General features: G+C 62.8%; 402 protein-coding genes, 15 pseudogenes and 2 riboswitches (1 of these 419 only partly in view). Of the genes and pseudogenes, 204 read left to right on the top strand and 213 right to left on the bottom strand.

Going from position 1 to position 458,662, the window contains the following annotated elements; genetic code table 11:
- The first annotated feature begins 16 nt into the window (after positions 1-16).
- From OZ911_RS16050 to OZ911_RS16040, 3 genes are read left to right on the top strand one after another with little or no spacing between them, the layout of a single operon-like run.
- The gene (locus OZ911_RS16050) at positions 17-1,366 is read left to right on the top strand and encodes an MFS transporter (RefSeq protein ID WP_023049346.1); all 1,350 of its coding nucleotides are present in this window, start codon (positions 17-19) and stop codon (positions 1,364-1,366) included.
- Positions 1,363-2,103 (top strand): SDR family NAD(P)-dependent oxidoreductase, encoded by a 741-nt coding sequence (locus OZ911_RS16045; protein ID WP_016487439.1) that lies wholly within the window; start codon positions 1,363-1,365, stop codon positions 2,101-2,103. The genes OZ911_RS16050 and OZ911_RS16045 overlap by 4 nt, the downstream gene beginning before the upstream one ends.
- Positions 2,100-2,930, top strand: a complete 831-nt coding sequence (locus OZ911_RS16040) for a sugar phosphate isomerase/epimerase family protein (protein ID WP_016487438.1) — start codon at positions 2,100-2,102, stop codon at positions 2,928-2,930. The genes OZ911_RS16045 and OZ911_RS16040 overlap by 4 nt, the downstream gene beginning before the upstream one ends.
- Here OZ911_RS16040 and OZ911_RS16035 read toward each other — a convergent pair.
- Together OZ911_RS16035 and OZ911_RS16030 are read right to left on the bottom strand one after the other, a co-directional pair.
- Positions 2,921-3,337 carry a RidA family protein gene (locus tag OZ911_RS16035; protein WP_012271993.1) on the bottom strand — a complete coding sequence of 139 codons (417 nt, stop codon included), beginning with the start codon at positions 3,335-3,337 and terminating at the stop codon, positions 2,921-2,923. The two genes, OZ911_RS16040 and OZ911_RS16035, sit on opposite strands and share 10 nt — an antisense overlap.
- Positions 3,337-4,656 carry a flavin-containing monooxygenase gene (locus OZ911_RS16030; protein WP_070086539.1) on the bottom strand — a complete coding sequence of 440 codons (1,320 nt, stop codon included), beginning with the start codon at positions 4,654-4,656 and terminating at the stop codon, positions 3,337-3,339. The genes OZ911_RS16035 and OZ911_RS16030 overlap by 1 nt, the downstream gene beginning before the upstream one ends.
- Positions 4,657-4,985: 329 nt before the next feature.
- On the opposite strand from OZ911_RS16030, the gene OZ911_RS16025 reads away from it, so the two are divergent.
- Both OZ911_RS16025 and argE read left to right on the top strand, forming a co-directional pair.
- A complete protein-coding gene (locus OZ911_RS16025; protein WP_016487436.1) occupies positions 4,986-5,663 on the top strand; it encodes a DUF1028 domain-containing protein in 678 nt (225 codons plus the stop codon).
- Positions 5,656-6,822 carry an acetylornithine deacetylase gene (gene argE, locus OZ911_RS16020; RefSeq protein ID WP_023048686.1) on the top strand — a complete coding sequence of 389 codons (1,167 nt, stop codon included), beginning with the start codon at positions 5,656-5,658 and terminating at the stop codon, positions 6,820-6,822. Before OZ911_RS16025 ends, argE begins: the two co-directional genes overlap by 8 nt.
- Positions 6,823-6,897: 75 nt before the next feature.
- Here the strand turns inward: argE and OZ911_RS16015 are convergent, their stop codons facing one another.
- Both OZ911_RS16015 and OZ911_RS16010 read right to left on the bottom strand, forming a co-directional pair.
- Entirely contained in the window at positions 6,898-8,166 is a 1,269-nt protein-coding gene (locus tag OZ911_RS16015; protein ID WP_060518258.1) for a carbohydrate porin, read from the bottom strand.
- A 108-nt stretch (positions 8,167-8,274) separates the two neighbouring features.
- Positions 8,275-10,692 (bottom strand): glucose/quinate/shikimate family membrane-bound PQQ-dependent dehydrogenase, encoded by a 2,418-nt coding sequence (locus tag OZ911_RS16010; protein WP_023048687.1) that lies wholly within the window; start codon positions 10,690-10,692, stop codon positions 8,275-8,277.
- Positions 10,693-10,976: 284 nt separating this feature from the next.
- Here OZ911_RS16010 and OZ911_RS16005 point away from each other — a divergent pair, with 284 nt between their 5' ends.
- Entirely contained in the window at positions 10,977-11,882 is a 906-nt protein-coding gene (locus tag OZ911_RS16005; RefSeq protein WP_016487432.1) for a LysR family transcriptional regulator, read from the top strand.
- A gap of 105 nt (positions 11,883-11,987) precedes the next feature.
- A complete protein-coding gene (locus OZ911_RS16000; protein ID WP_070086538.1) occupies positions 11,988-13,187 on the top strand; it encodes an MFS transporter in 1,200 nt (399 codons plus the stop codon).
- Between the two features lie 185 nt (positions 13,188-13,372).
- Here the strand turns inward: OZ911_RS16000 and OZ911_RS15995 are convergent, their stop codons facing one another.
- Positions 13,373-13,984 (bottom strand): LysE family translocator, encoded by a 612-nt coding sequence (locus tag OZ911_RS15995; RefSeq protein ID WP_023048309.1) that lies wholly within the window; start codon positions 13,982-13,984, stop codon positions 13,373-13,375.
- A 105-nt stretch (positions 13,985-14,089) separates the two neighbouring features.
- Here OZ911_RS15995 and OZ911_RS15990 point away from each other — a divergent pair, with 105 nt between their 5' ends.
- Entirely contained in the window at positions 14,090-15,064 is a 975-nt protein-coding gene (locus OZ911_RS15990) for a GlxA family transcriptional regulator (RefSeq protein WP_016487429.1), read from the top strand.
- Positions 15,065-15,079: 15 nt separating this feature from the next.
- Here OZ911_RS15990 and OZ911_RS15985 read toward each other — a convergent pair whose 3' ends face one another.
- The 8 genes and pseudogenes from OZ911_RS15985 to OZ911_RS29020 form a co-directional block, all read right to left on the bottom strand.
- The gene (locus OZ911_RS15985) at positions 15,080-15,931 is read right to left on the bottom strand and encodes a CAP domain-containing protein (RefSeq protein ID WP_060518254.1); all 852 of its coding nucleotides are present in this window, start codon (positions 15,929-15,931) and stop codon (positions 15,080-15,082) included.
- Between the two features lie 206 nt (positions 15,932-16,137).
- A complete protein-coding gene (locus OZ911_RS15980) occupies positions 16,138-16,749 on the bottom strand; it encodes a cell wall hydrolase (RefSeq protein WP_023048310.1) in 612 nt (203 codons plus the stop codon).
- A 34-nt stretch (positions 16,750-16,783) separates the two neighbouring features.
- Positions 16,784-17,701, bottom strand: a complete 918-nt coding sequence (locus tag OZ911_RS15975) for an AEC family transporter (RefSeq protein ID WP_016487426.1) — start codon at positions 17,699-17,701, stop codon at positions 16,784-16,786.
- Between the two features lie 223 nt (positions 17,702-17,924).
- The gene (locus OZ911_RS15970; RefSeq protein WP_070086537.1) at positions 17,925-18,788 is read right to left on the bottom strand and encodes a LysR family transcriptional regulator; all 864 of its coding nucleotides are present in this window, start codon (positions 18,786-18,788) and stop codon (positions 17,925-17,927) included.
- Between the two features lie 90 nt (positions 18,789-18,878).
- The gene (locus tag OZ911_RS15965) at positions 18,879-19,727 is read right to left on the bottom strand and encodes an ABC transporter permease (RefSeq protein WP_023048698.1); all 849 of its coding nucleotides are present in this window, start codon (positions 19,725-19,727) and stop codon (positions 18,879-18,881) included.
- A complete protein-coding gene (locus tag OZ911_RS15960) occupies positions 19,724-20,740 on the bottom strand; it encodes an ABC transporter substrate-binding protein (protein WP_023048697.1) in 1,017 nt (338 codons plus the stop codon). The genes OZ911_RS15965 and OZ911_RS15960 overlap by 4 nt, the downstream gene beginning before the upstream one ends.
- Positions 20,741-20,837: 97 nt before the next feature.
- A pseudogene (locus OZ911_RS29025) lies at positions 20,838-21,350 on the bottom strand (methyl-accepting chemotaxis protein); the annotation flags it as partial.
- A gap of 393 nt (positions 21,351-21,743) precedes the next feature.
- Positions 21,744-22,661, bottom strand: a pseudogene (locus tag OZ911_RS29020) (methyl-accepting chemotaxis protein); the annotation flags it as partial.
- A gap of 542 nt (positions 22,662-23,203) precedes the next feature.
- Between OZ911_RS29020 and OZ911_RS15950 the strand changes: the two are divergent.
- Positions 23,204-24,523 carry a Na+/H+ antiporter family protein gene (locus OZ911_RS15950; RefSeq protein WP_016487421.1) on the top strand — a complete coding sequence of 440 codons (1,320 nt, stop codon included), beginning with the start codon at positions 23,204-23,206 and terminating at the stop codon, positions 24,521-24,523.
- A gap of 10 nt (positions 24,524-24,533) precedes the next feature.
- Here the strand turns inward: OZ911_RS15950 and OZ911_RS15945 are convergent, their stop codons facing one another.
- From OZ911_RS15945 to OZ911_RS15935, 3 genes are all read right to left on the bottom strand, one after another.
- Positions 24,534-25,541: a FecR family protein gene (locus OZ911_RS15945; RefSeq protein ID WP_016487420.1), complete on the bottom strand. Its 1,008-nt coding sequence runs from the start codon at positions 25,539-25,541 to the stop codon at positions 24,534-24,536.
- 366 nt (positions 25,542-25,907) lie between these two features.
- Entirely contained in the window at positions 25,908-27,677 is a 1,770-nt protein-coding gene (locus OZ911_RS15940; protein WP_070086536.1) for an acyl-CoA dehydrogenase C-terminal domain-containing protein, read from the bottom strand.
- A gap of 168 nt (positions 27,678-27,845) precedes the next feature.
- Positions 27,846-29,468 carry an acyl-CoA synthetase gene (locus OZ911_RS15935; RefSeq protein WP_023046988.1) on the bottom strand — a complete coding sequence of 541 codons (1,623 nt, stop codon included), beginning with the start codon at positions 29,466-29,468 and terminating at the stop codon, positions 27,846-27,848.
- Between the two features lie 195 nt (positions 29,469-29,663).
- On the opposite strand from OZ911_RS15935, the gene OZ911_RS15930 reads away from it, so the two are divergent.
- From OZ911_RS15930 to OZ911_RS15905, 6 genes are all read left to right on the top strand, one after another.
- A complete protein-coding gene (locus OZ911_RS15930; RefSeq protein WP_023046989.1) occupies positions 29,664-31,070 on the top strand; it encodes a sensor histidine kinase in 1,407 nt (468 codons plus the stop codon).
- Between the two features lie 8 nt (positions 31,071-31,078).
- Positions 31,079-31,711: a response regulator transcription factor gene (locus tag OZ911_RS15925; RefSeq protein WP_070086535.1), complete on the top strand. Its 633-nt coding sequence runs from the start codon at positions 31,079-31,081 to the stop codon at positions 31,709-31,711.
- Positions 31,712-31,941: 230 nt separating this feature from the next.
- The gene (locus tag OZ911_RS15920) at positions 31,942-32,415 is read left to right on the top strand and encodes a MarR family winged helix-turn-helix transcriptional regulator (protein ID WP_016487415.1); all 474 of its coding nucleotides are present in this window, start codon (positions 31,942-31,944) and stop codon (positions 32,413-32,415) included.
- Positions 32,416-32,445: 30 nt separating this feature from the next.
- Complete coding sequence (locus OZ911_RS15915) at positions 32,446-33,639, top strand: HlyD family secretion protein (protein ID WP_016487414.1); 1,194 nt, start codon at positions 32,446-32,448, stop codon at positions 33,637-33,639.
- Positions 33,636-35,171, top strand: coding sequence for a DHA2 family efflux MFS transporter permease subunit (locus tag OZ911_RS15910; RefSeq protein WP_016487413.1), 1,536 nt, complete (start codon positions 33,636-33,638; stop codon positions 35,169-35,171). Before OZ911_RS15915 ends, OZ911_RS15910 begins: the two co-directional genes overlap by 4 nt.
- Before the next feature lie 371 nt (positions 35,172-35,542).
- Entirely contained in the window at positions 35,543-36,289 is a 747-nt protein-coding gene (locus OZ911_RS15905) for an SDR family oxidoreductase (protein ID WP_023046990.1), read from the top strand.
- Positions 36,290-36,298: 9 nt separating this feature from the next.
- Here the strand turns inward: OZ911_RS15905 and OZ911_RS15900 are convergent, their stop codons facing one another.
- From OZ911_RS15900 to OZ911_RS15880, 5 genes are all read right to left on the bottom strand, one after another.
- Positions 36,299-38,365: a hybrid sensor histidine kinase/response regulator gene (locus OZ911_RS15900; protein ID WP_023046991.1), complete on the bottom strand. Its 2,067-nt coding sequence runs from the start codon at positions 38,363-38,365 to the stop codon at positions 36,299-36,301.
- A 63-nt stretch (positions 38,366-38,428) separates the two neighbouring features.
- Entirely contained in the window at positions 38,429-40,480 is a 2,052-nt protein-coding gene (locus OZ911_RS15895) for a PAS domain-containing hybrid sensor histidine kinase/response regulator family protein (RefSeq protein WP_023046992.1), read from the bottom strand.
- Positions 40,481-40,536: 56 nt separating this feature from the next.
- Entirely contained in the window at positions 40,537-41,946 is a 1,410-nt protein-coding gene (gene mapR, locus OZ911_RS15890; RefSeq protein WP_016487409.1) for a GntR family transcriptional regulator MpaR, read from the bottom strand.
- Between the two features lie 50 nt (positions 41,947-41,996).
- Positions 41,997-43,400: a cytochrome c oxidase accessory protein CcoG gene (gene ccoG / locus OZ911_RS15885; protein WP_023046993.1), complete on the bottom strand. Its 1,404-nt coding sequence runs from the start codon at positions 43,398-43,400 to the stop codon at positions 41,997-41,999.
- A gap of 121 nt (positions 43,401-43,521) precedes the next feature.
- Positions 43,522-43,761, bottom strand: coding sequence for a DUF3203 family protein (locus OZ911_RS15880; RefSeq protein WP_023046994.1), 240 nt, complete (start codon positions 43,759-43,761; stop codon positions 43,522-43,524).
- Between the two features lie 189 nt (positions 43,762-43,950).
- On the opposite strand from OZ911_RS15880, the gene OZ911_RS15875 reads away from it, so the two are divergent.
- A complete protein-coding gene (locus tag OZ911_RS15875; protein ID WP_016487406.1) occupies positions 43,951-44,457 on the top strand; it encodes an MgtC/SapB family protein in 507 nt (168 codons plus the stop codon).
- A 545-nt stretch (positions 44,458-45,002) separates the two neighbouring features.
- On the opposite strand, the gene OZ911_RS15870 is transcribed toward OZ911_RS15875, so the two are convergent.
- The 3 genes from OZ911_RS15870 to OZ911_RS15860 form a co-directional block, all read right to left on the bottom strand.
- Positions 45,003-45,902, bottom strand: coding sequence for a hydroxymethylglutaryl-CoA lyase (locus tag OZ911_RS15870; RefSeq protein ID WP_023046995.1), 900 nt, complete (start codon positions 45,900-45,902; stop codon positions 45,003-45,005).
- A 19-nt stretch (positions 45,903-45,921) separates the two neighbouring features.
- Positions 45,922-46,320 carry a MerR family transcriptional regulator gene (locus OZ911_RS15865; RefSeq protein WP_016487404.1) on the bottom strand — a complete coding sequence of 133 codons (399 nt, stop codon included), beginning with the start codon at positions 46,318-46,320 and terminating at the stop codon, positions 45,922-45,924.
- A gap of 122 nt (positions 46,321-46,442) precedes the next feature.
- Positions 46,443-47,321 carry a helix-turn-helix domain-containing protein gene (locus OZ911_RS15860; RefSeq protein ID WP_016487403.1) on the bottom strand — a complete coding sequence of 293 codons (879 nt, stop codon included), beginning with the start codon at positions 47,319-47,321 and terminating at the stop codon, positions 46,443-46,445.
- A 172-nt stretch (positions 47,322-47,493) separates the two neighbouring features.
- Between OZ911_RS15860 and pobA the strand changes: the two genes are divergently transcribed.
- A complete protein-coding gene (pobA, locus tag OZ911_RS15855; RefSeq protein WP_016487402.1) occupies positions 47,494-48,681 on the top strand; it encodes a 4-hydroxybenzoate 3-monooxygenase in 1,188 nt (395 codons plus the stop codon).
- Positions 48,682-48,821: 140 nt separating this feature from the next.
- Here pobA and OZ911_RS15850 read toward each other — a convergent pair whose 3' ends face one another.
- A complete protein-coding gene (locus tag OZ911_RS15850; protein ID WP_024717558.1) occupies positions 48,822-49,472 on the bottom strand; it encodes an ankyrin repeat domain-containing protein in 651 nt (216 codons plus the stop codon).
- 116 nt (positions 49,473-49,588) lie between these two features.
- Here OZ911_RS15850 and ggt point away from each other — a divergent pair, with 116 nt between their 5' ends.
- On the top strand, positions 49,589-51,379 hold the full coding sequence (gene ggt, locus OZ911_RS15845) for a gamma-glutamyltransferase (protein WP_070086780.1): 1,791 nt from the start codon (positions 49,589-49,591) through the stop codon (positions 51,377-51,379).
- Positions 51,380-51,423: 44 nt separating this feature from the next.
- Complete coding sequence (locus tag OZ911_RS15840) at positions 51,424-52,305, top strand: LysR substrate-binding domain-containing protein (protein ID WP_016487399.1); 882 nt, start codon at positions 51,424-51,426, stop codon at positions 52,303-52,305.
- A gap of 87 nt (positions 52,306-52,392) precedes the next feature.
- Here the strand turns inward: OZ911_RS15840 and ctlX are convergent, their stop codons facing one another.
- Together ctlX and ocd are read right to left on the bottom strand one after the other, a co-directional pair.
- Complete coding sequence (gene ctlX / locus OZ911_RS15835; RefSeq protein WP_049870359.1) at positions 52,393-53,346, bottom strand: citrulline utilization hydrolase CtlX; 954 nt, start codon at positions 53,344-53,346, stop codon at positions 52,393-52,395.
- 25 nt (positions 53,347-53,371) lie between these two features.
- Complete coding sequence (gene ocd, locus OZ911_RS15830) at positions 53,372-54,424, bottom strand: ornithine cyclodeaminase (protein ID WP_016487397.1); 1,053 nt, start codon at positions 54,422-54,424, stop codon at positions 53,372-53,374.
- Positions 54,425-54,615: 191 nt separating this feature from the next.
- On the opposite strand from ocd, the gene OZ911_RS15825 reads away from it, so the two are divergent.
- Together OZ911_RS15825 and OZ911_RS15820 are read left to right on the top strand one after the other, a co-directional pair.
- Positions 54,616-55,038: an Lrp/AsnC family transcriptional regulator gene (locus tag OZ911_RS15825; RefSeq protein WP_016499380.1), complete on the top strand. Its 423-nt coding sequence runs from the start codon at positions 54,616-54,618 to the stop codon at positions 55,036-55,038.
- 343 nt (positions 55,039-55,381) lie between these two features.
- Positions 55,382-56,809, top strand: a complete 1,428-nt coding sequence (locus OZ911_RS15820; protein WP_024717557.1) for an amino acid permease — start codon at positions 55,382-55,384, stop codon at positions 56,807-56,809.
- 155 nt (positions 56,810-56,964) lie between these two features.
- On the opposite strand, the gene OZ911_RS15815 is transcribed toward OZ911_RS15820, so the two are convergent.
- From OZ911_RS15815 to OZ911_RS15800, 4 genes are all read right to left on the bottom strand, one after another.
- A complete protein-coding gene (locus OZ911_RS15815) occupies positions 56,965-57,564 on the bottom strand; it encodes an START domain-containing protein (protein WP_016487395.1) in 600 nt (199 codons plus the stop codon).
- A gap of 90 nt (positions 57,565-57,654) precedes the next feature.
- Positions 57,655-58,491: a bifunctional allantoicase/(S)-ureidoglycine aminohydrolase gene (locus OZ911_RS15810; RefSeq protein WP_023046996.1), complete on the bottom strand. Its 837-nt coding sequence runs from the start codon at positions 58,489-58,491 to the stop codon at positions 57,655-57,657.
- 106 nt (positions 58,492-58,597) lie between these two features.
- Positions 58,598-59,989, bottom strand: a complete 1,392-nt coding sequence (locus tag OZ911_RS15805) for an LLM class flavin-dependent oxidoreductase (RefSeq protein ID WP_070086779.1) — start codon at positions 59,987-59,989, stop codon at positions 58,598-58,600.
- A 16-nt stretch (positions 59,990-60,005) separates the two neighbouring features.
- Complete coding sequence (locus OZ911_RS15800) at positions 60,006-60,986, bottom strand: aliphatic sulfonate ABC transporter substrate-binding protein (protein WP_016487392.1); 981 nt, start codon at positions 60,984-60,986, stop codon at positions 60,006-60,008.
- A gap of 196 nt (positions 60,987-61,182) precedes the next feature.
- Between OZ911_RS15800 and OZ911_RS15795 the strand changes: the two genes are divergently transcribed.
- The gene (locus tag OZ911_RS15795) at positions 61,183-62,067 is read left to right on the top strand and encodes an NHL repeat-containing protein (RefSeq protein WP_023048347.1); all 885 of its coding nucleotides are present in this window, start codon (positions 61,183-61,185) and stop codon (positions 62,065-62,067) included.
- 7 nt (positions 62,068-62,074) lie between these two features.
- Here OZ911_RS15795 and OZ911_RS15790 read toward each other — a convergent pair whose 3' ends face one another.
- Entirely contained in the window at positions 62,075-62,959 is an 885-nt protein-coding gene (locus tag OZ911_RS15790) for a DMT family transporter (protein ID WP_016487390.1), read from the bottom strand.
- 170 nt (positions 62,960-63,129) lie between these two features.
- Between OZ911_RS15790 and OZ911_RS15785 the strand changes: the two genes are divergently transcribed.
- Positions 63,130-63,801 (top strand): TetR/AcrR family transcriptional regulator, encoded by a 672-nt coding sequence (locus tag OZ911_RS15785; protein WP_016487389.1) that lies wholly within the window; start codon positions 63,130-63,132, stop codon positions 63,799-63,801.
- Positions 63,802-63,808: 7 nt separating this feature from the next.
- On the opposite strand, the gene OZ911_RS15780 is transcribed toward OZ911_RS15785, so the two are convergent.
- A complete protein-coding gene (locus tag OZ911_RS15780) occupies positions 63,809-64,816 on the bottom strand; it encodes a GlxA family transcriptional regulator (protein ID WP_016487388.1) in 1,008 nt (335 codons plus the stop codon).
- A gap of 158 nt (positions 64,817-64,974) precedes the next feature.
- On the opposite strand from OZ911_RS15780, the gene OZ911_RS15775 reads away from it, so the two are divergent.
- From OZ911_RS15775 to OZ911_RS15765, 3 genes are all read left to right on the top strand, one after another.
- Positions 64,975-65,445 (top strand): hypothetical protein, encoded by a 471-nt coding sequence (locus tag OZ911_RS15775; RefSeq protein ID WP_016487387.1) that lies wholly within the window; start codon positions 64,975-64,977, stop codon positions 65,443-65,445.
- Between the two features lie 193 nt (positions 65,446-65,638).
- Positions 65,639-65,851, top strand: coding sequence for a PLDc N-terminal domain-containing protein (locus OZ911_RS15770; protein ID WP_016487386.1), 213 nt, complete (start codon positions 65,639-65,641; stop codon positions 65,849-65,851).
- A 100-nt stretch (positions 65,852-65,951) separates the two neighbouring features.
- The gene (locus OZ911_RS15765; protein ID WP_023048343.1) at positions 65,952-66,362 is read left to right on the top strand and encodes a RidA family protein; all 411 of its coding nucleotides are present in this window, start codon (positions 65,952-65,954) and stop codon (positions 66,360-66,362) included.
- A 31-nt stretch (positions 66,363-66,393) separates the two neighbouring features.
- Here the strand turns inward: OZ911_RS15765 and OZ911_RS15760 are convergent, their stop codons facing one another.
- The 3 genes from OZ911_RS15760 to OZ911_RS15750 form a co-directional block, all read right to left on the bottom strand.
- Positions 66,394-67,113, bottom strand: a complete 720-nt coding sequence (locus tag OZ911_RS15760; RefSeq protein WP_016487384.1) for a TorF family putative porin — start codon at positions 67,111-67,113, stop codon at positions 66,394-66,396.
- Between the two features lie 81 nt (positions 67,114-67,194).
- Positions 67,195-67,446, bottom strand: coding sequence for a hypothetical protein (locus OZ911_RS15755; RefSeq protein WP_016487383.1), 252 nt, complete (start codon positions 67,444-67,446; stop codon positions 67,195-67,197).
- A 215-nt stretch (positions 67,447-67,661) separates the two neighbouring features.
- On the bottom strand, positions 67,662-68,516 hold the full coding sequence (locus tag OZ911_RS15750; RefSeq protein ID WP_031312069.1) for a LysR family transcriptional regulator: 855 nt from the start codon (positions 68,514-68,516) through the stop codon (positions 67,662-67,664).
- A gap of 92 nt (positions 68,517-68,608) precedes the next feature.
- On the opposite strand from OZ911_RS15750, the gene OZ911_RS15745 reads away from it, so the two are divergent.
- A complete protein-coding gene (locus OZ911_RS15745) occupies positions 68,609-69,046 on the top strand; it encodes a multidrug/biocide efflux PACE transporter (protein WP_023048341.1) in 438 nt (145 codons plus the stop codon).
- 164 nt (positions 69,047-69,210) lie between these two features.
- On the opposite strand, the gene OZ911_RS15740 is transcribed toward OZ911_RS15745, so the two are convergent.
- From OZ911_RS15740 to OZ911_RS15725, 4 genes are all read right to left on the bottom strand, one after another.
- The gene (locus OZ911_RS15740; RefSeq protein WP_016487380.1) at positions 69,211-70,230 is read right to left on the bottom strand and encodes a branched-chain amino acid aminotransferase; all 1,020 of its coding nucleotides are present in this window, start codon (positions 70,228-70,230) and stop codon (positions 69,211-69,213) included.
- A 136-nt stretch (positions 70,231-70,366) separates the two neighbouring features.
- Complete coding sequence (locus OZ911_RS15735) at positions 70,367-71,944, bottom strand: ATP-binding cassette domain-containing protein (RefSeq protein ID WP_023048340.1); 1,578 nt, start codon at positions 71,942-71,944, stop codon at positions 70,367-70,369.
- A 226-nt stretch (positions 71,945-72,170) separates the two neighbouring features.
- Positions 72,171-72,530 carry a hypothetical protein gene (locus tag OZ911_RS15730; protein WP_023048339.1) on the bottom strand — a complete coding sequence of 120 codons (360 nt, stop codon included), beginning with the start codon at positions 72,528-72,530 and terminating at the stop codon, positions 72,171-72,173.
- Positions 72,527-72,904 (bottom strand): glyoxalase superfamily protein, encoded by a 378-nt coding sequence (locus OZ911_RS15725; RefSeq protein WP_016487377.1) that lies wholly within the window; start codon positions 72,902-72,904, stop codon positions 72,527-72,529. The genes OZ911_RS15730 and OZ911_RS15725 overlap by 4 nt, the downstream gene beginning before the upstream one ends.
- A gap of 101 nt (positions 72,905-73,005) precedes the next feature.
- Positions 73,006-73,222, top strand: a riboswitch (cobalamin riboswitch).
- A 100-nt stretch (positions 73,223-73,322) separates the two neighbouring features.
- Between OZ911_RS15725 and cobW the strand changes: the two genes are divergently transcribed.
- The 4 genes from cobW (at position 73,323) to OZ911_RS15705 (ending at position 79,850) form a co-directional block, all read left to right on the top strand.
- Positions 73,323-74,390: a cobalamin biosynthesis protein CobW gene (cobW, locus tag OZ911_RS15720; protein ID WP_016487376.1), complete on the top strand. Its 1,068-nt coding sequence runs from the start codon at positions 73,323-73,325 to the stop codon at positions 74,388-74,390.
- Positions 74,391-74,393: 3 nt separating this feature from the next.
- On the top strand, positions 74,394-78,155 hold the full coding sequence (gene cobN, locus OZ911_RS15715) for a cobaltochelatase subunit CobN (RefSeq protein WP_268968364.1): 3,762 nt from the start codon (positions 74,394-74,396) through the stop codon (positions 78,153-78,155).
- A gap of 1 nt (position 78,156) precedes the next feature.
- Positions 78,157-79,179, top strand: a complete 1,023-nt coding sequence (locus tag OZ911_RS15710) for a magnesium chelatase ATPase subunit I (RefSeq protein ID WP_070087064.1) — start codon at positions 78,157-78,159, stop codon at positions 79,177-79,179.
- Positions 79,180-79,280: 101 nt separating this feature from the next.
- Positions 79,281-79,850, top strand: coding sequence for a vWA domain-containing protein (locus tag OZ911_RS15705; RefSeq protein ID WP_070087065.1), 570 nt, complete (start codon positions 79,281-79,283; stop codon positions 79,848-79,850).
- 18 nt (positions 79,851-79,868) lie between these two features.
- Here OZ911_RS15705 and OZ911_RS15700 read toward each other — a convergent pair whose 3' ends face one another.
- The 8 genes and pseudogenes from OZ911_RS15700 to OZ911_RS15665 form a co-directional block, all read right to left on the bottom strand.
- The gene (locus tag OZ911_RS15700) at positions 79,869-80,309 is read right to left on the bottom strand and encodes a hypothetical protein (protein WP_139138870.1); all 441 of its coding nucleotides are present in this window, start codon (positions 80,307-80,309) and stop codon (positions 79,869-79,871) included.
- On the bottom strand, positions 80,245-80,580 hold the full coding sequence (locus OZ911_RS15695) for an RHS repeat-associated core domain-containing protein (protein ID WP_268968692.1): 336 nt from the start codon (positions 80,578-80,580) through the stop codon (positions 80,245-80,247). The genes OZ911_RS15700 and OZ911_RS15695 overlap by 65 nt, the downstream gene beginning before the upstream one ends.
- Positions 80,581-80,864: 284 nt before the next feature.
- Positions 80,865-81,845, bottom strand: a complete 981-nt coding sequence (locus OZ911_RS15690; protein WP_031312187.1) for an IS5 family transposase — start codon at positions 81,843-81,845, stop codon at positions 80,865-80,867.
- 85 nt (positions 81,846-81,930) lie between these two features.
- Entirely contained in the window at positions 81,931-82,503 is a 573-nt protein-coding gene (locus OZ911_RS15685; protein WP_139138876.1) for a hypothetical protein, read from the bottom strand.
- 238 nt (positions 82,504-82,741) lie between these two features.
- Positions 82,742-83,174, bottom strand: a pseudogene (locus OZ911_RS15680) (transposase); the annotation flags it as partial.
- Between the two features lie 165 nt (positions 83,175-83,339).
- Positions 83,340-84,075: pseudogene (locus tag OZ911_RS15675) on the bottom strand (TIGR03747 family integrating conjugative element membrane protein).
- Positions 84,072-85,732 (bottom strand): annotated as a pseudogene (traD, locus tag OZ911_RS15670) (type IV conjugative transfer system coupling protein TraD); the annotation flags it as partial. The pseudogenes traD and OZ911_RS15675, both read right to left, overlap by 4 nt.
- Before the next feature lie 329 nt (positions 85,733-86,061).
- Positions 86,062-86,328 (bottom strand): hypothetical protein, encoded by a 267-nt coding sequence (locus OZ911_RS15665; RefSeq protein WP_013972506.1) that lies wholly within the window; start codon positions 86,326-86,328, stop codon positions 86,062-86,064.
- Between the two features lie 341 nt (positions 86,329-86,669).
- On the opposite strand from OZ911_RS15665, the gene OZ911_RS15660 reads away from it, so the two are divergent.
- Complete coding sequence (locus tag OZ911_RS15660) at positions 86,670-87,995, top strand: sigma-54 dependent transcriptional regulator (protein ID WP_016487372.1); 1,326 nt, start codon at positions 86,670-86,672, stop codon at positions 87,993-87,995.
- A gap of 139 nt (positions 87,996-88,134) precedes the next feature.
- Here OZ911_RS15660 and OZ911_RS15655 read toward each other — a convergent pair whose 3' ends face one another.
- Both OZ911_RS15655 and OZ911_RS15650 read right to left on the bottom strand, forming a co-directional pair.
- Entirely contained in the window at positions 88,135-90,135 is a 2,001-nt protein-coding gene (locus OZ911_RS15655; protein ID WP_016487371.1) for a peptidase U32 family protein, read from the bottom strand.
- A 205-nt stretch (positions 90,136-90,340) separates the two neighbouring features.
- A complete protein-coding gene (locus OZ911_RS15650) occupies positions 90,341-90,721 on the bottom strand; it encodes a RidA family protein (RefSeq protein ID WP_016487370.1) in 381 nt (126 codons plus the stop codon).
- Positions 90,722-90,857: 136 nt separating this feature from the next.
- On the opposite strand from OZ911_RS15650, the gene OZ911_RS15645 reads away from it, so the two are divergent.
- Positions 90,858-91,550, top strand: coding sequence for a tRNA (adenine(22)-N(1))-methyltransferase (locus OZ911_RS15645; RefSeq protein ID WP_060518150.1), 693 nt, complete (start codon positions 90,858-90,860; stop codon positions 91,548-91,550).
- Position 91,551: 1 nt separating this feature from the next.
- On the opposite strand, the gene OZ911_RS15640 is transcribed toward OZ911_RS15645, so the two are convergent.
- Complete coding sequence (locus OZ911_RS15640) at positions 91,552-91,809, bottom strand: DUF2790 domain-containing protein (protein ID WP_023048679.1); 258 nt, start codon at positions 91,807-91,809, stop codon at positions 91,552-91,554.
- Positions 91,810-91,935: 126 nt separating this feature from the next.
- On the opposite strand from OZ911_RS15640, the gene OZ911_RS15635 reads away from it, so the two are divergent.
- Positions 91,936-92,868, top strand: a complete 933-nt coding sequence (locus OZ911_RS15635; RefSeq protein ID WP_023048678.1) for a LysR family transcriptional regulator — start codon at positions 91,936-91,938, stop codon at positions 92,866-92,868.
- A gap of 82 nt (positions 92,869-92,950) precedes the next feature.
- Here OZ911_RS15635 and OZ911_RS15630 read toward each other — a convergent pair whose 3' ends face one another.
- On the bottom strand, positions 92,951-94,102 hold the full coding sequence (locus OZ911_RS15630; RefSeq protein ID WP_016487366.1) for an acyl-CoA dehydrogenase family protein: 1,152 nt from the start codon (positions 94,100-94,102) through the stop codon (positions 92,951-92,953).
- Between the two features lie 16 nt (positions 94,103-94,118).
- Positions 94,119-95,189 carry an enoyl-CoA hydratase/isomerase family protein gene (locus OZ911_RS15625; protein WP_060518146.1) on the bottom strand — a complete coding sequence of 357 codons (1,071 nt, stop codon included), beginning with the start codon at positions 95,187-95,189 and terminating at the stop codon, positions 94,119-94,121.
- 255 nt (positions 95,190-95,444) lie between these two features.
- Between OZ911_RS15625 and mdcA the strand changes: the two genes are divergently transcribed.
- The 34 genes from mdcA (at position 95,445) to qhpG (ending at position 132,572) form a co-directional block, all read left to right on the top strand.
- Positions 95,445-97,106 (top strand): malonate decarboxylase subunit alpha, encoded by a 1,662-nt coding sequence (gene mdcA, locus OZ911_RS15620; protein ID WP_016487364.1) that lies wholly within the window; start codon positions 95,445-95,447, stop codon positions 97,104-97,106.
- Positions 97,106-98,005: a triphosphoribosyl-dephospho-CoA synthase gene (locus tag OZ911_RS15615; protein WP_060518145.1), complete on the top strand. Its 900-nt coding sequence runs from the start codon at positions 97,106-97,108 to the stop codon at positions 98,003-98,005. The genes mdcA and OZ911_RS15615 overlap by 1 nt, the downstream gene beginning before the upstream one ends.
- Before the next feature lies 1 nt (position 98,006).
- Positions 98,007-98,306, top strand: coding sequence for a malonate decarboxylase subunit delta (locus OZ911_RS15610; protein ID WP_016487362.1), 300 nt, complete (start codon positions 98,007-98,009; stop codon positions 98,304-98,306).
- Positions 98,299-99,147 (top strand): biotin-independent malonate decarboxylase subunit beta, encoded by an 849-nt coding sequence (locus tag OZ911_RS15605; protein WP_070086971.1) that lies wholly within the window; start codon positions 98,299-98,301, stop codon positions 99,145-99,147. The genes OZ911_RS15610 and OZ911_RS15605 overlap by 8 nt, the downstream gene beginning before the upstream one ends.
- Positions 99,144-99,935, top strand: a complete 792-nt coding sequence (mdcE, locus tag OZ911_RS15600) for a biotin-independent malonate decarboxylase subunit gamma (protein ID WP_023049510.1) — start codon at positions 99,144-99,146, stop codon at positions 99,933-99,935. Before OZ911_RS15605 ends, mdcE begins: the two co-directional genes overlap by 4 nt.
- A 1-nt stretch (position 99,936) precedes the next feature.
- Positions 99,937-100,551, top strand: coding sequence for a malonate decarboxylase holo-ACP synthase (locus OZ911_RS15595; protein ID WP_024717553.1), 615 nt, complete (start codon positions 99,937-99,939; stop codon positions 100,549-100,551).
- Positions 100,548-101,468 (top strand): malonate decarboxylase subunit epsilon, encoded by a 921-nt coding sequence (mdcH, locus tag OZ911_RS15590; protein WP_016487358.1) that lies wholly within the window; start codon positions 100,548-100,550, stop codon positions 101,466-101,468. Before OZ911_RS15595 ends, mdcH begins: the two co-directional genes overlap by 4 nt.
- 216 nt (positions 101,469-101,684) lie before the next feature.
- Entirely contained in the window at positions 101,685-102,107 is a 423-nt protein-coding gene (gene madL, locus OZ911_RS15585; RefSeq protein ID WP_016487357.1) for a malonate transporter subunit MadL, read from the top strand.
- Between the two features lie 2 nt (positions 102,108-102,109).
- The gene (gene madM / locus OZ911_RS15580; protein ID WP_016487356.1) at positions 102,110-102,874 is read left to right on the top strand and encodes a malonate transporter subunit MadM; all 765 of its coding nucleotides are present in this window, start codon (positions 102,110-102,112) and stop codon (positions 102,872-102,874) included.
- A gap of 283 nt (positions 102,875-103,157) precedes the next feature.
- The gene (mnxG, locus tag OZ911_RS15575) at positions 103,158-109,004 is read left to right on the top strand and encodes a manganese-oxidizing multicopper oxidase MnxG (protein ID WP_070087008.1); all 5,847 of its coding nucleotides are present in this window, start codon (positions 103,158-103,160) and stop codon (positions 109,002-109,004) included.
- Positions 109,005-109,022: 18 nt separating this feature from the next.
- Positions 109,023-110,999, top strand: coding sequence for a cytochrome D1 domain-containing protein (locus OZ911_RS15570; protein ID WP_070087009.1), 1,977 nt, complete (start codon positions 109,023-109,025; stop codon positions 110,997-110,999).
- Entirely contained in the window at positions 110,996-111,652 is a 657-nt protein-coding gene (locus OZ911_RS15565; RefSeq protein WP_016487353.1) for an SCO family protein, read from the top strand. Before OZ911_RS15570 ends, OZ911_RS15565 begins: the two co-directional genes overlap by 4 nt.
- Positions 111,649-112,311 carry an SCO family protein gene (locus OZ911_RS15560; protein ID WP_023049126.1) on the top strand — a complete coding sequence of 221 codons (663 nt, stop codon included), beginning with the start codon at positions 111,649-111,651 and terminating at the stop codon, positions 112,309-112,311. Before OZ911_RS15565 ends, OZ911_RS15560 begins: the two co-directional genes overlap by 4 nt.
- A gap of 222 nt (positions 112,312-112,533) precedes the next feature.
- The gene (locus tag OZ911_RS15555) at positions 112,534-114,060 is read left to right on the top strand and encodes an ABC transporter substrate-binding protein (RefSeq protein ID WP_268968362.1); all 1,527 of its coding nucleotides are present in this window, start codon (positions 112,534-112,536) and stop codon (positions 114,058-114,060) included.
- A 12-nt stretch (positions 114,061-114,072) separates the two neighbouring features.
- A complete protein-coding gene (locus OZ911_RS15550; protein WP_023048795.1) occupies positions 114,073-114,714 on the top strand; it encodes a SurA N-terminal domain-containing protein in 642 nt (213 codons plus the stop codon).
- Between the two features lie 249 nt (positions 114,715-114,963).
- The gene (locus OZ911_RS15545) at positions 114,964-115,497 is read left to right on the top strand and encodes a response regulator (protein WP_016487349.1); all 534 of its coding nucleotides are present in this window, start codon (positions 114,964-114,966) and stop codon (positions 115,495-115,497) included.
- A 61-nt stretch (positions 115,498-115,558) separates the two neighbouring features.
- Positions 115,559-117,232: a GspE/PulE family protein gene (locus tag OZ911_RS15540; protein WP_060517950.1), complete on the top strand. Its 1,674-nt coding sequence runs from the start codon at positions 115,559-115,561 to the stop codon at positions 117,230-117,232.
- A complete protein-coding gene (locus OZ911_RS15535) occupies positions 117,216-117,995 on the top strand; it encodes a hypothetical protein (RefSeq protein WP_070086652.1) in 780 nt (259 codons plus the stop codon). Before OZ911_RS15540 ends, OZ911_RS15535 begins: the two co-directional genes overlap by 17 nt.
- Position 117,996: 1 nt before the next feature.
- Positions 117,997-118,539 (top strand): PilN domain-containing protein, encoded by a 543-nt coding sequence (locus tag OZ911_RS15530; protein WP_060517948.1) that lies wholly within the window; start codon positions 117,997-117,999, stop codon positions 118,537-118,539.
- Positions 118,526-119,089, top strand: a complete 564-nt coding sequence (locus OZ911_RS15525) for a GspMb/PilO family protein (protein ID WP_016487346.1) — start codon at positions 118,526-118,528, stop codon at positions 119,087-119,089. Before OZ911_RS15530 ends, OZ911_RS15525 begins: the two co-directional genes overlap by 14 nt.
- Positions 119,089-119,613, top strand: a complete 525-nt coding sequence (locus OZ911_RS15520; protein WP_023049216.1) for a hypothetical protein — start codon at positions 119,089-119,091, stop codon at positions 119,611-119,613. The genes OZ911_RS15525 and OZ911_RS15520 overlap by 1 nt, the downstream gene beginning before the upstream one ends.
- Entirely contained in the window at positions 119,610-121,475 is a 1,866-nt protein-coding gene (locus OZ911_RS15515) for a secretin GspD/PilQ domain-containing protein (RefSeq protein ID WP_023049215.1), read from the top strand. Before OZ911_RS15520 ends, OZ911_RS15515 begins: the two co-directional genes overlap by 4 nt.
- Positions 121,472-121,951, top strand: a complete 480-nt coding sequence (locus OZ911_RS15510) for a type II secretion system protein (RefSeq protein ID WP_016487343.1) — start codon at positions 121,472-121,474, stop codon at positions 121,949-121,951. Before OZ911_RS15515 ends, OZ911_RS15510 begins: the two co-directional genes overlap by 4 nt.
- A gap of 5 nt (positions 121,952-121,956) precedes the next feature.
- A complete protein-coding gene (locus tag OZ911_RS15505; protein ID WP_023049214.1) occupies positions 121,957-122,331 on the top strand; it encodes a type II secretion system protein in 375 nt (124 codons plus the stop codon).
- Complete coding sequence (locus OZ911_RS15500; protein ID WP_023049213.1) at positions 122,306-122,833, top strand: type II secretion system protein; 528 nt, start codon at positions 122,306-122,308, stop codon at positions 122,831-122,833. Before OZ911_RS15505 ends, OZ911_RS15500 begins: the two co-directional genes overlap by 26 nt.
- Positions 122,830-123,231: a curli production assembly/transport protein CsgE gene (gene csgE / locus OZ911_RS15495; RefSeq protein WP_016487340.1), complete on the top strand. Its 402-nt coding sequence runs from the start codon at positions 122,830-122,832 to the stop codon at positions 123,229-123,231. The genes OZ911_RS15500 and csgE overlap by 4 nt, the downstream gene beginning before the upstream one ends.
- On the top strand, positions 123,228-123,641 hold the full coding sequence (locus OZ911_RS15490) for a curli assembly protein CsgF (protein ID WP_016487339.1): 414 nt from the start codon (positions 123,228-123,230) through the stop codon (positions 123,639-123,641). The genes csgE and OZ911_RS15490 overlap by 4 nt, the downstream gene beginning before the upstream one ends.
- Before the next feature lie 34 nt (positions 123,642-123,675).
- Positions 123,676-124,527, top strand: a complete 852-nt coding sequence (locus tag OZ911_RS15485) for a CsgG/HfaB family protein (protein ID WP_016487338.1) — start codon at positions 123,676-123,678, stop codon at positions 124,525-124,527.
- Between the two features lie 133 nt (positions 124,528-124,660).
- Positions 124,661-126,040 carry a hypothetical protein gene (locus OZ911_RS15480; RefSeq protein ID WP_023049212.1) on the top strand — a complete coding sequence of 460 codons (1,380 nt, stop codon included), beginning with the start codon at positions 124,661-124,663 and terminating at the stop codon, positions 126,038-126,040.
- 444 nt (positions 126,041-126,484) lie between these two features.
- The gene (locus OZ911_RS15475; protein ID WP_024717550.1) at positions 126,485-126,724 is read left to right on the top strand and encodes a hypothetical protein; all 240 of its coding nucleotides are present in this window, start codon (positions 126,485-126,487) and stop codon (positions 126,722-126,724) included.
- A 249-nt stretch (positions 126,725-126,973) separates the two neighbouring features.
- Positions 126,974-128,884: a sigma-54-dependent Fis family transcriptional regulator gene (locus OZ911_RS15470; protein WP_060517938.1), complete on the top strand. Its 1,911-nt coding sequence runs from the start codon at positions 126,974-126,976 to the stop codon at positions 128,882-128,884.
- Between the two features lie 2 nt (positions 128,885-128,886).
- The gene (locus OZ911_RS15465; protein ID WP_016487334.1) at positions 128,887-130,620 is read left to right on the top strand and encodes an ABC transporter ATP-binding protein; all 1,734 of its coding nucleotides are present in this window, start codon (positions 128,887-128,889) and stop codon (positions 130,618-130,620) included.
- Positions 130,610-131,287, top strand: a complete 678-nt coding sequence (gene qhpE, locus OZ911_RS15460; protein WP_023047185.1) for a subtilisin-like serine protease QhpE — start codon at positions 130,610-130,612, stop codon at positions 131,285-131,287. The genes OZ911_RS15465 and qhpE overlap by 11 nt, the downstream gene beginning before the upstream one ends.
- Positions 131,280-132,572: a flavin-dependent monooxygenase QhpG gene (qhpG, locus tag OZ911_RS15455; RefSeq protein ID WP_070086654.1), complete on the top strand. Its 1,293-nt coding sequence runs from the start codon at positions 131,280-131,282 to the stop codon at positions 132,570-132,572. Before qhpE ends, qhpG begins: the two co-directional genes overlap by 8 nt.
- Positions 132,573-132,609: 37 nt before the next feature.
- Here the strand turns inward: qhpG and OZ911_RS15450 are convergent, their stop codons facing one another.
- The gene (locus OZ911_RS15450; protein ID WP_023047182.1) at positions 132,610-133,923 is read right to left on the bottom strand and encodes an alginate export family protein; all 1,314 of its coding nucleotides are present in this window, start codon (positions 133,921-133,923) and stop codon (positions 132,610-132,612) included.
- Positions 133,924-134,060: 137 nt separating this feature from the next.
- Positions 134,061-135,554 (bottom strand): aldehyde dehydrogenase family protein, encoded by a 1,494-nt coding sequence (locus OZ911_RS15445; protein WP_070086655.1) that lies wholly within the window; start codon positions 135,552-135,554, stop codon positions 134,061-134,063.
- A 494-nt stretch (positions 135,555-136,048) separates the two neighbouring features.
- Between OZ911_RS15445 and peaA the strand changes: the two genes are divergently transcribed.
- From peaA to OZ911_RS15420, 5 genes are all read left to right on the top strand, one after another.
- Complete coding sequence (gene peaA, locus OZ911_RS15440; protein WP_023047181.1) at positions 136,049-137,614, top strand: quinohemoprotein amine dehydrogenase subunit alpha; 1,566 nt, start codon at positions 136,049-136,051, stop codon at positions 137,612-137,614.
- 48 nt (positions 137,615-137,662) lie between these two features.
- Positions 137,663-139,093, top strand: a complete 1,431-nt coding sequence (gene peaB / locus OZ911_RS15435) for a quinohemoprotein amine dehydrogenase maturation protein (RefSeq protein ID WP_016487328.1) — start codon at positions 137,663-137,665, stop codon at positions 139,091-139,093.
- Position 139,094: 1 nt separating this feature from the next.
- Complete coding sequence (gene qhpC / locus OZ911_RS15430) at positions 139,095-139,418, top strand: quinohemoprotein amine dehydrogenase subunit gamma (RefSeq protein ID WP_016487327.1); 324 nt, start codon at positions 139,095-139,097, stop codon at positions 139,416-139,418.
- 32 nt (positions 139,419-139,450) lie between these two features.
- Positions 139,451-140,572 (top strand): quinohemoprotein amine dehydrogenase subunit beta, encoded by a 1,122-nt coding sequence (peaD, locus tag OZ911_RS15425; RefSeq protein ID WP_023047180.1) that lies wholly within the window; start codon positions 139,451-139,453, stop codon positions 140,570-140,572.
- Between the two features lie 131 nt (positions 140,573-140,703).
- The gene (locus tag OZ911_RS15420) at positions 140,704-142,377 is read left to right on the top strand and encodes a fatty acid CoA ligase family protein (protein ID WP_070086656.1); all 1,674 of its coding nucleotides are present in this window, start codon (positions 140,704-140,706) and stop codon (positions 142,375-142,377) included.
- 129 nt (positions 142,378-142,506) lie between these two features.
- On the opposite strand, the gene mobA is transcribed toward OZ911_RS15420, so the two are convergent.
- The 3 genes from mobA to OZ911_RS15405 all read right to left on the bottom strand — a co-directional run bounded on the left by mobA (position 142,507) and on the right by OZ911_RS15405 (position 147,459).
- Positions 142,507-143,082, bottom strand: a complete 576-nt coding sequence (gene mobA, locus OZ911_RS15415; protein WP_023047179.1) for a molybdenum cofactor guanylyltransferase MobA — start codon at positions 143,080-143,082, stop codon at positions 142,507-142,509.
- Positions 143,083-143,143: 61 nt separating this feature from the next.
- The gene (locus OZ911_RS15410; protein WP_023047178.1) at positions 143,144-146,272 is read right to left on the bottom strand and encodes a multidrug efflux RND transporter permease subunit; all 3,129 of its coding nucleotides are present in this window, start codon (positions 146,270-146,272) and stop codon (positions 143,144-143,146) included.
- A gap of 11 nt (positions 146,273-146,283) precedes the next feature.
- Positions 146,284-147,459, bottom strand: a complete 1,176-nt coding sequence (locus OZ911_RS15405) for an efflux RND transporter periplasmic adaptor subunit (RefSeq protein ID WP_070086657.1) — start codon at positions 147,457-147,459, stop codon at positions 146,284-146,286.
- Positions 147,460-147,730: 271 nt separating this feature from the next.
- Between OZ911_RS15405 and OZ911_RS15400 the strand changes: the two genes are divergently transcribed.
- Together OZ911_RS15400 and OZ911_RS15395 are read left to right on the top strand one after the other, a co-directional pair.
- Positions 147,731-148,432 (top strand): response regulator, encoded by a 702-nt coding sequence (locus OZ911_RS15400; RefSeq protein WP_016487321.1) that lies wholly within the window; start codon positions 147,731-147,733, stop codon positions 148,430-148,432.
- A gap of 6 nt (positions 148,433-148,438) precedes the next feature.
- Positions 148,439-149,737 carry an ATP-binding protein gene (locus OZ911_RS15395; protein ID WP_023047176.1) on the top strand — a complete coding sequence of 433 codons (1,299 nt, stop codon included), beginning with the start codon at positions 148,439-148,441 and terminating at the stop codon, positions 149,735-149,737.
- A 115-nt stretch (positions 149,738-149,852) separates the two neighbouring features.
- Here OZ911_RS15395 and OZ911_RS15390 read toward each other — a convergent pair whose 3' ends face one another.
- Genes OZ911_RS15390 through nfrB form a run of 4 tightly spaced genes read right to left on the bottom strand, consistent with a single transcriptional unit; the run spans position 149,853 to position 157,007 of the window.
- A complete protein-coding gene (locus OZ911_RS15390; RefSeq protein WP_023047175.1) occupies positions 149,853-150,944 on the bottom strand; it encodes a GGDEF domain-containing protein in 1,092 nt (363 codons plus the stop codon).
- Between the two features lie 47 nt (positions 150,945-150,991).
- A complete protein-coding gene (locus OZ911_RS15385; RefSeq protein ID WP_268968360.1) occupies positions 150,992-151,831 on the bottom strand; it encodes a DUF4434 family protein in 840 nt (279 codons plus the stop codon).
- Complete coding sequence (locus OZ911_RS15380; RefSeq protein ID WP_070086552.1) at positions 151,831-154,836, bottom strand: phage receptor; 3,006 nt, start codon at positions 154,834-154,836, stop codon at positions 151,831-151,833. Before OZ911_RS15380 ends, OZ911_RS15385 begins: the two co-directional genes overlap by 1 nt.
- The gene (gene nfrB / locus OZ911_RS15375) at positions 154,833-157,007 is read right to left on the bottom strand and encodes a cyclic di-3',5'-guanylate-activated glycosyltransferase NfrB (protein ID WP_023049007.1); all 2,175 of its coding nucleotides are present in this window, start codon (positions 157,005-157,007) and stop codon (positions 154,833-154,835) included. The genes OZ911_RS15380 and nfrB overlap by 4 nt, the downstream gene beginning before the upstream one ends.
- Before the next feature lie 193 nt (positions 157,008-157,200).
- Here nfrB and OZ911_RS15370 point away from each other — a divergent pair, with 193 nt between their 5' ends.
- From OZ911_RS15370 to OZ911_RS15355, 4 genes are all read left to right on the top strand, one after another.
- Positions 157,201-157,632, top strand: a complete 432-nt coding sequence (locus OZ911_RS15370; RefSeq protein ID WP_016487315.1) for a PACE efflux transporter — start codon at positions 157,201-157,203, stop codon at positions 157,630-157,632.
- Positions 157,633-157,813: 181 nt separating this feature from the next.
- A complete protein-coding gene (ilvA, locus tag OZ911_RS15365; protein ID WP_023049006.1) occupies positions 157,814-159,373 on the top strand; it encodes a threonine ammonia-lyase, biosynthetic in 1,560 nt (519 codons plus the stop codon).
- Positions 159,374-159,656: 283 nt separating this feature from the next.
- On the top strand, positions 159,657-160,457 hold the full coding sequence (locus OZ911_RS15360) for a WaaZ-like lipopolysaccharide core biosynthesis protein (protein ID WP_023049005.1): 801 nt from the start codon (positions 159,657-159,659) through the stop codon (positions 160,455-160,457).
- A 69-nt stretch (positions 160,458-160,526) separates the two neighbouring features.
- Positions 160,527-161,027: a methylated-DNA--[protein]-cysteine S-methyltransferase gene (locus OZ911_RS15355; protein WP_016487312.1), complete on the top strand. Its 501-nt coding sequence runs from the start codon at positions 160,527-160,529 to the stop codon at positions 161,025-161,027.
- 3 nt (positions 161,028-161,030) lie between these two features.
- On the opposite strand, the gene OZ911_RS15350 is transcribed toward OZ911_RS15355, so the two are convergent.
- Both OZ911_RS15350 and OZ911_RS15345 read right to left on the bottom strand, forming a co-directional pair.
- Positions 161,031-161,273: a hypothetical protein gene (locus tag OZ911_RS15350; RefSeq protein WP_016487311.1), complete on the bottom strand. Its 243-nt coding sequence runs from the start codon at positions 161,271-161,273 to the stop codon at positions 161,031-161,033.
- The gene (locus OZ911_RS15345) at positions 161,270-162,013 is read right to left on the bottom strand and encodes a carbon-nitrogen hydrolase family protein (protein ID WP_023049004.1); all 744 of its coding nucleotides are present in this window, start codon (positions 162,011-162,013) and stop codon (positions 161,270-161,272) included. Before OZ911_RS15345 ends, OZ911_RS15350 begins: the two co-directional genes overlap by 4 nt.
- A 216-nt stretch (positions 162,014-162,229) precedes the next feature.
- Here OZ911_RS15345 and OZ911_RS15340 point away from each other — a divergent pair, with 216 nt between their 5' ends.
- The gene (locus OZ911_RS15340) at positions 162,230-162,955 is read left to right on the top strand and encodes a metallophosphoesterase (protein WP_024717549.1); all 726 of its coding nucleotides are present in this window, start codon (positions 162,230-162,232) and stop codon (positions 162,953-162,955) included.
- On the opposite strand, the gene OZ911_RS15335 is transcribed toward OZ911_RS15340, so the two are convergent.
- Positions 162,903-163,517 (bottom strand): LysE family translocator, encoded by a 615-nt coding sequence (locus OZ911_RS15335; RefSeq protein WP_023049002.1) that lies wholly within the window; start codon positions 163,515-163,517, stop codon positions 162,903-162,905. The two genes, OZ911_RS15340 and OZ911_RS15335, sit on opposite strands and share 53 nt — an antisense overlap.
- Before the next feature lie 114 nt (positions 163,518-163,631).
- On the bottom strand, positions 163,632-164,441 hold the full coding sequence (locus OZ911_RS15330) for a helix-turn-helix transcriptional regulator (protein WP_023049001.1): 810 nt from the start codon (positions 164,439-164,441) through the stop codon (positions 163,632-163,634).
- A gap of 131 nt (positions 164,442-164,572) precedes the next feature.
- Between OZ911_RS15330 and OZ911_RS15325 the strand changes: the two genes are divergently transcribed.
- Complete coding sequence (locus OZ911_RS15325) at positions 164,573-165,196, top strand: LysE family translocator (RefSeq protein WP_016487306.1); 624 nt, start codon at positions 164,573-164,575, stop codon at positions 165,194-165,196.
- Here the strand turns inward: OZ911_RS15325 and OZ911_RS15320 are convergent.
- The 12 genes from OZ911_RS15320 to OZ911_RS15265 form a co-directional block, all read right to left on the bottom strand.
- Positions 165,193-167,613 (bottom strand): autotransporter family protein, encoded by a 2,421-nt coding sequence (locus OZ911_RS15320; RefSeq protein WP_070086553.1) that lies wholly within the window; start codon positions 167,611-167,613, stop codon positions 165,193-165,195. The genes OZ911_RS15325 and OZ911_RS15320 overlap by 4 nt on opposite strands.
- 133 nt (positions 167,614-167,746) lie before the next feature.
- Complete coding sequence (locus tag OZ911_RS15315; protein WP_016487304.1) at positions 167,747-168,022, bottom strand: peptidylprolyl isomerase; 276 nt, start codon at positions 168,020-168,022, stop codon at positions 167,747-167,749.
- A gap of 99 nt (positions 168,023-168,121) precedes the next feature.
- Entirely contained in the window at positions 168,122-168,601 is a 480-nt protein-coding gene (gene eco / locus OZ911_RS15310) for a serine protease inhibitor ecotin (RefSeq protein ID WP_023049333.1), read from the bottom strand.
- A gap of 55 nt (positions 168,602-168,656) precedes the next feature.
- The gene (gene hbdH / locus OZ911_RS15305; RefSeq protein WP_023049332.1) at positions 168,657-169,427 is read right to left on the bottom strand and encodes a 3-hydroxybutyrate dehydrogenase; all 771 of its coding nucleotides are present in this window, start codon (positions 169,425-169,427) and stop codon (positions 168,657-168,659) included.
- A 38-nt stretch (positions 169,428-169,465) separates the two neighbouring features.
- Entirely contained in the window at positions 169,466-170,482 is a 1,017-nt protein-coding gene (locus OZ911_RS15300) for an ABC transporter permease (protein WP_023049331.1), read from the bottom strand.
- On the bottom strand, positions 170,482-171,540 hold the full coding sequence (locus OZ911_RS15295) for a microcin C ABC transporter permease YejB (protein WP_070086554.1): 1,059 nt from the start codon (positions 171,538-171,540) through the stop codon (positions 170,482-170,484). Before OZ911_RS15295 ends, OZ911_RS15300 begins: the two co-directional genes overlap by 1 nt.
- A complete protein-coding gene (locus OZ911_RS15290; protein WP_033732386.1) occupies positions 171,537-173,336 on the bottom strand; it encodes an extracellular solute-binding protein in 1,800 nt (599 codons plus the stop codon). Before OZ911_RS15290 ends, OZ911_RS15295 begins: the two co-directional genes overlap by 4 nt.
- 141 nt (positions 173,337-173,477) lie before the next feature.
- Positions 173,478-173,759, bottom strand: a complete 282-nt coding sequence (locus OZ911_RS15285; RefSeq protein ID WP_023048866.1) for a peptidylprolyl isomerase — start codon at positions 173,757-173,759, stop codon at positions 173,478-173,480.
- A 79-nt stretch (positions 173,760-173,838) separates the two neighbouring features.
- Complete coding sequence (locus tag OZ911_RS15280; protein ID WP_016487297.1) at positions 173,839-174,900, bottom strand: 3-deoxy-7-phosphoheptulonate synthase; 1,062 nt, start codon at positions 174,898-174,900, stop codon at positions 173,839-173,841.
- Positions 174,901-175,454: 554 nt separating this feature from the next.
- Entirely contained in the window at positions 175,455-176,006 is a 552-nt protein-coding gene (locus OZ911_RS15275) for a YbhB/YbcL family Raf kinase inhibitor-like protein (protein ID WP_023048864.1), read from the bottom strand.
- A gap of 47 nt (positions 176,007-176,053) precedes the next feature.
- Positions 176,054-176,362 carry a hypothetical protein gene (locus tag OZ911_RS15270; protein ID WP_016487294.1) on the bottom strand — a complete coding sequence of 103 codons (309 nt, stop codon included), beginning with the start codon at positions 176,360-176,362 and terminating at the stop codon, positions 176,054-176,056.
- 245 nt (positions 176,363-176,607) lie between these two features.
- Positions 176,608-177,900 carry an MFS transporter gene (locus tag OZ911_RS15265; RefSeq protein WP_016487293.1) on the bottom strand — a complete coding sequence of 431 codons (1,293 nt, stop codon included), beginning with the start codon at positions 177,898-177,900 and terminating at the stop codon, positions 176,608-176,610.
- A gap of 413 nt (positions 177,901-178,313) precedes the next feature.
- On the opposite strand from OZ911_RS15265, the gene OZ911_RS15260 reads away from it, so the two are divergent.
- A complete protein-coding gene (locus OZ911_RS15260) occupies positions 178,314-179,189 on the top strand; it encodes an AEC family transporter (protein ID WP_070086555.1) in 876 nt (291 codons plus the stop codon).
- A gap of 118 nt (positions 179,190-179,307) precedes the next feature.
- On the opposite strand, the gene OZ911_RS15255 is transcribed toward OZ911_RS15260, so the two are convergent.
- From OZ911_RS15255 to OZ911_RS15245, 3 genes are all read right to left on the bottom strand, one after another.
- Positions 179,308-180,441, bottom strand: a complete 1,134-nt coding sequence (locus tag OZ911_RS15255) for an HlyD family secretion protein (RefSeq protein ID WP_016487290.1) — start codon at positions 180,439-180,441, stop codon at positions 179,308-179,310.
- Positions 180,438-182,087 carry an MFS transporter gene (locus OZ911_RS15250; protein WP_023048862.1) on the bottom strand — a complete coding sequence of 550 codons (1,650 nt, stop codon included), beginning with the start codon at positions 182,085-182,087 and terminating at the stop codon, positions 180,438-180,440. The genes OZ911_RS15255 and OZ911_RS15250 overlap by 4 nt, the downstream gene beginning before the upstream one ends.
- A gap of 76 nt (positions 182,088-182,163) precedes the next feature.
- Positions 182,164-184,680 carry an excinuclease ABC subunit UvrA gene (locus OZ911_RS15245; protein WP_070086556.1) on the bottom strand — a complete coding sequence of 839 codons (2,517 nt, stop codon included), beginning with the start codon at positions 184,678-184,680 and terminating at the stop codon, positions 182,164-182,166.
- A gap of 203 nt (positions 184,681-184,883) precedes the next feature.
- Between OZ911_RS15245 and OZ911_RS15240 the strand changes: the two genes are divergently transcribed.
- The 4 genes from OZ911_RS15240 (at position 184,884) to OZ911_RS15225 (ending at position 189,743) form a co-directional block, all read left to right on the top strand.
- Entirely contained in the window at positions 184,884-186,059 is a 1,176-nt protein-coding gene (locus OZ911_RS15240) for a M20 aminoacylase family protein (RefSeq protein ID WP_016487287.1), read from the top strand.
- A gap of 80 nt (positions 186,060-186,139) precedes the next feature.
- Entirely contained in the window at positions 186,140-187,450 is a 1,311-nt protein-coding gene (locus tag OZ911_RS15235) for a citrate-proton symporter (protein ID WP_070086557.1), read from the top strand.
- The gene (locus OZ911_RS15230) at positions 187,447-188,901 is read left to right on the top strand and encodes an amidase (RefSeq protein WP_070086558.1); all 1,455 of its coding nucleotides are present in this window, start codon (positions 187,447-187,449) and stop codon (positions 188,899-188,901) included. Before OZ911_RS15235 ends, OZ911_RS15230 begins: the two co-directional genes overlap by 4 nt.
- A 68-nt stretch (positions 188,902-188,969) precedes the next feature.
- Positions 188,970-189,743, top strand: a complete 774-nt coding sequence (locus OZ911_RS15225) for an IclR family transcriptional regulator (RefSeq protein WP_016487284.1) — start codon at positions 188,970-188,972, stop codon at positions 189,741-189,743.
- 55 nt (positions 189,744-189,798) lie between these two features.
- Here the strand turns inward: OZ911_RS15225 and OZ911_RS15220 are convergent, their stop codons facing one another.
- Entirely contained in the window at positions 189,799-190,671 is an 873-nt protein-coding gene (locus OZ911_RS15220) for a helix-turn-helix domain-containing protein (protein WP_070086559.1), read from the bottom strand.
- A 177-nt stretch (positions 190,672-190,848) separates the two neighbouring features.
- Here OZ911_RS15220 and OZ911_RS15215 point away from each other — a divergent pair, with 177 nt between their 5' ends.
- The 4 genes from OZ911_RS15215 (at position 190,849) to OZ911_RS15200 (ending at position 195,180) form a co-directional block, all read left to right on the top strand.
- Positions 190,849-191,676: an SDR family NAD(P)-dependent oxidoreductase gene (locus OZ911_RS15215; RefSeq protein ID WP_016487282.1), complete on the top strand. Its 828-nt coding sequence runs from the start codon at positions 190,849-190,851 to the stop codon at positions 191,674-191,676.
- On the top strand, positions 191,673-193,391 hold the full coding sequence (locus tag OZ911_RS15210; RefSeq protein ID WP_016487281.1) for an FAD-dependent oxidoreductase: 1,719 nt from the start codon (positions 191,673-191,675) through the stop codon (positions 193,389-193,391). Before OZ911_RS15215 ends, OZ911_RS15210 begins: the two co-directional genes overlap by 4 nt.
- Positions 193,391-193,720: an NIPSNAP family protein gene (locus OZ911_RS15205; protein WP_023048281.1), complete on the top strand. Its 330-nt coding sequence runs from the start codon at positions 193,391-193,393 to the stop codon at positions 193,718-193,720. Before OZ911_RS15210 ends, OZ911_RS15205 begins: the two co-directional genes overlap by 1 nt.
- A gap of 74 nt (positions 193,721-193,794) precedes the next feature.
- Positions 193,795-195,180 carry an MFS transporter gene (locus OZ911_RS15200; RefSeq protein WP_016487279.1) on the top strand — a complete coding sequence of 462 codons (1,386 nt, stop codon included), beginning with the start codon at positions 193,795-193,797 and terminating at the stop codon, positions 195,178-195,180.
- Here the strand turns inward: OZ911_RS15200 and OZ911_RS15195 are convergent.
- Positions 195,113-196,024, bottom strand: coding sequence for a LysR family transcriptional regulator (locus OZ911_RS15195; protein ID WP_016487278.1), 912 nt, complete (start codon positions 196,022-196,024; stop codon positions 195,113-195,115). The two genes, OZ911_RS15200 and OZ911_RS15195, sit on opposite strands and share 68 nt — an antisense overlap.
- 283 nt (positions 196,025-196,307) lie before the next feature.
- Positions 196,308-196,964 (bottom strand): HAD family hydrolase, encoded by a 657-nt coding sequence (locus OZ911_RS15190; RefSeq protein WP_023048282.1) that lies wholly within the window; start codon positions 196,962-196,964, stop codon positions 196,308-196,310.
- A 92-nt stretch (positions 196,965-197,056) separates the two neighbouring features.
- Between OZ911_RS15190 and lexA the strand changes: the two genes are divergently transcribed.
- From lexA to OZ911_RS15170, 4 genes are read left to right on the top strand one after another with little or no spacing between them, the layout of a single operon-like run.
- Complete coding sequence (lexA, locus tag OZ911_RS15185) at positions 197,057-197,674, top strand: transcriptional repressor LexA (RefSeq protein ID WP_016487276.1); 618 nt, start codon at positions 197,057-197,059, stop codon at positions 197,672-197,674.
- The gene (imuA, locus tag OZ911_RS15180) at positions 197,674-198,294 is read left to right on the top strand and encodes a translesion DNA synthesis-associated protein ImuA (RefSeq protein WP_070086425.1); all 621 of its coding nucleotides are present in this window, start codon (positions 197,674-197,676) and stop codon (positions 198,292-198,294) included. Before lexA ends, imuA begins: the two co-directional genes overlap by 1 nt.
- Positions 198,295-198,300: 6 nt before the next feature.
- Positions 198,301-199,719, top strand: a complete 1,419-nt coding sequence (locus tag OZ911_RS15175) for a Y-family DNA polymerase (RefSeq protein WP_070086426.1) — start codon at positions 198,301-198,303, stop codon at positions 199,717-199,719.
- Entirely contained in the window at positions 199,716-202,796 is a 3,081-nt protein-coding gene (locus tag OZ911_RS15170) for an error-prone DNA polymerase (RefSeq protein WP_070086427.1), read from the top strand. Before OZ911_RS15175 ends, OZ911_RS15170 begins: the two co-directional genes overlap by 4 nt.
- Before the next feature lie 179 nt (positions 202,797-202,975).
- Here the strand turns inward: OZ911_RS15170 and OZ911_RS15165 are convergent, their stop codons facing one another.
- Together OZ911_RS15165 and OZ911_RS15160 are read right to left on the bottom strand one after the other, a co-directional pair.
- Positions 202,976-203,797, bottom strand: a complete 822-nt coding sequence (locus OZ911_RS15165) for an aldo/keto reductase (RefSeq protein WP_016487272.1) — start codon at positions 203,795-203,797, stop codon at positions 202,976-202,978.
- A complete protein-coding gene (locus OZ911_RS15160; RefSeq protein ID WP_016487271.1) occupies positions 203,785-204,690 on the bottom strand; it encodes a LysR family transcriptional regulator in 906 nt (301 codons plus the stop codon). Before OZ911_RS15160 ends, OZ911_RS15165 begins: the two co-directional genes overlap by 13 nt.
- A gap of 140 nt (positions 204,691-204,830) precedes the next feature.
- Between OZ911_RS15160 and OZ911_RS15155 the strand changes: the two genes are divergently transcribed.
- The 9 genes from OZ911_RS15155 to OZ911_RS15115 all read left to right on the top strand — a co-directional run bounded on the left by OZ911_RS15155 (position 204,831) and on the right by OZ911_RS15115 (position 213,316).
- On the top strand, positions 204,831-205,529 hold the full coding sequence (locus OZ911_RS15155; protein WP_016487270.1) for a CoA transferase subunit A: 699 nt from the start codon (positions 204,831-204,833) through the stop codon (positions 205,527-205,529).
- Positions 205,530-205,564: 35 nt separating this feature from the next.
- A complete protein-coding gene (locus tag OZ911_RS15150) occupies positions 205,565-206,221 on the top strand; it encodes a CoA transferase subunit B (RefSeq protein WP_016487269.1) in 657 nt (218 codons plus the stop codon).
- A gap of 174 nt (positions 206,222-206,395) precedes the next feature.
- Positions 206,396-207,814, top strand: a complete 1,419-nt coding sequence (locus OZ911_RS15145; RefSeq protein ID WP_016487268.1) for a short-chain fatty acid transporter — start codon at positions 206,396-206,398, stop codon at positions 207,812-207,814.
- A 171-nt stretch (positions 207,815-207,985) separates the two neighbouring features.
- Positions 207,986-208,528, top strand: coding sequence for a helix-turn-helix domain-containing protein (locus OZ911_RS15140; RefSeq protein WP_016487267.1), 543 nt, complete (start codon positions 207,986-207,988; stop codon positions 208,526-208,528).
- Positions 208,529-208,776: 248 nt separating this feature from the next.
- Positions 208,777-208,953: an EPS-associated small membrane protein EppA gene (gene eppA / locus OZ911_RS15135; protein ID WP_016487266.1), complete on the top strand. Its 177-nt coding sequence runs from the start codon at positions 208,777-208,779 to the stop codon at positions 208,951-208,953.
- A gap of 265 nt (positions 208,954-209,218) precedes the next feature.
- Positions 209,219-209,776 carry a polysaccharide biosynthesis/export family protein gene (locus OZ911_RS15130; protein WP_016487265.1) on the top strand — a complete coding sequence of 186 codons (558 nt, stop codon included), beginning with the start codon at positions 209,219-209,221 and terminating at the stop codon, positions 209,774-209,776.
- Between the two features lie 24 nt (positions 209,777-209,800).
- A complete protein-coding gene (locus OZ911_RS15125) occupies positions 209,801-210,916 on the top strand; it encodes a hypothetical protein (RefSeq protein ID WP_023048154.1) in 1,116 nt (371 codons plus the stop codon).
- Positions 210,917-210,935: 19 nt separating this feature from the next.
- On the top strand, positions 210,936-212,498 hold the full coding sequence (locus OZ911_RS15120) for a GumC family protein (protein ID WP_268968358.1): 1,563 nt from the start codon (positions 210,936-210,938) through the stop codon (positions 212,496-212,498).
- An 11-nt stretch (positions 212,499-212,509) separates the two neighbouring features.
- Entirely contained in the window at positions 212,510-213,316 is an 807-nt protein-coding gene (locus tag OZ911_RS15115) for a CpsD/CapB family tyrosine-protein kinase (protein ID WP_016487262.1), read from the top strand.
- 40 nt (positions 213,317-213,356) lie between these two features.
- Here the strand turns inward: OZ911_RS15115 and galE are convergent, their stop codons facing one another.
- The 3 genes from galE to OZ911_RS15100 form a co-directional block, all read right to left on the bottom strand.
- Complete coding sequence (galE, locus tag OZ911_RS15110; RefSeq protein WP_023048153.1) at positions 213,357-214,331, bottom strand: UDP-glucose 4-epimerase GalE; 975 nt, start codon at positions 214,329-214,331, stop codon at positions 213,357-213,359.
- Between the two features lie 105 nt (positions 214,332-214,436).
- Positions 214,437-217,037 carry a glycoside hydrolase 5 family protein gene (locus OZ911_RS15105; protein WP_060517864.1) on the bottom strand — a complete coding sequence of 867 codons (2,601 nt, stop codon included), beginning with the start codon at positions 217,035-217,037 and terminating at the stop codon, positions 214,437-214,439.
- Positions 217,038-217,042: 5 nt separating this feature from the next.
- On the bottom strand, positions 217,043-218,569 hold the full coding sequence (locus OZ911_RS15100) for an O-antigen ligase family protein (protein WP_016487259.1): 1,527 nt from the start codon (positions 218,567-218,569) through the stop codon (positions 217,043-217,045).
- A gap of 95 nt (positions 218,570-218,664) precedes the next feature.
- Between OZ911_RS15100 and OZ911_RS15095 the strand changes: the two genes are divergently transcribed.
- The 11 genes from OZ911_RS15095 to OZ911_RS15045 all read left to right on the top strand — a co-directional run bounded on the left by OZ911_RS15095 (position 218,665) and on the right by OZ911_RS15045 (position 230,717).
- The gene (locus OZ911_RS15095) at positions 218,665-220,041 is read left to right on the top strand and encodes an oligosaccharide flippase family protein (protein WP_016487258.1); all 1,377 of its coding nucleotides are present in this window, start codon (positions 218,665-218,667) and stop codon (positions 220,039-220,041) included.
- Between the two features lie 236 nt (positions 220,042-220,277).
- Complete coding sequence (locus OZ911_RS15090) at positions 220,278-221,744, top strand: FAD-dependent oxidoreductase (protein WP_023048152.1); 1,467 nt, start codon at positions 220,278-220,280, stop codon at positions 221,742-221,744.
- Positions 221,745-221,848: 104 nt separating this feature from the next.
- Positions 221,849-222,466 (top strand): acyltransferase, encoded by a 618-nt coding sequence (locus OZ911_RS15085; protein WP_016487256.1) that lies wholly within the window; start codon positions 221,849-221,851, stop codon positions 222,464-222,466.
- Complete coding sequence (locus tag OZ911_RS15080) at positions 222,459-223,415, top strand: glycosyltransferase family 2 protein (RefSeq protein ID WP_016487255.1); 957 nt, start codon at positions 222,459-222,461, stop codon at positions 223,413-223,415. Before OZ911_RS15085 ends, OZ911_RS15080 begins: the two co-directional genes overlap by 8 nt.
- Positions 223,416-223,423: 8 nt before the next feature.
- A complete protein-coding gene (locus OZ911_RS15075; protein ID WP_023048151.1) occupies positions 223,424-223,948 on the top strand; it encodes a serine O-acetyltransferase in 525 nt (174 codons plus the stop codon).
- Between the two features lie 5 nt (positions 223,949-223,953).
- On the top strand, positions 223,954-224,931 hold the full coding sequence (locus tag OZ911_RS15070) for a glycosyltransferase family 2 protein (protein ID WP_016487253.1): 978 nt from the start codon (positions 223,954-223,956) through the stop codon (positions 224,929-224,931).
- Positions 224,932-224,940: 9 nt separating this feature from the next.
- Entirely contained in the window at positions 224,941-225,945 is a 1,005-nt protein-coding gene (locus OZ911_RS15065; RefSeq protein WP_031312020.1) for a VirK/YbjX family protein, read from the top strand.
- 49 nt (positions 225,946-225,994) lie between these two features.
- A complete protein-coding gene (locus OZ911_RS15060) occupies positions 225,995-227,197 on the top strand; it encodes a glycosyltransferase (protein WP_023048149.1) in 1,203 nt (400 codons plus the stop codon).
- The gene (locus OZ911_RS15055) at positions 227,194-228,381 is read left to right on the top strand and encodes a glycosyltransferase family 2 protein (RefSeq protein WP_016487250.1); all 1,188 of its coding nucleotides are present in this window, start codon (positions 227,194-227,196) and stop codon (positions 228,379-228,381) included. The genes OZ911_RS15060 and OZ911_RS15055 overlap by 4 nt, the downstream gene beginning before the upstream one ends.
- A complete protein-coding gene (locus OZ911_RS15050) occupies positions 228,381-229,139 on the top strand; it encodes a WecB/TagA/CpsF family glycosyltransferase (RefSeq protein WP_023048148.1) in 759 nt (252 codons plus the stop codon). Before OZ911_RS15055 ends, OZ911_RS15050 begins: the two co-directional genes overlap by 1 nt.
- A 156-nt stretch (positions 229,140-229,295) precedes the next feature.
- Positions 229,296-230,717, top strand: a complete 1,422-nt coding sequence (locus tag OZ911_RS15045) for an undecaprenyl-phosphate glucose phosphotransferase (protein ID WP_016487248.1) — start codon at positions 229,296-229,298, stop codon at positions 230,715-230,717.
- Between the two features lie 120 nt (positions 230,718-230,837).
- On the opposite strand, the gene OZ911_RS15040 is transcribed toward OZ911_RS15045, so the two are convergent.
- Complete coding sequence (locus tag OZ911_RS15040; RefSeq protein WP_016487247.1) at positions 230,838-231,779, bottom strand: LysR substrate-binding domain-containing protein; 942 nt, start codon at positions 231,777-231,779, stop codon at positions 230,838-230,840.
- A 147-nt stretch (positions 231,780-231,926) separates the two neighbouring features.
- Between OZ911_RS15040 and OZ911_RS15035 the strand changes: the two genes are divergently transcribed.
- Entirely contained in the window at positions 231,927-233,303 is a 1,377-nt protein-coding gene (locus OZ911_RS15035) for an L-serine ammonia-lyase (protein ID WP_016487246.1), read from the top strand.
- A gap of 165 nt (positions 233,304-233,468) precedes the next feature.
- Here OZ911_RS15035 and OZ911_RS15030 read toward each other — a convergent pair whose 3' ends face one another.
- The 4 genes from OZ911_RS15030 to OZ911_RS15015 all read right to left on the bottom strand — a co-directional run bounded on the left by OZ911_RS15030 (position 233,469) and on the right by OZ911_RS15015 (position 238,113).
- On the bottom strand, positions 233,469-234,146 hold the full coding sequence (locus tag OZ911_RS15030) for a DUF3313 domain-containing protein (protein ID WP_016487245.1): 678 nt from the start codon (positions 234,144-234,146) through the stop codon (positions 233,469-233,471).
- Between the two features lie 144 nt (positions 234,147-234,290).
- Entirely contained in the window at positions 234,291-235,586 is a 1,296-nt protein-coding gene (locus OZ911_RS15025; protein WP_023048146.1) for an NAD(P)/FAD-dependent oxidoreductase, read from the bottom strand.
- A gap of 13 nt (positions 235,587-235,599) precedes the next feature.
- A complete protein-coding gene (locus tag OZ911_RS15020) occupies positions 235,600-236,688 on the bottom strand; it encodes a polyamine ABC transporter substrate-binding protein (RefSeq protein WP_268968355.1) in 1,089 nt (362 codons plus the stop codon).
- Positions 236,689-236,754: 66 nt separating this feature from the next.
- Positions 236,755-238,113 (bottom strand): glutamine synthetase family protein, encoded by a 1,359-nt coding sequence (locus OZ911_RS15015; RefSeq protein WP_023048145.1) that lies wholly within the window; start codon positions 238,111-238,113, stop codon positions 236,755-236,757.
- 183 nt (positions 238,114-238,296) lie between these two features.
- On the opposite strand from OZ911_RS15015, the gene OZ911_RS15010 reads away from it, so the two are divergent.
- Positions 238,297-239,196: a helix-turn-helix domain-containing protein gene (locus OZ911_RS15010; protein WP_016487241.1), complete on the top strand. Its 900-nt coding sequence runs from the start codon at positions 238,297-238,299 to the stop codon at positions 239,194-239,196.
- A 166-nt stretch (positions 239,197-239,362) separates the two neighbouring features.
- Positions 239,363-241,273 (top strand): ATP-binding protein, encoded by a 1,911-nt coding sequence (locus OZ911_RS15005; RefSeq protein ID WP_016487240.1) that lies wholly within the window; start codon positions 239,363-239,365, stop codon positions 241,271-241,273.
- An 84-nt stretch (positions 241,274-241,357) separates the two neighbouring features.
- Here OZ911_RS15005 and OZ911_RS15000 read toward each other — a convergent pair whose 3' ends face one another.
- On the bottom strand, positions 241,358-242,743 hold the full coding sequence (locus tag OZ911_RS15000) for an aldehyde dehydrogenase family protein (protein ID WP_060517858.1): 1,386 nt from the start codon (positions 242,741-242,743) through the stop codon (positions 241,358-241,360).
- Positions 242,744-242,849: 106 nt separating this feature from the next.
- Between OZ911_RS15000 and ptrR the strand changes: the two genes are divergently transcribed.
- The 3 genes from ptrR (at position 242,850) to OZ911_RS14985 (ending at position 245,077) form a co-directional block, all read left to right on the top strand.
- A complete protein-coding gene (gene ptrR / locus OZ911_RS14995) occupies positions 242,850-243,719 on the top strand; it encodes a putrescine utilization regulator PtrR (protein WP_016487238.1) in 870 nt (289 codons plus the stop codon).
- A gap of 134 nt (positions 243,720-243,853) precedes the next feature.
- Complete coding sequence (locus OZ911_RS14990; RefSeq protein ID WP_016487237.1) at positions 243,854-244,297, top strand: hypothetical protein; 444 nt, start codon at positions 243,854-243,856, stop codon at positions 244,295-244,297.
- Between the two features lie 258 nt (positions 244,298-244,555).
- Positions 244,556-245,077 carry an acyloxyacyl hydrolase gene (locus OZ911_RS14985; protein ID WP_016487236.1) on the top strand — a complete coding sequence of 174 codons (522 nt, stop codon included), beginning with the start codon at positions 244,556-244,558 and terminating at the stop codon, positions 245,075-245,077.
- Positions 245,078-245,107: 30 nt separating this feature from the next.
- Here the strand turns inward: OZ911_RS14985 and OZ911_RS14980 are convergent, their stop codons facing one another.
- Together OZ911_RS14980 and OZ911_RS14975 are read right to left on the bottom strand one after the other, a co-directional pair.
- Positions 245,108-247,243, bottom strand: coding sequence for a TonB-dependent siderophore receptor (locus OZ911_RS14980; RefSeq protein WP_070086428.1), 2,136 nt, complete (start codon positions 247,241-247,243; stop codon positions 245,108-245,110).
- Positions 247,244-247,427: 184 nt separating this feature from the next.
- A complete protein-coding gene (locus OZ911_RS14975) occupies positions 247,428-248,318 on the bottom strand; it encodes a universal stress protein (protein WP_016487234.1) in 891 nt (296 codons plus the stop codon).
- A 169-nt stretch (positions 248,319-248,487) separates the two neighbouring features.
- Between OZ911_RS14975 and hisN the strand changes: the two genes are divergently transcribed.
- Both hisN and OZ911_RS14965 read left to right on the top strand, forming a co-directional pair.
- Positions 248,488-249,279 (top strand): histidinol-phosphatase, encoded by a 792-nt coding sequence (hisN, locus tag OZ911_RS14970; protein ID WP_016487233.1) that lies wholly within the window; start codon positions 248,488-248,490, stop codon positions 249,277-249,279.
- A 103-nt stretch (positions 249,280-249,382) separates the two neighbouring features.
- Positions 249,383-250,114, top strand: coding sequence for a hypothetical protein (locus OZ911_RS14965; RefSeq protein WP_024717498.1), 732 nt, complete (start codon positions 249,383-249,385; stop codon positions 250,112-250,114).
- 99 nt (positions 250,115-250,213) lie between these two features.
- Here OZ911_RS14965 and OZ911_RS14960 read toward each other — a convergent pair whose 3' ends face one another.
- Positions 250,214-251,098, bottom strand: coding sequence for an alpha/beta hydrolase (locus OZ911_RS14960; RefSeq protein WP_016487231.1), 885 nt, complete (start codon positions 251,096-251,098; stop codon positions 250,214-250,216).
- Positions 251,099-251,478: 380 nt separating this feature from the next.
- Between OZ911_RS14960 and benR the strand changes: the two genes are divergently transcribed.
- The 14 genes and pseudogenes from benR (at position 251,479) to OZ911_RS14890 (ending at position 265,498) form a co-directional block, all read left to right on the top strand.
- On the top strand, positions 251,479-252,444 hold the full coding sequence (benR, locus tag OZ911_RS14955; protein ID WP_023048142.1) for a benABC operon transcriptional activator BenR: 966 nt from the start codon (positions 251,479-251,481) through the stop codon (positions 252,442-252,444).
- Between the two features lie 111 nt (positions 252,445-252,555).
- Positions 252,556-252,804, top strand: a pseudogene (locus OZ911_RS29125) (RHS repeat-associated core domain-containing protein); the annotation flags it as partial.
- A gap of 533 nt (positions 252,805-253,337) precedes the next feature.
- On the top strand, positions 253,338-254,696 hold the full coding sequence (gene benA, locus OZ911_RS14945; protein WP_031312019.1) for a benzoate 1,2-dioxygenase large subunit: 1,359 nt from the start codon (positions 253,338-253,340) through the stop codon (positions 254,694-254,696).
- Positions 254,693-255,178, top strand: coding sequence for a benzoate 1,2-dioxygenase small subunit (benB, locus tag OZ911_RS14940; protein WP_016487228.1), 486 nt, complete (start codon positions 254,693-254,695; stop codon positions 255,176-255,178). Before benA ends, benB begins: the two co-directional genes overlap by 4 nt.
- Before the next feature lie 72 nt (positions 255,179-255,250).
- Entirely contained in the window at positions 255,251-256,261 is a 1,011-nt protein-coding gene (benC, locus tag OZ911_RS14935; RefSeq protein WP_023048140.1) for a benzoate 1,2-dioxygenase electron transfer component BenC, read from the top strand.
- Between the two features lie 65 nt (positions 256,262-256,326).
- On the top strand, positions 256,327-257,088 hold the full coding sequence (locus OZ911_RS14930; protein WP_016487226.1) for a 1,6-dihydroxycyclohexa-2,4-diene-1-carboxylate dehydrogenase: 762 nt from the start codon (positions 256,327-256,329) through the stop codon (positions 257,086-257,088).
- Positions 257,089-257,145: 57 nt separating this feature from the next.
- Positions 257,146-258,474: an MFS transporter gene (locus OZ911_RS14925; RefSeq protein WP_016487225.1), complete on the top strand. Its 1,329-nt coding sequence runs from the start codon at positions 257,146-257,148 to the stop codon at positions 258,472-258,474.
- A 30-nt stretch (positions 258,475-258,504) separates the two neighbouring features.
- Positions 258,505-259,419: a catechol 1,2-dioxygenase gene (catA, locus tag OZ911_RS14920; protein WP_023048139.1), complete on the top strand. Its 915-nt coding sequence runs from the start codon at positions 258,505-258,507 to the stop codon at positions 259,417-259,419.
- A gap of 160 nt (positions 259,420-259,579) precedes the next feature.
- Positions 259,580-260,779, top strand: a complete 1,200-nt coding sequence (locus tag OZ911_RS14915; protein ID WP_016487223.1) for a benzoate/H(+) symporter BenE family transporter — start codon at positions 259,580-259,582, stop codon at positions 260,777-260,779.
- A 54-nt stretch (positions 260,780-260,833) separates the two neighbouring features.
- Entirely contained in the window at positions 260,834-262,084 is a 1,251-nt protein-coding gene (locus tag OZ911_RS14910) for an OprD family porin (RefSeq protein WP_070086429.1), read from the top strand.
- Between the two features lie 212 nt (positions 262,085-262,296).
- Complete coding sequence (locus OZ911_RS14905; protein WP_023047415.1) at positions 262,297-263,373, top strand: metal-dependent hydrolase; 1,077 nt, start codon at positions 262,297-262,299, stop codon at positions 263,371-263,373.
- A 3-nt stretch (positions 263,374-263,376) separates the two neighbouring features.
- Positions 263,377-264,069 carry a TraX family protein gene (locus OZ911_RS14900; RefSeq protein WP_023047414.1) on the top strand — a complete coding sequence of 231 codons (693 nt, stop codon included), beginning with the start codon at positions 263,377-263,379 and terminating at the stop codon, positions 264,067-264,069.
- A 135-nt stretch (positions 264,070-264,204) separates the two neighbouring features.
- A complete protein-coding gene (locus tag OZ911_RS14895; protein WP_023047413.1) occupies positions 264,205-265,116 on the top strand; it encodes a LysR family transcriptional regulator in 912 nt (303 codons plus the stop codon).
- Between the two features lie 169 nt (positions 265,117-265,285).
- Positions 265,286-265,498 carry a cold-shock protein gene (locus tag OZ911_RS14890; RefSeq protein ID WP_023047412.1) on the top strand — a complete coding sequence of 71 codons (213 nt, stop codon included), beginning with the start codon at positions 265,286-265,288 and terminating at the stop codon, positions 265,496-265,498.
- A 77-nt stretch (positions 265,499-265,575) separates the two neighbouring features.
- Here OZ911_RS14890 and OZ911_RS14885 read toward each other — a convergent pair whose 3' ends face one another.
- From OZ911_RS14885 to OZ911_RS14870, 4 genes are all read right to left on the bottom strand, one after another.
- On the bottom strand, positions 265,576-266,703 hold the full coding sequence (locus tag OZ911_RS14885) for an alkene reductase (protein ID WP_016487218.1): 1,128 nt from the start codon (positions 266,701-266,703) through the stop codon (positions 265,576-265,578).
- A gap of 133 nt (positions 266,704-266,836) precedes the next feature.
- Complete coding sequence (locus OZ911_RS14880) at positions 266,837-267,847, bottom strand: aldo/keto reductase (protein WP_023047411.1); 1,011 nt, start codon at positions 267,845-267,847, stop codon at positions 266,837-266,839.
- 72 nt (positions 267,848-267,919) lie between these two features.
- Positions 267,920-269,440: an FAD-dependent oxidoreductase gene (locus tag OZ911_RS14875; RefSeq protein WP_060517829.1), complete on the bottom strand. Its 1,521-nt coding sequence runs from the start codon at positions 269,438-269,440 to the stop codon at positions 267,920-267,922.
- Between the two features lie 189 nt (positions 269,441-269,629).
- Entirely contained in the window at positions 269,630-270,958 is a 1,329-nt protein-coding gene (locus OZ911_RS14870) for an MFS transporter (protein ID WP_016487216.1), read from the bottom strand.
- Between the two features lie 163 nt (positions 270,959-271,121).
- On the opposite strand from OZ911_RS14870, the gene OZ911_RS14865 reads away from it, so the two are divergent.
- Both OZ911_RS14865 and OZ911_RS14860 read left to right on the top strand, forming a co-directional pair.
- Positions 271,122-272,219 carry a sugar diacid recognition domain-containing protein gene (locus OZ911_RS14865; protein ID WP_016487215.1) on the top strand — a complete coding sequence of 366 codons (1,098 nt, stop codon included), beginning with the start codon at positions 271,122-271,124 and terminating at the stop codon, positions 272,217-272,219.
- 224 nt (positions 272,220-272,443) lie between these two features.
- Complete coding sequence (locus OZ911_RS14860) at positions 272,444-273,583, top strand: glycerate kinase (RefSeq protein ID WP_023047410.1); 1,140 nt, start codon at positions 272,444-272,446, stop codon at positions 273,581-273,583.
- Positions 273,584-273,624: 41 nt separating this feature from the next.
- Here OZ911_RS14860 and OZ911_RS14855 read toward each other — a convergent pair whose 3' ends face one another.
- The gene (locus tag OZ911_RS14855; protein WP_023047409.1) at positions 273,625-274,524 is read right to left on the bottom strand and encodes a LysR family transcriptional regulator; all 900 of its coding nucleotides are present in this window, start codon (positions 274,522-274,524) and stop codon (positions 273,625-273,627) included.
- Between the two features lie 126 nt (positions 274,525-274,650).
- On the opposite strand from OZ911_RS14855, the pseudogene OZ911_RS14850 reads away from it, so the two are divergent.
- Together OZ911_RS14850 and OZ911_RS14845 are read left to right on the top strand one after the other, a co-directional pair.
- Positions 274,651-275,220 (top strand): annotated as a pseudogene (locus OZ911_RS14850) (SDR family NAD(P)-dependent oxidoreductase); the annotation flags it as partial.
- 45 nt (positions 275,221-275,265) lie between these two features.
- On the top strand, positions 275,266-276,375 hold the full coding sequence (locus OZ911_RS14845) for an SMP-30/gluconolactonase/LRE family protein (protein ID WP_224372564.1): 1,110 nt from the start codon (positions 275,266-275,268) through the stop codon (positions 276,373-276,375).
- Here OZ911_RS14845 and OZ911_RS14840 read toward each other — a convergent pair.
- The 4 genes from OZ911_RS14840 to OZ911_RS14825 form a co-directional block, all read right to left on the bottom strand.
- Positions 276,365-277,372 carry a site-specific integrase gene (locus OZ911_RS14840; protein WP_102689420.1) on the bottom strand — a complete coding sequence of 336 codons (1,008 nt, stop codon included), beginning with the start codon at positions 277,370-277,372 and terminating at the stop codon, positions 276,365-276,367. The genes OZ911_RS14845 and OZ911_RS14840 overlap by 11 nt on opposite strands.
- 97 nt (positions 277,373-277,469) lie before the next feature.
- Positions 277,470-279,794: a putative bifunctional diguanylate cyclase/phosphodiesterase gene (locus OZ911_RS14835; RefSeq protein WP_070086954.1), complete on the bottom strand. Its 2,325-nt coding sequence runs from the start codon at positions 279,792-279,794 to the stop codon at positions 277,470-277,472.
- 81 nt (positions 279,795-279,875) lie between these two features.
- Complete coding sequence (locus OZ911_RS14830; RefSeq protein ID WP_016487209.1) at positions 279,876-280,859, bottom strand: SCO family protein; 984 nt, start codon at positions 280,857-280,859, stop codon at positions 279,876-279,878.
- Positions 280,860-280,914: 55 nt separating this feature from the next.
- A complete protein-coding gene (locus OZ911_RS14825) occupies positions 280,915-284,310 on the bottom strand; it encodes an Ig-like domain-containing protein (protein ID WP_070086953.1) in 3,396 nt (1,131 codons plus the stop codon).
- 250 nt (positions 284,311-284,560) lie between these two features.
- A riboswitch (TPP riboswitch) is annotated at positions 284,561-284,675 on the top strand.
- Between the two features lie 78 nt (positions 284,676-284,753).
- On the opposite strand from OZ911_RS14825, the gene OZ911_RS14820 reads away from it, so the two are divergent.
- From OZ911_RS14820 to codA, 5 genes are all read left to right on the top strand, one after another.
- Positions 284,754-285,401 (top strand): TenA family protein, encoded by a 648-nt coding sequence (locus OZ911_RS14820; RefSeq protein WP_016487207.1) that lies wholly within the window; start codon positions 284,754-284,756, stop codon positions 285,399-285,401.
- Entirely contained in the window at positions 285,398-286,063 is a 666-nt protein-coding gene (gene tenA, locus OZ911_RS14815) for a thiaminase II (RefSeq protein ID WP_033731393.1), read from the top strand. Before OZ911_RS14820 ends, tenA begins: the two co-directional genes overlap by 4 nt.
- Positions 286,064-286,423: 360 nt before the next feature.
- Entirely contained in the window at positions 286,424-287,689 is a 1,266-nt protein-coding gene (gene codB, locus OZ911_RS14810; RefSeq protein WP_023047406.1) for a cytosine permease, read from the top strand.
- On the top strand, positions 287,686-288,903 hold the full coding sequence (locus OZ911_RS14805; protein ID WP_023047405.1) for a PucR family transcriptional regulator: 1,218 nt from the start codon (positions 287,686-287,688) through the stop codon (positions 288,901-288,903). The genes codB and OZ911_RS14805 overlap by 4 nt, the downstream gene beginning before the upstream one ends.
- 4 nt (positions 288,904-288,907) lie before the next feature.
- On the top strand, positions 288,908-290,149 hold the full coding sequence (codA, locus tag OZ911_RS14800) for a cytosine deaminase (protein WP_023047404.1): 1,242 nt from the start codon (positions 288,908-288,910) through the stop codon (positions 290,147-290,149).
- A gap of 13 nt (positions 290,150-290,162) precedes the next feature.
- On the opposite strand, the gene OZ911_RS14795 is transcribed toward codA, so the two are convergent.
- From OZ911_RS14795 to OZ911_RS14780, 4 genes and pseudogenes are all read right to left on the bottom strand, one after another.
- Complete coding sequence (locus OZ911_RS14795) at positions 290,163-291,110, bottom strand: ornithine cyclodeaminase family protein (RefSeq protein WP_023047403.1); 948 nt, start codon at positions 291,108-291,110, stop codon at positions 290,163-290,165.
- Positions 291,107-292,108 carry a threonine/serine dehydratase gene (locus OZ911_RS14790; RefSeq protein ID WP_016487201.1) on the bottom strand — a complete coding sequence of 334 codons (1,002 nt, stop codon included), beginning with the start codon at positions 292,106-292,108 and terminating at the stop codon, positions 291,107-291,109. Before OZ911_RS14790 ends, OZ911_RS14795 begins: the two co-directional genes overlap by 4 nt.
- Before the next feature lie 104 nt (positions 292,109-292,212).
- On the bottom strand, positions 292,213-292,818 hold the full coding sequence (locus tag OZ911_RS14785; RefSeq protein ID WP_023047400.1) for a helix-turn-helix transcriptional regulator: 606 nt from the start codon (positions 292,816-292,818) through the stop codon (positions 292,213-292,215).
- Between the two features lie 449 nt (positions 292,819-293,267).
- Positions 293,268-293,798, bottom strand: a pseudogene (locus tag OZ911_RS14780) (alpha/beta hydrolase family protein); the annotation flags it as partial.
- Positions 293,799-293,823: 25 nt separating this feature from the next.
- Here OZ911_RS14780 and OZ911_RS14775 point away from each other — a divergent pair.
- The 5 genes from OZ911_RS14775 to OZ911_RS14755 all read left to right on the top strand — a co-directional run bounded on the left by OZ911_RS14775 (position 293,824) and on the right by OZ911_RS14755 (position 295,561).
- Positions 293,824-294,009 carry a hypothetical protein gene (locus tag OZ911_RS14775; RefSeq protein WP_016487198.1) on the top strand — a complete coding sequence of 62 codons (186 nt, stop codon included), beginning with the start codon at positions 293,824-293,826 and terminating at the stop codon, positions 294,007-294,009.
- 10 nt (positions 294,010-294,019) lie between these two features.
- Positions 294,020-294,379 (top strand): protocatechuate 3,4-dioxygenase subunit alpha, encoded by a 360-nt coding sequence (locus OZ911_RS14770; protein ID WP_023047397.1) that lies wholly within the window; start codon positions 294,020-294,022, stop codon positions 294,377-294,379.
- Positions 294,380-294,522: 143 nt separating this feature from the next.
- Entirely contained in the window at positions 294,523-294,840 is a 318-nt protein-coding gene (locus tag OZ911_RS14765; protein ID WP_023047396.1) for an alpha/beta fold hydrolase, read from the top strand.
- A 19-nt stretch (positions 294,841-294,859) separates the two neighbouring features.
- Positions 294,860-295,219 carry an alpha/beta fold hydrolase gene (locus OZ911_RS14760; protein ID WP_197708362.1) on the top strand — a complete coding sequence of 120 codons (360 nt, stop codon included), beginning with the start codon at positions 294,860-294,862 and terminating at the stop codon, positions 295,217-295,219.
- A 90-nt stretch (positions 295,220-295,309) separates the two neighbouring features.
- On the top strand, positions 295,310-295,561 hold the full coding sequence (locus OZ911_RS14755) for a hypothetical protein (protein WP_016487196.1): 252 nt from the start codon (positions 295,310-295,312) through the stop codon (positions 295,559-295,561).
- Between the two features lie 117 nt (positions 295,562-295,678).
- Here the strand turns inward: OZ911_RS14755 and OZ911_RS14750 are convergent.
- Positions 295,679-295,933, bottom strand: a pseudogene (locus tag OZ911_RS14750) (2Fe-2S iron-sulfur cluster-binding protein); the annotation flags it as partial.
- 269 nt (positions 295,934-296,202) lie between these two features.
- On the opposite strand from OZ911_RS14750, the gene OZ911_RS14745 reads away from it, so the two are divergent.
- Together OZ911_RS14745 and OZ911_RS14740 are read left to right on the top strand one after the other, a co-directional pair.
- A complete protein-coding gene (locus tag OZ911_RS14745) occupies positions 296,203-297,189 on the top strand; it encodes a DNA-binding protein (RefSeq protein ID WP_016487194.1) in 987 nt (328 codons plus the stop codon).
- A gap of 55 nt (positions 297,190-297,244) precedes the next feature.
- Positions 297,245-297,409 (top strand): DUF6021 family protein, encoded by a 165-nt coding sequence (locus tag OZ911_RS14740; RefSeq protein ID WP_016487193.1) that lies wholly within the window; start codon positions 297,245-297,247, stop codon positions 297,407-297,409.
- A 94-nt stretch (positions 297,410-297,503) separates the two neighbouring features.
- Here the strand turns inward: OZ911_RS14740 and OZ911_RS14735 are convergent, their stop codons facing one another.
- The 4 genes from OZ911_RS14735 to OZ911_RS14720 all read right to left on the bottom strand — a co-directional run bounded on the left by OZ911_RS14735 (position 297,504) and on the right by OZ911_RS14720 (position 299,668).
- The gene (locus OZ911_RS14735; protein ID WP_023047394.1) at positions 297,504-297,755 is read right to left on the bottom strand and encodes a hypothetical protein; all 252 of its coding nucleotides are present in this window, start codon (positions 297,753-297,755) and stop codon (positions 297,504-297,506) included.
- Positions 297,756-297,763: 8 nt separating this feature from the next.
- Entirely contained in the window at positions 297,764-298,264 is a 501-nt protein-coding gene (locus OZ911_RS14730; protein WP_023047393.1) for a DUF4142 domain-containing protein, read from the bottom strand.
- Positions 298,265-298,427: 163 nt separating this feature from the next.
- A complete protein-coding gene (locus OZ911_RS14725; RefSeq protein WP_023047392.1) occupies positions 298,428-298,937 on the bottom strand; it encodes a GNAT family N-acetyltransferase in 510 nt (169 codons plus the stop codon).
- 17 nt (positions 298,938-298,954) lie between these two features.
- Entirely contained in the window at positions 298,955-299,668 is a 714-nt protein-coding gene (locus tag OZ911_RS14720) for an MgtC/SapB family protein (RefSeq protein WP_023047391.1), read from the bottom strand.
- Between the two features lie 395 nt (positions 299,669-300,063).
- Between OZ911_RS14720 and OZ911_RS14715 the strand changes: the two genes are divergently transcribed.
- Entirely contained in the window at positions 300,064-300,531 is a 468-nt protein-coding gene (locus OZ911_RS14715) for a sterol desaturase family protein (protein WP_023047390.1), read from the top strand.
- A 117-nt stretch (positions 300,532-300,648) separates the two neighbouring features.
- Here the strand turns inward: OZ911_RS14715 and OZ911_RS14710 are convergent, their stop codons facing one another.
- Positions 300,649-301,542: a bile acid:sodium symporter family protein gene (locus OZ911_RS14710; protein ID WP_023047389.1), complete on the bottom strand. Its 894-nt coding sequence runs from the start codon at positions 301,540-301,542 to the stop codon at positions 300,649-300,651.
- 184 nt (positions 301,543-301,726) lie between these two features.
- Here OZ911_RS14710 and OZ911_RS14705 point away from each other — a divergent pair, with 184 nt between their 5' ends.
- The 9 genes from OZ911_RS14705 to OZ911_RS14665 all read left to right on the top strand — a co-directional run bounded on the left by OZ911_RS14705 (position 301,727) and on the right by OZ911_RS14665 (position 309,528).
- Positions 301,727-302,590 carry a Dyp-type peroxidase gene (locus OZ911_RS14705; RefSeq protein ID WP_023047388.1) on the top strand — a complete coding sequence of 288 codons (864 nt, stop codon included), beginning with the start codon at positions 301,727-301,729 and terminating at the stop codon, positions 302,588-302,590.
- 88 nt (positions 302,591-302,678) lie between these two features.
- A complete protein-coding gene (locus tag OZ911_RS14700; protein ID WP_070086405.1) occupies positions 302,679-303,590 on the top strand; it encodes an aldo/keto reductase in 912 nt (303 codons plus the stop codon).
- Between the two features lie 4 nt (positions 303,591-303,594).
- Positions 303,595-304,878, top strand: coding sequence for an NTP/NDP exchange transporter (locus tag OZ911_RS14695; RefSeq protein ID WP_070086404.1), 1,284 nt, complete (start codon positions 303,595-303,597; stop codon positions 304,876-304,878).
- Between the two features lie 147 nt (positions 304,879-305,025).
- Entirely contained in the window at positions 305,026-305,208 is a 183-nt protein-coding gene (locus OZ911_RS14690; protein ID WP_016487183.1) for a con-10 family general stress protein, read from the top strand.
- A 60-nt stretch (positions 305,209-305,268) separates the two neighbouring features.
- Entirely contained in the window at positions 305,269-305,466 is a 198-nt protein-coding gene (locus OZ911_RS14685; RefSeq protein ID WP_016487182.1) for a hypothetical protein, read from the top strand.
- 20 nt (positions 305,467-305,486) lie between these two features.
- Positions 305,487-306,818, top strand: a complete 1,332-nt coding sequence (locus tag OZ911_RS14680; RefSeq protein WP_070086403.1) for an iron-containing redox enzyme family protein — start codon at positions 305,487-305,489, stop codon at positions 306,816-306,818.
- Positions 306,818-307,771 carry a methyltransferase gene (locus OZ911_RS14675; RefSeq protein ID WP_060517798.1) on the top strand — a complete coding sequence of 318 codons (954 nt, stop codon included), beginning with the start codon at positions 306,818-306,820 and terminating at the stop codon, positions 307,769-307,771. The genes OZ911_RS14680 and OZ911_RS14675 overlap by 1 nt, the downstream gene beginning before the upstream one ends.
- Before the next feature lie 6 nt (positions 307,772-307,777).
- Positions 307,778-308,884 (top strand): carboxylate-amine ligase, encoded by a 1,107-nt coding sequence (locus OZ911_RS14670; protein WP_016487179.1) that lies wholly within the window; start codon positions 307,778-307,780, stop codon positions 308,882-308,884.
- A gap of 56 nt (positions 308,885-308,940) precedes the next feature.
- Positions 308,941-309,528: a phosphorylase family protein gene (locus OZ911_RS14665; RefSeq protein WP_016487178.1), complete on the top strand. Its 588-nt coding sequence runs from the start codon at positions 308,941-308,943 to the stop codon at positions 309,526-309,528.
- A 10-nt stretch (positions 309,529-309,538) separates the two neighbouring features.
- Here OZ911_RS14665 and OZ911_RS14660 read toward each other — a convergent pair whose 3' ends face one another.
- From OZ911_RS14660 to ligD, 5 genes are read right to left on the bottom strand one after another with little or no spacing between them, the layout of a single operon-like run.
- The gene (locus OZ911_RS14660) at positions 309,539-310,198 is read right to left on the bottom strand and encodes a glycosyltransferase family 2 protein (protein ID WP_016487177.1); all 660 of its coding nucleotides are present in this window, start codon (positions 310,196-310,198) and stop codon (positions 309,539-309,541) included.
- Positions 310,195-310,794 carry a class I SAM-dependent methyltransferase gene (locus tag OZ911_RS14655; RefSeq protein WP_016487176.1) on the bottom strand — a complete coding sequence of 200 codons (600 nt, stop codon included), beginning with the start codon at positions 310,792-310,794 and terminating at the stop codon, positions 310,195-310,197. The genes OZ911_RS14660 and OZ911_RS14655 overlap by 4 nt, the downstream gene beginning before the upstream one ends.
- Before the next feature lie 11 nt (positions 310,795-310,805).
- Positions 310,806-311,561 (bottom strand): PIG-L deacetylase family protein, encoded by a 756-nt coding sequence (locus OZ911_RS14650; protein WP_016487175.1) that lies wholly within the window; start codon positions 311,559-311,561, stop codon positions 310,806-310,808.
- Positions 311,558-312,601, bottom strand: coding sequence for an acyl-CoA dehydrogenase family protein (locus OZ911_RS14645; RefSeq protein WP_070086401.1), 1,044 nt, complete (start codon positions 312,599-312,601; stop codon positions 311,558-311,560). Before OZ911_RS14645 ends, OZ911_RS14650 begins: the two co-directional genes overlap by 4 nt.
- 40 nt (positions 312,602-312,641) lie before the next feature.
- Complete coding sequence (gene ligD / locus OZ911_RS14640; protein ID WP_070086400.1) at positions 312,642-315,143, bottom strand: DNA ligase D; 2,502 nt, start codon at positions 315,141-315,143, stop codon at positions 312,642-312,644.
- A gap of 127 nt (positions 315,144-315,270) precedes the next feature.
- Here ligD and OZ911_RS14635 point away from each other — a divergent pair, with 127 nt between their 5' ends.
- On the top strand, positions 315,271-315,735 hold the full coding sequence (locus OZ911_RS14635; protein WP_016487172.1) for a hypothetical protein: 465 nt from the start codon (positions 315,271-315,273) through the stop codon (positions 315,733-315,735).
- 225 nt (positions 315,736-315,960) lie between these two features.
- Here OZ911_RS14635 and OZ911_RS14630 read toward each other — a convergent pair whose 3' ends face one another.
- The 5 genes from OZ911_RS14630 to OZ911_RS14610 are packed head-to-tail and all read right to left on the bottom strand — an operon-like array spanning position 315,961 to position 320,257.
- Positions 315,961-316,377 carry a hypothetical protein gene (locus tag OZ911_RS14630; RefSeq protein WP_023048029.1) on the bottom strand — a complete coding sequence of 139 codons (417 nt, stop codon included), beginning with the start codon at positions 316,375-316,377 and terminating at the stop codon, positions 315,961-315,963.
- 28 nt (positions 316,378-316,405) lie between these two features.
- Positions 316,406-317,359, bottom strand: coding sequence for a lysylphosphatidylglycerol synthase domain-containing protein (locus OZ911_RS14625; protein WP_023048028.1), 954 nt, complete (start codon positions 317,357-317,359; stop codon positions 316,406-316,408).
- Entirely contained in the window at positions 317,359-318,561 is a 1,203-nt protein-coding gene (gene clsB / locus OZ911_RS14620; protein WP_016487169.1) for a cardiolipin synthase ClsB, read from the bottom strand. Before clsB ends, OZ911_RS14625 begins: the two co-directional genes overlap by 1 nt.
- Positions 318,558-319,343 carry an endonuclease/exonuclease/phosphatase family protein gene (locus tag OZ911_RS14615; RefSeq protein WP_016487168.1) on the bottom strand — a complete coding sequence of 262 codons (786 nt, stop codon included), beginning with the start codon at positions 319,341-319,343 and terminating at the stop codon, positions 318,558-318,560. Before OZ911_RS14615 ends, clsB begins: the two co-directional genes overlap by 4 nt.
- Positions 319,340-320,257 carry a DUF72 domain-containing protein gene (locus tag OZ911_RS14610; protein WP_016487167.1) on the bottom strand — a complete coding sequence of 306 codons (918 nt, stop codon included), beginning with the start codon at positions 320,255-320,257 and terminating at the stop codon, positions 319,340-319,342. Before OZ911_RS14610 ends, OZ911_RS14615 begins: the two co-directional genes overlap by 4 nt.
- Before the next feature lie 181 nt (positions 320,258-320,438).
- Here OZ911_RS14610 and OZ911_RS14605 point away from each other — a divergent pair, with 181 nt between their 5' ends.
- Complete coding sequence (locus tag OZ911_RS14605; RefSeq protein WP_016487166.1) at positions 320,439-320,990, top strand: ATP-dependent Clp protease proteolytic subunit; 552 nt, start codon at positions 320,439-320,441, stop codon at positions 320,988-320,990.
- 58 nt (positions 320,991-321,048) lie between these two features.
- Here OZ911_RS14605 and OZ911_RS14600 read toward each other — a convergent pair whose 3' ends face one another.
- Positions 321,049-321,447: an NUDIX hydrolase gene (locus tag OZ911_RS14600; RefSeq protein ID WP_016487165.1), complete on the bottom strand. Its 399-nt coding sequence runs from the start codon at positions 321,445-321,447 to the stop codon at positions 321,049-321,051.
- 263 nt (positions 321,448-321,710) lie between these two features.
- Here OZ911_RS14600 and OZ911_RS14595 point away from each other — a divergent pair, with 263 nt between their 5' ends.
- The 3 genes from OZ911_RS14595 to OZ911_RS14585 all read left to right on the top strand — a co-directional run bounded on the left by OZ911_RS14595 (position 321,711) and on the right by OZ911_RS14585 (position 323,600).
- Positions 321,711-321,920: a con-10 family general stress protein gene (locus OZ911_RS14595; RefSeq protein ID WP_016487164.1), complete on the top strand. Its 210-nt coding sequence runs from the start codon at positions 321,711-321,713 to the stop codon at positions 321,918-321,920.
- Between the two features lie 103 nt (positions 321,921-322,023).
- Positions 322,024-323,232 carry a zinc-dependent alcohol dehydrogenase gene (locus tag OZ911_RS14590; RefSeq protein ID WP_070086399.1) on the top strand — a complete coding sequence of 403 codons (1,209 nt, stop codon included), beginning with the start codon at positions 322,024-322,026 and terminating at the stop codon, positions 323,230-323,232.
- A gap of 98 nt (positions 323,233-323,330) precedes the next feature.
- The gene (locus OZ911_RS14585; protein ID WP_023048027.1) at positions 323,331-323,600 is read left to right on the top strand and encodes a DUF6555 family protein; all 270 of its coding nucleotides are present in this window, start codon (positions 323,331-323,333) and stop codon (positions 323,598-323,600) included.
- Positions 323,601-323,676: 76 nt separating this feature from the next.
- Here OZ911_RS14585 and OZ911_RS14580 read toward each other — a convergent pair whose 3' ends face one another.
- The 16 genes and pseudogenes from OZ911_RS14580 to paaF form a co-directional block, all read right to left on the bottom strand.
- The gene (locus OZ911_RS14580; RefSeq protein ID WP_016487161.1) at positions 323,677-323,847 is read right to left on the bottom strand and encodes a hypothetical protein; all 171 of its coding nucleotides are present in this window, start codon (positions 323,845-323,847) and stop codon (positions 323,677-323,679) included.
- 160 nt (positions 323,848-324,007) lie between these two features.
- Positions 324,008-326,062 carry a phenylacetic acid degradation bifunctional protein PaaZ gene (paaZ, locus tag OZ911_RS14575; RefSeq protein ID WP_060517778.1) on the bottom strand — a complete coding sequence of 685 codons (2,055 nt, stop codon included), beginning with the start codon at positions 326,060-326,062 and terminating at the stop codon, positions 324,008-324,010.
- 36 nt (positions 326,063-326,098) lie between these two features.
- Positions 326,099-327,331, bottom strand: coding sequence for an OprD family porin (locus tag OZ911_RS14570; protein WP_016487159.1), 1,233 nt, complete (start codon positions 327,329-327,331; stop codon positions 326,099-326,101).
- 39 nt (positions 327,332-327,370) lie between these two features.
- A pseudogene (locus OZ911_RS14565) lies at positions 327,371-328,939 on the bottom strand (cation acetate symporter); the annotation flags it as partial.
- A complete protein-coding gene (locus OZ911_RS14560; protein WP_016487157.1) occupies positions 328,930-329,238 on the bottom strand; it encodes a DUF485 domain-containing protein in 309 nt (102 codons plus the stop codon). The gene OZ911_RS14560 and the pseudogene OZ911_RS14565, both read right to left, overlap by 10 nt.
- 170 nt (positions 329,239-329,408) lie before the next feature.
- Complete coding sequence (gene paaE / locus OZ911_RS14555; protein ID WP_023048026.1) at positions 329,409-330,485, bottom strand: 1,2-phenylacetyl-CoA epoxidase subunit PaaE; 1,077 nt, start codon at positions 330,483-330,485, stop codon at positions 329,409-329,411.
- Positions 330,486-330,500: 15 nt separating this feature from the next.
- Entirely contained in the window at positions 330,501-331,034 is a 534-nt protein-coding gene (gene paaD, locus OZ911_RS14550; RefSeq protein WP_016487155.1) for a 1,2-phenylacetyl-CoA epoxidase subunit PaaD, read from the bottom strand.
- Positions 331,021-331,779 (bottom strand): 1,2-phenylacetyl-CoA epoxidase subunit PaaC, encoded by a 759-nt coding sequence (gene paaC / locus OZ911_RS14545; protein ID WP_060517774.1) that lies wholly within the window; start codon positions 331,777-331,779, stop codon positions 331,021-331,023. The genes paaD and paaC overlap by 14 nt, the downstream gene beginning before the upstream one ends.
- Positions 331,780-331,787: 8 nt before the next feature.
- Complete coding sequence (gene paaB / locus OZ911_RS14540) at positions 331,788-332,069, bottom strand: 1,2-phenylacetyl-CoA epoxidase subunit PaaB (protein ID WP_004374528.1); 282 nt, start codon at positions 332,067-332,069, stop codon at positions 331,788-331,790.
- Between the two features lie 25 nt (positions 332,070-332,094).
- Positions 332,095-333,084, bottom strand: coding sequence for a 1,2-phenylacetyl-CoA epoxidase subunit PaaA (gene paaA, locus OZ911_RS14535; protein WP_023048138.1), 990 nt, complete (start codon positions 333,082-333,084; stop codon positions 332,095-332,097).
- 214 nt (positions 333,085-333,298) lie between these two features.
- Entirely contained in the window at positions 333,299-334,618 is a 1,320-nt protein-coding gene (gene paaK, locus OZ911_RS14530) for a phenylacetate--CoA ligase PaaK (RefSeq protein ID WP_023048137.1), read from the bottom strand.
- Between the two features lie 121 nt (positions 334,619-334,739).
- A complete protein-coding gene (pcaF, locus tag OZ911_RS14525) occupies positions 334,740-335,960 on the bottom strand; it encodes a 3-oxoadipyl-CoA thiolase (RefSeq protein ID WP_023048136.1) in 1,221 nt (406 codons plus the stop codon).
- A complete protein-coding gene (paaI, locus tag OZ911_RS14520; protein ID WP_023048135.1) occupies positions 335,953-336,393 on the bottom strand; it encodes a hydroxyphenylacetyl-CoA thioesterase PaaI in 441 nt (146 codons plus the stop codon). The genes pcaF and paaI overlap by 8 nt, the downstream gene beginning before the upstream one ends.
- A complete protein-coding gene (paaH, locus tag OZ911_RS14515) occupies positions 336,386-337,903 on the bottom strand; it encodes a 3-hydroxyacyl-CoA dehydrogenase PaaH (RefSeq protein ID WP_023048134.1) in 1,518 nt (505 codons plus the stop codon). The genes paaI and paaH overlap by 8 nt, the downstream gene beginning before the upstream one ends.
- 2 nt (positions 337,904-337,905) lie before the next feature.
- Positions 337,906-338,697: a 2-(1,2-epoxy-1,2-dihydrophenyl)acetyl-CoA isomerase PaaG gene (gene paaG, locus OZ911_RS14510; RefSeq protein WP_016487148.1), complete on the bottom strand. Its 792-nt coding sequence runs from the start codon at positions 338,695-338,697 to the stop codon at positions 337,906-337,908.
- Positions 338,698-338,731: 34 nt separating this feature from the next.
- The gene (gene paaF / locus OZ911_RS14505; protein WP_016487147.1) at positions 338,732-339,505 is read right to left on the bottom strand and encodes a 2,3-dehydroadipyl-CoA hydratase PaaF; all 774 of its coding nucleotides are present in this window, start codon (positions 339,503-339,505) and stop codon (positions 338,732-338,734) included.
- Between the two features lie 352 nt (positions 339,506-339,857).
- On the opposite strand from paaF, the gene paaY reads away from it, so the two are divergent.
- Positions 339,858-340,457 (top strand): phenylacetic acid degradation protein PaaY, encoded by a 600-nt coding sequence (gene paaY / locus OZ911_RS14500; protein WP_016487145.1) that lies wholly within the window; start codon positions 339,858-339,860, stop codon positions 340,455-340,457.
- Positions 340,458-340,534: 77 nt separating this feature from the next.
- Complete coding sequence (paaX, locus tag OZ911_RS14495) at positions 340,535-341,458, top strand: phenylacetic acid degradation operon negative regulatory protein PaaX (RefSeq protein WP_175444007.1); 924 nt, start codon at positions 340,535-340,537, stop codon at positions 341,456-341,458.
- Between the two features lie 18 nt (positions 341,459-341,476).
- Here paaX and OZ911_RS14490 read toward each other — a convergent pair whose 3' ends face one another.
- Complete coding sequence (locus OZ911_RS14490) at positions 341,477-343,078, bottom strand: mechanosensitive ion channel family protein (RefSeq protein WP_016487143.1); 1,602 nt, start codon at positions 343,076-343,078, stop codon at positions 341,477-341,479.
- A gap of 287 nt (positions 343,079-343,365) precedes the next feature.
- On the opposite strand from OZ911_RS14490, the gene OZ911_RS14485 reads away from it, so the two are divergent.
- The 5 genes from OZ911_RS14485 to OZ911_RS14465 all read left to right on the top strand — a co-directional run bounded on the left by OZ911_RS14485 (position 343,366) and on the right by OZ911_RS14465 (position 348,872).
- The gene (locus tag OZ911_RS14485) at positions 343,366-343,710 is read left to right on the top strand and encodes a helix-turn-helix domain-containing protein (protein WP_016487142.1); all 345 of its coding nucleotides are present in this window, start codon (positions 343,366-343,368) and stop codon (positions 343,708-343,710) included.
- Positions 343,710-344,924: a type II toxin-antitoxin system HipA family toxin gene (locus OZ911_RS14480; RefSeq protein ID WP_023048131.1), complete on the top strand. Its 1,215-nt coding sequence runs from the start codon at positions 343,710-343,712 to the stop codon at positions 344,922-344,924. Before OZ911_RS14485 ends, OZ911_RS14480 begins: the two co-directional genes overlap by 1 nt.
- Before the next feature lie 77 nt (positions 344,925-345,001).
- Positions 345,002-345,523, top strand: a complete 522-nt coding sequence (locus OZ911_RS14475) for an RNA polymerase sigma factor (protein ID WP_031312017.1) — start codon at positions 345,002-345,004, stop codon at positions 345,521-345,523.
- Positions 345,520-346,368, top strand: coding sequence for a FecR family protein (locus tag OZ911_RS14470; RefSeq protein WP_033731860.1), 849 nt, complete (start codon positions 345,520-345,522; stop codon positions 346,366-346,368). Before OZ911_RS14475 ends, OZ911_RS14470 begins: the two co-directional genes overlap by 4 nt.
- Positions 346,369-346,481: 113 nt before the next feature.
- Positions 346,482-348,872: a TonB-dependent receptor gene (locus OZ911_RS14465; protein WP_070086407.1), complete on the top strand. Its 2,391-nt coding sequence runs from the start codon at positions 346,482-346,484 to the stop codon at positions 348,870-348,872.
- A 114-nt stretch (positions 348,873-348,986) separates the two neighbouring features.
- Here OZ911_RS14465 and rfaD read toward each other — a convergent pair whose 3' ends face one another.
- Positions 348,987-350,018: an ADP-glyceromanno-heptose 6-epimerase gene (gene rfaD / locus OZ911_RS14460; RefSeq protein ID WP_023048127.1), complete on the bottom strand. Its 1,032-nt coding sequence runs from the start codon at positions 350,016-350,018 to the stop codon at positions 348,987-348,989.
- A gap of 311 nt (positions 350,019-350,329) precedes the next feature.
- On the opposite strand from rfaD, the gene OZ911_RS14455 reads away from it, so the two are divergent.
- Positions 350,330-350,779 carry a GNAT family N-acetyltransferase gene (locus tag OZ911_RS14455; protein ID WP_016486885.1) on the top strand — a complete coding sequence of 150 codons (450 nt, stop codon included), beginning with the start codon at positions 350,330-350,332 and terminating at the stop codon, positions 350,777-350,779.
- 139 nt (positions 350,780-350,918) lie between these two features.
- On the opposite strand, the gene aceE is transcribed toward OZ911_RS14455, so the two are convergent.
- On the bottom strand, positions 350,919-353,588 hold the full coding sequence (gene aceE / locus OZ911_RS14450) for a pyruvate dehydrogenase (acetyl-transferring), homodimeric type (RefSeq protein WP_023048126.1): 2,670 nt from the start codon (positions 353,586-353,588) through the stop codon (positions 350,919-350,921).
- A gap of 126 nt (positions 353,589-353,714) precedes the next feature.
- Here aceE and OZ911_RS14445 point away from each other — a divergent pair, with 126 nt between their 5' ends.
- Positions 353,715-354,167, top strand: a complete 453-nt coding sequence (locus tag OZ911_RS14445) for a MarR family winged helix-turn-helix transcriptional regulator (RefSeq protein WP_023048125.1) — start codon at positions 353,715-353,717, stop codon at positions 354,165-354,167.
- Here the strand turns inward: OZ911_RS14445 and OZ911_RS14440 are convergent.
- Both OZ911_RS14440 and OZ911_RS14435 read right to left on the bottom strand, forming a co-directional pair.
- Positions 354,164-355,234: a transketolase-like TK C-terminal-containing protein gene (locus tag OZ911_RS14440; protein ID WP_023048124.1), complete on the bottom strand. Its 1,071-nt coding sequence runs from the start codon at positions 355,232-355,234 to the stop codon at positions 354,164-354,166. The genes OZ911_RS14445 and OZ911_RS14440 overlap by 4 nt on opposite strands.
- Positions 355,235-355,482: 248 nt before the next feature.
- Positions 355,483-355,785 carry a ribbon-helix-helix domain-containing protein gene (locus OZ911_RS14435; RefSeq protein ID WP_016486881.1) on the bottom strand — a complete coding sequence of 101 codons (303 nt, stop codon included), beginning with the start codon at positions 355,783-355,785 and terminating at the stop codon, positions 355,483-355,485.
- A 207-nt stretch (positions 355,786-355,992) separates the two neighbouring features.
- Here OZ911_RS14435 and OZ911_RS14430 point away from each other — a divergent pair, with 207 nt between their 5' ends.
- The 5 genes from OZ911_RS14430 to OZ911_RS14410 all read left to right on the top strand — a co-directional run bounded on the left by OZ911_RS14430 (position 355,993) and on the right by OZ911_RS14410 (position 359,748).
- Positions 355,993-356,385, top strand: coding sequence for a VOC family protein (locus OZ911_RS14430; RefSeq protein ID WP_016486880.1), 393 nt, complete (start codon positions 355,993-355,995; stop codon positions 356,383-356,385).
- Positions 356,386-356,505: 120 nt separating this feature from the next.
- Entirely contained in the window at positions 356,506-357,066 is a 561-nt protein-coding gene (locus OZ911_RS14425; RefSeq protein WP_016486879.1) for a tat pathway signal sequence, read from the top strand.
- Between the two features lie 10 nt (positions 357,067-357,076).
- Positions 357,077-358,645: a GMC family oxidoreductase gene (locus tag OZ911_RS14420; RefSeq protein ID WP_016486878.1), complete on the top strand. Its 1,569-nt coding sequence runs from the start codon at positions 357,077-357,079 to the stop codon at positions 358,643-358,645.
- Positions 358,642-359,436 (top strand): hydroxyacylglutathione hydrolase, encoded by a 795-nt coding sequence (gloB, locus tag OZ911_RS14415; protein WP_016486877.1) that lies wholly within the window; start codon positions 358,642-358,644, stop codon positions 359,434-359,436. The genes OZ911_RS14420 and gloB overlap by 4 nt, the downstream gene beginning before the upstream one ends.
- A gap of 21 nt (positions 359,437-359,457) precedes the next feature.
- Complete coding sequence (locus tag OZ911_RS14410; protein ID WP_080641040.1) at positions 359,458-359,748, top strand: c-type cytochrome; 291 nt, start codon at positions 359,458-359,460, stop codon at positions 359,746-359,748.
- A gap of 81 nt (positions 359,749-359,829) precedes the next feature.
- On the opposite strand, the gene aroQ is transcribed toward OZ911_RS14410, so the two are convergent.
- Complete coding sequence (gene aroQ / locus OZ911_RS14405) at positions 359,830-360,306, bottom strand: type II 3-dehydroquinate dehydratase (RefSeq protein ID WP_016486876.1); 477 nt, start codon at positions 360,304-360,306, stop codon at positions 359,830-359,832.
- Between the two features lie 15 nt (positions 360,307-360,321).
- A complete protein-coding gene (locus OZ911_RS14400) occupies positions 360,322-361,677 on the bottom strand; it encodes an MFS transporter (RefSeq protein ID WP_016486875.1) in 1,356 nt (451 codons plus the stop codon).
- A 140-nt stretch (positions 361,678-361,817) separates the two neighbouring features.
- Here OZ911_RS14400 and OZ911_RS14395 point away from each other — a divergent pair, with 140 nt between their 5' ends.
- Positions 361,818-362,705, top strand: a complete 888-nt coding sequence (locus tag OZ911_RS14395; RefSeq protein WP_016486874.1) for a LysR family transcriptional regulator — start codon at positions 361,818-361,820, stop codon at positions 362,703-362,705.
- A gap of 318 nt (positions 362,706-363,023) precedes the next feature.
- Here the strand turns inward: OZ911_RS14395 and OZ911_RS14390 are convergent, their stop codons facing one another.
- The gene (locus OZ911_RS14390) at positions 363,024-363,971 is read right to left on the bottom strand and encodes a LysR family transcriptional regulator (protein WP_024717886.1); all 948 of its coding nucleotides are present in this window, start codon (positions 363,969-363,971) and stop codon (positions 363,024-363,026) included.
- A 111-nt stretch (positions 363,972-364,082) separates the two neighbouring features.
- On the opposite strand from OZ911_RS14390, the gene araD1 reads away from it, so the two are divergent.
- The 3 genes from araD1 (at position 364,083) to OZ911_RS14375 (ending at position 368,052) form a co-directional block, all read left to right on the top strand.
- Positions 364,083-365,081: an AraD1 family protein gene (gene araD1, locus OZ911_RS14385; protein WP_023048122.1), complete on the top strand. Its 999-nt coding sequence runs from the start codon at positions 364,083-364,085 to the stop codon at positions 365,079-365,081.
- Between the two features lie 64 nt (positions 365,082-365,145).
- Positions 365,146-366,471 carry an MFS transporter gene (locus tag OZ911_RS14380; RefSeq protein WP_173857465.1) on the top strand — a complete coding sequence of 442 codons (1,326 nt, stop codon included), beginning with the start codon at positions 365,146-365,148 and terminating at the stop codon, positions 366,469-366,471.
- A 27-nt stretch (positions 366,472-366,498) separates the two neighbouring features.
- Complete coding sequence (locus OZ911_RS14375; protein ID WP_060517734.1) at positions 366,499-368,052, top strand: D-arabinonate dehydratase; 1,554 nt, start codon at positions 366,499-366,501, stop codon at positions 368,050-368,052.
- 941 nt (positions 368,053-368,993) lie between these two features.
- On the opposite strand, the gene OZ911_RS14365 is transcribed toward OZ911_RS14375, so the two are convergent.
- The gene (locus OZ911_RS14365; RefSeq protein ID WP_268968691.1) at positions 368,994-369,413 is read right to left on the bottom strand and encodes a PA0061/PA0062 family lipoprotein; all 420 of its coding nucleotides are present in this window, start codon (positions 369,411-369,413) and stop codon (positions 368,994-368,996) included.
- A 181-nt stretch (positions 369,414-369,594) separates the two neighbouring features.
- On the opposite strand from OZ911_RS14365, the gene OZ911_RS14360 reads away from it, so the two are divergent.
- Both OZ911_RS14360 and OZ911_RS14355 read left to right on the top strand, forming a co-directional pair.
- Complete coding sequence (locus OZ911_RS14360; RefSeq protein ID WP_023048117.1) at positions 369,595-369,765, top strand: hypothetical protein; 171 nt, start codon at positions 369,595-369,597, stop codon at positions 369,763-369,765.
- Positions 369,766-369,866: 101 nt separating this feature from the next.
- Complete coding sequence (locus tag OZ911_RS14355; protein ID WP_023048116.1) at positions 369,867-371,438, top strand: sensor domain-containing diguanylate cyclase; 1,572 nt, start codon at positions 369,867-369,869, stop codon at positions 371,436-371,438.
- Between the two features lie 24 nt (positions 371,439-371,462).
- Here the strand turns inward: OZ911_RS14355 and OZ911_RS14350 are convergent, their stop codons facing one another.
- The 30 genes from OZ911_RS14350 to OZ911_RS14205 form a co-directional block, all read right to left on the bottom strand.
- Positions 371,463-373,535, bottom strand: coding sequence for a hybrid sensor histidine kinase/response regulator (locus OZ911_RS14350; protein WP_023048115.1), 2,073 nt, complete (start codon positions 373,533-373,535; stop codon positions 371,463-371,465).
- A 181-nt stretch (positions 373,536-373,716) separates the two neighbouring features.
- The gene (locus OZ911_RS14345) at positions 373,717-374,904 is read right to left on the bottom strand and encodes an MFS transporter (protein WP_016486865.1); all 1,188 of its coding nucleotides are present in this window, start codon (positions 374,902-374,904) and stop codon (positions 373,717-373,719) included.
- 24 nt (positions 374,905-374,928) lie between these two features.
- A complete protein-coding gene (locus tag OZ911_RS14340) occupies positions 374,929-375,966 on the bottom strand; it encodes a 3-ketosteroid-9-alpha-monooxygenase, oxygenase component (protein ID WP_016486864.1) in 1,038 nt (345 codons plus the stop codon).
- Positions 375,967-376,088: 122 nt separating this feature from the next.
- Entirely contained in the window at positions 376,089-376,922 is an 834-nt protein-coding gene (locus OZ911_RS14335) for an SDR family NAD(P)-dependent oxidoreductase (RefSeq protein ID WP_268968683.1), read from the bottom strand.
- 23 nt (positions 376,923-376,945) lie between these two features.
- Positions 376,946-377,710 carry an SDR family oxidoreductase gene (locus OZ911_RS14330; protein WP_016486862.1) on the bottom strand — a complete coding sequence of 255 codons (765 nt, stop codon included), beginning with the start codon at positions 377,708-377,710 and terminating at the stop codon, positions 376,946-376,948.
- 132 nt (positions 377,711-377,842) lie between these two features.
- Positions 377,843-379,093, bottom strand: a complete 1,251-nt coding sequence (locus OZ911_RS14325; protein WP_016486861.1) for a helix-turn-helix transcriptional regulator — start codon at positions 379,091-379,093, stop codon at positions 377,843-377,845.
- 48 nt (positions 379,094-379,141) lie between these two features.
- Positions 379,142-381,532 (bottom strand): efflux RND transporter permease subunit, encoded by a 2,391-nt coding sequence (locus OZ911_RS14320; RefSeq protein ID WP_023049060.1) that lies wholly within the window; start codon positions 381,530-381,532, stop codon positions 379,142-379,144.
- Entirely contained in the window at positions 381,519-382,562 is a 1,044-nt protein-coding gene (locus OZ911_RS14315) for a WD40/YVTN/BNR-like repeat-containing protein (protein ID WP_016486859.1), read from the bottom strand. The genes OZ911_RS14320 and OZ911_RS14315 overlap by 14 nt, the downstream gene beginning before the upstream one ends.
- 142 nt (positions 382,563-382,704) lie before the next feature.
- Positions 382,705-383,913, bottom strand: coding sequence for an acetyl-CoA C-acyltransferase (locus tag OZ911_RS14310; protein WP_023049059.1), 1,209 nt, complete (start codon positions 383,911-383,913; stop codon positions 382,705-382,707).
- Between the two features lie 8 nt (positions 383,914-383,921).
- The gene (locus tag OZ911_RS14305) at positions 383,922-384,392 is read right to left on the bottom strand and encodes a MaoC family dehydratase (RefSeq protein WP_031312466.1); all 471 of its coding nucleotides are present in this window, start codon (positions 384,390-384,392) and stop codon (positions 383,922-383,924) included.
- Positions 384,393-384,401: 9 nt separating this feature from the next.
- On the bottom strand, positions 384,402-385,187 hold the full coding sequence (locus OZ911_RS14300; RefSeq protein WP_016486856.1) for an SDR family oxidoreductase: 786 nt from the start codon (positions 385,185-385,187) through the stop codon (positions 384,402-384,404).
- Between the two features lie 146 nt (positions 385,188-385,333).
- Positions 385,334-386,212: an SDR family oxidoreductase gene (locus tag OZ911_RS14295; RefSeq protein ID WP_016486855.1), complete on the bottom strand. Its 879-nt coding sequence runs from the start codon at positions 386,210-386,212 to the stop codon at positions 385,334-385,336.
- A gap of 33 nt (positions 386,213-386,245) precedes the next feature.
- Positions 386,246-387,397 carry an acetyl-CoA C-acetyltransferase gene (locus tag OZ911_RS14290; protein ID WP_023049055.1) on the bottom strand — a complete coding sequence of 384 codons (1,152 nt, stop codon included), beginning with the start codon at positions 387,395-387,397 and terminating at the stop codon, positions 386,246-386,248.
- A gap of 3 nt (positions 387,398-387,400) precedes the next feature.
- A complete protein-coding gene (locus tag OZ911_RS14285) occupies positions 387,401-388,459 on the bottom strand; it encodes an acyl-CoA dehydrogenase family protein (RefSeq protein WP_016486853.1) in 1,059 nt (352 codons plus the stop codon).
- A gap of 9 nt (positions 388,460-388,468) precedes the next feature.
- Positions 388,469-389,629, bottom strand: a complete 1,161-nt coding sequence (locus tag OZ911_RS14280) for an acyl-CoA dehydrogenase family protein (RefSeq protein WP_016486852.1) — start codon at positions 389,627-389,629, stop codon at positions 388,469-388,471.
- A 9-nt stretch (positions 389,630-389,638) separates the two neighbouring features.
- Complete coding sequence (locus tag OZ911_RS14275) at positions 389,639-390,391, bottom strand: enoyl-CoA hydratase family protein (protein WP_016486851.1); 753 nt, start codon at positions 390,389-390,391, stop codon at positions 389,639-389,641.
- Positions 390,388-391,494 carry an NAD(P)H-dependent flavin oxidoreductase gene (locus OZ911_RS14270; RefSeq protein ID WP_016486850.1) on the bottom strand — a complete coding sequence of 369 codons (1,107 nt, stop codon included), beginning with the start codon at positions 391,492-391,494 and terminating at the stop codon, positions 390,388-390,390. The genes OZ911_RS14275 and OZ911_RS14270 overlap by 4 nt, the downstream gene beginning before the upstream one ends.
- The gene (locus OZ911_RS14265) at positions 391,491-392,402 is read right to left on the bottom strand and encodes an enoyl-CoA hydratase (protein ID WP_024717888.1); all 912 of its coding nucleotides are present in this window, start codon (positions 392,400-392,402) and stop codon (positions 391,491-391,493) included. The genes OZ911_RS14270 and OZ911_RS14265 overlap by 4 nt, the downstream gene beginning before the upstream one ends.
- Positions 392,403-392,418: 16 nt before the next feature.
- Complete coding sequence (locus tag OZ911_RS14260; RefSeq protein WP_268968682.1) at positions 392,419-393,216, bottom strand: CoA-transferase subunit beta; 798 nt, start codon at positions 393,214-393,216, stop codon at positions 392,419-392,421.
- Positions 393,217-393,227: 11 nt separating this feature from the next.
- Positions 393,228-394,103, bottom strand: coding sequence for a CoA transferase subunit A (locus tag OZ911_RS14255; protein ID WP_023049054.1), 876 nt, complete (start codon positions 394,101-394,103; stop codon positions 393,228-393,230).
- Complete coding sequence (locus tag OZ911_RS14250; protein ID WP_060517742.1) at positions 394,100-395,005, bottom strand: VOC family protein; 906 nt, start codon at positions 395,003-395,005, stop codon at positions 394,100-394,102. Before OZ911_RS14250 ends, OZ911_RS14255 begins: the two co-directional genes overlap by 4 nt.
- Positions 395,006-395,208: 203 nt before the next feature.
- Positions 395,209-396,156 carry a bifunctional OB-fold nucleic acid binding domain-containing protein/MaoC family dehydratase gene (locus tag OZ911_RS14245; protein ID WP_031312465.1) on the bottom strand — a complete coding sequence of 316 codons (948 nt, stop codon included), beginning with the start codon at positions 396,154-396,156 and terminating at the stop codon, positions 395,209-395,211.
- A gap of 5 nt (positions 396,157-396,161) precedes the next feature.
- Positions 396,162-397,373 carry a thiolase family protein gene (locus tag OZ911_RS14240; RefSeq protein WP_024717891.1) on the bottom strand — a complete coding sequence of 404 codons (1,212 nt, stop codon included), beginning with the start codon at positions 397,371-397,373 and terminating at the stop codon, positions 396,162-396,164.
- 139 nt (positions 397,374-397,512) lie between these two features.
- Entirely contained in the window at positions 397,513-399,189 is a 1,677-nt protein-coding gene (locus OZ911_RS14235; RefSeq protein ID WP_016486843.1) for a DUF1302 domain-containing protein, read from the bottom strand.
- 71 nt (positions 399,190-399,260) lie between these two features.
- The gene (locus OZ911_RS14230; RefSeq protein WP_016486842.1) at positions 399,261-400,349 is read right to left on the bottom strand and encodes an MBL fold metallo-hydrolase; all 1,089 of its coding nucleotides are present in this window, start codon (positions 400,347-400,349) and stop codon (positions 399,261-399,263) included.
- The gene (locus OZ911_RS14225) at positions 400,342-402,207 is read right to left on the bottom strand and encodes a long-chain-acyl-CoA synthetase (protein ID WP_016486841.1); all 1,866 of its coding nucleotides are present in this window, start codon (positions 402,205-402,207) and stop codon (positions 400,342-400,344) included. Before OZ911_RS14225 ends, OZ911_RS14230 begins: the two co-directional genes overlap by 8 nt.
- 25 nt (positions 402,208-402,232) lie before the next feature.
- Complete coding sequence (locus tag OZ911_RS14220) at positions 402,233-403,306, bottom strand: alkene reductase (protein WP_016486840.1); 1,074 nt, start codon at positions 403,304-403,306, stop codon at positions 402,233-402,235.
- 9 nt (positions 403,307-403,315) lie between these two features.
- On the bottom strand, positions 403,316-403,945 hold the full coding sequence (locus tag OZ911_RS14215) for a nuclear transport factor 2 family protein (protein ID WP_016486839.1): 630 nt from the start codon (positions 403,943-403,945) through the stop codon (positions 403,316-403,318).
- A gap of 5 nt (positions 403,946-403,950) precedes the next feature.
- Positions 403,951-404,724 (bottom strand): SDR family NAD(P)-dependent oxidoreductase, encoded by a 774-nt coding sequence (locus OZ911_RS14210; protein ID WP_023049051.1) that lies wholly within the window; start codon positions 404,722-404,724, stop codon positions 403,951-403,953.
- Between the two features lie 14 nt (positions 404,725-404,738).
- Complete coding sequence (locus tag OZ911_RS14205; protein ID WP_016486837.1) at positions 404,739-405,473, bottom strand: SDR family NAD(P)-dependent oxidoreductase; 735 nt, start codon at positions 405,471-405,473, stop codon at positions 404,739-404,741.
- 227 nt (positions 405,474-405,700) lie between these two features.
- On the opposite strand from OZ911_RS14205, the gene OZ911_RS14200 reads away from it, so the two are divergent.
- The 3 genes from OZ911_RS14200 to OZ911_RS14190 all read left to right on the top strand — a co-directional run bounded on the left by OZ911_RS14200 (position 405,701) and on the right by OZ911_RS14190 (position 410,095).
- Complete coding sequence (locus OZ911_RS14200; protein ID WP_023049480.1) at positions 405,701-407,035, top strand: spinster family MFS transporter; 1,335 nt, start codon at positions 405,701-405,703, stop codon at positions 407,033-407,035.
- Positions 407,036-407,052: 17 nt separating this feature from the next.
- On the top strand, positions 407,053-407,883 hold the full coding sequence (locus OZ911_RS14195; protein ID WP_016486835.1) for an alpha/beta fold hydrolase: 831 nt from the start codon (positions 407,053-407,055) through the stop codon (positions 407,881-407,883).
- Positions 407,884-407,965: 82 nt separating this feature from the next.
- The gene (locus OZ911_RS14190; RefSeq protein ID WP_070086660.1) at positions 407,966-410,095 is read left to right on the top strand and encodes an oxidoreductase; all 2,130 of its coding nucleotides are present in this window, start codon (positions 407,966-407,968) and stop codon (positions 410,093-410,095) included.
- Between the two features lie 47 nt (positions 410,096-410,142).
- On the opposite strand, the gene OZ911_RS14185 is transcribed toward OZ911_RS14190, so the two are convergent.
- The 10 genes from OZ911_RS14185 to OZ911_RS14140 form a co-directional block, all read right to left on the bottom strand.
- Positions 410,143-411,525 carry a DUF1329 domain-containing protein gene (locus OZ911_RS14185; protein ID WP_031312508.1) on the bottom strand — a complete coding sequence of 461 codons (1,383 nt, stop codon included), beginning with the start codon at positions 411,523-411,525 and terminating at the stop codon, positions 410,143-410,145.
- Positions 411,526-411,614: 89 nt separating this feature from the next.
- Positions 411,615-413,303: a class I adenylate-forming enzyme family protein gene (locus OZ911_RS14180; protein ID WP_023049166.1), complete on the bottom strand. Its 1,689-nt coding sequence runs from the start codon at positions 413,301-413,303 to the stop codon at positions 411,615-411,617.
- Positions 413,304-413,307: 4 nt separating this feature from the next.
- The gene (locus OZ911_RS14175; RefSeq protein ID WP_016486831.1) at positions 413,308-414,462 is read right to left on the bottom strand and encodes an acyl-CoA dehydrogenase family protein; all 1,155 of its coding nucleotides are present in this window, start codon (positions 414,460-414,462) and stop codon (positions 413,308-413,310) included.
- A 13-nt stretch (positions 414,463-414,475) separates the two neighbouring features.
- Positions 414,476-415,663: an acyl-CoA dehydrogenase family protein gene (locus OZ911_RS14170; RefSeq protein ID WP_070086661.1), complete on the bottom strand. Its 1,188-nt coding sequence runs from the start codon at positions 415,661-415,663 to the stop codon at positions 414,476-414,478.
- Positions 415,664-415,717: 54 nt separating this feature from the next.
- The gene (locus OZ911_RS14165; protein WP_016486829.1) at positions 415,718-416,887 is read right to left on the bottom strand and encodes an acyl-CoA dehydrogenase family protein; all 1,170 of its coding nucleotides are present in this window, start codon (positions 416,885-416,887) and stop codon (positions 415,718-415,720) included.
- A 10-nt stretch (positions 416,888-416,897) separates the two neighbouring features.
- Positions 416,898-418,076 carry a lipid-transfer protein gene (locus tag OZ911_RS14160; RefSeq protein WP_016486828.1) on the bottom strand — a complete coding sequence of 393 codons (1,179 nt, stop codon included), beginning with the start codon at positions 418,074-418,076 and terminating at the stop codon, positions 416,898-416,900.
- A 19-nt stretch (positions 418,077-418,095) separates the two neighbouring features.
- Complete coding sequence (locus OZ911_RS14155) at positions 418,096-418,515, bottom strand: MaoC family dehydratase (protein WP_024717895.1); 420 nt, start codon at positions 418,513-418,515, stop codon at positions 418,096-418,098.
- Entirely contained in the window at positions 418,487-419,620 is a 1,134-nt protein-coding gene (locus OZ911_RS14150) for an acyl-CoA dehydrogenase family protein (protein WP_016486826.1), read from the bottom strand. The genes OZ911_RS14155 and OZ911_RS14150 overlap by 29 nt, the downstream gene beginning before the upstream one ends.
- Before the next feature lie 8 nt (positions 419,621-419,628).
- A complete protein-coding gene (locus OZ911_RS14145; RefSeq protein ID WP_016486825.1) occupies positions 419,629-420,606 on the bottom strand; it encodes a bifunctional MaoC family dehydratase N-terminal/OB-fold nucleic acid binding domain-containing protein in 978 nt (325 codons plus the stop codon).
- Between the two features lie 56 nt (positions 420,607-420,662).
- Positions 420,663-421,448 (bottom strand): SDR family oxidoreductase, encoded by a 786-nt coding sequence (locus tag OZ911_RS14140; protein ID WP_016486824.1) that lies wholly within the window; start codon positions 421,446-421,448, stop codon positions 420,663-420,665.
- Between the two features lie 149 nt (positions 421,449-421,597).
- Here OZ911_RS14140 and OZ911_RS14135 point away from each other — a divergent pair, with 149 nt between their 5' ends.
- Positions 421,598-422,383: an enoyl-CoA hydratase gene (locus tag OZ911_RS14135; RefSeq protein WP_016486823.1), complete on the top strand. Its 786-nt coding sequence runs from the start codon at positions 421,598-421,600 to the stop codon at positions 422,381-422,383.
- Positions 422,384-422,500: 117 nt separating this feature from the next.
- Here OZ911_RS14135 and OZ911_RS14130 read toward each other — a convergent pair whose 3' ends face one another.
- From OZ911_RS14130 to OZ911_RS14100, 7 genes are all read right to left on the bottom strand, one after another.
- Complete coding sequence (locus OZ911_RS14130) at positions 422,501-424,138, bottom strand: FadD3 family acyl-CoA ligase (protein ID WP_031312600.1); 1,638 nt, start codon at positions 424,136-424,138, stop codon at positions 422,501-422,503.
- 21 nt (positions 424,139-424,159) lie between these two features.
- Positions 424,160-425,188, bottom strand: a complete 1,029-nt coding sequence (locus OZ911_RS14125) for a ferredoxin--NADP reductase (protein ID WP_016486821.1) — start codon at positions 425,186-425,188, stop codon at positions 424,160-424,162.
- Positions 425,185-426,879 carry an FAD-binding protein gene (locus tag OZ911_RS14120; protein WP_016486820.1) on the bottom strand — a complete coding sequence of 565 codons (1,695 nt, stop codon included), beginning with the start codon at positions 426,877-426,879 and terminating at the stop codon, positions 425,185-425,187. The genes OZ911_RS14125 and OZ911_RS14120 overlap by 4 nt, the downstream gene beginning before the upstream one ends.
- 9 nt (positions 426,880-426,888) lie before the next feature.
- On the bottom strand, positions 426,889-428,598 hold the full coding sequence (locus tag OZ911_RS14115) for an FAD-dependent oxidoreductase (protein WP_016486819.1): 1,710 nt from the start codon (positions 428,596-428,598) through the stop codon (positions 426,889-426,891).
- A 90-nt stretch (positions 428,599-428,688) separates the two neighbouring features.
- Complete coding sequence (locus tag OZ911_RS14110; protein WP_016486818.1) at positions 428,689-429,876, bottom strand: acyl-CoA dehydrogenase family protein; 1,188 nt, start codon at positions 429,874-429,876, stop codon at positions 428,689-428,691.
- Positions 429,877-430,007: 131 nt separating this feature from the next.
- Positions 430,008-431,603 (bottom strand): amidase, encoded by a 1,596-nt coding sequence (locus tag OZ911_RS14105; RefSeq protein WP_070086825.1) that lies wholly within the window; start codon positions 431,601-431,603, stop codon positions 430,008-430,010.
- Between the two features lie 60 nt (positions 431,604-431,663).
- Positions 431,664-433,100 carry an aldehyde dehydrogenase family protein gene (locus tag OZ911_RS14100; protein WP_031312446.1) on the bottom strand — a complete coding sequence of 479 codons (1,437 nt, stop codon included), beginning with the start codon at positions 433,098-433,100 and terminating at the stop codon, positions 431,664-431,666.
- Positions 433,101-433,317: 217 nt separating this feature from the next.
- On the opposite strand from OZ911_RS14100, the gene OZ911_RS14095 reads away from it, so the two are divergent.
- From OZ911_RS14095 to OZ911_RS14060, 8 genes are all read left to right on the top strand, one after another.
- Positions 433,318-434,298 carry a flavin reductase gene (locus OZ911_RS14095; protein ID WP_016486815.1) on the top strand — a complete coding sequence of 327 codons (981 nt, stop codon included), beginning with the start codon at positions 433,318-433,320 and terminating at the stop codon, positions 434,296-434,298.
- A 42-nt stretch (positions 434,299-434,340) separates the two neighbouring features.
- Positions 434,341-435,114 (top strand): glucose 1-dehydrogenase, encoded by a 774-nt coding sequence (locus tag OZ911_RS14090; protein WP_016486814.1) that lies wholly within the window; start codon positions 434,341-434,343, stop codon positions 435,112-435,114.
- 68 nt (positions 435,115-435,182) lie between these two features.
- Positions 435,183-435,974 carry a fumarylacetoacetate hydrolase family protein gene (locus OZ911_RS14085; RefSeq protein WP_016486813.1) on the top strand — a complete coding sequence of 264 codons (792 nt, stop codon included), beginning with the start codon at positions 435,183-435,185 and terminating at the stop codon, positions 435,972-435,974.
- A 38-nt stretch (positions 435,975-436,012) separates the two neighbouring features.
- A complete protein-coding gene (locus OZ911_RS14080; RefSeq protein WP_016486812.1) occupies positions 436,013-436,942 on the top strand; it encodes an acetaldehyde dehydrogenase (acetylating) in 930 nt (309 codons plus the stop codon).
- Positions 436,943-436,952: 10 nt separating this feature from the next.
- Entirely contained in the window at positions 436,953-437,984 is a 1,032-nt protein-coding gene (gene dmpG, locus OZ911_RS14075; protein WP_016486811.1) for a 4-hydroxy-2-oxovalerate aldolase, read from the top strand.
- Positions 437,985-438,051: 67 nt separating this feature from the next.
- Positions 438,052-439,377: a spinster family MFS transporter gene (locus OZ911_RS14070; RefSeq protein WP_023049028.1), complete on the top strand. Its 1,326-nt coding sequence runs from the start codon at positions 438,052-438,054 to the stop codon at positions 439,375-439,377.
- Between the two features lie 130 nt (positions 439,378-439,507).
- On the top strand, positions 439,508-440,257 hold the full coding sequence (locus OZ911_RS14065) for an electron transfer flavoprotein subunit beta/FixA family protein (protein ID WP_016486809.1): 750 nt from the start codon (positions 439,508-439,510) through the stop codon (positions 440,255-440,257).
- Positions 440,258-441,199: an electron transfer flavoprotein subunit alpha/FixB family protein gene (locus tag OZ911_RS14060; protein WP_023049029.1), complete on the top strand. Its 942-nt coding sequence runs from the start codon at positions 440,258-440,260 to the stop codon at positions 441,197-441,199. It abuts the gene before it with no gap.
- Positions 441,200-441,234: 35 nt separating this feature from the next.
- On the opposite strand, the gene OZ911_RS14055 is transcribed toward OZ911_RS14060, so the two are convergent.
- The 4 genes from OZ911_RS14055 to OZ911_RS14040 all read right to left on the bottom strand — a co-directional run bounded on the left by OZ911_RS14055 (position 441,235) and on the right by OZ911_RS14040 (position 444,172).
- Positions 441,235-441,990, bottom strand: coding sequence for an amino acid ABC transporter ATP-binding protein (locus OZ911_RS14055; RefSeq protein ID WP_016486807.1), 756 nt, complete (start codon positions 441,988-441,990; stop codon positions 441,235-441,237).
- 11 nt (positions 441,991-442,001) lie between these two features.
- Positions 442,002-442,619 (bottom strand): amino acid ABC transporter permease, encoded by a 618-nt coding sequence (locus OZ911_RS14050; RefSeq protein ID WP_054833407.1) that lies wholly within the window; start codon positions 442,617-442,619, stop codon positions 442,002-442,004.
- Between the two features lie 51 nt (positions 442,620-442,670).
- Positions 442,671-443,318, bottom strand: coding sequence for an amino acid ABC transporter permease (locus OZ911_RS14045; protein WP_060519955.1), 648 nt, complete (start codon positions 443,316-443,318; stop codon positions 442,671-442,673).
- A 65-nt stretch (positions 443,319-443,383) separates the two neighbouring features.
- On the bottom strand, positions 443,384-444,172 hold the full coding sequence (locus tag OZ911_RS14040) for an ABC transporter substrate-binding protein (protein ID WP_031312448.1): 789 nt from the start codon (positions 444,170-444,172) through the stop codon (positions 443,384-443,386).
- A gap of 287 nt (positions 444,173-444,459) precedes the next feature.
- Between OZ911_RS14040 and OZ911_RS14035 the strand changes: the two genes are divergently transcribed.
- Positions 444,460-444,900 carry an Lrp/AsnC family transcriptional regulator gene (locus tag OZ911_RS14035; RefSeq protein ID WP_024717903.1) on the top strand — a complete coding sequence of 147 codons (441 nt, stop codon included), beginning with the start codon at positions 444,460-444,462 and terminating at the stop codon, positions 444,898-444,900.
- 51 nt (positions 444,901-444,951) lie between these two features.
- Here OZ911_RS14035 and OZ911_RS14030 read toward each other — a convergent pair whose 3' ends face one another.
- Entirely contained in the window at positions 444,952-447,999 is a 3,048-nt protein-coding gene (locus tag OZ911_RS14030) for an aminotransferase class III-fold pyridoxal phosphate-dependent enzyme (RefSeq protein WP_016486803.1), read from the bottom strand.
- Between the two features lie 142 nt (positions 448,000-448,141).
- Between OZ911_RS14030 and OZ911_RS14025 the strand changes: the two genes are divergently transcribed.
- Positions 448,142-448,582, top strand: coding sequence for an Lrp/AsnC family transcriptional regulator (locus OZ911_RS14025; RefSeq protein ID WP_016486802.1), 441 nt, complete (start codon positions 448,142-448,144; stop codon positions 448,580-448,582).
- Positions 448,583-449,533: 951 nt separating this feature from the next.
- On the opposite strand, the pseudogene OZ911_RS14020 reads toward OZ911_RS14025, so the two are convergent.
- From OZ911_RS14020 to OZ911_RS14000, 5 genes and pseudogenes are all read right to left on the bottom strand, one after another.
- Positions 449,534-449,764 (bottom strand): annotated as a pseudogene (locus OZ911_RS14020) (TraR/DksA C4-type zinc finger protein); the annotation flags it as partial.
- Positions 449,765-449,860: 96 nt separating this feature from the next.
- Complete coding sequence (locus OZ911_RS14015) at positions 449,861-450,478, bottom strand: dTMP kinase (RefSeq protein ID WP_016486799.1); 618 nt, start codon at positions 450,476-450,478, stop codon at positions 449,861-449,863.
- A 76-nt stretch (positions 450,479-450,554) separates the two neighbouring features.
- A pseudogene (locus OZ911_RS14010) lies at positions 450,555-450,677 on the bottom strand (P1 family peptidase); the annotation flags it as partial.
- 48 nt (positions 450,678-450,725) lie between these two features.
- A pseudogene (locus OZ911_RS14005) lies at positions 450,726-450,917 on the bottom strand (P1 family peptidase); the annotation flags it as partial.
- A gap of 12 nt (positions 450,918-450,929) precedes the next feature.
- A pseudogene (locus OZ911_RS14000) lies at positions 450,930-451,201 on the bottom strand (APC family permease); the annotation flags it as partial.
- On the opposite strand from OZ911_RS14000, the pseudogene OZ911_RS13995 reads away from it, so the two are divergent.
- Positions 451,202-451,339: pseudogene (locus tag OZ911_RS13995) on the top strand (helix-turn-helix transcriptional regulator); the annotation flags it as partial.
- Positions 451,340-451,439: 100 nt separating this feature from the next.
- Positions 451,440-453,980: an HWE histidine kinase domain-containing protein gene (locus OZ911_RS13990; protein ID WP_023049033.1), complete on the top strand. Its 2,541-nt coding sequence runs from the start codon at positions 451,440-451,442 to the stop codon at positions 453,978-453,980.
- A 125-nt stretch (positions 453,981-454,105) separates the two neighbouring features.
- Here OZ911_RS13990 and OZ911_RS13985 read toward each other — a convergent pair whose 3' ends face one another.
- Positions 454,106-455,749 (bottom strand): acetolactate synthase large subunit, encoded by a 1,644-nt coding sequence (locus OZ911_RS13985; protein WP_095117292.1) that lies wholly within the window; start codon positions 455,747-455,749, stop codon positions 454,106-454,108.
- 170 nt (positions 455,750-455,919) lie between these two features.
- On the opposite strand from OZ911_RS13985, the gene OZ911_RS13980 reads away from it, so the two are divergent.
- The gene (locus OZ911_RS13980) at positions 455,920-456,801 is read left to right on the top strand and encodes a LysR family transcriptional regulator (RefSeq protein ID WP_016486794.1); all 882 of its coding nucleotides are present in this window, start codon (positions 455,920-455,922) and stop codon (positions 456,799-456,801) included.
- A gap of 138 nt (positions 456,802-456,939) precedes the next feature.
- Here the strand turns inward: OZ911_RS13980 and OZ911_RS13975 are convergent, their stop codons facing one another.
- Complete coding sequence (locus OZ911_RS13975) at positions 456,940-457,590, bottom strand: alpha/beta hydrolase (protein WP_070086947.1); 651 nt, start codon at positions 457,588-457,590, stop codon at positions 456,940-456,942.
- Between the two features lie 37 nt (positions 457,591-457,627).
- A protein-coding gene (locus OZ911_RS13970) for an MFS transporter (protein ID WP_042914534.1) crosses the window boundary here: on the bottom strand, positions 457,628-458,662 show its 3' portion. It continues 90 nt past the right edge of the window; 1,035 of the gene's 1,125 nt are visible here — the last part of the coding sequence; its start codon lies off the right edge, out of view — the gene reads right to left on this strand; it ends in the stop codon at positions 457,628-457,630.

Below are 458,662 nucleotides of genomic sequence, written 5' to 3'. Positions count from 1 at the left end.
CAAGAGAGCAACCGTCATGAACACTGAACAGAACGCCAGCCTTGGGGTGTTTGACACCCCGGCACGCGCGCAGCAACGCACCCGCACCCGCTTCATGATTCTGGCGCTGATTTCGGGCGGCACCATGATCAACTACCTCGACCGCAGCGTGATGGGCATTGCCGCGCCCAGCATCAGTGCCGACCTGGGCCTGAACGCGGCAATGATGGGGGTGATCTTTTCTGCCTTCTCGTGGACCTACGCCGCCGCGCAGATCCCGGGTGGCATCCTCATCGACCGGCTGGGCACCAAGCTCACCTATTGGCTGGCGCTGACGCTGTGGTCGCTGTTCACCGGCCTGCAAGGGCTGGCGCAGGGCTTTATGTCGTTGCTGGGCATGCGCTTTCTGGTGGGCATGACCGAAGCACCGTGCTTCCCTACCAACAGCCGGGTGGTGGCTACCTGGTTCCCGCAGAGTGAGCGGGCCCGGGCGACGGGTATCTACACCTTTGCCGAATACACCGGGCTGGCGTTCCTGACGCCGCTGCTGTTCTGGGTGCTGCACGCCTATGGCTGGCGCTTTCTGCTGCTGGCCGTGGGCCTGGTGGGCATCCTCTATGGCCTGGTGTGGTGGCGCAAGTACCATGAACCACACGAGTCGACCACCGCCAACCAGGCCGAACTTGACTACATCGCCGCCGGTGGCGGGGTGGTCGATGGCGGGCAGAAAGCCACCTCGTTCCGCTGGTCGCAGATCCCGGCGCTGCTCAAGCACCGCAACATGCTGGGCATCTGCCTGGGGCAGTTCGCCTGCAACTCCACCAACGTGTTCTTCCTGACCTGGTTCCCCACCTATCTGGTGACCGAGCGGCACATGCCCTGGCTCAAGGTCGGCTGGGTGGCGGTGCTGCCGTTCATTGCCGCTTCGCTGGGCACACTGGTCGGCGGATGGCTGTCGGACGCCTTGCTACGCCGTGGCTACTCGCTGAACGTAGCGCGCAAGCTGCCAGTCATCGCCGGGTTGCTTACCGCCTCGGTGATCGTGCTGGCCAACTACGTCGAGGCCGACGCGCTGGTCATCACCATCCTGTGCATCGCCTATTTCGCCCAGGGCATGTCGGCGCTGGCCTGGATGATCGTGTCCGATATCGCCCCCAAAGGTTTGCTGGGCCTCAGTGGTGGGCTGTTCAACCTGTTTGCCAACGCGGCGGGCATTGTGACACCCCTGACCATCGGCATCATCGTTTCGCTGACCGGCTCGTTCGTGTGGGCCCTGGCGTTCGTGTCGTCGATCACCGTGCTGGGGGCGCTGTGCTACCTGTTCATGGTCAGCGACCTGCGTCGCTTGCCGGAAATTCCTTCTGAAGAAAATGGAGCTAAACAATGAGCCAGTACCTGCAAGGCCAGACCGCAATCGTGACCGGTGGCATGCGTGGCATCGGCCTGGCGATCGCACAGCGCCTGCATGCCGCCGGCGCGCAGGTGGTGATATGGGACCTCGCGGTCGATGGCTGGGACAGCGTCGAAAACGGCTTTGAGCCGGTGCTGCGCCAGCCGGTCGATGTGTCGTCGCTGGCCTCGGTGGAGGCGGCTTTCGCCGAGACGCTGGCACGCTTGGGGCAAGTGCAGATCCTGGTCAACAATGCCGGCATCAACGGCCCGGTGGTGGCGTCGTGGGAGTACCCGCCAGAGGCCTGGGACAAGGTCATCGCCATCGACCTGAACGGTGTGTTCTATTGCTGCCGCACCGCCATCCCGCACATGCGTGAGCGCGGTTACGGGCGCATCGTCAACATCGCCTCCATGGCCGGCAAGGATGGCGTGCAGTACATCTCGGCCTATTCGGCCGCCAAAGCCGGTGTCATCGCCTTCACCAAGGCAGCAGCCAAGGAACTGGCCCAGGACGGTGTACTGCTCAACTGCGTGGCACCGGCCATGGTCGAGACGCCGCTGATGGCCGAGATGACGGCGGAACACATCGCCGCGAGCAAGGCCAAGATCCCCATGGGGCGCTTCCTCAAGGCCGAGGAGATCGCCAACATGGTCAGCTGGATTGCCGGGCCCGAGTGCAGCTTTACCACCGGTTTTGTATTCGACCTCAGTGGTGGGAGGGCGACCTATTGACTGGCCTGGGCGTGGCGCACCTGACGGCGCTGGAGCTGGCGCCGGCGCGGCTGGTACGCGAGGCGCGCCACGCCGGATTCAGTGCGGTGGGGCTGCGCCTGCACCCGGTAATGGCGGGTGCGTTGGCCTACCCGGTTGCCGCCGGTAGCCAGGCAATGCGTGAGCTGCGGGCGGTGCTGGCAGGGGAAGGCGTACGTGTGAGGGACATCGAGTTCGTGTCGTTGACGGCGCAAACCCGGGTTGCCGATTACCAGGCGCTGTTGGCCGCCGGTGCCGAACTGGGCGCGTTGAGCCTGACAGTGTCCGGCGACGACGAGGATGTTGCGCGGCTGACCGGGAACTTTGCAGCGCTGTGTGAAATGGCGCGGGACCATGGCCTGCGTGTGGACCTTGAGTTCATGCGCTGGCGCCCGGTGGCGACCGTGCAGCAGGCTTGTGCGGTGGTGACGGGGGCGGGGCAGGCCAACAGTGGCGTGCTGGTGGATGCGTTGCACCTGTTCCGCTCCGGTGGCCAGGTGGCCGACATCGCCGCAGTCGACCCGCGTTTGCTGCGTGCGGTGCAACTGTGCGATGCACCGATGCTGGCGCCCGCAGAAGCGCTGATCATCCCCGAGGCGCGCGAAGGCCGTTTGCTGCCGGGCCAAGGGCAACTGCCGCTGGCAGCGTTGCTGGCGGCGTTGCCGGGGGACGTGGACATCAGTGTGGAGGTACCGTGCGCCGGCTTGCCCCCCGAGCATCGGCTGCAAGCGGCAGCACAGGTAACCCACGCCTGGCTGCACGGCAGGCGACAACTGTCACCCGCTGTGCAGGTTGCCGGTCACTCCTGATCCGGTACCACGGCAATCACGTCGATCTCCATCAGCCACTCGGCCTGGGCCAACCCGGCAACCACCAGCCCGGTGGAGATCGGGAATACGCCCTTCAGCCACTTGCCCACTTCCTTGTACACCGGCTCGCGGAAACGTGGGTCGGTGATATAGGTGGTGGTCTTGACGATGTGTGACAGGTCGGAGCCTGCTTCTTCAAGCAATTGCTTGACGTTCTTCATGGCTTGCTCGGTCTGTGCCTGAGGGTTACCCAGGCCCACCAGTTTGCCTTCGAAGTCGGTACCGACCTGACCGCGCACGTAGATGGTATTGCCGGCCCGCACGGCCTGGCACAGGTCGTTGTCCAGGGTCTGGTTGGGGTAAGTTTCCTTGGTGTTGAACATGCGGATGCGAGTATGGGTAGGCATCAGTGGGCTCCGAAGGTGCTGACGTTGCTGATCGTGTTGGCTTGCTGCTCATCCGCCTCGCGCTGTTCGCGGTCGCGGTAGGCCAGGTAGGTGCGTTGCGTGGCAATGTGGCCGGCGACGTGCTTGGCGTCGTGCCACACGCCCCAGATGAACGAAGAGCCACGGCGCGACAACCACGGCAGGCCCAGGAAGTACACACCAGGTTCGCGGCCCACGCCGCGCTGATGCTGGGGCTTGCCGTTGGCATCGAAGGTGTCCACCTGCAGCCAGCTGAAGTCCACGCCGTAACCAGTGGCCCAGATGATGCTGGTAACGCCGGCGTTGGCCAGGTCCAGTTCGCGCAGCGGGTTGCTCATGCAGGCTGGGTCGGCCAGGCGTGTGCGGGCTTCGGGTTCTTCAGGCAGATCCAGGCTGTTGCTTTCGATGTAGGCATCGGCGGCATCCAGCAGGGCCAGGTAGTTTTCATCGCCGCGGTTGATGTTCTCGACCAGGTTGTCCTGGAAGCGCGCCACGCCGTTTTCGAACGACTGGGTAAGGCCGACCAGGGTCATGCCTTGATGGGCGAGGGCGCGGAAGTCCACGGTGTGGCCGCCGCGGGCGCCGCTGACGGCGATGGTCACGTGCTCGCGACCGGGCTTGGCGATTTCTGCGTCCCACTCACCCAGCACACCCAGCCACCAGCAGAAATCGCGGTTGCGGTAGGCCCGTGGCGGGCGGTCGTGGGCACCGACCGACAGGTACACCTGGCGGCCTGCGCGCATCAGTTCTTCGGCAATCTGCACGCCGGAGGAGCCTGCACCGACCACCAGCACAGCGCCCTCAGGCAACTGCTCGGGGTTGAAGTAGGCGGCGGAGTGGATCTGGTGCAGGTTGCTGTCTTTCGGTGCGATGGCCGGGATCACCGGTTTCTGGAACGGACCCGTGGCGGCGACCACACGGTTGGCGCGAATCACCCCTTCATTGGTTTCGATGGTGAAGCCTGGGCGGTCGCTGTTGCGCACCACGCGCTTCACTTCGATGCCGGTGCGCACTGGCAAGTTGTACTTGCGTACGTACTGCTCGAAGTAGTCGGCCACCTGGTCCTTGCCTGCGAAAGCGTCGGCGTCGAGGTTGAATTCCAGGCCCGGGAAGCGGTCGTGCCAGACCGGGCCGTTGGCCACCAGCGAGTCCCAGCGGCCTGTACGCCAGGCCTCGGCGATGCGGTTGCGCTCCAGCACCAGGTGCGGCACGCCAAGCTTGTTCAGGTGTTCGCTCATGGCCACGCCGGCCTGACCGGCGCCGACGACGAGCGTATCGATTTCGAGGTTGTTCAGTGTCATGTCCGAGCCCTTGTTCAGGCGGTTTTTGTAAGGTCGGTTTGGAGGACCGCCGTTGCCTGGAGCCAGACTAGGGATGCTGCACGAATGGCGAAAATAGTATTTAGCTGGTGCTTGCCGATAAAACGGCGAAGGCCTTGGATTTTGTGGCGTGTAGTGTGTGTTGGCCCAGTGCATGTCCTGGTTTATGGGGGGTGCAGGAATCGAGCGCCGCGCGACCTCAGCCACAGCACAGTTTTTTCCTGCCTAACCCCTCGGAAAATGTTGGTTTCGTGGTCTAGAAGGTTGCGCCCAGAATGCCCTGCATCGCACAGGACAACAGGAGCTATACCATGACCTTCTCCATCATCGGCCGCTGCCAGGAAACCGGCCAGGTCGGCATCGCCATCAGTTCGTCGAGCATCGCTGTGGGCGCCCGTTGCCCCTGGGTACGTGCGGGTGTTGGCGCTGTTTCCACCCAGAACATCACCTTGCCGGCGCTGGGCCCGCAGATTCTCGATGCCCTGGAGCAGGGCCAGTTGCCGCCCGGCGCTGCGCTGGACCGGGTACTGAGCGCCAATGGCTGGAGCGAATACCGCCAGGTCACGGTGATCGACAGCCATGGTCAAGTGGCGCTGTTCACCGGGCGTGAGGCTTTGGGCACGCACCATGCCGTGGCCGGTGAGCAATGCGCGGCGGCGGGTAACCTGTTGTCCTCGACCCAGGTGATTGAAGCGATGGTAGTGGCCTTCGAGCAGGCCGGCGGGCACCTGGCCGACCGCTTGCTGGCTGCCATGCATGCGGCGATGGCCGCTGGTGGCGAAGCCGGCCCGGTGCACTCGGCGGCGTTGAAGGTGGCTGGCGAGCTCACCTGGCCATTGGTGGACCTGCGCGTGGACTGGGCCGATACCGACCCGATCGGTGTGCTCGATGGCCTGTGGCAAGCGTACCGCCCGCAGATGCAGGATTACGTTACCCGTGCGTTGAACCCGACAGCCGCACCCTCCTATGGGGTGCCTGGCGATGAGTGATTTTGCCAGCCGCGCGCTGTTGGCCCGGCTGGTCGGCTTTGCCACGGTCAGCCGCGACTCCAACCTTGAGCTGATCGGCTTTATCCGTGATTACCTGGCCGAGCTGGGGGTGGAAAGCGAACTGTTCCATAACCCCGAGGGCACCAAAGCCAACCTGTTTGCCACCATCGGCCCCCTGAATGCTGGCGGCGTGGTGCTGTCAGGGCACACCGATGTGGTGCCGGTTGACGGCCAGGCCTGGACCGTCGAGCCGTTTGTCCTGAGCGAACGTGGCGGGCGCCTGTATGGCCGCGGTACGGCCGACATGAAAGGCTTCATCGCCTCGGTGCTGGCAGCCGTGCCCGCGTTTCTTGCCCAGCCGTTGCACCTGCCGGTACACCTGGCATTTTCCTATGACGAGGAGGTGGGTTGCCTGGGGGTGCGCTCGATGCTGGCCGCGCTTGAGCAGCGCCCGCACAAGCCACGCCTGTGCCTGATTGGCGAGCCTACCGAGCTGAAGCCGGTGCTGGGGCACAAAGGCAAACTGGCGATGCGCTGCCAGGTGCAAGGTGCGGCCTGCCACTCGGCGTATGCCCCGTATGGGGTGAATGCCATCGAGTTTGCGGCGAAGCTGATCGGCAAGTTGGGTGACATCGGTGAGGCGCTGGCATTGCCCGCGCATCACGACGCGCGCTTCGACCCACCGTTCTCCACGGTGCAGACCGGGGTGATCAAAGGGGGCAGGGCGCTGAATATCGTGCCGGCAGAGTGTGAGTTCGATTTCGAAGTGCGCGCGCTACCGGGGTTCGAGGCGCAGGCAGTGGCTGACCAGTTGCAGACCTATGCAGAGGCCGAGCTGCTGCCGCGCATGCGCAAGGTCAATGCGGCCAGTGACATTCGCCTGCAAGCGTTGAGCGCGTATCCCGGGCTGGCGACCTCGGCTGATAGCGAAGCGGCACGGTTGGTGGCGTTGCTCAGTGGCTCGGAAGATTTCGGTACCGTGGCGTTTGGCACCGAGGGCGGGTTGTTCGACCAGGCGGGTATCCCCACCGTCGTGTGTGGCCCAGGCAGCATGGACCAAGGTCACAAACCGGACGAATTCGTCAGTGTCGAGCAGTTGCGCGGGTGTGATGCCATGCTGCTGAGGTTGGTGGATTACCTTCGGCAGGCTGCCGTCTGACAGGGTAAGAACGTATGCAGGAGCGGCCCATCGCGACGCAAGGCCGCTCCTGCAGGGATCGGTGTCTGCTTCAGGTTAGAAACTGGCCTTGACCTGCAGGCCAACCACCAACGCGTTGTCGATCTTCTTCCCCGAGAACGCCCCCGGCTCGATGATGTACTGCACATCCGGGCGCAAGTTCAGCCACGGCGTTGCCTGGTAGCCATAGCTCAGTTCGATCAACTGCTCGGCGCTGTCGATGTCGGGGAACTGCTGGCCCGCGTCAAAGGCGGCATCTTCCAGCACATCGCGGCTACGCGGGTTGGGCACGGCACGGCCGTAACCCAGCGCCACGGTATCCTTCGGGCGGCCTTCGAACGGCTTGTACAGCACCACGCCGGCGCCATACCACTTGGTGAACGGCGAGGCGGCCTTGCTGGATGCCGAGTACTGGCCGAAGGCGTGCAGGCTGCGGCCTGGCGAGCGTTGGTCGTTCCACACCGCCTGGTCGATCAACAGGTAGTGGCCGCCACGGCCGGCTACTTCGTCATCGCTGCCGATGCGTTTCACATCGGAGCTGTCGTAGTAGTAGCCCAGCTTGTATTCGCCGGGCAGTTCACCCTGCAGCTTGTACACCAGCTCCACCGGTACTACGGTGCCAGTGGTGTGCTTGGGGCCCAGATGCCAGGCCCGGCTCGAGTTGCCGTTGCTCTCAGGGTCGACGTTGAACGCCGCCACGCGCAGTTGCCAGGCCGGCGACAGGTCGTATTTCACCCGCACGCCCAGGTGTGCGTTGGGGTAGTTGGTCCAGCCACTGCCGCCGGACATGTTCAGCGGGTGGCCGCAAAAGCCGGCGTTCATGAAGTTGCACAGGATGCCGCTGTCCAGGCCGCCCAGGTCGTTACCCATGGCCATGTAGCCCAGCTTGACGTTGAGCGCCGGGGTGAACAGGGTGCGCTCGTAGCTCAGCTCGGTCAGGCGGGTGTACAGGCCACCGAAGTTTTCCTGGATCGGCAGGCGGTTGCCTACCAGGTCTTCCGAGGCACTGTTACCGCGGCGGTCGTTGATGGTCAGCTGGACCTTGCCACCGTTGTCCAGGCCGTACAGTTTCGACAGGTCGAACTGCACGCCCAGCTTCAGGTTCTGCGAATAGCGCGCCGAGCGGTGCAGGCCGCCGTGGGCGTTGTAGGCGGTTTCGCCACTGTAGTCGCCGGTGAACTTGACGCCGTCGTCTTCAAGCTGGTGACGCAGGCCACCCCAGTCACCGGTCAGGGTGCTGCGGGTCATCAGGTCGCCGTCGGCCAGGGCAGTGGTGCTCGCCAAGGCCAGCAGCAGGGTAGGGGTCATGCGAATTGCGGATGGCATTGCTGTGTCTCGGTTGTTATTCAGGGGCCATTCACAGATGAACCCGCTCCCGCGTGGCCAGTGCTGACCTCGTGGGAGCGGGTTCACCGCGAAGGGAGCGACGCGGGCTTACGGCAAGGCGTAAGAAATCACGTAGTCGCCGCGGTCAGTCGACTGGCGCGCACCGCCAGCAGTGATTACCACATACTGCTTGCCGGTTTTCGGCGAAACGTAGGTCATCGGGCCGCCCTGGCTGCCCACTGGCAGGCGAGCCTTCCAGATTTCGTTACCGTTGCTGCTGTCGTAGGCGCGCAGGTAGAAGTCCTGGGTGCCGGCGATGAACACCAGGCCGCCTTGGGTCGACAAGGTACCGCCCAAGGTTGGCAGGCCGATCTTGATCGGCAGGTGCATGCGGATACCGAGCGGGCCGGTGTCTTCAACGGTGCCAACCGGTACTTGCCAGGCCACCTGGCGGGTCTTCATGTCGATGGCGGTCAGGGTGCCGAACGGTGGTGCCTGGCACGGAATGCCGGCTACCGACAGGAAGCGGTTCTTGTTCACCGCATACGGGGTGCCCTTGAGCGGAACTGCGCCCATGCCGGTGTTCAGCGCTTCGCCACCGGACGCCGCACCGCCTTTGTTCTGCGACGGAATCATCTGGATCCACAGGCCCAGGCGCATGTCGTTGACGAAGATGAAGCCGTGTACCGGGTCGGTAGAAATGCTGCCCCAGTTCATGCCACCCAGCGAACCCGGGAAGCTCAGCGACAGGTCGGTGCCCGGTGCGGTGTACAGGCCGTCGTAGCGCATTTTCTTGAAGTCGATACGGCACAGCAGCTGGTCATACGGGGTGGCGCCCCACATGTCCGACTCGGTCAGGGTTTGCGCGCCGATCTGCGGCATGCCCACAGACTTCGGCTGGGTTGGGGAGTAAGGTTCGTTCGGGATGTTGCTTGGCTTGACCGGTACTTCGTCGACCTGGGTCAGCGGCTTGCCGGTGGCGCGATCAAGCACGTAGATCTGCCCGGCCTTGGTGCCGATCACCACCGCAGGTACCGACTGGCCGTCGTCCTTGGTGAAGTCGATCAGGCTTGGCTGCATCGGCAGGTCAAAGTCCCACAGGTCGTTGTGCACGGTCTGGAACACCCATTTCTGGTTGCCGGTGGTGGCGTCCAGGGCCAGCACCGAAGCGCCGTAGGTGTGGTCCAGCTTGCTGCGCTCTACACCGTAGATGTCGGTGGACGACGAACCCATTGGCAGGAACACGGTGTTCATCGCCGGGTCGTAGGACATCGGTGCCCAACTGTTCGGGGTGCTGCGCACGTAGGTGCTGTCGCCCTGCGGTGCCTGGCGGTCTTCCGGGTTGCCCGGGTCGAAGGCCCAGCGCATCTCACCGGTGATCACGTCGAAACCACGGATCACGCCGCCTGGCATGTCGGTCTGGACGTTGTCGGCAACACGGCCGCCGACCACCACGGTGGTACCGGCCATCAGCGGTGCGGAGGACAGTTGGTAATAGGAATCCGGCACATTGCCCAGGCCGGTCATCAGATTGACCTGGCCGTTGTTGCCGAAGCCCTGGCAGAACTCGCCGTTGTCGGCGTCGACGGCAATCAGGCGGCCATCGATGGTGTTGGTCAGCAGGCGACGCTGGCAGTTGGCACCGGCCGGCACGCTCCCGCCGGCGACCGGCGAGCTGTTCGGCTGGGTCGGCTGGGCAATGGCGGCAGTGGCGTCGAAGTAGGCCATGCCACGGCAACGCTGCCAGACCTTGGACTGGGCGTTGATTTCGTTCTTCCACAGCTCTTTGCCGGTGTCGGCATCAAGGGCGATCAAGTTGTTGTGCGGGGTGCAGATGAACACCTTGTTGCCGATCTGCAACGGGGTCAGCTGGTCTTCGGCACCGTTGCCATCGCTGATGGCCACGTCACCGGTGTGGTAGGTCCAGGCCACCTTCAGCTTGTTCACGTTGTCGCGGTTGATCTGATCCAGCGCGGCGAAGCGGCTGCCACCTTCGGTGTTGCCGTAGTGGGCCCAGTCCTTCTGCTCTTTGCCAGCTTCGACCGGGGTCATGCCCGGCCCTTTGCCGGTTGGGGCGACGCTTGGGTGGGCAACAAACATGTTGCCAACGGCAATCACCAGTGCCACGGCCATCACCCCGGCAATGCCGTAGGCACCACGGCCGGCACTGGCGCCGTTGGCACGGGCCAGCAGCGGGTAGACCAGTGCCACCACCATGCCGATCGCGGCAAACATGAACAGGCGCGAGAACAGTGGCCAGAACACCAGGCCAGTGTCGATCAGCGCCCAGATCGCGGTACCGATCAGGAACGCCGCGTACAGCCAGGCGCCGGTCTTCTTGCGGCAGGCGATAAGGACACCGGCGATGGCCATGGCCAGTCCGCCGATCAGGAAGTACAACGAACCGCCCAGGCCGGCCAGCTTGATGCCGCCAGCAGCCAGGAGGAGGCCGAGCAGGGCGATGATCACGCCCAGGCCGATCAGGATAATGTTTGTGGCGCCAGAAGCGCGCGGAGTTTCGTTCATGCCAGGGATCTCAGCAGGTGGAATGCGCGCAGTCTAAGCCCTTAGCTTGCTAATTAACAAGTTGGTACATAATTTAATGAGGCTGATTGTCGCAGGGCTGAACGTGCGATGATGTCGTTAAAAGTTTAGATCAGGTGACGAAAAAAGCATTAAACGGGTGGTTAAAGCTGGCTCTGCAATCTGCATTCATACTTTGGTCGAGTACAAAAGTGGCCAGCCATCATGCGTCTTGACCCGCTCGGCTGTTTGTAAGAACTTGCTGAGATTTGGAAAACAGGCAGCAAATGGACAAATTCCTGGCGATGAAGATGTTCGTGGCCACCGTTGATGCACAGGGCTTTTCTGCCGCTGCGCGCAGGCTTGGGCTGGCCACTTCGTCGGTAACGCGGCTGGTCGACGCCCTGGAAACGGCGCTGGGCGCCACGTTGCTCAACCGCTCGACTCGCCAGGTCAGCCTGACCGAAGCTGGCGCCCGCTACTATGAGCGTGCGCGGGGTATTTTCGAAGCCTTGGACGAGGCCGATGCCAGTGTTGCCGACCGTGGCGAGCAGCCTGTCGGCGTATTGCGCCTGTGCCTGCCGGTGGAGTTCGGCAGGCGGGTGATCGCGCCGCACCTGGGGGCGTTTCTGGCGCGACACCCTGCGCTTGAGCTGGACATCGATCTCAGCGACCGCCTGGATGACCTGCTGGACGGGCGTTACGACTTGTCGATTCGCCTGGGCGACCCCTCGCCCAACGACGAACTGGTCTGTCGCCAGCTCGGGCGCTTCGAGCGTTGGTTGGTGGCCAGCCCGGCTTACCTGGCCGGGCGCGACACCCTGCAGCACCCCCGGCAGCTGCTTGAGCATGCCTGCCTGCGCTTTCGTTACGGGCAAAAAGCGCGGCCCTGGCGCCTGGTGAGAGGTCAGGACAGCCTGGAACTGGACGTTACCGGGCCGTTGCGCAGCGCCAACGCCGACATGTTGCGCGAAACTGCACTGGCGGGCAGTGGCATCGCGCTGCTGGCCGACTGGCTGGTGCGCGAGGATGTGCTGGCCGGGCGCCTGCTGCGGCTGTTCCCTGACTGGCGAGCCAGCCCTGGCACGGCCAATGACAACATCAATGCCCTTTACTTGCCCAACCACCGTGGTTCGCGGCGGGTGAAAGCATTCATCGATTTTTGCGAAAGTTTGTCAGGTCAGCATAACTAGCGTTGCGCGGTGCGCAAAAGCGCGTTGCGCTACAACCGGATTCTCGGCACTGGCACGGCTGGTTAAGGTAGCCGGCATATTCCATCCCTTGTCCAGGAACCTCGCATGAATCCCTCCCTTGCCGCCGGGCAGCCCGCAACCACCGGCCTCAGCCGTGCGCTGGTAGTGCTGCTGGCGTTCTGCTGCGGCGCGATCGTCGCCAACATCTACTACGCCCAGCCCATCGTCGGTTTGATCGCTCCGGACCTGGGGCTGTCCACCGAGCATGCCAGCCTGATCGTTTCACTGACCCAGCTGGGTTATGCCTTGGGCCTGCTGTTGCTGGTCCCGCTGGCTGACCTGCTGGAAAACCGCCGCCTGATGGTCGCCACTGCTGTGCTGGCCTGTGTCAGCCTGCTGCTGGCGGGGACCAGCAGCAGCGGCCAGGGCCTGCTTTTTCTGGGCTATGCCTTGTTGATCGGCTTCAGTTCGGTGGCGGTGCAAATGCTCATTCCGCTGGCGGCGCACCTGGCGCCGGAGCAGCAGCGTGGTCGGGTAGTCGGTAACATCATGGGCGGGTTGCTGCTGGGTATCCTGCTGGCGCGGCCGTTGTCCAGCCTGGTGGCCGACCATTTCGGCTGGCGCGCGGTGTTCATTGGCGCAGCCGGGGTGATGCTGGCGATCATTTTGCTGCTGGCCCTGACCCTGCCGCAGCGGCGACCCGAGCACAAAGCCAGCTATGCCGGATTGATGCTGTCGTTGCTCACATTGTTGCGCCGCTATCCGCTGCTGCGTCAGCGCTCGTTGTACCAGGCACTGATGTTCGCGGCATTCAGCCTTTACTGGACCGCGGTGCCAATGGCGCTGGCGGGTGAGCATGGCCTTTCGCAGACCCAGATTGCCGTGTTCGCCCTCGTGGGCGCGGTGGGTGCCGTTGCCGCCCCCTTGGCTGGCCGCCTGGCAGACGCCGGGCATGCGCGGGCCGGCTCGCTGCTTGCGCTGCTGCTGGCGCCGGCGGCGTTGTTGCTCGGGTTGACGGTGCCGGGCTACAGCGTGATCGGCCTGGGCCTGACTGGCGTGCTGCTGGACTTTGCGGTGCAGATGAACATGGTCATCGGCCAGCGCGAAGTGTATGCACTGGACCCGGCGAGCCGCGGGCGGCTGAATGCGGTGTACATGACCAGCATCTTCGTGGGCGGGGCGCTGGGGTCGGCAGTGGCCAGTGCGCTGTTTTCCCAGTTTGGTTGGCAGGGCATCGCGCTGGTGGGGGCGGGATTGCCGGGTGTGGCATTGATCACCTTTCTGGCCAAGGCGCCCCGGGCATGAACGGTGTGCGGTCCTTGTGGGGGGCAGTCCACTTTGTGGGAGCGGGCTTGTCCCGCGAAGGGGGCCCCGCGGTGCATGGCACCGGCTTTGCCGGTGTTCGCGGGGCAAGCCCGCTCCCACAGCGCGCCTGCAAAGTCAATGAGTCATGTTCTGCTCTATGAAAGGGCAGCCGCCATTTTCAGGGGCTATCGAGCAAGCGGCAGCGCCACGCCAATCACGGCAAACAGGCTGCCGCAGCAGCGGTTGAAACCTTTACCCCCCTTGGCCAGCCACGGCCGGATGCGAAACGCCAGGCGCGCCAGCAGGTACTCGACCAGAAACTCGACGCTGGCAAAGGTCGCCGCCATCACCACGAACTGCAGCATCAGCCCGCGCTGCGGGTCGATGAACTGCGGCAGGAAGGCGCCATAGAACAGCAGCACCTTGGGGTTGGCCATGGCCGACAACAAGCCTTGGCGGAACAAACCTGCATTGCCAAGGCGTGCACTGCGGTCGGTCAACTCCAGGTGCAAACCAGGGCTACGCCACAGCTGGATACCCAGCCAGACCAGGTAGGCGCCGCCCACCCATTTGAGCACGCTCAACACGGCGGCCGACGTCTGCAGCAAGGCGCTCAGGCCAAACATGGCCAAGGCGATCAGCGCGCTGAAACCGAACACGCCGCCAACAATGGTAAACAACGTGCGGCGGGCACCATACAGGGCGCCATGGGTCAGGGCCAGCAGGCTGTTCGGTCCGGGTGTCAGTGACAGGCCGATGCTGGCCAGCAGGTAGATGAGCCAGGTGTCGAGTGCCATGGTGCTTGTAACCTTGGTGACTGGGAGGCTGGCAGTCTAAGGCGCACAGCCCCATCAGCAAGGGTATGATCTGGACATTGAATAGTCGTTTCTGGACGCAATGCCATGCTGCCTGATATCCGCCTGCTAATCCTGCCGTTACCGGATTTTGCCCTGCTGCCATTCGGTGGTTTTCTCGACAAATTGCGTTTCAGCGCCGACGACGAAGACTACAGCCAGCAGCGCTATTGCAGCTGGAGCGTGGCAGGGCTCACCCTCGACCCGGTGCCGTCGAGCAGCGGTGCGGTGGTGCAGGTCGAGGCGAGGGCCGACCAGCTCGATCTGGCCAGTTTCGACTATCTGGTGGTGTTCGGCGGGCGCAACGCCATGGCAACGGCTGCATTGGCGCCGCACTACCAAGCCTTGCTAAGGCAAGCCGGCAAAGCCGGGGTCAAGTTGGTGGGGGTCGACAATGGCGCCTTCCTGTTGGCTGCGTGCGGTTTGCTCAGGGGGCACAAGGTGGTCGTGCACTGGCGTCACGAAGCCGAGTTCCGAGCAGCGTTCCCACAGGTGCAGGTGCTGCGCGATCAACTGTATTGCATAGATGCAGGCCGTATCACCTGCGCTGGCGGCACGGCGGCCATTGACCTGGCAGTGGCACTGTTGTCACTGTCCTGTGGGCGAACCCGGGCGCTTAAAGGGCTGGCCGACATGCTGGTGGACGAAACCCGCGACAGCCGTCATGCCTTGCGCTCGCTGGAGCCGGGCGTGGGCCAGGGGCGCCAGGTACAGCGGGCACAAGCCCTGATGCGCCACCATTTGGGCAACCCACTGGCGGTGGAGCAACTGGCTGCTGAACTGGGTATCAGCCGGCGCCAGCTGGACCGGCAGTTCCAGGCCAGCCACGGCATGAGCGCCAAGGCCTGGTGGCTGGAAATGCGCCTGCAGCAGGCGCGCTGGCGCTTGCTCAACTCCAGCCACAGCCTGGCGCAGATTGCCGATGAGGTGGGGCTGGGCGATGCCAGTTACCTGGGTAAATGCGTCCGGCGGCGGTTTGGCTGCACGGCCGTGGCGTTGCGGACAGCCAATCATCCAGGCTGAAACCCGGCGCAGCATTCACTGCGGTGTGCCGAACAAGCCGGTCCAGTAGATCCCGGCATCGCTTTTCGGGTCCACGGCATAGGCGGCACCCAGCTCACGGAATTCCGGGTTCATCAGCGTGGCGCAATGCCCCGGGCTCTCCAGCCAGCCATCAACCACCTTGTGCGCGGTGTCACGCCCGGCTGCGATATTTTCCCCGACTTGCTGGTAAAGGTAGCCTGCCAGCTCGGCCCGGTCACCGGGCGTGCGGCCATCCTTGTCGATGTGGTCGAAGAAGTTCTGGTTGGCCATGGCCCGCGTGTGGTTGGCAGCCACCCCGGCCAGCACTGTGCTCCAGCTCAACGCGGGGGCTGCGGCGAACGGCTGGCCGCCGCATTGGCGCGGTACCTTGCGCGCCGCGTTGATTTCTTGCAATACCTTCTGCCCCTCGGCCTGCCAGTCGCCCAGGCGGCCACTGAGCAGCGGCCGGGCCAGCACGATGCGCCAGTCGCGGCCCTCCTGGCTGACGCCGATATCGACGAACTGCGGGTCGAGCACCACTTGGCAGAAGCTTTCTTCGATGGCACGCATGGCCGCACGTGCATCGCGTGGCCCCGACAGGCTGATGGCCTGGACATTGACCATGGGGTAGGCGGCGCGGGTCATGGCCTGCTGCAGGTCGCGGGTGCCCTCTGGCGACAACGCCAGGCGGGTGTCGCTGTTGAGCGGGGGCAGCTCCAGCGACGCCTCACCACCGCAGGGCTGGGCCTTGCTGCGGTAGACATTGATCGACTCGATCAGTTGCGCCTCTTCGCCGGTGACAGCCAGTGCCCCGGTCGACATGACCAAGCCCAGCGACAAGGCGGCAACGGATGACAGGACGCGCATGTGGATCTCCCTATGACTGGCAGCGTCGTGGTATGCGCTGCTCATCCTACACAAGCCTGGGGCTTTTGGCCCTAGCGGGTGTAAAGCAATGACGGCGCCGGCAATCGCTGCTGGCGGCATAAGAGGGAGTAGACCAATGGTCGTCGGAAAAGTGCGATGAGTTGCTAATCATTCGTATCGAGCTAGCGCGTTCGGCTGTGTACGCATCACCGGGCCAACGCCTGGTTCGGCCTGTAGAACAGGAAGTGCGAGGTCTGCGCAGTCTTGCGGTAAGCCTTGGCCCAGTCGGGGTGCACCGTGCGGTCGTGGAAGTACAGCGCACCGCCGGTAGGGTCTTTCAATTGCTGGTTGAGCGCCTTGCGTGCAATTTCTTTGGCCACAGCGTAGCGTTGCGCTTCCTCGACCTGGTCAGGGCGCCCGTCGCACCACCAGGAAAACTGGCAGGCCTTGGTTTCCACGCCCTGCTTGACCACGCCGCAGATGGTATCGGGGAAGCCATCATGGCCCAGGCGATTGATCACAACACTGGCCACGGCTGACATGTCTTGCGCATCGGCGCCCTTGGCTTCCCAGTAGATGGTGCGTGCCAGGCAGGTGAGGCTGTCGTCCAGCGGCGCCTGGCCGGCCGGGTCGACTGCCTGGGCTTCGCTTGAGGTCAGTTTTTCCGTTTTTTTCGGAGGTGGTGCATCGTTGGCCACCTTTTCTTCCAGCACTTCGGCCTTGCCTTCGGCCACTGCGGCCTTAGCCGTGTCGGCCGCATGCAAGGGGCCTGCGATCAGGGCCAAGGTCAAGCCAATCACTATCCAGGTAGCGCGCATGGCAGTGCTTCCGAAAGGGGGGCTGATTGCCAGTCTAGCCAAGCGTAAGCATTAATACCAAAGGCAGGGTGGCCGCGGCAGCTACGGTCTGCAGGGCAATGATCGTGGCCATAAGGGGGGCGTTGCCACCCATCTGCCTGGCCATTACATAGGAGGACGAGGCAGTGGGTAGGGCCTGGAACAGCACCGCCACCACCGCGGCCTGGCCACTCAGGCCCAGCACGCGGCACAGCCCCCAGGTGGTCAAGGGCATGACCAGGAATTTGAACGCCGACGCTGCCATCAGCGGGCGCACCTGCTGGCCCAGGCTGGCCCCACCCAGCGCTGCGCCCACACACAACAGCCCCATCGGTAGCGCCGCCTGGCCCAGCGCCTTGACGGTGGGTTCGATGCCTGGCGGCAAGCCCAGGCCCGTCACCCGCAGCAGCAGGCCGCTGGCACAGCCGACGATCAACGGGTTGGCGAAGATTGCCCGTAGCACCGTGGTCGGTGAACTGTGGCGGGCGCTGAAACGGGCGAACACCAGCACGCAGAGCAGGTTGACCAAGGGCACGATGGCGGCATTGGCCACCGCTGCAAGGGCGATGCCGGCGCTGCCGTAGAGGCCGGCGGCCAGGGTGGCACCGATGTAGTTGTTGAAGCGGATACCGCCCTGGAAGACCGAGGTAAAGTCAGCGCCATCGTGGTTGATCGCGCCTTGGTACATCACCAGCAGCACGGCGCCGGCCAAGGTCGAGAGCATCAGCACACCGACCATGCCCATCACCGGTACGCCGTCGAGGTTGGCGGTGGCCAGGCCGTGCAGGAACAGCGAAGGTAGCAGTACGTAGTAGCTCAGGCGCTCAGCGCCGGGCCAGAAGCTTTCGGCCAGAAAGCCGCGCAGGCGCAGGAAGGTACCCAGGGTAATCAGCAGGATGATGGGTAGCAGGGTGGTCAGCAGCAAGTGGAGCATGGTCGACATTCCGTGGTCGGGTACGGGCACAGACTACGGGTGCGAAATGGTTTGTAAAAACGTTGTTTTCTGCACTGACTGTTGAGAATAAATGCATGTTTCGCAGGGGGGCGCTTTGCGCCCCAATCGCGACGCAAGGCCGCTCCCACAGGGTTGAGTGCAGCACGGACCCTGTGGGAGCGGCCTTGCGTCGCGATTGGGCTGCAAAGCAGCCCCTGCATTCTCAAGCTTCAAGCGCAGTCTTCAACACCGCACTCAAATGCCGCCGTTGGCTTTTCTCATGTTCCAGCAACACCACACGCCGGGTCAGTTGCGGTTCGCCAAACGGCAGGCAGGTGGCTGGCGGCAAGCGGTTCAGGTCGTCGTCTGCCATGGGAATGATCGCCACACCCAGGCCCATGACGGCCATGCTGGCCAGGGCCTCCTGGCTGTCCAGTTCCATCTGCTCGCTCACCTGCAAATGCTGGCGACGCAGTTCCTGCTCGATCTGCCGCCCGGCCCAGGCACGCTTGTCGAAGCGCAGGAATGGTTGACTGGCGAGCAGCTCCGGTACGCTGTACCCGGCCAATTCGGGGCTGGCAATGGCCCAGAAGCGGTCCTCGAACAGTGGTGTGAAATCCAGGCTCTGTGGGTACGGGCTGACGGGCTCAGTGGTGATGGCCGCGTCCAGTTCACCGTCCTCCACCCGACGTGCCAGCTCCGCCGACATGCCCGAGGCCACGCTGATATGCAGCTGCGGGTAGTGGGCCTTGATCCACACCAGCGCCTTGGGCAGGCGCCGCGCCAGTACGGTGTGGATCGCGCCCAGGCGCAGGCGGCCGCGCGGGCTCGGGCCGCTGGCCAGGGCGTCGGCCAGTTCGTCGTAGGCAGCCAGAATGCTCTCGGCGCGGGCGACTGCCAGTTGGCCTGCTTCGGTCAGCACCACCTGCCTGCGGCTGCGGTCGAACAGGGGGACCTTTAACTCGTCTTCAAGGGTTTTGATGTGCAGGCTCACCGCCGAAGGGGTAAGGCTGAGCAAGTCGGCTGCGCGGGCAAAGGTGCCGTGGCGGGCGATGGTTACCAGGGTGCGCAGGGCTTTGAGAGACATGCGGAAGCGGTCCGGTTACAAGCTGACAAGGCAGTATTGTCAGGCCCGGCCCTGTCGCCGGCAAGCCAGGGCCGCGACAGGCAACCTTGTTCAGCGCGCAATACGCCCATACGCTTGGCTGATCCGGTCGATCACCATGGCCAAGGCGACGATCGCCAGGCCGGCCTCCACACCCTGGCCGACGTTCAGGGTCTGGATTCCCGCCAGCACATCCTCACCCAAACCGCGGGCACCGATCATCGATGCCACCACCACCATCGACAAGGCCATCATTACCGACTGGTTGAGCCCAGCCATGATGCTTGGCAGCGCCAGTGGCAGCGCAATGCGCCGTAACCGCTGCCAGCGGCTGGCCCCCAGGCCGTGCGCGGCCTGCAGCAGCGAAGGGTCGATCTGGCTCAGGCCCAGTTCGGTCAGCCGCACCAGTGGCGGCAGGGCGTAGATCAGCGTGGCGAACACGGCAGGGACCTTGCCCAGGCCGAACAGCATCAGCACCGGGATCAGGTAAACGAAGGCCGGCAGCGTCTGCATCACATCCAGCACGGGTAACAGTAGCCGCCTGGCCAGTGGCCGGGACGCGAGCAGTATGCCCAGCGGCACGCCCACCAGCACGCACAAACCGGTGCTCACCAGTACCAAGGCCAAGGTTTGCAGCAGCTTGTCCCACAGCCCGAGCATGCCAATCAGCGCCAGCAGCGCCACCAGTACCGCGCTGCGCAGCAGGCTGCGGCTGGCGTGCCAGGCAAGCAGGCCAACCAGCAGCAACAACAGCCACCAGGGCAGCAGGCGCAGCAGGTTCTCCAGGCCGACCAGCAGTTGCAGCAGCTGGTCTGAAACCGCGCGCAACTGATCGCCGTAATTGAGTACCAGCCAGTCGACCAGCCTGTTTACGCTTTCAGCGAAAGAAAACTGCAGCGCTTGGGGAAAGCCATTGCTCACAGGCTGCCCTCGACCTTGTCGGCGACGTCTGCGGGCAGCCAGGCTTTCCACACATCGCGATTGTCACGCAGGAAGGCGAGTGCGGCCTCGCGCGGTGGCGTGCGCTTTTCACTCATGACGGCCAGCGCCTTGTTGAGCCGATCGATCGGCAGGTCGACCTGCTCGAACACCGTCACCAGGTCCGGGTAGCCATCACGGAAGGCCTTGGATACGCCGATGGACAGTTTCGCCGGCAGTGAGCGGCTGCCCTTTGGGTTAGGGTTGCCGGCATCTGTCAGGGTGGCCCAGGCCTGGGCATCGAACGGTGGTTCTTGCAAGCGGATGAGTTTGTATCGCCCCATCAGCGGGGTCGGGTTCCAGTAGTAGAACAGCACCGGCTGGCCACGGCGGATGGCGGAGGCGATTTCGGCGTCCATCGCCGCACCGGAGCCACTGCGAAAGTTCGTGTACAGCTCATCCAGGCCATACGCCTTGAGTTTCTGGCTGTTGACCGTTTCCGATGTCCAGCCGCTGGGGCTGTTCAAAAAACGGCCCTTGTCGGGTGACTCGGGGTCACGAAATACCTGTGGGTAGTGCTTGAGGTCATCGACGCTGCGCAGTTCGGGCGCCAAAGGCTTCAGCTTTCGAACAGCGTCGCCCTCGATCACGTACGCGGGGACCCACCAGCCTTCTTCTGCATTTTTGACCGTGTTGCCCAGTGCGAAAACCTGGCCTTCCTGTTCCGCCTTGACCCACGCAGGGCTGCGCCCGGCCCACTCTTCGGCGATCACCTGGAGGTCGTTGCGGGCCAAGGCCACTTCCATGCTGACGGTGCTGCCGGGCAGGGTGTCGGTGGCGTAGCCATAGCCGCGCTCCGCAATCAGCCGCAGAATTTCGGTGGTGAGGGCGCCGCTTTCCCAGCTTATGGCACCAAAGTGGATGGGGGAGGGTTGCTCTGCCGATACAGCACTGTCGGTGCTGGCCAGGCCTACGGCCAGCAACAAGCCGGCCAGCAGCGTTGAAAACTTGTTCATCCAGACCTCGTCGTTTACCGCGCCTTGGGGGTGGGGGCAAGTGTAGACGACGAGGTGTTGGCGCAGGGCAGGGCTGCTTGGGGCGGCCCCGTTTACCTCAAACGCGGAACTGGTCCATCAGCGCCTGCTGCTGGTTGGCGAGGCTGTTCAAGGACTGGCTGACACGCGCCGACTCGTTGGCCTGCCCCGACAGCGATTCGGTGACATCGCGGATCGTTGCCACGTTGCTGTTGATCTCTTCGGCCACCGCGCTTTGCTCCTCGGCGGCCGAGGCTATTTGCAGGTTCATGTCGGTAATGACCGTCACCGCCTGGCCGATACGCTGCAACGCAGTCACGGCCTGGCCAACCTGTTCGACCCCGCCCTGGGCCTGACGGTGGCTGTTGTCCATGGCACCGACCACTTCGCGGGTGCCGTCCTGCAAGGCCTCGATCACCTGGCGGGTTTCTTCTACCGACTCCTGGGTGCGTCGGGCCAGGTTGCGTACTTCATCGGCAACCACGGCAAAGCCACGGCCGGCTTCACCCGCGCGGGCGGCCTCGATGGCGGCGTTCAGCGCCAGCAGGTTGGTCTGTTCGGCAATCGAGCGGATCACTTCCAGCACCGAACCGATCTTCTCGCTGTTCTGCGCCAGGCCTTCGACTTCGGCCATGGCGTTGCTCATGTCGGCGGCCAGGGCATCGATGCGTTGGGTGGTGCGGTCGATGACTGCCAGGCCTTCGCGGGTGGCCTGGTCGGCATCGCGGGCGGCCTGGGCGGCCTGGGAAGCGCTGCGTGCCACGTCCTGGGCGGTAGCGCTCATTTCGTGCGAGGCCGTGGCCACCTGGTCAACCTGGCGGTATTGCTGCTCCATGCCGGCGCTGGTTTGCGTGGCAATTGCCGAAGACTGGTCGGCGGTGCCACGGGCAGCCTGCACCGAGCGTTTGACCTCGGCGATGGTTGGCTGCAGCTTGTCTAGGAACCGGTTGAACCAGCCGGCCAGTTCGCCCAGTTCGTCCTGCTTCTGATAAGTCAGGCGGCGGGTCAGGTCGCCTTCGCCGCTGGCAATGTCCTTGAGCATTGCGGCTACGCCGAGGATCGGCCGGGTAACGCCGCGGGCCATCAACCACACCATCAGCAGGCCGGCAATGGCTGCCGCCAGCCCCAGGCCCAGCTCCAGCAGGGTACCGCTGGTGTTGAGCGCGTCCAGTTCCTGCTTCAGTTTTTCGGCAGGCCCGGTCAGTGCGTTTTCCGGCACATCCAGCAGCACGCCCCAGGGTTGCGCGTCGGGGATCGGCCGGAACGCGGCCATCACCTTCAGGCGCTGCTGGTCGTGCAGGATGGTCATCTTGCCATCGGCCAGCTTGCGTACCAGCTCGGCGCCCTTGGCCTTGTCTACCTGGTCGAAGCGCTGGGCCAGCTTGCTGGCATCGGCGCTATAGCCTGCCAGCAGGCCGACCGGGCTGAGGATACCGACCGTGGTGCGGCCCTCGTACAGGCTGCGGCTGGCCTCCTGGCTCAGGGCCTGCAGGCTGTTGAGGTTGATGTCGATGGACAGCGTGGCAAGGGTCTTGCCGTTGACCACCAGCGGGAAGACGATGCTGGTCATCAGCACTTGCTGGCCATTGATGTCATAGAAGTAGGGCTCTACCACGCACACCTTGCCAGTGGTACGCGGGCAGACCCACCAGGTGTTGGCGGGCTGGCCGCTGGGGCCGATCTCGGTGTTGGCCATGTCCTGTTCAGGCAGCGCCATGGCGGTCAGCTGGCCGGGGCGCGGCTGCGACCAGTACAGGGCAAAGCGCCCGGTTTCGTTGCTGCCAAGCTCCGCCTTGCCGGCGAACAGGCTGTCTTTGTTGTCCAGCGCGTTGGGCTCGAACACCAGCGACAGGCCGAGCAGGTCGGGGTTGGCCTGCAGGGCGGTGCGCACTTGGCGTGTCATGTCTTCGCGCAGGTCAAAGGCGTCAAGGTAGCGCTTTTCTGCCTGTTCGCGCAGGAACAGCACTTGGCGGGCGAACCCAGCGCCGTACTGGTAGGCGTCCATGAACTGACGACGGATGTTCAGCGCCTGCACCTCACCCTGTGACTCGATGCGCGATTGCGCCGCTTCGGTCAGCATCTGCATGCTGCTGGCCTTGACCAGGTCCGAGCTGTGGTCCATGCGATATAACGACAGGCCGACGAGCAAGGTGACGATGCCGGCCAGGCAGAGGCCGGCGAGCAGGGTGATCTTCCACTGAATGGAAAGTTGGCGCAAAGGCATGGGGCGGATCCCTTTTCCGGGCTCTAAGGGTTTTGACTTTGAGGCTGGGTCAGGCACCCCCAGCGCAACACGTTATCGGCCCCTAGCGTTTTTTCTTTATTCAAACATTCAATTTAAATCCTGCCCCGCTGCGTAATGTGCCGCAACATGGCGCTTTTGACATCTGCAGCCTACTGCTTCAGAGTGCGCGCTTTTTTCTGTCGTAATGAGGTAAGCCAACCATGAATGCAGTGATCGCCGCGGTCGGCATCATGCTGATACTCAGCCTGTCCCGCGTGCACGTGGTCATCGCCCTGATCATCGGTGCCCTGGTCGGTGGGCTGGTGGGCGGCCTGGGCATCGAGGGCACGTTAAAGGCGTTCAACGGTGGCTTGGGCGGTGGTGCCACGGTTGCCTTGTCCTACGCTCTGCTGGGCGCTTTTGCCGTGGCCATTGCCAAGTCGGGCCTGGCCCATGCCTTGGCTGACCGTGCACTGGCCATGATCGATCGCCAGGGGCACACCAATGGCGGCAAGGTCAAATGGCTGATGATCGGCCTGATGCTGGTGGTGGCGGTGTCGTCGCAGAACATCCTGCCCATCCACATTGCGTTCATTCCGCTGCTGGTGCCGCCGTTGTTGTATGTACTGACCCGCCTGCGCATCGACCGCCGGCTGATCGCCTGCGTGATCACCTTCGGCCTGATTACCCCGTACATGTTCTTGCCAGTGGGCTTCGGCAACATATTCCTCAATGAAATCCTGCTGGCCAACGTCGCGCGCGCCGGTGTCGACGTGAGCGGTGTCAACGTCACCCACGCCATGGCCATCCCCGCTGCTGGCATGCTGGTCGGCCTGCTCCTGGCGGTGTTTATCAGCTACCGCAAGAAGCGTGACTACGATCTGGCGCGCATTGAGCAGGTGGAGCAGGTGAGCGTGCAGTACAACCCGCTGACACTGCTGGTGGCCGGGCTGGCAATCGCCGCCGCGTTCATCGTCCAGTTGCTGCTGGACTCGATGATCATCGGCGCCATGGTCGGTTTTCTGATTTTCTCGCTGTCAGGCATCGTCAAATGGAAGGACACTGACGGCCTGTTTACCGAAGGCATGAAGATGATGGCCATGATCGGCTTCATCATGATTGCCGCCTCGGGTTTTGCTGACGTCATGAAGGCCACCGGTGAGGTGCAGAGCCTGGTGGAAACCTCCGCCCGGTGGATCGACCACAGCAAGGGCATCGGTGCCCTGATGATGTTGCTGGTCGGGCTGCTGGTGACCATGGGCATCGGCTCGTCGTTCTCCACGGTGCCAATCCTGGCCGCGATCTTTGTGCCGCTGTGCGTGCAACTGGGGTTCGACCCGCTGGCCACCGTGTGCATCGTCGGTACTGCTGGCGCTTTGGGGGACGCAGGCTCGCCGGCCTCTGACTCGACTTTGGGGCCGACCTCGGGCCTGAACGTAGATGGTCAGCACCACCATATCTGGGACACCGTGGTACCGACCTTCATCCACTACAACCTGCCATTGCTGGCGTTTGGGTGGTTGGCAGCGATGACGCTGTAAGGGGAGGGTGTCAGCCCTTGTTGGGCGGCGGTGAGATGCGGTTGAGCACGGTGCTGCCGTCCTTGCTGCGGGTCAGGTAAATCGGCAGCACCTTGGGCAGGTTGTTGACCAGGCGGGCGACCTCGCGGGTGTTGTAGATACCGCTGATGCGGATGCGGCCGGTGCTGGCATCGGCCAGCTGCAGCGGCGCGTCGAGGTAGCGGTTGATCACTGGCAGCGCTTGCTCCAGGCTCAGGTTGTCGAGCACCAGCTTGCCACTGCGCCAGGCAAGGCTGTTGCTGTAGTCATTGCTCTGCTCCAGCTGCGGCTCGAAATCGCCCTTGTGGTAGCTGGCCTGCATCCCCGGGCCCAGGCGGTAGCCACCGGCGTTGCCGTCGCTGGATACCAGTACCGAGCCTTCCACCAGGGTGACCTTGACCTGGTCCTGGTACTTCCACACGTTGAACTGGGTGCCAGTGACGCGGGTCTGGCCATTGCCGGCATGCACGATGAACGGGTGGTTGCTGTCGTGCTGCACCTTGAAGAACGCCTCGCCGCGCTTGAGCGTGACCTGGCGCTGGTCCTTGTAGTTGAGGTAGGTAAGCTCGGTGTGGAGGTTGAGCTGTACCGTGCTGCCGTCGCTCAACTCTATGGTCTGCATGCGGTCGCCGGCTTCGAAGTGCTGGTAGTGGTTGGGCAGCCAGCCTTGTTCCCAGCCCACCCAGCCGGCCAGCGGCAGCACGGCCAGGGCGATGGCGGCAGCAGATGCCAGCGGACGCCAATTGCGCGGGCGTGCGGGTAGACGGGTGGCCGGGTTGAAGTCGACGACGGTGGCGTTGCGTGGCAACAGGTCGGCGGTTTGCCAGATTTCCAGCATTGCCTGGTATTCCTCGGCATGCCGCGGGTCCGCCGCCAGCCAGCGGGCAAACGCCTCGCGCTCGCCCGCCGTGCAGTCTTCAGCGTGCAGGCGCATGCACCAGTGCGCGGCGGCGTCGGTGATGGCATCGTCAGGGCTGGTGTTGAGGCGGTCGTGGTTCATTGCGGCTCCGGATTTTGCATATTCTACCCTTGCTAGAGGGCTCCCGAGAACCAACGTAATGGCGAATGACTATCAGTTGTGACGGTTTTTCATCGGATTTGCAACGGTTTTTCAGCGTTTGAGAACCCTTCGCGTGCCGCCAGGGAGGCGGAAATCCATGGGGCTGCCTTGCAGCCCATCGCGACAAAAGGCCGCTCCCACAAGTAATCGCGCACCTCTTGTGGGGCAACTGTGTTGTACGAAATCACAAAGCTTGCGCGATCACTGTGGGAGCGGGCTTGCCCCGCGAACACGGGCGAAGCCCGTGCCATGCACCGCGTGGCCTGCTTCGCGGGCATGCCCGCTCCCACGGGTAATGCGCAGGCTTCAGAACTGCGCCGGCTCCAGCCCATAAAGGCTGCTGCTGCCCGCCCTGATACTGGCTTCCAGCCCCAGACCACGCGGCAGCACGCGCTGGAAGAAGAACGCCGCACACGCAAGCTTGGCACCATGAAACGCGTCATCCTCGTCACGTTTGGCCAAGGCCACCGCCGCCATCCGCGCCCACATATAGGCATACGCCGTCAGCCCGAACAGTTGCAGGTATTCAACCGCTACCGCGCTGACCAGGTTGGCATCATCGCCTGCTCGCGCCTGCAGCCAGGCGCTGGTGGCCTCCAGTCGCGCCAGGCTCGCTTGCAAAGCCTCGCGGTGCAGCGGTGCATCAACACTGAACGCACGTACTTCGGCGGCAAAGCTGGCCAGCGCCTGGCCACCGTCGCCCAGCACCTTGCGCCCCAGCAGGTCGAGTGCCTGGATACCGTTGGTGCCTTCATAGATTTGCGCAATGCGCACATCACGCACCCGTTGCTCCTGCCCCCATTCGCGGATGTAGCCATGGCCACCGTATACCTGCTGGCCGAGCACGCAGCTTTCCAGGCCGTTGTCGGTGAAGAAGGCCTTGGCCACTGGCGTCAACAGCGCCACCAGGCGCTGGGCGTGCTCACGTTCACCGGCGTCTTCGGCGTAACGCGCCAGGTCCAGTTGCTGGCCGACGTAGGCGGCAAACGCCCGGCCACCTTCGGTGAGGGTGCGCATGGTCAGCAGCATGCGCCGTACATCGCCATGGTGGATGATCGGGTCGGCAGCCTTGTCCTGCGCTTTAGGGCCGGTGGCGGCACGGCTTTGCAGGCGTTCGTTGGCATAACGGGCGGCGCTCTGGTAAGACGCTTCGGCGCAACCGAGGCCCTGGATGCCGATGGACAGGCGCTCGTAGTTCATCATGGTGAACATCGCCGCCAGGCCTTTGTGCGGTTCGCCCACCAGGTAACCCTTGGCATCGTCGAAGTTCATCACGCAGGTGGATGAAGCCTTGATGCCCATCTTGTGCTCGATCGAACCGCAGTGTGCGGCGTTGCGCGCGCCCAGGCTGCCATCGGCCTCGATCAGGTATTTCGGTACAAGGAACAGCGAGATGCCTTTGGCGCCGGCGGGCGCATCCGGCAACTTGGCCAGTACCAGGTGGATGATGTTCTCGGTCAGGTCCTGCTCGCCACCGGTGATGAAAATCTTGTTGCCGCTGATGCGATAGCTGCCGTCGGCCTGGGGTTCGGCCCGGCTGCGGATCAGCCCCAGGTCGGTGCCCGCGTGGGGCTCGGTCAGGCACATGGTGCCGGCCCAGCGGCCTTCGTAAAGTGGCGGCAGGTAAATGGCCTTGAGCGTCTCGCTGGCGTGGGCATCGATGGCCAGGCAGCTACCAGCGCTCAACGCCGAATACAGGCTGAAGCTGCAGTCGGCGGCATAGAGCATTTCTTCGAACAGCACCCCTAGCATTTTCGGCATGCCCATGCCGCCAAATGCCGGGTTGCCGCCCAGGCCGACCCAGCCGCCTTCGCGGTAGGTTTGCCAGGCTTGGCGAAAACCGTCTGGCGTGGTGACCTGGCCGGCGGCGAAGCGCACACCTTGCTCGTCGCCGTTACGGCTGAGCGGGGCGATCAGCTGGCCAGTGACTTTGGCGGCTTCTTCCAGGATCGCATCGGCGGTGTCGGCATCGATGCGCTCGGCCAGGGCGGGCAGGCGGGCCCACAGGGCCGGGGCGTTGAACACGTCATGCAGGACGAAGCGCATGTCGCGCAGCGGGGCGGAGTAAGTAGTCATCAGGGGCTCTTGAAGTGAAGACGATATCTGTGAAAATTGCGCCGTACCCGTGCAGGAGCAGCCTTGTGCTGCGAAAGGGCCGGCATGGCTGAAGGTAGTCTTCGCCGGTGAGGGCCTCTTCGCAGCACAAGGCTGCTCCTGCAGGGAAACGTCGAGGCCGTTACGGCTTCAGAGGGCTTTGGCCCGGTCGCGCAGTACGTACTTCTGGATCTTGCCGGTGGAGGTCTTGGGCAACTCGCCAAACACCACGGTCTTCGGCACCTTGAAACCGGCCAGGTGCTCGCGGCACCAGCCGGTGATGTCGGCTTCGCGGGTGTCCTCCCGGCCTGGCTTCAGGGCAATGAACGCGCACGGGGTTTCTCCCCACTTTTCATCCGGGCGCGCCACCACGGCGGCTTCAAGCACCGCCGGGTGTTTGTACAGGGCGTCCTCGACTTCAATGGTGGAGATGTTCTCGCCACCGGAAATGATGATGTCCTTGAGGCGGTCCTTGATCTCGACATAGCCGTCGGCATGCCACACGGCCAGGTCACCGGTGTGGAACCAGCCATCACGGAACGCTTCGGCGGTGGCTTCGGGGTTTTTCAGGTAACCCTTCATCACGGTGTTGCCGCGCATGAAGATCTCGCCAAGCGTATTGCCATCGCGTGCCACCGGCTCGAGTGTCTGCGGGTCGGCCACCATCAACCCGTCCAGGGTCGGGTAGCGCACGCCCTGACGTGACTTGATCCGCGCACGCTCTTCCAGCGCCAGTTCGTTCCACTCATCATGCCAGGCACACACGGTCACCGGGCCGTAGACTTCGGTCAGGCCGTAGGTGTGGGTGACGTGGATGCCCATCTCTTCCACGGCGCCAATGACCTTGGCCGGTGGCGCGGCGCCGGCGACCATGGCCTGTACCGGGTGCTCGATGGCGGCTTTGGCGGCCTCGGGCATGTTGACCAGGGCGTTGAGCACAATCGGGGCGCCGCACAGGTGGGTGACCCGGTGTTCGCGGATCAGGTTCAGGATCTTCTGCGGGTCGACCCGGCGCAGGAACACGTGGGTGCCGGCCAGGGCGGTGATGGTCCAGGGGTAGCACCAGCCGTTGCAGTGGAACATGGGCAAGGTCCACAGGTACACCGGGCGGTGGCCCATGGCCCAGGTCATCTGGTTGCCCAGCGCGTTCAGGTAGGCGCCGCGGTGGTGGTAGACCACGCCCTTGGGGTTGCCGGTGGTGCCGGAGGTGTAGTTGAGCGAAATGGCCTGCCACTCGTCATCCGGCCATTCCCAGGCGAATTGCGGGTCGCCTTCGGCGAGCAGGGCTTCATAGTCCAGCGCGCTGACCGCACGGCCTTCGCCGTACTCCGGGTCATCCACATCCACCACCAGGGGCGGGTGTTCGAGCAACGCCAGGGCGGCTTCGATCACCGCATGGAACTCGCGGTCGGTAATCAGCACCTTGGCTTCACCATGCTGCAGCATGAAGGCGATGGCCTCGGCGTCCAGGCGCACGTTCAGGGTGTTGAGCACGGCGCCGGTCATGGGCACACCGAAGTGCGCTTCGAGCATCGCCGGGGTGTTGGGCAGCATCACCGCCACCGTGTCGCCACGGCCTATGCCACGGCCCGCAAGGGCGCTGGCCAGGCGCCTGCAGCGTTGGTAGGTTTCTTGCCAGTTGCGGCGGATGGCACCGTGGATCACCGCGGGGTAATTGCCGTACACGGCAGCGGTGCGTTCGATGAAACTGAGCGGGGTGAGGGCGACATGGTTGACGGCAGCGGGCATCAGGCCCTGGGCATAGATCGACATGCGGTAATCCTGTAAGGGAGGCAGGCGCTGCTTGTGCGCTTGGCCCCCCGATGGCTGATTGTTAGCTCTGTTCAGGGTGCAGGGAGGCGGACGGTGGGCCGCTCCTTCTGTCGCAGTTTTACGCGAGTCGCTATGGTAATAGGAATATCGACTATAGCAATATAGTAAAACTACTATAACAACGAACCGCCTACCATGGACCAGACTGCTTACCCCTTGCTTGCCAAGGACCCACAACCCAGCCTTTTGCTGGCAGCCGACGCCAAGCCACTGGCACTCAATGCGGCGCTGCAAGCGTGGGTTGACGAAGGCCCGGCGCTGGCCAGTTGGCTGCCGGCCAACTGTGCCGCCCTGGTGCGTGCGTGCCTGCGCCAGCATCGGGCGATTGCCGACGTCGAGGTGCAAGTGGGGGCGCGCACCGTGCTGTGGTCATTCATTCCGGATGACCAGGGCCAGCAGGTGCTCGGGCGCTGTCGCGACGCCAGCGAAGAGCGCCAAGGCGCACGGGAAGCCAGCCGCGCCCGGCGCTTGTACCGGCTGATCATTGAAAACACCACCGACCTGATCTCCCGGCACAGCCCGGATGGCCGTTTTCTGGATGCCTCGCCGGCAGCGTTTCGCCTGCTCGGCCTGTGGCCCGAGCAATTGCGTGGCATCGCCGTGCATACCCTGTTGCACCCGCGTGAGCGCCGCCAGGTGCTGCGCCAGGCGGCCGCTGCCCTGGACCAGGATGGCTATCACACCATGACCTGCCGGGTGCGCCAGGCCTCTGGCGGCTATCGCTGGTTTGAAATTGCCAGCCGGGCCATCCGCGAAACCTACACCGGCTCGGTGGTGGAGGTGGTCAGTGTGTCCCGCGACATCACCTTGCGCATTGAAGCCCAGGAAAGCCTGGCGCACAGTGCACGGTTGGCCACCCTCGGCGAGCTGGCTTCAGGCATTGCCCACGAGATCAATCAGCCACTGGCTGCGGTGGTCAACTATGCCAACGCCAGTCAACGTTACCTGCAAGGCCTGGAGCGTGATCCACAGGCCCGCGAGCGGGTAGGGCAGGGCCTGCAGCGCATCCGCGAGCAGGCCACCCATGCCGCCGAAGTGATTCGCCGCCTGCGCGCCTTCCTGCGCAAAGGACCACGGCGGCTGCAGGCGGTGGACGTGGCAGAAGTGGCTGGGGAAGCCATGCGGCTGTGTGCGTGGGAAGCCGCGCGTGACCAGGTGCTGGTGGAACTGCGCATGAGCGCGCAAATGCCCTCGGTGTATGCCGACCAGGTGTTGCTGGAGCAAGTGCTGCTCAACCTGTTGCGCAATGCCATCGATGCCAACCGCGAACTGCACGGCGAACAGCCGTCACGTATCCTGCTCGGCGCAGTGCGCGACGGCGACGGTGTGCTGGTCGAAGTGTCGGACCAGGGCGCAGGTGTGGCGCCCGAGCGCCTGGATGACATCTTCACGCCGTTCACTACCAGCAAGGCTGACGGTTTGGGCCTGGGTTTGAGCATGAGCCGCAGCCTGATCGAAGGCTTTGGCGGCAGCCTGTGGGCGCGGGCGGGTGACAATGGCGGTCTGGTACTGTGCTGCCGGCTGGCAGTCAGCAGGGGATAAGGGGAGGCGTGGTGCAAGCGAAAGTGTATGTGGTCGATGACGACCAGGGGATGCGCGACTCGACCGTCTGGCTGTTGCAGTCGGTGGGCCTGCAAGCCCTGCCGTTCGCCAGTGGGCAAGCGTTTCTCGATGCCTGTGTCGACGATGGGCCCGCCTGTGTGCTGCTGGATGTGCGTATGCCGGGGCTGGGCGGGTTGGCGGTGCAGCAGGCGATGCGCGAGCGCGGCCTGGCGCTGCCGGTGATCTTCGTCAGCGGCCATGCCGATGTGCCGATTGTGGTGCGGGCATTCAAGGCCGGCGCCTGTGATTTCATCGAAAAGCCCTATAACGACCAGCTGCTGCTCGACAGCGTGCAAGCTGCGCTGGAGCACGCCGGGCGGGCGCGGCAGGGCGACCAGGCGCTGGCCATGGTGCAGGCGCGGATCGACGGCCTGACGCCACGTGAGCGTGACGTGTTCGTGCCGTTGGCCCAGGGCTTGAGCAACCGTGAAATTGCCGAGCGGCTGGGGGTTAGCGTGAAGACCGTGGAACTGTACCGCGGGCGGGTGATGAAGCGCTTGCAGGCGGCCAGCCTGGCGGAGCTGGTTGGCATGGCGGTTGCCTGCGGGGCCGTGGAGGCGCTGGGCCTGCGGGCGCGTTAAGCACTTGTGGGAGCGGCCTTGTGCCGCGATGGGGCGCGAAGCGGCCCCCAGTTTTGTGCCAGGGCAGAGATTTTTGGGGCCGCTTTGCGGCCCATCGCGGCACAAGGCCGCTCCTACAGGGGGCAGTGTGACAGCCCGAAAATATGAAATTTTACATAGCTGGCTAATCAAAGCTTTGACATTCACTGCCTAGGCAGTAATATTTCTACACAATTGTCAGAGCAGCCTCGATGGCCCATTTCTCCCCCGAAAATTTCCAGACCTGCGCCATCGGCATGCTGCTGGGCCGCGCGGCAATCCTGAAGGACCGCATTCTCGACTGGCACCTCGAGTCAGAGGGCGTCACTGCCGCGCAGTTCAAGGTGCTGATCATCGTCACCCAGTACCAGGTGGATACCCCGGCCGAGCTGTGCCGCTACCTGGGCCTGGACAGCGGTTCGATGACCCGCATGCTCGACCGGCTCGAGCAGAAGGAGCTGATTGTGCGCAACCGCTGCGCCGAGGACCGCCGGCTGGTGCGCCTGGCGCTCACCACTGATGGCCAGCGCCTGGCGGACCGCTTGCCAGAAATCGGCGCTGCCGCCATGAACGAATTGTGCGGCGCGCTGGCCCCAGAAGAGCTGAAGAACCTGGAAGGCTTGCTGGCCAAGGTCCTGCTCGCTGCTGGCGACCCGTTGACGATCCGCCGTTTCGGCGAACGTTGAACCCTGTAACGAATTCTCCAAGGTACTGTCATGGCCACTCCCGCAGACACCCCGACTTCCCCCGCAGCGCCCGAGCAGTCGCGCAAGCGCAAGGCCTGGCTGCTGGGCCTGCTGCTCTTGCTGATGCTTGCCGGTGCCGGCACCTGGGCCTGGTACAGCCTGGTCGGGCGCTGGCACGAAAGCACCGACGATGCCTACGTCAACGGCAACGTGGTGGAGATCACCCCGCTGGTCACCGGCACCGTCACCAGCATTGGTGCCGATGACGGCGACCTGGTTCATGCCGGCCAGGTATTGCTGCAATTCGACCCCGCCGACAGCGAGGTGGCCCTGCAGTCTGCCGAAGCCAAGTTGGCACGCAGCGTGCGCCAGGTGCGCGGGCTGTACAGCAATGTCGACTCGCTCAAGGCCCAGCTGGAAACCCGCCAGGCCGAACTGCGCAAAGCCCAGCAGGACTTCAACCGGCGCAAGGTGCTGGCCGACAGCGGTGCAATTGCTGCGGAAGAACTGTCCCATGCTCGCGATGACCTGAGTGTGGCCCTGGCCGCTGTAAACAGCGCACGTCAGCAGCTCAGCACCAGCAGCGCGCTGGTCGACGACACGGTGGTGTCCTCGCACCCGGAGGTCATGGCAGCCGCCGCCGATCTGCGCCAGGCCTACCTCGACCACGCCCGTACCACCTTGGTAGCACCTGTCACTGGCTACGTCGCCAAACGTACCGTGCAGCTGGGCCAGCGCCTGCAGCCTGGCACTGCGACCATGGCGGTAATCCCGCTGGACCAGGTGTGGATCGACGCCAATTTCAAGGAAACCCAGCTGCGTGAGATGCGTATTGGCCAGCCGGTGCAGATCACCGCCGACCTGTACGGCAGCGAGGTCAAGTACAGCGGCACGGTCGATAGCCTTGGCGCCGGTACCGGCAGTGCCTTCGCGCTGCTGCCGGCACAGAACGCCACTGGCAACTGGATCAAGATCGTCCAGCGCGTGCCCGTGCGTATTCACCTGAGCCCCGATCAGCTCAAGGACCACCCACTGCGTATTGGCCTGTCCACCGTGGTGGAAGTCGACTTGCATGACCAGAGCGGGCCGGCCCTGGCCCAGCAGCCCCCACAGCAGGCCAGCTACACCACCCAGGTGTATGACCGTCAGCTGGTCGAGGCTGACAACCTGATCGCCCGGTTGATCCACGAAAACAGCGCACCCGGCAAGACGGCCCAGCGATGAGCAACAACGCCGCTGCCCAGTTCACGCCGCCCAGCCTGCTGTTGACCACCATCGGGTTGTCGCTGGCGACGTTCATGCAGGTGCTCGACACCACCATTGCCAACGTGGCGCTGCCGACCATATCCGGCAACCTGGGGGTGAGTTACGAGCAGGGCACCTGGGTGATTACCTCGTTCGCGGTGAGCAACGCCATCGCCTTGCCATTGACGGGCTGGCTCAGCCGACGGTTTGGCGAGGTGAAACTGTTCATCTGGGCCACGCTGTTGTTCGTGCTGGCCTCGTTCCTGTGCGGTATCGCCCAGTCGATGCCGGAGCTGGTCGGTTTCCGGATATTGCAGGGCGTGGTCGCCGGGCCCCTGTACCCGATGACCCAGACCTTGCTGATTGCCGTCTACCCCCCTGCAAAACGGGGCATGGCCCTGGCACTGCTGGCGATGGTCACGGTGGTGGCGCCGATTGCCGGGCCGATCCTGGGGGGCTGGATCACCGACAGTTACAGCTGGCCGTGGATCTTCTTCATCAACGTGCCCATCGGCCTGTTCGCCGCCGCCGTGGTGCGCCAGCAGATGCGCACCCGGCCGGTGGTCACCAGCCGCCAGCCGATGGACTACATCGGCTTGCTGACGCTGATTATCGGTGTCGGGGCTTTGCAGGTGGTACTCGACAAAGGCAACGACCTGGACTGGTTCGAATCGTCGTTCATCATTATCGGCAGCTTGATTTCGGTGGTGTTCCTCGCAGTCTTCGTGATTTGGGAACTGACCGACCGCCACCCGGTAGTCAACCTGCGCCTGTTCGTGCACCGCAACTTCCGTGTCGGCACCATCGTGCTGGTCGGGGGCTATGCAGGGTTCTTCGGTATCAACCTGATCCTGCCGCAATGGTTGCAGACGCAAATGGGTTATACCGCGACGTGGGCGGGCCTGGCGGTGGCACCGATCGGCTTGCTGCCGGTGATCATGTCGCCGTTCGTGGGCAAATATGCGCACCGCTTCGACCTGCGTGTACTGGCAGGGCTGGCGTTCCTGGCGATCGGCACCAGTTGCTACATGCGTGCCGGGTTCACCAGCGAGGTGGACTTCCAGCATGTGGCCTTGGTGCAGCTGTTCATGGGCATTGGTGTGGCGTTGTTCTTCATGCCGACCTTGAGCATCCTGCTGTCCGACCTGCCGCCGCACCAGATTGCCGATGGCTCGGGGCTGGCGACCTTCCTGCGGACCTTGGGCGGGAGCTTTGCCGCGTCGTTGACGACCTGGATCTGGATTCGCCGGGCGGACCAGCATCATGCTTATCTCAGCGAAAACATCAGCCAGTTCGACCCGGCGACGCGGCATACGCTTGAGCAGTTGGGTGGGGCCAGCCCGCAGAGTTATGCGCAGCTGGAGCAGATACTGAATGGGCAGGCTTACATGATGTCGACGGTGGACTACTTCACCTTGATGACCTGGGTGTTTGCCGGGTTGATCCTGCTGGTGTGGTTCGCCAAACCACCCTTCACTGCCAAGGCCGGGCCGGCATCGGCGGGGCATTAAGGCGACGAGGTGAATGGCTCGGGATGTAGGGTGGGGCGGATATCGAGCGCCGCCCGCGCGGCGCATCGCGAGCTGCGCTCGCTCCTACGTTTGTTTCGGGCCAGTAATGCCTGTACCCGTCGCGCGCGACCGCCTTGTTTGTACGGCACGATATCGAGCTATGCGCCAAGGCGTTCGCGTACAAATCCCACCGGAATAATTGGCCCGAAGCAAACGTAGGAGCGAGCGGAGCTCGCGATGCGCCGCGCGGGCGGCGCTGGATATCCGCCACGCCCAATCTCTCAAGTCAGGCACTGGGTGGCCCCTCTATTCACATACTGCTCCGTTTCGCCTATTGTCGACGGTCCCTTCCCCAAGCGATTGGCAAAATCATGGAGAACGTCATCGTCATCACCGGCGGCAGCCGCGGTATCGGTGCCGCCACGGCGCTGTTGGCGGCCCGCCAGGGCTACCGCATCTGCATCAACTACCACGCCGACGACCAGGCCGCCGAAACCCTCCTCGGCCAGGTCCGCGCCCTGGGCGCCGAGGCTATCGCCGTGCGGGCCGACGTCAGCGTCGAGGATGAGATCATCCACCTGTTTCAGCGCGTCGACGAAGAGCTCGGCCGGGTCACCGCGTTGGTCAACAACGCCGGCACCATCGGCCAGCAGAGCCGCGTCGAGGCCATGTCCGAGTTCCGCCTGCTGAAGATCATGAAAACCAACGTCGTCGGCCCCATGCTCTGCGCCAAGCACGCTTTGCTGCGCATGGCACACCGGCATGGCGGGCAGGGCGGGGCCATTGTCAACGTGTCATCGATGGCTGCGCGCCTGGGCTCGCCCAACGAATATGTCGACTATGCCGCCTCCAAGGGCGCGCTCGACACCTTCACCATCGGCCTGGCCAAAGAAGTGGCAGGCGAGGGCGTGCGGGTCAATGGCGTACGCCCAGGTTACATCCACACAGGGTTCCATGCCTTGTCCGGCGACCCCGACCGGGTCAGCAAGCTTGAGCCGGGTTTGCCCATGGGGCGCGGCGGACGCCCCGAGGAAGTGGCCGAAGCCATCCTCTGGCTGCTCTCGGACAAAGCCTCCTACTCCACCGGCAGTTTCATCGACCTGAGCGGCGGGCGCTGAACGCGCCCGTCAATCCTCCAGCAGCTCGCGTACCCGCTCGGCGAGTACTTCGAGCTCGAACGGCTTGGTCAGCACCAACGTACCGTGCAACAGCTGGCCGTCGCTGAGCGCGGCGCTCTCATCGTAGCCGGTGATGAACAGCACCTTGAGGTCTGGGTAGCGCTCACGGCAGCGTTCGGCCACCTGGCGGCCATTCAGGCCACCCGGCAGTCCGATATCGCTCAGCAGCAGGTCTGGCCGTTCGCCGCTTTGCAGGTGGGCGAGGGCGGTCGGACCATTCTCGAAGGCGTCCACCCGATAGCCCAGCTCTTCCAGCACTTCGCCGACCACCAAGCGCAAGGCGGTCTGGTCTTCAATCAACAGAATGCGCCGTGCAGCCGCGCTGCTTGCTTGCAAAGGCGGGTGCTGCAGTTTTTCGGCTGGCGCCTGGGGCTGCTCGGGGTGTCGGGGTAGCAGCAGCTCGATGCGGGTGCCCTCGCCAAGCACCGACAGCACGCGTAATTGCCCACCCGACTGACGCACGAAGCCGTAGGTCATGGACAGACCCAGGCCGCTGCCCTGGCCCATCGGCTTGGTGGTGAAGAACGGGTCGACTGCGCGCTCCGCCACTTCAGCCGACATGCCTTTACCGTTGTCGACGATGCTCAGCCGCACATACTCGCCGGCTGGCAGTTGCAAAGCCAGGGCCTGCTCGTCGTCAAGCAGCAGGTTGTCGCCAATGATGTCGATCACCCCACCTGCGGGCATGGCATCGCGAGCGTTGATGCAGATGTTGAGCAGGGCGCTTTCCAGTTGGGGCGGATCAATGAAGGTAGGCCACAACGGGCTGGCGAAGCGGCTGCTCAGGGTAATGGCCGGGCCGATGGTGCGGCGCAGAAGCTCTTCCATACCGGCCACCAACGTGGTCACCTGCGTGGAGCAGGGTTGCAGGGTCTGCTGGCGAGAGAATGCCAGCAGCCGGTGCACCAGTGAAGAGGCCCGCTGCGCCGAGCCGCTGGACAGCTTCAGCAAGGGCTCCAGGGCGTCGAAGCGTGACTGGTCCAGGCGTTGGCGCATCAGCTCCTGGGCGCCAAGGATGCTGCCCAGCAAATTGTTGAAGTCATGGGCGATGCCGCCACTGAGCTGGCCTACGGCTTCCATCTTCTGTGCCTGGCGCAGTGCTTCTTCGGCCTTGGCCAGGCGTTCCTGCTCTTGTACCCGGTCACTGATGTCATAAGCGAACAGAAACGCGCCTAGAATCTCGCCTTTTTGGTCGTGCAACGCGTTGAAGCGCAATTCGTAGTGGCGCAGCATGGGGGGCTTGCCGAAGATGCCAATCTCGATGAACTGCTCGCCTGCCAGGGCGCGCTGCCACATTGGCAGGATAGGCGTCTGGCCAGCGCTTCCATCTTCGAACAGCCCGGGCAGGTAGTCGCCGATTTCCGGTGTTCTCCCGTACAGCAGGTGGAAGTCATGCCTGGCCTGGCGGTTGACAGCCAGCCAGCGCAGATTCTTGTCCACCACATGCACATTGACCACGCTGTGATCGACCAATTCGGCAAACAAGCGTCGTTCGGCCAGTGCGGCATTCACCCGCTGTTCCAGCTGTTCGTTAAGGCGCTGCAGGGCCTGCTCTGCACGCCGGCGTTCGGTGACATCCTTGAACAACACCGCTACCTGGCGTTTCTCAGCAGGCTCTACGCGGAAAGTAGTCACTGACAGCACATGGCCGGTGGCGACCAGTTCCTGCTCGAAGTGCAGCGGTTCGCCCGTGCGAAGTACAGCGCCATAGCGGGCCACCCAGTCATCGGCCTCATCGGGCACCATCTCGCGCAGTTTCTGCCCGACCACGTCGGGGATGCCGGCGTGCTTGGCGTAGGCCGCGTTGGCCATGACGTGTATATAGTCACTCAGAGGCCCATGTGGGCCATCGAAGAATTCGATGATGCAGAACCCCTCGTCCATCGTGTCGAACAGAAAGCGGTAGACGCTGTGGTCTTGATCCTGCTGTTGCCGAAGCTGTGCTTCCAGCTGCGCGTTATGCTGACGCAAGGCCTCGATTTCCCGGCGCAGGCCGGACAGGTCGCGGTGGTGCATGGCGACATTCCAGAAAAGTATCAGACAGACTGTACTGTGGCTGGCCCTTGAACGTACAGCTGTTCATTGCGGCGGATGCAGGTTTGCCAGCAGGTTTTCGATTTGCTCGCTGAGCAGCGCCAGGCTGAATGGCTTGCACAGCACGCTAGAGTGCTTTGATGGTTTGACATCTGCCTGGTCTTCGCTGTAGCCGGTGATGTAGAGCACTGGCACCTCCTCGGGAAGCGCTGCGGCCAATTGCCGGCCGTCGATGTCGCCTGGCAGCTCGATATCGGTCACCAGCAGGTCAGGCCGCAAGCCCTCTTGGCAGGCAGCCAGTGCGCTGCGTCCATCGACGAACGTGCGCACATCGTGCCCGAGTTCTTGCAGCACTTCTTCGATCACCAGGCGCAGGTTTACCTGGTCCTCCATGAGCATGATCAGGCGAGGTGTGCATTCCGTTTTGGCAGGCGTGGGTTGATGGGGCTCAGGCGGAGTTACTATTGCCGCGCTTTTCCTGGGGAGATAAAGGTCAATACGCGTGCCATGCCCAGGCGCACTATTGATCTGCAACTGCCCGCCGGACTGGCGGATGAAGCCGTAGACGATCGACAACCCAAGGCCTGAGCCCTGACCCAATGGTTTGGTAGTGAAGAATGGCTCCAGCGCGCGTTGAGCCGTGTCGTCGGTCATGCCAATGCCATTATCGCTGATACGAATCTGCAAGTAGTCACCCGCAGGGAGGTCCAGTACCCGGGCCTGTGCCTGATTCAATGGGGTGTTCGCGCAACAGATAGCTAATTCGCCACCCAGCGGCATGGCATCGCGGGCGTTGATGCACAGGTTGAGCAAAGCACTTTCCAGTTGCGGAGGGTCGATCGCTATCAGCCATTGGTCGGCCAGTGTCTGGTCAACGAAGTGGATGTCTTCATGCAGCGAGCGCTTGATCAGATCGTGCATACCGGCCACCAGTTGATGCACATCTGTAGTTTGCGGAATCAGGATTTGCTGGCGTGCGAATGCCAGCAGGCGTTGAACCATAGAGGCAGCACGCTTGGAGTCCTGTCGGGCGATGGCAAGTAGCCGTGTAGCTTCCGGGTAGCGCTGTTGTGCCTGGCGTTCGGTGGCCACTTCCAGGGCGGCGAGGATGCTACCCAGCAAATTGTTGAAATCATGCGCTATCCCCCCGGTCAGCTGGCCGATGGCTTCCATCTTCTGGGATTGGCGCAAAGCGTTTTCGATCTCTCGCAGCCGCTCGTGCTCTGCGACGCGTTCTGTGATGTCGTATGCAAACAGGTACCCCCCCTGGATTTGCTGCTGAGCATCACGCAAGGGGTTGTAGCGGATTTCGTAGTGGCGCAATGCTTGTGAGTTCCCAAGGGCGATTGTCTGGACGAATGCCTCGCCCGCCAGTACGCGTGGCCATAAGGGGTCAAGCTGACGCTTGATGTCCTGCTGGCCTGACAGGAATTGCGGAATGTAGTCGCCGACCTTGGGTACGAAACCGCGCAGGCGCTTGAACGTTTCCTGTGCGGTGCGGTTGATCGCCAGCAGCCTGAAGCTGCGGTCCGCAGCAAACACATTGGCCAGGCTGTGGTCGACCAGCTCGCCAAGCAGCTTGCTGTTGGCTTGCTCCTTGTCGACCCTGTTCGACAGTTCCTGGTTAAGTGCTTGCAGGTTATCGAGGGTTACCTGTTCGGCCGGCACCCCGGTAAAGACTACCGCTACTCGTTTCTGGCTGGCGGGCTCCAGGGGATACACCGACAGCTTTAGCCAGCGGTCGGTCACCGCCAGCCGCGCTTCGAACTGCAGGGGCTGCCCTGAGCGCGCCACTTCGGCAAACCGCGGAAGCCAGGTTCCAATTTCGTCCGGGATCGTTTCACGTGCCGTCTGGCCCAACTGCTTGGGGTGGGCGGTGTGCTGCATAGAGGCGTCGTTGGCAAGGATGTAACGGTAGTCGTACAGCTCTCCGTCACTGTTCTCGAGCATTTCGAGCACGCAGAAACCTTGATGCATGTGGCCAGTCATGACCTCATAACAGGCCGCCTTGAGGCGCAGCTCGGCATTCTGCGTCTCCAGTTCGAGTAGTTTTTGTTGTAGTTGCTCTATGCAAGCTGGGGTGTTGTCTTGGGGCATGCTGGCTATCCTGCCTGCGAGTCCGACAACTATAGCTGGCCTTCGACAGCTTTCCTTCAGAACGAGCGAATGATCCGCCCGAGCGTTTCCATGGCCCGTTCGGCCCCGTCATGCCAGGGGCTGCCATAGTTAAGACGGATGCAGTTGCCGAAGCGGCGGGTGGGCGAAAAGATCGGCCCCGGGGCGATGCTGATACCTTGTGCCAGGGCCATGTGGAACAGCTTGAGGGCGTCCATCTGCTCGGGCAGTTCCAGCCACAGGAAGTAGCCTCCTGAGGGCTGGCTGACCCGCGTCTGCGCCGGGAAGTGGCGGGAGATGGCCGCCAGCATGTTGGCCTGCTGGCCTTCCAGGGCGTAGCGCAGTTTGCGCAGGTGGCGGTCGTAGCCGCCGTGCTGCAGGTAGTCGGCTATCGCTGCCTGGGCCGGCATCGAGGCGCACAGCGAGGTCATCAGTTTCAGCCGTTCGATCTTCTGCGCGAAGCGACCGGCCGCCACCCAGCCGATGCGGTAACCGGGGGCCAGGCTTTTGGCGAACGAGCCGCAATGCATCACCAGGCCCTGGGTGTCGAAGGCCTTGGCCGGCTTGGGCGCCTGCTGCGAGTAGTACAGCTCGGCGTACACGTCGTCTTCGATCAACGGCACCTGGTGCCGCGCCAGCAGTTCCACCAGCGCCTGCTTCTTTGCCTCCGGCATGCTCGCGCCTACCGGGTTCTGGAAGTTGGTCATGCACCAGACGGCTTTTACCGGGTGCTTTTCCAGCGTCTGCGCCAGTGCCCCCAGGTCCATGCCTTCGCGCGGGTGCACGGGGATTTCCACAGCCTTGAGTTTGAGCCGCTCCAGCACTTGCAGGCAGGCATAGAAGGCGGGGGCCTCGATGGCTACCAGGTCGCCCGGCTGGGTAACGGCCTGCAGGCACAAGTTCAAGGCTTCCAGTGCACCGTTGGTGATCAGCAGCTCTTCCATTGGCAGCATCAGCCCACCGACCATGTAGCGCAGGGCAATTTGCCGGCGCAGCTGCGGGTTGCCGGGCGACAGGTCGGTCACCACCATGCGCGGGTCCATGCTGCGGCTGGCGCTGGCCAGTGAGCGCGACAGGCGCTGCAGCGGGAACAGTTCGGGGCTGGGGAAGGCTGAGCCGAACGGTATGGTGTTGGGGTCCTTGATCGAGTCGAGTATCGAGAACACCAGTGCGCTGACGTCAACGTCAGTGGACTCGCTGACCGGCTGCAACGCTTGCGGCTCGCTGAACTGGCGCGGTGCGTGGGCGTTGACGAAATAGCCTGAGCGCGGCCGGGCACGGATCAGCCCGCGCCGCTCCAGCAGGTAATAAGCCTGGAACACCGTGGACGGGCTGACCCCGTGGGTCTGGCTGGCGTAGCGTACCGAAGGCACGCGTTGGCCCGGGCCCAGTACCCCGGAGCGGATCAGTTCGGCAATGTCGTCGGCAAAGCGTTCGTAGCGTTTCATTCTGGCCTTCTGTCGAAGCCTGGCAGGCAAGGTGGCGTCAGTGTAAGGGATCAACGGTTCATCGGTGCGACGAAGCGGCTTTGCGCCACACTGCGGATGGCGGGGTCGTCGCGCTCGCTGATTTCGAAGCTCAATGTTTGCGAGCTGCTGGCCGGGCGCTCGGCCAGCATCGCCACGGATACCGGCAGCTCGCTCATTTCGCCAGCCGGGATCACCAATGTGGTATTGCCCTGCAAGGTGAAACCGTCAGCGTCCAGCAGGCGCAGCGCATAGTGCTGGGTGCGCCCGGTCTTGTTGATGACCTTGAGCAGGTAGATGTTCTCGATCTGGCCCTGGGCATTTTCACGGAACAGGCCACGGTCCTTGATGACGTCCAGCGAAACCATCGGGCGCATCTGCAAGGCCACCACCAGCGCTGCGATCATCACCGCGAGCGCTGCGACGTAGCCCAGCAGGCGCGGGCGCAGCCAGTGTGTGGTGCCGCCCTGCAGACCGTGTTCGGACTTGTAACCGATCAAGCCGCGGGCGTAACCCATCTTGTCCATCACACCGTCGCAGGCGTCTATGCACGCTGCGCATCCGATGCAGGCCATTTGCAAGCCATCGCGAATATCGATGCCGGTGGGGCACACTTGCACGCACAGCGTGCAGTCGACGCAGTCACCCAGGCCTTGGGCGCCTACGTCACTGCCTTTCTTGCGCGGCCCACGGGCTTCACCACGGCGCGGGTCGTAGGCGACCGCCAGGGTGTCCTTGTCGAACATCACGGCCTGGAAGCGCGCATATGGGCACATGTGCAGGCACACCGCTTCGCGCAGCAGGCCTGCGTTGATGTAGGTCGCTGCGGTAAAGAACAGCACCCAGAACAGTGCCACGCCGCCCAGTTGCAAAGTGAACAGTTCTGCGGCCAATGGGCGGATTGGCGTGAAGTAGCCGACGAAGGTCAGCCCGGTGGCTACACCGATAGCCAGCCACAGGCTGTGCTTCAGCGTGCGGCGCGCCAGTTTGTTCAGGCTCCAGGGCGCGGCGGCAAGCTTTATGCGCTGGTTGCGGTCGCCCTCAGTAACCTTTTCGCACCACATGAACAGCCAGGTCCAGGTGCTCTGCGGGCAGCTGTAGCCGCACCACACGCGGCCGGCATACACCGTGATGGCGAACAGGCCGAAGGCGCAGATAATCAGCAGCGCTGACAACAGGATGAAGTCCTGTGGCCAGAATGTGGCGCCAAAAATGTGGAATTTGCTCTCGGCCAAATCCCACAGGACGGCTTGGCGGCCATTCCAGTTCAGCCAGGCCGTGCCGAAAAACAGCACGAACAGTGCGCCGGCAAAGCCGATACGCAGGGTGCGGTAAAGCCCGGTGAAGCTGCGGGTGTGGATACCCTTGTCGGCGCTTCGCTGTCGTGAGCTGGCTGGGGCGTCGGCGATCTCTGTGAAAGGGATTCTAGTGTTCATGGCTCGGTGCTCATCAGGCCTCGATCAGGCATGAGCACTATGGCCCTGAGGCTGTTATCAGCACAGGCTCAGATTTTGCGATAAAAACCGTATCAGATTATCCGGTAGGCCCCGCCAGGCCCTAGATCACAGAGCCTGGCACACTGGTCTTCAGATGCCTGCGGCTATCCACCGCACCTGCCACAGTCAGTGCATCGGCTTCGGATTCGGTAATGGGCACGCGTTGGCCTGCGAGCAGGGCCACTGACATGCGCAGATTTTCGTCGGTGAAGATTTCGACATCAGGGCCATCACCCTCGATACGCACGTTTTCGCCGATCAGCGTGCAGCGGCGACTGGTTTCATCGATTTCAACGGGCATGGTGCAGTCCTCCTCGGGTTGTACAGGGTGGACCGCAATGAGGTGCTGGTTGCTGCATCAACAGGCTGAGCGGCACTTTGCCCTGTGTGCTGAGGTCAACCCTTGCATACGGCAGGCCGGCCTTTTCGCGGGCACGCCAGCGAAAAGGCCGGACCTGGCCATACAATGGTCAGCATGGGGACAACTGTGATGGACGTCATCTGGCAAGCAATCCAGGCCGAGTTCGCCGATGTCACCGATGAGCGCGAAGTGACGCGAATCCTCGTGCGGCTGCTTATGGCGGCAGTGCTTGGCGCTGTGCTGGGATTTGAACGTGAACACAAAGGCAAGTCTGCCGGCGTGCGCACCCACATGCTGGTTTCGCTGGGTGCGGCCCTGTTCGTGCTGGCGCCCAGCATGGCCGGGGCTGATGAGCAGGCGCTGAGCAGGGTGATCCAGGGCATCGTCGCCGGTATCGGTTTTCTGGGCGCGGGTACCATTCTCAAAGGAAACGGCCAGGACACCAGCCATGTGAAAGGCCTGACTACTGCCGCAGGGCTATGGATGACTGCAGCCATTGGTACCGCTGCCGGCATGGGGCGCGAAGCCACGGCGTTGATCAGCACGGTACTGGCCCTGCTGGTATTGGGCACGATGCCCATGCTGGTAGAAAAGGTAGAAGGACAGGGGGAGGAAAAGCAAAAGGAGGAGGAGTAGGGTGGGAAGCACTAAGGGGAGCCGAAGCTCCCCCCAAAGCGTTGCTGCTTGCTCTTTTTATTATTGAGGCTGGCTTTTTGTTGTTTTTGTAAGCCTGCCTTGGTGTTGCGTGCGACCCCCATGCGGGGTCAAGAGCAAACGTATTTTTTTGAGCGCTGACCTGCTTTCATCATGGCTGATCCGAACCTGGCTGTAGCTACCTCGAGGTAGTTTTATTGTTCTGTGCCAGACCGCGGGGTGTACCCCTGAAAAGCGTGTCGACTCCAAAAAGATCTGCTTGCTACGCCTCTGCCGTGTTGTTCTTGTTATGTCAGAGCCGTTACCTGTTGTTTTTATTGGGTGTCACATTTTTTTTGTTCTTGTACGAAAGATATAGCAGGGTGCGTGCCAACTTTTTTAAATCCTTTAAAATCAAGCGTTTGGCAATTTTTGGCAAAATCAGGCTGCCTGAAATTTTGTCGATTTGTTTCCCTGTTACCCGATTTTTTGCTGTGAAACGTGGGGGCGGTAACACTTCACCCACACGTATGTGACACCCGTGTGACTCAATGCGCGCTGCGCGCCCGCGCTACCCGCGACCCATTGCCACGGCCAAGCACACTGCTGATGCGCTGACCGGCGGCGATCAACCGGTCCAGGTCGATACCGGTGGCAATGCCCAACCCCTGGAGCAGGTACACCACATCTTCCGTGGCGATGTTGCCGGTAGCGCCTTTGGCGTATGGGCACCCACCCAGCCCGGCCACCGAGCTGTCGAACACGCTGATACCTTCGAGCAGGCTGGCATAGACGTTGGCCAACGCCTGGCCATAGGTATCATGAAAGTGCCCGGCAAGTTGCTCGCGCGGCACCTGGGCGGATACCACCTCGAACAGGCGGCGGGTATCGCCGGCGGTACCGGTGCCAATGGTGTCGCCCAGCGAGACCTCGTAACAGCCCATGTCATGCAGGGCGCGGGCTACCGGGGCCACCTGTTCGGCGCTGACCTTGCCCTCATAGGGGCAACCGAGTACGCACGACACATAGCCGCGCACGCGCACACCGTGGTTGTGCGCGGCCTCCATGATCGGTTCGAAGCGCTTGAGGCTGTCGCCGATCGAGCAATTGATGTTGCGCTGCGAGAACGCCTCGGAGGCGGCTGCGAACACCGCCACTTCCTTCACCCCGGCCGCCAGGGCGTCCTCGAAGCCGCGCAGGTTTGGCGCCAGTGCCGCATAGGTAACGCCGGGGCGTTGCTCAATACCGGCGAACACCTCGGCAGAGCCGGCCATCTGTGGCACCCACTTGGGCGAGACGAAACTGCCCACCTCGATATAGGCCAGGCCCGCCTCGGTGAGGTCGTCCACCAGGCGCACCTTGTCGGCAACGCTGATGGGCTGGGCTTCGTTCTGCAAACCGTCGCGGGGGCCTACTTCGACCAGACGGACTTCTTTGGGCAAGGGCATGGCGGGTTTCCTGTGGTGTTCAGCGGTTGTCTTTGTTGTTCAGGGTGGCGGCCAGGGCTTGCTCACAGCGCTCCTGGGCGGTGTCCAGCTCCAGTTGCATCTGGTGAATGTCGAGCATCTGCTGTTCCAGCTGTGCGCGCCGTTCGGCGATTTTCGCCAGCATGCTGTTGAGCTGCTTGAGGTTGCCGCTGGTGGGGTCGTACAGTTCGATCAGCTCGCGGCACTCGGCCAGCGAAAAGCCGATGCGCTTGCCGCGCAGGATGAGCTTCAGGCTGACCTTGTCGCGAGCCGTGTAGATACGTTCCAGGCCTCGGCGCTCGGGGCTCAGCAGGCCCTGCTCCTCGTAGAAGCGGATGGCGCGGGTGGTGATGTCCAGCTCGCGGGACAGGTCGGAGATGCTGTAGGTCTGGGTGCTCATGCTGGGGCTCGGCGTGGGGTATGCGTTTATCCTGACTGGAGGTTTACGTATACGTCAAGCAAGGGCTGAAAATGTGTGTGGCCTGCACCGGCCGCGAAGAGGCCGCTGCAGGTAACCCCATTTCATTCCGGCTGCACCGACCGACGATATCCATTGGGCGTCTGCCCACTCAAGCGCTTGAACCAGCGGGCAAAGTATGTCGGGTCGGTGAACCCCAGGCTGTCCGACAGCTGCCCGATACTCATCCGCGTGTAAATCAGGTTGCGACGCGCCTCCAGCAACAAACGCTGGTGCAGCACCTGCAGCGCAGTCTGCCCACTCAGCGCCCGGCACAACTGGTTCAGTTGCAGGCTCGGAATATTCAGTCGCGCGGCGAAGTCCTCCATCGACAGGTGCTCGCGGTAATGCGCCTCCACCAGTCGCAAGTACTGCCCCAGCAACTGGCGGTCACGCTCATCCCGATTGCGGGGCGCCTGCCCAGGTTGCGGGCGGCGGCTGATCCACACCATCAACGTGGTTACCAGCGCCTCCAGCAAGGCTGCCCGTGCCGGGGCATTGCCCTGGTACTCCTGCTGCAAGGTGCCGATCAGGCTGCGCAGGTGCACGCGGTCCTGGCCGAGCGGGTAACACCCAGGTTTTGCCAGCACCGTCAGCGGCATGCCCAGGCGTTGTTCCAGGTTTGCCACCAGTGCGGTGCCAAAGGTCAGCACATACCCCTGGATATCGGCACTGAAGCGAAAGCCATGCACGGTCATTGGCGGCACCACCTGGATCGCTGGCTCACCGATGGCGCTGCGCACGCCTTCGATCTCCACCAGGGCCTGACCGCGCTGTACGTACAGCAGCTGGAACAGCTCGGCATGCTGGTGCGGCTTGATCTCCCAGTGGTGCAGGCGGCTACGCGCCGGGATCGACTCGCAGTGCAGCAAGTCGGTGCCGGGCCAGGCCTGGTTTTCGCCATAGAGCTTGAACAAGGGGACGCCGGGGAGGGTGGATTTCATGCAGGCTGGCCTGTCCGTTAATCGAACGATTTTTGTAAAAGTGCAGGTTATTCATGGAATAGCACAGTTAATTGGCAGTTTTTGCCAGTAAAAATGCAAAGGCAAACCCTAACAGCAGATGCCGCCCCACTGCCAGTCCAGGGCCGGCATCGTCCGAAAAGAGACAACAACAATGAAAACTCAGGTTGCAATTATTGGTGCAGGTCCGTCTGGCCTGCTGCTGGGCCAACTGCTGCACAAGGCCGGTATCGATAACGTCATCGTCGAACGCCAGACGCCCGAGTACGTCCTTGGCCGCATCCGCGCCGGTGTGCTGGAGCAAGGCACTGTCGACCTGCTGCGCGAAGCCGGTGTGGCCGAACGCATGGACCGTGAAGGCCTGGTGCACGAAGGGGTCGAGCTATTGGTTGGCGGGCGCCGTCAACGCCTGGACCTCAAGGCCTTGACCGGTGGCAAGACGGTGATGGTGTATGGCCAGACCGAAGTCACCCGTGACCTGATGCAGGCCCGCGAAGCCAGCGGCGCGCCGATCATCTATGCTGCCAGCAATGTCCAGCCGCATGAGTTGAAGGGCGAGAAGCCGTATCTGACCTACGAAAAAGATGGCCGCGTGCACCGGGTGGACTGCGACTATATCGCCGGCTGTGACGGCTTCCATGGTGTCTCCCGGCAAAGCATCCCCGAGGGCGTGCTGAAGCAATACGAACGCGTTTACCCGTTTGGCTGGCTGGGCCTGCTGTCGGACACACCGCCGGTCAATCACGAGTTGATTTATGCCCACCATGCGCGTGGCTTCGCGTTGTGCAGCCAACGCTCGCAAACACGCAGCCGCTACTACCTGCAGGTACCTCTGCAGGACCGTGTCGAGGCGTGGTCTGACGAGCGTTTCTGGGACGAACTGAAAGCCCGCCTGCCCGCTGACGTAGCGGCGGATCTGGTGACCGGCCCAGCCCTGGAAAAAAGTATTGCGCCGCTGCGCAGCCTGGTGGTCGAACCCATGCAGTACGGCCACCTGTTCCTGGTGGGAGACGCTGCGCACATCGTCCCACCCACCGGTGCCAAAGGCCTGAACCTGGCAGCTTCGGACGTCAACTACCTCTACCGCATTCTGGTCAAGGTGTACCGCGAAGGGCGTATCGACCTGCTTCAACAGTATTCGCCGCTGGCCTTGCGCCGGGTGTGGAAGGGCGAGCGTTTCAGCTGGTTCATGACCCAGCTGCTGCATGACTTCGGCAGCCAAAAGGATGCCTGGGACCAGAAGATGCAGGAGGCTGACCGCGAGTACTTCCTGAACTCCGCGGCGGGCTTGCTGAACATTGCCGAGAACTATGTGGGGCTGCCGTACGAAGAAGTCGTCTGAGTTTCTGTGCTGCCTGTCCTGGCCCCATCGCCGGCAAGCCAGCTCCCACAGGTACTGCACATGACTTGAATACGATGCGGCCAATGTGGGAGCTGGCTTGCCGGCGATCACGGGCGAAGCCCGTGCCCTGCAAACCTTGCCTACTGGGCCAGCAGCGCCTCCATCTCCCGATACCCTCGCTGGCGCGCATGCTCCAGCGCGGTGACCCCCTCCTGGTCGGCAATCTGCCGGTCCGCACCTGCCGCCAGCAGCCGGCGCACAATCTCCACATGCCGCGGTCCGCCATCCCCCAGAATCACTGCCTCCATGAGCGCGGTCCAGTGCAGCCGGTTCAAGTGGTTCACGTCCACCCCGGCATCGATCAGCATCTGCACTGTTTCTACATGCCCACGCTCGGCCGCCGGTATCAACGCAGTTCCCCCGTATCGGTTGGTGCTCTTGAGGTCGGCACCGTGGCTCAGGGTCAGCCGCAGTATATCGTTCAGGCCCCGGGCGCCAGCATACAGGTAAGGGCTGTCAGCAATATTGTCCTCGGCGTTCACATCGGCACCGGCCTGGATCAGCGCTTGCGCCGCCGCCACCTGGTTGGCGTGGGTGGCCACCAGCAGGGCAGTGCGCCCTTGCTCATCACGGCTTTCCAGTTGGGCACCTTGCGCCAGCAACTGTTGCAGGGTGTGCACGTCGTTGTGGCGGGCGGCGGTGTGCAGGCGGTAGTCCATGGTGGTGTTCTCGGCGTGGGCGGCAAGGCTGGTGAACAGGGCAAACAGCATGGCTGCGACGGGTCTACGCATGGGGTGTGCTCCGGATTGGCCTGCCTGCATCCTAGAAAAATCGCACCAAGTCTTGAAGTTAAGTTTGCGCATGACCGACAGTGGTCTGCTGAATAGACAAGGCAGGAAGCAAAACGATGAAGTTCTCCGCACCGGTGATGAGCGCGCTGTGCCTGGCGATCGCCAGTGGGTGGGCCTGTGCCGATCACGTGTTGCCCGCGCCACCCGAACGGGCCTCCGGCTACCGCACTGGCCTGCAGCCGGTGCACGCCAACCGGCATATGGCCGCCGCCGCCAACCCGCTGGCCAGTGAAGCGGGGCGGGCGATGTTGCGTGCCGGTGGCAGTGCCATTGACGCCGCCATCGCCATGCAGATGGTGCTGACCTTGGTCGAGCCGCAATCCAGTGGCATTGGGGGTGGGGCCTTTATCCTCTACTGGGACGGGAAGCGCGTGCAGGCTTTCGACGGCCGCGAGGCAGCCCCGTCGCAGGTAACGGAAAAGCTGTTCTTGCAAGCCGATGGTTCACCGATGCCCTTCAGGTCGGCACAGATCGGCGGGCGTTCAGTGGGGGTGCCCGGGGTTTTGCGCGCGCTGAAGCTGGCTCACGAGCAGCACGGCAAGCTGCCTTGGCAGCAACTCTTTGCCCCGGCCATTGCGTTGGCACGTAGCGGTTTCCCGGTATCCGAGCGCCTTCACACCCTGGTGGCCGGTGACCCGTATATTGCCCATTCACCGGCCATGGCTCGCTACTTCCTGGATAAAAAAGGCAAGCCGCTGCCAGTGGGTACAACGTTGCGCAACCCCGAACTTGCGCAAACGCTCGAGCAAATTGCCGCGCACGGTCCCCAGGCGTTCTACACCGGTGAAATCGCCGCGGCCATCGTGGCCAAGGTGCGCAGCCATGCCAATGCCGGTTATTTGTCGTTGCAAGACCTCGAGCGGTACGGTGCCAAGGAGCGCGAGCCGGTGTGTGGCCCTTACAAGGCCTGGCGCATCTGCGGCATGCCGCCGCCGTCGTCGGGCGGGGTGACGGTGTTGCAGACGCTGGGCATGCTTGAAGCCGTGCAGCGCACCACGCCACAACGCGATCTGGCGGCGTTGCGGCCGCTGGCGAACGCGTCCCCGGCAGGCCTGGAGGCATCGCCGATGGCCGTGCACCTGATCGCCGAAGCCGAGCGCCTAGCCTATGCCGACCGCGCTCAGTACCTGGCCGACAGCGATTATGTGCCGGTCCCGGTCAAGGCCCTGACCGACGCCACCTACCTGGCCCGCCGGGCAGCACAGATTGGGGCATACAGCATGAAGCGCGCTCGCCCGGGCCAACCGTCAGGCGCCGACCTGGCCCTGGCGCCCGATCGCTCGCCTTTGCGCATTTCCACCTCGCACCTCAGCGCAGTGGATGACAGCGGCCAGGCACTGGCCATGACCACCTCGGTGGAGGCCGCGTTCGGTTCGCACCTGATGGTCAAGGGCTTCCTGCTCAACAACCACCTGACGGACTTCTCGTTCATCCCTCAGGAGCACGGCAAGCCTGTGGCCAACCGGGTGCAGCCGGGCAAGCGGCCACTGTCGGCGATGGCGCCAACGCTGGTGTTTTCGCGGGCCTCTGGCGAGCTTGTGGCCAGCCTTGGTTCGCCAGGGGGCTCGCAGATCATTGGCTACGTGAACAAGGCGCTGATCGGCTTGCTGGATTGGCAGCTCGACCCGCAGCAGGCGGCCGGCTTGCCCAACTTCGGCAGCCGCAATGCCGGCACCGAAGTGGAAGCGGGGCTCGCCAGCCCATCGCTGATCCGCCAATTGGCAGCCTGGGGCCATGAGGTCACGCCGATGACCATGACCAGTGGCATGCAGATCATCCAGCGCAGCGGCGATGGCTGGTCCGGTGGCGCCGACCCTCGGCGTGAAGGTGTGGCCCTTGGCGACTAGCCGTGATAGAACGCAGTCTTGCCATTCAGCAGTTGAATACCAACATGTCTATCAGCGTGAAATCGAATAGAGCCCTGTTCGACCTCGACCTGCTACGCGCCATCGTGGTGGTGGCCGATTGCGGCAGCTTCACCACGGCGGCGGCGCGCCTGCACTCGACCCAGTCGACCATCAGCCAAAAGGTGCGCCGCCTGGAGGACATGGTCGGGCATCGCCTGTTGGTGCGGGGTAACCGCGATGTGCTACCGACCGACGCCGGGCAGACCTTGCTCGGCTACGCCCGGCACATGCTGGCGCTGAATGACCAGATGCTCGAAGCCCTGGCCGGGGCGATGGTGGGCACCACCGTACGCCTGGGCGTGCCCGAGGACTTCGTTGGCGGGCGCACCACCAATGCGCTGTCGGCGTTCAGCCGGCTGCACCCGCAAGTGAAACTGGAAGTGACCAGCGGCCTGTGCCGCGACCTCAGCCAGGCCTACGACAACGGTGAACTGGACCTGGTGCTGCTCAAGCAGCGGCGCAACACCCGGGAGGGCGTGGCTTGCTGGCCCGAGCGCCTGCAATGGATCGACAGTGCGCGCACCCCCGCCTTTGAGCTGGACCCGATCCCGCTGGTGACCTTCCCGCCGCGCGGCCTGTACCGCGAAGACATGATCAACGCGATCGAAAGCATGGGCCGGCGCTGGCGCATCAGTTTCACCAGTTCCAGCCTCAGCGGTATCCAGGCGGCAGTTGCCGATGGCATGGGCATCAGCCTGCTGCCACCAAGGGCGGCTACGGGCGAGCACCGGGTGCTGGGGGCAGGGCAGGGGCTACCGGAGGTCGACAGCTATGAAATCGTCATCGTCCACCGGCCGACGGCGGATGTGATGGTCAAGGCGTTGGCCGAGGTCATGACACAACTGCTGGCGGGCGGTGGGATCTGAGCCGGCCTGACGAACTGACGCGGTCTTTGTGGGGCGCCCCGGCAGGGCCGCTCCCACAGAAGATCGAGTCGGCCGACGGTTGATGGGTCAGGCGCAGGCCGCAGCGAGGCGTGGCGACAGATGAATGCCGGCGATCATGCAGCGCACTGAGCCGCCGGCCATCTCAATGGTCGGCACGTCCAGCGGCACCAGCCGCGCCGAGCGCTCGATGCGCTGGCGTTGCTCACCGGTCAGGCTGTCGAAGGCCTTGCGTGACAGTGCCAGGATTCGCCCGTCACGCCCGGACAGCTCGATGGCATTGCCGGCAAACTGGCTGATCTGCTGGTTACTCAGGTCAATAACGTCGCGGCCCGATTCGATCAGCCGCATGCGCACTTCCTCGGCCCGCGCCTTGTTGGTGAACGTGCCAAAACCCACCAGTGCAAATTCGGTCGCCACGCACATCAGTACGTTGGTGTGGTAGATCGGCGTGCCTTGCTCGTCGGCCGTGTCGAACACCATCGGCTCGAAGTTGAAGTGCGTGCTGAAGCGCTCGAGGGCGATCGGGTCGGCGCGGTTGGAACGTGCGGTGTAAGCCACCCGCGACAGGTGGTCGAAGACCATGGCGCCGGTCCCTTCAAGAAACAGTTCGTCTTGCTCCAGCCCTGAATAATCGATGACATCTTGCACGCGGTACTCATGTTTGAGCATCTCGATCACATCCGCGCGCCGCTCGCGGCGGCGGTTGCGCGAATACATCGAGTAGATTGCGATGTGTCCACCGGGGTGGGTAGAGAACCAGTTATTGGGGAACACCGAGTCCGGGGTGTTGTGTTCGCCGAAATCATCGAACAGGTGTACCCGCACGCCTTCGGCCTCAAGGCGACCGGCGGCCTGCGTGACTTCATCGCGGGCAACCTCGGCGAGCGCCTGTGCGGCGAGGCCGGGGCTGCTGCGCTGGAACGAGTTGTCGGCTGCGGTTTCCGGGTTGGGGGTGAACGCATGTGGCCTGACCATGACCACTGCTGCAGGTGCTTGAATCGAACGCGTTGGAAATGCCATGAGAAATACCGGGTTGAGTGCAGGGTTAGGCAACGCGTCGGATACGGCTTTTGGCAGCACGGCCGCGGGTGTGGCTGAACAGGTCTTTCGGGTCATCTTCCACCCATGGCACCAGGTCGATCTTCGTGCCCATGCCGCGCTTTTCGGCCTGCTGTAGTACGTAACGTAGTACGGTGTAATCCTCCAGGGCGAAGCCCACCGAGTCGAATACGGTGACCTGGCGGTCGCTCTGGCGCCCCTCGGTCTCGCCGCGCAGCACACGCCACAGGTCAACCACCGGGAAGTCAGCGGGCAGCTGCTGAATGTCACCTTCGATACGGGTTTGCGGCTCGTACTCGACGAACACCCGGGCGTTGCGCAGCACATCGGCGTGCAGTTCGGTCTTGCCCGGGCAGTCGCCCCCCACGGCATTCAGGTGCATGCCAGGTTCGAGCATGTCGGGGGTGATGATGGTGGCGTAGGCCTTGTCGGCAGTGACCGTGGTGATGATGTCCACGCCTTTTACCGCTTCGGCCACCGAGCCGGCCCGGCGAATGGTGAGGCCGCTGTATTCCTTGAGGTTGGCAATCAGCTTGGCGGTGGCCAGCGGGTCGGTGTCATAGGCGACGATTTCTTCGATGCCCAAGTGCTTGTGGAACGCCAGCGCCTGGAATTCGCTTTGCGCGCCGTTGCCGATCAGCGCCATCTTGCGCGAGTTCGGTCGGGCCAGTGCCTGGGCTGCCATCAGCGAGGTGGCCGCAGTGCGCAGGGCGGTGGCAATGGTCAGTTCGGACAGCAGCACCGGGTAGCCGGTGTCGACATCGGCCAGTACGCCGAAGGCCATCACGGTATGCAGGTCACGTGCAGTGTTGGCCGGGTGCCCGTTGACGTATTTGAAGGCGTAGCGGCTGTTGTCGGCGACCGGCATCAGCTCGATCACACCCACTTCCGAGTGGCTGGCAACCCGTGCGGATTTATCAAACTCCTGCCAGCGTTTGAAGTCTTCACGCATGGCCGCAGCCAGTTCACCTATGAACGGCGCTACGCCGATGTCGTGCACCAAGTCCGACATGGTTGGAACATCAATGAAATACGTCATGCTCTTGCACCTTGTTATTGTGCGCGGCGCCCTGGATATTGCAGGGTGAGCGCTTAGGATTATCGAAGTGTCGCCGGCTCGAACATTTTGATGAAAGGTGGCGTCAACAGGAAGAATGCAGGTTGCCAGTTTCGCCAACTTTCTAGACAATCTGCCACCCCAAAGTAGCAATCTGATTATTTGGCAGGCATATGGACACTATCGATCGGGAACTGATTGCGCTGTTGCGGGACAATGCACGCACTCCCGTGCTGACCTTGGCAAAAAAACTCAAGGTGGCCAGGGCAACGGTGCAAAACCGCATCACCCGGCTCGAAGAGCAGGGCGTGATCATTGGCTACACGGTACGTTTGCGCTCCGATGCGCTGGACCAGGGCGTGCGGGCAATTACCAGCATAGGCATCAGCGGCCACCACGCTGCAGAGGTCAAGCACGCGCTGCGTGGGCACCCCAACGTGGTCGCCATCCACACCACCAATGGCCGTTGGGACCTGATGGCAGAGCTGCGCGCAGACACCCTTGAAGCGTTCGACCGGGCGCTGAATACCATTCGCTCCATTCCGCACATCGAGAATACCGAGACCAGCATCCTGCTCTCCACCTACAAGATGTGACCGCGGGGTCAGGCCTTTTGACAGGCGCATTGCGCAAACTGTCACCCAGGCTTTCCACAGTGCAAAAAATCCCTTTGGCTGTGCGCATTCTGTAGCGTTCCGCTTGGCCCGGGCCACTGGCAGAATGAAACTGTTTTCGTGCAACGGTACAAGGCGCACCACCCAGGGTGCGTTTCAAACAATAAAAAAGCCCGCAGCTAAGTTGCACCGGGCGTGAGTGTCCGTTTTCGTTATTACCTGCGCTTTTATCATTTTCAATGACAGGGAACCTGCACCTTAGTGCCAATTACATGGTGCGGCGCGGGGCGCTGAAGTTTTACCAAAAAAGAATAAGAGGTCGACTATGCATCAAACGTGCAATGCGCAAAGCGCTGCTCCGCAAGAGGGCCGAGTGCTCAAGCGACGGCTGGAAAACCGACACATACAGCTTATTTCGATCAGTGGTGCCATTGGTACCGGGTTGTTTATGGGCTCGGGCAAGATCATTGCGCTGTCTGGCACTTCGATCATCCTCGTCTACGCCATCATCGGTTTTTTTGTGTTCTGCATCATGCGCGCCATGGGCGAGATGCTGCTGGCCAACCTGCAGATGGAATCGTTCGCTGACCTGGTGCACAACTACCTGGGGCCGCGGGCCGGTTACATTCTCAGCTGGTCGTACTGGCTCAGCTGGGTGGTGGCGGCGGTGGGCGACGTGGTGGTGGTCGCAGGGTTCGTGCAGTACTGGTACCCCGATGTGCCTACCTGGCTACCGGCTTTCGGCACCATGTTCCTGTTGCTGGGCCTGAACATGCTGGCGGTGAAGGCCTTTGGTGAAGTGGAGTTCTGGTTCGGCCTGATCAAGATCGTCGCCATCGTGCTGCTGGTGGTAACCGGCCTGGTGATGGTCGCCACCTCCTATACCTCGCCGGGCGGGGTGACGGCATCGTTCAGCCACCTGGTGGCCCCCGGCGTGGTCATGCCGCATGGCATCCTTGGCTTCCTCGCCGGGTTCCAGATCGCCATTTTCTCCTTCGTCGGCACCGAGCTGATCGGCACCGCAGCGGCAGAGGCCAAAGACCCCGAAAAGACCCTGCCCAAGGCGATCAACACCATCCCCGTGCGTATCCTGCTTTTCTACATCTGTTCGCTGGTGTGCATCATCAGTGTGGTGTCCTGGGCCAATGTGCCAGCCAACCGCAGCCCCTTCGTTGAATTGTTCCTGCTTGGCGGGTTGCCCGCTGCTGCTGGCATCATCAACTTCGTAGTGCTGACCTCCGCGGCATCGTCGGCCAACAGTGGCGTTTACTCGGGCTCGCGCATGCTCTATGGCCTGTCGCATCAACAACAGGCCCCGAAGGCGTTCGGGCGCCTGTCCGGGTCGGGTACGCCAGTGCGGGCGCTGGTATTCTCCGGGGTGTGCATGGCGATTGCGTTGACGCTGCTGTTCGTGATCCCGGAAGTGATGACCGTGTTCACCCTGGTGTCGACCATTTCTGCGGTAATGATCATCGTTACCTGGTCGCTGATCCTGCTGTCCTACTTTGCTTACCGCCGACAGAACCCGCAGGCCCATGAGCAGTCCAGGTTCAAGCTGCCGGGCGGCAAGGTCACCGCCGCGCTGGCGCAGCTATTCCTGATTTTCGTGCTGTGCCTGCTGGTGCTGGAACCGGACACCCGCACGGCGTTGTACGTGATGCCGCTGTGGTATGCGGGCCTGTTGCTGGCCTATCGGCGCAGGACCAAGGCCTCTGCCCAACCGCAGAGCGCTACTGCTGATTCGTTGATTTAGCGGGTGCTCTGTGGGAGCGGGCTGGCCCCGCGAACACCGGCAAAGCCGGTGCCAGGCACCGCAGGGTTGCCTTCGCGGGACAAGCCCGCTCCCACAGCAGTCCAAAAGGGCTGGCGATCTGCTACAGCGGCCAGGACAGGTAGATCCAGCATTCTTCAGGGCTGGCGTTCAGCAACCGCCCGCAACGTACGCAACGTTACCACCGGCGCATCCACCACAAACCGGTTGGCCAGCCAGCCGGGCACATCGCCGGCAGGGTCGGCCTGCAACTGGTAGGTCACCTCCGTCTCGCGCTCGCCCAGGGGTTTCATGCGCCACTCACCGCGCAGATGCTGCACCCGGATCAGGCCGTCAACCTTGGGAATCCTGTCAGGCTCGGCGCTCAGGCGCCGCAGCAGGGTGCCGTCGTCCAGGCGTTCGCTGGTGACTTTCAGCACAATGTCCCGCGGCATCGTCGGCCACGGCAGGTTGGTGGTCAGGTACACCCAGGTATTGGCGCCATCCACTTCCAGCAAACGCATCTGGTCACAGGCGTATAGCCATTTGCAGGCTACCCGCAGGTTCTCTTGCAGGTCGGTGAGGGTGCGCACGCTGGCTTTCATGGTACTTACACCACGAAATTGCTGGTAGGGCGTGTCATGCGCGCTGCTCAGGTACACGCGAATGCCTTCGCGGTCATAGGCCAGGTTCCACTCATCGGCGGCCGGGGCAGGGGTACACAGCAGCAGGGCAGTGAGCAGCAGGCAGCGGTTCATGGCCGGTACCGCGCGGGGGATGGGTGTTTGAGTATGCGCGGCAAACAGAAAGCCCGCCAGGTTGGCGGGCTTGCGGGCATCAGCCTGGGCTTAGCGCTTAGGGTTCAGCGTCAGGTGCACGTGACGGTTAACGTCCTTGTACAGCAGGTAGCTGAAGTTGCCAGGGCCGCCGGCGTAGCAGGCTTGCGGGCAGAAGGCGCGCAGCCACATGAAGTCGCCGGCTTCCACTTCAACCCAGTCCTGGTTCAGGCGGTACACCGCCTTGCCTTCCAGCACGTACAGGCCATGTTCCATCACGTGGGTTTCAGCGAACGGAATAACGCCGCCCGGCTGGAAGGTGACGATGTTCACGTGCATGTCGTGGCGCATGTCGGCCATGTCGACAAAACGGGTGGTTTTCCAGCGGCCTTCGGTGCCCGGCATCTCGATGACGGTGGCGTTGTCGCGGTGGGTGACGAACGATTCCGGTACGTCCAGGCCCTCGACTTTCTGGTAATGCTTGCGCAGCCAGTGGAAGGTGACGTTGGACTTGCTGTTGTTGCGCAGGCTCCACTCGGCGCCTGGCGCCAGGAAGGCATAGCCGCCGGGTATCAGGGTGTGGTGCTTGCCTTCCACGGTGATGTCCAGTTCGCCTTCGACGATGAACACCACGGCTTCGGCGTTAGCGTCCAGCTCGGGGCGCTCGCTGCCGCCTTCCGGGGCCAGCTCGACGATGTACTGCGAGAAGGTTTCGGCAAAACCGGTCAGCGGGCGGGCGATGACCCACATGCGCATCTTGTCCCAGAACGGCAGGTGGCTGGTGACGATGTCACGCATCACGCCCTTGGGGATGACGGCATAGGCTTCGGTGAACATGGCACGGTCAGTCAGCAGCTCGGTTTGAGCCGGGTGCCCACCGTGGGGGGCGAAGTACGAATGGTTCGACATGGACAATCTCGACTTGTTGTTCTCTCCCCATGCCGTGAACCGCACCGGCCGGTGCGGCGCAGGGGATGTGGCCACAGAATAGGGTCGAGCGCGTGCCATCCACAAATTAAATGTTGGAATACCCGGTATTTGATCGCTGAATGTCGACCTGGCGCCCGGCGTGGGCTTCCGGCAGTCGATCGCCTTGACCGAACAATTTTTGGCGCAAGGTCCCTTCGGTGTAACTCGAAGGGTAGCGGCCGCGGCGTTGCAGCTCGGGCACCAGCAACTCGACCACGTTGGCCAGGTCATCCGGCTGCACGGCGTAGGTCAGGTTGAAACCGTCGATGCCGGTCTGGTCCAGCCAGCTTTCCAGCTGGTCGGCCACCTCGCTGGCAGAACCTGCCAGTACCGGGCCGCGACCACCGAGGCCAACGAACTCGGCAGCCTCGCGCACGGTCCAGCGGCGGTTCGGGTCAGCGGCGGTAAACGCGGCCAGGGCAGCGCGCCCGGCGTCATTTTCGACGTATTCGATCGGCGCATCAGGGTCGAGGCCGGCAAAGTCGATGCCGGTCCAGCCCGACAGCAGCGCCAAGGCCGCGTCCAGGTCGACATAGCGACGGTATTCGGCGAACCGCGCCTCGGCTTCTGCCCGGGTAGGGGCGACAATCAGCAATGCCTGGGCATAGATCAGCACTTCATCACGACCTCGACCGGCGGCTTCGCTGGCCTGGCGAATGCCATCGGCGTAGCGGCGCAACACTGTAGGGGTTGGGCCGCTGATGAACACGCATTCGGCGTGGCGCGCGGCAAACTGCTGGCCGCGTGCCGAAGCGCCGGCCTGGAACAGTACCGGCGTGCGTTGCGGTGACGGCTGACACAGGTGCATGCCGGGCACCTGGAAGTGCTCGCCCACGTGGTTGATCGGGTGTACCCGGGTTGGCTCGATGTAGCGCCCGCTGTCGCGCTCCAGCAGCACCGCGTCATCGTCCCAGCTCTTTTCCCACAGCTTGTAGAGCACCTGCAGGTACTCCTCGGCCAGGTCGTAGCGCTGATCGTGGCCCAGCTGGCGCGCCAGGCCGAGGTTGCGTGCAGCGCTGTCGAGGTAGCCGGTGACGATGTTCCAGCCGACCCGGCCGTTACTCAGGTGGTCAAGTGTGGACATGCGCCGGGCGAACGGGTAGGGGTGCTCGTAGGTGAGCGAGAAGGTCACGCCAAACCCCAGGTGCTCGGTGACCCCGGCCATGGCCGGCACCAGCAGCAGCGGGTCGTTGACCGGCACTTGCACGCCACCGCGCAGGGCGGCCTCAGGGCCGCCTTGGTACACGTCGTAAATACCCAGCACATCGGCAATGAACAGGGCGTCGAACAGGCCGCGCTCCAGCAGGCGGGCCAGGTCGGTCCAGTAGCTCAGGCGGTTGAAGGCGACGCTGGTGTTGCGTGGGTGGCGCCACAGGCCGGGGGACTGGTGGCTGGCGGCGTTCATGCTGAACGCATTGAAGCGGATCGGGCGGGGCATGTCAGTTGCGCTCCACTCAAGGCAATACGGAAGCCGGGTAGACCGCGTCGGCCACCTGCAGCTTGTGTGGAATCAGGCCCAGGCCCTGGAAGGTGTCAGCGAGTTTCTGTTGCTCGGCGACGATCTGCGGGGTGATGGCCACGGCGTTGTAGTTACGGCGCTCGCTGGCCACTTCAAGCACATTGGCGTTGATGCCCAGCTGCGGGGCCAGCAGTGCGGCAACCTCTGCGGGTTTGGCGTTGGCCCACTGGCTGACTTTGCCCAGTTCGGTAAAGAAGGTTTTCAGCAGCGCACGGTGCTGGTCGGCGTAGCTGGCGGTGGACAGGTAGAAGGTGCGGTTGTTGGACAGGCCGCTGCCGTCACGCAGGTTTTTCAGGCCTGGCTGGCTTTCTGCAGCGGCGAGGAACGGGTCCCACAGGGTCACGGCCTGCACGCTTCCCGACTGCAAGGCGGCCACGGCATCGGCGGCATTGTTGACGTAGGCGGGGGTGATGTCCTGGTAACTCAGGCCAGCCTGTTGCAGGGCGACAGCCAGCAGGTACTGGGCATTCCAGCCACGGCCGGTGGCCACGCGTTTGCCTTTCAGGTCCTGCACGCCAGTCAGGTGGTCCTGCTCGCGTACCACCAGGCCGATGCCGCGTGGGTAGGGCTGTTCGGCGGCCAGGTACACCACCGGTTTGCCGGCGGCCTGGGCGAACACCGACGGTGCGTCGGCGGCGTGGCCGAGGTCGATGGCGCCCGTGCTCAAGGCCTCGAGCAGCTGTGGGCCGGCGGCAAACTCGTGCCAGCTCACCTTCACGCCTTGCGGGGCCAGGGCCTTTTCCAGGGCGCCGCTGCCTTTGAGAATGTTGATGCTGTTGAACTTTTGGTAACCGATGCGAAGGGTCTTGGCGTCGTCGGCCAGGGCTTCGGACCACGGCAGCAGGGCACTGGCGACACTGGCCAGCAGGCCGCCAATCAACAGGCGGCGCAGGGGGGAAAAGGCACGGATTGGCATGGGGATGCTCCTTCAGACCGGGTGGTAAACGATGGGCCCAGCCTAAGGAGATGGCGTTTGGCTTTCAATTTTTATATTCCGTTTCGTTAGATTGTTTTGTTATTTTTATATCCTTTTGTTTTGTAACGATTTGCATGCTTTCGACATTTTTTTCACATTCGCTTGCTAGCATCCCCGGCATTCCGAGGAGCCCTACATGCCGCAATTCCTGCGCCAACGCAGCGCCCGCATCGCCCTGACTGCCACTACCGGTTTGCTCGCCGCCACCTTGGGTTTTTTCGCCTGGCAGAGTTTCTACCCGGTCCAGGCTGCCGCTGGTTGGGATGTCCAGGTGCTGCATCGTGATGTGGCCAAGGCCGCATCGTTGTTGCCGCAAGCGGATGGCAGCCTGCTGGTCAGCCGCGAACTGGATGATGGCCGAGGCAGCATCCTCAAGATCACCGCGACAGGCGACCGCGTAGTGGTTATCGACAGCCTGTCGAAGCCCGACGGCATGGTCGCGGCACAAGGCGGTTGGGTGTTCAGCCAGGAAGGCGGTCAGGCGCCGGTGAGCCTGGCCCGCCATGGTCAGGTTACCCACCTGTTCGACGGTGAAAGCGTGCAGGGGCTGTGGAACGACGGCGAACACCTGTATGCCATCGAAGACCGCAAGGGCAATGGCCGCTTGATGCGTTATGACTGGGCCAGCGGCCAGCTTGAAGTGCTGCGTTCCGGCCTGACCGAAACCGAAGGCCTTGCCCGCTGTAACGACGGCCGCTTGCTGTACACCGAAAAAGCCAATGGCAAGGTTCGCGCCCTGTCCGACGATGGCCAGGACCCGGTTGTGGCCGAGGGGTTGCGCAACCCTACCTTTCTGTTCTGTGACCCGCGTGGCCTGTGGGTCAGCGAAGACAACACCCACCGCGCACGCTTGTTGCTCATCGACGCTGACGGCGTCCAGCACACCATGCTGACCTTCCTCAAGGCGCCGCAGTCGATCGTGGCGGACGGCAAGGGCGGCTACCTGTTGGCCGAAGGCGGGCGTAACCGCGTGCTGCACCTGACGCCGCCACCGACGCACGACACCGCCCAGCGCGACTGAGCCGGCGCTAGCTGGGCAGGCGCCGCACGCGCCCTGGCAGCAGGCCCAGCACCAGCATGCAACCAAGCAGAATTACCAGGCCTCCCGCTGCCTGCAACAGGCTCAGGGCTTCATTGAGGAACACCGCGCCGACCAGCACTGCCACCAGGGTGACCACGAACTCCACGCTGATGGCGCGGGTGGCACCGATACGTGCCACCAGGCCAAAGTACAGTACGTAGGTGGTCGCGCTCATCACTGCGCCGCTAATCAACAGGTAAAGCCAGTCGCTTGCCTGTGGCACGCTGGGCACGGGAACTACCAGCAACAGCGGCAGGGTCATCAACCCGCCAGCCAGGAACGCGCCGCCGGTGACCGTCCACGGGTCCTGGCCGCGCAGGTGCAGGCTGGCGTAATTGCTGCCGTAGGCGGCGCTGATGGCGCCCAGCAGCGACGCTATGCAGCCGTGGATGAAGTCGTCATCAATCGGCCGGGCCGGAAAACCGACCAGGATGGCGATGCCGGCAATGCCCAGCAGCAGCCCGGCCAGGCCTTGCAGGGTGATTTTCTCCAGGCCCCAGATCCGCCCGATCAGCATCGAGAACAGCGGAATGGTGGCGACAAAAATAGCTGCCATCGCGGTGCCGATGCGTGGGGTGGCGTACGACATGCCGATCAGTTGCCCGGCCACCGTGGTCGCCCCCACCACCAGCAAGGGTACCAGCAGCGGGCGCAGGCGCATTGGGCGGCCTAGCAGGGCTGCCAGGAGCGCCAGGGTGCCGCTGGCAATCAGTGCCCGCAGGCTGACCGCGCCCACCCAGCCAAAGGCATGCACCACCTTGAGCAACACCAGGAACGAAAAGCCCCAGGCTATGGCCAGGAACAGGTAGGCGGCGAGATCGCGTGGTTGCATGAGGCAGGGTCCATCCATGGCAGGGGCAGGCAGGCTAGCGGGTTGCAGGGCGCAATATCAAGGCCGGCCAGCCGCGATGCATTATGGCTACTCGACCAACAGCGTGCTTCCCTGCATGGCCGCGCTCACGGATAATCCCTGCTATTCCAATAAGTAGCCTGTGAGTGGGTATGAGTGATTCCGTAGTGAGCCTTGGCCAGCCTGAAACCGGGGGGGCGCGCAAAACGCGCAAGAACAACCCCGAGAAAACGCGCGAGGACATCCTCCAGGCGGCCATCAACGAGTTTGTCCAGCAAGGGCTGGCCGGCGCACGTGTCGACGCCATCGCCGAGCGTACCGCTACCTCCAAGCGCATGATCTACTACTACTTCGGCAGCAAGGAGCAGCTGTACTGCGAGTGCCTGGTGAAGCTGTACGGCGATATCCGCAAGACCGAGCAGAGCCTGGACCTGGAGTCGTTGCCGGCTGAGCAGGCGATCCGCCGGCTGGTGGAGTTCACCTTCGATCACCATGACCGCAACGTCGATTTCGTGCGGATCATCTGCACCGAAAACATCCATTACGGCGAGTACGTCAAGCAGTCGCCGGCGATCCGTGAAATGAGCAGCCTGGTGCTCGAGGCCCTGGGCAACACACTGCACCGTGGCGTGCAGGAAGGTGTGTTCCGCACCGGTATCGAGGTTATCGACCTGCACATGCTGATGAGCTCGTTCTGTTTCTACCGGGTGTCCAACCGCCACACCTTTGGCGAGATCTTCCAGATTGACCTGTCTGATGACCAGGTCAAGCTGCGCCACAAAGCCATGATTTGTGACGCAGTATTGCGCTATATCCGCGCCTGAACGCCGTTTACTCGCCCAGCCGTTGCTCGCGCGACGGCGGGTAGCCGAAATATGCCGCATAGCACTTGCTGAAGTGCGACACGGAAACAAACCCGCAGGCCACTGCAACGTCCATCACCGACAGGTCCGAATACTGCAGCAGCCGGCGGCTTTTGGTGATGCGCAACTCCATGTAGTAGCGCCGTGGCGAGGTGCCCAACTGAGCCTGGAACAGGCGGTCGATCTGCCGGCGCGAGCGCCCGCTGTAGGCGGCCAGCTGATCCAGGCTGAGGGTTTCTTCCAGGTTGTTTTCCATCAGCTCGACGATGGTGCGCAGGTGCAGGCTCATGGATTTCTTCGCCCCCGGGCCAACCTGGCGGTAGCGAGCCCCGGAGAACGACAGGATTTCCTCCACGCCTTCGGCCAGCCCGTCACCATACAGCCGGCGCACCAAGCCCAGCATCAGCTCCATGGCGCCATTGGGGCTGGCGGCGCTGAGGCGGTCGCGGTCGAGGGTGAAACTGGCCGGCGTGATGCGTGTTTGCGGGCTGCGCTCCGACAGGCTGGCGCGCTGCTCGGGGTGGATACTGCAGCCATAGTCGTCCAGCACCCCGGCGCGGCCAAGAAACCAGGCACCGTTCCACAGGCCGCCCAGGGCCATGCCGTGGGCGGCGCAGTCGTCCAGCAGGCGGTCGAGTTCAGGGTACTTCAGAGGCGTGCGCAAGCCGCCACAGATCACCAGCAGGTCCAGCGCCTTCAGCGCCCCGGCGGACAGCTCGGTGGCGACCAGCTCCAACCCCAGGTCGCTGGTTACCCGGTCGCCCTCCATCGACAGTGGGGTGAATTGAAAACTGTCGGCGCGTAGCAGGTTAGCCGTGACCAGCACGTCCATGGCAACGGTGAAGCTGGCCATCGAGAAGTGTTCGAGCAGGACGAAGTCGACCCGGTAAGGCGCCTGGGCATTGGCGCTGCTGGTTTTGAGCCGCAGCATGTTGCTGGTGCTGGTCTTCTTGCTGAACTGTCGTGGCGTGGGCACTCTGGACTCCGCTTCCTGGCTGGTCCCAGAGTGTGGCCGGTGGCCGGGGGAAAGACAATGTCCCGGGTGGGCGTGTCGTATTTCAGGTCGTGTTCAGGCAACCTGTCTGCCTTGGCCCATTGCCGCCATGCTGCCCACTGCCACTGAGGACGCCCTAGATGAAGTACGCCATTGCCCTGTTGTTCAGCCTGCTTCCACTGCTGGCCAATGCCCTGGAGCCGGGCGAGAAGCTGGCCCCATGGACGCTGCTCGACCAGCATGATCAAGCCTACAGCCTCGATAACAGCACGCACATTCTGCTGGTGGCCCGCGACATGGACGGTGCCAAGTTGGTCAAGGCGGCGCTGGCCCAGCAGCCCAAGGGCTACCTCGAGGCGCGCGATGCCGTATTTGTTGCCGATATCCAGCGCATGCCGGCGCTGATCAGCAAGCTGTTCGCCATCCCCGCCATGCGCGATTACACCTACCGGGTGCTGCTCGACCGGGACGGGCGCGTGGCCAGCCGTTATTCCGGGCAGGATGGCCAGGTGCAGTGGTTGCAACTGCAGCAGGGCGTGCTGGTGAGCCAGCAGTCTTTTGCCGATGCCGCAGCGTTGAAGGCGGCGCTGGAGAAGGCTGCGCAGCATTGAGGGCATTCACCTCGTAAATCTATAGGCTATCGTGGTCATTGTGGGACCGCGAAAACGGGCGAAGCCCGTGCCATCCACTGTGCAGCCTGCTTCGCAGGAAGCGCTCGCGCCCACAGAGCCCGTGATCAAATCAATCTGAACCCTCAGCGCGACTAGCAACCCAACGCATTACATGCCAAACGGGAGAGTGGTTATGGAAACAGGAACGATCTGGATCATCATCGCAGCCTTGGTCATCCTGCTGGAAATCTGGGCCATCTGGCACATCATCGGCAGTGATCGGCGCGCCGAGCGCAAGATGCTGTGGGTCGTATTCGTGGTCTACGCACCCTTCCCTGGGTTGTTGTTCTGGGCCTGGCGTGGGCCGCGGGCGGTGAAGGGCAGGGCAGTGCTGCAGGAAAAATGACCGCGCCAGCGTCAGGCGCAGGGCGCGCTCTGCGCCCTTGACCTCAAGTTAACTCAAGGTCCGATACTGCTCCGCTCTTTCAACCGAGTGAGGCCTTGTCATGACCCAAACAACCGCATTCCAGCTTGGCAACCCTGAGGGCCTGTACGACCCCAGTGGCAATGCCTATTCCCATGTCGCCGAAGTGCGCGCTGGCAGCCGCCTGCTGTTCATCGCCGGCCAGGGCGGGGAGGACAGCAACGGCCGGTTATCGCCATTGTTTGCCGAACAGGCCCGTCAGGCGCTGGCGAACGTTGAGCTGGCCCTGGCGTCCAGAGGCGCCAGCCTGGCCCAGGTATTCAAGCTGACCCTGCTCATTGTCGAGCACTCCGAAGCGCGCTTGCGCCAATGGGTGGCCGAAGCCGACAGGGCCTGGGGCCCACACATGAAACCGACCTGCACACTGATCCCGGTACCGCGCCTGGCGCTGGATGGCATGTTGGTGGAAATCGAAGCTGTGGCAGCGCTTTAGCGCCGGAGGCTGTGGTCAGGACATTGAGGCGCTAGAAGAAACTGCGCTGCGCCTTGAGCGTGACCACGCTGTCGCAATAGGTATTGATGCCCGAATACGCATCGCAACTGCCGCCACTGAGGCTGGAGTTGCTGTAGATCAGGTTAAGGTCGATACCAAGCCAGGGTCGCGACAGCTCAAGCGACCAGTCAGAAAAGCCATTTACCTGGCTGCCGTCGCCAATGGTGAACGGCGTGCCCAGGCGATGATGGGCGAGCTTGACGGTGAGGTCGACATCGAACAGCGGCAGTTGGCCAAAGTCGGCGAACAAGGTCCCGGTGCGGTTGCCGGGGTTGTCGCGCAACGCGCCGCCGAAGCGGTTGCCCAGCACCGAGATGCCGCCGTACAGGGCATAACTGTCGGGGCCTGCGATAGTCGGCTGGCTGTAATGGATCAACCCCACTTCATAACCCAGGCTGCTGTCGAAATGGTGCTTGTAGCCCAGGTAGCTGTCCAGGCGCAGGGTCGAGTTGGGGGTAACGCCCATGCTGGGGGCGTACTGGCCCAGGTACCAGCCACTGGCATGGTTGAAGTCGAGCCCACCGTGGAATGCACCGACGGCACTGGGTGAAATAAGGCCTTGGGCCATGCTGCGCGAGGGTGTGGTGCCGAGGGTGAAGTCGAAGTCGCCCAGTTCGCGTTTTATCTGCTGGGCCAGCAGCACTGGGCTGAATAGCAATGCAGCACTCAGCAACAGAAAGGGCCTGGTCATGGTCTCCGTCCTGGAAGGCTTGCGGTTGAGCGGTAGAGCATACCTGCGCAGGTTCAAGGAGGGAACCGTAGCGTGGCCGACTCAGCCTTTGGTCGAACGGTCTGCATCGGCAACTTCGGTCACCACTGGCAGGTTGCCGGCACGCTGGACCACCCGCCGTTGCTGCTCGTAATCGTCCAGGGACAGACCGCGGCGCTGCAACGCTTCCAGTTGCAGTTGGCGGGTTTCTTCGGCGCTGTACGCGCGCAGCTCAGGGTGGTTGGCACAGCCAGCCAGTACAGCCATGCAGGTTGTGGCCAGGACAGCGAGGAAGAAGCGGGCCTTGGTAGTCATCGAGCAGCTCCGGGATGCAGGGGATTCGCCAGGTTCGAATCGATGGAGCCAGGTTAGTGAGGTGGGCCGCTCAGTAGAAATCGCCTTGTTCGATAGTCATTATTGACGCAAGCATCAGTGCCAAAACCGGGACCCGAGCGTGCAAGCGCTGGGCGCCTTCCCGCCGCTGCTCGCTACCCTGGGCCAGGACCCCGAATCCAGAACGTGGAAGAGGCCTATTGCCCCAGCATCTGGCGTACCAGCCATTGCCCTGCCGGCCCCAGCGCCCGCCGGCTCGACCAGGCTACATCCATGTCCACCCGGCGCGGGTAACCCGCTATCTGCAACTCCACCAGCTCGTTGCCAAACCGTGTCACCAGCGCCCTGGGCAGTTCGGCCCAGCCGAATCCGCGCACGGCAAACTCCAGCAGAGTGAGGTAATCCGGTGCCGACCAGGCCTGGCCGCGGCCTTGGTGCAGGCTGGGGGCATAGGTCTTGATGTACAGCTGCCGTGCGTTTTCAAGGTGTTGCGCTTGCACCGTTTCCAGGCCCGCCAGCGGGTGGCCGCCGGCCACATACACACCGAACTCCGCCTGCTCGGGCAAGCGGGCTACGGCAACGTCGGCGGGGTAGCTGGGCTGCGTCGCAAGGATGCCGACCTGGGCCAGGCCCTGCTGGATCATTTCGATCACATCGGCGTCTTCGGCCGGGCCGCAGCGCAGTTCTGTGTACGGGTAGTGCTGGGCGAAGCGTGCCATCACCGCACCCTGGAAGGTGACGCTATAGCTGTCCGACATCACCACCGAGACCAGCGCCTCGACGTTCTGCGCCAACCTGACCGCCAGGGCATCAAGCTGGGCGCTGGCGTCCAGGATCGCTTCGACATGGCTCAGCACCTGCCGGCCCGCTTCGTTCAGCGTGGGGTGGCGGCCGCCACGGTCGAACAGGGGGCAGCCTACGTCAGCCTCGAAATTGGCGATGGCGATGCTGACGGTGGATTGGCTTTTGCGCAATTTGCGCGCTGCAGCAGAGAACGAACCCAGCGATGCGGCTTCGACAAAGGCGACCAGAGCTTCGGGCGAGTAGCGCATGGTATTGATAAAACCGATGGTAGCTATGTCGCGAGTATCAGTTATATCAAAGAACATGGGAACCACGAATCACGCAATGGATGGATTTTGCAATGAAAACGGTCTCTTTTACCGAACGCCTGGTGCACGCCGTGGGCTACGAAGCATTCGCGGTGCTGCTGTGTGCACCGCTGTTGTCCTGGGTGATGGGCAAATCGCTGGCGACTGCGGGTGCCTTGGCGGTAACCCTGTCGGTTATCGCCATGCTCTGGAACATGGTCTACAACGCGCTGATCGACCGCTGGGTGCAGACCGAACGCATCAACTGGAAGGCCAGTGGGCGCTTCGTGCACGGCCTGGGCTTCGAGGCTGGGCTGGTAGTGTGGTGCCTGCCGGTGGCGGCATGGATGCTGGATATCTCGCTGCTGCAGGCGTTCATGGTAGAGCTGGGCTTTTTCGTGATTATTCTGCCCTACACCGTGTTGTACAACTGGGCGTTCGATAAAGCCCGGCACCTGCTGATGCAGCGCCGCCTCGCGCGTTCCCTGTAGACCCTGTAGGAGCGGCTTTTAGCCGCGAACACCGGCATAGCCGGTGCCAACCACCGCGGTGCCTGCTCCGCGGGTAAACCCTCTCCCACAGGGACCGTGAGTCATCCAACAAAAACGGGGCATGCCATTGCTGGCATGCCCCGTTCTTATACAGCTGATACAGCTCAGGCCACCTTGACGATCCAGCCTGCCGGCGCTTCAACATCGCCGCTCTGGATGCCGGTCAGCTCGTTGTAGAGCTTCTGGGTAACCGGGCCGACTTTTTCCAGGTCGTGGAACACGTGCAGCTTGCCGTTGTACTCGATACCGCCGATCGGGGTGATCACCGCAGCGGTACCGCAAGCGCCGGCTTCGATGAAGCGGTCCAGCTTGCTGATTTCGACGTCGCCTTCAATCACGGTCAGGCCCAGACGCGATTGCGCCAGTTCCATCAGCGACAGGCGGGTGATGCCTGGCAGTACCGAGGCCGATTTCGGGGTAACGAACTCGTTGTTGGCGGTAATGCCGAAGAAGTTGGCCGAACCCACTTCTTCGATCTTGGTATGGGTCAACGGATCGAGGTAGATGGCGTCGGCGAAGTTGGCCTTCTTGGCCTCAGCGCCCGGCTGCAGGCTGGCAGCGTAGTTGCCGCCGACCTTGGCGGCGCCGGTGCCTTGTGGGGCGGCGCGGTCAAAGCTGGAAATCTGGAAGTTGTGCGGCTTCATGCCGCCCTTGAAGTACGAGCCAACCGGAATGGCGAAGACCGAGAAGATGAACTCGGGGGCGGTGCGCACGCCAATGTTGTCACCGGTGCCGATCACGAACGGGCGCAGGTACAGGGCGCCTTTGCCGTGCGGTGGTACGAACTTTTCGTTGGCCTTGACCACTTGCTTGCACGCTTCGATGAACACATCGGTCGGCACATGCGGCATCAGCAGGCGGGCGCAGCTGCGCTGCATGCGGGCGGCGTTCTGGTCCGGGCGGAACAGGTTGATCGAGCCGTCCTTGCAACGGTAGGCCTTCAGGCCTTCGAAGCATTGCTGGCCGTAGTGCAGGGCCGTGGAGCCTTCACTGATGTGCAGCACGTTGTCGTCGGTCAGGGTGCCTTTGTCCCACTCGCCATTGCGCCATACGGACAGGTAGCGTTTGTCGGTTTTGATGTAGTCGAAACCCAGCTTGTCCCAGTTAATGCTTTCGTTGCTCATGACACCCTCATTGTCTTGCAAGTGCCCGATCGCTCGGGCTGCTGTTATATGCGCACCACGTCACCATAATACATCCGTCGCGGATCGGGAACGGCCAGTCACGAATTGATAGCCTGCGATGCTTTTTTTTCGGTTTCTACAACCGCAGGTACTCATCCAGTGCCAGGTTTTCCAGCAAAACCGCATCATGGGACGCCACCATCAGCGCCCCGCGAAACTGCCCGAGCATGCGCTCCAGGGCTGCCAGTGACGGCAAGTCCAGGTGGTTGCCGGGCTCGTCCAGCAACAGCAGGTCGAGTGGCCGCTCGCGGTACAGCACGGCAGCAAGTGCTGCCTTCATCCGCTCGCCGCCGCTGAGCAGGCTGCTGGGCAACTCGACCCGGGCCGCATCCAGGCCCAGTTGTGCCAGGCGGCTGCGCAACTCGCCCAGGGCCAGCACCGGGTTGGCCCTGCGCAGGTGTTCGAGCACGCTGCTGTGGCCTGCCAAGGTACTGCAGTGCTGGTCGAGCAGGGCGGTTTCGCCACGGCGGCGCAAAGTGTGTGGTGATGCCGGTAATTGCCCGTTCAGCAGCCTTAGCAGCGTGGACTTGCCACTGCCGTTGGCGCCGACCAGGCCCATCCGCTGGCCCAGGCACAAGCGCAGGTCAAGCGGTTTGCGGGTGCCATGGGGCAAGCGAAGTGCCTGCAACGCCAACACTTCGCGGCCCGCATGACGCTGGGGCGTGGGAGCATGCAAGGTAATCGCAGTGGCTTGCTCGACCTCGCGGGCGGCGTCATGCACTTTGCCCAGCAATGCTTGCCGCGCGTCGCTATGGTCGCGGTGCTGCTTGCCCGCCGTGGCCTGGCTGCGCTCCTGCTGGCGGTCGACCAGGATCTTGGCCTGGTTGGCATGCCTGGCTTGACGCCCGGCCCGGGCCTGATGGCGTTCCAGGTCTTCGCGCTGGCGCTGCAGTTCACGGGCTTGGCGTTGTTGCTGCTGCTTGAGCCGGGCAAGTTGCTGCTGGGCCTGCGCCACCTGGCTGGCTTTTTGTGCTGCATAGAAGCCGTAGTTGCCGCCATAGGCCTGTAACCCCAGGCTCGACAGTTCGACAATGCGCGCCATGTGCGCCAGCAGGCTGCGGTCGTGGCTGATCACCAGCAAACCTCGGTCCCAGGCCTCGATCATGCTCAGCAATTGGGCACGGGCGTCGCTGTCCAGGTGGTTGCTCGGTTCGTCGAGTATCAGGTAGTCGGCACCGCTGAGCCATGCGCCTGCCAGCGCCACGCGCATAGCCTGGCCGCCGCTCAGGCTGCGTGCGGGCTGGCGCCAGTCAAGGTGACTCAGGCCGTTGCGTTGCAGGTGCATCTGCAGTTGCTCGCGGATATCCCAGCGCTCGCCGACGGTGTCGAAATCCTGGGGGTTGATGCTGCCTTGCTCGATGCGCTCCAGCGCCGCAACCACCGACCCCACCTGGGCCAGGTCGGCAAGCGTGGCGCTGCGCTCGATTACCTGCTGATTCAGCAGATGGACAGGCCCAAGGCGCCGGCACTGGCCGCTGCTCGGTGCACGCTGGCCGGCCAGAACCTGCCCTAGCAGGCTCTTGCCCACGCCATTGCGCCCGACCAGGCCGGTACGCCGTTGGTCGAAGGTTTCGTTGAGGTCGGTAAACAGTAGCCGGCCATCAGGCAAGGCCAAAGAGACGCTGTCCAGCGTCAGGATCGACGTGTTCGTCATGCACAACTCCACAAATGCCGCGACATCTCCGGAGCAAACCGGAGGCTGAAGACTGGCCGTCGAATGGACGGCGGCATTAATGGCGCATTGGACGAATACCTCGTACTGGGGGAGTGCGTAGCCTAACGGCCCGTTGGGGGCGGGTAAAGTACCGCCCGCCGTGTATGGGTTTCCTGCACTGGCGATGCGCCGCGCGAGCGGCGCCCGATCTTGTCTGGCCCTGGGCTCAGCGCCCCGTCAAGCGCTTGGCCCAGTCGCCTCCGTGGCTCTGTTTGCAGGCCTCTTCGCTGTCAAACCGTACATGCCAGGCCGGGTGATCCAGTTGTATGCCGGCGTGGTCCAACGCCTGACGGGTCAGCGCCAGCATGCGTGCCTTTGCTTCACCCGCCACTGCAGCGACTTTCTCGGCCTCTTGTTCAAACACCCAAGTAATACGCAGGCTGGCCGGAAAGTTCTCAGGGTCCAGGCGATGGGTGAGCCAGGTGAACCCGACGATTTCTGCCTTGGCGGTTTCACAAGCGTCCGTCAGGCACGCTACCAGCTCCCGCTCCAGGCGGGCCATTTCGCGTTTGCCCAGCGCCTTCACAGGTTGGCCTCGTCATCGATCTGCTGGCAGAAGCGCAGGCGGTTGCCGAACGGGTCGCACACCTGCATCTGCAGGCCCCAGTCCAGGCGCTCGGCTTCGGGCCGGGCGTAACCGTACTGTTTGCCTTGCAGTTCATGCTCCAGCGCCCGCAGGTCGTCGAGGCGGGCAAACACTGTAGAGCCGGGGCAGGCATCGCCATGGTGCTCGGTAAGGTGCAGGATCAGGCCATCGCGGTGAATCTGCATGTACAACGGCAGGTTCGGGCTGAAGCGGTGCTCCCAGTCCAGGCTGAAACCGAGAAAATCCATGTAGAACTCCCTGGCCTTGTCGACCGAGAAGATGCGCAGTACCGGGATGGCGGGGGCGAGGAGCATGGGGCGTCCTTGACAGTGGGCAAAGTCGCCACTGTACCGCAGTGCCGCCAAGAGTTGTCGGCAAGCCCCGCAGCAATGGTTGACCACCCGCCAGCCACTGCGTAGCCTTGCCACTTCGAGGTTCTTCGGCCAGGCCGAAGCTAAGACGGGAACGCGGTACAAGCCGCGGCTGCCCCCGCAACTGTAAGCACTGACAACGGATCGACACAGCCACTGCGCCAATGCGCGGGAAGGCGTCATCCCGCCAGCCCGCCGTTCAACTGAACGGGGAGCTGGAACGGTGCAAGCCAGGAGACCTGCCTCGCAACGTTTTCGACTTTCAACCGGGCGGGGTGATCCGGTGGCGAACAAGCCCGGCCGGCCTGGTCCGCGGCTGTCGTCCTGCATGCCCGCGCCATTCTGCCAAGGGCAATGCGACATGAAAACACTGGCCAAGCTCCCCGTTACCATCGTCACCGGCTTCCTCGGCTCGGGCAAGACCACCTTGCTGCGCCACATGCTCGACAACGCCCAGGGCCGTCGCATTGCGGTCATCGTCAACGAATTCGGCGAACTGGGTATCGACGGCGAAATCCTCAAGCAGTGCAGCATCGGCTGCACCGAAGAAGAAGCCAGCGGCCGCGTCTATGAACTGGCCAACGGCTGCCTGTGCTGCACCGTACAGGAGGAGTTCTTCCCGGTCATGCGCGAGCTGGTGGCACGCCGTGGCGACCTGGACCACATCCTGATCGAAACCAGTGGCCTGGCCCTGCCCAAACCGCTGGTGCAAGCCTTCCAGTGGCCGGAAATCCGCAACGCCTGCACCGTCGACGCGGTCATCACCGTGGTCGATAGCCCGGCCGTGGCTGCCGGCACCTTCGCCGCCTACCCGGACCAGGTCGATGCCCAGCGCAAGCTCGACCCTAACCTGGACCACGAATCGCCGCTGCACGAACTGTTCGCCGATCAGCTGGCTAGCGCCGACCTGGTGGTATTGAACAAGGCCGACTTGATCGACGCCGAAGGCCTGGCCAAGGTGCGCGCCGAAGTGGCCGAAGAACTGCCGCCGGCAGTCAAGGTGGTAGAGGCCAGCAGTGGCAAGCTGCCGCTGGAGGTGCTGCTGGGTGTGGGCGCCGAGTCCGAGGCGCACATCGATGGCCGCCGTACCCACCACGATTCGCACCACGATGGCGACGATCATGACGACCACGACCACGACGCCTTCGACTCCATTTCCATCGACCTGCCGGAGGCTGACGAAAGCCTGTTGCTCGACGCCTTGACCCAGCTGGTGGTGGAGTTCGGCATCCTGCGCGCCAAAGGCTTCGCTGCCATCCCGGGCAAACCGATGCGCCTGCTGGTGCAAGGCGTGGGGACCCGTTTCGACAAACACTTCGACCGCGCCTGGCGTGCCGACGAGCCGCGCATCACCCGCCTGGTGTTGATCGGCCAGGAACTCGACGCTGCCCAGCTGGAAGCGCGCCTGCGCCAGGCCTTGGGCGCCTGACCCGTGCACCTGCTGCGGACCCAGCCCGGCGGCTTCGTGCCGGACGACAGTATTGCCGACCTTGGCCAGACACCCGCCGAACTGGTGATTCTCTGCAGCGGCGATTCGCACCTGGCGTTGCTCGCCGATACGGCCGAGCAACTGCCTGAGGATTTCCCCAGCCTGCGCCTGGCCAACCCGATGCAGGTGCAGAACCACGCTTCGGTCGACCTGTATGTCGACCAGGTGCTGCGCCACGCCAAGGTCATCCTGGTGTCGCTGCACGGCGGCGTCGGTTACTGGCGCTATGGCGTCGAGCAACTGGTCGAGCTGGCTGCCCGGGGCGTGCAACTGATTCTGGTACCAGGCGATGATCGCCCTGACCCGGAGCTGACCCGCTTGGGCACCGTCACGGGCGACCAGGCCGAGCGCCTCTGGCACTACTTGCGCCAGGGTGGCAAGGCCAATGCCATCAACCTTTACAACTGCCTGGCCAACCAGTGGCTGGGCCGCGATTATGCCTGGGACGAGCCGCAGCCCTTGCCGCGCACCGCTGTGTATCACCCGGCCAAGGGCAGTGTGGCACTGGAAGACTGGTACCCGCACTGGCACCCGGATTGCCCGGTGGCGCCGCTACTGTTCTACCGCTCCCACTTGCAGGCGGCCAACACCGCGTTCATCGACGTGTTCTGCCAGCGCCTGCAAGCTGCTGGCTTGAACCCGTTGCCGATTGCCGTGGCCAGCCTAAAGGAAAGCGCCTGCCTGGAGCAGGTCGAAGCCTGGCTGGACGAAGTCGGTGCCGAAGTGCTGGTCAATACCACCGGTTTTGCCCTGTCCAGCCCCGAACGGCCCAACCTGCGCCCGTTCCGCCGTGACATTCCGGTGCTGCAGGCCATCTGCGCGCAGGACAACCAGCCCGGCTGGGAAGCCAGCGAACAGGGGCTGGGTGCGCGCGACCTGGCCATGCACATCGCCTTGCCCGAACTGGACGGGCGCATCATCACCCGCCCGGTCAGTTTCAAGGACATGGCCTGGCGCAGCGAGCGCAGCCAGTCCGACGTGGTGTGCTACCGCGCCCACCCCGAGCGTATGGACTTTGTCGCCGAGCTGGCCCGGCGCTGGGTCGAGCTGGCGCGCCTGCCCAATGCCGGGAAGCGCGTGGCCCTGGTGATGGCCAACTACCCGACCCGGGATGGCCGCATCGGTAACGGCGTCGGCCTGGATACGCCCGCTGCTGCACTCAACATTCTCAAAGCGCTGCAGGCCGAAGGCTATCCGCTGGCCGATTTGCCGGGCAGCGGCACGCAACTGATCCACCAGCTGCTCGGCGGCGTGACCAACGACCTTGACCACCTGGACCAGCGCCCTTGCGCCCAGAGCCTGAGCCTGGCCGACTACCAGGCCGCCTTCGAGCGCTTGCCCGAGGCCAATCGCCAGGCAGTGCTGGAGCGCTGGGGGCCGCCCGAGCAGGACCCGATGTACCGCAGCGGCCGGCTGATGGTGGCCGGCTTGCGCTTTGGGCTGACCTTCGTCGGCATCCAGCCCGCCCGGGGCTACCAGGTAGACCCCAGCGCGGTGTATCACGACCCCGACCTGGTGCCGCCGCACGGCTACCTGGCGTTCCACTTCTGGCTGCGCCACGCGTTCGCCGCCGACGCGGTGATCCATGTCGGCAAGCACGGCAACCTCGAATGGCTGCCCGGCAAGGGCGTCGGCTTGTCGGCGCAGTGCTGGCCGGACGCGCTGCTTGGCCCGCTGCCGAACATCTACCCGTTCATTGTCAACGACCCGGGCGAGGGCGCCCAGGCCAAGCGCCGTACCCAGGCGGTGATCATCGACCACTTGATGCCGCCGCTGACCCGTGCCGAAACCTACGGCCCGTTGCGCCACCTGGAGCAGCTGGCCGACGAGTTCTACGAAGCGCAGCTACTCGATCCGCGGCGTGCCCGCGAGTTGCAGCGCGACATCCTCGAGCTGGTCAAGGTCAACCACATCGACCGCGAGCTGCAGTTGGAAGGGCAGCTGGATGATGCCGCCGTCTGGCTGCCGCGCCTGGACACTTACCTGTGCGACCTGAAGGAATCGCAGATTCGCGATGGCCTGCATGTGTTTGGCCAGTCACCAGAGGGGCGGCTGCGCCTGGATACGCTGCTGGCCCTGCTGCGGGTTGAGCGGGGCGACGGTCGTGGTGGTAATGCCAGCCTGCTGCGCGCCTTGGCCAAGGCATTGGTGCCAGGCTTTGACCCGCTCGATTGTGAGCTTGGCTTGCCCTGGCAGGGCGCACGCCCTGAGCAGCTTCTGGCCATGAGCAGTGAACCCTGGCGCACCTGTGGCGATACCCGCGAGCGCCTTGAGCTTTTGGCGCAGCAGGTGATCGAGCAAGCGCTGGGCGGCACCCTGCAGCTGCCTGAACCGAGCGAATGGCAGCCGGTGCATGACGTGGTGCAGGCCTTGCGCGAAGCGGTGGCGCCCAGCCTGGATGCCTGCGGCGCCGCTGAAATGAACGGCCTGCTGGCGGCGCTGGCCGGGCGATTCGTGCCTGCCGGCCCCAGCGGTGCGCCCAGCCGTGGCCGCCTCGACGTGCTGCCCACCGGCCGCAACTTCTATACCGTGGACGTGCGCAACCTGCCCACCACCACGGCCTGGCGCCTGGGTTTCGCCTCGGCCAGCCTGATCCTTGAACGCCACCTGCAGGACCACGGCGATCACCTGCGCCAGCTTGGCCTCTCGGTGTGGGGTACGGCCACCATGCGTACTGGCGGCGACGACATCGCCCAGGCCATGGCGCTGATGGGCGTGCGGCCGGTATGGGCCACCGGCAGCCAGCGCGTTGACGATTTTGAAATACTGCCGCTGAGCCTGCTCGACCGCCCGCGGGTGGATGTGACCTTGCGCGTTTCCGGCTTTTTCCGCGACGCCTTCGGCAACCTTATCCGTCTGTTCGATGCCGCCGTGCAGGCGGTGGCCGCGCTGGACGAGCCTGACGACCTCAACCCCTTGGCCGCCCGGGTACGCAGCGAGCGTGCCGCGCTGCTGGCGCAAGGGCTGGACGCCGAGCAGGCCGCGCGGCAGGCGGGCTGGCGGGTGTTCGGCGCCAAACCTGGTGCGTATGGCGCCGGGGTGCAGAACGCCATCGACGGGCGCCTGTGGCACAGCCGCGACGACCTGGCCGAGGTCTACCTGAACCACGGCGGCTACGCCTACGGCGGCACCGACGACGGCACCCCGGCCCGCGCCCAGTTCGCCCAGCGCCTGGCCAAGGTGCAGGCGGTGCTGCAGAACCAGGACAACCACGAGCACGACCTGCTCGACTCAAACGACTACTACCAGTTCCAGGGCGGCATGCTGGCAGCGTCGGAAACCTTGTCCGGGGCGCCGGTGGCCAGCTACCACGGCGACCACAGCCAGGCAGACCGTCCCCGCATCCGTACCCTGAAGGAAGAGCTGAACCGGGTAATACGCGCCCGCGCGCTCAACCCCAAGTGGATCGACGGGGTCAAGCGCCACGGCTACAAGGGGGCCTTCGAGATGGCGGCGACGGTCGACAACCTGTTCGCCTTCGATGCCACCACGCACCTGATCGACGACCATCATTACCAGGGGCTGGCCGATGCGTACGTGCTCGACCCGGCGACCCGTGATTTTATGCGCGAGCACAACCCCGAGGCCCTGCGCGACCTTACCGAGCGTCTGCTGGAGGCCCAGCAGCGCGGGCTGTGGCAGGCGCCGGGCGAGTACCGCGAGGCCCTTGAGGAACAACTGCTCGACGGCGAGGAACAGGCTTGAAATGAGTGAACCCGTGCAATTTCCGCTGGCCGCCGTGGTCGGTGCCGACGACCTGAAGCTGGCGCTGTGCCTGACCGCCATCGACCCGAAAATCGGCGGCGTGCTGATCGAAGGGCCGCGTGGCATGGCCAAGAGCACGCTGGCCCGTGGCCTGGCCGACCTGCTCGGCGAGGGCCCGTTTGTCACCCTGCCACTGGGCGCCAGTGAAGAACGTCTGGTCGGGACCCTCGACCTGGATGCCGCGCTGGGGCAGGGCCGGGCGCAGTTTTCCCCGGGCGTGCTGGCTCAGGCCGACGGCGGCGTGCTGTATGTCGATGAGGTCAACCTGCTGCCCGACACACTGGTCGACCTGTTGCTCGATGTGGCTGCCAGTGGCACCAACCGCATCGAGCGTGACGGTATCTCGCACCGGCACAGCGCCCGCTTCGTGCTGATCGGTACCATGAACCCGGAAGAGGGCGAGCTACGCCCGCAGTTGCTCGACCGTTTTGGCCTGAACGTGGTACTGGAGGGCCTGCCTGCGCCGGAGGCCCGTCAGCGAATCATTCGCCGGCGCCTGGCCTTCGACAGTGACCCGCAGGCTTTCTGCACGCAATGGGCCGCGGCCCAGGCGCAGTTACGCGAGCGCTGCCAGGCGGCGCGCCATGCCCTGGCCGGTATTGCCCTGGATGACCAGGCGCTGGCCTGGATTACCGAGCGTTGCTACGCCGCCGGCGTCGACGGGTTGCGCGCCGACCTGGTGTGGTTGCGTGCGGCACGCGCCCACTGCGCCTGGCGCGGCTGTGCGGCCATCGAAGAAGTGGATGTCGAAGCGGTGGCCGAGTTCGCCTTGCGCCATCGCCGCCGCGTTACGCCCCAGGCCAACCCGCCGTCGGCGCCGCAGCCGCCTGACCAGCAGCCAGGCCAGCAAAGCGCTGGCAACGCGGGTGAACAGGGCGGGCAGGGCGACTGGGGGGCATTGCCGGCGCAACCTGTGGCCAGCGGCGCACGTCGCGAGGTGCCGAACTGGGCAAAAAAGCCCTGAGCATCCCCCAGTCACCTGCAAAAGGGGCGGATGCCAAAGCGGGCGCAGGCAAGCAGAACGGCGCCAGCCGTGGCCGCCCGCGCAGTGCAGCAAGCGGCCGGGTGGCCTGGCTGCCGACCTTGCTCAAAGGGCGGCCACGGCTACGCCAGGACCTGTGCTGGCAACAACGCCAGGCTAAACCGGCAGAGTTGTGGCTGGTGATCGTCGACGCGTCGGCCTCGACCCGCCGCCATCAGGCGTTGGCACACACCAAAGGGCTGCTGGCGGCACTGTTCGACCAGGCCTACCGCCAGCGCGCCCGCCTGGCCTTGCTGACCGCCAGCGGGCGCACACCGCAGTGGCAGCGCCACGGCCTGAAGGCCTCGGCAGCCTTGCAGCCATGGCTGCAGGCTTTGGGCGCCGGTGGCGGCACGCCGCTGATCGCTGCGCTGGAACAGGCCCGGCATTGGCTACAGGCGCGCCAGCGCGCCCATCCGGATGAAGCAGTACGCTGCCTGGTGTTTACCGATGGTCGCCTTCAGCACTGGAACGCCGTACAACCCATGCCCTGTACAACGTTGGTGGTGGACATGGAGTTGGCGCCGGTGCGTATTGGGCGCGCGCAACGCCTGGCCGAACAACTGCAGGCCGATTACCAGCACTTGCAGCGGTTTGAGGTCGTGCACGAATAATTCCGTGCGCCTATATTTCTAGAAGCTAAAGTCTTCCCAAGGATTATAGGATGGCGGAATTTCTGTATTACCATCGCCTCGTACGCGCCGAGCAATCACTCCCATATTTTTGAAAAACTCTATCACTGGGCTGTTTGGATCCTTCCCTGCCATGCTGGTGTGGTAGTGTCCTGTGGTATTGGAGAATACGACCACGCCTTTTCGGACCGCTACGTATCCAGCGGAGACAACCTCTGCGTCGCTATTCGCGAAATACTTAAGCATTGGATGCGGAAATGAATCAATATCTTGGTTGCCTATAATAAATTCACCTGTATTGGTTAGAATAAACTTCCTCTCCGCGCCGTTAAGCTCTGTCAAGTTTTTCCTATTAGTGATTGAGCGGAATTGGGATTTACTGATGTCTGTCCTTTTTTTTATACCTTTGTAGCGCTTTCGATTTATCTTCAGGGTGAGCATCTGTCAATGCCGTGTAATTACTGCTAATGTTTCGACGATTGAGCTTCGCTTTAAAGCGACTGACGGCACGAAATACCGTTATTGGGTAGTGTCCAGTTGGGTCAATGTTGTTGACAGGGTTGTTGCTGAGGGCAGCGTAAGAGTTAAAGACTCCAGCAAGGAACGGACTTAAACTATCTGGGCTGTGAAATCTCATGATGGAAGGGCTGTATGTGCGGTAGCCATTTCCTAGGATGTAGCCTCCCAGCACTCGATTAAAAAGCTCACCCATGAATGCAGAACGTTGTGTATTAGCCGACTTTGAGAAGCCATAGGGAGTATATGAGTGGGGCTCATGAGGTAAGCAGTCGTCTTTGGCAAAAAAACTCGGGTCGCGTGTGCTCGGTCTTCGAGTGTTTCCGCTCATTTTAGGTGCTCCTGATTGCCTGAAAGTACCTAGGGATTCTCCGAACAAGTTACCCACCAGCCGGAAATGGACGGCTTGGAGATGCCGAAAACCCCGATTTTCAGCCGCTGATTATTGGAAAACCAAGGCATAGCCTTGGTTTTCTGCCCTCACGGGCGCATCTCTCCCGCAGCAGGCAATAATTGCCGGCGCACCATCCACAGATTCGACAGCGCGAACAGTGTGGTCAATTGCGCCGTATTCTTGGCCAGGCCACGGAAGCGGGTCTTCACATAACCGAACTGACGTTTGATCACCCGAAACGGATGTTCGACCTTCGCACGTACCTGGGCTTTGGCCTTCTCGATCTTACGCCTGGCCTTGTACAGCGCACTGCGTTTGCTCAAATGCTTGTAGGTGCTGCGTCGTGCAGCGATCTGCCAGATCACTTGCCGACCGTCGTGCTCAGGCCGTTTCTCTACGCCGGTGTAACCGGCGTCAGCACAGACGACGTTCTCGCCACCGTGCAACAGATGGGCAACTTCCGTCACGTCAGCCACGTTGGCGGCGGTGCCATGGACATGATGTACCAGGCCCGATTCTGCGTCGGCTCCGATGTGCGCTTTCATGCCGAAGAAGTACTGGTTGCCTTTCTTCGTCTGGTGCATTTCAGGGTCGCGTTTGCCTTCCTTGTTTTTGGTCGAACTGGGTGCGTGGATGATAGCGTCGACGATGGTGCCCTGGCGCAACGACAGGCCCTTGTCTCGCAGGTAATTGTTGATGGTTTCCAAAATGCCCGCCGCCAACTGATGCTTCTCCAGTAGGTGCCGGAAGTTCATGATCGTCATGTCTTCGGGGATCGGAGCGCTGAGCGTCAGACGAGCAAACTGGCGCATCGAAGTAATCTCGTAAATTGCCTCCTGCATGGCTGGATCACTCAACGAGAACCAGTTCTGCAACAGGTGAATGCGCAGCATGGTTTCAAGTGGATACGGCTTTCGGCCACCGCCAGCCTTTGGGTAATGCGGGTCGATCAACGCCACCAAGCCGCTCCACGGCACCACCTGTTCCATCTCGGCCAGGAAACGCTCGCGGCGGGTTTGCTTGCGCTTACCGGCGTACTCGAAATCGGAAAAGCTCATCTGGCTCATGGGAGGCAGGCTTGTAGAGGGCAGTTGGACGGAGGTCTATTTCAGCCCAGGTTAGATGGCCTGTGCTGACTTGATCGGAGAATCCCTAGGGCAAAACTACACAGGTTTTGCTATGAGAATCGCAGATGCTTTTTGCTTCATCTAATAGTTGGCTTAGGCGTTTTGCAGTTTGCTTATTTTCTTCGCTGGGCAGATAGTCGTTAGCGACGAAGAATTCCTGATTTTTTCCGTATTCTTCCCACTCGCTTTCAGTTTTTGCTTCACGGCCCTGTTTTTTAAGTTGTTGTATCTCTTTGGAATTATTTTTATAAAGTTCATTTCTTTCATTGCTTATTTCGTCAAGTGTCTCTTCCATGCCGGGCGTTTCACGCGCCAGGTAACAATATCCATAGTGAATGGCAGGGTAATTGAGGTTGTCGGATTGGCTGTATCCGTTTTTTTCTAACATGGCTTTGCATGCGTGTTCATCGTCAGAGAGATTGCTCCTAAGCTGACAATAGCCCTTTTGGCATGACGTTCCACTACCGCAGGTATATTCAGTGGTGTCATTGACGCCGCAAGCGCCCCCGAGCTGTCGGACTACCGTCGGTTTGGCGGCAAAAACCGGACCTGCACATAGCAAGGCAATGGTCAATCCAATACAAGAAATTGCTTTCATCACAGTCTCCCTGTTAGTGATTGCAGTACGATGCTAGGGCTGAAAAGGTTCGCCGGCAACTGTTAAAAATGATAGGGATCCTGCGAAATAAGGCGCATTTTCTATCAGCCTTGCGCCTCAGGTCTCAAAACGAGATCTCAGCTCAAAATACCCCCAGATTCATCGTCAGTTTTACGCCTGTGGTTGTTCGAAGCCTCCCGCAGCCGGCATTTTCCACATCACAGGCACCTGCCCCGCGCTGGCTGCCCTTCTTCGTCTGATGCATTTCCGGGGCGCGCTTGCCGGCCTTGTTTGTGGTGGAACTGGGTGCAATGATCAGTGTGGTGCCCACGATGGTCCCTTGGCGCAGCGGCAGCCTGTAGTCGCCCAAATAGCCATTGATCACGGCCAGAATTCCGCCGGACAATTCGTTCTTTCAAGCAGGCTCGTAAGTTGAGGATGGTGGTTTCGTCGGGAATAAGTTCAAAGTTCAACCCGAAGAGGTGCGAAGAACCATGGTCTCGTACAACGCCTCTTTCATCGCCGGGTCGCTGTAGCCAAACTTTTTTTCAGATGATCCCGTAGCATCGCCATCAACGGGTAGGCCGGGTGTCCCCCTTCGCCCTTTGGATAATGGGGCTTGATCAATGCATCAGGCCAGCCCACGGAACCATCTGATCCATCTCGACCAGGAGCTACTCCTTGCGGGGGTGCTTTCGTTTGCCGACGTGCTCGGCGTTGGCGACGGTTATCTGCTTCGTCGGTAGGAATCTGCGGGTGGCATGAAGGTATTTTGCCAAATCAGTGAGTCTTCAGCGTTTCCTAGATTCGTGAGTGGGATGAGCGAGCAGGGTGAGTCACAGGTGCTTTTTGAAACTCGCCGCCCAGATATCAACGACCACTGCCAGCAAGGCTGCTGCCGGCAGAAGTATCAGAATAGGCGCCACGCTGACCGGCAGCGCCAGATAGACCACCCATCGCAGCACGGCCAAAGGCATCAGGCACGCTTTGGCCCGGTGGTAGATGAAGCCCGATTCACGCCCGGCTTCGAAGCGGCGGATGTCCCGCCGCACTAGTCCATCCACCAGCCCGACGAAAGCTGCCATGGCGAACAGCGGTAGGCTCAGGCAGAGCACCAGCAGGCGCACCAGAAACACCAGCACGGTGTAGGCGCCGGCCAGCAGGTAGCCTTCCAACGTGCGATAGGCCTGCCTCAGGTAGTAGCGGAAATCTGGCTCGGTTTGCAGGCGCTCGCCGCGGGCCTGCTTGGCTGCATCTTCACCCCGACTGCACGAACAGCCCATCGTAGGCCAGTGCCACGATCTGTTGCGCCGTGCGCCCCGGTTCCTGCACGAGCACGCTGCGGGTGAAGTTCCGGGGCAATTGGTCGAGCTCGTAGTTCAGCATCTGCTGGGCATGCCGCCAGCCCTGCTCAGGCCAGAACCGGCGCATGCCTGCGCATTCAATGAGAATGCACAGGAACAACGAACCCCCGAGTACACCGACGAAGCGAAAGGTCAGAGTGATCAGGCTGACCAACGCGCTCTGTTGCTGCACCTGCTGACGCTGCGCGGTGACGGCAGGGTCGTTCATGGTGGCGGGGCCTCCTGCAGGTCGGTTGGCAGTTCAGTGCCGGGTTTCGGGCCTGCCTGCTTCCACCATTCGGCGGCAGGTTCTTGCCGCATGTACCGGGACAACGCTTGCAGGTCCGCAGGTATCACTTCATCAGGATCCGGCGCCGGCAGCGGCATGCGAAGCTTCCACAGCTGGCCACCCTGGATCAGGCAAAGGCTTGCCCCTTGGGCAGGGCGACGATGTGCGCCGGCTCGATCAGCGGCACGCTGTGGGTGTTGATGCGGTCCTGGGTGTTGGAGGTGAACGCCGTGGCGCCCTGCGGATCGGAACTGTCCGTGGCACCGCTGACCACCGACGTGCTGTACACATCGACCGTCGGCAACTGTTTGGTCAGCAGCTCGGCCGTGGCCGTCTCACGTACGCGCCACATGATCAGGTTGTTGAAGTTGCCCACCACTTGGCCCGCCTTAGCGCGGTTACCCAGGCGGGCTTCGATGTCGCTCAAGGTCTGGGTGTAGGCGGTGACCTGCACACCGGCACCACCGCCTTTGTTGATCAGCGGGATGAACTCGTCACCCATCAGCTCATTGAATTCGTCCGCGTGCAGATTGATCGGCAGTTTTTCGCCGGGATCGCAGCCCGGCAGGCCATCGTCCACGCCGAACTTGTAGAGGTGTCCCGCCACCGACACCAGGTCGGCAAACATGGAATTGCCCACCGCAGCCGCCACTTCCGCGTCGGACAGCGTATCCAGGCCGATGTAGACGATGGCCCGTTTGCGGATGATCTGCATCCAGTCGAAGATTGGTCGCGGGTCATTGAGGTCGGTGTAGTCGGGGGCCAGCAGCTGGGCGATCTTGCCAGTGGTCAATTTCTCCAGCAGTGGTAGCAGCGAAGCCACGATCTTGTCGAAGTAGGTGCGGTCGTAGCGCACCGCCGAGCGCAGGCCTTCCAGTACGGGGTCGTAGAGCTTGGCGCGGTTCAAATACAGCTCGATCGCCACCACACGCTTGTCGCGACCGGCCATGTGCCGAGGGGTGTTCTTCTCGTTGAGCTTGCCCTCGATTTGGACGATGGCCTCCCAGGCCTTGGGATCGTGTTTGGCAAAGAAGTGCGCGGCGTACTCGACGAATAGCGGGTCGATGTTGACCACATGCCGCTGGATCAACAGGTAGTCCGGGCGCCTGCCCAGCTCGACCAGAGCGCGGGCGATGATGTTGACGAAGCGCCAGGCGAACTCCCGGAAGGCGGCCGAGTTGCCTTCGCCGGAGAGCTGCCCGGCAAGGCGTGAGGCCACCTCGGTGATACGGCCAAAGCGGCCGATGGCGTTGTAGCGGGCGGAGGTATCCGGCTGGCCCAGATGAAACACGTAGAACTCACCCTCGCGGCCAGCCCGCTTGGCTTCCAGGTACATGCGCCTAAGCAGGTCGGCATCGCCCTTGGGGTCGAAGACGATGCATATCTCATGCTGGCCGGCGATCTTGCGGCGGATGTCTTGGGTAATGAGCAGTTCGGCCAGGCGGGTTTTGCCGACTCGCGTGGTGCCCAGCACCAGGGTGTGGCCAACGCGCTCGGCCAGCGGCAGGGTAACCTCCACTTCGTCCGGCTCGATGCCGTGCAAACGTGGCAGACCGCCCACCGGTGGCAATGGGCGTGCAGGATTAAGCGGATGGTCCCTAGGTTCTTTTTGCGTTCAATGTCTCAACGGGTTTCTCGATCAATGATGTGGGGATTTTTTGATCTGCAACTGATAAAAATATCAAGGATGGTTTATTGGCTCTGGGTTACTGGGTTCGGCGTGCCGGGAATGATTTGTGGGCTTAGACTTTAAAAGTACATAGGCAGTAGAGAGGAAAAATTTCAGATTGCTTACGTGGAGGGGGCTTTGCGTCGATCGCAGTGTTATCGGTTTTGCTAGATTAGAGTGATTAGAAGAGCCTGGCGCTTTGTCGATAGGCCCGCACAAGTGCGTGACAGAGCACGCACTTGGTTTGCAAGGCGATATTACTTTGGCATCGACCACGGTTGCAGGTCGTAACCTTTTTCGCACAGTTCGGCGCGCACTTCTTCGATCAGGCTGGCCCACTGGGCAGGGTCGGAGTAGATACGCGACGACACTTGCTTGCTGCCAATGCGGGTGCTGGTCCGGTCGATCACTGCCAGGCTCAGCTCACCAGTACCATTGGGTGCATCCCAGGCTACGCACTGGAAAGGTTCGAAGGCGTGGTCGGCAATCAGCAGTGCTTCGTTGACACGGAGCGGGGCATTCATGGTTCGGTCTCTCTATGGTCCCAAACATCGAAGTGAGTCCGCGTTGCTTCAAGGTCGCCTCAAGGGTTGCGAATTGCAGCGCGGGGTTATGTGTACTGATGCTCGTCCTCTGGGGGCAAGTCACACATTAGGTGTAAAATTTTTTGTCAGGCTTGAATCCGTTATTGCCTGCGCCGCCATGGGATGTCGTTAAAGTGCGAAAATTCCCGTGGGACATTGTAAAAAAATGCGTCAACAGACAGACGGTAGTGGGCACTGTCAACTTCGTTGCTACTGTTAAGCGAGCGCCACAACTTGCTGTTTTACTTCATAAAACCAAAAACTGGCGCCAAGGATCGGTTATGCAACAGCTTGCCGCTCAACGTCGTTTGCTCATCGTCGACCCGTGCGACGACTGCCACCAGCTGTTGCCTGGGCTGCGTAACGCAGGCTGGGATGTGGACAGTTGCATGCTCGCTGCCGCGCTGGATCATCCTTGTGATGTAGGGTTATTGCGATTGCAGGCTTCGCACCTGCGGCACCCGGACGCGGTCAAGGACATGATCAAGCGCAGTAACACCGAGTGGATCGCGGTGCTCAGTGCCGAACAATTACGCATGCCGGCCGTCGGCGATTTTGTTTGCGAATGGTTTTTCGACTTTCATACCTTGCCATTCGATGAGTCCCGGGTTCAGGTCACCCTGGGCAGGGCATTCGGCATGGCGCGGCTACGTGGCAAAGGGGCTGCCAGAGTGGACGAGGCGACCCACGAACTGCTCGGCGAAAGCCGGCCGATCCGCGAGTTGCGCAAGCTGTTGGGCAAGCTGGCGCCCACCGAGTCGCCCGTGCTTATCCGTGGTGAAAGCGGCACGGGCAAGGAACTGGTGGCGCGCACCCTGCATCGGCAGTCGCAGCGCAGCGACCAACCGTTCGTCGCCATCAACTGCGGGGCAATCCCCGAGCACCTCATCCAGTCAGAATTGTTCGGTCATGAGAAGGGCGCTTTCACGGGTGCCCATCAGCGCAAGACCGGGCGCATTGAAGCAGCCCACGGTGGCACGTTGTTCCTGGATGAGATTGGTGACTTGCCGCTGGAGTTGCAGGCCAATCTGCTGCGTTTTCTGCAAGAAAAGCACATCGAGCGGGTGGGCGGCAGCCAGCCGATTCCGGTGGATGCACGGGTCTTGGCCGCCACCCACGTAGACCTTGAAAGAGCCATCGAGCAGGGGCGTTTTCGCGAAGACCTGTATTACCGCTTGAACGTGCTGCAGGTGGTGACGGCGCCGCTGCGTGACCGGCATGGTGACTTGTCGATGCTAGCCAGCCATTTTGCCCATTTCTACAGCCTGGAAACCGGGCGCCGGCCGCGTTCATTCAGCGACCATGCCCTGGCGGCCATGGGCCGGCATGACTGGCCGGGCAATGTACGCGAGTTGGCCAACCGGGTGCGACGCGGCCTGGTCCTGGCCGAAGGCCGGCAGATCGAGGCGCAGGACCTGGGCCTGCAGACGTTGGACCAAGGGCAGCAGCCGCTGGGCACGCTAGAGGAATACAAGCAGCGCGCCGAGCGCCAGGCCTTGTGCGATGTGCTTAACCGGCACAGCGATAACATGAGCGTAGCGGCCAAGGTGCTGGGGATCTCCCGGCCGACCTTCTACCGCCTGCTGCACAAGCATCAGATACGCTGAATGAGCCACGAAACAATGGTCTGCGACACACCGCCGTGGGAGCGGACTTGCCCCGCGAACACCGGCAACGCCGGTGCCATGAACCGCGTCGCTGGCTTCGCGGGACAAGCCCGCTCCCACACTGACCACTGCCTGAAAATCAGTGTGGCGCGCGCACGATGGTCTTCAGCAGGTCTTCCGGGCTGATGTGCCCCACTACCTGAGCCACCGCACTGCCCGGGGTTGGCAGGTCGATGATGTGGCTTTTCATCTTGCCGACCACATGCATTTCGCACGGTTTGCAGTCGAACTTCAGGGTCAGCACTTCGTCACCCTGAATCAGCTGCATCGGCGCTACCTTGGTGCGCACACCGGTCACGCCCTTGGCCTGCTTGGGGCACAGGTTGAAGGAGAAGCGCAGGCAGTGCTTGGTGATCATCACCGGCACTTCACCGTGTTCTTCGTGGGCCTCGTAGGCAGCGTCGATCAGCTGCACGCCGTGGCGGTGGTAGAAGTCGCGCGCCTTCTGGTTGTACACGTTGGCCAGGAACGACAGGTGCGACTCGGGGTACACCGGTGGCGGCGAGGTCTCGGCCTTGCGCCCGCCACGCGGGTGCGCCTTGATACGCGCTTCGGTCAGCGCCTCGATGGCTTCACGGCGCAGGGCCTTGAGCTGCGAGTTGGGGATGAAGTAGGCCTGCGGCGCGTCCAGCTCGATGCTGCTGGCGTGGTACATCGTGGTCCCCAGCTGGCCGAGCAGGTCGTGCAACTGGTCCAGTGCCTGCTGCGGCTTGTTGGCCGTGCCGAACGGCCCGTCCAGGGCCACCTGCACGCTGACGCCTTCCTCGCTGCTGAGGGTGAGCATCAAGCGCTGCTCGCGCAGCACAGCATGCCATTGCACGCTAACCCGGCGCTCGGAAGAGGTGCGTTGCAGGGCCTGCTGCCAGTTGTGGTCAAGGTTGCGCGACAGCGGGTGGTTGGGCCGCAGCTTGTGCAGGCCTTCGGGCATTTCGTTTGGCTCAACGCGGTAGCGGTAGCGCTTTTGGCCGTCTTCCTCGAATTCGCCACGTGGTTCGGCGATGTTGGCGCGGAAACCCACCACTTCACGTTTGACCAGCACGTTCAGGCCGTCGCCGTTGGTCAGTGGCACCTCGGTGACCACTTGCATGTCACGCTTGCCGACCTTTTCCACCACACCCACCGGCAGGCCGGTGAAGGTGGGCGAGTCGAAGGCGCCGATATCGACTTTGCGGTCGGTCACGAAATAGTCGGTGCTGCCGCGGTGGAAGGTCTTGTCCGGGTCGGGCACGAAGAAGTGCTCGGTCCGGCCGCTGGACGCACGGGCATATTCCGGGCGGCCTTCGAGAATGGCGTCGAGCTCTTTGCGGTAGTGGGCGGTGATGTTCTTCACATAGCCCATGTCCTTGTAGCGGCCCTCGATCTTGAACGAGCGCACGCCGGCATCGACCAGGTCGGCCAGGTTGGCCGTCTGGTTGTTGTCCTTCATCGACAGCAGGTGCTTCTCGAACGCAACCACGCGACCCTGGTCATCCTTCAGGGTGTAGGGCAGGCGGCAGGCTTGCGAACAGTCGCCACGGTTGGCGCTTCGGCCAGTCTGCGCGTGGGAGATGTTGCACTGGCCGGAGAAGGCCACGCACAGGGCACCGTGGATGAAAAACTCGATGGCGGCATCGGTTTCGGCGGCGATGGTGCGGATTTGCTGCAGGTTCAGCTCACGGGCCAGTACCAGCTGGGAGAAACCGGCCTGGTCGAGGAACTTGGCCCGTTCCAGGGTACGGATGTCGGTCTGGGTACTGGCGTGAAGCTCAATCGGCGGGATGTCCAGCTCCATTACACCCAAGTCCTGCACGATCAGCGCGTCGACGCCGGCGTCGTACAGCTGATGGATCAGCTTGCGCGCAGGTTCCAGCTCGTTGTCGTGGAGGATGGTGTTGATGGTGGTGAACACGCGCGCATGGTAGCGACGGGCGAACTCGACCAGTTCGGCGATCTCGCTGACCTCGTTGCAGGCGTTATGGCGCGCGCCAAAGCTTGGGCCGCCGATGTAGATGGCGTCAGCGCCGTGCAGGATCGCTTCACGGGCGATGGCCACATCACGGGCAGGGCTGAGCAGTTCCAGGTGATTCTTTGGAAGGGACATATCGTTATATTTTCGGGCTGCCACGGTTTAGGCGGGCATTGTAGCGGTGAAACGGGCTGGCGGCATCATCGGGGTGCCGAGAGGTGTATTGCTGTTACCGGCCCTATCGCCGGCAAGCCAGCGCCCACATGAGTTGCATAGGGCTTGAGGCCGATGCGGTCGAGGTGGGCGCTGGCTTGCCGGCGATAGGGCCCTTGCAGGTAGCTCAGCGCTTGGCAGCCATCGCCGTGACTTCTACGCGCATGCCGTCAAATGCCAGCGACGCCACACCCACGGCCGCACGTACCGGCCATGGCTTGCTGAAGAAGCGCTGGTACACCTCGTTGAACGCGGCACGGTCGGCCATGTCGGTCAGGTAGATGGTCAGGTGCAGCACGCGGTCCATGCCGCTGCCAGCCTTTTCCAGCGCCACTTTCAACGCCTGCAGGGTGCATTCGCTTTGCTCGACGATGCCGCCCAGCTCCAGGCTGCCGTCGGCGTGGGTCGGGATCTGGGTGGTGACCAGTACGCCGTTGAATTCGGCGACGTCGGACGAAATCGACTCGGCGTCCGGGTCCGGGGTGTAGATGATGTCTGCATGTGCCATGGTGTGTTTTGCCTTGCTACGGAAGGAAAACGGCAAGCCTACGCGAGCAGGCGCACCCGGTCGAGGGCACCCCGGTGTTTGAAATGCGCGACGTTCGCCGTCAGAATCGCGCCCATTGCAAAGCCAGGGGCACACTTTGAACGAACAGACTTTGTCCAGGCGCCTGGAGCGCGTGGCCGCACATGTGCCGCAGGGCGCGCGCTTGGCCGATATCGGCTCGGACCACGGTTACCTGCCGGTGGCATTGATGCTGCGCGGCGTACTCGAGGCCGCTGTAGCGGGTGAGGTGGCGCAGACGCCGTTCGCCTCGGCCCAACGCAACGTGCGCAGAAACGGCCTGCAAGACCGGGTCACCGTGCGCCTGGCGGATGGGCTGGCAGCGGTCGAGCCGCAAGACCACATCTCGGTGGTCAGCATCTGCGGCATGGGCGGCGACACCATGTGCGAGATCCTCGAGGCCGGCAAGCAGCGCCTTGGTGGCATCACGCGCCTGGTACTGCAGCCCAATGGCGGTGAGCGTGAGCTGCGCCAGTGGCTGGCGGATAACGGTTACCACATCGTCAACGAAGAGCTGCTGCGGGAAAACCGCTTCGATTACGAGATCATCGTCGCCGAGCCAGGCAGGGTGGAATATAGCCCTGAACAGCTGTACTTCGGCCCAGTGTTGATGCAGGAGAAAAGCGAGGCGTTTCTGGTCAAGTGGCGGCGCATGCTGCGGCAAAAGCAGCAGACCCTGGCCAATTTCCAGCGGGCTCGCGATGCGGTGCCTCAGGCGAAAATCGACGACTTCAATCAGCAGGTGGGCTGGATCACCCAGGTCCTGGCCTGACTCACTGCTGCGAGCAGTTGCCCATTTCGCGGTAGTCGATTTCGCGCTTCTGGCCCTGGTGGTCGACATACACCATGTGCGCAGTGCCGACCTGGCAGTCGGCGGCGTTGCTGGCGGGGGTGATGGAGATGACCTTGGCCACGTCCAGCGGCATGCCGTACTCATACGTGCTGCTGGCTGCCTTTGTACTGCCTGCATCAGCAAGGGCACCAAACGAGGCGAAGGCAGCAACAGCAAGGACAGCGATCGAACGTTTCATGACAGGTTCCTTTTCTTGAATGTATGACTAATGATGTATTCATTGGTCATTCACAATAAATGGGCTGTTCCGTGATAGATTCCTGCCTGTAACGCAAGAATAAGACTGAACAAGGAGCACACTTTCATGGACATGCTGCATGCCATGCGTACCTTCGCCAGGGTGGTGGAATGTGGCAGCTTCGCTGCAGCCGCCAATGCGTTGGATATTTCAGCAGCGCAGGTTTCGCGTATCGTCGCCGAGCTGGAAAACCAGCTGCAGACCCGCCTGTTGCACCGCACCACCCGGCGGCTGCGCATGAGCGAGGCGGGCGAGCGGTTTCTGGAGCGCGCGCGGCAAATCATGCTGCTGACCGAAGAGGCGGTGGGTGAGGCCCGCGGTGCGCACCTCACGCCTCGCGGCCATTTGCGTTTGCATTGCCCGCACGGCCTGGGGCTGCTGCTGATGCCGCTGGTGGCCGGCTACAACGCACTGTGCCCGGAGGTGGTGATCGAGCTGACGCTGTCGCAGCGCAACCCTGACCCGCTGGCCGAAGGGCATGACGTGGTCATCACCGTGGACGGCGCGCTGCCGGACTCACAGCTGATTGCCGTCCCGCTCGGCAATATTTTCAGTATTCCCTGTGCAGCACCCAGCTATCTGGAGCGGCATGGGGTGCCTGAGCGCCCCGAGGACCTGCATGGGCACCGCTGCCTGCGCATGGCGTATCCCATGTATGAAGGTGACTGGGTATTCCCCCAGGGTGTGGACCAGTGTGTGATCACACCGAGTGACAACTTCTCCACCAACGTTGCCGATGCCATGCTGGTGGCCAGTGAATTGGGCATGGGCATTGGCCTGCTACCGTTCTATACGGCCAGCCAGGCGATCGAGCAAGGGCGGTTGTGCAGGCTGCTGGCGCCGTACCGCCTGCGCGAGAGCGCGCTGTATGCGATGTACCCGTCACGGCATTATCTGGATGCCAAGGTGCGGACCTGGATCGATTACCTCAAGGAGCAGTTGCCAGCGTTGTTCGAGGGGCATGCGCAGGTGGTGGATGATTCGCGGTACTGGCGTTGAAACGCAGATCCGCTTACTTGTGGGAGCGGCCTTGTGCCGCGATTGGGCCGCAAGGCCGCTCCCACAGATGGGGACCGCCGTACTACAGGGGGTAGTGCTTCAGCTCGCGTGCAATCAGCATGCGCTGGATCTCGCTCGACCCCTCATAGATCTGGGTAATCCGCGCATCGCGGTAATAGCGTTCCACCGGGTAATCTTCCAGGTAGCCATACCCGCCATGCACCTGGATCGCCATCGAACACACCCGCTCGGCCATTTCCGAAGCGAACAGCTTGGCCTGTGATGCCTCCGACAGGCACGGTTTGCCGGCGCTGCGCAGGCGGGCGGCATGCAGGATCAGCAAACGTGCGGCGTTTACCTGTACCTGCATGTCGGCCAGCAGGTTGGCGATGCTTTGGTGTTCGTTGATCGGTTTGCCAAATTGCACTCGGTCGCGCGAGTAGACCAGCGCCGCCTCGAAGGCTGCACGGGCAATGCCTAACGCCTGGGCGGCGATGCCGATACGGCCGCCTTCAAGGTTGGACAGGGCGATGGCCAGGCCCTTGCCACGCTCGCCAAGGATGTTGGCTGCGGGGATGCGGCAATTGTCGAAGGTGACCGCGCAGGTGTCGGAGGCGCGGATGCCCATCTTGTGCTCGCTGCGGTCGACCTTGAAGCCCGGGTTGTCGGTGGGCACCAGGAACGCCGAGAGGCCCTTCTTGCCCAGCTCCGGGTCGGTCACCGCGAAGACGATGGCCAAGCCGGCGCGGCGTGCATTGCTGACGAATTGTTTGGCACCATTGATTACCCACTCGCCATCGACCCGTTCGGCGCGGGTGCGCAGGTTGTGCGCCTCGGAGCCGGCCTGGGGCTCTGTCAGGCAGAAGCAGCCAATCACCTCGCCGCTGGCCAGGCGTGGCAGCCATTGCTGTTGTTGCTCGGCAGTACCGTAGGCCAGCAGAGGGCCGCAGCCTACCGAGTTGTGAATGCTCATCATCGCCCCGGTGGCGCCGCAGCCTGCGGCGATTTCTTCCACGGCCAGGGCGTAGGCGACGTAGTCGGTGTAGCTGCCGCCGAAGTCCTCTGGTACCACCATGCCCAGCAGGCCCAGGTCGCCCATCTTGCGCACCACGCCGTCATCGATCCAGCCGGCCTTTTCCCAGGCCTGGGCGTGTGGGGCGATCTCGCCGCGGGCAAAATCCCGGGCCATGTCGCGGATCATGATCTGTTCTTCGCTCAGTTCAAGGTCTTGCATCTGTGTACTCCCGGGCTCACAGGCCTTCGAAGAATTGGTCCACCCGCTGCTGCTGCAGCGCGGCCAGGGTCGGCGGGTTCCAGCGAGGCTGTTTGTCCTTGTCGATGATCAGGGCGCGCACGCCTTCGATGATGTCGCCATGCTGGAACCACTGGCGGTCCAGGTGCAGCTCCATGGCAAAGCAGTCTTCCAGCCCTAGCTGGCGACCGCGGCGCAACATCTCCAGAGTAACCGCCATGGCCAGCGGAGAGCGGCTTTCCAGCTGGTCGGCGGCGGCCACGGCCCAGGCATGGCTGTCGCTGATGCTGACCGCACGCAGTTGCTCGACGATGGCTTGCAGGGTGGGCAGGGAGAAGAAGTGATCGATGACCGGACGCAGCTTTTCCAGGGGTGCATCACTCAAAACCTGGGTGCCGAGCCTGGCCAGCAGGTTCTGCAGGTCCTTGAGCGGGTTGTCGCCAAAGCTCAGTTGCTCCAGGCCCTGGTCGAGGGCGGCAAGCTGGTCACTGGCCAGGTACCAGTCGGCCAGGCCGCAGTAAAGGGCGTCGGCCGCCTGGATCTGGGTGCCGCTGACGCCCAGGTAAATCCCCAGCTCGCCGGGGATGCGCGACAGGAAGTAGCTGCCGCCGACATCGGGGAAGTAGCCGATGCCCACTTCGGGCATGCCCAGCCGGCTGCGCTCGGTGACCACGCGCAGGTCGCAGCCCTGGGCCAGGCCCATGCCGCCGCCGAGGGTGAAGCCGTCCATCAGTACCAACACGGGCTTGCGGTAGCGGTGGATGAGCAGGTCGAGGGCGTATTCCTCGACAAAGAAGGTTTCATGCAGCGTGTCGCCCGCTTTGAAACTGTCGTGCAGCGAGCGGATGTCACCACCGGCACAGAAGCCTTTGGGCCCCTCGCCGCGCAGCACCACGGCGCGCACGTGCGGGTCTTCGGCCCACTGATCCAGGTGCTGGCGCAGGCTACGAACCATGTCCAGGGTGAGGGCATTCAAGCCGGCGGGGCGGTTCAGGGTCAGGTGGCCAACCTGGTTGCGGACTTCGGCCAGTACAGGCTCGGTTGCCAAGGTTTGAGCGTGCGCAGTCATTGCGTTCTCCCTGCTTTGTTATTGATTTTCCAAGTGAAGTCTGGAGTTCGCTGGAGGATCGCAGGATCCTGTCATGCGAATTTGCCCTGCACAATCGACAATTATGCAGGGGTATCGTGCATTTTTGCCGTGGGTGAGTCCTCTAGCAGGGCAGTTCATTAACCTTACCGTAATGAACACACCGGCAGCTTGATTGATCCGCCGGGCAGCACAGCCCTAAGGTGATGTCCACGACAGCGAACCTGTGGAGTCACCATGACAATAACTCAGAATCCACCGCCGCAATGGTCGCGGCGGCGCGCCGAAAAGCAGCGCCGCCTCGATCGGGTCCGCCACCTTGCCGACGGCGTGGTGCTGCCCACCGAACGTATCGTCGAAGCCCTCGAACTGTTGCTGGCCCCCGGCGACCGGGTGGTGCTGGAAGGCAACAATCAGAAGCAGGCCGACTTCCTGTCGCGCTCGCTGGCCAAAGTCGACCCCGGGCGCCTGCACGACCTGCACATGATCATGCCCAGCGTCAGCCGCGCCGAGCACCTTGACCTGTTCGAACGCGGCATTGCCCGCAAGCTCGACTTTTCCTTCGCCGGCCCGCAGAGCCTGCGCATCGGCCAGTTGCTGGAAGATGGCCTGCTCGAAGTCGGTGCCATCCACACCTATATCGAACTGTACTCGCGGCTGCTGGTCGACCTGATCCCCAATGTCACCCTGGTGGCCGGTTTCATGGCCGACCGTGACGGCAACCTGTACACCGGCCCCAGCACCGAAGATACCCCCGCACTGGTAGAGCCTGCTGCCTTCAGCGACGGCATTGTCATCGCCCAGGTCAACCAGCTGGTGGACCGCGTCGATGACTTGCCACGGGTCGACATACCGGCGTCCTGGGTCGACTTTGTGGTGGTGGCCGACCAGCCTTTCTACATCGAGCCGCTGTTTACCCGAGACCCGCGCCACATCAAGCCGGTGCATGTGCTCATGGCGATGATGGCCATACGCGGCATTTACGAAAAACACCAGGTGCAGTCGCTGAACCACGGCATCGGCTTCAATACCGCCGCCATCGAGCTGATCTTGCCCACCTACGGCGAGTCTCTGGGCCTGAAGGGCAAGATCTGCCGCAACTGGACGCTCAACCCTCACCCGACCCTGATCCCGGCCATCGAGACCGGTTGGGTGCAAAGCGTGCACTGCTTCGGCACCGAGCTGGGCATGGAGGATTACATCGCCCAGCGCCCGGACGTGTTCTTCACCGGCCGCGATGGTTCGCTGCGTTCCAACCGCATGATGTGCCAGCTGGCGGGGCAATACGCTGTCGACCTGTTCATCGGCGCCACTTTGCAAGTGGATGGCGATGGCCATTCCTCGACCGTGACCCGCGGCCGCCTGGCCGGTTTTGGCGGTGCGCCGAATATGGGCCACGACCCGCGTGGCCGGCGCCACGCGACCCCGGCCTGGCTCGACATGACCGTGCCGGAAACCCTGCTGGAGCGCGGCCGCAAGCTGGTGGTGCAAATGGTCGAAACCTACCAGGAAGGCGGCAAGCCCACCTTCGTGGAAACCCTCGATGCCGTGGAAGTCGCCAAGAAGGCCGGCATGCCGTTGGCGCCGGTGATGATCTACGGCGATGACGTCACCCACCTGCTGACCGAGGAGGGCATTGCCTACCTGTACAAGGCCCGCAGCCTGGAAGAACGCCAGCAGATGATCGCCGCCGTGGCAGGGGTTACCGCCATCGGCCTGCGCCACGATCCGAAAGACACCCTGCGCATGCGCCAGCAAGGCCTGATCGCCTTGCCCGAAGACTTGGGCATTCGCCGCACCGACGCCAGCCGCGAGCTGCTGGCCGCCCGCAGCATTGCCGAGCTGGTCGAGTGGTCCGGCGGCCTCTACAACCCGCCTGCACGGTTCAGGAGCTGGTGATGAAAGCACTCATTCTCGCACTCCCCCAGGTTCCTGTGGGAGCGGGTTCACCGGCGAAGAGGCCAGCCCAGGCAACCGAAATTCCCCTGGCCGACCACCTCGCCGACCTGGCCGTTGAAGCCCTGATCGACGAAGCCGACCTGTCCCCCAAACCCGGGCTGGTCGACCGCCGCAGCAACGGCGCCCACAAAGACATGACCCTGACCTTGATGCACGCTTCGGCCCTGGCCTTGTGGCCATGCCTGCGCAACATGGCCGAAGCCGCCCAGTCCATCGGCCAGGTTGGTCAACCTCTGCGCGCCGCACTGGGCCAGCTCGGCCGCGAAGGCGAGGCCGCGATGCTTGCCGCCACCCACGGGGTAAACACCCACCGCGGCGCCATCTGGGCACTGGGCCTGCTGGTGGCGTCCACGGCCCTCGATACCCAGGCAGACGCCTGCACGCTGGCCGCCCGTGCCGGGCGCATCGCGCTGTTCGACGACCCGGCCATGCCGCGCCAGGACAGCCACGGCTCGCAGGTACGCCACCGCTACGGCACCGGCGGTGCCCGAGAACAGGCACAGCAAGGCTTCCCCGCCGTGGTCGGCTACGGCCTGCCACAACTGCAACGTAGCCGCGCTGCCGGGGCCAGCGAGTCGCATGCCCGGCTTGATGCGTTACTGGCAATCATGGCCGTGCTCAGCGACACCTGTGTGCTCTGGCGCAGCGGCCCGGCCGGGCTGGCTGCCGTCCAGCAAGGTGCCCGCGCCGTACTTGCCGAGGGCGGCAGCGCCACCTTGGCAGGGCGCCGGCACCTGCGCGGGCTGGACCAGCAACTGCTGCACCTGAACGCCTCACCGGGCGGCGCCGCCGATTTGCTGGCCGCCTGCCTGTTCCTCGACAAAGCCGGGAGCCTGTGAAATGGAAACCCTGAATTTTCAATTCCCCGCCGCCGAACCTGGCCGTGGCCGCACGCTGGTGGGCTGCGTCAGCTCCGGCGACCTCGAGGTGCTGATCGAGCCCGGCACTGCCGGCAGCCTGCACATCCAGGTGATGACCTCGGTCAACGGCAGCGGCGCCCGCTGGGCGCAACTGCTCCAGCGCCTGTTCGAGGGCCGTACCTGGCCGGCCGTGAACATCGACATCCACGATTTCGGCGCCACGCCAGGCGTGGTGCGCTTGCGCCTTGAGCAAGGCTTCGAGGAGATTGCCCATGACTGACACCGAACGTTTGCTGCGCAGCCGCAGCTTTGTCGAACTGGGCGCCCGACAGCGCGCCCGCGCCGTGCTCGACCCGGGCAGCTTCCGTGAACTGCTGGGTCCGTTCGATCGGCTGATGTCGCCGTGGCTGCCGCGACAGGGCATCGTGCCTCAGGCCGATGATGGCGTGGTTATCGCCAAAGGCCGGCTGAACGGGCGCCATGCCGTAGTCGCTGCCATTGAAGGTGGCTTCCAGGGGGGCAGCATGGGCGAGGTGGGTGGTGCAAAAATCGCCGGCGCCTTGGAGCTGGCCATCGAAGACACTCGCAACGGTACTCCCACCTGCGCTGTGTTGCTGCTGGAAACCGGTGGCGTTCGCCTGCAAGAGGCCAACCTGGGCCTGGCGGCGATTGCCGAGATCCAGGCGGCGATTGTCGAGCTGCGGGCCTTGCAGCCGGTGATCGGCCTGATTGCAGGTTCGGTAGGTTGCTTTGGCGGCATGTCCATCGCCGCAGGCCTGTGCAGCCACCTGCTGGTGACCCGCGAAGCGCGCCTGGGCCTCAACGGCCCGCAGGTGATCGAGCAGGAAGCCGGCATCGGCGAATACGATGCCAAGGACCGCCCCTTCATCTGGAGCCTGACGGGTGGCGAGCAACGCTACGCCAGCGGGTTGGTGGACGGCTATGTGGCCGATGATATCGATGCACTGCGCGATCGCTTGTTGCAACTGCTCGATGCACCCTCCAAAGACCGCGCCAGCCAGCACGCCTGGTTCCTCGACCGGCTGGCCCGGCTGGGCGAAAACTGCCCACAACTGGATGCCGCCGCCGTGCGCGCCCTTTATCAAGGAGAAGCCCAATGAACCGTGCCTTGAACTGGCTGCCGGGCCTGGCCGGCGGGCAAGCCTTGCCGGGCTACCCTGCGTCGCTGCGGGTGATCGACGGCGAACTGGACAACCGCCTGGCGCGCTTCATCGCCGTGGTACCCGATGCCGACAACCCATTCCCCCGTGCCCGCTCGGGCGAGGTCGGCCTGCTGGAAGGTTGGGGCCTGGCCAAGGCGGTGAGCGAGGCGGTGGAAGCTGACCGCAATGGCCAGAAGCGGGCCATTGTCGCGGTGGTCGACGTGCTCAGCCAGGCCTACGGCCGCCGCGAGGAGGCGTTGGGCATTCACCAGGCACTGGCCGGGGCCGTGCAGGCCTACGCCCAGGCGCGGTTGGCCGGGCACCCGGTAATCGGTCTGCTGGTCGGCAAGGCCATGTCCGGTGCCTTTCTTGCCCACGGTTACCAAGCCCAGCGCCTGATCGCCCTGGACGATGCCGGGGTCATGGTGCATGCCATGGGCAAGGCGGCTGCGGCGCGGATTACCCTGCGAAGCGTCGAGCAACTTGAGGCTCTGGCCGCCGAAGTGCCCCCCATGGCCTACGACCTGGCCAGCTACGCCTCGCTGGGCCTGCTGTGGCGCCGCCTGACAGTGGACAACGCCGAGGCACCGAGCCGCGCCGACATTGCCCAGGTGCGTGCCTGCCTGGCAGAGGCGGTGCACGATATTGGCAGCTCGACCGACCTGTCGTCACGGCTGGCGGGGGAAAACCGCAGCGCTTCGCGCCTGGTACGCGAACAGCTGCGCCGCCAGTGGCAGGGCGCTTGAGATGAGCGCGCCAAGGCCGCACGACCTGCTGTGGGGGATGCCCGTGTCGGGCTTGCCCGCCGATGCGCCGCAGTGGGCGCAGGACGTGCTGGCAAGCGGCCGGCCGGTGGTGGTGCGCCGCGCCACCTGTGAGGATGGCTGGGTGGCGGTTGGGGTGCGTGGTGTGGGCCGGGCACAGCGGTTGGGTGTGTTGATGCGCCTGGCCGATATCCAGCGTCGGCAAGGCCCCGAAGTGCTGCGTGTGAACGTACAAAGCCCATGGCCTGCGCTACAGGCACTGGCCTCGGTCGCCCCGGTATTGCAGGCCAGCGGCCTGGAATGGGGGCCGACGGGCGGGGTGGGGTATCAGATTGCGACCGGCGTTGAAGTGGTACACGCCGACAGTGACCTGGACCTGCTGCTGCGTACCCCGCAACCACTGGCCCGCGCTCAGGCGCGGGAGCTGCAGGATATCCTCGACTGCGCGCCGTGCCGTATCGATGTGCAACTGGAAACCCCGGCAGGCGCCATTGCCTTGCGCGAATGGGCCGGTTTTGCCCGCCGCGTGCTGCTCAAGTCGCCGCATGGCCCGCGCTTGGTCAGCGAGCCTTGGGCAGTGATGGAGCGTGCCGCATGAGCAGCCTGTTCGCCTTCCCTGGCCAGGGGGCTCAGCAGGTGGGGATGCTGCAGCATCTGCCAGAGGGCGCCGGGCAGCTGCTGGAGGAGGCCAGCGATACCCTTGGCGAAGCTGCGCAGGCGCTGGACAGCCCGCAAGCGCTGCAGTCTACCCGGGCGGTTCAGCTGTGCCTGCTGCTGAGTGGCGTGGCCTGGGCACGTTGGCTGATGCAGCGCAGCCCTGCGCCGGATTATGTGGCGGGCTTGTCGATTGGCGCTTATCCCGCAGCTGTCACGGCGGGCGCCCTGGGTTTTGCCGATGCCGTGCGCCTGGTCGCCCTGCGTGGCCGGTTGATGCAGTGTGCCTATCCGCAAGGCTACGGCATGACTGCACTCAATGGCATGGACTTGGCCACTGTCGAGCGTTTGCTGGTGGATGCCGGCGGTGAGGTGCATGTCGCAAACCTCAACAGTGAAAACCAGATTGTCATCGCCGGTAGCGATTCGGCGATGGCTGCGGTCGCAGCCCGTGCGCGTCGTCTTGGCCAAGGCGTCGCCCGGCGCCTTGCGGTCAGCGTGCCTTCGCATTGCCCGCTGCTTGATGGCCCGGCAGCGGAACTGGCCAGTGCCTTCGCCTCGGTCGAGTTGCACCGCCCACGCATCACCTACCTCAGCGGCAGCAGCGCGCGCCCGGTGTTCGACCCGCAGCGCCTGCGCGACGACCTGGCGGGCAACATGGCAAGGGTGGTCGACTGGCGTGCCACGTTGCGCAACGCCTTTGAGCGTGGCGTGCGACTGCACCTGGAAATACCGCCCGGCAGCGTGCTGAGCGGGCTGGCCCGGGCCGTGTTCGAACAGGGCAGGGTAGTGGCCGTGGAAGGCACCCGTTGGGACACCCTGGATGCGCTGCTGCGCCAGGAGGTGGCTGACCGGCGATGATGGCTGGCTAACGCAATCCCTGTGGGAGCGGCCTTGCGTCGCGATTGGGCCGCAGAGCGGCCCCGGCAATTCTGAAGTGAAGCGAAGATCCCTGGGGGCGCTGCGCACCCCTGTCGCGACACAAGGCCGCTCCCACAAAGACCGCGAACGCCGCATAAGTGTGTGTTTACGAAGAACAACAACAAGCAACTTCGACACAACCTGAGGACAACAATAATGATCATCTATGGTGTGGCACTGCTGGCGGTCTGCACGCTTGCTGGCGTCATTGTCGGCGACTTCCTGGGCGTGCTGCTGGGCGTCAAATCCAATGTGGGCGGGGTGGGCATCGCCATGATCCTGCTGATCTGCGCGCGGCTGTACATGCACCGCAATGGCGGCATGAGCAAGGAATGCGAGTTCGGTGTCGGCTTCTGGGGTGCCATGTACATCCCGGTAGTGGTGGCCATGGCGGCCCAGCAGAACGTGGTCACCGCCCTGCACGGCGGGCCGGTGGCGCTGCTGGCGGCAGTGGGCGCGGTGCTGGTGTGCGGCGCGACCATCGCCTTGATCAGCCGCAGCCACCGCGGCGAGCCTTTGCCCGCGCTTGAACCCGCCCCTGAAACCCGCGCGCAGGTTACCCCTGCAGGAGGTCGTTGAACATGTGGCCGATTATTGAAAATGCCTTGGAACACAACGGCCTGGTCACCGCCTTTGCTGCGGTGGGCGCAATCATGTGGTTGTCGGTTGTGCTGTCGAAATACCTCACCTTCGGCCGGGTGCACGGCTCGGCTATCGCCATCGTCATCGGCCTGGTGCTGGCCTGGGTCGGTGGCACCGTGACGGGCGGGCAAAAAGGCCTGGCCGACATGGCGCTGTTCTCCGGCATCGGCCTGATGGGCGGGGCCATGCTGCGTGACTTCGCCATTGTTGCGACGGCCTTCGAGGTGCAGGCCACCGAAGCGCGCAAAGCCGGGATGATTGGCTTGGTGGCGCTGCTGCTGGGCACGGTGCTGCCATTCATTGTTGGCGCGGCAGTCGCCTACGCCTTCGGCTACCGCGATGCGGTGAGCATGACCACCATCGGCGCAGGTGCCGTGACCTATATCGTCGGCCCGGTGACCGGGGCGGCGCTGGGTGCCAGCTCGGACGTGATGGCTTTGTCGATTGCCACCGGGCTGATCAAGGCGATCCTGGTGATGGTGTTCACCCCGGTGTCGGCGCGCCTGCTGGCGCTCGACAACCCGCGCTCGGCGATGGTGTTCGGCGGGTTGGCCGGAACCGTGTCGGGGGTGACGGCCGGGCTGGCGGCGACGGACCGGCGGCTGGTGCCGTATGGCGCATTGACCGCCACCTTCCATACCGGGTTGGGGTGCCTGATGGGGCCGTCGATTCTGTATTTCTGCGTACGTGGTCTGGTCGGCTGACGTCGTACCCTTCCTTTCTGTGGGAGCGGGCGTGCCCGCGAAGCAGGCGACTCGGTGCATGGCACCGGCTTCGCCGGTGTTCGTGGCCATGGCCGCTCCCACAGTGATTGCATCGCCTTCAAGTCATGCAACCCGTTGCCCCCAAATCGGGGAAAACCGCCGGGGGATCCTCCCCAATTTGTTTCGATTGATCGTGCAAACCACTGATAAATAATAAAAATATCCTTCTGGCATACACCTTGCTCCACCCCTCCACAGAGTTCCCGTGCCCCGGAGGTGTAGCATGTCGACGCCACGCAAAGGCCCCCTTCTGTCATCACTCGTTCTGGCCCTGTTAGGCTGGGAAGCGACCAGCGAGGCGGCCGTGCAGTGCCAGCGCACCTTGGTCGCCAACGTGGTGGCACTGGACCAGCCACTGATGTTCAACCGCCTTGGCGCACAAAACGCCAACGGCATGATGTTCGCCCTGCGCGAAGATGTGGTGGACGACAAACAGGTCCCCCTCAGCAAGGGTGGCGCCGCAGTGCCGGGCAAGGTCACCCTGCGCCCCGACAAGCGCCCGCGGCCGATTGTGCTGCGGGTAGCAGCCGGTGACTGCCTCACAGTCAACCTGACCAACCTGCTGGCTTACCAGGCCAACCCCAACAAGCACGGCATCGAGGCCGAAGAGCCCGAGGGTGAGGAGGAGGGGCCGGAGGTTGAAAACCAAGGCGGTGAAGGCGTTGTAGCCGACGAACAGGTCGCCGAGCGCATGGTCGGCTTCCAGGTCAACGGCATGCAGGCGGTCAACAGTATCGCCGACATCTCCGCCTATACCGGGCGCAACGGCAATTTCTTCGCCAGCCCCGGCAGCACCCGCAGCTATACCTTGTATGCCGAGCGCGAAGGGGCATTTGCCGCTACCAGCAAGGCGGCCACGTTCGGCGGCGAAGGCACGGCAGGCAATGTTGCCAATGGCCTGTTCGGTCAGGTGGTGGTGGTACCCAAGTTGGGCCGCACCTACCGCAACACCCTCACCGAAGAAGAAATGCGCCTGGCCACGACCGGCCGCACTGCCACCGGCCAGCCAGTGATCGACTATGAAGCCCGCTACCCCCAGGCAGAGCCTTGGATCACCGAGGGCAAGGCTGGCAAACCGATCATTGCCATGGTTAATGGCAACGAGATCATCAACAGCGAAACCGATGCCATCGTCATGGGCCCCAACCCTGACGGCAGCTTCCCCAAGTCGACCTACCCACTGGAAAGCATCGGCAAGCGCAACCCGGCGTTGCCCAACCGGCTGGAGGCGTTCCGTGATTTCGCCTCGCAGTTCGCCGACGAGGTCGCCGGTACCCAGGCGTTCCCCGGCTACTGGGCTGACCCGGTGATGGGCCATGTGCTGGAGCCGACACGCGATTCATTCATGATCAACTACGGTTCCGGTGGCATGGGTGCCGAAGTGGTTGCCAACCGCCTGGGGGTAGGCCCGATGCACGACTGCCTGTCGTGCGCTTACGAAGAGTTCTTCCTGAGCGCTCACACCGTCGGTGACATCGGCACCCTGGTGGATGTGCCGGCCAACGTCGGCCTGGAGCACATCCGCCCGGGTGAAGTCCCCCCGGCCAGCGCTGTCGGGGTCAAGGCCAGCATGGCCCTTTATCCCTCAGAGCCGGCCAACGTGCACCATAGCTATATCGGTGACTTCACCAAGTTCCGCAACACCCACAACGGCCACGAACAGCACATCTTCCACTTGCATGGCCACCAGTGGCTATTCAACCCCAATGACGACAATTCCGACTATATCGATGCCCAGGGTATCGGCGCTGGCGTCGGCTACACCTACGAAATCGCCAATGGCGGATCGGGGAACCGCAACCGGGTGGCCGGTGATGCCATCTACCATTGCCACTTCTACCCGCACTTCGCCCAAGGCATGTGGGCCATGTGGCGCGTACACGACGTGTTCGAAGAGGGCACCCGCCTTGAGGTGAGCGGGCAGGGCGAGAACGGCTTCCACAGCACGCCGTTCGCCCTGCGCAGCGGCAAGCCGGCCGTGGGGGCCCGTGCGCTGCCAGACGGCGAGATCATCGCCGGCACGCCAATTCCGGCCATCGTACCGTTGCCCGGCAAGGCCATGGCACCGATGCCCGGCAAGGTCGTGGTCGTGCCGAAGCTCTCTGAAGCGCTGGTTGCCGCCACCGAGGATGACGACACCGAAGAAGAGGGCGATGACGACCACGCCAGCCAGGGGGCTGTACGCAAGGCTGTGGGCTCGCTGGCGCTGGTCGACCGTACCGAGGCCAACCGCAACGCCGACGGCACCCTGAAAAACCCAGGCTACCCGTTCTGGATCGGCGGCATTGAAAGCAGCGTCGGCAACCGCCCGCCGACCCCGCCGCTGGACATGCTCGACCCAGCCCTGGCCCGGCAGTTGAAAGACAGCGGCAAAGCCCTGTGGGCCAACCTGGATGCGAACCAGGTCGATGGCTGGAACGGCGGCCTTGGCCGCCATGCACTGGACGGTGTATCCGCCGGTGGCGAAGCGCAAACCACCACCACCAAGCTGGACTTCACCAAGGTCGTGCACAAGGCCAAAGCCATCTACCTGCCAGAAGAGGGCACCGATGTCGAACAGGCGGCCATGCAATTCCACGCCATGGCCGAGCACCCCAGCTATGCCCTGATCCCTGGTAGCCAGCCGGTGCCCAAGGCGTTTCGCACCAATGGCGCCTTGCCGACTGCCGGCGCGCCGTTCTACGAACCGTGCATGGATGACCGCGGCAAGCGCCTCACTCAATCCTCCGGTGCGGGTGAGTTCGTTAGCGGCGAGAGCCTGACCGGCGTCAACTTCCGTGGCGCTTCCGCCTTTACCGCCGACCGTCCACGTATCTACAAAGGTGCCAACATCCAGTTCGATGCGGTGTACAACAAGGTCGGCTACCACTTCCCGCAGGCTCGCATCATCGCCTTGTGGGAAGACGCCTGGCCAGTGATCACCAAGCAGCGCCCGCCAGAGCCACTGGTGATGCGCATGAACACCTTCGACTGCACCATGTACCAGCACACCAACCTGATCCCGAACATCTACGAGATGGACGACTACCAGGTGCGCACCCCGACCGATGTGATCGGCCAGCACATCCACTTGCCGAAGTGGGACCTGACCGCTGCCGACGGCTCGGCCAATGGCTGGAACTATGAAGACGGCATTCTTTCGCCCGGCAGCGTGGTCGAGCGGGTGCAGGCTATTCGTGCATACAACGGCTGCACCGAGGGCGATAGCCGCGACGATACCGCTGCCTGTCCGAAAGCCAGACAGCATCCGTACTTCGGCCGCTTCGGCCGGGCTGACTGGCTGGGCGCACGCACGGCCATGCAGCGCTGGTTCGCAGACCCGCTGGTGAACGTGCATAACATCGACCGTGGCCTGGGCACCATCTTCACCCACGACCACCTTGGCCCATCGACCCACCAGCAACTGGGCCTGTATGCCACCGTGCTGGCCGAACCGGCCGGGTCCACCTGGTATCACGCCGAAACCGGCGAGCAGCTGTACAACCCGGCCACCCGCCAGGACGGAGGCCCGACGTCATGGCAGGCGGTAATCCAGACTGGCGACCACGATGGCGATGGCAAGAACGACAGCTACCGAGAGTTCTTCCTGGAATACAGCGACTTCCAGCATGCCTATGAAGCCGGGGTTTACGTAGGCGCAGGGCCGGACGGCGTGCCCAGTGCCCAGTCGTACCCGGCCACCGCCGACAGCTTCCGCTACGCAATCAACCCGCCAGTGCGCGGCAAGGCATCGAACCTGCTGGAGGCCATTGTCGAGGAACGTGGCGGTATCAACCCTGGCTGCCCAAGCCGGCCATGTCCGCAGGCGATCTCGGTGGATGACCCTGGCATGTTCGTCGTCAACTATCGCAACGAGCCACTGGCCCTGCGCGTGTTCGACCCGAACAAGGTTGGCCCGGACGGCAAGCGTGGCATGCAGGCCGACGGCCTGGCCGGCGACCTCAGCTATGCCATGCAAACCCGCACCGACCGCGCCATCCCGGCGATGAACCTGTCACCCTCGGCGATAACTTCGGCCGTGGGTCCTACCGGCGGCACCACGCTGTTCCCGCCGCACATCAACAAGGCTGGCGCCGAGCCGGGCGACCCTTTCACCCCGCTGCTGCGCACCTACTCCGGTGACAACGTGCGCCTGCGGATGCACGCCGGTGGCCATGAGGAGGAGCACAACGTCACCCTGCATGGCGTGAAGTGGCTGCAGAACGGCACAGGTTTCGGTAATAGCTCAAACTCGGGCTGGAAGTCGTCGCAGATGATTGGTATCTCCGAGCAGATGGGCTTTATGGCACCGGTGTCGATGATCTCCAGTTCCGCCGCCACCAACGGCGACTATCTGTACTCGCTGGACGCCGCCCTGGAAGGCTACTGGAACGGTATCTGGGGCATCATGCGCAACTACACCGCGCAGCGTCCCGACCTGTTCCCGCTGCCCAACAACCCGCAACCGGTGGCCATGCGCAACACCGTGAACTTTGACGGCATCTGCCCGAAAACCACGGCCAACCCCAACGGCATCGGCACCCGCACCACGGTCAAGCGCAACTACGAGATCGTTGCGGCGCTGGCCAATGACATTCTCGAAAACCGTAATGGCGTCAGCATCAATGACGTGGAGGGTATCGGCCAACATGTCGGTGGCGCGCTCAAGGCCAACGGCGGCACCTTGGTGTTCAATAGCCGTAGAACCGCCATCCCGCTGGTGAGTGGTATAGACCCCGAGGATGGGGAGCCCTTCACCATCGGTGGTCACAGTGCACCGCTGCATGACCCGACCGCGATCCTGTACGTGCGCAAGGCTGACCTCGACGCCACCACCGGCAAGCTCAAGGCGGGTGTGCCGGTAGAGCCTCTGGTGCTGCGCGCCAACGCCGGCGACTGCATCAGCATCACCCTGGAGAACCGCCTGCCGCTGGTGATGCCAGACCTGCCGAGCACGGCAGTGATGCACAACGTGGTCAAGCGTGACCGCTTCGACAGCGAAGGTGCCACAGCCTTTGCCAACAACCTGATGCGGCCGTCGAGCCACGTGGGCCTGCATGCGCAGTTGCTGGCTTACGACATCACCAAGTCCGACGGCGCCAACATAGGCCTGAACCCGGTGCAGACCGTACCGCCACGTGCTGGCACCAGTGGCGCCTACCCGACCAAGGTGTACCAGTACTACGCCGGCCACCTGGAGCGTGAAGGCAAACCCGTGTCGCAGCTAGGCCGCACAGTGGACAACATCAACACGACTGCCATCGAGTTCGGCGGCCTCAACCTGACCCCGTCAGACTTCATCAAACAGCCGCAGAAAGGCCTGGTGGGTGCCATGAGCATTCTGCCGCAAACCGCCACCTGGACCGAGGACGCCGCTTCACGTGCCCAGGCCACGGTGAAGGTCAGCGGCCAGCCGGACTACCGCGACTTCGTCACCGTGTGGCAGCGCGCACTGAACATGCGCTGGGCCGATGGTCGTCCGGTAGAAGGCATCAATACCGAAGGCAACGGTGCTGCCGGTGACCCGCAAGACAACGGCAACATGGCGGTCAACTACAAGACCGAACCCTTGTGGCTGCGCTTCGGCATGGCGCCCGATTCGCCGTTCGGCCGTGCCAATGGCCTGGGTTTTGGTGATGTACCCAACGCCCATATGGCCTACGCCAACGCCCTGGTGGGTGGCGACCCGCAGACCCCGGTGCTGTACGCCAAGCCTGGGCAACCGGTGCGCAACCATATCGTGATGCCCAGTGGCGGCAGCCGCGGCATGGTCTACCAGCTGGACGGGCACCTGTGGCCATTGCACAACTATCAGGCCGAGAAAAGTGACCTGGACGGCTACCCGATGAGCCTGCCAGGCATTGGTTCGGTGCGTTTCGGCTACAACCCGATGGCCATGTACATCGGCGCCCAGGAGAGCGTACTGCCGGCGGCGCACTTCAGCTTCATGCTGCCCAGTGCCGGCGGTGCCAACGCGGTGGCGGGTGACTACCTGTTCCGCGACTACGCCGCCTACGGCAACCTGTCCGGGTTGTGGGGGATTTTGCGGGTGACCAACGAAGCGCCGCCGGCAACGGCCCCGGCGCAGTGACAGAAGGGGAGCGCGAGCATGAACAAAAAGACTCGCCCTGCTTACTTGGGGGTATTGCTGGGAGTGGCGCTGATCGGCCTGGGCGTGGCGTATGAAAAGCTCTGGTGCGATCCGCGCGAGCTGTTGCAGGAACCTGCCGACCCGCAGGCCCTGCACCGGCTCAGCCGGGACGGCGTGACCGTGGAGTTCGAGGCCCGGCCGCTGGCCGGGGGCGAGTTGAAGGAAGGCGCCTTCGCCAACATCCGCTTCAAGGTCAGCGACCAGACCAGCGGCCAGCCGCTGTCGGGCATGGCGCCGGGGGCGTGGATCGACCCGGCGCAGTCGGCCCCGACAGGCGACCGCAGCCAAAGCTGCAAGGCGCGGGTCGCGCTGTTTCTCAAGAGCAGCATCGGCGCCCGACCGCTGCTCGACCTGAACAGCTATTTCCTGTTGATGCTGAACAACGACGCCAGCCTGACGGTGATCGATCCGACCGTTTCGGTGGGCGGCGTGACCAGCACCATGGCCCGCATCGACCTGCCCGGGCGGCCAATGGACTGGGTGGCCACTGCCGACGACAAGCAAGTGTTCGTGTCGATCCCCGAGCGCGGCAAGGTGGCGGTCATCGATACCGAAACCTTCACCCGCGTGGCCGACCTGGACGCCGGCGAGCAGCCGCTGCGCGTGGCCTTGCAACCCGATCAGCACCGGCTGTGGGTCGGCAACAACAGCAGTGACCCGGCCAAAGGTGGGGTGACGGTCATCGACGTGCCGGGGCGCACGCCTCTTAAAAGCTTCAACACCGGCACCGGGCATCACGAAATTGCCTTCAGCGCCGACTCGCGCTTTGCCTACGTCAGCAACCGCGACAGCGGTACCCTCAGCGTCATCGATATCCCGCAAATGCGCCTTGCCAAAACCATCAAGGTTGGCCCGCACCCGCTGTCGGTCAGCTACTCGGCGCTGTCCCAGGCCGTTTACGTGGTCGATGGCGAGGAAGGCAGCGTGCGGGTGTTCGATGCGCGCAGCCACCAGCTGCGCCACACGGTCAAGGCCGAGCAGGGCCTCGGGCCGATGCGTTTCAGCAGCGATGGCCGCTACGGCGTGGTGCTCAACACCCTTGAGAACCAGGCCCTGGTGATCGATGCCAGTACCGACAAGCTGATCCACCAGATTCCGGTGGCGGCCGAACCCTACCAACTGACCTTCACCAAGGCCTATGCCTATGTGCGCGGCCTGGCGTCCCCGAAAGTGACCATGATCAACCTGTCCAGCCTGGGCGAAGGGCGCTCGCCGATCGTTCAGGGCTTCGAGGCCGGCCCTGCAGCGCCGCGCCAGGCGGGTGACCTGCCATTGGCCCAGGGGTTGTCGGTGTCACGTGATGACAACTCGGTGTTCGTGGTCAACCCGGTGGACAACACCACCTACTTTTACGCCGAGGGCATGAATGCGCCGATGTCCGGTTACAACAACCGTGGTCATCAGGCCCGCGCCGCCATCGTCATCGACCGCAGCCTGCGCGAGGTGGCACCCGGGGTGTACGGCTCAACGGTAAAACTGCCCGCTGCCGGCAAATTTGACGTGGCTTTTCTGCTCAACCAGCCGCAGATCATCCACTGCTTCAGCGCCGATGTCGCCGAAGCGCCCAATGCCGGCAAGCGCAAGGGCGCGCACGCAGAGTTCATCGGCCTGGACCAACCGCTGCCGCAGCACAGCGCCATTACCGCTCGGGTACGCATCGTCGGTGATGACGGCCAACCGCGGCTGGGCCTCACTGACCTGAGCCTGCGCTACTTCCTGGCGCCGTCGTCCATGCCACGCAACCTGCAGTTGCTGGAGGTGGGGCAGGGTGTCTATCAGGCGGCCCTGACACTGCCCGAAGCCGGCGCCTGGTACCTGCATGTGCAGTCGCCATCGTTGGGACGCAAGTTCGCCGAAGAGAATTACACCAGCCTGCGCGTCCTGCCGGCCGCAGCGACCAACGCTTCCCGGACTGACATGAGGAGTGTGCGATGAACGCCAAGCATTCTTTCCAACTGCTGGCCCTGAGCCTGGCCCTTGCCAGCAACCTGGCCATGGCCCACGCCGGGCACGATCACAAAGGCCACGCCGAGCCGCCACCGGCGGCTCGCCAGGAAAAGACCAGTGTGCGTTTTGCCGACGTTTCCCTGCTGAACCAGGACGGCATGCCGGTACGCCTGGAGCAGGACCTGGTCAGTGACCACCTGGTGGTCATGGGCTTTATCTATACCAGCTGCACAACGGTGTGCCCGGTGGTGTCGTCGATCATGGGCAAGGTCCAGCAACAGCTGGGTGGCCGGGTAGGTGAGGAGATCAGCATGGTCTCGATCAGCGTCGACCCGCAGCGTGACGATGCCAAGCGCCTGCAGGATTACGCCAAGGCCTTCCAGAAGGGGCCGGGCTGGAGCTGGCTGACCGGCACCCCCTACGCCATCACCGAAACCCTCAAGGGCCTGGGCAGCTTCAGCGCCGACCTCAGCCAGCACCCGCCGCTGATCCTGGTGGGTGACGGGCGAAGCGGGCACTGGACGCGCTACTACGGCTTCACCGATCCAACGGTACTGATCGAAGAAATAAACCGTCTCAGCGCCCGTCGGGCGCACGCCAAAAGCACGGCCATTGCCGACCACCATGAGGTGAAACCATGAGCTCTGTAACCTCCCGCGGCGGCATGCGCGGTTTCGACTGGCTGGTGCTGGGCGGCTGCCTGTGGATTCTCGCTTCGGTGGCGTTCGCCCACGAAGGCCACGTGGAGCAGGCCCCCGAGCCGCAACCAGCCCCCCGGGCGATGACCAGTGGCGGCGGCACCCGCGATGCCCAGACCTGGTTCACCGATACCGTACTGAAGGACCAGAACGGCCGCGAGCTGCGTTTCTACAGTGATGTGCTCAAAGACAAGGTGGTGATGCTCAACGTGATCTTCACCCACTGCACCGACGCCTGCCCGTTGATCACCCGCAAGCTGCGCGAAGTGCGCCAGGCCATGGGGCCGCAACTGGCCAGCCAGGTGGCCTTCGTGTCGATCAGCAGCGACCCGCTCAACGATACCCCGCAAGCACTCAAGGCGTTTGCCGAGAAACAGGGGGTGGATGGGCCGAACTGGTTGTTCCTGACCGGCGACAAAGCCAATGTCGACCTGGTGCTCGGCCGCATCGGCCAGTTCCTGCCCAGCCCAGAGCAGCATTCCACGCAGCTGATTGCCGGTGATGTGGCGGGCAAACGCTGGAGCAAGATCCGCCCGGATGCACCACCGGCAGCGATTGCCCAGCGCATGCAGTTACTGACCCAGCCTCTGGCAGGGCGGTGATTGCCATGCGCGCCTGGGCTCGCCGTGCCGGCCTCTTCGCGGGGCAAGCCCGCTCCCACAGTTTTTTCATAGCCCTCAGGCTTGTGCTGATCCTGTGGGAGCGGGCTTGCCCCGCGAAGAGGCCGGCATGAACACTGCAAAAGTTAGCGCCCACAGTTTTTTCATAGCCCTCAGGCTTGTACTGATCCTGTGGGAGCGGGCTTGCCCCGCGAAGAGGCCGGCATGAACACTGCAAAATTTATGGTGTTGCTCGTCAGTGTCAGCCTCTGCAGTTCAGCCCTGGCCTTTGATCTCACTGCCAACGAACAAGCCGGCAAACGCCTCTACCGCGAAGGGGTCTCCAGCAGCGATGCACAATTGCAGGCCCGGGTCGGCGCCAGCGACATCAGTGTGCCCGCCAGCGTGCTGCCCTGCGCCAGCTGCCACGGCAACGACGGCCGTGGCCGCGCCGAAGGCGGCGTGCGCCCACCCAACCTGGACTGGCAACGCCTGGCACAAGGCCAGGGCGCACGCGAAGCCAACGTCCGCAGCTACCCGGCTTATACCGACCGCAGCCTGGCCAGGGCCATCCAGCAGGGTGTAGACCCGGCTGGCAACCGCCTGGACCCGGCCATGCCACGCTTCGAACTGACCATGGCCGACCAGCGCAACCTTACCGCCTACCTCAAGCGCCTGGCCGAGGAGCGCGACCCCGGCATAGAGGAGGGCGTACTGCGCCTGGGCACCTTGCTGCCTGCCTCCGGGCCGCTGGCCGAGGTCGGGCTGGTGGTACGCGCGGTGCTGGAAGACGGGCTGGCGCAACTCAACCAGCAAGGCGGCATTCACGGGCGGCGTCTGCAACTGGTCGTGCTGGACCCGGGTGAAGACCCGGCCAGCGCCGAGCAAGCCTTGCAGCAGTTGCTGGAGCGCGAGCGCGTGTTCGCCCTGATTTCGCCCTTGGCACCGATGCTCGACCTGCGTTTGGCCTCCTTGCTGGCACCGCAGAATGTGCCCCTGATCGGCAGCACCCCGCGCAGTGGTGGCAGCGCACAGATATTCGACCCACTGCCTGGCCTGCCTACGCAACTGCTGAGCCTGGCTGGCCACGCCCGAGCAGCCTTGGGCCTGGCACCGGGCGATTTGCGCGTGGTGTACGCCGGCAACGAGCAGGCAGCCGCGGCCGAGCAGGTACGCGAGCGGCTGTTGCAGCAAGGCTGGGCGCCCCCCACCATTGAGGCCTTCGATGGCAAGGCCGTGGAGGGGCAGGGAATTGTATTCCTGGGCCGCGCCCAGGCATTTGCCGAACTGGCGACGGCATTGCAGGCAGCAGGCCGCAAGCCGTACCTGTTCGCCGCGTCCAGCCAAGTGGCCAGCGCCGTGGCGCGCTTGCCCGAACAATGGTCGCAACGGGTGTTTCTGGCCTATCCCTATGTACCCGAAGACTGGACCGAGCAAGGCCTGGCTACCCTCGCCGGGCTACAGCAGCGCCAAGGTCTGGACCCACGCCAGGCGTCGTTGCAGGTCAATACCCTGTGCGCGTTGCGCCTGCTGAGCGAAGCGCTCAAGCAGATCGGCCGTGATGCCAGCCGCGAGCAACTGATTGGCGCACTGGAAGGCCTGCACGATGTGTCTACCGGCCTGACCCCGGCGCTGGGCTTTGGCCCCGGCCGCCGCCAGGGCATGGCCGGTGCCCATGTGGTGGCGGTGGCCCTGCCCGGGCCGCGTTTCACCGCAGTCACCCCGTACCGGCCGGTGCCGGACAGCCCTTGAGCGGAGGTTGCCATGCGTAGTGTGCTGCTGTGCCTGTTGCTGGTAATGGCCGGGCCGAGCTGGGCCGATGTACCGGCGGCTCGGGTCAATGGCGTGGAGATCGGGTTGACGCGCCTGGAACGCTATTTCAGTGAGTACCTGGACGCCCAGGGCCGTGCGGTGACCAGCATCCGCAACCCGGGCCTGTACAAGCGCCTGCGCGATCAGGCCCTGGACGAACTGATCGACAAGGAGCTGCTGTGGCAGGAGGCGCGGCGCCAAGGCATCGTCATCAGCGACGAGCAGGTGTCGGCGCATGTCGGCGAGGTAGAAGCCGCGTTCGGCAGCCCGGCCATTTTCGAACGGCGTCTGGCGCAGGCGGGCTTCGATAGGGCACAGTACAGTGAATACACCCGGCGAGACATGGCGGCCCAGCAGGTGTATGCCCAGCTCAGCGCAGTCGAAGCACCGAGCCAGGCTGAAGTGCAGGCGTTCTATGATGCCAACCAGGAAAGACTGCAAGGAGCGCAGAACCAAAGTGATAAGCCTTCAGTCATACGTGAACAGGGCCTGGCCTTGGCCAGGGCTGCGCTTGTCGATCAGCGGCAGGCGCAAGCGCGCCAGTCTGTGCGCCAACGTTTGCGTGCTTCGGCTACAGTTGAGATCGCGGACTGAGGCCCCTTATAGCGTTTCCCCCAATGCTGGGGATTTACGGTTTGGCAATGTGCCATCATTTTCCCCGCTTGTGGGGAACTGGGCGGGTGCGGCTACCTGCTGCGTATCAGATGCTGGCCAGCACCCTCAGCGAATCAATGAGTTACAACGGCGCAACATGACTTTTCACGCCTGGCACGAAGCCTGCTCAAGCCTTTACAAGGGCGCACTTCGCAGACCGGGTAACCGGGCAGTTCTTGGGAGTCGACCTTGGTGAACAGAGTATTGGTAGTCGATGACGAACAGACTCTTGCGCAGAACCTGCAAGCGTACCTGCAGGCGCAAGGCCTGGAAGTTCATGTTGCCCACGACGGTGCCAGTGGTATCGAGCAGGCTGAACGCCTGGTCCCACAAGTCATCGTGCTGGATTACCGCTTGCCCGACATGGAAGGTTTTCAGGTTCTGGAGGCTGTACGCAAGAACAGGCAGTGCCACTTCATGCTGATTACCGCCCACCCCACCGTCGAGGTGCGTGAGCGAGCCGCCGAGCTGGGTGTGAGCCATGTCCTGTTCAAGCCGTTTCCACTGGTGGAACTGGCCCGTGCGATCTTCGACCTGATGGGCATCGAGCGCCGGCGCAGGGCCACGGACAACCCGGCTGACGGGTTCGTCGAACGACGCCAGAACAGGAACGAATCGTTCCCCCTGCAGTTGTACGATGGAAGCTGGGTGTTGGCTGAGCGCCGGTGTAATGGCGGCAAGCCCCCGAGGCCCGACGACGATCAACTGCTCACAGGGGAATAGCGGCGCCCGCATCCCTGGCTGAGCCAGCCTGCGACGCGCCCCCTGAGCGGAGTCGCAGGCCATGCCAGAAGCATTCGATGCAACAGTCTCAGCCTACCCCCGCGACCTGCTGGCCCAGGCCCGCCTGCAAGCCAGCGACGAGCGCTTGCTCAGCTGCCTCGAGCGCCTTGCCTGCGACAGCCCCGACACCTTCATCCAGCGCCTGGGCCTGACCCTGCACTACCCGGTACTGGCCAGCCACACCTTGCTGGCCAGCAGCCCGCGCTTTGACAAGGTCAGCCTCGCCGCGTGCCTGAAGCGCGAATTCGTGCTGATCGAGCAGGGCGGCCAGCTGTTGGGCGTTTTCGCCGACCCCTTCGACCCCGCCCGCCTGGCCTGGATCGACGATGTGCTGCAAGGCGCGCCGTTGTACCTGGCGCACCCCGCCGAACTGGCCACGTTCCTGGCCCGCCATGAAGAAAGCTTCCACGCCGTGGATGCCCTTGACCATGACGCCGAGGCCAGCAGCGAAGGCGACCCGCTGCAGCGCCTGTCGCTGGCCAGCATCAGCGAAGACCAGAGCCGCGTGGTCAAGCTGGTCAACGCCACCCTGTACGACGCCCTCAAGCTGCACGCCAGCGACATCCACCTGGGCATGACCGGCCAGGGCCTGACCATCAAGTACCGCATCGACGGTGTGCTAAACGGCGCTGGCAAAGCCAGTGGCAGTGCCTTTGCCGACCAGGTCATCTCGCGCATCAAGGTCATGGCCGAACTGGACATCGGCGAAAAACGCGTGCCCCAGGACGGCCGCTTCAAGGTTGCCGTGGGCGACCGGCAGATCGACTTCCGTGTATCGATCATGCCTAGCATCTTTGGTGAAGATGCCGTACTGCGGGTGCTCGACAAGCAGGACTTGTCCGACCGGGTCAGTGGCGTGCAGTTGCAAGCCCTGGGCTTTGCCGACGAAACCCTGCGCGCCCTGCGCCGGCTGGCCGCTGAACCTTACGGCATGATCCTGGTGACCGGCCCCACCGGCAGCGGCAAGACCACCACCCTGTACGCCATGATCAGCGAGATCAACCATGGCGTAGACAAGATCATCACCATCGAAGACCCGGTCGAGTACCAGCTGCCCGGCGTGTTGCAGATCCCGGTCAACGAGAAGAAGGGCCTGACCTTCGCCCGCGGCCTGCGCTCGATCTTGCGTCACGACCCGGACAAGATCCTGGTCGGTGAGATCCGCGACCCGGACACCGCGCAAATTGCTGTGCAGTCGGCGCTGACCGGCCACCTGGTGTTCACCACCATCCACGCCAACAACGTGTTCGACGTGATTGGCCGCTTCAGCCAGATGCAGGTCGACCCCTACAGCTTCGTCTCCGCATTGAACGCAGTGTTGGCCCAGCGCCTGATCCGCCTGGCTTGCCCGCATTGCTCCAGCCCCTGCGAAGTGGATGACGACACCCTGTATGGCTCGGGCCTGAGCCGTGAGGGCGTGGCCGGCTGGAGGTTCGTTCGCGTGCAGGGTTGCGGCCAGTGCCGTGGCAGTGGCTTTCGCGGCCGCAGCGCGATCGCGGAGCTGCTGCACCTGGATGACGACCTGCGGCAAATGATTGTCGAGCGCCGCCCCCTGTCGCAAATCAAGACACTCGCCTGCCAGCGCGGCCTGCGCCTGCTGCGGGCCTCGGCCCTGGACCTGGTCCGCGACGGCCGCACCACCCTTGAGGAGATCAACCGTGTCACATTCATCTGATCGTTTCTGCGCTGTTTTGGGCGCCGAGGGTGTCGGCTTGGGTTGCTGGCACAAACACCAACACCAGTGGCTGGGCACCCGCGGGTTCAGTTGCGATGGCGCCCAGCCCGCCTGGGAACCCGCCGTCGACGCGCTGGCCGGTCTGTTGGCCGAGCACGCCGTACGTGGCGCCCAGTTGCGGGTGCTGCTGTCGGCCCGCTACAGCCGCTTCTGCCTGGTGCCATGGAGTGATGCCATCGGCCACCCGCGCGAGCTGGACGCCTACGCCCGGGCCTGCTTCGAAAACCTCTACGGCCAGCCGCTGGACGACTGGCGCATCGTGCTGTCGCCCGAGCCTGCCGGCGCCGCCCGCATCGCTACAGCGCTGCCCGACGCACTGCTGCAACGGTTGCAGGCGCTGGGCCGGGAAAGCCGCCTGAGCCTGCGCTCGGTGCAACCGTACCTGATGGCCGCCTACAACCGCTGCTCGCCACAGCTGCAGCAGGGCGACTTCCTGTTCGTGCTGGCCGAGCCGCGCCGCAGCGTGCTGTTGCTGGCTGCCGGCGGCGCCTGGCAGCAAGTGCTGACGCAAGGTTGCGCCGACAGCGACCAGGCCCTGCAAGCACTGATCGAGCGCACCTGCGAGCTGTATGGCGAGCACCTGCCGCGGGTGTACCTGCATGCCCCGGGCCGGGGCGACGTGCCGCAACTGGCGGCGGTGCAGCTGTGCCAGCCGGCCAGCGAAGCCGACCCCCTGTGCGCCATGTGGCGGGCGGTGGCCTGACATGCGCCGCCTTGAACTGGACTTCCAGCCCCGGCGCAGCGGCCCGCTGGCCTGGTCGCTGCTGGCCCTGGGCTGCGCCATGGTCGCCGGCCTGGTGCTGCTGCAACAGCAATTGCAGGCCGAGCAGGCAGACCTTGAGGCCAGCGTGCACAGCCTGGAGCTGCAACTGGGCCGCCGCCCGGCTACCACTGCCCCGCTAAGTACCGCTGCCAGCCGTGAGCAGACCGAGCGATTGGCACAGATGCGCAGTGTGTCGCAACAACTGCAACGCCCATGGCAGCAGCTGTTCGCCATGCTCGAAGCCTTGCCGCAAGACGATGTCGCGCTGCTTGGCCTGACCCCGGACGCGCGTAAAGGCCAGGTTCGCATCGCCGCTGAAGCACGCAACCTCGAGGCGATGCTGCAGTACCACCAGCGGCTGGAAGCCAGCGACGAGCTCAGCGATGTATCGCTGCTGAACCACGAGGTGTTGGCCGCGCAGCCTGAGCACCCGGTGCGCTTCACCCTCACTGCGACCTGGGAGACCGGCCATGCCCGCCCTTGAATCACTGAACAGCCTTATCCTTCAGGAACGCCTCCACCGCATCGGCCCGGTTGGCCTGGCTGCCGCCGCCGTGGGCCTGCTGGTGGTGGGCGTGGTGTGCGCCGGGGTGCTGCCGCAGTGGCAAAGCGTGCGCGAACTGCGCGCCACCGAAGCGGACGCCAGCGTCCAGGTCGAGCGGGTCAAGCGTGGCGAGGTGAAGATCGCCGTCAAGCCCGAGCAGCAAGCCCTCGACAGCCTTCGCCAGCAACTGCCGGGGCAGCCCCAGGCCAGCGAGCTGATCGAGCGCCTGTACCACCTGGCCAGCGCCGAGCACATCAGCCTGGCGCGCGGTGAGTACGCCCTGGGCATTGATCCCAAGACCCAGCTGGCGCGCTACCAGATCGTGCTGCCGGTGCGCGGCAGCTACCCGCAGATTCGCGGCTTTCTCAAAAGCCTGCTGAAGCAGCTGCCGACCGTGGTGCTGGAAGACCTTGAGCTGCAACGCAAACGCATCGGCGACAGCGAGCTGAATGCCCGCCTGCGCATGACCCTTTACCTGTCGAGGTCATGATGAACACACAACGTGCAGTGATCTGGGCCAGCTTTCTTGGCGTGAGCGCAGCCATCGCCTGGGCACCCGGGCACTGGTTCGGCCAGGAAGACAGCGTTGCGACCTTCGCGGGCAAGTCGGATCGCCGCGCCGCCGCTCCCACAGGCGTTGTGGGCAACGCCGAACCTGTGGCAGCGGCTTTAGCCGCGAAAGGGCCGGAACAGGCCTCCAGAGATCTGTTCCCAACCCAGCAATGGAGCAAACCCCAAGCCCTGGCCACCGTCACCGAACAACCCGTGGCTGTCGCGCCCATCGTGGCCGCAGCGCCGACCGCGCCGGCGCTACCGTTCCAGTTCATCGGCCGTATGGGTAACAACGACGATCTGCAGATCTTTCTGCAGAGCGGCGAAAAACTCTACGTCGTGCGCCAGGGCGACGTCATCGAAGACACCTATCGCCTCGATCGGGTATCGGCCAGTGAGCTGAACCTGGTCTACCTGCCTTTGCACCAGTCACAGACCTTGTCTGTCGGGAGCGCACCATGAAGTCGTCAAAGCTGTGCAAGCCTGCTCCGTTCCTGCTTTTGGCGTTGTGCGTGGCCATTGCCGGCTGCGGCTCCAGCGCGGTACGCAATGACAGCGACCAGTTGATGAAGGAGGGCCAGTACGAAGCTGGCATTGCCCGGCTGGAAGAGGCCCTGCGCGATGACCCGCGTGACACCGAGCTGAACATCGCCCTGGCCCACAGCCGCCAGGCCGCCGTGGAGGCACTGCTGACCCAGGCCGATGCCGACCGCATCCGCCATGACTTTGCCAACGCCCGCATGGGCTATGGCCGGGTGCTGACCCTGGAGCCGAACAACCGCCGTGCCCAGGAAGGTACGCGCCAGCTGGAGCTGATCCGAACCCTGGACGAGCGCGTGGCCCTGGGCCAGGCAGCATTGCGCCAGGGCGACCTGTTCGGCGCCGAGCGCTACATGCGCGAAGTGCTGCGCCTGGACCCGCAGAACCAGAAGGGCATTGCCCTGCGCAGCGACATCGAGAACGTCCAGGCGCGCACCGCGCAGCCCTTTCCGCAGCTGCGCAGCAAGCTGGATCGGCCGGTTACCCTGGAATTTCGCGATGCCAACCTGAAGACCATTTTCGAAGTGCTGTCCCAGGTTGCCGGCATCAATTTCATCTTCGACAAAGACCTGCGCCCGGACATGAAGGCCACCATCTTCGTGCGTGAAGTGCGTATCGAGGACGCGGTGGCGCTGCTGCTGGAGCAAAACCAGTTGCGCCAGAAGATCGTCAATGACAACACCCTGATGGTCTACCCCGACTCGCCGCAGAAGACCAAGGACTACCAGGAACTGGTCATGCGCACCTTCTACCTGACCAGCATCGACGCCAACACCGCGTTGAACATGGTCAAGACCATGCTCAAGACCCGCGACGTGTTCGTGGACGAGCGCCTCAACACCCTGACCATGCGCGACACCCCCGATGCCGTGCGCATGGCCGAGAAGCTGCTGCAGTCGCAGGACCAGTCCAACCCCGAGGTGGTACTGGAGGTGGAGGTGATGGAAGTGGCTACCTCGCGCATCCTCGACCTTGGCCTGCAGTGGCCCAACACCTTCGGCGTGCTGACGTCCGACGGCAAGTCGGTGAGCGTGCTCGACCAGCTGCGCGGCATCGATTCCAGCCGCATCAGCATCTCGCCGGCACCACAGGCCAAGATCAACGCCCAGGACAAGGACATCAATACCCTGGCCAGCCCGGTGATCCGCGTCAGCAACCGTGAGCAGGCACGCATTCACATCGGCCAGCGCGTGCCGATCATCAGCGCCACGTCGGTGCCGTCCACCCAGGGCCCGGTGATTACCGAAAGTGTCACCTACCTGGACGTAGGCCTGAAGCTTGAAGTGCAGCCCACCGTGCACCTGAACAACGAAGTGGCGATCAAGGTGGCCCTGGAAGTCAGCAACGCCACCCCGCTGGAGGCTACCCGCCAGGGCACCATCCCGGTCCAGGTCGATACCCGCAACGCCCAGACCACCCTGCGCCTGCACGATGGCGAAACCCAGGTATTGGCCGGCCTCGTGCGCAACGACCACAACGCCAGCGGCAACAAGATCCCGGGGCTGGGAGATATCCCCGGCCTGGGCCGGCTGTTCGGCAGCAACAAGGACGACATGAGCAAGTCTGAGCTGGTGCTGGCGATCACCCCGCGCATCGTGCGCAACCTGCCGTACCAGAGCCCGTCGGACATGGAGTTTTCCACCGGTACCGAGTCGGCCATGCAGGTGCGCCAGATGGCACCGCTACCGCCGATGGAGGTGCCCGGCAATGCGCCGGCCACCGACGCGCCCGTGGTCGACAGCCAGATGGCGGTCGCCCCGGTCAACGGCAGCCCACGGCCATGAAAGCGCGCCGCCACCTGCAGGGTTTCAGCCTGATCGAAGTGGTGCTGACCCTGGCACTGCTCGGGCTGCTGGCCAGCATGGCCGCGCCGTTGACCGAAACCGTGGTCCGCCGTGGCAAGGAGCAGCAACTGCGCGAGGCGCTGTACCAGATACGCGATGCCATCGATGCCTACAAGCGGGCGTTCGATGCTGGCTACATCGAAAAGCGCCTGGACGCCAGTGGCTATCCGCCGAACCTGCAGGTACTGGTGGACGGTGTGCGCGATGTGCGCAGTGCCAAGGGCGCCAAGTTCTACTTTCTGCGGCGCATCCCGCATGACCCGCTGCTGGCGGCCAAGGATGAAGACCAAGGCGGCTGGGGCCTGCGCGCCTACGACAGCAGCCCCGACAGCCCGCGTGAAGGCGAAGACGTGTTCGACGTGTATTCCAGGGCCCGCGGCAAAGGCCTCAACAACATTCCCTACGGGCAATGGTGACAGCCATGAAACGCAGCAAAGGCTTCACCCTGATCGAACTGCTGGTGGTCATGGCGATCATCGCCACGCTGCTGACCATTGCCATGCCGCGCTACTTCAACAGCCTGGAAAGCTCCCGCGAAGCCACCCTGCGCCAAAGCCTGGCGGTGCTGCGCGAGTCGCTTGACCACTACTACGGCGACACCGGCCACTACCCAGACTCGCTGGAGCAGTTGGTGGAGCAACGTTACCTGCGCAACACCCCGGTCGACCCGATCACCGAGCGCAGCGATGCCTGGCAGCTGGTGCCACCGCCCGAAGGCGCGGCCGGCGGCGTGGCGGATATCAAGAGCGGTGCCACAGGGAGGGCGCGTGATGGTAGCCTCTTCGCTGAATGGTAAGGCCGATCGCGGCTTCACCTACCTGGGTGTGCTGCTACTGATTGCGGTCAGCAGCGTGGCCCTGGCCGCCACTGGCACGATCTGGGCCAGCGCCGCCCAGCGTGATCGCGAGCGCCAGCTGCTGTGGGTGGGCAGCCAGTACGCCCAGGCCTTGCGCAGCTACTACCGTGCCTCGCCGGGCCTGGCCCAGTACCCGCAGGCGCTGGCCGACCTGCTGCAGGACAACCGCTTTCCGCAGGCCCAGCGGCACATTCGTCGGCTGTACCCCGACCCCATCACCAACAGCGACGAGTGGGGCCTGCTGCGCTCGATCGACGGCCGCATCACCGGGGTGCACAGCCGCTCGGACGCTACCCCGTTCAAGCGCAGTGGCTTCAGCGCCGAATGGAGTGGTTTTGAAGGGCTGGAGCACTACAGCGACTGGCAGTTCGTTGCCGAGCAGGCGTTTACCGACAGTGCAGGCGGCGTGCAGACCCATGCAGGCCCGGGAGATACGCCATGAGCCGCCTGGCTGCGTTATGCCTGAGCCTGCTGCTGATGGCGGGGCTGGCCACCTCGGCCAAGGCGGGTGTTGAAGACGAGATGCAGGGTTTTATCGTCGACAACACCATCTCGCACATCGGCCACGACTTTTACTACTACTTCGCCGACCGCCTGCGTGCCACCAGCCGCCTGGACTTCAACCTGGTGGTACGCGAACGCCCGGATGCCCGCTGGGGCAGCCTGGTCACCGTGGAGTTCGAGCGTGAGGTGATGTACCGCCGCTTTCTGCCACCGAACACCACCGAGCTCAAAGACGAGGCCGTGGCAGCCGCCGACCTGGTCAAGCAGCAAATCATTCAACGCAAGCTGCAACGCCTGCTACAGGACACCACCGACTTGGAGAGGGACGAGCTATGAACCACCGCATTCCACGTTGCATTGCCGCCTGCCTGCTGGCCAGCGCTTGCGCTGCCCAGGCCACCGAGCTGGTGTACACCCCGGTCAACCCGGCCTTTGGCGGCAACCCGTTGAACGGCACCTGGCTGCTGAACAACGCCCAGGCGCAGAACGACTACGACGACCCCGACCTCAAGGACCGTGCCTCGGCCTTTACCGGCACCACGGCCCTGGAGCGCTTCAGCAACCAGCTGGAGTCGCGGATGTTGTCGCAGTTGCTGGACAACATCAGTAACGGCAGCACCGGCAGCATGGCGACCGACGCGTTTCTCATCGACGTCATCGACGATTCCGGGGCCTTGAGCATCAAGGTCACCGATCGTGCCACAGGCGAGATTTCGATCATTGAGGTCAGCGGCCTGAACCCCTGAGAGGGAAGGGCTTTTATGTTGGGGAGAGAACACCATGAAACGTCTGCTGAGCACGCTGCTGATCCTCACCGCCCTGGGCCTGCAAAGTGGTTGCAGCCTGCGCGAACCTATGTCGGCCGAACAGGACTCGGAAACCCCGACCCTGACCCCACGCGCCTCGACTTACTACGACCTGATCAACATGCCACGGCCCAAAGGCCGGCTGATGGCAGTGGTGTATGGCTTCCGTGACCAGACCGGGCAGTACAAACCCACCCCGGCCAGTTCGTTCTCCACCAGTGTCACTCAGGGTGCAGCCAGCATGCTGATGGATGCCTTGAGTGCCAGTGGCTGGTTCGTGGTGCTGGAGCGTGAAGGGCTGCAGAACCTGCTGACCGAGCGCAAGATCATCCGTGCTTCGCAGAAAAAGCCGGATGTAGCGGAAAACATCATGGGCGAACTGCCACCGCTGCAGGCCGCCAACCTTATGCTGGAGGGCGGCATCATCGCCTACGACACCAACGTGCGCAGCGGCGGCGAAGGCGCCCGCTACCTGGGGATAGACATTTCCCGCGAGTACCGGGTGGACCAGGTGACCGTGAACCTGCGCGCGGTGGATGTGCGCACCGGGCAGGTGCTGGCCAACGTGATGACCAGCAAGACCATCTATTCGGTCGGCCGCAGCGCCGGGGTGTTCAAGTTCATCGAGTTCAAGAAGCTGCTGGAAGCTGAGGTGGGCTATACCACCAACGAACCGGCACAGCTGTGCGTGCTGTCGGCGATTGAATCGGCGGTGGGGCACTTGCTGGCGCAAGGGATTGAACGGCGGCTGTGGCAGGTGGCGGGGGATGCGGGGCAGGGCAACGCTACGGTGGACAAGTTTCTGAGCCAGAATCAGCAGCCTTGACTGGCCTGACAGCCCCTGCGGCACCTGATAGAACTGCCAGTAGGCATCACTTTTTTCCTGTGAGCAAATAGCACCAACGCCTGTGACCTATCTGAATGTGCAGGCTGAGACTGTTTGGAAAAGGTGCTTGGTGATGCTGACTCGAATGTGGCTGCTGTTTTTAATCATTGGTAGTTTGGTCGGTTGCGGGGCGCACACGCCCTTTGTGCAGGCTCCCCGCCCAGTCGCACAGACCCAGTTATTGATAAGTGAAACAGCCAAGTCTCAGCAGTTGACCGCGCTGAACAAGCGCGGGGAGCAGGTAATCGCGCAACTCAAGGTTTGGTATGACTCCGTTACCGAAGACTGCGGCGGCCCTGATAAACCGAGTTACCTGTGCAGCGGTATCGAAATGCGTGCCACGGGCTTCAGCCCAGACTTTCTACCTTGGGACCCGAGCCAGAAGCACCTGGACAAAGGCGCCATCGCGTTTTCCTGGGCGCGCCGCGATACCAACTTTGGCAGGGCGGCGGAACGCTTCAATGGTTTTTTGTTTCCGCCACTGCAGGCCATCCCGCACAACAAGATTCGCGATCTTGAGGTGTTGTGCACCTTCCCAATAGATGGCGGAACGGACAACCGCGATACGGCGAACGGGTGCGGACCGCAAGACGGGTTTGAAGCCACCACCGATGCGTGCCAGAAAGTCGGTGTAACGGATGCCGATGCGTGGCTGGCAACGTACAGCGACGATGACATTGTGAAGTCCAGAGTCTGCGGATGGGACCTGCGCGAAGCCCCCGCTAACATGAAGGCGCAGTGGTTCGAGATGCCGATAAAAGTCAGGGCGGGGTTGAGCGCAGACGCATGGATGGGCTACAACGAGATTTTGCTCCCCGTATGGAAAGTTGGCGTGGGCGCAGACTTGCCTTTGTATGCATTTTTCTATGTGGAGGGGCAAACGCAAGCGGGATTGCTGGCGCAATTTGACCAGGTCCGTTATCACGCAGCTTATGGCCAGGCGGTTCCTGTCATCCGAATCAAGCTTCCTACGGCAAAGGACCAGGTCATGCAGTTTACCTACGATGAGGAAGACCAGGCGGTGGGAAGACCCATCGTCACCTCTGACGTTGATTTTGAATCCGAGCAGATCGGTGAGCGAAAAGAATTCAAAGTTGACGGATCGACATTCATATTGCATGGCACGGGGGAAGTCAGCGATGACTCGCACGGGGGCGGTGGAAGCTCGATAAGCGCAAAACATCTCAAGTTTGAAGGTTCAACCGAGATTTTACTGCCTGGTAACGGGCGTCGCCGCGTCAGTTACGACTGGGGCTGCCGTGATGTATGCACAAGAGATCTCTCGTTTACCGACAACCACAGGCTGCTGAATGACCGTGAAGGTATGCATTATGGATCGGATGAACTTACGGTCGACGGCCCTGAAATCCTGCACCTTTATATGGTTGAAGATGGCGAGAACCCGAGAATGGTCATAGACAACCTGAAAGTCACGCAGGCGCAAGCGCGATAACAGCCTTTATGTTGGTCGCACCGTGGGAAAGACCGCGAAGCAGCCGGTGCGGCCAACAGAAGTGTTACTACACATGCCCTAAGCTTGAAACCCTTCCCTGACCCCGGTAGTCTTTGCCCGCTGCTGTCAATCCAGCAGCCGGGTTTGGTAGCCCGCGATCAATCAAGGCGCACAAGCGCCCGCTCTGCGATACAGTTGGCGCTTTTTTGTGCCCGGCTGTTTCGTTTTATGGCGGCTGTGCGTAGGGCGCCTTCGTGCGCGCCGGTTTCCTTGATTCCCGGTCTACCAACCTGCGTACAGCCGTCACCCTTTCGTTTGGTAGCGATTTGTGGCGGCTCCAGTGAATCAAGGAGCGACACAATGACAAAAGGCTTACCTGATCCCCCCGCCCGCGCCACCACGGCGTCTTCCAGCTTCTCGACTTGCGAATGCAGCCATCCGCCGTTGTTTGCCGTGCGTTCTGGGGTGGACTACGAAGATGCGCTAGTGCACCTGTCCACGTTGCTGAAAGGGGCGTTTGCGACAAACCTCAAGGCGTTGGAATTGGCCAAGGGGACCTGTCGTGATCTGCTGTTGAGCAACGACCATGGGCTGGATTCGGCCAAGGCGGTGGTGGAGGCGCTGCTGGATGGGGTAGAGGGGCAACAGTTGACCGTGAAGGGGTTGAGGGCAAGCCCACTTTAAGCGGTAAAGCGCCGCTCTTAAGATCACGCGGTCTCTGAGCGGCCTCGTGTCGCGAACGGGCTGCAGAGCAGCCCCGGCGATATGTGCATCATGGCAGACATTCCGGGGCTGCTTTGCAGCCCGATTGCGACACAAGGGCACCCCCCCTCAACCCATCAACCAGATGACGCCCAGCTTTTTCTCCCGCACACTGCGGAAAATTCCCAAGCCCGTACCCCGCCACCTTGCAGGGCACAGCCGGAGAAGAAAATGGCGCGACAACTAATAACAAACGCCCACGACCCGCTGCATGAATCCCGCCAGGCCCGGCTGAAGCTGGCCAGCGAAGGCGAGCTGCCGCTGGGCATGCTGCGCGACGAGATCGACGCGTCGTGGCGCCGCAGCCTGGGCCATGGCCTGGATTGCCTCCAGGGTGAACAGGTCGGCCTGGGCCTGGCGCAGGGCCACGACCTGCGTATGCTGCTGGAGCGCAACCGCTTGCTGGTCGACGCCGTTACCCCGGAACTGGATTACCTGGTCGCGCGTCAGGGCAAGGCCGGTATCGTCATCCTCGGCGACGCCCAGGCCAATGTGCTGGCCATCGAAGGGCAGAAGCATGTGCTGCAACGCGAGGGCCTGCGCGACCTGCACCCGGGCAGTTGCTGGAGCGAGTCGCTGCGCGGCACCAATGCCATCGGCACGGCCGTTGTAGAAGGCCGCCCGACGCTGATCAACTGCGGCGAACACTACCTTGACCGCCTCAGCCCGTTTTCCTGCACCTCGGTCCCCCTGCGTGACCCGCGTGGTGAGGTGATCGGCGTGCTCGACATCACGCGCGAAGGGGTAATGGCGCAACCGCAGGACAGCCTGTCGACACTGATGCTGGCCGCCGGCAATATCGAGAGCCGCCTGTTCGGTTTGTGCCACCCAGAGCAACTGGTGCTGGCCTTCCACAGCCGCCCGCAATACCTCAACAGTGCCTGGCATGGCCTGCTGGCACTGAGCCTTGATGGCGAGGTGCTGGCTGCCAACGACAGTGCCTGCCAGTTGTTGCAGGTGCCGCGCCCCGAGCTGATTGGCCGGCGCAGTACGGACCTGCTCGGCGAACGCTCACCCGCGTTTATTGCGCGCCTGTGGCAGGGCGGGGTGAGCAGTGTGCAAACGGCCAAGGGCGAGTTCTACTTCCGTGCCCTGCAGTTGCCGCGCCATGGCCGGGTCAATGGCAGCACGCCGGCCAGCAAGCCGACGCTGGGCAAGCAGTCGCCGGCACTCGACGCCCTGGCCGGTGGTGACCCACGGTTGGCGCGCAACCTGCGCATGGCTCGCCAGGGGCTGGGCAATGGCCTGCCGGTGTTGCTGCTGGGCGAGACCGGTACCGGCAAGGAAGTGGTCGCCCGGGCCCTGCACCAGGCCAGCCCGCGCGCTGACAAACCGTTTGTGGCCGTGAATTGCGCCGCCATCCCCGAAGGGTTGATCGAGTCCGAGCTGTTCGGCTACCGCGAGGGCGCCTTCACAGGCTCCCGGCGGGGCGGCATGGTCGGGCGGTTGATGCAGGCTCATGGTGGCACGCTGTTCCTTGACGAAATCGGCGACATGCCGCTGGCCTTGCAGGCGCGCCTGCTGCGGGTATTGCAGGAACGCCGGGTGGCGCCGCTGGGGGCCGGCGACGAGCAGGACATTGATGTGGCGCTGATCTGCGCCACCCACCGCGACCTCAAACGCCTGGTACAGGAGCAGCACTTCCGCGAAGACCTGTACTACCGGGTCAACGGCGTATCACTGCGCTTGCCGGCGCTACGCGAGCGTGATGACCTGGCGCAGATCATCCAGGGCCTGCTGGACAAGGCCGATGCCCGTGGCGTAACCCTGGACCCGGCACTGGCCGCGTTGCTCGAAGGCTTCGACTGGCCGGGTAACATTCGCCAGCTGGAAATGGTAGTGCGCACGGCGCTGGCCATGCGCGAGGACGGCGAGCAGGTGCTGACCCTGGACCACCTCACCGATTGCCTGCTGGACGAACTGGCCAGCGGCACGGCGCCCTCCGGCAGCCTGAAGGACAACGAACTGGAATTGATTCGCGGCGCCTTGGCGCGCCACCAGGGGAACGTTTCTGCCGCGGCCGAGGCACTGGGGATCAGCCGGGCGACGCTGTACCGCAAGCTCAAACAGTTGCGCGGCTGACCATGGGCCCCTTGTTCGCAAGGCTGGTGGACTCCAGTGACCCTGCACTCATGCGCCAGGCGTTGGCCTGGCTGTATGGTTTCGTGCGCCCGCATCAACGTGCCATCGGCCTGTTGCTCGGCTTGTCGCTGGGCGCCTCGCTGCTGGCGCTGGCACAGCCCTGGCTGGTCAAGACGCTGATTGACGAGGGGCTGCTGGCCAAGGATTACCAGACCCTCTGGCACATGGCGGCGATCATGATCGGCGCGGGCCTGTTGGGCACGGTGCTGGCCGGGGTCAACCGCTACCTGCACACGCGGCTGTCCGGGCGCATCCTGTTTGCCCTGCGTGATGACCTGTACCGGCACCTGCAGCAGTTGTCGCCGACGTTCTATGGGCGGCGGCGCATGGGCGACATTCTTTCGCGGCTGGATGGCGATGTGGCAGAGATCCAGCGCTTTGCCGTGGATTCGCTGTTCTCGGCTGTATCCGCCGTCATTGGCCTGGTGGGCGCGGTGGCGTTGATGCTGATGCTGTCATGGCAGCTGTCGCTGTTGCTGGCGCTGCTGGTGCCGATCGAGGTGCTGTGGCTGCGCTGGATGCGGCGCAAGGTTGAGCGCGAGGTGCGCAGCCTGCGCGAGCGTTCGGCGGATGTGTCGTCGTTTTTGGTCGAGACCTTGCCGGCGATGAAGTTCATCCAGGCGGCCGGCCAGCAAAGCCGCGAGGCAGGGCGCCTGGACGCACTTGGCCAGGGCTACATGCGTCAGCTGCTGAAAGTGCAGGTGACCGAATTCTTCACCCAGGCCATCCCCGGCACGCTTACCTCCTGGTGCCGCGCTTGCGCGTTTCTGGTTGGCGGCTGGTGGGTGATTCAGGGGACCTGGCAATTGGGCGCGCTGATCGCCTTTTCCACCTACATGGGCATGGCAGTCGGCCCGGTGCAGAGCCTGCTTGGCCTGTACGTGGCGGTGCAGCGCATGGCGGTGAGCCTGGGGCGGGTGATGGAGCTCAAGCGCGAGGCCGTGGCCGTGCGCCCGGCCGCCCACCCGCAGCCCATGCCCGACGGGCCTGGCGAATTGCGCCTGGAGGCGCTGAGCTTTGCCCATGAAGGGCGCCAGGGCGCCGTGCTGAGCAATGTGCAGGTGTGCGTGCCGGGCGGGCTCAAGGTGGCCATCAGGGGGGCTTCGGGGGTGGGTAAGTCGACCCTGATCGACCTGCTGCAACGTTTTTATGACCCGGACGCCGGGCGTATCCTGCTGGATGGCATCGACTTGCGCGACCTGGACCTGGCTGCGCTGCGTCGACGCATCGCGGTGGTCAGCCAGGACATCGTGCTGTTCCGTGGCACCCTGGCGCAAAACCTGGCCTACGGTGTGCCCGAAGCCAGCCGTGCAGAACTGGAGCGCGTAGTGCGCCTGGCGCGACTGGATAGCCTGGTCGAAAGCCTGCCGTTGGGCCTGGACGGCCTGTTGGGCGAGCGTGGCCAGCAGTTGTCTGGTGGGCAAAAGCAACGCATTGCCATTGCCCGCGCAGTGCTGCAGGCCCCGGCGATTCTGGTGCTGGACGAGGCCACCTCGGCGGTGGACGAAGCCACCGAGCGCGAGGTGATCGCGGCCATTGACCAATTGTTCGTCGGCCGCACGCGGATCCTGATCAGCCACCGTGCGTCGACACTGGCCGATGCCGACCTGCACTTGCAACTGCATGATGGCCAGCTACAGGTGCTGGCGCAGGAGGCGGTCAAACATGGCCACTGACGTGCGCGTTGGCATCATCGACAGTGGCTGCTCGCCGGAGCAGGCCAGCGGTTTGCTTGGCTCCCGGCGTTTCTGGCTGGAAGACGGCCAGCTGCGTGAAGGCGAGAGGCTGCCCGACCTGCTAGGGCATGGCAGTGCAGTACTTGCAGGCCTGCGACGCGAAGCTGGCCCCGTGCCGTTGCTGGTGGCGCAGGTGTTCAGCGATCAGGCCAGCACCAGTGCCTTGCAGGTGGCGGCCGCACTGCTGTGGCTGGTGGAGTCGGGGGCAACGCTGGTCAACCTCAGCCTCGGCTTGCAGCAGGACCGGCCTGTACTGCACCAGGCTTGCGCTGAGGCCTTGGCTGCGGGTGTGCTGTTGTGTGCATCCAGCCCGGCACAGGGTGGGCCGGTGTACCCGGCCAGCTACCCCGGGGTGCTCCGGGTTACCGGTGATGCCCGTTGCGCGCCCGGCCAGTGGTCCTGGCTTGGCACCCGGCAGGCGGACTTTGGCGGTTACGTCGGGGCTGGTAGCAGGGCAGGCGCGAGTTTGGGCTGTGCAGCCTTGAGCGGCAGGATCGCGGCGCTGATGCGTGAGGAGCCGGGTATGAACTGTCAGCGGGTGCACGACTGGTTGCGCAGCAATGCCGCATTCACCGGCCCGGAGCGACGAGGTGCCAGCCATGACTGAATCGCGCATTGTGGTACTGGGCGCCGGCCCTGCGGGGGCCGCCACGGCCATCGGCTTGCGGCGCCTGGGCTATGCGGTCACTGTGGTGTCGCAGTGGCGCCGGTTCGCCGCGGTCGAAGGTGTTTCTGTGCGGGTATTGGAGGGCTTGCGCCACGCAGGCCTGGGCGGCGCCTTGAGCCAGGCAGCCATGCCGGCCACCCGGCAGGTGCACTGGAACGGCCAGCACCTGCAAATGAACCAGGAATTTTTGCTGGATCGGCAACGGTTTGACCGGGCGCTGCGCGACGACCTTCAGCGTGCAGGTGTAAGCGTGGTTGAGGGGCGGGTGCGCGAGGTCACGCATGAGGGCAATCATCAAGTCCGTCTGGATGATGGGCAAGTCCTGATCGCTGATTTTCTCGTCGAGGCTCGAGGGCGTCAGGCACCGCTGGCTGCGGACCGCCTGCGCGGGCCGGAAACGGTCAGCCTGCTCAACGTCTGGCAGGGTAGCCCTGGGGCGCCTGCGTCGGCAGTGGAAAGCCTGGAGGATGGCTGGGCCTGGATGGCCCGCCTGGAAGATGGCCGCTGCTACTGGCAAGCCACCCTGGACGCCGGTGGGCTGCCGGGCAAGCTCGGATTGGCAGATTACTGCGCGGCGCGGCGTGCCAGCAGCACGCTGGTGGCCGAGCTGTTCGATGAGAGGGCGCGGGCGCCAGTACAGGTGCATGCGCGCAGCAGTACGGCGATTTTGGCGGGCGAATGTGTCGGGCAGGACTGGATACGGGTGGGTGATGCGGCGATGGCGGTTGACCCGCTGTCGGGCAATGGGATCTTCCAGTCGCTGTCTTCGGCGTTACAAGCACCGGTGGTAATCAATACGTTGCTGCGCAGGCCTGAACGGGCCGAGTTGGCGTGCCAGTTTCACCAGCAGCGGGTCGAGCAGCTGTTCTTGCGCTTTGCCCGTATCGGGCGGGATTTCTACGGGCAGGAGCAGGAGCGGGCGGGGCACTCGTTCTGGGCCAGGCGCCAAAGCTGGCCGGATGCGCAGCCACTGCATCAGGCGGCTGACCGGCAGGCCGTACGGGTTGAGCGGCGGCCGGTGCTGCGGGACGGTCTGGTGGAGGCGGCCGAGGTGGTGGTAACGCCGGATCAGCCGTTGGGGGTGTGGCATTTGCAGGGCGTGGAGTTGGCGCCTGTACTGCGGGAAATACGTAGTGGCCGGCCTGTTGAGACAGTGTTGTCGGGGCTTGCGGGTGCACAGCAGAGGATGGTGCGGCGGTGGCTGATGGAGCAGGGCTTGGCTTGAGATTGCCGGGGCTGCAAAGCAGCCCCAGAATCTTGAATCAGAAGAAGGTCCCGACCACCAGTTGCATATAGGTCCCGGTGTCCGTCCCACCCAGCTGCGTACCGCCATTGGCCGCACTGCGCTCAGGCTTGTAGAACCCCACCAGCGGGCTGATCAGCAGATGGTCGTTGACCATCCATTCGACATACAGGTCCAGCTCCCGCCCGCCGAGGTTGCCCTGGTCGGTGTCCAGCGTATCGAAGTCGAAGTACAGCGCGCCGACGGTCAGGTTGTCCCGTGGCTTGCCTTTCAGCGCCACGTGGTGCACCTGGCTGTTCTTGTTGAACGGCCCGGCATAGTTGGCTGCCACCTCACCCTGGAACCAGGTGCCATAGCCCCGGCTCAGGCCGTAGAACAGTGGGTCGAAGCCTTCCGAGAAGCGGCTGTAGCGGTAGGTGGCGGTGGGGGTCCATGGTAGCTCGGAGAAGGTCCAGTTGCCCTCCAGGTACCAGGCATTCTCGCGCCCGCCGGTCTTGTCCTGGGTCACGTATTCGCCCGCCAGCTCCAGGTCTTTCACGCCCAGGTTGCCCCGCCCGCGCAGGCTGGCGGTGTCCATGCCGTCGCGGTGTTGCAGGCCCATGATCTGCGCGTAACGATGGTCCACGTCCAGGCCGCGGATCCAGCTCAAACCCACCGTGCCGGCAGCGGTGACGTGTTCCAGGTTGGCTACCGCAAGGGAGGTGTCGGCCTGGTAATGGTTATCGGACTTCAGCCACATCAGGTCGCCGCGCCAACCCTGTTTGCCGCCCAGGCGCAGCACGGCGGTGCGGTCGAAGGCTTTGCGTGCGGCCAGGTAGTAGGCACCACCGCGGTCGAAGTTGGCGCCCAGGTCGGCCTTGCCCAGGTTCACCGGGTCGCCCTGGATCAGGAAGCCGTCACCCAATGTCACCACCTGGCGGCCACCGGAGATGTCTACCCCGTCTTCGCCCAGGGCCGGGAACAGGTTGGCCGAGCGCCAGCCCAGGTACAGGTCTTCGATGGCGGTGCGGCGCTCATCGCCCAAGGTCAGGCCGGCGGCGTCGCCATCGCCCCAGGTGGCGGAACTTAGCAGGTTGAAGGCGCCGTAGAGGGTGCCGCTATCGGCCAAAGCCTGGCTGGCGCTGAGGCCGTACTTGACGTAACCCTCCTGCCAGGCGGTGCTGCCTGGTTGGCGGTTGCCGGCCTGATTGAAGCTTTCGTCGCTGTGGAAGGCGCCGAACAGGGCTTCGAGGTCGGCGTTGAGGGTGGTGCCGTTCTGGTTGTACAGCGCGTGGGCCTGGCTGGCGGGTGCGGCGAGCAGCAGGGCCAACGTGCAGGCGAGTGAGTGCCTCATGGGGTGCTCCATGGTTTTTTGTTGTTGTTTTGGGTTGCCTGGGGTGGCCTCTTCGCAGCACAAGGCTGCGCCTACAGGGACCGGGTGCGCTTGTAGGCGCAGCCTTGTGCTGCGAAGAGGCCGGTACAGGCAGAAGATCAGAGCTTGATCAACACCGACTTCAGCTCGGTGTAGTGCTCGATGGCCGCTGCGCCCATCTCACGACCCACGCCAGACATCTTGTAGCCACCAAACGGCAGCGCCGGGTCCAGCGCGCTGTGGCAGTTGACCCACACTGACCCCGACTTGATACGCGGGATCATGCGGTGCACAGCAGCCAGGTCGTTGGACCAGATGCTCGCACCCAGGCCGTAGGGGTTGTCGTTGGCCATGCCGATCACTTGGTCGATATCGTCGAATGGCATCGCTACCAGCACAGGCCCGAAGATTTCTTCCTGCACCAGGCGGTGGCGCTGGTCGACATCGACGATCACTGTTGGTTTGACGAAGTAGCCCGGCCCAAAGCCTTCGCCGCCACAGGCAATGGTCGCACCCAGCTCGCGACCAAGTTCGATATAGCCGGTGACGCGGTCCTGCTGCTTGGCCGAAATCAACGGCCCCATCTGCACGGCCGGGTCCAGCCCGTTGCCCAGCTTCATGCCGTTGGCGATGCCGGCGATGTCGGCCACCACGTTGTCAAAGTGCTTGCGGTGCACGTACAGCCGCGAACCCGCGCAGCACACCTGGCCCTGGTTGAAGAAGATCGCCGTGGCAGCGCCGGCAGCGGCTTCCTGCAGGTTGGCGTCCGGCATCACGATGGTCGGCGACTTGCCGCCCAGCTCCAGGGTGACGCGGGTCATGTTGTCCATGGCCGCCTTGCCGATCAGCTTGCCGACCTCGGTAGAGCCGGTGAAGGTCAGCTTGTCTACGCCGGGATGGCGGCTGAGGGCTGCGCCGGCATTCAGGCCGGTGCCGGTGACCACGTTGAATACGCCTGCCGGGTAGCCGGCTTCATCTACCAGTTCCGCCAGCTTCAGCACACTCAGTGGGGTTTCGTCTGCGGGCTTTAGCACGAGGGTACAGCCGGTGGCCAGGGCCGGACCAAGCTTCCAGCAGGCCAGCAGCAGCGGGAAGTTCCAGGCGACGATGGCACCGACCACGCCGACCGCCTCACGGCGCACGAAGCCGTGGAACTGGTCGTTAGGCATCAGCGGCATGGAGGCTTCGACGGTGCTACCCTCGATCTTGGTAGCCCAGCCGGCCATGTAGCGCAGAAAGTCGATGGCCAGTTGCACGTCCATCACCTGCGCTACCGCGGCGCTCTTGCCGTTGTTCAGGCATTCCAGTTCGGCCAGCTGGCGAGCGTCGCGCTCCATCAGGTCGGCCAGGCGCCACAGCAGGTTCTGACGCTCGCGTGGGCGCAGGCGGCTCCACGGCGAATCGTCGAAGGCCTGGCGTGCCGCGCGCACGGCGCGGTCGACATCCTCGGCGTCGGCGGCGGGCACTTCACCCAGCACTTCGCCGGTGGCCGGGTTGCGGAACGACAGGGTGCGACCGCTGGCGGCATCCTGCCAGTCGGCGCCAATGCGCATCTTCAGTTTGCGTTCGAGAAAGGCGCGGGTGGCGGGCAGGATGGGCAGTTCACAAAGCATGGGGCTGTGCCTCTTGTCATTGGGTGTGAAGGGCACTGGCGCAATGGGCGTGCCAAGGTGGGCAGATGCCAGCAAGGCATTGAGTTGACTGGGTTTTGCCGTGATGCAAGGCTCGGATTGCAGGCGTGCGTTGTTGCACATTGAGACGGTGTGAGACCGTGGTGAAACAGTGGTTTCAAGGGCCAATCGCCGGCAAGCCAGCGCCTGCAGGTACAGCGCAGGTCTTCAAGGCAATGGTTAACCTGTGGGAGCGGGCATGCCCGCGAAGGCCTGCATGGCAGGCCCCTGTCTCAGGATGAAACACTCTGTCGCGAAATGGCACGCTGCAATTGGCCATCCTTGCTGCTGGCCAACCCCAGCAAACTGCCTAAGGGGTTGAAAGGCCAAGCGTTTACTGCAACTGGCACAGTTCCTGTATCACCTCTGTCACATGCACACCTGCTGTACCAAAGCGTGCGAAAAACGATAAGAACAACAACCGTGGAGGTCTGACCTTGAAGACGACTCGACTCCGGCGGCATGCGGGCAAACTGGCGCTGGTCGCCGCCGCGCTGCTGAGCACCCAGGCCATGGCGGCCGAGCAGGGCCCGAGCCTGTTGCAGAACAAGTGCATGGGGTGCCATATCCCCGAAGGCAACGATACCTACAGCCGCATCAGCCACCAGCGTAAAACGCCAGAAGGCTGGCTGATGAGTATCGCCCGCATGCAGGTGATGCACGGCCTGCAGATCAGCGACGACGACCGTCGCACGCTGGTCAAGTACCTGGCCGACAAGCAGGGCCTGGCGCCCAGCGAAACCGATGGCGTGCGCTACGCCATGGAGCGCCGGCTGAACACGGTCGAGCATTTCGACACCCAGCTCAGCGAAACCTGTGGCCGTTGCCACTCTGGGGCTCGCGTCGCCTTGCAGCGCCGCCCGGCCAAGGAGTGGGAGCACCTGGTCAACTTCCACCTTGGCCAGTGGCCGTCCCTCGAATACCAGGCCCAGGCGCGGGACCGCGACTGGCTGCCGATTGCCCTGCAACAGGTGGTGCCGGAACTTGCCAAGCGCTACCCGCTGGACAACCCGGCCTGGGCTGAATGGCAGCAGGCAAAACCGAAGGCCGACGTGCTGCCGGGGCAGTGGGCGTTCAGCGGCCATATGCTGGCCAAGGGCGATGTGCGCGGTGTGATGAGCGTTTCGGCCGGGGAGGGCGACACCTTCAAGGTCGAGGTCAAAGGCGCCTATGCCGACGGTACACCTTTCAACGGTAGCGGCTCGGCGATCCTGTACAACGGCTATGAATGGCGCGGCAACGTCAAGGTTGGCGACACCCACCTGCGCCAGGTATTCGCGGCGCTGGATGGCGAAATGAAAGGCCGCATGTTCGAGGCCGAACACGACGAGCGTGGCCTGGACTTCACGGCTGCCAAGGAAGGCAAGGCGCGGCTGCTGGCGGTGCAACCGGCCTTCATCAAGGCGGGTGGCGAAAGCGAGATCACCCTGGTGGGCAGCGGCCTGGAGGGCAAGCCTGACCTGGGTGCCGGGGTGGAAGTGACCGAAGTACTGGAGCAGACCCCGACCCTGGTACGGGTCAAGGCCCGCGCTGCAGCCGGCGCCAAGCCTGGCCAGCGCGAGGTTGCGGTGGGGGCGCTCAAGGGCGTGAGCCTGGCGGTGTACGACAAGGTCGAGGAAGTGAAAGTCGTGCCGGCGTTCTCCATTGCCCGCATCGGTGAAAACGGCGCTTCGGTGCCCAAGGTGCAGGGCCGCTTCGAGGCCGAAGCCTGGGGTAAGGACGCCAGTGGCCAGCCGCTGCGCATCGGCTATCTGCCGGCCACCTGGAAGGTCGAGCCATTCAATGAACGTGCGGTCGAGGACGAAGACGTCAAGTTCGCCGGGCAGATGCAGGCCGATGGCGTGTTCGTGCCAGGCGGCGCTGGCCCTAACCCTGAACGCAAGATGATGACCAACAACGCGGGCAACCTGAAGGTCATCGCCACGCTGGCCGACGGTGGCCAGACGGGCGAAGGGCACATGATCGTCACCGTTCAGCGCTGGAACAACCCACCGCTGCCGTAACGGCAGGGTGCAACGGTTTTCCAACGGATCGATTACCGGGAGGTCGCCATGGGCGCACTACTGAACCTGGTCGAACGCAACCTGCATGAAGTGCAGGTAGATGCCGACCGCATGCTGTTCCACATCCCCAGCAGTTCGCTGTTCACCGCCGACGCGGTGACCGGGGGCATCATCGACACCTTGCGCCAGCAAGGCTGTTCGGCCGAGGAGCTGATGCAGCGCCTGGGCCAGCAGTTTGCCGGCAACGATATCCAGGACACCCTGCGCGAGCTGATCGCCCTGGAGCTGGTCAGCGACGGCTCGCCGCTGACCGCGGAAATCGGCGTCAAGCGGGTCGAGCGCACCGCGCTGAATACCGTGGTGCTCAACGTCAACACTGGCTGCAACCTCAGCTGCACTTATTGCTACAAGGAAGACCTGGACAAGCCATCTGCCGGCAAGAAGATGAGCACCGCCACCGCCGAAGCTTCGGTGGAAATGCTGCTCAAGGAATCGCCCGACGAGGAGCGCTACAGCGTGGTGTTCTTCGGTGGCGAGCCCTTGTCCAACCGGCCACTGATCGAACACATGGTGGGCTACTGCGAGCGGCGTTTCGCCGAGGCGGGCAAGCAGGTGGAATTCATCATGACCACCAATGCCACGTTGCTGACCGAAGAGATCGTCGATTGGCTCAACGCCCATCGGTTCGGCCTGTCGATCAGCATCGACGGCCCCAAGACCGTGCACGACCGCAACCGCATCACGGTGGGCGGGCAGGGCACCTATGACGTCGTGCGGCGCAAGGCCGACATGCTGCTGTCGCGTTACAACAGTCGGCCGGTGGGGGCGCGGGTGACCTTGACCCGCGGCATCACCGATATCGAGACGATCTGGAACCATCTGTTCAACGAAATGGGCTTTGCCGAAGTCGGCTTTGCCCCGGTCACTTCCGGCGACATGGCGGACTTCAACCTCACCGGCGAAGAACTGGTTGAGGTCTTCGCCAACATGAAGGCGCTGGGGCGCCGCTACCTGGACGCCGCGCTGGAACACCGCAATATCGGTTTTTCCAACCTGCACCAGCTGATCACCGACATCCACGAGGGCCACAAGAAGGCCCTGCCATGCGGTGCCGGGCTGAAAATGCTGGCAGTGGACCATGAAGGCGAGCTGAACCTGTGCCACCGCTTCACCGGTTCCAGCCTGCCGACCTTCGGCAACGTGCACCAGGGCGTCAAGCAGGTGGAGCTGAACGACTTCCTGTCGCAGCGTCTGGACCGCAGCAACACCGGCTGCGAAAGCTGCCGCATCCGCAACCTGTGCTCTGGCGGCTGCTACCACGAAAGCTACGCCCGCTACGGCGACCCGCAGCACCCGACTTACCACTACTGCGAACTGATGCGCGACTGGGTCGACTTCGGCATCGAAGTCTACAGCCGCATCATGGCCGCCAACCCGGCCTTCATCGACCGCTACATCACCCCGCGGAAGGCGCACTGACATGAAGCACTTGAAGCCCCTGAACAACAAGGCGCGCATCCTTGAACAGGCCGCTGCCGAAGACCGCATCGAAGAAGTCATGGCCATGAGTGCGGTGGCCGGCTGCACGGCCACCACCGACCCGGGTTGGGAAGTGGATGCCTTTGGTGGCGTGAGCTCGCTGTGCCAGCCGATGGAGGCCGACCTGTATGGTTGCTCCGACCCTTGCTGGTGGCCGGCCCAGGTGCCGGACATGATGAGCACCTACCAGGACTGGAACGCCCAGGCGACCAACTCGGCGGAAGACTGGCGCAACCTCGGCACTGTGTTCCCGAAAGACAAGTGACCGGCCCAACAAGAATGACAAGGGGAAACCGCATGAAAGCTGGACGCTGCGCGCAACTCGCGCTCACCCTCGCCGCCACGGCCTGCGCCGGGCTGGCTCAGGCTGACGACACCGGGCCTGCGCTGAAGGCTGGCCACGAATACATGATCGTGACCAACTACCCGAACAACCTGCATGTGGTCGATGTGGCCAGTGACACGGTGTACAAAAGCTGCCAGATGCCCGACAAGTTCGGCCCTGGCACCGCGATGATGGCGCCGGACAACCGAACCGCCTACGTGCTCAACAACCATTACGGCGACATCTACGGCATCGACCTGGACACCTGCAAGAATACCTTCCGGGCCAACCTGTCCAGCGTGGCGGGAGAAGTGGGCCGGTCGATGTACTCGTTTGCCATCAGCCCCGATGGCAAGGAGGTGTACGCCACGGTCAACCCGACCCAGATGCTGAATGACCACTACGTGGTCAAGCCGCCGCGGCTGGAGGTGTTCAGCACCACTGATGGGCTGCAGGCCAAGCCGGTGCGCACCTTCCCGATGCCGCGCCAGGTGTACCTGATGCGTGCCGCCGATGATGGCAGCCTGTTTGTCGCAGGGCCGGACATCTACAAGATGGATGTGAAAACCGGCAAGTACACGGTGGCCTTGCCGCTGCGCAACTGGAACCGCAAAGGCTACAGCGCCCCGGACGTGCTGTACTTCTGGCCGCACCAGAGCCCGCGTCACGAGTTCACCATGCTGTACACCATTGCCAGGTTCAAGGATGACAAGCAGGACCCGGCCACCGCCGAGCCACTGTATGGCTACCTGAGCGTCGACCTCAAGACCGGCAAGACCCACACCCAGGAATTTGCCGACCTGACCGAGCTGTACTTCACCGGCCTGCGTTCGCCCAAGGACCCGAACCAGATCTACGGCGTGCTCAACCGCCTGGCCAAGTACGACATCAAGCAGCGCAAGCTGATCAAGGCGGCTAACCTTGAGCACACTTACTACTGCGTCACCTTCGACAAGAAGGGCGACAAGCTGTACCTGGGCGGCACCTTCAATGACCTGGCGGTGTTCAACCCGGATACGCTGGAAAAGGTGAAGAACATCAAATTGCCGGGTGGCGACATGTCCACCACTACGCCACAGGTGTTCATCCGCTAGAGCCAGGGTGGATTTACTGGCCTCTTCGCAGCACAAGGCTGCTCCTACAGGTCACCGCGTTCCCGTGTAGGAGCAGCCTTGTGCTGCGAAGAGGCCGGCCCAGACCCCACAAAAACAACAAGAGAGTGCCCATGCCCCAGCCAAGCTACTCCCAGGGCAATCCAGACAAAGCCCTGCTTACCCAATGCATTGGCGATGCCTTCGACGCCACCGTCGCCCGCTTTCCCGACCGCGAGGCGCTGGTGGTGCGCCACCAGGCCCTGCGCTACACCTGGCAGCAACTGGCCGAGGCCGTCGACCAGCACGCCCGCGCGCTGATGGCACTGGGCGTGCAACCCGGTGACCGGCTGGGTATCTGGGCACCCAACTGCGCCGAGTGGTGCATCACCCAGTTCGCCAGCGCCAAGGTGGGCGCGATCCTGGTCAACATCAACCCGGCCTATCGCTCCAGCGAACTGGACTACGCCCTCGGCCAGGCCGGCTGCCGCTGGGTGATCTGTGCCGACGCGTTCAAGACTTCCGATTACCATGCGATGCTGCAGGGCCTGGTCCCTGGCCTGGCCAGCAGCCAACCGGGCGCGCTGACCTGCGAGCGCTTCCCCGAGTTACGCGGCGTGGTCAGCCTGGCTGCCTCGCCACCACCGGGCTTTCTGGCTTGGCACGCCTTGCAGGCGCGTGCCGAGTCCGTCAGCTGCCAGGCCTTGGTCGAACGCCAGGCGCAGCTGCGCTGCGACGACCCGATCAACATCCAGTACACCTCCGGCACAACCGGTTTTCCCAAGGGCGCCACCCTCAGCCACAGCAATATCCTCAACAACGGCTACATGGTGGGTGAAAGCCTGGGCCTGACCGAGCACGACAGGCTGGTGGTGCCGGTGCCGCTGTATCACTGTTTCGGCATGGTCATGGCCAACCTTGGCTGCATGACCCACGGCAGCACCCTGATCTACCCCAGCGATGCCTTCGACCCGCTGGCCACGCTGCGTGCGGTGGCCGAGGAAAAGGCTACCGCGTTGTATGGCGTGCCGACCATGTTCATTGCCGAGCTGGACCACCCGCAACGCAGGGAGTTCGACCTGTCGAGCCTGCGCACCGGGATCATGGCCGGCGCCACCTGCCCGATCGAGGTGATGCGCCGGGTGATCGGCGAAATGCACATGGCCGAGGTGCAGATTGCTTATGGCATGACCGAGACCAGCCCGGTGTCGCTGCAGACCGGGCCCGACGATGACCTGGAACGCCGGGTGACCAGTGTCGGCCGCACCCAGCCACGGCTGGAGAACAAAGTGCTGGACGCCGACGGCAATACCGTACCGCGTGGGGAGATAGGCGAACTGTGCACCCGCGGCTACAGCGTAATGCTTGGCTACTGGAACAACCCCAAGGCCACGGCCGAGAGCATCGATGAAGACGGCTGGATGCACACCGGCGACCTGGCGGTAATGGATGAACAGGGCTATGTGCGTATCGTGGGGCGCAGCAAGGACATGATCATTCGCGGCGGTGAGAACATCTACCCGCGCGAGCTGGAAGAGTTCTTCTTCACCCACCCGGCGGTGGCGGATGTGCAAGTGATTGGCGTGCCGTGCAGCAAGTACGGCGAAGAGATCGTGGCCTGGGTGCGCCTGCACCCGGGGCATACCGCCAGTGAAGAGGCGCTGCGTGAGTGGGCGAGGGCGCGGATTGCGCACTTCAAGGTGCCTCGGTACTTCCGCTTTGTCGACGAGTTCCCGATGACGGTGACCGGCAAGGTGCAGAAGTTCAGGATGCGCGAGATCAGTGTCGAGGAGTTGTCTGCTAGATGATGCATCACCTGTTCCGGCCTTTTCGCGGGTAAACCCGCTCCCCCGGGTTCATCACAGTGTTCAAATTCGGTGCGGTCCCTGTGGGAGCGGGTTTACCCGCGAAGAGGCCGGAACAGGCAGCAGAGAGCCTCAGCCTTGCAGCAGTTCCGGGCTGTTGAAGTTGCTCAACCGGCGATCATCATCGGCACACTCCAACCCCTGCACCGCCTCGCGCAGCAAGGCCTTCTGCAAACTCCGCTCTCCCGTCGCCCAGGCCTGCTCCAGCATTGGCAGTAACCGCCGTGGTAGCACGCTGAACATGGGCTGCCAAAACCCACCCTGACGTACCATTGCCGCACTGTCACTGGCCACCGCCAGCCTTAACAGCGTCTCGATCAAATCGCGGTCAACCCGTGGTGCATCGCAGGCCAGTACCACCATCCACTCATGCCGTGCCACCTTGAGCCCGGCAATCACCCCCGCCAACGGCCCGGGGAAGTCCGCTTCGGCATCGCTCACCAGCTGGTCAGCGTACATACGGTAAGCCTCCTGGTTACGGTTGCAGGAAATCACCAGGTCATCGCTTAGCGGTCGCACCACCCGCTGTACATGCGCAACAAGCGGTTCGCCCTGCCACGCGACCAGGCCTTTGTCACGGCCGCCCATGCGTTGGCCACGGCCGCCGGCGAGAATGAGGATGGAGCAGGGGGGCAGTGCATCAGGCATGAAAAAGGGCTCCGGGCAGTCACTGCCGGGAACCCTCCCATTTCACACGGGGCTTGTCCAGTCAGCTTTCGCTGACCCCGCCTTGTGCGTTGGCGTCACGCGCCTGACGCCGTCCCGCAAGGCGCATCACCACCACGAAGAACACCGGCACGAACACCACCGCCAACGTGGCGCTCAGCATGCCGCCAATCACCCCGGTACCAATAGCTTGCTGGCTGGCCGAACTGGCGCCGCTGGCGATGGCCAGGGGTACCACGCCGAGGATGAACGCCAGCGAGGTCATCACGATCGGCCGCAGGCGCAGGCGGGCGGCCTGCACGGCGGCGTCTGCGGCGTCCATGCCCTGGTCGACCAGGTGCTTGGCGAACTCGATGATCAAGATGGCGTTCTTTGCCGACAGGCCGATCAGGGTAATCAGGCCAACCTTGAAGAACACGTCGTTGGGCATGCCGCGCAGGGTCACGGCCAGCACTGCACCGAGCATGCCGAGCGGTACCACCAGCAGCACGGCAGTCGGGATCGACCAGCTTTCGTACAGCGCTGTCAGGCACAGGAACACGATCAGTAACGACAATGCCATCAGCATCGGTGCCTGGCTGCCGGACAAGCGCTCTTGCAGCGACAGGCCGGTCCACTCCAGGCCGGCGCCGGGCGGCAGCTGAGCCACCAGGCGTTCGATTTCGGCCATGGCTTCGCCCGAACTGTGGCCGGCTGCCGGCTCACCGGAGATCGACACCGCCGGGTAGCCGTTGTAACGGGTCAACTGCACCGGGCCGCTGACCCACCTGGCCTGCACGAATGCGCCCAGTGGCACCATCTTGCCGCTGTTGTTGCGCACGTGGATTTTCAGCAAATCTTCGACCTGGCTGCGCTGGTCGCCCTCGGCCTGCACCACCACCCGCTGCATGCGGCCTTGGTTGGGGAAGTCGTTGACGTAGCTGGAGCCCACCGCCACGTCCAGCACCGAGCCGATATCGGCAAACGACACCCCCAGGGCATTGGCCTGGCGGCGGTCGATTTCCAGCTGCACTTGCGGGCTTTCGGCCAGCGACGCTTCGCGCACGTTGGTCAGTACCTTGCTGTTGCCCGCATTGGCCAGCAGCGTGTCGCGGGCAGCCATCAGCGCAGCGTGGCCCATACCGCCACGGTCCTGCAGGCGGAACTCGAAGCCGGTCGACTCGCCCAGGCCGTCGATAGGCGGCGGCAGGACCGAAAACGCCACGGCGTCCTTGAGCTGGGAGAAGGCCGCGCTGGCACGGTCGGCAATCGACTGGGCGCTGTCGTCGGCACCGCGCTCGGACCAGTCTTTGAGGGTTGTGAAGGTCAGTGCCGCGTTTTGCCCGCTACCGGAGAAGCTGAAGCCGAGGATCACGGTGGTGTTGCCTACGCCGGGTTCTTCGGCGTTGTGTGCCTCGATTTGCGCAGCCACCTGTTCAGTGCGCATGCGGCTGGCCCCTGGTGGCAGCTGGATGTCGGTGATGGTGTAGCCCTGGTCTTCGGTGGGCAAGAACGCCGTGGGCAACTGGCTGAAGCCATAGCCCAGCACCGCCATTAGTACCGCGTACAGCAGCAGGTAGCGGCCGCTGCGCTTGAGCGCCTGTACCACCCAGCGCTGATAGCCGTTGCTCAGGTTTTCAAAACGGCGGTTGAACCAGCCGAAGAAGCCCTTGCGTTCATGGTGCTCACCCTTGGCCACCGGTTTAAGCAGCGTGGCGCACAATGCCGGGGTGAGGCTGAGGGCCAGGAATGCCGAGAACAGGATCGACACCGCCATCGACAGCGAGAACTGCTGGTAGATCACCCCCACCGAGCCTTGCATGAAGGCCATTGGCAGGAACACCGCCACCAGCACCAGGGTGATGCCGACGATCGCTCCGCTGATCTGGCCCATGGCCTTGCGGGTGGCTTCCTTGGGCGGCAGGCCTTCCTCGGCCATGATGCGCTCGACGTTTTCCACCACCACGATGGCATCGTCGACCAGAATGCCGATGGCCAGCACCATGCCGAACAGGGTCAGCACGTTGACCGAGAAGCCCATGGCCAGCATGACCGCGAAGGTGCCCATCAGCGCCACCGGCACCACCAGGGTGGGGATCAGGGTGTAGCGCAGGTTCTGCAGGAACAGGAACATCACCGCGAACACCAGCAACATGGCTTCGAACAGGGTGGTAATGACCTGCTCGATCGACACCTTGACGAACGGCGAGGTGTCATAAGGGATGTCGTACTTGACGCCTTCCGGGAAGTAACGCGCCAGGTCCTGCATTTTCGCCCGCACCAGGGTGGCGGTTTCCATGGCGTTGGCACCCGGCGAGAGCTGCACGCTGAACGCAGTGGCCGGCTTGCCGTTCAGCCGTGTGCCGTACTGGTATTCCTGAGCGCCGATCTCGACCCGGGCGACATCACCGACGGTGACCGTGGAGCCATCCAGGTTGGCGCGCAGGACAATGGCGGCAAATTCTTCGGGGGTGCTCAGCTGGCCCTTGACCACCACGTTGGCGGTGATTTCCTGGGTGTCGCGGCTGGGCAGGTCGCCGATACTGCCAGGCGCCACCTGGGCGTTCTGCGCCGCGATGGCCTCGGCCACGTCGTTGGGCGTGAGGTTGAAGCCGATCAGCTTGCCGGGGTCGATCCAGATGCGCATGGCGCGCTCCGAGCCGTACAGCTGGGCTTTGCCCACGCCCTTGAGGCGGCGGATTTCGTCCATCACGTTGCGCGCCAGAATATCCGACAGTGCAGTCTCGTCGAGCTTGCCGTCTTCGGAGGTGAGGGTGCCCAGCAGCAGGAAACCGGTGGACACTTTTTCCACCTGCAGGCCCTGTTGGGTGACCGGCCGCGGCAGGCGCGACTCGACCACCTTCAGGCGGTTCTGCACGTCGACCTGGGCCAGGTCCGGGTGGGTACCCGGGGCGAAGGTGGCGGTGATGGTGGCGCTGCCCAGGCTGCTCTGCGATTCGAAGTACAGCAGGTTGTCGGCGCCGTTGAGTTCCTGCTCGATCAGGCTCACCACGCTTTCGTCCATGGTCGCCGCAGAAGCGCCCGGGTACACGGCGTAGATTTCCACCTGCGGCGGAGCCACGTTGGGGTACTGGGCCACGGGCAGCTGCGGAATGGCCAGCGCCCCGGCCAGCAGAATGAACAGCGCGACCACCCAGGCGAATACCGGGCGGTCGATGAAGAATTGCGGCATGAATCAGGCCCTCACTGGCCGGTATGCTGAGCGATGGGTGCTACGCCGGGGGTTGTTTCAACCTGCACGTGGTCACCGGCCTTGACATGCTGCAGGCCCTCGACCACCACCCGCTCGCCAGCGGCCAGGCCCTCGCTGACAATCCAGCGGTCGCCTTGGGCGCTGCCGAGCACTACCTGGCGGTCGCTGACCCGGGCCTGCTGGTCGACCACCAGCACTTTGGGGACACCGGCGCTGTCGCGCAGGATGGCGCGCTGCGGCACGCTCAGGCCCTTGGGTTGCACCGCCTGTTCCAGGCGCACGCGCACGTAGCTGCCGGGCAACAGGTCGAGGTCCGGGTTGGGGAACTCGCTGCGCAGGGTGATCTGGTTGGTCGTGGGATCGACGCTGATGTCGGAGAACAGCAGCTTGCCTGGCAGCGGATAGGCGCTGCCGTCGTCCTGGATCAGCGTGGCGCGGGCCTGGCCGTCGCCCACCTGCTGCAATTCGCCTGCGCGCAAGGCGCGGCGCAGGGCATTGAGCTCGCGGGTAGACTGGGTGACGTCGGCGTGGATCGGGTCCAACTGCTGGATGGTCGCCAGCGGGGTGGTCTCGTTCTGGCCGACCAGTGCGCCTTCCGTGACCTGGGCACGGCCGATGCGGCCAGAAATGGGCGCTGTCACGGTGGCGTAGCCAAGGTCCAGGCGGGCACGCTCCAGGGCCGCCTTGGCGGCGGCCACTTCGGCGTCGGCTTGCAGGAAGCTGGCCTGGGCGTTGTCGTATTCCTGGCGGCTGACGGCCTTGTCGTCGACCAGCTCGCGGTAGCGCTGCTCCTGCAGACGTGCCTGGTACAGGGTGGCCTTGGCCTTGGCCAGGGTGGCGCGGGCGCTGTCATGGTCGGCCTTGAACGGCGCCGGGTCGATCAGGAACAGCACATCGCCCTGCTTGACGTCACTGCCTTCACGATACACCCGCTTGAGTACCACACCCGCGACACGCGCGCGCACTTCGGCGGTGCGCGGCGCCAGGATGCGGCCGCTGAGTTCGCTGCTGATGGCCAGTGGCTGCAGTTGCAGGGTTTCTACCCGCACTTGCGGGGTGGGGGCTTGCTCGTCTTGCTCGGCGCTGTCGCCACAGCCGGCCAGGGACAGGCTCAGAAACGCCATGAGCGCCACAGGGCGCAGGCGTGGGGGGAGGGTAGTAGGCATACGGATCTTCCGATGATGACCGGGGCAATGGTACGGCAGGTGTAGCCCGTGCGGCTGTTAATACCTGTAGGGCGAGTGTGAAAAAGTGTGAAGAACAATCCTTTCGAGCGGTTGGGTTCTATATTCTGCGCATACCTGTACTGGCCTCTTCGCGGGCTTGCCCGCTCCCACAGGTATTGCACAGGTTTCAGACTCTGTGCGGCCCCTGTGGGAGCGGGCAAGCCCGCGAAGAGACCAGTGAGGTCTACCACAACCTAGATCCCAAGCACCTATGCCGAATATTTTCCTGGTCGAAGACGACAGCGCCCTGTCCGAGCTGATCGCCAGCTACCTGCAACGCAACGACTTCCATGTCCAGGTGATCGCCCGGGGCGACCATGTGCTGGACGAATATCGTCGGCAAAAGCCCGACCTGGTCATCCTCGACCTGATGCTGCCGGGTATCGATGGTTTGCAACTGTGCCGCCTGCTGCGCCAGGAGTCGCAGAACCTGCCGATCCTGATGCTCACCGCCCGCGACGACAGCCATGATCAGGTACTGGGCCTGGAAATGGGCGCCGACGACTATGTGACCAAACCCTGCGAGCCGCGCGTGCTGCTGGCCCGCGTGCGCACGCTGCTGCGGCGCAGCAGCGTCAACGAGCCGCGGCTGGATAACGACCTGATCCTGATTGGAGGCCTGCGCATCGACCTGGCCGAGCGCACGGTCAGCTGGCGCGGCGAAGAGGTGGAGTTGTCCAGCGGCGAATACAACCTGCTGGTGGTACTGGCGCGCAATGCCGGAGAAGTGCTGAATCGCGACCGCATCTTGCAGCAGCTGCGCGGTATCGAGTTCAACGGCACTGACCGTTCGGTAGACGTGGCCATTTCCAAGCTGCGGCGCAAGTTTGACGATAACGCCGGCGAAGCGCGCAAGATCAAGACTGTGTGGGGCAAGGGCTACCTGTTCAGCCGCGTCGAGTGGGAGTGCTGACCGGCCATGCTCAAGATCCTGGTGCGGTTGTACCTGGTGATCATTGTCGCCTACGCCGGTGCGCTGCTGCTCATTCCTGACACCATCGTCGGCCTGTTCCAGGAGCGCTTCATGGCCTACAACCTGGACCAGGCCAAAGGCGTGCAATCGTTGATCGTGCGCCAGTTCCACCAGGCCCCGCGCGAGCAGTGGCCGGCCGTGGAGCAGGACCTGGCCCGTGCGTTCGCCCCGCTGGAAGTGAAGCTGCTGCGCATGGACCAGGCCGAACTGAGCGCGGATGAGCAGGCGCGCCTGGAACACGGCCAGTACGCCGTGCGCATTGCCGAGTGGGGCTACTACGAAACGGTGCTGGCACCGCTGGACAAGCAGTGGCTGGTGCGCCTGCATGCACCGCCAGACCCGCTGGACATCAATGTGTTGTCGTGGGGCGTGACCGTGCTGATCGGTGCGGCCATGCTGGGCTGCCTGCTGTTGTGGGTGTGGCCGCACTGGCGCGACCTTGAGCGCCTGAAGGAAACCGCCCGGCGCCTGGGCCAGGGGCAGATGGCCGAGCGCACACACATTTCGCCGCATTCCAACATTGGCGAGTTGGCCGGGGTGTTCGACACCATGGCCAGTGACCTGGAGCGCCATGTCAACCAGCAGCGCGAGTTGCTCAATGCGGTGTCCCATGAGCTGCGCACGCCGCTGACCCGCCTGGACTTCGGCCTGGTGCTGCTGTTCGACGAAGTGCCGCCGGCCAGCCGCAAGCGCCTGCTGGAACTGGTGGGGCATGTGCGTGAGCTGGATGAGCTGGTGCTGGAGCTGCTGTCCTACAGCCGCCTGTATAACGCCGACCAGGCCCGCGAGCGGGTCGAAGTGTCGTTGCTGGAACTGGTCGACAGCGTACTCGGCGGTTTTGCCGAAGAGCTTGATGGCCGAGGTATCCAGTGGGAAGTACGGGCCGAGGGCAATTTGCCCCGGTTTGTGCTGGACCCACGGCTGACGGCGCGGGCGGTGCAGAACCTGGTGCGCAATGCCATGCGCTATTGCGACGAAAGCCTGTTGTTGCGCTTGCGGCTGGAGGACGATGGCGCCTGTTTGCTCACGGTTGAAGATGACGGGATCGGCATACCGGTGGAGGAGCGGGAGCGGATTTTCCAGCCGTTCTACCGGCTGGATCGCAGCCGCGACCGCAACACCGGCGGGTTTGGCCTGGGGCTGGCGATCAGCCGGCGAGCGATCGAAGGCCAGGGCGGCACCTTGACGGTGGCGCAGTCGGCGCTGGGCGGGGCGCAGTTCAGGATTCGCTTGCCTGCGGGGTGATGGGTGGCTGTACCGGCCTCTTCGCGGGTAAACCCGCTCCCACAGGTACGCCACAGCGTTCAAAATCTGTGCGGTCCCTGTGGGAGCGGGTTCACCCGCGAAGAGGCCGGGCCTGCTAACCCTGTTCCGCCAACTGTGTAGTCCACAGCACGACCCGGTCTTTGCCGGTGTGCTTGGCTTCATACAACGCCTGGTCGGCGCGGACCAGCGCTGTGGTCAGGCTGTCGCTCCGGTCCACCCGGGCCAGGCCTATGCTGATGGTTACCGGATGCTCGCCCTTGTCCTCGCGCACCCGTTGGCACAGCGCCGCCACCTGCTGCTCGGCACCCTGCTGGTCCAGCCCTTGCAGGAAGATCGCGAACTCTTCACCGCCCAGTCGGGCAAATGCATGACCGGCCATGCTCGCCTTGATATGCAGGGCCACGCGTTTGAGTACCTCGTCGCCGACGTCATGACCGAAGAGGTCATTGACCCGCTTGAAGTTGTCGATATCGATCATCGCCAGGTATTGCCCGGACGAGGCCATGCGCAGCTGACGGTCGGCCTGGGCCATGAACGACCGGCGGTTGGGAATGTCGGTCAGGGCGTCTATGTAGGCCTGCTCCAGCAGCACCTTGGACAGGTAGAAGTTGTGCAGCTTGGCTTGGCGGATTTGCAGGTAGCTGTAGCTGACCAGGCCGCTGAGAAACACTGCGTAGCTGATCAACATGGCGCCTTCGACCGCGTCCGGCTCCATGCGGGTGTGGTAGAACGGGCTGAGCATCACCCAGGTGATGGCCATGGCGCAGAAAAATGACCAGCGCCGCACCGGCAGCACCGACATGGCATACAACACGGTGGAGACCCCGAGGATCAGCCACACCGGGCGCAGGGCCACCGGGAGGCCTTCGATCACCAGGCGCATGCCCAGGGTGATGACGGTGATGAACAGCAGGTTAAGTACATCAAAGTGGTGGCTGCGGTGTGTGAAACGCAGCACCACGGTCAGGCTGCCGAGCAAGGCAATGAACACGCATGACAGCCAGGTGAAACCTTGGCCACCGAGGAAGCTGACGATAAGGTCGAAGACCAGCCAGATCAGGAGACTGATGCAGAACACCAACAGGCAGAACGGGCGCATGGACTCGAATTCGTGCTGGCGGAACTCGGCGCGCAGGGCGGCGGGGGCGACCTGTTTGCGTACGTGTTCCTCGATGGTCTTGAGCATGGAGGAGCTCCTGGGGGTACTGCTTTGCCAGGGCCAGCCCTGGCGACTCAATTCTGTGGCAAAACACCCCGGGCCCAGGGCCGGTAGCGCAAGTCAAACACCGCCTCGAGATGGCACCCGCCAACCAGCGTCGGCTCGGCAGGCTCAGCCCTGAATGCCTGACCTGGCACACTCACCTGGCGAAACGCCTCGCGCACTACACCTATTCGGCACGGCAAGGCCTGTTCGTAACCCTGGCGCACCAACGGCGGTAATCGCCCGGTGCCGGCGCCATCCTGCCACCACACAGTCAAGCCCAGGCCTGCCAGTTGATCCAGCCAGGCGCCATTGACCCGGGGCGACAGCTTGCCTGCGCTGAAGGCACTGATGTGCAGAGGCTTGTCCAGTTGGCGGTTGAAGGCCTGTAACTGGCTGTACAGCGCTTCGCGACGCGCGGGGTCGCGAAAATGCTGGTCGTCCAGTTCCATGGGCAGGTACCAGCCCTCCACCGGCAATTGCCAGGCCTGACGCAGTTGCTGGTACTGGCTGAGTGAGCGCCCCAGCTGCGCTTTCCAATAGCTGTTCAGGCCCTCGCCGTCCAGCTCATCCAGGCGTTTGTAGTAGGCGGGGTCCATGTAGAGGCCCAGCACCAACCGCAAGCCTTGTGCACGGGCGCTGCGCAGGCTGCTGGCCAGCCAGCCTTGGGCGCCGCCGAAGTCGCTGTCGCCATAGGCGCTCCATTGCACGATCAGGGTGTTGCCGCCCTGGGCCACGGTGTCATGCCACAGTTGTTGCCACTGGGCGGGGGTGACAGTGGCATCGCGGTTGAGCGGTTGGTAGAACAGGCGCTGATCGGCGGTGGCAGGCAGGCACACGGCAAACAGGCAGATGGCGAGGAGCGTACGCATCAGAAGGTCATCTCCGCACCGACCAGCACGCCGTTGGCGCGCTGGTAAAGGTTGCCGCCCAGCGACTGCTGGTACTCGGCACGCACTTTCAGTGAGCCACGGTAGGCGTTATAGCGATCGTCATCAAACCACCATTGCCAGCGCACGCCAACCCCGGCCCGGGTGTCCTGACGCCAGTCGTTGCTCGGATCCTGGCTGGAAAATTCGACAAAGCCATAGGGCATGAGGGTTTGCGGGGAGCTGCCGGGCAACTTCCAGGCGTGGCCTTGCTGGTAGCGTGACAGCCAGGCGTGGTCCCCGGCGCGGGTCCACCAGGCCGCGTCGAGGTAGAGGAAGCGCTCGTTCCAGTCGTCTTCATCCACACGCCAGTCATTGCGCCAGTCGCCCTGGTCGAGGAACGAGGCGGTGGCGCGTAGCAGCAGGTCGTTGCTCGATTCGGCATTGTGGCGCAGATCGCCCCAGTTGCCGCCGACCTTGGCCGGGCTCAGCAACTGGCCAAGGCTCAGGCCGCGGTAGTGCGCTTCGTCGATCTGCCGCTGGTGGTACAGCTCGGCGTACAGGTTGAGGTTGGCCTGGCCGAGCGGCTTGTAACGCAGGCCGACCCCGGTGCCCATGCTTTGCGCATAGTCGGTGCGGCTCTGGCCACCGAACAGTACCCGGCCATACACCGACAGCGTGCTGCCGTTGCGGCTGGGTTCTTCGCCCAGGGCATGGTCCCACATGGCTAACTGCACGTTCTGCGATTGGGCACGGCGTGAGCTGCCGCTGCGCTGGCCGTTGTCGAGAAACTTGTCGTTGGTCGAGGTGCCGGCGGGTGACCAGGTGCTGGCCAGGGTGATGGTGTCACGCCGTGACAGGCTTTCGTGGGCACGGCGCTGGCGGTATTTGCGGGCTTCCAGGCTGCCGTATTCATCGTCACCGGCGACCAGGTTCTGCTCCACATCGAGGATGCGGCGCAGTTCGCTGCGGGCTGAGGCGCTGTCTTCAGCTTCGTCGTAGCGCAAGGCCAGGGTTTCGCCGAGGCGATAGTCCTCGGGGAAGTCGTGGGTGGCACGCGTCAGGTAGGGGATCGACTGGCGGCGCTGGGCCTTGTCTGTCGAGCCGGCCAGGCGCATGCCGTAGTCGGCGCGGTAACGCGGCTGATCGGGGGCCAGGCGCACGGCTTCGGCGAGCCAGGCCATGCTCTGGGCGCTGTCGCCGGCCAGCTGCGCGGTGCTGGCCGCGGCGTAGTAGTGGTCGGCTCGTGGGCTGCTTGCCAGTGCCTGGCGCTGACACCCCAAGGCAGCCTGGTAATCGCCTTGGCGCTGGGCAATGGCTGCGCCCAGTGCCCAGTCATCGGCGCTGTGGTGTGCGGCAGCGTCCCAATAGCGGCGGGCCGCGTCAGCGTCGCCTGCGTCTAGCGCGCCACCGGCGGCCGTGAGGCGGGCGTTGTCGGTCCAGGCGCTGTCCGGCAGGCTGCGCCAGATAGGCAGCGCGGCTTCGGAATCGCCGGCCGCTTCAAGTGCATAGGCCAACGCCAGGCGGTTGCCGGCGTCGCCCAGGCGTTCGCCGGCCTGGTAGTAGACCACCGCTTCACCGGGTTGGTCGGGCATGGCGCAGCGGCCCAGGGCGCGGTACTGGCCGGGCTCGCGGGGGGTGGCCGGCACCGCCTGGCGAACGGCGTCGCACTGGCCGGCCTCGGCCAGACGGCCGAGCAACTGGGCACGGGTACTGGCATCGACCCGGGGGATCAGGCCGAGCATGCGGTGGCTGTCCAGCGGCCCATCGTTGCGGGCAAACAGGTTGCCCAAGCGCTGCAACAGCGATGGGCTGAGGCGGCCCTGACGGCGATCGTAGGCCTGTTCCAGCAGTTGCCGGGCGTGTCCGGCCTGGCCCTGTTCCACCAGCAGAAACGTAGCTTGCTCCAGTGCGGCCAGGTCGCCACTTTGCCGGTAGCGGTTTTCCCATTCGCTGGCTGTGCGCGGTTGTGGGGGTTGCGGCGGGTCGCCATACAGGCGTTGCTTGAGCACGGCGTAGGCGCGTGTGTCGGTAGTGGGTGTGCAGCCTTTGAACTGTTCGCGGGCCAGGTTCGGGTCATGGCGTGACAGCCAGTCGACGGTGTCCAGGCAGGGGCGCTGCAGGTCGTTGCTCAGGCGGCGCACCAGTGCCGCATCATCACCTTCGCGGGCCAGCTCCCACAGCTGTTGACGCTGGTCGGGCTGATTCAGCTGATCGGGCGACAGCGACTGCAACCAGCGCTGGGCTTGCTGGTTGTGACCCACGGCGATAGCGCGGTTGGCCATGGCCAGGCGCGCCTGATCCGCCGCTTGAGGGGAGGGCACGCTGGCCAGCAGCTTGCTCAGCCCTTTTTCGTTCACCTGCTGGACATAGGCATTGGCCAGGCGTTGCCAGGCTTCGGCGGGCAACTGGCCCTTGTCGGCGAGCGGCTGCAGTTGCTCGATGGTTTCCTGCCAGTTGCGTAGTTGTTCGGCGAAGTTGGCCCGAGCCAGGCGCAATACCTGGCCGTCACCCCTGGGGGGCAACTGGCTGAGCCAGTCCAGCGCCTTACCCGCACCGCCGAATTTGGCCAGGCTCAGGCTGTAGGCCTGCCACAGGCGCACGCGCTGATTACCCTCACTGGCCGCCAGCCATTGTTCCACCTGGCTGGCGGGCGGTGGGGCCTGTTCGATCCAGGTCAGGCGCAGTTCCAGCAGGGCGTCCGCGTATTCGGGGCTGCCGCCCAGCTGTTCGGCCTGCGCTTGGGCTTCCTTGTAGCGGCGTTGATGGGCCAGGGCCTCTACCAGCAGTGCGCGGGCCTCGTCGTTGTTGGGCACTCGCCCCAGCACGTGGCGGGTCAGGCGCTCCACCTCGGCCCAGTTGTCTTTCCTGGCTTCGCGATAGCTGCGGTCCATGAACGGGAAACTGGTGAACCGCTGGAAGTCGGTCATCGGCGTCGAAGCCGCAACAGGCAGGGCGGCGGCGCACAGCAACAGGCCAGTAAAGGTGAGGGAAACGCGCGGCTTCATGCCACCTCCCGGGTCAGATCAATGGCGGCCTGCTGTTCACTGGCCTGTTCGATCAGGGCCTGTTCCAGCACCTGCTCGGTGATGATGCCGCGGGCAATCAGGTGCTCGCCGAGGCTTTGGTGTTCGGGGTCAAAGTCGATCAAAGCCTGGTTGAACAGGGTCACAGGGACCATGCCGCGCACCTGCAGCAGCGCGCCGAGCATGACCTGGTGATGGCTAACCCGTTCCAGCAGCGCCTCATTGTCCTGGTGGCGTTCAAGCACGGCCAGCATGGCGCGGGTTTCTGGCTTCTGCCAGGGACTGGGGTAGTGATAGCGCAGGCCCAGTGTCACACGGCCCTGAGGCGCCAGGCGTGCTGTGACCGGGCGTTTAAGGTGGCGGCTGATCACCCCCAGCGAGACTTGGCTGACAGGGCTCTCGCTGGCCAGGATCAGCGTGTCACCGTCTTCGTCTACCGGCAGCACCGCATAGTGGGTGGCCAGCTTGCGCGGCAGTTTGGCGATCAATTGCGGGTCGAGCTTGAACGGGTTCAAGGGCGCCCAGGGCAAGTCCAGCTGCTCGGCCAGGGTGGCCACCAGTTGCTCGCTGGTTACCCAGCCACGCAGCAGCAGTTCGCGTCCCAGGCGCCGGCGTACCGGGCTGGTGAGTGCCTGTTGCAGCTGTTCGTCATTGATCAGCCCCTTGGCCACCAGACGCTGGCCCAGCGGCGTGCGGGCAGGGGCGGCGATGGCGGGAAATTCATGGGTGGTCTTGTCCCAGGCCACGCGGCGCGAGTCACCCATTTCCATCACCTGGCGCAGGGCCCGCAGGTTGGCGAAGAAGTTGACGAAGTTGCTCCACATCATCCGCGGTGCCGACAGCAAACCTTCGCCGATGCCGTAGAAACGGGTGACGAACCAGCCCCGCTGGAACAGGCGGTTCAACAGCAGCAGCCCGTTCAGCCACAGCAAGGTGGACAGCAGCCAGCTGTCGCTGAGGATTGACATGAAGCGCCATGCATCCGGCGCAATCACCGTCACCAGCCACATGGCCAGCAACACCAGCAACAACAAGTTGACCAAAAAGCTCAGCAGATAGGCGAACAGCCCACGGCGGTCGCGCCAGAGGAAGTAGTTGAGCGCCCCTGTGCGGCTCCAGCCGAGGTTGCTGGTGCCTTGGAACACGATACCCACGATCCAGCGCGACTTCTGCCGGATGGCATGCTGCCAGTCACGCGGGAAGTGCTCGCGCACGCAGATCACCTGCGAAAACGCCCGGCTCATGCCCGGACGCCATTCCTGCCTCAGGGTCAGTGCCGGGTCGGTGATGGAATAGCGGGCAAAAATGCACTTCATGCCCTTTTGCTTCAGCCGAAAGCCAATGTCGTAGTCTTCAGTAAGGCTCTGGACGTCGAAGGCAATGCCGTCGCCGTCCTCCAGCAGCGCGCCGATGGCCCGGCGGCTGAAGCAGGTGCCGACGCCGGCGCTGGGCACCTGACCGGTCAGTGCTTCGCGGACGATGACGTCCTTGCCGTGGTTTTCGGCAAATTCGTCGACATAGTGGCCGGCGGTAAAGCCTTTCCATTCCGGTGCGTAGGGATAGACCGGGATCTGGATCATGTCCTTGTTCGGCAGCAGGTAGTTGAACAGCCGCAGCTCCATGGGCGAGATCACGTCTTCGGCGTCATGCAGGATGAAACCGGCAAACTCGATGCCAGCGTCCTGCTGGAAGCGCAGCAAGGCGTCGATGATGTTGTTCAGGCAGTCAGCCTTGCTGGTGGGGCCAGGGCGAGCGCACACCACTTTGTGCACGTTGGGGTAATGCAGGCACACCGCGTCCACATCGGCCTGGGTTTGTGGGTCGTTGGGGTAGGTGCCGACGAAGATCTGGTAGTTCTCGTAGTCGATGGTCGAGGCTGCCAGGCGAGCCATTTCACCCACTACGCCGACTTCGTTCCAGGCCGGGACCATGATGGCCAAAGGTTTTTCCGGGACTTCGAACAAGCGCTTCTCGTCGGCCCTTTGATGCTTGTCGTATATGCGAAAACGCCGTATCAACTTGCGCCCCCAGTAGCACAGGTCGATGAACAGGTCGTCCAGGCCGAGCAGGAACATCAACGAGGCAAGCATGATCGCCAGGATCTTCAGACCGAATAGCACATAGGTGAGAAAATCGATGAATGCCAGGCTCATGGGGCAGTCACCGGCACGGCAGAGTGGGCCATCGTCCTTATCCTCGCTCGGTTCCCTCGACGAAGTTGTACAAAATGACGCTATTTGTACGGGGTAAATACAAGCAGCCGAACGCGCTGTTGTCCAAATTTCGGGCTTTTTCTTGTGGGCCACATCTTGTAGTTTTACAGGTCGTTTACCCAGGGAGCTGAACATGCAAGGCAAGGCCCGCAAGATCGTCCAGGCCATTCTTTACGAAGCCATCGCCGTCGCCTGCGTGGCGCCTGCGCTGGAGCTGGCGTTTGGCGCCGGCATGGCGCAGTCGGCGGTACTGTCGGTGCTGATGTCAGGCATCGCGATGAGCTGGAACATGGGCTACAACTGGGTATTCGAACGCTGGGAAGCGCGCCAGCGCCAGCGTGAGCGCACCTTCATGCGGCGCTTGCTGCATGCCTTGGGCTTCGAGGGCGGGTTGGTGGTGATCCTGCTGCCACTGGTGGCGTACTGGCTGGATGTGAGCCTGTGGGCGGCGCTGCTGACCAACCTGGCGCTGTTCGTGTTCTTCTTCGTTTATGCCTTTGCCTTCCAGTGGGGCTTCGACAAGGTGTTCGATGTGCCGCTTTCGGCGCAGCAGGCCAAGTGTTGACTTTGTGCCGCACTACCGGCTAAGTTCCTACCCCATGAATACCTTCCCGCATGTGAACGCCATTATTATTACCGCCATTATCAGCTTGGCGGGCTAGCGCGTACGTGCACCTGACCCGCCCTGGAGGCGGGTTTTTTCTCTCTGACTCCTGGGCAACGTGAAAACAGCCAAGGAGTCATTGATGACCAGTTTCAGCGTCCCTCGTACTACCGTCACCCCCCAGCAACTGCTGTCGGAGCAGGTGCGGCGCATTCTGGCCGCGCCGGTGTACGACCTGGCCATCGAAACGCCCCTGCAAGCGGCGCCTGCGCTATCTGCCAGCCTGGGTAACCAAGTGTTGCTCAAGCGCGAAGACCTGCAGCCTACCTTCTCGTTCAAGATCCGCGGCGCCTATACCCGCCTGTCGCGCCTCAGTGCTGTGCAGCGTGAGCGTGGGGTAATCACCGCCTCGGCGGGCAACCATGCCCAGGGCGTGGCTCTGGCAGCGTCGCACCTTGGCATGAAGGCGACCATCGTCATGCCGACCACCACGCCGTCACTGAAGGTGGAAGGGGTGCGTTCGCGCGGCGGGCATGTGGTGCTGCACGGTGAGAGCTTCCCACACGCTTTGGCCCACGCGCTGAAGCTGGCCGATAGCGAAGGCGCTACTTTTGTGCCGCCCTTCGATGACCCGGACGTGATCGCCGGGCAAGGCACCGTGGCCATGGAAATCCTGCGTCAGCACCCGGGCGCGCTGGACGCCATTTTTGTACCGGTGGGCGGTGGTGGGCTGATCGCTGGTATCGCCGCCTACGTGAAGTACCTGCGCCCAGAGGTGAAGGTGATCGGCGTCGAGCCGGAGGACTCCAACTGCCTGCAGGCCGCCCTGGCCGCCGGGGAACGGGTGATCCTGCCGCAGGTCGGCACCTTTGCCGACGGTGTAGCGGTGGCGCAGATCGGCGCCCACTGCTTCGAGCTGTGCCGGCATTTTGTCGACGAAGTGGTAACCGTCAGCAGTGACGAGCTGTGCGCGGCAATCAAGGACATCTACGACGATACCCGCTCTATCACTGAGCCGTCCGGTGCCCTGGCCGTGGCCGGGATCAAGAAGTACGTGGCACGTGATGGAGTGCAGGGGCAGACACTGGTGGCCATTGACTCCGGGGCGAATGTGAATTTCGACCGCCTGCGCCACGTGGCCGAACGGGCTGAATTGGGCGAGCAGCGCGAGGCGATCATTGCGGTCACCATCCCTGAGCAGCCAGGCAGCTTCCGCGCCTTCTGCCAGGCACTGGGCAAGCGGCAAATCACCGAATTCAACTACCGCTATTACCCCGGCAAGGAAGCGCGGCTGTTCGTCGGGGTACAGACCCACCCTGTGCACGACCCGCGTGACCAGCTGCTGGCCAACCTGCGCGAGCAGGGTTACAGCGTGCTGGACCTGACCGACAACGAGCTGGCCAAACTGCATGTGCGTCATACCGTGGGTGGCCACGCAGCGCCAGGTGCTGATGAGCGGGTGCTGCGCTTCGAGTTTCCCGAGCGGCCAGGGGCGCTGCTGGGCTTTCTGGAACGGCTGGGCAAGCGCTGGAACATCAGCCTGTTCCATTACCGCAACCACGGGGCGGCGGAGGCCCGGGTATTTGCTGCGCTGGAGGTGCCGGGCGATGAGTTGGCGGGCTTGCCGTTGGCGCTGAATGAGATGGGGTATCGGTATTGGGATGAGACTGACAACCCGGCGTACAAGCTGTTCCTGGGCTGACGGCTGACCCACACCACTATCGGGGGCCGCTGGGCGGCCCCATCGGGTTTGCTGATTCACCGTGGGGGAACAATCACCGGGCCAAGGTGGTCTGCTGTGAAGGCTGCAGCGGGACCCGGCGCCATTAAGCCGTTACTGTCCGGGCACTGTGTAGCCTCTCGCAACCGCGACACAGGGACGTGGCGGCCGATTAGGTTCAGTTAGGTAAAGTTGGGTAAATGCGGCCACGGCCTATACACGGACCAGTATTGTGGTTTGTACTGTCCAGTTAAAGATGACATTGATGAACACACTTCCGTCGCAGCCAAGTGCTGAACGCGGGGCGTTCTCCAGTTTTGAGGCGTGTCGCAACTCCCGGCAGGGCCCCGTGGTGATCCTTGCCTCCGGCGCTTCTGCCAAGCATTTTCCGCTGGGCGAATTCGCACATCTGCCCATCATTGCCATGAACGGTTCAGTTTCGATGACCGCCGAGCACGGTATCCGGCCTTTTTTCTATGTATGTACCGACAAAAGCTTCCCCAAGCAACAGCCGGGCTTGTTCGCCACGGCGTTGCGTGACAGCGAGCGCCTGGCGCTCTGGCCCGAGCAGTATGCCGGGGCCGATGTGCCCGCCGACACCGAGTGTTACGCCTTGCGCAAAGCCGACACGCCGGGCCTGCTGGACGGTTTGCGTGGCCATGGTGACAGCTGCGTTTGCAACCGCGCACTGTGGAGCAAACGCAGCCGCTCGATTGCCTTCAGCAAAGACCTGGGCCATGGTTTTTTCGATGCCCGCACAGTGGCGTATGTGGCGTTGCAGCTGGCTTATCACCTTGGCTTTGAAGAAGTGTTGCTGGTCGGGGTAGATCTCGATCAGCGCGTTGGGCGCTTCTACGAGAACGGCCAGGGGCAGTGTTCGCCGTGCGGGCTCGACCAGCATTGGGAGAGCCGTATCCTGCCGTCGTTGGCGCTGATGGCAAGGGAAGTGCTCAACGAGCATTTCCATGTCTACAACCTGTCGGCGAGGTCGCGCATTCCTGCCGACCTGATCCCCAAGGTCAACCTCAGCCAGGCGCGGCACATTGCCGGCTGTGCAATTACCTGAGCAAGAAAGCGGGTGCATGAGGAACTGTGGATGCGTACAGTAGGTTGATCGCCATCTGCGGAGCCCGCTATGTCCAGCGCTTTCACGTTCATGCAATCGCCCGTCGGCACCCTGACCCTGGTGGCCCGCGGCGAGTGCCTGGCAGCCGTACTGTGGGAAGAGGAACGGGAAAACCGCGTGCGGCTCGGTGCCTTGCACCGTGACGACCAGTGCCCGGTGCTACTGGACACCGCGCGGCAGCTTGGCGAGTATTTTGCCGGCAAGCGCCAGCGCTTCGAGCTGGCACTGGATTTTGCCGGTACCGAGTTTCAGCGCCAGGTGTGGGCCGCGCTGCTGGCAATACCCTTTGGTGAAACCCGCAGCTACGGCGACATCGCCCGGCAGATCGGCAACCCCAGCGCGGTGCGAGCGGTAGGCGCTGCCAACGGCCGCAACCCGATCTCGATCATCGCCCCGTGCCACCGTGTGATCGGTGCCTCGGGCAGCCTGACAGGCTTTGCCGGTGGCCTGGCGGCCAAGCAGTATCTGCTGGCGCTGGAAGGTCGGCAAAGCCTGGCATTGGACTTGTAGGCGTCACCTGAACCAACTGGCGAGCAGGCAAACCAATATCGCAAGCACCGAGCCTGCCATCAGGGTGTACTGCCGATGGGCCCGGCGGGCATGGGCTTTTACCGTACGCAGGTACTCGCCGGGAGTGGGTGCATCGGGCCGATGGCGCAAACCCTCGGCCACGTCGGCAAGCTGGCCCCGGATCAGCAAACCGACCAGATAGTAGGTGCAGGCGTAACTCAGCAACGCCAGAAACAGGTAAATCATGGCGCGTGCAGGTGCAAAGGCAGGGCCATTGCGCTGGCATTGCCAGTGTCCAGCATGATCAGCCCCTCACTGTGATCATCCAGGCTGGCCAGCAAGCGCCCCTGGCTGTCCCACGCTGCCGACCCGCCGGCACCGATGAAGGTATCGGCCGGCCCCACGCAGTTGGCCATCAACACCGGCATTGACAGTTCACGTGCCACCTCGGGGTAATGCGCGTAGCCCTCGCGGATGCCCTTGGCGGTTTTCGCCACACTGACCAGATACAGGTCGGCGCCGTGCTCGCGGGCGGCGGCCGCATGCGCCATGAACATCGATTCGTAGCAGATCGCCGGTGCCACCCGATGGTTGCCTGCCTGCAGCAGCAGTGCCTGATCGCCTGGGGTGAAGTAGGGCAGCTCGTCATCATGCAGGCGCCGTTTGGCATAGGCCTGGCGCGGTGCCCCGGGGCTGAAGATCGGCATGCCGATGCGAATGCCGTCGGGTGTCGGCAACGGCAGGCCTACGGCAACGGTGAGACCCAAGCGGTCACTGGCTGCCTGCAGCGGGCCCAGCCGTTCAGAGCTGACCGGCAAGGCGGCCTGGCGCGCACGGCTTGGCTCATAGCCGGTCAGCGACAGTTCGGGGAAAACCACCAGCTCGGCGCCAAAGGCCGCAGCTTGCTCGATGCAGGCCAGATGACGCTGGAGGTTGCCTGGCAAATCGCCCTTGAGCGACGCCAGTTGCACGGCGCACAGTTTCATGAAAAACCCTTCCCTGGTTCAGGTTGAAGGGTCGAGCATACTATTGGCATCAATGGCTGTGCCAGTGAAGGGTTATTCAGGTTGCCGAGCACGTCGGCGTGCGCGGCTGGCGCGCCGTGTGCCATGCTATCCAGTGAAGCGCCATGGGCCCGGCACACACCGGGGGCAGCCTGCATTTTACGCCCGCCATGGCAGCGCCTGCAGAGGGAGATTGCAATGGGACGGTTTCGGCGGTTACTCGCCAATATCCGGGGACGTGACTTGGCAGTGGGTGATATCCATGGCCACTTCCAGCGCCTGGAGCAGTGCCTGGATGCGGTGGGTTTTGATCCGGCCATAGACCGCCTGTTCAGTGTGGGTGACCTGGTCGACCGTGGGCCGCACAGCGAGGCCGCGCTGGAGTGGCTCGCGCGACCCTGGTTCCATGCGGTGCAAGGTAACCATGAGGCGCTGGCAATTACCCGCGTGCGAGGGGGGCGGCTTGACCTGGAGATGTACCGCGCAGCGGGTGGAAGCTGGTTCCTGGACCTGCCGCGCAAGGCGCAATTGCGTTTCGTGGAACGCTTCGAGCAATTGCCGATTGCCATCGAAGTGGAAAGCGCGGCCGGCCTGGTCGGGCTGCTGCATGCAGACAGCCCGTTTGCAGATTGGGCAGCGCTACGTTCCTGTCTGCAGCTGGATGACGACCCTGAAGTACGCCAGGTATGCCAGTGGTCGCGGCGGCGCCTGAAACAAGGTGATACGCAGCAGGTGCAGGGCCTGCGTGCATTGCTGGTCGGCCACACACCGGTGCTGGAGGCAAAGCTGCTGGGCAATGTCTGGCACCTGGATACAGGGGGGTGGGCTAGCGGCCATTTCACCTTGATGGACATGCGTACCCTGCAACTGGTCAGCCCTGCGCCAGATGCATCAACAGCGCGGCGGCCAGGATCACCAGCATGATCCCTGAGGCCCGCTCAAGCCACGGCAGGCTGCGAGCGAAATGCCGCAGTACTCGTTGGTTGCCGATGGCCACGGCGACCAGCAGGTCCCAGAGCAGGACGATGCTGAACATCCACAGCGCGTAGGCCGATTTCCAGCCGGCGCTGGCGCTGGCGACCATGCTGGCGAGGCTGGCATAGAACAGCGCGTTCTTGGGGTTGAGGATACCGGACAACAAGCCCATGCCCAGATTGCGCCACCAGCCTTGAACCCTCGGGTTGCCTGCGACTGCGCCCAGGCGGGTTTGCCCGGCGTGGCGCAGGAACAGAATGCCGATGTAAAGCAGGTAGCTGGCGCCGGCCAGTTGCAGTGCAGTGAACAGCAGGCTGCCTTCCTGCAGCACAGACAGGCCGGTGAAGGCCATGGCGATGAACGCGCCATTGGCCAGGGCAATGCCCAGGCAGGCGCCGCTGGCGATGCGCCAGCCGCTGTTGATCGAACTGCGTGCGACCAGGAAGAAGTCCGGGCCGGGTGAGAGCAGGGCGAGGAAGTGGGCGAGGGCAATGATCAGGAACGGTTGCATGGGCGGCGCGGCTCTGCGGGAAAAACCGCAGTCTGCTGCCGGGCCTGCCCCAGCGTATTGAACAATATTGCAAACAAAGCGGGGCACTGTCCCTGTGCAGGAGCGCACAGGCCTCTAATCGCCCCGATACTGCCCCGGCGTCACACCCACATGGGCTTTGAATACCCGTTGGAAATGGCTTTGATCGGCAAACCCGAGGCGGTAGGCCACCTCCGCCAACGCCAGCCCTTCGCCCAGCAACTGCCGCCCGCGATTGACCCGGGCATTGAGCAGATAGGCATGCGGCGTCAACCCTGTGGCCGTGCGGAATGCGCGGATCAACTGGTAGCGCCCAAGGCCGGCCTCGCGGGCCAGCACCTCCAGGCTCAGTTGCGCGGGGTCCTGGCCTTCGAGGCGTGCGATCAAACCGCTCAACGCAGTTGCCCCCAAGGCGGGGGCTGCTGCCAGCGGGGCTTGGGCGGAAAAGTCCAGGTCACCCACAAAGGCAATCAGCGCCGCATCCTTCTCACTGTTGCTGGCGCTGGAGAACAGCAACCTGTTCAGCTCGCAGAACTGCCCATACACCGCTGGCACCCGGCAGATACGCGCCGGCTCACCGGGCCCGGCGCCGGCCAGTCCCGACTCCAGCCGCACCTGGGTCAGCCAGTCGGCATCCACATGCAGCATCTGGTAGCTCCAGGCTTGCCCGGGTTGGGGGTTGCAGGCATGTACGCGGTGGGCTGGCACCAATACCAGCGTGCCGGGTGTCAGCCGTTCCTGCCCATGTGCGGCGCCGCTGAAATGGCTGTGGCCAGCATCCACCGCACCGATGGAGAACGTCGGGTGGCTGTGGGCCTTGTAACAGGCGCGGCTATGACAGGCGCGGCGGCTTTCCACATGCGGGAGTGCCGGGTCGCGCCACAGCTCGGCGTGGGAGCGGGGCATCACAAGGTCCTCTATTTCGCCCGCAGCGTAACAGGTGCCGCGTACCCGTACAGTTTTTATCGCTGGCTGTAACTTGACCGCAAGGCCCGGCACACGCCGAAATAGACGCTTGTTGCCCAAGGAAAACAACAATGGACCTTTCAAGCCTGCTGCTTTTCATCCCCGCCTGCTTCGCCCTGAACATGGCGCCCGGGCCGAACAACCTGCTGTCGCTGCACAACGCCAGCCGCTACGGCCTGCGCACGGCCTGCGTGGCCGGTGGTGGTCGCATCGTTGCCTTCAGCGGCATGATCGCCTTGGCGGCCATGGGCCTGGCCGTGGTGCTGCACACCAGTGAATACCTGTTCCTGGCCATCAAGGTAGTGGGGGCGGCGTACCTGTTCTACATCGCCTGGCAGCTGTGGCGCGCACCGGTAGGCGAGGCCGTGGTGGCAGCCGATCACCCGCGTGGCACCTGGCGCCTGACGCGGCAGGAGTTTTGGGTGGCAGCTGGCAACCCCAAGGCCATCCTGATCTTCACCGCCTTCCTGCCGCAATTCGTCTCGGTCGGCAGCACCACCCCGGTAAGCGAGCAGTTCCTGTGGTTGGGGCTGTTGTTCCTGCTGCTGGAATGGGCGGCCATAGCCCTCTACGCAGGCCTTGGCGCCTACATGCAGCGCTGGTTCAGCCAACCCGGCCCGCGCCGTTTGTTCAACCGGGTCAGCGCCTCCCTGCTGGGCTGCGCCGGCCTCGGCTTGTTGGCGGCGCGCCGCTAGAACTGCCAGCGCACCCCCAGGTTGATGCCGCTGGCTTCCTGCTGGCGGCTGTCCAGGTTGGCGGTGTACTGCACGCCGCCATGCAGGCTCAGCGCTTCGCTGACCTGCGCCACCACGCCGCTTTCCAGTTGCACCGAGGTATAGCGGTAGTCGGTCTTGATCTTGTCGACATCATCGAAGGTCAGGGTGTCGCGGCCACCGTCGCCGTGCCACAGGTTGACCTGCGCATAGGGTTGCAACAGGCGCCCGCTGCTCCCCGTGAACGCACCTTCCAGGCGCACACCCAAGCGGCCGGTCAGCTCTACCTGGGCGTCATGGCTGATGCGCGAGACACTATCGCTTGCGCTGTCGAGCGAAACTTTTTGTGCAATCAGCTGGGCTTGTGGCTCCAGCGTCCAGCGTTCGGACAGGGCGATGGGGTAGCCGGATTCGAGCGACGCCGCCCAGGCATGGCCGTCGATGTCCAGCTTATCGCCGCGCTGCGAGCGGGCCCGCCCATCGAGACGGGTGTACTGCAACACTGCATCCAGGTACGCGCCTTGCGGCCCGACCAACGCCCAGTAAGTGCCAACACTGTCGCCATCAAGTTTCAGGTCGCCAACGCTGCGGTCTTGCTCGGCCAGGGCGAAACCTTTGACGTCGGCATCCAGGCGGCTGTGGCTGACGTAAAAGCCGACATGGTGGCGATAACCGCCATCGCCCGTCTTGGCATACAAGTCCTGGCCCACCTTGAAACCGTACAGGTCGCCCTCCAGGCTCGGGCTGACCGTACCGCTCCATTGCTGGCGAAGCGTGCCGCCGTAGGCTTGTCCCCAACTGGCAGGCAGGGCGCCTTCGCCTTTGAGCAACTGTTGGTCGCCCTGGCGTTGATGGAAGGTGCCCAAGGCCTGGCGCGCGATGATCGCAGCGCCTCTTGGGGCGGCAGCGTAAACCGGGACTTCCGGGCGATACAGCGGCAGGCTTTCGCCTTGCACGGGGGCGGGCAGGTCGACCTGGCCAGGTGCCAGAGCGGCAACAGGTGGCGTCTGGGCCGGTGCTATTACCGGCGGCCTGCCCGGCTGTGAAGGTTGTGTGGGTTGTTCGGGCTCGGGGCCCGGTGCTGGAGCGGGTGGCGCGACTAGCGTCGAGCGCAGGTACCAGCTGTTTTGGCTGCCAGCGGTTACACCGCCCTTGAACAACCGGTAGTCATAGGCACCTACCGATAGCGTTTGCGTTTGCACGAATGCAGTGGCAGAGCTGGTGGCGCCGTCACGGGCTTCGACGAGCTGGATGCCGTTTTGTGCGGTTGTTGCACCCGCGCCATTGAGGTTGTTGACGAACAATCGCGTAGAGCCGCTGATGGCGCCGCGGCTGACCACCAGGCGGTCGGAGGCAGCGCCATCGCCTGCCAGTACGCTATTGAGGCGCAGTGTGCCGTTGTTACCGGTGTAATCGCCCTGAACAGTCAGGCGGCCCTGAGCGTCGTTGCCACGACTCAGGTCGAGGGTGCCGGCGTTGACTAACGATACCTTGCTGTCACTCTGGATGCTGACGATGCTGCCCTGGCGGCTGATCAGCGAGCTGCTTGCATCGATCAGAAGGGTGCCTGTCCCAGTGGCGGGGATCACGCGTGGCTGATCGCTGCCGAGGTCTCCCAGCGTGAGGGTGTCGTTGAGGGTGAGCTGGCTGCCTTGCTGGAGGTTGATGGACTCCCAGTTGATGTACGACGCCCCTTGGCCGACCTGACTCTGCTCGAACGTCAGTGTGTCCGTGCCGGTACCGCCGTCCAGAATAACGGCAGAGTTACCGAGGTCGAGGGCGCGGACGATGGCGGTGTCATCGTCATTCTCCATAATGACCCGCTTACCGATCTGGCCGCCCGTCCAGGTAAATTCATCCTTGCCGTTGCCAGTGCGTATTTCGCCTTTGAGCGTGCCGCCGCTGATGGTTATCTTGTCAACGCCGCTACTGGTACTGATATCACCGCCGACGGTGCCGCCTGTCATGATGATCGTGTCGTTGCCAAGCCCACTGACAACGTTGCCAACAACAACGGTTTCGACCCCGAGCCCCTGGGAAATTTCGAGGAAGTTGTCAGCGAGCTTGAGATCGATTCGGCCAATGCTGCCGCCTTTGAACCATGCGGTGTCACCGTCTTCAAAAGCGCCCGTGATGATGCCGCCGGTCATGGTGAACGTGTCCATGTCACCGCCCTGGTTCAACGACCCTAGCGTGCCGCCAGACATCGTGAAGGTGTCCTCGCCATTGCCTTGTTGCAATGACTGCACCGTCCCGCCGCTGAGGGTGAACTCATCAGCGGCATCGGTTTGCACGACGGCGCCGAGGGTCTCACCGGGTGTAACCGTCAGGGATTGGGAATGAGCCAGCAATGGCAGTGCCAGCAGGGGTAAGGGCAGCAGCGAGCGGGGGCATCGCATAGGCAGGTCTCCGGGTCCATTGAAGGGTCCACTACCTGAAGCGACGCCAACGGGGTGGCTTCGGCCCTGCCGGAGTTGTATGTAATGTTTGGCGAGGGGACAACTGGCAAAAATGTCAGGTGGCCCGCTGCCATCAATCGCGATAGAACGTTTGCACCAGGTGGTAGCCGAACTTGCTCTTGATCGGCCCGTGCACTACACGCAAAGGCTTCTTGAAAATCACCTGGTCGATGGCGCCGACCATCTGGCCCGGGCGGACTTCGCCCAGGTCGCCGCCGCGCTTGCCAGAAGGGCAGACCGAAAACTTTTTGGCCAGCACGTCGAAAGCCTCGCCGTTGGCGATGCGCTGTTTAAGCTTCTCGGCTTCGTCAGCGGTTTTGACCAGGATGTGGCGGGCTTGGGCTTTCATGGGGTACCTGTGCTTCGGGGCGAAAAAAGGGGCGCATTATGCCTGATAGACTCGCCTTGCAGGAGCGGCACAAGGCCGCTCCTGCAGGGGCCGCGGTAGTTATTCGACTTTAGCCTTTTGCACGTCCTGCGACGCCGACCAGATGCGGTAGCGCACCTCGACATCCTTGGGCACATACACCACCACCGGCAGCTTGCTGTTGTAGCGCAGCAGGAAGCCGTCACCGATCACTGGCACGAAGGCCTCGGTCTTCTTGCCATCCGGGCAGGCCATCAGGGTGCTGGCCGGGCCGCTGACTTTGTCCAGGCGGTAGTAGTTGTAGCCCCAGCCTTCCAGGGTGCGTTCTTCAAGGCTACCCCCCAAGTGCTGGCGATTGCAGTCGACTTGCAACGTTTTGCCGGCGAGGATCTCCAGTTTGTAGGCCGATTCATCGGCCTGTGCCGGCAGGTGGATGACCTGCCGGGTAAAGCCTTTTTCCGCCTCTGGGTAAGGCGCGACGTCCTTCAGGCTTGCCGCCATCGCAGGCGTGGCGGCAGCCAGGGTGAGGGCCAGAATTGCGGTCATCGGGGTAGGGCGCATAGGGCCTCCTTGCAGGTAAACGAATGCGAACCCGCCGCCAGGCCCAGGCCGCCCGTCACTGGGCCAACCAGCCACCGTCGACGTTCCAGGCGGCGCCGCGAACCTGGCTTGCGGCCTCGCTGCACAGGAATAGTACCAGTTCACCCAGGTGCTCGGGGGTGACAAACGCCAGCGACGGTTGCTTTTCGGCCAGCAGATCATGCTGTGCTTGCAGCGGATCGCCACCGTTGGCAGCACGATCGTCGATCTGCTTTTGCACAAGCGGGGTCAGTACCCAGCCTGGGCAGATGGCGTTGCAGGTGACATTGCTGGTGGCGGTTTCCAGGCCCACCACCTTGGTCAAGCCGACCACACCATGCTTGGCTGCCACATAGGCCGCCTTGCCGGTCGAGCCGACCAGGCCATGCACCGAGGCAATGTTGATGATGCGCCCCCAGTTGCGCGTGCGCATGCCCGGCAGGGCCAGGCGCGTGCCATGGAACACAGCTGACAGGTTCAGGGCAATGATCTTGTCCCAGCTTTCCAGCGGAAACTGCTCCACCGGCGCGACATGCTGGATGCCGGCGTTGTTGACCAGGATGTCGACGCCGCTGAATTCGCGCTCGGCCAGGGCGAACAACGCTTCAATCTGGGCCACGTCCGACAGATCGGCCGGATGGTGAACCACCTTCACTCCATGGCGGGCGATTTCGGCTATGGCCGGTGCCGGGTCGCCAAAGCCGTTGAGCACGATATTGGCGCCGGCGCGTGCCAGCACCTGGGCGATACCCAAGCCGATGCCGCTGGTGGAACCGGTAACGAGTGCAGTCTTGCCTGTCAGGGTCATGCAAAGCTCCTTTTCAAGTAAAGGCCGGGCGTGAAGACTCATTTTCTGGGGTCGAACGCTTCGCGCAAGGCATCGCCGATGAACACCAGCAGCGACAAGATCACCGCCAGCGCAAAGAACGCGGTAAAGCCCAGCCATGGGGCCTCAAGGTGTTGCTTGCCTTGGGTCACCAGCTCACCCAGCGAGGCACTCCCGGCCGGCATGCCGAAGCCGAGAAAGTCCAGCGCAGTCAGGGTGGTGATTGCCCCGGTCAGCATGAACGGTACATAGGTCAGCGTGGCGTTCATTGCATTGGGCAAGATATGCCGCAGCATCACCTGGCTGTCCGCCAACCCCAGCGCGCGAGCGGCTTTCACGTACTCCAGGTTGCGCCCACGCAGGAACTCGGCGCGCACCACATCGACGAGGGTCAGCCAGGAAAACAGTGCCATGATCCCCAGCAGCCACCAGAAATCCGGCTCGACAAAGCCGCTGAGGATGATCAGCAGGTAGAGCACAGGCAACCCCGACCACACCTCCAGCAGGCGTTGGCCAATCAGGTCGACCCAACCGCCGTGGTAGCCCTGCAGCGCGCCGGCCACTACACCGATGAACACGCTGACCACAGTCAGAGCGAAGGCGAACAGCAGCGATACCCGCGTGCCATACAACACCCGAGCCAGCACGTCGCGGCCCTGGTCGTCGGTGCCTAGCCAGTTGCTCGTGCTGGGCGGGCTGGGGGTGGGTACCAGCAGGTCGTAGTTGGGCGTATCGGCGCTGAACGGGATGGGCGCGAACAGCATCCAGCCGCCCTGGTCTGCGATCAATTGCCGTACATAGGCACTGCGATAGTCGGGCTGAAATGGCAGCTGGCCGCCGAATTCCTGCTCGCTGTAGCGCTTGAGCGCCGGCACATACAGCTCGCCCTTGTAACTTAGAAGCAGCGGCTTGTCGTTGGCCACCAGCTCAGCGCCAAGGCACAGCAGCAGCAGGCCGGCGAACAGCCACAGCGAGACCCAGCCCAGGCGGTTGCGGCGAAAGCGTTGCAGGCGGCGGCGCGAGACGGGGGACAGCATCAGTGCGCCCTCGTGTCGAAGTCGATACGCGGATCGAGCAGGGTGTACGACAGGTCACCGATCAGGCGGATCAACAGGCCTGCCAGGGTGAAGATGAACAGGGTACCGAACACCACCGGGTAATCTCGCGACACGGCGGCCTCGTAGCTCAGGCGGCCGAGGCCATCGAGGGAGAAGATCACCTCGATCAGTAACGAACCGGCGAAAAACATCGTGATCAGTGCCTGCGGCAACCCGGCCACCACCAGCAGCATGGCATTGCGCAGCACATGGCCGTACAGCACCCGGCGCTCACTCAGGCCCTTGGCCCGGGCGGTGACCACGTACTGGCGGGAAATCTCGTCGAGGAAGGCGTTCTTGGTCAGCAACGTAAGGGTTGCGAAACCGCCGATCACCAAGGCCCCGACCGGCAGCACCAGGTGCCAGAAGTAGTCGGCGACCTTGCCCAGCAGGCTGAGCTCGGCGAAGTTTTCCGAGACCAGCCCGCGTACCGGGAACCAGTTGAGCGAGGTGCCACCGGCGAACAGCACGATCAGCAGCAGCGCGAACAGGAACGAGGGCAGTGCGTAGCCGACCACAATCAGCGCGCTGCTCCAGGCATCGAAGCGGCTGCCGTGGCGTACCGCCTTGCGGATGCCCAGCGGGATCGACACCAGGTAGGTGATCAGCGTGGCCCACAAGCCCAGCGACAGGGTCACCGGTAACTTGTCCAGGATCAGGTCAGTGACTTTGGCCCCGCGGAAGAAGCTGCTGCCAAAGTCCAGCCGGGCATACTGGCCGAGCATCAACCACAGCCGTTCGGGGGCCGACTTGTCAAAGCCGTACTGGCGCTTGATTTCTTCGATCAGTTTCGGGTCCAGACCGCGGGTGGCACGCGACTCGCCATGTACCACCTCGGCGCGTGCGCCGGGTGCACCGCCGCCCAGGCCTTGCAGACGCGCCACGGCCTGCTCCACCGGGCCACCCGGCGCGGCCTGGACGATGGCGAAGTTGACCAGCAGGATTGCCAGTAGCGTCGGGAGGATCAGCAGCAGACGGCGCAGAATGTAGGCGGTCATGGTGATAGCTTCCGGCGTTCGGCCATTTGCGCGTTGGTCAACGGGGTGGGGCTTACCTCCCACCAGGTATCCAGGCCTTCGTCATAGGTGGCCTGGACCTTGGGCAGGCCAAAGCGGTTCCACCAGGCGGTGGAGCTGCCCGGCGGGTAGTAGTTGGGGATCCAGTAGTAGTTCCATTGCAGCACACGGTCCAGGGCATGGGCGTGGTGCAGCATGTCGGCCTGTGTGCCGGCGCGCACCAGACCGTCGATCAGGTGGTCCACGGCCGGGTCCTGCAGCACCATCAGGTTGTTCGAGCCGGGGTCGTGCGCGGCTGCCGAGCCAAAGTAGTTGTACAGCTCGGCACCGGGCGACAGGCTGACCGGGTAGCCGGTGACGATCATGTCGTAGTCCCGTGCCATCAGGCGGTTGACGTACTGGGCCGAATCGACATTGCGGATGTTCAGGGTGACGCCGATCTGTGCCAGGTTACGCTTCCATGGCAGCAGCAGGCGCTCCATGCCTGACTGGCCGTTGAGGAAGGTGAATGCCAGCGGTGTGCCCTGGCTGTTCACCAGGCGGTCCCCTTCGGGGTGCCAGCCGGCTTGTTCAAGCAGGTCCAGGGCCTGCAACTGCTGCTTGCGGACAATCCCCGAACCATCGGTTACCGGAGCGGTGAACACAGTGGTGAAGACTTCGTCCGGTATTTTGCCGCGCAACGGATCGAGCAGCTTCAGTTCGTCGGCATCCGGCAGCTTGCGAGCCGCCAGCGGTGTGTTGGAGAACACGCTTTGCTGGCGGATGTACAGGTTGCGCATCATCTGCCGGTTGCTCCACTCGTAGTCCCACAGCATGCCCAGCGCCTGGCGCACGCGGCGGTCCTTGAACTGCGGCTGGTCGAGGTTGAATACGAAACCCTGGGCAACCTGCGGTTTGGCCGGGCCCAGGTGCGCGCGTTGCAAGCGGCCATCGTCCAGTTGTGCGCCGTTGTAGCCCAGGGTGTAGGCGGTGGCGGAAAACTCGCGGTTATAGTCGTAGCCACCGCCTTTGAGCACCTGCCGCGCCACCTCGGTGTCACCGAAGTACTCGATGCGCAGCTGGTCAAAATTGTAGCGGCCCCGGCTGGCCGGCCGGTTGCGTGCCCACCAGGTCGGGTCTCGTTCGAAGGTGATGCTGCGGCCGTTGTCGATGCGCCCGATGCGGTATGGCCCGCTGCCAACTGGCTTGTCGAAACCCGCACCATTGGCGAAGTCGCGCTGCTGCCAGTCATGTTCGGGTAGCACTGGCAAGCTGGCGAGGTCCAGCGCCAGGGTTCGGCCGTGGTCGGGCTTGAAGTCGAAGCGCACGTGCTGCGGGCCTTCCACGGTTACGCCGGTGACATCGGCGAACTGCGTGCGGTACTTGAGGCTGCCCTTGCTCATCAACAGCTCGAAGGTGAAACGTACGTCCTCGGCGCGCACCGGCTTTCCATCGGCGAAGGTGGCAAGCGGGTCTATCTCGAAACGCAGCCAGGCATCCGCCGGGCCACGCTCCATGCTGCGGGCAATCAGGCCATAGACGGTATAGGGTTCATCGAACGAGCGTACGGCCAGTGGCGCGTACAGCAGGCCGTCGACCTCGCTGACGCCGATGCCTTTGTCGATGTACGGCAAAATATGGTCGAACTGGCCGATCTCGATGGCCGAGCGGCGCAGGATGCCGCCCTTGGGGGCGTCGGGGTTTACGTAGTCGAAATGCTGGAAGTTGGGGGCGTAGCGGGGGGCTTCGTCGTAGACGGTGAGGGCGTGGCTGGGAGCGGCATGGACGGTAAAGCCCATGCACGAAAACACAAGCCCCCACAATACTTGTGGGAGCGGGTTTACCCGCGAATGCGTCGGAGCAGGCAACGAGGTTGTCTGGTCTGGCCTCTTCGCGGGTAAACCCGCTCCCACAGGGGGTCTGATCACCGGGAGGGAGAATCAGTCCTGGCGGCTGGTCACTTCCAGCAGGTGGTAGCCGAACTGGGTCTTCACCGGGCCTTGCACGGTGTTGACCGGGGCGCTGAACACCACGGTGTCGAACTCCTTGACCATCTGGCCTGGGCCGAACGAGCCCAGGTCACCGCCCTGACGGCTGGACGGGCAGGTCGAGTTGGCTTTGGCGATTTCAGCGAAGTCGGCGCCTGCTTCGATCTGGGTTTTCAGTTCGTTGCATTTCTCTTCGCTGCTGACCAGGATGTGGCGGGCGGTTGCACGGGCCATGGGTACTGCTCCTTGGGGTAAAAACGCAAGCCTAGCGCACTTGCTTGGGGTATGTCTCGCCAGGCTCGCAACCTTCGGCTCACAGTTTTAGTGCAGCCTCACGCAACAAGGTTTCGGTCGAGGCCCAGCCCAGGCAGCCGTCGGTGATCGAAACGCCGTACTTCAGTGCACCCTTGCCCAGCGCCTGGCAGCCGTCGAACAGGTGCCCCTCGATCATCACGCCAACGATCGAGCGATCGCCTGCCAGGCGTTGCTCCAGCACATCGTTGAACACCGCCGGCTGACGAGCCGGGTCCTTGCCGCTGTTGGCGTGGCTGCAATCGACCATGATGCGCGCCTGAACGCCAACCTTGGCCAATGCCTGACGGGCCATGGCGATGCTGTTGGCATCGTAGTTGGGCCCTTTGTGGCCACCGCGCAGTACCAAGTGCGTGTCCGGGTTGCCCAGGGTTTCGATGATTGCCGGGTGGCCCTGCGCATCCATGCCGAAGTGGCGGTGCGGGTGGGCTGCGCTGCGCATGGCGTCGGTGGCGATGGAAATGCCGCCGTCGGTGCCGTTCTTGAACCCGACCGGCAGTTCCAGGCCACTGACCATTTCGCGGTGAATTTGCGATTCGGTAGTGCGTGCGCCAATTGCGGCCCAGGCCAGCAGGTCGTCGAAGTAGCCGGCGGCCATCGGTTGCAGCAGCTCGGTGGCCACCGGCAGGCCACGTTCGATCATGCTCAGCATCAGCCCGCGGGACAAGGCAATACCCGAGTGCATGTCGTCGCTGCCATCCAGGTGTGGGTCGTAGGCCAGACCTTTCCAGCCGACGGTAGTACGCGGTTTTTCGACGTAGGCGCGCATCACCAGCAGCAGCTTGTCACCGACTTCGCGGCTGAGGGCGGCCAGGCGGTCGGCGTATTCCAGCGCCGAGCGTGGGTCGTGGATCGAGCACGGGCCGACGATTACCAGCAGGCGCTCGTCGCGGCCTTCGAGGATGTTGCGGATGGCCTGGCGGTGGGCCTGGACTTGCTGGGCCAGTTCACTGGACAGCGGCATCTGTTGCTTGAGCAGGTGCGGGCTGGGCAGGCGCTTGCTGACCGTGGTGTTGGCTGCTTGCGGCTGAGTCAGGGGCAGGGCGAGGTTGGAAGCTTGCATGGCGTTTTTCCCTGGGCGGACGGCGGGTTCAGGCCCGCGCTGTCGGCCCTATCGAGGTGTTCGACAGATCGTTGAATTCGTATTGGCTGCTGCATTGCCACCTGTTGAGGACCGATCGGAGGCGGCAGGCTGGCCCGAACGGGATTGGCTAAATCGCCAGGCATAGGTGTTTGCGTCGTAATAAGTGGCGTAGTTCATGAATCTGTCCTCAATGTGAATCGGTGTTGTTCAAAGGCCTGAAAAGCAAAACCCCCGGTCGGGGAGCCGACCGGGGGTTTGAGTATTCTCATGTTCGGCGGCCCCTCGAAGGTGGGCGCCGTGTGGGTATCGGCGCCTAGTGGCTAAACCAATACCCGAAGTAATAGCTGGCAGGTGCCACGCAGCCGGCAACGGCCAGCACAGGGCGCAGTTTGCGACCGGTGTGGTTGGCGTGGTTGCGGGTGTGATTTGGCATGTTGCTCTCCAGTGAATGAGCCCGAGCTTACTTCAGTTTCACCGGGCCATTCAATGGATAAATGCTATGAGCTCGATCATTTGTTTTTGTACTGGATGGTTCAATGGCCGTAGCGCCCGATCAGGCTCTGCGCCCCTAATGCGTGGCCTTGCAGCAACTGCAACAGACCGCTGCGGTCCAGTCCCTCGGGAAGCGTGCCCAAGGGCAGGTCTGTGGCAATGAGCGTCAGTGCGTAATGGTGCGGGTTGTCGCCAGCGGGTGGGCAGGGGCCTCGGTAGCTGAGGGTGCCCCGCGAGTTGCGCCCCACAGTCACGTATTGCCCACTGAGCCCGGCCATGCCTTCCTTGAGCCCATCGTGCTCCGGGTCAATGTTGTACGCGACCCAGTGCACCACGCCGATACCCTTGCCGCCGTCCGGGTCGAACATGATCAGCGCGAGCGACTGGGTACCTGCGGGCAGGTTGTTCCAACTCAGTTGCGGGGTGCGCTCCTCGCCTGCGCCGCAGGCCGGGTCCTGCCCGACCTGCTGCAGGGCGATCACGCCCCCATCAGTGAATGACGAGGAACTGATCGACAGCGCCCCTTGGTTGCTACTGCTTGCCAAGGCTGTGCAGGGCAGCAGGGCGGCGAGCAGCCAGGGTTTGACGTTCATGGCGAATCCTTGGCAGGGCTTTGGGCGCAGTGTAGCCGAGGCGTGCCTCAGTGGCTGTCCTGGTCCTCGGCGGTGCCGCCGGTGTGCCCGGCGCCAGAGCCTGTCGCCTCGCCCGTGCTGTTCGAACCGCCGCTGGCCCCGTCGGCGGCATCGCTGTTGCTGCCGGTGTCGCTGCTGTCGTTGTCCTGGCCACTGCCGGGGCTGTTGACGCTGCTGTCGTCACCGGCGGTCTTGCCGCCAGACTGGTCGGTTTGCGGACGGCTGTCGGTGTTGGTGTCGGTGGCAGCAAAGGTGGTACCGGTGAGGCTGGCCAGCGCGAGCGCCAGGCACAGGGAGAGAGAGCGAATGCGGATCATGGAGGGTCTCCTTGGCGGATGATCTGTCATTCGTTTGGCTGCGCGTCAGGGCAGGTGTGCCTTTCGGGCGACGAGTGGTCACTCTGTGGGAGCGGGCTTGCCCCGGGAACACCGGCAAAGCCGGTGCCATACACAGCGTTGCCTGCTTCGCGGGACAAGCCCGCCCCCACACCAGCCACTGTTCTCTGCGTGACAGCACAACCTATAAGGGATGAGTGGCCTCCCACAAGGAGTCGGCAACGGATTCAGACAGGCTCTGAGCGTTGCGCCGGGCTTTCCACGGGATCCAGCGGCGGATGCTCCTGCGCCGCATGCATCAGGTCTTCGGTTACCCGCAGCTCGGCGCCGGTTGGCGAGAAGGTGGTCGAAGCGGTGAACGGTGCCGGGTGCTCTGCGGCCGGGCGCTTGCCGCGTCGCCACATGAAAAAGCACACCATGGCCAGGTTGACCACGGCAAAGGCCCAGAACAACCCGGCCTCGCCAAACTCGGTCATCATGGGCGAAATGGCCACCGGCGCCATGGCCGAACCCAGTGAGTTGATCAACAACAAGCCTTGAATCATCGGTACCAGCGCGTCGGAAGGCGCGCGGTCGGCCGCATGGCTGACCGCCACCGGGTACAGCGTGAACACGCCACCACCCAGCAGGAACAGCATGGCCGGCAGCAGGAACGAGTCCGACGGCAGGAATACTGTGACCAGCGACAACACCACGCACAGTGCAGCCAGGGCAATCAGCACATCCTGGCGATCCTTGCGGTCGGACCAGCGGCCCACCGGGTATTGCAGCAGCATGGCGCCGAGGATCACCCAGGCCATCATGTTGCCGACCTCGCCCACGGCCAGGCCGATGCGCTGCAGGTACAGCGGCAGCAGGGCATAAATGCCGGCAATCGCCACCCCCGAACCAAAGCAGCCAACCAGGCCAGACGGTGCCACACCCAACAATTGGCGGGGTTTGAGGGGTTCGACCTGGTCCAGCAGTGGCGATACCCGCGGGAGGATCACGATGGGCAGTACCGACAGGGCAGCCAGTACCCCAGCCAGCATGAAGGGTGCGGTGTCGCCAAGCTGGGTGATTTCGCCAAGGCCTGCCTGGGCAATCACCCCGGCGCCGTAGAAGGCGATCATGTACAGCGCCAGCAGGCGGCCGCGGATTTTTGCATCGCCGGCCAGCAGCAGCCAGCTTTCGATCACCAGGAACACGCCGACTGCCGCCCACCCGTTGATCAGGCGCAGCACCGACCACCAGGTGACGTCGTAGAACAGCCCCTGCAGCAGGATGGTCGCGCCGATCAGCGAAGCGAAGCTTGTGTAGGCGCGGATATGGCCGATGCGCAAGATCAGCCGGTCGTTGAAGATGGCGCCCAGGGTCAGGCCTAGGAAGTAGGTGGACGAGACGACGCCGATGGTGGTGGCCGACTCACCGGCAGCGCCCAGGCGCAGGGTAGTCAGGGAAGACATGAAGCCGTTGCCCAAGGCAATGATGAACAGCCCGAGCAGGGGCGCCAGCGCCATGGCCAGCAAACGCGGAGACATACAAACCTCTAGTTGGATGAGCGGAATGAGCGCCTTCTCGGACGCGCACACCGGCTCGACCCGATAAGGGGCGAGTGGCGACACGGATGCGACCTGGGCAAGACTCAACCGCTGGACCCTTTGGGAATGGGCCGGGCGGGGAGGGTTGAGCCTATTTCACATGTGCGTTCATGTGTTCAGGCACGGACTCTGTCATTGCTGCGGGTTGCCACCGTTCAAGGCGACGGGCGAAAAGGAAGCGGGATTCTACGGGCTTGGAAGCTTTTGCCCAAGGGGCACGGGTATGCGACGAGACGCCGCAGTCCAAGGGCGACATGAACGTGTCTTGGGCAGACATCTTGGCGCCGCTGTGCAGCCCCGGCCATCTCACGGACTGCTGCATAATGCTGAACCCACCCCAAGGAAGGCCCATCATGTTCGCGTCGCTGTTCGCAGTCCTGGCCCCGGTCTTCATCGTCGCCGGCATCGGCTTTGCCTGGGCCCGCAAGGGCCTGGACTACCCCACCGATTTCATCGCCCGGGTCGTGATGACTGTCGGTACCCCGTCGCTGGTGCTGTCCACCCTCAGTCGCACCGAGCTGAACCCTGACGCCTTCACCAGCATGGCCTTGGCTTGCCTGCTGTGCACCCTGGGCATGGCCTTGGTCGCCTTGCTGGTGTGTCGTGCTTCGGGCATGCATTGGCGGGTACTGCTGCCGGCGTTCATGTTTCCTAATACGGGCAATATGGGCCTGCCGATCAGCTTGTATGCCTTCGGTGAGCACGGCCTGGCACTGGCCGTGGCGTTTTTCCTGACCTTGTCGATCGTGCAGTTCACCATCGGCATGGCCATCTCTGGCACAGCGGCTTCGCTCAAGGCGCTGCTGCGCAACCCTATTGTCATCAGCCTGGCCGGCGCCATGCCCATCATCTTTCTCGATTTCGAGCTACCGCGCTGGCTGGCAAACACTGCAGATTTGCTCGGCGGCATGACCATTCCGCTGATGTTGCTGACCCTGGGGGTGTCGCTGGCCAGCATTCGCCTGCGTCACGTGGGCAGCGGCCTGTTGCTGGGCGGCTTGCGCATTGGCCTGGGGGCTGCGATGGGCTGGGCAGTGGGGGCGGCGCTAGGCATGGACAACCTTGAGCACGCGGTACTGGTGGTACAGTCGGCGATGCCGGTTGCTGTGTTCAACTACCTGATGGCGGTGCGGGCCAATCGTGAGCCGGAGCAGGTGGCGAACCTGGTGATGTGTTCGACGGTGCTTTCGTTTGTCTGGTTGCCGGTGGTGCTGGCCTGGTGGATGTAAGCCTGTTCTGGCCTCTTCGCGGGGCAAGCCCGCTCCCACAGGTCCAGCGCAGCCTTTGAAAGCTGTGCAGTCTCTGTGGGAGCGGGCTTGCCCCGCGAAGAGGCCGGCCGCGAACACATCAATCCTGGCTACGGGTATCGATACTGACCACTACCGACATCCCCGGCCGCAGGTGCCTGGCTTCCGGCTGGTCGGCATCCACGGTAATGCGCACCGGAATACGCTGGGCAATCTTGACGAAGTTGCCGGTGGCATTGTCCGCTTGCAGCAAGGCGAACTCCGAGCCGGTTGCTGGCGAGATCTGCTGTACATGCCCCTGTAGCTTCAGGTGGTTGAGCGCATCCACGGTGAAGCTCACCGGTTGGCCGATGCGTACATTGGCCATCTGGGTTTCCTTCATGTTGGCAATCACCCACAGGGTGTCGGGTACCAGGGCCATCAACTGCGCGCCGGAATTCACATAAGCCCCCAGGCGCGTGCCGATCTGCCCCAGCTGGCCGTCGCGCGGGGCGGTGACCCGGGTGTTGTCGAGGTCGATGCGCGCCAGCTCCACCGCCGCCTTGGCATTCTCTACCGAAGCTTGTAACGCGGCCCGGTTGACCACCACCGTTTCCCGGTCTTGGCGAGCGATTTCCAGCGCCGCCTTGGCCTGGGCCAGGCTGGCGACGGCAGCGGCTTCGCTGGCACGGGCCAGGTCCAGGTCACGGCGCGACACAGAGCCGTCATTGACCAGCGCCTGGTTGCGGCCAAGGTCGGCTTTGGCCTTGGCTGCCTGGGCCGCCGCATCGCCGATGGCCGCCTGACGCTGGGCGATGGTGGCTTCGGCGCTGTTACGCTGCTGCAGGTTGTTGGCCAGGGCCGCCTGCTGTTGCTGCAGTTGGGCGATGGCCTGGGCCAGGCGCTGCGTGTAGATGCGGTCGTCCAGTTGCACCAGCAAGTCACCGGTCTTGACGAACTGAAAGTCGTGCACCGGCACATCGACGATGTAACCACTGAGCTGCGGGCCAATGATGGTCACCTGGCCGCGCACCAAGGCATTTTCGGTACTTTCGATGGCGCTGCCGAACGGCGGCAGGCGCCAGGCATACAGCACCAGCAGGATGCCGGCCAAGGCCACGCAGGCGAAGCTGATCGTCGACAGGATGCGCACCCGCCGCGAACGCGTCGGGCTGGTGGGCTCGCTGGGCGGTGTGGTGCCTTCCGGGGTTTCGGCGATGGCGTTGGTGGTCGTGGTGCGGGTGTCGTCGGTCATCGGATGGGCGTGCCGGGGGTGGAGTCGGTGGAAGTGGTCTGGCGCCTTGCGTACCAGAGCCAGGTGCTGCGGATGCAGATCCAGACCATGGTCAGGATAGCGATGCTGCCGATCAGCACGAACACATCGTTATAGGCCATGACATTCGCCTCGCGGGTGGCGGCATTGGCCAGCACACGCATGCCAGCTTCGTTGCGCATGGCCGGGTCGGCGAGCAAGCCGCCGTAGCCGGCGCCACCGCTTTGAACGCGGCTGGTCACCAACGGTTCAAGGTAGCTGAGGCGGTCCATCAGGTGGCTTGAATGAAACTTTTCGCGCCAGGTCTGGAAGGTGCCCAGCAGTGCCGCGCCAATCAGGCCGCCGAGGTTGTTGCAGATGCCAAACAGCACCGAAAAGCTCACCAGATTGCGCGGGTTGGCGCGCACATGGCTGATGCCCAGTGCCATCGAAGGGCCGAGGAAAAAGGTGCTGCCGAACGCCAGCAGGAACTGGCTGAAGTACATTTGTGCCGGGCGGGTGAGGTTGCTGGAGCTGCTGTCCATGAACGCGCCTGTGGCCATGGCCAGTAGCGAGACGAACAGCGGGATCACCAAGTGGTTGGGGTTGATGGTCAGGGCACTGCTGGCCAGGCCAGCCACCGCACCCAGCAGCATGATCCAGTACAGCGTGCGCATCTGCTCGCTGCCCATGTTGAGTACCTGCAGGAAACCGACCGCACCGGTGGACTGTTCGGACGTGACCATGCGGATCAGTACCACACACAGGGCCAGGCGAATGATTGCACCGCTGCCCAGCCAGTGGGTCATCAGCAACGGGTTGCGGCGGTTGTGCTCGATGGCCAGGCCTGTGAAGATCAGCGCGATCGATGCCGCCAGTGCCACGCCGATCCACGGCGCCTCCAGCCACCAGTCTATGCGCCCCAGCGACAGCGCCGCGCAGAGCAGGGCGGTGCCGCTGGCCATCAGTGTAAAGGTGAGAAAATCCAGTGGTTCGAACGTCTTGAAGCGGTCACCGGGCGGCAGCTTGAGCATCAGTACGCACCCCAGCGCAGTCAGCGCCAGGCCCAGTTCGAACAGGTACAGGCCACGCCATTCGGCGATCTGCAGCAAGTCTTCGGAAAAAATCCGCGCCAGCGGCAGCGCCAGCTGCGAGGCGCCCAGGCCCAGTACCATGGCCTTCAGCCGCCATTTGGCGGGGAACGCCTGAATCATGTAGTACAGCCCCAGCGAGCTGAGCGCTGCGCCGACCATGCCGTGGGCCGCACGCACGGCAATGGCCGAGCTGAGATCGTTGACCAGCAGGTGGGCGAAAGTGACCAAGGCATACAGCACCAGGAACACTTCGGTGAACGCGCGCAGGCCGAACTGCTGGCGGAATTTCACCAACAGCAGGTTCATGGACACGTTGGTCATGACGTAGGCGGCCGGTAGCCAGGCCATTTCTGCCGTGGTCGCACCCAGGGCGCCCTGCAGGAACACCAGGTTGGCGGTGACCAGCGCGTTGCCCAGGCCACCGGTAATTGCCACCAGCAGGCCAACCACGCCGTAGGCCAGGCGCTTGGCTGGCGAATGCAGAGGCGTGGAGGGCGAGCCCGGCAGGCTGGGTTTTTCGTGGGGGAGCCACTGGCGAGGGGCGTATTTGTCCATGGGACAGACTGTACTTGAGCGGCGGTTGGTGCTGCTAGGTGCATCCTTTGGTTTTTGTGATGGCGATGCGCAGGTGCTACAAGGCTTTGGCCAAGAACGCCGCTGTGCGGCTGTCGGCACACGCGGCCACAACCTTGGGCGGCCCGCTGACCACTACTTTGCCCCCGGCGTCTCCGGCCCCTGGCCCGATGTCGATCACCCAGTCGCTCTGCGCCACCACGCGCATGTCATGTTCGACCACCACCACGCTGTGCCCGGCTTCGACCAGGCGGTTCAATTGCACCAGCAGCCGGTCGATGTCTTGCGGGTGCAAGCCATTGGTGGGCTCATCCAGCACGTACAGGGTTGCCCCACGGGCCGTGCGCTGCAGTTCGGTGGCCAGCTTGATGCGCTGCGCTTCGCCACCGGACAGTTCGGTGGCCGGTTGGCCCAGGCGCAGGTAGCCCAAGCCGATATCCTGAAGCACTTGCAAGCACCGGCGCGCCGGGGGCTGTTCGGCAAATACCTGCAGGGCCTGGTCGACCGTCAGTTGCAGCACTTGGGCGATGTTCATGCCTTGCCAGCTCACCGCCAGGGTTTCGGGGTTGTAGCGGGCGCCATGACAGGTGGGGCAAGGTGCGTAGACACTGGGCATGAACAGCAGCTCGACGCTGACGAAACCTTCGCCCTCGCAGTTGGCGCAACGGCCCTTGGCAACATTGAAGGAAAAGCGCCCGGCGTCGAAGCCCTTGGCCTTGGCCTGGTCTGTGGCAGCGAACAGCTTGCGCACATGGTCGAACAGGCCCGTGTAGGTAGCCAGGTTGGAGCGTGGCGTGCGGCCGATCGGTTTCTGGTCGACCTGCACCAGGCGCTTGATGCTGCCAAGGCCCGCACTCACATGGCCGCTGCTGGCCAGTTCAGGTGCGTCTTCCAGGCTTTGCTCTTCGGCTTCGCTGCGCTGCTCGGCATGGCCCAGGTGCGCGCCCACCAGTTCCAGCAGGGCCTGGCTGACCAGGCTGGACTTGCCCGAGCCGGAAATACCGGTGACGGCGGTAAAGCAGCCAAGCGGGAAGGCGGCGCTGACGTTGTGCAGGTTGTTGCGGGTGATGCCTTCAAGCTTCAGCCAGTCGCGGGCCTGCCGGGGTTCACGCGTGGTCCGGGCCGGGGCACTGAACAGGTAGGCGCGGGTGCGCGACGGCTCGACCTCGGCCAGGCCTGCGGGCGGGCCGCTGTAGAGAATGGTGCCGCCATGCTCGCCGGCAGCTGGCCCTACATCCACCAGCCAGTCGGCGCGGCGCATGGTGTCCAGGTCGTGCTCCACCACATACACCGAGTTGCCCGCGTGCTTCAGGCGCTGCAGGGCTTCGAACAGCGCTTCGCTGTCGGCAGGGTGCAAGCCGGCCGAAGGCTCGTCGAGTACGTAGATCACGCCGAACAGCTGCGAATTCAGCTGGGTGGCCAGGCGCAGGCGTTGCAGTTCACCAGAAGACAAGGTCGGGGTGCTGCGCTCCAGGGCCAGGTAGCCGAGGCCAAGGTCGAGCAGGGTATCGATGCGTTCGAGCAACTCGTTTGCGATGCGTTGGGCTGCCAGGCGCTTTTCCAGGGTCAGCTCGTCTTGCTGGTGTGTCAGGTAGCCCGCTGCTGCCACCTTGCGAAATACCTCGGCCAGCGCTTGCAATGACAGGTGCGACAGCTCGGCGATATCCAGCCCGGCAAAGGTCACGCCCAGCGCTTCGCGTTTCAGGCGTTTGCCCTGGCACAGCGGGCAGGGGCTGGGGCGCATGTATTGAGCCACGCGCTTGCGCATCTGTGCGCTTTGCGAGTGCATGAAGGTATGCAGCACGTACCGTCGGGCGCCCATGAACGTGCCCTGGTAGCTGGGCTCCTGTTTGCGCTTTAGCGCTTCACGGGTTTGCGCCGGGGTCAGGCCGGCATAAACGGGGGCGGTGGGCGTGTCCTCGGTGAACAGGATCCAGTCGCGCTGCGCCTGCGGCAGGTCGCGCCAGGGAATGTCAACGTCATAACCCAACGTCACCAGGATGTCGCGCTGGTTCTGGCCTTGCCAGGCCATGGGCCACGCCGCCACCGCACGCTCGCGGATGGTCAGCGACGGGTCGGGGACCATGGTTGCTTCGGTCACCTCGTAGACCCGGCCCAAGCCATGGCACTCTGGGCAGGCGCCCTGGGGCGTATTCGGCGAAAAGTCCTCGGCGTACAGCATCGCTTGCCCGTCCGGGTAGTGGCCGGCGCGCGAGTACAGCATACGGATCGAGCTGGACAAGGTGGTTACGCTGCCCACCGAGGAACGTGCGCTTGGCGTGCCGCGTTGCTGCTGCAGGGCTACCGCCGGCGGCAGGCCGTCGATGGCATCGACGTCGGGCACGCCAACCTGATCGATAAGGCGCCGGGCATAGGGCGCCACCGACTCGAAGTAGCGGCGCTGGGCTTCGGCATAAAGCGTGGAAAAGGCCAGCGAGGACTTGCCCGAGCCGGAGACGCCAGTGAATACCACCAAGGCATCGCGTGGAACATCCACATCGATGTTCTTCAGGTTGTGCTCGCGGGCACCGCGTACGCGGACGAAGCCGCTGGGGGAGGTTGGGCGTGAAGGCATGACGCAGTCCTTGGCTGTGGCTGAGCAGTGAGCCCCAAGGTAACAGCAATTTCGACCCTTTCGGTTCCACGGTGTGAAACCAGATTCGATTGTGCTTCATCCCGCCTCGCGCTTATCTGTCAGCCAAGCACGACCTGCCTTAGCCGTCGTGACCTCAAGGCAAACAACAAGAACGGGAAACCACCCGCGCGAGGAGACTCTACATGTCCCGACATCAGCACATCCTGGCCTGGCTTGACGACGTGGCCAGCGACCTGCACACGATCCGTCACGATATCCACGCCCACCCGGAACTGGGTTTTGAAGAGAGCCGCACCTCGGCGCTGGTCGCCCGTCTGCTGGCGCAGTGGGGCTATGAAGTGCACACCGGCATCGGCAAGACCGGTGTGGTCGGTGTGCTGCGCAATGGCAGCAGCCCACGCCGGCTGGGCTTGCGCGCCGACATGGACGCGCTGCCCATACACGAAGCAACGGGCGCGGCCTACAGCAGCCAGCACCAAGGTTGCATGCACGCCTGTGGCCATGACGGGCACACCACCATGCTGCTGGGGGCGGCGCGCTACCTGGCGGCAACCCGGCAGTTCGACGGCACGCTGACGCTGATCTTCCAGCCGGCCGAGGAGGGCCAGGGCGGTGCCGAGGCGATGCTGGCGGACGGCCTGCTGGAACGCTTCCCCTGCGATGCGCTGTTCGGCATGCACAACATGCCCGGGCTGCCGGCCGGGCATCTTGGTTTTCGCGAGGGGCCGATGATGGCCTCGCAAGACCTGCTCACGGTGACCCTCGACGGGGTGGGCGGCCATGGCTCGATGCCGCACCTGACCGTAGACCCGCTGGTGGCAGCGGCCAGTGTGGTAATGGCGCTGCAAACCGTGGTGGCGCGCAACATCGATGCGCAGGAGGCTGCGGTGGTCACCGTCGGTGCCTTGCAGGCCGGCGAAGCGGCCAACGTGATTCCCCAACAGGCGCTGCTACGCCTTAGCCTGCGTGCGCTGAACGCCGAGGTGCGGGCGCAGACCCTGGAGCGGGTGCGGGCGATCATCGTCAGTCAGGCCGAAAGCTTTGGCTGCCGTGCCAGCATCGAACACCGCCCGGCCTACCCGGTGCTGGTCAACCATGCCGCAGAAAATGCCTTTGCCACCCAGGTGGGGGTGGAGTTGCTCGGTGCCGAGGCGGTGGATGGCAACACCCGCAAGCTCATGGGCAGCGAGGACTTCGCCTGGATGCTGCAGCGCTGCCCAGGTGCCTACCTGTTCATCGGCAATGGTGTATCGCGGCCGATGGTGCACAACCCGGCCTACGACTTCAACGACGAGATCCTGCTGACCGGTGCCGCCTACTGGGGCGCGCTGGCAGAGCGATGGCTCGCGCCCGCCTGACTGCCTTTTGACGACTGCCGCTGGAACCCGGGCGCGATCGCGCCTGGGCGATCACCCAATCATTGTGTGGAGTGTTTCCTATGCAGACTTCGAGCACTGGCGTGTCGCGTACCCGGCAAGTGGTGGCCGCCGTTATCGGCAACGCCCTGGAGTGGTACGACTTTATCGTGTACGGCTTTCTGGCCAGCATCATTGCCCGGCAGTTTTTCCCGTCCGACGACGAGTACGCCTCGCTGCTGATGGCCCTGGCCACCTTTGGCGTGGGCTTTTTCATGCGCCCGGTGGGCGGCGTGTTGCTGGGCATGTATTCCGATCGCAAGGGCCGCAAGGCGGCCATGCAGATGATCATCCGCCTGATGACCGTGTCGATTGCCATGATCGCCTTTGCCCCCGACTACCTGGCCATCGGCATGGCCGCGCCGCTGCTGATCGTGGTGGCGCGCATGCTGCAAGGGTTTGCCACCGGTGGCGAGTACGCCAGTGCCACGGCGTTCCTGGTGGAAAGCGCGCCGGCCCACCGCAAGGGCCTGTATGGCTCGTGGCAATTGGTAGGGCAGTGCCTGGCGGTGTTTTCCGGGGCGGCGATGGTGGCCCTGGTGACGCACTGGTGTTCGCCTGAGGCGCTGGACAGCTGGGGCTGGCGGATCCCGTTCGTGCTCGGCCTGCTGATCGGCCCGGTGGGGCTGTGGATTCGCAAGCATATGGAAGAGCCCGAGGAGTTCGTCGAGGCGCGCCGCCAGGCCAAGGGCCAGTCGCCCAGCCTGTGGCAAGTACTGCGTGAGCATCGGCGCAGCCTGCTGGTATCGATGGGCCTGGCCTGTGGCGCTACGGTGTCGTTCTACGTGGTGCTGGTGAACATGCCGACCTTCGCCCACAAGAACCTCGGGCTGCCACTGGACCAGGTGCTTTTGGTGCAGATGCTGGCCGTGGGGCTGATGACCGTGGTCATTCCGCTGTCCGGCGCGTTGTCTGACCGCCTGGGGCGCCGCCCCGTGCTGATGGCCTTTACCCTGGCGTTCTTCATAATGGTCTACCCGCTGTATGTGTGGGTGGCCGCCGCGCCATCCGTGGAGCGGCTGCTGGTGATGCAGCTGCTGTTGTGCACCGCCATCGGCGGCTTCTTTGGCCCGGCGCCGACCGCCCTGGCCGAGCAGTTCCCGGTCGAGGTGCGCTCCACCGGGGTATCGGTGGCCTATAACGTGGCGGTGATGGTGTTCGGTGGCTTTGCCCCGTTGATCGTCACCTGGCTTACCAAGGTACTCGGTACCCCGGTCGCACCGTCGTTCTACGTGCTGTTCGCCTGCCTGCTGACGCTGTTGGGTACCTATTGCCTGAAAGAAGCACCCCGGGCAGGCAAGCCCACCACTTTCAACCTTGGAGTAAAACCGTGAAGCCGTTAGCCATCGACCCCATCGTTGCCCTCGATGCCGAAGCCTTGTCCCAGGCCATCCATGCCCGCCAGGTATCGTGCCGGGAGGTGATGCAGGCTTATCTCGCGCACATCGAGCGCTGCAACCCGCAGGTTAACGCACTGGTGTCGCTGCGCCCGGCCGAGGCAGTGTTGGCTGAGGCCGATGAACGTGACTGCGAGCTGAAGCGGGGCCATTCCCGCGGCTGGATGCACGGCATGCCACAAGCGATCAAGGACCTGGCTGCCACTGCCGGGCTGCGCACCACCCTGGGCTCGCCCTTATTCGCCGAACAGATACCTGAGCATGACGCCATCAGTGTGGCGCGGGTGCGGGCGAGCGGGGCGCTGATCGTTGGCAAAAGTAACGTGCCAGAGTTCGGTCTCGGTTCGCAAACCTATAACACCCTGTTCGGTACCACCACCAATGCCTACGACCCGCAGCGGGTGGCCGGCGGCAGCAGTGGCGGGGCGGCAGCGGCGCTGGCCATGCGCCTGCTGCCGGTGGCTGACGGCAGCGACATGATGGGCTCGCTGCGCAACCCGGCGGCGTTCAACAATGTGTTCGGCCTGCGCCCTTCGCAGGGCCGTGTGCCCCATGGTCCGGCACCCGAACTGTTCGTGCAGCAGCTGGCTACCGAAGGGCCGATGGGGCGCAGCGTGGTGGATGTGGCGCGGCTGTTGTCGACCCAGGCAGGCGTTGATGCACGGGTGCCGCTGTCGCTGAGCGAGGGCCGCCGCGATTTCGCTGCAGGGCTGCAGCGCGATTTTCGGGGTGTGCGGGTTGGCTGGCTGGGTGACTACAACGGTTACCTGCCGATGGATGGCGGGGTGATGGGCCTGTGTGAAGCAGCGTTGGCCGATTTCGCCGAACTGGGTTGCCGGGTGGAGGCTTGCCAACCGGCATTCGACCCGGCGCGCTTGTGGCAATGCTGGCTCACCCACCGCCACTTCCTGGTGCACGGCAACCTTGGCGCGGCCTATGCCGACCCAGCCAGGCGCGCCTTGCTCAAGCCCGAAGCACAGTGGGAGGTAGAGGGCGCCTTGCAACTGAGCGCGGCCTCGCTGTACCAGGCGTCGCTGGACCGCAGTGACTGGTACCGCGCCTTGGCACACCTGTTCGAACGTTACGACTACCTGCTGTTGCCGTCCGCCCAGGTGTTCCCTTTCGATGCAAAACTGGCGTGGCCGACGGCCGTTGGGGGCCGGGCGATGGACACCTACCATCGCTGGATGGAGGTGGTGATCGGGCCGACCCTGGCCGGTTTACCCAGCATCAGCGTACCGGTCGGTTTCAACAGCGACGGTTTGCCCATGGGCCTGCAAATCATAGGCCCGGCCCAGGCCGACCATGCGGTGTTGCAACTGGCGTACGCCCATGAACAGCTGACCCGGTGGGTTGAGCGGCGCCCGCCACCGTGCCTGCTGGCCTGATGAAAGCACTGGGCAGGCGCGGTTCTTGCTGGCTATGCTGACCATCCAGCTACAGGGAGGTCATACCCATGGGCATTACGGCAGACAGTGGCGGTGTGCGTTCGGTGGAGCGCGCACTGGCCATCGTCGACCTGCTGGGCGAGCATCAGGCACTGGGCCTGGAAGAATTGCATTACCTCACCGGCCTGCCCAAGGCCACGGCCTCGCGCATGCTCGCCACCTTGCAGGAGCAGGGCTGGGTCTACCGTGGCCTCAGCGACCGGCGTTATCGCCTGTGCGCACGGCGGCTGTTCGGTGACCGGCAGATGCGCTTCAAGCGGCGGCTGGTGGAAAGTGCTGCACCGCTGCTGCTGGACCTGAGCGAGCGCACCGGGCTGGTGGTGGACCTGTCGTGTTTCGACGGCGAGCGGCTGGAGGTGATGGAAAGCGCCATCCCTCAGGTATTGCGCAAGCGGTACCCGCATACCTGCCAGATCGTCGGGCACCATGCCAGCCTGTTTCACTCGGCAATGGGGCGGGCCTGCCTGGGTGAGCTGGCGGTCGATGAAGTGCAACGCCTGGCGGCCCATGAGCGGCTGCGCGATGACACGGTGCTGCGCAACATCGAAGAAGACGCGCACAAGGGCTTTGGCCAGCGCACCGAAGGGTACTGGGAGTACCCGGTGCGTTTGCCGTTCCTGATCCGCGCCATTGCGCTGCCGGTGCACGCCGAAGGGCGCCTGGCCGGGAGCATTGCCTTGCACTGGCCGCTGGATCAGGCACCGGTGGAACGAGTAATGAATTTGCACCTGAGCAGCCTGGCGACCACGGTAGACGATGTGCAGCGGGCCTTGGCGGGCTAGTGCTGACCTGTGCTGCGAAGAGGCCAGTGCAGGCCACAGCAAAAGCCGGCAGATGTCACTGGCCCTCCCGAAACCCGCTAGGGCTCACCCCCGCATGCTTGCGAAAGAACCGGCTGAAATACCCTACATCGGCAAACCCCAGCTCATGGGCGATCTCTTTCACGCTCAGGCTTGAATGCCCCAGCATGCGCTTGGCTTCCAGTACCAGCCGGGCATTGATCACGTTCATGGGCGTCATGCCCAGGTGCTCCTGACACAACCGCCCCAGTGTCGCCAGGGTCATGCCGAGCTCGGCAGCGTAGTCCGCCAGTGGCCAGTGCGCGCGGTAGTGCATGTCCACCAATTCACGCAAAGCGGTCAGCTGCTGGCTGCGCCTTGACACTGGGCGGTGCCCACCCTCGGGCATGTGCGGTTCATGGCGCAGTACCTGGATCAGCAGCGTCAGCAGCAGGGCCATGCTGCAGGCCACATGCTCACGGGCGCGGTTGTGGTACTCCTCGCGCAAGGCCATGCACAGCGGCAGCAACGGGTCTTCGTCGGCTGCCCACGAAGGCAGTGCGATCACCTGAGGTTTGCGCACCTGCGCCAGCAGGTTGGGTGCCAGCACCTGGGCAATGCTTTCCAGTGGGTGCTGGGCGGCGGTGATCACCAGGCCCTCGACCTGGCCGGCCCAATGGAAACCATGCACCACTTGCGCCGGTACATACACCACGCAGGGTGCCTGCACCTGGAGCCGGTCACTGTCGAACAGCACCTCACCGCCGCCGCTCTGCAGGTACAGCAGTTGCAGCAAGCCTTCATGACGGTGCGCGGCAATTTCCCAGTTATGTGCGCCAGAACGTTGGGAGATCTGTTCCACATGCAGGGCTTCGTGCCACACCGGTCGGGCGGTTTCACCATACAGGGCGTAGTTGGGGATCTTGTTCATGTTGTTGTAATTGTTCTGTTCGGTACCTGGTTACTGTGCCACAGCTGCCTGCAGGCTTCAGGCGGCAGGACGAATTTTGTCGGGAATGTGGGGCTGGTTGCAGGTTTTGTCCATTCTGCCGGTGTGCCTGCCGGCCCTAGGCTGTGGCCCAGATGAAGCGACACTCTGGAGAGCAGCATGCACAACAACAAGATCCCCTCTCAATGGCTGGGCCTGGATTCGGCCGTATGCGTGGTAACCGGTGCCGCCGGTGGTATTGGCGCGGCGCTGGCCGGCGCCCTGGTCGCACAGCAGGCCCATGTGGTGCTGCTGGACCGGGACCTGGACAAATGCCGTGAACTGGCCGCCACCTTGGGCGAACACAGTGTCGGAGAGGTCAGCGCCTTGGGCTGCGACATCGCCGACCCGGCCAGCGTGGAGCAGGCCGCAGCCCAGGTTCAGGCGCTGCACGGGCGCTGCGATGTACTGGTCAACAATGCCAGCGTGCTGCGCCCCGGCGCGCTGGACGTGCTGAGCCTGGAGCAATGGAACCAGGTGCTGGCGGTCAACCTCACGGGCTACCTGGTGTGTGCCCAGGCCTTCGGCCGTTCGATGCTGGCCCGTGGCCGAGGCCGTATGGTGCACGTGGCCTCGATCGCCGCGCATTACCCGCAACCCAATAGCGGTGCCTACAGTGCGGCCAAGGCCGGGGTCAGCATGCTGTCGCGCCAGATTGCCGTGGAATGGGGGCCACGAGGTGTGCGCAGCAACGCAGTCTGCCCAGGGTTGATCCGCACTCCCTTGTCTGCCGCGTTTTATGCCGACCCGCAAATCGAACGCCAGCGCAGCGCCATGACGGCCAACCAGCGTATTGGTGAACCACAGGATATCGCCGACGCTGTGCTGTTCCTGGCCAGCCAGCGCGCCGACTACATCAATGGTGCAGAGCTGACCGTGGATGGGGGGCTCGAGAGCATGCCCATGGCGCTGATCCCGCGGCCAGGCTTTGAGGGGGTACGCGCATGACCACACGTAACTGCGATGTGCTGGTGGTCGGGGCGGGTGCGGGTGGCCTGGCGACTGCCATTACTGCAAAGAAGCAGGGCCTTGACGTTATCGTCATCGAAAAGGACGACTGCTTTGGCGGTACCACGGCGTTTTCCGGCGGTGTGTTGTGGGTGCCTGGCAACCGGCACGCTGGCAACGACAGCCCCGAGGCGGCCATGACCTACCTGCGCAACGAAACCGGGGCCTGCTTTGACGCGGCCGGGGTCGAGGCGTTCTTGCGCTACGGGCCGCAGATGGTGGACTTTTTCGAGCGGGAAACCGCCGTGAAGTTCGTGCCCACGCTGTACCCCGACTATCACCCACAAGTCGAAGGGGGCGTCGATGTGGGCCGTTCGATACTGGCCGCACCTTACGACATCCGTGGCCTGGGGCCGGACATGGCACGCCTGCGCCCGCCGCTGAAGACCATCACCTTCATCGGCATGATGTTCAACTCGTCGAATGCCGACCTCAAGCACTTCTTCAACGTCACCCGCTCGTTGACCTCGTTCGTGTACGTGGCCAGGCGCCTGCTCACCCACCTGAAGGAGCTGGCCCTGTATCGCCGCGGTACCCAGGTGACCAGCGGCAATGCCTTGGCGGCGCGCCTGGTGCGCTCGGCGCTGGACCTTGGCATCCCGATTCTCACCGGCACCCCGGCGCGGCAGCTGCTGCGCGACGGTGGGCGGGTGGTGGGGGTACTGGCCGGGCAAGGCGACAGCGAACTGCGTATTCAGGCACGCCGCGGGGTGGTGCTGGCCTGTGGCGGGTTCTCCCATGACTTGCAGCGGTTGCGCCAGGCCTACCCGCATGTGCGCCGTGGCGGTGAGCATTTTTCCCCGGTGCCAGCGGGTAATACCGGCGATGGTGCCCGCATGGCGGAGGCGTTGGGTGCCAAGGTCGATATACGCCTGCAAGCGCCAGCTGCCTGGATGCCGGTGTCGAAGGTGCCGGTGGGTGGCGGGCGATACATCGCCTTTCCGCATCTGCTGGACCGCTACAAGCCGGGCGTGATCGGTGTATTGCGCTCTGGCCGGCGTTTCACCAACGAGTCCAACTCCTACCACGACGTGGGCGCAGCGCTGATCGAAGCCTGCGCCGGCCAGGCAGAAACCGCCATGTGGCTGGTGTGCGACCGCCGTACGCTGGCCAAGTACGGCCTGGGCTTTGCCAAACCTGCACCAATGCCACTGGGGCCATTGCTGCGTAACGGTTACCTGCTCAAGGGCAAGACCTTGGCCGAGCTGGCAGGCAAGGCCGGCATCGATGCGCAAGGGCTGGAGCGGACCGTGCGCGATTACAACCTAGGCGCAGTGCAGGGCGAGGACCGCCAATACGGCCGCGGCAGTAACAGCTTCAACCGCTACCTGGCCGACCCTCAGCAACAGCCCAATCCGTGCGTGGCGCCGGTGGGCGAGGGGCCTTACTTTGCCGTGAAGGTCATCATGGGCGATCTGGGCACCTTCGACGGGCTGCGCACCAGCGTGGTCGGCGAAGTGCTGGCCGCCGACGGGCAAGCCATCGAAGGGCTGTATGCGGTGGGTAATGACCGCGCCAGCATCATGGGCGGCAACTACCCCGGTGCCGGCATTACCTTGGGGCCGATCATGACCTTTGGCTACATCACCGGCCGCCACCTGGCAGGTGTCGAGCAGGGGCTGGCGGCAGCGAGCAATGCGCGGGAGGTAGCGTGATGGACAAGGCTGTGGTCGATCACCGCATCTACACCATTCGCCCGCGCTGCATGGCGGCCTTTATCGAAGCCTTCGACCAGTTGGCGATGCCGATCTTGCTGCGCCACCTCGGCGCACCGCTGGCGTTCTACACCAGCAGCATCGGGCCGCTGAACCAGGTGGTGCACCTGTGGGGTTATGACAGCCTGGATGACTTTGAAAAGCGCAGCGCGGCGCGGGATGCCGACCCGGATTTTGCCGCTTATCTGCATGCCACCCGTGACCTGGTGTTGGCGCAGGAAACCCGGATCCTAAGGCCTGTCTCTCTACATAGTCTCGACAGGCAGTGATGTTGGCTGTGCCGGCGATTGGGCCGCAACGCGGCCCCGAAACACCGTCATAAAAACAACAACAGGTGATACCCATGAACAACACACTCGACGTGCGCCAACTGATCGACCAGCAACCCATCGGCCGTTACCAGAAATGGGTGGTGTTCCTCGGCTTTCTGATCATCGCCCTGGACGGCCTGGATGTGGCCATCATCGGCTTCATTGCCCCCCAACTGAAAAGCGACTGGGGCCTGGGCGCGCAAAGCCTGGGCCCGGTTTTGAGCGCAGCGCTGATCGGCCTGGCCCTTGGCGCTTTGATCGCCGGCCCCTTGGCTGACCGCTACGGACGCAAGGCAGTATTGCTGTACAGCGTGCTGCTGTTCGGCATCTGGACCCTGGCCTCGGCTTTTTCCCCGAACCTGGAAACCTTGGTCGTGCTGCGCTTTCTTACTGGCCTGGGCCTGGGGGCTGCAATGCCCAATGCCAGCACCCTGGTCAGCGAGTACGCCCCGGCGCGCAGCCGCTCGCTGCTGATCACACTGGCGTTCTGCGGGTTCTCCCTGGGGGCAGCGATGGGTGGTTTCGTCAGCGCCTGGATGATACCCAACCTGGGTTGGCGCAGTGTGCTGGTGCTGGGCGGGGTGTTGCCGCTGCTGGTCTTGCCGCTGCTGTACTGGCGCCTGCCAGAGTCGGTCACCTTCCTGGTCAGCAAGGGCGCAGATCGCCAGCGCATTCTGGCCATTGTCCGCCGCCTGGCCCCCGACCATGTCAACGCCGACAGTACGTTCGTCATGCCCGCCAAGCGCCAGGGCACTGACGGTGCGATTGGCACCATCCTCTCGCAGCGCTATCGTTTTGGTACCTGCATGCTCTGGGCTGGCTATGTGCTGGCGCTGTTCCTGGTCTACCTGTTCAGCGGCTGGCTGCCGACGCTGGTGAAGGAGGGCGGTGGTTTTTCGGTGTCCGAAGCAGCCATTGTCACGGCCTGCTTCCAGATTGGCGGGCCGGCAGGGGCGATTTCAGTAGGCTGGGCCATGGACCGCTGTAACCCTCAGCGCGTATTGATGCTGACTTTTCTGTTCAGTGGTGCGGTGATTTTCACGATTGGCCAGGTGGTGGGGGATTTCGCCTGGCTGTGCGCCATTGCCTGCGCCGTGGGCTTTGGGCTGAATGGCGCAAGCGTTGGCATGAATGCATTGGCCGCAGCTTTTTACCCCACTGAGGCACGGGCAACCGGGGCCAGCTGGATGAGCGGCATTGGGCGCATTGGTGCCGTGCTCAGCGCCTTCGCCGGGGCTCAGATGCTGGCATTGGGCTGGAGCTTTGCGCAAGTGTTTGCATCATTGCTGATCCCTGCCGGGCTGGCGGCATTGGCGGTATGGCTGCAGGGGCGCAATGCTGCGCTACGGTTTAACGCTCAAGGCTGTACATCCGGCACTCCGCCAGCAGCGCCAGCAGGTTCGGCTCCCGCTCCCTAGCCTTCAGGAACACCACGCCTATATGTTGCTGCAAGCGGTATTGCGGCTTCAAGGCAATCAGCCTGACGCGGTTTTCGTACACCGCCGCAATGCGCCCGGGCAGCAGGGCAAAGCCCACGCCCGAGCTGACCATGCTCAGCAGGGTGAAGATGTCGTTCACCTGCATGGCCACCTTGGGCTCGAAGCCGGCCTGCTGGAACACCCGCGCGCCATCGCGGTGGGTGGCGAAGCCCTGGGTCAGGGTGATGAAGGTGGAGTCGGCGAGGTCGGCCAGGTCCACCTCGGCCTGCCCGGCGAAAGGCGAGTCGGTGGGCACAGCAAGGAAGATATCATCGGAGAACAGCGGCAGTTGCTCGCATGCCGGGTCGCTGATGCTGTCGTCGAGCGACACAAGGATAGCTTCCAGCTCGTGGTTTTTCAGGCGCTGCAGCAGGTCGACGTTGGAGCCCAGGGTAAGGTCGATGTTCAGCTCGCTGCGGCGCAGTTTCAGCCCCATGACCAGTTTGGGCACGGTCTTCACCGTCAGCGAGTAGAGTGCGCCCAGGCGGAAACGCTCGGCGTAGAAGCCGGCGGCTTCACGGGTCTGGCGGACCATCTGCTCGGCGTCCAGGATCAATTGCCGGGCTTTCTTTTCCAGCACGTAGGCGCTTTCCAGCGGGATCAGCTGGCGGCCTTCGTGCTTGAACAACGGGCAGCGCAAGGCGCTTTCCAGTGAGTGGATGGCCCGGTGCACGCTCACGGCGCTGGTGGACAACTCAACCGCCGCGCGGCCGAGGTTGCCCGTGCGCATGAAGGCAAGAAAGGTTTCCAGCTTTTTGAGGGTCAGTTCTTCGTCGATGAGCATGGGGGCCTGGGTGAGTATGGCGATAGAGTTATGGGGTGTTTGAGATCGAGCGCCGCCCGCGCGGCGCATCGCGAGCTGCGCTCGCGCCTACGTTTGTTCCGGGCCAATTAATCCTGTGGGATTTGCGCGCGAACGCGTTGGTGCATGGCTCGATATCGTGTCGTACGAACAGGGCGGTCGCGCGCGTTGGCGCAGGTGTTACTGGCCCGAAACAAACGTAGGAGCGGGCGCAGCTCGCGATGCGCCGCGCGGGCGGCGCTCGATCTCAAACACACCCCACACCTCAAGCCATACGCTCGATCAACGCCCACAATGCCGGGTCATTGAAATCATTCACGACCAGCCTGGCACCCGCCTCCAGCAACCGCTGCGGCGTCTGTGTCGTCGCCACGCCCACGGTAAATATCCCCGCGCCACTGGCGGCCGCAACCCCCGGCAATGAATCCTCGAAGGCCAGCGCCTGGCCGGCCTCGGCGCCCAGTTGCTGCAGGCCGGTGAGGTAGGGCAGCGGGTCTGGCTTGGGCCGCGCCAGCTCCTCGGCTACCAGCACATGCTCGAAATGCTGCCCAAGGCCCATGGCATTCAGCATGTGTTCGGCGTTCAGCCGCGGTGCGTTGGTCACCACGCACATGCCGATGTCATAGGCCTTGGCATGCGCAAGCAGGCGCAAAAGGCCTGGCATCGGGTCAAGACATGGCGACAAGTCGCGAAACAGCGCCTCCTTGCGATCGGCCAGTGCCCGGCACTGTTCGACGCTCGCGCCGCTGAACAGCTCGGCGAACAACTCGCCGTTGGCGCGGCCACTGACCTGGGCATCGAACTGCGCCTGGCTCAGTTCGCGGCCGTCATGCTCACGCAGCAGTTGGCGAAAGGCCTGCAGGTGCAGGGTATCGGTGTCGGTGAGGGTTCCGTCGAGGTCGAACAACAGGGCGGTGAGCATGGGGTATCCAGATCAAGAAAACACAAGCCTTGGGATCATAACCAATGCTGGCGACAAAGGGGGCTGTTCAGCGTGCTCCGAAAAGAGTACAAATGTGCTCCATGGACACTCTTACCCCCAAACGCCGCGCCATTTTCGAATTCATCCGCGAGCGCATTGCCGAGCACAGCCAGCCACCGAGCCTGGCCGATATCGCCACGCGCTTCGGTTTTGCCTCGCGCAGCGTCGCGCGCAAGCACATTACCGCCCTGTGCCAGGCCGGTTACATTGATGTCACGCCCAACCAGGCGCGGGGCATTCGCCTGGCCGAACCGCTGCGCCGGCCGGAAATCCTGGAAGTGCCGGTACTGGGCCAAGTGGCGGCAGGTGCCCCCATTGGTCCGGACCTGGATATCCACGAACAGCTCCTGCTCGACCCCAGCCTGTTCCGTCGCACCCCTGACTACCTGCTTAAAGTGCGTGGCGATTCGATGATCGACGACGGCATCTTCGACGGTGATCTGGTCGGCATCCTTCAACAGGCCGACGCCCGCGATGGCCAGATCGTGGTGGCGCGCCTGGACGGCGAAGTGACCATCAAGCGCCTGCAACGCCTGGGCAGCGGGTACCGGCTGTTGCCACGCAACCCGGCCTATGCACCCATCGATGTGAAACCCGACCAGGCGTTTTTCATCGAAGGCGTGTTCTGCGGCTTGCTGAGGCGTGACTGATGGGCGCGGTGGTCGACCTCGACAGGCTGCTCGACCAGCGCCGTGTCTGGCGCGGGCGGCAGGCCCAGGCACGGCCACTGGGGTTGCAGCCGACCGGTCATGCTGCCCTCGACGCGCGCCTGCCTGAAGGTGGCTGGCCGGCGGCGGCACTCAGCGAGTTGCTGCTGGCCAACCCCGGTTGCGGCGAGTTGCAACTGCTATGGCCCACACTGGCGCGGCTTAGCGCCGACGGCAGCCGGGTGGTGCTGGTGGCGCCGCCCTTCATTCCTTACGCACCGGCCTGGCAGGCAGCGGGGGTGGACCTGCGCTGGCTGGTGCAGGTGGACGCCGCCCCCGCCGATGCCCTGTGGGCCGCCGAACAGTGCCTGCGCTCGGGCAGTTGCGCGGCGGTGCTGTGCTGGCCTGAACGTGCCGATGACCGTGCCTTGCGGCGTTTGCAGGTGGCCGCAGAAACCGGCCAGGCGCTGGCATTCGCCTGCCGGCCGCATCAGGCAGCACACAACCCCTCGCCAGCAGCACTGCGCGTTGCCGTCGACACCCGTCCGGCACAGTGGCGTGTGCTGAAAAGCCGGGGCGGCATGCCACCGGCGCTGCCCATCGCCTGCCCTGGGCGGGGCTGATGCCCCATGCTTTGGGCCTGCATCCTGCTCCCGCAGCTGGCGCTGGACACCGTCCTGCGGGAGCGTGACGACCCCGACACACCCTTGGTGCTGGTTGGCGGGCCTAGCCAACGTCGGGTATTGCAAGCGGTCAGCCCCGCAGCGGCTGCACTCGGGTTGCGGGCAGGGCAGACCCTTACGGCGGCACGTGCCCTGGCAGAGGGTTTTACTTGCGTCGAAGCCGACCCCAGGCGCATCGAGCAGGTTCAGCAATTGCTGGCAGCCTGGGCCTATCGCTTCAGTGCCCAGGTCAGCCTGCATTACCCGCGGGCTTTGCTCCTGGAAGTGGGGTCCAGCCTGCAACTGTTCGGCCCCTGGCCGTTGTTCGAGGCACGCCTGCGCCAGGAGCTGGCAGATTTGGGGCTGCGTCAACGCATCGTCCTGGCCAGTAACCCGGTAGCGGCGCGCATGCTTGCCAATGGTCATGATGGCTTGGCCTTGAGCGACGCCGACGCCACCCGTGCGGCACTGCTGGGCATGCCCATCACCCGTATCGGCCTGCCGGCAGATGCCGCCGAGGCGTTTGCCCGCATGGGCCTGCGGCAGTTGGGCCAGGTACTGGCCTTGCCGCGCGATACAGTGGCCCGGCGCTTTTCGGCCCAGGTGCAGTTGCACCTCGACCAGTTGCTTGGCCTGCGCAATGCGGGGCTGGACTTCTACCAGCCACCGGACCGCTTCGAAACCCGGCTGGAGCTGAACTTCGACGTTGAGTCGCACCAGGCGTTGTTGTTTCCGCTGCGGCGTATGCTCAACGACCTTGCCGCTTTCCTCGCCGGGCGCGACTGTGGCGTGCAGCGTTTTTGCCTGCACCTGGAACATGCCGAAGGGCCTGATACCCTGCTGCAGGTAGGCCTGCTGGCGGCCGAACGCGATGCCGCCATGCTGTTCGAACTGGCCCGTGGGCGCCTGGAGCCGCTGCGCATTCCCGCCCCTGTACGCAACCTGCGGCTGGTTGCCGAAGACCTGCCGCCCTTTGTACCGCAGCATCAGGCGTTGTTCGACCCACGCGCGCAGCAGGCACAACCCTGGGAACAATTGCGCGAGCGGCTGCGCGCTCGCCTGGGGGATGAGGCCGTCAAGGGGCTGAGCGCGGCAGCCGATCACCGCCCCGAGTGCGCCTGGCAGCTGACCGAGCAAGGCGCCCAAGGCAGTATGACGGTGGCTCCGGGCAGTCGCCCGGGCTGGCTGCTGCCAGCCCCGATGGCGCTGGACGCCAGCAGCTACCAGGTACAGGGCCAGGCCGAACGCATCGAGTCGGGCTGGTGGGATGGCGGCGACGTGCGCCGGGACTACTACCGCATCGAAACCCGTGACGGCCTGCGCGGCTGGGCCTACCGCGACCTCGGCCAGGCCGGCCCGCTGTGGCTGCAGGGCTGGTTCGCATGAGCACGCCGGGTTATGCCGAGTTGCATTGCTTGTCCAACTTCAGCTTCCAGCGCGGGGCGTCGAGCGCTGACGAGCTGTTCAGGCGTGCACGCGAACAAGGCTACCAGGCCCTGGCTGTCACTGACGAGTGCACCCTGGCCGGCATCGTCAGGGCCTGGCAGGCCGCCAAGGCCCATCAGCTGCGGCTGATCGTAGGCAGTGAGGTGCGGCTGCAAGAAGGCCCCAAGCTGGTGCTGCTGGTCGAGAACCTGGCCGGTTACCAGAGCTTGTGCGCGTTGATCACCCGGGCCCGGCGGCGGGCGCAAAAGGGCGAGTACCAGCTGTTTCGCGACGACCTGCAGCAGCACCATCAAGGCTTGCTGGCGCTATGGGTGGCCGATGACTGCGCCGATATGGCCACCGGGGAGTGGTTACGCAGTGTGTTCAGCGAGCGCTTGTGGCTGGCGGTGCACCTGCATCGAGGCAGTGACGATACCCAGCGTCTGCAGCACTTGCGTGGCCTGGCCGCTGAACTGGGTATCCGCGCCGTGGCCTGTGGCGATGTGCACATGCATGTGCGCGGTCGGCGTGCCTTGCAGGATTGCATGACTGCCATCCGCCAGCATTGCCAGGTAGCCGAGGCCGGGCGTTTTCTGTTTGCCAATGGCGAGCGGCACCTGCGCAGCCAGGCACAGCTGGGCGAACTCTATCCTGCCGACCTGCTGGCCGAGACCCTGGCCATTGCCGGGCGCTGCCAGTTTGACCTGAGCCAGCTGCAATACCAGTACCCGCGCGAACTGGTGCCCCAGGGCCATACCCCGGCAGGCTGGTTGCGTGAACTGTGCGAACAGGGGTTGCCGTTACGCTGGCCAGACGGGCCGGGTGACAAGGTGCGCGAAGTGCTCGCCACGGAGTTGGCGCTGATCGAGGAACTCGGTTACGAAAGCTACTTTCTGACCGTGCATGACATTGTCGCCTTCGCCCGCAGCCAAGGCATTCTGTGTCAGGGCCGCGGCTCGGCGGCCAATTCGGTGGTGTGTTTCGTGCTGGGCATTACCGAGCTCGACCCCCTGCAGCATCGCCTGCTGTTCGAGCGCTTCCTGTCGCGTGAACGCAACGAGCCGCCGGATATTGACGTGGACTTCGAGCACGATCGGCGCGAAGAAGTGATCCAGTATGTGTTTCGACGCTATGGCCGGCATCGTGCGGCGCTGACGGCGGTGGTCAACACCTACCACGCCGCCGGGGCTGTGCGCGATGTGGCGCGGGTATTGGGTTTGCCGGTGGACCAGGTGGATGCCTTGGCAAAATGCTGTGGTCGCTGGAGCGACCGTATTCCCGATGACCAGCGCTTGGCCGAAGCCGGCTTTGAGGCCAGCAGCCCTTCACTGCGGCGGGTACTGGTGCTGGCGGGCGAGCTGATCGGCTTCCCCCGGCACCTGTCGCAGCACCCGGGCGGCTTTGTCATCTCCCAGCAACCGCTCGACCAGCTGGTGCCGGTGGAGAATGCCGCGATGGCGGAGCGCACGGTCATCCAGTGGGACAAGGACGACCTGGACATGGTCGGCCTGCTCAAGGTCGATGTGCTGGCGCTGGGCATGCTCAGTGCCTTGCGCCGCTGCTTCGACTTGCTGCAGCGCCATCGGGGCCAGCACCTGACCCTTGCCACCATCCCCAGCGAAGACCCGGCCACCTACGCGATGATCAGCCGTGCCGAGACCATGGGGGTGTTCCAGATCGAGTCGCGTGCGCAAATGGCCATGCTGCCTCGGCTGCAGCCCAAGACCTTCTATGACCTGGTCATCGAAGTGGCGATTGTGCGCCCTGGGCCGATCCAGGGTGACATGGTGCACCCGTACCTGCGCCGGCGGCTGAAGCAGGAGCCCGTCACTTATCCCTCACCGCAGCTCAAGGAAGTCTTTGAGCGGACCTTGGGCGTGCCGCTGTTCCAGGAGCAGGTAATGGAGCTGGCCATGGTTGCCGCCGACTACACACCGGGCGAGGCCGACCAGCTTCGGCGCAGCATGGCGGCCTGGAAACGCCACGGGGGCCTGGACCCGCACCGCGAGCGGCTGGTGCGAGGCATGCTGCGCAATGGATACGAACTGGCGTTTGCCGAACGCATTTTCGAGCAGATCAAGGGTTTTGGCAGCTATGGCTTCCCGGAGTCGCACGCGGCCAGCTTTGCCTTGCTGTGTTATGCCAGCAGTTGGCTGAAGTGCCATGAACCGGCGATCTTCACCTGCGCGCTGGTCAACAGCTGGCCCATGGGCTTCTATAGCCCTGACCAGTTGCTGCAAGAGGCCCGGCGCCAGGGTATCGAGGTGCGGCCGGTAGATGTCTGCCACAGCGAATGGGACTGTACCCTCGAGCCTGATGCTCAAGGCACATTGGCCATTCGCATGGGTTTGCGCCTGGTGCGCGGGTTGGCTGAGGCTGATGCCAGGCGGCTGGAGCAGGCGAGGGCTCAACGGCCATGGCGCGATGTCGAGGACCTGTGCCTGCGTGCCGGGCTCGACGCACGGGCCCGAGCCCGGCTGGCCGATGGCGGGGCGCTGCGAGCCTTGGCCAGCGATCGTCACCAGGCACGCTGGCAGGTGGCGGCGGTGCAGCCGCAGCTGCCGCTGTTCACTGATGTGCAAGCGGTGCCTGAAACGCCAGTGGACTTGCCTGTGCCCACCGTAGGCGAAGACCTGATGGCCGATTACCAGGCGCTGGGCACAACGCTGGGGCCGCATCCGCTGGCACTGTTGCGCTCACGCCTGAGGGCGCTGGGGTGTCGCAGCTCCAGCGAGCTGCAGGGTGTCGAGCATGGCGACAACATTGCCGTGGCCGGGTTGGTGGTGGGGCGGCAACGGCCCCAGACAGCCAGCGGAGTGACCTTCGTCACCCTGGAAGACGAGCACGGGATGGTCAACGTGGTGGTGTGGCGGGACATTGCCGAACGGCAGCGGCGGGCGCTGGTGGGGGCGCAGCTGCTCAAGGTGAGTGGGCGGCTGGAGCAGGAGAACGGCGTGCGGCACCTGATAGCACGGCGGCTGGAGGATGTGACCCCGTTGCTGCAAGGGCTGGATGTGCGCAGCCGGGATTTCCACTAACCCCCGGCCCTACCAAAAGCCGTGATGCTCGCGTATTCCTTGTGGGAGCGGGTTCACCCGCGAACACGGGCGAAGCCCGTGCCATCCACCGTGTTGCCTTCTTCGCGGGTAAACCCGCTCCCACAGGGGCCGCTCACGCTTTCAGATTGGCAAGATAAAGACGATTCACCGCTCGCCAGTTACACCATCGCCAACCGCTGCTTGCGCGTCGGTGCCGGGAACGCCCGGTCGATTGCCCGAAGGTCTTCGCTGTTCAAGGTCAGCGCACCTGCGGCTGCATTCAGCCGCACATGCTCGGGCGCCACGGCCTTGGGGATGGCGATCACTCCGTCATTACGGGTCACCCAGGCCAGGCTGACCTGGGCTGGCGTGGCGCCATGGCGCTCGGCGATTTCTGCCAGCACCGGGTGCTGCAGCAAGCGCCCGGCCTGGGCCAGCGGGCAGTAGGCCATGGTCGGCAACGCGCGCTTTTCGCACCACGGCAGCAAGTCGAACTCGATGCCACGCTGAGCCGGGTTGTACAGCACCTGGTTGGTGGCGCAGTCAGGGTTGTGCAGTTCGCGCAGGTCGTCGAGGTCGAAGTTGGACACGCCCCAGCGCTTGATCTTGCCTTGTTCGCGCAAATGCTCGAAGGCTTCGACGGTTTCTTCCAGCGGGTGCTGGCCACGCCAGTGCAGCAGGTACAGGTCGATGCAGTCGGTACCCAGGCGTGTGAGGCTGCGCTCGCAGGCGGCCGCCATACTGCGTCGGCCGGCATTGTGCGGGTACACCTTGCTGACCAGAAACACTTGGTCGCGGCGCCCGGCAATGGCTTGGCCAACCACGTCTTCCGCCCCACCTTCGGCGTACATCTCAGCGGTGTCGATCAGGCTCAGGCCCAACTCAATGCCCTGTTGCAACGCCGCCACCTCGGCGGCTTTGCGGCCAGGGTCCTCGCCCATGTACCAAGTGCCCTGGCCGATGGCCGGAACGCTCGAACCTGCCAGTTTCACGTAACGCATGTCACCTCCCGGATGCGGGTATTGGAAAGCACAACCTCAAGCAGCGCTTGCGCTGCAGTGGAAAGCTTGTGTTCGCTGAGGGCAATCACGCCGATGCGCCGCTCGACCGTGGGCTCCACCAGGGTGACGCAGCGGGCGCCGAGTTCCTGCATCTGGTTGATGCACAGCGCCGGTACGGCACTGACCCCCAGGCCGCTGGCGACCATCCGGCCGATGGTTGCCAGTTGGTGGCTCTCGAAAGCCACGGCCAGTTTGCCGTGGTGGGCGGCCACATTCTGCTCCATCAGCAGGCGTACCGCCGAAGGGCGTTGCAGCGCCACGAAGTCCTCGGCCATCAGCTGTGCCCAACTGACCTGTGGCAGCAGCGCCAAAGGCGAGTCTGCGGGTACCACCGCGACAAAGCGGTCCAGGTACAACGGGTGGAAGTCCAGCCCGTCGATGTTGTCCGGCTCGAAGCCGATGCCCAATTCGACGCGGCGATGGCGTACCAGTTCCAGCACCTGTTCGTTGATCACGTCATGCACCGTGACATTGACCTTGGGGTAGCACTGGCGAAATACCTTGAGCGAGTGGGGCAGCAGGTTGCCGGCGAAGGCCGGCATGGCCGCCACCGACACACGGCCCAGTTGCAAGGTGAAGCGTTGGCGCAGCATCTCTTCCGTGTCGTCCCAGTCTGCCAGCAGGCGCCGCGCCAGCGGCAGCAACACTTCGCCCTCGGCGGTCAGGCTGACGCTGCGCGTGGTGCGGCTGAGCAGGGCGCCGCCGAGGTTCTCTTCCAGGGCCTTGATGGTCAGGCTCAGGGCGGGTTGCGAGATATGCAGGTGTTCCCCGGCCTGGGCAAAGCTCTGGTACTTGGCCACGGCGACAAAGGCACGCAGTTGCTTGACGTTCATGACAGGCCTATTGTCTGTTTTGTAAAAGTTATCAATCGATGACGAAAACAAAATTAACAAATCAGTCGCGTGCGGTGAAGATGTCTGCACACGCTCACCGACAGCCTCGTCGGTTCTACAACTACAAAAGGCGGATCAGCATGGCCGGACTGGACAAGCGCGTTGCAACCTATGAACAGGCCCTTGAAGGCCTGACCGACAACATGACAGTACTGGCCGGTGGTTTTGGCCTGTGCGGCATCCCGGAAAACCTCATCAGCGAAATCAAGCGACGCGGCGTCAAAGGCTTGACCGTGGTGTCGAACAACTGCGGCGTTGACGGCTTTGGCCTGGGCGTGTTGCTGGAAGATCGTCAGATTCGCAAGATGATTGCCTCCTATGTGGGCGAGAACGCCGAATTCGAACGCCAGCTGCTCAGTGGTGAGCTGGACGTGGAGCTGACCCCGCAGGGCACCCTGGCTGAGAAGATGCGTGCCGGCGGCGCCGGGATCCCGGCGTTCTACACCGCCACCGGCTACGGCACCCCGGTTGCAGAGGGCAAGGAAGTGCGCGAGTTCAAGGGCCGCAAGTACATCCTCGAAGAAGCCATTACCGGTGACTTCGCCATCGTCAAGGGCTGGAAGGCTGACCACTACGGCAATGTGGTGTACCGCAATACTGCGCAAAACTTCAATCCGCTGGCGGCCACCGCCGGCAAGATCACTGTGGTCGAAGTGGAAGAGATCGTCGAACCCGGCGTGCTGTTGCCCAGCGAAATTCACACCCCGGGCATCTATGTGGACCGTGTCATCGTCGGCACCTTCGAAAAACGCATCGAAAAGCGCACCGTCAAGGCCTGAGCGCCATCCACCAGAACAACAAAGAGACCCTGACCATGGCACTGACCCGCGAACAGATGGCGCAACGCGTCGCACGTGAACTGAAGGACGGCTACTACGTCAACCTGGGCATTGGCATTCCTACCCTGGTAGCGAACTACGTACCCGCCGATATGGATGTGATGCTGCAATCAGAAAACGGCCTGCTCGGCATGGGCGAATTCCCGACCGAAAGCACCCTCGATGCCGACATGATCAACGCCGGCAAGCAAACCGTCACCGCCCGCCGCGGCGCCTCGATCTTCGATTCGGCACAGTCGTTCGCCATGATCCGGGGTGGCCACGTCGACCTCACCGTGCTGGGTGCCTTCGAGGTCGACGTGCAAGGCAACATCGCCTCGTGGATGATCCCGGGCAAGCTGGTGAAGGGCATGGGCGGTGCAATGGACCTGGTGGCTGGCGCCGAGAACATCATCGTCACCATGACCCATGCCTCCAAGGACGGTGAGTCCAAACTGCTGCCACACTGCAGCCTGCCGCTGACCGGCGCCGGCTGCATCCGCAAGGTGCTGACCGACCTGGCCTACCTGGAAATCGAAGACGGCGCCTTCATCCTGCGCGAAACCGCGCCGGGGGTAAGCGTTGAAGAGATCATCGCGAAAACCGCCGGCAAGTTGATCGTGCCGGATGACGTGAAGGAAATGACCTTCTGATTCAACGGGCTTCATACATTCCCCTGTAGGAGCAGCCTTGGGCTGCGAAGGGGCCAGTGCAGGCATTCATGTAATGTTTGTCTGTACTGGCCGCTTCGCAGCACAAGGCTGCTCCTACAGGGGTTTTGTGTTTTGGCTGATTTATCCGATAAAACCAATAAAAGGAATTCAACTGTGGCCGCTGAAATCCAAGACAGCCGTTCTGCGCGCTTTGCCTTGCGCTGCTCCAACTGGGCCGAACGCTGGTTCCCCGATTCCTGGGTGTTCGCCGCCCTGGCGGTGCTGCTGGTGTGTATCGGTGCCCTGGCCATGGGCGCCAAACCGACCGACACTGCCAAGGCCTTTGGTGACGGTTTCTGGAGCCTGATCCCGTTTACCATGCAGATGGCCTTCGTGGTCATTGGCGGTTATGTCGTGGCCAGCTCGCCTCCGGCCGCGCGGCTGATTGATCGCCTGGCGCGTATCCCCGGCAATGGTCGCTCGGCAGTGTGCTGGGTAGCCCTGATTTCGATGCTGGCTTCCTTGCTCAACTGGGGCCTGTCGCTGGTGTTCGGGGGCCTGCTGGTACGCGCCCTGGCGCGGCGCACCGAACTCAAGATGGACTACCGCGCCGCTGGCGCGGCCGCCTACCTGGGCCTGGGTGCAGTGTGGGCGCTGGGCTTGTCATCGTCGGCAGCGCAACTGCAGGCCAACCCGGCCAGCCTGCCACCGTCCATCCTGTCGATTACCGGGGTAATCCCGTTCACTGAAACCATCTTCCTCTGGCAGTCCGGCGTGATGCTGTTGGCGTTGGTGCTGGTCTCGCTGGTAATCGCCTATGCCACGGCCCCTGGCCCGAACAGCGCGCGCAGTGCCGAAGACTGCGGCGTCGACCCCAGCTTCACAGCGCCACCTGCACCGCAGCGCACGCGCCCGGGTGAGTGGCTGGAGCACAGCCCGATCCTGATCTTGCTGCTGGTGGCCCTGGCCGCTGGTTGGCTCTACCAGGAGTTCGCCACCAAGCCGGCGATTACCGCGATCTCCGGGCTGAACACCTACAACCTGTTGTTCATCATGCTCGGCGCCTTGCTGCACTGGCGCCCACGCAGCTTTCTGGACGCTGTGGCGCGCGCCGTACCGACCACCACGGGTGTGCTGATCCAGTTCCCGTTGTACGGGTCCATCGCTGCCATTCTCACCCAGGTGAAGGGCGTCGATGAACAGACGCTGGCCCACCATATTTCGCTGTTTTTCACCCAGATTGCCACCCACGACACCTATGCCGTGCTGATGGGAGTGTACTCGGCCGTTTTGGGCTTCTTCATCCCTTCGGGCGGTGGCAAGTGGATCATCGAAGCACCGTACGTGATGCTGGTGGCCAACGACCTGCAGTACCACCTGGGCTGGGCGGTGCAGATCTATAACGCTGCCGAAGCCTTGCCGAACCTGATCAACCCGTTCTACATGCTGCCGCTGCTGGGCGTACTGGGGCTCAAGGCGCGTGACCTGATCGGCTTCTCGTTCGTGCAGTTGCTGGTGCATGTGCCGTTGGTGCTGGTGTTGCTGTGGGCGCTGGGTACGACGCTGCAATACGTACCGCCTGTGATGCCATGAAGGCAGGGCCGCTGTGCGGCCCATCGCCGGCAAGCCAGCTCCCACAGGCCCGGCTGACGCTGTATGTGTGGAACCTGGCTTGCCCGCGATGGGCTGCAAAGCAGCCCCAGCATTTCGCCGGCAGTCCACGTATCATGGTCAGGCTGACTCAGCCTGGGAAACCCGCGTCACATGTCTATCCGATTGAAACTGCTGCGTAAGAAACTGGGAATGACCCTGGAAATGCTGGCCGAAAAGACCGGCATGACCAAAAGCTATCTGTCCAAGGTCGAGCGCGGCCTGAATACACCCTCGATTGCTGCCGCGCTAAAGCTGGCCCGGGCGTTGAACGTGAATGTCGAAGAGTTGTTCGCCGAAGAGCAGGCTGGCCCGAGCCGCTACAGCCTGGTGCGCCACGGCGAACGCCAGGCCCTGGTAGGCGACGGGCAAGGGCCTGGCTATGCAGCCCTGACCAGCCAGGTCGGGCAGCGCAGCCTGTTGCCGTTCCTGATCCAGCCGCCGTCCGAGTTCAGCGACCCCACGTTCAAGGAACACCAAGGCGAGGAATTCCTGTTCGTGCACGCCGGCCAGGTGGAGGTGGATTTCATGAACGAACGGGTGCTGCTGGAGCAGGGTGATGCCTTGCATTTCAACGCCCAGACACCGCATCGACTGCGCTCGGTAGGTGCCCAGCCGGCGCAATTGCTGGTCGTGGTTCACCACGCAGACGAATAAAACCACGGGGCAGGGCACGCCCTACCTGTGTTCTCATCCGTGAAACGCAGCCGCCATCGCATCAGCCCGCCTTTGCATCTTTTGCATGTCGGTATTTTGACGAATACCGCCATCGCCCATTGAATTTTATTATGGTGTCGGATCATTGACGTAGTGTCATTGTGCCCATAAGCTCAAGTCAACAGCGAAACAACTCCCGCCATACTGTGCAAATAACTAATTGATTTTCCTCATTTCAGGAGGGGCGTATGCGCACGACTCTGATTATCAAATCGATGTTCTTGCTGGTGTTGCTGAGTGGGGCTGCGCGTGCGGCAGATTCGTATGTGAATCAAAACAGTATCATTCCTGTTTCAACCGCCGGCTGGTTATTGGCCTTCGCTGTTGTCGGCTTTGTACTGGTCGCCAACAGAAGAAAAATCTGAGCCTGACCCGCTCCCTGTCAAAGCGAGCGCAGGTTGTTGCAAGCCGGGGGCTGGCTTGTGAATTTCCCAACCGTTGCTATATTCCCAGTAGCCCTTCAAAGGCCTTGGTTGCAGGGCACTGCAGCCCACATGTACGGCGTCAAGGTTGGGGCCTCCAGGAAGGTCGAGGCCATCGCGGTGGGTTCAAGCCGCGAAGCGGAGCGAGAGTTGGTGTGCTGTTCTCATTCAGTGCTCTTTTTCGGGCCATTTGGCCGGAGGGACCCTCATGATGCGTTCATTGATTGCCGCATTCTGCGTGCTGGCCGTGTGGTCCAGTGCTGGCAACGCCGATCAGAGTGGTACGGCTTACCTGCTCAGCCCTGGTGATGTGGTAATGGTTTCGGTGTGGCAGGAAGACAGCCTGCGTCAAGAAGCCACCGTACTCCCCGATGGCAGCATCACCTTCCCCTTGGCCGGGCGCATCAATGTTGCCGGCCTGGATGTAACGGCAGTTGAAAAGCAAGTGGCTGCCAAACTCGACAAATTCCTCCCCGACCCAAACGTCAGCGTTGTCGTCAAGAGCATCGCCGGCAACCTGGTCTATGTACAAGGCAAAGTGATCAAGCCGGGCCCCGTGCAAATGGCGGGCCCTACCGCAGTGCTTCAGGCGCTGAGCATGTCGGGCGGGCTGGACAAGTTTGCTGACGAAAGCGATATCAAGGTGGTCCGCGGCACTGGCGCTTCCCAAAAGATCCTGCCCGTGCGATATAAGGACCTGGTGTCTGGGCGGGACATGTCCACCAACATCCAACTTCAGGCTGGCGACACGCTGGTCGTTCCTTGATCTTGCCTTTAATAAGAACACTTAATGCCTCTTCTCAGAACAACAAGAATTGCAACGGCAATCATTGTCTTGCCGTTTACGGACGTGGTACTGGCGGCAAATTGGCAGTCTACGGTGGTGGTACCGACATCCGTTGAATATGACAGCAACCCTTTGTTGCTGACATCGGGGGAAAAGGGTGTAACGCGCACGATCATCGCGCCGGATTACACCCTGATCGGTACCTTCGATCAGGATGAACTGAGGTTGGGGCTGGGCATGCATGTGTTGCGCTCGTCCGACACGGATGTGGTAGATGACCGTGAGGACCCCGATATCAGCCTGGGCTGGCAGCGCACCACCGAGCGTGGGCGTTTCGGGCTGGTGGCACGTTACAACGAAAGCTCGACGCTGTCGGGGACGGTGCTGGATACCGGGGTCATCACCACTGACGGTACGCAAAAGCTCTACACCCTGACCGGCAACTGGAGCCAGGCGGTGACCGAGCGTAGCACCCTGAGCAACGAAACCACGTACAACCGTGCCCGTTATGACATCAGCTCGCTGACGGGCTACGACGAACTGGCAAACGTATTCACCTGGACCTACGCCTGGAGCGAACGGGCCGATGTGTATTCCCGTTTCGGTGCCCGCCGCTATGAGCCCGAGCAGGACCTTACCGCGACCGCCTCCAACAGCTACACCCCGGCAGTCGGTATCAAGTACCAGCTTGCCGAAGGCCTGAGTGCCGATGCCCACATTGGCGTCAACCAGGTGTCTGGCGACGGCGGCGGCCGACGCGGGGAGGGTGGGGTGGCATTGCTGTACACCGGCACGCGCGCCGACGCCAGCCTGACCGCCGAGCGCAGCACGGTGGCCAGTGCCGAAGGCGGTTTCGCCGAGCTGGACCAGGTGCGTGGCGTGTGGAGTTATGCCGTTACCGAACTGGCGCGGGTGGGCGCTGACGCGGCCTGGCAAGACAGCAAAGGGCAGAGCCCTAACACACTGCAGACTTACAGCGTTTGGGCCAGCCGCCAGTTTTCACCGTACTGGGACTTGCGCCTGTCGCTCATGTACAAGGAACGGCAACAGGACCGAGCGCCCGATGCAACCGCGACGATCGTTGGTTTGACGTTGACGTACAGGTACCCCGACATCTGAACTTCAGGCAGGTGGCCCAATGAAGTCTGACTACGAACTCTCCATCAGAGATTACATCGCCATTATCAAGGACAGGGCCCTGGTGTTAGGGGTGAGTGCCGTAGTCATACTTGCCGCGACCGTGGCTGTCGCGTTGATGGTGCCGCCGATTTACCAGTCGACCGGCACCATTCTCGTGGAATCGCAACAGATTTCCCCTGAGCTGGTATCGACCAACACCACCAGCTTTGCCGATGAGCGCATCGAGGTGATTCGCCAGCGGGTGATGACGCGCGAGAACCTGCTGCGCATCATCGACAAGTACAACCTGTTCGCCGACAAGCGCTTGAGCGAGTCCGACAAGATCGACCAGATGCGCAATGCCATCGTGGTCGAAACCCTCACCACGTTCGTGCGCGGGCGGGGCGAGGCGACGGTTGCGTTCAATGTGTCCTTCGAACACAAGCAGGCGCAAGTCGCCAAGGAAGTGGCCGACGAACTGGTCACGCTGTTCCTCAACGAAAACCTCAAGCAGCGCACCGAGCGGGCCAACGAAACCACCGAGTTTCTTACCCAGGAGGCTAACAAGCTGGGCGCGGAACTGGCCAGCCTGGAAAACCAGCTGGCCGACTTCAAGCAGGCCCACGCCAATGCCTTGCCAGAGCACCAGACCCTGCGCATGAACATGCTCTCGCGTTCGGAGCTGGAGTTCCGCGAAGTTGACCGTGACTACAAGGCTGCCCAGGAAGAACTGCGCTACCTGGAGCTGGAACTGTCTGCGGCCAATGCTGGCCTTGCTACCAAGGTTACCGAGGGCAGCAAGCCAGCCAGTGCTGACCAGGCTCAGGACCTGCCGAGCCTTAAAGCCGAGTACGCCCGGTTGCTGACCCGCTACAAGGATGCCCACCCGGATGTGGTGGCGATCAAGCGCAAGATCCAGGCGTTGGAAGCCAGTGGTGGGCGTACGGCCACGACGTCCACGGTCAGCCTCGACGTGGCGCGCGTCCGGGCCAAGATGAGCGCGGCCCAGGAACGTATCAGCTCGCTGGCCGATCAGAAGCGCGAGCTGACCCGAAAGATGGAAGGCTACGAGGCCGAGATCCTCGAGGCGCCGCAAGTCGAGCGTGGCTTGGTGACGTTGATGCGTGACCACGATAACGCGCGCAAGAAATACGAAGAAATCCGCGCCAAGGAAATGGGCGCTAAAATTACCGAAAGCCTGGAGCAGGAGAACAAGGCCGAGCGCTTTGTACTGCTGGAGCCACCGCTGATGCCTGAAAAACCGATCAAGCCTAACCGCAAGAAGATCGCGGCGCTGGGCCTGGTGCTGGCACCGGCAGGCGGTGGTGCCTTGGTGATGCTGCTGGAAATGCTCAACCAGCGCGTGCGCGGCGTCGGTGCGCTGGAAAACCTGCTGGGCAAACGGGTACTGGTGGCAGTGTCCTACATCGATACCAGAGCGGACGTGGCCAGGCGCAAACGCTGGCGGAACTGGCTGATCCTGGCGGCACTGGCGTTGGTAGCTATCATGGTAGTGCTGGTGCACGTCTTCTACATGCCACTGGATGTGCTGTTGTTCAAGGTCATATCTCGGTTTGCATAGGGAAAGCAGTGATGGACAGGACCAAGCCGGCTGTTGGCAACAATATTCACCAGGTTACCCCGGGTACCCCTCAGGCTTTATCACCTCCCCCCGGCACGGCTCTGGCGGAGGTGCCTGGGCAGTTCGACTATGTGAATACCAAAGTCGTGCCGCTGCGGGCTGACCACCTTGAGCGCCACCGCATCGTGGCGTACAACAAGAACTCCAACATGAACGGGCCCATCGACCTGCTGCGCACGCAGGTGCTCAGGGCCATGGAGGAGAATGGCTGGCGGACCCTGGCCATCACCTCGCCAACGCCTGAGGCCGGCAAGACCGTGCTGGCGATCAACCTGGCCATGAGTATCGCTCACCACACCACCAAAACTGCCTTGCTGGTGGATTTCGACCTGCGCCGGCCCAAGGTCGGCAGCTGTCTGGGCCTGCCCATGGAGCAGGCGCTGAACGAGTTCCTGACGGACAAGGCCGAGCTGCAGGAGTGCCTGGTCAACCCGACTTTGCCACGCTTCGTGGTGCTGCCGACGCGGGTGCCGGTGCCGATGTCGACCGAGATGCTGTCGTCGCCCAAGGTGAACAACCTGATCAGCGATTTGCGCAACCGCTACGAGTCGCGCATCTGCATTTTCGATTTGCCGCCGTTGCTCAGCTCTGACGATGCGATCACCGTGATACCCAAGTTTGATTGTGTGCTGCTGGTGGTGGCCAACGGGATGAACAACAAGAAGGAAATCGAGGACTGCCTGCATCACCTGGCCACGGTGAACCTGATCGGGACGGTACTGAACAAGGCTGACGAGCAGCCGCGAACCTATTATTAAGGTTCGAAATTTTGGGGCTGCTTTGCAGCCCCCATAGATCTCAGCGCTGATGCAGGCTCCAGGGATACTGCAACTCCCACTGCCACGCATGCCGCACAATCTGCTCCAGCGAAGCAAACTCCGGCCGCCAGCCCAGCACCTGCAGCGCCTTGCTTGCATCCGCCACCAGCCGTGGCGGGTCGCCGGCACGGCGCGGCGCGTCAAGGGCATTGATGTGCCGCCCGGTCACCGCCCGGGCTGTATCGATCACCTGCTGCACCGAAAAGCCCAGGCCATTGCCCAGGTTGAAAGCAGTGCGCTCGCCACCCGCCAGTAAATAGTCCACCGCCAACGCATGCGCCGATGCCAGATCGGCCACATGCACGTAGTCGCGGATACAGGTGCCATCCGGGGTATCGTAATCCCGGCCAAATACCGTTACCGCCTCATGCCGGCCAGAGGCGGCCTGCAGGATCAGCGGGATCAGGTGGGTTTCCGGCTCGTGGCGTTCACCCAGCTGGCCATCCGGGTCGGCACCGGCGGCATTGAAGTAACGCAGGCATACCGACTTCAAGCCATACGCCCGGTCGAAGTCCTCGAGAATCTGCTCGACCATCCATTTGCTCAGCCCGTAGGGGTTGATCGGCCCTTTGACGTGCGCTTCATCAATCGGCACGTACTGCGGGTTGCCGTAAACGGCGGCACTGGAAGAAAACACCAGATGCCTGATACCCGCATTCACCATGGCCTGCAGCAAGGCCAGGGTGGCTGCAACGTTGTTCTGGTAGTACTTGCCGGGTGCGCTGACCGACTCGCCCACCTGGATGAACGAGGCGAAGTGGAACACGGCGTCGAAATGACAAACGCCGAACAGCACGTCCAGGGCCGCTTCGTCGGCGATATCGAGCTTGGCCCACTGGATGCCGGGGCCAGGCCAAACCAGGTCCGCCACCACTACCTCATGGCCGGCACCGAGCAGGTGCTTGACCATGTGCGAGCCAATGTAGCCCGCGCCACCCACTACCAGAAATTTCATCCGCACCTCCTGGAATCTGCTGTTTACAGACGCAGTGAACCGTCCCTGAAACGTGCAGGTGGGATGATCAGCTACAGGTGACCTGAGCGTAGATGGCCCTATGCCCTATTTCAAGAACAGCCAGTTGGACATGTAGTTGCTGTCGAAGGTAATGCTGTAATGCCCATCCTTGTACGCCACCGGCAGTGTCTTCAGCTGCGCCTGTGCATCGCGGGCGAACAGTTTGAGGCCGGCAGGTGCCTTGATGATCACGCTGCCTTCAAGCGGTTCGACGTTGAACGGCGTCTTGTCATCGGCCTTGGGCATGGCACGTGTCCCCAGTGACAGCAGCAGCTCACGCGACTGGCCCAAGGGCTTGCCGTCCAGGCTCTGTACCGCGACGCTGGCGTAAGGCGTTTTTGTCTGTAGCTGAACGGCCCCCAGGCTGATCGAGCGGCCACCCAGCCAGCCGGTGGCGGCCTGGGTCAGTGGCGTATCGATGGTGTAGATGCCTTGTTGCCAGTTGCGCTTGAGCTCGCCGGTGTCGGTGACCGATTCAGTGGCATCGGCGGCCAGTAGCGATTGCCCCGGGTCCTGAAGCACTTGCGCGCCAGAGGGGATGGCGGCAGGTTTCAGCCACGGCAGTTCTGGTGTTGGCGGCAGGGCAATCTGCAGTTGGCCCTTTTCCATGGCTGTGCGCAACAGTACCGAACTGCGCGGGGTGATCTCCTGGTTGTAGAGGGTGGCGGGCGTTGGTGCGAATACGTAGCGGGTAGTTGCCGGCTTGACGTCCGCACGGCGGTAGAGCAGGGCGGCAGCGGGCAGGGTGGCGATCATCGCCGGGTCGTTGTACGCGTGCCAGTTGTCCGCCGTGCGCCAGCCCGGGTTGAACCCTTGCTGGCTGTACGCGTACTGCATCATGGCGTCCCAGCCTTGATGGCTGGCGGTGCCGGCTACATACAGCGGCAAAGAATGGCGGTCGGGCAGCGGGAACGGTTCGGCGTTCCACTCGGTGACGGTTAGCGGTTTGCCGACCACCTGGGCGGCGGCGATCCAGTCGATCATGCCGTCGCTGGTCAACGGGTTCTTCTCCAGCTGGCCAATGGCGCCGTAGCTGTGGGCATCGACGACATCGCCTGCGGTCAGCGCCGGCAGTGCACTCAGGCCATTGCCGCCCCAGGTGCTGGTGGTGGCGATCGGCACTTTCACGCCCAGGCCGCGCAGGTGGGCGATCATGTCGGCGTTGAAGCGCTGCTCCAGGTCGTTCAGGAACAGCTTCGACGGGCCATGCTCCCAGGCGCGCCAGGTAAGGTCGGCGGGAAGGTCATGCTGCCTGGCGAACGCTTTGGCTGCGGCCATGTAGCGTTCGCTGTGGCGCGGTACATCCTTGTTCGGCATCAGTGCGTTACCGTAGTGCTGGGTGAGATCGTTTTCGTTGGTGATCAGCACGGCGGCGATGGCGGGGTCGTCTTTGTAAGCCAGGCCGGTGTATTCATTCACATGGGTCAGGTACTGCTCGGCGAACCGCTTCATCGCTTTCTGGATACTGTCGTTCACGTAGGCGTAACCCTTCAGGTCGACGCGACCTTCCTTCTCGGGCAGCTCACCGAAGTCATCAATGTTGTCGTTGGCGGTAAACGCACGTTGCACGTGCATGTCCAGCCAGATGTAGATGCCTTCGTCCTTGAGTGCCTTGATCCACAGGTCGAGCTTGCGCAGCGACTCGGCGCTAAGTTGCTGGGTATCGCGCACCAGGGTGCCGTCGCCAAATACGTTCGGGCTCACCCACGGCGAATCGTGGTGGTGCAGGCGCACCAGGTTGAAGCCCAATGCCGACAGGCGCTTGGCCTGTTGGCGAATTTCGTCGTCGGGGCTCTTGAACAGCGAGTAGGCAGACAGGTTGGTACCCCAGAAGCGCACCGGGGTGTTGTCTTCAAACATCAACTGTTCGCCGACTGCCTTGACGAAGCCGCGCTTGCCGGCGGGCTTTTCTGCCGCATTGAGGAACGACAGGTCCACTGGCGAGGTGCGCCAGTCCAGCTGGTCATCGGGCCAGGTGGCGGGGTCGGCCAGGCCGAAACGCTCGGTGGGCGTAGGACCCAGTTCGATGTCGCCGGTAACGTTGAGCACCGCCTTGAGCTGCTGGCGGCCGGCGCTTATCGGGTCTTTGTAGAGAAACGCACGCAGCTCGGACGGGTTGCCGCGCTCGAAATAGACCTTGGCCAGTGGCGGATCGAAGCGCATCTCGACACGCCGGCCCTGGTCGGCCTTGCCCCACGACCAGCCGCGGTTGTCGGGCAGCAGTTGCGGGGCGCCCATGTCGCCCGCAATCTGCGCCGGGTCGAACTGGAACACCATGCCGCCGCCCATCACCCCGGCCTGGCGGCTGTGGGCGTTGAGGTCGAATGCCCAGCTCAGGGTTTGTGCCTGTTCCTTGCGGATATCCGCCTTCAGGTCAAAGTCCAGCTCCTTGTTCTTGCCCAACAGTGTGTACTGGTAGGGGCCATTGACCTTGAAGTCGGTGTAAAAGCCGGTCCAGCTCCAGTTGGCTGCCCAGAAGTCGAACTTGGCTTTCATCACCGGGCCGCCGCCGCGTGTCACGGTAGGCAAGCCATTTTGCTCATCGACACTGACCTGCCAGTCTGACCCCCAGCCGGTCAACGGCAGCAGGGCCAGGCCGGAAATGGCCGTAAGGCGCACGAAATGACGCAGGGTGAGCACGTTCATTGACATTACCTGGGTTGTAGGTCGGGTTCGGCCAGTTCCATGACCGGGCTGCTGTTCAGCCGGCGGACCATCTGGATGTAGGCCACGCCCAGCCCTGCGATTGACCAGTACACCACCGGGATGAAGGTGATGCTGCTGACGGTGAAGATGATCACCAGAATGCCGATCAGCGTTGCCAGCAGCACCCGCCCCAGCTGTCGTCGTTCGTCATCCTTGTCGGGAAAACTGAGCATGGCCCTGCGGATGCCCCTCAACACCACGGCAAAGAAGGCGACGAACAGACCGAGCCCGACCAGCCCGACCCGCAGCGCCAGGTTGATGTAGGTGTTGACGATGTCGATGATGCCTTCGCCCTGGATCATCGACTGCATTTCCGGGGTGTTGCGGAAGTCGAACGAGCCGAACAGCGGGTTGCGCTGGATGACGATCCAGGAGTTGTCCATCAGCCGCTCGCGGTAAGTGATGTTCTCTTTTTCGATGTTGCCGATGTAAGGCAGCAGGTCCAGCACCTTGTCGCCGCCCGGCACGACGGTCAGCAAGGGCAGCGCCAGCATGCCAGCCGCGCCGAGCAGCGCCAGGCGCCTGACCGCGCCTTTGCCCATGGCAATGAACACCACCACGATGACCACGACCCCGATCCACGGCCCACGTGACAACGGCGCGAACAGCCCGGCGGCCAGCAGCAGGGCGCCCATGGCCTTGTGCAGCGGGCGTTGCACATAACCCTGCACGAACAGGAACAGGCCGATGGCCACGCTCATCACATAACCCAGGGCAATCGCCTGGCCGGTGGTGACGCTGGCCCGCAGCGCGCCGCCGCGGCTGAGGTAACCGGACATGCTCCATGGCACGCCCATGGCGTCGATCAGGGCGCTGTACAGCAGCCAGTGGCGCACATATTCGGCCACGGCGATCAGCGCCATGACGAAAGCGGTTAGCACGAAGGCCAACAGGGTGTCCTTGAAGTCGCTGATCTGGCGCAGCCCACGGCTGGCCACGTAATACGGCAGGAATACGTCGACGTACAGGTACAGCGCCTGGCGCAGGGTGTCGGTGAGGGTGGTTTCGCGAAGGTACAGCACGCTCATCAACACCAGGCCGGCGGCCAGCAGCCTGTCGGCCCAGGTGCGGCCGAACCGCAACGTGTCAGCTTGCCGCCGCAGTTGCAGCGCGGCCGGCAGCAGCACGCAGAGGGTGAGCAGGCGGATATGGTTCAGGTCAACCAGATAGTTGACCACGCCGAACCCGGGCACCTGCACCGATGCCGGCGGAATCAGGAACAGCAGCATGTAGAACAGCGCCATGGGGTTGTGCTCACGGCGCCCGGCAAGCAACAGGATGACCGCGCCCGCCCCCAGATACAGCCAGAAGCTGTGCGAGACAAAGGCCAGCACCGTCAGCACAAACCAAAGATTGCGCCTGCGCTTGTAATCGCTGAGCGCAATGAGGTCGGTGGCAGGCCGCCGCGCCATCAGGAAGACCACGCTCGCCAAAAACAGGATGACGATCAACGCACGAAAATGTTCAGGCATCGGCTATGTACACCTTTCCCTTGGTGGGCAACGGCTAGCATCGTGGCTAATTGAAACTATAGTGACTTTTAGCCAATCAGTCAGAGATTGAAGTCATGCCGTCGATTGATGTGTCAGCCGCTGCGAGCCTGCGCAACCGGGCCCTGAGGGCCGGGTCGTGGAACCTGGTCTCGCAGGTGGCTTCTCAGGTGATGCGCCTGGGCGGCAATCTGATCATGGCCCGCTTGCTGCTGCCGGAAATGTTCGGGGTGATGGTCATCGCCACCACCGTTTCGGTACTCCTGCATCTGCTTTCCGATGTCGGCCTGCGCCAGAACATCATCCAGAGTCACCGTGGTGACGACCCGGATTTTCTCAACACCGCCTGGACCGTGCAGATCATTCGCGGCTTCCTGTTGTTTGCCCTGACCCTGCTGCTGGCCCTGGGCGCCTGGTTGGCCCAACTGGCGGAACTGTGGCCGGCGGACTCTACCTACGCCGCCCCGGTACTGCCGATGGTGCTGGCGGTAACCGGGCTGTCGGCGGCCATCTGGGGTTTCCAGTCCACCAAGATAGATGTGGCTGTAAGAACTTTCCAACAGAAGCGCGTGGTGCTGGTCGACCTGGCCTCGCAGGTGGCCGGCCTGGTGGTGATGCTGGTGCTGGGCTTGCTGACCCATTCGATCTGGGCCCTGGTGATCTCCGGCCTGGTGTCGGCCGTAGCCTGGACCGTGCTGGGGCATACCGCCCTGGAGGGGCCGAACAATCACCTGCGCTGGGACCGTACGGCGCTGACTGAGTTGATCGTGTTTGGCCGCTGGATCCTGTTGTCGTCGATGGTCGGCGTGCTGGCCATGTACGGCGACCGCATCTGGTTTGGCGCCAGCATGTCGGCGGCGCAACTGGGGGTGTATTCGATTGCCGTGCTGATCCTTGGCGCGGTGCAGACCGCGCTGATGAAAATTGTCGGGGCGGTGGCGCTGCCCGCTTTCAGTGAAGCAGCCCGGGCCGACGACAAGGAACGCCTGACAGCGCTTTATCACCGCTTTCGCCTGCTGGTCGACCTGCTGGTGCTGTTCATCTGTGGTGGTTTCCTGACCGCCAGCCCGCTGCTGATTGGCTGGATGTACGACGATCGCTACCGTGAAGCTGGCCCTATGCTGGCAATTCTTTCGCTGTCGTTCATCGTAATGCGCTATACATTGGCTCATCAGGTGTGGATTGCCCTTGGCCTGACCAAGTACCAGGCCATGGACAACATCATCCGCCTGGTCTCGCTGTGGGGGCTGCTACCGCTATTGCTGGCGATTGGTGGTGTGGAGTGGGCGATCTGGGGGGTTGCCCTGCATGCCGTGCCGACACTGGTGCTGGTCGTGTATGTGAACTGCAAACTGGGTATGTTCAGCCTCAAGCGTGAGCTGGTGGTGCTGCCGATGCTGCTGGTCGGGGCGCTGTGCGGAGCGTTGCTCACGGCCTTTTTCAACTGGCTTTGAAGCAGCGTGCTGGGTGCAACTTTCATGGGTACGGGTCACGGGATCATGGGGAAGCTCACTTTTTGTACTGCGCAGTTGGGCCGTAGAGGCTTTCTCCAGAGTTGTGTCTTGCTCGGTGTGGGTGGCGCGGTGTTTGGCGTCTCGGCGTCCGTTGCAGGCAAACCTGTCGAGCAGCCTGGGTTCGTGGTGATCAACGGTTGGGTATTGCCTTCCCGTTATTTCCGGAACGAGCCAGCATGATCAAGGACTTTCAGCAGCAGAAGGCGCTGCGCGACGACTACGATTTTTGCATCATCGGTGCCGGCCCGGCGGGTATCACGTTGGGCTTGCGCCTGGCCGCCGCCGGCTGGAACGTATTGCTCGCCGAAGGCGGGGGGCGCGAGTATGCGCCGCACTCGCAAGGGTTGTACGCGTGCGCATCTACGGGCCTGGAGCTGTATGCCGAGGAGACCCGCCTGCGTTATCTGGGGGGCACCTCCAACCACTGGGCTGGCCGTTGCCGGCCATTCACCCCGTCGGACTTTACCGTGGGCCCGCCAGGTGACTTGCCGGGTTGGCCTATTCCTTATGCGGAGATCGAGGGCTACCTGCCGGCAGCCATGGACATCGTCGACCTGCCACCCGGCGCGGATTTTCGTGCGATGAACACCGGCCTGGATGGCGGTGACTTCGAGGCGGACCGCTTTCTGCTCAGCACGCCCACACGCTTTGCGCAAAAGTACGCCACGGCACTGGAGCAGACCAAAGGCCTGGACGTTTTCATCAACTGCAACTGCGTAGACCTGGAATTCGACAAAGGCTCTGGCCATCTGACTGCGGTGGTGCTATCCGACTACGAGCGCAATCGTCAGCGCCTGGTGGCCAGAAACTTCATTCTGGCCACCGGTGCCATCGAAAATGCCCGGCAGTTGCTCAACAGCCACACGCTGGTGGCGGCAGGCGTGGTGAACAAGGAAGGGCTGGTCGGCGGGTGTTTCATGGAGCACCTCAACATCGACCTGGGCACGTTCATCCTGAGGTCCGGGCAGGACCCGGAGCCGCGCCAGTACTACACCACCGATGCCTTTGTCGACGAGTACAAGGCCGGTAAAGGCAATGTCACTGCCGCGTTGCTGGCCGATGTGCAGACGTATGGCCGCACTGCCGAGGTCAAGCATTTTCTGGAGAACCTGGCCTGTGACATGGGGGTTGCCGGCAAGATCGCCTTCGTCGCCAAGTTCAGCTGCCCCGGCGACGGCGTGATCAGCACCATGATCGAGCAGTTCCCCAACCTGCACAGTCGCATCTCGCTGCTTGACGAGCAGGACGCACTGGGGGTGGCCAAGGTCAATGTCAACTGGGCGCTGAGCGCCGATGACCGACACACCATCAAGTGCATTGGCAGCGAACTGGCCAAGCAGTTCGCCGACATGGACCTGGGCTTCGTCAAGCTTAACGACTTTGTCTACGACACTTCGATACCACTGAAGATGGCACCGCACGCCCACCACATGGGCACCACACGCATGGCTGCCTCGCCGCAGTTCGGCGTTGTGGATGCCAATTGCAAGGTGTTCGGTACCGAGAATCTTTATGTCGCCGGCAGCAGTATCTTTGCCAAAGGTGGCGCCTCAAACCCGACCATGCCCCTGTTGCAGTTTGCCGTGCGGCTGGCCGACCACCTCGATACCAAGATGAGAGCGGCCAGCGGCGCCGCTGCGTGAAGCAGGTTGTACACGGGTTGAGTGCGCTGCGGTCAGCACCTAGAAGAACGAGACCGGAACGCCTCAGGACACTCCAGATTGTTCAGATCGCGAGGCCAGGCAGTATGAAGGGATGGATACGCAAGGCAGTGGCGCACTATGCCCATGCAACCGGGCGCGGGGGCAAGTTCTACAGGAGGTTCTGCAACCCTTCTGGTCTTGAATGGGGGGCCTATCTCGCCCGATGGGGTAACTTTCACTCAGTTGGCAGCAATTTCTTCGTCAATACAGGCTGTAAATTCCTTGACCCTTCGCTGGTACGTATCGGTAACAGCGTGGGCCTGTCCGACTGTACGTTGATCGGTCATGACGGGGTGGTTTTGCTGATCGAACATCGCTTTGGCAAGCACCTGGATTCGGTCGGTTTCATTGATATCAAGGACAACTGTTTCATCGGCCATGGTGCGATCATCATGCCCCGCGTGACCATCGGCCCGGAATCGATCGTGGCTGCCGGCGCGGTGGTGACCAAGGACGTGCCGCCAGGCACCGTATTTGGTGGCAACCCGGCCCAGTTCATCTGCACCACCGAGCAGCTGATCAAACGGGTCGAGGCGCGTTGCGAAAGCTACCCGTGGATAGAACTGGTAAAACAGCGCAACGGCGCTTACGACCCGGAAGTTGAACCGCTGTTGATGGCGCAAAGGCGGCAATACTTCTTTGGGGACGGCAACAATGGCTAGCAAACCAGTGGATGTCATGGTGGTCAACTTCAATACCGCCGGGCTGCTGCAGCCGATGTTCGATGCGCTGCGCCGGGCCGACAGCGAGCGGCTGGCCAGTTACCTGGTAGTAGACAACGCATCGCGCGATGACTCGGTGCAGCGCATGGCCCAGGTGTGCCCCGAGGCACTGCTGCTGAGCAACAAGCAGAACGTGGGCTTCGGCCGGGCCAATAACCAGTTGCTGGCGCACCTGAAGGGCAAGTACGCCTTGCTGCTCAATACCGATGCCTTCGTTGCCGCCGACTCCCTGCAAAAAACCCTCGACTACATGGACGCCCACCCGGAGTGCGGCGTGCTAGGGGTGCGCCTGGAAGGCCGCGACGGCGATCTGCAGCCCAGTTGTCGCTACTTCCCAACGCCGCTCAACGTGTTTGTCGGGCGTACCGGGCTGGGGCGGTTCTTCCCGGGGCTGAAGATGGTCGATGAAATGACCTGGGACCACGCCTCGGTGCGCGAGTGTGACTGGTTACCGGGTTGCTTCTATCTGGTGCGCCGCGAAGTGCTGGACAAGGTGGGCCTGTTCGACCCGCGTTATTTTCTTTATTACGAAGAGGTGGACCACTGCAAGCGGGTGAAGGCAGCCGGCTGGAAAGTCGTGTTCTACCCGCATACCACCGTGGTGCACATCGGGGGCGAAAGCTCCAAGTCGGTGGCAGAGCTGGAGGCGGCCAGCCGGCAGATCTCGTCCTACCAGATCGAAAGCGAGCTGTTGTATTTCCGCAAGCATCACGGGGTGGCGGGCCTTGCCCTGCACATGGCGCTGGTCACCCTGGGTGACCTGGTGCTGGCACTCAAGGCGCTGTTGAAGCGACGCGGCTGGGGCGCGATTCAGGCCTGCTGGCGTCATTGCCGGGCGACCTGGTCACTGTTGTTCAAGACCCGGTACGCCAGCCAACCGACAAGGTAGGTAAAGCCATGTTCGAGAATATTCGTGCCGACCTGCGCGCCCATGGCGGGGATTGGGGGGCGCAGGGCTTCTGGGTACTGCTGGTGTATCGCTTCGGCCGCTGGCGCTACACCGTGCGCCCGGCACTGCTGCGCAAACTCTTCTCGCTGATCTACAAGGTGCTGTTCAAGTTCGTGCAGATCATCACCGGTATCGAACTGCCCTGCGAAGTGGTGATTGGCCGCAACTTCGTCATCGACCATTTTGGCGGCATCGTCATCAGTGGTTATGCCCGGTTTGGCGATGACTGCCGTATCCGCAACGGCGTGGTAGTGGGCTTGAAGAATGTCGATGAACCGATTGCCCCGGTGTTTGGCAACAACGTCGATATTGGTACCGGGGCCAAGGTGCTGGGCAGCATTCGTATTGGCAACAACGTGATCATCGGCGCCAATGCCGTGGTGCTGGCCGATGTGCCGGACAATTGCCTGGCGGTAGGGGTGCCGGCCACCATCAAGGCCAGGCAGCCAGTTGCCACGGCGCCCGTCGAGTGACGCCCATGGCGGCTGCAATCGGTGTGGTGGTCATCGGCCGCAACGAGGGCCCGCGCCTGGAGCGCTGCCTGCGCTCGCTGGTAAACGGTGCTGGGAAGGTCATGTATGTCGACTCGGGCTCCACCGACAGTTCGCTGCAGCTGGCCCGCAGCCTGGGTGTGGAGGTATTGGCGCTGGACATGGCCATCCCGTTCACCGCCGCCCGCGCGCGCAATGAAGGTTTCAGCGCCTTGCAGCGGCTGCTGCCGTCGATGCAACTGGTGCAGTTTGTTGATGGCGATTGCGAGGTGGATGCCCACTGGCTGGCCACGGCGCAGCTGTTTCTCGACCAGCATCCCGAGGTGGCGGTGGTGTGCGGTCGCCGGCGGGAGCGCTTCCCGGAACGCTCGGTGTACAACCTGCTGTGCGACCTCGAGTGGGACACCCCCATCGGTGAGGCCAAGGCGTGCGGTGGTGATGCGCTGATGCGGGCAGACGCGTTTGCTGCTGTCGGGGGCTTTCGCGCCGAGCTGATCGCCGGTGAGGAGCCTGAGCTGTGCGTGCGTTTGCGGGCCAAGGGCTGGAAAGTCTGGCGCCTGGCCGCCGAGATGACCTTGCACGACGCCGCCATGACCCGTTTCAGCCAGTGGTGGCGGCGCAGCCTGCGTGCTGGCCATGCCTATGCCGAAGGGGCCTACCTGCATGGTCAGCCGCCCGAGCAACACTGGTTGCGCGAGTCGCGGCGGGCCTGGTTATGGGGCCTGGGCGTACCCTTGGTAATCGTGCTGGCCTGCCTGCTGCTGGGTGGCTGGGGCCTGCTTTTGCTGTTGATCTACCCGCTGCAGGCCGTGCGCCTGGCGCGCCGTGGTAGTAAGTCGGCGCGCGAAAACTGGCTCCAGGCAGTGTTCCTGGTGCTGGGCAAGTTCCCGGAAATGCTCGGACAGGTGAAGTTCTTGCGCCACCGCTTCGCGGCCGGCAAATCGGCTTTGATCGAGTACAAGTGAGAGATGACCATGATGCTCGGCACCCTCGTGAAAAGCGTGTTTACCTTGCAACCGGGCTACTCGTTGCGGGCGTTGAACAACAAGTACAAGTTGATGCTGCAGATTGCCAGGCAATGGCCTGAGCTGCATGGCTTCATGCAGCGCATGACGGCGGCGTTGGGTGAGCAAGGTGTACAGCGCTTGGGCGTGGACTGCATCGGTGTGGTGCAGTGGCCTTACCTCAGCAAATCCTGGGAAGCCCCGCAGCGCCTGGCGGTGATCGCTTCGCACTTTGAAGTAATGGCCGGTCAGTTTCCGACGCTGTTACTGCTGGGGCGGGACGAAAGCCTGACGCTGTGCGAGCTGTCCAGCCATTCGCCAGGCTGCAGCCTGGTGCTGGACCGGCCGATCTGGTTCAAGCGAGAAGGCGAGTTGGTGCTGAACCTGTTTCAGGGCGACCTGCGGGTGGCTTCACTGGCGTTCACCCTGAGCCGCAGCCACGGTGAGCTGTACCTGTTCATCGGGGCCGTGCAGGGCATCCACAAGGGCATCGACAGTGAAACCTCGCTGACCATCTATCGTGACCTGACCAAGGACTTCGAGGGCCTGCGCCCGCGCAGCCTGGTGCTCGAAGCGCTGAAGTGCCTGGCCCGGGCGTTGGGTGTCGCGCACCTGTATGCGGTCAGCGATGCCTGCCGGCACCACCGGCACGCTTATTTTGGCAGCGACAAAGGCCAGGACCTTGCGGCCAACTATGACGTCATCTGGCAGGAACACGGCGCCAGCGCCTCGAACCAGGCGGACTTCTTCACCGTACCGCTGGCCCCGGCGCAGCGGGCAGAAAGCGACATTCCAGCAAAGAAGCGGGCGATGTACCGCCGCCGTCAGGCGATGCTCGACGATGTTTTCTCACGCTTGCAGGCAGCATTGCCGAGCAGCAGTCACAACCTTGGACTACAAGGAAAACAGGGGGATGCATTTGCTGTGAGTGCATCGGCAGTGGACAAACCGCCCGTAGTCGACAGCCTGAAGTGAGGGTTGGCAGGGAAGGTAGGTCATCAAGCGGGTTTGGATCTGGATTCGTATGCGCATCGCTTACTTCATCAATCAGTACCCGAAGGTCAGCCACAGTTTCATCCGCCGCGAGATACTGGCGCTGGAGCGCCAGGGCGTAGAGGTACGACGCTTTGCCTTGCGGGGGTGGGATGCCGAGTTGCAGGATGCCGAGGACACGGCCGAGCGGGCCAGGACCCGTTATGTATTGCAAGGCGGCATAAAAGGGTTGCTGACGCCTGCGTTGCAGGTGCTGCGCGCGCAACCGCGGCGCTTTTTCCAGGCCTTGAGGCTGGCCATGCGCCTTGGCCGGCGTGCTGACCGCCCGTGGCCGTACCACCTGGTGTACCTGGCTGAGGCCTGCCAGCTGTTGCAGTGGCTGCAGGCCGATGAGGCCAGGCACGTGCATGCCCATTTTGGCACCAACTCTACCGAGGTGGTCATGCTGGCCCACCTGCTGGGCGGTCCCGTCTACAGCTTTACCGTGCACGGGCCGGAGGAGTTCGACAAGCCGCAGTTCTTGCACATGGGCGAGAAGGTGCGGCGTGCTGCTTTTGTGGCAGCGGTAAGTTCCTACGGGCGCAGCCAGCTGTTTCGCTGGGTGGCGCACGAGCACTGGGCCAAAGTGAAAGTGGTGCATTGTGGCCTGGAGCGAGGTTTCCATGAGGTGGCGCCGGTCAACGTGCCGGCGGTGCCGCAGCTGGTGTGCGTCGGCCGGCTCTGTGAACAGAAAGGCCAGCTGTTGCTGCTTGAGGCGGCGCGTCAGCTTGCGCAGCAGTCGATTGCCTTCGAACTGGTCCTGGCGGGTGACGGCGAGATGCGCGAGCAAATCGAGGCTCTGATTACCCGTCATGGCTTGCAGCAGCACGTGCGCATCACCGGCTGGATCAGCAGCGCACAGGTGCGCGAGGAAATTCTTGCCGCACGTGCGCTGGTATTGCCCAGCTTCGCCGAGGGCCTGCCGGTGGTGATCATGGAGGCCATGGCCTTGCGCCGACCCGTATTGACCACCTATGTAGCGGGTATCCCGGAGCTGGTGCGCCCCGGCGAAAACGGCTGGCTGTTCCCCGCTGGCGCCGTGGAGGAACTGGCCCAGGCCATGGCCGAGTGCCTTGCGCAACCCGCCGAAGCGCTGCAGCGCATGGGCGAGGCGGCTTACCAGCGCGTGCTGCAACGGCATGATATCGACACCGAGGCGGCCAAGCTGGCCGGCTATTTCAAGGCATCCGCATGATGAGTGTATTGAGTTGGTTACTGGGCCTGCTGGCGGTGATCGCCTTTGTGCCTGTGTCTGTGTTTTTCTTGCAGATGCTGCTGGCTTGCCTGCCGCCGCGCACGCGGCCCTTGGGCGTCAGCGTGCGTCCGCGGGTGGCAGTGTTGGTACCGGCCCATGATGAGGCTGCGATCATTCGTGCAACGCTGGCGAGCGTAACCCCGCAGTTGCTGCCAGGCGACCGCTTGCTGGTGGTGGCCGACAACTGCACGGACGACACGGCGCGGCTGGCCCGTGAGGCCGGCGCCGAGGTGGTGGAGCGCTTTGATACGTTGCTACGTGGCAAAGGCTACGCGCTGGACTTCGGCGTACGCCACCTGGCCGAACAGCCGCCCGAGGTGGTAATTGTGGTGGACGCCGACTGCCAGGTAGGCGAGGGGGCGATTGACTGCCTGGCGCGTCGTTATCACCAGGCCCAACGCCCGGTGCAGGCGCTTTACCTGATGCGCGCACCCGCCGGTAGCGGGCTGAAGGTACAGGTGGCCGAGTTTGCCTGGCGGGTCAAGAACCTGGTACGGCCGCGTGGCTGGGCCCGGCTGGGGCTACCGTGCCAATTGATGGGGGCAGGCATGGCATTCGGTTGGCACGACCTGGCCCTCATCAACCTGGCCAATGGGCACTTGGTGGAGGATGTAAAGCTGGGCCTGGACCTGTGCCAGCAGGGCAAGCCGCCGGTGTTCTGCCCCGAGGCGTTGGTCACCAGCCAGTTCCCTGCAAGCCAGCAAGGCATGAACAGCCAGCGCACCCGCTGGGAGCATGGCCACCTGGGCTTGATGCTGGCGGATGCGCCCAAGCGTGCGCTGGCCGCCATCCGCCAGCGCAACGGTAGCCTGCTGGCCATGACCCTGGACCTGCTGGTGCCACCGCTGGCGCTACTGGTGCTGGCGTTGCTGGGGCTCAACCTGGTGACCTGGCTGGCCTACCTGCTGTCAGGCCATGCGGCGCCTGCGTGGATCGCACTGGCTGCGCTGGTCATGCTCGGCCTTGCCGTTGTGCTGGCGTGGGCACGCTTCTGCCGTGAGCTGATCCCGTTTTCCGTGCTGCTGTACGCGCCTTTTTACGCCGCAAGGAAAATCCCCCTGTACCTGGGGTTCCTGATCAAGCGCCAGGTCGAATGGGTGCGCTCCAAACGGGATGATGACTGATGGCTCAGTGGCAATGGCAGAAACGCTGGCGGGGTATTATCGACACGCTGGAGGTGGTGCCTGACAGCGCCGCAGCGCAACGCCTGCTCGACAGGCTTGCCACCCCGGACTCTGCAACCGTACTGGGCTTCGTCAATGCCCACGCAATGAACCTGGTGGTGCGCGACGGCGCGTATTGCCAGGCGTTGTCGGCGGCCGATGTGCTGTTGCGCGACGGCTCTGGCATGGCGATCCTTTATCGCCGGTTGGGCCTGGAGCCTGGGCTCAACATGAATGGCACCGACTTCATTCCCAGCCTCATGGAGGCATACCGCGGACGACGGGTAGCATTCTGGGGCACGCAGCAACCGTACCTGAACCAGGCTGTGCAACGCAGCGAAGCGTTGTTTGGCGTGGTGCCGGTATCGGTCCACGATGGCTTTGCCAGCATCGACACCTACCTGCAACTGGTCCGTGAGCGCCAACCGGAGCTCATCGTGCTGGGGATGGGCATGCCCAAGCAGGAAGCGGTGGCGGCCAGGTTGGCAGCTGTCGGCGGGCCATGCCTGATTGTGTGCGGCGGGGCGATTCTGGATTTCCTGGGTGGCAAGGTCAGCCGGGCACCGCAGTGGCTGCGGCATTTGGGGGGCGAGTGGGCCTACCGGCTGTTACGCGAGCCGAAGCGCCTGTTCATGCGTTATGTGGTGGGTAACCCATTGTTCTTGCTGCGCACCCTGCTGTGCCGCAAGACAGCCGATTCGGCCAGTGGAACCCTATGAATCGGCCAAAATCCGCGCTGATGGCGGGTGGCTGCTACAGTGAGATCAGTGGCTTGGGGGCTGCACGATCCTGCTTCACTGGCGTTGAATAAGCTGTTTTCAAGGCTTGATGTTTGATGGACGGCACTTGCTACGCTCAAATAGATGAGGTCTGAAATGGTTTTCGAACCCAGAAGCAGTCGTTCCTTACTCCAGAGAAGAAGCAGCGTCAGTAACGCCATTCAGGCGGGGCTTGATGGTATTGCAGTCACCGGTATTGCCTGGTACCTCATCTATGACCAGTTTGGTTACATTACCTCCGATTATGTAATCATGCTGCTGTTGCTGATTGGCGCACTGGCGGTCATCTACGACCATTATGCAATCTACCGTACCAACGTTGGCCTTTCGATCAAGGCGTTCCGCCTGTTCAAGGCGTGGTCGGCGACGTTCTGTTTTCTTGTGGTCATGGCGTTTTTGACCAAACAGAGTGAAACCTACTCCCGGTTGTTGGTCGTGCAGTTGTTTATCATTGGTTATATTGCCCAGTTGTTCTTGCATTTTGCGGTTCGTGAACTGCAAAAACGCTTTACCGCGCATGCGCGCCTGGACAACGCCCTGATTATCGGCAACGGCGATCTGGCCAATTTTCTTTACCAGAAGATCAGCAACAACCCCTGGTTTGGCGAACGGGTGCTGGGGTGTGTGCTGACTGACAAAGCCGGCGAACAGGGGCAGGAAAGTGCCGAGGGCAAGCAACGCCTGCCCGTGCTTGGGCACATTGCAGAGCTGGATGAAATCGTTGCCCGGCATGGCATTCGCACCGTCTACCTGGTGACCCCGCTGGGGGGCTCAGAGGTCATCAACGATGTGTACTTCAAGTTGCTCGACAAATGCATCGCTGTGAACTGGGTACCGGATATATTTTCGTTGCGCCTTATCAATCACAGCGTGCGGGAAATCGCCGGCATTCCTGTGCTGACCCTTTCTGAAACGCCGTTGACGGGCATGAGCCTGTTCTTGAAAAATATCGAGGACCGCGTGTTGGCGGCATTGATACTGTTGTGTGCATCGCCTGTATTGCTGGGCGTTGCGCTGGCCATCAAACTCACCAGTCGCGGGCCGGTGTTCTTCCGCCAGGAACGCACGGGCTGGACGGGCGAGTCGTTCCGTATCTGGAAGTTCAGAAGCATGCACGTTCACCAGCCGGACAATGGCGTGGTTAAACAGGCGCAGAAGAATGACCCGCGGCTGACTAAAATTGGCGCCTTCATCCGCCGTACCAGCCTTGATGAACTGCCACAGTTGTTCAACGTGCTGACCGGGGAAATGTCGCTGGTTGGGCCACGGCCACATGCGTTGCAACATGACACGTTGTATTCCCAGGACATCGTCGATTACTTTGCCCGCCACAACATCAAGCCGGGCATGACCGGCCTGGCGCAAGTGCGCGGTTTCAGGGGGGAGACCAAGGACATTGAGCAGATGATCCAGCGGGTGGACTCGGACATCGAGTACATCAACAACTGGTCGCTGTGGCTGGATTTTGTGATTCTGGTACGCACGTTGAATGCGTTTACCGGTAAGCAGGCATATTAATTAAAGTGCAATCCCGGCAGCAGTGTTGTGGGCGCGGGCTTGTCCCGCCAATAGCAGGCACGCGGTGCATGGCACCGGCTTGGCCGGTGTTCGCGGGGCAAGCCCGCTCCCACAGAGCCTCTATTCCTTGTTCAGCGGATGCAACTCCCTGAACCCTCGCGCCTCTTCCACCAGCCAGTCATGCACCGCCCGCGCGCCCGGCTGGTTCAACCCGCCTGGCGGGTAATGCACCACGTAGCGTTTGTGGTTGGCGATCGGCACGCCAAACGGCACGATCAGCGCGCCGCGCTCCAGTTCGTCATTGAGCAGTGTGCGCCGGGCGATCGCTACACCAATACCGGCAATTGCCGCCTCGATGGTGAGGTGGTTGCGGTTGAAGGTATGTCCACGCCGCACATCCAGGCCGGCGGCGCCAATCCCGTCCAGGTAGAACTCCCACTCCGCATACTCCGAGCTGCCCCGCCAGGCGGTAATGTCGTGCAGCAGCGGGTAGTGCACCAGGTCCGCCGGCCCATGCAGGGGGGGGCGCCCGCGCAGCAGGGTGGGTGAGCACACCGGGAAAATCTGTTCGTCCAGCAGCGGTGTCGAGAGCATCCCCGGGTAGCTGCCATCATTCAGGTCGATAGCCAGGTCGAAATCGCCTGGTGTCAATGCCTGGGCGCTGTCTTCGGCCACCAGGCGCAGCTCGATGTCCGGATACCGCTGCTGAAAGCGTGGCAGGCGCGGGGTAAGCCATTTGGCCAGAAATGACGGAATCGAGCGCACGCGCAAGGTGCCGCGTATTTCACCGGCGTCCAGGCGCAGCAGTTCAGCCTCGATACTGCCGTAAGCCTCGGCCACCGTCTGGGCCAGGCGTTGCCCTTCGGCACTCAGTTCCACGCCGCGCGCGCGGCGCAGAAACAGCCGGTAACCCAGGCGTTCTTCCAGCTGGCGCATCTGCTGGCTGACCGCGCCAGGGGTGATGTGCAGCTCTTCGGCGCAGCGGGTAAAGGACAGGTGCCGGGCTGCACAGGCGAATACATGCAGCCAGACAAACACCTGGCCATTGAGTTGTCGTCGCATCGTTTAGCACCACTAAAGGCTTGCTTAGAAAGATTCGTTGGTCATCCGTGAGCCAGCGCGTCAGTATCGCGCAAAATCGCAATACCGCTCAATTTCATTCACTAAACCGTGCTGTGGATTCAAATCAGGGTACGGTCAGGCATTAGCATGGCTATCAGTGTTTTCGACCTTTTCAAAATCGGCATCGGGCCGTCCAGTTCCCACACCGTCGGCCCGATGCGGGCAGCGGCGACGTTTGCCCAGGCCCTGCGTGAGCAGGGGCTGCTGGCACAGGTGTCGCGCGTCGAAGTGCGGTTGTATGGCTCGCTGTCGGCCACCGGGGTTGGCCACGCTACCGATCGCGCCTGCCTGCTTGGCCTGATGGGCCAGTGGCCGGACCGCATAGACCCGGCCACCATCGAGTCGCGCGTTGGTCAGGTGCTGCAGGAGCATTGCCTGATGTTGGATGGCAGCCACCCGGTGGCTTTCGAGTATGGCCGCGACCTGCTGCTGCTCGACGAGAGCCTGCCTTACCACCCCAATGCCATGAGCCTGGAAGCACTGGACGGGGAGAGCAGCCTGCTGCTGCAGACCTACTATTCGGTAGGTGGCGGCTTCATTGTTGAACAGGGCGAACTGGATGCCCCGGCAGGCGAAACCCATACTGTTGTGCTGCCTTATGAGTTCGACAGTGCTGCCCAGTTGCTGGCCTTGTGCAAAGCCCACGGCTTGAGCGTGGCGCAGCTGATGATGGCCAACGAATGTGCCTGGCGCCCGGAGGCGCAAGTACGTGAAGGCCTGCTGCGCATCTGGGCGGCGATGCAAGAGTGCGTTGACAACGGGCTGCGCAACGAAGGCATCCTGCCTGGCGGGCTGCACGTCAAGCGCCGCGCCGCGCGGCTGCACCGCAGCCTGCAGGAACTGGGCAAGCCCAACGTGATTGGTTCGACGCTCAGCGCCATGGAATGGGTCAACCTGTTCGCCCTGGCGGTGAATGAGGAGAATGCCGCCGGCGGGCGCATGGTCACCGCGCCCACCAACGGCGCGGCCGGTATCATCCCGGCGGTGTTGCACTATTACATGAAATTCAACCCGGTCGCCTGCGATGCGGATGTAGTGGACTTCCTGCTGGCGGCAGCGGCCGTGGGCATACTGTGCAAGAAAAACGCGTCGATTTCCGGTGCCGAGGTCGGCTGCCAGGGTGAGGTGGGCTCGGCGTGTTCGATGGCCGCTGCCGGCCTTGCACAGGTGTTGAGTGCCACGCCGCCGCAGCTGGAAAACGCGGCCGAGATTGCCCTGGAACACAACCTGGGGCTCACGTGCGACCCGGTTGGCGGCCTGGTGCAGGTGCCGTGCATCGAGCGCAATGCGATTGCTGCGGTGAAGGCGATCAACGCGGTGCAGATGGCGTTGCGCGGCGATGGCGAGCACTTTATTTCGCTCGACCGGGTCATCCGCACCATGCGTGATACCGGGGCGGACATGCATGCCAACTACAAGGAGACCTCGCGCGGCGGCCTGGCAGTCGCCTTTGTCGAGTGCTAGGAAAACTCACCGGCCGATGCAGTCTTATGTGGGAGCGGCCTTGCGTCGCGAAAGGGCCGCAAAGCGGCCCCAGCACTTTGTATATCAGGGCTTGAATCCTGTGGCTGCCTCGCAGCCCTTTCGCGACGCGAGGCCGCTCCCACAAGTATTGTGTGCGGGCGGCCCTTAGCGGGCTTTCTGCCTGGCTTCAATGAAGCTCGCCCGCATGTCCTTGGCCCAGCCATCGAGTACCGGCTTGACGTCATTCAAGGTCAGCTTCTGGGTATCGTTTTCCAGTTCCTGACCCGCGCCTTTGCGTACCACCTGGGCCAGCACTTTCTGGCTGGCACCGTCCAGGAACGCCGCCTCCACGCCGACATCCACGTCCTGGTCACGTCCACCCATGGCGGTGTTCACACCTGCCGAAATGAGCGCAATGGGGATCACTTCATAGGGCTTGAGGCCTTCATTGCTGGTGGACACCGCCGTGATTGCCGGGCGCACCACGATCACGCCCGGGCCGGGCCCCTTGGCCAAGGGCATCACGCTACCGAGTTCACGGCGCAGCGCTTCATTGAAGTAGCGGGTGATTTCCTGCAGCGTCTGCTGCGAGATAACCGCTGTCGGCTGCGGCTTGGGGTAGAACTGGCTGGGCTCGATGAACACCTGGCTGTACTGGTTGATATTGACCTTGGGGTCGATCCAGCGCATCACCGGGTCACCCGACGGGCTCTTGGCTTCTTGCAACCGGCTGTAGTCCTTGAGGAAGCCGGAATAATCCTTGGGGTCCACGCGATTGCTGGAGCAGGCGGCCACGGCAAGCAGTGCGGCGCACAACAGGGTAATGCGAGGCAGTGATTTCATGATGAAGGCGCATCCATGAGAGGTCGGCCAGAACAACGCTAGCAGGTGCGCGACAGTTGGCCAGTGGGCGAGTTCAATCCCCTGTGGAAAGCGGAAAAAGTGGCGGCGCCCCTTCTCTCGGGCACCGCGTCCTTTGCAGCGCACTCAACCCAGCGCTTCGCGCAACCGGTACCACAGCATGCCCAGTGCCAGTAGCGGCGAGCGCAGCGCCTTGCCGCCAGGGAACGTCAGGTGGGGCACGGCGCTGAACACATCCAGGCCCTGGCTGTGGCCGAGGGCGATGCTTTCGGCCAGCAGTTTTGCCGTCCAGTGCGTCACGTTCAGCCCGTGCCCGGAATAACCCTGGGCGTAATACACATTAGGGTGCTGGCTCAGGCGCCCGACCTGGGGGAAGCGGTTGGCGGTGATGCCGATCATGCCGCCCCACTGGTAGTCAATGCGCACGTTGGCCAGTTGCGGGAACACCTTCAGCACTTTGGGCCGCATGTAGGCGGCGATGTCTTTGGGGTCGCGGCCGGAGTAGTGGCAGGCCCCGCCGAACAGCAGGCGGCGGTCTGCCGTGAGGCGGTAGTAGTCCAGGCCGACCTTCTGGTCGCACAGCGCCATGTTCTGCGGGATCAGTGTGGTCGCCAGCGGTTCGGGCAACGGTTCGGTGGCCACCACGTAACTGCCGGCTGGCAGCACCTTGCCGCTCAGCCGCGGCTCCAGTTCATCGAGGTGAGCGTTGCAGCCCAGCACCAGGCTGCTTGCCCGCACCTTGCCACGGGCCGTGTGCAAGGTCACGCGCGGGCCGTGCTCGATACGCAGCACGGGGCTTTGCTCGAAAATGCGCACGCCCAGGCTATGGGCGGCACGGGCTTCGCCCTGGACCAGGTCGAGCGGGTGCAGGTGGCCCGAACCCATGTCGACCAGGCCGCCGGCGTACTGGTCGCTGGCGACAATTTCATGCAACTGCCCAGGGCCTACAAGGCGGGTTTCAGGGCGATAGCCAAGCGCTGCCAGGTCATCCTGCTCGTCCTTGAAGGCGGCGAACTGCTCAGGCGTGTTGGCCAGTTCGCAGAAACCCCAGCGCAGGTCGCAGGCAATGCCGTACTGGGCGATGCGGCTGGCCACCAGCGCCACCGAATCGATGCCGGCCTGCTTGAGGTAGCGCACCCCATCCTGACCGACATGCCGGGTGAAACCGCTGACGTCATGGCCGATGCCGCGAATCAGCTGGCCGCCATTGCGCCCGCTGGCGCCCCAGCCAATGCGCCGGCCTTCCAGCAGCACCACCGACAAGCCACGTTCAGCCAGTTCCAGGGCGGTGTTGACGCCGGTCAGCCCGCCGCCGACCACGCACACATCAGCCGTCAGTTCGCCGTCCAGGGTTGGGTAGGGCGCCGCGTTGCGTGCCGTGGCAGCGTAGTACGAAGCAGTGTGTTGGGAATCGAAAGACATGGGCGTTCTCGGCTCAGCGGTTGGACTTGATCTTGCTCCAGGAGCGGGTCATGACGCGCATGATCTTCGGGCTCGGGGTGCTGGAGATGTAGAGCTTGTCCAGCACGTCCTGGGGAGGATAGATCTCAGGGTTGTGCACCAGCGATGCATCCATGTAGGCCTTGGCGTCGGAGTTGGCGTTGGCATAACCGACCGTGGCACTGACGTTGGCGATCACTTTCGGGTCGAGCAGGTAATTGATGAAGGCCAGCGCCTGCTCGGGGTTGCTGGCGTCCTTGGGAATGGCCAGCAGGTCGAACCACAGGTTGCTGCCTTCCTTGGGGATGCTGTAGGCGACTTTTACGCCGTTCTTGGCCTCCACGGCGCGGTTGGCGGCCTGGAACACGTCACCGGAATAGCCGAAGGCCACGCAGACATCGCCATTGGCCAGGTCGGACACGTATTTGGATGAATGGAAGTAAGTGATGTAGGGCCGCAGTTCGAGCAAGCGTGCTTCAGCCTTGGCGTAGTCGGCCGGTTTTTCGCTGCGTGGGTCAAGGCCCAGGTAGTTGAGCATCGCCGGGAACAGTTCGTCGGGCGAATCCATGAAGGCCACGCCGCATTGCTTGAGCTTTTTCAGGTTTTCGGGCTCGAACAGCACCGCCCACGAGTCGATATGGTCGATGCCCAAGGCTGCCTTGACCTTATCGACGTTGTAGCCGATGCCGTTGGTGCCCCACAGGTAGGGCACAGCGTACTGGTTGCCGGGGTCGTTCTGTTCAAGCTGCTTGAGCAGCTTGGGGTCCAGGTGTTGCCAGTTCGGCAGCTTGCTGCGGTCCAGCGGCAGGAAGGCGCCGGCCTGGGCCTGGCGGGCGAGGAAGTGGTTGGACGGCACCACCACGTCGTAACCGGTGCGCCCGGCCAGCAGCTTGCCTTCGAGGGTTTCGTTGGAGTCAAACACGTCATAAACCACCTTGATCCCGCTGCTGGCCTGGAAGTCAGCCAGGGTGGTGTCACCGATGTAGTCGGTCCAGTTGTACACACTGACCGAGGGGGTGGCCTGGGTGGTGGTGGCGAACAGCAGGGCGAACGCAGCGGGGATCAGGGCTTGCAAATGACGCATGGGGACACCTCGTTGGTCTTGTTCTTTGAGTTTGGTGTACTGGGGGCGCACAGCGCCCCGGGTGGGTCAGACGCTCATCATCAGGAACTCACGCTCCCAGGAGCTGATGACCCGCTTGTAGTTCTCATGCTCGGCACGTTTGACCGCCACATAGCCCTGGACAAACTGCTTGCCCAGGTACTGCTGCACGGTTTCGCAGTCTTCCATGTGCTGCAGGGCGTCTTCGATGGTGATCGGCAGGCGCAGGTTGCGCCGTTCGTAGGCGCGGCCCTGCACAGGTGCGCTTGGATCGAGCTGTTCGACCATGCCCAGATAGCCGCACAGCAGGCTTGCAGCGATGGCCAGGTAAGGGTTGGCATCGGCGCCCGGCAGGCGGTTTTCCACGCGCATTGCCTCTGGGCTGGAGGTGGGTACGCGCAGCCCGGCGGTACGGTTTTCTTCACCCCATTCGACGTTGACCGGCGCCGAGGTGTCCGGCAAAAAGCGACGGAACGAGTTGACGTTGGGCGCGAACATCGGCAACAGCTTGGGGATGTACTTTTGCAAACCGCCGATGTGGTGCAGGAACAGCTGGCTCATGCTGCCGTCATCATTGGCAAAGATTGGCTTGCCGGTGGCGATGTCGACCACGCTCTGGTGCAAGTGCATGGCACTGCCAGGCTCGTCCGTGATCGGTTTGGCCATGAAAGTGGCGGCCACGTTGTGCTTGAGCGCCGCTTCGCGCATGGTGCGCTTGAACACGGTGATCTGGTCGGCCAGGTCCAGCGCGTCGCCGTGGCGGAAGTTGATTTCCATCTGCGCCGGGCCGTCTTCGTGGATCAGCGTATCCAGGTCCAGGCCCTGGATCTCGCACCAGTCGTAGACGTCCTCGAACAGCGGGTCGAATTCGTTGGCGGCATCGATCGAGAACGACTGGCGACCGCTTTCGGCACGACCAGAACGCCCCAGCGGCACCTGCAGTGGCAAGTCCGGGTCTTCACAGCGCTTGGTGAGGTAGAACTCCATCTCGGGCGCGACGATCGGCTGCCAGCCCTTGTCGGCGTAGAGCTTGAGCACTTTCTTCAGCACGTTGCGCGGCGACAGTTCGATGGGGTTGCCTTGCTTGTCGAAGGTGTCGTGGATCACGATCGCAGTTGGCTCGATCGCCCACGGGATCTGGTACACGGCGCAGGGGTCGGGCCGGCAGACCATGTCGATGTCGGCGGCATCGAGCAGGTTGTAGTAGATGTCATCGTCAACGTAGTCGCCGGTGACCGTCTGCAGCAGCACGCTTTCGGGCAGGCGCATGCCACGCTCGTGGAGGAACTTGGCGGTGGGCGCGATCTTGCCGCGGGCGATGCCGGTCAGGTCGCTGATCACGCATTCGACTTCGGTGATGCGGTGTTCTTTCAGCCAGGTGTACAGCTGATCGAAGGGGGCGTTCATACAGACCTCTTGGTTGGGTTTTAGTGTGGGAGCGACGCTTTTGACGAAAGCCGCAGTATGGCTTTGCAAGGTGTGCACTTCCCAGGTGACGCACTGGAGACTATCTTGGTCGCAGCCCCCGGGGCCGATCTATCCATTTTCTTCGGCAAGCAATGCACCAAAAGAGTGCAACTAGGATCTCGCGTGACAACGCCCAATGCGCTGCAAGTTCAGGCCTTTCATACCACCGATGTCTCTGAGCAAGTGCGCACGACCCCCGGCTGGCAGCAGCAATACCGGCAGATGTCGCCGGGCAATTTCAGCGGAGAGTTGCGCTGGCTGGGGATGGATGGCGTGGAGGTATACGAGGAGCGTCTGAATACCCGGGTGGAGCAGTTTTTCCGCGCACCGAGCGGTTCACTGGCGTTTTGCTTTGACCGCAGCGAAAACAGCCTGTACTTGCTGAACGAACAAAGCCGCAATATCTGGATAACCCCGGAGAACTATCAGGAAGTGGCAGTGGTGTTCGACCAGGCCTTCCTCGCCCGCCATGGGCTGGACCCGCAACGCCTCGAAGGGTTGTTCATGGTGCCGTTGGGCAGTGGGCAGAACGCGTTGTTTGGCAGTTGGCTAAGCGCCACGCTGACCCGCCTCGGGCAGGCTGACTGCCCAGTGCAGGGGCAGGCACTGGCGGAACAACTGCTGGAGGATTGCCTGTTCATCCTTGATAACGCCAGCCAGCGACTTCAGGGCGTAGCCTTGGGGCGCCGCGACGAAGAGCGGGCGATCATGCGGCGGGTCAGCGAGTGGGCGGCTGATTGCCCCGAGGAGACGTTGAACCTGGTGGAGCTGGCGGATGTTGCAGGGGTATCGCTGCGCCAGCTGCAGCAAGCGTTCAAGGCATTTACCGGCATGCCGCCAGCGCAGTGGCTGCGCTTGCGCCGGCTGAACGGCGCACGGCGCGATTTGTTACGCGATGGCAGGGCGACCGTGGCCGAGGTCGCGATGCGCTGGTCATTCTGGCATTTGGGAAGGTTTTCAGAGAGTTACCGTCAATTGTTCAAGGAGTTCCCGAGCGAGACCTTGCGGCGGGGCAGGGGTTAAGGTGTGACCTTCGAATCCACACTGTTTTTTTGTTTAATTTCATTTAGTTACCGAAACATCATCAAGTAACTTCCTGATCTGGATTCTGGGGCAGCAGGCGACACTGAACTCAGCATCCCACGCCGAAAGTTGCTATCGTGCCGCCCTGATCCAACCCGAGGTGCCGATGTTCTACCTGCCTTTGCCCAGCGACCAGGCCGACCGCCTCGCCAGCGAGCCCAACACCGACTTCTTCACTATTGCCAGCGTCCTGGACGCTGCCGCTGTGCTGTTCGTGCAAAACCTGCCTCGCCAGCCGGCTACCGCCTCGGCCGATGCGCAAGAACGCCGCTTCGCCGAAATCGTGCGCATCGCCAACCAGGTCGAAAGCGCCGCACCGGGGCGCTTCCAAAGCCAGGTAGCGCAACATTTTGATCGCGAAGCCTTTGCGATGGGCCTGGGCATGCTGGGCGAAAATGGCATCGCGCTGCTGTCCGCCGAGGTGAAGTACACCGCAGATGAACTGCTGGATACCGAAGGCCAGTGGAATTTCCAGTTTGCCGACACCTACCGCCAGCGGGCCACACCGCTGCATCCGGTGTACCTGCCGTCCCTGGCCAGCGACCTGATGCTCAGCGACCAGCAGAACCGCCTGTTGCGCGAGTTTCTTGGTGGTATCGATGAGTCAGTAGCGGTGCAGGGCTTCGCTGGCACCGGCAAGACCTTCCTGATTCAACAGTTTGCCCGCCTGCTGGAACCACAGCGCACGTTGCTGCTGGCCTTGACCGAAGGACAGTTGCGCGCCCTGCAGGCGCGGGTAAAGGACGCCGCCGCCTACACCGCGCTGACCTTCGGCCAGCTGGCAGACGAGCTCCTCAACAGCGACCTCACCAGCAACGGCTGGCGCCTGCGTGACCCTTATCGCACCAAACTGTCATGGCGCCCGCAGGACGCGCAGGTGGTGCGCTGGTTGGCCATCCCTGACATCGGTCCGCTCACCGCGCGCGATGTGGTTGCCTTGTGCGTCCGGGCCGTGCGCACCTTCTGCCACAGTGCCGACACCCAGCTTCAGCTGCACCACTTGCCCTGGGCCGGGCCTGGCACTTCACCGCTTGATCAGGAGGTGCTGTTGGAAAAAGCCCGCCTGTACTGGCAAGAGCTGATTCGCCCGTCCGCGCGGGACGTTCAGTTGCCGGTGCGCGACTACCACCGGGTCAAGCTGCTGTCGTTGACCGGTTATGTGATCGATAGCCGCTACACCCACGTGATCGTCGATGAGGCCCACGAGCTGTCGGCACCGATGCTTGCCGTGCTCGATCGCAGCCCGCAGTCGATCATTACCCTGGGCGACGAGTTGCAGAACCTCAACGGCCTCAGCCCGCACCATGGCAGCTTCATCCGCCAACGCTGCATCGACCATTCGTTACGTGCCGGGCCGGCGATGGACAATGTGCTCAACCCGCTGATCCAGGCGCACCCGGCGGCCATCCAGGGGGCCTTCAGTGGCAGCGCCGAGCATTACACCCGGGTCAGTTTCTTCGATCAGGTGACGGTGCCGGAGCAGCCTACGGCGCTGATCGTCGATGACGAATGGGGCCTGTTTGGCTGGTTTCAGCGCCTGACGCACCAGGGGGTGCCGTTCGTATTGCTCAAAAGCGCGCGCAAGGACTTCGAACTGTTCGTCGAGGACTGCATCGAGCTGTACCGCTACGACACTCGACCGCGTCACCCGATGTTGTTCCGCTATGCCAGCTGGCAGGCCCTGGAGCAGGACAAGGGCGATGACAAGGCGTTCATTGCCGTGGCCAACATGCTGCGCAAAGGCTATACACCCGAGCACTTTGCCAAAGCCAAGAGCCGTTACCGCTGGGACAAGGCGCCCAAGTTGTTCCTGGCGCGGGTACGGGATGTGAAAAACATGGAGTTCGCCCGGGTAATGGTGTCGCCGGAGCTGATGGTGGCGCCGCAGGTGGCGGGCAACCGCAATGAGCGGGCGCGGATGCTGGCGGGGCTGTATACCGCCTGTTCGCGGGCGCGGCATGAACTGATCGTGCCGGGGGGGATGCTGGACTGGGTCAAGGACCAGGTCCGCGATTGAAGCCGTTCCCGCAGGAGCACGCAATTTCCTGTAGGAGCGGCCTTGTGTCGCGAAAGGGCTGCAACGCAGCCCCAGCATTGCCGATCAGTTACGGTCTAGCCACACTGTCTGGGCATTGGTGAACTCGCGCACACCGAAGTGCGACAGCTCACGCCCGAACCCGCTTTTCTTCACGCCACCAAACGCCACACGGGGGTCGGAAGCGCAGTAGCCGTTGATGAACACGCCACCGGTATCCAGTGCCGCAGTCATGCGCTCGGCCAGTGCATAGTCGGCGGTATAGATGGTCGCGGCCAGGCCAAACTCGCTGTCGTTGGCCAACTCTACGGCATGGTCGGCATCACGTGCAGTGATGATGGCGGCTACCGGCCCGAACAGCTCTTGCTTGAATGCGGTCATTTGCGGGGTGACGTTGGCGAACACGGTCGGCGCGTAGAAGTTGGCTGCACCTTCGACCTTGTGACCGCCCAGCAGCAGGGTAGCGCCTTCGGCGAGGGTCGCCTGAACCTGGCCATCCAGCTCGTCGCGCAGGTCGTAACGGGCCATCGGGCCGATATAGGTGCTGTCATCCAGTGGGTTGCCGACTTTCAGCTCGCGAGTAGCCTCAACGAACTTGCGGGTAAACGCCTCGGCGATGCTGTCTTCCACGATCAGGCGCTTGGCCGCAGCGCAAACCTGGCCGGTGTTCTGGTAACGGCCAATGACCGCAGCCTTGACGGCGGCATCCAGGTCGGCGTCGGCCAGCACGATGAACGGGTCGGAGCCACCGAGCTCCAGTACACACTTCTTCAGCGCGGCACCGGCCTGGGCACCAATCGCCATGCCGGCACGCACGCTGCCGGTCAGGGTCACGGCGGCGATACGCGCATCATTGATGGCGCGGGTGACGCCGTCCGGGGTCACGTTCAGCACTTCGAACACGCCCGCCGGCAGGCCGGCATCCTTGAACAGCTCGCCCAGCAGGTACGCGCTGCCCATCACGTTCGGCGCATGCTTGAGCACGTAGGTGTTACCTGCCAGGATCGCCGGCACGGCGCCGCGCAGCACCTGCCAGACAGGGAAGTTCCACGGCATCACAGCCAGGATCGGGCCGAGTGGGCGGTATTCGATTCGGGCTTTTTCAACCTGGGTCGGTTCCGGCGCAAGCATGGCCGGGCCGTGTTCGGCGTACCAGCGGCACAGGCCCACGCACTTGCTGACCTCGCCACGGGCCTGGGCAATCGGCTTGCCGATTTCGCGGCTGATCATCTGGGCAAAGGCTTCGGCCTTGGCTTCGAGGGTGCTGGCCAGCGCCAGCAGGTACTCGCTGCGCTGACCCAGCGACACGTGGCGCCACTGGCGGTAACCAACCTTGGCACGTTGCAGCGCCGCTTCCAGTGCGGCGTCGGTGTCGAACGGGTAGGCGCCGATCTGCTCGCCGGTGTACGGATCGAGGGAGATGGCGTGGGTCAGGCTGCTGATCGCGCTCATGGCGGACACTCTCGTTGTTGTTAATCAGTGACGCCAGACTAGTGGGCTATGGGTTTAATGAAAACTGAATAATAATGAGCGAAACATTCACGTTTGGAGAAAGGCTGTGGACCTGGTGCAACTGGAGATCTTCAAGGCCGTGGCAGAACAGGGCAGCATCAGTGCCGCCGCGCAGCACATTCATCGGGTGCCGTCCAACCTGACCACGCGCATCAAGCAACTGGAAGAAGATTTGGGCGTGGAACTGTTCATTCGCGAGAAGAGCCGCCTGCGCCTCTCGCCTGCGGGCTGGAATTTTCTCGAATACACCCGGCGCATCCTCGACCTGGTGCACGAGGCGCGGCTGACCGTGGCCGGCGAAGACCCGCAGGGCACCTTCGCGCTTGGTTCGCTGGAAAGCACGGCAGCGGTGCGCATTCCGGCTTTGCTGGCGGCATACAACCAGCGCTACCCCAAGGTCGACCTGGACCTGTCCACCGGGCCTTCGGGGACCATGCTCGAAGGCGTGCTGTCTGGCCGCCTGGTGGCGGCTTTCGTCGACGGCCCGGTGCTGCACCCGACACTGGAAGGCATACCGGTGTTCGAGGAAGAGATGATGGTCATTGCACCGCTCAACCACGCGCCCGTCACCCGCGCCCAGGATGTGAACGGTGAAAGCATCTACGCCTTCCGCGCCAACTGTTCGTATCGCCATCACTTTGAAAACTGGTTCGTCAAGGACCAGGCAGTGCCAGGAAAGATCCACGAGATGGAGTCTTATCACGGCATGTTGGCCTGCGTGAGCGCTGGCGCCGGCCTGGCCATGATGCCGCGCAGCATGCTGGACAATATGCCCGGCTGCAGCACGGTCAGCGCCTGGCCGATGTCGGAGGATTTCCGCTACCTGAAAACCTGGCTGGTGTGGCGACGTGGCACCGTATCGCGCAGCCTGAGCATGTTCGTGAAGCTACTTGAAGAAGGTCGCTCAACTAATTGATAGATAAATAATAAATAACAAGAATTGATGATTGATTGCCACCTGTTGCTGTGACGGCTACGCATCAGCCAGAACACCCGTACCCCACGAGGATCAGATACTAGGTAAGCCATCCTCTGAAGGAGGGTCGTACCATGCGAAACCACCACTATGCGCTCGGCGCAGCGTTGCTGATTACCCTGGCCATGCCATGGACCTTGGCTGCCGCCGCCGACCTCAATGCACCCATCGACATGCAGGCCGTGCAGTTGCAACCGCAGGAACAGAACGGCGTGCGCTACGTGCAAGGCGGAATTGGCCAGGACGAAGCCAATGCGCTGCGCAAGACCACCGGTTATGACCTGCATGTAGAGCTTTCGACTGGGCCGCAAGGCAAGTTCCAGAGCGGTGCCACAGTCGACATCCAGAATGCACAGGGCCAGCCCGTACTCAGCGTCATGGATGCCGGGCCGTTGCTGTATGTGCAGTTGCCAGCCGGCAAATACAAGGTCACTGGCACCGCCCAGGGTGCGACGACGCAGCAATGGGTGACGGTGAACGGCAAGGCCCCCACCACCGTGAACCTGAACTGGCGCTGATGGGAGAAGGGGCGGGAGTACAGATGTGCTCCCGCCATAGCGCAGAGCCTGAATACATGAAGAAACACGCTGCTCGGCAAGGCACATCTTGACGAAGTCATTACGCCATTAGTGGCAATTCACTTTCAACTTTCTGATTATTTGGACAATAATCACAAAACTATTACTTCGTGTGACCGTCTGGATGTGCCGGTCACCTCATAAAGATCGAGGGGCAAAAGCCCCCGCTTGCCGTGTAGACCATCAGGAGAGTCGTTGATGAAAACCCGTCTTGCAGCTTCGCTGGCTGCTGCAGTGCTGGCCTTTGCAGGGGCCAACCTGGCCCAGGCCGCACAGGTGTCCGGTGCCGTGGGCGCCACTAGCCAAGGTGACATGACCTACCGTATCGGCCTGTCATTCGACTGGGACAAGAAATGGCTGGAAAGCAGTACCGGCTATGTGAGTGGTTACTGGGATGCCGCCTACACCTACTGGGAGGGTGGTGACGCCAGCGGTGCGCACTCGCTGTCCTTCAGCCCAGTGTTCACCTATGAATTCAGCGGTTTTACCTACACGCCGTACATCGAGGCCGGTATTGGCCTGGCGGCATTTTCCAAGACCGATGTGGGTGACCAGCGCATGGGGTCGGCGTTCAACTTCGAAGACCGCATCGGTTTCGGCCTGAAGCTGCCTGGGGAGCAGAAGGTCGGGATCCGCGCGATGCATTATTCCAATGCGGGGATCAAGCAGCCTAACGACGGGATTGAGTCCTACTCGCTGTTCTACAGCAAAGGTTTCTGAAGCAGGGGGCTGCAACGCAGCCCCAGCCATTCAGAATGTGTAGGAGACCCCAGCCTGCACCGTCCGAGGTGCTCCCGGGTAGGCGTAGGTATTGAATGCACCTTCGTCATATTCCTTGTTGAACACGTTTTTCACGTCCAGGTTCAGGCGTACGTGCTCATTGAGCTGGTAGAAGCCCAGCAGGTCAACCACGGTGTACTGGCCCATATTGTAGGTGACCGCCTCGGTCTGACCATTACGGTCATCCACGTACTTCACGCCGATCCCCAGGCCCAGACCTTTGGCCAAGCCGTCCTGGAATTCATAGGTGTTGAGCAGGCTGAAGCTGTTACGTGGAATGTTTGCCAGGCGGGTGCCGGTGGGCAAGCGGTTGTCCTTGGTAACTTCGGCGTCGACATAGGCGTAGCCGCCGATCACCCGCCACTGCGGCGTGATGTTGCCCGCGATGTTGATGTCCAGGCCGCGGCTGCGCACCTGGCCGGCGGCCACGCTGTAGTTGGGGTCTGCCGGGTCGCGCGTCAGCACGTTTTCCTTGACGATGTGGTAAATCGCCGCGTCGACGCTCAGCTGGCGATCGAGCGCTTCCCATTTCACGCCCAGTTCGTAGGATTTGCCTTTCTCGGGGTCGAAACCGCGCCCCGTCGCACCTGCAGGCGCACCGCTGTTGGGTTTGAACGAACGTGCGGTGTTGGCATAGACCGCCACGGTGTCGGTCAGCTCATAGAGCAGGCCGAAACGTGGAGTGACGCCGTTCTCGCCCTTGTTGAAGTCACCCGCTGCGCTGAGTTTGTTGACGTAGTCGTGCTCAAAGCGCTCGAAACGCACACCTGCCAAGGCCTTGAGCCGCTCTGTAAGGGCTACCTGGTCCTGAACGAAGAGTGCCCAGGTCTTGAGGTTTTCCTTGTCGTGGGTGGTGGTACGGGTCAGGGCCGGACGTGCCTGGCCCAGCACCGGGTCGAAGATATCGATCGGGTAGGCGGTGGCGCCTGCAGCGGAGCGCTGGATAATCGAGTTGTAGTCGTAGTCTTCGTACTCGATACCGGTCAGCAGCGTGTGGGCGAAGCCGCCGGTGTCGAAGTGGCCGGTAAGGTTGAGCTGGTAATCGCGGTCGGTCCACTCCAGCTTACGGTAGTTGAAGTTGCGCCCAAGGGTGCGGCCGTCGGGCTGCAAGCCATTAGCCTCCACGGCATTGCCTTTGAGCGAGCCGTCCAGCCACTGCATGCCGCCGCCCAGGGTCCAGTTGTCGTTGAGCAGGTGCTCGAAGCGTAGCTGGGCCATGTTGTTGTCGTTGTGCAGCAGGTTGTCGCTGCCTTTTTCCCAGATGTTGGTGTCGCGCGAGGCTGTGCCGAGCTGGCCGGGCAGCCGTGTCAGGCCGCGGTCCAGCGGGTGGTTGTTACGCATGAAGTCGCCTTCGAAGATGAGCTTCGTGGCGTCATTGACCTGCCAGCTGATGACCGGTGCGACATCATACCGTTCGCTTTCCACATCATCGCGGAAGCTGTCGCCTCCTTCACCCAGCATGTTCAGGCGGTAAGCCAGCGAGCCGTCCTGGTTCAAAGGCCCGGTCGCATCCAGGGTTGCCCGGTGCATGCCCTGGTCATCGAACTGACTGCCCAGAGTGACCCTGGATTCCAGCAGTGGCTGTTTGCTGACCACGTTGAACGTGCCGCCGGGGTCGCCGCGGCCATACAGGCTGGTGGCCGGGCCACGGATCACTTCCAGCCGCTCGACGGTATTGGCGTCCGGGGCGTTGGGGTAGCCGCGGTTGATCGGGAAGCCATTGCGATAGAACTCGCCGGTAGTGAAGCCACGCACGGTAAAGGTAGTCAGGCCCTGGCCGCCGAAGTTGTTGGCGCGGCCGACACCGCCGGCGTAGTCCAGGCCGTCCTGCAGGCGCGTGGCGCCGGTGTCTTGCAGCACATCCTTGGGCACCACGCTGACCGATTGCGGCGTTTCGTGCAGCGCCGTGTCGGTGCGGGTGGCACTGGCTGAGCGGCTGGCTTTGTAGCCTTGGACCGGACCATCGGCGCGTTCGCTGTCGGCGGTGCCGGTGATGCTGAGGGCCTGGAGTTCGATCTGGGCGGGGGCGCCGAGCGTTTCAGGCTCGGCAAACGCCAGTGGGGAGACAGCATGGAGCACACAAAGCGAAACGAATGTGCGACGCATCGACGATACGATCCTGGAATAGGGCGCTGAAGGGAGGGTGGGCAAGCGCCGAGAAACTACTACGAATCATTATCAAATGCATTCTTTTTAAGTGGCACTGGTGTGCCAGATACCAACACGTGAAATCTGTGCCGGTCTCTTCGCGGGTCAAAGCGCGAAGAGGCCGGTCAGGGCATATCAGCACTCAGCGAACGGCCTTGATCGCCAACACATTGCACAGCGGGTGTTCCAGCACATGGGCCGTGGTTCCGCCCAGGTAGGTCTGCATGGCGTCATGCCGGTGGCTGCCCATCACGATCACATCCGCCCGGCTGTGGCTGACAAACTGGGCAATGGCCCTGATCGCTGCGCCTTCCAGGAAGTGCCGCCGTTCCAGCGGGATCTGGTGATGGTCGCCCAGGCGGTTGAACGCAGCCCGCTGCGCAGTCCGCACGCTGCCATCGAAGCCGGGCATGGTCACGGTGCCGGCACCGAAGTCGGCGATATGGGTTTTGGCTGCATCGCACACATGCAGCAGGTGCAGCTCGGCGTTGCACTGCAGGGCCAAGGCGCGTGCGCAGTGAATCACCTGCTCATCCAGGTGCTCGCCAGCACCGTGGCTGTTGAGGTCCACGGCCGCGGCAATTTGCCGGGGCAGGGGCAGGCGGATGTCGCTGACCAGGTGCACGGCAACCGGGCTGTCCTTGAGCAACTGCCAATCCAGTGGCGTGACCAGCAGGCGTTTGAGCACCGGTTCGTGCTGCACATCCTTGACCAGCAGGTCACAGCCTTGCCGTTCGACCCGCTCCAGCACACTGCCCAGGGGGTCGCGGGTCAACAACAGTTCGGTTGAAACGTCCAGGCCCGCATTGCCCAACTGATCGGCCTCATCTGCCAGCCACTGGCGGTTGTCACTGAGCAGCCGCTCACGCTCGCGGCCATCGCCCATCAAGCCAAAGGTGTCGACATCGTCGACGAATACGTTGATATCCAGCAGTGCACCGCTGGAATCCGCCAGCGCAGCTGCGCGTTGCAGCGCTGGCGTATGGCGCATCTGCGGGCCGAGCATGACAAACAAGCGCTTGAATTGGCTCATCTCACACCTCCACGTGTGGCAGCCCCCCCGGTTAGCTGGTTCTGTTGAGTCTAGACCGGTGTGCACCTGATAGAACCATGCCCGTTTTTCACCAGGCGCATGCCCGGGTGTGGCTGGCGCCGCGTGTCGGGTATGATGCGCGCCCTATCATTGTCACGAGGCCTGTCCCATGTCCCTGAGTGCTGAACAGATCGGCGAATATCGCGCCTTCGCCGAGCAGTTGGCCGATGCTGCCGCAGTGGCGATCAAGCCGTACTTCCGCGCCAGCCTGGATGTCGAGGACAAGGGCGGGCGCCTTTACGACCCTGTCACGGTGGCTGACAAGGCGGCCGAGGACGCCATGCGCGAGCGGATTCAGGCACGCTACCCTGACCACGGTATTCTGGGTGAAGAGGCAGGCGTGGCCATTGGCAGCAGCCCGTTGACCTGGGTGCTCGACCCGATCGACGGTACCCGTGCCTTCATCACCGGCCTGCCGTTGTGGGGCACGTTGATTGCCCTGAACGATGGCACGCGCCCGGTGGTAGGCGTGATGAATCAGCCATTCACTGGCGAACGTTTTGTCGGCACCCCGGAGGGTGCGTGGTGCAGCGGTACGCCACTGAAAACCCGTGCCTGTGCCGACCTGGCTTCAGCCACGCTGATGTGCACCACACCGGACATGTTCGATACCGCCGAGCGTAAAGCTGCGTTCGAGGCCGTTGCTGGCAAGGCGCGCTTGATGCGCTACGGCGGCGATTGCTATGCCTACTGCATGCTGGCATCGGGGTTTGTAGATGTGATTGTCGAGGCGAGCCTGCAGCCGTATGACGTACAGGCGCTGATGCCGATCATCGAAGGGGCGGGCGGGGTGATCACGGCCTGGGATGGCAGCAGCGCACAGAATGGCGGGTGCGTAGTGGCCTGTGGTGACCCGGCGCTGCATGCGCAGATGGTAGAGATGTTGCGCCACGCCATGTGAGCCACCTATCCCCGATCACTGCACTTTTTACGATTTCCGGGTTCTATGCTTGGCCAGGCTGCACTGACCCCCGGTGCGGCCGCCGAATATCGACCCGGTGCCGATGGTTGCAAGCTACCCGAATTTCCTCCCACGCCTGCTGCTGGCAGGCGCCCTCACATGCCTGTGCGCCTGCACCCAGGAGCAAGGCCGCGATATTGTCAGCCAGTTCGGCAACGGCAAGCCCAGTGAACTGTTCCAGACCAGCGTCGACCGCCTGGCCTCGCTGTCGATGCGCGACAACCTGCAAAGCCTGTACCTGCTGATGAACAAGCTGTACCTGCGCAACCCCAACCAGTGGAAGATGTCGGGCTACGTGGATGCCGCCACCGCTGAGCGGCAGATCCGTATGGCCATCGAACAACGCCAGCCACTGCCGCAACTGGGCAACCGCCGTGACCTGGCTGCGTTGAGCTACGCCCTGAGCCCGGAGTTTCGCGGAGATCGGGTGGGTGCTTTCATCTACGCCATCGGCAGCATGTTGATCACCGCGCACGGCGGGCGCACCGAGTTCTACATGACCGATACACTCGATCCGCTGTTCATCAACAACGCGGCGCGCAACATCGAAAAGGCCACCTGGATGCTTAGCCAACGGCAGGACGCCAATGGTGTGTTGCTGCTGTTTTCCAACGAGATTTCGGAAGAGGGCAGTAACCTGAGTTTTGCCGTGGAGTTCGGCAAGATCGTTGCGCGGCTGGACCTGTTAGCCGAGTTGCTGGATGAGCGCTATCGCCGGATTGGTTTGAATTACGCCCAAAGCCTGCTGCTGATGAACTTTTTGCCTGTGCAGTGAACCGCAGCCGTTGCGCAGGCCCTTGCAGGAGCGGCCTTGTGTCGCGAAAGGGGCGCGCAGCGGCCCCAGGATTTCGGCTACCAAAGGCCATTGGACGGTTCAGAGCAGCGCCTGTATTGCCTGCCTGTAACGCTGCCCGGCCAGGCTCATGCTGTTGTTATGGGTGGCGCCCGGCACCAGCAGCAATGTCTTGGGCTGCCGGGCTGCGTCGAACAGCTGCTGGCTGAAGCGCGGGGGTACAAAACGGTCATCCGTGCCATGCACCAGCAGCACTGGCAGGCCGATGTTGCCGATCTTGTCCAGCGAGTCGAACTTCTGCGACATCAACCAGCGTACCGGCAGGGAGGTATCGGCCACCGCTGCCGCGACATCGCCCAAGGAGGTGAAGGTCGACTCAAGGATCAATCCGCGTGCCGGCGCCCCGACACCGTCTTTTTGCGCCTCACGTGCCAATTCACTGGCCAGTTCCACCGCTACCGCACCGCCCAGCGAGTGACCGAAGATCAGGCGCTTGCCAGCATCGGGCTGTAACTGGACAAAGCGCTCCCAAGCAACCCGGGCATCTTCGTACACCGTGGCCTCGGATGGCAGATCGCCCCGGCTTTGGCCAAAGCCACGATAATCCACGGCCAGCACCGAGTAGCCCATGGCATGCAGTTGCTCGATGCGGAACAATTGGCCGGTCAGGTTCCAGCGCACGCCGTGCAGGTACAGAACCGCCGGGGCATTGGCGCGTTTGGCCGGCCACCACCAGGCATGCAGGCTCTGGTTATCCCTGAAGCTGCGCGGGCGTAGGTCGAGTTCCTGCACGTCGCTGGGTAAACCGCGAAACCAGCTGGCCTGGCCAGGCTCTATGCGAAACACCAGTTCACGCTCCTTGTGCTGCAGCATGGCGCAGCCAGAGGGTAGGCCTATGACCAGCAAGGTGGCGCACAGCCAGGTGAGCCAGCGGCGGCGCAGGTGGGTAAGGAAGAGGGTAGGCATGTGCGATTTCTAGCAGAAGCACTGCGCCGGATGTTGAAAAAGTGACCGAATGGCAGGGTGGTTTGGTTGCAAGCTGTTTCTGGATGAAATGAAATATGACCGGCCTCGCGCGGGTTTACTCCCGAAGCGGCCGTGACAGGAACACTCTGTTCGGTAAACGAACGCCAGCTGCATCTGGCTTGTCCGCTATCCGCCCATCCAATCCCATCGCCGCATTGCCCAACCCCCGCCTTTTTGCTGTAGTGTGCCCATCCACCGGTTGTCGCCTGCCCCCGCAACCCGCAACCGGGCCGATAGAATGACCGTGACGACCGCAACCACCGCCCACAAGGCCGTAGGAAGCGGCGACCAGAAGAATAACGATACCGAGTGCCTTGCCTATGGAAAGCCGCCTGCTGAGCGAGCGCAGTAGCGTGTTTCACCACGCCGACCCTTATGCTGTGTCCGATTATGTGAACCAGCATGTAGGCCAGCATTGCATCGGTCTGTCCCGTACCACCCATCCCCAGGCCAGCCTCAGCCATCGCAAGTTCGCCGAACTCGACCTGTGCCGCATCAGCTACGGGGGCAGCGTTCGCGTGACTTCGCCAGCGCTGGAAACCATTTATCACCTGCAAGTGTTGCTCAACGGCAACTGCCTGTGGCGTGGGCACAAGCGCGAGCAGCATCTGGTGCCGGGCGAGCTGCTGCTGATCAACCCGGATGACCCGGTTGACCTGACCTACTCGGAAGACTGCGAGAAGTTCATCCTTAAAGTGCCAACCCGGCTGCTGGATTCAATCTGCGACGAACAGCGTTGGCAGCGGCCCGATGGCGGCGTGCGGTTCTTGCGCAACCATTATCGGCTGGATGAACTGGACGGCTTCGTCAACCTGCTGGCCATGGTTTGCCATGAAGCAGAAGTGAGCGATTCGCTGCCCAGGGTGCAGGGGCACTACAGCCAGATTGTCGCCAGCAAGTTGTTGACCCTGATGAGCACCAATATCCGCCGCGAATGCCTGAGCGCACCGCAGGCGGGCCTTGAGCGCATTCTTGATTACATCGAGCGCAACCTGAAACTGGAGCTGTCGGCTGAAGTGCTGGCAGAGCAGGCCTGCATGAGTGTGCGTTCGCTGTATGCGTTGTTCGACCAGCACCTGGGCACCACACCCAAGCATTACGTGCGCCAGCGCAAACTGGAACGGGTGCATGCGTGCCTGAGCGACCCGACTTGCGGTGTGCGCAGTGTGACCGAGCTTGCCCTGGATTACGGCTTCCTTCACCTAGGCCGGTTTTCCGAAGTGTATCGGCAGCAATTTGGCGAGCTGCCTTCGCAGACGTTCAAGTGCCGGGGTGAGGCGCGCTAGCGAGGCCACCTGATAGTTCTGCCAGTTGTTGGCATTTCATGCACAGCCCACCATTTGCCTTATTTCGGGTAAAGGGTGGGAACCATGTCGACATCGCAGATTTCATCTTGTGCACTCCAGTACACCGTTTATGGGCGTGATGGGGGCGAGCAAAGCGCATCCCTGCTGCGCTACAGCGGTCAGAGAAAAGAGTCGGCCACAGGGCACTACTTGCTGGGGAATGGATACCGTGCGTTCAATCCGGTTTTGATGAGATTCCATCGCCCTGACAGCATGAGCCCTATGGGTGCTGGAGGATTAAATTGTTACGCCTACTGCGGCGGGGATCCCGTTAACAACACTGACCCAAGCGGGCACATGAAGCTTCCCCAAGTGAGGTTGCAGAGCATTCGCCCTAAGGCAGGGTTTCACATGCGAAATCCAGGCTTTAAAGGGGAAAATACGGTTTCTCCAGCTGTAACAGAGCGTGTCGTGGGAACGGTTAATGAACTAGGTCGTAATTACGGGAGCCAGTTGAACCGAATAATGACATCGGCGGATTGGACTGGTCCGCAGTTATTACTCGTGGAAGGTGCAACACAGAAACTGATCAGCAACTATGGAGAGAACTTGAAACGGGAAGCTGGTTTGACAGTCATCCAAGCTGCAGCACCCATCAGTTCGCAGGATCGACTAAGCGAGGCGATCGGCGTGCTCGTTCCGCTCTACGAAAAGATGAAACTAGCCAAAGATACTCCTAGTGCCATCAGCTGGCTCCATGATCCCGGACGTATGGTCCCAAAAGTACGAGATCCCGGCAGAACTGGATAGCACTCTGCACAATCCGGATAGTCCCCCGCCAGTCGTCTCCCTAACCTGACCAGGTCTTAACAATAACAATGGAGACCCTGGCCATGTCCCTGGGATTCGACTACCTCAATGCCATGCTCGAGGACGACCGTGAAAAGGGCATCTACCGCTGCAAGCGCGAGATGTTCACTGACCCACGCCTGTTCGACCTGGAAATGAAACACATCTTCGAGGGCAACTGGATTTATCTGGCCCACGAAAGCCAGATCCCCGAGAAGAACGACTTCCTCACCCTGACCATGGGGCGCCAGCCGATTTTCATCGCGCGCAACAAGGACGGTGAGCTCAATGCCTTCCTCAACGCCTGCAGCCACCGCGGCGCCATGCTGTGCCGGCACAAGCGCGGTAACCGCTCCAGCTACACCTGCCCGTTCCACGGCTGGACGTTCAACAACAGCGGCAAACTGCTGAAGGTGAAAGACCCGAGCAACGCCGGCTACCCCGCCAGCTTCAACTGCGACGGCTCCCACGACCTGACCAAGGTGGCGCGCTTCGAGTCATACCGGGGCTTTTTGTTCGGCAGCCTGAATGCCGATGTGAAACCCCTGGTGGAGCACCTGGGCGAATCGGCCAAGATCATCGACATGATCGTTGACCAGTCGCCGGAAGGCCTGGAAGTGCTGCGCGGTGCCAGCTCGTACATCTACGAAGGCAACTGGAAACTCACTGCCGAGAACGGCGCCGACGGCTACCACGTCAGCTCCGTGCACTGGAACTACGCCGCTACCCAGAACCAGCGCAAGCAGCGCGAGGCGGGCGACGAGATCAAGACCATGAGCGCCGGTGCCTGGGCCAAGCAGGGCGGCGGCTTCTACTCCTTCGACCACGGCCACCTGCTGCTGTGGACCCGCTGGGCCAACCCGGAAGACCGCCCAGCCTATGAGCGCCGTGATCAACTGGCCGCTGACTTCGGCCAGGCGCGTGCCGACTGGATGATCGAGAACTCGCGCAACCTGTGCCTGTACCCGAACGTGTACCTGATGGACCAGTTCAGCTCGCAGATCCGCGTTGCCCGGCCGATTTCGGTGAACAAGACCGAAATCACCATCTACTGCATCGCGCCCAAAGGCGAGAGCGCCGATGCCCGCGCCAAGCGCATCCGCCAGTACGAAGACTTCTTCAATGTCAGCGGCATGGCCACCCCCGACGACCTGGAAGAGTTCCGCTCCTGCCAGACCGGCTACGGCGGTGGTACCGGCTGGAACGACATGTCCCGTGGTGCAGCCCACTGGGTGGACGGCGCCGATGAAGCGGCCAGGGAAATCGACCTCAAGCCGCTGTTGTCCGGCGTGCGCACCGAAGACGAAGGCCTGTTCGTGCTGCAGCACAAGTACTGGCAGGACACCATGATCCAGGCCCTGAAGGACGACCAGCAACTGATCCCCGTGGAGGCCGTGCAATGAGCCTTTATGAGACTGTGCGCGACTTCCTCTACCGCGAAGCGCGCTACCTGGACGACGCCCAGTGGGACCAGTGGCTGGAGCTGTACGCCAGCGACGCCAGCTTCTGGATGCCGAGTTGGGACGATGACGACACCCTCACCGAAGACCCACAAAGCGAAATCTCGCTGATCTGGTACGGCAACCGTGGCGGCCTGGAAGACCGTGTGTTCCGCATCAAGACCGAGCGCTCCAGTGCGACCGTGCCCGACACCCGCACTTCGCACAACATCAGCAACATCGAGATCGTCGAGCAGGGCGAGGGCAGCTGCCAGGTGCGTTTCAACTGGCACACCCTGAGCTTCCGCTACAAGACCACGGACAGCTACTTCGGCACCAGTTTCTACACCCTCGACCTGCGCGGCGAACAGCCGTTGATCAAGGCCAAGAAGGTGGTGCTGAAGAACGATTACGTGCGCCAGGTCCTCGACATCTACCACATCTGATACAGGGTTTTGCGAGCACTGCCCGGTGCGTCATGCGACGCGCCGTGGGCTGGCTCGCCTGCGAGGTGCAACATGAGCTACCAGATCGCATTGAATTTCGAAGACGGCGTAACCCGTTTCATCGAGGCTACTGGCCATGAAACCGTGGCTGACGCTGCCTACCGCCAGGGCATCAACATCCCGCTGGATTGCCGCGACGGCGCCTGCGGTACCTGCAAGTGCAAGGCCGAATCCGGCCGCTACGACCTGGGCGACAACTTCATCGAAGATGCCCTGAGCGAAGACGAAATTGCCGAAGGCTACGTACTGACGTGCCAGATGCGCGCCGAAAGTGACTGCGTTATCCGCATCCCGGCCTCGTCGCAGCTGTGCAAGACCGAGCAGGCCAGCTTCGAGGCTGCCATCAGCGACGTGCGCCAGCTGTCGGCCAGCACGATTGCCCTGTCGATCAAGGGTGACGCGCTAAGCCGCCTGGCCTTCCTGCCGGGGCAGTACGTCAACCTCAAGGTGCCGGGCAGCGAGCAGAGCCGCGCCTATTCGTTCAGTTCATTGCAAAAGGGCGGCGAAGTCAGCTTCCTGATCCGCAATGTACCGGGCGGGTTGATGAGCAGCTTCCTGACCAGCCTGGCCAAAGCCGGCGACAGCATGAGCCTGACCGGGCCGCTGGGCAGCTTCTACCTGCGCCCGATCCTGCGCCCGCTGTTGCTGTTGGCCGGCGGTACCGGCCTGGCACCGTTCACCGCCATGCTGGAGAAGATCGCCGAGCAGGGCAGTGAACACCCGCTGCACCTGATCTATGGCGTAACCAACGACTTTGACCTGGTCGAACTCGACCGCCTGCAAGCGCTGGCGGCACGCATCCCCAACTTCACCTACAGCGCCTGCGTGGCCAATCCGGACAGCCAGTACCCGCAAAAGGGCTACGTGACCCAGCACATCGAGCCCCGCCACCTCAACGACGGCGACGTGGATGTGTACCTGTGCGGGCCGCCGCCGATGGTCGAGGCGGTCAGCCAGTACGTGCGCGAGCAGGGCATTACCCCGGCCAACTTCTACTACGAGAAGTTCGCGGCGGCGGCCTGACAGATCGCCGGGGCCGCGCTGCGGCCCTCCCAATTGCCATTAACCGGGTCATGCAGGAAAAACATATGAACAACAGATTCCAAGGCAAGGTCGCCCTGGTCACCGGTGCCGCCCAAGGCATCGGCCGGGGCGTGTGCTGGCGGCTCAAGGCCGAAGGCGCGCAAGTGGTGGCGGTAGACCGTTCCGAACTGGTCCACGAGCTGGCTGGCGAGGGCGTGCTCACCCTCACTGCCGACCTGGAACAACACACCGACTGCGCCCGGGTCATGGCCAGCGCGGTGGAAACCTTTGGCCGCATCGACATCCTGGTCAACAACGTCGGCGGCACCATCTGGGCCAAGCCTTTCGAGCACTACGAGGTCGAGCAGATCGAGGCCGAAGTGCGCCGTTCGCTGTTTCCCACCTTGTGGTGCTGCCATGCCGCGCTGCCCTACATGCTTGAACGCGGCAGCGGCGCCATCGTCAACGTTTCGTCCATCGCTACCCGTGGTGTCAACCGTGTGCCCTATGGCGCGGCCAAAGGCGGCGTCAATGCACTTACCGCGTGCCTGGCCTTTGAAACTGCTGGCCGTGGCATTCGTGTCAACGCCACCGCACCCGGCGGCACCGAAGCACCGCCGCGGCGGGTACCGCGCAACAGTGCAGAGCAGAGCGAGCAGGAAAAACACTGGTACCAGCAGATCGTCGACCAGACCCTCGACAGCAGCCTGATGCACCGTTACGGCAGCATCGACGAGCAAGTGGGCGCGATCCTGTTTCTGGCGTCGGACGAAGCCTCGTACATCACCGGCGTGACCCTGCCGGTAGGGGGCGGCGACCTCGGCTAAGCAGCAACCTCAAGGCAACAGCTTTCCTCCACAACAAAAACAAGAGCGACAGATGCCATGCGAACCCTTGACGTACACCCGATCATCGACAACGCGCGTTTCACCCCGTTTCACTGGATGGTCATGGCCTGGTGCGGCCTGCTGCTGATTTTCGACGGCTATGACTTGTTCATCTACGGCGTGGTACTGCCGGTGATCATGAAAGAGTGGGGCCTGACCCCGTTGCAGGCTGGTGCGCTGGGCAGCTACGCGCTGTTCGGCATGATGTTCGGCGCCCTGGCTTTCGGCAGCCTGGCCGACCGCATCGGGCGCAAGAAGGGCATTGCCATCTGTTTCGCCTTGTTCTCGGGGGCAACCATCCTCAATGGCTTCGCCAGCAGCCCGAGCGAGTTTGGCATCTACCGCTTCATTGCCGGCTTGGGCTGTGGCGGCCTGATGCCCAACGCCGTGGCATTGATGAACGAGTACGCACCCAAACGGCTGCGCAGCACGCTGGTGGCAATCATGTTCAGTGGCTATTCGCTGGGCGGCATGCTTTCGGCGGGCGTGGGCATCTTCATGTTGCCGCGCTTCGGTTGGGAGTCGATGTTCTTCGCGGCTGCAGTACCCCTGTTACTGTTGCCGGTGATCCTCTACTACCTGCCGGAATCCATCGGCTTCCTGGTGCGCCAGGGCCGCAACGATGAAGCGCGCAAGCTGCTCAAGCGGTTGGACCCAGGGTGCGATGTGCAGGCTGATGACGTATTGGAGGCGGCTGACCGCAAAGGCAGCGGGGCCTCGGTACTGGCGCTGTTCCGCAACGGCCTGGCCGTGCGCACCCTGGCGTTGTGGCTGGCGTTCTTCTGCTGCCTGTTGATGGTTTACGCACTCAGCTCCTGGTTGCCGAAACTGATGGCCAACGCTGGCTACAGCCTGGGTTCCAGCCTGTCGTTCCTGCTGGCGTTGAACTTCGGCGGCATGGCCGGGGCAATTCTCGGCGGCTGGCTGGGCGACCGCTACAACCTGGTCAAGGTCAAGGTGGCGTTCTTCATTGCCGCCGCACTGTCGATCAGCCTGCTGGGTGTCAACAGCCCGATGCCGGTGTTGTACCTGCTGATCTTCATTGCCGGCGCCACCACCATTGGAACGCAGATCCTGCTGTATGCCGGTGCCGCGCAAATGTATGGGCTGTCGGTGCGTTCCACGGGGCTTGGCTGGGCCTCGGGTATTGGCCGCAACGGCGCCATCGTCGGCCCCTTGCTGGGCGGTGCGCTGATGGGCATCAACCTGCCCCTGCAACTCAACTTCATCGCCTTCGCCATCCCTGGCGCCATTGCCGCGCTGGCCATGGCCGTGCACCTGGCCAGCGGCCGTCGGCAAGCCCAGGCCGTGGTGGCGCAGGCATGACCCGAAAATAACAAGATGAGGTAACCCAAAATGACCGTGAAAATTGCCCACACTGCCGAAGTGCAGCGGTTCTTCGAGGAGGCCGCGGGCATTGGCAACGATGAAGGCAGCCCACGCCTGAAACGTATCGTGCAACGCGTGCTGCAAGACACCGCACGGTTGATCGAAGACCTGGAAGTCAGCGAAGACGAGTTCTGGCATGCCGTCGACTACCTCAACCGCCTGGGCGGGCGCGGCGAGGCCGGGCTGCTGGTGGCGGGCCTGGGCATCGAGCACTTTCTCGACTTGTTGCAGGATGCCAAGGACGAACAGGCAGGGTTTACCGGCGGTACACCCCGCACCATCGAAGGCCCGCTGTATGTTGCAGGCGCGCCCATCGCTCACGGTGAAGTGCGCATGGACGACGGCAGTGAAGATGGCGTGGCCACGGTGATGTATCTGCAAGGCCAGGTATTCGACCCCCAAGGGCAACCGCTGGCGGGTGCCACCGTCGACCTGTGGCATGCCAATACCCGTGGAACCTATTCGTTCTTCGACCAGAGCCAGTCCGCCTACAACCTGCGCCGTCGCATTGTCACCGACGCAGAAGGGCGTTACCGCGCTCGCTCCATCGTGCCGTCGGGGTACGGATGCGACCCGCAGGGGCCAACCCAGGAATGCCTGGACCTGCTGGGCCGCCATGGTCAGCGCCCGGCGCACGTGCATTTCTTTATCTCGGCAGCTGGGCATCGCCACCTGACCACGCAGATCAACCTCTCCGGGGACAAATACCTGTGGGATGACTTTGCCTATGCCACGCGGGATGGGCTGGTGGGGGAGGTGGTGTTCGTCGATGGCCCGGCGGGGCGGCATGCGCAGCTGAAGTTCGACTTCCAGTTGCAGCAGGCCCAGGGCAGTGCGAATGAGCAGCGCAGCAGCCGGCCGCGGGCTTTGCAAGAGGCCTGATACACCGAGTTGGCTTCTTCGCGGGCTTGCCCGCTCCCACAGGGGGCGCGGGAATCCGGGGCAGTGCACTGGACCTGTGGGAGCGGGCAAGCCCGCGAAGAAGCCAACACCAGAACAAGAGCCAGCCACAAAGGCCGGCCACTGCCTTGCGAGATGCGCCATGAAAACCCTGATCAAGGACAGTTCGCTGTCCGCCATCGTCGCGGGCTGCATCGCCACGATGATCTCTTACGCCGGCCCGCTGGTGATCATTTTCCACGCCGCCGAAGCTGCCGGGCTGTCCCACAAGCAGTTGTCATCCTGGGTCTGGGCCGTGTCCATGGGCAGTGCTGTGCTCGGTGCGCTGCTCAGCCTGCGCTACCGCGTGCCGGTAGTGATCGCCTGGTCGATCCCGGGCTCAGCGCTGCTGGTCACCGCGTTGCCGCAACTCGGCCTGGAACAGGCCGTAGGTGCCTACCTGGTGGCCAACCTGGTGCTGCTGCTGATCGGCCTCAGCGGCACCTTCGATCGCATCATCGCGCGCCTGCCGGGGTCCATCGCGGCGGGTATGCAGGCCGGCATCCTGTTCAGTTTCGGTATCGAAGTGTTCCGCGCCTTGCCCGTGCAGCCGTTGCTGGTAATGGCGATGTTCGTCACTTATGTGCTGATGCGCCGGCTACAGCCCCGTTATGCGGTGGCTGCGGTGCTGTGCGTGGGCACCCTGGTGACGGTGGCCAGCGGTGCGTTTCGCAGCGAGGCGCTGGTGCTGGAGCTGGCTTCACCGCAGTGGATCACACCGCAGTTCAGCCTGCCGGCGGTGTTCAGCCTGGCGTTGCCGATGGTGCTGGTGGCGCTGACCGGGCAGTTCATGCCGGGCATGGCGGTGCTGCGCAATGCGGGTTACCCCACACCGGCCAGCCCGTTGATCAGTGCCAGTGCCCTGGCCGGTATCGTGCTGGCGCCATTCGGCTGCCACGGGCTGAACCTGGCGGCGGTTACCGCCAGCCTGTGCACAGGCCATGAAGCCCATGAAAACCCACGGCGGCGCTATGTGGCGGCTGTTGCTGGCAGCACCCTGTACCTGCTGCTGGGCATCGCCGGCGCCACGTTGATGTCGCTGTTCACCGCCTTTCCCTCGGCGCTGATCGCTGCGCTGGCCGGGCTGGCCCTGTATGGCGCCATCAGCGAAGCCCTGGCCCGCAGCCTGGCAGAGCCGGCCGAGCGGGATGCGGGATTGTTCACTTTCCTGGTCACGGCTTCGGGGGTGGCATTCCTTGGCCTGTCGGCGGCGTTCTGGGGGCTGCTGTTTGGCCTGCTGGCCCACGCGCTGCTCAGGCTGCGCCAGCCACGTGCACGGGAGGTGCTGCGCCGCACCCCATGAGCTGCCGTGTTCCCAACGCTTTATCCATAAAAACAAGATCAAGAGAGCTTCGGAATGAATCACACCCCTTGCGTTGCCTTGGGCCTGACTTTGCTCAGCCAACCATTGCTGGCTGCCGACGGCGGTTTCTTCGAAGATTCGAAGGCTACCCTGAGTGCCCGCAACTACTACTTCAGCCGCGATTTCTCCGATATTGTCGGGGCCAACAAGCAGTCCAAGGCCGAGGAGTGGGCCCAGGGCTTCATCCTCGACTTCAAAAGCGGCTACACACCGGGTACGGTCGGCTTTGGCGTCGATGCACTGGGCCTGCTGGGCATCAAGCTGGACAGCAGCCCGGACCGCGCCAATACCGGCCTGCTGCCGGTGCATGGCGACGGCCGTGCTGCCGACGAGTACAGCCGCCTGGCGCCCACCTTCAAGGCCCGCCTGTCGAAGACCGAACTGCGCGTGGGCGAACTGCAACCCAACCTTCCGGTACTGACCTTCAGCGACATCCGCCTGCTGCCGCCGACCTATCAGGGCGCCAGCTTGAGTTCGTCGGACATCGACGGGCTGACCGTGCAGGCCGGGCACCTGAAAAGCACCCACCTGCGCAACGAAGGTGGCGACGGCAAGATGAACGCGATGCTTGGCCATGTGCCGATGCGTCAGGCCCAGAGCGATGCCTTCAACTATGTGGGCGGGGATTATGCGTTCAATGCCAACCAGAGCAGCGTCAGCCTGTGGTACGGGCAATTGGAGGACATCTACGAACAGGGTTTTGTCGGCCTCAAGCACAGCAAGCCTGTGGGCGACTGGGTGCTCAGTGCCAATCTGGGCTACTTCACCGCGCGTGAGGATGGCGATGCCTTGCTGGGCAACATCGACAACCAGGCGTTCTTCTCGATGTTCACCGCCCGACATGGTGGGCACAGTTTCCATGCAGGCTACCAGGGCATCTATGGCGACAGCGCGTTCCCACGGGTGTTCGCCAACATTTCGCCGCTGGGTAACGAGGTGCCGACCTATGAATTCGCTTACACAGACGAGCGTTCGTACCAGGTGCGTTACGACTACAACTTCGCCGCCATGGGGGTGCCGGGGCTGACAGCGACCGTACGCTACATCACCGGTAACAATGTTGATACCGGGCTGGGCTATGAAGGCCGTGATCGTGAGCGCGATCTGGATATCGGTTATGCAGTGCAGAGCGGGATGCTGAAGGGGCTGGGGATTCGGGTGCGCAATGCCATGGCACGCTCCAACTACCGCAGTGATATCGATGAAAATCGTTTGACGCTGGTGTACACCTGGCAGCTGTTCTGACAGGCGTACACAAAATGTCGAGCATTTCGCAGATCGCTATAGGAGCGGCCTTGTGTCGCGATGGCTGCACAGCAGCCCCATAACCCTTGTGGTTCGAGACAGCCGGGGCTGCTGCGCAGCCCATCGCGACACAGGGCCGTTCCTACACGGGAATTGCGTATCGGCATAGGTTGAGGGTAGCTTTCAGAAACCACTTTTCAGGGATGCTACCCTTGGACTCCATCACCCAAGCTGTACTCGGCGCGGCGCTGCAAGGTACCCTCCTGGGGCGCATCCAGGGCCGTCGCTCGCTGCTGTATGGCGCAGCACTGGGTACGCTGCCGGACCTGGATGTGATCATCCGCTACGCCGACCCGGTGTCGCAGATGACTTACCATCGCGGCTTCTCGCACTCGTTGTTCGTGCTCACCGGGCTGGCCCTGCTGCTGGCCTGGTTAGTCAACAAATGCTGGCCCGGCAAGGGGTACACGTTACCCAGGCTGTTCCTCGCCTTCTGGCTGGTACTTGTCACCCACCCGTTGCTGGATGCCTTCACGGTATATGGCACGCAACTGTTCTGGCCACTGCAGCCTATCCCCCAAAGCTGGGCCGCTGTGTTCATCATCGATCCGGTCTATACCTTGCCGCTGCTGGCGGCGGTCATCTACGCAAGCTTCAAGGGCGTTACCGGCAGGGCTACACGCTTGCTGACCCTGTCACTGGTGTTCAGTACCGCCTACCTGGGCTTCGGCCTTGCCGGGCGCATGGCAGCCGAGCAACGCTTCCAGGCGGCACTGGACCAGCAAGGTATCGTCGTGAGCGAGGTACGCGCCGTGCCCATCGCATTCAACAGCCTGGTCTGGCGCGTAATGGCCAAGACCCAGGATGGCGATTACTACGAAGGCATCAGCAGCAGCTTCGACCAGCAAGCGCCAGAAATGCAGCGCTTGCCGCGCAACCTGGAACTGGCAAAAGCGCTGGCAGGCGACCCTTTGCATCAACGCTTGCGCTGGTTCACCGGCGACTGGTTGCGGTACGACCAGATAGGCAATGCGTTGGTGGTCACCGACCTGCGCATGGGCATCCCGGGCAACTACACCTTCCGTTTCAACATGGCCCACCGCGACAACCAGGGCAACTGGATTGCCGATGTGCCTTCGGTGTGGGAGGGTGCCGGGCCTGGGTCAATGTTCAACAGCCACGACCTGGCGCTGATCTGGCGTCGTATCGTCGACCAGCAGCCGCCTTTGCCGCTGGAGGCCTGGACCGACCGGTACCTGGGGGCAGGTGCGGTCGAACGCGGGCGCTGAGGCATGCGTTCGGCCGGGCTGGACCTGGTCAAATGGACAGCGATGCTGACCATGGTCACCGACCACCTGCGCTTCATATGGCCTGAGGCCGATGGCTTGTTCGTGATTGGCCGGCTGGCGTTTCCGCTGTTTTGCCTGGCCATTGCGGTGAATGTGGGGCGTGCCAGGGCAAAGGTGCTCCATACCCGCGCCAACCTACGCTACCTGTCGCTGATGCTGCTGTTCGCGGTGCTCTCGGAGCCCGCCTATCGCTGGCTGGACAGTGGTTCACAGACGTTCAGTGTAATGCCGACACTGGTACTGGGGTTACTGGTTGCCTGGGGTGTCCAGCACCCACTGTGGCCGGCGCGCGTACTTGGCCTTGCGGGCCTGCTGGCAGGGTGGTTGTTCAGCGAGCAATTGATGTACGGGCTGCCGGGGGTGTTACTACCTGGCGCCTGGCTGATGGCACGCAGGCAGGGTGGGGTAGCCTGGTTGCTGCCTTGCCTGATGGCCATTGGCGGCAACCTGACCAACACCTGGTTGCGCGAGCATCTTCTGGCGCCCATTACCCTGCTGACGCTGGCTGCCGCTGCGCTGGCAGTTCCTGTCGGGTGGCTGTTGTTGCGTCATGATGCCTGGCGGATACCTGCCGTAGGGCGTTGGGGCTACCTGTTCTATCCCGTGCACCTGCTGGTGATCAAAAGCTTGTCTTGAGGCTTAGCGTTCCTGGCGGATAACACCTGCGCTGTACCTGGGGCGCGGCCGCTCGCCAAGCGCTGCAGCGTCGCCGCTTGCAATTCCCAGATCCATACCCATCTAAACCGGCCGCACCACACTCAGGAACCTGTCATGGAACCCAACCGCTTCGGCGATATTGCCGCCTTCGTCAGCGCCGCGAAGGCCGGCAGCTTCACTGCCGCCGCTGCCAGCCTGGGCCTGACCCGGTCGGCGGTAGGCAAGAGCATTGCTCGCCTGGAGGCCCGCATGGCGGTGCGTTTGCTCAATCGCACCACGCGCAAGCTGAGCCTGACCGACGAGGGCCTGGTGGCATTCGAACGCTGGCGGCAGATACTGGATGACCTGGACGAGGTGGAAAGCGCCATGGCCCAGCGCCGCGGTAAGCCTACAGGCACCTTGCGCCTGACTGCGCCGCTGTCGCTCGGCCAGCGCCATGTGCTGCCGGTGCTGGACCAGTACCTCAAGCAATGGCCGGAACTGCGCGCAGACATCCGCTTCACAGACCGCTTCGTCGACCTGGTCGAGGAGGGCGTAGACGTTGCGGTGCGCATTGGCGCACCCAAGGAAGACTCGCAGCTGTTGACCCGCACGGTGGCCTGGCAGCAGTTCGTCACCTGCGCTTCGCCCGCGTACCTCGAAGCGCGAGGCGTTCCCTTGGTGCCTGCCGACCTTTATGGCCACGACAAGATCGCCTTCCTCGCGGGCGAGAAAGCCATGCCTTGGCGCTTTGACACTGAAGCAGGCCTGCACCTGTGCGAAGACCCTGGGCGGTTGAACATCGACAGCTCGGAGGCGATGCTCGACGGCGCCCGGGCCGGCTTCGGGCTGATTCACCTGCCCACCTACATCACCGGTGACGACCTGCGCGCCGGCACCCTGGTCGAAGTCCTGCACGCCTACCGGCCACCGGCGGACCCGATTCGTATCGTGTACCCGAGCAAGCGCCACCTGTCCCCTCGGGTACGCGGTTTCATTGACTTGTTGGTCGCCAGCTGGGAATCGGGCGGGCCCTGGGAGCACTGACCTGGTGTAGTGTGCGTGTGTTTTCAGCGACTATTTTTGCGTACTGATAAAAGTGTGAGTGGCCAGTTGGCTTCAGATCGCCCAAGATGGAGCGTGAAGATGCCAGTCGATCGACTGGCGGCTCAACCATCCCGGTAAACGCACCAGCCAGCATTCGAGGGTTTAGAGTATGTCCAACAGACAAAACGGAACGGTCAAGTGGTTCAACGATGAGAAGGGGTTCGGCTTCATCACTCCCGAGGGCGGTGGCGACGACCTTTTCGTCCACTTCAAAGCCATTGAATCGGAGGGCTTCAAGTCGCTGAAAGAGGGCCAGAAGGTGTCTTTTGTTGCCGAGAAGGGACAGAAGGGCATGCAGGCTGCGCAAGTGCGCGCCGAGTAAGTTGCCCGAGTGTCCGGTACGCCCAGGCGTGCCCGGCCGCAGGAAGACGGAGCCCGTGGAGGGCTCCGTTTTTCGTATTATCGGTAAGCGCAACCTTCGCCAGCGCCCATGGCCTGGTGCAGAAACGGATAATCTGTATAGCCTTCGGGCCCATTGGCATAGTCGAACTGTGCCCGATGTTCGTTCAGAGGCGCATGCGCCCGCAGCCGCTCTACCAGGTCCGGGTTGGCAATGTAGCTGCGCCCGAACGCTACGGCATCGATCAAACCACGCCCAATCAAGTCTTCGCCTTTCTCAGCAGTGTAGGCACCCGCAGCAATGATAACGCCCGGATAGGCAGCGCGGATCGCCTGGCGGAACTCGTCACGCAGCGGCTTGCCACCGGCCCAGTCCGGCTCGGAGAGGTGCAGGTAGGCGAGGTTGCGCTTGGCCAGTTCCCGGATCAGGTATAGCCCTGCGGCCTCTTGGTCTTCGCCATTGTCCACGCCATTGAACCCGCCCAGCGGGAACACGCGGATACCCACGCGCTCGGCGCTCCAGTTGGCAATCGCCGCGTCCACCGCTTCAAGCACGATGCGCGCCCTGTTTTCGATGCTACCGCCGTAGCGGTCCTCGCGCTGGTTGGCGCTCGGGGTAAGGAACTGGTGTAGCAAGTAGCCGTGGGCAGCGTGCAGTTCGATGAAGTCGAAGCCGGCTTCGCGGGCGTTGACCGCTGCCTGGCCGAAGTCGGCCACGATGCCAGCGATTTCGTTCTCGCTCAGTGCACGCGGTGCGGAGGTTTCAACGCGTACCAGGTTGCCTTGCTCGTCGCGCAGGGTGGTGCGGGCGTCGGCCGGTAGCGCCGAGGGTGCGACAGGCGCTTCGCCACCGGGTTGCAACGAGGTATGCGATACCCGGCCGGTGTGCCACACCTGCACGGCGCTGTGCCCGCCTTCGGCGTGAATGCCTGCGTTGATGTGCCTCCAGGCGGCGATCTGCTCGGCACTGTGAATGCCGGGCGAGCCGGAATAGCCTTTGGCCTGGAAAGAGATCTGGGTGGCCTCGGTGATGATCAGCCCGGCGCTGGCACGCTGGCGATAATACTCAGCCATCATGGTGGTTGGCACATCACCCGGCTCAAGGCTGCGCAAACGGGTGAGGGGTGCCATGAACACTCGATTGGCCAAGGTGAGCGGGCCGACTTGCAGGGGTTGGAAGAGTCTCATTGCAGCTCCAGAGGTGAAAACCAATGGTGCGCACGATACCGGGATGATTGGGGAAAGGGGGGACCGGAAGCCCGGCGCAGGGCTCCCCAATGGTGTTGTCAGTACCGGCCTCTTCGCGGGTACAAGCGGGCGATCAGCTACGGGCCAGCCGCCCGCTTACATAGTGCGCCACATCATTGAACCCCGGCGTGGACGCATGCCCCGGCGTCACCAGCGAATCGATGAACGCTTCGTCCTCTGCCGTGATCTTCACCGCCAACGCACCACCATAGGTATCCCACTGCTCCTCGGTACGCGGCCCGACAACCGCCGAGCTCACCGATTGGTTGTTCAGCACCCAGGCGATGGCAAATTCGACAATCCCCACGCCCTTGGCCGCTACATAGGCCTGAAGCTGCCGAGCGATGGCCAGCGACTCCTGGCGCCACTCCACCTCCATGATGCGTTTGTCCTGGCGGCCGGCGCGGCTGCCGGCATCGGGCACAGCACCCGGTGCATACTTGCCACTGAGTACGCCCCGGGCCAAGGGGCTGAATGGTACAACGCCCAGCCCGTGGGCGGCGGCTGCAGCCAGCTGCTCTGGCTCGGCCTGGCGGTTGACGATGTTGTACAGCGGCTGGCTTACCACGGGCTTCGGCACACCCAGTCGCTCGGCAATGTGGCAGACCTCGGCAATGCGCCAGCCACGGAAGTTGGACACCCCCCAGTAGCGGATCTTGCCTTGGCGCAGCAGGTCGCCCATCGCCTGTACGGTCTCTTCCAGTGGCACCTTGTGGTCTTCGCGGTGCAGGTAGTAGATGTCCAGATAGTCCATGCCCATGCGCGTCAGCGTGGCTTCCAGCGCGTTGAAGATGTGCTTGCGTGACAGGCCGCTGCGGTTTGGCAGGCCCTCGGCCGGGCCGAAACCGACCTTGCTGGCGACGATCCAGTCATGGCGATGGCGCGCCACTGCTTCACCGACGATCTCTTCCGAACGCCCGGCGTTGTACACGTCGGCGGTGTCGATGAAGTTGATGCCCTGGCCCCAGGCCTTGTCGATGATACGCAGGGCGTCTTCGGTGCTGGTCTGCTCGCCGAACATCATGCTGCCCAGGGTAAGGGCGGAAACCTGCAGGCCACTGTGGCCGAGGGGGCGGTAGATCATGCGCGTGAGTCCTTTTGCAGTCGGCTGATCCCGCTGTTTTACACACATCCGCCGGGCATTGAAAGGCAGCATTCAGCCGATCAGCGCTAACGCCTCCTGCAGGCTCAACGGGCGCTTCAGGCGCTGCGAAAGCGTCGCCATGGCATCGGAATACCCTTGGGCGATAACCGCCTCGACCCTGTCATCCACACACTGCAAGGCAATGAAATCGCCTTGTTCCGGCCCACCGACGAACTCGATCCGGTTCCACTCCCGCGCATGGCCGAGCACTTCATAGGTACGACCGTGCTGGTAGGTCCAGAAGAAGGGTACATCGGCGTAGCGGCGCTGCTCGCCGAGCATGTTTGCGGCGGCGATCACCCCGTGTTGCTGGGCCAGGCGCCAGTGTTCGATGCGCACCGGGCGCCCCGAGAGCGGGAACGTGGCGATGTCACCGGCGGCCCACAAACCGTCGGCGGCGCGCAGTTCGGCATCGACCCGCAACGACTTGTCCTCGCTCAGCGGCACGCCCTGAAGGAAGGCGGTGGCCGGTTGCACGCCGGTGCCAAGCAATACCACTGGCGTTTGCAAGCGTTCACCGTTGGCCAACAGCACCGCCTCGATTTTGTCCCGGCCTTCGAACCGCTGGACCTGCGTGGGGCCATGGAAGGTGACGCCTCTGCGCTCATGCAGTTCGCGGATGCTGCGCCCGATGCGATCGCCTAGCTGCTTGGCAAGCGGGACCTCGTGGCGAGTCACTACATGCACCTGCACGCCGTACTCGTGCAGGGCTGAGGCCGCCTCCAGGCCGATGAAGCCATCCCCTACGATCACCGCCGGCTGGCCGGGCTCAGCTGCATCGAGCACCTGTGCGGCATCCTCCCGCGAGCGCAAGGTAAACACGCCCGGCAAGTCAACGCCGGGGATGTCGGGGCGCAGTGCCTTGCCGCCGCTGGCCAGCAGGCAGGCGTCGTAAGTGATTTGCTGGCCGTCGGCCATCATCAGTTGGCGTTTCTGGCTGTTCAAGCTGCGCACCTTACCGTGCTTACGCTCCAGCTGGCCCTTGCGCAGGGCGTCGGCTTCGAGCAACGCTGGCACTTCATCGGGTGCCATCTGCCCGGCAATCACGAATTTGCTCAGCGCGGTACGGTCGTAGGCCGGCTGGCGTTCCTGATCGATCCACAGCAACCGGCCAGCGAAGCCATGGGCCAGCAGAGTGGCAACTGCGGCGCTGCCGGCGGCACCGGCACCTATCACAACGAAGCAGCGGGCGTCGCTGTGCCTGGGTGGGTCGATGACGGGCAGCGGTTGGTCATCGACCCAGACTGCATCGTCCTTCACCCAAGCCTTGTAGCGGCGCAGGTCAGCCAGCGCAGGGGGTTCGCAGACCACCCCGTCATCGACGGCGAATGCAGCCTTGTGCCAAGGGCAGACCAGCAGGCCGCCGCAGACTACGCCTTCGTCAAGCGGGGCACCTGCGTGGGGGCAGTTGCCCTGATAGGCATGAACCTGATTGCCCTGGCGGATGAGGATGAGCTCTTCATTGCCGGCCTGGACGCGCAAGGGGCGGTGTTCGTCGAGTTGGGCCAGGCTGGCCACGGCGTGCTGGGTCATGGGGTTCTCCAAAGGGGCCTTTGGAACCATTTGACGCTTGGGGTGGGGAGGGGATGCGTTGATCTGACGACCGGCAGAGCCGGGCTTGGGGCGCTACGCGCCCCATCGCCGGCAAGGCCAGCTTCCACAAGAAGACAGTTGCTCCCACAAGTTGACGCCAAATCACTACGTTGTTCTATGAGAACAGGTTCAACTGGCCCGTGCAGAACTCAGCGCACCTGCCCGTGTGACACGCAGGGCCACCAGGCTACCCAGCACGATCAGCGCTGCCAGCGAGTACAGTGCGGCGTCGGTGGAGCCGGTCTGATCCTTGATAAACCCCACCAGGTACGGGCTGAGGAAGCCTGCCATCTGGCCCACGGAGTTGATGATCGCCAGGCCAGCGACTGCTGTGCCGGCGCTGAGCAGCGTGGTAGGCATGGGCCAGAACATCGGCAGGCCGGTCAGCGCGCCCATGGTGGCGATGGACAGGCCTAGAATGGCAATGGCCGGGTTGCCGGCGAAGTTCACCGCAATCAGCAGGCCAACGGCACCCATCAGCATCGGCACCACCAGGTGCCAGCGGCGCTCGTTGCGCAGGTCCGCCGAGCGGCCGCAAAGGATCATGAACACACCGGCCAACAGGTACGGGATCGCGCTGAGCCAGCCGATCAGCAGCGGGTTGTCGAAGCCCATGCTCTTGATGATCGACGGCAGCCAGAAGTTGATCGCGTAGACACCACTCTGGATACAGAAGTAGATAAAACCAAAGGTCCAGATCAGTGGGTGGGTCAGCACCGCGAGCACACCCTCGCCGGTGGTGGCGGGCTTGCTTGCTGCGTCGGCCTCCAGGTCGGTGGCGATCATCTGGCGTTCGGCCGGGCTTAGCCAGGCAGCTTTCTGGTAGCTATCGCTGAGCAGGAACACGGCCAGCACCCCGAGGGCAACAGTGGGCAGGCCCTGGATCAGGAACATCCATTGCCAGCCGGCCAAGCCATGCTGGCCGGCGGCGAAGTGCTGGAGGATCCAGCCGGAAAACGGCCCGCCGAGCAGGCCCGACACCGGGATCGCCGACATGAACAGGGCCATGATGCGTCCGCGACGGGCGGCCGGGAACCAGCGCGAAAGGTACAGCACCACGCCCGGGAAGAAGCCTGCTTCGGCAGCGCCGGTCAGTAGCCGCAGGGCGTAGAATTCGGTCGGGGTAGTGACGAACAGCAGGCAGGTGGACAGGCTGCCCCAGGCAATCATCATCAGCGCAATCCAGCGCCGCGGGCCAAAGCGGTTGAGTGCCAGGTTGCTTGGCAGGCCGCAGAGCACATAACCAATGAAGAAGATGCCGGCGCCAAGGCCGTACACTGTTTCGCTAAATTTCAGGGCGTCGAGCATTTGCAGCTTGGCAAAGCCGACGTTGACGCGGTCCAGGTAGTTGAACAGGTAGCAGATGAAAATGAACGGAATCAGCCGCAGGGTGATGCGCCGGTACAGCGCGTTGCGGGTGATGTCCGTGCCTTGGTCAGGGGCTGGGCTGTGTGCCATGATCGGGTTCTCTGTTGTTATGGTTTTTGCCGCGTCGCCTGTTCCGGCGCTCGCTCTGACGAGTCTCGGGGACTGCGGCTAGCCTGTCTTTGTGCTTTTGCACAGTGCCTGGTTCAGGCTGCTGTGCCCGAGCCCAAAAGCCTAACCCCTAAAGGACCACGCAATGTTCGAACTCGACCATGACCTGGCGCAGGATATCGTTGACCGGGCGATGGCCATCTTGCCGTGCAACGTCAATGTCATGGACAGCCAGGGCTTGATCCTGGGCAGCGGCGAACCGGAGCGCATCAACACCCGCCACGAAGGGGCGCAACTGGTTTTGGCCAACGGCCGAATTGTCGAACTGGATACCGACGCTGCCAAATGCCTGAAGGGCGTGCAGCCCGGGGTGAACTTGCCACTGATGCTCGATGGCCGGCTGATGGGCGTACTGGGCCTGACCGGTGACCCGCAGCAGGTGCGCACCTATGGGGAGCTGGTACGCATGACCGCCGAGATGCTGTTGGCCCAGCGCCACTTACAGGCTGACCAACAATGGCGACGGCAGCGCTGCGATGATCTGCTGGCGTTGTTGCTGGGTGGCAGCGGTGATTCACCTCGGCTGCTCGACGAAGCCCGGCAGTTGGGCCTGAAGCCTCAACTGCCACGGGTGCCGGGCCTGTTCGAGCTGGCCTCGGGGCCCCCTGCCGAGGCGTTGTCGGCGTGGTTGATGAGCCGGTACCCGGACAGCTGGTGTGTCAGCCCGGCCCGCCAGTCATTGCTATGGTGCCGGCCAGCCGGTGTGGCACTGGATGAGTCGCGCCTGCTGGAGCGCCTGCAACGCCATGGCTGGGACGTGGAGCGGCTGGCCTTGGGCAGTGCCGCGCAAAGCCTGGAGCAGCTGCGCCGGGGCTACCGCCGGGTACGTGACTTGCTGGCCTATGGCCGCGAGGTGTTGCCCACCGAGCGCTTGCTCAGCCTGCAGCGCTACAGGCTGCCGGCGCTGTTGTGGCGCCACCGCAACGATGACGCGCTGGATGAGCTGCTGGAGCCGCTGCAGCGCATTCGCGCCAGGGACAACAGCGGGCAGTTGCTCACCACCCTGCGTGCCTGGTGTGCCCACGACGGTCAGAGCCAGGCCTGTGCCGATGCCCTGGGTATCCACCGCAACAGCCTGCGCTACCGCCTGGAGCGGATTGCCGAGCTGGGCGAGGTCGACCCGCTACGCATGGAAGGGATGCTTAGTTTGTATCTGGGGTTGCAGCTGTTGCCAGCAGATTGACGCGATTCCCGTAGGCGCAGCCTTGTGCTGCGAAAGGGCCGCTCAGGGCGAAAAACCGCTCCGACCATGCGGGCCTCTTCGCAGCACAAGGCTGCTCCTACAAGGCCGGAAAGCAGTTACGAAGGCATCCGCCCAAACAACCCGTCCGGCGTTTTGTGCATTTGACCGAGGCCCCTTTGCCGAACAGCTGTCAGCATGCCGCTCATCAGGACAGGAGAATCCCCATGAAGATCGTCATCGCCCCCGACTCGTTCAAGGACAGCCTCGACGCTGCCGGTGTCGCCCGCGCCATCGCCGCAGGCCTGCGTGCAGCATGGCCGGGCGCTGAACTGGTTGAGTGCCCGATGGCCGACGGCGGCGAGGGCACCATGGAGGCAATCCTGGCCGCCAGCCACGGCGAACTGCGCCGCCAGGCTGTGCGCGGGCCACTGGGGCAAACCGTGGAGGCCGGCTGGGGATGGTTGCCAGAAAGCCGCACGGCAATCATTGAAATGGCCCAGGCCAGTGGCCTGCAACTGGTACCAACCGGCCAGCGCGATGCTTGCCGCAGCAGCACATGGGGCACCGGCGAGCTGATTGCCGCAGCCCTTGCCGCCGGTGCGCAACGGGTAGTGCTGGCCATCGGCGGCAGTGCCACCAACGATGCCGGCAGCGGTATGTTGCGTGCACTCGGCCTGCGCCTGCTGGACGCGGATGGGCAAGCGCTGGACGAGGGCGGCCTGGCCCTGGCCAAGCTGGCCCGCATCGACGCCAGCGACCTCGACCCACGGCTCGCCGAAGTGCAATTTGAAGTGGCGGCCGACGTCGATAACCCGCTGTGTGGCGCCAATGGTGCTTCGGCGATCTTCGGCCCGCAGAAGGGGGCCAACCCGCAGCAGGTGCAGGCGCTGGACCAGGCGCTGGGCCATTTTGCCGACCATTGCGCACAGCTACTGGGTGAGGACGTGCGCGATTACCCAGGGTGTGGCGCCGCCGGTGGCATGGGCTTCGCGGCGCGGGCCTTCATGGGCGCACAGTTCCGCCCTGGGGTGGAGGTAGTGGCCGAGCTGGCCGGCCTCGATGCATTGGTGCAGGGGGCAGATCTGGTGGTGACTGGTGAAGGCCGTTTCGATGCCCAGACACTGCGAGGCAAGACGCCGATGGGGGTGGCCCGGGTAGCCAAGCGTCATGGCGTGCCGGTGGTGGTGCTGGCCGGGACCTTGGGTGAGGGTTATCAGCAGTTGTATGCCCATGGGGTCGATGCTGCATTTGCGTTGGCCAGCGGGCCGATGAGCCTGGAGCAGGCGTGTGCCGATGCTGCGCAGCTGCTGCAGGCGCGGGCTTGTGACATTGGTCGGCTGTGGCACGTTGCAAAGCGAACATGAACATCGTGTAGGAGCGACACTAGGCCGCTCCTGCAAAAGCTTCACTCCTGCGTCTCGAACATGGCAATGAAGTTGGCCAGTGCTGGCGAAGCGTTCTGGGCGTTCCATTTCATGTACAGGCCGATCCCGGGGGCGGGTTGCTCATCGATAGGGCGGATCGGGCAAAACTGCACGCGTTCGCGCGGGGTTGAGCCAACGAACGAGGCCGGTACAAGGGCCACGCCAAAACCGCATGCCACCAGGCCCAGCAGTGTATGGATCTGCGCCGCCTCCTGCACGACCTTGGGATAAAAACCCGCCGCCTCGCACAGCGCGATCAACTGCGCGTGATAGCCACCGCCCAAGGCTTGCGGGGTGAATACGAAATCCTCATCGGCAAACTCGCGCAGGTCGACTTCCCCCTGTTGCGCCTTGGCGTGGCTGGCGGGCATGGCCATGACGATCTGCTCATCAAGCAACAACCGTGCTTCAAGGGTGCCAGCCGGCAGCGGCAGCCTGCGCATGAAGCCGATATCCGCCTCACCGGCCAGCAAAGCCTTGGCCTGCGACGCGGATGGCATCTCGCGAATCGTCAACTGCACGTTCGGGTAAGTCTCGCGAAAACGGCGCAAGCTGCCAAGTAGCGAGTCGTAATAGGCGATGGAAATGGCCGTGATGGTCAGCTTGCCGCTGACCCCTGCAGATACATTACGGGCGTACTCGATCCCCTTTTCCAGCTCAGCCAGCGTGCGGTAAGACGCGTCGAGAAACGCTGCACCCGCGGCGGTCAGGCGCACCCCGCGCTTGTTACGCAGCAGCAGGCTGAAACCCAGTTTTTCTTCAAGGCGGTTGATGGCCTGGCTCAGCGGCGGCTGCGCCATGTGCAGGCGCTCGGCGGCCTTGTGAAAGTGCAATTCTTCGGCCACAGCGATGAACTGCCTGAGCAAACGTGTTTCGATCATTCAGCATTCCTGCAGCATGGCCAGTTGGCGGTGATATCCAGGAGATATCAAACGTGCATGCTTTTAATATTAAGTCATAGATTTGATTGTTGATATCGTAAAAAGGAGAATTGAAGGTAGTCTGAAATGCCCGTCACAAAGCCTTTCCATAACAAAGTTGCGGTCATCACCGGTGCCGCACAAGGCCTTGGCCTTGCCTATGCCATGGCGTTGGCCGAGCGCGGCGCGCGTGTAGTCATCAGCGATTTGGGCACCGACAGATCCGGGCAAGGCCAGGACGCCTCGGCGCTCGAACATGCACTGACGGCCATGCGAGGCAAAGGTTTTGCTGTGGTTGGACACGCCGGCCAACTGGAGAACGAGGGCACCTGCAAGCAACTGATCGAGCTGGCTATCGAGCATTTCGGTGCGCTGGATATCCTCATTCACAATGCCGGCTGGGTCGACTACCAGCGTATCGAGGATCAGGAAGCCGCCTTTCTGCAACGAGCGCTGGGCATCAATGTGCAGGCGCCCGTGTGGCTGGCCAAGCATGCCTGGCCGCACCTCAAGCGCTCCGCAGCGCCGCGGGTAGTGCTGACGACCTCGGACCGGGCCATGTACCAGCGCTATGCGCAGCCTGGCCTGGTGGCCTATGCCGCCGGCAAGATGGCCCAGGTCGGCATCATGAACGCCCTGAGCATGGAGGGCCAGGAGCACGGCATCCTGGTCAATGCCATTTCACCGGTCGCGAAAACCCGCATGTGGGGCATCAGCCAACCGCCAGAAGAACTGAAACCCGAGTGGGTCACGCCCGGCGTGCTGTACCTGGCCAGTGCGCTGTGCCATGACACCGGCTACATCTTGCGCGCCAGCAACGGCCAGTTCACCGCCACCCGCTTCAACGAAAACAGCGGCGTCAGCTACCCCCGGGACCTGGGCCGTGTGCAGGCCGCTGACCTCGCGCAAGTGGCCGAACGCTGGAACCGCATCAAGGAATGCAACTACGTGCCGGTCAAAGTCGCCAACACGTGCGCGGACCTGGGCGAAAGCCTGGTCTGGGATGAGCGCACCGGCGCGTTGTACTTCGTCGATATTTCTGGCGGGCGCATCAACTGCCTGACAGCCGATGGCGACGTCCACACCCTTTACGCGTCAGCCGCGCGCATTGGCGCGCTGGCGTTGACCGACCGGGGTAACCTGATTTTTACCGAAGACGCCAGTGTGGCTATCTTCGACGTGCCGGCGCGCAAGGTGAGCCAGCATTCGGCATCAGTCCATCCGCGCTCGACCTACCGTTTCAACGACGGTGCTTGCGACCCGCAAGGCCGCTTCGTAACTGGCCTGATGGACGAAGTACCCAGCGGCAATACCGGGGCACTGTTCCGCTTCGACGGGCAGTTGAGCGACCAGGTGATCCATGACGACATGGCGTTGCCCACTGGCCTGGCCTGGTCGCAGGACGGCCATACGGTGTACTTCGTCGATTCGGCGGCGCGTGCCATCTACCGCGCCGAGTACCTCGTCGAAGGCCGGCTTGGCGCGGTCACGCTGTTTGCCGAAACCCCGGCCGAACTGGGGCGGCCGGATGGTCTGGCCCTGGACCGCGAAGGCGGGCTGTGGGTGTGCCAGTACCATGGCAGCTGCCTGCTGCGTTATGACCGCCACGGCCACCTGACCGACCAGGTGTTGATGCCGGTGCCATGCCCCACCAGTTGCTGCTTTGGCGGGCCCGGTTTGAACACCTTGTACATCAGTACCGCGCGATTCGACATGAACCCCGAAGAACTGCACCATTATCCCGATGCGGGCGACCTGTATGCCATTCGCCCGGAAACTGGCGGCGTTGCCCGGCACAGCTTCAAGGAATAAGCCGTGGCGTCTGGCTGGCCGGTAAAACGGCCAATTCGCCAAAGCGCTGGGCCGAGTCGATATAGCGCAAGGCCGACTTGGCGTCTTTCCAACCCACATAGCTCATCAGCGACTTCAGTTCCCAGCCATTGGCGGTTGCCCAGGTGGCGAAGCCACGCCGTAACGAGTGGCCGGTATACAACGCCGCCGGAACCCCGGCACGCTCCAGCATGCGCCGCAGCAGGCCGACCAGGCTGTTGCTGTTGAGCGCGCTGTCACCGAGGTTGCCCCAGCGGTCGAGCTTGCGGAACACCGGCCCATGGGCAATACCGGCGACCTCCAGCCATTGCAGGTAGGCCGTGACCGGGCACAAGGCTTTCAGGGCAGGGGTGCGATGTTGCACGCCCAGGGCTTCTCGGTCGCCCTTGCTGCGCGGCAGGAACAACGTGATACCGACACCGGCTTCAGCCTGGATATGCTCGATGCGCAGGCGCGCCAGTTCATCACCACGAAAGCCACGCCAGAAACCCAGCAACAGCAGCGCACTGTCACGGCGGGCCCGGCGCAGGGCGGCCAGGTCGTGATGTTCACGTGCCTGGCGGGCCTCCTCTTCGAAACAGCTCACCGCAGTTTGCAGGTGCTGCAACAACAGCGGGGCTGCCTGCTTGGGCGGCGTCGGGTGCAGGGTGCGGATACCGCGGAGCACCTGGCGCACCAGCGGCGCCTTGGTCGGGTCGGGGAAGCCTTGGGCGACGTGCCATTGGCTGAGCGCAGCCAGGCGCTGGCGCAGGGTGCTGACAGCATGCTGGTCGGCGTGGTCGACCAGGTAGCGGGCAATACTCTCGGCGGTGGCCGGCAGAAAACCGCCCCAGTGGGATTCAAAGTGTTCGATGGCAGCCTGGTAGCTGCGCCGGGTGTTGTCACGGGTGGCGGCGCGAAGGTAGCGCTCGATATCGGTCATGGTGCGGGTGTCGGTGGGTGATGGGTACACGATAAACCGAATCAAGGGATATTGCATGCCAGCGCGGTTTCTGTAGGCGCAACGCGTCAGCTGGGGTCAGTGGGGCAACCATAGTCGGCCTGGCCAGCACCGCGGGTCAGCGCCGGTGTGCGCATTACACGCATGCTTTCTCCTCGACGCCATTGAAAGGCGGATATTCGTGCAACTGCGCCGGCGACAGTGGCCGACTGAAGTGGTAACCCTGGGCGATATCACAACCGGCGAGCTTGAGGCACACCACCTGTTCGCGGGTTTCCACGCCTTCGGCGACCACTTCCAGGCCCAGGCGCTTGGCCAGGATGATGGTGGAGGACACGATCGGGCTGTCATCAGGGCTGTTGGACAGTGGCGCGATCAGCGATCGATCGATCTTCAGCTTGCTCAATGGCAGCGAATGCAGATGGGCGAAGCCGGCGTAGCCGCGGCCGAAGTCATCCAGGCTGATGCCCAGGCCCGCGCCGCGCAGTCTGTGAAGGTGCGCCACGGCCGTCCCTTCGGGGTCGAGAATGGTGGTTTCGGTAATTTCCAGCTCCAGCCGCTGCGGGGCAATGGCATACCGTTGCAGTTCGCTCAGCAGCCGCGAAGCGAAATCGCCTTGGCGCAGTTGCAGGGCAGATACATTGACGGCCAGTCGTGTTCCCCGGCCTTGGGCGTCCCAGCCCGCCAAAGCCTCACAGGCCAGGCGCAACACCTCCCAGCCCAGCTCGACAATAAAGCCGCTGCGCTCTGCCAGGTCGATGAAGCGGTCCGGGTACAGCAGGCCAAATTCGGGGTGGTCCCAACGCACCAGCGCTTCATAGCCCAGTACCTGTTGGGTGTCGAGGCGGATTTGCGGCTGGTAGTGCAGCACGAATCGGCGCTCGGCCAAGGCGCTGCCGAACGCCTGTTCGAGGGTGAAGGCCTGGATGTCGGCCAGGTTCAGCGAGGCGTCGAAGAAGCGGTACTGGGCCCGACCGGCCTGTTTGGCTGAATACATCGCGGCGTCGGCACTGCGGATCAAGCTGTCGATGTCCTGGCCATCGCGCGGGCAGATGCTCACGCCCACGCTTGGGCTGGTGTTGACCTCCTGGCCGTCAAGGGCATAGGTGGCCGACAACCGCTGGACCAGCTCACGGACCCAGGCATTGATCTGGTCTTCGGTGCGTTCGCCCGCCAGCAACACCACAAATTCGTCGCCGCCAAAGCGCGAAGCCTCGTCGCCGGGCTCCAGCAAACGCTGGATGCGCCCGGCCACGGCCTGTAGCAGGAGGTCGCCGATCTTGTGCCCGAGCGAATCGTTGATCGACTTGAAGCGGTCCATGTCGATGAACAGGATCGCCATCAACTGGCGCTTGCCACGCTGGCGGGTCAGCGCCTGGCCGGCCACCTCGACGAACTGGCGGCGGTTGTGCAGCCCGCTGAGGTGGTCGGTGGCGGCGGCATGGCTGCTGCGCCGGTGTTCGTCCTCAAGACGGCCGATAAGTTGCTGGTTTACCTGCTGGGCATGCTCCAGTGCGCTGAAGGCCTCCTGGCGCTTGCGCAAAAGGCGCAAGGTCCATAGCAAGCTGGCGATGATCATCAGCGTCATGCTCAGGTTCAACCAGAATTGTCGGGAATAGGCCAGGGCCGAAGGTGCGAGGATGTCCTCCTGGCGCTGGCTGACCACTACGCTGAACCCGCGCTCTGGCACATGTCGGTAGAGGCTCTGGTACGCACCGCCGGCCGCGTATTGGGTGAGCAGGCCAGTGTTGCTACCGGTATCTGGCAGTTCTGGCAGCAACACATCGCCGGCGCCCACCACGCCGCTGGTGTCTATGCGCAGCCGCTCCAGGCCGTCATCCTGCAGCAGGCGCACCAGCCCGCTGCTCCCCAGATCGATATGCTGAAACAGCACCGCCAGGTAGCCGATGTCCAGTTGTACAACCAGGATGTTTTCGATTTCGCGGCCAGGCAGGTCGGTCAACGGCAGCAGAAAGGGCAGCCGCCAGTCGGGCAGGGCGGCCTGCTGGCCCGGCGGCTGCACGTTGGGTAGAAAGGGCTTGAATCCATAACGGGCTACGTGCCTTTGCAGCTGGCGTAACCAATCCTCGGGCAGCGCGGTGGCTTCGTCGGTATGGCTGGCTGACAACAGCCGGCCTTGCCGGTCGTAAAGGCTCATGCGCTTGAACACCGGGTCTTCGGCCAGTATCCGCGCCAGGCTGAAATTGCCCTGGCGCAGCACTTTCATGTCGTCCTGGGTGACCCGGCCAACGGCCTGGGCGCGGTCGACCAACTGGCGCAGGCTTTCGCCCACGATACTGGCCAGGTTCAAGTGCTCGGCGGCCTTGGCCGACAACGCGTCCTGGCGGGCAGCGGCTTTCTGCGTCATGTGCAGCCCCCACAGAAAGGCGAGGGTGGCGGCACACAGCATCAAGATCAGCAGTCGCAGGAGGCTGGCGGAGGAAAGCGAACGGCGTATCACTGCTGATAGTTCCCGACCCTGGGTGATGCTCAAAAAATACGACAAGGAGGTGACAGGTTGATGACTAATGGCTAATTGCCTTTAAGGGTTTCCTGTATGTGCCAGGGGCGCCTGCAGGCGTGCGGTTTCTTCCTCGATGTAGCTCATCAGTGCGCTGATTTCGGCATCGCCCAGGCGCATGTTGGGCATGGCCAGCCGGTTGTACTGCTCGTACAGCAGCATGGCCAAGGGGTCTTTCTCTGCGAGCATCTGGTCGGGCGCCTTCAACCAGCGGATCAGCCAGCTGGCGTCACGCTGTCGGGTCACCCCCAGCAGGTCCGGGCCAATACCGGGCTGCCCTGGCTCGGTGTTACCCAGGGTGTGGCAGGAGGAGCAGCGGGTGCGGAAGATTTGCTCACCACTGCTGGGTGGCCGTATCTCGGGGGCCTGGGCGTAGTCATTGCTCATGGCGCTGGCCTGCTTCCAGTTGTGCAGGCTGTTGCCCAGCCGGTCCGCGAGAATGTACGGGCTTTCGAAGGGCGAGGCTTTCATCCAGCGGCCGGTGGCCTGGTTGCCGATGATAAGGCTCAGGTTGTGGTCTCTGGAACGGCCGTTTTCCAGGCCTTCGATCCACAGCCCCAGGCTACGGCGCAATTGCTCGATGTCGTCGGGCTCGCCGGTGAGCAGCGTCCAGCCAGGGCCGATGCCGAATTTTTCGGCGTAGCGCTTGAGGGTAGCTGGGGTGTCGTTGTAGGGGTCGATGCTGATGGAATAGAAGTAAATGTCCTTGCCGACCCGGTCACCCAGAATCTTCTGCACCTGGCGCAAGCGCGCGGTTTCCACCGGGCAGGAGTCGGAGCAGCCGGTGAAGATGAAGTTGATGGCGACTACCTTGTCCTTGATCAGGTCGTCGAAGAAATGCACCTTCTCGCCGTCCTGGGTAAGCAGCGGGATATTCGGGAAGTAGCCGGCGCCCCAAGGGCTTGCGGTTTCTTCGGCCAACGGTTGTTGCGGCTGCAGTGGCCATAACGGAATGCTGGCGGCAAATACCGCGAGCACCAGCAGGAAACGCCATGAGCCGGGCATGATGCGATCCTCGTTGTTGGGTAAAAGGGGCCGCACAGCGACCCCTGCATTGCACTCACTGGTATTTGACTGGCGCTGTCACCGTTTGCCCCAGCGTCGATTTCACGGTAACTGTCGCGGGTGTGGCCGGGCCAAAGCCGGTAGTGGTCACAGACACCCGCCAGCGGGCGCCCGTAGTCGCGGCCGTCAGCGTGGCGTTGCCCAGGCTTACCGGGCCGCCGGTGGTTGCCGCAGTCACACTGATGCTGTTGCCCGTGGCGACCGTGGTCGTCCCCTGCACATCCCAGGTGAAGCGGTTGCCACTGCGCACCTGCACCGTGGCACTGCTGACCTGGATCTGGTCGACCGCCGCCGCCGCAGTCACAGCGATGCTGACTGTGGCCGGGGTCAACGACTCGGCCCCCTTGGCATCGCGCGCCGTGTAGTTGAAGCTGGCAGTGAACGGTGTGGCGAACGTGGCAGGTGGGGTGTAATTCACCAGGGTGCCGTCGGTGCTGACGGTACCCTGACCGGAGTCCGGCTGGGTGAGACCGGTCACGGTCAGCGGTACGTTGCCGTCCGGGTCGGAGTCGTTGGCGAGCACGTTCAGGGTGATAGGTTTGCCAGCGGTAGTCGCTGCACTGTCATTGGCTGCGACGGGGGGCTTGTTGGCCGGGTCATCGGTGTCGTCATGGCCTTTGGTACGGAAGGTCGGCAGGCCGACCGAAGCCATGTATTGCACGCCATCCCAGCCTGGCAGCGGGGTTGGCATCACCTGGAACTGCCCCGGGTGCTCAATGTCCCAGCGCAGTAGCATGGACGAGTCCTCATGCTGGGTGTTGTGGCAGTGCTCCATGTAGGTGCCGGCGAACTCGCGGAAGCGGATGGCCATTTCCACCTCTCCCGAAGAATCGGCTTCTGGCCCGATCCGGTACACGTCTTTGCGCGCCCATTTTTCCCATTCCGGTGGCGCCTTGCCGTCGCGGCTAAGAATCACGCCTTCCTCGAAATGCACGTGCACCGGGTGGCTCCAGCCATTGCCGCCGTTGACGATTTTCCACACCTCCAGGGTGCCGTCGCCGCTGAACCCACCGTCGGTGGACTGGTTGGCCAGTTGCGGTGCCGCACTGATGCGTCGTGGGTCCATGCTGTAACCAAAGCCGCCATCGGTCTTGATGGTCCACGGGCTGGTGTCGGTACCGTCGGAGCGGCCAAAGATGAACGCGCGGTGGCGGGCATCCTTGAGTCTGGCCTGGTCGGTCGCGGCGCTGCGGTCAATGGGCAGTGGCAGCATTTTCAGGCCTGCGGCCTTGCCTGGCTTGGCGGGCTCGTAGGCCACCGGGTCCATGCTCAGGTCCTGGCCGGTGTAGGGCTGCACCAGCAGTTGCAGAAACTTGCCGACTGCTGGGTCGCCTTTGTCCCACTGCGGGCCTTTGTTGGTCTGCTTGATCACGGCTTTGTACTTTTCCGACAGCACGTCGGCCAGCGAAATCGTACCTTCCGGGCCCTTGCCGGTGCGATGCTCTTCCAGGTTGACGAAGTACAGCTTGTCGCCTGCCTTGATGCCATTCTTGGCAAAGTTGATGATGATGTCGTAGCGCTCGGCGATGCCTTGCAGCGGCAGGATGCCATGGTTGTCCTGCAGGTTGCCGTCGCCGTTCAGGTCCATGGTCCCGTCGAAGGGCACGGCGTGTTCCATGATGTTGCCGTCGTTGGCGATCATGTGGAACGGCACCCGGGCATACGACAGGTTGGAGCCGGAGGGGCCTTTGAACTCCCCACTGGTACCGGCAATTTCCCGCACCACGGCAAACTTGAAATAGCGCGACACCGAGCCGTTGAGGATGCGGAAGCGGTAGCTGCGCGCCCGCACCTTGAGCCTGGGCTGGTACTGCCAGTTGACCAGAATCTGGTCACCGAGGAAGCCATCGGTGTTGAACGGGTTGAACCACAGCTGGCCGTTGGCATCCCAGGCCTTGTCGGCAATCACCAGGTTGACGTCGTAGTCACGGTTACCCCATGGCATGCCGGAGCCACTGGGGAAGCGCAGGTTGACGCCATCCTGCAGCGCCTCGTTACCGCGGTCCAGGGCGCTGTAGTAGTTCATCATCACGGCGTTGCCCTTGTAGACGTTCTGTGCCGTGAAATCCATCATGTGGTCGTGGAACCAGTGGGTGCTCATGGTTTCACGCCAGTCGCCGCGAATCTTGATGCTGCCGTTCTGGCAGGCTTTCAGGCCCGGCGTGCCGTCGTTGACGAACAGGGTTTCGCCCGGTGAGCAGGGGAAGGCTGCCCGCGGATCCTGGGCACGGGTGTTGATGGTGTCGTAGCCGGCCAGTTGCACTGGCCAGCGGTAGTCGTAGTACTGCCCCGGGAAGAAGTAGGCGTTGGCGAAGCCATCGCTCTCTGCCGGGGAGTGGCCATTGTGCTCGTGCGTCGAGATGGTGTGCAGGCCAAAGCCACCGTTGGCCGAGGGGTCGATGGGCAAGGCGTTGTAATGGCGCATCAGGATCGGCTGGCCGTAACGCACCATCAGCAGTTTGGGCGGGAAGGTGCCGTCGAATGTCCACAGTGATTTGTGGTTCTGCAAGGGCATATTCGGGTGAAAGCGCGTGTCAATGCCCTTGGTGGTGCCCAGCGTAGTGGGGATGTCGGAGGTCTGGTAGTACAGGCCGCCGGGTGCAAACTCGCCAGACGCATAGTTATGCAGCTGTTTGCGATCACGCAGACCGAGGTTGATACGCGCCCCGGCCTGGGCGGTCTTGAACGCCGCCTGCGGGTAGAACTCGTTCCAACGCTGGTGCGACCAGGCTTTTCCTGGTGGCCGGCCTTCAGCAGGCGAGCCGACCGGCTGGCGGTTGAGGAACATTTCGATCTGCGCCTTCCAGGGGTTGCGGTCCAGCACATTGGCGTACTGGCTCGGGTACGGATACAGGCCGGGCTGCTTGAGGAACGCTTCCAGGGCCGTACCACTTGGCCCGCTGCGCGCGACGACGTTGGGGTCCTGCGCCGGGGCCGCGCCGAGGGTGGGGGCGGGAAAGGTAAGCTCCGGCGCCGGCGTGGTCGGGTCGAGCTTCTCTGGCCCGAATTCTTCGAACAGCAACAATTGCTGGGTGAAGGGTTGGGCTCCGAACAGTGGGCTGGGTTTGCCGTTGGTGGGGTACCTGTCCGAGGTTTGCAGTGCAGGCGGCAGCACGTTGTCGATACGCACTGTATCGCGGTCGCCGTGCGCGCCATCGACCAGCTCCAGCGCGCCTTCGTTGGCTTCGGGCAAGGTACTGAGGTTGAGCAAGGCCGGGGTCGGGTCAGCCGGTTGCTCGGTGTAGGCCGACGGGTCGGTCGGCGGCGGCTGACTGTTGTCGTCAAGGGGCGAGGCCATGACCGTGATCAGCCCGAGGCTGACCATCAGCGCAGTGACTGAAGAAAGCTGGAATGCGTACCTAACAGGGTGGATCACGGCATGTGTTCTCATTGCCTTGTGCCTCGCTCGCGGCTGCATGGCTCTAAGCCATCAATGGCGTTTTGCCCGATAAAAGGCCCTGAGCAACGGCTGTGCCAACAACTGTTTCAGTAATGCTTTGTTAAACAAATCCTTGTGGCACCTGAGGTGCGCTAAATGACGGGGCGTCAAGAATGGGTATAAGTCCCCACTAGCGGGGACCCAATGCCCACTGGATGGGTGGATTGGGGCGTGACACACCCGGCGCGCTGCGGTATATGTGTGGGCTACCAAGGGGAGCCCGGCAAAGGGCTGAGAAACCGCTGAACGCTGCAGCGCGGTGACCCTTCGAACCTGATCCGGATCATGCCGGCGAAGGGATGGGGCTTGTAACCTGCCTTTTTGCCGGCCTCACTGCGAGGCCCGTCCATGTCAACTGCCAAGGTCTCGCTGTCACCTTCATCAAGGACAGCATCATGACCGAACGTTTCAGCCAGTCACTGCGCCGCCAGAGCGAACCAACCTGGTCGGCGGCCGTTGGCCACCGTTTCGTGACCCAATTGTGCGACGGCAGCCTGCCGGACCCGATCATGGTCGACTATCTGGTGCAGGACCATCGCTTTCTCGACAGCTTCCTGACCCTGCTGGGCGCAGCCATCGCCACCGCCGATACATTCGAGGCGCGCCTGCGCTTCGGCCGCTTTGCCGGGATGATTTCCAGCGATGAAAACACCTACTTCCTGCGGGCCTTCGAGGCGCTGGATGTAAGCCCGGCGCAACGTAGTGAGCCGGCCGATACGGCGCCGACTGCAGGGTTCAAGGCCATCATGCGCGAAGCGGCAGCCACCCGCTCCTATGCAGCAGCGCTGGCGGTACTCAATGTTGCCGAAGGCCTGTACCTGGACTGGGCGCTGAAAGCGCCGAAACCCATGCCGCAGAACTTCGTCCATGCCGAATGGATCACCCTGCACGACAACCCGGCATTCCAGGCCTTCGTTGCCTTCCTGCAGGCCGAACTGGACCGTGTCGGCCCGCAGCACGCCGCACTGGCCAGTGACTTCTACCAGCGCACGGTTGCGTTGGAACTGGCCTTCTTCGATGCCATCTACCCGCAGAGCAAATGAGCATGGATATCTTCGATCGCCTCAAGGCCGCAGCCACGCAACAGTGGCGCCGTTACGTAGACCATGATTTCGTGCGGCAGATGGGAGAGGGCACGCTGAGCGAGGCCGCGTTCCGGACGTACCTGGTGCAGGATTACCTGTTCCTGATCCAGTTCGCCCGCGCCTGGGCGCTGGCGGCCTACAAGAGCCGCCGGCCGGACGACATCCGCGCCGCGCAGGCCGGGTTGGCGGCAATTCTGGATGAAACCGAACTGCATGTGCGCCTGTGCGCCCGCTGGGGGCTGACCCAAGCCGACATTGAGGCCGCGCCAGAACACCAGGCCACGGTGGCATACACCCGCTACGTGCTGGACTGCGGCGCTGCCGGCGACCTGCTGGAGCTGCACGTGGCACTGGCACCTTGCGTGATTGGCTATGCCGAAATAGGCCGGACCCTGGCCGAGCAGATTGGTGATTTGAGCAACCACCCGTACCGCGAGTGGATTGGCGAGTATGCCGGGGAAGGCTACCAGGGGGTGGCGGCGGCAGCGCGCAAACACCTGGATGAGCTGGCGGCGCGGAGCATGACCGAGCAGCGGTTTGCCGAGTTGGTGGGAATTTTTGGCCAGGCGTCCAGCCTGGAGGCGGACTTCTGGCAGATGGGGCTGGACGGGGTGGCGTAGCCCCCCGGGGCCGCTTTGCGCCCCATCGCCGGCAAGCCGGGCTCCCACAGAGACCGCGCAATGCTCGAAGGGTTGTACCGTACCTGTGGAAGCCTGGCTTGCCGGCGATGGGCTGCGCAGCAGCCCAAAAGTGCTTGGTCGACTGGGTGAATCCTACCCAGCCCAAGCCCGCTTTGGTGCATGAATGCCTCAAAATAAGTCGTCCGGCACACTTTCACAGCGCATAAAAGCGACTTTACTGTTCACAGTGCACATTGATGTCTGGGCTGCTTGCCCGATTTGATCACGGGTATCGGGGCTCGAAAAAGCGGCCCGCATATTGCTCTTCCAGCTCCCAACTACTACCCGGAGCCCCGTGCAATGAGCTCACCCAGCGAATTCCCCCTCAGCGAAGCCCCGCAGTCTGCCCGCAAAGGCCTGCTGCCGATTGCCATGGTCCTGTTCAGCTTTACCTTTTTCACCGGCACGATGTTCGCCGGCGGCAAGCTGGGCATGGCCTTCAATTTTGTCGACATGTTGTGGGTAGCCGCCCTCGGCAACAGCCTGCTGGCCTTGTATGCCGCTGCGTTGGCATTCATCGCCTCGCGCAGCGGGCTGAACACCGTGTTGATGGGGCGTTTCTGTTTTGGCGAAGCTGGCAGTCGGCTTTCGGACTTTCTGCTGGGTTTCGCTGAACTTGGCTGGTACGCCTGGGGCACAGCCACCGTGGCCATCGTGCTGGTCAAACTGTTGGGGTTGGCGGAAGGTTTCAGCGTACCGTTGATGGTGCTGTTTGGCCTGGGCTTCAGCATTACTGCCATCATCGGCTTCAAGGGGCTGGACGTGCTGTCGCGAGTATCGGTGCCATTGATGTTCGTGCTGCTGCTGGTGTCGATGTACATTGCCACCCGCGATGTTGGCGGCTTTGCCGGCCTGGCCGCAGTGGTGCCGCACGAAACCATGACCTTTTCGGCAGCGGTGACCATGGTCTTCGGCACCTTCGCCAGTGGTGCCACCCAGGCCACCAACTGGACACGGCTGTCGCGCAGCGGCCGGGTGGCGGTGACCGCCAGCGTGGTGGCATTTCTCCTTGGCAACGGCCTGATGGTGGTGGCCGGTGCCTGGTGCGCGATGGTTTACCAACAGGCCGATATCGTCGAGGTAATGATGCTGCAGGGTTTGTCGTTCGCAGCGGTGGTGATGCTATGCCTGAACCTGTGGACCATCCAGGGGCCGACCATCTACAACGTGTCCGCGGCCGCCTGCCATTTGTTGCGCAGCGAGCGCCGGCGCACGGCAACGCTGGTGGCGGCGGGGGTTGGCATTGTGCTGGCGATGGGTGGCATGTACGAAATGCTGATCCCGTTCCTGGTGCTGCTGGGCTCGATCATTCCACCGGTGGGCGGGGTGATCATGGCTGATTTCTGGTATCGCCACCGCGGCAAGTACCCGGCACTGGGCATGGCAAGCCTGCCACGTTACAACCTCACCGGGCTGTTTGCCTATGCCGTGGGCGCGGTACTGGCGTACGCCTCGCCGTGGGTCGCTCCACTGGTGGGTATCGGCGCCTCGGCCCTGTGCTACATCGTCATCCTCGAACTTGGCGCACGCCGCCGGGCTCCGGGTCAGGCGGGTGTCGAGCCGTGAGCCTGGCGCTGGACGAGATTCTGCATTTGCCCGGCCTGCACGATATGCGCGTGCTGGCCGGGGCGCGCAACCTGCAACGGCGGGTACGCTGGCCCTATGTGGCGGAAAACGAAGGTATCGCCGAATGGGTAATGGGCGGTGAGCTGGTGTTCGTCACTGGCATCAACCACCCGCGCGGCGAGGCCAACCTCCTCAGCCTGGTGGAAGATGGTGCCGCAGTGGGCATCGCCGGCATGGTTATCCTCACTGGCGGCAGCTTTATCCAGTGCGTCCCTGCGGCTGTCATCGCGCGTGCCGAACAACTTGGCCTGCCGCTGATCGAGCAGCCCTATGCGCTGAAGATGGTCGTGGTCACCCACCTGATCGGCACGGCCTTGGTGCAGATGAGCCAGGTACGTCGCTCGCGTCACGATATCCTCGGCCAGCTGCTGACTGGCGACTACCCGAGCCTGGCCATTGCCCGGCAACGGGCAACGCATCTGCAACTGACACTGGATGAGCCGCGGCGCTTGCTGGCTTTGCGCCTGGCGGGCGTGGATGGTTTGTTCGAGCGCCACGGGCTGAGCCACGGCGAGCGGACCTGGCAAGCTACCCGCCAGGCATTGGAAGATCAGCTGCAAGCCTGGTGCCGCCAACGGGCAGGGAGCGTGATGGCACAGCTGCCGGGTGATCTGTTCGTGGTACTGCTGGCCGATGCGCACGACTTGCCCGAGACCTTGGCTGGGCTTTATCGGCAGTTGCAGGCAGTGACGGGTGAACTGAGCCTGCACATGGGCTTGTCGAGCCTCGCCGACGACTGTGCGCACTACCGTCAAGCCCTCAATGAGGCGCGCCAGGCCTTGGACGTAGCGCAGCACTTGCGCCCGGCCAACGGCTATTGCAACTTCAGCGAACTGGGGGTGCTGCGCCTGCTGCAAGGCATCGTCGACCGCTCGCTGATCGACGACTTCGTCAGCCGTACGCTCGGCCCGTTGATCGCCCCTGGGCGCAAGCAGGCCAACGCCCTGGTGCACACCCTCGACGCCTTGCTCATGGAGAACGGCAACGGGCTCAAGGCCGCGCAGCGCCTGGGGCTGCACCGCAACACCATTAATCAGCGCATCCAGCGCATCGAACAACTGAGCGGGCAGTCCATCGACGACCCGCTTTTTCGCATGAATGCTTCGGTCGCCATGCTGGTATGGCGCATGAGCGAAGCCCACGGCAAGGAGTAACAGCATGAACATCCTCAACGCACGCCTGCGCGGCAAGCCTGGCCTGTTCCGCATCGAACTGAATGGTGAGCGCATTGCCGCCATCACGCCCCAGGGCGGGGTGCAAGCGCCTGGCGCTGGCGATGACCTGGACGCTGGGCAAAATCTGGTGGTGGCCCCTTTTGTCGAGCCGCACATCCACCTGGACGCGACCCTAACGGCCGGCGAACCCAGGTGGAACATGAGCGGCACCCTGTTCGAAGGCATCGAGTGCTGGGCCGAGCGCAAGGAGCTCACCACCCACGATGACATCAAGACCCGTGCGAAAAAAACCATCGGCATGCTGGTGGACCACGGTATCCAGCATGTGCGCACCCATGTCGATGTCACCGACCCGCAACTTACCGCACTCAAGGCCATGGTCGAGGTGCGTGACGAAGTACGCGAGCTGGTCGACTTGCAGATTGTGGCCTTCCCGCAGGAAGGCATCGAGTCCTACGCCAACGGCCGGGCGCTGATGACCGAAGCAGTGGCGATTGGCGCCGATGTGGTCGGCGGCATTCCCCATTTCGAGAACACCCGCGACCAGGGCGTGACGTCGGTGAAGTTTTTGATGGACCTGGCCGAGCGCACCGGTTGCCTGGTGGACGTGCACTGCGATGAGACCGACGACCCGCAGTCACGCTTCCTCGAAGTGCTGGCCGAAGAGGCCCGGGTGCGCGGCATGGGGGCCCGGGTGACGGCCAGCCATACCGTGGCCATGGGCTCGTATGACAATGCCTACTGCTACAAGCTGTTCCGCCTGCTCAAGTTGTCGGGTATCAACTTCGTGTCGTGCCCGACCGAAAGCATTCACCTGCAGGGACGCTTTGACAACTACCCCAAGCGCCGGGGTGTCACCCGTGTTGCCGAACTTGACCGTGCCGGCATGAACGTGTGCTTTGGCCAGGACTCCATCGTCGACCCGTGGTACCCGCTGGGCAACGGCAACATCCTGCGCATTCTTGAGGCCGGCCTGCACATCTGCCACATGCTTGGTTACGAAGACCTTCAGCGTTGCCTTGACCTGATCACCGATAACAGCGCCCGCACCTTGAACCTGGGCGAGCGCTACGGCATCGAAGTGGGGCGGCCGGCGAACCTGCTGCTGCTGTCGGCGCCTGACGACTACGAAATGGTGCGCACCCAGGGACATGCCCTGGTGTCGGTACGCAATGGCAAGATGCTGATGCAGCGTACGCCGGCCCAGGTGCAGCGTCTGCTCTGACTTCGCTGTCGCCTCAGGTGCCCAATGCAGCGAGGGCGCAGCTTGCGACTTGCGTGTCCTGCACTGCCACGCCGGTCAGGTCTGCCAGGGTGATCTGGCCGTCGTGCTCGCGCCCCTTGGCACGCCCGGCCAGCAGTGCCCCCAGTTCGATCAGCTGGTTCGCCTTTATCCGGCCACTGTCGAGCGCGTGGGCCACTTCGCCGTACTGGCTGCACTGGGCGACCGAGTCGACGATGATACGGTCCGCCCTGGCCACCAGTGCCGGGTCCAGTTCCTGCTTGCCAGGTGCATCGGCGCCGATGGCAGTGATATGCGTGCCCGGCTGGACCCACTCGCTGTGTAACAGCGGCTGGCGGGAAGGGGTGGTGCAGACAATCAGGTTTGCAGCGCCCGCAACTTCTGCCGCATCCTGCGTGCTGCGAACCTCGAAGCCCAGTTCACGGGCAAATGTCGCATAGGCCGCAAGCCCGCTTTCATGACGGCCCCAGACAACGACCTGGCGGCAATCGGTAACGGCGCGCAGCTGTTCAAGCTGCATCTGCGCCTGCATGCCGGTACCGAGGATGCCAATGGCCTTGACCTGGTCCGGCGCCAGCAGCCTGGCAGCAATACGCCCGGCCAGGGCGGTGCGCATGCCGGTCAGCCAGCCTTGGTCCTGCAGCAGCGCCAGCGGTTGCCCAGTGAGCGCAGACAGCACCAGCATCAGGCCATCGTTGCTCGGCAGGCCTTTGGCAGGGTTGTCATAAAAACCGGTTGAAAGCTTGACCGTGAAGGTCGGGCTGCCCTCGATATAGGCCGATTTCACACAGCAGTCACCGTTCGCCCCTGTAAATGCAAAGGCCTGCACGGGCGGCACCTGTACCGTGCCTTCGGAGTAGGCGATAAAGCCTTCCTCCAGCCTGCTTACCGCCAGCGCCGGGTTGAAGCTGGCGACGATCTGCGCCTTGCTGAAAACCTTCATCGAACGGCCTCCAGGAACTTTTCCAGCAGGATGTTACGGCCGCACAGGATCACGGCGACACGCTTGCCCTGGTAGCGCTTGGCGAGCTTTTGCATGCCGGCAACCGCGACGGCTGCAGCACCTTCGATGATCCAGCGTTCACTGCTGGCGATATCGCGCATGGCGGCGCGGATTTCGTCCTCGCTGACCAGCACGGTATCGGTGACCAGCGCCTGGCACAGCGGCAAGGTGATGGCGCCCGGCTCGACGCCGCCAGCCGTGCCGTCCGACAGCGTTTCCAGGGCGTCGACCTCGACAATTTCACCGGCCTTGATGGACTGCGCCAGGGCAGGGTCATTGGCCGGCCAGCAGCCAATGATCTCGGTGCCCGGGTTGAGCTTGCGCAGGGCGGCACCGATGCCGGCAATCATCCCGCCACCGCCTACGGCGACGAACACTGCGTCCAGGTCTGGTGCCTGCTCGAACAATTCCATGCCGATGGTGCCTTGACCGGCAATGACTTGCAGGTCGTTGTAGGGCGACACGAACGGTACACCCTGAGCCTCGGCTTGCCTGGCGGCTTCCAGCTCTGCACCCAGTGGGTCCGTAGGCAGGCAAAGCACTTCGGCACCCAGGGTGCGCATCGCCTCGATTTTGTATGGCGAAGCCGAAGTGGCGGTGTACACAGTCACTGGCACACCTGCCGTTTTGCCGGCTAGTGCGAGCGCCTGCCCATGGTTGCCGGACGAGGCAGCGATAACCCCATGCTTGCGCACATCAACCGGCAGCAGGCGGATCTTGTTGCTGGCGCCGCGGAACTTGAACGAGCCGGTGTGTTGCAGGTGCTCGCATTTGAGCAGGACTTCGCAGCCGGTCAGTGCCGACAACCGCGCGCTGTGACTGAGGGGTGTGATGCTGACGGCGGGGCGCAGTGCGCTGTGGGCTTCCTCAATGGACGTGTACAGTGCATCGAGGTCAACGGCATTGGCGGCAGTCGGTGAAGCAGTAGAGGCTGGCATGCTGCGCTCCTTATGGAATATATGTCCACGGTAGAATAATTATCCACGATAGACAAGTCCCTGAGCGCAGCCACTTGCAGCTTCTTGCCGGTGGCAGCGCGCCGCTAGGTCTTGAGTTCTTTCAGGTACTTGTAAACGGTGGCCCGGCCCATGCTCAGCACGTTGGCCACATAGTCAGCCCCACTTCGCCCCTCGAATGCGCCTTCGGCATGCAGCGCCTGCACCAGGCTGCGCTTGTCTTTCATCTGCAGTGTCTGTAGCGAAAGGTTGCGCGCTTGTAGCCACGCATGCAGGAAGGTGTTGATACGTTCCTGCCAGTCGTTGCGGAACAACGCGTCAGGTTGCGGTACCAGCCGGCTCATCTGGAAGAACGCATCGAGCGCTACGCGGGCTTGCTCCAATACCGACACGTTCAGATTGATGCACATCAGGTGCTGGGCTTCGCCTTGTGCGTTGCGTAGCACGGTGCTGATGGAGCGGACCTTCTGGCCGTTCCAGTTCAGCTTCTCGTAGGGGCCCAGGTTGGCGCCCTCGAGCAAATCGCCCAGTTCGTGATCAATCGCCGAATCATCGCCCAGCTTGCGTTGGGAGAAGTTGTTGGCGATGTGCACGACGGTCTGACTGCGCAGCTCATGGACGATGACTTCAGCGTGCGGATACAGCAGCAGGGCGATGCTGTCGGCGATTGCTTTGTAGTTTTCCAGGGTCATTTTTTGTCGGTGATCAGTGCTGGACGCCCATGGTGGCGGCAAAGCGTAACCGGCACAAGGTGGCGCTCTTGCAGCGTGCGTACGTTGACAAAGCCCTCGAAACTGAAAGCCTGAAAGCAGTTGGCATAAACTTTCAATAAAAACAAGAGCTTGGAATTTTGGCGCTTAACGTTTCACAGATTCAGTTTTCATCCAGAAGGGGGGTAGGCCGCCAGGAAGGTCTCAGACACTAAATTTCTGAAGTTGCGCCTTGATAGTGCATAGCGGTGATGCAATTTTTCCATATGCTCTCTGCGACTGGGAATGCGAGAAGGGAGCTTGGAGCAGTGACTGACATAGCAACGATGCTGCGTTTGATTGGGTGGCAAGCGGGAGTAACTGAATGCTGTATTGAAAACGGCAGGCTGACGTGCCTGCCGTTGGCGTGATCGACCTCGTTACCGAGACATTCAGGCTACTCGGCCGCCGAGGGTCTCAGCGACCCAGTCTGCAATGTATTGGCCGGCATTCATGCTGTTGTCGAAGCTCGCGTGCTGCACGCCGCCTTCGCGCTCCGTGAAGATTTTCAGCTCACGCTTGGGACTGTTTACCAGCTGCTCATAAGTACGGTGCGCCCACTTGAGCGGAATCTGTGAGTCCTTCTCGCCGTGGGTGACCAGGAAAGGCACCTTGATTCGGTCCAGCACGCCATCTAGATGGACGTTCTCGGCGATGGTCATGAATTCGTCCATGTCCTTGGCGCCCCAGACCCAGCGCACATGCGCCCAATAGTGCGGTACCGGGAAGTCGCCCTCTTTTTCCAGGCGACGCTTCTGCACGTCGCGCCAGTCGTGGTTGGCGCCCCACGACACACCACAGGCGAAACGTGGCTCGAAGGCGACGGCGCGCGGGCAGTAGTACCCGCCCAACGAAACGCCTTCCATGCCGATACGATTGGCATCGACATCCGCGCGGGTTTCCAGCCAGTCCACCACGCTTGAGCACGATCCGCAGGTTCTGACACGTATGACGCATGCCGAATATGTGCGACTGGGTGGGGCCGAAAGCGTTGAACAGATCATGTGGCTGGCGATGCGAGGTGCCGCTGAGGGGCCCCTTCGTAAAGTGCATCAGAACTACTATCTCGCAACGACCACGGCCATGACCGCGGTGCTCTATGAAACGCTGGAACCTTCAGCTAAAGACAACTAGGAGCTATCACATGAATCCACAGGTCGTTGGCATGGAAGAGATTGGTGGCACCTATGTGTTTGATCTTCGGGTCAGCAACAAGGCGCTCAAGTTGAATCGCTTCTTTTGGAAAATGATCGGCACAGAGTGGCGAGCGCGTTATCTGCAGGACGCCGAGAGCCTGATGACTGAGGCCGGTCTCGACGCGTGTGAGAAAGACTTGGTACGCCGTCGTGACTGGCTGGGGTTGGTCCAGTATGGTGCAAACTTTTTCGTCGTCGAAAAGTTCGCCCGGGTTGCCAAGATGAGCAATATGCAGGTTTACGCGATCATGCGTGGCGAGTCCTATGAAGACTTTCTCAACACCCGTCGCGTTCCCGATATGCGCTGATCCCGGTATCGGACTGACCGCGAAACAGGAAAGCGAACACTCCGCTGATTATTGAGATGCCCGCGGCTTCGAAAGGCGAAGACGCACCATGGGCGCTGCCTGGCAAATGAGATGCTTATTGCCCTCTGATTGGGAAACCGAAAATGAAGCAAAGTCTGTATTTGTTATCCGGCCTGTTGTGTGACGAGGTTGTCTGGCGTGCCCCGATCGACGCGCTGCAAGAGCGGGCGGATGTACATGCCCTCGACTTCAAGGGTTACCACAGTATTACGGCGATGGCGCAGCGGGTACTGAATGACGCGCCGGACAGGTTCGCGCTGGCTGGCCATTCCATGGGCGCGCGGGTAGCGCTGGAGGTCCATCGGTTGGCGCCGCATCGGGTCGACCGCCTGGCGTTGCTCGATACGGGGACTCACCCGGCCCGCGAGGGGGGAAGCGAAGTCACGGCAGGTGCTGATTGACCTGGCTCGCGAGCATGGCATGGCGGCAGTGGCGCAACGCTGGCTCGCGCCGATGCTGCACCCGGCGCATGTCGATGACCCGGGCATCATGAGCCCACTGCTGGCGATGGTCGAACGCATGAGTTTCGATACGCTGTCAGGCCAGATCAAGGCGTTGCTGGAGCGACCGGATGCTGGCGAGCATTTGCGCACGATTCAATGTCCAGTGTTGATCGGGGTGGGTCGAGAGGATGCCTGGAGTTCGCTTGCGCAGCATCAGGTGATGGCCCAGCAAGTACCTCATGCGCGGTTGGTGATTTTTGAACGCTGCGGCCACATGGCCCCTTTTGAGGCACCGGAGGCTGTCAATGCGGCCTTGCGGGTTTGGCTACAAGACTAGCTTCAAGACTAGCTTCGAAGTGCTTCGGGGCAGGTTACTGTCCGAACGAACGATATTGTTTAGGGCGATATCGCCCTTGAGAGAGTTGGGATGAACGAAGCCGAATTGATGAATGAGATGCGGATTGAGCATGCCTGCACTCGCCTGATCAAACGTTTTGCATTACTTAACGATGCGGGGGACTACGAGAACCTGGCTTATGCATCGGCAGCGCAAGGGGAGGCCCCAATGGCATCCCCGCCCCATCTGATTGGCACCTTCAGGGATAAACTGCGTCTGGTCAAAGGCCATTGGCTGTTCAGTGAGCGCCTCGGTCAGGTAGACCTGGAGATCGCCGGGTAGCTGTGTAAACCCATCACGTATTTCCCATTTGGAGCGCACTACCGGTTTTCCTGACAAGCCTTCACAAAGGCGCCCCCTGCTAAGCCGGTGTAGGCTCATGGCAGAGGGCGCTATGGGTCAACGGTCGAGCACCAGGCAGGCGCTGCGCGAGCGAGAGCAGCAGGGCGTGAACTGATCGTTGCGTGCACGCTCTTGTGCAGTCAGGAAACTCTCAAGGTGTTCCGGCTCGCCATCTATCTCGCCGGTAAAACAGGTGCCGCAGATACCCTGTTCACAGGCAAGGGGCACGCACACTCCGGCGTCCTCCAGCACTTCAGAGACGCTGCGATCAGCTGGCACCTGCAGAGTCATGCCGCTGTGGGCCAAACGTACTGCGGCGCGTTGTGCATCATTTGTTCTTGCGAGCGGGCGCAATTGTCGGTTGTGCGTTCTGCCTCGAGCAGCCGGTCGATGACGCGCCGCGACTGCACGCAACATTTGGTTGAGGGCGCCACACCGCCAGAACCCCATATTTTGCCTATCACATGCGATAAGCCGTGATTATTCCACCTGAGGAAATGTTTGCAGGCGTGGTCTGTTATCGCCATAATTGGTACGTAATTACATGTTACATAACACAGTACAAAATCGTAGGAGCAAGCATGGCCCGGGGCGGTATCAACAAGGTGGTAGTGCAGCAGGCGCGTCAGGCGCTGATTGCCCGGGGGGAGAACCCCAGCATCGATGCCATACGTATCGAGCTGGGCAATACCGGCTCCAAAACCACAATTCACCGTTACCTGAAGGAGTTGAACGGCCAGCAGCCGGTGGCTTCTGAAGGTGGCGTGGCGCTCAGTGATGTGTTGAGCCGCCTGGTCGGGCAATTGGCAACGCAGTTACAGGACGAGGCCGACCTGAAGATCGAGCAGGCCGAGAGCACGTTCACGCAACAGCGGGAAAAACTTGAGGCGCAGCTTGAAATTGCCCAGCAAGCCCTGGCTGCAGCGCATCAGCAACACAAGATCGATGCAGCGGCCTTGGCCGCCGAGACAGAAAAACTGCTGTCCACACAAAGCACGCTGCAGGCCGAACAGCTACGCAGTGCCAGCCTCAACCAGTCGCTGGGTGAATTGCAGGTGCGCCTGGCTGACAAGGACGAACAGGTCAAGTCGCTGGAAGACAAGCACCGCCATGCCCGTGATGCGCTGGAACACTATCGCAATGCCAGCCGTGAACAGCGCGAGCAGGAACAGCGCCGCCACGAAGCGCAGTTGCAGCAGATGCAGGTGGAGGTGCGGCAGCTGCAACAGGGCATGATCGTCAAACAGGACGAACTCACCCGCCTGCACCGGGACAACGAGCGGTTGCTGGGTGAGCACCGCCAGGCTGCCAGTGAGTGCCGGGCGCAGGAAGAGTTGCTGGAACAACGCGATGCGCAGATTCAGGGCTTGCGCACGATTCTGGCCCAGGCCCAGGGCGCCAGTGAGGAAATGCGCCGGCAGCTGGATGTGCAAGCGCAGAGCCTGGAGCACAGGCGCGATGTGTGCGCTGAACAGGCGCGGCAGTTGCAGCGGTATGAGGAGCAGCTGAAGGAGCGTGATCAGGCGCTGGCGCACTGTCGCGCGCAACTGGCTCCCGCCGCAGATTAATCAAACTTTCTGTGGCTGGCGCGTTCTTCCTTTGACACTCACGGGAGAAAACGCCATGCAGCCATCTGAGCCAGAACGCAAAGAAGGGCCTCACTCGACGGAGCAGGCCGACAAACCGGACGATCTTGGTTTCGACCCTGATTCCCCAGATCTTGACGACCCGCAGGTGGATCCGCAAGGGCCGGCCAAGGCGCCTGGAGACATCGAAAAGAACACGTGAGGGTGTTGGCCCGCCCACTCAAACAGAGCCCCTGCTAGCTCAATGAGCTAGCAGGGGCTCCATGAGAGCGGCCTTTTGGCCCGACGGCCGGTATTCAGGATTCGGCTTGTCGCGCGGCTTCGACACCCGCTGCCGACAGCTTGATCGGGTAGTGCACGCTGACCTGCTGGTCACTGCCCACGACCACGCTGCCGTCGTGAATCAAGCCGGCCTCCTGCAGCGTCTTCAGTACGTCAGCCACCGCCTTCTCACCGCGGTAGTTGTCCAGCACTTCCTTGCCCAGCCCTTGCGGATGCGAATGCAGCAGGCGGGTAAGGACTTCTGTTTTCAGTGCATCGTTGCTCATCGAGGGCCTCACTTGGCGTGCTTGGCCTGAAGCGCCTTGGCATGCTCCAGGTGCTGTTCGAGTTTTGGCAGGGTTTCGCTGGCGAAGGCCTTCAGCTCGGCCTTGTCGGACGATGCAGCCTCTTTCTTGAACAGTTCGACCGCTTTTTCGTGAGCATCAACCTGGTTGTTGATGTACGACTTGTCGAATGATTCATCACGCCATTCCAGGATCATCTTCTTGACCTTGTCCGTCATGGCCGCGTCATCCGGAACGGAAATATCCAACTTGCGGGCGATGTCGCCGAGCTTCTGGTTCGCCTGGGTGTGGTCAGTGACCATTTGCTGGGCGAATGTCTTTATCTCGTCATTCTGGCTTTTTTCCTTAGCCAGGTTGCCGGTGACCACTTCGGCGATGCCGGCCTCGGTGGCCGCATCGACGAAGTCATCGGAGCTCGCCGCCAGTGCGTGCGCCGATGCCAGGCCCAAAACCATGGAGAAACCAACGCGCTTGATGAAGAGATTGCTCATGCTTCACTCCTTAAACCGTGGGGCGACCTCAGTGTCGCGTACGGTTGAGGGTGAGAGTGAGGCAAAGGTTTAATTTTTTTCGCCACCGGTTTCGACCGCACCACGCGCCAACGCAGTGAAAACCGGCGAACACGGTATGGCCGAGCGCTCTGCACCCCAACGGTCAATGGGTCATGCAAAGACGCATGGCACAGCGCCCCTTCAGGCCCTGAGCGTGCTCACTGGCCAGCATACGCAGGAGTCGTTCGCCCAGCCGCTCCTCATCGATCACCTCAAACCCGAACCGTGCATAAAACGGCGCATTCCAGGGCACATCGACAAAGGTGGTCAACGTCAGCTCGCGGACATCTGCGCAACGCGCTACATCGATGATCTGCTGCAGCAATCGGCTACCGACGCCTTGCCCTTGGGCATCCTGACGCACCGATATCTCATGAAGGTGCAATGCCTGGCCCGCACGCCGCACGCACGCAAACCCTACAATCTGCCCGATCGGGTTTTCAGCAACCCAGCTACCACCGCCCGCGGCGAAAGCCCTGTGCGCAGCACAGTCCATCACATCGGCTTGGGCCAGCCAGGCCAGCGCCGGCCAGCCAGCAAAAGCCTGGGCTGCCGAACGCTCCACGTCCGGCAGGTATTGGATATCGTGCTCAAGGGTAGGGCGGATAAGCATGAAGCACTCCTGTCGTGCTAGTCGGCCGCCAACACGTGCGGCTGTAATTGCCAGCGCACCGAGCTGACGCCTTTTTCCAGGCTGACCCGGCTGACCAGCCGCTCCAGTTGAGCCGGTGCCTGTGCGGTACCCAGCAGCTCGGCGCGCACTTCCAGGCGTGCAGGGCTGTCCAGGTCTGCGCTTTGCAGCGACTGTAACCGCAGCTGCGGATCACCCAGGCTATGCAGCATCAGGCTGCGCACCTGGATTTCGTCCTCGGCGCGGCAGACGATGCGCACCTCGAAGTGTTGCTCCACCTCGCTGGCAGGCACTACGTCTTGACGGTCCAGGCGCTGGGCGATGTCCCGCAAGAGGATATTGGCGCACAGCACCACCAGGCTGCCCAGTGCCGCCTCCAGCACCAGCCCAAGGCTGCACAGCACACCGACCGCAGCCGTGCACCACAAGGTAGCCGCCGTGTTCAGGCCGCGCACGTTAAAGCCATCGCGCATGATCACGCCACCACCGAGAAAGCCGATGCCCGACACTACATAGGCGGCAACGCGCGAGGCATCGGCAGGCGCCATGCCTGGCACTGCCTGGGTCATCAGCACGAACAGACAGGCACCGGTACTCACCAGCGCATTGGTGCGCAGCCCGGTCAGGCGTTGACGCAATTGCCGTTCGGCACCGATCAGTGCCCCCAGCAGCAGGGCAATGCTGACGCGCAGCAAAAAAACTTTCCAATCCATAGCAAACCTCTTCCGCGGGCAAACACCCGCATGAACGCCATCTGTTGGCGTGGTTGAAAAACCAGAAAAATGCGCAGGACCACGAGGAGAGGAGGAGAAGCGGGGTTAAAGGAAACCACCGTCTTGCCAGGGCGGCCAGACAGCGCAGGACACTGCCGGGCTAGCGCACCACGTGGGCCTGTCGCAAGCGACTGGGGCTACTGTCCAAGGCAGGTCTCCTGTTGAGCAAAGCAAAATTGCGCTGCGGACCATACGCCGCGTGGCAGAGCAGGTCAAGGGCGAAAACATGACAATGGCTTCATGGGTGAATGGTTTGCAACGGTCATCCCTGCATGGAAAAAAACCTGGGTTGACGGTACCCTTGCGCCTCCCGTTGCCATCACCCGGACTGTTTCATGCTGTTCAATCTCGCCGTATTGTTCGGCACCTTGGTGGCCATGGAGGGCGTTGGCACGCTGGCTCACAAGTACATCATGCATGGCTGGGGCTGGTGGCTGCACCGCTCGCACCATGAGCCACACTTGGGCATGCTCGAGACCAACGACCTGTACCTGCTGGCGTTGGGGCTCATCGCCACGGGGTTGGTCGCCTTGGGCAAGGCTGGTTATGCACCCTTGCAATGGGTTGGCGGCGGCGTGGCAGGGTACGGCATGTTGTATGTCCTGGCCCATGACGGGTTCTTTCACCGGCATTGGCCGCGCAAACCACGGCCGGTCAACCGCTACCTCAAGCGACTGTATCGTGCGCACCGTTTGCACCATGCAGTGAAAGGGCGCACCGGGAGTGTGTCGTTCGGTTTTTTTTATGCGCCGCCTTTGAAAGTGTTGAAGCAGCAATTGCGCAGCAAGCGCAGCCAGCAGTGACAACCTGGATTTGCCTCTTGTGGGAGCGGGCGTGTCCCGCGAACACCGGCAAAGCCGATGCCATACACCGCGTTGCCTGCTTCGCGGGACAAGCCCGCTCCCATACCAGTCACTGCTTCAATTCACTGTTTCCCCTTTGGGCGCTGCCGCCACGTGCCCGCGGCTGACCCACCAGCCAAAACCTGCCGCCGTGAAGAACATGATCAGGCTGTACAGCGCCGCGGGCACCGCCATGGTTGCGTTGTTCAGCAATGAAGGGCTGAGCGCCAAGGCAATCGCCAGCGTGCCGTTGTGAATGCCGATTTCCATGCCAATGGCAATTGCCTGCCGCTTGGGAATGTTCAACAGGCGCGGCACCCAGTAGCCCACGGCCAGGCTAAGCAGGTTGAACAGCAGGGCAGCCAGGCCCACCACCGGCGCGTACTCGACCACGGTCTGCCAGTCCTTGGCCAGCGCCAGGACAATGGTAAAGGCCAGGAACAGCGCCGCCACCAGTTTCATCGGTTTCTGCATGCGTGCGGCAAAACCAGGGGCGTAACGGCCGATCAGCATACCCAGTGCGACCGGCAACAGGACAATGGCAAATACCTGCAAGACCTTGGCAAATTGCAGTGGAATGGCCTGGTCCGAGGCCATGAACCAGCTCAGCGACAGGTTCACCAGCAACGGCATGGTCAGAATCGCGATCAGCGAGTTCACCGCCGTGAGCGTGATGTTCAGCGCCACATCGCCATGGGCCAGGTGGCTGAACAGGTTGGCCGTGGTGCCGCCCGGCGAAGCTGCCAGCAGCATCAGCCCCACCGCCAGGGCCGACTCCAGGCCAAAGCCATTGGCGATCAGGAAGCACACCAGTGGCAACAGCAAGATCTGGCAGGCCAGGCCTACCACCACCGGTTTGGGGTATTTCACCACGCGCGCGAAATCGGCCAGGGTCAGCGACAGCCCAAGGCCGAGCATGATGATGCCCAACGCGAGCGGCAGGAAGGCGGTTAACAGGGGCGAGGCGGTCATGAGCGGTCTCTCGGGCGAAGGATCTCGAGGAGTGTAGGCTGGCGTTGATTGATAGCTAATTGCAAAGGGCCAGCTCTTGGTAACCGTTTGTTACCAACCGCAGCGATCAGCGAGGCTCCATGCCGCATTGCAGCGGGCCTGCAGGCGCAGTAGCATTCCGCTTTTGTCCGAGGATTAGCCTGTCATGCCGTTCCAGAAAGGGCTGCTTGCCACCCCGGTGCCGGCCCATGCCCGTCACCTGTTTTTCACCCTGCAGTCGCCCGAGGCGTTGCCTGCCGCTCTGGATGCCTTGCTGCAACAGGTCGATGGCGACCAACTGATCCTGGGGGTCGGCGCCCCGCTGGCCAAGGCCCTGGGCCGTGCAGTGCCAGGCCTGCGTGCTTTTCCGGTGCTGGACGCTGCTGTGGAGAACCCGAGCACCCAACATGCCCTGTGGCTGTGGCTGCGTGGTAACGAGCGCGGCGACCTGCTGCTGCGGGCCCAGGCCCTGGAACATCTATTGGCCCCGGCCCTGCGCCTGGCCGACAGTGTCGATGGCTTCCTGCACCGCGGCGGCCATGACCTGACAGGCTACGAAGACGGCACCGAGAACCCGGTGGACGAAGACGCCGTGCAGGCGGCCATTGCTGCCGATGGTTCCAGCTTTGCCGCGTTCCAGCTGTGGAAACACGACCTGGAGTACTTCAAGTCGCTGCCCCAGGCTGACCAGGACAACATCATGGGCCGCCGGCTGAGCGATAACGAAGAGCTGGACGATGCCCCCGAGTCCGCACACGTCAAGCGCACCGCCCAGGAAAGCTTTGCGCCGGAGGCGTTCATGGTCCGTCGCTCGGTAGCCTGGGCTGACCCGCGTGGCGCCGGCTTGGCCTTCGTTGCCCTGGGCCACAGCTTCGATGCGTTCGAAGTGCAGTTGCGGCGCATGAGTGGCCTGGAGGACGGTATCATCGACGGTCTGTACCGCTTCAGCCGGCCACTGACGGGCGGCTATTACTGGTGCCCGCCCATGGGCGAGACGGGTGTGGACCTGAGCCAGCTGCTACGAGTCTGATCACTTAACATCCAGATACAGAAACACCTGCCGGCCCGGTATGGAGCGGCTAGCCTTGAAAGTTTCCGCTTCATGACGGGAGCTTTCCATGTACGCACGTCGTGACGTCCTACGCGCAGGTGCCACGCTGGGGTTGCTGGCCGCCGCCAGCCCCTGGCTGCACGCCGCCGCCCCGGCGGGCTTGCTGACGCGCAAAATACCGTCCACCGGTGAAGCGTTGCCGGTGATTGGTGCCGGTACCTCCGGCAGTTTCGAAGTAGAAACCGGCTCGGCCCAGTATCAGCAATTGAAAGCGGTACTCAAGGCGTTTTTCGAAGGGGGCGGCCGGGTAATCGACACCTCGCCCAACTATGGCGGTGCCGACAGCATTCTTGGCCAGTTGCTGGAAGAGGGCGGCTGGCACCGGCAGTGCTTTATTGCCACCAAGATCGCCGCCGACAGCCGGGCCGACGCCGAAGCGCAATGGGCCGGCAGCCTGAGGAGCCTGCGTACCGACAAAGTCGATCTGCTGCAAATCCACAACCTGCGTGACTGGCAGACCCAACTGCCCTATGCGCGCGAACTGAAGCAGCAAGGCCTGACCCGTTATGTCGGCATCACTCATTATCTGAACAGTGGCCAGGACGACGTTGCCCGAATCGTGCGCAGCGAGCCGCTGGACTTCATCCAGATCAACTACTCCGTCAATGCCCCCGACGCCGCCCGCGAACTGCTGCCGCTGTGCCAGGACAGGGGCGTTGCGGTGCTGATCAACCGTGCCTTCGACGATGGCCGCCTGTTTGCCAAGGTCAAGGACCAGGCCTTGCCGGGCTGGGCCAGCGAAGCGGGCATCGGCAGTTGGGCGCAGTTGTTTCTCAAATTCGCCATCAGCCACCCGGCAGTGACCACGGTCATCCCCGCCACCGGCCGGCCTGATCGCCAGCTCGACCAGCTCAAGGCCGGGCATGAACCCATGCTCACCCAGGCGCAGCAACAGGCGCTGATCCAGCAGTTTGCCTGACATCATGCAAGCCTGGCGGCGGCGCCTTGTCCAAGGGCTGAACATGCAGCCCGGCGAGGGGCCGGCGGTAATCGCCGGCTTGCTGCTGTTCTACCTGCTGTTCACCGGTTACTTCATGCTGCGGCCGGTGCGCGAAACTATGGGTGTTGCGGGCGGCGTGGACAACCTGCAATGGCTGTTCACCGGCACCTTCATCGCCACCTTGGCGTGCCTGCCGCTGTTCGGCTGGCTGGCATCAAGGGTGCAACGCCGGCATATCCTGCCTTGGACCTACGGTTTCTTTGTCAGCAACCTGTTGATGTTCGCGGCACTGTTTGCCGGTAATTCGGACAATCTTTGGACAGCCAGGGCCTTTTACGTCTGGTTATCGGTGTTCAATTTGCTGACCATCTCGCTGGCCTGGAGCGTGCTCGCTGACCTGTTTTCCACCGCACAAGGCAAGCGGCTGTTCGGCCTGCTGGCAGCCGGGGCCAGCTTGGGCGGGCTAAGCGGCCCCATTCTCGGCACCTTGCTTGTCGCACCGTTGGGCCATTGCGGGCTGCTGATACTGGCGGCAGCGCTTTTGCTAGGCAGTATGGGTGCGGCCCTGTTCCTGCAACGCTGGCGAGTGCGCCACCCACTACCGCAACAGGCCGAGTCCCCGGGCTCGCGCCCCTTGGGTGGCAACCCGTTTACCGGCGCTACCGCCGTGCTGCGTTCGCCCTATCTGCTAGGCATTGCTCTGTTCGTGGTGTTGCTGGCCAGCGTCAGCACCTTCCTGTACTTCGAGCAGGCGCGCATCGTCAGCGAAACCTTCACCGACCGCACCCGGCAAACCCAGGTATTCGGCCTGATCGACACCGTGGTGCAGGCCCTGGCAATCCTCACCCAGGTATTGCTGACCGGGCGCCTGGCCCGGCGCTTGGGCGTCGGGGTGTTGCTGGTAGCTGTACCGCTGGTGATGGCAGCAGGGTTCCTGTGGCTGGCACTGGCACCGGTGTTCGCGGTATTCGTGGTGGTAATGGTAGTGCGCCGCGCCGGCGAATACGCGTTGGTGCGGCCAGGGCGGGAGATGCTGTTCACCGTGCTGTCCGCCGAGGACAAGTACAAAGCCAAGAATTTTATCGATACCGTGATCTACCGTGGCGGCGATGCCCTGAGCGGCTGGCTCAAGCGCGCGCTGGACGTGATGGGCGAGCACCCACAGCTGGCGATGCTGATCGGCGCAATCATTGCCGTGGGCTGGGCCGTGACGGGGGGCTGGCTGGGTCGGCAGCAGGCCCGCATGGATAACCCGCCGCACGACTGACAGGGGCGCCAAATATGGCATTGCCGCTTATTTAACGCCACCGGTCCGAACCCTTCGCAATAAAACGAATCCCCGCATATCGCCGAACTCCGAACTTGTGTACGGCAGCCTGCCGTGCATTTCGAAGTCATACGAGGTTTGAAGACCATGGCCACTAAAGACAACAGCCGTACCGGCAATCAAACAGGCAGCCAGGGCGGTAACAAAAACCCAGGCAACTTCGCCAACGACCGCGAAAAAGCGTCTGAAGCCGGGCGCAAAGGCGGGCAGTCCTCGGGCAGCCACACGCCCAGCGATCGCGAGTCGGGCCGCAAGGGCGGCCGTTCGTAAATGACCGACTTGCAGTGCCGGGACTGCCTGGCACTGCAATCAACCAGAGGGGGAGGCCCCATGCGACTGACTCCACTCATCATCCTGATGGGCTCGCTGACGATGCTCGGCGGCTGTTTCGACCGCGACAACGATCACCCTGGCAAGGATGGCGACCTCAGCAAGCCATCGCTGCAGATGCAACAACCCGACAGTAAACCGGCACCGCAGCCCGCGCCCGACCCTGAGCCGATGCCTGGTCAGAAACCGAGCCAGTAAGGCGCAATAAGGAGCACGGCATGAGGGTGATGAACCGCGACAACGCTTTAGCTTCGTCAATGATCGCTGGGCGGTCCAGCCTGCAACAGCGCTATGAGGCAATGCTGGCCGGCGAAGATGACGCCAGCGCCCTGTGGCTCGACGAGCAACTTGCACGTGCTGAACGCTTGCCGGATGACCTGCCAGACTCACCTTCGGATTTGCCTGCCTGGAGCGCCAGGTGTGCTGCCGATGTCGCCGCCGGCTACGCCGACTACCTGGAACAACGCCGGCAAGGCGCTCCACGCCGTTTCTTTGTCAATCGCGCTCACGCGCTGTGGTTTCTGCAGCAGGTCGCCCCGACCAAAGCGGTGGACGGTGCGTGGCTGCACGGCACGCTGTGCCACTGGCGCGACCCACGTTTTCACGGGTTGATCCGAACTTACCTGGAAGAGCTCGGCAACGGCGACCCGCGTAGCAACCATGTGTTGATCTATCAGCGCCTGCTGGGCCGCCTCGGGTGTGTCGAGGCAATGCCGCTTGACGAAGCACGCTACTTACAGGGTTGCCTGCAACTGGCCTTGGGGCACTGTTGCGACACCCACCTGCCTGAGGTCATTGGTTACAACCTCGGCTATGAACAACCGCCGCTGCACTTGCTGATTACCACCAGCGAACTGGCAGAACTGGGCATCGACGGCCACTACTTCCAGTTGCATGTGACGATTGACAATGCTGCCAGTGGCCACGCTCAACTATCGCTGCAGGCGCTGCGCCAGCTCTGCCCTCAGCATGACCAGAAGTCGTTCTACGCGAGGGTTCGCAACGGTTATCGCCTGAACGAGCTAGGTACTGCTGCGGCTGACCTTATCCGCCAGTTCGACCTGCAGGATGAATTGTTCGCCGCCTTGGAGCGCAAACGGGTTTATGGCCAATTCATGCATGCCGACCGTTGCCGCCTTGAACAGCGCACCGTCAACCAATGGCTGGCCACCCCTGGCGCCATGCCCGCGTTCGTTGCCGCGCTACAGGCCCAAGGCTGGATTCAGCGAGGCCAGGACCCGGCCCAGAGCCGCTGGTGGAAGCTGATCGAAGGGCCTGCAGCGGCAATGTTCGGCGTATTCAACAGTTATGAGAAACAACTGTGGCACGACTGGATTGCCGACACCTGGCGCCCCCCGATCCGCCGTGTAGCACCCGGTAGCTGGGGCCTGCCCGAATCCCCGGACGAAGCACACAGCGAAATGTCGGGTGACCGACCCGCAACGTTGATCGAGCGCATGGCCGGCAACCGCCACGCCACACCCGAGGGCCTGGCGGCGACCCGGGCATACATTCGCACCACCGGGCTGCTTCAGGAGGAACCCCGCTGATGAGGCTGACCGCCAGACAGTTCGAAGCCGATCAGGCATTGCTGCAGCTGGGCCAGCGGCTACGCGCCGACGGCTACCGATTTACCAGTGTGACACCTGCGACCCACACCCGCGTCAACGCCCGTGAGGGTTCCGGGCAGGCCAGCAACCTGCGCGACGTGTTCGGCTGGAGTCGGCCCTTCGCCCCGGGCCTGCTATCAACGGATGAATTGCAGTTGCTCGAACGCGCCCAGGTGCTGGTCCCGAAGGGTGACTTACTCGGCAGCTCAGTGCGCTGGTCCAGCCTGGACGACCTGCTGCTGGTGCATTCGGCGTTCCCCACCGATGGCAGCGATGCGGTGTTCTTCGGCCCGGACAGCTACCGTTTTGCCCAGGTCATTCACGAGCACCTGCAGCATAACCCCATGCCGGTGGAGCACGCAGTCGATATCGGCTGTGGCAGCGGGGTGGGCGCGTTGCTGATCGCGCGTGCGGCCCAGCATGCCCAGGTCAGCGCCGTCGACATCAACCCCTTGGCGTTGCGCTACGCTACGATCAACGCGGCGCTGGCGGGGGTGAGCAATGTGTCCGTAGTGGCCAGCGACCTGCTGGACGCCCTTACCGGTACGTTCGACCTGATTGTCGCCAACCCGCCGTACATGCTCGACCGTAGCGCCCGCACCTACCGCCACGGCGGCGGCGCCCTGGGCGCCGAACTGTCGCTGCGCATCGTTGAACAAGGATGCGAACGCCTGAGCCGCCACGGTACCTTGCTGCTCTACACCGGCGTAGCCATTGTCGATGGCCGCGATGCGTTGCTCGAAGCCATCCGCCTGCGCCTCGCAGGGCCACAATGGGCCTGGGTGTACCGGGAGATCGACCCTGACGTGTTTGGCGAGCAACTGGCCGAGCCGGGCTATGAGCAAGTCGAACGGATCGCCGCCGTGGCGCTCACCGTAACCCGTCATCGCTGAAGCAATATGGCCCGGGCCTGCACATTCGGCATCGAGGAAGAATACCTGCTGGTAAGGCTGGGCTCGGGACAGGTCCCGGCAGCACCATCGTCTGCGGTAATCGGGCGTTGCCGCGAAGCGCTGGGCCAATATTTTGTGCAGGAAATGTTCCGCAGCCAGATTGAGTTGGCCTCGCCGGTGTTCACCCACCTTCATGAAGCCCATGAGTTCTTCCAACTGCGGCGGCAGCGGCTGAGTCTTGCGCTGGCAGAGGAGGGAATTGGGCTGTACGGCGCGGCGAGCCACCCAAGTACCGCCTGGCTGCGGCAGAAGGCCGCTGCCCCGGCACATTACCAGCAACTGTTCGATGACTACCGGCATGTAGCCCAGCGAAGCCTGCTCAATGGTCTGCACGTGCACGTTGGCGTTCCGCCAGGTTGTGACCGCATGCAACTGATCAACCGCTTGCTGGTCTGGCTGCCGTTATTACTGGTGCTGAGCACCTCATCGCCTATGTGGGCGGGTCAGCAGACCGGCTACATGAGCTATCGCCGAGTGATTTGCGGGGAATGGCCGCACATGGGTTTGCCCGAAGCCTTGCCGGACTGGGCTGCCTATGAACGCTACCGCGCCTTGTTGCAGCGGACCGGTGCATTGGCTGTGGATGGCGACTTCTGGTGGGCCATTCGGCCTTCGCGGCGCTTCCCGACGGTGGAGTTGCGTATCTGCGATGGTTGCCCGCGACTGGAAGATACCCTGTGTATCGCCGCGCTGTTTCGCCATTTGGTAGAGCACAAGGTTACCGGTCGCCATGACCTGTTGCCCTGCAACCGTGAGCTTCGCTGGATCGCTCAGGAGAACTACTGGCGCGCCATGCGCTATGGGCGTCATGCACGGTTCATTGGTATGCACGAACAACAGCCAGTCACGGCTGAGGGCTGGCTTGGTCAGTTGCAGGCGCTGGTGCCGGTCGACAGCGTGGATGCCGAGCGTGCTTGCCAGCATGCACGGCACCTGCTGCGCGAGGGCACTCATGCCGACCAGCAGTTGCACTGCCTGACACAGGCTATCGCGAGCGGGGTCGGCAAGGCACAGGCGCTGCAAGCGGTGGTGGCCGCCGGGACTTGCAATTAGCCGGCGTTGGCCGACAATGGCCGCGCCCCTTGCAGCCACGCGGAAACACCTGCTCCATGATGCTGATCAAGCAATTCCCCGACATTTCCCTGGATGACACGCTGTTCGTCTTTGCCCTCGAGGCCGAGGCGGGAGAAGTCTTCACCGAGGTGAACACCGTGTTTACCGGCATTGGCAAAGTCAATGCGGCGATTGCACTGACCAAGGCGATTGCCACACGCAGGCCCAGACTTGTCGTCAACCTTGGATCGGCTGGCAGCCAGCGCCACGGCAAAGGCCAGGTGGTGTGCTGCAACCGTTTCGTACAACGTGACATGGACGTCACACCGCTGGGCTTTGCCCGATACGAGACACCCTTGTCGGATATCCCGGTAGTCCTGGAGCATGGCGCAGCAATCCCCGGGCTACCGTTGGAAACCTGTGGCAGCGGTGACAGTTTCGAGATCAACCATGGCGACGCGCCTTATGACGTGGTCGACATGGAAGCCTATGTGCTGGCGTTGATCGCACGCGGTGAAGGCATTCCGTTTGTGTGCCTGAAATACATTTCCGATGATGCCGGCAGCGATGCAGCAGGGGATTGGGCGGTGCAGGTTCACCTGGCGGCCGAGGCGTTCAAGCGGGTGCTGTTCAGCCAGGTGTGACCAAGCCTCATCACACCTGCGCCTGCAAACCCGCCAGATAGTCACCAAACCCTTCCCGGGCGCGGCTGTCGAGGCGGCTGCTGGTGGCCACGCTGTGCCTGGCGGTCCAGACAATCTGCGCGCCGCTGGCCTGAAGGTCGCTGACCAGCTGCACATCTTCATGCGCCGCGAGGGGCTGGAAGCCACCCACGCGTTGATAGGCAGCGGCGCACACACCCAGGTTCGCGCCGTGCACATGGCGATGGCCTTCGCGCGCTTCATAGCGGCTCTGGTACAGCTTGCGCAGGGCAGCTTTCTGCCAGGGCTGCCAATACTCGACATGCACGGTACCGCACACCACCTCGGCGCTGCAGGCCAGCTGCGACACCAGCCAGTGCGACGGCACCTGGCTATCGGCGTCGGTGCACGCCAGCCACTGCGCACCACGCTCGACCATGTGCGCCGCGCCCACCCGGCGCGCCATGCCGACATTACCGGCATCCACCTCCAAAACCCGCACACCGAAGCGCCGCGCCACCGCGCCACTACCGTCGCTGCAACGGTCCAGCACCACCAACACGTCTACCCGGTGCCCCGCCTGTTGCGCTTGCATGGCAGCGACCAACACCGCCCGCAGGCAGCGCCCAAGGCGGCGGGCTTCGTTGTGCGCCGGAATGACCACGGCAATCATGGGCAGGTCTCGTCCAGGTCAACCACGCTGGGCTGGCAGGACCAGTATTCCAGTACGAAGTCTGCCTCTTCATGCCGGAACTGGTGATGCAGAGGCAGGTGCTGGGCCAGCATGCGATGCACTTCCCGTCCATCCTGTGGGCAACCCACGATGGGGTGTTTCCAGTGACAGGCGAGCAGGGCGCCGTCGTAGGTCAGGCTGGCCACCGATTGCTCGATGACCTGCAGCCAGTCTGTAGGATCAAGGTAGTAACCGACTTCGCTGAGCACGATCAGGTCGAAGCGCCCGCCCGGCCAGTCCGCTGGTAGCCGGGCCATTTCCACCGAGGCGTTGGGCACATCGACGAGGCGTTCGCGGGCCAGGCCTACGGCCGTTGGATCAAGGTCCTGGCACAGCAAGTCGGCGCAGCGATCGGCCAGCAACGCACTGAGCTCACCATTGGCACAGGCTGGCTCGAATACGCGCTGATAGCACTGGCGGGGCAGGCTGGCCATTACCAGCTCGCGTTTGCGCTTCTCGTACCAGCGGGTGCGAAAAGCCCAAGGGTCTTCATTGGTGGCGTACAGCTCGGCGAAATATTGCGGATCCAGGCTCATGACAGCTCCATTCACAGGAACACCAGTTCGAAAGGTTGCAGCAGACATTCCATCAAGCGGGGTGGCAGCACCGGCGGCTGCTCGGCGTCCGGCTCCAGCTGGCTGACGTGGGCGGCCAAGGCCTTGCGCTTGCGGGCCAGGCGGCTTTCATCGAGCTGCAGGCGGTGCGCACGCGGCCATGGCAGGCGCGGGTCATCGGGCTCAGCCCAGTGCCACGCCCACACCGGCACCTCTGCCAATTGCACCCCGCGGGCGGCCGCCGCGTGTGCCGCAGCTCGGCCTACGGCCTCGTGATCGCAGTGCCCATCATTACGCCAGGTGGCCATCAACAGGTCATCTGGCCGCAGCAACTGGGTGAGGTGACTGACCAGGAATGCCTCTTCGCGCGGTAACTGGCCGTCCTTCAGGTGCAGCCTGCGCCAGTCCAGATGGGTAAGGTCCAGGTCCAGCTGCAGCAGGGCCTGGCGGCTCTCTTGCGGCCGCTGTCGACGCAAACGGTGCTCGGTCCAGTGGCTGGAGCCGGGGTGGCTGCCTTCACCGTCGGTGGCGGAAATCAGCACCAGTTCATCCTCGCGTCCCTTGAAACCCGCCAGCAGACCACCTGCCATGAGGATTTCGTCATCCGGATGCGGCGCGATCAACACCAGCCGGCGCCCAGGTGGGCACAGCTGCATTGGATCGAGCCATGTAGCGCGCGCAAGATGCGCACCTTGCTGCCAGGCTGCCCAAGGCGTGCCGTTGGCGGACTGAATAAGGTTCTGGCTCATAGCTGCCACACCCCGGCCGGTAGTTGGGTGAGCTGATGGCCCAGCACCGCCAGATCGCGCTCGGCATGGCTCTGGCGCATGAATACCGGTAGGTCAGCGCTCAGCCGGGCAAAATGGCTGCTGCGGCAGAATGGCGTGGCTCCCAGCGCTCGCCCAACGTGGCTGATCACACGTTCCACGGCGTGTTCCACCTGGGCACGCGTGCGGCGCACTTCGAAGCTGGCATCTGCGCCAGGTTGCCGGTCGATCCAGGCAGCACATTCGCGCAGCGCCGCGCGGGCACCGTACAACGCAGCATCCACTGCCCCCAGGTGCGCATCGGCATGGGGGTCGGGGCGGGGCTTGCGGCAATGTTCGCGCAGGTAGTCTGCCAGTGCCTCGGCCGCGCCGTACCAGCAGGCAGCGATGCCCGCACCGCCATGCCAAAAGCCAGGGCGTGCCAGGTATTGGCCCGGCGTGCCGATGAGCGTGCCGGGGGTGTCGTTGAATGTCACCTCGACGCTGGCAGTTGTGGCCATGCCGACTGCTTGCCAATGTTCGATGCACAGCCCCTGGTTCGGCTGTGAAAGCTCGATCGCCACCAGTTGCGGCTGGTCCGCCTCATCCCAGGCAGTGATCAGCGCCCGGTCGATCTGCAAGGCCCCTGAACACCAGGCCTTGCGGCCTTGCAGGCGCACCTGGTCACCTTGGCGCGCCGTCACCTGCGCACGTGCATCGGGCGGCTCAGCGGCCCACACGCCCCAGATGCCGTCTACGGCGTGGTGGGCGGCGCCGCATTCAGCAAGGATGGCCAGGGCATCGGTGTGGCCTTCATAGAGCTTGGCCAGCGCCAGGTCGCAACCGGCCACACGGGCCAGGGTCTGCCAGCGGCGCAGTGTGTTGCCTTGGCCCGGCAATGGCAACAGGTCGAGATGGTCGGCGTGCAGCGCCTGGATCAGCTGCGGCAGTTGCGTATCGAGGTTAAGGGGTTGCTGGCGCTCGCCAAAGGTACGTAACAGGCGGTCGAGGGTGGTCAGGTTGAAGTCCTGAACGATGCTCATCATTGTGTCTCCAGGTTCATGTCCAATCGCCGTTGCCCCATCATTTCAGCCCCAGTTGCTTGCGCATGTGTGCGGTGATGGACTGGCGTACCTTGCCCATCTCCGCCCATGGGTCATCAACTTCTGCCAGCCGCTCGTGCAGGTTGGCAATGTTCCATTGGTTGGCAGCCTTGATGTGCGCCAGTTCCTCGCGCCAGATCGGTACCGACACAGGTAACCCCTCACGGGCACGCAAGGAGTAGGCACAGGCTGTGGTGGCGCCCTTGCCGTTGCGCAGATAGTCGATGAAGATCCGCCCCACGCGGTTTTTCGGCCCCGACACTGCACTGAGGCGATCCGGGAACAGCTTGGCCAGGTAATCGACGATGGCGTGGCTAAAGTCCTTGACCTCGTCCCAGCCCGACCGCCGGGTCAAGGGCACGACCAGGTGAATACCCTTGCCGCCACTGGTTTTCAGGAACACCTTCAGGCCCAGTTCGTCGAGCAGGGTGAGGGTGAGCTGGGTGGCCTCCAGCATGGCCTTCCAGGGCAGCGCGGGGTCGGGGTCCAGGTCAAGTACGAAGCGGTCCGGTTTGTCGAAGTCCTTGTCCGTGGCGTTCCAGGTGTGCAGTTCGAGCATGTTCATCTGCACAGCACCTAGCAGGGTGTCCGGGCGGTTGATGACCATCGCCGCCTGGCCGGCCTCGGCCTTTTCATAGCTGATGACGTTAGGTATGTGCAGCTGGCCTGCGTTTTTCTGGAAGAACAGCTCCCCGGCCAGGCCGTCCGGGGCGCGCACCAGCGCCACCGGGCGTTGCTTGAGCTGGGGCAGGATCCACTGGCTGACGCTGGCGTAGTACTCGGCGACCTCGCGCTTGGTCACGCCGGTGGTGGCGTCGATCACCCGGTCGGGGTGGGTCAGGCGCAGTTCACCCAGGTTTTCAGGCGCCTTCGCCTGCTTGTTGCGTTTGGGCACGGTCTGGGTAGGCATGGCGCGCTCCAGGTCGATGGCGGTGGCCGCCTTGTCATCGCGCAGGCCATGGAACACCGAGTGGCGCACGATGCCGTCTCGGGTCATCTGGGCATAGGCGACTTCGGCCAACAATTGCGGTTGCAGCCAGTGCACACCCCGCGCTTCGGCACCGGTAGGCGGCTTGGCCAACGCTGGCTTGGCGATTTGCAGGGGTTTGAGCCGAGCATGGATGCTGGCCAGGGTCGCCGTGCTGAAGCCGGTGCCAACCTTGCCGGCGTAGTGCAACTGACCGCTGTCGTCGTCATGCAGGGCCAGCAACAGGGCCCCGAAGCCGCTGCGGCTACCTTTGGGGTCGGTATAACCGACGACCACGAACTCCTGGCGTTGCTTGCACTTGAGCTTGACCCAGTCCGGGCTGCGACGGCCGCTGTACGGGCTGTCGGCACGCTTGCCGATCAAACCCTCCAGCTCAAGCCGGCAGGCGCTGTCGAGCAAAGATTGCACGGGCTCGTCGAAGTCGGCAGAGAACTTGAGTACACCGGACTCATCGCGCTCAAGCAGTTGGCGCAAGGTGTCGCGCCGGCCCTGCAGCGCTACCTGGCGCAGGTCCTGGCCACCGAGGAACGGCAGGTCGAACAGGTAGTAGGTAATGGCTTCATCGTGCTCGGTGTCGAAGGCGTTCTGCAACGCCTGGAAATCGGCTGCGCCATTTTCGTCAGCCACCACCATTTCACCATCGAGCCAGGCTGCATCGAGGCCCAGCTCGCGCAGTGCGGCGATCTGGCGGGGCATCTTGCTGCTCCAGTCATGGCCGTTGCGGGTGAACAGGCGGATGTCATCACCCTCGATACGGGCCAGAATCCGGTAACCGTCGAATTTGACCTCGTAGCGCCAGTCCCCGCTGGGGGGCGAGTCGACCAAGGTTGCCAACTGCGGACTCAGCTGTGCAGGCAGGGGCACCTTCGGGCCTTTGACGGTGCGCTTGCGGCTGGCGCGCGGTGCGGCGGCTTTTTTCGCAGCGGCTTTGCGCGGTACCAGGGTGCGGTCGCTAAGCACGCTATCGGGCTGAGCCTGCACGACGCTGTAGTCGGCCTCGCTGCGAGCCTGGTCGTCGTGTGATTTCACCAGCATCCATTGCTCTTTCTTGCCATCCAGGCGGGTGCGAAACAGGTTCCACACACCGCTGAGCTTTTCGCCTTGCAGGCGGAAACGCAGCTTGCCTTTGGCGTAGGCTTCATGCGCATCGCCTTCGGGCTCCCATACACCGCGATCCCAGACAATCACATCACCTGCACCATAGTGGCCTTCGGGGATATGCCCCTCGAAGTCGGCGTAATCCAGCGGGTGGTCCTCGACGTGCACGGCCAGGCGGCGCACTTTGGGGTCGAGCGACGGGCCTTTGGGGATCGCCCAGCTTTTCAGGGTGCCATCCAGCTCCAGGCGGAAGTCGTAGTGCAGGTGGCTGGCGTCATGTTTCTGGATGCAGAACTGCAGCGCCTGCACCCGCTTGCCACGGCTGCGCTTGCCGCTGGGCTCGGGCGTGGCATTGAAGTCGCGCTTGCGCGCATATTCCTGCAGGGGCTTGGCCATGGCGGTTTCCGGGCAGTTCGCAGTCTCTAAGGTGGGAGGCGCCGCGTAGGGTGGTAGTTCAAAAAACTCTGAATCTTCCACACGCAGGTGCAGTCGACTTAATGAAGCCACCTGACGGAGAACGCACATGGCACGCACAGATGAACCAAAGCCGTATACCCCTCCAGAGATCGACGACACCGAAGACCGCATGGGCAGCGTCCGTGAGCTGGACTTTGATGACCGCCTTGATGAACGTGAAGGGCGTGTGGGCGATGAGCGACCGGCCGATGAAGTCGCCCGGGAGTTTCCGCCTCGGCGCGTGGCCGAAAGCGGCATGACCGGCGGCGAGGCCCTGAGCGACAGCTTGCATGAGGACAATGTTACCTATGACGACTTGAGCCCGGACACGTTGCTGGATGAAACCGGTGCCCGTGACCCGCACGAACCGGGTGGTAGTGGCGGCCCGGCAGACCAGAGCCTGCGGCACGTGGACGCCGACGAGATCGGCGGTGGCATAGGCCTGGATGAGGCCGAACTGGCCCGATCAGCGCCGCTGGATGGTAAACCGTGGACTGATGACGTGATCGAAGACGAGGAGGGCAAGCCGTGAACGAACCCCGCTGTACCTGCGCGCACTGTTCCTGCGTCTTGGATACGCCGGTATGTGAGCTGTTCTAACTGGCGATTGCTCAGTCCTTCGGGCTTAGGCTGTGGGAGCGGGCTTGTCCCGCGAATTGGGGGCATGCGGTGCCTGGCACCGGCTTTGCCGGTGTTCGCGGGACGAGCCCGCTCCCACAGAGCCCCTTTCTGTGGAAGCGGCGGTAGGCGTGGCGGGTTAGTGGGTTTGCCAGATGCCGTTGTTTCGTTCGCAATCGGTGCGGGCCTGGCCGAGGCTGGGGGTGTCGTAATAATAGGTGATTACCCGCGCATCTTTGGGCAACGCTGGTTTGTCCCCTCCTACGGATTTGGGGTTGGCCAGCGCTTCCTGAGTCAAAGGCGCGATGCAGCTGCCCACGCTGCCATCCGCACAGCGCGCTACCTTGCTCTTTTCGCTGTTGAGCATGTCCTTGCTCTCGTTGCTACACGACCAGTTGATCGCTTCGGCGGGCAGGTTGCTGTAGCTGTAGCAGGTGTGCCGCTCCACGGGTGTTACGGCATCGCTGGATGAGCGGGTCAGTACGTTGCAGCCCTCGGCCACGGCCTGGCCGCAGACCAGGCTGACGACCATCAGCGTCAAGATCCGTACACGCATTTGCCACCTCCAGGGCCAGCGGCCCTCGTCAGGTCTGGGCGGGCTTGTCGCCTTGGCGCATGGCCTTGGCGCGTTTTTCCAGGACCAGGTAGGTAACCACTGCCAGTAGCAGTGGAATCAGGTAGTACAGTGTGCGATACCCGAGCAAGGCAGCCACAAGCGTGCCTTGGGCCATCTGCCCGTGCAGCAAGGCCAGAAACACTGCCTCAAGTACGCCCAGCCCCGCAGGGATATGCGCAACCACGCCAGCCACGCAACTGATCAGCAGGATGCCGAGAATGGACGGGTAAAAAGCCTCGCCCGGCAGCAACCAGAAGATCAGCAGCGCCATCAGCGCCCAGTTGCTGGCACCCAGCGCAACCTGGCACAGTGCCAAACGCAGCGACGGTAGCGTCACTTCGTGGTTGCGCCAGGACCACGTGCGCTTGGTTGCAAAACCACAGGCCAGCAGGTACCCACCCGCGATCGCCAACAGCAGCAAGCCGATCAGGCGCAGACCTGTAGCGCCCACCGCCCAGCTGCTGGGCAGCTCCACGAAGCCGAGGGCGAATACGGTGCCGGCCAGCAGCATGTAGCCCATCCAGTTGGTCAACAGGCCCAAGGTGAGGATGCGCGTAATGGTCGGGGTATCCAGGCCCAGGCGGCCATATAACCGGTAGCGCAATGCAACGCCGCCTACCCAGGTCGTGAAGTTGAGATTGAAGGCGTAGCACACGAAGGCGACTGGCAGCACCTGCCGGGCGGGCAACTGGTGGCCGGTGTAGGCCCGTGCCAGCAGGTCGTAACTGGCAAATGTCAGGTAGCTGCACAGCGCCAGCGCAAGGCCGATGGCCAGGGTGCCGGGCTTGTAGGCCAGCAACGACTGGCGCACTTCATTCCAGTCCAGATTGCGTGCCAGCATAAACAGCAGAACAGGTATGAGAATGAGGAACGCCAGCGTGAACAGGCGTTTCACCCAGGTTTGCCAGCCTTTGCGCGCCATCAGGTATTGCCCTCGTGCAGGTTACCCTGAGCCTCGACTTCCGGCTGCACCGAGCGCAAACGCTGGCGGTGTGCCGGGAACCAGCCAGCAATGCGCGGAAAATGGCGGATCACGTGGAAGCACACGAAGATCAGCGGTGCCCGCCACCAGTAACCGCGAATCATGCGCTCCAGGGTGACCGGCTTGCATTGCTCGCTGGCCAGGGCCTGTAGATGCTGGTTCAGTTGCTGGTTGAAGGCTCGATCACGGATGAAAAGATTGGCCTCCAGGTTGAATGACAGGCTCAACGGATCAAGGTTGCTGGAGCCAACGGTGGACCACTCATCGTCAACCAGTGCAACCTTGCCGTGCAGAGGCCGCTGGCAGTATTCGTGGATGGCCACGCCGTCGCGCAGCAGATAGTTGTACAGCAGCCTCGAAAGTGCACGGACCCAGCGCATGTCAGGCTGGCCCTGCAGAATCAAGCGCACATCCACGCCACGCCGGGCGGCGTTGCGCAGCTCCCGCATCAATCGATAACCCGGGAAGAAATACGCGTTGGCAACCACGATGCGCTGCTTTGCACCACGAAAAGCCTGCAGGTAGTGGGTTTCGATATCGGTACTGCGCAGCCCGTTGTCGCGTTCGACCAGCACGGCGCTGCTGGCCCCGGCCGGCTCGGTTACCGGGCGTACCGCGCTGGGTGGCTGCAGCACCGGCGACATCAGGCGCTTGCTGGCAGCATGCACCTGCGCTACCACCGGGCCGGTGACCTCCACCGCATAATCCTGCTTGGCCATGGCACCAAAGTCGCCAAGATGATCGGCGCTGTAGTTGATACCGCCGATAAATGCCCGCTCACCGTCGACTACCACGATCTTGCGGTGCAGGCGCCGGAACAGGTTGGTGCGCATGCCCACCAGCCGGGGCTGTGGGTCGAAAGCGTGAAAGCTCACGCCGGCATCGGTCATGGCCGAAATGAATTCGGTGGGCAGGTCGGCAGTGCCGTAGCCATCCACCGCTACCTCCACCCGCACACCGCGCTGGGCAGCGTCGATCAGCACCTGTTGTAACTGCTGGCCGACCTTGTCGTCGAAGATGATGAAGGTTTCCAGCAGAATTTCTTCCCGCGCCTGGGCCATGGCCTCGAAGACGCGGGGGTAGTATTGCTCGCCATTGATCAGCAACTGCACGCTGTTGCCGTCCACCCAAGGTCGATTCACAGGTTGATCTCCGCAGCCAATGGGGCGTGGTCGGACAGGTGCGACCACGGGTATGTCGAGAGCACTTGGGCAGTGCCGGGCATGGCGTTGCGCAAATAGATGCGGTCCAGCCGCAACAACGGCAGGCGCGCGGGGAAACTGCGCGCCGGGGTGCCGAAGTGCTCGCCGAAAGCCTCTATCAGGTGTTCGCACAGCACGGCATCTGCTTTCAGGCGCCAGTCGTTGAAATCGCCGGCGATAATGACCGGCGCTTCAGGCGGCAGACTGGCCAGCAGGTCGAGCATCAGCTTCACCTGGCGCTGCCGGTGGGCTTCGCGCAGGCCCAGGTGCACGCACACCGCATGCACCTGGTCGTGGCCTGGCACGTCCAGCTGGCAGTGCAGCAGGCCGCGCTGCTCATTGCCCTGTACTGACACATCGAGGTTGTTGAAGTGAGTAATGGGGAATTTCGACAGCAGCGCGTTACCGTGATCGCCATGCGGGTATACGGCATTGCGCCCGTAGGCGAACTGCGGCCACATGCTGTCGGCAAGAAACTCGTACTGCGGCATTTCTGGCCAGGCCGCATGGCGCAGGGCATGCTGCTGATGGCTGCCGTGCACCTCCTGGAGAAACACCAGGTCGGCGCCCGTGGCACGCACGGCCTCGCGCAATTCCGGCAGGATGAAGCGCCGATTGAAAAAGGTGAAGCCCTTGTGCACGTTCAGTGTCAGCACATTGAGCCGGCGTACCGCAGTGACCTTGTCGATGATGCTGCGTGGGGCGGGCAGGGTCTTGTTCACAAGGCCACCTCCGGCAGGACGCCAGGCTCGGTCATGAGCTCATGGTCCAGCGACAGCTTCTGCAGCAGGCGTCGCGCATCGTAGGGGGCGTGAACCTTCTGGTCGTTGTCGAAATAGCAGTAGACATCGCGGGTCGCCCGACGCGGCGGCGAGCCCTGGACGACCAATTGCGCATCCTCAGCCTGGCTACCCTGGCTCCAGCGCTGGATGCGCTGCTTCCAGCGCCTCAGTGCGTTGGCCGTATACCCACTGCTGTAGAGCTCGACATCGCCATGCAGGCGCATGTACACAAAGTCGGCGGTAACGTCTTCCACATACGGCCATTTGCCGGCGCTGTCGGCAACTACCAAAGCGACCCGGTGCTTGCGCAACAGCTTGATGAAGGTCTCACAGAGGAAACTCTCGTTACGGATCTCCACGGCATGACGCAACCGTGCATTGCCGTGTATGCCCAAGCTGCCGTTGCCCTGCAAGCGTGCCGCGCAGTGTTTGGCACATTCACGAGCCGCTTTATGGTTACGCGGCAGCAGTTCGAGAAACCGGGCAAAACGCTCTTCATCGAACTTCATGTTCGGTGGAAATTGCCACAGGATCGGGCCAAGCTTCTTGCCCAGCAACAGTGGGCCTGAGGCGAAAAAGTTCGCCACCGGTTCTTCGATGTCCCTAAGCCGCCGTACGTGCGTGATATACCGCGGCCCCTTCACCGCGAACACGAAGTCGTCCGGCGTCTCGTCACGCCAGCCCTGGTAACGTTCAGGCGTTTGCAGGCTGTAGAACGAGCCATTGATTTCGATGCTGTTCACCGCCCGCGAAGCGAAGGCCAGTTCGTCGTCCTGCCTCAGCCCCTTGGGGTAAAAGTCCTTGCGCCAGGGGCCATAGCGCCACCCGGAGATACCGATGCGGATATCGCTCACGCTGCCGTCCTCATTGCCGGTTCTATTTCGGTCGCTCCAAAGTGCGACCGATAAAGACAGGCCAGGGTTCAGCACGTTTGACCAACGGGAAAGGCTGATACCAGGTTGAACTTTGCGGCGCTTGGCGTTTCCACCGGATACCCGCTTCGTGGAAGGGTGTCAGGATAAAATCGAGGCAAGCATGGCCAGACATATCATCCATTTCACCGGGCCGATCAACTCGTCGACCTGTGGCAACCTGATCAACACCTGTTCGCGGGCGCTGCAACAGGGCGCCGGTATCCTGCAACTGAACATCGCTACCATGGGCGGCGAGTGCAGTTATGGCTTCACCCTGTACAACTTCCTGCGGGCGTTACCGGTCGAGGTGCATACCCACAACCTGGGCACGGTGGAGTCCATGGGCAATATCCTGTTCCTGGCAGGGGAACGGCGCACGGCGTGCAGTTTCAGCAAGTTCCTGTTCCACCCGTTTCACTGGACCTTGCACGGTTCGGTGGATCATTCGCGCATGGCTGAGTACGCCATGAGCCTGGATTATGATTTGAAGTTGTATGCGCAGATTGTCGCCGAACGAACCCAGGGGGCAACGGAGGTACTGGACGTGCCGCGGTACCTGATGGCCTATCCGCGGATTCTGGGGCCACGTGAGGCGCTGGATAACGGGATGATTCATGCCATCGACGAAATGCCAATCGAGGCGCAGTCGGTTCAGTGGAGTGTGCATGCCTAGGGTGTGGCTGTGCGTGCCTCTTCACAGTTGCGCGAAGGCACGCACCGAGTAACCGGGCTTACCGAACTGACGCGGCGGTGGCTCTGTCACAGGCCAGCAGCGAGCGGATCAGCAACTTGATCTCACCCTTGAGCCCAGGCGCCTGGTCCAGATGGGCAAAGCGGCAGTCGGTAATTTCATGCTGCGCCTTGGGCTGCGGCGCGTCGGCAAACTCTGCTTCGAACACGTAATGCATACGCGCGGGGGCCTCGTGACGCATCAGCAAGGTCAGTGACGCTGCCTGCAGCCCGGTTTCTTCCAGCAACTCACGCTCTGCAGCTTGCGCTGGCGTCTCGCCAGGCTCGATCTTGCCGCCGGGGAGGGTCCAGGCACCGTTGGATTTTCGCACCCATAACCATTTTTGTGTTTGCTTGCCGTGCCGGCAGATGATGGTGGCGCGATCCTTGTTCAGCTTCATTCATGCTCCTTGGTGATGCGCTTATTGCATGAAGATATGGCCGTTGGCGGCAATAAACGTTGCGTTTAACCCGACGAACGGTCAAAGCACGTAACGTGCCACCCACGGCTTTCGCCCGCCACGCAAACATTTTGCTGGCGTAAGATTTGTGCCACTGGTCAGTTGCCAGCAAAAGCATTGAGCAGAGCCGGGCAACAGTGGCTCGGAAACTAGGCATGGCACAGATTCGTGTCACCAGCCTATCCATCGCAAGGAGAACCCACATGGCGCAGGATCAAGAGCGGACAAGCCAGCGCGGCGGCACCAAGGAAACCAACCCGGGCAATTTTGCCAATGACCGGGAGCGTGCTTCGCGCGCGGGCCACAAGGGGGGGCAGGCATCTGGCGGCAATTTCGCCAACGACCGACAGCGTGCATCGGAAGCTGGCCGCAAGGGTGGCCAGAACAGCCACGGCGGGGGGCGCAACCCGTGAGGGCAACCGCTCGCTGAATGTCCAGGAACACATGTGGTGCCCGGCAGCGATTTCGGGTTTGCGAATCCGGAATCGCGCCATGACTTCGTCAGGAGAAACGAGCATGCGCGCATTGACCTATCACGGCGCAGGGGATGTCCGCGTCGACACCGTTGCAGAGCCCGGTCTGCAGGAAGACGACGATATCTTGCTGCGGGTAACGGCCACAGCCATTTGCGGCTCCGACCTGCACCTGTACCGGGGCAAGATCCCCATGGTCGAGCAAGGCGATATTCTTGGCCACGAATTCATGGGCATCGTCGAAGAGGTGGGCAGCGCGGTAACCGCGGTGCGCCCGGGTGACCGGGTAGTGATCCCGTTTGTCATCGCCTGCGGTGACTGCTTTTTTTGCCAACACGACTTGTTTGCCGCCTGCGAAACGACCAACACGGGGCGAGGCGCACTGCTGAACAAGAAGACCATACCGTCTGGCGCAGCGCTGTTCGGCTACAGCCACCTGTATGGCGGCATACCTGGCGGGCAGGCCGATTATGTGCGGGTGCCCAAGGGCAATGTAGGGCCGTTCAAGGTGCCGGGGCACCTGGCCGACGATCAGGTATTGTTTCTCTCGGACATTCTCCCTACAGCCTGGCAGGCAGTGCTCAATGCCGAAGTTGGCCAGGGTTCGTCACTGGCAATCTATGGCGCCGGCCCGGTCGGGCTGCTGTCTGCTGCTTGCGCACGCATGCTGGGGGTGGAGCAGATCTTCATGGTCGATGAATGTGCCTACCGGCTGGATTATGCTCATCAGGCCTACGGAGTGATTCCTGTCAATTTTGCCTATGATGATGACCCAGCCGATAGCATCGTGCGCCATACCGCCGGCATGCGTGGTGTGGATGCGGTAATCGATGCGGTGGGTTTCGAAGCCAAGGGCAGCACAACGGAAACGGTGCTCACCGCGCTTAAGCTCGAAGGCAGTAGCGGCAAGGCCCTGCGCCAGAGTATCGCGGCCGTGCGCAGGGGTGGGGTGGTCAGTGTGCCGGGGGTGTATGCGGGGTTTATCCATGGTTTTCTGTTTGGCGACGCCTTCGACAAGGGCCTGACCTTTCGCATGGGGCAGACCCATGTGCAGCGCTACCTGCCTGAGTTGCTGGCGCATATCGAAGCAGGCCGGCTGGACCCGCAGGCCATCGTCACCCACCGCATGGCGCTGGAAGATGCCCCGCGTGCCTACGAACTGTTCAATGGACAGCAGGATCAGTGTCGCAAGGTGATTCTGGTGCCCGGTGCGGCCCCGGACCCACGCGGTCAGGGTGCCGCAGTGCGCTGAAACGGCCGCTTGTGCCGAATGTTCGACAAAATTTTGAATCTTCTGGCCATGGCCCGATCAATCAGGGTGTCATCCATGGAGAAGAGGAGGCCCCTGCGATGCCTAGCCCACAGCTGTACATCATCGATTACCAACTGCATGGCCAACCGCGCAGTTTCATCATTCGCCTGGAACGCCTGGACAATGCCGAGGCCTGGCATTGGGCAAGTTGCGATGCGGGTATCGGCATTATTCCCAAGTTCGGGCGTGAGAAGATCAAGAAGATCAGCCGGCCGATGGCCGAGCGTTACGGGATTACCGGCGTAAGCTGGCGGATTTCGGGGAGCAAGCCGAGCCAGTCGGTGGGAGACCCGGCGGCGATGATGTAATACCACCTCAGCCTGACACATAACCATGCTGCAACGGGGTCCCCGGCTGCAGCATGGTGCCTGGATAAACCCTTTGTCAGGCGCCGGACTCGGGGTCACTGGCCGGGACGCCGGGGCGATTTTCCTCGTCGTCAGTCACATTGGGGTCGGCATCCGGGTCATCCACTTGGTCGTTGCGGCGATCCGGCTCAAGCTCCGGCCAGTCATCCTGCACATTGCCACCACCCATCCGCAGTAAGTAATCCATCGCGCAATCCTCGTCTGTGATCCTCATGGTTAGGAGCGAAAGACCTGTCTTAAAAGTCATCTGGATAGCGGCAGTCGCTGACCAACGGTGGCACCGTGTCGGGACACTTGTGCGGGCCCTTTCGAGGTTTACCCGCGAAGGGGCCCGCAAGGTGAACAAATCACGCCGGCTGTTTCAACACCAGGGTCAGAATGTCATAGCTGGCCACCAGCTCACCCAGCTGGTTGGTTACCTCCACATCCCACGCCACCACCCCTTGCGGCTGGCCCAGCGGGCTGGTTTTGCCCTGGTCGATCTTGCGCTTGCAGGTCAGCCGTGCCTGGATGGTATCGCCAATGCCCACCGGGTTGATGAAGCGCAGCGTATCCAGGCCATAGTTGGCCAACACCGGCCCGGCACCGGGCGACACGAACAGCCCGGCCGCCGCCGAGAGGACGAAGTAGCCGTGGGCGATACGTTTACCGAACTGCGATTCTTTGGCCGCGATTTCGTCGAAGTGCATGTAGAAATGGTCCCCCGACAGGCAGCCGAAGTTGACCAGGTCGGCTTCGGTCACGGTGCGGCGGTGGGTGAGCAACGACTCGCCGATGCGCAACTGCTCGAAGTATCGGCGGAACGGGTGCACTTCGGTCTCGATCACTTCGCCACCGCGCACGTATTCGCCGGTGACCGCCGTGAGCATGCTCGGCGAACCTTGTACTGCGGCGCGTTGCAGGTAGTGCTTGACCGCGCGCAAGCCACCCAGTTCTTCACCGCCGCCGGCCCGGCCCGGCCCGCCGTGCTTGAGTTGTGGCAACGGCGAGCCGTGGCCGGTGGATTCCTTGGCGGCCTCGCTGTCGAGCACCAGCAGGCGGCCATGCCAGGCAGCCGCCACCGGTATGGCCTTGGCCGCAATACTGCGGTCGGCGGTGACCAAGGTCGCCACCAGGCTGCCTTTGCCTCGGGCGGCCAGTATCAAGGCTTCGTCAAGGTCGTGGTAGGCCATCAGTGTGCTGACCGGGCCGAACGCTTCGATATCGTGGGCGCCGCCGTCGGCGTGCGGGTCGCGGGCCTGTAGCAGGGTCGGGGCAAAGAATGCGCCCTCGGCCACGCCATCGCCACGCGGGGCGAAGCCGTCGCTGGCGCCGAACAGCTGGTCACAGCTTTGCAGCAGGCTGCGCACCCGCTCGGTCACGTCGTGCTGCTGGTCGTGGGAAGCCAGAGCCCCCATGCGTACGCCCTCCAGCGACGGGTCACCCACAACCACCTTGCTCAGCCGCTCGCGCAAGCGCGTGGCAACCGCATCAATGTGCTTGGCCGGCACGATGGCGCGGCGGATGGCGGTGCACTTCTGCCCGGCCTTGGTGGTCATTTCACGCACCACCTCCTTGATGTACAGGTCAAACTCTTCGCTGTCCGGGGTCACATCCGGGCCAAGAATGGCGCAGTTCAGCGAGTCGGCTTCGGCGGTGAACGGTACCGAATTGCGCACCAGGTTCGGCGTGACGCGCAATTTTGCGGCGGTATCGGCTGACCCGGTGAAGGTCACCACGTCCTGGCCTTGAAGGCGGTCGAGCAGGTCGCCGGTGCTGCCAATCACCAGTTGCAAGCTGCCCTCCGGCAGCAGGCCGGAGGCGTTCATCAGGCGGACGACGGCTTCGGTCAGGTAGCTGGTGGAAGTCGCCGGTTTGACGATGCACGGCATGCCCGCCAGGAACGTCGGGGCGAACTTCTCCAGCATGCCCCAGATAGGGAAGTTGAAGGCGTTGATGTGCACCGCCACGCCTGCGCGCGGCACCAGAATGTGGCTGCCGGCGAAATGACCTTGCTTGCCCAGCGCGATGGCCGGGCCCTCGTGCACCAGGTTGCCCGACGGCAGCTCGCGGCTGCCGATGCCGGCATAGGAGAACAATGTGGCGTTGCCGCCTTCGATGTCGATCCAGCTGTCGGCACGGGTGGCGCCGCTATGGTGCGACAGGGCGTAAAGCTGTTCCTTGCGCTCGGCCAGGTACAGGGCCAGCGCTTTCAGGCGTGCAGCACGCTGCTGGAAGTCCATGGCCATGAGGCTGGCCAGGCCACGCGCACGGGCGAAGTCCACGGCTTCGGCGAAGTCCGGGCGTTCTTCGTGGCTGTAGGCAAGTACGTGGCCATCAAGGGCGCTGCGCAGGGCTTGCGCGCCGTGCTGGCCGAGCCAGCGGCCGGCGATGAAGCTTTGCAGGGTAGGGGCGGCAGACATGCTGTTCTCCATACTGTTCGAATGTAGTGGGCGCTGTTACCACAGCGCCAGGGTGTAGCCGATGATCAGGCGGTTTTCGTCCACGGCGTTGGTCAGGCCATTGCCGGACCGGAAGGTGACGTTGCGCCAGCGCAGGCTGACGTCCTTGAATGGGCCGCTCTGGATGACGTAGGTGATGTCGGTGTCGCGTTCACGCTCGCGGCCATTGCTGACAGTGGCGGTTTCGGCGTGGCGGCCGTCGGTGTAGCGCGTCATGAAACTCAGGCCGGGGATGCCCATCGCTACAAAGTCGTAGTCATAGCGCACTTGCCAGGAGTCCAGCCCGGCGCGGGTGAAGGTGTTGTAGGTCACCAGGTTGACGGTAAACGGGTCGCCGCCGTTGACGAACGGGAAGGCACTGTCGCCGGACATCTGTTGCCAGGTCGCCGTGAACTTGTGTGCCCGCACGCCGAGGGTGAACATGGCGTTGAAGTTGCGGTTGTCGATGTTGCCAGCACGTTCGGCGCCGTCGTTGCGGCTGTCGAAGTAGCGCAGGTCGCTGCGCAGGCTCACGCCTTCGCTCAAGGGGCGGGTGTCGATCAGGCCGACGAACTGCTGGCGGTAGATGTCCTCGAGCTTGGCGTAGTAGTAGCTGACGCTGGTTTGCGGGGTGATGGCGTAGCTGCCACCGCCAAAGTCCAGGTGGTCACTGCTGGCAGCGCCATAGCCGATGTCGTCGCGGCCCGAGGAGTCGCGCAGGTTGGCCTTGGTCAGGCGGCCGGCGTTGACGGTAAGGCCATCGAGATCCTGGCTGGTCAGCAGGCCGCCCTGGAAGGTGGACGCCAGCAGGCGGGTGTCGTTGTATACCACCACCGGCAGGATCGGTTGCAGCGTGCCCAGGCGCAGGGTGCTTTTGGACACGCGGATTTTGCCGGTCAGGCCCAGTTCGCTGTAATCATCAACCGGTTCGTGGCTGTTCGGGCCGAAGGGCAGCAGCCCGGTATTGCGGCGGTCGCGGCTGGAGTCGAGCTTGATACCCAGCTGGCCCATGGCGTCAACGCCAAAGCCGACCGGGCCCTCGGTGAAGCCGGACTCCAGCTTGGCGGTAAAGCCCTGGCCCCATTCTTCTGCCTTGGCCTGTGGTGCGTTGCTTTGGCGGAAGTCGCGGTTGATGTAATGGTTGCGCAGCTCCAGGCGTGCGTGGCTGTCGCCGATAAAGTCTGCCAGCGCCGGCAATGGCAAGGCGAGCGTGGCCAGCCAGGCAGCTGACATGATGTGCGTGCGGTTCATTGTTGTTGTTTTACCCGACATGGTGGTTCTTCCTTGAAGTCAGTGCTTGCTGGCGCCAGCGGCGCCGATACCGGTCATGGAGCGGATGAACTGGGCCAGGTAGCGGCCACGCTCCTCACTGGCACGTTCGGAGCTGTCGGTGACCGAGAACGCCCAGGCACTCAGGAACGCCAGGCTCATGGAGAACAAGGCCGGGTTGCTGTAAGGGAACAGCGCTTTATCGTGATGCAGCACGTTGACCCACACTGCCGGGCCCAGTACCACCAGCAGCACCGCCGAGGCCAGGCCGGCCATGCTGCCGCACACTGCGCCGCGGGTGGTCAGGCCTTTCCAGAACATCGAAAGCAGCAGCACCGGGAAGTTGACGGAGGCAGCCACCGCCAGCACCAGGCCGGAGAGGAAGGCGATGTTCTGCGACTCGAACATCAGGCCGAGCATGACCGCCAGCAGGCCGATCAGCAGGGTGGCGACACGCGATACGCGCATTTCCTCCTGCTCGGTGGCCTTGCCTTGGCGGATCACGCAGGCATACAGGTCGTGGGATACCGCCGATGCGCCGGACAGCGCAAGGCCGGCGACCACGGCAAGGATGGTGGCGAAGGCCACAGCAGAGATGAAGCCAAGGAACAAATTGCCACCGACAGCCTGGGCCAGGTGCACGGCGATCATGTTGCCGCCGCCAATGATTGCACCGGTGGCGTCGCGGTAGGACGGCTCGGTGCCGACCATGACGATGGCGCCAAAGCCGATGACGATCAGCAGCAGGTAGAAGTAACCGATGAAACCGGTGGCATAGAACACGCTCTTGCGTGCTTCCTTGGCATCACTGACGGTGAAGAAGCGCATCAGGATATGCGGCAGGCCGGCGGTGCCGAACATCATGCCCAAGCCCAGGGAAATGGCATCCACCGGATTGGACAGCAGGCCACCCGGGGCCATGATCGCCTGGCCCTTGGCATGCACGGCCACCGCGCTGGCGAACATGGCTTCGGTGCTGAAGCCGAAGTGCTTGAGCACCATGAACGCCATGAAGCTGGTGCCCGACAGCAGCATCACTGCCTTGATAATCTGCACCCAGGTGGTAGCGAGCATGCCGCCGAACGTTACATAAGCGACCATCAGCACACCGACCAGCATCACCGCATACAGGTAGCTGATGCCGAACAGCAGCTCGATCAGCTTGCCGGCACCGACCATCTGTGCCACCAGGTACATCAGTGCCACGACCAGGGTGCCGAACGCCGAGGTCAGGCGTACCGGGGTTTGTGCCAGGCGGTAGCTGACCACGTCGGCAAAGGTGTACTTGCCCAGGTTGCGCAGCCGTTCGGCGATCAGGAACAGAATGATCGGCCAGCCGGCCAGCACGCCCAGGGCGTACAACAGGCCGTCATAGCCGTTCAGGAACATCATCGCGGAGATGCCCAGGAAGGAGGCGGCGCTGATCATGTCGCCTGCGATCGCCAGGCCGTTCTGCATGCCGGTCAGGCCCCCGCCGGCGGTATAGAAGTCGCTGGCCGAGCGGGTGCGCAAAGCCGCCCAGCGGGTGATCAGCAAGGTGAAGCAGACGAACACCATGAACATCGAAATGGCTGTCCAGTTCATTGTGCGCACTCCTGCTTGACCTTTTCATTGAGCGGGTCGAGCACATTGTTGGCGCGGTGCACATAGATGCCGGTCAGGGCAAAGGACAGCAGCACCATCAGCACACCCACCAGCATGCCGACGGTGGTCACACCGCCGCTGAGCGACTGGCCAAGGGTGCTGGGCGAAAACGCCACCAGCAGGACGAAGCCGTAGTAGATCACCAGCATGGCCAAGGTCAGGCTGCCGTTGAGGCGGCGTTTGCGCTGCACCAGGTGCTGGAAGTCGGGGTGGTTGGCGATGCTTTCTATGCGTTCGGGTGTCATGGCAAGCGATCTCTTGGTTTTGTAATTGTTTTGTTGAGGTCACGCGGGTGTTGCGGTATTGCAAAAGGGCCTCTTCGCGGGCATGCCCGCTCCCACAGGGAGGGTGTTACCCTCAGCCCTTGTGCGGTGCTTGTGGGAGCGGGCGCGCCCGCGAAGCAGGCGGCGCGGTCTTAAAGCTGGTCGAAGTCGAGCACCACCTTGTCGCTCACCGGGTAGGTCTGGCACGACAGCACGTACCCGGCTGCCACTTCGTAGTCTTCCAGGGCATGGTTGCTGTCCATTTCCACTTCCCCCTCGACCACCCGGCATTTGCAGGTCGAGCACACACCGGCCTTGCACGAGTAGGGCAGCTCGGCGCCGATGGCATTGCCGGCGTCCAGCACGTTCTGGGTGTTGCGTGGCAAGTCGAAGGTAAGGGCGCGGCCGTCGCTGATCACGGTGATGTGGCTGAGCGCCGAATCCACCTGGCGCGCTGCTTCACGGGCCTCGCGACGGGTCTCGTTACCGGCGGCGGCGAACAGCTCGAAATGAATGCGCTCTTTGTCCAGGCCATTGGCCTGCAGGCTGTCACGTACGGTTTCGGTCATTGCCTGAGGCCCGCAGATGAAAGCCGCGTCCAGGCCTGGAACGTCCAGCCAGCGGGAGAACAGTTGGCCGCACTTGTCGGCGTCAATGCGGCCGTTGTACAGGTCAACATCCTGTTGCTCGCGGCTGAACACAAAAATCAGGTTCAGGCGGTCGAGGTACCGATTTTTCAGGTCTTCGAGCTTGTCGCGGAACAGCGCGCCAGAGCTGGAACGGTTGCCGTACAGCAAGGTGAAGCGGCTGTGCGGCTCACTGTCGAGGGTGGTGCCGATGATCGACAGGATCGGAGTAATGCCACTGCCGGCCGCGACGGCCAGGTAATTGCCCTGACGGGCAGGGTCCAGCGGCACGAAGAAGCTGCCCGATGGCGGCATCACGTCCAGTTGCTGGCCGGCCTTGAGCACTTCATTGGCAAACGCCGAGAAACGCCCGCCTGGCACGCGCTTGACAGCCACGCGCAGCTCGCCGTCCTGCACGGCGCTGCAAATAGAGTAAGAGCGGCGGACCTCTTCGTTGTCCAGTTGAGTACGCATGACCAGGTACTGGCCCTGGGTGAAACGGAACTGTGCCTGCAGGCGCTCGGGCACGTCGAAGGCAATCGAAACCGCATCACGGGTTTCGTTGCGCACTTGCTTGATGGTCAGGCTGTGAAACTGGCTCATGGCGTTCTCCACGGCTCAAATGCATTTGAAGTAATCGAACGGCTCCAGGCACTCGCGGCAGCGGTACAGCGCCTTGCAGGCGGTAGAGCCGAACTGGCTGAGCATTTCGGTGCGGTTACTGCCGCACTGCGGGCAGCACACCTGGGGGGCTTCACCGAGCAGGCTGCGCTTGCTGGCGCTGCCCTGCGGCGGGGCGATGCCGTAGGTGCGCAGGCGCTCGCGGCCCAGCTCGCTGATCCAGTCGGTGCTCCAGGCCGGGGTCAGCCGACGCTCAAGGTCCGGCGCGGGGAAACCCGCCTGCTCCAGCGCCTGGCGGATATCGCCTTCGATCACCTCGGTCGCCGGGCAGCCGGAGTAGGTCGGTGTCACCACCAGGTGCAGGTGGCCGGCGCGCCAGTCGAGGTCGCGAACGATGCCCAGGTCGACCACACTCACCACGGGCACTTCCGGGTCCATGACCTGGCCCAGCACCTCCCAGGCCCGGGCCAGGTCCTCGCCGCGTGGCGCCCGCGCGCCACGGTCGCCGGCAATCAGCTCACCAGGTTGCATCGGGGTAAGCCCTTGGCAGGAACTGCATTTCGGCCAGTAGCAGGCCCAGGTGCTCGGTGTGCAGGCCTTTGCGGCTGTCCAGGTAGAAGTGACTGGCAGCCTTGGGCAGCGGCAGCTCGACCGACGCGAAGGTCTCGCTCACCTGTTTCAGCCAGGCAGCACCAGCGGTGTCGGGGTCGGCAGCGATACCTGCCTGGGCCAACTGCACCTCGTTATCGCTGGCGGCCGTCAGTTCGACGGTAAAGCGCCACAGTGCAGGAATGGCGGCAAGCATGCGCTGACGGCTCTCTTCTGTGCCGCCACCCAGGCGCTGTACCCACTCGCTGGAGCGGCGCAGGTGGTAGGTGACTTCCTTGAGTGCCTTGGCGGCGATACCGGCGATACGCTCATCGCTTGAGCCGGCCAGGCCCTGTAACACGGCAAAGTGCCAGGCGTCGTAGAGGAATTGCTTGGTCATGGTCACGGCAAAGTCGCCGTTGGGTTGCTCGACCAGCAGCAGGTTGCGATAGGCCCGCTCGTCTCGGCGGAAGGCCAGGGCATCGGCGTCGCGGCCGTCGTCCAGCCGCTCGGCTGCGTATTCCAGCCAGTTGCGCGCCTGGCCGACCAGGTCCAGGCCAACGTTCATCAGGGCCAGTTCTTCTTCGATGGCCGGGGCGTGACCACACCATTCACAGAGGCGCTGGCCTTGTACCAGGGCGCTGTCGCCAAGCAGCAGCAGGTAGGGGATAAGGGCTTCGTTGTGCATGGCCAACCTCACATGTGTCCGACTTCATCGGGCAGCTCGTAGAAGCTGGCATGGCGGTAGACCTTGTCGTCCGAAGGGGCGAACAGCGGGTCTTTCTCGTCAGGGGAGGAGGCGGTGATCAGCGCCGAAGGCACCACCCACAGGCTGACGCCCTCGCTGCGTCGGGTGTACAGCTCGCGGGCATTTTCGATGGCCATGGCGGCGTCGGCGGCATGCACGCTGCCGACATGCTTGTGGTTAAGGCCGTGCTTGCTGCGCACGAACACTTCGTAGAGGGTCCAGACAGACATTTTCGATCTCCGCATCAATCGCCGCTCAGGCGGCGTTCTTGTTCTGTTGCTTGCGCGCGTAGGCCACGGCGGCCTCGCGAACCCAGGCGCCGCCCTCGATGGCCTGGCGGCGGGTGGCGACACGTTCCTGGTTGCACGGGCCGTTGCCCTTGATCACTTCGTAAAATTCGTCCCACTGAATTTCGCCGAAGTCGTAGTGACCGCGCTCGGCGTTCCACTTCAGTTCAGGGTCGGGGGCCGTGCAGCCGAGCAGTTCGAGCTGCGGCACGGTCTGGTCAATGAAACGCTGGCGCAGTTCATCGTTGGTCTGGCGCTTGATCTTCCAGGCCATGGACTGAGCGCTGTTTGGAGAATGTTCGTCGCTGGGGCCGAACATCATCAGCGATGGCCACCACAGGCGATTGATTGCGTCCTGGACCATGTCGCGCTGTGCCTGGGTGCCGTGACGCATCATGGTCAGGAGCATTTCGTAGCCCTGGCGCTGATGGAAGCTCTCTTCCTTGCAGATACGGATCATCGCGCGGGAGTAGGGGCCATAGGAGGTGCGCTGCAGTACCACCTGGTTGACGATTGCAGCGCCATCGACCAGCCAGCCCACTGCGCCCATGTCGGCCCAGCTGAGGGTGGGGTAGTTGAAGATGCTCGAGTACTTGGCCTTGCCGCTGTGCAGCTTGGCGATTTCTTCGTCGCGGTCGGCGCCCAGGGTCTCCATGGCGCTGTACAGGTACAGGCCGTGGCCGGCTTCGTCCTGGATCTTGGCCATCAGTTGCAGCTTGCGCTTGAGGCTAGGCGCGCGGGTGACCCAGTTGCCTTCGGGCAACATGCCGACGATTTCCGAATGGGCATGTTGGGAGATCTGCCGGATCAGGGTCTGGCGGTAGGCCTCTGGCATCCAGTTCTTGGCTTCGATCTTGATTTCGGCGTCGATCTTTTCCTGGAAGTTGCGTTCCGCGGCGGACATTTCTTCCAGCGATTTGACGCGCTTGACTCCGGTTTCCACTAGCTGTGCGTACATGTGCGGCGACTCCTGCTAAGGCATGAGTCATTTGTAAGCGATACAAAACATAACGTCAAACAGTTTTATATGTATCAAATAAGATTTGTGTATCGCTTTGGGGTCCCATCGCGGGTAAACCCGCTCCCACAGGGGCGCGCGGTACCTGTGAGCGCGAATAACACGCAAAAAAAAACCCCGGACAGTGCCGGGGCTGCACAGGCAGATGAATGACTCAGCTGGCCAACCGTTTGTCATACACGTGGCAAGCCTTGCCCTCGGAGCGTTTGAGCGTGCCGCAAGGCTGCAGGTGCACCTGGGTGCTGATGCCGATGTAGGTCTTGATCTGTTTGCTCAACTCCCCGGTCACCCGCTTGCGCTGGCCTTCATCGAGGTGCTGGCACTCCGCACGCAATTCAACATGCACTTCGACACTGTCCAGGTTGCCATTGCGATACAGGTGAATCTCATACAGCTCGGAAAGCTGTTTTATTTTCAATACCTGTTCTTCGATCTGGGTCGGGAACACGTTGACGCCGCGAATGATCAGCATGTCGTCGCTGCGCCCGGTGATCTTGCCTATCCGCCGCATGGGCCTGGCTGTGCCGGGCAAAAGGCGGGTAAGGTCGCGGGTGCGGTAACGGATCATCGGCAGCGCCTCTTTGCTTAGCGAGGTGAACACCAGTTCGCCCAGTTGGCCGTCCGGCAACACCTCACCGGTGACCGGGTCGATGATCTCGGGATAGAAGTGGTCTTCCCAGATGGTCGGGCCGTCTTTGGTCTCGATACATTCCATCGCCACCCCGGGCCCCATGATTTCCGACAGGCCATAGATGTCGAGGGCATTGATGCCCAAACGCTGCTCGATCGAACGGCGCAGCTCGTCTGTCCACGGCTCGGCACCGAAAATACCCAGGCGCAGCTTGAGGTCATGGGGGTCGATGCCCTGGCGCTCGATCTCGTCGGCCAGGTTGAGCATATAGGACGGCGTCACCATGATGATGTCGGGCTGGAAGTCGCGGATCAGCTGCACCTGCTTCTCGGTCTGACCACCCGACATCGGGATTACCGTACAGCCCAGGCGCTCGGCGCCGTAATGCGCACCCAGCCCGCCGGTGAACAGGCCGTAGCCGTAGGAAACATGCACCTTGTCGCCTTTGCGCCCACCCGCAGCGCGGATCGAGCGGGCGACCACATTGGCCCAGGTATGAATGTCGTTCTGCGTATAACCGACCACCGTAGGCTTGCCGGTGGTACCGCTGGAAGCATGCAGGCGTACCACTTCCTCCTGGGGTACGGCAAACATGCCGTAGGGGTAGTTGTCGCGCAGATCGTTCTTGCCGGTGAAGGGGAACTTCGCCAGGTCTGCCAGGCACTTGAGGTCATCGGGGTGGGTGCCGCATTCGGCAAAGCGCTGGCGGTACAACGGTACATTGTCGTAGGCGTGCTTCAGGCTCCAGCGCAGGCGCTCCAGCTGGTGCTGGCGCAGGGAATCGACGCTGGCGGTTTCCATCGGGTCCAACAAGGCACGGTCGGCATCATGGTACATGTTCATGGCTTCACTCGAATTGTTCTTGTACGCCGTGCGGGGCCGGTTACGGGCCGCGCGGTGAGTGTCATGAGCGCAGCATATACGGCTGCGTTCGGTTCGGTAACAGGCTGAAGGCGTGACCCGCTCAGAGGCGTTCTATGACCATGGCGATGCCCTGGCCAACGCCAATGCACATGGTGCACAGGGCATAGCGGCCGGCAGTTTCCTCCAGTTCGTGCAGCGCGGTGGTTACCAGGCGTGCACCGCTCATGCCGAGCGGATGGCCCAGCGCAATGGCTCCGCCGTTGCGGTTGACCCGGGGGTCGTCGTCGGCCAGGCCTAGCTCGCGTAGCACCGCCAAGCCTTGGGCGGCGAAGGCTTCGTTAAGCTCGATGACGTCCAGGTCGGCCAGTGACAATCCCGTGAGCTCAAGTACCTTTCGGGTTGCCGGCACCGGGCCGATGCCCATCAGCCGTGGCTCAACCCCGGCCACGGCCATGCCGACGATACGGCCGCGGGGCTTCAGGCCATGGCGGCGGGCAGCGGTGCTGCTGGCCAGCAACAGGGCGCAAGCGCCGTCGTTGACACCGGAGGCATTGCCGGCGGTGACGCTACCCCCTTCACGGAACGGGGTGCCGAGACGGGCGAGTTGTTCCAGCGTGGTGTCGCCGCGCGGATGCTCATCGTGCTCGACCACTTTGGCCGGGCCTTTGCGCTGGGGGATTTCGACCGGCACGATTTCTTGCGCAAGGCGGCCGCGGGCCTGAGCAGCGGCCGCCTTGTGCTGGCTGCGCAGCGCGAAGCCATCTTGGTCGGCGCGGGAGATAGCAAACTGTTCAGCGACGTTTTCAGCGGTTTCCGGCATCGAATCGGTGCCGTAGGCAGCCTTCATCAGCGGATTGACGAAGCGCCAACCGATGGTGGTGTCGAACAACTCGGCTGCGCGGCCGAAGGCCTGCTCCGACTTGCCCATGACGAAGGGCGCGCGCGACATCGACTCAACGCCGCCAGCCAGCATCAGCCCGGCTTCGCCGCAACGCAGGGCGCGGGCAGCATTGCCGATGGCGTCCAGGCCGGAGCCGCACAGGCGGTTGATCGTGGTCCCCGGTATTTCGGGGGGCAGCCCGGCCAACAGGGTGGCCATGTGGGCCACGTTGCGATTGTCTTCGCCGGCCTGGTTGGCACAGCCGAAGATCACGTCGTCGACCGCTTTCCAGTCCAGCTCGGGGTGGCGCTGGATCAAGGCCTTCAGCGGAATGGCGGCGAGGTCATCGGCACGTACGCCGCTCAAAGCCCCGGCATAGCGCCCTATGGGGGTGCGCACGGCGTCGATGATCAGGGCATCGGCGAGGGTGTGTTCAGTCATCTTGCGTCTCCTGCGCCAGCACGGTGCCGCGCACTTTGTAGGATTTGCCATGGAACATCGCCACCAGCTCACCGCGCTGGTTGTGGATGCGCACGTCGTACAGGCCGGTGCGGCCTTTGCGGCTGACCTCGCTGGCGTCGGCGGTGAGCACGTCATCGCGCAGCGCCGGTGCCAGATAGTCGATGCTGCAACCCAGGGCCACGGTGGCCTGGTCGTAGCTGTTACAGGCGAAGGCAAACGCCGAGTCGGCCAGGGCGAAGAGGAAACCGCCATGGCAGGTGCCGTGGCCCTGGATCATGTCGGCGCGTACCGGCATGCCCAGGCTTGCCCGGCCCGGGCCGGCATCCAGCAGGCTGATGCCCAGGCCCTGGGTGGCCAGATCTCGGGCATACATGGCGTCGGCACAGGCTTGTGCCAGTTCGAGTTCAGTCATGCAGGGTGCCTCCTTTGGCCTCGCAACGGCGTAACAGCAGAGAAGGGCGGTAGCGGCTCTCGCCGTAGCTGCGCTGCAGGTTGTCGAGCACGCGCAAGGTGTGGGCGATGCCGATGTGCGCAGCCCAGGCCAGCGGGCCACAGGGGTAATTGACACCGGCGCGCATCGCCAGGTCGATGTCAGCGGCGCTGCCGACGCCCTGCAACACGGCATCGGCAGCTTCGTTGGCGAGCATTGCCACTGTGCGCAGCACCACCAGGCCGGGCAGGTCGGCGACAGCAGTAACCTTGAGGCCGGCCCGCTGCAGCAGGGTCACAGCCTGGTCACGAGCGCTTGCGATGGTGTCGGCCGACCAGCTGATGGCAATACGTGAGGCGGTGCTGTAGTCCAGCGCAAGATCAAGCAGCACCAGGTTGCGCAGGCCATCTTCACGGGCGCGCTGGCTGGCGAGGCGGCCATCGGACAGTGCCAGGGTGGCATCACCGACCTGGATCACGCCGCTGCCAGCACGCTGGGTGATGGCAATGCCGTTATCGCGCAGGCGTTCTGCCAGTGGCTGCAGCACCCCCAGATGCCCCTCGACAACACAGGCATCAACACTGGCGGGGCTGTGCAGTTCGGCCGGCACTGGGCGCTGCGCGCCTTCAGCGTAGCTATAGAAGCCTTGGCCTGTCTTGCGGCCGAGGCGACCGGCATCCACCAGCTCTTTTTGCACCAGTGAAGGCTGGAAGCGGAAGTCCCCATAAAATGCGTCGAACACCGAGCAGGTCACGGCGTAGTTGACGTCGTGGCCGATCAGGTCGGTAAGCTCGAACGCACCCATACGGAAACCACCGGCATCACGCAGCAGCGCATCAAGGCTGGCGCAATCGGCCGCTCCTTCCTGTAACAGGCGCAGGCTTTCGGCATAGAAAGGCCGCGCCACACGGTTGACGATAAAGCCCGGTGTCGAGCGCGTGTGCACCGGCTGTTTGCCCCAGGCTTGGGCGGTGTCGTAGATGCACGCGGCCACGGCCGGCTCAGTTGCCAGGCCCGACACCACCTCGACCAGCGCCATCAGCGGTGCGGGGTTGAAGAAGTGCATCCCCACCACCTGCTGCGGGCGTTCAAGGCCGGCAGCAAGGCTGGTGATGGACAGCGATGAAGTGTTGCTGGCAATAATGCAATCTGCTGTGCACAGGGCTTCTAACTGATTGAACAGCGCCTGCTTGACCTGCAGGTTCTCGACGATGGCTTCGATCACCAAGCCGGCATCGGCCAGCGCGTCGAGCGTGTCGACCGGGCACAGGCGGATGCTGATCATTTCACGCTCGACAGCCTGCAATTTGCCTTTTTCCACGAGCCGGGCGAGCTGGCGATCAATACCGGCCACTGCCTGGGCAGCGGCCCCTGGGCGGTTGTCGTAAAGCTTTACCGGGTGGCCGGCCTGAGCCGCCACCTGGGCGATGCCGGCCCCCATGGCACCAGCACCGATCACCGCTACGGGCACATTGCTTGCGAGTGCGCCCATGTTCAGCGCCCCTTGAATGCGGGAGTACGCTTGTTGATGAAGGCGCTGACGCCTTCACGGTAGTCCTCGCTGCGCCCGGCCAGGCGTTGCAGGTCGCGCTCAAGCTCCAGTTGTTCATCGAAGCCGTTGTCGAAACTGGCATTGAGGCTGCGCTTGATCAACGCCAGGCCGTAGGTAGGCTGGGTGGCGAGCTGGCGGGCCAGTGTGAGGGCTTCGTCACGCAGTGCAGCATCGTCAACCACGCGATGGATCAGCCCCCATTGCTGTGCCTGTTCGGCGCCAAGGCGTTCGCCCAGCATGGCCAAGGCTTTGGCCCGTGCCATGCCGACCAGGCGCGGCAGCAGCCAGGTCCCGCCAGAGTCTGGCACCAGGCCAATTTTGCAAAATGCCTGGATGAAGCTTGCCGAGCGGGCGGCCAGTACCAGGTCGCAGGCCAGCGGAATATTCGCGCCGGCCCCGGCGGCAACACCGTTTACCGCACAGATTACCGGCAGTGGCAGGTCGCGCAGGGTGCGTACCAGCGGGTTGTAGTACGTGTCGATTGAAGCGCCCAGGTCTGGCATTTCAGCGCCTGGGGCAACGTTACGGTCGGACAGGTCCTGGCCTGCGCAGAAGCCGCGGCCTTCAGCCGTCAGCAACAGCACCCGCGCATCGCTGCTCTGGCGCACTTGCTTGAGTGCTTCGCGTACTTCCAGGTGCATGGCGGTGTTGAAGCTGTTCAGCTGCTCGGGGCGGTTCAAGGAGAGGAGGGCGACGCCGTCCTCAATGGAAAACAGGATGTGCTGGAAAGTCATGACAGACTCGCTCCGTCAGTCGAGGGAAAGGTGATCAGCGGCCTTGGAAACGGGCCTGGCGCTTTTCCTGGAAGGCCCGGATACCTTCGTCGCGGTCGGCGGTGCCGGCCAGCAGGGTGAATGCATGGCGTTCGAAGCGCAGGCCACTGGCCAGGTCTGTATCGCCGGCCTTCAGCAGCGCCTCTTTTGCCAGGCGCACGGCCAGCGGCGCCTTGGCGGCGATGCTGCGGGCCACATGCAGGGCGCGTTCTACGGTGAATTCGGGCTGGGTCACTTCACTGACCAGGCCTGCCTGCTGGGCGTGACGGGCGCTAATGGCTTCGCCGGTCAGCACCATCTGCATGGCCAATGGCTTGCCAACGGCGCGCAACAGGCGCTGGGTGCCGCCAGCGCCGGGGATGATGCCGAGGTTGATCTCCGGCTGGCCGAAACGGGCGTCGGTACCGGCGATGACGATGTCAGCGCACATCACCAGCTCGCAACCACCGCCCAAGGCATAGCCATTGACTGCCGCAATCAGCGGCTTGGCAAAGCCGGCGATGCGCTGCCAGTGGGCTACCCGAGGATCGTTGAGGATGCCGACCAGGTCGCGCTCGGCCATTTCGCGGATGTCAGCGCCTGCGGCGAATGCCTTGCGGTTGCCAGTGACCACCACCGCAGCGGTCTGATCATCTTGGGCGGCTGTATCCAGTGCAGTGGCCAGCTCTGCCAGTAGCTCGGTACACAGGGCGTTGAGAGCCTCTGGCCGTTGCAAGGTGATGAGCTGAACGCCGTTTTCCGGCGCCTGCACATTGAGATATCGCGGCATGTCGGGGTCCTCTGGCTGCACGCACGGCACATCGTGGGGCCGGCATTTCTTGGAATTGTTTGCAGGGTCGTGATGCTGGGTCACGAACAGGTGAGCCCAGTATATGCATTATGCGATACACGAAATCAACATCAAAAATGCCATATCGTATCTCTTTAATGAGATCTTTAACTATTTCAATCGTTACGATTAAGGACTTTTAAACCGTATAATGTCGATTTTTAACTGATTATCGAGTGTTTTCGCCTGCCGATCCAAGCAGATATAAAGTGATACACAGCGATGGCGTTTGACGAGAAATTTCCTTGTGATACAAGATCAGGTGCCATTTCAAATCATTTCTGGAGTTCGCATGCCTTGCTATCGACTGGACGGCCTGACGCCCGTGGTTCACCCGACCGCCTACGTGCACCCAAGTGCAGTACTGATCGGCGATGTCATCGTCGGCCCTCGTTGCTACATAGGCCCCTTGGCATCGCTCAGGGGCGACTTCGGCCGCATCGTGCTAGAGGAGGGCGCCAACCTTCAGGACACCTGCGTGATGCATGGCTTCCCGGGTGGTGACACCGTAGTAGAGCGCAACGGGCACATCGGCCATGGCGCCGTGCTGCACGGATGCCGCGTGGGCGAAGACGCCTTGATCGGCATGAACGCAGTGGTCATGGATGGCGCCCACGTAGCGCCAGGCTGCATCGTTGCGGCCACCGCTTTCGTCAAGGCCGGCTTCGAATGTGCGGCTCAGAGCCTGGTGATGGGTTCGCCAGCGCTGGTAAAGCGCCCGTTGACCGATCAGGAGCTGGCCTGGAAGCAGGCCGGCACTGCGCAGTACCAGGAACTGACGCAGCGCTGCATGACCAGCATGGTCGAATGCCCGCCGCTGGCCGAGGCAGAAGTGGGGCGCCCGCGTATGGAAGACACCGGCTTCAGGCCCAAAGGCCAGGCAAGCGCATGAGCCTGACAGCCACCCGCATTGGCCAGGCGGCCCGCCGCACAGGTATAGTCGGTGCTTTATCCGCGCACAGTTCGCCCATGAGCAATCTTGCACCACTGAACCATTTGATCACCCGCTTTCAGGAGCAGACGCCAATCCGCGCCAGCTCGCTGATCATCACGCTGTACGGCGATGCCATCGAGCCTCACGGCGGGACCGTCTGGCTGGGTAGCCTGATCAACCTGCTGGAGCCGATAGGTATCAACGAGCGGTTGATCCGCACGTCGATCTTTCGCCTGACCAAGGAAGGCTGGCTGACCGCCGAAAAAGTCGGCCGGCGCAGCTATTACAGCCTCACCGGCACGGGCCGGCGCCGTTTCGAAAAAGCCTTCAAGCGCGTTTACAGTGCGAGCCTGCCCGCCTGGGACGGCGCCTGGACGCTGGTGTTGCTGTCGCAGCTGGAGGCCAGCAAGCGCAAGGCCGTGCGCGAAGAACTGGAGTGGCAAGGCTACGGCGCCATCGCCCCGAACGTACTCGGCTGCCCGCGCGCTGATCGTGCCGACCTGGCGACCACCTTGCGCGAGCTGGACGCCACTGACGACAGCATCGTCTTCGAAACCCACACCCAGCAAGTACTGGCCTCCAAGGCCATGCGCGCCCAGGTGCGGGAGAGCTGGCGGATCCAGGAACTGGGCGAGCACTACAGCGAATTCATCCGCTTGTTCCGGCCGCTGTGGCAGGCGCTCAAGGAGCAGAAAGAGCTCGATGCCCAGGACTGCTTCCTGGCACGGACCTTGTTGATCCACGAGTACCGCCGGCTGCTGCTGCGTGACCCGCAGTTGCCGGATGAGCTGCTGCCTGGGGACTGGGAAGGCAGGGCTGCTCGCCAGTTGTGCCGTAACCTCTATCGGCTGGTGTGGGACAAGGCCGAAGCGTGGCTGGGGACCGCGCTGGAGACGGCGGATGGGCCGCTGCCGGATGTCAACGAGAGCTTCTACAAGCGGTTTGGTGGTTTGGGCTGAAGCCGGCGATATTCCCTTTCAAGGCTTGCTGGGTGGTTGCGGATGTTCTGGCTTGGCAGGGTCGGCGTACCACTGCTCCCTTGGCACCCACTTGGCCTGCAGCGGGTCGCCGAGGTAGTGGGGCGACATGATCTGCACGCCGTACTCGTTGAAAACGTCCTGGATATTGGCGTGCAGCAGGCTGAGCAGGAGGGCGCGTGGCCTGGGCAGCGACGGAATGGCCTGGGCCACCAGGCGGTACTCCGGATAAAAATCCGACAGCGCCGTCTGGAACACCTGGGGTTCGGGTTTTGCCAGTACGCCATCGGTACGCCGGGCCGCCTCCAGCAACATGGCTTCGACCTGCCGCCACGGCGTGTCGTAGCCGATGGTCACCACCGTATCGACCACATAGCCTGGCCCCTCGACGATGCGTGAGTAGTTTTTCGTCACGGTGCCCGTGATCATGGAATTGGGCAGCGTGAGCACCTCGCCAAGGCCGGTGCGGATGGTGGTGGTGAATATGCCCACCTCGGTCACCGTGCCTTCGTAGTCGCCCACGCGCACGAACTCACCGGCGCGCAGCGTCCTTGTATAGGTGAGAATCAGCCCGGCCGCAGCCTGGCCGACGACACTGGTGGCCCCGAGCGAGATCATCAGCCCGAGCAGTACCGACAGGCCCTTGAACGCATCGGTACCTGAGCCAGGCAGGTACGGGTAGGCCATCACCAGGGCGAACAGCCAGATCGCCAATGACGTCAGCCGCATGGTGGGCTGCAGGGTTTCTTCGGTAAGCCACTTCAACGTGCCCGGCCGTGCCATGCGCCGCAGCACCCGTTTGGAAAACGCGCTGATACCGCGGGCAATGAAGAAAATCGACAGGGCAACGGCAAGCCCAGGGATGGCGTGAAGGATACCGCTGACCAGGTAGCCGAGCAGCGCCATCAGGTAGACATTCAGGCTTTCACCCCACGCCCGGGTATAGGGGAACTGCGACAGTACGAAGCCCAGCCATTGGTAGCAGAGCAATAGCAGCACCAGCCAGTACACCAGCCACAGCGAACGATCGGCCAGGTAGTAGAGGTTCTGCAGGTCGAACAGGGGTGTTTGACCCACCCTGAAACGCTCGGAGTGCTTGCCCATCAGTCTGGGCAACAGCCCCAAAAGCTTGCGCCGCACACCTCGCGCGCCCTTGGCCAGAAGCATGAACAGCAAGGTGGCCGCCGCCGAATAGCCGACAGCATTGAGCAGAAAGCGCACGCTGCGCGCCTGGCGTGTTTCCTCGACCACCAGGCGCAGGTTCTCTGCGGCCAGCTCGGCGGCTTCGCGCGCGGTGATATCGTTGGCGGCGGCGTCCTGCGGTGTGACGATGAACGCGCGGCGATCGCCCAGCAGTACCAGGTAACTGTTCAGGATAGAGTCGATTCTAATGCCCTGGTCATCTTCATCCTGCAACGCCTCTTCAATGGCCGACTTGGCCCGAAGGGCTCGAACCTGTGGTGTTTCACCCAGCAAGGTGGCACGAAAGACAAATACCGTGCGGTTGATGATTTGCAGCGCTGCAGGTTCAGGCGTTGCAGCACCGGCTGGCGTCGCTGAAGGCTCCAGGCCCTCTGCATGTAGGAGGGTTGAGCACAGCATCTGTAGCGCCAGAGCCAGCCAACACGCTTGCCTGCATCCACGCATGATCCTCATGCTTCGCTCCCCTGCGACCCGAGGTTGGGCTGCTTCCAGCATAGTCGGGTTTCTGGCCTGCCCAGCATCGCGTACACGGGTAACCAGGCCGTAAATACCCAAATATAAGGTTAACCATAACGATCTTTATGACACTTAAGGCTTATGGTGGTGCGTGTTATCTTTATCGTGAAAACCTTTAAAGCGTGCTATGGTTTACCTTATACAACTTAATATTAGTGCTGGTTGACTTTATGGATGACTTTTTTCCCGTCGCCTGCGCCGATACCCTTAATAAAATAGGGCTTCTGGTCAAGGCAAAGCGTTTGTCGCTCGGTTTACGCCAAACAGACCTCACGGTAGCAATCGGCGTCTCCGCGCATAACCTTCGCAAGATCGAAGGCGGCTCCGCGCGCGTGGACCTGCGTTCGTTCATGCTGGTGTTATGGCGCCTGGGTATCAGCGACACGGTCTTCGCCTCGCTGGAAGGCATTGAAAAAACCTCCCAGATCACCCGTTTCAGTGATGACGACGATGCCCACCAGCGCCTCGCATCCCGCCGCGTGCGGCTGGCAAAACCCAAGCCTGAGGAATTCTGATGTCCCGTGCCTACATCTATATGGAGCACCCCGACACAGCTGAGGTCATCACCCTTGGCCGGCTGACCCTAAAAGACAAGGTCGGTGAGTTCCTCTATGCGCCTGACCATGTGGCGCGAGGTGGCTGGGTACCCGACCCGATCAATTACCCCCTGCGTGCCGAGCCCTATACGGGGATCGCCAAGAACCGCGGCATACCCGGCTTCATCAATGACGCCATGCCTGATGGCTGGGGTGAGCGGCTGCTGCATCGGGCGTACGGCCAGGAACTGGGCACGCTCGATTTCTTGCTTAAGTCACCGAACAACGACCGCGTCGGCAACCTGATGGCCGGCGGCGCAACCACGCCCGCACCTGGCCTGGGCGATGGTGCGGTACCCACCTTGAAAGGCCTGGCGAAATTCGTCGCCGCGTGCGAAGCGGTGTACGACGGCCAGCTCGACGCCGAGTCGGTGGCAACCCTCAACGTACGCCAGCAGCGTTCCGCCCTGGGCGGCGCGCGCCCAAAACGTACGCTGCAGGACAACGGTATGCTGATTCTGGCCAAGCCCCGTGATCGCTTCGATCACTACGACCTGCCCTCGATCGAATATGCCTGCATGACCTTTGCAGCAGGGCAAGGCTTGAACGTCGCAAAAACCGCGTTGCATGCCGAAAACCCTTCAACCTTGCTGATCGAGCGCTTCGACCGCACGCCGATTGCACAGGGCGCCCGGCGCATTCCCATGCTCAGCGCATTGACCCTGCTGAACTCGGAATGGAACGGCGCACACCACCGGGATTGGCGCTACGCCGCAGTAGCCGATGAAATGCGCCGGCGGGGTGTGCCCGACGCTGATCTGCAGGAGCTGTTCAAGCGCATGTGCTACAACGCCCTGGTGGGGAACTCTGACGACCATCCACGCAACCATGCGGTGATCTGGGTGGCCGGCGGGTGGCGTCTGTCACCGATGTACGACGTACTGCCGATGCTCGAGGAAGGGCCGGCCCAGACCTTGGCCATGGCTGTTGGCCGTGAAGGCCGCCAGATCAGCCGCGCAAACCTGCTCAGTCACCACGCTCACTTTGCCCTGACGCGGGAGCAGGCCGAGCAGCTACTGGAAGAAGTGGCGGGGTGGGAGCAGGCGTTGAAGGCGCATTACCAGCAGTTGCTTGCGGGGGAAGATTTGCGCATGGCGTGTGAGGCGGCGAGTGCGGTGCGGATGCTCAGCTGAGCGAGCGTCTTTCGCTTTTGAATGACATGCATTCCCATTTATACTTGCATCTCATTTCCTTTGTGTTCAACGCTATCGTGCAGGCAGATCCTCCAAAGCCATCATTGCTCGCCACCTTGATCCGTCATTACGACGACTTGGTCGACCATGTGCGCCGGCGCTTCGGTGAACGGGTCTTCGCGCGTGAAGTCGTTCATGACCTTTGCGTGCAGTTGCTGGAGGATGACGAGCGAGAAGGGGTGCGGCAGCCCTTGGCGCTGTTATGCAAGATCGCCCATGACAATGCGGTTTCGCATTGTCGTCGCGAGCGCCGGCGGGGCAACGTGATCATCACACTGGCCGAGCTGCCTGAAGTCGCCTGCAGTGCACCACCACAGGAGCGCCAGGTCGATGCCGCGAAGACACTGGACAAACTGGTTGCCGCCATTTCCCGATTGCCTCCTCGCTGCCAGGCAGTATTCATCATGCACAAGTTGCACCAGATACCGCAGGCCGAGGTCGCAGAGCGCCTGGGCATTTCCCTGAAAACGGTAGAAAAGCATTTGCGCCTTGGTATGATCGCTTGCCGTGAATATCTGCAAAGCGAGGGGGCACCGTGAGCCGTCTACGCGATAAAAACGATGCCGCAGTCGATGATGCGCTGGCCACGTGTCGCGAGGACTTGAAGCTGCGTTTCCCTCTACCCAGCCCGCCACCTGCCAGAAAGCCTCGCAAAAGCACCAAGGCAGTCTCGTTGCTGGTGTTGGCCCTGGTGGCAGGTGCTGTGTGGCAGAACCCTGCGTACCGCAACGAGCACTATGTCACCCAGGTGGGGCAACGCCAGTCGGTGCAGTTGGCCGATGGCAGCCAGATCAAGCTGGACGGTGGCAGCGAGGTGCGCGTGAGCTGGCATTTGCGTAGTCGGAACATTGAGTTGGTACGGGGCCAGGCACTGTTCGCCGTTTCGCCCATGCTGTATCGGCCGTTTCTGGTCGATGCAGGCACTGCCGCTATACGTGTGGTCGGCACCCGATTCAACGTCAATAGATACTCGGATGATGTCCGGGTGACTGTTGCCCAAGGCCAGGTGGAAGTCAAAGGGCGGGCCTTGGACCGTACCTCGCAGCTGCTGGCCGGGCAGCAGTTGCTCGTCCACAACGGCATCCCCGCTGACGTGGTCAAGAGCAGTGTCGAAGACGCGATTGCATGGCAGCAAAGCCGATGGGTGTTCGAAGGCACACCACTGGTTGAGGTCGTTGCCGCACTGCAACGTTACTACGCCCAGCCGGTCGAGCTGGTGGGGCCTGAAGTAGGGCGCTTGCCGGTTTCAGGTGTTTTCAACAGCGACCAAGCCGAAACCTTGCTGGCGCTGCTGCCTGAAATTCTTCCGGTAAAGGTCACCAGGGAAGGCGCAAACCTGCGCATTCACCCCAAAGGGGCAAAAAATAATTCGCCAACGAGGTAGGGTTGCGACCGCTGGGAGGCGGCTATCACTTTGTACCCATCTCTTGGAGAATAAAAGTGAGTCAGCTCTTCCTGCGTGCACCTTGGCACGTATCGGTCTTGACCAGCACCCTGATGGCCAGCCAATGGTCGCACGCACAAGCGTTGGTGGTGGTTGAATTCAATGTTCCCGCATCAACACTGGAGCGCTCATTGAATGCCGTGGCTCGCCAGGCGGGCGCCCAGGTGCTGTTTTCCAGTGAACTGACTGCGGGGAAGCAGGCGCCGGCGCTGCAAGGGCGTTACACACTGGAGCAGGCGCTGGAGCATGTGCTTGAGCACAGCGGGCTGGTCGGCAAGGCGCGTGACGAGCGTACCTTCATTGTTGTGCCGCCAAACGATGCCATGATGGGCAGGGGGCTGGCTTCAACCAGCAGTACGGTGGAGCTGGCCAACGTGGAGATCACGTCCTCTCGGCTTTCCAGCAACGTGGTAGCGCAGGCTCGCCAGGTAAATGTCATCGAGCGAGAGCAACTGAAGCAACTGCGCCAAGGCTCTGATGGTTTGGCGACGTTACTGGCCAAGAGCATCCCGGGGATGGCCGATTCAAGCCGAACCATCACCGATTATGGGCAAACCCTGCGTGGACGTACGATGCTGGTCCTGGTCGATGGCGTGCCCCTGAACACCAACCGTGACTCCTCGCGTAACCTGGCCAACATCGACCCGGCATTGATCGAGCGCATCGAGGTGATTCGCGGCAGCAGTGCTATCTACGGCGCCGGTGCAACGGGCGGGATCATCTCTATCACCACGCGGCCAGCCGGCGGTGAAGCAATGGCCGAAACTACGTTGACCGGCGTGTCGCCCTTGAGCCAGATGGACAGCGATGGCCTGGGAGGGCAGTTACAGCACCATGTTGCCGGCTCACAAGGGGCCTTGGATTACGCGCTTGATTTCGGTGCACGCCATATCGGCGCCTCTTACGACGCCAAAGGGCATCGTATTGCGCCCGAGCCGAGCCAAGGCGACCTGTTTGATTCCAACACTTACAACATTGGCGGCAAATTCGGCTGGCGCATTGATGAGCAACAGCGCGTTCAGCTTTCGCTTAGCCACTACACCGCCGAGCAGGACAGTGACTATACCGCCGACCCCTCGGTCAGCCGGTTGCCGCCGGGTTCAGTCCCTGCGCAACCGTTGTCCGGGTTGTCACTCGACGAGCAAAACCAGATCAAGAACACATTAGTGAATCTTCAGTATGCCCACACAGAGGTGCTCGGAGGCACACTCGACACCCAGCTTTACTATCGCGACTATTTCACCCGCTTCACACCATTCGATGCGCGAGGCGTGGCCACCCGCGGGCGCAATGTCGATCAAGTCATGCAAAACAGTGAAGTCTTTGGTAGCCGCATCACGCTGCGAACCCCGTTAGGCGGCTCGGATACCGAGGTGTTATGGGGTGGCGACTTCAACCAGGAGCGCAGCGACATGCCCATCGATATCTTCGACCCGCAGGAATTCGATGCGAGCGGTGGGGCGGTGTTCAACAAGATCGGCAAGTTGACGTACATGCCAGACCTGACGTCCCGCAGCGTAGGCGCATTTGCACAGTTGCAGCACCGCTTCACCGAGCAGTGGTCAATGGAGGGCGGCGTGCGTTATGAATATGCCACTGCTAAATACGGGGACTTCGTGCCGCTGTCCGAATCGACTGCAGCGAGCCCAGCCACGGTGGAAGGCGGCAAGGTGCATTACGATGCGCTGCTTTCCAATATCAGCCTGACTTACTCGCCGGTCAGCGGACAGGCGATATATGCCGCCTTCAGCCAAGGCTTCCAACTGCCCGACATTGGCGTGCAATTGCGTAATGCGCGGCGGGACTTCGAGGTCGGATCTTCCAATCTGGAACCGGTCAAGACCAACAACTACGAACTCGGCTGGCGCGGCGACCTGGGCGAGCAGACCCTGGCATCGCTGGCCATTTTCTATACCACTTCCAAATTGGGGGATGTGCAAAGCTTCAACAATGGCCTGATCCTCACGCGCACCCAGGAACGGATCTACGGTGTTGAGGGCAGTGCCGACTGGCTGACCCGCCACGAGCATTGGGGGGCAGGGGGGAGCTTCACCTGGATGAAAGGGCGCGAGCAACCGGACGGAGGCGATTGGCAAGACATGACGGGCTACCGTATTCCACCGCTGAAGCTGACGGCTTATCTTCAATACAAACCTGACGAAGACTGGACCCACCGCGTGCAGGCGACTTACTTTGGCGCAGAGGACTACCGCCTCAATGGCGTAGAGAGTTTTGGCAGACGCAGGGTGGAGGTTTACACCACGGTGGACGTCATCAGCCAGTACCAACTGAGTGAAGGGGATCAGATCAGCGTAGGCGTACAGAACCTGTTCAATCGGTACTATTATCCGCTCTATAGCCAGCTGATGCGGAACAGCAACAATACCAGCCACTTGCCAGCGCCCGGTGCCGTAATCACAGCGAGTTATACCCACCGATGGTGATCTTGCAGGCCATGTTCAGCACGGTCTGAATATAACTAAACTAAATGAACATTTAGCGTAGTTATATTCAGAAGCAACCAAAGAGGCAGGTGGCGAGGTGAATAAAAGGGCGCATCAAGTAGCCGTCGCCTGCCTGGCTAGGTCAAGTGCCGGGGCCTGAGTGCCTTGCAACCTGTCACAGTAAAGGCCCACACCTTGTTCGACGGTCAATGTCGCCGCCTCGTAGCCTGCAGCGCGCAAGCGTTCCAGATCGGCACAGGTGTAACACTGGTACTTGCCACGCAAATGCTCAGGGAATTCGCCGTATTCCAGAATGCCTTCCAGCAAGGCGATCTCCAAGGACAATGGGGGTTGATGCTGGTACCCGCGCAGCCGATTGATCACCGTCAGGGCGACGTCATTAAACGACTGGGCGCGCCCGCTACCGACATTGAAGATACCGCTCAACTGTGGGTGATCAAGGAAGAACATGTTGACCTTGACCACATCATCCACCGCAACGAAATCACGCAGATGGCCACCGCTGGGATAGTCCCCATAACTGCCGAACAGGCTGACTTTTCCATGGGACTGATACTGATTGAAGCAATGCAGGGCGACTGACGCCATCGCACCTTTGTGCTGTTCATGTGGGCCGTACACGTTGAAATAACGCAACCCGACGACCTGGCTGCGCGCTGTCATCAAATGCCGGCGTACCTGTTGATCGAACAGGTACTTGGAATAGCCATAGACGTTTAGCGGGCGCTCACACTCACGTTGTTCGCGAAAATCCTGCCCGGCGCCATAGACAGCTGCCGATGATGCATATAAAAGCGGGACCTGTTGCTGCTGAGCAGACGCCAGCAACTCACGGCTGAACCGGTAGTTGTTGTCCATCATGAAACGACCATCAGCCTCGACGGTGCTTGAACACGCGCCTTGGTGCAGCACAGCACGCACCTTGCCAAACTCACCGCGAGCAAAGCGATCGAGAAAATCGTCTTTGTCCAGGTAATCGGCAATTTCACTGTCGGCCAGGTTACGGAATTTGTCGCCATCGGTCAGGTCGTCGACGGCGATGATGTCGGTTTCGTTGCGCTGGTTGAGCGCTTGAACGAGATTGCTGCCGATGAATCCTGCAGCACCGGTTACGATGATGGTCATGCCAGATTCCCCGTGAGGGTGCGGAGCCCGCATTTTAACCAAGGCGACTTGAACCAACCTTAACCTGGATCAACGGAAGGACCGGTTTCGATGAATCAGGGATTTGTGCAGCTCAACATCTGGGCACTCACGGCGCAGTGACGAAATACGGATGTTCGGATAATGCATATTATGTTAAATCACTCATACCTCATTGATGCGTGTGCCTTATTGCTCCACTAACGGTGCAGCAAGCCTTTATCAGTAAGCGTCCGGGAAAGGCACATTGCGATGCGCTAAGCTGTAATCCATTTCAGGATTGAGGCCTCAGCATGGAATGCCACGTTCGTCCCGCTACGAGCAGAGATGCCGCAGCAATAAGCCGCGTAGTTATAGCCGCCCTGCGTGAGTCAAATTCAAAGGACTATGCACTTGACGTGATCGCTCAGGTTGAGCAGAGCTTTTCTCCTGAAGCCATCACCACGCAGCTTACGAAGCGTAGGGTCTTCGTTGCCTTATTGGGCGAAAACATTATTGGCACTGCCGGTCTCGACGGTGATGTCGTCAGAAGTGTTTTTGTTGACCCAGCTCACCAGAAAGGCGGTATCGGGCGGCACTTGATGGATGTAATTCATACAACCGCTGCCAGCGCCGGAATTGAAGCTGTACGTGTGCCATCGTCGATTACAGCTGAAAAGTTTTATACCGCGTTGGGTTATCAGAAAATCCGCGACGCGTTTCATGTGGCGGAGCGCACCATCATAATGGAGAAGCGGCTGTAGGATTAGCCAAGGCTATTTAACCGTTTCGGTTTTGCCTAGGAAATACGGGGCTTTGGGGCTTTCCACTCAATTCGCTATCACATCTTCGTTAAAAAACTAGACAAGGAGCTGATGCCAATCACCTCCTTGTCCGCTCGGGTCAGACGCTGATTGGATCTACCTTCTCACCATCAATCTGCATCTCAGCTAGCGCTTTAGCCACGACATCACGACCAAGCACACCGTCGTCGGCCAGGGCCTTCAATGCAGCCAACGCGACGAACTGCCGATCAACTTCAAAATGTCGACGCAGCGCCTCGCGGGTATCTGATTGTCCGAAGCCATCGGTGCCCAGTGCGACGAAGCGGCGATTTCCGACCCAGGGGCGGATTTGGTCGGCGTGGATTTTCATATAGTCGGTGGAGACCACTACCGGCCCAGCGTGACCGTCCAGCAATTGGGTCAGGTAAGGAACTTTCGGATCTTCCATGGGGTGCAGAAGATTCCAACGCTCAACCTGCTGTGCCTCACGACGCACTTCGGTCAGGCTGGTGGCACTCCAGACTTCGCTGCTCACGCCATAATCACGCTCCAGGATCTGCGCAGCGGCGATGACCTCCGGCAAGAGAGCACCGCTGCCCATGAGCTGGACATGCAGATCCTTCTTGACCTCTCGCTCAAGTGGCAGTCGATACAGCCCTTTGAGAATCCCCTCCTCCACACCTTCCGGCATGTCGGGATGAGGGTAGTTCTCGTTGAGTACGGTGATGTAGTAATAGATGTCTTCCTGCTCGACATACATGCGGCGCATGCCGTCATGCACGATCACAGCCAGCTCGTAGGCGTATGTCGGGTCGTAGGAAATACAGCACGGCACAGTAGCCGACATCACATGGCTGTGGCCATCGTCGTGTTGAAGGCCCTCGCCCATCAGCGTGGTGCGCCCTGAAGTTGCACCAAGCAAGAAACCTCGTGCACGGGCATCGCCGGCCGCCCACAGCAAGTCGCCCACGCGCTGGAAGCCGAACATCGAGTAGAAGATATAGAACGGTAGGGTCATCACACCGTGGTTGGCGTACGAGGTACTAGCCGCTATCCAGGATGAAGTGGCACCGGATTCGTTCAAGCCCTCCTGCATGATCTGCCCGTCCGCACTCTCCTTGTAGTAGGACAACGTGCCGGCATCCTGAGGTATGTAGAGCTGACCGACATGAGAGTGGATACCAATCTGCCGGAACAGACTCTCCATACCGAAGGTGCGTGATTCGTCGGGCACGATGGGGACGACCAGCTTGCCGATGTTCGGATCTTTCAGCAGCGTGCTGAGGATCCGCACGAACGCCATGGTCGTTGAAATGGAACGGTCGCCGGTGCCTTTGAGCTGTCCTTCTAATGCGGACAGCGGCGGAATCTGCAACGACTCAACCTGTGCATAACGAGCCGGAACATAACCACCCAAACTTTCGCGGCGCCCTTTCAGATACCGCGCTTCCGCACTTGCTTCGTCGGGCCGCAAGTAGGGCAACTCGCCGAGCTGATCGTCACTCAACGCCAGGCCGAAGCGATCACTGAAGGCTTTGACTGCCTCTGCGCCCATCTTCTTGAGTTGGTGATTGATGTTCTGCCCTTCACCCGCTTCACCCATCCCGAAGCCTTTGACCGTTTTGGCCAGGATGACAGTGGGACGACCCTTTTGGCGGGTTGCTGCTGCGTAAGCGTTATAGACCTTGACTGGATCATGGCCACCACGTGCAAGCTTCCAGATCTGCTCGTCGCTGATGTCGCTGACCAGGTCCAGCAGCTCCGGGTACTTGCCGAAAAAGTGCTCACGCACATAAGCACCGTTCTGGGACTTGTAGGTCTGATACTCACCGTCGACGCACTCCATCATGCGCTGACGAAGCAGCCCGGTCTTGTCCTTGGCCAGCAAGGCGTCCCAGCCACTTCCCCAGATCACCTTGATGACGTTCCATCCAGCGGCGCGATAAAGGCTCTCAAACTCCTGGATCACCTTTCCGTTACCGCGAACAGGCCCATCCAGACGCTGCAGGTTGCAGTTGACCACGAAGATAATGTTGTCGAGCTTCTCCCGCCCGGCCAGGGAGATCGCCGCCAGCGATTCGGGTTGATCCATCTCGCCATCGCCCAGGAACGCCCAGACTTTACGGCCCTGATGTTCCTTCAGTCCACGGTTTTCAAGGTATCGCATAAAGCGCGCCTGATAGGCGGCCGTAATGGGCCCCAGGCCCATAGAGACCGTGGGGAACTGCCAGAACTCTGGCATCAGGCGCGGATGAGGGTAAGAAGAGACGCCGTCACGATCAGTTTCACGACGGAAGTTGTCCAGCTGTTCTTCGGTCAGCCGGCCCTCGGTGTAAGCACGGCCATAAATGCCGGGCGCCGAATGCCCCTGGATGTATACCATATCGCCCGCGAAGCGCTCGGTACGCCCTCGGAAGAAATGGTCAAAGCCAACGTCATAGAGTACCGCCGCCGAGGCATAGGTCGCGATGTGCCCACCCACGCCTGAATGCTTGCCTGCGCGGAGTACCATGGTGAGTGCGTTCCAGCGGATATAGGCATTGAGGCGCTTCTCAATGTCGAGATCTCCCGGGTAGGGCAACTCGCGCTCCGGTGCAATGCTATTCACGTAAGGCGTGGTCACTCGACCATGGAAATCTCCGTGTACAGAAACGTCAAAGTCGAGAAGCTGGTCGATCAGGAAGTGCGCCCGGGGCCGCCCCTCCACTTCAACGACCGAAGCAATCGAGTCAATCCATTCGCGGGTCTCTTGTGGATCTTCATCGCGAAGCGGGTAGCTGTGCGCCATCGATAACTCTCCTTGTGTGGCTCGGCTGGTCGTTGTTCAACCAGCACCTTGTTGCATTTGCAATTGAATCTATCGTCAATCGAGCTATGATTGCAACTGCAATAACAACCTCGTTCTGGAGACGTCATGACCACCCCCACGCCAGACCTCTGGTACAACTTCATTCGTGCGCATCGCTGCCTCATCCGGGAAATCGAACGTCGCCTGGCTGAAGAGAACCTGCCGCCCTATGCCTGGTACGACGCGCTGTGGGGAATCGAAAGTGGGGAGGATGGTGCCCGTCGCATGCATGAACTGGCCGACGTGATGGCCATCGAGCGTTACAACCTTACCCGCCTGGTTGATCGCCTGGAAAAGGATGGACTGGTAGTGCGGAAAAAAGCGGCAGATGACGGCCGAGGTGCGATCGCTCGCATCACCGACAGCGGTCGCGATCTTCGCAAGCGGATGTGGACGGTTTACAAACAGTCCGTCGAGGAGCTTTTTCTGGCGGAGTTCAGTGATGAGCAACAGAGGTCGTTTGCGCTAGCCCTGGAAAGTGCGAGCCGTAGCGCCCGCACTAACAGGCGTGCTAATTAGTCCAGTCGGTAACGCCTGACTGCCCCGCTTACCCAAGAACTGTCGGCGACGCCCCGGCGAACCAAGGCGCGCAGTGCGGTCAACACTACCCAATGACGATTGAGGCGTTGGCTAGGCTCCAGACTATCCGCACCCAAAGCCGTGAACGGCGCAGTGACATGTGCAGCAAGTTGCGCAGCCACGAATTCATCGTACCCCGTCACCGCGATGACAGGCGTGTCTGCCGTGCCAAGACAGAGTTGAAGATGGCAGTTGGGCAGGTTCTCTTCTCTACGCAACCGTTGAAGACGAGCTCGCCTTTCTGCGTCCCGGGCAAGTCTGGTATAGCTCGGGCAACTCCATACCTCGGCTTTGATCCCCCACTCCGCTCGCAGCAGCTCGGCGGCTGCACATACCTCGCTAAGCATCGACCCAGCACCTAGCAGCCGAACAGATACTTCTTCGTCGACACCCTCAGACAAACGATACATTCCCAGGTAAGCCTGCGAGCGATCACATACCCGCCCTTCCCCTGGTTCGTCATGCAAAGTCATGTAGCAAAAACCAGGAGCTCCTTCCACGTACAACGCTTGCAACGCCCCAATACAAATAGCTTTGACTTCATCTCCACACGCGGGGTCGAAAGGTATGCATCGGCGATTGGATGCCAACCACAAGGGTAACCAGGGATGCGCTCCTTTCGCCCAACGGGACTGCGAAGACTCGATGTCGTTGAGGATGATGCCTCGCTCAGCAACCTGGGCGGTTAGCATCGACATTTGGGCGGATGTCGGTGACTGAGTCATGTAAAACAGCGGGCGCTCGGCGGCACGTGACTGCTCGCTAAACCAAAGGGGCCAGGCGCTGATCGCCGTGGTGCTCAACTGCTCGCTTATCCGATCATTGATCAAACCAAACTGCCCGCGGGTGCTGGAGCCGGTCTCAAGTCGCTTGAGAATATCGACAGCAGTTCCCAGGGGTGAGCCCGGCGCCCCTTCCCTTTCTCTGTAGCCTCGTTCGATGTGGCGAATGCAGGCCTGTGCGGCCGATATGGTGTCAGGGGTACGCTGTAAGCGAAGGTTGTCCATCCATGAAACTCCTCATGCGGTGTGCAATAGGGATAATCCAAGCTAGTTGCAAATGCAACCAGAAAGGATGGATCCTATGAGCTAGGCCTGAATTGAGGAACCAAGAATGAGGGCGAAGAAAACGGCGCCCGAAGACGCCGTTGCGGATAGGTAGATCAGCCTACCGATTTCAATATCAGTTTATGTGCTGTGGCCATTCGGTTACCGGCGATGGAAACATGGCAGCACAGCTCCACAGGGCAACAGGCTTACCCCGCTGCGATTGAAAGTGGCACCACCCTATTGGTCACCTGCCTTTGGCTGAGGTAGCGGGTGCAGCTTACCCTCAGGAACGAGGCAAAATTCACCACTTCTCCGCGGTAGTCCATGACCTCCTCGTACAGCTTGGCGATGAGCTGATTGGTGCTGACACTGTCCGCTGCAGCAATCTCGGTCAGGATGTCCCAGAACTGGTTTTCCAGACGCAGGGTGGTGACCACGCCCCGGATGCGCAAGGAGCGCGAGCGCGATTCATAAAGGATCGGGTCTGCCTTCACATACAGCTCACACATGGTGCCTCCGCTGGCTTTACCTGGCTAAGTCACGTCGAGGGCATACGCCCACGCCTGAAGGTACCGCCCCAAAGCAGCATATGGGTAATACACCGCTATTACACATGTCCATTGTGCTTTTGGGGCGCACGTAATAGCCACTTATTACCCATCAATTTCTCATACTGCCATCCTGAGTGCATAACAACACCACAGGAAAGCCTGATCATGCCGAAATTCCTTCACACCATGATCCGTGTAGGTGACCTGGATGCCTCCATGCGTTTCTACGGACAAGCATTCGACCTGCAGGAATCCCACCGCCTTGAGTTCGACGACTTCTCGCTCGTCTACCTACGCGACCGGCAAAGCGGCGCCGAAATCGAACTGACCTGGAACAAGGGCCAAGACGGCTACACCCACGGCAGTGGGTATGGCCATGTCGCCTTCGCAGTAGAAGATCTCGATCACCATCACGCTCGCTTGAGCGAAATGGGGCTCTCTCCTGCCGCCATCAAGGAATTCAAGCGTGGTGAAGCGCTGCTCGCTCGCTTCTTCTTCATCCAGGACCCGGATGGCTACAAGATCGAGGTGTTGCAGCGCGCCGGCCACTATCAGTAACGCAGCCACACGCATCAGACGCCTGGGCGTCGTCTATCAATATTGCGCGGCAAACGCCAATCCCCAACAAAGCAGCACCCGTGATGTCAGGCTCCTAATAAAAACAACAAGGAGAACAGCATGCAGGATATACAAGCCAGCCGCCGTAGCTTTCTGAAAGGCAGCGGCGGAATTCTCTTGGGCACGTTGCTTTTCACCTCCGGCCCCATCGCCCTGCTCGCCCCCAGTACAACCTGGGCGCTTGAGATGAAAATGCTGAACAACGATCAAGCCGCACGACTGATGGTTATAGTGCGCCGGATCTACCCTCACGATCAGATGGAAGACGCTGTGTACGCCTTTGCGATCAAAGCCTTGGACGACCGCGCCGTGACAGACCCATCCATTCTTCCCCTGCTTGAACAAGGTCTGAACGAGCTGGACAAGTCAGCTGATGGCGCCTGGCTGAATCTGGATGAGCCGCGCCAATTGGCCGTGCTCGAGTCCATCCAGACCACCCCGTTTTTCACTTTGGTCAGGTCAGTCTCGGTCAATGCCCTGTACAGCAACGAACTCGCCTACCAGCACTTCGGCTACGAAGGTGCCTCTTTCCCCAAAGGCGGTTACCTGATGCGCGGCTTCAACGACTTGAAGTGGCTACCTGCCGCCCCTACCGAAGCCAGCCCATCCGCCTTTTCCTGAGGATGCGTACATGACCACATTCAATTTCGACGATGACTCGGTAGTGGTGATCATCGGCTCTGGTGCGGGTGGTGGAACACTGGCCAATGAACTGTGCCAGAAGGGTATTCCAGTCGTCCTGCTGGAGGCTGGCCAGCGCCAGTCCTCTGCCACTTTCATCAATGACGAATGGCCCTCGTTCGAGCAATTGTCCTGGGGCGATACCCGTACTACCTCGGGCTCTTGGCAGATCGCCAAGGACTTCCCGAACCTCCCCGCCTGGATCTGCAAAACGGTGGGTGGAACTACCACTCACTGGGCAGGTGCCAGCCTTCGATTCCAGGAGCATGAATTCCGAGCGCGGCAGACCTATGGCGACATCAAGGATGCGAACCTGCTCGACTGGCCATTGACGCTCGCTGATCTGGAGCCCTTCTATGCAAGGGCCGAAGACAAGATGGGCGTGACGCGCACCAACGACATTCCTGGGCTACCGGGGAACAACAATTTTCAGGTGATGTACAACGGTGCTCGCAAGCTTGGCTACAAAAAGTGCAGTACCGGCCACATGGCGATCAACAGCCGTGCCCGCGCAGGACGCGCTCAGTGCATGCAACTTGGCTTTTGCTTCCAGGGCTGCAAGATGGGGGCAAAGTGGTCAACGCTGTACACCGAGATCCCGGCAGCGGAGGCCACAGGCAAGCTCGAGCTCCGTACGCAGGCGCACGCAGTAAAGATCGAGCACGATGCAAAAGGGCGAGCCACCGGTGTGGTCTACGCAGATGCGCAAGGGCGTCTGCAACGCCAAAAAGCGCGACTTGTTGCGGTCGCAGGCAATGCCATTGAAACCCCTCGCCTACTGCTTAATTCGACCAGCACATTGTTCCCTCATGGTATTGGCAACGGCTCCGGGATGGTCGGTAAACACTACATGCGCCATACCACCGGATCTGTGTTCGCAGAGTTCAAGGACCCTGTGCATTTCTATCGCGGCACCATCATGGCCGGCCTGATCGGTGACGAGGTGCACTTCAATCCCGACAGGGGCTTTGTCGGAGGCTACGAAATGGAAACCATCTCGCTTGGCCCTTCCTTCATGGCTGCGTTCTTCAACCCCGGCGCCTGGGGACGCGACTTCACCCGCGTCATGGACAACTACACGCATCTGGCTGGCATGTGGCTGGTCGGTGAGGACATGCCCCGGGAATCCAATCGCATTACCCTGAGCGATAACGTCAAAGACCGCTTTGGCATTCCTGTGGCCAACGTGCACTACGACGACCACCCCAACGATATTGCAATGCGCGAGCACGCCTATCAGCAAGGTAGCGCGGTCTATGAGGCCGTCGGTGCACTGAAGACCCACCGCGTACCACCCTACCCCTCGACTCATAACATGGGCACTTGTCGTATGAGCCACAAGGAAGCCGATGGTGTTTGCAACAAATACGGGCAAAGCCATGAAGTTCCAAATCTGTTCATTTCAGATGGCAGTCAGTTCACCACCAGCGCAGCCGAGAACCCTACCCTGACGATCGTCAGCCTGGCGATTCGTCAGGCGGAGTACATTGCCGATGCTCTGAGGACGCATGCGGCATGACTACCATCGCCGACAACCGCCTGGAGATTTGCGCAATCACGGCGTTTACCGACAACTACATCTGGCTTCTGCTCGATCACTCAAACCAGGCCTGTGCGGTTGTAGATCCAGGTGATGCCGGGCCAGTTCAAGCCTGGTTGGCTGAGCATCCCGGCTGGGCGCTCACCGATGTGCTGATCACTCACCATCATAGCGACCATGTGGGCGGTGTCGAGAAACTGAAGTCTGCGTTCGATCTCCGCGTGCATGGCCCTGCAAACGAGCCGATCCCTGCCAGGGATCGGCCACTGAAGGACGGTGATTCAATCCAGGTACTGGGGCGAACCATTCGCGTGATCGGGGTGCCTGGCCATACTTGCGGGCACCTGGCCTATCACCTGGTTGATGAGGATGTGCTGTTTAGCGGGGACACGCTGTTCAGCGCCGGCTGTGGGCGCCTCTTCGAGGGTACGCCGCTGCAGATGCTGACGTCGCTCGAACGCCTTGCCGTGCTCCCAGAGCAGACGCGGGTGTACTGCGCACATGAGTACACCCTCTCCAACCTGCCCTTTGCTTTGGCTGTCGACCCAGGCAATCAGCAAATCGCCGAGCGCTTGGCTGAGGTCAGCGAAATCCGCAATCGCGGGCAGTGCACTTTGCCTACCTACATTAGCGTTGAACGCGCAATTAACCCGTTCCTCCGTGTGCGGGAAGCGAAGATCGTTGAGGTTGTCCAACGCCAAGCGGGCTTGGCCATCACAACCGCCGAAGAATGCTTTGCTGCCATGCGCAAGTGGAAAGACAATTTTTGAACAACAAGAAGAAGATCATCCATGAGAAAAACACTGCTGATTGCCGCTACAGCCTTCATGATTGCTTCTGCCCAGGCAGGCCAAGAGCCTGAGGCCGTATTCGCGAAAACCTGCGCCATGTGCCACAACGGTCAACTCCCCAACGCGCCTAAGAAAGGTGATGTCGCTGCATGGCAACCACGCCTGGCTCAAGGGCAAGACGTACTGCTCAAAAACGTAGTGAATGGATTGAGTGTCATGCCACCACGTGGACTCTGCAGTGACTGTAGCGACGAAGACCTCGCGGCTACGATAGGCTGGATGTCCCGCTGATGACCGAAAGGAGCTCTGATTTAACAACGGTTATTTCAAGAGCTCCTATGGATGTCTTGCGCTTCAGTCACACGCTTGATTTCAGCGCGAGGCCGAGGCAGCAAGGCTTGTTGGCCATCGTTCGGATAGCCGTGTACACACTGCTCTAAGCGCCAGCAGATATCCCTCCACCCCCAATCCTGCAATCACGCCATTAGCCACGGTGGACATGATCGAGTGTCGATGGAGCTCATCGCGGGCATGAATGTTCGAAATGTGGACTTCCACCAGTGGCGCCTTGATCAATTTCAGCGCATCGAGCACCGGGATTGAATTAAACGAAAGGCCAGCCGGATTGATGATCACTGCGGCGTTCTTGTCGAATGCCTCCTGGATCCAGTCAACCATCACCGCTTCGCTGTTCGTTTGACGAAACTCGCAAACCAGATCCAGCTCGTTTGCAAGCTGCTCACAGCTTTGCTGAACCTGCTGCAGGGTCGTTGTGCCGTAAATTTCCGGCTCGCGGCGACCCAACATGTTCAGGTTGGGGCCATTCAGGACAAAAACTGCGCGACTCATGGTATGGCTCCGCTTTCACTTGAGGTATTGAGGGGAGTTGCTGAAGGTTACGTTCTCTGCTGGTTCGGACTTGCTGAGATCGATTCCGCGGGTTTCTGGCCCTATCAGGATCATCGCAAGCGACACCAGGTTGATCGCAGCGCATATCGCGACGAGCAACCATGGCGAATTGCCGGTCTGACTCATCAGCCACACGGCGAGGATAGGCATCGGGCCGCCAATCAGCAGGTTGGCGCCGGTATAAGCCAGGGCCGAGCCGGTGTAGCGCACGTTGGTGGGGAATGCTTCGGCGAATGCAACGGGTTGGATCCCGCTCTGGAACTGGGTGAATCCAAGGAACAGTCCCATGGCGGCCATGATCATGGCGGGTTGCTGCGTGTTCAGCATTGGGAAGTACACCAGCAGAATCCCGAGGGTCATGCATGAGCCGAAGGCGAGCGCTTTCTTGCGTCCCCACCGGTCACTGAGGTACCCGCCAGCCAGCGCGCCAAAAATCGCGCAGACGTTAGCCACCATCAGGGACATGAACCCCATGGACTGCGGCATACCGAGTTGCTTGACCAGGTAGCTGAGTGTGAAAATCACGATCAGGTAAAACAGAGCAGCGGGTGAGCAGAAAAAGAACATCAGCCGCAAGATGGTACGAGAATGGATCCTCAGCACATCTTTCAAAGGGCTTCCAACGTGGGGTGTTTCGTCCTGCTTCAAAGCGACAAAGGCTGGTGTCTCGCTGACCTTGAGCCGAATGAAGATCGCCACCACCACGAGCACGAAGCTCAAGAGGAAGGGAATCCGCCAACCGAAAGACTCAAATTGTTCTGCGCTCAGGAATCCCGCCAGCCCTAACAACGCGCCGTTTGCCAAGATTTGGCTCATTGGTGAACAAAGGCCCAGAAACCCAGAATAACGTCCACGTCGGTCTGGCCGTGCATGCTCCAACGCCATCAGCTGGGCGCCCGTGGACTCCCCACCCAAAGCAAAACCCTGAAGGATTCGCAAAATCACCAACATGATGGGCGCCCAGATGCCCACCTGTGCGTAGGTCGGCAGCAGCCCCATCAACACCGAAGCCAAGCCCATCAGCGTCACTGTCGCGAGCATGAGGTTGCGGCGCCCGAGTTTGTCACCGAGGTAACCACATGTGATCGCCCCTAATGGCCGCGCTGCCAGACCTACGCCGAAGGTCGCCAAGGAAGCGAGCAGCCCTGAAGTCGGCTCCATTGCGGGAAAGAACAGTTTCGGTAGCACGGTCGCGGAAACAGCACCGTACAGGGTGAAATCGAACCACTCCAACGCTGTACCAATGGTGGCGGCTGTCACCGCCTTTTTTGACATCTGACTGTCTGCAACAGAGGGCTCTGTAGTTTTCATGAGGGTCTCAGTCGTTATTGTTATGGGATACGCCCGATCTGGGTGTGGGCTGGTACTGAGTCGACTTTAGAAGCTTTTGCCTGCAAAATAATTATCGAATTCTGGAGATTTCCATAAGGTAAGCTTATAGAGGGGCTTTGATGGAGCTACGTCATCTACGTGCGTTTGTCTGCGCCGCAACATTCCAGCATTTCAGCAAGGCCGCGGAGCAGCTTGAGATCGCCCAGCCGGCCCTGAGTCAGCTGATCAAAACCCTGGAGAGCGAATTGGGGGTAGCGCTGTTTCGACGTGCCAACCGCGGGGTGGAACTGACTGCTGCCGGCGCAGCGTTCCTACCCCACGCCAAGGATGCGCTCTATTCCAGTGACCTGGCGGTAGCCGCTGCTCGGCGGGCTAGGCGGGGGGAAATTGGAGAGATCACGATCGGTTACCACTCGGCGTTGCTCGAAGCTAACCTCCCTCAACTGATGCGGCATTACTTCGGCGCCTATCCCGAGGTTAAGGTAACGTTGCTGGATGCGCGGATTCAGGCCCAATTCGATTTATTGCTTGAAGGGAAAATCGATATCGGCTTTGCCCGTATCTTCAAAGACCATTTGCCCGACCGACTACGCACCCACTGTTTCAGCCTCTCCAGGTTAGTCCTTCTAACCCCGGACAACCATGCGCTGGCGCGGGATTTCAACGGCGATCTGGCATCCCTTCGGCAAGAGAAGTTCATCTTTCTGGAAGACCCGGCGGGGATCGGCCTCACCTCGCACATCTTGCAATTATGCCGGCAGTACCAGCTGCATCCCGCCAACATCATGTACGTACCGTCGCTGATGAGTATTCCCGGCCTGATAGCCGCCGGCATCGGGATTAGCATCCTCCCGGAAACCCTTACGCAGCTGAGCATGCCGGGCATCCGTACGCTTCAGCTGAAACAGCCAGACATGCAGAGCGAATTGTCGCTCATTACACGCGTGGACGAGCGCTCGCGAGCTGTCATGCACTTTTTAGAAGAGGCGGGAAATTGGCTGAAATGACAGCGGCTGCAGCCAGTGAGCCGAATCGCTATCCCTACATGTGATAGACCTTGCCCACCTAGCAGCGTAATGCTGTTCACTTAAGATCGCCGGGGCCGCTCTGCGGCCCTTTCGCGGCACAAGGCCGCTCCTACAGTATCCGCGTGAGCCCCGTGAATATTGGCTTACGCGGTCGTGGTAGGAGCGGCCTTGTGCCGCGATGGGCTGCGCAGCAGCCCTAAGTGAACAGCATTACGCCTAGCAGCGGGCTTTCTTTTGTCCGCGATTTCTCATCGACTTGCACCAAACTGTCCGGTCTGTGTAATGAAGCTCTGACTCTCATTGGGCCTCGCGGGCACTCGAAGGGGTTTGGTCCATCAAAATGTCTACGAGCACCTGCGCAGGCTTGCTCAGCTCGACACCAACCCGTGTCACCACCTCGTAGGGCTCGCTGCGCGACTTGAGTTGCAGCGGCAAACGCACCAGCATGCCGTGGTCCAGGGCCATCCTGGCGACATCCCACGGCATCACCGCGAGCAGATCGCGATCTTGCATAAGCATCGATAGCGTCGTGAAAGTCGATGAGGTTTCAATGGGGTACTGCGGAAAGCTCAAGCCGGCCTCGCGAAACTCACGCTCGAGGGTAAGCCGCATGGGCATGTTTACCGGGAACACCACCCAGCGCGAGTGCGCCAATTGCTCAAGCGTCAACGCTGCGCAGGCTGCCAGCGGATGCGCCGGGTTTGCCACCAGCACCAACTGCTCCTGATGTTTAACGCGGCTTTCATAGGCTGTAGGTCTCGGGCTGACGCTGGTTCGGCAAATCACCACATCCACACGGCCTTGGTCGAGCAGGTTGAGCAAGCGGTCACTGGTGTCCTCTACCACCGATACCGATAGGTCCGGTTGGTTCTCGCGCAAACGTGCCAGGCCTTCCACCATGATCGGCACGGCGCCCATGATGGTGCCCACCGACAAACGTCCCCCATGTCCTTGGAGAATGCCCAGCATCTCTTCACGCAGATGCGCAAGGTCATTGCCAATCAAGCGCGCATAACGCACCACACAGCGGCCCAGGTCATTGGCTTCGAGCCCTTTGCTGGTCCGCTCGAACAGTACTGCGCCAAGGGTAGACTCAATTTCATTAAGCGCCTTGGTGGCGCCAGGCTGGGTGATCGACATCGCCTCTGCGGCTTTGTGTATCGAGCCCAGTTCGTCAAGGCTGATCAAAAGGCGCAGTTGGCGTAAACGAAGGCGCGAAGCCATGGAGCTTAATGATGGCAGCATAGGGGATCACTAAAAGTTATCGGGCAGTCCGCAGCTCTCATTAGGCAGCAATGCCATGGAAATTTAAAGTGGCTGGCAAGTGCTTCCCCACAACAACAAACCGGAGCCAGCATGCGCCTGATCCAATTTGAAACTGCACCCGCCCAGCGCCATGTCGGCGTAGTGGAAGGCGACCTGATTCAGGTTGTACGCCACACCACGCATCTGCGAGAACTGGCCCTCGCTGCCATCCGCAACCAGCGCAGCCTCGCCGCTGAAGTGCTCGAACGCGGTCTGGACAGCACCGACCAGCGCTACAGCGATGCCTTGAACGAATGCCGGGTCCTTCCACCGCTCGACCACGAAGACCCGGCACACTGTCTGATCAGCGGAACCGGGCTCACGCACCTGGGCAGTGCCTCCACCCGCGACAAGATGCACCAACAAAAAATCGATGACGGGGCGGCGCTCACCGACACCGCGCGCATGTTCCAGTGGGGCATTGAAGGTGGCCGTCCCCCCGCAGGTAGCGCCGGTGCGCAGCCAGAGTGGTTCTACAAGGGCGATGGCTCGATCGTCGTCCGCCCAGGGCAAGCCTTGCAGCCCCCCGCCTTTGCCGAGGATGCTGGTGAAGAACCGGAACTGGCTGGCCTGTATGTGATCGGTGATGATGGCCTGCCCTACCGGCTGGGCTTTGCCATCGGCAACGAGTTTTCCGACCACGTGATGGAGCGGCGCAGCTACCTGTACCTGGCACATTCCAAGCTGCGTAATTGCTCATTCGGCCCCGAACTGCGTGTCGGCGAGTTGCCACGCCATCTGCAGGGCACCAGCCGGATACTGCGCGGTGACCAGGTGATCTGGGAAAAGGATTTCCTCAGCGGTGAGGACAACATGTGCCACTCGTTGGAGAATCTCGAGTACCACCATTTCAAGTACAGCCAGTTTTTGCGCCCCGGTGATGTGCACGTCCACTTCTTCGGTACTGCAACGCTGTCGTTTGCCGACCAGGTCAAGGCCGTTGAGGGCGATGTGTTCGAAATCAGCCTGGCGGAGTTCGGCGCCCCACTGCGAAACGGCATCAGCGAGACGCCTGCGGCCATCTCACCCGGCGCGGTGAAGACGCTCTGACCCGACGGTGGCGCAGGGCCGCGCCACCGCAGCATTTCATAACAATCACAAAAGTGAGATGAGCATGAACAACAGCCCCTACCCTCCGGCCCCCGCACCGGCCCTGGCGACTGCCAACACCGACAGCGCCAAGCCAACCACCGTGCGCTGGCGCATCTTCCTGATCCTGCTGCTACTGGCAGCGATCAACTACATCGACCGCGCTTCGCTGTCCGTGGCACTGCCGTTGATTTCCGCCGAGTTTGCGCTCACTCCAGCGCTCGAAGGCTTGATCCTGAGCGCGTTCTTCTGGTCATACGCCTTGATGCAGATTCCTGCCGGGGTGCTACTCGACCGCTTCCAGGTGCGCAATATCATTGGCGTCGCGACGATCGGCTGGGGTGCCTTCCAGGCCTTGGGCGGGTTTGCTCACAACTGGATCACCTTGCTGGTCACGCGCATTGGCCTTGGCGTGGCAGAGTCGCCGATCATGCCCGCCGGCGCAAAGCTCAATGGCGCCTGGCTGACGCCGAACGAGCGTGGCCGCGGTGCCACGCTGGTCGACGGCGGCGCGCCGTTGGGCACCGCATTCGGCGCAATTATCATCGCGGGTCTGATCACCTGGTTCGATTCTTGGCGCATCGCCTTTATCGTCGCTGGCGTCGGCACGGTGGCTGCCGGTATCTGGGCCTGGTGGTACATCCGCAACCACCCCAGCGAGCACCCGCAAGTCAACGCCGCTGAACTGGCTTACATCACCCAGGCCAACGACGCCGCGAGCAAGGCCAACGGCAACCGCAAGGCGGTGCTCAAGGCGTTGCTCAAGAGCCGTTCGGTACTGTGCATGTTTGCTGGCTATGCCTGCTACAACAGCGTGTTCTACGGGCTGCTGACCTGGATGCCCAGCTACCTGCACCAGGCCCACAACCTCGATATCAAGGCGATGGGCGGTGCGACTTTCCTGATCTTCATGTGTGGTTTCATTGGTGAACTGATTGGCGGCTGGATCTCCGACAAGTGGAAAGCAAAAGGCGGCCAGCCGAATACCGTCATGCGCAGCATGTTCGCCGGCTCTGCTGCGGTCGCCGCCCTGTGCATCCTGCTGGTGGCCTATACCCCGGATGCCGGCCTGGTCATCGCCCTGCTGTGCGTGGCGCTGTTCTTCATCCGCTGGTGCGGCATGTACTGGTGCCTGCCGGCGATCCTCGGTGGCAAGTCCAAAGCTGGCGTACTTGGCGGCAGCATGAACTTCTGCGGCAACATGGTGGGCGTACTGGTGCCGATCCTCATTGGCCTGATCGTGCAGTTCACCGGTTCCTATTTCCTGGCCCTGATCTTCTTCGTGGTCATGGCCTTCGGCCTGATGCTGTTCTCTGGCCTGATCGACTACCGCGAGCGCGGGCTGGCCTGAGCCACGCGCCCTATTGAGGTGAACACCATGCAACTCATTACAACAACAGGCAGTGCAAGCGCTGCCAACGCCGTGATTCGACTCAACCCACTGGACGATGTGCTGGTGGCACGCCAGCCGCTGACCGAAGGCCTGCTGCTGGAAGAGGGCATCGTTGTGCGCGAGCCGATCCCGGCGGGCCACAAGGTGGCTGCCCACGCACTGAGCGCGGGCCAGCCGCTGCGCCGCTATGGGCAGATCATCGGTTTCGCGAGCCAGGCGATCGCCGCAGGCGAACATGTGCACGTGCACAATCTGGCGATGGGCGAATTTGCCCGCGACTACGCCTTCGGCGTCGATGCCAAAGGCCAGCAGGCGCCCAACGACGATACCTTCATGGGTATCGTGCGCGCCGATGGCCGGGTAGCCACGCGCAACTACATCGGCATCCTCACCTCGGTGAACTGCTCGGCCACGGTGGCACGGGCGATCGCTGACCACTTTCGCCGCGATATCCACCCCGAGGCGTTGGCGCCCTACCCCAACGTCGATGGCGTGGTTGCCCTGACCCACGGCGTCGGTTGCGCGGTCGACCCCGGTGGCGAGGCGCTGGCAATGCTGCGCCGCACCCTCGGCGGCTATGCGGTACATGCCAACTTCGCCTCGGTACTTTTGATTGGCCTGGGCTGCGAGACCAACCAGATCCCCGACCTGCTGGCGGCCCAGGGCCTGCAAAGCAGCCACGCACTGCGCACGTTCACCATTCAGGGCACCGGCGGCACATCGAAGACCATTGCCAGCGGCATCGCCCAGGTCAAGTCGCTGCTGGCCGAAGCCAACCAGGTCGAACGCCAGCCGGTGAGCGTCCGCCACCTCACGGTCGGCCTGCAGTGCGGGGGCTCGGACGGCTATTCGGGGATCACCGCCAACCCGGCGCTGGGCAATGCGGTCGACCGCCTGGTGGCAGCCGGCGGCACTGCAATTCTCTCGGAAACCCCGGAAATCTATGGCGCCGAACACCTGTTGACGCGCCGCGCGGTCAGCCAGCAGGTGGGCGAGAAGCTGATCGCCCGCATCCAGTGGTGGGAAACCTACTGCCAGCGGATGGGCGCCGAGCTGAACAACAACCCCTCGGCGGGCAACAAGGCCGGCGGCCTCACCACCATCCTCGAAAAGTCCCTGGGTGCCGTGGCCAAGGCCGGTTCCAGTGACCTGATGGATGTTTACGAGTACGCCGAACCGGTGCGCGCCCACGGCCTGGTGTTCATGGACACACCCGGCTACGACCCGATCTCCGCCACGGGCCAGGTCGCCGGTGGCGCCAACCTGATCGCCTTTACCACTGGCCGCGGCTCGGCCTACGGCTGCGCGCCCTCGCCGTCGATCAAGCTGGCGACCAACACCCGCCTTTGGGAAACCCAGGAAGAGGACATGGACGTCAACTGCGGCGGCATTGCCGACGGCAGCATGACCATCGAAGAGCGTGGCGAACACATCTACCGGATGATGCTGAGCATCGCCTCGGGCGAGCGCAGCAAGAGCGAACAGCATGGCTACGGCCAGAACGAGTTCGTGCCGTGGCAGATCGGCGCCATCACCTGATCCCCCAGCCTTCATCAATGGCGCCAGCATGAAAACGCCAATCCGCTGGGTATCAGCCGTTTGCTTGACGCTGAGATGCAGCGTTCAAGCCTGCCGGCCCCAGTGACAGTACCCCCGCGAGACGTTCATCGCCTTTACGGGGTACTCCTTTCCCCGGAGCGGACCTCAAGCTGTTGAGCACGTTCGGCCAGCCCGCTACTCGCCCCCCCAAACACGGTGCTATCCACGGTTCAATCACTCGCTCGAATACTGTCGGAAAAATACGCTTTTCCAAGGCTTCCGCGCTCGGTCCGGTTAAGGCTCTGTTTTGTCTACTTGTAGATTTTCGCTCGAACTCTAGAGCAAAAAACAACAGCTGACAGTTACGTATCTGGGCAGCGGGCATTAATGTCAGATATACCTCCACCTAGGCTCTGTTGTTCCTGCAACCAATCCCGCTCCCACCTGTAAACCACAAGCCTCAGTTTCACGCGCTAGCTGTGGGAACGGCGATCGTCCTTTCCAAAGGGACTGCGCAATGCAAACAACCCCGTCAAACAAAACCCTCGAAGTACGTACCAACCCGCAACCCAGAAGCTGTCCCTTCTGAAGAGTTTGCTTCAACCGTGTACTCTCCAGTGGGATACCCGAAGCGCCACCTGACTTATGGACGAAGGTGACGCTAAGGCGGGCATCCCTTCCCGCCTCCATGAAAGCCTTTGCAGGTATCTGTTTTTCTTATTGCATGAATGGAGCCCCCGAGCCGTTCGCCGAGCGGAAGGCTCTGCCAAGCAAAAAGCTGCGCTCCCTTTAGCTACCGTGCGTCCTCACAGAAGCCGTGAATGGCTTGGCACGCCGCACGCAGCGACTCGTCATCCAGCGCATAAGCAATGCGCAGGTAGCCAGAAAGACCAAATGCGCTGCCCTGAACGACAGCCGCAGAGGCTGAGGCTTCCTGCCCCTTAGAGGCAATAGAACTCGCTAACCTCTGCAACCATCTCCCCCTTGGCATCATACAAGCGCGCCTCAGGTGTCAGCGCCATCGACCTTCCTTCCAGCACATAGCGCTGGCCTGCCTGAAAGTTCGCGTAAGGGACTGTCAGGTAACATTCGCGTACAGTCGTGCCGCCCATCAGGCTCAGCCCGCCGCCACCGCCCACTTCATAGTCAAACCTGACGATCAGCTCATGGCGCCCGGGGCTCACTTGAAAGAAGCGGCCGTCGCGCAACCGTTGCTTATCCAGCCGTTCGGCCATCAGTAACCTGTCATTTGGAAATGGCACCGAGAAATCGACCCAGGCCATCTCAGGATTGGCGCTTGGCAGCGGCGACTGGCAACCTGTAACTGCCGTGATTGCCAATAAAAGCATCATTGTGCGCATGATCGGTGCACCTGGGGCTGGGGCTTTCAGGATACCGCCAACCAGCACTCCATATCCTGCCAAAGAGGTCCGTTCTGCCATTTCACAGGTAAACACGGCCGCAGGCGCGCAAGTGGGCTGCACAATTTCGGCTGCGCCGGTATGGTCAGGGTTCTGATATCGAACTGCATCGGAGGCAGTCATGACAACCCTCTTTCGCATCAGCGTGCTGGTGTTGGTCGCAGGCATGTTGCTGGGCGATATCCTGCTTGCCAGTGTCGGCCTGGCGGCCGTGTGCGGGGTTGCCGTGTACAGCAACATCCAGCAGGACAAGCAGCCGGCTTGCCCTGCAGACTCGGAGTTTCTGGCCTGATGGCTCACGCCAGAGCAGCGGCTCTCCGACGCCCACCTGCGCGGTAATACCCGTCTACGCTTGTGCCGAACTTTTCAGCTATCGAGGGATGAGGTTTACTCATGGGCAAGGTGCTGTCATCGCGTATCGGCCTGCGTGGCCTGGTTCTTGGCTTTGTCCTGCTCGCCGTGCTGAGTACCCTGTGCAACAGCCTGATCACGGCCTACAGTGTGCAACGCGATGCGCTGGTGCATTCGGCATTGGAGGCCAACCGTGCCTATGCCTTCAAGGTCGCCTCGAGCATCGATCAGTTTCTGTACTCGGTCAATGAGCGCCTGAAGTACAGCACACAACGCCTGGGCAGCGACTTTGCCAATCGAGCGTTGCTCGAGGAAGAAGCGCACCGCCTGCAGGCCCAGGATTCAGAGTTGAACACCGTGCTGATCACCGACCCTGCGGGCCGGGTGCTGCAGGCTTACCCGCCTGCGGTGCCGATCGGTTCGACGGTCAGCTCCGACGAACTGCACGAAGCGCTCAACGTGCGTCGCCCCATGGTCAGCCAGGCGTTTACCTCAACCAACGGCAAGCTGATCGTCTTCGTCTCCCAGCCTGTCTTCAGCCCCACAGGCGAGTATCTCGGTCTGGTCGGCGGCTCCGTGGTCTTGCAACAGCGTGGCGTGATGCATTCTTTGATTGGTGAACATCACCTTGATGGCGCGTTTGCCTTTGTCGCCGATGGCAACCGCCGGTTGCTGTACCACCCCGATCAGCAACGAATCGGTGAAGTGCTCGGCTGGAGCGAAACGGTGGACAAGGCCTTGGTCGGTGACAGCGGCACGCTGGAGACGGTCAACTATCATAAGGTGCCGATGCTCGCCGGGTTCGCTCACGTGCAGGGCTCCAACTGGGCCGTGGTTGTCCAGCAACCCCGGGAACAGGCACTGGCGCCACTGGGCAAGCTGATGCGCGACATGCTGATCAGGATCATCCCGGCTGGGGTGATCGGTCTGGTCCTGATACTGCTCGGCGTGATGCTGATCACTCGCCCATTGCGCGCGCTGGCCGGCCATGCCACCGACCTTTCGACCCCGAATGCAACGGCTGAACTATCAGCCATCAACGCCTGGTATGCCGAGGCCGCGGCGATCCGCCAGGCGCTGGTATTACAGTCGCAACAGCTGCAACAGAAAATCGGCAGCTTGAACGCCGCGGCCGACACCGACCCGCTCACCGGCCTGGCCAACAGGCGCGCGATGAACGCGGCCCTTCAGGGGCTGGACGCAAGCCAACAGGTGTATTCGGCACTGGCGTTGGACGTCGACCATTTCAAGCGGGTGAACGACAACTTTGGTCACGATGTCGGTGACCTGGCCTTGCAGAGGGTGGCCCAAGTAATCCGCGACTGTACCCGGGCCGGGGACCTGCCGTGCCGTGCCGGTGGCGAAGAGTTCTGCCTGCTACTGCCGAACACCGCGCTGAACACGGCCTGCGAGGTCGCCGAGCGGATCCGCACCACGCTCAGCGCTGCCGCTGTGTCGGAGATCGGCACGTTGACCATTTCCATCGGTGTGGCCAGTCGCAGTGCACACACCCCCAACGCTACGGCCATCCTCAAGCGTGCCGACGAACGCCTGTACCTGGCCAAGCAGAATGGACGTAATCAGGTCGTGGCTGAAGATCGCCTGACGCTCTGATGCGTCATTGAAATACGGCACTTGTCAGCAGCAGTTCTTGAGTAAAGCATTTACGGTCAACGTCAGCGTTTCGAGTGTGAAGGGTTTTGTCAGCACAGCCGTGTTGGGCTCGAGCTGGGCATTGTCCAGTATCTTTGGCTGCGCATACCCGGTCATGAACAGGACTGGCAGGCCAGGCCTGATGCTGCGGCCAGTATTGGCCATCTGCCTGCCGTCAGTGCCTCCTGGCAGGCCGATGTCTGTGACAAGCAGATCGATGCGGGTATCCGAGCGGAGCAACTGCAGGCCAGCCAGACTATCCGTGGCCTCAATGACAATGTATCCGCAGCTACCCAGCGACTCGCTCACAAACATGCGCACGGAGGGTTCATCGTCGACGACCAGGACCGTTTCGCCTGAGGAGGTCAGCTCTGATTCAGGCAATGGCTCGGTACGACCTGCCGCATCCACCTCAACCTTGAGGCTGGGTAGCTGCAGATACACGCGGGCGCCTCGGCCCACTTGGGATTCGATCCGAACCTGCCCGCCTGACTGTTTGGCGAAACCATAGATCATGGACAGGCCGAGCCCTGTACCCGCCCCTACAGGTTTGGTGGTAAAGAATGGCTCGAATGCACGCGCTAGCGTCTCAGTGCTCATCCCTACCCCGTCATCGGCTACACAGACGGTGAAGTACGTGCCGGGTGCCAGTTCAGGATCGAGCGCGTCCCCTTGTACCAGCTCCTCGTTGTACGTCTTGATGGAGATCGATCCTCCACCTTCCAATGCGTCGCGAGCGTTGATGCATAAATTCAGCAGTGCGTTCTCGACCTGAGCCGGATCGACCAGACAGGTGCTTGATTTTGCCTGGAGCTCGACCTTGAGTTGGATCGCTGGCCCGACCGTCCTGCGTATCAGCTCCTCCATGTCGCTGATCAGGGTGTTGACATCGGTATGCACAGGCATCAGCGTCTGGCGGCGTGAAAAGGCCAAGAGCCGGTGGGTCAGGGACGCGGCCCTTTGTGCCGCACCATGTGCCACTGTCAGGTAACGTTCTACGTCAGCAATACGGCCCTGCTTCAAGCGAAGCTTGATCAAATCAAGGCTTCCCGTGATGCCCGCAAGCAGGTTATTGAAGTCGTGAGCGATACCCCCGGTCAGTTGGCCGACCGCCTCCATTTTCTGCGATTGACGTAGCGCTGCGTGCGCCGCCTCTCGCTCGGCCACGGCTTGTTCAATCTTCGCTTCCAGCGTGCGGTTAAGCTCCAGCAACTCCGACTCGGCATTTTTGCGCGCGGTGACATCGATGGACGAGCCAATCAGCCCCATGACCTCGCCTGCTTCGTCGCACAGTGGCGCTTTGACAGAAAGCCAGTAAGTAGCCGTGCCGTCCGGCATGTCGACGCGCTCTTCGATCTGAACGGCTTTCCCGCCATGCATGACGAGCCGATCGGTTTCCATTATCTGCCGTGCTTGAGCTTTGTCTTCCAGAAACTCCAGGTCGGTTTTGCCCAGGTAAAGCTCTGGTGGTTTGCCAACCAGTTGGGTGACACCATCATTCGCAACGATTAGCCGCCCCTCGCGATCTTTTGCGTAGACAACACCGGGAACGGCCGCCGTGAATGTCCGAAGCAAGGCTGACATCCTGTCACGCTCAGCCTCGGCTGAACGGCGTGACTCAACGTCCATGAGAATGCCGGGGAACCGCACAGCCTGACCTTCCTCGTCAAGCTCGGCTCTTCCATTGGCCTCGATCCAGCGGTAGCTGCCATCATGCTGCCTGACACGGTATTCACACCGGAAGCCCCCCCCGCGGCCCATCGCCTCCTGGATATCGGCAGAGACACGATCTCGATCGTCCGGGTGAATCGAGGCGAAAGCTTCCTCGATTGGAATACCCGCCATGCATTTATCTGCAGGCAGTCCGAAAGATCGCGAGAATCGCTCATCCGCAGTCACCTGGTTGGGCCGAATATCCCACACCCACGTTCCAATGATGGCGCCAGCATCAAGCGCCAACTGTAGACGCTCCAACGCGGTCGTTGGAAAAGCAGACTCCTGATTGGTTAATGCGGGAGCATCCAGGTCTCCTGAAGAGCCGGCGGCTTCGCGATCCATAATTGCCTCTTTTCTAATGCACTGAACGACAGGCCAATGGATGCGATTCTAGAGCGTGATGCCTGGCAATAGCGAGCAAAGTCCTTCGCCGGATCTGTTTTCATTTTAGGAGCTCCCGAAACGCCGTGCCTCGCGAACCGGCAGGCATCGGCCAGCGTCATGGGTTTATAGCGGTCCGCCATCAAGCCTGCACACCAACCGCGCAGCCAGTGCCCACGTTTTGCAAGCGTTGCGCCAGCAGCCAGGTAAAGGCCAGCACCGGGATCAGCGCACAGCCTGCCGCCAGCCATAACAGTACGCCGAAGCCCTCACTGACCAGTTGCCCGGCCAGGGCCGGACCTGCCATGGAGCTCAGCGCAAAGGCGCCTGGAATCAGCATGATCGAACGACCGCTGCGGTCCAGGCGTGCAATCGCTGCGGTCTGATAGACACAACCCCAGGTAAAGCCCACTTCCCAGATCCAGGCGCCGGCGGCATACATCAAAAAGCCTTCGGCATTGCCCAGTAACAGCAGCCCGGTACCCAGCACCGCGAGAACGATCAGATGGGGGACGCGTACGCCCAGGCGGTCACCCACCACGGCCAAGGCAAGCGCCGCTGCGCCGCCCAGCAGTTTCAGCACGGCGAAGACGATACCCAGTTCCGCTGGCTGCAGCGCCAGGCCATGGCCCAAGCGTTCGAGAAACGCCCATAGGCCTATCTGCCCGGCGCCGAAAAGGAAGAAAAACGCCAACGCAGCATAAGCCGCCGGCGGGAACCTGAAGCGTGCCAGCAACGAATCGGCTTGCCCCTGCTGCGCTTCGTGAATGAATTCCTGACGCCTGGGCAACGCCAGCGCGCTTAGGCTCAACAGCAGAATGATCGCAGCCAGCATCAAGGCCGCGCCGGTGTAATGGAAATACGCAATTACCAGCGACGGCAAGGCAAACAGCACTGCGGCTACCACGCCCAGTTCAATACCCAGGCGCATGCCCAGGGCGCGTTCCTTGTTGGCCATTTCACCCATGATGCGCATACCCAGGCAAGTCATCAGCGCAGCAAAAAAGCCGATCACCGCCCACAGCCACGACTGGACCGCAGGCGGCAGCCAGGACGACATACCATATGCCGCCGCAGCGCCAAACGCACACCCCAGGGTCAACCAGCGCCAGTTCATGCGATCGATCAGCACCACTGCCAACAGCGTGCCGAGCAGGTAGCCGGCAAAACACACCGAGCCCAGCAGGCCGATCTGTTCGACAGTAAAGCCCAGGCTATCGACCATCGACCCGAGCAGGATAGGCAAGGTATTGAATGGCAAGCCGCCAATCGTCGAAGCGAAGCTGGCGGCCAGCATGATCGCCAGTGTATTTCGGCCACTCATGTTCATTGCTCTCTCCTGCTCGGGCGGCTTTCAGCGCTGGCCGACGGTAATGATTTCGCGCCGCTCGGCCATGGTGGCCGGCACGCTGGTTTCGTCCATGAAAAACTGCTCGTACCATTCACGCAGTTGATAGACCGGGCCATCGCCTTCGGCCAGGACCGGGTTGTTCACCCGAATCTTGTGCGCCCAGATATCCACGTCCTGGTAGAAGGATTCGCGGTTGCGCATCACATAGTCCTTGGCCATTTCCCGATTTTGTTCTTCGCTCCACCCCGGCACTTTCTTCACCATGCAGCCAAAACGCAGCTCAAAACTGTTGGCGGTGATCGGCACATGGCAGTTGAGCAGGATCGAGTGGATCTCCATGCCCTCAAAAACTGCCCGCATCCGGGTAAAGTGCGTGGCTGGTCCGTAGTACGCCGACTCGGCCACCAGATCACCGCCCAGGCGCTCGGAGTCACCATGGAAAATCTGCTGGGCAATGTGGCCTTCGAAGACGTTGGCGAAATACTTGGTTGGCGTGCCATGAACCGGACCGAAGTGCTGGGCATCTGCCAGGTTATCGACCAGTTCGCGTGGGTTGGTCTCGATAATCAGCTTGTCCATGTGCCAGTCGTGCAGCCATTCGTCACTGTCCTGTTCCGGCAGATGAGGAATCACAACACCGTCTGCCGGCGCCTTGCCTTCCGGGTTGTTCCAGACAAACAGAAGGTTGTTTTCTTCACACGTCAGCCAGCTGTGGGTCTTGGCTTTCGGCGGGATACGTTTGCAGTACGGGATCTCCACGCACTTGCCGCTGGCATCGTACTGCCAGTGATGAAAGGGGCATACCACCCGGTCATTTTCCAGGGTGCCGCGCGAGAGGTCAGCGCCCATATGCGGGCAATGGGCATCAATGACGCTGATCTGGCCGCTGGAAGTCGCAAATGCCAGCAAGCGCGTGCCGAAGATATTCAGGGTGTGCAGCTGGCCATCACGGTAGTCGGCCGCTTCACCCAGGCAGTGCCAGCCTCGGCCGAAGCGCGGGGCCAGAGCAGTTTCGACATTGATTGCTGCGAGCTTGGTCATTGTTATTGTTCCTCGTGTGAAAATCCCCGGTAACTTGCCCGGTCAATCTTCACCGAGCAGCCGCCGGTGCTCATCCTCCGCATGGACTAGATGAGCACCACGAGTACTTCTTCAGCCAGTGTTCATCGCCAGTTGGCGACGATGCCGTGCTCCAGCGCAAACGCCTGCGCGGCGATGGTGCGCCGTTGAAAGCGCGCGGCCTGATCGTGGGTGGCCAGCCACACCATCACCTCTGCCGGCACCTGGGGAGGCGCAGTGCCGATGCGCATGGCCAGCACGCCGTTCTCACCGATCGTGGCCTTCAGCGCGTCAGTGGTGACCACCCCCGGATTGAGCGTGAAGGCGCGAATCCCCTGCTCGCCCAGTTCGGCTGCAAGCACCCCCGAGACCCTGGAGACCGCAGCCTTGCCGGCACCGTACGCATAGCCCCAGCCACCGTCGACGGCGGCCACAGGCGGGTCGCCTTCACCGGCACCGGAGGTGACGTTGATCACCACCCCGGCGCCCCGTTCGAGCATGCCGGGCAACACGGTCTGGGTCAGCAACAGCGGCGCCAGCACATAACCCTGGAATACCCGCTGCATGGTCTGCGGCTGCAGCGACATGAATGCGCTGTTGAGGTCGTGACCCTGGTAGATGGCGTTGTTTATCAGCACATCGATGCGCCCGAGCGCCGCCAGTACTGCCTGCCCGGCGGCCAGTACCGAGGCGCTGTCGAGCAGATCCATAGGCACCACCAACGCCTTGCGCCCCAAGGCGCGGATCGCGGCTGCCGTACTGTTGAGGCTGCCCGCCAGGGGCACGCCCTGGGCATCGCACAGCCGATGCACTGTGCTTGCGCCCTCCTCAACAGTGCGGGCACTGATCGCCACATCGAACCCGGCCCGGGCAAAGGCCAATGCCGTCTCGCGCCCGATACCGCGGCTTGCCCCGGTAATGAATGCCACTTTGGTCATTGTTGTTCTCACGTGTACATAGGCTAGAAACGTGCCGGACGAACCATGGCATCCATACCGCCATCTACAAACATCACAGTGCCGTGGACAAAACTGGCTTGAGTCGACTGCAAGAATGCCACGACCTGGGCGATCTCCTCAGGGTTGCCGGCGCGCCCCAGCGGTGCGACAAACTCACGGACCGCCTTGGCAAAGCGTGGATCGTTCAGAGACGCCTGGTGCAACGGTGTCTCGACTGCCCCAGGCGCCACCACATTCAGGCGTATGCCTTGTTTTGCCCAGGCAACCGCCTTGCTACGGGCATTGCAGGTCACGGCGTATTTGGAACTGGCATAGGCCACATGGGACTGCCCCAACGTATTGGCGTGTTCCAGCGCCAGCGCTTCGTTGCCGGCCAGCATGGCCGCAATCATCGGCTGCTGATCCGGGTTCACATGGGTGGCGGCAATCGATCCGATCACTACAGCGGCTGGCCTTTCGCCTTTGGCCAGTGCATCGGCCAGGCCGTCAAGCAGCTCACAGACACCAAAGTAGTTGACCGACACGATAGTACTGGATTCCGCGCTGGAGCCGACCCCGGCGCAGCACACCAGGCCGTCGAGCACCCCGTCGCAGTGCTCGAGCACCTCACTGATGGCGGCCTGGCGCCCGCTTGCGCTGGACAGGTCGGCAATCACCTCGGCATTTGCCCGGTCGATGCCGATGGTGCGGTGCCCGGCGGCGCGTAGCGCCTGGCAGACTGCCGCACCGATACCGGATGCAGAACCGCTGACCGCTGTAACTGGCATAACGTTGCTCCTTGTTGAATGGTGGTGCTGGCTAGTATTGGTGCCGCGCAAACCCCACAACATCGTCCGCACGGACTAAAACGCCCCGGCCTTGCAAACAGGACCGGGGCGTTCGGGTAAGCGGGGCGAAGGTCAGGCGCTATTGCGCGCCGGGGTGGCCAGCTTCAACACCGGTTTTTCCGGCTTGTCGTTTGGCAGTGCTGCCAGTTTGGGCTTTCCCAAGGCAACCACACTGTTGAGAATGATGCGCACCAACTCCGTCTGGCGGCGCACACCCGTCTTTGAAAAGATCGAGCGCAAATGCGCCCGTGCGGTGTTGCGGCGCACATTCAATACTTCGGCGGCCTCTTCAAGCGACAGGCCGTTAGCCAGCTCCATGGCCAGTGCGGTTTCGGCCCGGGTCAGGTTGAACAGTTGCTTGGTTACCGTTTCGCTAGCCATAGAGCGGCCAACCGCGTCGCGGATGTATACCACCACCGCAGGTTTGCTCTTACCCTCGGCCCAGTCCTGGGTCGGAATGGCCTCGATCACTACCCCCAGGTTGACCTGGCCCGATGGCCTGGCCACCGACATCGCTTCGGCCGCAGTGCTGACCTTTTCGCTATTGACGTCACGCGCGAAGGCATTGCGTACCAGGCGCTGCAGTTCGCGGTTGTCGCTGGGATAGGTGGCTTCAAGGCGCCCACCCACCAGTTTCAGGCCGTCCGCCTGTTCCAGCAGTTCGCTGGCCACCGGGTTGAGGCGCAGCACGCTGCCACTCTGGTCAAGCACGATGGTGGCCACTGACAGGCGGCTGATGGCCTGGGCATACAGCTCGCTGATCGACTCGCTGCGATCGAGCAGGTTGTGCACGTGCATCGCACGGCGCAAATGCGGCAGGATCATTTCACACAGGGTGCGCTCGGAGGCGGTGAATTTCAGCGCGGCTTTGGGCCGGGTAATGCGAAACCGCAGCTTGCCGCCATCGGGAGTTGAAACGTCGGCACCCATGATGTGGTAGGTGTCGTGCACGGTACCGTAGGTCTTGTAGTAGACCGAATTGGCCCACTCGGCTTCGGTCATCAGGTCTTCGACGGTGAACACCTGGTCCATCGGCGGGTTGCTGAAGGGGGTAACAGCTTGTGGGTAGGCCCAGTAACTCACCTCCCCCTCGCCTTCGATGTCACCGACGACAATCATCAGGCCCAGGTCAGGTTGCTCTGGCACTCGCAAGATCAAGGTGACGTAATTGGCCTGATACAGGCTGCGTACGTGGCGCAAGGTCTTGGCCATCAACTTGTGGTTCAGCGAGCCGTCATAGAACTCGCCGATGAGCGTGTCATATTCAGCCAGCTCCATACCCATTTCTGCCAGCGCTCCAAACCCCACGGTGGAATTTCCCATCGCCCGTCTCCTCGCGGGGCACAGCCCAGGCCGTGCCCGCTTTTATTGTTATGATTCAAACACGTGCGCGCGCGCTGCACGGTTCGCTTTGACCGCAACCAGGGGTTTGCCGAGGTTGAACCAGGCGGCCAAGGCCGGCAGCAGGAAAATTGCCCCAAGTACATTGACCAGAAACATGAACGATAGCAAGACCCCCATATCGGCCTGAAATTTCAGCGGTGCAAAGGCCCAGGTGCACACCCCGATCGCCATGGTCAGGGCAGTGAAAACGGCCGCTGTTCCGCGTTGGCACATGGCCTGGTAGAACGCGTGGCGCAGGTTGGCGCCCTCGGCCATTTCGTGCTGGATCCGCTCATACAGGTAAATGCCGTAGTCAACCCCGACGCCAACCCCAAGCGCCATCACCGGCAGGGTCGCCACCTTCAACCCGATGCCAAGCATGGCCATCAGTGCATTGCACAGTACCGCCACGATGGCCAGCGGCACCAGGATGCACAACACCGCGCGCAACGATTTGAAGGTCAACCAGCAGAACAACAGCACCGAGCCAAACAACGCCACCAGCATCAGCACTTCGGCGCGCTTGACCGCATCATTGGACGCCGCCATTACCCCCACATTGCCACCGCCGAGAAAGAACCTGATTTCCGGCACCTGGACCTGGGCAATGATCCGCTTGGCCTCCTGGACCACATGCGAGACCGTGGCGCCATCGTGATCGGTGAGAAACACCAGAATCTGCATCTGCTGGCAGCCATCGGTCACCAGGCCGTCCTCGGGCATGTAGGCACGGGCACCTTGACTCAAGCCCCGGGCCGACCCAGGAATGGCCGCCCAACGTGGGTTGCCTTCGTTGTTGCCGGCAATCACCGTCTTGCCAAAGCCGGCCACCGACTGCACCGACTGCACGCCGGTGACGCTGCGCATCTGGAAGTCGAAGGCTTCCACCGCACGCATCACCGACGGTGACAGGCACGCCTCTTCCAGCCCCTGAGCCCGGACAAACACCGCCAGCACATCCAGGCCGATGGAGTAGCTGCTGACAATTTTCGTGTTGTCCTGGTTGTAACGTGACTCGGCGCGCAACTCTGGCGCGCCAGCACCGATGTCACCGACTTCCAGCTGCCGGGCCTTGAGCACCGCCACGCTCAGCAACATCAGGCTGAGCGCCAGCACCGCCAGGGCCGGGCGCGGTTCGGCCAGCGCCGACAAGCGCCACCACAGCGGGTGCCTTCCCTGCTGCTGGACGCACTCCTTGCTCAGCACACTACGCTCCAGGCGCAGGTAGGAAATAATGATCGGCAACATCAGCTTGTTGGTGATGATCATCAGCATCACGCCGATACAGGCCGTGACCCCCAGTTCATGCACGATAGGGATGTCGATCAGCATGATCACGCCAAAGCCCAAGGCATTCATCAGCAACGCCAGGGAGCCAGGAATGAAGATCTTGCAAAAGGCCAGTTGCGCCGCCTGCAGCGAATCCTTGCCGGCCAGCACTTCCTGTTTCCAGGCATTGGTCATCTGCACGGCGTGCGAAACGCCAATGGAAAAAATCAGGAACGGCACCAGTATCGACATCGGGTCGATACCCAGGCCCATCAGCGGTAACAAGCCCAAAAGCCACACCACCGGCAGCAAAGCCACCAACAGCGCCACTACGGTCAGGCGCAACGAGCGTGAATAGAGCCACAGCAGCAGGCCGGTGATCAGGAAGGCGACGACAAAAAAGCCGATCACGGTCATCAGCCCTTCGACAACATCACCCACCAGCTTGGCGAAACCGACAATGTTGATCTCGATCTGATCGCTGCTGTACTTGTCGCGAATGTCCTCCAGACGCTTGGCGACTTCAACATAACTGACCGATTTGCCTGTTTGTGGGTCAACGTCCTGTAAATCGGCACGGACCATCGCCGACTTAAGGTCATTGGCCACCAGCCGCCCGACCTGCCCGGAGCGCGCGGCGTTGCTGCGCACCTGAGCCAGGTCTTCGGCGCTCGCGGTGAAGCGTGGCGGTACCACCACATCACCAAAAAAGCCTTCTTCGGTGATTTCGATGTAACGCACGTTGGCGGTGAACAGCGAGGTTACGCTGGCGCGGCTGACGCCGTTGATGAAGAACACATCGTCAGTCACCTTGCGCAGCGTGTCGAGAAACTCGGGGTTGTATATGTCGCCTTCGCCCTTCCATCTAACGCTCACCAGAAAGCGGTTAGCGCCGGTGAAGTACTGGCTGAATTCGAGGAAGTTGAGCATGTACTCATGCCGCACCGGGATCTGCTTGTTGAAGCCGGGGTCGAGCTGGGTGTGGGTAGCGCTGTAGCCCAGCCCCAGGGTCAGCAAAAGGAATACCGTCAACAGCAGTTTGCGTCGTGCCAACAGCAGGTCGGCGCAACGCTCGACCAAGCGCCCGGACCGCGCTTTAGCGTACTTCATGACTTTGCTCTCCTTTGCCCAGTGAGGCAACGCTGTTACCGTTCCCTTGGAAAACGCCCCGTTCACCGGCTACCAGCAACTGATCGGTGCCCACCACGATGGCTGAGGTCAAGGTGCCCAACCCCGGTTGCCGGGTGGTGCCGATCAAGCGGCCTTGTGCGTCCAGGCGCACCATCGAGCTGCCGCCGCCGACAATCAGTACGCCGCTGTGGTCTGGCAGCACAACATGGCCATAAAGCGGCTGGGTATTGCCGACCTTGATCGCCTGCCACTGCTCACCGAAGTTGTCGGTCACAAACACATGGCCGCGCATGCCGTAGGTCACCCAACGCTGGGCGCTCAGGCGAACCACGCCAAACAGTGAGCCGTTATAGAATGCCGGCAACTGTTGCCAATGCTGCCCGTTATCGGCGCTGCGCATGACCAGGCCCTGTTCGCCGACCAACATGCGTCGGCCATCGCTACCGCCATCCAGCGCATTGAGATGGGCACGGTCGACCTCCAGCGCCACCGCGCGCCAGCTGCGTCCGGCATTCTCAGACTGGTAGAACTTGCCGTAGCTGCCGAATACCACGACCTGCTCGCCACCGGCCGCCCATGCACCGAGCAACGGCTCGCCTGCTGCGGCATCAAATTGGACCTCTTGCCAGCTGCTGCCAGCGTCATTGGAGCGCAGAATCAGGCTGTCCTGGCCAACGGCTACCAATTGCTCGGGGTTCAACGCGGTCAAAGCCGTCAGGGAAATCTGGCGTTGCGGCTCGACCGTGGCTTGCTGCCAGGTGCGGCCGCGGTCATCGCTGATCAGGATGGTTCCGCGCTCACCCACCGCCACCTGACGGCTGCCCAGATTGAGCAGGCCGTTTATCTGCATGCGCTCGGTATTCAGCGTTGTCTGGGCGATGTTCAGCGCGCCGCGTGGGGTAAATGCCAGCGCAACGATTGCGGCGACCGTAATGCACACGAAATAGGCAATAAGCTTGGCGCATGGGCGACTGCGTGCAGCGACATCCAGGCGCTCGACAATAGACATACGGTCCACCCTCTTGTTCTTGTAGTCGTGAATCACCGCGCCACCCAGGCGCGGTGTCTGAGGTGTGTAGATAGTCCGTCTGCTCGACCTGCGGGACATCGTCCAAATGGCCTAACCCGGTGCCGATAGACAGAACCGCGGGTCAGTCCAGCTCGAACAGGCCCGCCGCGCCCATGCCCCCCCCGATGCACATGGCCACGACCACGTAGCGCACGCCGCGACGGCGCCCTTCCAGCAGGCCGTGACCGACCATGCGCGCACCCGACATGCCGAACGGGTGACCAATCGAAATAGCCCCACCGTTGACGTTCAGGCGCTCCGCAGAAATCCCCAGAGCGTCGCGGCAATGCAGGACCTGGCAGGCAAAGGCTTCGTTGATTTCCCATAACCCGATTTCGGCCACGCTCAAACCGAAGCGTTTGAGCAGTTTGGGCACCGCCAGCACCGGGCCGATGCCCATTTCTTCCGGCGCGCAGCCGGCCACGGCGATGCCGCGATACGTCCCCAGCGGCTTCAGGCCACGCCGGGCGGCCTCGGCGCGGCTCATCAGCAAGCTGGCCGAGGCTCCGTCGGAGAACTGTGATGCGTTGCCGGCGGTGATGAACTCGCCCTGCTCGACCCATTGGCCGTTCTTCCACACGGGTTTCAACGCCGCCAGGTCTTCGAAGCGGGTTGAAGGACGGTTGCACTCGTCGCGATCGGCAACCACCTGCTCATGGCCATCGGGCTGGCCTTCCTTGTCAAAGCGCAGCTTGCGCACTTGCAGCGGTACGATTTCTTCGTCGAACAGGCCATCGCGCTGGGCCACCGCGGTGCGCTGCTGACTTTGCAGGGAGTAGTCGTCCTGGGCCGCGCGGCTGATGCCGTAGCGCTGGGCAACGATCTCGGCGGTTTCGATCATCGGGATGTAGGCGCTTGGCATACACGCCAGCACCGCCTCCGACTGGTTGCGGTAGGTGTTCTTGTGCTTGTTCTGGGTCAGCGACAGCGACTCGACACCGCCGCCGATGGCAATGCTCATTTCACCGAGCAGAATGTTCTTCGCCGCCATGCCGATACTGATCAGCCCTGAAGCGCACATCCGGTCAAGTGCCATGCCCGGCACGCTGTCGGGCAAACCGCCGGTGTAGGCGCATAGCCTGCCAATGTTGTAGCCCTGGGTGCCCTGCTGTACTGCAGCGCCCATGATCACGTCATCTACCGCGCCAGGCTCGATACCTGCACGCTCGACCACCGCGCGTACCACATGGCCGCCAAGCACCGGGGCTTCGGTGTCGTTGAAAGAGCCGCGAAAGGATTTGCTCATTGCAGTACGGGCAGTCGCTACGATTACAACGTCTTGCTTGTCCATGAACAGCCTCACTCGGTGACGGGATTGAAGGTGTAACGGCTGATGGTGTCGACCACGCAGCCAGGGCGTTCGGCGCCCTCGATCTCGACGCTGATGCGCACCACCAGCTGAACTGCGCTGCCGATCAGCTCGGCACTGATGACCTGCCCTCGGCCGCGTACCCGCGCACCGACTTTCACCACGGCGGGGAAACGCACGCGGTCGGTGCCGTAGTTCACCCCCATGGCCATGTTGTCGATGCTCATCAACTGCGGCATGAACAGGTTGGCCAGGGCCAGGGTCAGGTAGCCATGGGCGATGCACGCCCCGAACGGGCCATTGGCGGCGCGCTCAGGGTCGACATGTATCCACTGCTGATCGCCAGTGGCTTCGGCGAACAGATTGACCCGCGCCTGGGTCAGCTGCAGCCAGTCGGTGACGCCCAGGTCCAGGCCCTGGGCCTTGAGCATTTGCTCGGCGCTACAGAATCGGGTGCTCATGGGGTGCCCTCAAGCCTGTTGTGAACTGACCGACAGCACTTCGCCGACCATGTAGGAGGCGTAATCGCTGGCCAGGAGGATCATGACGTTGGCGACTTCCCACACTTCAGCGGCGCGGCCAAAGGCTTCACGATCGGCCAGTTTGGCCAGCAGTTCTTCGCTGCTGGCTTTCTTGAGAAATTCGTGCAAGGCAATCGACGGCGACACGGCGTTGATGCGCACCCCGCTTTCGGCGGCTTCCAGCGCACTGCAGCGGGTCAGCGCCATGACCCCGGCCTTGGCGGCGGCGTAGTGCGCCTGCTCTTTCTGCGCACGCCAGCCGAGTACCGAAGCGTTGTTGATGATCGCCCCGCTCCCTCGGCGCTCCATGTGCGGCAGCATCGCGCGGGTCATGCGGAAGGTGCCGGTGAGGGTCACATCAATTACCCGCAGCCATTCCTCGTCGCTCATCTCGGTGACCCGCCTGGAACCACCAAGGCCTGCGTTGTTGATCAGCACGTCGACGCCGCCAAGGGCCTGTTCGGCGGCGGCGACCAGGGCTTGCACCTCGGTTTCGACAGTGACGTTGCACAGCTGGCCGTACACGGCCTGCAAGCCGGTGTCGGCCTTGAGCTGTTCCACCGCCTGCTCCAGGCGCCGGGGATGAACATCGGAAATCATCAGGGCGCGGCAGCCTTCTTCGGCGCAGCGCTTGGCCACGGCATAGCCGATGCCAGCGCCAGCGGCGGCAGTGATGAGCACGGATTTGCCAGCCAGCAACTGGTGGCCTGGCACATAAGGAGGGGCTTGTTTCACGCGGTATACCTCTGACAGAAAACAGGTTGTCGACAGGTATAAAGGCCGCAGGGGGCAGGCACATCGTCAAAACGGACGGGGTCGGTTGTGGCAAGGCAAAAAGAGGCAGGCGCCGGTAATGCCGACGCCTGTGCATCAAGCTGCGCTCACGTACCCCAGACCTTTTGCGCCTTGGGTGCTTCGCTGAGGATCGCATCGACCGCCGCCCCTAGTTCAGCGACCTGCCATCGCGCCCCCTTGTCGCGGGTGACGCCGGTACGCCAGCCATCACCGAGGGAGATCCGGCCGCCCTGGCTCTCGAACAGCTGGCCACTGACATGTCCGGACGCCTCACTGCCCAGCCATACCACCAAAGGTGCGACGTTCTCCGGCGCCCAGGCGTCGAAGCTGTCGTCCTCGGGCTTCTTGACCATGTCCGGCATTGCGCTTTCGGTCATCGCCGTACGCGCCGCCGGGGCCAGGGCGTTGGCGGTGACGCCATAGCGGGCCAGTTCCGCCGCCTGCACCAGGGTCAGGGAAGCGATACCGCCTTTGGCCGCTGCATAGTTTGACTGCCCGATCGAGCCCTGCAAACCGGCGCCGGAACTGGTATTGATAATACGCGCCGCCACCCGGATACCGGCCTTCGCCTGATCGCGCCAGCGCCGGCCGAGGATGTTGGCCAGGCAGTAATGCCCCTTCAGGTGCACGCGCATCACCATGTCCCAGTCCTCTTCCGACAGGCTGATGAACATGCGGTCACGCAAGACCCCGGCGTTGTTGACCAAAACATGCACTTCGTCGAACGCCGCCAATGCAGCATCGACGATGCCTTGAGCGCTGCTCAGGGTGGTGATGTCGCCATCGTTGGCGATTGCTCGGCCACCCTGGGAGCAAATCTCGTCGACCACTGCCTCGGCGGCCTCGCGACGAATGTCATTGACCACCACATTGGCGCCTTCGGCGGCAAATGCCAACGCATACGCGCGGCCCAGCCCGCCACCGGCACCGGTGATGATCGCAGTACGACCTGCACAGATTCCCATAGGATATTTTCCTGTTGTTGAGTGTGGGTAGCTTCAAAGCCGTTCGATGATGCTAACGTTGGCCTGGCCGCCGCCTTCACACATGGTCTGCAGGCCATAACGCCCGCCGGTGCGTTCAAGCGAATGCAGCAAGGTGGTCATCAAGCGCGCACCGGTAGCGCCCAGCGGGTGGCCAAGGGCGATGGCGCCGCCATTGACGTTGGTGCGAGCCGGGTCGTAATCGAGCTCCTTGGCCCAGGCCATGACCACCGAGGCAAACGCTTCGTTGATTTCCACAAGGTCGATATCAGCCATGCGCAGGCCAGCCTTCTTGAGCGCCGCACGGGTGGCTGCAATCGGTGCCGTGAGGTGCCAGATCGGGTCGTCGCCGAGCACCGACAGGTGATGAATACGCGCCCTGGGGGTCAGGTTGTAGCGCTTGAGCGCCGCCTCCGATACCACTAGCAAGGCCGCGGACGCATCGCAGGTCTGGCTCGATACGGCGGCTGTGATCGACGGGAACTCAGCGCTCACAGGCTCCAGGCTGGCCATTTTCTCCAGGCTGCTGACCCGCGGCGTTTCATCAAAGGCCAGGCCTTCACAGGCAACGATCTCGCGGGCGAAATAGCCGGCTTCTGCAGCCGCCAAGGCGCGACGATGGCTTTCCAGGGCAAACACTTCCATGTCTTCGCGGCTGATCTGCCAGTGATCGGCGATGCGCTGTGCGGCGTAAAACTGATTGACCGGCTGCTGCCCAAAGCGCGCCTGCCAGCCTTTGCTGCCGGAAAACGGGTCACTGAAGCCCAGCGGTTGGCCAGCGAGCATCGCCGACGAGATCGGGATCTGGGTCATGGTCTGCACACCACCGACAGCCACCACCTCCTGCATGCCACTCATCACCGCTTGCGCGGCAAAATGCAGCGCCTGTTGCGACGAACCGCACTGCCGGTCGACCGTGGTGCCCGGCACGTTCAGCGGCAAGCCGGCAGCCAGCCAGCTGGTGCGAGCGATGTCACCCGCCTGCGAGCCGATGGCGTCGACACACCCGAAAATCACGTCGTCATACGCGTGGGCAGGAATGGCGTTGCGTTCGACCAGCGCTTTCAACACATGCGCGCCCAGGTCAATGGCATGCACGTGGGCCAGACTGCCTTTGCGTTTGCCCGTGGGGCTGCGCAGGGCATCGACGATATACGCTTGGGGCATGGCTCAGTCCTCGAAGGTGGCGCCCGGCCCAAGCCGGGCTTCATCGCTGAGCACATAGGCGGCGACGCGGGTTTTATGGGTGGCACGGTCGCCCCAGGACGGGTCCAGCGACCACACGCGCTTCATGAACATCTGCAGGTCGACCTCCCAGGTGTAACCCATGGCACCGTGCACCTGGATACCGTGGCGCGCCGCCAGCCAGCTGGCGTCGCAACAGGCCAGCCTGGCCTGCGATACATAGACATCGGCGCGGCGATCCCCCTGCGCCAAGGCATAGGCCGCGCGATACAGCACAGGTTTGGCGAATTCGATCTTGCTGGCGATATCGGCCAGGTGATGCTTGACCGCCTGAAAGCTGCCGATCGGCTTACCAAATTGCTTGCGCTGGGCCACGTAGTCCACCGACAGGTCGAGGATTCGCTGGGCCAGGCCGAGCAGTTGCCCGGCAACCGACAAGGCGCCGCGGTTCAAGGTATCGGCCCACAAGGCCCGCCCCTGTTCGCCGCCGATCAGCAAGGTGTCGCGTGTTGGCTGCCAGCTCACCAGGCCCAGGCGCCTGGAGGCATCGATACTGGCGTTGGCCTGCACATCGACCTGCGCGCGCGGCACCGCATGCACCTCATCGCCCTGGGCAAGGATCAGCCACTCTGCCAGCGGTGCATCAGGCACCAACGGGTTGATCGGGTGGCCGATAGCCAGGCGCACGCTGCCATCGGCGATGCGCGGCAGCAGGCGGGCTTTGACCGGGCTGTCGTCTGGCAGGCCGTTGAGCAGCCCGGTGACCACATAAGCCGTGTCGGCCAGCGAGTCCGGGATGGCGTAGTAGCCCAGCTCCTGGGTCATCAGTGCCCAGGCCACATCGTCCATGCCCAGGCCACCGAACTGTTCGGGCACCGACAATGCCGTCAGGCCCTGTTGGGCTATCTTGTTGCGCAAGTCAGCGGAGCGGCCTGTATCGGTTTCCCAGATCTCGCGCAGCATTTCGGGCGCCGCCTCGGTCATCAGGAAACGGCTGATGGCTTCGCGAAACGTGAGCTGATCATCGGTAAAGGTAAAGTCCATGGCCGGCTCCTATTTCGGCAGGCCGAGCATGCGCTCGGCGATGATGTTGCGCTGGATTTCGTTGGTGCCGGCGTAGATCGGCCCGGCCTGGGCGAACAGGAAGCCATCAAGCCAGCCGCCTTCGACCGCTTGCGCAGCACTGCTCAACAACTCCCCGTGCGCACCCAGGATGCGCATGGCGGTTTCGTGCATCTTCAAGTCGAGCTCCGACCAGATGATCTTGTTGATGCTCGACTCGGCGCCGATTTGCGCGCCACGGCTCAAGCGCCCGACGGTGTGATAGGACGACAGCGCGTAGCCTTCAGCGCCCAGCCAGGCCTCGACAACCGCTTCGCGGATGCTCGGGTCGCGGTCGGCGCTCTGGCGGTTGGCGTTGTACAGCTGTATCAACTTGCGCGCCGTGGCCTGGAAGCGTGCCGGCGAACGCAACAGCAAACCTCGTTCAAAGCCGGCGGTGGCCATCGCCACATGCCAGCCCTGGCCTTCGGCACCAATGCAGTTTTCAACCGGCACGCGCACGTCGTCGAAAAACACTTCGGCAAAGGTGTTCTTGCCGTTCAGCGCCTTGATCGGCCGGATGGTCACGCCCGGGGCATCGAGCGGCACCATCACGAACGACAAGCCGTTGTGCCGGGTCGAGGCCGGGTCGCTGCGGAACAGGCCAAACAGCCAGTCGGCAAACAGTGCGCGGCTGGACCAGGTTTTCTGCCCGTTGAGCACATAGTGATCGCCATCACGGATGGCCTTGCTGGTGATCGCGGCCATGTCGGAGCCGGCATTGGGCTCGGACCAGCCCTGGGCCCACATGTCGACACTGGACGCCATGCGCGGCAGGAAGCGCTGCTTCTGCGCCTCGGTACCGAACTCCATCAACGTTGGGCCGAGCAGCAGCTGACCGTTCTGGTTGATACGCATCGGTGCGTCTGCGCCGTAGTACTCTTCCTCGAAAATCAGCCACTCGATCAGGTCGCAACCGCGCCCGCCGTAGGCCTTGGGCCACATGACCATCGACAGGCGCTGCTCGAACAGCTTCGCCTCCCAGGCCCTATGCTGCTCGAATCCTTCCCGGGTGTCGTAGTTGGCCAGCGGCGTAGTCGGCTGATTGGCCGCCAGCCATTCACGCACTTCCTCACGGAAGGCCTTCTGTTTGGGGGTATAAGCTAGTTCCATGGCACTCTCTCAGAACTTGGCGTCGCGTTTTTCGACGAAGGCGCGGCGGGTTTGCGCAGAATCCGGACTGGTGTAGGCCTGCAGGGTCAGCCCCTGCTCCCAGCGGTATTTGTCTTCCAGGTTGCCGTCCTCGATACCGTTCAGGGCTTCCTTGGCGATACCGATCATCACCGGGCTCTTGGCAGCGATTCTGGCGGCAATCTCCAGCGCGGTTTCGCGCAGCTGCTCTTTGGGCACCACGCGCTCGATGAAGCCATACTGCGCAGCCTCGGCGGCGCCGATCTTGTCGCCGGTGAAGAACAGATAACGAACCTTCTGCACCGGGAACAAACGCTGCAGGTGCGCGCCGCCGCCCATGGCCCCACGGTCAACTTCGGGCAAGGCAAAGGTGGCGCACTCTGAGGCCACGACAATGTCGGCAGCACCGGTAATGCCGACGCCACCACCGAGGACGAAGCCGTGCACGGCGACGATGACCGGCACAGGGTTGCGATGCACCGCCTTGAACGCCGCATAATTACCGGCGTTGACCGCTACGATGCGTTCGGGGTGGGCGTCCAGTTCCTTGATGTCGACACCGGCGCAGAAACCACGGCCTTCGGCACGGATGACGATTACCCGGACGTCGGGGTTGGCGCCCAGGGCTTCGACCTGATGGGCCAGGTCCATCCACTCCTGGCTGCCCAGGGCATTGACCGGCGGTTTGGCCAGCACCAGCTCGGCAATGCCCGCCTCGATCTGTGTGGTAAATGCTTGACTCATGAGGGTGTTCTCCAAAGTTCGGCAGGCTGATGCTCGCTACGGCAGGCCAACAGGGCTTCCAGGCAGCGTTCGGCTTCCTGGGCAATTTCTTCGATCACTTGCTGGCAACTCTTGAGTTCGCCAATGGCGGCGGCTACCTGGCCGCTGGGCAGAATGCCTTCGTCCGGAACACCGTCGATCATCGAACGCTGCAGCAGTACCGGCTGGTTGGCGGCCATCAGCGTTTGCGACAGCGCGCCGGGGTCTTCCTTGAGTGCCTGGCGCAGCACACCGAACAGATGGCTCAGGCTCATTCCGGTTTGCTGCTTCCATTTCCAGGCGCTGCGCAACGCGATGCACAGGCGCCCGAAAGACCCGGCCTGCTCCAGGCGGTTGATAAACGGGTTCTCGATCATGCGGTGGCGCATGCCATCTACCGCCGTGGTCACCCGCACCCGTTGCGGGTCGTTGACCTCGAGGTAATGCACCAAGGTGCTCGACGGCGTAGGCGAGTCCCGGGTCATCAAAAAGCGCGTGCCCATGGCAATACCCACAGCGCCGGTCGCCAGCGCGCCGGCAAGGCCTCTGCCGGTGGAGTAACCACCTGCGGCGATTACCGGGACCGACACCGCCGCGAGCACCTGGGGCAACAGGATCGAACTGGGCACACCACCGGTATGCCCGCCGCCCTCGCCGCCCTGGATGGTGATCATGTCCGCGCCCAGCTCCACCGCCTTCAGGGCGTGTTTGAGTGCACCCACCGTCGGGATGCACAGCACCCCGGCAGCCTTGAAGCGGGCGATGGTCTGTTTGTCCGGGCCACGTCCGTAACTGACCGCCCGCAAGCGGTAGCGAATCGCCAGGTCAACGCATTGGGTCGCGTTTTCCTGGAACATATGGAAGTTCAGGCCGAAATTGCTGCCACCGGTGGCGGCAATTACCTTGTTGATCTCGCCTTCCAGGGCATCGGCCGCAATCGTGGCCCCGGCCAGAAAACCGAAACCACCGGCGCGGGTTGTGGCAATCACCAGGTTGGCGTCTGCCACCCATCCCATGGCGGTCTGCACGATCGGGTAGCGGCAGCCCAAGGCTTCGGTCAGTGGCGTACACAACCAGCGGCTCATGCCTGCTCTCCACTGGCGGCAGCCTTGTTGGCCTGGGCCATGGCCTTGGCATCGAAGCCGCCCAGCTTGTCACCCGACAGCAGTTCGTTGTGGGCATGGGCGAAGTGGTGCCAGGCAAAGGCGGCGTCCATCGCCGTGCGTTTACCCTGCAGATCCTCGACGTGGTTAATGGCCTGCTTGGTCAGCGCAAGGCCCATTCGCGGCTGCCGGGCAATACCGGCCGCCAGCGCATAGGTGCCCTGCTCCAGTTCCTCACGGGGCACTACCCTGTTGACCATGCCCATCTGGTAGGCACGCTCGGCACTCATGCGATCGCCGGTGAACAGAAACTCCTTGGCGATGCGTGGGTTCAGTTCATACGGGTGGGCAAAATACTCCACCCCCGGAATGCCCATACGTACCACGGGGTCCTGGAAAAACGCATCATCGCTGGCCACGATCAGGTCGCACACCCAGGCCAGCATCAGCCCACCGGCCACACACGCACCCTGGACCATGGCAATGGTCGGCTTGGGCAGCTCACGCCAGCGCCGGCACATGCCCAGGTACACCTCTTGCTCGCGGGCATACAGCTGCTCGGCGCCGGGCTTGTTGGTGTGATCCCACCAGAGGTGTGCACGCTCGAACGGTTTGTTGATATCGCGCCCGGGCGTGCCAATGTCATGGCCGGCCGAAAAATGCTTGCCCGCCCCGCGCAGTACAATGACCTTGACCGCATCATCGTTGACAGCCTGGCGCAGCGCCGCATCCAGCGCATACGTCATCTGCGAGTTCTGCGCATTGTTGAAGCCTGGCCGGTTCATGGTCAGCGTGGCGATACCCTCTGCCACGCTGTACAACACCGGTTCCTGCGTTTCGTACACCGAGTGGTCTGCACGCTCGACGAATTCACTGTCAGGGCTGTTCATGCTCATGTCCCTCGCCTTACGCCAGGCGTATGCCAGCCGGGTTGCCCTTGATCGCCGAACTGCGCAGATCATGGGGGTCGAGCCGACGGATCAGCGCCAGTTGCTCAGGCGTCGGGTGTACGGTTTCTTTCAGCGACGCTGACTTGAGCAGCGGGAAACCGGTGTTTTCCTGCACCTGCTCAAAGCTCACCCCCGGGTGCAGGCTGCGCACCTGCACCGCGCGGTCCGGGCCGTCGAAATCCATCACACACAAGTCGGTGATGATCAGGCGGATGTCCATCAGGTCGCGACGTACGCCTTTTGGCCAGCGGTCGGCCTTGAAACCGACACCGGAGACCATGTCCACTTCGCCGCTGACGAACACGCGGGTGTTATGGTTGGGTACAAAGAACGAGTTGATGTGATTGATGCTGTTGCCGGGCAAGCCGCGCACACCCAGCATTGCGGCCTTGGGCTTGTGGTAATCGCCCACGCAAGAAAGGTTGCTCTGGCCCCAGCGGTCGATCTGCGTCGGGCCGATCATGGCGTGACGGCGGCCACCCCAGACGCACTTGAACACCCGTTCGAAGGTCAGCGAGCCCGAATATTTGGGCACATGATCGCCACGCGGCCCCAACGGGATCGGTTCTTCGACCAGGTAGGCCTCGCTGTCGGTCATCAGCAGTTGCGGGCTGTGGCTGAGTTTGGCCAGGCTGGCGCCCAGGCGCGGGATCACGCCCAGGCCCGAGGCGATCAGCTCGCCGTTGTCACGCCAGGCTTCGCTGGCCGCGACAATCATCAGTTCCGCGAGGGTGAATTCACAGGTAGTCGACATTTTCATCCTCCTCAGAATACTGGCAGGGCCAGGGAGCCCATGCGTTCGGCACCGCCGTTCTGCTCTTGATAAGCCCGCTCACCGGCCGCCACATACTGCGCAACATAGGCCTGCCAGCCGCCCTCTTCACCGGCACTGGCGGCATAGCGTTTGAGGTGGCTCAGGTCCCAGCCATACTCGGGCTGGCAGGCGGTCGGGTGGGCGCCGAACGGTGCATGGATCACGCCACTGACCAGGTACCGCTCAAAGGTGTTGCAGCGTGCCTGTTCGGTGGTCAGTTCCAGTCGTTCGTGCAATTGCTCGCAAGACACGAAGCACTGCTGGGCCGCGCGAGCGAACAGGTGGTCGAAATACGGGTCTGGGCCGGTCACCAGGGTGTTGCCCAGGCGGTCGGCGACGTTGACGTGGACAAACGCCACGTCCAGGTTCAGGGCGGGCATGGCCAGCAGCACTTCACCGTCGTCATACGGCGACTGGATGGTTTTAAGTTCAGGGTTCAACCGTGTGACATCGGTGGCCAGGCCGCAGCGGGTCGGTAGAAACGGCAAACGCATGGCCGCTGCACGCAGGCCCCACTGGAACATGCCTTCATCCACCTCTAGCAACTCCAGGCCACCGGCTTCGCGGGCTTTGCGGTAATAGGGTTCCAGCGGAATGGCATCGAGGGTGGCAAAGCCGAACACCAGCTTCTTGACCTTGCCCGCCGCACACAGCATGCCCACTTCCGGGCCACCGTAGGCGACCACGGTCAGGTCCTTGACGGGGGACCGCAGAATCTCGCGCACAACCGCCATCGGCTTGCGCCGTGGCCCCCAGCCGCCGAAGCCGATGGTCATGCCATCGCGCAGGTGCGCCACGGCATCGGCCGCCGTCATTTGCTTGTTCATTGCACATCTCCTTGCTGTTGGCCGACGGAAAAGTCATGCCCCCACAGGCTTACCCGGGTAAATTCGAAGGCCGAGTGCTCAGCCCAGTCCACTTGCAGGCCGCCGTAGCCGTACTCCAGGTCGAAGCCGGACGGGGTCTTCATGTAAAACGAGGTCATCCGGTCATTGAGGTGCTGACCGAGGGTCGCCGACAGCGGCACGTGATGGGCCAGGCGCCGGTCATGGGCGCGGCCCACTTCAGTCATCGAACCCACTTCCACCATCACGTGCACGCAGCCTGAAGGCACCGCGTACTCCGCCAGCGCCAGCGAGTGATGGCGGCTGTTGCGGCAATGCAGGAAGTGAATGCGGATTGGCGGTGCTGCCGGGTCGGGGCGAAAGTTGAAGATGTCCGACAGCTCGAAGCCCAGCACGTCCTTGACGAAGGCCAGGGTCGCGTCAAAGTCCGGGGCCGGCAACACGGTATGGCCCAGGCCCATGTCGCCGGTGACAAAACCCGGTACGCCTTGCGGCGAAATGAACGGCAGGCAATCGGAACGGTGCCCCCAGCTCAACTCGTGGCGGTTGCCGGAGGGGTCCAGGACACTCACCAGTGCCTGTACGCCACGCTGCTCGATCTCGGCGGCAGAACCTGCTTGCCAGCGCACACCGTTTTGCTCCAGTGCCTGCAATGCGGCGTTGAATGCCCGCTCGCTGGCCAGCTCCCAGCCTGAGGCCAGGTACCCTGCCTTGGCGCCTTCGACGATGAGCATGCGAAACGGCCGATCGTCCATCTTCACGTACAGTCCGCCACTGGGCGCGGGCACCACCATCATGCCCAGCACGTCTTCGGCATAACGTTGCCACTGACTGAGGTTTTCGATTTGAGCGACAAAGTAGCTCAGCCCCCGGATATCCATCATGCCCTGCTCCTCAATGACTGGACCGTTGTTGGTCTTCATTGTGCTGAGGGCAGGCCTGGTGCTCATCGTCCGTTGAGACTAAGCAGTTGATCTATCGGGAGTACTGAAATGCAGGCGGTGGAAACAGGCTTGCCCCGCGACAGTGATGCGCAGGCACAACGCATCGCATCGCATCGCAGGGCAATCTCGCGCCTTCGGAGGGGTTACATGTACAGGATTACCAGGTCGTTGATGACCGAGGGCCGATCACTGCCGACGACGTGGGTATTCACCTCCAGGGTCAACTGGGTGCCGCGCTTGACCCGCGCCACCTGCTTGACCCTGGCCCGTGCATGAACCCGCGAGCCCGCCGGCACCGGCGCCGGGAAGCGCAGGCGGTCGGAGCCGTAGTTGACCATGGTGCTGAAACCGGTGATCTCATAACCCAGCGCCAGCTTGAGCCGCGACTGCAACACCTGTACCAGCGCGCCGTGGGCAATGGTGCCGCCAAACGGGCTGTCCTTGCGTGCACGCTGCGGATCGGTGTGAATCCAGTAGTCATCACCCGACAGCGCGGCGAAGGCATCGATCAGTGCCTGATCGATGACAATCTGGTTGCTCCAGGGGCTGAAGGTTTCATTGACCAGGCTCTGCAGTACCACCTCATCATCCATGGCGACCAAGCGCACAGATGCTGCTTCACCCTGCTCCGGCGGTTGCGCCTGAGGCACGCCGTTGTAGCGCTGTAGCGCCGTGCTGTCCTGGTCCGGACCGGTAAAGCGCAGTAAACGCGTACCCTTGGCGTCGACTTCGGCAAACACCGGTTTGAGCCGCATGCCGATGCGGATCTGATCCTCTGCAAGCCCCACCAGGGTGGTGTTGATTCGCACGCCTTCGTCCAGTTCGATGACGGCCAGCTTTTGTGGCATCTCATCGGCAAAATCCGGCAACGTGGCAATGCGTGCCACGGTGAAGCTGTACAGGGTGGCGCTACCACTGACTTCGCGCCAGCTCAGGTCATGGGCCAGGCACTGCGGGCAGTGCCTGCGCGGGTAGAAGACCCAGTGTTCACAAGCATTACACTGTTGTATCAACAGGCGCTGTGCCTTCAGGCCTTCCCAGAACGGCGCGGAAATTTCAGTCGGCACCGGCATTGGCTTATTGTTCGACATGCGGGTCATGCTCCCTGAAGTATCAACGCGGCCTGCTCACTCATCACGCCACCGGTGCCGGACACGTAGACAGCGTCGCAGCGTTCAAGCTGGCGCTCCCCCGCCTCACCGGTGATCTGCGTGACAGCCTCGATCACCTGTGACATGCCCCCGGCAGCGCCGGCCTGGCCGAAACTCAACTGGCCACCGTGGGTGTTCATGGGGAAATCGCCGCGCCAGGTCAGGTCATGCTCGCGAACAAACTGCATGCCCTCACCCTTGGCACAGAAGCCGGCGTCCTCCAGGGTCAGCAACGCGGTAATGGTGTAACAGTCATAGATCTGCGCCGCATCGACATCGCCCGGTTTGAGCCTGGCCATCTCGAAGGCGCGGCGCGAAGCAGGCCCAATCGGGGTGTTGAGCATGTTCTGGGCATACGAAGGTGACTTGAACGCCAGGTGCTCACCGAAGCCTGTGATGAATGCCGGGCGCTTGCGTGCACGTGCGGCCACTTCTTTGGAGGCAATGATCAATGCCGCGCCACCGGCCACCGGCATGACAATCTCGAGTACGTGCAAAGGATCAGCCACACGCTTGCTCGCCAGCACCTGCTCGATCGTCAACGGCTGGCCATGGAACATCGCCTGGGGGTTGGCCAAGGCATTGGTACGTTGATCAACGGCAATCTTGGCCATGGCCACCGGGTCGTAACCGTACTGCGCGGCGTAGCGCTGGGCGATCATGGCGTAGCCGGTGTTCTGGCCCATGTGGCCGTAAGGCAGATCGAACTCCGCCTCTGGCGCGCCAAAGGCGGTACTGTGACCGCCGTAACGCATGGCGCGGGCCATTGCCCCGGGATCTTCGTCGGGGCCCATCGGCGCCAGGCGCGCCGGCATCACACACAGCACCGCCTGGCACAGGCCCAGCTCGATCGCCGCGGCCGCGCGCCAGACCATACCCACTGCGGTACAACCACCAAGGTCGACCACTTCGGCGAAATTAACAGACAAACCCAGGTATTCAGCGGCCATGGCCGGCACGAACACCGAAGCTTCGTGGAAGTGCGGGCCATTGATCACCAGGCCATCGAGGTCGTCGGCACGCAAGCCGGCGTCGTGCAGCGCCTGCGCTGCCAGGTCGGCCACTTGCTCAAGATGGAACATTCGCGGCGCTGTGGCGTACTTCTCGGGTTTGTATTGCGCGGCGCCGACAATCGCCGCATGACCTTTAAGACCCATGTATCCCCCACTCGAAGGCTGTGTGCTTGAGGTTTTTGTCTTGCGACCATGCCACAGGTGCCGTGGCGAGTGATCGTCCATTTTGACTAGAACAGCGGCCAGCGTCAGGGTTGACTCACACCTGACGCCGGCGCGCTAATCAGAAGCTGTATTTGACCGAGAATGTACCGTAGTCGCGGTCTGCCAGCAGGCGCTTGACCGGGTCAGCGTCGCCCAGGTAGCCGGTAACCCGCAGGGCGACTTCCAGGTTGCCCAGGTACTTGAAGGTGGCGCCCAGGCTCAACCGGCGATCACCCTGCAACCCGGAGATGGTCCCGGCCATCGGCGTGGCACCACTGAACACGTTGGAGAAGTTCACCGGCACTTCCAGGTCCCAGCCTTCGAACACGCCCGGGTAGCTGAAAGACGCACCCAGGGTGTAGGCACTGGCAGTCTTGCTGCGCCAGCCAGTCGAGGTCTTGTAGGTGTAGTCGTCGGACGGTTGCACCAGCGGCCGCATGGACGGAATCAGGCTGTTGCCTAAACCCAGCAGGTTCGGCGCGGCCGAGGCTTCGTCCACGCTGTCGACACGCACATGCACGATCTCGGCGGTAAGCGAGGTCTGGCTCGCCCAAGGCCGGTCACCCAGAATACGGATCGCCGACAATTGCATTTGCTGGCCCTTGCCACGCGCAGGCGTGGGGCCAAGGCCGGTGTTGACCATCACTGGAGCACCGTCGCGATACGACCACTCGCCACCGATCTGGGTCTCGCCGATTTTGGTCGAGGCACTGATCCCGGTCAGCTTAATGTCTTCAAAGTAGGTAATGCGGTAGCCATCTGGCGTGCCGAAGAACACGCCTGGCCCGGCCGGGACGGCCCGGTAACCCACCAGGGCAGTGGCTGGGTTCTTGTCATGATAATTGACATGAAACAATGACAGTTCCAGGGCGGGCACGGGTCGAAAGCGTATCTGAGCCCCCCACTGACCGCTGTCACGCGGTTCATCGGTGCCCTGGTAGTTGATGCGCGTACCATTGGCCCCGATGAGAAATTCTCGTCCTGGCCCGACCACATCGCTGGTGGACAGGTAGCTGCCCACCGGCGGCAATTCCGTGCCCATCCATTCGTATTGCACGTAAGCGCCCAAGGTCCACTGCGGGTTCAAGCGATACGACGCCGACACCTGGCCGACCGGCAACAGCACTTCCTTGACCTCGACCCCGGGCTGCGCGGCCTTGACCGCATCGGACGGGTTCTGTACACCACTGACGCCGGGGTAGAACAAGCTTTCGCCCCACGACTCGATATGGCGCCCGGCCTTCACATCGAGCATCGAACCATTGTCAAAGCGCCAGCCGCTGAACACATAAGCATCGAGGAACTTGCTGCGCCCGCCGCTGTAATATTTGGTGTCGCTGGTGAACTCGTTATGGTCGCCAGCCTTGTTGACCGTGCCCGGTGAGTCGTTGTCGTTGGAACGATGGTAAACATCATCGTAGAAGGTACTGGCGCGCAGCACCCCGCCGTAGTTGTCCTTGCGCACGATCATCTCGGCCAGGGCGCCGATCCGGTTGGTCACCAGGCTGCCCTTGTCGAAGTTGCGATCGCCATCATCGGCGTTGGGTGTCAACAGTTTGCTTGACGGGTTCGACAGGCGAACCCCCAGGCCGTAGCTGGTGGTCACCGTCCAGTCGATTGTCGTGCCGTTGTCGAACTCGATCGTTTCACCAGACCATGCGGGTGTGCAAACCAATGCGGTTGCCACCACCAGACCCGATAATTCGAAACCCGATACAGCTGGGCCAGCACCATATTTGTTGTTTTTATTAGTCACACTGCCTCTCCGATTAACGACCTGACGGTCGCGCAAAAGTGCAAGAACACCACTCGTTAGCCTCAGCCCACTCACAGCTGCCCTAGCACCGACTGAACGTTGACACCCTCGGGCGTGCGCCCGTAGCGGAACACGCCGGCTGTTTCTTCACGCACCAGTTGCCCCTGCGCAATCAGGTAATTGACATGCGCCAGGGTCTCGCCAATCGCCATCAATTCATCGAAGCGCCCCTTCACCTTCGGAAACAGCTCGGCCATCAGCTCCACGGCACTGCGCGGCGCGGTGCAGGCGGCCAACAGTTGCTGCAAGTGCCCCAGGTGGTGCGCGCGCAGTTGATCAAGGCGCAGATGCAGGTTGTAAAACGGCCGTTCATGCGCCGGTAGCACCAGCACGCTATCGGGCACCTCCCGCAAGCGCTCGACCGAATCCAGCCAGTCGCGCAATGGGTCGGCATCGGGCTCGGTGACCTGCACGCAGACACTGGAGGTGATGCGCGGCAGCACCTGGTCACCGGAAATCAACAGGCCGTCCTCGGCGCAGTACAGGCAGGCATGTTCGGGCGAATGGCCGCGGCCGATCAGGACCTGCCAACGGCGCCCGCCTATCACCAGTTGTGTGCCTTCACTCAGGCGCCGGAAACTGGTGGGCACCTCTGGCCGAAAGTGCGCGGAGCCCAGCAACGGGAACAATGCTGCGGTCTGTTCCTGGTTGAAGCCTGCGCGCTGGTAATGCTGGTAAAACGCCCAGCTAGTGCTGGTGTCACCTGGCGCGCGCAGCTGGTGCATCGCCTGATATTCACTGGCGCTCATGAACACCGGGCAGCGGAAGCGCTCGGTCAACCAGCCGAGCACCCCGACATGGTCCGAGTGAAAGTGCGTGCAGATCACCGCCAGCAGCGGCAAACCACCCAACACCGTCACAAACAGCGCTTCCCAGATGTCGCGGGTCTGCGTGTTGTTGAGCCCGGTATCGACCGCCACCCAGCCCTCGCCGTGGCGCAGCAGGTACAGGTTGATGTGGTCAAGCCCGAACGGCAGCGGCATGCGCAGCCACAACAGCCCTTCGGCAACCTGCTGAACCTCGCCATTGGCTGGTGGCTGCGGCCAGGGGAAGCGCAGGCCTGCGCGCCATTCGTGCCCCTGGGCATCCAGGCTACTCACTGACGTCACCCGCAAAAGCGGCCAGGCCAATGCGCCTTAGCACGTGGGTGCTGTACGGCACATAGCTGCGGCTGCTTTCGTCACGGATGAACAGCGGGTCGCTGAACGCCGTCGGCGCGTAGCCCTGGCGCTGCAGGTCGACCTTGCGCAATTTGAAGGTGCTGGTCAGGTCAGCCGCCGCTGACACCCGCACGAACACCGGCGCCGCATAGCGTGGCAAACGCACCTCGGTCAGCGCATAGAACGCTTCAGGGTCAAATGGCTGGCCAGGCTGCATCAGCACCGCCGCCATGCCGGCGCGCCCCTCTTGCCCGGGCACCTGCACACCGTAGATGTTGATCAGCTCGAGCCCGGCAAAATCCCCCAGCGCAGCCGCCACCTCCAGGGTGGAGACGTTCTCGCTCTTCCAGCGAAAGGTGTCACCGATGCGGTCGATGAAGTACAGGTAGCCGTCTTCGTCATAACGCAGCAGGTCGCCCGAACTCCAATAGGCATCCCCTGGGCGCAAGACATTGCGGCGGATCTTGCTGTCGGTTGCCTCGGCCGAGGTGTAACCCTCGAAGCGGCCGCCGCCGATCTGCGGGTGGTCGATGATCAAGCCCAGGGCTTCACCCACTTCACCCACTTCGCAGAGCTGGTAAAAACCGTGCTCGTCGCGTGGATGGCTGTCGGTTTCAACGTCATAGCGCACCAGGCGCAGGTTGCTCTTGTCCCAGAACGGTATGCGCCCGCAGGCGCCCACATAGTTGTCGACGTTGACCACGTTGGTATTGGACTCGGTAGAACCCCAGCCCTCGAACACCTGGATCGGCCCGAAACGCTGCACCCAGTTCTGCCAGGTCTCGCGCGTCAACCCGGCGCCGAGCATGCAGCGCAGGCCATGGTCGCGTTCGCCGGCCGCCTTGGGCTGGTTGAGCAGGTAGCGGCAGATCTCGCCGATGTACTGGAACACGCTGATGCGGTGCTCGCGCACGTCCTTCCAGAATTCGCGGACGCTGAACTTGCGCCGCACCACGATCGCCGCACCTGTTTTCAGCGCGGTTGACGTCACTGAAGTGGCCGCTGCGCCGTGGTACAGCGGCAGGCAGCAATAGAACACATCGCCGGGCGTGGTCTGCAGAGTGACTTCCATGATGTCGCCCGTCGACATCCAGCGCATATGGCTGTAACGCGCGGCTTTCGGCAAACCGGTGGTGCCCGAGGTAAAGATCAGCAGGCTCGGCGACTCGGCGCGCAGGTCGGCACGCAGGTCACGCGGGAATGGCGTGCACGGGGCATTGGCCAATGCTTCGGCCAGGCCGGTGTCAACCTGTGCAGGCATTGCCCCGGCCCACGCTTGCTCGGCTTCTTCGACCAGCAACAGCGGCAGCGGCGGCAGGCCTTCGGTTGCCAGAACGTTGCCCAGCACTTCCTCGCCGACGAGCATCGCTTTGGCGTCGATTGCCTCCAGCGCGTGCACCAGCGGCCGGCCACTGACCTGGGTATTGACGAAGCCCACCACCACACCGAGCTTGACCAGGCCAAACCAGCAGCAGAAAAACGCCGGGCGGTTCTCCATGGCCAGCGCGCAGACATCGCCGGGGCGCAGGCCACGGGAATGAAATACGTGAGCCAGTTGGTCGGCCCGGGCGTTGACCTGGGCGTAGCTCAAGCGCTGATCGCCATAAATGACGAAAGGCCGCTCGCCGTGGCGTTGCGCCTGTTCTTCGAGGCGATCCGCCAGGGTATAGCGATCCGCAGGTTTGATCCGCGCGGCAGCTTCGGCCCGGCGATCAAGGATGGCCTGGGTTTGTTCGCGGGGCACAACCCCGCGATCAACACTGGACAGCAGGCTTGCGTTGTTATTGAAATTGTTCATCCCTACCTCCGATAAAACCGGCTGTTCATGCAGTCGCCTGGGCGTGGGTCGGATAATCCGAATAGCCAGGCGATCCTTTCGTATAGAGTGTCTTGCGGTCGAAACCGGCTAGGGGCAGGCCGGCACGCAGGCGTTCGACCAGGTCCGGGTTGCCGATAAAGTGGCGGGCGAACGACACTGCGGCGCCCTGCCCAGCTTCTATTGCCGCAGCGGCCGAAGGCCCGTCGAAACCGTCATTGAGGATCAACCCGCTGCTGCTATGGCTGCGCGCCAAGGCAAAGGCATCCAGTGTGGCCAGCGGCGAGCGCATGATGTGCAGGTAAGCCAGGCCAAGCGGCTCGACTTGCTCACACAAGGCTTGTGCAGTGCCGGCCGGGTCAGCGTCGCTGATGTCGTTGTAAGGGTTACCCGGGCACAAGCGAAAACCTACGCGCCCCGAGCCGATTGCCGCCGCCATCGCGGCCAACACCTGGGCCGGGAAACGCACACGGTTGGCTGCTGCGCCACCATAGCCATCACTGCGCTGGTTGCTGCCGGACGCCATGAACTGCATCGGCAGGTAACCACTGGTGCAATGCAGCTCGACCCCTTCGAAGCCGGCTTCGCGGGCGTTCAGGGCTGCGCGCCGGTATTGCTCGATCACGCGGTCAATGTCCTCAAGGCTCAACGCCTGAGGCTCATCGGTATCGACCAGGCCGGCCCCATCGCAGAACACCTGGGTGCGGGCGCGTATCGCCGATGGGGCGACGGTCCGTGCCCCCGCCGGTTTGTTTTGCCAACTGGCGGCGCGGCCCACGTGCATCAACTGCAACACCATGCGCCCGCCGGCATTGCTCACCGCGCGGGTGATCTGGCGCCAACCCTCGATCTGCGCGCTGTCGTAAATGGCCGGTGTGCGGCAATAGCCCAGCCCCTCGGCTGACGGTGCGGTGCCTTCGGCAATGATCAGCCCGGCACTGGCGCGCTGGCGGTAATAGTCGACCATTTCAGCTGTCGGCACGGCCTGTACGCTGGCGCGGCTGCGGGTCATCGGCGCCATGACAATGCGGTTGCTCAGCTCCAGCTCACCCAGGCGCAGGGGTTCAAACAATATGCTCATCGCGAGTCCTCAGCGCACACGAATCTTCGGTGCCGCAGCACCGCGTCGCAGGGTGGCTAGAAAGTGCTCAAGGGGCGCGGCCGGGGCAACATCAGGCAGTTGCTCCTTGTCCGGGCGCCGGGCCCAGAACTCGGCCCACGACGGGAACAGGTCGTGGAAGCTGCCGGCATAGGGTTCACGCCCTGGCCAGCGCATCTTTCGCTCGCCGATCGGCGGCTTGTTGAGGTCGCTGGCGTACCAGTAGCACGGCAGGCGGCGACGGAAGTACCAGCGGCCATCGATGCGCTGGTAGTCATCCCAATAAAGCATTTGCATGGTCACCCACTCGGGGCCGGTCTCATGCTCGTTCTTGGAATACACCACGCCAACAGCATTGTCGGCGTCAAGCAGTTCGATGATGTGCTGGCCCAGGTGATGCGAGGTACCGCTGAACTGATCGCGCAAGGTGGCATCGACCCACGCTTTCAGATGCGCACGGCCAGTCTTTTCGCGGCCAACGCGGATGTCTTCGGCAAACAGATTGACATGGGCATCGAGGTCGCGCATGTCCAGCGACAGCGAGTACTTGGCCGCCAATTGACGAATTTCCTCAATCGACTCAAGCCGGTCGATGCGTGCCAACAACGTGTTCGGTTCCATGCTCATCACTCCAGCACCGTGTAGAGTTCCGAGCTGCGCCCGCCATCCACCGGCACACACGCGCCGGTGATATAGGACGCTTCGTCGCTTGCCAGGAACAGAATCGCGTTGGCTACCTCCTGCGCCTGGCCGATACGGCGCAGCGGGATCAGTTTCTCGGTGTTGCCACGGGCCTTGGCGTCGGCCAGCATGCTCGCGGTTGCCGGGGTTTCGATGACGCCCGGGACCACCACGTTGCAGCGAATCCTGTTGGCCGCCCCTTCGCTGGCTGCAGCTCGGCTGAAGTTGATCACTGCGGCCTTGGCTGCCGAGTAGCCGGCCATCCAGGGCGTACCAAACAACCCGCAGATCGAGGCGATGTTGACGATGGCGCCGCCGCCTTGGGCTTTCATCAGCGCCATGGCCGTGCGCGTGCCCCAGAACGTGCCGTCCACGGTGGTGCGGAAGTTGGCGTGCCAGTCGCCCGTGCTGGTGCTGTCGATGGCACCCCAGGTGTAGGCCATGGCGTTGTTGACCAGGATGTCCAGGCGGCCATGCTGCTGCGCTGCGGCCTCGATTGCGCCGACAAAGGCTTGCTCGTCGCTGACATCGACGACCTGCCAATGGGCCTTGCCACCTGCTTCGCGAATGGTGCTGGCCACAGCTTCCAATGGCGCCTGATTACGCCCGCAGAGCACCACGGTGGCGCCCTCCTGGGCAAAGCGTCGGGCGGTGGCGGCACCAATCCCGGAGCTGGCGCCGGTAATGAAGGCGATCTTGCCTTGAAGTCGTGTGCTCATTGCCTGCTCCCGGTTCAAATGAAGGCCATGCCGCCGTTGACGGCGAGGTTCTGACCGGTGATGAAGCTGGCGTCGGAACTGGCCAGAAACACGGCGGCGCGGGCGATCTCATCGACCTCGCCCATACGGCCTAAGGGGATTGCCTTGAGCATGCCCTGCAGCCACTCATCGGGGATGTCGGCCATCATCGGTGTGTTGGTCGGGCCGGGCACCAAGGTGTTGACGCGGATGCCGCTGGCGGCCAGCTCCCGCGCCATGCTGCGGGTCAGCCCCATGACGCCGGCTTTGGCCGCGCAGTAATGGCTTGGGCCTTCGCCAGTCATCGCGGCGGTGCTGGAAATATTGATCACCACGCCCTGAATGGCGTGCTTTTGCATCAGCCGCACCGCTTCACGGCTGCACAGGAAGGTGCCCGTGAGGTTGACCCCAATGACCCGCTGCCAATGCGCGTCCGGGGTGTCGACAAAGCTGTCGACTGAACCGACACCGGCGTTATTCACCAGGATGTCGAGGGCGCCGAAACGGGCTTCCAGCCTGTGCATCGCCGCCGCCACCGAGTCGCTGTCGGCGACGTTGCACGCCAGCGCCAGGGCGTGCTCACCGAGCCCTTCGATCGTCTGCTCGGCAGCCTGCAGGTTGATGTCGACCGCCACCACCCGCGCGCCGGCCTCGGCAAAGCGCTGGGCAATCGCCCGCCCCATGCCTTGCCCGGCGCCCGTGATCAGGGCCACTTTGTTCGCTAACTTCATCGTTGATCTCCCGCAAGCCTTGGCTTCCCCGATCACCGGCACAACGCGCTGGATGATCGAGCACGGGACAAATCATTAACCCTGTACAAAACCGCAACATCGTCCGATAAGACTACGCAGCCGCGCTTGCCCGCTGTGCCGCAAGCAAGTGGTCTGAATGGACGATGTGCCCGAGCGTGATCGGCGCCACGCTCCTGCTCACTAGAACAAAACCGGGAGCACCCGTCGTGAACTCTTCCAACCGCGTTACCTGGCGTAGCCACTACGCACTGTTCGTGCTGGCCGTGATTTACATCTTCAACTACATCGACCGGCAGTTGATGGCGATCCTGATCGAGCCGGTCAAGGCGGAGTTCGGCATTTCCGACACGGGCATCGGCCTGCTCTCGGGGGTGACATTTGCGGTGTTCTATACCCTGTTCGGCTTCCCCCTGGGCCGGCTTTCCGACCGTATCGGGCCGAAACCGGTTATCGCCGCCTGCTGCATTGCCTGGAGTGTGATGACCATGGCCTGTGGCCTGGCCACCAGCTTCTGGCTGCTGGTGTTGGCGCGGATCGGCGTAGCCGTTGGTGAAGCGGGCGGCACGGCGCCTTCGGTGGCGATGATTTCGCAGCTTTACCCAGCAAAAAATCGCTCCACTGCGCTGTCCATCCTGATGCTTGGCTCAAGCTTCGGCGCCATATTCGGCCTCGGTTTTGGTGGCTGGATCGCCCAGCATTATGGCTGGCGCTCGGCGTTTGTGATCATTGGTCTACCGGGCATCCTGCTGGGGCTGCTGCTGTGGCTCACGGTCCGTGCGCCGAAAATTGCCAGCGAAGTGCATACCAAGGTCGAAGTCATTCAAGAAGGCTGGGCGAAGACGGTGGCCAAGCTGATGGAAACCCCATCGTTCCTTTGGCTGGTGCTGACCGGCGCGTCCAGCGCCATCGCCGGCTATGCGATTGGCACCTGGAGCCCGAGTTTCCTGATCCGCTCCCACGGTTTGAACCTGCAGGATGCAGGTTTTCTGGTCGGCGTAGTGGGCGGCAGCGGTGCCACCTTCGGCACTCTGGCCTGCGGCATAATCTCCGACCGCATGGCTCGCCGTGATGCCGGCTGGCAGATCGGCGTCCCGCTGCTAGCCACCCTGGTCAGTATCCCGTTCGCATTGGCGTACTTCCTTTGGCCAACCGGCATTCTGTTCCATCTGGGCAGCACCCCGGTGCCGACCGCATTCCTCTTCTATGCAGGCTTTGCCTTCTTTGGTACCTGGTGGGCGACCCCGTGCCTGGGCGCCGTCACACATTTGTTCCCGGCTGCGCGCCTGGCCCAGGCAACTTCAATCTTCGTCATGGCCATGACCCTGCTGGGTGTCGGCGTTGGCCCGCTGTTGATCGGCGTACTCAGCGATCTGCTCGCCCCGTCCCTCGGCACCGAAGCGCTGCGCTACGCCCTGGCCGCCTCCATTTCGATGCTGATGCTCTCGACCGTATTCCTGGGCATGGCCCTGCCCCGCTACCGCGCCCAACTGCAGCGATCGGCTGCACCGACTGCCACCCCTGAAAATGCCGTAACTGCCTGATCAATGGAGATTCGAAGATGTCAGAACAAGACCTACCGTTGCCTATCGGCCACTTCGTCACCCTCGACAACGGCCTGCGCCTGCATTACCTCGACGAAGGGAGCGGCCCCGTCGTGGTGTGGTTGCATGGCAGTGGCCCGGGCGCCAGTGGCTACAGCAACTTCAAGGGCAACTACCCCGACTTCGTTGCGGCCGGCTTTCGTAACCTGGTGATCGACCTGCCCGGCTTCGGCCGTTCGGACAAGCCCGACAACGTCCAGTACAACCTGGATTTCTTCGTCAACGCCGTGTCCGGCTTGCTCAAGGCCCTTGAAGTGCAACGTTGTACCCTGCTCGGCAATTCCCTGGGTGGCGCCATCGCCATTGGCCTGGGGCTGGCCGAACCGCAATTGCTCGACAAGCTGATCCTGATGGCCCCGGGCGGTGTCGAAGAGCGCGAAACCTACTTCAAGAAGATCGGTATTCAGCGCATGGTCGAGCTGTTCAATGCCGGCCCGCTCGACATCGACAAAATGCGCCAGATCATGAGCCTGCAGCTGTTCGATGCCTCGCAACTGCCCGACAGCCTGCTGGCCGAACGCGTTGCCGTGGCCAAATACCAGCCGCACTGCCTGTTCTCGACCATGATGGTGCCGAACATGACCGAGCGCCTCGAGGAGCTGCGGGTACCGATTCTGGGGTTCTGGGGCACCAACGACAACTTCAACCCGGTCGGTGGCGCGATGAAAGTGCTCGACAACGCCCCTGACGCCCGCTTTATTCTGCTCAATCGCTGTGGACATTGGGTTCAGGTGGAGCACCGTGAGTTGTTCAACCGTTCCTGCCTCGAGTTCCTGCGCCAAGCCTAGTCGTCGTACGCAACGTACCTTGCGACAGCAGCAACCTGGCCGCTGTCGTATCGACTGGCTTCTACCAAGGGCTGACATAACAATGACAAAACTCTCCCACTTGCTTGCGCCTGGCCGCATCGGCCCCCTTCAACTGCGTAATCGCATCATCATGGCGCCCATGGGCTCCAACTTCGCCGAATCCGACGGGCACTGTGGCGAACGTATCCAGGCCTACTACGAAGCACGTGCCGAAGGCGGTGCCGGGCTATTGATCATGGGGGTGTGCGCCGTCGCCTTCCCGGCCGGTACCGCCGAGCCGTACCAGGTCGGTGTCTCTTCTGATGAATTCATCCCGGGCCTTGCCCAACTGGCTGAACGCGTGCACAGGCACGGTACAAAGATCGCCATGCAGCTGCAGCACGCCGGCAAGAACGCCATACGGGACATGGCTGCGGGCCGGCCACTGTGGGTGCCGTCGTTGCCCCCGGCCAGTACCTCCGACATGATGCAGGTCTTGACCCCGGAAGAACTCGCCTCCTTTGTCAGCGCCGTACGCGGTCGCAAAGGCAGGATCGAGATGCGGGTGATGGACCAGGACGACATCGCACAGATGGTCGAATGGTTCGCAGCCGCTGCCGAGCGTGCACATCGCGCCGGGTTCGACGGTGTGGAAATCCATGCCGCGCACAACTACATCATCGCCGGCTTTTTATCGCCGTATTACAACCGCCGTGAAGACGCATACGGTGGCACAGTGGAAAACCGTGCGCGCTTGCTGCTTGAGGTCCTGGCCGCCATACGCACGCGGGTTGGCACCGGCTTTGGCGTCTGGCTGCGGCTGGATGCCGAAGAACTGCTGACCCCCGGTGGCATCACCCTCGACGATGCCAAGGCGGTTGCTCGCCTGGCTGAGGGCGCCGGCGCCGATGCAGTCAGTGTCTCGGCCTACGCCATGACCAGTAGCGGCGTGGCCTTTACCGAAGCGCCGCTGGTGCAAAAGCCCGGGGCTTTTCTCCAATGGACAGCGGCCATCAAGCAATGCGTAAGCATTCCGGTGATTGCCGTCGGGCGTATCGAACCAGAAACCGGCGACGCCGCGATTGCCGCCGGCCAGTGTGATTTCATCGCCATGGGCCGCAAGTTGCTGGCCGACCCACAATTGCCCAACAAACTGCAGGCCGGTGAGCTGCAGGCCATTCGACCGTGCATTTACTGCTACGTGTGTGTCAGCCAGATCTTTATCAACGAGCGGGTCAAATGCGCGGTCAACCCGCAAACCGGGCATGAAAGCGAGCGCGTCATCACTCCGGTTGCAGCCCCGCAACATGTGGCGGTGATCGGCGGTGGCCCGGCGGGCCTGGAAGCCGCGCGCGTGGCGGCCTTGCGCGGCCATCGCGTGACGCTGCTCGAGCGCAGTGACCGCCTGGGCGGCACCCTGTTCTTTGCTGCCCTCGCCTACCCCGAAAACGGACGCCTGCTCGACAACCTGCTGTACCAGGTGCGGCAACTGCCCATCGATGTACGCATGGGCAGTACGGTGGATGCAGCCTTGCTGCGCGACCTGGGCGTCGATCAAGTGATTGTGGCCACCGGCGCACAGCGCGCCGCACCGGGCATCCCAGGCGCCGAGCAGGATCATGTCTGGAGTGGTGATGAACTGCGCCGGCTGATGACCGGCGACCGTGCCGAAGAGATCGCCCGGCGCAAGCTGTCGCTGACGCAACGCACCCTGATGAAGGCCGGCAACCTGATCGGCGTCACCGACAGCACCGACGCCATGCAAAAGCTGTCACGCGTGTGGATGCCCCTGGGCAAACGCGTGATCATTGTCGGCGGTGGGCTGGTGGGGCTGGAACTGGCGGAGTTCCTGATTGCACGTGGGCGTCAGGTGTGTGTGCTGGAAAACAGCGGCCACCTGGGCCGGGAACTGGCGATTGTGCGGCGTTGGCGGGTGCTGCATGGCATCCGTGTGCACGGTGGGCAGCTGCTGACCGGGGTGAGCGTTACCGCCATCGACGGTAACCGCGTGCGCTATCAGACAGCCGAAGGTGAAGCTGCCGAGGTGCGCGGTGATTCGATGGTGCTGGCCAGTGGTGCGACGCCTGATACCCGCCTGAGCGATGCACTGAGCAGTGCCGGGTTGAAGGTCGTCAGCATTGGTGACTGTCAGAGCCTGGGTTACATCGAAGGCGCCATCGCCGCCGGCAATCGCGCTGGGCGAGAAGCCTGAAGCCAAAAAAACCCCAGGTTCTACCTGGGGTTTTTTTGGCTTTGTCGTTACCGCCCCATCGCCCTCGCCGCATCGGCGGTGTACATGTCCGGGGTGAATTTGGCTTCGTTGAGAATCGGTCCTTTCTTCGATTCGTTGGTCATGGCGTAGCCGGTGTACTGGCCCGAGTTCAGGTCCATGAAGAACTGCGAACCGGCCTGCCAGGCGCTCATGTCCGGGTGGTAGTAGTAGTTGATCATCGCGTGCTTCCACAACGCACCACGGCTGTCATAGTTGTCCGAAACCACCGCGTTCCAGGTGTCTTCGTCAATAAACAGCACACGCTTGCCGTATACATGGCGGTAGCCTTCTTTCAGCTTGGCCTCAAGCACCCACACACGGCGCAGCTCGTAGCGCATGTAGTCGGGGTTGGGGTGGTTGGGGGTAAGCATGTCGGCGTACTTGATGTCACCGGTATTGGGTTTGAAGGCGTTGGCCGGCACGTAGACTTCGCGCTTGCCGATCAGCGTCCAGTTGAAGCGCTCGGGCGAACCGTTGTAAAGACGGTCTTCGTCAACCGTCATGGTCCCGTTGGTGCCGATCATCGGCTGATCGTACCCGTAGCCAGGCAGTTGCCGCACACGCCGGGTAGACGGGCTGTAGCTCCAGGCCTGGCGAGGGTTGGCGAGGAAGTTATAGGGCTCTTGCGAAATACTCACCACACCGTTGTCGCGCACCGGCTTCAAGGTGGTGTTCCAGCTCATGGCTTGTATCTGGCCTTCGGTTTTTGGCTCGACGGTCGGTGAGTTGGCTTGCGAGAGGTTGCGCGCATAGGCGCGGCCCCAGCCGATGCTGCCGTTTGGCAACACCGAAGCCAGGTCGCTGACCTTTTCTTCGGTGTAGGCCCGTGCCGGCAACTGGTGATTCCACAGCAGTTCCATGCCGTTTTTCGGAATCGGGAACGGGACTTGGCCAATCCCCTCGATGCCCATGCCGTCGTCGACCAGCTTGGCGCTCAAGGCGTTCTTCATCGCCCGCTCGCAGACGTAGTCCGGGTAACGAAAGTCCCGATGGCCCGGGTAGATGTTCATTTTGTAGCTGGTGGGATAGCGCTTGAGCAGGGCCTTCTGGCCTTCGGTCAAATGGCTCTCGTACTGGCCCATGTTCTGCGCGGTGATCACCAGGATGGGCTTTTCGTTGGCGTAAGGGTCGACCGGTTGATCGCCAGAGAACTTCACATGGTTCCAGCCCGGCACTTCGCCAAGGTACTTGCCGGTGTAGGGCGGAATGGTACCCTCGGCATTACCGGCTTTCTCGGCACCGACACAGGTCAGTTCCTTGCCGAGTTTGGCAGCCTCTTCAGGCGACACTTGCGCAAGTGCGTTGCCTTGCAGGCCGACATTGGCGGCCACTGCAGCTACGAACATCACGCCTTTTGTTGTTATTTTCATCGGTTGGCTCCTTCGCAGACCAGGACTACTGGGGTACCTCCATTGTTCCTGATCTGCGGGGGAGTACATCGTCCGGAAAGACTAATCAGTCAGGCGCCGACCAATGATTCCTTCAGTTGCGCCTTGATCACCTTGCCCGACGCATTACGCGGCAGCGGATCGCGGCGCAGGTGTACCTCGGCTGGCACCTTGTAGGCCGCCAGGCGCTGGCCGATAAAGGCGCACACTTGCTCCGGGGTAGGCGCTGGCTGCAGTTCGCTGCGCAATACCAGGGCCAGGCGCTCGCCCAGTTCCTCATCGTCCAGGGCAAAGGCGGCCGCCTCGGTCACGCCAGGCATTTCGCAGATACACGACTCCACTTCACTGGCGGATATCTTCTCGCCCGCCCGGTTGATCAGGTCCTTGGCACGGTCGGTGATGTACAGAAAGCCCTCGTCGTCCAGATGGCCAATATCACCGGTGTCGAGCCAACCGTCGCGCAAGGTCTCGGCACTGGCTTCGGGCAACAGCCAGTAGGCGCTCATCAGGGTCGGCGAACGTAGCCAGATCAAACCGCTGCGCCCCGCGGGTAGCGGTGAGTACGGGTCCGGGCCGATGCATACATCTACGATCGGCAGCGGCCAGCCCACCGAGTCGGGCTTGTAGACGAACTGATCGCCGCCCACCGCGGCACCGATGCCGTTGCTTTCGGTCAAGCCATAGCCACTGCCGCCAATCGCATGGGGCTTGCGCTTGCTGATGTGCGCCAGCAGCCGGCTGGAAGCCACCGCCCCGCCCAGGCCGAGGCCGTACAGGCTGTCGCTGTCGGTGCTGGCAAACCGCGGCGAGCCAAGCAATTGCTGCATCATTACCGGTGCGCCGTTGAACTGGGTGCAGCGCTCGTCGCGAATCAGGTCGAAGGCTTTGTCCACGTCCCATTTGTACATCAGCAACAAGCGCCGGCCGCTGCGCAGCCCCAGCAAAAACTGGGCGTGCAGGCCACTGACATGGAACAGCGGCACCGCCATCAGGTTGGTCGGCGCCAAGCCGCTGGCGATTACCGCCTGGATACGCTCGGGCGAACTCACGGCGCAGAACGCCGACTGGAACTCCAGCGCGGCCAGTGCCTGGCAAATGGCCCGATGGCTGGACAGCACGCCCTTGGCCCGGCTGGTGGTGCCAGAGGTATAGAGGATAAGCGCCGGGTCAGCCGGATTGATCTCGATGGCCGGCAGCGCCAGCAGCGGCCCCTGGATCAGATCTTCGAAACGCTGGCAGTTGGCCGATAATGCTTGCCCCGCCGGCATGCCAACCACAATGCTGACCAGTCGCTGTGCGAGCAGATCGCTGGTCAGCAATTGCAGGCGTTGTTCGTCACAGACCAGCACCTGCGCACCGCTGTCTTGCAGGCCATGGAACAATTCGTCACGCAGGCCCCAGCTGTTCAACGGCACGCACACCGCGCCACAACGCTGCACCGCGACAAAGGCCACCAGCCAGGCAGGCTGATTGCGCATGGCAATGGCCACTGGATCACCCTGCTTTACCCCGAAGCGCTGCGCCAGTTGCGCAGCCAGGCGGTCGACCTGATCGAAAAAGCCGGCGAACGTCAGCCGTTGCTGCTCCCACACCAGAAACTCACGGTCACCGTGCGCACGGCCCGCATCGATGGCTTCGAGCAAGTTCGCAGGTGCATGGCGAAAATACCGCAGGCCGTCGTTGGGCGAAGACACCACCTCGAACGGCGAACCAGGGCCAATCAATTGCTGCCAGGCGTTGCGCCACTGTTCCAGCTTCATGTTCTTAGCTCTCCAAAGACGCGAAAGCGGCGTAGCGCGCGCACTGGAAGTCACTGTCACCCAGGCACGCCTGGGCCACGCGAATCCGCTTGAGGTAAAGGCCGACGTCCAGCTCATCGGTGACACCGATGCCACCGTGCATCTGTACCGCCTCATTGCTGACCTGGGCGGCCACCTCGCCGGCCTTCCATTTGCCCAGGCTCACCAGCCGCCCGCGCTCGGCCGCGCTCAACGCGTTGTCATCGAGTGCGGCCAACGCCGCCATCACCGCGCTGCGGGCCAGCTGCAACTCCACATGCAAGCGCGCGGCCCGATGTTGCAGGGCCTGGAACGAACCGATGGGGACATCGAACTGCACGCGGGTCTTGAGGTATTCCAGGGTCATGGCAAACAGTTGCTCGGCAGCGCCGAGCAACTCGGCGGCCAGGCAAGCACGTCCCCGGTCCAGCGCCTCGTCCAGCACCGACCAAGCCCCACCGAGCGTACCGAGCAAAGCTTCGCTGCCCACTTGCACGGCACTCAGACGCAGCCGCGCGCAATTGCGCGAGTCGATCAGCGTCAATGCGCTGACCTGCAAGCCCGGGGTGTTCGCCGGGATCAGGAATGCACTGATGCCCTGCTTCTCACCCGCGCGGCCACTGGTGCGCGCCGCTACCAGGTAGGCATCGGCGCCCAGGCCATCGATGACGAAGAATTTCTCGCCATCCAGACGATAACCACCAGCCTCGGCCGTCGCCGTCAGTGCCGTGTGCTCAGGGGCATGGCGCGGTTTTTCATCCAGTGCCAGGGCCAGGCGCCGCTCGCCACTGATCACCGCCGTCAGCCACTGGTCGTGTTGCGCCGCGCCGCCAGCCAGATGGATCAGCGAGCCACCGAGTACCACACTGGACAACAAGGGTGAAGCCGAGAGGTTTCTGCCCATGGCCTCGAAAATCGGCCCCAGGCCCATGCAGCCGAATTCAAGCCCGCCCAACGCCTCGGGAAATGGAATGCCACTCCAGCCCAGACCCACGGCTTCTTGCCACAGCTGCGGGTCATACCCTGGCACGCTTGCCTCGTCGCGCAGGCGCCGCTGCGCCGCCACCGGGCTGCGCGCCGCGAGAAATTCGCGGGCGCTGTCGGCCAACAGGCGTTGCTCTTCGCTATACACCAGACTCATGTTCACACTCCCCTCAAGCACTGGGCAGGTTCAAGACCCGCTTTGCGATGACATTCAACTGCACCTCCGACGAACCGCCGGAAATGGTCAGGGCATAGCTGTTGAGCCAGCCTCGGGTAATCGCCAGTTCCTGGCCGCTGAACGGCTCGCCTTCAACGCCCAGCGCGCGGTAGCCAAGGGCATCGAGGAGAATCTCGAACTTGTCGCGTTCCTGCTCGGTATGCACCAGTTTCATGATGGCCATGATCGCGCTGATATCCAGGCCAGCCCGGGCCTCCTCGCCCATGCGCTGCACGGTGAGGTTGTAGGCCTGTTCATTCATCGCGCAGGCCTGGGCCCGAGCACGCAGGGCCTGGTCGTCAGGCGCCTGGCTGTCGGGCAGGTAGCGTTCGATCAACGGCAGCAGGTGAAAGTGCGTGGGCAGGCTGAACTCGCCGAACTTGGACATGGCCTTGCGCTCGTGCTGCAGCAGGCTCTTGCCCAGGTTCCAGCCACCGTTGAGCGGCCCGATCAACTGGCTTTGCGGAACGCGCACGTTATCGAAGAATACCTGGCAGAAAGCCGATTTGCCGCTGATCAGGTCAATCGGTGAAACACTCACCCCAGGGCTTTTCATGTCCAGCACGATCAGGCTGATCCCCTGGTGCTTGGGCGCTTTCGGATCAGTGCGCACTAAGGCGTACATCCAGTCGGACTTGTCGCCATAGGAAGTCCAGATCTTGGTGTCGTTGATCACGAAGTCATCGCCATCGGCCACCGCCGAGGTTTTCAGGCTGGCGAGGTCGGAACCAGCATTGGGTTCGGAGAAGCCTTGGCACCAGCGCACCTCACCACGACACATCGGTGGCAGCAGCGCCTGTTTCTGCGCTTCGCTACCGAACTCCAACAGCACCGGGCCAAGCATCCAGATACCCAGGTTGATCTGCGCGGGCCGACACTTTAGCCGGCGCAGCTCGCTTTCCAGCACCGCGTTGTACTCGGCGCTCAACCCGCCCCCGCCGTATTCGCTGGGCCATTGCGGGCAGAACCAGCCTTTGTCACGCATACGCTCGAACCAGAGCCGGGCGTCTTCGCTGGGAAAGTCTACTTGACGGCCACCCCAGACGATTTCGCCGTCGGGGGTGGGCGTGCGCAGCGATGGCGGGCAATTGGCCTCCAGCCATTGGCGCGTCGCTTGCCTGAACTGCTCGATTGCGCTCATTCGTTCACCTGAAAGGGACGTTATTGTTATTCGCTTCAAGGGTACAACGGTGACTCAGCGTTGCGTGCGCGGCATGCCCAGGCCGAACTGGGCAATCAACTCGCGCTGGATTTCATTGGTACCACCGCCGAAGGTCAGGTTCACCGAGGCGCGCACTTCATACTCCAGCTCGCCGAGCAGATAAGCCGCCGCAGAGCCCGCCCGCGTCAAGCCGCTGGCACCGACGATGGCCGACAGCTTGCGCAGGATCTCGATCGCCGATTCCGAGCCGTAGACCTTGGTGGTCGAGGCCAGCGCGACATCGACGCGGTCCCGCTCAAGGTCGGCGGCAATACGGAAGTTGATCAGGCGCATGGCTTCGAGCCGGGCATAACACTCGGCCAGATCGCGGCGCACCCAGGCGTGGTCGGTAGCACGCTGGCCTTGCTCATCGGCACAACGTGCCCACAGGTACACCCGGCTGAACAGGCTGACGACCTTGTCCGACCAGGCACCCAGGCCCAGGCGCTCGTGGTTGAGCTGTGCGGTGATGAGTTTCCAGCCACCGTGCAGTTCGCCCACCAGCATATCCCTCGGCACCCGCACGTTATCGTAATACGTGGCGGCCGTGGGGTTGCCGGAGGTTGGAATCAGCGTACTGGAGAAGCCTTCGGCCTGGGTATCGAGAATCAGGATCGAGATGCCCTTGTGCCGCGCCTGCTCCGGGTCGGTACGTGCCGCCAACCAGATGTAGTCGGCCGAGTCGGCGCCCGAGGTCCACAGTTTGCTGCCGTTGACCAAAAAGCCGTCGGCGTCTTCGCGCGCGGTGGTTTTCAGCACGGCCAGGTCGCTGCCGGCACTGGCTTCGGAGTAGCCGATGGCAAAGTTGATCTCGCCGGCGGCGATACCGGGCAGGAATTTTTCTTTTTGCAGCGCCGAGCCGTGGGCCATGAGGGCCGGGCCAACGGTGCTGATGGTCACGAACGGCAGCGGTGCGCCAGCGATGTTGGCTTCTTCGAAGAAGATCAATTGCTCGGTGGCCGCGTAACCCTGGCCGCCATAGGCCTTCGGCCAGCCAACCGCCAGCCAGCCGTCACGGCCAATCTGGGCGATGGTGCGGCGAAACAGCTCGCCGCCTTCGGTGCCGCGCATCTGCTGGCGAAGCTCGGGGGTCATCAGGTTCTGGAAATAGTCCCGGACCTTTAGCCTCAGGGCATGCTGTTCGGGGGTGAGATCGACGAACATGGGACGCTCCTTATACCGCGCCGAGAATCAGGCCGCTGGTAGGCACGCCGGTTCCGGCGGTCACCAACACGTTTTCGACACTGTCCACCTGGTTGGCCGCCGTACCCCGAACCTGGCGCACGGCTTCGGCGATGCCATTCATGCCGTGGATGTAGGCTTCGCCCAACTGCCCGCCGTGGGTGTTGATTGGCAGTTTGCCGCCACGGGCGTGGTGCCCGGCACGGATGAATTCCTTGGCTTCACCGCGCCTTGCAAAGCCGAATTCTTCCAGTTGCGGCAGTACGAATGGCGTGAAGTGGTCGTAGATCACGGCAGTCTGCAACGCCTCCGGGCCCAGGCCCGACTGGCTGTAGAGCTCTTTGGCGACCACACCCATTTCCGGCAGCCCGGTGATGTTGTCGCGGTAGTAGGAGGTCATCACTTGTTGCCCCGCGCTGATGCCCTGGGAGCCGGCCTTGATGATCACGGGCTTTTGCTTGAGGTCTCTGGCCCGCTCGGCCGAGGTGATTACCATGGCCACCGCGCCATCGGACTCCTGGCAACAGTCCAGCAGGTGCAACGGCTCGCAGATCCAGCGCGAGGCCTGGTGTTCTTCAAGGGTGATGGGCTTGCCGTAGAAAAATGCCTGGGGGTTGGTGGCGGCAAAATCGCGCACTGCCACCGCCACCCGGCCAAAGTCCTCGGAGGTAGCACCGTAGGTGTGCATGTAGCGCTGGGCAAACATGCCGACCCAGGCCGCCGGGGTGTGAAAGCCGTGCGGCATGTACCAGCCGTAGTTCACGTTCTCGAAGGTCGGCGTCGAGGCAAAGCCATAGCTGCCGGTACCGAAGCGGTACCAGGAGCGTTCGTTCATCGCCCGATAGACCACCACCACCTTGGCCACCCCGGTGGCCACCGCCATCGCCGCATGCATCACCGGCCCGCAGGCGGCGCCGCCACCGTGGGGCACCTGGGAGAAGAACTTGACGTCTTTGCAGCCCAGCAGGCGGGCAATTTCGTACTCCGGTACCTTATCGACCGAATAGGAACTGAAACCCTCCACTTCGCCAGGGTCAATTCCGGCGTCCTCGAGCGCTGCCAGGGTCGCTTCCATGGCCAGGCGCAGTTCGGTGCGCCCGGAATTCTTGGAAAACTCGGTCGCGCCCAGCCCTGCAATGGCAGCGCGCCCGGAAATCGACGAATTCGTCATCTGTGTTGTCTCCCGCGGATCAAGGCAGAACCAGCGCGACCGTGCCGGTCACGTGATTGCCCATGGAGTTTTTGCCCTTGAGGGTCACTTCCAGGCTGCGCGTAGCCGCATCCTGATGGGTCACTTCGCCGCTGAGGGTCATGCTGTCGCCGGGGTAGTTTGGCGCGCCCAGTTTTATTTTCAGCGTACGGAACTGAACCTGCGGGCCGCTCCACTGCTCGATGAAGCGTTGCACCAGGCCGTTGGTGGTCAGGATGTTCATGAAGATATGGGGCGAACCCAGCTCGCGCGCCGCGTCCAGGTCATGGTGACCGGGAAAGTAGTCGCGTGTGGCTATCGCCCCACCGGCAATCAGGCCAACCGTGATCGGGATCGTCAGCTCGGGCAGTTGCTCGCCAGGGCGCACGTCTTCAAAGCGCTTGGTGTTCATCGAGGTCATATTTCCATCCCAAGGTAGTGTTATCGCTCAACCAGTCGCCCAGACGCTCCAGGATCATCGACGACCCTCCCAATGCGCTGCTCAGGGCGCGGCTCCAGTAGAGAAAGCGATGGATCGGGTACGTCAGGTCGACGCCGATGCCGCCATGCACATGCTGTGCGGTGTGGCCGATGCGGTGCCCGGCTTCGCACGCCAGGTACGCGGTGGCCAAGGCCTGCGAAGGGGCCGGCAGACCGGCGTCGAGGCGGTAGCACAATTGCCACAGGGCACTGCGCAACACCTCCAGGTGCACATGGGTGTCGGCCATGCTCATTTGCACGGCCTGGAAGCTCCCGATACAGCGGCCGAATTGCTGACGCTCGCTGACATAGGCGACGGTGCGGTGCACCTGCTCGGCGCTGACGCCCAACTGCAAGGCCGCCAGGGAGGCAATTGCACGCGGTGCCAGCCAATCCAGGGCCGCGGCGGGCAGCACCTGCAGATTGTTCAGGGTGACGCCGCTGAAGCTGAGGTCAGCAATGGCTTCGCCGTGGGTCATGACCCCCGCTACCCGGCTGATGCCCGACTGTCCAAGGTCTACCAGAACCAGCCGTGGCTGCCCCATCACCCGGGCCAGTACCAGCGCTGCCACCGACTGCTCGGCCAACGCGAGTGCCGCAACCCGGCCATCGAGGCGCCACCCGCCCTCTTCGGCGCTGGCCTCGAGCTCGATGCCGCGCACCGTGTTCAGGCCATCGAGGCTCAGGGTCAGCAAGCCTGAGCCCGCCACAGCCTGTTCCACCCATGGTGCCAGGGCCTTGTCGCCGAACTCGGCGAGGGTGGTCGCGGCCAATTGGTGACGCCACAACGGCACTTGCGCCAGGGCACCGCCCTGGGCATCGAGGATCTGCACCAGCTCGGTCATGCCCAGCCCGCTGCCACCAGCAGCTTCGGGGATAGCCAGGGCATGCAGGCCGGTTTGTACGCAGCTGTGCCACAGGTCTTGCATATAGGCTTGCCCGCAGAGGTCCCAGTCACGCAGGCGCTCGTCGGTGCAGTAGTCGCTCATCAGGCTGCCCGCCATTTCGGCGATGGCACGCTGCTCTTCGCTGAGTTCAAAATCCATGGTGCCCCCTACTGTGCCGATGGACGGAACATCGGCAGCGCCAGGTCGTCGTCGAAGGTCTGAAACTCGACCTCCACACGCTGGTCAATGCTGATGTCTTCACGTTTGACGCCAACCAGGCCGGCGATCAGGCGTACGCCCTCGTCCAGTTCGATCAGACCGATCGGGTTGGGATGATCGAACGGTGCCACCTGCGGGTAGTGCATCACTACGAAGGAGTACAACCGGCCCTTGCCGCTGGCCTGCTGGGTATCCCAGTCGAAGCCATGGCACTCGATGCACACCGGTGCCGGCGGATGGCGCAAGGTGCGGCACTGCGTACAGCGCTGGATCAACAGCTTGCCTTCCTTGCAGCCGTCCCAGAAAAACCGCGTGTCGTCGCTGACGCCGGGCGCCGGACGCTTCGCCTGCGCCGGCTCGGCCACGGCCTGGGGCTGCCCCTGGACCTTGTGCGCGTTGGCCGGGCGGAACTTGAACACCCGGAACAACAGCTCGCCGACTTTTTCGTCGCCCGTGGCCTGCTGCGAGAAGTAGCTCATGACCAGGGTGACAAAAAAGCCAGTGCCAAGGCCGGTGGTCTTTTCCTCGCCGACCGAGTCCAGGCGGGTGGTGTAGTAGAGCTTTTCGCCCAGGCGCAGGTTGCGCTCGAAGGTCAGCTCAGAGTTCACCGCCACCACCGACGGGTAGCCATAGCTTTCAATCACACCGAGCACTTCATAGGGGTTTTCGGTGGTCGAGCCTGGTGCGTAGTTATTGATGTGAAAGCCTTCCATGCACCAGATCTGCAGCATGGGTGGCGGCGCGATGATGCCGTCATTGCTGCTGTTGGCAGCTGCTACAGGGTCGGTGTAGAGCGGGTTTTCAAGGCCGATGACTTCGCACCACTGGCGAATCATTGGCGCGTTGACCTCGTCCCAGGCGTTTACACGGCCGTATTGGCGCCCAACCAGGGCGCGCACTTTGGATAGCAATTCTGGATCAGCCAAGTTCGTCTCCTGCGTGTTCAAAGCGGCGCCCGCAACGCAACGCCGACGTGGGTCGATCAGTGCGGGGTAGCCTGCGCCGCACCGAGATAAGCCGGGCGTTCACCACCGCCATGCAGCAACAGGTTGCAACCGCTGGCGTAAGTGGCCAGCGGTGAAGCGATATAGAGGCAGGCGTTGCCGATGTCCTCGGGCACCGCCATGCGCCCGGCCGGGATACCGGCGCTGACCGCAGCGATGCCTTGCGCGTCGCCATAGTGCAGATGGGCAAGCTCGGTGCGCACCAGGCCTGGGCTTACCGCCACCACCCGCACCTTTGGCGCCCACTCCGCCGCCAGCGACTGCACCAGGGCCAGCACGCCGGCCTTGGCCGCGCCGTACGCCGCTGTGCCGGGCGAGGCACGCAGGCCGCTGATGCTGCCAATAAACACGATGCAACCGCCGTCGGCCTGGGCCTGCATCAGCAGGTTGGCTTGCTGGGCGACATTGAGCGGTGCAATCAGGTTGAGGCGGATAATCCCCTCATGAAAACGCGGCGAGGCGCTAGCGGCGTCGGCCGAGGGGCTGCCGCCCGCGTTGTTGACCAGCACATCGAGGCGGCCGTATTTGCTGCGGATGCTCTCAAACAGGCCTTGCAAGGAGGCCTGGTCGCGCACGTCGGCGGCGATGAAGTCCGCCTGGCCCTGAGCCACGCTCGGCAATTGCTCAGGCAGGTTGCGCCCACACACGATCACCTTGGCCCCGGCGGCCAGATAGCTGCGGGCAATGCCAGCGCCAATGCCTTTGGTACCGCCGGTGACCAGTACCACCTTGCCGTTGTAATCCAGTCCCGAGTGACCACTCATGGCACGCTCCTCATGCTTGTGTTGAGGGCCACTCTAGGGACAAAACTGCTCGACCACGTCGTCTGAACGGACGATGAAGCGTGGCGCCGCGCTGGCAACAATCCGCGCAATGGCGCCCGCTCTGCGGTGCCTACTGCCAGAGGTTGATCATGTCCGATTCAGTTACCGCGTCGGTGCTGCTGGAGTACCCGGCCCCAGGTGTCGCCCTGGTGCGGCTCAACCGCCCGCACGCCACCAATGCCCTGAGCCTGGAGCTACAGGCGCTGCTGTCGCACTACTTCATTGAGCTGGGGAGCAATGCTGATGTGCGCTGCATTCTGCTGACCGGCGGCGACAAGGTGTTCGCCGCCGGGGGCGATATCAACAGCCTGGCCGGGGTGGGTCCCATTGATATCTATCAGCGCCACACCGAGCGGGTCTGGGCGCCGATCCAGCACTGCCCCAAACCTGTGATCGCGGCGGTATGCGGTTACGCCTATGGCGGTGGCTGCGAGCTGGCGATGCTCGCCGATATCATTGTTGCCGGGCAGAGTGCACGCTTCTGCCAGCCGGAAATCAAGATCGGGATCATGCCCGGGATTGGCGGCACCCAGCGGTTGGTGCGGGCGGTCGGCAAGGCCAAGGCAATGCGGATGGCGCTGACCGGCCAGCCGATCACGGCTGAAGAGGCCTGGATTGCGGGGCTGGTCAGTGAGGTGGTGGCCGATGATCAGGTGCTCGCCCACGGCTTGAAATTGGCGCAGATGGTTGCGGCAATGCCGCCGTTGGCTGCCGAGCAGATCAAAGAGGTGATTCTTGCGGGGATGGATGCACCGCTGGAAGCGGGTTTGGCGCTGGAGCGCAAGGCCAATGCGTTGTTGTTTGCCTCACGTGACCAGAAGGAAGGCATGCAGGCATTCATTGATAAGCGGCCTGCCCGGTTTGAAGGGCACTGATGGGGCCGGCCCAGCACCACGGAACGCTCCAGGGGCCCTACGCTGCACTCCGGGCCCCCTCTCTGCTACGTCGCTACGCGATATTCCTACGGCCTGCGGGGTTGATCAATGGGGGCCTCATCGCCAGGCCAGCCCGCCCTCGCCCTGCAGAACCGCCGCACGCAGCTCAGGTTTGACCACCTTGTTCGAGGCATTCACCGGCAACGCTTCAAAGAACCGAACCTGTCGCGGCACTTTGTAGTTGGCCATCCGCTCTCTGGCCCAGGCGATCAGAGACGGCTCATCCAGGTGCTGGCCTGCACGCAATACCACGCAGGCACACCCCACCTCCCCCATGCGCTCATCCGCAACGCCGATCACCGCCACCTGCGCGATGGCCGGATGCTCGATCAAACCCGCCTCGATCTCTGCCGGATAGCAGTTGAAGCCGCCGACAATGAACATATCCTTGAGGCGGTCGGTAATTTGCAGGTTGCCATGCACATCCAGATTGCCGATGTCGCCCGTGTGTAGCCAGCCCTCGGCATCAATGGCCTGCGCCGTCGCTTGCGGGTCATTGAAATACCCCTGCATCACATGAAAACCGCGCAGGCAGATTTCTCCTGACACGCCCGTGGCCACCGGTTGATTATCTGCCGAACGAATGCACACTTCAGTGCCATCGATGGCCCGGCCGCTGGTGCCGGCAACGATGTCGGCAGGGTCATCCGGGTTGCAGATGGTCGCCAGGCCGCCACACTCAGTCAGCCCATAGGCGGTGGTCACCACGTCGACTCCGAGCTCCCGCCGCATGCGCTCGATCAGCACCGGCGGGATCGTCGATGAACCAGTCACAGCGATGCGCAAGCTGGACAGATCAGTCTGGGCCAGGCGCGGGTGGGCCAGCATCGACAAGTACAGCGTGGGCGGCCCTGGCAGCACGCTGATGCGCTCGGCGGCAATGCGCTGGAACACCGCTTCGGCATCGAACACCGCATGCGGCAGGATAGTCGCGCCAGCCAGCATGCAGGTTAGCCAACCGGCCTTGTAGCCAAAGGCATGAAAAAACGGGTTGATGATCAGGTAACGATCACCCGGCTGCAGGCCAATGACCCGCACATATTCGTTGTATGCCCGCAGGTTCTGCCCATGGGCACTCATCACACCCTTGGGTTTGCCGGTGGTGCCGGAGGTAAACAGCAAGTCGGACAAGTCCCGCGGGCCCACCGCCACCGCACGCTGGCGGGCTTGCAGCTCACTGACAGACTCGCCCCTGGCGAGAAAACTGGCCCAATCCAGGTCGCTGGCCGCCTGAGGCGGCTGTGTACCGAACACCACCAGCTGTTCCAGGCTGGCCGGACGTAGCGGCGCCAGCATGGCCGGGTAGTCCAACCCCAGAAATACCCCTTGCGTCAACAGCACCCGCGCCTGGCTGCGCGCCAGAATATCGGCCGCCTCGGCGCCTTTCATGCGGGTATTGATCGGTACCAGCACAGCCCCCGCGCAATGCACGCCCAAGGCGGCGATCACCCAGTCGCGGCAATTGGGTGCCCAGATCGCCACGCGGTCGCCCGCCTTGATCCCCAGTGCCATCAGGCTGCGGCAGACACCCAGTGCCAACCCGGGCAAATCCCGGTAATCGGTCGCAATGCCGTCTTCCTCGATCGCTGCCCGACCGGCAAAGCGTTCAGCACTGGCGAACAACAAAGCAGGAATCGACAAAGGCAACAGGTTCCAGGCATGCACGCTGCCCGGTAATGCTGAACATGCAGTCATAGTGACAAACTCGCCATCGGGTTATTCGGGAAAGAGCACCCGCAGGTGCTCGCTGCGGGCCAGGGACTGGCAAGCCAGCGTCCAGCCCTGGTCTATCTCCTGCTGGTCAAGGGCATCGTTGCGCAACATCTGCACCTCACCCCGTTCGACCGTGCACATGCAGGTTGCACAGGAGCCGACCAGACAAGAACTTGGCGGGCTCAGGCCGGCCCGGCGCATGGCGTTAAGCAGGGTTTCACCTTCGGCGCAGGGCACCTCGAACTCTTCACCGTCCAGGCGCACCGAAAGCTGGCTGCTCGGGCGGCGGGTATCGACAGCTGCCGGCACTGCGACTTCGCCCTCTTCGGGCAGCGAGACAAAGCGCTCGACATGGACCTGCGCACTCGGCATGCCTAACGTCTGCAGGGCAGCGACGGCAGCATCCATGAACGGTCCGGGGCCGCAGATGAACGCCTCGGCACTCGCGAACGGGCGCGCCAGTTCGGCCAACTGGCTCACCGACGCAATGCCCTGCACCGAGTCGAGCCAGTGGATCACTTGCAGGCGCTGTGGGTGCGCCCTGGCCAGGGCCTTGAGCGAGTCACGGAATATCACCGACGCTTCGTCGCGGTTGGCGTAGATCAGCAGAATACGCCCAGTGCCCGCCAACAGCGCCGAGCGCAGGATGGACAGCACCGGGGTGATGCCACTGCCGCCGCCGAACAGCAGCAGGTCGGTGTCCAGCTGGCGCGGCACAAACACCCCGGCCGGCGCCAGCACCTGCAAGGTATCGCCCGCCTGCACGGCGTCACAGAGCCAGTTCGAGGCGCGCCCATCGCGCACCCGCTTGATCGTGACCCGCAATGGCTCATCGAGCAGTGGCGTGCTCGACAGAGAGTAACAACGCGGCAACCACCCCCCCTGGTGAGGCACACGCAAGGTCAGGAATTGCCCTGGTCGATAGCGCAAGCGCTCGGCAAGCGCTTCTGGCACCTCGAACTCCAGGGAGCGGCTGTCGGCAGTCTCTTCAATCACGCGGGTTACACGTACTGACAGGTAATCCAGGCTCATATCAATTGCTCGCTGGGTTCGATTTCGATGTCAGCCGTGGCCGCCGTCAACGACCGTCCGGCACGTCGCCCGGAAAACACACAATCGGCCAGCGACAGGCCGCTGACGTACAAATGGCAGGGAATGCCGATGGCGGTACGGCCGGCGGCGTACAAACCGGGTATTGGCAGGCCTTCAGGGCCCAGCACCGCGCCGCTGTCTTCATTGACCTTGAGGCCGCCCAGGGTCAACGCCCCAAGGGGGAACAAGGGGTTGCTGACAGAGATGTCACAGGCATAGTAAGGGCCCTGGTCGAGTACCTGACGGCTGCTTTGCGACTTGCCAAAGGCATCCTCGGCGTCCCCCCGGGCAGCTGTGTTGTAGGCTTGCAATGCGCTGCGCAATACATCCGCGCGCATGCCCGTGGCCTGGGCCAACTGCTCGATGCTCTGGCCTTTGCGCACACCGCGCAGCATCAGCAGCAATGCCGGCAAGCTCTGGAACCACCAGTAACCGTCGAACAGCGCTTGCTTGATCGACTGCTTGCGCAGGCGTGCGTCCAGCACCAGCCAGGCCTTGCCGCCCTGCTCTTCACACAGGGGCTGGCCCAGGGTGGCGCCGTAGACTTCTTCGTTGACGAAGCGCTGCCCGAGGGTGTTGACCACAATGCCCTTGGGCCAGCACAACGGTGGGTTGATAAAGCGCCAGGCCGACACCCGCTGCAGTCGGTCGCTGACCCCACCGACACTCACGCCCAGGCGTACGCCACTGCCATCGCAGCCGGTCGCGCCGACTTTGAAGTTGCGGCGAAACTTGGGGGCATGCTCGCTGACCATCTCGCGGTTGAAGATGAAGCCACCGGTGCTCAGCACTACGCCACGCCGGGCGCGTACCAGCCGCGGCCGGGCAAAGTCGAGTTCCAGCTGGTGCACGCGTTTGCGCAAGGTATCGCAGTAGCGCGGGGCAAAGTTCTGCAGCCGTTCGGCACGCGCAGCCAATTTGGCATGCAACCGAGCCTGGGCACTGCCGGCCGGCAGGCACCACAGTTCCACGCCGACGACCCTGCCCGTGTGATCCCTCACCAGACGCCGGGCAGCGGACTGAACTTGCGGCCGCACACCGTTGCGCAGGCAAGCCGCCTTCAGCTGCGCGTACAGCACCGCGCCACATTGGCCCCTGCCTACCGTGCGATGGCCACGCGGGGCCGGCGGCAACTCGCTTCGGTGCGACGGCACCAGCTCATTGCCGGAGTAATACAGAAACTGGCCATCGGCTGGATACGAGGTTTTGCCACCGGGCGGCATGCTGTGGGCATAGGGCACGCCATGCCCCTCCAGCCAGGCCAGGTTGCTGGCACTGTCCTGGCAAAACCGCCGCAAGGTAGCATCGTCGACCACACCCTGGGTTTCGTGCTTGAGATAGGCGAACATCGCTTCGGGCGTGTCGCTGAACCCAGCGGCCTGCTGCTGGCGGGTGCCACCGCCGGCGTAAACCACGCCACCGCTTTTGGCACTGGCACCGCCGCCGGTAAAACGGTCGGCGACCAGCACGTCAGCACCCTGGGCGCGGGCCTCAAGGGCGGCGCAGGCACCGGCCGCCCCCCAGCCGATCACCAGCACATCACAGTGGTCATCCCAGAGCATGGCGTCGGCATCGGCCACCTGCAATGCCGGCTGGATATCGGTACATGTCGATTTGACAGCGGCTGGCATGGCAATTCCTCAACGGTTGGCAGCAATGTGATAGGCCGCGATATAGCCGAACGTCATGGCCGGCCCCAGGGTGCCGCCCGCACCGGGATAGCTGGTGCCCATGACCGACGCCGAGCAGTTGCCAATGGCATATAGGCCAGGAATGACCTCGCCGTCCTGGCTCACAACCTGGGCGTGTTCGTTGGTCAATAGCCCACCTTTGGTGCCGATATCGCCAGCGTCCAGGCGCATCGCGTAGTACGGCCCCTTGCTCAGGGGCGCCAGGCACGGGTTGGGTTTGACGTTGCTGTCGCCGTAATAACGGTCGAACACGTTACCGCCACGGCCGAAGTCGGCATCGACGCCGCTGCGGGCGTAGGCGTTCATCTTCTGCACGGTCTGCTCGAGCCCTGCGCGGTCGACGCCGATCTGCGCCGCCAGCGCCGCCAGGCTGTCAGCCTTGAAATACAAGGTATTGAGCCATTCCTTGCGCAGTCGGCTGTCGGGCATGACCTGGGCCGGCATCAACGGCCCCATGGCGTAGTTGAAGCGAAAATGGCCGTCGAAGATCACCCAGGATGGGATCGACTTGCCGCCGGTGTGCTGGTTGTCGCGGTACATGGCGTCGACAAATTCCAGGTACGGCGCTGCCTCATTGACAAAGCGCCGGCCCAGGCTGTTGACCACGATGGCACCAGGGAACGCCCGCTCGGCAAATATCCCACGGGGTTTTTCTTCGCCGGGCACGGTAATGGTCGGCGCCCACCAGGCCCAATCCATCAGGGCGGTCGCCGCACCCAGTTCGATACCGGCTTGCAACGCAGCACCGGTGTTGTTGCCCGGTGGCGTGGCGCTCCAGTCACGCAGGGTGGGCTGTGGTAGGTAGCGCTCGCGCAAAGCCTGGTTCTGTTCAAACCCCCCGGAGCCGAAGATCACCGCATGGCGGGCATGCAGCTGCAGCGTCTGCCCGTCACGACAAACCTGCATGCCAATGACCCGGCCGTTATCGGTGATCAGGTTCTGAAAGTCGGTGTTCAACCACAGTGGGATGTTGCGGTCCATCAACGAGCGGCGTAGCGACGCAACCAGCGCACTGCCCAAGGCCGCGCGGCGGTCGCGCCGGCTTTTGCGGCGCCATTTGAAGTCGAGCTTGTAGCGCAGCATCAGGCCGAGAATCAGCAGGCGCCAGCCAAAGGAGCGCGACATGGCCTTGTGCGCGTGCCGGGCGGTCCAGGCGATGCGCCCCATCAGCAGTGTCGAGGGTGACGGTGTGCGCAGGTTGGCCAGTTCATCACCGAGCAGGCTGGTATCGAACAGTTCCGGGTCGAGGGTGCGCCCCCCGGCCAGCGAGCCTGGCAGTTGCGGATAGTAGTCCGGGTACTTCGCCGCCACGGCGTAACGCACATGGCTGTTGTCCACCAGGGCCCGGATCATTTGCGGCGCGTGCTTGACGTAGGCACGCAAGCGCTTGTCATCGCCATGCTCACCGGTGGCAGCTTTGAGGTACTGCAGGGCCAGCTCCACACTGTCGCCACCGCCTTTGGCGGCAAAGTAGTGGTTATTGGGAATCCAGATGCCGCCGCCGGAGATCGCCGACGTACCGCCGAACTTGTCGCTTTTCTCGACAACCAGTACCGATAGACCCTGCTCGGCAGCAAACAGCGCCGAGGTCATCGCACCGGCACCGGAGCCGACGACGATCACGTCGTAGTGTGAAACAGGCTGAGCTTTAGCTGTCATTGTTGTTGTGCCTTGGCTGTGATCGGAAATTTCCCGGCGTGCCGGCCAGGGGTGCGCATACCCGGGCCTGCAGCTAGGCCCGGGCACGGCTCATACGTAAGGATCAGGGTTGGGCAGGCCCAGTTGCACGGCGCCAAGGCTGCGGCTGAAGGCCATGTAGTTGTTGGCGATATGCCCACGTGCCTGGTGCAGGTCGCGGAACAGGCGCGCCACGGGGTTGGTGTTATAAAGCCCGGAAGCGGCCATGCAGCGCAGCAGTTCGTTGACCTTCTCGGCGCAGATATTGGTGACATAGGAGGATTGGTAGCGGTACAGCAGACGGGTTTCCACATCCGGGTACTCACCCGCTTCGGCCAGCGCCATCAGGTGCGCGTAGTTCCGCTCCAGTACCAGCCGCAGGCTGTCGACGATGATCGTCGCCTCGGCAACGGTGGTTTGCGCCACCGGGTCATCGGCGGTTTTCATGCCGTGCTTGCCGATGTGCGCAGCGGCATTGGCACGAAATTCGTTGATCGCCCCCTGCAAGGCACCGATGGCCGATGAGGACACAGCGCGCGTGAACACCTGGGCGAAAGGAATGGCATAAATCGGATTGGTGTTCACCAGGCGTCCTGGCGTCGCGTCCAGCGTGCAGTTATTGGTGCGTTGCACGCGGTGTGCCGGCACGAAGGCATCTTCGACCACAATGTCGTGGCTGCCGGTGCCGCGCAGGCCCAGCACGTCCCAGTTGTGCTCGATACGGTAGTCGCTGCGCGGGATCAGGAAGGTGCCGTGCTCCGCTGCACGGTCGCCATCGGCGGGCAGCACCCCGCCAAGGAAGCACCATTGGCAGTGTTCGCTGCCGCTGGAAAAGCCCCAGCGACCACTGATGCGATAACCGCCTTCGACCACGGTTACCTTGGCCACGGGCATGTAGGTGGACGAGATCAGGGTGGTATGGTCCTGGCCCCATACATCGCGCTGGGCCTCGATCGGGTAGCGCGCCAGCTGCCAGGGGTGTACGCCCATCACGCCATAAATCCACGCTGTGGACATGCAGCCCTCGGCGAGGATCATCTGGATTTCGAAAAACGTCCGCGGATCGACCTCGTAGCCGCCAAACGCACGTGGTTGCAAGGCCCGCAACAAGCCGGCCTGTTGCAATTCGAAGATGGTTTCGTCCGGTACCCGGAACTCGCGGTCAGCGCGCGCGGTGCGGCTTTTGAGGGCGGGCACCAGGCGCCGGGCGTGTTCAAGCAGTTCGATTTCTTCCGGCGTTCTTACTCGCATGCTGTCCATCCGTTCGTTCTCCCAATCTCGTTGCGCGGTTGCGCGAGTCTTGGTTGATGATCGAATGCAGCAGGCGAATATTCATCGTCAAAGCGGACTAGGGAAACACGGTACGGCGCCGTCCCTGGCGCCTTTCAGGCTCAGATCGCGGCGCGCCTGGCGGCCCACGGGCGGTCCTGCTCCAGCTGCGAGGCCAGGCGCAGCAGCACGTCTTCCCCGCCCAGGCGAGCGGTGAACATCATGCCCACTGGCAGGCCGCTGTCACTCATGCCCAACGGCAAGGAAATAGCCGGCTGGCCGCTGACGTTGGCCAGCACGGTAAACGCGGCACTGCCCATGGCCTTGCGGGCGTAACTTTCGTAAGGCTGGTTGAGCGAGAGCTCGCCCAGGGCCGGCGTCAGGCTGGCGGTGACCGGCGAAAGGATCACATCAAAGCGCTCGAACTGCTGTTCCATGGCCATGCTGATGTCTTCGAACGCATGCCGGGCACGCACTACCCCCTCACCCGTGGCTTTCGCTGCACGCTCCAGCACACCAAAGGTGATGCTTTCCAGATCCTGCGGCCCCAACGCGCGGCCCAGGGCTTTCTCCCGGTCATTGACCGTGACCAGCAAGGAGTTGCCGATGGCAACGCCGTGGGCGCCGAACAGCTGCTGGGCCTGAATCGGCAAGCGCAGTTCTTCCACTTCGTGGCCAAGGCCCAGCAGTTGCTTGATGGTGTCCTCCAGAACCTTGGCAATCGCCGGGTCCAGCGGTGCCCCGGTCAGCGATTCCCGCACCAGTGCAACCCGTAAACGGCCCGGGTCACGGCCCAGCTCCTCGACGTAGGGACGTACCAGCGGTGAGCTCCAGTACGGGCTCCCTGGTTCGTGACCCTGACCGGCATCAAGAAACAACGCGGTATCGCGCACGCTGTGCGAGACCATGTTGGCGACACTGGCGCCAAACGAGCCTTCCAGGCGGGCCGGCCCGCTCGGCGTGCGGTAGCGTGTCGGCTTGAGGCCGACCAGCCCGCAGTAGGACGCCGGGATCCGGATCGAGCCGCCACCGTCGGTGGCATGGGCGACCGGGACGATACCGGCGGCAACCGCCGCGGCGGAACCACCGGACGAACCACCCGAGCTCAACGCCAGATTCCAGGGGTTGCGGGTCTGCCCCCATGCCAACGACTCGGTGGTGGTGGTCAGGCCGAACTCCGGGCTGGTGGCTTTACCAAAAGGCACTGCCCCGGCGGCTTCATAACGGCGGATCAAGGTGCTGGTAACGCTCGAAGGGGGCGCGTCCTTGAACAGCCGGCTGCCGTTGCTGGTGGTCGTGCCCTGCAAGTAGGTGTTGAGGTCCTTGAGCAGGATCGGCACGCCCGCCAGCGAGCCCTGGGTCAGGGTGCCGGCCTTCTGCCTGGCCGCCAGCAACGCGCGGGCATAATCGTCATGGCGCATGTTGACTGCGTTGATCTTCGGGTTGACCAGGTCACAACGGGCGAATGCTGCGCCGAGCAAGTCTTCGGCACTGAAGTGGCCGGCCTGCAAGCCCTTGGCCATGGCCCAGGCATCCAGGCCCAGGTAATCGCTGGCCGACAAGCCGCCTGCGGCCCGGGCATCGGCAAAGCGCCCCAGTAGCCCGACGCCCAGCGCCACCGCGCCGGCCTTGAGCACCTGCCGGCGCGGCCATCCGTCAGCGGCGTCGGCACCCGCTGGGGCAAGCGTGTCGGCCAGTGGCAATGCGTTTTTTTCCATGTGCAGAATTCCGTTTTTTATTGTGTCTGTTCGATTCGCTCAGCGCGCCGGTGTCCCCGATCAGTCCGGGGTGATCTGCGCTTTCATCGCGGCCAGGAAGTGTTCGCTGTAAGGCGGTAGCAGGCCCCATTCACCGCGCGGATCATGCTCGGGCGCCTTGAGTACTGTGCGCAGGTGGCTGAACTCGATAAAGCCTTCGCGACCGTGGTAGTGGCCCATGCCTGACCCGCCAACCCCACCGAACGGGGCATCATGCAAGGCGGCATGCATCATCACATCGTTGAGGGTGACACCGCCGGACAATGTGTGCTCCAGCACCTGGCGCTGCTCCTTGGCGTCGCTGCCAAAGTAGTAAAGGGCCAAAGGCCGCGGGCGGGCGTTGATCTGAGCGATGACCTGATCAACCTCATCAAAAGGCAGAACCACCATTGCCGGGCCGAAGATTTCTTCATGCAGAATCAGGCTGCCTTGCGGCGGGTCGATCACCAGTTGCAGCGGTCGGCGGCGGTTTTGCTCATCAGCCGCTTGCGCGTAGGGCAGGCTCACTACCCGGGCACCGGCTTGAAGCGCCTGCTGAACCAGGTTTTCAACACGGGACAGGTGTTGGGCATTGACCACCGCGACCACGTCCGGGTTGTCGCTCACCTCAGGGATGAACTGGCGGTAAGCGCTGGCAAAGGCCTCAAGAAAGGTTTCCAGCTGCTCGCGTGGCACGTAGACCAGGTCCGGGTTGATGCAGACCTGGCCACTGTTGGTGGTCTTGGAAAGCGCAATACGAAACGCTGCGGTGCCCAGGTCGGCGCTGCGGGCGACGATGACCGGCGACTTTCCGCCCAGTTCCAGCGTCAACGGCACCAGGTGTTCGGCCGCGTTACGCATCACGGACCTGGCCACCGCGGTACTGCCGGTAAACACCAGGTGGTCGAACGGCTGTGCGGTGAAGGCCTGGGCCAGGTCCGCGCCACCGGTGACCACAGCCACTTCGAGCGGATCGAACGCCTCGGCAAACAGCTTCGCCACCAGCGCAGCAGTACGTGGCACCACCTCCGAAGGCTTGAGGATCGCCCGGTTACCCGCCGCCAACGCCGAACCCAGGGGGCTGAGCAAGGTATACAGGGGGGCGTTCCAGGTGCCCAGAATGCCCACCGTACCCTTGGGCTGATACATCACCCAGGCCTCGGCGCCCAGCTGATCGTAAGGGCTGAAGACGGGCCGCGGCTCATCCTGCATCCATCCTTCGAGGTGGTCGCGCGCGTGCTTGAGGGACCCGAGCGAACCCAGCACATCATTCATCAACGAAAAACCCTGGGGCCGGCCGCCAAAGTCCGCATCCATCGCCTCGGCCAGCGCTTCGTGGTGCGCCACCAGCATGTCGATCACCCGCTGGATCCGCGCGCGGCGGGCCACGGCAGTGACAGCCCCTTGAGCGTTGAACGCAGCCTTTTGTTCACGCAGCAAGGCCGACAGCATGTCGACGGAAGAATTTGCACAACTCATTGGTGCCTCCTCAACTGAACAAGGGCCAGCATGTCGCCTCTGTGCCCACCATGGCCGTCGTTGCACGACGCCCTGCCCCGCAAACTAGCCCCAGACCCCGGAGACCGCCTCGTCCAAGTGGACGATCGAGCCAAAAACGTTAGTCCGTTGAGACGATGCAAAGCCCCGTGACGCTGGGAATACTGCCAGCACGCACACTCATTCCATGAGGCCCATCATGGCAACGCCCGCCTGTTTCGACCCTCAAGCGTTTCGCGCCGCGCTCGGCACCTTTACCACGGGAGTGACCATCATCACTACCAAGGCCGAAGACGGCTCGCCCGTTGGCATCACGGCCAACAGCTTCAACTCGGTCTCGCTCAACCCACCTCTGGTGCTCTGGAGTCTGTCCAAGAATGCCCGCAGTCTGCCGGTGTTCAGCGGTGGTCGCCACTGGAACGTGCACGTTTTGTCGACGGAGCAGGAAACGCTGTCCGGCCGCTTTGCCCGCCAGGGTGAAGACAAGTTCTCCGAAATCCAGCTCGACACAGGTATCAGCGAGGCACCGCTGCTGCAAGACTGTACGGCGCGCTTCCAATGCCGCACAGCCTTCCAGTATGAAGGCGGCGACCATGTCATCTTCGTCGGCGAAGTGCTCGCTTTCGACCATAGCGACCGCGCGCCCCTGGCCTTCCAGAGTGGCCAGTACGCTCTGGCGATGCGCAAGCCGCGCAACGAACTGCGCCTGGCAACTACCCCGCCACCGCCCGAGTGCAGTTACACCGAAGACTTGCTCGGCTACCTGCTCGGGCGCTCGCACTACCAGATGCTGTTTGCACTGCGCCGCCTGCTGAAGAACCAGCAGCTCGATGAACACGCGTTCTTCATTCTCTCCACCCTGTGCATTCGGGACAACCTGACCCTGGACGAGATCAACGCCTTCGTCGGCTACACCGGCCATGTGGTCAGCGCCACCAGCATGCGCTTCCTGGAACGCCAGAACCTGGTCGCCCGTGAGCTTGATAATGAGCAGGTCCGCTATGTGCTCACAGCCGACGGGCGGGAGGCTTCGCTGCAGGAGGTGGCCCTGGCCAAAGCCGTCGAGGAGGATATCGCTGCCCGTCTTGGCGCCGGTGATAGCCAGGCACTCAAGGTGTTGCTCAAGCGCCTGATCGCCACCTCCGACCCGGGCTTGCCGGACCTGTGGGCGCCGCGCTAAGCACTGTGTCTTCCCTGAACCATTAGAACAATAAGGACAGCCATGAGCATTCTGCAACGCTTCAACCTCACTGGCAGTGTCGCCATTGTCACCGGCAGCGGCCGCGGCATCGGTCGCGCCATTGCCTTGGCCTACGCCGATGCTGGCGCTGATGTAGTCTGCAGCGCCCGTTCGCTGGCAGATGTCGAGGCCGTCGCCGAAGAGGTACGCAGCCGAGGGCGGCGCGCCCTGGCCCTGAGCTGCGATGTCACCGACAGCGAACAGCGCTGCGCCTTGGTCGCCAACGCCGCCGAACAGCTGGGGCGCATCACCCATCTGGTCAACAATGCCGGGGGCGGCGGCCCCAATGACCCGCTGAAGATGAGCCCGCAAGACTTCGAGCAGGTGTTGAGCTTCAACGTCAGCGCCGCCTATGCCCTTTCACAGCTCTGCGTACCCCTGATGCGCGACGCCGGGGGCGGCAACATCATCAACATTACCTCGGTCGCCGCCCGTTATGCCCAGCGCCATTTCAGCGCCTATGGCACCGCCAAGGCTGCCCTGACTCACCTGACGCGCCTGCTGGCACAAGAGTTTGCGCCGCAGATCCGGGTCAATGCGGTGGCGCCAGGGCCAATCCTGACCGACGCCCTGGCCGGGGTCATGCCCGATGCCATGCGCAAAACGATGGAAAGCAACACCCCGCTCAAATGCCTGGGGCAACCAGAGGACATCGCCGCCGCGGCCCTTTACCTGGCAAGCCCCGCCTCGGCCTGGGTCACCGGCAAGATCATCGATGTCGATGGCGGCGCCGATTCCAGTGTCTGGCCGGGTTGAGGCCTTTTTGCCGGGCGTGCCTGCAGCTGGCCCGGCCTGTTATCCACTTGCCACAGAGCGACCTCCCTATGGATGCGCAACTGATTGAAACACTGGGCGACGAGCTGTTCCATGCCCTGAACGCACGCCAGAGCCTGCCCCCGCTGACCCAACGTTACCCGGCCATCAGCCTTGACGACGCCTACCAGATCTCCCGGCGATTTCTGGCGCGTCGCGAAGCGGTGGGCGAGCAAGTGATCGGCAAGAAAATCGGGGTGACCAGCCGCGCCGTGCAAGAAATGCTCGATGTGCATCAGCCCGATTTTGGTTTTCTAACCGACCGTATGCAGGTTGCCGATGGCAGCGACATCAGCTTTGCTGCCCACCATCTTGTGCAGCCACGGGCCGAAGGCGAGATTGCCTTTGTACTGGGCGAAGACCTGCAAGGTACCGATATCACCGCCAACGATGTGCTGGCGGCCAGCGAGTGGGTTATGCCGTGCTTCGAAATTGTCGACTCGCGTATCGAGAACTGGCAGATCCGCATTCAGGACACCGTTGCCGACAACGCTTCATGCGGTGTTTTCGCCCTGGGCCAGCAGCGCGTCGATCCGCGTGAACTGGACCTGGCCGAGGTCCAGTTGCACCTGTTCAAAAACGGCCTGCCGGTGGGCAGCGGCCTGGGCTCGGCGGTGCAAGGCCACCCCTGCGCCGCCGTGGCCTGGCTGGCCAACACCCTGGGCCGACTGGGCATCCCGTTTCGCAAGGGCGAAATCATTCTGTCCGGTGCCCTTGCGCCACTGGTACCGGTCGCACCGGGTGACTTCGTCAGCCTGTCGCTGAGCGGCATGGGCGAGATGCACCTGAACTTCGTGCCCTGAGCCTGCGGCCGTTCCTTCTTCTGATCGAGAACAATGCCATGAGTAAAAAGATAAAATGCGCCCTCATCGGGCCCGGCAACATCGGTACCGACCTGCTGTACAAGCTCAAGCGCAGTGAAGTACTGGAGCCCGTCTGGATGGTGGGTATCGACGCCACCTCCGAAGGCCTGGCCCGCGCCGCCGCGCTGGGCCTGAAGACCACCAGCGAGGGCGTCGACGGCCTGCTACCGCATGTAATGGAAGACGGCATCCAGATCGCCTTCGATGCTACCTCCGCGTATGTGCATGCCGAAAACAGCCGCAAGCTCAATGCCTTGGGTGTGCTGATGATCGACCTGACGCCAGCAGCCATCGGCCCCTACTGCGTGCCACCGGTCAATCTCAAGCACAACCTAGGCCTGGGCGCGATGAACGTCAACATGGTGACCTGTGGCGGCCAGGCGACCATCCCGCTGGTGGCCGCGGTGTCCAGCGTGCAGCCGGTGGCCTATGCCGAGATCATTGCCACGGCGGCCTCGAAATCGGTCGGCCCAGGCACACGCAAGAACATCGATGAATTCACCCGTACCACCGCTGCGGCCGTGGAACAGGTTGGCGGCGCAAAAAAGGGCAAGGCAATCATTATCGTCAACCCCGCCGAGCCGCCGCTGATCATGCGTGACACCGTGCACTGCCTGACCGAAACCGAGCCTGACCAGGCAGCCATCACCGCCGCGATTGCCGACATGATCAAGCAAGTCCAGCGCTATGTGCCCGGCTACAAGCTGGTCAACGGCCCGGTGTTCGACGGTAACCGGGTGTCGATTTTCATGGAAGTCGAAGGCCTGGGCGACTATCTGCCCAAATATGCCGGCAACCTCGACATCATGACCGCCGCCGCCGCGCGCACCGCCGAGATGTTTGCCGAAGCGATGCTCAAAGGCGAGCTGACCCTGCGTGCCAGCAGCCCACAACCTGCCATCGCCTAAGGAGCGCACCATGGACCTTCACGGCAAATCCATCACCGTCCACGACATGTGCCTGCGTGACGGCATGCACCCCAAACGCCACCAGATCACCCTGCAGCAAATGAAAGACATTGCCTGTGGCCTCGACGCCGCCGGTGTGCCGTTGATCGAGGTGACCCATGGCGATGGCCTGGGTGGCAGTTCGTTGAACTATGGTTTTCCGGCGCACAGCGACGAGGCGTATTTGTCGGCGGTCATCCCGCTGATGAAAAACGCCAAGGTCTCCGCACTGCTGCTACCGGGCATCGGCACGGTCGATCACCTGCAGATGGCCTACGAACTGGGCGTCAGCACGATTCGCGTCGCCACTCACTGCACGGAAGCAGACGTGTCCGAACAGCACCTTGGCGCGGCCCGCAAGCTGGGCATGGACAGCGTCGGGTTCCTGATGATGGCCCATATGAACAGCCCGCAAGGCCTGGCCACCCAGGGCAAGCTGATGGAGAGCTACGGGGCCAATTGCATCTACATCACCGACTCGGCCGGCTACCTGCTGCCCCACGACGTCAGCGCGCGGGTCGCGGCGCTGCGTGCAGCGCTCAAGCCCGAGACTGAAATCGGCTTCCATGGCCATCACAACCTGTCGATGGGCGTATCCAACTCGATCGCGGCCATTGCCGCTGGCGCCACCCGTATCGATGCCGCGTGCGCAGGCTTGGGCGCGGGTGCTGGCAATACCCCCATGGAAGTGCTGGTGGCCGTCTGCGACCGCATGGGCATTGAAACTGGCGTGAGTGTGTTTGGTATCCAGGACGTTGCCGAGGACCTGGTGGTGCCGATCATGGACTTCCCGATCCGCAGCGATCGCGATGCCCTGACCATGGGCTATGCGGGTGTCTACGGCTCGTTCCTGCTGTTTGCCAAGCGCGCTGAAAAAAAGTACGGCGTCCCGGCGCGGGAAATTCTTGTCGAAATGGGCCGGCGCGGCATGGTCGGCGGCCAGGAAGACATGATCGAAGACACCGCGATGACCCTGGCCAAGCAACGCCAAGCCAGCGCCTGACCGCTTCACGGGGCCCAGGCACAGCTTGGGCCATTGCCCATCTCTGCGGTTTGACCGGGAGTCATCCATGAGCAGTACGCACCCTCAACCCATCGGCTGGCGCAGCCATGGTCTGCTGTTTGTGCTCGCGATGATGTACGCCGACAACTTTGTCGGGCGGCAGATCATTGCCGTGATGATCGAACCGCTCAAACAAGAGTTCGGTGCCAGCGACACCGCCATGGGCCTGGTTTCGGGCCTGGCCTTCGCTGCCGTCTATGTGCTGCTGGGCCTGCCAGCCGGGCGCCTGGCCGATCGCCTGTCACGCACACGCCTGCTGGCCATTACCTGCTCGTTGTGGGCGCTGGCAACGGTGGCCTGCGGCCTGTCCACCAGCTTTGCGATGCTGGTGATCGCACGCATGGCGGTAGCAGTCTTCGAGTCACCAAGCACCTCGACCTCGATGTCGATCATTGCCGATATCTACCCACCGCACCGGCGTTCTTTTGCCATCAGTTGCTACACCGCCGCGCCGACGTTTTCGACCATCGTTGCCCTTAGTGCCGGCGCCTGGGTGGTCGACCAATATGGCTGGCGCAGCGCTTTTTTTGCTGTCGCCCTGCCTTCCCTGCTGATCAGCGCGGTGTTTGCCTTTGTGATGCGCGACCCGGTACGGGGTCGCTTCGACCTCCCCCATAGCCACGCCAGCCAGGGCGCACCGCCCATACAAAGCCTGCTGGGCAGTGCGCGGGCACTCATGGCACAGCCTGCCTACCGTTGCCTGGTGCTGGCTTGCGGCATTACCACCTTCAGCGCCTATGCCTTTGCCATGTGGAATGCCAGCTTCCTGGTGCGATCGCATGACCTGCCCTTGCACTACGCGGGCCTTCTAGCCGGCTTGGTAGGCGGCACCTTTGCCGGGCTAGGGGCGTTGTTCAGTGGATGGCTGACCGACCGCCTGGTGATCAGGAGCCAGCATTGGCAAATCGGCATTCCGCTCATCGGCCATGTGCTCGGCAATTGCGCATTGATCATCTACCTGCTTTGGCCACGTGACATCCTGCTGCATGCGGGTGCAGTTCCGGTACCCAGCGCGATGCTCTGGTGTGCGCTGGGCAGCTTTTTCTCGGTATGGTGGGTCGGCCCCTGCTTCTCGTTGTTGACCCAGTTGGTGCCCGCCCACCGCAGGGCGACTGCCGTCGCCCTGCAGACCATTATCTCGACCTTGTGCGGAGTCGGTATCGGCCCGTTGGCAACCGGGCTACTGAGCGATGTACTGATGCCAGTGCTGGTGGACGAGTCGCTGCGCTACGCCCTGCTGCTGGTCAGCCTTACCATCGTCATACCGATCGTGCTGCTCTGGCGGACCTATCAACACCTGGCCGCCCCTTCGCGCCTTTCTGCGTATGCCTGAAACCTGAGCACTGGCGCACAATCGCCGATCAACTAGTTGAAACGGACGATCCACCCGCACATTCCCTACGTTACCGTCATTGTCAGACACCCGCTGCCCCGCGTTCGCAATATCAATGACTGGAGAGCTTATGAGGATACTGGTAAGCGTCAAACGAGTGGTCGACTACAACGTCAAGGTTCGCGTCAAGGCGGACAACTCCGGCGTCGACCTTACTAACGTCAAGATGTCCATGAACCCCTTCTGCGAAATCGCCGTGGAAGAGGCCGTACGCCTGAAGGAAAAAGGCGTTGCGACCGAGATCGTTGTCGTTTCCGTCGGCCCGACCTTTGCCCAGGAGCAACTGCGTACCGCCCTGGCCCTGGGTGCCGACCGTGCCATCCTGGTAGAAGCCGCTGACGAGCTGAACTCCCTGGCGGTGGCCAAGGCGCTGAAAGCCGTTGTCGACAAGGAGCAGCCTCAGCTGGTCATCCTTGGCAAGCAGGCCATCGACAGCGACAACAACCAGACCGGCCAGATGCTGGCTGCGCTGACCGGCTACGCCCAGGGCACCTTCGCCTCCAAGGTGGAAGTCGCCGGCGACAACCTGAATGTCACCCGTGAAATCGATGGCGGCCTGCAGACCGTATCGCTGAACCTGCCAGCCATCGTCACCACCGACCTGCGCCTGAACGAGCCACGCTATGCGTCGCTGCCGAACATCATGAAGGCCAAGAAGAAACCGCTGGAGACCGTCAAGCCTGACGATCTGGGCGTTTCGCTCGCCTCCACCAACAAGACCCTGAAAGTCGAAGCGCCGGCTGCCCGCAGCGCGGGTATCAAAGTCAAGTCGGTGGCCGAGCTGGTCGAGAAGCTGAAGAACGAAGCGAAGGTGATCTGAATGACTGTCCTGGTTGTCGCTGACCTTCTACAAGGTCCTGAGAACGGTGCAGTAGCACCGTCTACCCTGAACACTGTTGCCGCAGCTGCCAAGATCGGTGGTGATGTGCACGTGCTGGTCGCTGGCCAGAACGTCGGTGGCATTGCCGAGTCTGCTGCCAAGATCGCGGGTGTGGCGAAAGTGCTGGTTGCCGACAACGCAGCTTACGCACACGTCCTGCCGGAGAACGTGGCGCCGCTGATTGTCGAGTTGGCCAACGGTTACAGCCACGTGCTGGCCCCGGCCACCACCAACGGCAAGAACATCCTGCCACGCGTTGCCGCACTGCTGGATGTGGACCAGATCTCCGAGATCATCTCGGTCGAGTCCGCCGACACCTTCAAGCGCCCGATCTATGCCGGTAACGCCATTGCCACCGTGCAATCGAGCGCTTCGGTCAAGGTCATCACCGTGCGTACCACCGGCTTCGACCCAGTCGCCGCCGAAGGTGGCTCGGCCGCTGTTGAAGCGGTGGGTGCCGCGCACAACGCCGGTATCTCGGCCTTTGTCGGTGAAGAGCTGGCCAAGTCCGACCGCCCGGAACTGACCGCTGCCAAGATCGTCGTTTCCGGCGGCCGCGGCATGGGTAACGGTGACAACTTCAAGCACCTGTACAGCCTGGCCGACAAGCTTGGCGCGGCCGTCGGCGCTTCGCGTGCTGCGGTCGACGCAGGCTTCGTGCCGAACGACATGCAGGTCGGCCAGACCGGCAAGATCGTTGCGCCACAGCTGTATATCGCCGTCGGTATCTCCGGCGCGATCCAGCACCTGGCCGGCATGAAAGACTCCAAAGTGATCGTTGCGATCAACAAGGACGAAGAAGCGCCGATCTTCCAGGTGGCCGACTACGGCCTGGTCGCTGACCTGTTCGAAGCGGTGCCAGAGCTGGAAAAGCTGGCCTGACCCGCCTGCCTGGTTTTTGAAGAAGCCCGGCCCTCTTACAAAGGGTCGGCTTGCAAATGCTTCTTCAAAAAAGCCCGGGTACGATCCTGCACCGGGTTCCTCAGGATGTCCCCCGGAGCCCCTTGTTCCACAACAACCCCGCCATCCATGAATACGATCTGGTCAGCAACCTCGCCGGCAAAGCGCATCTCATGCGTGACGATCAACATGGTCATGTGCTCGGCCGCCAGTTGCTTCATGACCAGGTTCACCTCTTCCACAAGCTCCGGGTCCAGGGCTGAGGTCGCTTCATCGAACAACATCACCTTGGGTTGCATGGCCAACGCCCGGGCAATGGCCACGCGCTGCTTCTGCCCACCGGACAAGCGCGACGGATATTCGTCAATCTTGTTTTCCAGCCCGACCTTTTGCAGGTACTCCAGGGCCAGCGCTCTGGCCGCACTTTTCGAGTAGCCTTTGAGCTTCACAGGCCCTATCGCGACGTTTTCACAGACGGTGAGGTGCGGGAACAGATTGAAGTGTTGAAACACCATGCCCATCTGCTGGCGCACCCGGTTGATGTGCTGCTCGAAGGCGCGGCCTTTCAAGGGCCGGTTGACCTGAGCACCATCCAGCCAGATTTCACCGCCATTGAGCACTTCGAGATGGTTGATCGATCGCAGCAGGGTACTTTTGCCAGAGCCACTCGGGCCGATGATAGCGAAGATCTGCCCACGCGAGACCGACAGGTCGATGCCCTTGAGCACCTCAAGTGTGCCGTAGGCTTTGCGAGCGCCCTTCACTTCTACCATAGCGTTGTTGTTCATCGTGACATCTCGACCTTGGCTTCAATAAGATGCAACCCCGCCTCGAGTACCAGATTGGCCACGTAGTAGATCACTGCGACGGCTATATAGAACTCAAAGGGGCTATACGTTTCGCTGACAGCCAATTGGGCGCTGTAGACGAGTTCGGCAATACCGATGATCGACACCAGTGAAGTGTCCTTCAGCAACACAATGAGGTTGTTCCCCAGTGGCGCAATGGTTTTTCTGAGCGCCTGCGGAACAATGATGTAGCGCTGGGTCATGGCTTTGCTAAGGCCAATCGAGCGCGCGCCCTCTATCTGGCCTGGGTCGACCGCCTCGATCCCGGACTTGATCACCTCGGCGTTGTACACCGCAAAATGCAGGCTTAGCCCGATTATCCCCGCAGCCAGCGCCGGAATATCGATACCCACCTGAACCAGCCCGTAATAGATCAGATACAGTTGCAGCAACAATGGCGTGCCCATCAACAGCCAGGTCACGAAACGCACAGGCAGTGCCATGGCTTTCGGCGCATACAGGTCGATCAAGGCGAATAACACGCCCACCATCAGGCTGATGACGCTGGAACAGAGAAACATGACAACCGTCCACCACAGACCGGTTGCCAGCATTTCATAGTAAGGCGTGATGACACTCAGGTTGAACCCTTCCACTGGCACTCCTCACTGGGTTGCGTAGCGCCGGTCCAGCACTTCCACCAGGTACTTGACCGCGTAGACCATGACGATATAAAGCAGCGCCGACACCATGAATATCTCGAACGGTTTGTAGGTTGAACTGATGAAGCGCTGCGCGGTGTAAGTCAGTTCGACCACCGAAATGGCCGACACCAGGGCAGAACCCTTGATCAGGCCGATAGCATTTACGCCAAGCGGCCTGATCATCAGCTTCATTGCCTGGGGAATGATGATGAACAACAGCGTCTGGCTGCGGCTGAAGCCAATCGACCGTGCGCCCTCCTCCTGGCCCGGGTCGACATTATCGATAGCCCCTCGAATGGACTCCGACATATACGCCGCTATATTCATGCCTAAACCGATCACCGCAGCAGCAAACGGCTCAAGCTCAATACCTATTTGTGGCCCACCAAAATAGATAATGAATAACTGCACCAGGCAGGGTGTACCGCGAAAGACACTGACGTAGATTTTGGCTGCCCACCGCAAGAGAATAAATGGCGATAACCGGCACGCCACCAGAACGATTGCAAGGAGTAAACCCAGTAAGAGTGACAGCAACGAGATCTGCACAGTTACCCAGGCGGATTCCAGAAAGAACGGGTAGGTGCGATGGATCAATGACAGGTCCATAAAAACCACTCACAGAATTCAGCCAACCCGGCCCAACCTGTCGGTCAGGCCACTCCAGGTGTGCATCAGCGAATATCGCTACCCACCCATTTCATGGAGATTTCTTTATAGGTGCCATCGGCCAGAATCTCGTCCAGCGCCTTCTGCAACTGGGCCTTGAGTTCAGGGTTGTTTCTGCGAATGGCAATGCCCAGGCCTTCACGGCCACCCTGCTCGTCCGGCAGGCTGATGATCCGCACCTTCTGCCCGGTCTCTTTTACCGCAACCATGACCGGAATACTGTCCATCACTACCGCGTCGATACGACCGGCTTCCAGGTCCACCAGCATTTCCGGTAAGCCTTTATAGGTGCGCACTTTAAGATTGCCGCGATTACGCGCCCATTTGTCATGCGAGTCACCCAACGTAACGCCAACGGTGACATCCTTCAGGTCATCAAGCCCCTTGATCGAAGAGTCTTCCTTGACGCCGATGGTACGGCCTGCATGGTAATAAGGGCCCACGAAGTCGACGGCTTTCAGCCGCTCGGGGGTAATGGTCATCGAGGCAATGACAGCGTCATACTTCTTGGCCAGCAGCCCGGCGATAATGCCGTCAAACGGTGTGGTGATAATTTTTATATTCACACCCAGACGCTGGGCGAGTGCTTCACCAATGGAGGCGTCGAAACCGACAATTTCATTCTTTTCATTGGCGAAACTGAACGGAGAGTATTGGCCACTCATTGCCACGCGCAGTACTTTTGAATGTTGAACGGCCTGCAAATCATCGGCGTGCGCCATGCCGTGAGAAAATAATGCAGCCGCTGCAACAGCGGTGGAAGCCAGTAGCATCCTGGTTTTTCTTGCCAGCATCGAGGCACTCCTTGGAAGTTTCTATTTCTTATTGTCCTGGGCGCTGAAGTCCCAACCTTCACTGAGAGCTTTGCACACTAAAACCTTGAAATCACCCTGCAATGTGCGTGTTCGGGTGGCACATTGCCGGAATCGGCCGACATAGTGTCGGCGCTACTTCGGGCTTTGGAATAACTGGAGTAGTGTCTGGCGATGCACTAAAAACAAGCGAGTACTCGGCTGGTTTGCCCCCTGCACTTTACCGGGGCAGCCGGTCATTTACCGGTGATCAGGCGGGAGTGTCAGCATTGCGCGAATTAGACGTCAAAGATCGGGAAATCCTCGAAATACTCTCCAAGGAAGCACGTGTGGCACTCAAAGCGCTGGCTGCAAGAGTTGGCCTGTCAAGAAGTGCCACCAGCGAGCGGGTTTTGCAACTGGAGCGTAGTGGGGTCATTCGCGGATATCGCGCCGACATCGGTGAAATCGATGCCAATGTCATACGGGCAATCATCCTGGTAGCGCTGAAACGTACACCGGCACTTGGGCTGTTGGACCTTCTGGCACAGAACGCCCAAGTGAAACGGGTTTCATCGGTCAGCGGGCAGCTCGACCTGATAGTCGAGGTCGAAGCACGGACGATTGATGACTTGAACCGTGTACGGGACGCCGTGGCGTGCCACGACTCTGTAGACGACATCACCACCGCGGTAGTGCTGCGGCGTGACATAGACCGGCAGAAGGCGTGATGCAGGCGCGGCCTTGTGTCGCGCCTGCAAAGACCGCGTAGTCTACAAAAGCTACTTCAGTGCTGCGGTAAAGCTGTCTTTCAGCACGTCGAGGAGGAAGTCGGCATTGGCCCGGCTGAAAATCATCGATGGCCGCATTTTCAGCACGTTGTCATGCGGGCCTTCAGTGCCGATCAATACGCCGCGTTCCCTGGCGCCATCAGCCACTTTCCGGGCCAGGGACGTGGCCGGCGCCTTCGACTTGCGGTCGGTGACCAGGACGATGCCGAGGAAAAGCCCAAGCCCGCGCACATCACCAATCACATCGAATTGCTGCTGAAGCTTGCGGAACCCATCGAGCAGGTAGTTACCAACACTCAAGGCATTTTCTTTCAACTGGTCGCGCTCGATTGCATTGAGCACCGCCAGGCCTACCGCGCACGACACAGGGTTGCCGGCGAAGGTATTGAAATACTCCATCCCATTATTGAAGGCATCGGCAACCTCACGCGTGGTGACAACCGCCGACATCGGGTGGCCGTTACCAATCGGTTTGCCCATGGTGACGGCATCCGGCACCACGCCCTGGGTCTCGAATGCCCACCAGTGGCTACCGACGCGGCCGAACCCGACCTGTACCTCATCGGCCAGGCAAAGCCCACCCTCGGCGCGAACCATGGCGTAGACCTCCTTGAGGTAGTTGTCAGGCAGGAACACCTGCCCCGCCACGCTGGGGATCGACTCGGCAAGGAAGAAGCCTGGGCCCTTGCCTGCCTTGCGTATGGCATCCAGCTGCTCTGCGACCGACTCGGCAAAACGCTTGCCATGCTCTTCCACTGGCCAGTGCCCGGGCGCGTAGTAGCTGTCCGGGACCATCGCCTCGTGAACATGTGCCGCCCTGCCCTTGCCGGCCTTGCGCTTGTACTTGTAAGGGCTAAGGTCGATGAGTTCTTGCGTGGTGCCGTGGTAAGCCCAGTCCAGCACGATCGCCTGGTCACTGCCTGTGTAGTTGCGCGCCATGCGCAGCATCAGGCTGTTGGCTTCACTCCCCGAACAACCAAAGGACGCTACGCAAAGACCCTCTGGCAGGGTACCGGTCAGGCGTTCGGCGTACTCGACGATGTTGTCGTGCAGGTAACGGGTGTTGGTGTTGAGTAGCGCAGCCTGGCGGGTCAAGGCCTCGACCACGTCGGGATGGCTATGGCCCAGGTGGCACACGTTGTTGAAGCAGTCCAGGTAGGCGCGCCCGAAGTTGTCGATCAGCCATACGCCATCACCACGCACGAACTTGATCGGGTCGGTGTACGAAATTGACAGGTTAGGTAGCAGCAGATCCTTGCGCTTGGCAATAATCTGGGCCTTGGTCATCCCTTGCTGGGTGTAGGTCTCTGGCGGGATACCCGCCAAGGCCGAGGCATCGGGGAACAGGTCGGCCCATACCTCCTGGTACTCGGGCTCACCCACGCCAATGACCTCGCTCGCACTCAGCTGGGTATCGGTGGTCATCTGCAGGTGCAGGTGGGGAATCCAGCCGCCGTTTTCATGATCGGTGCCCATGTAACCGACCAAGTCGCCGGCTTCGAGCTTGTCACCGGCTTTCAAGCGGCTGAGCGCTTCATGGGCCATGTGCCCCCACAGGGTCAGAAATGGCGGGCAACCGGGTGGCGTGTGCTCGATCATCACCAGGCCACCATACCCCAGCGGGTCTGGTTCAACCTCCACACTTCTGACAGTGCCAGCGACCGGTGCGTACAACGGCGTACCCGCTGGCATCACCAGGTCGACACCGACATGCAGTGTGCGGCGCTGCCCTTTGATGAAACGGGACTCGAACGCGCTGTCAGTGTAGATGGTGCGCAACTCCCCCCATGGCCCGATGGCCAATGGCACCTGGTGAGCAGCAGAAAACGCTTCCCACCAACGGGTTGCATCTGCAGGGCGCTGCTCAGCCGAGGCGATGGTCATCTCGTGGGTGGCGTCACCAAACGGTGCAATCACCTTGTTGAGGATGGCGGCGGACGGGCGCACCAGGTCGGCGAAGGATTTGTGGTTGTCCGCAATCCAGCGGCGGACATCACCCGCGCCTTCGATGGCATCGAAACCACAGGCCTTGCGCAGTATGCCGGTGGCCAGCCGTGGGTTCATCGAGTCGAGTTGTTCCAGCAGGCGCCAGGCAGGCGCTTCACTGATCGCCAGGTAGGGGTTGTGCTCTGTCTGATCCTGCCGGGAAGCGGAGAACGTGACGCTGACGACCAGGCGCATGGCGATCAGGTTGAACAACACATCAAGCTCTTGCGCCTGCAACGGGTATGTCTCGTGGAAACCGGCGGCCAGCGCAGCAGCAGCGCCGATCGGGTCGTCCATGTCCAGAATGGCGTACGCGCTGGCAATCGCGACCTCGGCAATCAGCACGGTATGCACGGCATCGCCAAAGTCGATGAAGCCCGTCACGGTACTGGTGGTTTCGGCATCGACCAGGATGTTCCAGTCGTTGGCGTCGTTGTGAATCACCTGCGCCCGGAGGGACGCCAGCTTGGGCTGTACGGTCTGTTCAAACCGGGTGATGAAGCGCTCGACAATGGCCCGGCGTTCAGGGCTCTTGATGAAGTGCAGGCGCGACCGGGAGCGCGCAGCATGGCGCAGATCCCAGTCAAGGTCGCGGACGGCACCCGGGTGCATGAAGCCCTGCAGTGCGCGGTCGAGTTCACCGAGTGCCCGACCGAAGTTTTTCATCAGGGCGAATGAGCGCCTGGCCTCGGCAAGTGGCGTACCGGCCAACCAGCTGACCAGGCGTACCGCGTGCGTTTCACCTGTGGCACTGGTCACCGATGGCAGGTAGTCGCCAGCCATGCTGGCCCGCAAGTGAGGCACGCGCAAATGCGCGCCGTGCACGGCCAGGTGATCAAGCAGCGCGGTTTGGAACTCGCTTTCCACCCTGGGTTCGCTGGCATTGACGATTTTCAGTATCCAGCCTGCATCCAGGCCAGTCTCCAGCCGGTAATTGCGATCACGCTCCCCATCCAGGGGCGTGGCAGTGCCAGAGACATTGAAGAAATCTTTTGCAAGGCCCTCGGCTTCGCTTGCCGAAAACCGAGGTGCCGGGTGGGAAAGGTCTGTCATGTCATCACGTTCCGAGCGAGCAAATTGTTTTTCAATAGCTTGTCATGCACCACCGAAACCGACACCCTGCATACCGTCGGGATCAACAGGCATTATGCCGGTTCCGACCGGCATAATGACGGCAAGCTAATCAGGTGGTGCAATGCGTGAGCTGGACGCAAAAGATCGTGAGATTCTTGAAGTACTTTCGAAGGACGCGCGCATTGCGCTGAAGGCATTAGCCGGCCGCATAGGCCTTTCCAGAAGCGCCACGACCGAGCGCGTCGCCAACCTTGAACGCAGCGGGGTCATTCGCGGTTATCGGGCGGATATCGGCGAAATAGATGCCAATGTGATACGCGCGATCTTGCTGGTGACATTGCAGCGCACGCCTGCCATGGGGCTGCTCGACCAGTTGGCCACGGACGCACGCGTGCGGCGGGTTTCCTCGGTGAGCGGCCAGCTTGACCTGGTGGTTGAAGTGGAGACCCGGACGATCGACGACCTCAACCAGGTACGCGACAACGTGGCACGGCACGAATCCGTGGATGACATTACCACGTCGGTGGTCCTGCGCCGTGATATCGACCGGCAGGGTGCCTGACGACCTGCAGGATGGCACGGGCTTCGCCCGTGTTCGCGGGGCAAGCCCGCTCCCACAGTGACCGCGCTCGCTTTCAGCCTTTGTGCGAGACAGTGGCTCTGCACAGGGTATGCAGATTGGCCGCCAGCGCAGTTTATACCTGCCTAGCGAGTCAACCTGGCCCTGCTGTCTGACTCAAAATCCAGAAGCCTGCGCGGTCACTGTGGGAGCGGCTTTAGCCGCGAAGAATACAGCACGGTGGATGGCACGGGCTTCGCCCGTGTTCGCGGGGCAAGCCCGCTCCCACAGTGACCGCGCTCGCTTTCAGCCTTTGTGCGAGACAGTGGCTCTGCACAGGGTATGCAGATTGGCCGCCAGCGCAGTTTATACCTGCCTAGCGAGTCAACTTGGCCCTGCTGTCTTACTCAAAATCCAGAAGCCTGCGCGGTCACTGTGGGAGCGGCTTTAGCCGCGAAGAATCCTGCACGGTGGATGGCACGGGCTTCGCCCGTGTTCGCGGGGCAAGCCCGCTCCCACAGTGACCGCGCTCGCTTTTAGCCTTTGTGCGAGACAGTGGCTCTGCACAGGGTATGCAGATTGGCCGCCAGCGCAGTTTATACCTGCCTAGCGAGTCAACCTGGCCCTGCTGTCTGACTCAAAATCCAGAAGCCTGCGCGGTCACTGTGGGAGCGGCTTTAGCCGCGAAGAATCCAGCACGGTGGATGGCACGGGCTTCGCCCGTGTTCGCGGGGCAAGCCCGCTCCCACAGTGACCGCGCTCGCTTTCAGCCTTTGTGCGAGACAGTGGCTCTGCACAGGGTATGCAGATTGGCCGCCAGCGCAGTTTATACATGCCTAGCGAGTCAACTTGGCCCTGCTGTCTTACTCAAAATCCAGAAGCCTGCGCGGTCACTGTGGGAGCGGGCTTGCCCCGCGAACACCGGCCAAGCCGGTGCCATCCACGCCTAGAGAATCAAGCTTCGCGTATAGGCCGCTCCTGGCGTTCCTGCCGCTCCTTGGCCTCGATGCTCAGTGTCGCGGTCGGCCGCAGCAGCAAGCGCTTGAGGTCGATGGGCTCGCCGGGGTCCTTGCACCACCCGTACTCACCCCGTGCAATGCGCTCCAGGGCTTCGTCAATCTTGTCCAGCAGCTTCTTTTCCCGCTCAAGCAGGCGCAGCTGCCGTTGCCGCTGCTCTTCCTCTGCGCCGTCCTTGACCCACAACACTTTGCACGGCAACCCATTCATGCGTTGTATTGAGGAAACCGGGCTGTAACAGCCAGAACATGTTGCTGGCACAACTCACATGTGTGCAAGCACGCCCTGTATCTCGCCAACTACCTGCCGCGTCGCCTCGTCGATCGTCCCCTCATTACGGCACAACACCCAGCCGTACTCTGCAACGGCACGCTCGAACGCCTCGGTACAGGCCACCTGTTCATCAAGGTTGTAGATCACCGTACTGCCAAGCCCACGCGTACGCGCTGCGGCTCGTGCCCATGAGGTTTCAGCGGCTGTGACAACCCCGACATGCAAATCGGGCACTTGCACGTTTCGCTCAAGGTTCAGGCGCAAGATCTGGTCAAAAGGCACCGTGCGACGAAAAGCAGCATCAGAGGGATACCAGCGATCAATCAGGATGATGCTGTCAGCTGGCTGCCTGGGCAGCACATGCCGGGAAATCCAGGCGCGGCTCTCTGCAAAGCGCTCGCACACCTTGAACTCCAGGTCCGGGCATGGGCTTCTGGCAAGCTGGTTGACCAGGACCATGGTCTCGCCCCGGTAAGGGTCGTTGTTTCTTTCGCAGAGGCGGATCACCTTGTTCCCGTCCAGCCGCAAGGCTTGAGTGACGGCCTCCAGCAGCGTGGTCTTGCCAGTACCCTTGGGCCCATCGATGGCAACAAACAGCGGGCGGTTCATCGTTCAATACCCGTTGGTTCAAGCGCGGAATGAAAGCATTGATCGTGGCTTGTCTTCAAGCGATTCGCTTGCTGAGTTAACCCTGAGCTTTCCAACCCACTTGCTCAAGGGCCTTCAGCAACCGCGAACCCTCCAGGCCTGGCACTTCTCGCCCGTCCTCTGTTTGCAGGGTCCTGCCTGCCAGGATCGCGTTGACAATGGCCTCTTCTACCGCATCGGCCGCTGCCGCGAACAGCGGCGAAATATTGGCAAAGCACGGTTGATGGCGCGCCGGGCCTTCGCGGGGCTCGATGACACTGACACCGGTGCGTACAGGCTTGCCGTTATGGTGCTTGCTCAGGGTGGCGTGGCCAACCCGTACACCCGGCACATCGGTAATGGCGTTGTGGGGGCCAGGCCGACCAAGGCCCAGCGTGATACCGAAATCGCGTGCTCGCATCTTGTCTCTCGCTCAAAGCTTCTGGAAAGCCGGGCTCAACTTGCCATACGTGCCGTACAGCAACACGGAAGTAATCAGAATGCCAAGAATGATGAAAATGTCCCGGGCTGAAGCCGTACTTAACAGGGTCGTCAACAGGTACCCGGCCCCGTCACCGCAGCCAAGGCCGGCAGTGGCCACAGCGGCATCCGGTAAGGGTGCTCACGGTCGCGGCGCAGCACGCGGCTGAACAGCGCGCACATCCCGACCACCAGGTACACGCACAGGATCAGCAGTACAGTGAAATCTCGCCAGAAACCATAAAGGTGAACCGGCGTCATCTGTACGCGAAGCTGAACATATCGTCTCACCCCGAGCTGTTTTCGATGTTCATACGAGAGTTGGGTTTCACAGATGAACGGGCACATACCCCGTCAACCTGAAAAGGCAGCCACTCGGCAATGCCCAAGGCGGACAATGCCTGCTAGGCTGACGGTGGCGGCCCTTTTGGCAGCCTACTCTTTACCCTTAGGCACGGGCCAAATGACCTCCGATCCGCAAGTAAACCTGACCAACTGCGACCGCGAACCGATCCAGATCCCTGGCAGCATCCAGCCCCACGGCTGCCTGCTGGCCTGCGATGCATCCGCGACCGTGGTCCTGCGCCATTCGCTCAATGCCCCGCATTTGCTGGGCCTGGCAGGCGATATCAACGGGCAGAAGCTGCACACAGTCTTAGGGGACGAGGTAGCCCACACCTTGCGTAACGCGTTGGCCCGTACCCGCGAAGCCTCGCGCCCTGCACTCAGCTTTGGCGTGATGCTGCCCAACGGCCAGGCCTTCGATATCGCCGCCCACCTGTTCAAGGGTTCGGCCATCCTGGAGTTCGAACCGGCGGGCGCCAGCATCGCCGAGCCCATCGAACTGGCCCGCACCCTGATTACCCAGCTGCGCGAAACCGCCCAGACCACCAAATTGATCCGCGACGCTGCCCGCTTTGTCCGCGCGGTGCTGGGCTACGACCGTGTAATGATCTACCAGCTCGGTGCAGACGGGGCTGGCCAAGTGGTAGCGGAAGCCAAGCGCGGCGACCTCGAAAGCTTCATGGGCCAGTATTTCCCCGCCACCGACATCCCGCAGCAGGCCCGAGCGCTTTACCTGCGCAACCCCATCCGGGTGATCTCCGATGCCCAGTTCAAACGAGTCGCCATCGAGCCTGTCCTTGACCCGTCAGGCGAACCGCTAGACCTGTCCTACGCGCACCTGCGCAGCGTGTCGCCGGTCCATTGCGAGTACCTGTGCAACATGGGCGTGGGCGCCTCCATGTCGATATCGGTGATCGTCAACGGCGAGCTGTGGGGGATGATCGCCTGCCACCACTACACGCCACGTACACTGACCATGGGGCAGCGGGTGGCCGCCGAAATGTTCGGCGAGTTCTTCGCGTTGCATCTCGAGACCCTGCGCAGCCGGCAAAAACTCGAAGCCGCCGTGCGGGTTCACAACGCACTGGACGACATCGTGCGCGATGCCACCCTGTCAGTGGACCTCGATGGGTTCTTCCACTCACGCCTGCCGCAACTCATGTCGCTGATCCCCTGCGATGGCGTCGGCATATCGCTGCAAGGCCGCTGGGTATCATCCGGGCTGGTATTGCCGAAGGCTGCCGTGCCCGAACTGTTGAACCTGGCAGGCAGGGTCACCGATGGCCGGACCTGGGCGTCCAACCGCCTGTCGATGGTGCATCCCTCTGCCCAGGCTTACTTCACCGACGTCTCTGGCGTTTTGATCATCCCGATATCGCAACAGCCGAGGGACTACCTGATCTTCTTCCGCAAGGAGGTCATCGAGACACTCGCCTGGGCGGGGGACCCTAACAAGACCTACGACAGCGGGGCGCTGGGGGATCGTCTGACACCGCGCAAAAGCTTCGCCGTCTGGAAAGAAACCGTTCACCAGCATTCGCTGCCCTGGACCGAGCAGGATCGCCAGTTTGGTGATGCCATCCGCACCGCCATCGTCGAAGTGGTGCTGCACAACAACGAGCTGCTCGCCGGCGAGCGATCGAAGGCAGAAGTGCGCCAGCGCATCCTCAATGAAGAGCTCAACCACAGGGTCAAGAACATCCTGTCGCTGATCGGGGCATTGGTTGCCCATCCGACCGCTGAGGGGCAGACACTCCAGGACTATGTGACGACATTGAAAGGTCGTATACAGGCATTGTCACTGGCCCATGATCAAGTGGTGCGGGGTGATGGTGGCGGTCGCCTGGAGAGGCTGCTGGAGGCCGAGCTTTCGCCCTATCGCACGGCTGCCGGCATGATCGAGCTGCAGGGCCCTAACGTCATCCTCGATGCGCGCGCCTACTCGGTAATGGCCCTGGTGCTGCACGAACTGGCTACCAATGCGGCCAAGTACGGCGCGCTATCGCGGGCCGGCGGCAGGCTTTCGGTAAGCTGGGCACTCGACGCCGCGAACGCCTGCGCCATCAGCTGGCGTGAAAGTGGCGGGCCAACGGTACGCCCGCCCAGCCGCAGTGGCTTCGGCTCGGTACTGATCGACCGCAGCATCCCGTTCGACCTGGGCGGCACCAGCACAGTGGAGTATTACCCCGAAGGCCTGCAGGGCTTTTTCAGTATCCCGGCCAAGCACCTTACCATTGCCGAAACCTTCGAACCCGTCATCCCGGCCTCGGCCATGGCCCGCGTGCGCGATACCTTTGCAGCGCGGGAGGACTTGTGCGTGATGATCCTCGAAGACCAACTGGTGATTGCAGTGGGCTTGGAGCAGATTCTCACCGATGCTCAAATCAAGCACGTGATCACCGCCAATTCCGAAGCTGAGGCAATGCAACTGCTCGCCGGTTGCACACCGGATGTGGCCATACTGGATGTCAACCTGGGTACCGGCACATCCATTTCCGTGGCCGATGAACTGTTACGCCGTCAGGTTCCCTTCCTCTTTGCCACCGGCTATGGCGACGGTATCAGCATTCCCGAGCACTTGAAGGCTGCCCCCGTAGCGCGCAAGCCTTACGACGCCAACAGCATCCTGGCCAGCCTGCAGGGCCTGTTGGATCGTTGACGGAAGCGACGGAGATTGCGTGGCCAGCGAGGCCTGGAGATAACACCGGCCTTGCCGGTGCGCGGCTGAAACCGCTCTTGCAGGAGGGCAGCGCCAGCCTTGAAGCTGGCGCCGTACCTTAAGGCTTATACCGCCAGCGCACGCTCACGCAGCTCGCTGTTGAGGATGCGGTCGTTCTCGCTGTAATCGACCGGGCAGTCGATCACGTGCACGCCCGGGGTCTTGATGCAGTGTTCCAGCAGTGGCAGCAGGCCTTCGGCACTTTCCACGCGGTGACCGTTGGCACCGTAGGCTTCGGCGTATTTGACGAAGTCCGGGTTGCCGTAGTCCAGGCCAAAATCGGTGAAGCCCATGTTGGCCTGCTTCCAGCGGATCATGCCGTAGCCATCGTCACGCAGGATCACCACGGTGATGTGCATGCCCAGGCGGACTGCGGTTTCCAGCTCCTGGCTGTTCATCATGAAGCCGCCGTCACCGCACACCGAGATCACCGGGCGGTCAGGGTGCACCAGGTGTGCCGCCATGGCCGATGGCAGGCCGGCGCCCATGGTCGCCAGGGCGTTGTCCAGCAGCACGGTGTTCGGTTTGTGCGCCTTGTAGTTACGGGCGAACCAGATCTTGTAGATGCCGTTGTCCAGGGCAACGATGCCTTCGGACGGCAGTACGCGACGGATGTCGGCTACCAGGCGCTGCGGGTAGACCGGGAAGCGGTTGTCGTCAGCCCCTTCGGCGATCTGCGCTTCGTTGGCTTCACGGATGGCCAGCAGGCGGGTGAAGTCCCAGTGCGACGTGTCGTTCAGCGCTTCGCTGATCTGCCACACGGCGTTGGCGATGTCACCAATCACTTCGACCTGCGGGAAGTACACGGCATCGACTTCGGCGGAGCGGAAGTTGATGTGGATGACTTCGGTACCACCACGGACCATGAAGAACGGCGGCTTTTCGATCACGTCGTGGCCGATGTTGATGATCAGGTCGGCGGCTTCGACGGCGCGGTGAACAAAGTCACCCGACGACAGCGCAGCGTTGCCCAGGAAGCGCGGGTGGCGCTCGTCGACCACGCCTTTACCCATCTGGGTGGTGATGAACGGGATACCGGTCTTGTCGATCAGCTGCTTGAGGACCTTGGCGGTCATCTTGCGGTTGGCACCGGCGCCGATCACCAGGATCGGGTTACGGGCGTTCTGCAATTTCTCGACGGCAGCTTCGATCGCTACGTGTTCGGCCAGCGGGCGGCGGTGCAGGCTACGCGGGATCGGCAGTGCATCGGTCTGCTCGGCGGCGATGTCTTCCGGCAGTTCCAGGTGTACCGCACCCGGCTTTTCTTCTTCGGCCAGGCGGAAGGCTTCACGCATGCGGGCCGGGATGTTGTCGGCCGAGGCAAACTGGTGGGTGTACTTGGTGATGGGGTCCATCATGCCGCACACGTCAATGATCTGGAAGCGGCCCTGCTTGGACTTCTTGATCGGCTTCTGGCCGGTGATCATCATCATCGGCATGCCGCCCAGGTAGGCGTAGGCGCTGGCGGTGACCAGGTTGGTGGCGCCGGGGCCGAGGGTGGACAGGCTGACGCCGGTCTTGCCGGTCAGGCGGCCGTAGGTGGCAGCCATGAAGCCTGCAGACTGCTCATGGCGGGTCAGTACCAGCTTGATCTTCGACTTGCGCAGGGATTCGAGCAGGTCGAGGTTTTCCTCACCGGGAATGCCGAACACATACTCGACACCTTCGTTTTCCAGGCATTGCACAACGACATCGGCGGCCTTGGCCATTTGGGGTACTACCTCAAAATCTTTGTGGGATTGCAGCTTTATTTCGCTGCGTGACTGAGATGTTGCAGGATGTCTCAGTGGCGCGCATCGTAGGCCCTCTGGTTAATAATAATAAATATATTGTTATGATGCTTAGCATCACAGTTCGTTATGAATGGTAGAGCCCCTCAATGAACCTCAAGGCATTGCGCTGCTGCGTCGAGATCGTACGCCAGGGCAGCTTCACCAAGGCTGCGCAGCATTTGCACATTGCCCAGCCGGCGCTGAGCATGGCCGTCACCCGTCTGGAAGAAGAGCTGGGCGTGACCCTGTTCAACCGCACCACGCGCAAAGTCATCCTTACCGCCGAGGGCGAACAGTTCCTGCCACGCATTGCGTCGGCGTTGCGCGAGATGGATGTCGCCCGGCAAGAACTGCGCGACATGGCCGACCTGAAACGCGGCGAAGTGCGCCTGGGCATCCCGCCCATGTTCGGCCTGCACTATGTACCCGGGTTGATGAACGCCTTCCGCCAGCTGTATCCAGGCATTGCCATGACCGTATTCGAAGGCAGTGCCGAGGACATTGGCCATCGTCTGGAGCAACGGGAAATCGACCTGGCACTGCTGGAGTCCAGGCGAGTGCCGCCCGACAAGGAATCGATTCTGCTGGGCAGTGACGAGATGCTGGCGTGTATGCACCCCGACCACCCTTATGCCGGCAAAGCCTTCCTCACGGCGCAAGACCTGCGCAATACCGACATGGTCGTGTTCGACCGCACGTTCGTTCAACGTCACCTACTGGACGCCTTCTTCGCCGAACACGGGATTACTTACCAAGTGGCGTTGCAGAGCAACTTCGTCTCACTGGTGGTGCAGGCCGCGCTGGACAACATGGGCGTGGCAACCCTGCTGCGCTCGGTCCAGCAGCGCACGCCGGGTATCGTCGGGGTGCCGTTCCGGCCGGCGCAGCTGATGAGCTTCAGATTGTGTTGGCGCTCGGGGGAATACCTGTCGCTGGCCAGCAAGCGGTTCATCGACTTTGCTGCGCAGATGAATTACCTGGAGCGGTGAGGCTAGCCTGTTCCGACCCTTTCGCGGCTAAAGCCGCTCCCACAGGTACAGCGTAAATGTTGGGCACCCACAGTCCCTGTGGGAGCGGCTTTAGCCGCGAACACCGGCAAAGCCGGTGCCAGACCGACGCGCCAGTGCCTATGGGAGCGCAGTTTTCAACGCCAGATGGGCGATCACCTGCTCAGCCGCCCGCCCCAGGCAGCCCTTGAAAAAGTGGTTGGCACCTGCATAAACCGACACCGCCCGTTGCCCCGGGCCAGCCCATTGCAACAGGTTGGCCAGCGGCGCCATTTCATCCTGTTCGCCATGCAGCAGCAGGCAATCCGCAGGCACCGGCAATGGCTCGTAATATCGCCCGCCCGGTACATCACCTACCGGCAGCCCCAGCAACGCCACTGCCTGCAAATGGCCTTCAAGCGCACAGGCCACACGGGCGAACACATAGGCACCAAAAGAAAACCCGACCAGGGCTACCGGTAGCTCAGGCAACTCCCGTCTGAAGTGACGGATGACCGCGATGCAGTCTTGCGCTTCGCCGATACCCTCGTCGTGCGCACCTTGGGTCTGCCCTACCCCACGGAAACTCGGCCGCACCACCTGCCAACCGGCTGCGCACAGTTGCCGCGCCAGGGTCAGCGGCACGATATGGCGCGGGCTACCGCCGAGCAGCGGTTGTGGGTGACTGACCAGCACCACCCCCTTGGGCGGCCCGGCAGAGTAGTCGATCAGCAGCTCGATCTGGCCGGCCGGCCCATCGATAAGCAACGGGTTACGTGGTGCATCCGACATCGTTTTCGTCCTTGCTAGCCAAATGAGTGGCGCCTGATCACGCCGTTTGCCGCGGGAGGCCATGCACCACCAGCAACACCAGCACGACACTGGTCAATGCCAGGGCCGAGAGCGTTGCCAGTACCCCCGTCGCGCCGAAGTGCTGGAACAGATAACCGCCCACCAAGGGCGTCAGTGCCTGGCCAATCAATGATGGGCGCGACATCTTGCCCATCAGCGCAACATACTGGGCAGGCGGCATCAGGGCCAGCGGCAGCAGCCCCCTGACAATGGCGCGCAGACCATTGCCACAGCCATACAGCAGCAGGCCCAGCGCGGTCATCCCCGGCGCCACGGCCACCAGCGTCAGACCTACAGCAACCAGCACTGATGATACCAGCGCAGTCCATATCGGGTGGCGCTTGCCGGCGATGATCTGCAGCACCCGCGAGGCCACTTGACTTGGCCCAAGCAAGGCACTCAGGCCAATGGCAGCCGCCAGCGAATGGCCCTGGCCCTGCAGGACCGCCACCAGTTGCACTGAAACGGCAGTCATGATGATCGCGCCAATGGCGAAGATTGCGGTCAGCAGCCAGTAAAGGCGGCGGTGCACGGGCTGATCTGCCACCGCCGTCATGCTCTGGGCCTTCTGCCGGGGCTGGCCTGCCGGCAACACCCAGAGGTACAGCGGCGCCACGGCAACGATCAGCACCAACGCATAAGCCATGCAGGCCGTGCGCCAGCCCAGTTGCTCGATGGCGAGGGCGAGTACCGGCCAGGTCACGGTAGTGGCAAACCCTGAAATCAGGGTGATGCCCGTAATCGCCCGTCCCGCCCGTTCGGCATACAGGGCACCGAGGGTGGCAAATAGTGCTTCGTAAAGCCCCATTGCCATCCCCGCGCCAATGATCACCCAGGCCAGCAGGAATACCTGCAGGCTGTGGCAGTTGGCAACCACCAGCAAGCCCAGCCCCACTACCGCGCCGCTGGCGGCCAGTTGCCAGCGCCCGCCATAGCGCGCCACCAGGCGGCTGGACAGCGGCGCCAACAACGCCGACACCATCAGGGCCAGCGACAGCGCCCCATACACCCA

It is taken from the genome of Pseudomonas fortuita (assembly GCF_026898135.2).
GTDB lineage: Bacteria > Pseudomonadota > Gammaproteobacteria > Pseudomonadales > Pseudomonadaceae > Aquipseudomonas > Aquipseudomonas fortuita.
The sequence above is the reverse complement of the archived record's forward strand: the minus strand, read 5'-3'. Positions and strand labels throughout refer to the sequence as shown.

Bases quoted from the DNA above. Each gene is read 5' to 3' on its own strand.
- OZ911_RS15150 (WP_016487269.1), top strand. From the start codon at position 205,565: ATGGCACTGACCCGCGAACAGATGGCGCAACGCGTCGCACGTGAACTG.
- OZ911_RS14595 (WP_016487164.1), top strand. From the start codon at position 321,711: ATGGCGCAGGATCAAGAGCGGACAAGCCAGCGCGGCGGCACCAAGGAA.
- OZ911_RS14485 (WP_016487142.1), top strand. From the start codon at position 343,366: ATGGATGACTTTTTTCCCGTCGCCTGCGCCGATACCCTTAATAAAATA.
- OZ911_RS14845 (WP_224372564.1), top strand. From the start codon at position 275,266: ATGTGGGGCATCAGCCAACCGCCAGAAGAACTGAAACCCGAGTGGGTC.
- OZ911_RS14055 (WP_016486807.1), bottom strand. From the start codon at position 441,990: ATGGTAGAAGTGAAGGGCGCTCGCAAAGCCTACGGCACACTTGAGGTG.
- ggt (WP_070086780.1), top strand. From the start codon at position 49,589: ATGAAGTTCTCCGCACCGGTGATGAGCGCGCTGTGCCTGGCGATCGCC.
- OZ911_RS13990 (WP_023049033.1), top strand. From the start codon at position 451,440: ATGACCTCCGATCCGCAAGTAAACCTGACCAACTGCGACCGCGAACCG.
- OZ911_RS15105 (WP_060517864.1), bottom strand. From the start codon at position 217,037: ATGAACGTGCTCACCCTGCGTCATTTCGTGCGCCTTACGGCCATTTCC.
- OZ911_RS14570 (WP_016487159.1), bottom strand. From the start codon at position 327,331: ATGAACCGCACGCACATCATGTCAGCTGCCTGGCTGGCCACGCTCGCC.
- peaB (WP_016487328.1), top strand. From the start codon at position 137,663: ATGGGCGCACTACTGAACCTGGTCGAACGCAACCTGCATGAAGTGCAG.
- OZ911_RS15405 (WP_070086657.1), bottom strand. From the start codon at position 147,459: ATGCCTACTACCCTCCCCCCACGCCTGCGCCCTGTGGCGCTCATGGCG.
- codA (WP_023047404.1), top strand. From the start codon at position 288,908: ATGAACATCCTCAACGCACGCCTGCGCGGCAAGCCTGGCCTGTTCCGC.
- OZ911_RS15070 (WP_016487253.1), top strand. From the start codon at position 223,954: ATGGCGGCTGCAATCGGTGTGGTGGTCATCGGCCGCAACGAGGGCCCG.
- OZ911_RS14155 (WP_024717895.1), bottom strand. From the start codon at position 418,515: ATGACCTCGATGAACACCAAGCGCTTTGAAGACGTGCGCCCTGGCGAG.
- gloB (WP_016486877.1), top strand. From the start codon at position 358,642: ATGACTACCATCGCCGACAACCGCCTGGAGATTTGCGCAATCACGGCG.
- OZ911_RS14910 (WP_070086429.1), top strand. From the start codon at position 260,834: ATGAATCACACCCCTTGCGTTGCCTTGGGCCTGACTTTGCTCAGCCAA.
- OZ911_RS15690 (WP_031312187.1), bottom strand. From the start codon at position 81,845: ATGAGCCAGATGAGCTTTTCCGATTTCGAGTACGCCGGTAAGCGCAAG.
- OZ911_RS15270 (WP_016487294.1), bottom strand. From the start codon at position 176,362: ATGATCCGCATTCGCTCTCTCTCCCTGTGCCTGGCGCTCGCGCTGGCC.
- OZ911_RS14885 (WP_016487218.1), bottom strand. From the start codon at position 266,703: ATGAGACTCTTCCAACCCCTGCAAGTCGGCCCGCTCACCTTGGCCAAT.
- OZ911_RS14630 (WP_023048029.1), bottom strand. From the start codon at position 316,377: ATGCGTGTACGGATCTTGACGCTGATGGTCGTCAGCCTGGTCTGCGGC.
- OZ911_RS14655 (WP_016487176.1), bottom strand. From the start codon at position 310,794: ATGAGCCTGGATCCGCAATATTTCGCCGAGCTGTACGCCACCAATGAA.
- qhpC (WP_016487327.1), top strand. From the start codon at position 139,095: ATGAAGCACTTGAAGCCCCTGAACAACAAGGCGCGCATCCTTGAACAG.
- OZ911_RS15625 (WP_060518146.1), bottom strand. From the start codon at position 95,189: ATGACTGCGCACGCTCAAACCTTGGCAACCGAGCCTGTACTGGCCGAA.
- OZ911_RS15320 (WP_070086553.1), bottom strand. From the start codon at position 167,613: ATGCGATGCCCCCGCTCGCTGCTGCCCTTACCCCTGCTGGCACTGCCA.
- OZ911_RS15005 (WP_016487240.1), top strand. From the start codon at position 239,363: ATGTTCTACCTGCCTTTGCCCAGCGACCAGGCCGACCGCCTCGCCAGC.
- OZ911_RS14115 (WP_016486819.1), bottom strand. From the start codon at position 428,598: ATGACAGCTAAAGCTCAGCCTGTTTCACACTACGACGTGATCGTCGTC.
- OZ911_RS14875 (WP_060517829.1), bottom strand. From the start codon at position 269,440: ATGACCCAGCACGCCGTGGCCAGCCTGGCCCAACTCGACGAACACCGC.
- ocd (WP_016487397.1), bottom strand. From the start codon at position 54,424: ATGACGTATTTCATTGATGTTCCAACCATGTCGGACTTGGTGCACGAC.
- OZ911_RS16005 (WP_016487432.1), top strand. From the start codon at position 10,977: ATGGACAAATTCCTGGCGATGAAGATGTTCGTGGCCACCGTTGATGCA.
- OZ911_RS14690 (WP_016487183.1), top strand. From the start codon at position 305,026: ATGGCCACTAAAGACAACAGCCGTACCGGCAATCAAACAGGCAGCCAG.
- OZ911_RS15750 (WP_031312069.1), bottom strand. From the start codon at position 68,516: ATGCGCTACTCGCCCGAAGCTCTGGTCGCCTTTGTCGAAGCCGCATCG.
- OZ911_RS14150 (WP_016486826.1), bottom strand. From the start codon at position 419,620: ATGGATTTTGAACTCAGCGAAGAGCAGCGTGCCATCGCCGAAATGGCG.
- OZ911_RS14745 (WP_016487194.1), top strand. From the start codon at position 296,203: ATGGCCCGGGGCGGTATCAACAAGGTGGTAGTGCAGCAGGCGCGTCAG.
- OZ911_RS14225 (WP_016486841.1), bottom strand. From the start codon at position 402,207: ATGAACAATTTCAATAACAACGCAAGCCTGCTGTCCAGTGTTGATCGC.
- OZ911_RS14380 (WP_173857465.1), top strand. From the start codon at position 365,146: ATGAACAACAGCCCCTACCCTCCGGCCCCCGCACCGGCCCTGGCGACT.
- OZ911_RS16025 (WP_016487436.1), top strand. From the start codon at position 4,986: ATGACCTTCTCCATCATCGGCCGCTGCCAGGAAACCGGCCAGGTCGGC.
- OZ911_RS14775 (WP_016487198.1), top strand. From the start codon at position 293,824: ATGACGCATGCCGAATATGTGCGACTGGGTGGGGCCGAAAGCGTTGAA.
- OZ911_RS15840 (WP_016487399.1), top strand. From the start codon at position 51,424: ATGTCTATCAGCGTGAAATCGAATAGAGCCCTGTTCGACCTCGACCTG.
- madM (WP_016487356.1), top strand. From the start codon at position 102,110: ATGTGGCCGATTATTGAAAATGCCTTGGAACACAACGGCCTGGTCACC.
- OZ911_RS15075 (WP_023048151.1), top strand. From the start codon at position 223,424: ATGTTCGAGAATATTCGTGCCGACCTGCGCGCCCATGGCGGGGATTGG.
- OZ911_RS15640 (WP_023048679.1), bottom strand. From the start codon at position 91,809: ATGAAACGTTCGATCGCTGTCCTTGCTGTTGCTGCCTTCGCCTCGTTT.
- OZ911_RS15595 (WP_024717553.1), top strand. From the start codon at position 99,937: ATGAGCGCGCCAAGGCCGCACGACCTGCTGTGGGGGATGCCCGTGTCG.
- OZ911_RS15245 (WP_070086556.1), bottom strand. From the start codon at position 184,680: ATGCCTTCACGCCCAACCTCCCCCAGCGGCTTCGTCCGCGTACGCGGT.
- OZ911_RS15335 (WP_023049002.1), bottom strand. From the start codon at position 163,517: ATGCAACCGTTCCTGATCATTGCCCTCGCCCACTTCCTCGCCCTGCTC.
- benC (WP_023048140.1), top strand. From the start codon at position 255,251: ATGAGCTACCAGATCGCATTGAATTTCGAAGACGGCGTAACCCGTTTC.
- OZ911_RS15510 (WP_016487343.1), top strand. From the start codon at position 121,472: ATGAAAGCGCGCCGCCACCTGCAGGGTTTCAGCCTGATCGAAGTGGTG.
- peaD (WP_023047180.1), top strand. From the start codon at position 139,451: ATGAAAGCTGGACGCTGCGCGCAACTCGCGCTCACCCTCGCCGCCACG.
- OZ911_RS15660 (WP_016487372.1), top strand. From the start codon at position 86,670: ATGCAACAGCTTGCCGCTCAACGTCGTTTGCTCATCGTCGACCCGTGC.
- OZ911_RS15550 (WP_023048795.1), top strand. From the start codon at position 114,073: ATGCGTAGTGTGCTGCTGTGCCTGTTGCTGGTAATGGCCGGGCCGAGC.
- OZ911_RS15325 (WP_016487306.1), top strand. From the start codon at position 164,573: ATGGACCTTTCAAGCCTGCTGCTTTTCATCCCCGCCTGCTTCGCCCTG.
- OZ911_RS14695 (WP_070086404.1), top strand. From the start codon at position 303,595: ATGCAAGCCTGGCGGCGGCGCCTTGTCCAAGGGCTGAACATGCAGCCC.
- OZ911_RS15935 (WP_023046988.1), bottom strand. From the start codon at position 29,468: ATGTCGATCTATGCCCAGGGCCTGATGCCCGCTGCCGTCAACCATGTC.
- OZ911_RS14435 (WP_016486881.1), bottom strand. From the start codon at position 355,785: ATGTGTGAGCTGTATGTGAAGGCAGACCCGATCCTTTATGAATCGCGC.
- OZ911_RS14130 (WP_031312600.1), bottom strand. From the start codon at position 424,138: ATGACTGCATGTTCAGCATTACCGGGCAGCGTGCATGCCTGGAACCTG.
- benB (WP_016487228.1), top strand. From the start codon at position 254,693: ATGAGCCTTTATGAGACTGTGCGCGACTTCCTCTACCGCGAAGCGCGC.
- OZ911_RS14175 (WP_016486831.1), bottom strand. From the start codon at position 414,462: ATGAGTCTGGTGTATAGCGAAGAGCAACGCCTGTTGGCCGACAGCGCC.
- OZ911_RS14295 (WP_016486855.1), bottom strand. From the start codon at position 386,212: ATGGGAATCTGTGCAGGTCGTACTGCGATCATCACCGGTGCCGGTGGC.
- OZ911_RS14820 (WP_016487207.1), top strand. From the start codon at position 284,754: ATGACCGAACGTTTCAGCCAGTCACTGCGCCGCCAGAGCGAACCAACC.
- OZ911_RS15370 (WP_016487315.1), top strand. From the start codon at position 157,201: ATGCAAGGCAAGGCCCGCAAGATCGTCCAGGCCATTCTTTACGAAGCC.
- OZ911_RS14170 (WP_070086661.1), bottom strand. From the start codon at position 415,663: ATGAGCGCAATCGAGCAGTTCAGGCAAGCGACGCGCCAATGGCTGGAG.
- OZ911_RS13985 (WP_095117292.1), bottom strand. From the start codon at position 455,749: ATGGCCAAGGCCGCCGATGTCGTTGTGCAATGCCTGGAAAACGAAGGT.
- benA (WP_031312019.1), top strand. From the start codon at position 253,338: ATGTCCCTGGGATTCGACTACCTCAATGCCATGCTCGAGGACGACCGT.
- OZ911_RS14245 (WP_031312465.1), bottom strand. From the start codon at position 396,156: ATGTCGAACAATAAGCCAATGCCGGTGCCGACTGAAATTTCCGCGCCG.
- hisN (WP_016487233.1), top strand. From the start codon at position 248,488: ATGTCCCTGAGTGCTGAACAGATCGGCGAATATCGCGCCTTCGCCGAG.
- OZ911_RS15300 (WP_023049331.1), bottom strand. From the start codon at position 170,482: ATGCTGTCCCCCGTCTCGCGCCGCCGCCTGCAACGCTTTCGCCGCAAC.
- dmpG (WP_016486811.1), top strand. From the start codon at position 436,953: ATGGACCTTCACGGCAAATCCATCACCGTCCACGACATGTGCCTGCGT.
- OZ911_RS15155 (WP_016487270.1), top strand. From the start codon at position 204,831: ATGGCCGGACTGGACAAGCGCGTTGCAACCTATGAACAGGCCCTTGAA.
- paaA (WP_023048138.1), bottom strand. From the start codon at position 333,084: ATGTACGCACAGCTAGTGGAAACCGGAGTCAAGCGCGTCAAATCGCTG.
- OZ911_RS14635 (WP_016487172.1), top strand. From the start codon at position 315,271: ATGGCACGCACAGATGAACCAAAGCCGTATACCCCTCCAGAGATCGAC.
- OZ911_RS14030 (WP_016486803.1), bottom strand. From the start codon at position 447,999: ATGACAGACCTTTCCCACCCGGCACCTCGGTTTTCGGCAAGCGAAGCC.
- OZ911_RS14270 (WP_016486850.1), bottom strand. From the start codon at position 391,494: ATGAGCCGCTGGTTGTGTACGCCACTGACCGAAGCCTTGGGCTGCCGC.
- OZ911_RS15995 (WP_023048309.1), bottom strand. From the start codon at position 13,984: ATGGCACTCGACACCTGGCTCATCTACCTGCTGGCCAGCATCGGCCTG.
- pcaF (WP_023048136.1), bottom strand. From the start codon at position 335,960: ATGACTGAACACACCCTCGCCGATGCCCTGATCATCGACGCCGTGCGC.
- OZ911_RS14160 (WP_016486828.1), bottom strand. From the start codon at position 418,076: ATGACGAATTCGTCGATTTCCGGGCGCGCTGCCATTGCAGGGCTGGGC.
- OZ911_RS14260 (WP_268968682.1), bottom strand. From the start codon at position 393,216: ATGTCGACTACCTGTGAATTCACCCTCGCGGAACTGATGATTGTCGCG.
- OZ911_RS15045 (WP_016487248.1), top strand. From the start codon at position 229,296: ATGGTTTTCGAACCCAGAAGCAGTCGTTCCTTACTCCAGAGAAGAAGC.
- OZ911_RS14480 (WP_023048131.1), top strand. From the start codon at position 343,710: ATGTCCCGTGCCTACATCTATATGGAGCACCCCGACACAGCTGAGGTC.
- OZ911_RS16030 (WP_070086539.1), bottom strand. From the start codon at position 4,656: ATGACACTGAACAACCTCGAAATCGATACGCTCGTCGTCGGCGCCGGT.
- OZ911_RS15100 (WP_016487259.1), bottom strand. From the start codon at position 218,569: ATGCCTGAACATTTTCGTGCGTTGATCGTCATCCTGTTTTTGGCGAGC.
- OZ911_RS15910 (WP_016487413.1), top strand. From the start codon at position 33,636: ATGAGCAACAACGCCGCTGCCCAGTTCACGCCGCCCAGCCTGCTGTTG.
- OZ911_RS15870 (WP_023046995.1), bottom strand. From the start codon at position 45,902: ATGCCCTTGCCCAAAGAAGTCCGTCTGGTCGAAGTAGGCCCCCGCGAC.
- OZ911_RS14895 (WP_023047413.1), top strand. From the start codon at position 264,205: ATGGAACCCAACCGCTTCGGCGATATTGCCGCCTTCGTCAGCGCCGCG.
- OZ911_RS14365 (WP_268968691.1), bottom strand. From the start codon at position 369,413: ATGCGCACAATGATGCTTTTATTGGCAATCACGGCAGTTACAGGTTGC.
- OZ911_RS15615 (WP_060518145.1), top strand. From the start codon at position 97,106: ATGAAAGCACTCATTCTCGCACTCCCCCAGGTTCCTGTGGGAGCGGGT.
- OZ911_RS15275 (WP_023048864.1), bottom strand. From the start codon at position 176,006: ATGAACGTCAAACCCTGGCTGCTCGCCGCCCTGCTGCCCTGCACAGCC.
- mdcA (WP_016487364.1), top strand. From the start codon at position 95,445: ATGACAATAACTCAGAATCCACCGCCGCAATGGTCGCGGCGGCGCGCC.
- OZ911_RS15050 (WP_023048148.1), top strand. From the start codon at position 228,381: ATGGCTCAGTGGCAATGGCAGAAACGCTGGCGGGGTATTATCGACACG.
- OZ911_RS15385 (WP_268968360.1), bottom strand. From the start codon at position 151,831: ATGCGTACGCTCCTCGCCATCTGCCTGTTTGCCGTGTGCCTGCCTGCC.
- OZ911_RS14375 (WP_060517734.1), top strand. From the start codon at position 366,499: ATGCAACTCATTACAACAACAGGCAGTGCAAGCGCTGCCAACGCCGTG.
- OZ911_RS15915 (WP_016487414.1), top strand. From the start codon at position 32,446: ATGGCCACTCCCGCAGACACCCCGACTTCCCCCGCAGCGCCCGAGCAG.
- OZ911_RS14290 (WP_023049055.1), bottom strand. From the start codon at position 387,397: ATGCCCCAAGCGTATATCGTCGATGCCCTGCGCAGCCCCACGGGCAAA.
- OZ911_RS14900 (WP_023047414.1), top strand. From the start codon at position 263,377: ATGCGTTCGGCCGGGCTGGACCTGGTCAAATGGACAGCGATGCTGACC.
- qhpE (WP_023047185.1), top strand. From the start codon at position 130,610: ATGGCCACTGACGTGCGCGTTGGCATCATCGACAGTGGCTGCTCGCCG.
- OZ911_RS14310 (WP_023049059.1), bottom strand. From the start codon at position 383,913: ATGGACAAGCAAGACGTTGTAATCGTAGCGACTGCCCGTACTGCAATG.
- OZ911_RS14315 (WP_016486859.1), bottom strand. From the start codon at position 382,562: ATGTCTATTGTCGAGCGCCTGGATGTCGCTGCACGCAGTCGCCCATGC.
- OZ911_RS14915 (WP_016487223.1), top strand. From the start codon at position 259,580: ATGAAAACCCTGATCAAGGACAGTTCGCTGTCCGCCATCGTCGCGGGC.
- OZ911_RS14060 (WP_023049029.1), top strand. From the start codon at position 440,258: ATGACTGTCCTGGTTGTCGCTGACCTTCTACAAGGTCCTGAGAACGGT.
- OZ911_RS14725 (WP_023047392.1), bottom strand. From the start codon at position 298,937: ATGCTTATCCGCCCTACCCTTGAGCACGATATCCAATACCTGCCGGAC.
- OZ911_RS14045 (WP_060519955.1), bottom strand. From the start codon at position 443,318: ATGGACCTGTCATTGATCCATCGCACCTACCCGTTCTTTCTGGAATCC.
- OZ911_RS16000 (WP_070086538.1), top strand. From the start codon at position 11,988: ATGAATCCCTCCCTTGCCGCCGGGCAGCCCGCAACCACCGGCCTCAGC.
- mdcH (WP_016487358.1), top strand. From the start codon at position 100,548: ATGAGCAGCCTGTTCGCCTTCCCTGGCCAGGGGGCTCAGCAGGTGGGG.
- OZ911_RS15465 (WP_016487334.1), top strand. From the start codon at position 128,887: ATGGGCCCCTTGTTCGCAAGGCTGGTGGACTCCAGTGACCCTGCACTC.
- OZ911_RS15170 (WP_070086427.1), top strand. From the start codon at position 199,716: ATGAGCACGCCGGGTTATGCCGAGTTGCATTGCTTGTCCAACTTCAGC.
- OZ911_RS14730 (WP_023047393.1), bottom strand. From the start codon at position 298,264: ATGAGCAATCTCTTCATCAAGCGCGTTGGTTTCTCCATGGTTTTGGGC.
- OZ911_RS15390 (WP_023047175.1), bottom strand. From the start codon at position 150,944: ATGCTCAAGACCATCGAGGAACACGTACGCAAACAGGTCGCCCCCGCC.
- OZ911_RS15530 (WP_060517948.1), top strand. From the start codon at position 117,997: ATGCGCCGCCTTGAACTGGACTTCCAGCCCCGGCGCAGCGGCCCGCTG.
- benR (WP_023048142.1), top strand. From the start codon at position 251,479: ATGGAAAGCCGCCTGCTGAGCGAGCGCAGTAGCGTGTTTCACCACGCC.
- eco (WP_023049333.1), bottom strand. From the start codon at position 168,601: ATGCGCCCTACCCCGATGACCGCAATTCTGGCCCTCACCCTGGCTGCC.
- nfrB (WP_023049007.1), bottom strand. From the start codon at position 157,007: ATGAGCCTGGCATTCATCGATTTTCTCACCTATGTGCTATTCGGTCTG.
- OZ911_RS14135 (WP_016486823.1), top strand. From the start codon at position 421,598: ATGTCCGATTCAGTTACCGCGTCGGTGCTGCTGGAGTACCCGGCCCCA.
- OZ911_RS14400 (WP_016486875.1), bottom strand. From the start codon at position 361,677: ATGAAAACTACAGAGCCCTCTGTTGCAGACAGTCAGATGTCAAAAAAG.
- OZ911_RS15095 (WP_016487258.1), top strand. From the start codon at position 218,665: ATGCCGTCGATTGATGTGTCAGCCGCTGCGAGCCTGCGCAACCGGGCC.
- OZ911_RS15205 (WP_023048281.1), top strand. From the start codon at position 193,391: ATGGACAAGGCTGTGGTCGATCACCGCATCTACACCATTCGCCCGCGC.
- paaY (WP_016487145.1), top strand. From the start codon at position 339,858: ATGCCTTGCTATCGACTGGACGGCCTGACGCCCGTGGTTCACCCGACC.
- OZ911_RS15760 (WP_016487384.1), bottom strand. From the start codon at position 67,113: ATGACCAGGCCCTTTCTGTTGCTGAGTGCTGCATTGCTATTCAGCCCA.
- OZ911_RS14285 (WP_016486853.1), bottom strand. From the start codon at position 388,459: ATGGACTTTACCTTTACCGATGATCAGCTCACGTTTCGCGAAGCCATC.
- OZ911_RS15220 (WP_070086559.1), bottom strand. From the start codon at position 190,671: ATGAACAAGATCCCCAACTACGCCCTGTATGGTGAAACCGCCCGACCG.
- madL (WP_016487357.1), top strand. From the start codon at position 101,685: ATGATCATCTATGGTGTGGCACTGCTGGCGGTCTGCACGCTTGCTGGC.
- OZ911_RS15810 (WP_023046996.1), bottom strand. From the start codon at position 58,491: ATGTCGAACCATTCGTACTTCGCCCCCCACGGTGGGCACCCGGCTCAA.
- mdcE (WP_023049510.1), top strand. From the start codon at position 99,144: ATGAACCGTGCCTTGAACTGGCTGCCGGGCCTGGCCGGCGGGCAAGCC.
- paaH (WP_023048134.1), bottom strand. From the start codon at position 337,903: ATGGGCGCACTCGCAAGCAATGTGCCCGTAGCGGTGATCGGTGCTGGT.
- OZ911_RS14165 (WP_016486829.1), bottom strand. From the start codon at position 416,887: ATGTTCGTCGATCTCACCCCCGAACAGCATGCCCTGAGGCTAAAGGTC.
- OZ911_RS15055 (WP_016487250.1), top strand. From the start codon at position 227,194: ATGATGAGTGTATTGAGTTGGTTACTGGGCCTGCTGGCGGTGATCGCC.
- OZ911_RS15710 (WP_070087064.1), top strand. From the start codon at position 78,157: ATGAGTGAACCCGTGCAATTTCCGCTGGCCGCCGTGGTCGGTGCCGAC.
- OZ911_RS14205 (WP_016486837.1), bottom strand. From the start codon at position 405,473: ATGAAGTTAGCGAACAAAGTGGCCCTGATCACGGGCGCCGGGCAAGGC.
- OZ911_RS15565 (WP_016487353.1), top strand. From the start codon at position 110,996: ATGAACGCCAAGCATTCTTTCCAACTGCTGGCCCTGAGCCTGGCCCTT.
- OZ911_RS14825 (WP_070086953.1), bottom strand. From the start codon at position 284,310: ATGAGAACACATGCCGTGATCCACCCTGTTAGGTACGCATTCCAGCTT.
- OZ911_RS15950 (WP_016487421.1), top strand. From the start codon at position 23,204: ATGAATGCAGTGATCGCCGCGGTCGGCATCATGCTGATACTCAGCCTG.
- OZ911_RS15770 (WP_016487386.1), top strand. From the start codon at position 65,639: ATGGAAACAGGAACGATCTGGATCATCATCGCAGCCTTGGTCATCCTG.
- OZ911_RS14215 (WP_016486839.1), bottom strand. From the start codon at position 403,945: ATGGAACCGAACACGTTGTTGGCACGCATCGACCGGCTTGAGTCGATT.
- OZ911_RS15000 (WP_060517858.1), bottom strand. From the start codon at position 242,743: ATGAGCGCGATCAGCAGCCTGACCCACGCCATCTCCCTCGATCCGTAC.
- OZ911_RS15360 (WP_023049005.1), top strand. From the start codon at position 159,657: ATGAACACACTTCCGTCGCAGCCAAGTGCTGAACGCGGGGCGTTCTCC.
- OZ911_RS15280 (WP_016487297.1), bottom strand. From the start codon at position 174,900: ATGCAAGCTTCCAACCTCGCCCTGCCCCTGACTCAGCCGCAAGCAGCC.
- OZ911_RS15610 (WP_016487362.1), top strand. From the start codon at position 98,007: ATGGAAACCCTGAATTTTCAATTCCCCGCCGCCGAACCTGGCCGTGGC.
- OZ911_RS15815 (WP_016487395.1), bottom strand. From the start codon at position 57,564: ATGAACCGCTGCCTGCTGCTCACTGCCCTGCTGCTGTGTACCCCTGCC.
- aceE (WP_023048126.1), bottom strand. From the start codon at position 353,588: ATGGCGCACAGCTACCCGCTTCGCGATGAAGATCCACAAGAGACCCGC.
- OZ911_RS15525 (WP_016487346.1), top strand. From the start codon at position 118,526: ATGCCCGCCCTTGAATCACTGAACAGCCTTATCCTTCAGGAACGCCTC.
- OZ911_RS14660 (WP_016487177.1), bottom strand. From the start codon at position 310,198: ATGATTGCCGTGGTCATTCCGGCGCACAACGAAGCCCGCCGCCTTGGG.
- OZ911_RS14675 (WP_060517798.1), top strand. From the start codon at position 306,818: ATGAGGCTGACCGCCAGACAGTTCGAAGCCGATCAGGCATTGCTGCAG.
- rfaD (WP_023048127.1), bottom strand. From the start codon at position 350,018: ATGACCATCATCGTAACCGGTGCTGCAGGATTCATCGGCAGCAATCTC.
- OZ911_RS15505 (WP_023049214.1), top strand. From the start codon at position 121,957: ATGAAACGCAGCAAAGGCTTCACCCTGATCGAACTGCTGGTGGTCATG.
- OZ911_RS14605 (WP_016487166.1), top strand. From the start codon at position 320,439: ATGGCCAGACATATCATCCATTTCACCGGGCCGATCAACTCGTCGACC.
- OZ911_RS15790 (WP_016487390.1), bottom strand. From the start codon at position 62,959: ATGCAACCACGCGATCTCGCCGCCTACCTGTTCCTGGCCATAGCCTGG.
- OZ911_RS15090 (WP_023048152.1), top strand. From the start codon at position 220,278: ATGATCAAGGACTTTCAGCAGCAGAAGGCGCTGCGCGACGACTACGAT.
- OZ911_RS16035 (WP_012271993.1), bottom strand. From the start codon at position 3,337: ATGCCTACCCATACTCGCATCCGCATGTTCAACACCAAGGAAACTTAC.
- OZ911_RS14250 (WP_060517742.1), bottom strand. From the start codon at position 395,005: ATGATGGATATCCGGGGGCTGAGCTACTTTGTCGCTCAAATCGAAAAC.
- OZ911_RS15900 (WP_023046991.1), bottom strand. From the start codon at position 38,365: ATGCACCACCGCGACCTGTCCGGCCTGCGCCGGGAAATCGAGGCCTTG.
- hbdH (WP_023049332.1), bottom strand. From the start codon at position 169,427: ATGACCCTGACAGGCAAGACTGCACTCGTTACCGGTTCCACCAGCGGC.
- OZ911_RS14410 (WP_080641040.1), top strand. From the start codon at position 359,458: ATGAGAAAAACACTGCTGATTGCCGCTACAGCCTTCATGATTGCTTCT.
- OZ911_RS14785 (WP_023047400.1), bottom strand. From the start codon at position 292,818: ATGACCCTGGAAAACTACAAAGCAATCGCCGACAGCATCGCCCTGCTG.
- catA (WP_023048139.1), top strand. From the start codon at position 258,505: ATGACCGTGAAAATTGCCCACACTGCCGAAGTGCAGCGGTTCTTCGAG.
- OZ911_RS15800 (WP_016487392.1), bottom strand. From the start codon at position 60,986: ATGCCAATCCGTGCCTTTTCCCCCCTGCGCCGCCTGTTGATTGGCGGC.
- paaE (WP_023048026.1), bottom strand. From the start codon at position 330,485: ATGAGCCAGTTTCACAGCCTGACCATCAAGCAAGTGCGCAACGAAACC.
- OZ911_RS14670 (WP_016487179.1), top strand. From the start codon at position 307,778: ATGGCCCGGGCCTGCACATTCGGCATCGAGGAAGAATACCTGCTGGTA.
- OZ911_RS15125 (WP_023048154.1), top strand. From the start codon at position 209,801: ATGCCTCTTCTCAGAACAACAAGAATTGCAACGGCAATCATTGTCTTG.
- OZ911_RS14330 (WP_016486862.1), bottom strand. From the start codon at position 377,710: ATGCCAGTTACAGCGGTCAGCGGTTCTGCATCCGGTATCGGTGCGGCA.
- OZ911_RS14025 (WP_016486802.1), top strand. From the start codon at position 448,142: ATGCGTGAGCTGGACGCAAAAGATCGTGAGATTCTTGAAGTACTTTCG.
- OZ911_RS15880 (WP_023046994.1), bottom strand. From the start codon at position 43,761: ATGCCCGTTGAAATCGATGAAACCAGTCGCCGCTGCACGCTGATCGGC.
- cobW (WP_016487376.1), top strand. From the start codon at position 73,323: ATGAAAACACTGGCCAAGCTCCCCGTTACCATCGTCACCGGCTTCCTC.
- OZ911_RS14350 (WP_023048115.1), bottom strand. From the start codon at position 373,535: ATGGATCGCGAAGCCGCCGGCTCTTCAGGAGACCTGGATGCTCCCGCA.
- OZ911_RS15215 (WP_016487282.1), top strand. From the start codon at position 190,849: ATGCACAACAACAAGATCCCCTCTCAATGGCTGGGCCTGGATTCGGCC.
- OZ911_RS14645 (WP_070086401.1), bottom strand. From the start codon at position 312,601: ATGAGCATCGTTCAGGACTTCAACCTGACCACCCTCGACCGCCTGTTA.
- OZ911_RS14680 (WP_070086403.1), top strand. From the start codon at position 305,487: ATGAGGGTGATGAACCGCGACAACGCTTTAGCTTCGTCAATGATCGCT.
- OZ911_RS15905 (WP_023046990.1), top strand. From the start codon at position 35,543: ATGGAGAACGTCATCGTCATCACCGGCGGCAGCCGCGGTATCGGTGCC.
- ctlX (WP_049870359.1), bottom strand. From the start codon at position 53,346: ATGGCATTTCCAACGCGTTCGATTCAAGCACCTGCAGCAGTGGTCATG.
- OZ911_RS15175 (WP_070086426.1), top strand. From the start codon at position 198,301: ATGCTTTGGGCCTGCATCCTGCTCCCGCAGCTGGCGCTGGACACCGTC.
- OZ911_RS15960 (WP_023048697.1), bottom strand. From the start codon at position 20,740: ATGAACAAGTTTTCAACGCTGCTGGCCGGCTTGTTGCTGGCCGTAGGC.
- OZ911_RS14340 (WP_016486864.1), bottom strand. From the start codon at position 375,966: ATGACCAAGCTCGCAGCAATCAATGTCGAAACTGCTCTGGCCCCGCGC.
- OZ911_RS15355 (WP_016487312.1), top strand. From the start codon at position 160,527: ATGTCCAGCGCTTTCACGTTCATGCAATCGCCCGTCGGCACCCTGACC.
- OZ911_RS15805 (WP_070086779.1), bottom strand. From the start codon at position 59,989: ATGCCCCGCCCGATCCGCTTCAATGCGTTCAGCATGAACGCCGCCAGC.
- OZ911_RS15020 (WP_268968355.1), bottom strand. From the start codon at position 236,688: ATGCGTCATTTGCAAGCCCTGATCCCCGCTGCGTTCGCCCTGCTGTTC.
- OZ911_RS15895 (WP_023046992.1), bottom strand. From the start codon at position 40,480: ATGCCCCAAGACAACACCCCAGCTTGCATAGAGCAACTACAACAAAAA.
- OZ911_RS14925 (WP_016487225.1), top strand. From the start codon at position 257,146: ATGCGAACCCTTGACGTACACCCGATCATCGACAACGCGCGTTTCACC.
- aroQ (WP_016486876.1), bottom strand. From the start codon at position 360,306: ATGAGTCGCGCAGTTTTTGTCCTGAATGGCCCCAACCTGAACATGTTG.
- OZ911_RS14705 (WP_023047388.1), top strand. From the start codon at position 301,727: ATGCCGTTCCAGAAAGGGCTGCTTGCCACCCCGGTGCCGGCCCATGCC.
- OZ911_RS14790 (WP_016487201.1), bottom strand. From the start codon at position 292,108: ATGCCAGCCTCTACTGCTTCACCGACTGCCGCCAATGCCGTTGACCTC.
- OZ911_RS15285 (WP_023048866.1), bottom strand. From the start codon at position 173,759: ATGGCCCGTGCAACCGCCCGCCACATCCTGGTCAGCAGCGAAGAGAAA.
- OZ911_RS15875 (WP_016487406.1), top strand. From the start codon at position 43,951: ATGGACGTCATCTGGCAAGCAATCCAGGCCGAGTTCGCCGATGTCACC.
- OZ911_RS14355 (WP_023048116.1), top strand. From the start codon at position 369,867: ATGGGCAAGGTGCTGTCATCGCGTATCGGCCTGCGTGGCCTGGTTCTT.
- OZ911_RS14070 (WP_023049028.1), top strand. From the start codon at position 438,052: ATGAGCAGTACGCACCCTCAACCCATCGGCTGGCGCAGCCATGGTCTG.
- OZ911_RS15775 (WP_016487387.1), top strand. From the start codon at position 64,975: ATGAAGTACGCCATTGCCCTGTTGTTCAGCCTGCTTCCACTGCTGGCC.
- OZ911_RS15470 (WP_060517938.1), top strand. From the start codon at position 126,974: ATGGCGCGACAACTAATAACAAACGCCCACGACCCGCTGCATGAATCC.
- OZ911_RS15990 (WP_016487429.1), top strand. From the start codon at position 14,090: ATGCTGCCTGATATCCGCCTGCTAATCCTGCCGTTACCGGATTTTGCC.
- OZ911_RS14735 (WP_023047394.1), bottom strand. From the start codon at position 297,755: ATGAGCAACGATGCACTGAAAACAGAAGTCCTTACCCGCCTGCTGCAT.
- OZ911_RS15735 (WP_023048340.1), bottom strand. From the start codon at position 71,944: ATGACGAACACGTCGATCCTGACGCTGGACAGCGTCTCTTTGGCCTTG.
- OZ911_RS15665 (WP_013972506.1), bottom strand. From the start codon at position 86,328: ATGAATGCCCCGCTCCGTGTCAACGAAGCACTGCTGATTGCCGACCAC.
- OZ911_RS15930 (WP_023046989.1), top strand. From the start codon at position 29,664: ATGGACCAGACTGCTTACCCCTTGCTTGCCAAGGACCCACAACCCAGC.
- OZ911_RS15540 (WP_060517950.1), top strand. From the start codon at position 115,559: ATGCCAGAAGCATTCGATGCAACAGTCTCAGCCTACCCCCGCGACCTG.
- OZ911_RS15450 (WP_023047182.1), bottom strand. From the start codon at position 133,923: ATGAGGCACTCACTCGCCTGCACGTTGGCCCTGCTGCTCGCCGCACCC.
- paaF (WP_016487147.1), bottom strand. From the start codon at position 339,505: ATGCCGCGATATCTCAATGTGCAGGCGCCGGAAAACGGCGTTCAGCTC.
- OZ911_RS14240 (WP_024717891.1), bottom strand. From the start codon at position 397,373: ATGGGTCTTAAAGGTCATGCGGCGATTGTCGGCGCCGCGCAATACAAA.
- OZ911_RS14980 (WP_070086428.1), bottom strand. From the start codon at position 247,243: ATGCGTCGCACATTCGTTTCGCTTTGTGTGCTCCATGCTGTCTCCCCA.
- mobA (WP_023047179.1), bottom strand. From the start codon at position 143,082: ATGCCTGATGCACTGCCCCCCTGCTCCATCCTCATTCTCGCCGGCGGC.
- OZ911_RS15140 (WP_016487267.1), top strand. From the start codon at position 207,986: ATGTCTATCCGATTGAAACTGCTGCGTAAGAAACTGGGAATGACCCTG.
- OZ911_RS14345 (WP_016486865.1), bottom strand. From the start codon at position 374,904: ATGAACATGAGTGGCCGAAATACACTGGCGATCATGCTGGCCGCCAGC.
- OZ911_RS14360 (WP_023048117.1), top strand. From the start codon at position 369,595: ATGACAACCCTCTTTCGCATCAGCGTGCTGGTGTTGGTCGCAGGCATG.
- galE (WP_023048153.1), bottom strand. From the start codon at position 214,331: ATGAAATTTCTGGTAGTGGGTGGCGCGGGCTACATTGGCTCGCACATG.
- OZ911_RS15850 (WP_024717558.1), bottom strand. From the start codon at position 49,472: ATGCGTAGACCCGTCGCAGCCATGCTGTTTGCCCTGTTCACCAGCCTT.
- OZ911_RS14490 (WP_016487143.1), bottom strand. From the start codon at position 343,078: ATGCTGTGCTCAACCCTCCTACATGCAGAGGGCCTGGAGCCTTCAGCG.
- lexA (WP_016487276.1), top strand. From the start codon at position 197,057: ATGTGCTCCATGGACACTCTTACCCCCAAACGCCGCGCCATTTTCGAA.
- csgE (WP_016487340.1), top strand. From the start codon at position 122,830: ATGAGCCGCCTGGCTGCGTTATGCCTGAGCCTGCTGCTGATGGCGGGG.
- OZ911_RS14755 (WP_016487196.1), top strand. From the start codon at position 295,310: ATGAACGAAGCCGAATTGATGAATGAGATGCGGATTGAGCATGCCTGC.
- OZ911_RS14305 (WP_031312466.1), bottom strand. From the start codon at position 384,392: ATGAGCACCCGATTCTGTAGCGCCGAGCAAATGCTCAAGGCCCAGGGC.
- OZ911_RS15025 (WP_023048146.1), bottom strand. From the start codon at position 235,586: ATGTCTTTCGATTCCCAACACACTGCTTCGTACTACGCTGCCACGGCA.
- OZ911_RS15630 (WP_016487366.1), bottom strand. From the start codon at position 94,102: ATGCAAGACCTTGAACTGAGCGAAGAACAGATCATGATCCGCGACATG.
- OZ911_RS15500 (WP_023049213.1), top strand. From the start codon at position 122,306: ATGGTAGCCTCTTCGCTGAATGGTAAGGCCGATCGCGGCTTCACCTAC.
- OZ911_RS14710 (WP_023047389.1), bottom strand. From the start codon at position 301,542: ATGACCGCCTCGCCCCTGTTAACCGCCTTCCTGCCGCTCGCGTTGGGC.
- OZ911_RS15035 (WP_016487246.1), top strand. From the start codon at position 231,927: ATGGCTATCAGTGTTTTCGACCTTTTCAAAATCGGCATCGGGCCGTCC.
- OZ911_RS14445 (WP_023048125.1), top strand. From the start codon at position 353,715: ATGACCACCCCCACGCCAGACCTCTGGTACAACTTCATTCGTGCGCAT.
- OZ911_RS15515 (WP_023049215.1), top strand. From the start codon at position 119,610: ATGAAGTCGTCAAAGCTGTGCAAGCCTGCTCCGTTCCTGCTTTTGGCG.
- OZ911_RS15820 (WP_024717557.1), top strand. From the start codon at position 55,382: ATGCATCAAACGTGCAATGCGCAAAGCGCTGCTCCGCAAGAGGGCCGA.
- OZ911_RS14015 (WP_016486799.1), bottom strand. From the start codon at position 450,478: ATGAACCGCCCGCTGTTTGTTGCCATCGATGGGCCCAAGGGTACTGGC.
- OZ911_RS14190 (WP_070086660.1), top strand. From the start codon at position 407,966: ATGACAAAACTCTCCCACTTGCTTGCGCCTGGCCGCATCGGCCCCCTT.
- OZ911_RS14770 (WP_023047397.1), top strand. From the start codon at position 294,020: ATGAATCCACAGGTCGTTGGCATGGAAGAGATTGGTGGCACCTATGTG.
- OZ911_RS14860 (WP_023047410.1), top strand. From the start codon at position 272,444: ATGAAGATCGTCATCGCCCCCGACTCGTTCAAGGACAGCCTCGACGCT.
- OZ911_RS15785 (WP_016487389.1), top strand. From the start codon at position 63,130: ATGAGTGATTCCGTAGTGAGCCTTGGCCAGCCTGAAACCGGGGGGGCG.
- OZ911_RS15015 (WP_023048145.1), bottom strand. From the start codon at position 238,113: ATGAACGCCCCCTTCGATCAGCTGTACACCTGGCTGAAAGAACACCGC.
- OZ911_RS15120 (WP_268968358.1), top strand. From the start codon at position 210,936: ATGAAGTCTGACTACGAACTCTCCATCAGAGATTACATCGCCATTATC.
- OZ911_RS14265 (WP_024717888.1), bottom strand. From the start codon at position 392,402: ATGAACAGCCCTGACAGTGAATTCGTCGAGCGTGCAGACCACTCGGTG.
- OZ911_RS14185 (WP_031312508.1), bottom strand. From the start codon at position 411,525: ATGAAAATAACAACAAAAGGCGTGATGTTCGTAGCTGCAGTGGCCGCC.
- OZ911_RS14095 (WP_016486815.1), top strand. From the start codon at position 433,318: ATGGCAACGCCCGCCTGTTTCGACCCTCAAGCGTTTCGCGCCGCGCTC.
- pobA (WP_016487402.1), top strand. From the start codon at position 47,494: ATGAAAACTCAGGTTGCAATTATTGGTGCAGGTCCGTCTGGCCTGCTG.
- OZ911_RS14985 (WP_016487236.1), top strand. From the start codon at position 244,556: ATGAAAACCCGTCTTGCAGCTTCGCTGGCTGCTGCAGTGCTGGCCTTT.
- OZ911_RS15065 (WP_031312020.1), top strand. From the start codon at position 224,941: ATGATGCTCGGCACCCTCGTGAAAAGCGTGTTTACCTTGCAACCGGGC.
- OZ911_RS16045 (WP_016487439.1), top strand. From the start codon at position 1,363: ATGAGCCAGTACCTGCAAGGCCAGACCGCAATCGTGACCGGTGGCATG.
- OZ911_RS14140 (WP_016486824.1), bottom strand. From the start codon at position 421,448: ATGAGTGGTCACTCGGGACTGGATTACAACGGCAAGGTGGTACTGGTC.
- OZ911_RS14425 (WP_016486879.1), top strand. From the start codon at position 356,506: ATGCAGGATATACAAGCCAGCCGCCGTAGCTTTCTGAAAGGCAGCGGC.
- OZ911_RS15115 (WP_016487262.1), top strand. From the start codon at position 212,510: ATGGACAGGACCAAGCCGGCTGTTGGCAACAATATTCACCAGGTTACC.
- OZ911_RS15445 (WP_070086655.1), bottom strand. From the start codon at position 135,554: ATGCTTTGTGAACTGCCCATCCTGCCCGCCACCCGCGCCTTTCTCGAA.
- OZ911_RS15190 (WP_023048282.1), bottom strand. From the start codon at position 196,964: ATGCTCACCGCCCTGTTGTTCGACCTCGACGGAACCCTCACCGACACC.
- OZ911_RS14840 (WP_102689420.1), bottom strand. From the start codon at position 277,372: ATGCAATATCCCTTGATTCGGTTTATCGTGTACCCATCACCCACCGAC.
- OZ911_RS14560 (WP_016487157.1), bottom strand. From the start codon at position 329,238: ATGACACCCGAACGCATAGAAAGCATCGCCAACCACCCCGACTTCCAG.
- OZ911_RS14275 (WP_016486851.1), bottom strand. From the start codon at position 390,391: ATGAGTCAAGCATTTACCACACAGATCGAGGCGGGCATTGCCGAGCTG.
- OZ911_RS14585 (WP_023048027.1), top strand. From the start codon at position 323,331: ATGCCTAGCCCACAGCTGTACATCATCGATTACCAACTGCATGGCCAA.
- OZ911_RS14975 (WP_016487234.1), bottom strand. From the start codon at position 248,318: ATGAGCCAATTCAAGCGCTTGTTTGTCATGCTCGGCCCGCAGATGCGC.
- OZ911_RS15240 (WP_016487287.1), top strand. From the start codon at position 184,884: ATGTCCCGACATCAGCACATCCTGGCCTGGCTTGACGACGTGGCCAGC.
- OZ911_RS14455 (WP_016486885.1), top strand. From the start codon at position 350,330: ATGGAATGCCACGTTCGTCCCGCTACGAGCAGAGATGCCGCAGCAATA.
- OZ911_RS14890 (WP_023047412.1), top strand. From the start codon at position 265,286: ATGTCCAACAGACAAAACGGAACGGTCAAGTGGTTCAACGATGAGAAG.
- OZ911_RS15060 (WP_023048149.1), top strand. From the start codon at position 225,995: ATGCGCATCGCTTACTTCATCAATCAGTACCCGAAGGTCAGCCACAGT.
- OZ911_RS14855 (WP_023047409.1), bottom strand. From the start codon at position 274,524: ATGATCGAAACACGTTTGCTCAGGCAGTTCATCGCTGTGGCCGAAGAA.
- OZ911_RS15740 (WP_016487380.1), bottom strand. From the start codon at position 70,230: ATGAGCAACGAAAGCATTAACTGGGACAAGCTGGGTTTCGACTACATC.
- OZ911_RS15340 (WP_024717549.1), top strand. From the start codon at position 162,230: ATGGGACGGTTTCGGCGGTTACTCGCCAATATCCGGGGACGTGACTTG.
- OZ911_RS15400 (WP_016487321.1), top strand. From the start codon at position 147,731: ATGCCGAATATTTTCCTGGTCGAAGACGACAGCGCCCTGTCCGAGCTG.
- OZ911_RS15130 (WP_016487265.1), top strand. From the start codon at position 209,219: ATGATGCGTTCATTGATTGCCGCATTCTGCGTGCTGGCCGTGTGGTCC.
- tenA (WP_033731393.1), top strand. From the start codon at position 285,398: ATGAGCATGGATATCTTCGATCGCCTCAAGGCCGCAGCCACGCAACAG.
- paaZ (WP_060517778.1), bottom strand. From the start codon at position 326,062: ATGTCTGCCGCCCCTACCCTGCAAAGCTTCATCGCCGGCCGCTGGCTC.
- OZ911_RS15330 (WP_023049001.1), bottom strand. From the start codon at position 164,441: ATGCCCCGCTCCCACGCCGAGCTGTGGCGCGACCCGGCACTCCCGCAT.
- OZ911_RS14740 (WP_016487193.1), top strand. From the start codon at position 297,245: ATGCAGCCATCTGAGCCAGAACGCAAAGAAGGGCCTCACTCGACGGAG.
- OZ911_RS15235 (WP_070086557.1), top strand. From the start codon at position 186,140: ATGCAGACTTCGAGCACTGGCGTGTCGCGTACCCGGCAAGTGGTGGCC.
- codB (WP_023047406.1), top strand. From the start codon at position 286,424: ATGAGCTCACCCAGCGAATTCCCCCTCAGCGAAGCCCCGCAGTCTGCC.
- OZ911_RS15765 (WP_023048343.1), top strand. From the start codon at position 65,952: ATGACCCAAACAACCGCATTCCAGCTTGGCAACCCTGAGGGCCTGTAC.
- OZ911_RS15195 (WP_016487278.1), bottom strand. From the start codon at position 196,024: ATGCTCATCGACGAAGAACTGACCCTCAAAAAGCTGGAAACCTTTCTT.
- OZ911_RS15210 (WP_016487281.1), top strand. From the start codon at position 191,673: ATGACCACACGTAACTGCGATGTGCTGGTGGTCGGGGCGGGTGCGGGT.
- paaX (WP_175444007.1), top strand. From the start codon at position 340,535: ATGAGCAATCTTGCACCACTGAACCATTTGATCACCCGCTTTCAGGAG.
- qhpG (WP_070086654.1), top strand. From the start codon at position 131,280: ATGACTGAATCGCGCATTGTGGTACTGGGCGCCGGCCCTGCGGGGGCC.
- OZ911_RS15260 (WP_070086555.1), top strand. From the start codon at position 178,314: ATGTTCGCGTCGCTGTTCGCAGTCCTGGCCCCGGTCTTCATCGTCGCC.
- OZ911_RS13980 (WP_016486794.1), top strand. From the start codon at position 455,920: ATGAACCTCAAGGCATTGCGCTGCTGCGTCGAGATCGTACGCCAGGGC.
- ccoG (WP_023046993.1), bottom strand. From the start codon at position 43,400: ATGAACACTAGAATCCCTTTCACAGAGATCGCCGACGCCCCAGCCAGC.
- OZ911_RS15635 (WP_023048678.1), top strand. From the start codon at position 91,936: ATGGACATGCTGCATGCCATGCGTACCTTCGCCAGGGTGGTGGAATGT.
- OZ911_RS14120 (WP_016486820.1), bottom strand. From the start codon at position 426,879: ATGCCAGCCGCTGTCAAATCGACATGTACCGATATCCAGCCGGCATTG.
- OZ911_RS14865 (WP_016487215.1), top strand. From the start codon at position 271,122: ATGTTCGAACTCGACCATGACCTGGCGCAGGATATCGTTGACCGGGCG.
- OZ911_RS15030 (WP_016487245.1), bottom strand. From the start codon at position 234,146: ATGAAATCACTGCCTCGCATTACCCTGTTGTGCGCCGCACTGCTTGCC.
- OZ911_RS14965 (WP_024717498.1), top strand. From the start codon at position 249,383: ATGGTTGCAAGCTACCCGAATTTCCTCCCACGCCTGCTGCTGGCAGGC.
- OZ911_RS15795 (WP_023048347.1), top strand. From the start codon at position 61,183: ATGCCGCAATTCCTGCGCCAACGCAGCGCCCGCATCGCCCTGACTGCC.
- OZ911_RS15040 (WP_016487247.1), bottom strand. From the start codon at position 231,779: ATGCGACGACAACTCAATGGCCAGGTGTTTGTCTGGCTGCATGTATTC.
- OZ911_RS14220 (WP_016486840.1), bottom strand. From the start codon at position 403,306: ATGAGCATATTGTTTGAACCCCTGCGCCTGGGTGAGCTGGAGCTGAGC.
- OZ911_RS14440 (WP_023048124.1), bottom strand. From the start codon at position 355,234: ATGGACAACCTTCGCTTACAGCGTACCCCTGACACCATATCGGCCGCA.
- OZ911_RS14110 (WP_016486818.1), bottom strand. From the start codon at position 429,876: ATGGACAGCATGCGAGTAAGAACGCCGGAAGAAATCGAACTGCTTGAA.
- OZ911_RS15940 (WP_070086536.1), bottom strand. From the start codon at position 27,677: ATGACTACTTACTCCGCCCCGCTGCGCGACATGCGCTTCGTCCTGCAT.
- OZ911_RS14430 (WP_016486880.1), top strand. From the start codon at position 355,993: ATGCCGAAATTCCTTCACACCATGATCCGTGTAGGTGACCTGGATGCC.
- OZ911_RS15160 (WP_016487271.1), bottom strand. From the start codon at position 204,690: ATGAACGTCAAGCAACTGCGTGCCTTTGTCGCCGTGGCCAAGTACCAG.
- OZ911_RS15650 (WP_016487370.1), bottom strand. From the start codon at position 90,721: ATGGCACATGCAGACATCATCTACACCCCGGACCCGGACGCCGAGTCG.
- OZ911_RS14390 (WP_024717886.1), bottom strand. From the start codon at position 363,971: ATGCTGCCATCATTAAGCTCCATGGCTTCGCGCCTTCGTTTACGCCAA.
- OZ911_RS16050 (WP_023049346.1), top strand. From the start codon at position 17: ATGAACACTGAACAGAACGCCAGCCTTGGGGTGTTTGACACCCCGGCA.
- ligD (WP_070086400.1), bottom strand. From the start codon at position 315,143: ATGGCCAAGCCCCTGCAGGAATATGCGCGCAAGCGCGACTTCAATGCC.
- OZ911_RS14395 (WP_016486874.1), top strand. From the start codon at position 361,818: ATGGAGCTACGTCATCTACGTGCGTTTGTCTGCGCCGCAACATTCCAG.
- OZ911_RS15980 (WP_023048310.1), bottom strand. From the start codon at position 16,749: ATGCGCGCTACCTGGATAGTGATTGGCTTGACCTTGGCCCTGATCGCA.
- OZ911_RS14100 (WP_031312446.1), bottom strand. From the start codon at position 433,100: ATGAGTTGTGCAAATTCTTCCGTCGACATGCTGTCGGCCTTGCTGCGT.
- OZ911_RS14255 (WP_023049054.1), bottom strand. From the start codon at position 394,103: ATGAACAAGCAAATGACGGCGGCCGATGCCGTGGCGCACCTGCGCGAT.
- OZ911_RS15975 (WP_016487426.1), bottom strand. From the start codon at position 17,701: ATGCTCCACTTGCTGCTGACCACCCTGCTACCCATCATCCTGCTGATT.
- paaC (WP_060517774.1), bottom strand. From the start codon at position 331,779: ATGCACAACGAAGCCCTTATCCCCTACCTGCTGCTGCTTGGCGACAGC.
- OZ911_RS15520 (WP_023049216.1), top strand. From the start codon at position 119,089: ATGAACACACAACGTGCAGTGATCTGGGCCAGCTTTCTTGGCGTGAGC.
- OZ911_RS15725 (WP_016487377.1), bottom strand. From the start codon at position 72,904: ATGCTCCTCGCCCCCGCCATCCCGGTACTGCGCATCTTCTCGGTCGAC.
- OZ911_RS15315 (WP_016487304.1), bottom strand. From the start codon at position 168,022: ATGAAAGCCCAAGCCCGCCACATCCTGGTCAAAACCGCTGACGAAGCC.
- OZ911_RS15480 (WP_023049212.1), top strand. From the start codon at position 124,661: ATGCTGACTCGAATGTGGCTGCTGTTTTTAATCATTGGTAGTTTGGTC.
- OZ911_RS14420 (WP_016486878.1), top strand. From the start codon at position 357,077: ATGACCACATTCAATTTCGACGATGACTCGGTAGTGGTGATCATCGGC.
- OZ911_RS15570 (WP_070087009.1), top strand. From the start codon at position 109,023: ATGAACAAAAAGACTCGCCCTGCTTACTTGGGGGTATTGCTGGGAGTG.
- OZ911_RS15945 (WP_016487420.1), bottom strand. From the start codon at position 25,541: ATGAACCACGACCGCCTCAACACCAGCCCTGACGATGCCATCACCGAC.
- OZ911_RS15295 (WP_070086554.1), bottom strand. From the start codon at position 171,540: ATGACCGCCTACATTCTGCGCCGTCTGCTGCTGATCCTCCCGACGCTA.
- mapR (WP_016487409.1), bottom strand. From the start codon at position 41,946: ATGAAACGCTACGAACGCTTTGCCGACGACATTGCCGAACTGATCCGC.
- OZ911_RS14465 (WP_070086407.1), top strand. From the start codon at position 346,482: ATGGCCAGCCAATGGTCGCACGCACAAGCGTTGGTGGTGGTTGAATTC.
- OZ911_RS14625 (WP_023048028.1), bottom strand. From the start codon at position 317,359: ATGGCGCGCAAAGGCTGGCAAACCTGGGTGAAACGCCTGTTCACGCTG.
- paaD (WP_016487155.1), bottom strand. From the start codon at position 331,034: ATGCAACCTGGTGAGCTGATTGCCGGCGACCGTGGCGCGCGGGCGCCA.
- OZ911_RS14795 (WP_023047403.1), bottom strand. From the start codon at position 291,110: ATGAAGGTTTTCAGCAAGGCGCAGATCGTCGCCAGCTTCAACCCGGCG.
- OZ911_RS15380 (WP_070086552.1), bottom strand. From the start codon at position 154,836: ATGAAGCCGCGCGTTTCCCTCACCTTTACTGGCCTGTTGCTGTGCGCC.
- OZ911_RS14700 (WP_070086405.1), top strand. From the start codon at position 302,679: ATGTACGCACGTCGTGACGTCCTACGCGCAGGTGCCACGCTGGGGTTG.
- OZ911_RS14050 (WP_054833407.1), bottom strand. From the start codon at position 442,619: ATGCTGGCAACCGGTCTGTGGTGGACGGTTGTCATGTTTCTCTGTTCC.
- OZ911_RS15755 (WP_016487383.1), bottom strand. From the start codon at position 67,446: ATGACTACCAAGGCCCGCTTCTTCCTCGCTGTCCTGGCCACAACCTGC.
- OZ911_RS14760 (WP_197708362.1), top strand. From the start codon at position 294,860: ATGGCGGCAGTGGCGCAACGCTGGCTCGCGCCGATGCTGCACCCGGCG.
- OZ911_RS15490 (WP_016487339.1), top strand. From the start codon at position 123,228: ATGAACCACCGCATTCCACGTTGCATTGCCGCCTGCCTGCTGGCCAGC.
- OZ911_RS15605 (WP_070086971.1), top strand. From the start codon at position 98,299: ATGACTGACACCGAACGTTTGCTGCGCAGCCGCAGCTTTGTCGAACTG.
- OZ911_RS15700 (WP_139138870.1), bottom strand. From the start codon at position 80,309: ATGCTCACCCTGAAGATAAATCGAAAGCGCTACAAAGGTATAAAAAAA.
- OZ911_RS15485 (WP_016487338.1), top strand. From the start codon at position 123,676: ATGAAACGTCTGCTGAGCACGCTGCTGATCCTCACCGCCCTGGGCCTG.
- OZ911_RS14765 (WP_023047396.1), top strand. From the start codon at position 294,523: ATGAAGCAAAGTCTGTATTTGTTATCCGGCCTGTTGTGTGACGAGGTT.
- OZ911_RS14880 (WP_023047411.1), bottom strand. From the start codon at position 267,847: ATGATCTACCGCCCCCTCGGCCACAGTGGCCTGCAGGTTTCCGCCCTT.
- OZ911_RS14280 (WP_016486852.1), bottom strand. From the start codon at position 389,629: ATGGAACTAGCTTATACCCCCAAACAGAAGGCCTTCCGTGAGGAAGTG.
- OZ911_RS14125 (WP_016486821.1), bottom strand. From the start codon at position 425,188: ATGAGCCTGGATTACCTGTCAGTACGTGTAACCCGCGTGATTGAAGAG.
- OZ911_RS14195 (WP_016486835.1), top strand. From the start codon at position 407,053: ATGTCAGAACAAGACCTACCGTTGCCTATCGGCCACTTCGTCACCCTC.
- OZ911_RS14580 (WP_016487161.1), bottom strand. From the start codon at position 323,847: ATGGATTACTTACTGCGGATGGGTGGTGGCAATGTGCAGGATGACTGG.
- OZ911_RS15350 (WP_016487311.1), bottom strand. From the start codon at position 161,273: ATGATTTACCTGTTTCTGGCGTTGCTGAGTTACGCCTGCACCTACTAT.
- OZ911_RS15745 (WP_023048341.1), top strand. From the start codon at position 68,609: ATGAAAACGGTCTCTTTTACCGAACGCCTGGTGCACGCCGTGGGCTAC.
- OZ911_RS14685 (WP_016487182.1), top strand. From the start codon at position 305,269: ATGCGACTGACTCCACTCATCATCCTGATGGGCTCGCTGACGATGCTC.
- OZ911_RS14830 (WP_016487209.1), bottom strand. From the start codon at position 280,859: ATGCCCGGCTCATGGCGTTTCCTGCTGGTGCTCGCGGTATTTGCCGCC.
- OZ911_RS14715 (WP_023047390.1), top strand. From the start codon at position 300,064: ATGCTGTTCAATCTCGCCGTATTGTTCGGCACCTTGGTGGCCATGGAG.
- OZ911_RS14960 (WP_016487231.1), bottom strand. From the start codon at position 251,098: ATGCCTACCCTCTTCCTTACCCACCTGCGCCGCCGCTGGCTCACCTGG.
- OZ911_RS16015 (WP_060518258.1), bottom strand. From the start codon at position 8,166: ATGCCATCCGCAATTCGCATGACCCCTACCCTGCTGCTGGCCTTGGCG.
- OZ911_RS14085 (WP_016486813.1), top strand. From the start codon at position 435,183: ATGGATGCGCAACTGATTGAAACACTGGGCGACGAGCTGTTCCATGCC.
- OZ911_RS15560 (WP_023049126.1), top strand. From the start codon at position 111,649: ATGAGCTCTGTAACCTCCCGCGGCGGCATGCGCGGTTTCGACTGGCTG.
- paaB (WP_004374528.1), bottom strand. From the start codon at position 332,069: ATGTCTGTCTGGACCCTCTACGAAGTGTTCGTGCGCAGCAAGCACGGC.
- OZ911_RS14090 (WP_016486814.1), top strand. From the start codon at position 434,341: ATGAGCATTCTGCAACGCTTCAACCTCACTGGCAGTGTCGCCATTGTC.
- OZ911_RS15165 (WP_016487272.1), bottom strand. From the start codon at position 203,797: ATGCGTTACGTGAAACTGGCAGGTTCGAGCGTTCCGGCCATCGGCCAG.
- OZ911_RS15265 (WP_016487293.1), bottom strand. From the start codon at position 177,900: ATGTCTCCGCGTTTGCTGGCCATGGCGCTGGCGCCCCTGCTCGGGCTG.
- OZ911_RS15085 (WP_016487256.1), top strand. From the start codon at position 221,849: ATGAAGGGATGGATACGCAAGGCAGTGGCGCACTATGCCCATGCAACC.
- paaG (WP_016487148.1), bottom strand. From the start codon at position 338,697: ATGACTTTCCAGCACATCCTGTTTTCCATTGAGGACGGCGTCGCCCTC.
- OZ911_RS14720 (WP_023047391.1), bottom strand. From the start codon at position 299,668: ATGGATTGGAAAGTTTTTTTGCTGCGCGTCAGCATTGCCCTGCTGCTG.
- ilvA (WP_023049006.1), top strand. From the start codon at position 157,814: ATGACCAGTTTCAGCGTCCCTCGTACTACCGTCACCCCCCAGCAACTG.
- OZ911_RS15420 (WP_070086656.1), top strand. From the start codon at position 140,704: ATGCCCCAGCCAAGCTACTCCCAGGGCAATCCAGACAAAGCCCTGCTT.
- mnxG (WP_070087008.1), top strand. From the start codon at position 103,158: ATGTCGACGCCACGCAAAGGCCCCCTTCTGTCATCACTCGTTCTGGCC.
- OZ911_RS14590 (WP_070086399.1), top strand. From the start codon at position 322,024: ATGCGCGCATTGACCTATCACGGCGCAGGGGATGTCCGCGTCGACACC.
- OZ911_RS14080 (WP_016486812.1), top strand. From the start codon at position 436,013: ATGAGTAAAAAGATAAAATGCGCCCTCATCGGGCCCGGCAACATCGGT.
- OZ911_RS14040 (WP_031312448.1), bottom strand. From the start codon at position 444,172: ATGCTGGCAAGAAAAACCAGGATGCTACTGGCTTCCACCGCTGTTGCA.
- OZ911_RS15985 (WP_060518254.1), bottom strand. From the start codon at position 15,931: ATGCGCGTCCTGTCATCCGTTGCCGCCTTGTCGCTGGGCTTGGTCATG.
- OZ911_RS15080 (WP_016487255.1), top strand. From the start codon at position 222,459: ATGGCTAGCAAACCAGTGGATGTCATGGTGGTCAACTTCAATACCGCC.
- OZ911_RS15655 (WP_016487371.1), bottom strand. From the start codon at position 90,135: ATGTCCCTTCCAAAGAATCACCTGGAACTGCTCAGCCCTGCCCGTGAT.
- OZ911_RS14990 (WP_016487237.1), top strand. From the start codon at position 243,854: ATGCGAAACCACCACTATGCGCTCGGCGCAGCGTTGCTGATTACCCTG.
- OZ911_RS15685 (WP_139138876.1), bottom strand. From the start codon at position 82,503: ATGAAAGCAATTTCTTGTATTGGATTGACCATTGCCTTGCTATGTGCA.
- OZ911_RS13975 (WP_070086947.1), bottom strand. From the start codon at position 457,590: ATGTCGGATGCACCACGTAACCCGTTGCTTATCGATGGGCCGGCCGGC.
- imuA (WP_070086425.1), top strand. From the start codon at position 197,674: ATGGGCGCGGTGGTCGACCTCGACAGGCTGCTCGACCAGCGCCGTGTC.
- OZ911_RS15250 (WP_023048862.1), bottom strand. From the start codon at position 182,087: ATGGACAAATACGCCCCTCGCCAGTGGCTCCCCCACGAAAAACCCAGC.
- OZ911_RS14210 (WP_023049051.1), bottom strand. From the start codon at position 404,724: ATGAGCACACGACTTCAAGGCAAGATCGCCTTCATTACCGGCGCCAGC.
- OZ911_RS15860 (WP_016487403.1), bottom strand. From the start codon at position 47,321: ATGAAATCCACCCTCCCCGGCGTCCCCTTGTTCAAGCTCTATGGCGAA.
- OZ911_RS14665 (WP_016487178.1), top strand. From the start codon at position 308,941: ATGATGCTGATCAAGCAATTCCCCGACATTTCCCTGGATGACACGCTG.
- OZ911_RS14325 (WP_016486861.1), bottom strand. From the start codon at position 379,093: ATGGGAAATTCCACCGTGGGGTTTGGAGCGCTGGCAGAAATGGGTATG.
- OZ911_RS14105 (WP_070086825.1), bottom strand. From the start codon at position 431,603: ATGGAAAAAAACGCATTGCCACTGGCCGACACGCTTGCCCCAGCGGGT.
- OZ911_RS15395 (WP_023047176.1), top strand. From the start codon at position 148,439: ATGCTCAAGATCCTGGTGCGGTTGTACCTGGTGATCATTGTCGCCTAC.
- paaI (WP_023048135.1), bottom strand. From the start codon at position 336,393: ATGACTGAACTCGAACTGGCACAAGCCTGTGCCGACGCCATGTATGCC.
- paaK (WP_023048137.1), bottom strand. From the start codon at position 334,618: ATGAACATGTACCATGATGCCGACCGTGCCTTGTTGGACCCGATGGAA.
- OZ911_RS14320 (WP_023049060.1), bottom strand. From the start codon at position 381,532: ATGAAGTACGCTAAAGCGCGGTCCGGGCGCTTGGTCGAGCGTTGCGCC.
- OZ911_RS15920 (WP_016487415.1), top strand. From the start codon at position 31,942: ATGGCCCATTTCTCCCCCGAAAATTTCCAGACCTGCGCCATCGGCATG.
- argE (WP_023048686.1), top strand. From the start codon at position 5,656: ATGAGTGATTTTGCCAGCCGCGCGCTGTTGGCCCGGCTGGTCGGCTTT.
- OZ911_RS15200 (WP_016487279.1), top strand. From the start codon at position 193,795: ATGAACAACACACTCGACGTGCGCCAACTGATCGACCAGCAACCCATC.
- OZ911_RS15555 (WP_268968362.1), top strand. From the start codon at position 112,534: ATGAACACTGCAAAATTTATGGTGTTGCTCGTCAGTGTCAGCCTCTGC.
- OZ911_RS14180 (WP_023049166.1), bottom strand. From the start codon at position 413,303: ATGAAGCTGGAACAGTGGCGCAACGCCTGGCAGCAATTGATTGGCCCT.
- OZ911_RS15825 (WP_016499380.1), top strand. From the start codon at position 54,616: ATGGACACTATCGATCGGGAACTGATTGCGCTGTTGCGGGACAATGCA.
- OZ911_RS14065 (WP_016486809.1), top strand. From the start codon at position 439,508: ATGAGGATACTGGTAAGCGTCAAACGAGTGGTCGACTACAACGTCAAG.
- OZ911_RS14930 (WP_016487226.1), top strand. From the start codon at position 256,327: ATGAACAACAGATTCCAAGGCAAGGTCGCCCTGGTCACCGGTGCCGCC.
- OZ911_RS14870 (WP_016487216.1), bottom strand. From the start codon at position 270,958: ATGGCACACAGCCCAGCCCCTGACCAAGGCACGGACATCACCCGCAAC.
- OZ911_RS15695 (WP_268968692.1), bottom strand. From the start codon at position 80,580: ATGGGTGAGCTTTTTAATCGAGTGCTGGGAGGCTACATCCTAGGAAAT.
- OZ911_RS15970 (WP_070086537.1), bottom strand. From the start codon at position 18,788: ATGTCTCTCAAAGCCCTGCGCACCCTGGTAACCATCGCCCGCCACGGC.
- OZ911_RS15255 (WP_016487290.1), bottom strand. From the start codon at position 180,441: ATGACCGACGACACCCGCACCACGACCACCAACGCCATCGCCGAAACC.
- OZ911_RS14335 (WP_268968683.1), bottom strand. From the start codon at position 376,922: ATGACCAAAGTGGCATTCATTACCGGGGCAAGCCGCGGTATCGGGCGC.
- OZ911_RS16010 (WP_023048687.1), bottom strand. From the start codon at position 10,692: ATGAACGAAACTCCGCGCGCTTCTGGCGCCACAAACATTATCCTGATC.
- OZ911_RS15865 (WP_016487404.1), bottom strand. From the start codon at position 46,320: ATGAGCACCCAGACCTACAGCATCTCCGACCTGTCCCGCGAGCTGGAC.
- OZ911_RS14650 (WP_016487175.1), bottom strand. From the start codon at position 311,561: ATGAGCCAGAACCTTATTCAGTCCGCCAACGGCACGCCTTGGGCAGCC.
- OZ911_RS15345 (WP_023049004.1), bottom strand. From the start codon at position 162,013: ATGAAACTGTGCGCCGTGCAACTGGCGTCGCTCAAGGGCGATTTGCCA.
- OZ911_RS15410 (WP_023047178.1), bottom strand. From the start codon at position 146,272: ATGCCGCAATTCTTCATCGACCGCCCGGTATTCGCCTGGGTGGTCGCG.
- OZ911_RS15225 (WP_016487284.1), top strand. From the start codon at position 188,970: ATGGGCATTACGGCAGACAGTGGCGGTGTGCGTTCGGTGGAGCGCGCA.
- OZ911_RS14600 (WP_016487165.1), bottom strand. From the start codon at position 321,447: ATGAAGCTGAACAAGGATCGCGCCACCATCATCTGCCGGCACGGCAAG.
- araD1 (WP_023048122.1), top strand. From the start codon at position 364,083: ATGCGCCTGATCCAATTTGAAACTGCACCCGCCCAGCGCCATGTCGGC.
- eppA (WP_016487266.1), top strand. From the start codon at position 208,777: ATGCGCACGACTCTGATTATCAAATCGATGTTCTTGCTGGTGTTGCTG.
- OZ911_RS15290 (WP_033732386.1), bottom strand. From the start codon at position 173,336: ATGGGCTTTACCGTCCATGCCGCTCCCAGCCACGCCCTCACCGTCTAC.